Below are 461,373 nucleotides of genomic sequence, written 5' to 3' on the forward strand. Positions count from 1 at the left end.
TCATAGTGGTGCTTTGCGGTTTACGCAGCACCTCCACCTGGTTGACTCCTGCATTATGCAGCTGGTTAACCTGCGCCATAGTTAATCCGGCAACGCCCTCCTCGACGGCGGGATAACTGTAGGAGCCAATGGGATCGGAATAGGTGAGGGTTAAGATGCCATCGGTGAGTGCCCAGCTGAACTTCTCTACACGACCAGTTGTTTCAATCCCGCTGCCGTTCTGGTGGAATTCAAATCGGCCACCGCCGCGGGACAAAAAGCCTGCCGCCGCTGGATACACTTCATAGTAGGTGCTGGCGAGACTGTCTGGCGCAATCGGGGGGGTCAGTTCAGGATCAGCGATGATATCATCGACGGTCGCACTAATAATACCTGGCGTGGCGGTTTCGGCCGCTGTCACGTAGCTGTTGTATGCTTCGGTATTGGTCAGCAACTCCAGCACATTACTGACCCCTTCCGGCAAGGCAAACGCCCCCCCCTGTGTAATCAGTTTCACCACAGCGGCTGCCTCTATCAACTCATCCGGACTAACTGATTTTTCAACCAGAGTGAATTGGTCTAAATCAGCTGGAACCTCACCATTGTTAGCTGAGACTATCAGCGAATACAAAGCGGTTGAAACTGCATTGATAGACACAGTATTGGCGACCTCATCGGCCAGAGTTTCTGCCTTGGTAGCAGTTGGCGAAACCTGAATTCTGGAGGTCACTTTGCCTACCACAGCCGTCTGTACCGGATCCGCTGTCAGCTGGGGGACAAACTTGTAATACTCCAAACCGGCAGTGCTGGCTGATTTAACAATGAGATTGGTAAACAGATTGGTTTCATCATCGTCAGCTTTAAGTGGCAGGCTAAAAGCACCATTGCTGTCAGTTGTGGTGCTAAAACTGGTACCAGCCACGGTGCCGCTGACCTCGGAGCTGGCAAAGGCTGCGTCAGTAACATTCCCCGTGACGGTATAAGTCACCATGACTGGGGTCACGATGACAGTTCCGACTACTGAGGCGGATTCATCATCATCGTCAGTAACCATCAGACTGAAGCCTAGGTCAGTATCAACCGAAACACTTGGCGCCGTAAAACTTAAGGAAGCCGTGGTTTCACCGGCCAGAGTTACCGGGGAGCCAGAGGTTTGGGTCCAAAGATATGAGCTGATACTACCATCCGGATCAGTCGCTGAGGCTGTTAAGGTCACGGCCGACTTTTCAACTACACCTTCAAAGACGGCTGTGACCGTGGGTAACTTATTGTTGGCCACCAGCACCGAAACCATGGCACTGGCAGTTTGATTGGCGCTGTCAGTAACAGTGACCCGAAGCACTGCGGTCCCATCAGCATCAACGCTCGGAGCGGTCACACCAACGATGGCGCTGGTGATGTTGGCCAGCGTTAACGTGGGGCCAGATTCTTGAGTCCATAGATAGCTGAGCGAGCTGCCATCGTCCTGGCCGACCGAAATAATATCGACGCTTCGGTTTTCTTTAAGCGCAACAGAACTCGCAACGGTTACCGTTGGCATTTCATCGGAGTCATCAGAGCCGCAGGCTGCCAGTATGACAAAAGCCAAAAAACTCACAGACAACTGTTTGAAATTTTTAAATTTCATCGTCACTCCTTAACGAGCTATTGGGTATACACGAGAGGTATGAGATAGAAAACAATCGATAGGTATTGACGAATAATAAGGAATTAGTTCGCCTTTTGACCAATCAAAAAAAGCATAGTTCATATTTAAAAGACGCACGAGAATAATTCTGATTACAGTTCAGTGATTATTGGGTGCGGCCATATCTTTTGTGGTTCGAGCCCTGTTCATACTAGTCTTTAGATTTCCTTCACTTTTTCTATTTTAGAGCGGGTGATGACCTCTGATAGAAGAATACTTATAGTAGGTGCCAATAAACGCACATTTATCATCTAATTAATCGCTACGTCAGAAGTACTTTTTTGTATGATGGAGATAAACTCACGTGGCGAAACCATGAGCGAATACATGGATGTATTATTTATCAAGTAAAGAAATCACCTTCTGAAGAAGGTGGTTTAGGGCTGAAAATAAAAAAGCGGTAGCGCTTTATGCCCTACCGCTTTTTTACAACGCATAATCACAGAATCGAGAATTACAATCTGCGCGCTTCTATCACGCTATCGACTTGGGAGAGCTTAGATAACACCCGCGATAAACCATCAAGATTATAAAGCTCTAATTCCAGCTCAATGGCTGCCGTCTGATTCTTAATATCCGATGAGGAGCTCATGGCAAGCACATTGGACTTTTCGGCGGCTAGTACCGAGGTGAGATCCCGCAATAATCCGCTGCGATCATGGGCTAAGACGCGCAGACGCATGCGATAACCACCTGAATAGTTTTCGCCCCAAACCACATCGACGCCGCGTTCTGGGTGAACGCGCATTAACTCTTTCACCTGCTCACAGTCGGAGCGATGCACAGAAATACCGCGCCCTTTGGTGATAAAGCCTAAAATCTCATCCCCAGGCACGGGTTGGCAGCAACGGGCGATATGGCTAAGTAAATTACCCACGCCATTCACTTCCACCTGTCCTCGGCTATTGGTGCCAGATTTAGGTTGGCTCTTCTTAACTAATTCTTCAACCGCATCTTCTTCGCTCGCCTCATCGAGGCGCAACTTGCTTTGAATATGGTTAACAACCTGATGTAAACGCACATCACCGCCGCCGATGGCGGCAAGCAAGTCGTCCATACTCGCCATATTAAAACGCTCAACGGCGATGGCAGCATCTTTGATTTTAAGGCTGACTCGCGCCAGCTCGGCTTCGAGCATTTCTTTACCGGCGATAATGTTTTTATCGCGGTCTTGCTGCTTAAACCAATGCTGAATTTTCGAACGCGCCCGCGATGTGCGGATATAGCCTAAGTTTGGATTGAGCCAATCGCGCTTAGGATTGGGGTGCTTCGAGGTGATAATCTCGATGCGCTCGCCCGTTTCAACCTGGTAGGTAAACGGTACAATCCGGCCATCGACCTTGGCGCCGATACACTTATGGCCAACCTGCGAGTGAATATAGTAGGCAAAGTCGAGCACGGTTGAACCCAGTGGCAAGTCAACGACTTCACCACTTGGAGTAAAGACATAGACTCTATCTTCAAACACTTGGCTGCGGACTTCTTCGACCAAATTGCCGCTTTCGACCACGTCTTCCTGCCATTGCAGAATTTTACGCAGCCAATTGATTTTTTCTTCGTAGCCGCTCTGTTTGCCGGAGTGATTACCTTCCTTGTATTTCCAGTGCGCGGCAACACCCAGCTCTGCATCTTCATGCATATCTTGGGTACGAATTTGAATTTCAACGGTTTTACCTTCTGGCCCCACCACAACAGTATGGATGGATTGATAACCGTTAGGTTTAGGGTTGGCCACGTAGTCATCAAACTCGCGTGGAATATGATGCCAAAGAGTGTGCACGACCCCTAAGGCGCCGTAGCAATCCTGCAAACGTTCGGTGACAATCCGCACGGCGCGCACGTCAAACAACTCATCAAACTTGAGGTGTTTGCCCTTCATTTTGCGCCAAATGCTGTAGATATGTTTTGGACGACCATAGACCTTAGCGCGGATATGATCCTCATCGAGGCGCTGCTGCAACTGCTCGACAAATTTTTCGATATAGACTTCGCGGTCTAACCGCTTACCATCTAGCTGTTTCGCAATGTCCTTGTAGGTATCTGGATGCAGATAACGGAAGGAAATATCTTCTAATTCCCACTTTAACTGACCAATACCCAAACGGTTCGCGAGCGGCGCATAGATGTCGGCAATTTCGCGGGCCAATAAGACACGGGTTTCTTCATCGGCATTTTTCACGGCGCGAAGCAAACAAACACGCTCGGCTAGTTTTATCACCACGGCGCGCACGTCTTCGACCATTGCCAGCAACATGCGGCGGATATTGTCGATTTGCGGCTCGCTTGAGCGGCTATTGGGATTGATTTTTAACGCGCCAATCGCATCCATGGTCACGACGCTGGCAACTAACCGCGCCAGCGGCTCGCCAAATTTTTCTTTGATCGCCTCTTCATTTAGTAAGCCAGCATCAAACACCACAAACAGAATGGCCGCTTGCAGCGTCTCGATATCCATGTTCAATGGCGCGAGGATTTCAATCATCTCACGGGCACGTTCGAGCAGTTCTCTTTTCGCGGCAGGACTCTTAGCGGGTAAGGCTTCCACCTGTGCAATCAGGGTGAGTAAGGTCTGGGCCTCCTCGACATGACTGACATAGCGAGCCACCCAATCTTCAAGATGAAAATCGGGATCATTAAAGTGCGCTTCGCGAACAGAGACCATCTAATTTATTTCCTTATTCGTGCTCAGAGAAAAGTGGCACCACCTCGGCACTCCTATCTTCAGCATTGGCACGGACTTGTCAAACCCAACGAGACGAAACTTCACATTTTTTACGTTATTCAAACGCTTTGCTTACTTTACACTCGAATAACGCGGGCAAGTGAGGAAACCTTGCCCAATCGATAAGCCTTATTTTGCAAGCTCAAACAAGGCCATGGCTTCGATATGATGTGTCTGCGGGAACATATCGATTAAACCTAACTTTTGTAACTTGTAACCACGCTCGAGCAACACAGCACTGTCGCGGGCCAAGCTCGCCGGATTACAAGAGACATAAACCACTTGGCGGGGTTTCATCTTCTTAAGCCATTGCAAACTCTCGAACGCACCCGCGCGGGCAGGATCGAGTAGCAACTTATCAATCTTCCCCATCCAAGGCTCACAGGATAAATCGGCGCTTAAGTCGCCATGGTAAAAGGTTAAATTGCTTAAGCCATTTGCCGCCGCGTTTTCGCGGGCTTGGCTGACCATTTCTGGCACCCCTTCAACCCCAATCACTTCGGCGCCCAGTTTAGCTAAAGGCAAACTGAAGTTCCCCATACCGCAGAAGAGATCGAGAATTCGCTCACCCGGCTGTGGTGCTAACCATTCTAACGCCTGCGCCACCATGGTCTTGTTAATTTGCGCATTCACTTGCACAAAGTTACCAGGGGTAAAGGTGAGGCTCACAGGCGTTGCATCGGCGTTATCATCGAGTAACTGGTAAACGGGCAATAACAGCGTGCCATTCACTCCATGGAACTCGCCGTTGTTGTCTTGCAGACAAATATGGATTTGATGCTGCTCAGCAAACTGCGCCAGCTTAGCCATATCCTTATCATTTAAGGGTTTAGTGATCCGAATTACCGCAAAATGGCCGTTGTCGGCATCAATTAATTCTACATGCCCAAGGCTCGACTTGGCCGCCAGTTGATTAAGCAACTTAGCAAATGGGGCAATTAAATCCGCTAAGGGTTTCGCCAAGACTAAACAGGTATCAATAGGCACCACTTGGTTGCTGCTCGAAGCGCGAAACCCTAGGCTCAACTGCTTGGTATTTTTATCAAATAGGGTCGCAAGGCGGGCGCGGCGACGATAGTGCCAACCTTCGCCCGTCAATGCAGGCACTGAGTTGCCTTCGGCACCAGCAAATTTGGCCATAATATCAACCAAGGCCGCGGACTTATGCTCGCGCTGCCCTGCTAATGACATATGCTGTAAATCGCAGCCACCACAGCTTTGGTAATGTGGGCATAGCGGCGTGACTCGCTCAGCGCTCGGTGTCTCAACTTTAATCAGCTTGGCTCGGGCATAGTTTTTCTTTTGTTCGGTCAGCTGCGCCTGCACGGTTTCATTCGGCAAGGCGCCGGGGATAAATACGACTTTTCCCTGATGTTGTGCTATACCTGCCCCTAGATGATCCAGCTGGTGCACGCTAAAGGATTGCTTCGCGGACAATTGCTTGGAACTATTTGGTTTTGCTTTAAAAAATTGTGCCATTTCGGCCTCTAAATCAATAAAAAACTGGTAAAGACCGCCCTTTTTCTGGCAGTCTTATAAAATTATATCGTCCCTAGAATTTAGGAAACTGCGCTGCTGCTATGAACCCTGTCAACAACATGACCAAATACAGCTTACGTTCCTGGGTTCTGGTGCTTGCGCTTGCGCCGACGATCTTAGTCGGTATTCTGCTGGGCAGCTACTTTACCATAAATCGCTTCTATGAACTCGAAGATACGCTGATTGAACAGGGCAGCAATATTATCGAACCTTTAGCGATTGCCAGTGAAGTGGGACTCGTGGGCAATGACAGGGAAGCGACGAAACGGCTCCTTGCCGCAGCCCAACTGAATAAATCCACGCTCGTTAAATCTATCGCTATTTTTGACATTCAAAATCAACTGTTTGTCACATCGCATTACCACAAAGATTTCGAAATCATGCGCTATAAAGAGGCGCTGACTAATCTGCACAAAACCGAAATCGAACATGTGGGCGACAGCCTTATCCTACGCACACCGATTTTTGCCACCGCACCACCTGCGCCGGGCGCGCCCGTCAATTTTGATATCCAAACCGATAATGGCGAGTTGCTTGGCTATATTTCGGTGATTATCAATAAAGAACGCGCGCTACTCGAACAACACAGGGCCGCCGTGGCCGCCTTTATTATCGTCTTGATTGGGGTGCAATTAAACCTGTTGTTTACCTTTCGTCTGGTTAAAAACGTCACCCAGCCGATTACCGAAATGGTGCGGGTGGTCGCCAAAATTCGCGAGGGTAAACTCGATGCCAGACTCGAGGGTAATCTTATCGGAGAGCTGGATTTACTCAAACGCGGTATTAACGCCATGGCGGGCTCGCTATCGGAATATCACGATGAGATGCAGCAAAATATCGATCAGGCAACTTCGGATCTGCGGGAAACCTTAGAGCAGATTGAGATCCAAAACGTCGAGCTCGACTTAGCCAAAAAACGCGCGCTGGAGGCCAGCCGCATTAAGTCGGAATTCTTGGCGAACATGTCCCACGAGCTGCGCACACCATTAAACGGCGTGATAGGCTTTGCCCGTCAACTCGTTAAAACCCCGCTACACTCGAGCCAAGTCGATTACATTAATACCATCGAGCGCAGCGCGACTAACCTACTGGCGATTATCAACGATATTCTCGACTTCTCTAAACTCGAAGCCGGTAAAATGGTGCTAGAAAACATGCCATTCGGCCTAAGGGAAACCCTAGGTGAGACAATCACTTTAATCTCCGGCAGCGCGCAGGCGAAAGGGCTGGAGTTAGTGGTCGATATTGCACCCAACGTCCCCGACAATGTTAACGGCGATGCTATGCGTGTTTGCCAAATTATCAATAACTTAGTGGGAAATGCCATCAAGTTTACCGATTCGGGCAGCGTGTTAGTCAAGTTAGAGTTACAAAACCAGACCGATGATCAAGTGGTACTGCGCTGTGATGTGATTGATACCGGCATTGGAATTGATGAAAACCAACAGGACTTCCTGTTCCAAGCCTTTGGCCAAGCGGACTCCTCGATTTCTCGCCGCTTTGGTGGAACAGGGCTAGGGCTGGTCATCACTAAGCGCCTCGTCAACCAAATGGGTGGCCAAATTGGCTTTACCTCTTCGGTGGATAAAGGGTCTAACTTCTGGTTCACTCTGCCATTGGGCCTAGGTCAATTCCAGATTGGCGATTCGCTACCCTTTGAAAAGCTTAAAGATAAAACCGTGCTGTTTTATGAGCCCAGAGTACTCACCCATTCGGTTATTAGTCGCCAGCTAAAACAGTGGGATACAAAAGTCACTCACCATCAACACATTCCGAGCTTGCTGACGACGCTCTCGACCACTGAGCATCAGTTCGATTATGTGCTGTTGAGTTGCCATGGATTTAGCAATCCGAATCAATTGGTCAGCACCTTAAATCAAGCTAAGAGTAAAACAGATTGCTTGATCGTGCTGTTCGATTGCCAAGAGCAGGAAGTACTAAGCCAGTTTATTCGCCCCAATGCCGATGTGGTGTTGTCACTGCCGGTGAGTGAACATCAATTGGCGCGTAATATGCTCTATCCACCAATGGAATATGACATTTTACCTCCCGTGGCGATTACCGTCCCCGCCGCGCGCCAATCCCTTACGGTGTTGGCGGTGGATGATAACTTTGCCAATTTAAAACTGATTGATACGCTGCTTAACGAGTTAGTGACGACCGTCATCGCCGTTAACAGCGGTGAAGAAGCCGTCAAACAAGCCAAGAGTCGCACCTTTGACCTTATCTTTATGGATATCCAGATGCCGGGCACCGACGGCATCAGCGCCACCAAGCAAATCCGCCAAGGGTCGATGAACCGCAACACGCCCATTATTGCCGTGACCGCCCACGCGATTGCCGAGGAACGAGAGCTGATTTTAGGCAGCGGCATGGATGGTTACTTGCCTAAGCCCATAGATGAAGCCGCCCTCAAAGCGGAAATAAACCGCTGGATCACTCGGCCCAAGTTCACCCACTTCGATTTACACACCCTCAACTGGGATCTTTGCTTAACCCAAGCCAACCATAAGTCGGATTTAGCCTTAGATATGTTGCGCATGTTATTGGATTCCTTGCCACAAACGGTCTCGGCAATTGAGACGGCGCTGAGTCAGAACGATCAAGCGACTATGCTCACCACTATCCACAAACTCCATGGAGCCAGTTGCTATTGCGGAGTACCGACCACACAGCGATTATGCCAAGAGATTGAATCGGCATTGAAACGAGATGCTCGTGTCGAAGATCTCGAACCGGAAATACTAGAGTTACTTGATGAGCTAACTAAGGTAGAATCGGCGGCAAAACAAGTGCTATCACAGCTATCAGCGGAAATAACAGATGACCAAAAAAACGGGCTTCTTTAAGCGTTTAAAGGCGCTAGAACTACCACAGAAAAAACTCTTTGCCATTGCCCTTTGCCAACGAATGTTACCTAACTATCAATTGTTTTCAGAGGTTTGCGAGTTTGGCGATCCTGCGGTATTAAGCACTGTGCTCGATCTTCTTTGGCAATCCCAGTACGACAATAAGCTGAAATTCAACATTGATGTGCATTTGCAGCGCTTAGAAGATAACACCCCGGAACCCGCCGATTTTGATAACTATGGCGTATACCCGGCGATGGATGCCGTGGTTGCTCTGTCTACGTTACTCGGTGCGATTCAAACCGATCTTGAAGAAGATATCACCAATATCAGCAAGTTATCCTCAAGCACTGTGGCGAACTACATTGAGACCATCAGCGATGTGGATTTAACCGATGATGCCTTAGATGACTATGTCTTCGCCCATGAAGTGATGGAAGAAGAGCGTGAACTGCAGAATACACTGCTGGAAATTATCGAAGAGAATCCTAAGATCACCGCAGAATTGGTGAAAGGTTTACGCAAAGAGATTATCGAAGCGGGTGTCTCGAATATCGGTATTAGCGTCGCGTAAGTGAGCCCTGCTACCTAAGAGTGGTTCACTATTAGGTAGCATCTTATACCAATCGTATTAAATATCTGTTTATTCAGCGGGAGTTAAACGGGCTTTAGACAAGGCGAAGGCTTGAAGGCATAGTGGCGCTCTGTCGAAAGCCTTAAACGCAGTATAAAGCCCGTTCAACCCCGCCCTTCGGGAGCCTCACAGGCGTCTCACTCCCGTGTTACATTGACTTAAAAGGGAATAACCATTTCTTCGTCAATGCGCCTTGGATTGAGACGCCTGTGAGGCTCTGAACTGATTAGATATTTAATGTGATTGGTATTAGCCAAGGGATAACACTGCGAGGGATAGGATTTAGCCGAGCATCCATTCAATATGAAAAAACTCGTTTACCAAGGATTTATCTTAACCAATAGCGAAGGTCGCACCGATACCTGGAAACTCACCATAGGCCAGCAAAGCCGTATTGGTTCTCTGTTTGAACTGCGCCGTTTAGTCAATTACTACCTTGAGCTGGGGATTGTGCCCGCCACCCGCGCTAGCCTACAAGAGGCGAAACAGACCCAAAACTCCATGAGTAAAAATCCGCTAAAACCCCGCAAACGCTAACGAGCTTAAATCATCGAAAACAGCTCGGGCGCCTTAGACTGCATAAACTCTATAAATACTTTTACCTTTAGCGGCTGCTGACTCCGCTGGTGATACAAAATCGATATTCTGCGCTGCTCACCTATCCATTCGGGCAAGAGTACTTTTAACTGTCCCTCTTTAATCTGCTGTTTTACAAATAATTCTGGGCCATAGAGAATGCCGCCGTGATCGAGAGTCGCCTGAATCGCCCCGTGTAGATCCGTGAGCGTGAGTTTTGTCGGGCCATTAAAATAAAACGACTCGCCATTCGAGTGCTTTAAGTGCCAGTTAAACAGTGGCCACACTTTAATTAACTGATGGGCTTCAAGATCATCGGGATGGGTTAACTTAGGCGCCGAGGCTAAATATTCCGGCGTCGCAAACAGGCGGTAATCGAGTTCGCCTAAGGTGCTCGACACCCAAGAGGAATCGGGCTGGGCACCGCCCACAATCGCCACATCGATCCCTTTATCGATCAAATCCACCAACTCATTGCTTTGGGAAATATGCAGGCGAATATCGGGATATAAACGCCCAAATTCGTTCAGTGCACGGATAAAGATGATGGAGATAATCGAAATCGGCGCAGCTATTCGCAATGTTCCTTCGGGCTTATCACTGCCAACACCACTGAGTTCATCAAATTGGGCAATGACACTCTGGTAGCGTTGAAATAAAGCTAGACCTTCTTCGGTTAACCGCAGCTTACGAGTGCTACGCATAAACAATTGCTTATCGAGTTTCTCCTCAAGTTTGGCCAGCTTGCGGCTCACAGTGGCGATGGGCATATCGAGCTCTTTAGCCGCTTGGGAAAAACTCCCCGCATTCACTAAATGCACAAACAGATAAATTAACTGCAGCTCGGCGCCTATATCATCAGCCATTTTCTATCCCAATTGTTTATGTGAGTGCTTGCATTCAGACTATGCACTAACTCATTGTGTTTTAAACGTAGAATTATTCACTTCTACGACCATAGCGCAATAGCCTCTAGGGGGAATGCTATGCTATTTTGCTAACAGATTTACTGCGCTAGCGCCGATTATCGTCAATTCGCTGAAATAACATCCCAACCGATCTCACCTTGGCGGCTTGAATGAAATCAAGCATCACTAAGGCTATCTCGTGGGATAAGCAACACAAAAGGATGAGTGAGGGTCATGAACATTTTAACCCCTCTGTTTGCCGTCTTCGGAATCATGCTACTGGGCACACTAGTGCAAAAGCTGCGCTTTCTTCCAGTAGAAACAGACCAAGTACTCAATCAATATGTTTACTATATTGCGTTTCCTGCCATCCTCTTGATAGCACTGGCGCAGCAGCCCATTGAAGAGATCCTACAGTGGGGATTTATCGCCGGGTACAGCGCAGCCATGCTGGTGATTTACCTCGTTTGTATCGGCATCTCCCTGCTGGTTAATCCTAAACAACATGCAATTGCCGCCGTGCGCGCCTTAAATGCCACTTTTGGTAATACCGCATTTATTGGTATTCCACTCCTTATCATCTTATTCCCCCAGCAACAAAGCGCCTTAGTTGCCGCTGCGATTGCCAGTTTATTGTCCGTACTCATGTTTGCCGTGGCCTTGGTCTCGCTAGAACTCGCCACCAATAAACAGCGACAACATCACGCCGCGGTGATCATGCTGTTAGCCGTGGTGAAAAACCCAATTGTGATAGGTTGTTTTATTGGCGTGGCCATCTCGGCATTAGGGATAACTCTCCCCTCAGGCTTGGCAATGATGATCCAGCAGATAGGCAATACGTCCAGTCCCTGCGCCCTCTTTGCCGTCGGCATGGTATTGGCTAAAGCCATGCGCTATCAAAAAGATAGCAAAGTCTTTAGCCTGACAAACTTTATCGAACTGAGCCTGATCAACCTGTTTAAACTTATCCTGCAACCTGCCTTGGTTTACTTCATGTTGAAAGGCGTGGGGGTCACGGGCGACTATCTCGTTATGGGCGTTATCCTTAGCGCCTTACCCACTGCGGCAAGCGTCTATCTGTTGGCTCAACGCTATAACACCCAGGCCTCCAGCAGTGCCCAAGGGATACTCTTTGGTACCATAGTGACCTTTTTCAGCTTACCCATTCTGGAACAGCTCGTTAAAACCTATTCATAAACAAATAATTAGATTTTATGACATAGCGACATGTCGAATATTCACCCAAAGCCACTTTACTGTATATAAATTCAGTATATACTGTTTATCAATACAGTGATTTGGTAAGTTTTTCGACAGGAACTCACTATGCTTTGCCAACTCAGCATCAACAATTTCGCTATCGTACGTTTCCTTGAATTGGACTTTCGCCCCGGAATGACCAGCATTACCGGTGAGACTGGCGCGGGGAAATCCATCGCCATCGACGCCCTAGGTTTGTGCCTAGGCAACCGTGCCGATGCCAGCAGCGTTCGCCCTGGCGCGAGCAAAACCGAAGTCAGTGCCCGATTTTCACTCGAGGATGTGCCTCTGGCAAAACGCTGGCTCGAAGATAACGATCTCGAACTCGATGATGAGTGCATTCTGCGTCGAACCATCGGCAGTGATGGCCGCTCACGCGCCTATATCAATGGCAATCCCGTCCCTTTGACTCAGTTAAAATTACTGGGGCAATTACTTGTGGGTATCCATGGCCAGCACGCCCACCATGCAATGTTAAAGAGTGAACACCAGCTCACCTTACTCGATAGCTACGCCAATCACAGACTACTGATAGACACTGTGGCGGCAAGCTATCAGCGCTGTAAACAAATCGAAGCAGAACTCAAGCAATTAGAAGCCTCACAGCAGGAACGTATCGCCCGTAAACAACTGGTGCAATATCAAGTTGAAGAGTTAGATGAGTTTGATCTCAAGGTGGGAGAGTTTGAAGAGATTGAACAGGAACACAAGCGTCTTGCAAACGGCACCGAATTGGTCGATAGCTGCCAAGCCAGCCTGTTTTTGCTCACCGATGGTGAAGAGAGCAATATCGAGTCACTGCTGAATAAAGCCGTTGGCCTGGCAGAGAATTTGCTAAGCTATGACCCCGCATTATCCAATGTCAGCACTATGCTGAACGAGGCGCTTATTCAAGTGCAAGAGAGCGCTGGCGAATTGCAGCACTACCTAAGTAAACTTGAACTCGATCCCGCGCATTTTGCCTATTTAGAGGAAAGGCTCACTAAAGCCATGCAACTGGCCCGTAAGCACCATGTTAGCCCTGACAAATTAGCCGAGCATCATCTCGCCCTCAGGGCCGAACTCACCACACTCGATGATGATGAAAATAAGCTAGAAGATATCCAACGCCAAGTGGAGGCCAGTAAAGTAGCCTACCTCGCTAACGCGCAAAAGCTGAGTCAGAGCCGCGCCCGTTATGCGAAAGAGCTGGATAAATTGGTGACTCAATCCATTCACGAACTCAATATGCCTAAGGGTAAGTTCACCATTGAAGTGAATTTCAACCCAGAAATCATGTCGATGAATGGCAGCGATAATATTGAGTTTATGGTCACCACCAACCCAGGCCAGCCATTACAACCTATATCTAGGGTTGCCTCAGGCGGCGAATTGTCACGTATAGGCCTTGGTATTCAAGTCATTACCGCGAAAAAGGTTGCCACTCCGACACTCATTTTCGACGAAGTGGATGTTGGGATCTCAGGCCCCACAGCAGCTGTGGTTGGACGTATGCTACGTAGCCTTGGCGAATCGACCCAAGTGCTGTGCGTGACCCACTTGCCGCAAGTTGCAGGTAATGGTCATCAACATATGTTTGTGAATAAATTCAACAAGGCAGGAAGTACTGAAACCACTATGACGCCTTTAGATAGGGAACAACGTATCCAAGAACTCGCCAGATTACTCGGTGGCGATACGATTACCACCAACACCTTAGCCAATGCACGGGAGTTATTACAGTAGTCATTCGCTTAATCCTGTAAATGAAGGTGTACACATAATGAAGGTTCTGAGAGAGCCTTCATTTTTATTGTGCAGAATAATTATCCAAGCTAAAGCATAAATAATATTAAGTTTTAGAATACGTTAGAATATTCAAACAACCTAATATCTAAATACTATAGACCAAATACCTTCTGATGATAACAATCACCCTTAGTGAAGGGGGAATGAATAAATTTTTATATAAATAGGCATGATTATAAAAAAATATTCGAAAGCACTATCGTAGATTAAGGTAACCACATGAAATTTATTTATTAATTTTAGTTAGATTATTATTGGCTAGATTGCAAATTTAATAGCGATAATTAATATTACCGTATGAGCCCTATTTTCCTAGACTTAATTACCTCTCAGGTCAATAGGAGTTTTAGCATGCCTTTCCAGCATATTCTCGCGGCGGTGGATGAATCAGTTCCCCCCAACGCGGTTCTAAAAAAGTCCGTCGTATTGGCCAGGAAATGCCACGCATCGTTAACTATCCTAAAAGTGAAACGAACCCACAATTTTAATCTTAATCTGTTATTTCATAGAGATAAGTCAAAGGTAATGCCTGATGACAGGCGAAAGCCTATCTTGGCCTATCCCGATAAACAATATCCAATCCGTATAAAGGAATGTCTTTCCCATTCAATTCACAATGCTATCGTCAATGAATGTAGCCAGTTAGATTACGATCTCATCATCGTCAGTCATAAATTCTATCCACCTTTCTTTAGTGAATTTTTAATTGCAGATGAATGGCAATTACTGAGATTGCCTAATATTCCAGTGATGTTTGTCGATCTTGAAGATTGGCATGAGAACGGCCATGTACTCACCGCACTGGAACTCGACAATGAAAATATGGCTCACCTCGAGTTCAATGAAACCCTAATAGAAGAAAGTAAACGGATTGCAACCTTGCTATCAAATGATCTGCACTTAATTAACAGTTACTTGCCAGATCCCTTCTATATGAGCTTTAATCAGCAACCACAGGAGCCTGTTTCTGAGCGGGAAAAATATAAAGCGAGGCTCACCACAGTGGCACGGCAGCATAATCTCAACACACGCAACTTACACATTGAAGAAGGCTTGCCCGAAGATACGATTTCCAATGAGGCCCGCAGGCTCAACGTCAATATGCTGGTGATGGGCAGCGCCGAACGCAAAGGCATGTTGAGCGCATTCAAAGGTAATGCAGCGCGAAATATCATTAACAAACTGCGAACTGATCTCTTTATTGTCAAACCGCGACATCCACATTAAAACACCGACACAAACAAAAGCCGCCTTTAGTATTCACTAACGGCGGCTTGATTATCACCAATCGGTTTCATTATTGGATAAAAGCCGCCAGGACCTGCACACCAATAAGCGCAAAAATGCCAGCTAATACATCGTCGATCATAATGCCAAAGCCGCCTTCGACCTTGGCATCGAGCCAACGAATTGGCCAAGGCTTGATGATGTCAAAGAGACGAAACAGCACAAAACCAACGACTAACCAGAGCACTCCGGCTGGCGCGGCAATCATAGTGATTAATAGACCCGCCACTTCATCCCAAACGATTGCACCATGGTCATGTACGCCCATGTCTTTAGCAGCTTTATCGCAGATATAAATCCCCGCGAGTACGCATACTAAGGTCACAACTAAATACCAACTCAAGGGCAATTGAGCCAACAACAAATAGAGCGGAACTGCCGCCAAGGTACCAAAGGTGCCGGGCGCCTTAGCCGCTAAACCACTGCCAAAGCCTAATGCTAAAAAATGGACTGGATTTTTAAGAGACAGGCGCGACAGCGCCTGATCTTGGGATAACAACTTCATTAAAAGTGCTCAAAACCATGATATGGCGGCGTAAAGGGCTCACCATTGAGTTGCAACTTAAGTTTACTGCCCGCGCAGATTTGTCCAACCCGCACAAACTTAGTCCCCGCGTGGCTCAGTGCTGTTTCTAACGCACCTTTTTGCGCCTCAGGCACGGTAAAGAGCAGCTCATAATCCTCGCCCCCCGTTAGCGCATAACCTAAGGCATGCTCTTCGCTCACGGTATCCTGCATGGCACGGGACAACGGAATCGTGCCCACATCCACAACCGCGCCTACCTGCGATGCTTTGAGGATATGGCCAATGTCCGAGATAAAACCGTCGGATAAGTCGATGGCGCTGGATGCTAAAGACCGTAACGACTGACCCGCTAACACTCGAGGTGTTGGACGATAATGGCGATTGATTAAGAACTCTTTATGCTCCGCACGCGCATGCTGCACGCCGCGGATCAAATCCAGCCCTAATGCTGAATCGCCTAGCGTACCGGTCACATAAATCCAGTCACCTGCTTTTGCACCGTGACGCGTCAAAGCCTTACCCTGCGGCACTTGCCCATGCACGGTAATGTTAATGGCTCTAGGGCCACGGGTAGTATCGCCGCCAATGAGGGCAATACCATAGTATTCAGCCGCTTCGAAGAGTCCCTCACTAAACCCACTCAGCCAGGCTTCGTTAATCTCTGGTAAGGTAAGCGCAAGCGTCATCCACGCAGGCTCTGCCCCCATAGCGGCTAAATCCGACAGATTCACGGTTAAGGCTTTGTAACCTAAGGCTTGAGGGGGAATATCGGGGAAGAAGTGAACGTTTTCGACTAAGGTATCGCAGGAGATGGCGATCGACTTGTTTTCGGCGGGCTGCACTAGGGCGCAATCATCGCCAATACTCAGTTTGACATCACGGCGCGTGGGGCCGCGGTGATTGAAATAACATTCAATAAGTTGGAATTCTTTCACTGTACAGTTTGGCGCGACTCACATCGGCCACCTTTGTTAGCAATGAAAAACGGTATCATAAGATACCGTTTGTCCTTATTACTTACGTGCAACCAGTTTGTCGAGTAATCCATTAACAAACTTATGGCTTTCATCCGCACCGAAAGCTTTAGCTAGTTCAATCGCCTCGTTAATCGCGACTTTGAACGGCACATCTTTACGGAAAGTCAGCTCATAGGCCGCTAAGCGAACTATGGCCTTCTCCACTGGCGACACCTCATCAATGGGGCGGTCTAAGTGTGGAATGAACAACTCATCCAGTTGGGTTTTCTTAGTTGCTACGCCTGCAAATAGCTCACGAAAATAAGCTACATCAACACCGTCGAGGCTCTGTTCAGTTAAAAACTCGTGCTCGACATCGGCAATATTATTCCCGCTTAGTTGCCATGAATAAATGGCTTGTACGGCTAAACGGCGGGCCTTGCGGCGCTCAGAAGGCTTCATTATTTTTCCTACTATTACAACTGTTGTTCTAGCTGTTGCAGAACATTGACCATTTCAAGCAAGCTTAGTGCAGCTTCGCCGCCCTTGTTACCTGCTTTAGTACCTGAACGCTCAATGGCTTGTTCAATGGTATCTGTCGTCAATACACCGAAGGCAACGGGCAGATCGAACTCTAATGCGATTTGAGCTAGACCTTTGTTACATTCGCCTGCAACAAAATCAAAATGAGGGGTACCACCACGGATCACAGCACCAAGTGCGATGATACCGTCAAACTTACCACTTGCGGCAACACGACGTGCAGCCAGCGGTAACTCAACCGCACCAGGTACACGGACGACAGTGATGTTTTCATCACTGACCTGGCCAAAACGTTTCAGCGTGTCAAGTGCACCTTCAAGCAAGCTCTCAACTAAAAAGCTGTTAAAACGCGAAATTACAATCGCAACTTTGGCATTCTTCGCTTCGATATTACCTTGAACTACGTTCATTTTCTTACCTAATTTAGCTAAAGCACCCGGCTTGGGCGAAAAGTGGCGACATGATACCACAGTCAATCGCCCACAGCCCTATGCAAATTATACAAATGATTAATTTTACCTTAGTGCAACGTCTAACAAGCTCAGCCTGTTACTCCGCCACGTATTCAGTCACTTCAAGACCAAAGCCCGATAGCGAGTGATAACGCTTAGGCGAGCTCAAGAGGCGCATTTTGGTCACCCCAAGGCTGGCAAGGATTTGCGAGCCCACACCCACGCGGCGTGAAGTACCCTGCCATTTTGCAGAGGCAGGCGCTTGACCTTGATCTTCTGCCTCAAAGGCTTTGACTTTAGAGAGGATTTCACAGGTATGCTCTTGATTGCCCAGCAGCACCAACACACCACCTTCGGCAGAAATACGCTCCATCGCTTTTTCAAGTGGCCAGCTACGCTGCTGATCGCGCTCTGAGTGGAGTAAATCGTTGAAGGTATTTTGTAAGTGTACGCGCACTAAACAATCTGGCTTCACCTCGCCCTTCACTAAGGCAAAGTGCAGTTGATTGTCGATAGTGTCCCTAAAGGTCACCATGTCAAACTCGCCAAAGCGGGTTGGCAGTTTACATTTGGCTTCGCGCACGACTGTGGTTTCTTTGGTGTTGCGGTATTCGATAAGCGCCGCAATAGTGCCGATTTTAATTCCATGTAATTCAGAGAAAATCTCTAAATCAGGACGACGGGCCATAGTGCCGTCTTCATTGAGGATCTCCACAATTACGCCCGATGGCTCAAGCCCTGCTAAACGGGCTAAATCACAACCAGCTTCCGTGTGACCTGCGCGGGTTAACACGCCGCCGTCCTGCGCCATTAATGGGAAGATATGACCAGGCTGTACTAAATCCGATGCCTTGGCATCTTTAGCCACGGCAGCTTTTACCGTTACGGCGCGATCGTGGGCCGAAATCCCTGTGGTTACGCCTTCTGCCGCTTCAATCGATACCGTAAAGTTAGTCGAGAACTGCGCATTGTTATTAGTCACCATCAAGGGCAGATTTAACTGCTGGCAACGGGCCTTAGTCATCGTTTGGCAGATGAGTCCACGACCGTATTTCGCCATAAAGTTAATCGCTTCAGGCGTGACCAGCTCGGCCGCCATAATCAGGTCGCCTTCGTTTTCTCTGTCTTCGTCATCCATCAAAATAACCATTTTGCCTTGACGAATATCCTCGATGATCTCTTCTATACTGTGCAGCGCCATTGTAGGACCTTTATGATTTTACTGTTGTTATGAAATTCTATACCTAAGTGAGCTAAGTGCCAGTGCCCTAACGCACAAAGCCAGCACGGGCTAACATTTCCATGGTCACCCCACCGCCTTGAGTTTCTTTAGTATCAAAGCGCATTAAACGCTCTAAATAGCGGGCGATTAAATCCACTTCAATATTTACCTTATCGCCGGCTTTCAAATCCACCAACGTGGTTTCACCCGCGGTGTGAGGCACTATGGTTAATCGGAAACGGTGTCCATCGACTTCGTTTACCGTCAGGCTCACGCCATCGATGGTGATAGAACCTTTATGGGCGATATAGCGAGCCAGCTCCGCTGGCGCCGCTAACCAAAATTCGATTGCTTGACCGCGAGCAAGACGCTGCTCTACGGTGGCAATGCCATCCACATGGCCGCTGACCATATGCCCGCCGAGGCGAGTTGTCGGGGTGACGGCTTTTTCAAGATTAACCTTAGTGCCGACTTTATAGTTAGCAAAGCCTGTGAGACTGACAGTTTCAGCCGACACATCCGCCACATAGCCATCGGCTAATTGCTGAACCACAGTCAAACACACCCCATTGGTGGCGATACTGTCGCCTAAACGCACATCGCTTAAATCCAGTTTGCCACTGGCGACCGTCAAACGAATATCATCGCCTTTACGTTCAAGCTTTCGCAGCGTGCCAACGGCCTCAATAATCCCAGTAAACATGGTTAACTCACTTATTCGCTAAAGATGGATTGGACGTGAGCCTCAAGGTGAAACGCGTATCCGCGCCCACTTTACGCTCATCGACCAGTTTGAGGGTCGGAATATCGGCCATCATTTGATAATCGGGTAATTCGAGTAGATTACGCCCTTGTGCGCCAAGGATTTTCATCGCTTGATACAGCACTAACTCATCGGCTAATCCTGCACCGATAAAGGCGCCGGCTAAGGTCGCGCCCGCTTCGATAAGCACCTGATTACAGCTTTTGCCTAAATAGCTTAAGAGTGCAGGCAGCGAGATTCGACCATCAATCGCCGGTAATTGAAGACAAGTCACATGGGCGGGCAACTGCGCCATAAAGGCTGGCGAGTAAGGCACTGTTGAGACTAATAACATCGGCGATTCAATCGCAAGCAAGGCTGCCGTAATCGGCATGCGGCAGCGACTATCTAAAATCACCCGCAGCGGTTGTAAAATCTGCGCTTCACTCAATTGTGAGCTAAGACAGCCAAGCTCTGAGTAACGCACATTGAGCGAAGGGTCATCGGCCAGCACAGTGTCAATCCCTGTCACTAGCGCGCAGGCGCGTAAACGTAAGCGCTGCACATCGCGGCGAGCTTCGGGGCCAGTGATCCATTTGGACACCCCGTTTGATAACGCGGTTTTACCATCGAGACTCGCGGCAAGCTTTACCGTTACCCAAGGTAGGCCCGACTCCATGCGCTTCATAAAACCAAGATTTAAAGCGTAAGCTTCGTCGCGGTGCAAGCCAACATCCACTTGAATGCCCGCATCGCGCAGCATTTGAATACCGCGGCCACCGACTTGCGGATTGGGATCTTCAACCGCCACCACTACACGTTTTACACCAATATTGATCAGCGCCAAGGCACAGGGCGGTGTGCGGCCATAATGGCTGCAAGGTTCTAAGGTGACATAGGCGGTCGCGCCACGGGCAAACTCGCCAGCCATCCGCAGTGCATGCACCTCGGCGTGGGGCTCGCCAGCTTTTTGATGATAACCTTCACCAACAATCTGGTTATCTTTTACGATAACGCAGCCCACACTAGGATTGGGGCGAGTGGTATAAAATCCTTTGCGAGCCAGTTGTATGGCTCGGCTCATCATCTGGTTATCGAGTTCTGACCAATTCATATAAACCCTATGAAATCTTGAGGAAGCGTGCCCGAATGCGGCGCATAACGAGGCGCTAACCTAAGCACTAACCTAAGATAACCCACGTTACTTTTGCAGTTTCGCAATCGCCTCACCAAATTCGGAGACATCTTCAAAGGCGCGATAAACCGAGGCAAAACGAATATAGGCAACCTTGTCTAGGCTCATTAACTGTTCCATCATCAAGTTACCTATCATCTCAGATGGCACTTCGCGCTCGCCAGTAGCCCGCAGCGTTGACTTGATTTTACTTAAGGCCTGCTCGATTTCATCCATGGACACGGGGCGCTTTTCGACCGCGCGTAACATACCTGCTTGCAGCTTTTCTTCATCGAAGGGTTGGCGCGTACCATCGCGTTTAATCACCCGTGGCATGACTAATTCTGCCCCTTCGAAGGTAGTAAATCTTTCGTGGCATTCGGTGCATTCTCGGCGACGACGCACTTGATGGCCTTCCGCCACTAATCGGGAATCGATCACTTTAGTATCTGTCGCGCTGCAAAATGGACAATGCATTGAGCCTCCTGCCGTGAATGGAATAAAGCCTATGGCTTTCGCTGTTTCTCGCTTAAACCGAGCGGGTTTAAGTCTAAGATTTTAGCAATAAAAATGGCCGCTTAATGCGGCCATGGGATTTTATCCTATTTATCGGCTGAGGTTAACCACCTGAGAGTAACACCCTAAACAGTTGTGAACTCAGCCTTCATATTCAGATAAATTAACGAATTAACCGTAAACAGGGAAACGGGCGCACAGTGCCAATACTTGGCCTTTTACGCGCTCGATAACCGCAGGGTTGTGGGCATCGTCGAGGATGTCACAGATCCAACCGGTTAACTCTTTCGCTTCAGCTTCTTTAAAGCCACGGCGAGTGATCGCAGGCGTACCGATACGCACACCAGAGGTCACGAAAGGTGAACGTGGATCGTTAGGCACAGAGTTTTTGTTTACTGTGATATTCGCGCTACCTAAAGCGGCATCGGCTTCTTTACCCGTCAGGTCGCGACCGATTAAGTCCACCAGCATTAAGTGGTTGTCAGTACCGCCAGAAACGATCTTGTAACCGCGCTCTAAGAACACTTCAACCATGGCTTTAGCATTCTTAACCACTTGTTGTTGGTAAGCTTTGAACTCTGGCTCTAAAGCTTCTTTGAAGGCTACCGCTTTACCCGCGATAACGTGCATCAAAGGACCGCCTTGACCGCCTGGGAATACCGCAGAGTTCAGCTTCTTGTATAGCTCCTCATCATCGGCAGCAGACAGAATGATACCGCCACGAGGACCGGCTAAGGTCTTGTGAGTAGTAGAGGTCACAACGTGCGCGTGTGGCACGGGGTTTGGATACACACCAGCGGCGATAAGACCCGCAACGTGCGCCATGTCGACAAACAGGTAAGCACCGATTTTGTCTGCAATTTCGCGCATTCTTGCCCAGTCAACGATGCCTGAGTAAGCAGAGAAACCACCGATCATCATCTTAGGCTTATGTTCAACCGCCAGACGTTCCATTTCGTCGTAGTCGATTTTGCCTGATTCATCGATGCCGTAAGGAATGATGTTGTACAGTCTACCGGAGAAGTTTACAGGTGAACCGTGGGTCAAGTGACCACCGTGAGCGAGGTTCATACCTAAAACGGTATCGCCTGGTTTTAACAATGCCATGTAAACGGCGCTGTTTGCTTGAGAACCTGAGTGAGGTTGCACGTTTGCGTAAGTCGCACCAAACAGTTGTTTTGCACGCTCAATCGCTAAGGTTTCAACTACGTCCACATACTCACAACCACCGTAGTAACGCTTGCCAGGATAACCTTCGGCGTACTTGTTGGTTAATTGTGAACCTTGCGCTTGCATCACGCGTGGACTGGTGTAGTTTTCAGAAGCAATCAGCTCAATATGCTCTTCTTGACGCAGAGTTTCGTTCTGAATTGCGTTGAACAGTTCCGGATCATAATCTGCGATATTCATATCTTTTTTCAGCATTGCTTACTCCAGCTGCCAATTCTTGTAGGTAGGGTTGCGCGGTATTCTACTCGTAACTAGCCGACAATCCCAGTCTCTGAAACATGAAAATCCTACAGTTTTACCTTGAACTCGCCTCAATGCCGAGTTGAGTTCGGCGCGCAATCGAGTAGAATTAGCCGCATCATTAGTCACTTATAGATGCAGAAAAATGGCTCAGTTTGTTTACAGCATGCTGCGGGTGGGCAAGGTTGTTCCTCCTAAGAAGCAGATCCTTAAAGACATTTCCTTAAGCTTTTTCCCCGGCGCTAAGATCGGTGTGTTAGGTCTTAACGGTTCAGGTAAATCCACCCTACTGCGCATCATGGCCGGTATCGATACCGAGATTGAGGGTGAAGCTCGCCCAATGCCAGGTCTGAAGATTGGTTATCTGCCACAGGAACCGAAACTCGATCCGACGCAAACCGTGCGTGAAGCGATTGAAGAAGCGGTTTCTGAAGCCAAAAATGCCCTCAAACGCTTAGACGAAGTCTATGCGGCTTACGCCGATCCCGATGCAGACTTCGACGCGCTTGCCAAAGAGCAAGGTGAACTCGAAGCCATCATTCAGGCACAGGACGCTCACAATCTGGACAACATCCTCGAGCGTGCGGCGAATGCCCTGCGTCTACCAGATTGGGATGAAAAGATTGAAGTCTTATCGGGTGGTGAGCGTCGCCGTGTGGCGATTTGTCGTCTGCTGCTGGAAAAACCAGAGATGCTGCTACTCGACGAACCCACCAACCACTTGGACGCCGAATCAGTCGCTTGGCTCGAGCACTTCCTGCAGGAATACTCGGGCACCGTTGTGGCGATTACCCACGACCGTTACTTCCTCGACAATGCTGCTGGCTGGATTTTAGAACTTGACCGTGGTGAGGGTATCCCATGGGAAGGCAACTACTCTTCATGGCTTGAGCAAAAAGATGCTCGCTTGAAGCAGGAATCTGCCGCAGAAAGCGCGCGTCAAAAGACCATCGCGAAAGAATTAGAATGGGTTCGCCAAGGCGCGAAAGGCCGTCAGTCTAAGGGCAAAGCCCGTATGGCGCGCTTCGAAGAGCTGAATACCTCTGATTACCAAAAACGTAACGAAACCAACGAGCTGTTTATTCCGCCCGGACCGCGTTTAGGTGACAAAGTCATCGAAGTTAAGAACTTAACCAAATCCTACGGTGACCGCGTTCTGATCGATAACCTGTCGTTCTCCATTCCTAAGGGCGCGATCGTCGGTATTATCGGTGCCAACGGTGCAGGTAAATCGACCCTGTTCCGCATGCTGTCTGGCAGCGAGCAGCCTGATAGCGGCACCATCGAGCTGGGTGAAACCGTGCAACTGGCGTCGGTTGAACAGTTCCGTGACTCGATGAATGACAAGAACACCATTTGGCAAGAAATTTCCGGTGGTCAAGACATCATGCGTATCAACAACATGGAAATCCCAAGCCGAGCCTATGTGGGCCGCTTCAACTTCCGTGGTGCGGATCAGCAAAAGGTGATTGGCACACTGTCGGGCGGTGAGCGCAACCGTGTTCACTTAGCTAAACTGCTACAGGCTGGCGGTAACGTACTGCTCCTCGACGAACCTACCAACGACTTAGACGTTGAAACCCTGCGCGCACTGGAAGAAGCGATTCTCGAATTCCCAGGTTGCGCTATGGTGATCTCGCACGACCGTTGGTTCTTAGACCGTATCGCGACCCATATTCTGGACTACCGCGACGAAGGCCAAGTGAACTTCTACGAAGGTAACTACACCGAATACTCGGCGTGGTTGAAGAACACCTATGGTGCCGATGTGGTTGAACCACACCGCTTAAAATACAAGCGTATGACTAAGTAAGCGCGATGCGTTTACAGGTACAAATAAGCCCCGCAATTGCGGGGCTTTTCTTTTATGCACAAAAGGTTATGCCGACTAATCCTGTTCCTGAATCGCTTTCACATCACCATCGCGGTCAATCACATCGACCTGAAAGTAACGCACGCGCACGGTCGCCGGTTTTACTTGCCCCGTCTGTGTCAACTCACTCTCCAGTAGCCGTACAAAGCTGGCATCTGGTTTTTTAATGCCACCAACCGTGACCCGCACTATCCATTGGCTCGCCTCTTCCTCAATGCCGACTTTAATCAACCGCATATTGGGGAACTTGAGTAGCTGCTCACTCACAATGCGAGTCACTTTGCTTTCATACAGTTGCCTTGCCACCACATTATGCAGATTCACGCTGAGGGCAATAATCAAAATGACCAGCAGAATCAATGTGATGAAGTTACGTTTCAGCAACTCCCACAGCGAGCTTTTTTGCCAAAAATAAAATCCGTGGAAACCGTTCAACCACAGCACCACGGAGGACACAAATTGGATGGCGACTATGTTGGTAAACGTCAGTAAGAAGGCACCCCGGGCGAGTTCAAAATTACCATGACCTAGCAATATCGCCGAGGCACACAGGGGCGGCACTAATGCAGTAGCAATCGCTACCCCCACAAAGGAAGTACTTAGCCGCGGCGAAATAGTCGCATAGGCGCCCGCCGCACCGCCCGCAAACGCGACCATTAAATCGAGAAAGTTCGGCGCCGTTCTCGCCATGATCTCCGGCGTGATCGGAATATCGGAATGCAGAAAGCCAATTAAAAAGGCGGTGAGATAAACCAGAATACTCCCCACAATCAAACTTTTAATGGCATGGCGAACTAGCAACTTTTCCCCTTCAACCAGTCCTAATGCCAAGCCTAAAATGGGGGAAAACAGCATAGCGACAATCATGGCGCCAATGACCACCGCAGCGCTGTTGGCCAAGAGTCCGTAGCTGGCGATGATGGCCGCTAGGGTGTTCATTGCCAAAAAGGGCACATCGAGCTGGGCATTGACGCGAATATTCGCGCGGGTAATTTCTTTGTGATCTTTAATATCTTCGCTCATATCGTCTGCTCAGCAAGGGAGAATGGGACCTAAGTTGCACATTTAAAACAAAAATATCCCAACCAATATAGCTGAACAGAAAATAGCCGCAATGGGGTTTAAGCGTCTGGCGCAAAATATAAATCGAAGGAAGGAGCTGGGGCTGTATAACGATTCCAAAGTGACGTTAACCGAGGGACAGAGTCGAACGAACAACGCAATCCAGTCGCCGCTATCTCATAGAAATGCAAGCGCAAGTTGCAAGTCGCGCATTCAAGATCACGCCCTCAAATTGCCCCATTAAAATGCTGTACTAGCATATCCATCATCGCCCTTAATGCGGGCTGCATATGTTTGCGGGATTGATACACTCCGTACACGCCTAGGGATTGAGGTTTAAATTCCCGCAGCAATGGCACTAATGCCCCCGAATCGAGGTGCGGTTTTGCCGCCCACAGGGGCTGCATGGCAACTCCCTCCCCCGCCAAGGTGGCGTTTAACACCACCATAGAGTCATTGGCACTTAGGTTGCCCTTCACCGGAATATTAAATATCTGCCCGACTTCCTGTGTTGGCGTTGCCTTCGCGGCGATAGTCGTTTGAGTGAATCGCCACATCACATCGCCAAAGTAGGAATAGGTTAGGCAGTTATGCCGAGTTAAATCCTCGGGATGCGTGATGGCCGAATGGCTGGCAAGATAACTCGGTGCAGCGCACACCACAGACTCACACTCGCCTAAACGTCTGGCGATAAGCGTAGGGTCGAGTTCGTTGGTGATTCGAATGGCAAGATCGATTCGTTCAGCCACTAAATCAACGGTTTGACTCGTCACATGAAAGTTCACACTCGCCTGCGGGTATTGGGCTAAATAAGGGCGCACGACGCTGGGGAGGAGTAAATGCGCCATAAATTGCGAGCAGCTGATCCGCAATAGCCCTCGGGGCTGGGCACTCTGAGCATGACTGACCGCAGGGACTTCCTGCGCCAACTCAAGTAAACGCTGACAATAATCGAGCACCTGTTCACCCGCATCGGTCAGGCTCAAACGTCTTGTAGAGCGGTGCAATAAACGGGCGCCTGACCATTCTTCCATCTCTGCCAAGTAACGGGTCACCATGGAGCGCGACATATCTAACGCCTCGGCGGCGCCAATCATGCTCCCTCGTTCGACAATAGTCACAAACACCTTTGCTGCTTCGAGTCTATCCATGGTTTATTCCCCTTGTTGATTAGCTTGCACTAGATTCCCGGCTTTCAACGCCAATTCATCCGAATTATGCAACAAATAAGCGCAGTTTTCCGTGTTTATCTAACGTTTTTTGCAACCTAAACTAAGTTCACTTTTGCAGCAGTGCAAATCACCGAATGCCTATTTGAATGAATAAGTGAGAACTGAAATGACACTATTGAATAACCTGAGCTTGGCCAGCTTCAAACCCCAATTCGCCGCTGCAATGCTTGTGGCAGGAATGGCTACGGCGCAGGCCGCACCTTTGCAAGTGAGCCATTTTAATCCGGGTGAAAACAGCATCTTTGCCGTGTCCTCCAGCTTTATCAGTGGTGAGCATGAAATGATGTTGGTCGATGCTCAGTTCCAAAAAAATGATGCCCAAACCTTAGTGGATACCATTAAAGCCAGCGGTAAAAAACTCACCTTGGTTTATATCAGCCACAGCGATCCAGACTTTTACTTTGGGTTGGATGTGATTAAGCAAAACTTCCCCGAGGTAGAAATCGTAGCTACCCAAACCACGGTCGATGATATTAAAGCCTCGATGGAAGGCAAACTCGCCTACTGGGGACCGATTTTAAAGGACAATGCGCCGAGCCAATTAGTGCTGCCAAAGGTGGTGACAACCAATAGCTTTAGTATCGATGGTGAACAAGTGCTGATTGAAGGTCTAGAAGATGCTCACCCTAAGCATACCTTCCTATGGGTACCTTCGGCTAAGACCATCACTGGCGGAGTTGAAGTATTTGATAATACCCATGTTTGGATAGCTGATACCCAAAGTATCGAGTCTCGCAAGACTTGGTTAGCCCATTTAGATAAAATGAGCGCCCTCTCCCCCGAAACAGTGATCCCTGGCCATTATCTTGGCAAGGCAAGATTTGATCAGCGCGCGATTAGCTTTACCCGCGACTATATTCATGCCTTTGAAAATGCAGCTAAAACAGCAAAAAATTCTGCGGACTTAATTGCCAAGATGCTTGCACTCTACTCACAAATCCCCAGCGATGTGGGCCTTGAGATCAGCGCCAAAGTGATTATGGGCGAAATGCGCTGGCCCATGTAAACGCATCGGGGCACGGTATTCCCTGCCCCATTCATTCTGATGTAAGCCTTGGTTAGCACTCAAGCCAAAGCTCAGTACAACTCAGTTCAGCCCGTTTTATAGGAAGTCCCCATGAATACCAATGAAAATCCACAGGCCGTTTTACATGCCATTATCGACCCTCTGTGCGGTTGGTGTTATGCCGCCGCACCGCTGTTTGATGCCGCAGCCGCTGCCGGATTTAGCATCAAACTCCACGCGGGCGGCATGCTCACAGGCCCAAGACGCAAACAGATTGATAATCAATGGCGCGACTATGTCATGCCCCATGATCAACGTATTGCCGCACTAACCGGACAAGTCTTTGGTGAAAACTACTACGAAGGCTTATTGCGTGACACGAGTATCCTATTGGATTCGGCGCTGCCCATCAGGGCGTTACTCGCAGTGACTGCCTTAGGTGGCAATGATTTAGCATACTTACATGCGATGCAGCTCGGCCATTATCGTGATGGCAAGTGCGCAAGCGATGAAAATAACCTGCATCTTTTAGCGGAAAAATTGGGCATAGATGGCGCCGCCTTTGCCCGAGAATACGCCGAAAATGAAGAAGCCCTTTATCAACATATCGTCGCTTCACGAGCATTAATGAATCAGCTCGGCGCCCAAGGTTTTCCCTCCGTGGCGCTAGAGACCAGTGAAGGTCATTTAAAGCTTCTCAATCACAGCCGCTTTTACGGTCAACCCTCGAAGTGGCTTGAATATCTGAATGAGCAGCTATCCTAATCGGCAGCTTTCTTATCACGTTGGTGTTTAAAAGCATACGCCTTAGGAAGTTTACTACCTAAGGCGTAATATTTTAGTCCTGAGCACAAAGCGATTATCTAAATCTTTTTAAAGACTTAGAAAATCGGTCAACCTTGATTTTCAGGAGCAAGCTCGGCCTGCTTGGCCTCTTCGAGGGTAAAACTCTCCGTCTTTTTCACGCATTCCAGCACCGTCTTAACATAGAGTGCTATCGGCTTATCCTGTGGTAAACGGGGTAATTTTGTTCCGGGTAAAGACAGTTGATACTGCTCGGCTTTAGATTCAAACCAAGAGAAACGCATCAACTTAGCTCCTTGATTCGTTTCTAAATAGCATTTGTAATCCTGTCGTTTCTCTTTTTCTGCCGCCATTGCAGGCCATTGAATCCCCCATAACAGCAATAAAAGAATGGCACCATATTTCATCATTACGCTATCACTCATCTTGATTTGTTAAGGCTTTGCATCATTGATCTACGTAGTAGTAAATCTTATTTGCCTTAGGCCCACTGCCGATACATTTAGGATTACCACTCTCACAAGTCGCCTCCTCAGGCACTGCCTTACCAATCCCAATCAAAAACATATCTGGAGTGGGAGCCTTAGCATTGGGGTCATCGGGCTGCGCAGCCGGGGGGATGACCAATTGCGGCGTATCCAAAACCAGTTCACCGGCATATAAGAAATCGGTTCTGTAGCCATTCGTGCCTTTGTGTAAATTCTTTTTATAGAGGTAGCCCTTCCCCGAACTTAAACATTGGTTCACCGAAGCATCACTACCAGGCACAAAACTGGTGAAATACACTTCGCCCTGAACTATGGTCGCAGACGATAGACTCTTTTCACCTTTACGGGAGAAGTCATAGTACCAACCCCGTTTTTGACCAAAAGCAATTTCGCTAGCTTGGTTGCTTGGCGCCGCCGTAGTCACATCGTATAAGTCACTTAAGGTTAAGGCGCTCGGCACAGGCTTTTGATTAGGTTTACCTTGGAATGACTGAGTCACTATGTTCCTATCTTGCAAGGCAAAAAACATATCCGAACGGGACACATCACTAGGCTTTGCCCTGTGACCACTGCCCACCACTACGGCATCGTAGGGAATATTCTGTGTCGTCACTGTCTTGGTCGATTTTCCGTTGACCACCTGAGTCAACTCGAAGGTATTGGTGATAATGGTCTGCGCGACCGTGGGGCCGGAGAAGAATCGTCTGTCACTTGCCACCGAACTCCTATCCCCTAATGCGGCAAATTTAAATCCTGACCAGGTCGAGGTATTTGTCGTAGGCATATCCATTCGCCACACATTCCCTTGTGTGTCTGTGGCATAGATCCTATCCGTTCGGCCATCGCCATTACCATCTAACACGGCAACGCTGCTCGGAATACTGTTGGCAATCCCCGGCAATTGGGTGTTGGCGCCACTGCCACCAAATTGATGGATTAACGCACCTGTTTCGGCGTCGACAATAAACACGCCTCGGCCTTGGCTATCGTCACTGCCAATCTCGGCGCCATCCTTGGTCGCGGGGGTATATCCCGCACCGAAGATCAGCACAGGTTTATCCCCAGTGGCACTCGGAATCGTGGTGACGACAGGCGTAGACCAGGATTGACCTAACTCGCCCATTCCCGGTGAGCTGGCATCAATCCTCCACATAAAAGTAGGATTATCGGGGGAGGTGATATCGAGGGCATAATAAGCATTTCCCCCACGGCGCATCCCCACAAAGACCCAGGCTTTTTCAATACGTTTGCCCTGCATTTTGGTGTAAGCGACTGGCGAGCCATCAATACCGTATACCGAGTGCACGCCCGTTGGCGCGTTCGCCTTCAGATCGCGAAAATTCGGCAGCAACTCATAGGGGATAAAACCCCAAGTCTCAGACACGCTATCGCCTTCATCCTTGAACATATGCAGGAACCCATGGTTTGTCCCCACGATAATCCGAATATCTGGCTGGTCTTCAGAGCCAAAATTGAGTGCTAAGGGTTTGGAATGTAAAGCATCCCCCATAATATCGGCGCGCCAATTGGGGGTTGCGCCACTCGCAGCACTGAGGTCCTGATTCTTGTCATTATCGACATCGATGCCCTTGGCCCAATCAAAATGCTCGCTAAGCTCAGTTTCATCGACCCCCATATACAAGGCCAAACGTGCATCGCCCCCCGCTTTGCGAGAGGCATTCGACAGGGTAAACGGGCTTAATCCCGTGCCTAAATTACTGTACAAGGTGCGACTGCTCGCCTGCTGCATTGCACCTAGCACTCCACCCCGCTTCACATCGTTACCATCGCCACTAGCACCACACTCTTCGGCCGAGGTCCAATAGGAGCAGGCCTCGGCTTTGATGTTGCCATCTTCGCCTATCGCATTGTTGCCTTTGCTATCGACAACATCACCATCACTGGTGACTTTGAATTTCTTGATATTGCCTAACCATCTCGGTCCTTTGTTCGGCAAAAACATAGAGTAATAAGCGGAATCAAAGGTTTGTGTTCGGTTAAAGTTATTACTTGCCACCGAGGGAGAGGTAAAGCTGGCATTTTTTTCGAGGATATTGTTCAAGGCCGTTTGTAATGAAGAACGTAATTTACTGGCATCGGTCGCATCGAAATACTTACCTCCGCCATTTTCGGCGGTCTGCTTCAGCAAATGTTCGGCACTGGCGGCACCTTCACTAAAGCCGATGGTAAAGGTTCTAACGGTTTGTTTACCCGCAGAATTAGGATTGACGTCTTCGTTTCTCATCCAGCCCGAAAGCGCACTGAGGTAACTGACGGGGCTTGAGGTATGTTTTCCCACACCTTTGGTTAACTGCTCAACCAAACCATCGGCCGCGTTATCCAACGTGGGTTCACCGTCGGTGATATAGATGATATAGGCTTCATTTTGGCAACGTTTGAAGGGCGAGTTATAGTTATTGGTCCCCACGACTAATGCCTCTGGATCGGTAAAAGGGTTTCTTTTCGCTTCGTAAGTTCCCTGATAGCGCCCCCAGCGGTCGTAATAATGGTAATCGCTGTCGTCGTCACCAAAATACTGACTCTGCCCGCCGAAATAGCGGTACGCCTCATAGAGGGTTTCGCATAAGGGGGTATTTTGGGCGTAGTTAATATCATTAATCCCTTTAAGCAGATCAATTTTAGCTGCAGCGGACATCGGCTTAATCCCAGAGATAATCCGCCCACCGTCACGCTGCCCATCATAGGGGCCATTCATATTGAAAATCGCTAGACCAAAATCCACACCCGGCGTGGTTAAAATCACACTTTCAATCGCATCTTTAGCCAAGGCCAGTCGCGTTTTATTGACCCTAGTTTTAGGACCATGCAGCCAGTTTAAGTAATCTTCGGTATAGACGGTAACCACTTTACCAGTACCAAACGCGGTTTTTTCCGCCTTCGCCTTGGCCGCGGACTTTACACTGTCTGACGAGCTAGTACTTGCCTTAGTGTAACGAACCGGTTTGCTCGCCGTCCCTAGGCTATCCACGGGTAAGCCTTGGGCTTCACCTGCCGCGTTACCGAACTTGTTTTCCTGAATATCCTCAAAACAATCGACGGCGGAAATGGAACTGCCGTTAAGCTCTGAAAACTCTCTCCAAGACCCCGAGCTTCCCGAAAAACCATACTCCCTAAAGAACCCCGTAAAGGTGCCGTAACGATTCAGATATTCCCATGAGCTTTCGCAGCCATTGAGATTTCCTTTGAACTTACGTTTTTCCCGCCCTGAATTAGGGTTGGGCGCAGCCGCGTTTTCCGATGAGCCTCGGCTATAGAATAAATTACCCGATTGGGCATAATTTACATCGCGCTTATTCTCGTAGGGCGCCTCGACATCATAGGCGAGACTGCTCATGCTGCCCGAGTTGTCGAAAATAATCAGCACCTGCGGACGCGAGCCATTACGGGCGGACGCTTCGAAAACATAAAGCTCTGTGTCATCGGCGTGAGTCGGCGCCATAAATAAACTGGCCGCACTCACAATTACACTCGACAGAATAAGAGAAATGACTGACGTTAACGTATGGCGAACGTTTTGTGGTCGAGCGTTAAGGGATATCAGTGAAGAAGCACGAGCAAGAGAGGACGCCACCCTATTATTAGGCTGGCATGTTAATAAAGACGGAATCATACAGTACGCATATCTGTTATTTAGATAAAAACACTTTCACCTAGCGCTTTATTATTAATCCACAGATTAACAATAAAGCCGATGCCATAACGACCAACACCATTACCGAATGGAAACCAGTAAAATCATAGCATTAGGTAACACTAACTGACTTTTACCATTATCAACACTTCTTTGGCAATAAATAAACAAAACTATTTAAACTGATAAATATGTATCAACAAGATCACAATGATGCGCACTAAAAATAATCACTTAAAAGTCATCATTCAAAAGGTGTCAGAAATAATTTATTTAAAAGTAACCGTATACCTCCCGTTTAAAATCAATTCCAAAATAACGCATTTAAATATGCATAAAATATGTTCAGAATATTTCAACTATCTATCTTGATATCCGATTTCGATGCTCAATTATCGCTATCCCTTTAGCGGTATTTTAGGCATTCAGTGAGTCCATCATGAAAATATCCCATCTTTATGCCCCTTGCTGCATCTAATTATTAACATTATGCTAACCAGCCCTAAATTAGGCGGCGTAAAACGATATAAGGAACATCGAATGCACTTAGTCTCTGAATCTGGCCTCCCCCATGCCAACAGCACATCGCAGGATGTGTATTCGTCCGAATCAACCCCAAAACGTCGCACGCTCGCCGCTCAGGGAGTTTTATTCACCCTGCTCAGCTTATTTTCCGTTGCCAGTTATAGTGCAGAGCCAAGCTCCCCGGTCACTGATGGCCCCTATGTGTTTCTCAACCAAGGGCAAGAAAATACCGCCTATTGGATCTGCCAGAGTGAGTTAAAACAAACTCCTATCGCAAACAATCAATTAGCTCGCCCGAATGATTGCGGCAACTTGCCACAGCCCTTACGTCATAGCGAAGCGCCTCAAGTTGAAGCCGACACTTATACCCATGCGGGTAAAATAGTGGCCTTGAGCGATGTGCATGGCCAATTTGATGTGATGATTAACTTGCTCAAGGCGCACAAAATTATCGATGACCAAAATCGTTGGGCCTTCGGTGATGGCCATATGGTGATGACGGGCGATATGTTCGACCGCGGTCATCAAGTTAACGAAGTTCTGTGGTTTTTATATGAGTTAGATAAGCAAGCCCAAGCTGCTGGTGGTCGATTACATTTACTCATGGGCAACCACGAGCAAATGGTGTTTCGCGGCGACTTACGTTATGTGAATGAGCGCTATCAAACCTCGGCGGAATTACTCAATCGCAGCTATGATGCGCTCTACAACAAAGACACCGAAATCGGCCGTTGGCTTCGCAGTAAAAACACGCTGGTGAAAATCAATAATCTGCTGTTTATGCACGGCGGAATAAGCCCAGAATGGGTCGAGCGTAAACTCAATATCAGCGATGCCAATCAGTTATTTCGCCAACATTTAGACGATAAAAAAGAAGATTTAAAACAAAACGATCTACTGAACTTCCTGTTCTTCACCAACGGCCCGACTTGGTACCGTGGCTACTTTAAAGACGCGCTTAACGAACAAGAAATTGACCAGATCCTTAACTACTTTAAGGTTGACCACATCATAGTTGGCCACACCTCGCAGGATCGGGTTCTTGGGCTTTATCATAATAAAATCATTGCGATTGATAGCAGCATTAAGAATGGTCAATCGGGTGAGCTATTACTGATAGATCAAGACAAGCTCACCCGTGGTCTGTACCAAGGTGAACAGGTAACGCTTTAAAATAAGAGCAAGCTTTAAAATAAGAGCAAGCTTTAAAATAAGCACAACTCGAAGATAAGCACAGAACAAGATGATTAAGGGCTTATGGGCTTTCCCCATAAGCCCTATTTATTGGTCAAAGCAATAACTTCACTTCCCCTTTCGTTAAGAGTTATCCCCTAACGTTAGTCATCGCTGTTGCCACCATTCGCTTCCACCGTTTTCAACACAGCAGAACCATTACACAAAATTCCCGCTCAAGGCCTAAAGAGCCCCTATACTCAGCAAAGTGGCTCTGTCTATTTAAAGGATAAGTATGGGTTTCAAGTCGCTAATCAAGATTAGCCTTGTATTACAGCTCTTAGGATTGTCCGCACCCAGTTTAGCGGGGCGAGAGTTAACACTGGTCGCAACTAACTATCCTCCCTTTTATACCAGTGAGTTAGCCGATCAAGGCGGCGTCGCTCTCGTCGTCAAAGAAGCCTTTAAACGTCGCGGCTACCATGCCAGTGTAAAATTCTATCCCTTCGCGCGGGCAGCCTTGCTAGTCAAAACCGGCCAAGCCGATGGCATTATCGGCCTTTGGTATCGTAAAGAACGTGAGCAATGGGCGCACTATTCCGATCCCATACAAGCCGTACAGATAGTGTTCTTTAAACGTAAAGATAACCCCTTACATTTTAGTCAATTGAGTGAGCTTAAGCCCTTCACCATAGGCATTGGTCGCGGCTACGCCAATCCGCCCGAGATTGCCGCAGCAGGGTTAACCACAGAGGAAGGCAATTCCGATGAGATGAATCTTAAGAAATTGTTTCTAAAACGCATAGACTTAGTGCTGATTGGTTACAATCTTGCCCAATATTTAATCAAGCAACATGGCGATGAGTATCTCAATGCCCTTGAACAAGTTGGCGAACCCATAGCAACTGAGGTATTCCATTTAGGGGTATCGTTAGCGGTTGCCGATCAGGCCACCTTAGTCGATGAGTTTAATAAAGGCCTTGAAAGCATGGCCCAGGATGGCCGCCTTGACGCGATTTTAAGCCAATATCCGCAAATTCAATCCAGCTTAGATCCGATAGAGAAAATACGAACACAAGCACATCCTTAGCAAGATAACTCGGCTATCTTAGCCACTTCGAACGGGATGGATGAGATTGCCATGGGGTATCTCGACACAAAACACAATTTCTTTCACTTTCGAGTGCTTAACTTTACAAACTTTTACCCACCTGATGACGGTTATTCACTAGAATAGCGCCATTAGTGCGTACGCCTGTTAACCGTCTTTGTGCGAGATAATCATTCCAATGAAAAAAACCATAATAGCCATTGCCTTAGTCGCTGCGGTTGCCGCCGCTGTGAGTTTTAGTGATGTACTGCAAGCGGCCAAACCCGAAAGCGCACCCCATTTAATGCGCACTGTACCTGTGGTAACCGGAGAAGTGATTGAACATCCGCTGGCACAATCGATTTCACTCATAGGTAAACTCGCCGCCGATCGCGCTGTGGTCATTGCGCCGCAAGTCACAGGAAAAATTAAGCAAATCGCAGTGACATCAAACCAAGCGGTCAAAAAGGGCCAGCTACTTATCGAACTCGACGATATGAAAGCCCAAGCCGCAGTGGCCGAAGCCAATGCCTTTTTAAATGATGAAACCCGTAAACTCAGGGAATTTGAAAAACTCATCAGCCGCAATGCCATCACCCAAACCGAAATCGATGCGCAAAAGGCCAGCGTCGATATCGCCAGAGCACGACTCGCCTCGGCGCAGGCGGATTTACATTACCATTCGCTGATTGCCCCCTTTGCCGGCAAAACCGGTCTGATTAATTTCAGCGAAGGTAAAATGGTCAGCATAGGCACTGAGTTGATGACCTTGGATGATTTATCCAGCATGCGACTCGACCTGCAAGTCCCCGAACATTTTCTGTCACAGCTGAGCATTGGTATGCCAGTATCCGCGACCAGCCGCGCTTGGCCGGGGGAAACCTTTATCGGCAAAGTGGTTGCTATCGATCCCCGCGTCAATGAAGAAACCTTAAACTTGAAGATCCGCGTGCAATTTGAAAACGCGAAAAACCGCTTAAAGCCCGGCATGATGATGTCATCGACCATCACCTTCCCACCGATTTCCGCCCCAATTGTGCCAGTACAAGCCTTAGAATATTCAGGCACTAAGCGCTACGTGTATGTGGTTGGCGAGGACCATATCGCCCATCGCACCGAAGTGATTTTAGGCGCCCGCGTGGGCGACCAAGTGCTGATCGATTCTGGCCTCAAGATTGGCGACAAAGTGGTAGTGCAAGGGCTAGTGAATATGCGCGATGGCTTAAAGATCAATGAAGTCGTGCTCGAAGCCAATAACAAGACTCAAGGTCCTGCCGCTAAATCAGACGTCAACACCGCGGAGACGAAATAATGTGGCTGTCCGATGTTTCCGTTAAGCGCCCCGTCGTCGCGATCGTTTTAAGCTTATTGTTATGCGTCTTTGGTTTAGTGTCCTTCACTAAACTGTCGGTACGGGAAATGCCCGATGTCGAAAGCCCAGTGGTGACAGTCAGTACCAGCTACTCAGGTGCCTCGGCCGCGATTATGGAGAGCCAAATCACTAAGACCCTCGAGGATGAACTTACGGGGATCAGCGGCATCGATGAAATCACCTCAACCACCCGTAATGGCAGCTCGCGGATCACAGTGAAATTCCTCCTCGGTTGGAACTTAACCGAAGGCGTGAGTGATGTGCGTGACGCAGTGGCCCGTGCCCAGCGCCGCCTGCCTGAAGATGCCAACGATCCTGTGGTCTCTAAGGACAATGGCTCTGGCGAGCCCTCTGTCTATGTCAACTTAAGCTCCAGCGTAATGGACAGAACTCAGCTGACCGATTACGCCCAACGCGTATTAGAAGACAGATTTAGCCTGATCAGCGGCGTGAGTTCCATCAGCATCTCGGGCGGTCTGTACAAGGTGATGTACGTTAAGCTCAGACCCGAGCAAATGGCGGGACGCAATGTCACAGTCACCGACATTATTAACGCACTGCGTAAAGAAAACGTCGAAACCCCGGGCGGTCAAGTACGTAACGATACCACTGTGATGTCGGTGCGCACTAAGCGACTCTATTACACCCCGAAGGACTTTGACTATTTAGTGGTTCGCACCGCCAGCGATGGCACGCCTATCTATCTTAAGGATGTGGCGGATGTGGCCGTTGGCGCCCAGAACGAAAACTCCACCTTTAAGAGCGATGGTATCGTTAACTTAAGCTTAGGCGTTATCACTCAGTCCGATGCTAACCCTTTGATTGTGGCGCAGGAAGTCCATAAAGAAGTCGATAGAATTCAAGACTTTCTCCCCGAAGGCACAAGCCTAGTGGTGGACTTTGACTCGACCGTCTTTATCGACCGCTCAATTAACGAGGTATACAACACTCTCTATGTGACTGGCGCCCTTGTGGTATTAGTGCTGTACATCTTTATCGGTCAAGCCAGAGCGACCCTCATCCCCGCGGTGACAGTACCAGTGTCGCTGATCTCGGCTTTTATCGCCGCCAATATGTTTGGCTACTCGATTAACCTCTTGACTTTGATGGCATTAATTCTCGCTATTGGTCTTGTCGTTGACGATGCCATCGTCGTGGTAGAAAACATCTTCCACCATATTGAGCGCGGTGAAGAGCCGCTGCTCGCCGCTTACAAAGGCACGCGGGAAGTAGGTTTTGCGGTTGTGGCCACCACAGCCGTGTTAGTCATGGTATTCCTGCCGATTTCCTTTATGGAGGGCATGGTCGGTTTACTCTTTACCGAGTTCTCGGTGATGCTGGCAGTATCCGTGCTGTTTTCTTCACTTATCGCCCTGACGCTGACGCCAGTACTGAGTAGCAAACTGCTCAAAGCCAATGTTAAACCGAACCGTTTTAACCGTTTCGTCGACAGTGGTTTTGCCCGCATGGAAAAGGTTTACCGTGTTGGCGTGACTCAGGCTATCCGTTTTAAATGGTTGGCGCCACTGGTGATTCTCGCCTGCGTTGGCGGCAGTGCCTGGTTAATGCAACAAGTGCCCTCACAGTTAGCACCGCAGGAAGACCGCGGCGTACTGTTCGCCTTCGTAAAAGGCGCCGAAGGCACCAGCTATAACCGCATGACAGCGAACATGGACATAGTCGAAGACCGACTAATGCCCCTGCTCGGCCAAGGCGTGTTACGTTCTTTTAGCGTTCAAGCCCCCGCCTTCGGTGGCCGCGCTGGCGATCAAACTGGCTTTGTGATCATGCAGTTAGAGGACTGGGAGCATCGCCATGTCACGGCGCAGCAAGCCCTTGGCATTATCAGCAACGCCTTAAAAGACATTCCCGACGTGATGGTTCGCCCTATGATGCCAGGCTTTAGGGGCCAATCGAGTGAGCCAGTACAATTCGTCCTCGGCGGCTCAGATTATGCCGAGCTGTTTAAATGGGCGCAGGTATTAAAAGAAGAAGCCAATGCCAGCCCTATGATGGAAGGCGCGGATTTAGATTATGCCGAAACCACGCCGGAGCTTATCGTCACCGTCGATAAAGAGCGGGCGGCGGAGCTTGGGATCAGCGTCGATGAAGTCTCGCAAACCTTAGAAGTGATGCTCGGCGGTCGTAAAGAAACCACCTATGTCGACCGAGGTGAAGAGTACGATGTGTATCTGCGCGGCGATGAAAACAGCTTTAACAACGTCGGCGATTTGAGCCAAATCTATATGCGCTCGGCCAAGGGCGAATTAGTGACGCTCGATACCCTAACCCATATCGAAGAAGTCGCATCGGCACAAAAACTTAGCCATACCAACAAGCAAAAATCCATCACCCTCAAGGCCAACATCAGTAAAGGCTACACCTTGGGCGAAGCCTTGAAGTTTTTGGATAATAAGGCGATTGAGTTATTACCTAAGGATATTTCCATCGGTTATACCGGCGAATCTAAGGACTTTAAAGAAAACCAGAGCAGCATCTTAATCGTGTTCGGTTTAGCGCTCCTAGTGGCTTATCTGGTTCTCGCGGCGCAATTTGAAAGCTTTATCAACCCCTTAGTGGTGATGTTTACCGTGCCTATGGGGGTATTCGGTGGCTTCCTCGGCCTGTTGGTCACCAGTCAGGGAATTAACATCTATAGCCAGATTGGGATGATCATGTTGATTGGTATGGTGACTAAAAACGGTATTTTAATTGTCGAGTTTGCCAACCAATTGCGTGACCGAGGTTTAGCCCTAGACAAAGCCATTATCGACGCATCGACTCGTCGCTTACGCCCCATTTTGATGACAGCCTTCACCACCTTAGTGGGCGCTGTGCCGCTGATCTTCTCATCGGGCGCGGGCTCTGAGAGCCGGATTGCCGTGGGTACTGTAGTGTTCTTCGGTATGGCCTTCGCCACTTTTGTAACCCTGTTCGTGATCCCGGCCATGTACCGTTTAATCTCGGCCGCGACCCATTCACCGGGCTATGTTGAGGCCAAACTCGAGGCGGCCATCAAAGCGCAAGAATTAGCAGCGCAAGAGGCAGCCAAACAACAGGAACAAACAGCCAAAGCCTAGCGCGATACAGTAAAGCGAAACGGCATAAGGTGTTTGTTAAAACCATAAAGCCAAGGGACTCATTGCCCCTTGGCTTTTTTATTTAAGTCTGAGAACCGCTCCCTCTTCGCCCAGTCAAACTCGTCAAGTTAGTCAAGCTCGTCAAACCAAGCCCCACACAAAGCAGCGCCGCGAAGCTAATCACGCCCCCAAGATGGCTAACCATGCCCGCAGCGCCTAAACCTAGCCCCAACAGAATGTAGTAAAACAGCCCAAACAGCGCGCCAGCAGAACCTGCATAAGCGCGGTAGTTTGCCAGCGCCGAGCTTAGGATATTGGGAATAGCGATCCCATAAGCAATCACAATCAACAGCATGGGTAGTAAGAAGTAAACATTGTTCAAGCCAATATCAGTCGATTGGATGAGCCAAATACCGAGTCCTCCGAATAGTGCAATAAGGCTTGCTAACCGCACCAATAGCGCACTGGAGTAACCTCTGCCTAGTAATAGTTTATTAAAATAACTGCCAAGGAATGCGCCAAAGCCCAATAACAACCCACTCATCCCGAAGGCAAGCGTCGACAATCCTTGCGCCTCAAACATAAATGGCGCCAATGAAAAGTAGCTAAACCACATCAAGTTAAATGAGGCCACCAGCAAAGTGTTTTTAATTATCCCGCTGTCGGTAAGCATCTTGATAGCTAACTCAACTATCGCGATTTTTTGGGTATGTGCAGGCCTCGTTTCGGGCAAAGATTTTACCGACAAAAACAACAGCACTATGGCAGAAACCATCAGGGCGACAAACACCCCTTGATATCCCCAATAAGCACTGAGGAGACTCCCCAATAGCAATCCGATAATGGGGCTAATCCCAAGAGACATGCCCATCACCGAAAAGACTTTGGCCAATTCCTCCCCGCTGTAACTGTCACGCATCATGGTTTGAGTAATGACAGACCCCACTGCCGCACCAAAGGCCGATAATACGCGCGCCAGCAACAACAGAGTAAAGTCGCTAATCATCAACGCGAAGGCTGAACCAATGGCATAACAGACTAATCCCGCAAGCATGGCGTTGCGTCGACCAATGATGTCGGCTAAACGCCCCCAGCAAAATACGCCTACAGCAAAGGCGATAAAGTACACGGATAAAGTCTGCGAGGCGCTGGCAACAGACACCGCAAAGCTTTCTGCAATATTTGGCAAAGCCGGGCTATAGATGGTTTCCATAATTTGCGGAAACATCATCAACAGCACACACAGCCAGAGTGGTGGTTTTATTTTCATGATTTTAGATACGTTTTAGCCTTTCAGTGTTAACCGATAAACCAAAACGGCGCTCCATACTTGTCAAAGAGGGCGCAGTATAGATAGGATCCCCAAGTGACAATTAACGACACTTAGACAAAAAACATCAAAAATAAGACAACATGGCCTTTATTCAACCCGAGCAGCAATTTAATCCCGATGCCTTAGACAACCTAGTGATTGGCATTGCCGCCGAAATTGGCGAGCATGACTCAGGTGTACATCAGCATCGCAAGGCTCAGCTGCTCTACTCATCGGCGGGATGTATGCGGTTTACCTTAGCCGATACTCAAGTCGTATTGCCGCCAACCCGTGCAGCTTGGCTGCCCGCAGGTGTGGTACACCAAGTCACAATGCGCGATGTAGTCGCCTATCGTTCACTCTACTTTGAGCCTGAAACCGTGGCGTCTTTGCCGGATAAAGTCACGATTTTCCATGTGAATCCGTTACTCAAAGCGTTAATCGACACTATGTCCTTTTGGCCTTGGGACAAACCCAGACACAGCCAGCACAATGCCTTTGCACTGCTAATTGAAGAGTTACTCCATGCGGATGCACAGAATTTAAGCTTACCCCTGCCCAAGGACAAACGGCTACGAACTTGGCTTAAGCAATTGCAACAACAGCAAAAAATCCCCGCCAGCTTGCAGGACATGGCCATTGAAATCGGCGCCAGCGAACGCACCATCAGCCGTATCTTTAGCAACGAAACGGGCATGGCTTATCAGGCGTGGCGACAGCAATGGCGCCTGCTCTCGGCCATTGAGCAATTAGCTGCGGGCGCCTCGGTGGCGCAGGTAGGATTTAACTTACAGTTTTCCAGCGACAGCGCCTTTATCAGCTTTTTTAAACAATATACCGGCATCACCCCGGCGCAATACTTTAGATAATCAATCCGTTAACCTAGCTAAAAATCCATTAAGCGCAGCTACACACGGCTACTCCCTTTTAGACCCATTGCAGTTTTGCCTGCTCGCGCCATTCGCCGCCTTGCTGTGCTATAGTGCGCAGAGTCACCCAACTGATAGCCATAATCCCTTGAAAAGAATCGCCCTCTTTGTCGACGTGCAAAACATCTACTACACCTGCCGTGAGGCTTATCAGCGCCAGTTTAACTATCGCACACTCTGGCAACAGTTAAGTGCGCAGGGTGAGATTGTCAGCGCCATTGCCTACGCCATTCATCGCGGGGACGATGGCCAGTTAAAATTTCAAGATGCGCTGAGACATATTGGTTTTGAGCTAAAACTTAAGCCCTTTATTCAGCGCAGTGATGGTTCAGCAAAGGGGGATTGGGATGTGGGCATCACCATAGATGTGCTGGAAATGGCACCCGAGGTGGATACTGTGATCTTGCTGTCTGGCGATGGGGACTTTGCCCTCTTGCTCGATAAGATAAGGCAAAAATACGCCATCGAGGCTGAGGTGTATGGCGTGCCCTCCCTCACGGCAAAATCTCTGATGGAGGCGGCTAGCTGCTTTCATCCGATAGAAGAGTCATTGTTACGTTAATGCCAGTATATCCCCAGCCTTAACTGCATCAGCCGCACGAACGAGTTAGCAAGCCGTTACCGATACGTCACCTCGGAATACATGGGCGCAAGGCGCTTCAGCAGCGCATTGCGGGTCGATGTTGAAATATGCTGTTCCTTCATCGATTCAATCAAATGCCCGACTAAAGCATCAAAATCGGCCTGAGTGATATTCAAACCTTTATGGCTGTCTGCCATGTTTTCGCCTTGATAGACGCAGCCACCATCCGTGACAGCGCACAAATGTTCGATAAGACGCTCGCGAAAGATGGCAATATCCGTTTCATCGAAGTGGTGCACAATGCGGGGATCTCGCGCGATACGCGCAAGCAAGCCATCAACGATAGCCGAAACGCCCGAATCACCACCGAGGGCCTGATACAGGGTTGTAGGACTGGCGCTCGCACTAGGTGATGGGGTGTTAGGATCAGATTGGGCGCAGCCAGCAAGTAAAACTGTCGAGATTGGAAGTGCTGTGATTAAAAGTGCCGTGGTTAAGTGTGCGAGAAACTTGCGTAAATGACTCATAGCGCGCCCTCCAACGACAGATACCAGCCCTGCTGATGCTCAAAACCCGCAATGCTGCCTAAATCGGCATAGGCAGTGACCACTGACAGATGCTTATTGATAAACCAAGCTAAAAATATGTCCTGCCAATCATCCTCTCGAGCAAATCCCAGTTCGTTCGGTTTTTGACGATATTCAATACCCAGTGCCAGATTATCGGTGAGCAGTAACGCAGCAGAGGCTTCCAACATAAAGTGGTAATCGTTACTGGCCTCAGTGCCAAACCCTAATAAGCCAGTTTGATTGGCTTTGGTCGCGCGTACTGTGGCATTGAGTAACAAATTACGACCCGCTACCGCATCAAAAAACACTTTACTGGCTGCGGCATATATATCTAAACCCCAATCATCCCGCGCGCCAACCGCCTGAGGAAGGCTAAAGTCATCCACTTTTTTATACTGTGCGCCCAAGGTGATTTGTGGCATGGCGGTATATAACAACTCGCCGGCAAGCTTGTATTTGAACCCCACAATATCCTGGCCAAGCTCACCGCCCAGAGTATCCAAATCAAAGGTTTGCCTTGCCAAACTGAGCTCAAACCGATTGTCATAACTTAACGAGGCGCCCATCACTTTTAGCGTAAAATCATCGACATAAACACCCGTGACCATGGCCGTTGCCGACCACTCATCACTGCTACCATAACCGTTGATCACGGCCCAAGGCACTATGCCACCGCCAGCACTGCCCTCGATCATTGACGCGCCGCCAGTGGCGATCACACGGCTAGCCTCAGCCACAACTGGCGCAATGCCCCCTAACCAAAGCGGGCAAAACAGACAAAGCAGCGCCCTAGTATAGCGCCGAGTCGATAAGCTCAACTTCATTGTGTTCATGGACATACTCACTCAATACGCGATTACTTGCATTAGAGGGCGATGATGACGCCTGACGCCATTCGGCGTTTTCTTATTTGCTGCTACTGTTAAATGCTTCAAACCACTGGTCAAACTCAGCCTCTTTTAACGGCTTGGAATACACATAGCCCTGGATCAGATCGCAGTTGAGATGACGAAGAATATCAACACCTTCTCGCTCTTCAACACCTTCAGCCACAACGCTAAAGCCGAGGCCATGGATCAATTGAATGCTGGTATTGACTATCATGGCATCCTGACTGTTCAAGTGCATATTCTGGATAAAGCTACGATCAATCTTCACTTCATCAACGGGTAATAGTTTCAAATACGCCAGTGATGAATGTCCGGTGCCAAAATCATCAATCGCAACCGAGACGCCCATATCGCGGAATCGTTGCAAGACCCCCACAACGGTTTGCGCATCTTTCATCACGGCGCCTTCAGTGACCTCGATGCAGAGTGCACCGGGTTGCAGATGATTGTCCTTTAACAAGTTGGCAATTTGATTTGGTAAACGTGTATCCAGTAAATCGTGGGCAGACAGGTTAATCGCCAACTTCAGCGCTAGGCCCTGCTGCTGCCATGTCACCAACTGTTTGATGGCCTGCTTCAATACCCATTGGCTGACAATATCAATGTTGCCTGAGTTTTCAGCGAGTTGAATAAATTCATCCGGCGGGATAAAACCCAGAGTAGGATGTTGCCAGCGGATAAGTGCTTCGGCACCAGTACATTGATTGAGCGGCAAATTAACCTTGGGCTGAAACACCAAATAGAGCTGGTCCTGCGCCAAACCGATAGGCAAATCACGGATAAGTGTGAGTTCTCGCTGGTACTTTTCATCGTCGCCCTCACGATAACTAACGATTCGCAGTTCCTGAAGGCAGGCCTGGTTGAGGGCAATTTCGGCGCGGCGCAGCAACACATCAATGTCGGCACCATTGCCATCAATTTCGAGCAGCCCTGCTCGCACCGTCAGCGAAATATTGGAACCTTGGATAGGAAAGGGAGCTTCTAGCATATCCAAGGATTTCAGTAATTGATCGCCCCCAATCCCTTGGCGATACAAGAGCAAAAACGAATCACCATCCAATCGTGCCAGCATATCGGCCGTGGGCGCCAGCTGTTCCAAACGGCGGGCAAACAGCAGTAATAAGCTATCGGCGTTAGCAAAACCGATAATGTCGTTGATATGGCGAAAATGCTTGATATCCAGCAATACGATGGTGCCGGAGAGATCTTGGTTAAGATCGGTTAAATGCTGTTTTGCCGCGAAACGATTCAGCAAGCCTGTCAAACTGTCGTGGCGCGACTGATACAGTAAATCCTTTTCGCGAGCCTCAATATCCTCCCGCATCAAAGACAAACTGTTGGCCAATACCCGCAATTCCGCAGGCGCCCCCTGAATGCTCTCAGGCTGCAGCCCCTGACCAATTTTACGGGCATACTGCACCAATCGATGAACGGGCTCGGTCAAACTGCCCGACAACCAAATGGCAATGGCAATCGCCAATGCCAGCGTCAACGCAAAGATCAGCAGCATGTTATTGCGTAAATGCAGATAACTTTGCTGCCACTTGAGGTTTGACTGGTGCAGCAGCGCCAACTGGCGACCATTATGTTCATACAGCTTGATTGCCATGGATAAGTAGTCCGCAGGAATATACTCGCTGGGCATAGTTAACAGGCTGGGGAATCGGTTTTTCTGCGCAAGCACACTCTGTTGCTCGGCGCTGGATAAGGTGGAGGCGATTTCAGTCCGGCCATTGGTCTGATTAACAAAGCTAACATCAATCCCTGTGATGGCTTTGGCTTGGCTAGCCACTTTTTCATCTAACAAAAAGCCCATACCAACCCAGGCTATCAGAGTGGGCGCCTTGACTGGTTGAAGGACAAACTGATAACTCGCATGGTCAAAATCGAGAATCGCCAAGGCATTGGTATTGCTGGTGGCCAGTTCAAATAGGGATTGAATATCATCCTGCGTAAGCCCTGGCAGGCTTGAGGTTAACAGTTCCCCCTTGGGTGACAATAATATGGCTGCATCAGCACCGATACGGGCACCATGATTGGATAAAACCGACTCTATCGTTTCTTGCTCTCTTGTCGCAATCGCGCGCTTAAAACCAAAATCGGCGCTGAGCACAGATAAGCTTTGACTGAGTTGAGCACCGCGATTCGACAACACTTCGAGAAACACATTCGCGCCGATTTCAAGGCTCTTTTGTTGCTGTAAAAAGTTATCTCTCTGTGTTGCCGTCAACACTGAAAATGCCGTGGCTAACTGCACTAGAGTCAGCACAGTAAAGAAAACTAAAATCAGTCGAGCACGGAAACTATTTAGCATCAAAGGATCCAAACCCCGATGGCGGAGCCGAAGGTTTTGCCTGACGCTCGACATCTAATGCCAGCGTGAGTGTTTGAGTCTCGGCAGCCAAATTGAGGTCCTTAGGCTCAGACATGGCCTTCTGCCATGGATGCCAAAGTTTGACTTTATAATGACCGGCCGTAAGTGCCTTGAATTGGATCTCTCCTTGTTCGTTCGCCACCGCCACAATGGGGCTATCTGCAACATAAATAAAGGCTTGCATATAATCGTGAATATTGCAGCCAAGCGCCACTAGGCCAGGTTTATCAAACAGAATAGGCGCTTCGGCTTTACCCACATAGAGTTTCAACTCGAACGGCTTGGCCTCGGAAAAGGAATACACATGGTGGCGGGTACGATCCAGATTAGGAAAATCTACTTTTGCTCCTCTAGGAACTGCCAGCACAAAGGGGATAAAGGTACGGTTTTTTTGTGACATTTCATAATGATCAGTAATGGTCGTTTTATCGGGCATCACATCAGGGATAAGTTCCACAACCGCATCGGCCAGCGCCACTTGTTGCGAGTCTACCACCTGAATCTGGAGGTCTGCGGCCATACTCATGGGCACCACCATACAGACTAACAAGGTAAATACAGCGCGATTTAATATCATTGGTTACCCCAAACGAAAGGTGACGGCAAGAGTGCAACAAGACATAGGCATATCTAGTCATACGATATCAGTATAGGATTTGGATCTGTGTGGTGTTGAAAATCATTCATTTACCGAAAATCCGCCCCAATCTAGCAGAATTAAAACAGGAGTATGGCTTATCGTCCAACGGCCGTTGTGCTAACAGGCAGTAGAAAGATGAAAACACCACACTTAAATACTGCTAAAGCCCCGACAGTGACTAATCTAGAGTCACCATTTGCTCCGCTTTATAACTTGATGTCCTCATACTCTTGCGTTGAGAGTTGGTAGAAATTATCGGCATCGGCTAGCAACACATCATAAACGTTCGCGTCCAACTTACCTTGTTGAACCATAGGCAACATAATCTCCAGCACCTCACTTAAGGACATAGAACCTCGATAAGGCCGATGTTGGGTTAAGGCTTGAAATACATCGACGAGTGCAAGGATACGCGAAGGTAAATCTAACTGTTCTTGTCTTTTTCTAAAGGGATAGCCCGAGCCATCGAGACGCTCATGGTGGTTTGACGCCCACTCACCAATCACAGACTTTGGGAAAAAGCTCTTTAAGGTGTGGTCGGTATCGACGGTGTGGCGCTTCATAATCGAGTATTCCTCCCTAGTCAGCTTGCCTTCCTTATGGAGTAATAAATCGGGGGTTTTGAGCTTGCCAACATCGTGTAACAGCCCAGCCACATACAATAACTCGGCATCGGTATCCGATATGCCACAATCCTTAGCGACCAGTTTTGCCAGCAGTGCAACCTTGTCCGAATGATGAAAAGTAAAGGGGCTCTTGGCATCGACAATCCTCGCCAGAAATCTTGATATCTGCTTAACGCCTTCGAGATCCAGCTGTTTGTCGTACAGTTGATTTGCCTCAAACTCGAGGGCCATTTGCTCGATATGGGCAGCCTCCATGTTGTACCAAAAACCGTCTTTGCTGACTAATTGGCACATGGCCGCCACCATATTAGGCTCGAAGAGCACGCCACTGTGGGCTAGCAAATTATCCGCAACTAACCCCTCGTGGAGGGTGATTAGCTCTTGGTGACAACCATGGGTATAGCGCGCCCGCAGAAAATCGGTCCGATCGGCCAGAAACACCAACGCAGCAAGGTCACGGTCAAACTCAGAGATTGCCGCGGTTTGTAACTCTAGCCAAGGTGTATGGTGATAAAGCACTGTGAGGGCAAAGACATCTAGGATAGGACACTTCATTAATGCCTCATACCCACGGCGGCTGTGAGAAGTTGCATCTTCTGGCTGCATTAATTTGAGTAGGCGTAGATGTTCCTCGGAGGAAGACACACCACAGTCATGGATAAGCCCCGCAAAATAGGCAAACTGCTTCTTTTCATCAGACCAGCCCAGCACATTGGCGCATTCGTAGGCCATATAGGCCACTCGATGACCGTGGTGTAAATCATCCACGCCGACAAAATCCAATGCCGTCGCCACGGCTAACAGCGCATGCCGCACATCAATTTTGATGCTGATTTCCTGGGGCTGAAAAGCATTCATCGTATTTTCCTAATTTAACGCACTGATCTAACTATAGTTACTCCGTCGATATTTACCCGCAAAAATAAAAAAAGACCTGCATTTGCAGGTCTTTTAAGGAGATAACAGATTGAACTGGCTTAATTATTGTGCCGTTAGCGCTTCCGCTTTACGGCGACCGCGTTTAGCAAGGGCATAGTAAAATAGCGGCGTCAGGATTAACCCAAACAGTGTCACTCCTATCATACCGGCAAATACCGCAACCCCCATGGCCTGACGCATCTCGGCGCCCGCGCCCGTTGAAAACACCATAGGCACCACCCCCATGATAAAGGCAATCGAGGTCATCAAGATGGGGCGTAAGCGTAAGCGTGCCGCCTCAAGAATCGACTCCATGACTTCCATACCATGGTCTTGTTTTTCCTTGGCAAATTCGACAATCAGAATCGCGTTCTTGGTCGCTAAGCCCACGAGGACGATAAGACCAATCTGGGTGAAAATATTATTATCGCCGCCATAGATAAGCACACCACTGAGCGCTGAGAGTAAGGTCATTGGGATAATTAAGATAATCGCCAATGGTAAACTCAAACTCTCGTACTGCGCCGCCAGCACCATAAATACCAGCAGGATCACCAGAGGGAACACTAACAAGCCTGTGTTACCGGCGAGGATCTGCTGATAGGTCAGCTCAGTCCACTCGTAGGTCATGCCTATCGGCAAAGTCTCGGCGAGGATTTTCTCAATCGCTGCCTGCGCTTGGCCCGAACTCACACCGGATGCTGGGCCACCGTTAATCTCAGCCGTGGTGAAACCGTTATAGTGCATTACACGATCGGGTCCCGCGCTCTGACTCACATTAATAAAGGAGCCGAGTGGGATCATATCGCCATTCACATTAGGCACTTTTAGCTGACTAATTTGCTGCGGGCTTTGACGGAATACTTCGTCGGCCTGCATATTCACCTGATAGGTTCGACCGAAACGATTGAAGTCGTTGACATAGGTCGAGCCCATATAGGTTTGTAATGTCTGGAAAATTTGATCGAGCGACACTGCCTGCTGTTTCGCTTTAGTCCGATCGATATCCAGTTCAAGTTGTGGCACGTTCACTTGATAGCTAGAGAAAATCCCCGCTAATTGTGGATCGGCCCACGCCTTGTACATCACTTGTTGGGTCACCTGATACAAGGCCTCATAACCAAGGTTGGCTCTGTCTTGAATTTGCAGACGGAACCCTCCAATAGTGCCGAGGCCTTGCACAGGTGGCGGCGGGAAGATGGCAATAAACGCATCCTGAATACCAGCAAATTGCTGATTTAATTGGCCAGCAATCGCATTCGCCGACAGCTCAGGACTCTTACGTAACTCAAAATCATCTAGGGCAACAAACACGACGCCCGAGTTAGGACTATTGGTAAAACCGTTAATACTCAGACCGGGGAAGGCAATAGAGTGCGCCACACCGGGATGATTTAAGGCGATGTCGGACATTTTCTTGATCACCGCATCGGTACGCTCGAGTGAGGCCGCATCCGGTAATTGGGCAAATGCCACTAAATACTGTTTATCCTGTCCTGGCACATAGCCCGTTGGGGTATTTACAAATTGCACGCCCGTAAGCACAACCATCCCCAGATACACCAGTCCGATAATGCCGCCAAAACGGATCACCTTACGCACTAAATAGCCATAACCCTCTGATGCACGGTTGAATAAGCGATTGAATGGCGTAAATAACCAACCACCAAACAGCTTATCCATTAACCGAGTAAGCGCATCTTTAGGCGCATCATGGCCCTTGAGCAACAGCGCCGATAACGCTGGGCTCAAAGTGAGCGAGTTAATGGCCGAAATAAAGGTCGAAATCGTGATAGTCAGGGCGAACTGCTTATAAAACTGCCCCGTTAATCCGCTCATAAAGGCGGTCGGAATAAACACCGCGGCCAACACTAAGGTGGTTGCCACAATCGGCCCAGTCACTTCCTTCATGGCTTTTTGTGTTGCGGCAATGGGGCTTAAACCCGAGGCGATATTTCGCTCCACGTTTTCTACCACTACGATGGCATCGTCCACCACAATCCCGATGGCCAGCACCAAACCAAACAGCGACAACGCATTGAGCGAGAAGCCCATCAAGTGCATAAAGGCGAAGGTACCCACCAAAGACACAGGCACGGCCACCAGCGGAATAATCGAGGCGCGCCAAGTCTGCAGGAACAGCACCACCACGAGCACCACTAAGAGCACGGCTTCGAGTAAGGTTTTCACCACCGCATGGATAGAGCCACGCACAAACACCGTCGGATCGTACACTATCTCGTATTGCAGCCCTTCGGGGAAAGACTTAGCCAGTCTTGCCATTTCGGCGCGCACATCATCGGAGATTTGAATCGCATTCGAGCCTGATGCTTGGAACACAGGAATAGCTACCGCGTCCTTGTTATCTAGCAATGAACGCAGTGCATAGCTGGTTGCACCGAGTTCGACGCGTGCCACATCCTTAAGACGGATCACCTCACCGTTTTGACCAACCTTGATAATAATGTCTTCGAATTCTGACAGTTCAGTCAGACGACCCTTAACGTTGATCAAGAGTTGGAAGTCGGCATTACCACTAGGCTGCGCCCCTAAACTGCCCGCTGCCGCTTGCTGATTTTGCTCACGTACGGCGGCAATAATTTCAGCTGGCGACATGCCAAGCGCCGAGACTTTATTTGGGTCAAGCCAGATCCGCAGACTATATTCGCCCGCACCGAATAAACGCACCGCGCCCACGCCTTTGATGCGTGCTAACTCATCTTTTACGTTGAGCGCCGCGTAGTTAGACAAATACAGCATGTCATAACGGTTATCCGGCGACAGTAAATGCACCACCATGGTTAAGTCTGGCGATGACTTTTCGGTCACAATCCCTAGGCGTTGAACCTCCTGCGGCAAACGAGGCATAGCTCGGTCAACCCGGCTCTGCACTTGGGTTTGCGCCCTGTCCACATCGGTGCCAATGGCGAAGGTGATGGTCAAGGTCATGCGTCCATCGGATGTCGCCTGCGATGACATATACAGCATGTCTTCGACGCCATTGATTTCCTGCTCTAAGGGCGAGGCAACCGTTTCGGCGATGACCTTAGGGTTAGCGCCAGGGTAATTGGCGGTCACCACGACCGTCGGAGGCACCACTTCAGGGTATTCGGTAATGGGTAATTGCCAGACGGCAATCGCCCCGGTGATAAAAAACAGCAGCGAGAGAACGGCTGCAAATATCGGTCTTTTAATAAAAAACTGCGACAACATTCTGTTGGATTCCTTAACCGCGGCTCGCTACTTCAACGTCTGGAGTGGTGATATTTTCTTGATGTTTATCAAGCAGTAATTGAGCTTGACGAAGCGCCTCTAGCTGTTCGCTGTCGGCCATATCAACCAGGTGTGGCTCAATTTGCATCTTAGGACGAACCCTTTGCATACCATTGACGACGATTTTGTCGTCTGCCGCTAAACCTTGCTTAACGATGCGTAAACCTTGAACTTTTTCACCTAAGGTGACGCCGCGATACTCCACGGTGCCATCGTTTGCCACCACTAAGACGAACTTGTTGTTCAGATCGGTGCCCACGGCTTTATCGTCAATTAAGATGCCGTCATAGGCGCCGCTACCAGCGGTACGTAATCTGGCGAACAGACCAGGGAGCAGGCTGTTGTCTTCATTGCTAAACGTGGCACGTACTCGAATAGTGCCCGTCTGTCTGTCCATCGAGTTATCGACAAAGTCCACTAGGCCTATGTGTTGATATTCGCGCTCGTTAGCCAGCGCCATATACACGGGATTGTCGCCGGCACGAGGGTCTTTACGCTTTTTCTCGGCGGTTAACTTGACGTATTTCAGATAGGTTTGCTCATCCACATCGAAGTAGGCATACATGCTGGCGGTCGACACTAAGCTGGTTAATACACTCTGCCCCGCAGACACATAGTTACCCGCGGTGACATTGGCGTAGGAGGCTCGGCCATCAATCGGCGCGCGCACTTGGGTGTAATCTAAGTCCAACTCGGCACGCAGCAGCGCCGCTTTTACAGAGGCTACGGCCGCCGTGGTTTGACGTTTGTTAGACTCACGGGTATCGAGTAATTCTGCAGATACCGCCTTTTGGGCAAAGAGTTTGCGGGCGCGTTCTAAGTCGTTAGTGGCCAGTTGCTCAGCAGAGAGCGCGCTAGCAAGATCTGCTCTTAACCGGGCCACTTCCGCTTCGAACACACTCGCATCGATATGGAATAGCACATCGCCTTTTTTCACTAAGGCGCCTTCTTTAAAGTTTACCGACGCGATATACCCAGATACGCGTGGCACTAAGGTCACACTCTCTGGCGCCTGCAAACGGCCAGTAAATTCATCCCACTCGGTAACGCGCTCATGCAATACCTGCGCAACATCAACCTTAGGTGCACCCGGTGCTTGCCCCTGCTGGGCTTCGGGTTCACCACAGGCCGAAAGGACAAAAGCCGCCACGGCAGTCAACATCAATATCCGTAAAGGTTGGTTACTTTTCATCTTACAATCCTCATGTGGCAGGCATTTATCTCGTTTAAGACAGACATCAGTGATGGGCACTCGGTCAAAACCAATAAATACCGACTGGTAAAAAATATTATGTACTGAGCGGTAATATATAGTGTAAAATGACCCTGTCAACTTATTTTGTACCGATGAGTATTTAATTTTTTGTGACAGCTTGAAACTATGTAGTTAAGCCTTTGAGGTAATTAGCCACAGCGAACGTGCTATGTGGGCTTGAATGGACGATATATTTTGGTGAGTTACTCACCTAACCCGCAGACAGCAGGCAAGAGTGGCTGGACATGAACTAAACCCATGTCTATCCTAGGGGCAATTGAGAATTGAGGAGCCTAATGATGTCAACCGTCACCCAGACGCCCTGCGTAGGTCGCCCACGAGCCTTCGACGCCGACGATGCATTGGCCAAAGCCTTGGAAGTCTTCTGGCAAAAAGGTTTTGAAGGTACATCGTTAACCGATCTGACTCAGGCCATGGGCATCAACAAACCCAGCCTATATGCCGCCTTTGGTAATAAAGAGCAGCTTTTTCTGAAAGCGATCGAGTTATACGAGCAGCGACCCTGTGCATTTTTCTATCCTTCGCTTGAAAAAGAAACCGCCTATCAAGTGGTTGAGGCCATGCTCTATGGCGCAGCATCATCTTTAGTGGATGAGAGTCACCCCCAAGGCTGCTTGATTGTTCAAGGCGCCCTCGCCTGTAGCGAAGCCGGACAAGCGATCAAAGATACTTTAATTACCCGCCGCCGTGACGGTGAACAGGCACTATGCCAACGTCTGCAACGGGCAAAGGATGAAGGCGATTTACCCGCAGATGCCGATCCGCTGCTGCTATCTCGATATATAGGCACAGTGCTGCAAGGCATGGCAGTGCAAGCCACCAATGGCATATGCCCTGGAGAATTACGCAAAGTCGCCGAGCTAGTGTTAGCCAACTTTCCGAAAAATAATGCGTGATAGTGCGACTAGCTGATAACCATTGACATAAACCCCAGCAAACTCTGGGGTTTATGCTTTTAAGCCGCTATCGAAATTAATCTTGAGATTAGTGCTGAACTTGGTGAGTGACTAAGCTTGGGCGCAGCAGATTGTCGTGGACAGGGCAACGGTTACACACAGTATCTAAAAACTCGCTCTTTTGTGCATTGGTTAAGTCAGCATCAATGCTGGCATTGATGGCAATTTCTTTAAATCCCACAGGATCATCCGAAGGCTGGCCTAGTAATCCCGCCGAATTCATCACGGCTCTGACATGCACATCGAACTGGCGAATGGTGATATTTCGCTCACGCGCAACCATCTTAGCAATCGCCGAGATACAGCCTCCGAGCGAAAATAAAAAGGTCTCTAAGGGATTAGCGCCTTCATTGGTCGCGCTGGGTTGATCGATAATCAGCAAATGCTCACGTACTTGCGCCGTAACCTTCCAACCGCTTCCCATATGTGTGGTGACTTCAACGACTTTATCCGCCATGACTTACTCTATTAGTTTTTTTTCAATCAGATTATTCTAATAATTAAAAAACCAAAAGTCACAACTTAAGATCACAGTTTTATGGCCTAACTCGTTTTGTCATAAACAATCTCGGCCACATCACAAATCGCAAAATCATTAGGTTCGTTATAGGCACTTATGATATAAATTTCCGATTAGGAATAGGATGATACGGAAATAAGATGCGTGTTTGCAGCCCAACAAGGAATGAATTTCAGCGTGTAATAAATAACCCGCTGACGTTGTTGACTGCGGCTTGCTTATTTTTATTCTCTGCCACAACCCACTCCTCCTTTGCCCAAGAAAGCCAAAGTAGCCCACAAGCCGCAGGCCATAGCATCACCTTAGCCGCCGAAGACAGCTGGCCACCGTTTGCCAATCAGTTTGGCCAAGGGATCTCCCATCGCCTTATCGCGGCGGCATTCAAACAATCTCAAGTGGAAGTCAACAGCCTAGTCGTGCCCTATAGCCGCGCCCTTATGATGGCCGAAAAAGGTGCCGTCGATGGAGTCTTTAACGTGACCCGCGAGGCGAGTACCGAGCAACGTTTTGTGTTTGGTAACACGCCGCTATTTGTGGCGAAAGCCTCTTTTTATCAACGTAAACAACGCCCGCTCATCGCCGCCAATAAATGGGAAATTCCTAAGGGCAGCATAGTCGGGGTCATAAAAAGTTATGAGTATGGCGATGAGTTTCCCGAACTGGTGAAACAGCGCCAACTGAATGTCATCACGGTCGCCAACCAACAGCAACTGATTAATCTGTTGATGATTGGCCGAGTCGATGCGGCGGTCATGTTCGATTTAGTCGCACAGGAAAACCTGCAAAAAATGGGCGTCAGTGACGATGTGATCCCCGCCTTTAACAACCACAGCAGCGAGATTTATCTGGCCTTTTCGAAGGAAAACCCCAAAGCCGCACAACTCGCTAAAGAGCTAGATCTGGGCTTAACCCAGTTAAAAGCCAATGGACAGTATCAACAACTGCTTAGCACTAAGTAACCTTTCAAACCGCCATTAGCTGCCTTGAGTACGGATAATCTCTTGATTCACCCAATGTAACAGCTGCTTAATCGCCTTCGATAGGATCTGATTCTGCCGCACTATGTAACCCAAACTCGTGCTCGGAAACTGTGGCAATGGCGTGACTTTACTCTTTAAGTGCGTCTTAGTGTAAATCGAAAACTCAGGCACAATCGCCACCCCAAAGCCCGCTTCGGCCCAATCGATTTGCGCATCCACACTGCCGACTTCCATGATCCGATAACGGGGTAAATTTAAGGTCGGTAATGCGGGATCGAGCAACTCGCGGGTACGGGTATCATGGCCGAGCAGAATCAAGGTTGGCCGCTCCGCATGGGGCGTATCATGGCTGGCTTGGCTTTGCTGCCACAGCTGCAAATTATCCCCAAGGGCACACCATTTGATTTGCTGTAACTCGGTAAAATGCAGCGGCTGACTCTCCTTTTGCGCGATCACAAAGCCTAAATCCGCCTCGGCATTAGTCACCAATTCAGAGGCTTGGGAAGACGTAGTATTAAGTAGGGAAAAATCAATCCCGGGGAATTCCGCTTTAAATAACTGAAATGGCTGAATAAGCAGCAAACGCGAAATGATATCGCTGGCTGCTATGGTCAAGGTGCCTTGACTGAGATCGTTGATAGCATTGAGATCCGCCTGACACACTTGCAGTTCCATCAAGGTCTTCTGGCTGCTCTCGAGTAAACGAAACCCCGCCTGAGTTAACCTAAACGGATTGCGCTCAATCAACTTAACTCGAGTATTCTGCTCCAGTTGTTTGATATGCAAGCTGACATTGGGCTGCGTCATATGCAGCGCCGCTGCCGCCTTTCCGAAGTGCTTACACTCGGCTAAGGTTACGAAGGTCTTTAACCAATGAAGTTCGAGCATCGCATTCATCTCCATCCATCAATTCAGCTCACCCTATGATATATGATTTCCTTATCACGACGATAACTATAATTAATTTCTCTTATTCATTAAGCAGGTCTAGCATAATCGCTTAATTCCTGTGGAGATGATGTTATGCCGTCTATCGTAGTTGTTGGTGCAAATTGGGGTGATGAAGGCAAAGGCCGAATCGTAGATTATTTAGCCGCAGATGCTGCAGCGAGTGTCCGCTTCCAAGGCGGTAACAACGCAGGCCATACGGTCGTTAACGACTTTGGCACCTTTAAATTACACCAATTACCTAGCGGTATTTTCAATCCAAACTGCGTTGCAGTACTTGGCCCTGGCATGGTGATCAGCCCTGAAAAACTCAGTGTTGAAATCGCTGAAGTCGAAGCGGCTGGCATTGAAGTTAAACTGTGCATTTCTGACCGTGCGACCCTGTGCTTACCTATCCATGCACTGGAAGATACCTTAGAAGAACAACGTTTAGGCGATCTGGCCTATGGTTCAACCCGTCAAGGGATTGCCCCAGCCTATGGCGACCGCGTAATGAAGAAAGGTATTCTGGTTGGCTGGTTAAACCAACCCGAAGTGCTGCAAGAACGCATTCAATTTATGCTCGACTGGAAACTGCCCCAGTTAAAAGCACTGTACCCAAGCTGTGACTTTAGCCAAACGGCTGCCGAAATGACCCAATGGTTATTGGATGTGACCGCCCCATGGCGTCCATTTATTTGCAACGTCACAGAGCCATTAAAAGCCTTACAAAAACAAGATGCTAACTTGTTATTTGAAGCGCAATTAGGTGCGGGTCGTGACTTGATTTACGGTGAGTATCCTTACACAACCTCTTCTAACGTGACGGCGGCTTTCGCAGGTCTGGGTAGTGGTTTACCAGCACTGCGCCCAGAGCGTGTGATTGCGGTAGCGAAAGCCTTCAGCTCATCTGTTGGTACTGGCACCTTAGTGACTGCAATGGAAGAGCAGGATGATTTTCGTAAAAACGCCAACGAGTTTGGTGCAACTACGGGTCGTCCACGTGATATGGGTTACTTCGATGCGGTTGCAACTCGTAACGGTGTTGAACTGCAAGCTGCGACTGAAATCGCCCTGACCAAGATTGACTGCCTGACTGGCATGAATGATCTTAAGATTTGTGTTGCCTACGAAGGCGAACACACTGAAAACCCAATTTGGCCACAGACTGCGGCATTAAGCCCAGTGTATGAGCAAATGGAAAGCTGGAGCGAAGACATTACTGGCTGTCGCACCTTCGAAAGCCTGCCAAAGGCGGCGCAACATTATGTTGAACGCATCGAAGCCTTAATGGGTGTGCGTGTGAGCATGGTGTCTGTAGGACCTGAACGCGACCAGATGATCATTCGCTAAGCGCTAGGCTTTAGCCACCGATTACCCTACAAAAAAGCCATATTCGTTTCGGCGAATATGGCTTTTTACTTTGTGTCGTCTAGATATTCTCAATCCTAACCACCTAATTTACCCGCACCTTGGGTTTTGTTTAGCCCGATAAACCGCTAGACTGCGCTCAATCAACATACTTCATATCGAAAACGCCATGCCGCAATTTAGCCCAAGTTATTCTTTCCCTGTGCAAATTTACTATGAAGATACGGATTTTTCTGGCGTGGTGTATCACCCGAACTTTTTGAAATACTTCGAGCGCGCCCGTGAGCATGTGATTGGCGCCGAGTGCTTGCGCGACCTCTGGCAACAGCAGCAATTGGGTTTTGCGGTGTATCGCAGCGACATGTTGTGCCACGAAGGGGTGGAGTTTGCCGATATCATCGATATCCGCACTAAGTTCTACTTTGAGAGTAAATATCGCACCGTCTGGCATCAGGAAATTTGGCGCCCAAATGGTAAAAAACCCGCGGTCACCGCCACCATTGAAATGGTGTGTATGAATCAGGCACGTCAACTTGCGCCCATGCCCGCCGACTTAATCGCCCAATTAAGCCAAGGGATGTAAAGCTAAGTCTAAGGATGTGAACCATTAACGCAGAGCATTTCGGGTCTGGGTCTTAGCTGGTTCCAGTTCATTTCAAGCTCTGCGGCCCGCATCGGCTTGGCATAAAAAATCCCTTGAATACGGTCGACGCCCATCTTCACTAACATATCGTGGATATTTACAGTCTCAACACCTTCGACCGTCACCTCATAGCCGAGCTTTTTCGCAATATTAATGCTGGCCTCAAGGATATATTCTGAAGGTTGGTTCGGCTCAAGATCCCGAAGAAAGGCTTTATCGATTTTGACTTCATTGGCGGGTAAATGCTTTAAATACGCCAACGATGAATGGCCCGTACCAAAGTCATCGATTGCCAATTTCACCCCAAGACGACGGATTTGTTCTAAGGTATCCACGGCCTTGTTTAAATCGGCCATCAGAGTGCTCTCGGTGATCTCAATCATCAAGCATTCTGGCGGTAATTTATAATGCTCGAGGCGAGTCGCGATATCATGGGGCAAGGTTTCACTGTCGAGATCTCGAGTCGAGAGATTAAGCGCCACGCACACAGACACGCCCGCCGCACGCCACTTTACCTGCTGCTGTAACACTTGCTCCAGCGCCCAATGGCTCACTAAATCGATCATCCCAGCGCACTCTGCCAGAGGAATAAATTCTCCGGGGGAAATAAACCCGAGCTCCTCATGCTCCCAGCGGATCAAGGCTTCGACTTGGGTGCAGGCGCCCGTGTGAATATCCTGCTTAGGCTGATACACCATATACAGATGATTTCGCTGTAAACCACTGGGAAGGCTGTCGATAATCTTAAGCTCCCTCAATTGGCGGATATCGTCATTCTCGCTGTAACAGGCGATGGCGCTACGGGTCGCGCGGGCCTTTTTAAGGGCAAGATCCAGCCTTCTGAGCATATGGCTGACATCGGCATGATGCTTAGCAAGTTGCAGACAACCAATCTGCATCCGCACACTGACGGGGGTATCTTTAATTTTAAAGGGCACCTGTAGTCGACCGCGTAAATGCAGCAGTTGCTCCTCCGACAGACTTTGCTCGTAATAGAGGAAAAACTCATCGCCGTTTAGGCGCGCAATCAACTTAGGTTTAAGGCTTAGACTGGTTAAGCGCTCGGCAAACTGTTTAAGCAGAATATCGCCAAACACAAAACCAAAGAGATCATTTACATAGCGAAAGCGATAAATATCGATAAGCACTAAAGTGCCTTGGGTGATGGGCATCAATGCGGTCAGTGAACGCTTAAGCCCGACACGGTTATTCAACCCTGTGAGTTTATCCTTACCCATGCCCGCAGGCAGCGCTGCGAGCATCTCGTTTAAGGAATGGTAAAGCGGTGCAAACTCCTGCGGTACCACAGGCACATTCAAAGGACGGCGTTCAATCTTTTGCTGATCGAGCTGCGGGCATAATTGCGCCAAAAATCGCTGCTGTAACCGCAGCGCTTGGTATCTAGCGAGTAATATATAAAGCACGGCTATCAAGATGATACCCAGTGCTAAACCGATAAATCCCAGAATAACCATAATTTGGCCTCAATCTTACCACGTAAGCTTAACCACCATTATCCCCTGACTCAGGGCAAGAATGGCTTCCCTATAGGCCCTACGACTACTGGTAACTCTCTCTGATTGAATGGAATTTATCCATAAATTCGTCACTAGCTAAATCATTCGCCGAGACGGGTAAACCACGACTCACAAAGACTTCCATCCGTTGCTCGAAATCGGCTCCGGCACGTAACTCACCGGTGTAAAAGGCTGCGGCACGGATAAAATCTAAATAGGTCACATGGTCTGGCAGATAAGGTAAATCCGCCCAGCGCTCAACCACTTCCATCACCTCTGGCGCAAAATCCCAACTCTTTAATACTGCGCGTCCTAATGGGCCTTGCATTTTACGTACTAAAGAGCGCAATTGATCAATACTGGTGAATAACTCTGGATGGGCTTCGGCTTCGGTCAAAACAGGTAATGCACCGATATTATGGACTAAACCTGCCAGTGTTAAGGTATCTAAATTGAGCTGCCCTGGGTGACGTCTATTATACATTTGCAACATGGCGCAGGCGGCCGCCGTTACTTCAATCGAGGTGCGCCACACTTCATCCATCACTTCCCAAACCATTTCATTGGTGGAAATAAATAGCTGCTCCATCGCCACTGAGGTCGCAATACTCTTGATTTGGATGAGGCCAATGCGAGACACAGCGCTACTAATGCTCTCGGCGGGAATGCCGCGGCTATATAAGGCACTGTTGGCCACTTTAATGATACGCGCCGAAATCGCCGCGTCTTGACCTATCACCTCACCCACTTGCTTTAGGCTCGCATCGGAGCGACTCACCACTTCTTGCACCCGCATGGCCACTTCGGGCAGGGTTGGCAACACTAAAGCATCATCTTTTAATTTTTTGAGTAATCCGACTAACAGTAGATGTTCAGTAGACATCTTCGCTCCCATCAATCTGCAAACATAAATCTTCAATAGTTGGAGTATATCAGTTGCCCACCGATTGATGGGCAGAAAAAAGCAACAGACGTTAATTATTTGTATGACGCTGTTATCAATTTCACCCAGAACGGCATACGAAACTTCTTGGCTATCCCTTGATTCGCTTAAGCGAAATCGCGCTAAACAAACAAGACGTCGCCAATACGCAGACAAGTGTCATCGCCCGCCATCACCTAGCTTAGGGGTATATTCGTAAAATGCGAACTATACCTAATCTTAGACGAGGTGATTTGCATAACCCTACTTTGATTGTGTAAAATGCCGCCCCCGCGCACTGCGCCTCCATCTACCAACCAATTCGAGAGTCATTATGTTTAAACCTGAGTTGTTATCTCCCGCTGGGACGCTGAAAAACATGCGTTACGCTTTTGCCTATGGTGCAGATGCCGTGTATGCCGGTCAGCCGAGATACAGCCTGAGGGTTCGTAATAACGACTTTAAAATGGAAAACCTCGCAACGGGTATCGAAGAAGCCCATGCGCTGGGTAAAAAGCTTTATGTGGTGAGTAACATTGCTCCCCACAACGCCAAGCTCAAAACCTATATCAAAGATATGGAACCGGTAGTGGCGATGAAGCCCGATGCGCTGATCATGTCAGATCCTGGCCTTATCATGATGGTGCGTGAGGCCTTCCCTGAGCAGGTGGTGCATTTATCGGTGCAAGCCAACGCCATAAACTGGGCGTCGGTCAAATTCTGGCAGACCCAAGGCATTAAACGGGTGATTTTATCCCGTGAATTGTCCTTAGATGAAATCGAAGAAATCCGTCAACGCTGCCCCGATATCGAGCTAGAAGTGTTTGTCCACGGCGCCCTGTGTATGGCTTACTCTGGTCGTTGTTTGCTGTCGGGTTATATCAATAAGCGCGATCCAAACCAAGGCACTTGCACAAACGCCTGCCGCTGGAAATACGACGTGCACGAAGCGCAGCAAACTGACTCTGGCGATATCATTGCCACCCTCAATGCGGTGCAAATCGAGACGCCAACCTTAGGCGCGGGTCCTGCGACCGACCAAATCTTCCTGCTGCAAGAAGCCAATCGCCCCGGCGAATACATGCCAGCATTTGAAGATGAGCATGGCACTTATATCATGAACTCTAAGGACTTGCGCGCAATCCAACACGTTGAGCGTTTGGCGAAAATGGGCATCGACTCGCTGAAGATCGAAGGCCGTACTAAGTCGTTCTACTATGTGGCCCGTACTGCCCAGCTATACCGTCAGGCCATCGACGATGCCGCCTCAGGCAAGAGCTTCGATCGCAGCCTGATGAACCAACTCGAAGGCTTAGCCCACCGCGGCTATACCGAAGGTTTCTTACGTCGCCACGTACATGATGAATATCAAAACTACGACTATGGTTACTCGGTCAGCGATACCCAACAATTTGTGGGTGAATTAACCGGTAAACGCAATCTGGCTGGCCTTGCCGAAATCGAAGTGAAGAACAAATTCTCTGTCGGTGATAGTGTTGAATTAATGACGCCGCAGGGCAATATCAGCCTCACCATCGAGCAACTCGAAAACCGCAAAGCCGAATCGGTTGAAGCGGGATTAGGTTCGGGCCATACCGTTTACTTGCCCGTGCCGAAAGAGGTTGATCTGAACCACGGCATTTTACTGCGTAACCTGCCCCAAGGTCAGGATACCCGCAACCCACACGAAGCAGGCTAAGGCATGGCATTACTGATCGACGACAGCTGCATCAATTGCGACATGTGTGAACCTGAATGCCCAAATCAGGCCATCACCATGGGGGAAGAAATCTACGAAATCGACCCAGACCGCTGCACCGAATGCGTAGGCCACTATGATAAGCCGACCTGCGTCTCCGTCTGTCCGATTGATTGTATTGACCCCGACCCTAACCGTGTCGAGTCCCACGATGAGCTGTTGGTCAAATTTGCCATACTCACGCAAAAAATTTAAGTGAGCATCGGCCATCCAAGCTAAAAAAAAGCCCCGCAATGTCAGCGGGGCTTTTGTTTATCACTTGATTACAGCCAAGTTCGCATCAGCTTAAGCTTGGGGATTTAGCCAAAATCACCGTCGGTTTTGCCTCAAGCTGCAATCGCACAATGGCATCGGCCAGCTTTTCAACGCTTAAGCGAATGGGTGTCGGCAGGCTGGCAAACTCGATACTCAGCAGTAGGTTTTTCACCTCAAGCCCTAACTCGGTATCGCCTTCGATACTCAGTTTACGTTGGAAAAACAACGTATCAGGGTCTTCTTTTGCCGCAGCGACCAATAACAGCTCGGCGGAATTAGCACTAAAGCTGACCTGGGCATCGGTCAGCTCACGCACCTGCCAGCGGCCATCGAAACTCACTTCAAAATACAGATTTAAATCTTCAACCCGAATCGCAACCCATTTATCTGCCAAGAAATCTAACTCGCCATCTTCGGCCTGCGGCGCCAGCAGCTGCGTTAAGAGTTGGCTAAGTACCTTGGCCTTGAGGCTAAAGGGCACTTTGGAGAGTGGCAAACGGATCAGTTTTGGGGTGAGTTCGAGCAGTTGTTTTGCAAGATTAGCTGAAAAAACAGCGGACATAAGCGGTTACCTAAGGCTAAAAAACACTATATCTCCCAGTTTACCGAGATTTTATGATCTTAAACCTGTTTTAAATCAATTCACCGCCATTCAATCTTCCCTACACTCTGCCCCTGTTATTTTATCGGGAGCACCATTATGGAGTTGTTGTGTCCAGCAGGAAACCTGGCCTCGCTAAAGTCGGCGCTGCAGGCCGGAGCCGATGCTGTCTACCTTGGGTTAAAGGATGATACCAATGCACGTTCATTCGCGGGCTTAAACTTCACCCCCGCAAAATTACAGGAAGCCGCCGATTTGACCCATCAGTGGGGCAAGAAAATCTTCCTCACTTTAAATACCTTTCCTAAGCCGAATGAGGAACACCGCTGGTATCAAGCCATCGACTTGGCGGCCAGCATTGGCGTCGATGCCTTAATCGTCGCCGATCTGTCACTGCTCGACTATGCCCATAGGCAATATCCGCATATTCCGCTGCATTTATCGGTACAGGCGAGCGCCACCAACTTGGGCGCACTGAGTTTTTATAAAGAGGCTTTTAATATCGCGCGAGTGGTATTACCCAGAGTACTGTCGATGAAACAAGTGCGCGACCTCGCCAAGGTCAGCCCGGTCGATTTGGAAGTCTTTGCCTTTGGCAGTCTGTGCATTATGGCCGAAGGCCGCTGCCACTTATCCTCCTATGTCACTGGCCAATCGCCAAATACTGGTGGCTCTTGCTCGCCAGCGAAACACGTGCGTTGGCAGGAACAGGGCCAAGACAGATTGACTCGGCTCAATGAGGTCTTGATTGATAAGTCAGGGCTCGATGAACAAATGGGTTACCCAGTGGTCTGTAAAGGCCGTTATCTCACCCAAGACGATGATAAACCGCAATATCTGCTCGAATCTCCCACCAGTTTAAATACCCTTAGCCTGCTGCCTGAGCTTGCCAAGGCGGGCATAGTGTCACTCAAGATTGAGGGGCGTCAGCGCAGCCCTGCCTATGTGGAACAGGTGACCAAGGTTTGGCGTCAAGCGATTGATACTTACCTTAATCATCCAGATAAATTCCAGACTCAGGCCCATTGGGAGCAAACCCTCGCGAAAGTCTCCGAAGGCCAAATTACCACCTTAGGCGCCTACGAGCGTGACTGGCAATAGCCCTAGCGATAACCACAAAGAAGAAACGATTATGAAAATTTCCCTCGGCCCACTGCTTTATTGCTGGGAAAAACAACAGGTCATCGACTTTTACCAGCAAGTGGCCAACAGTCAGATCCCGTTAGTATATTTGGGTGAAGCCGTTTGTAGCCGTCGACGCGAACTCAAGTTTGGCGACTATCTCGAACTGGCCAAAATGCTTAAATCTGCGGGTAAAGAGGTGGTGCTGTCGACGCTCGCCCTTATCGAAGCGCCCTCTGAATACACTGAGCTTAAACGTCAGGTCGACAATGGCGAATTTAGCATTGAGGCCAACGACATGGCGGCCGTGTATCTTGCTAAGGAGCACAAGCTGCCCTTTGTCTGCGGCGCCAGTATCAACAACTACAACCGCGCCAGTTTAGATATTTTGCAGCGCTTTGGTATGCAGCGCTTTGTAATGCCGGTAGAGCTGTCGAAGACTTGGCTTAGCCAAGTGGTCGCGCACAAGCCTACATTCGAAGTCGAAGTGCTCGGCCATGGCTATTTGCCACTCGCCCACTCGGCGCGCTGCTTTACGGCAAGACATCAACACTTGTCGAAGGACAGCTGCGAAACCGTTTGCCGCCAATACAGCAAGGGCTTACTGGCACAGACGCAAGAGGCGCAGCCCTTGCTCAGGTTAAATGGCATCCAAACCCAGTCGGCCAACTGTGTCGATTTGCGCAGCGAACTCCATGAAATGATAGAGATGGGCGTCGATGTATTTCGGGTTTCACCCAGCAGCTTAGCCTGCATCAGTAAGGCCGATGCACTGGTCGAGGCGTTAAAGACTGGGGCAACGGATGCTCAGTTTCCTCGCAGCGATGAGCACTGCAACGGTTACTGGTTTGGCGAGGCGGGACTGAAATCCTTAAGCTGATAGCTTTATGGGTTAATCACTCAAATCACTCACTCGGGAGCTTGCTCCTGAGCGAGTGATTGTGGTGTGAACAGCAGCGCCGCCGTCCAACTTAATAAACTCCCAAGCCCAATCCATTCCAGCAATGCCGGCCACCACAAATCGGGTCTAGGCAGTTGCAACACCATTTCTTGATAGAAGGGTCTGTCCCCCTCGGTTAAACCCAGTTCTAATAAGGGGGCGTAGAGAAAGGTCATCATGCTCAGCAACACCACCAGCGCTAACAATAGCGTTAAGGGTTGCCGCCTCTGTGAATTAAGCCCAGCCCACAGCAGATAACAGATTGCACTCGAACTACCGAAATAGAAAAACCATTTCAGGGCAAGGATATGCAGATGATACACATTGACCGGAAACAAACCCACGCAGGCCAAGGCTAAAAAGGTTAACGCCAGCGCGCAGTAAAAGGGATAGCCCCAAAAACCACCCACGGTTTGTAAGGATGACAGGCAGTAGAACACAATACTTAAACTGCCAAAAAATAACCCACCATTGAGCACCACCGCCAGGGATGAATGCCCATAGGTGCCCAATTCACTCAAGGTATGATTCAAAAAGTTGAAGGCTCGAGTCTCGGTATGATCGAAGCCTAACACCGCCACCGCTATCCCAAGCAATAATCCAAAAATACCAATAAAACCAAACTTAGTGGCGAGCGCAAAACCTCTTGTCGCGACGTTCATTTTTGTAACAGTCATGGATAATTTAGCTAAACAAAAGTAGTACTAACTTACATGGAATTGAAAATAATTAAAGCGGCGTCCATCCTCTTTAGGAGAAATATTTTATTTCACCACTATTTACGCTTATTTAGTCACTCGCGCGCAGTTCCCGCCCTTAGTCAATATTCAATTTAAAATATGCAAATACCGAGTCAAAACTGCATAAAAATGCACAACCCATTCAGCAATGGCCGAGCTTATTGTCAGCGATAACCTCGCCATTACAATTTGGGTTAACTATTTCACATTGTATGGTGAGCGACTGAAGCCCTAATCGCATTAACGGATAAAAAAACCGCAAAAGCGGAATATTCGAAGAATCTAAGGGAAAAATTTGTACAAAATCACCCTCGACCGCTAACAACATCAAGAATAAAACAACTCGATAAACACGCTGCAACACACAGATTTAATTGCATGATTTAGTTAATCAAATACCTTATCAGCACGCAATATTCGCCAAGATAAGCATGCAGAAATGGCCCAAATAACTATGCTATTTTGCTGCTTATCTCAAACAAATTTCCGAATCGTTTTACATAGGGCCGCTAAGCGAGTAATCTTCCCCCTTCTCGATTTTGAGTTGAATGAAAATGCACCTAACATCCGCCTAACATGCGGCTTTGAGGGGCAATTTGTTCAAGTTTATTTGTGCGACTCGTACTTTTAAGGTGTACACCATTGGCTACTGAACATAAAAACCGCAACATTAAGACGATACTCACCTTTATCGTCCCTTCGCTGATCGGTCTGCTGCTGTTTATGACCCCTATCAGCTACAACGATGCGATTACTATTCCTATCGCAATCATCTCTAAAGCACTACAAAGCGTGTTAAGCGATGTATTAACCTTAATCGTGACTGTGATTGTTGTCGCCATGGCCTTGGCTTCGTTGCTGACTAAGTTACTCAAACCTAAGTTTGTGCTGAACAATCACTTCCTCAATGGGTTACTCAACATCAGCCCGCTCTGGCTTGCGACGCGCGTCGTCGGCGCCGTCTTTATCGTGCTGACCTACTTTGGCATTGGCCCCGAAGCTATTAACTCTTCAAGCACTGGCGCCTTAGTACTGAACGACCTGTTACCTGTACTCTTCTCGGTGTTTATCTTCGCCGGTATGTTACTGCCGCTGCTGTTAAACTTCGGTCTATTAGAGCTATTTGGCACCCTGCTGACCAAGGTAATGCGCCCCGTGTTTAACCTGCCAGGTCGCAGTGCCATCGACTGTATGGCCTCTTGGTTAGGTGATGGTAGCGTTGGTATTTTGTTGACTAGCAAGCAATACGAAGCGCGTTTTTACACCCAAAGGGAAGCCGCGGTTATCGGTACCACCTTCTCGGCGGTGTCAATTACCTTCAGCTTAGTGGTGATCTCGCAGGTGAAGTTGGAGCAAATGTTTGTGCCCTTCTACCTGACCGTATGTTTAGCGGGTTTTGCGGCGGCCGTGATTGTGCCTAAGCTGCCACCGCTATCGTGGAAAAAAGATAACTATATCGACGATACGCCACGTCAACCCGACGATGAGATGATCCCCGCAGGACACGGCGCACTCTCATGGGGCTTTGATAAAGCACTCGAGAAAGCCGCCAGTGCTGGTGGTGTCAAAGCCGTTTTAAATGAAGGGATTAAAAACGTTATCGATATGGTATTTGGCATTATCCCAGTGGTAATGGCCATTGGTACCACCGCGCTGATCATCGCCGAGCATACGCCTATCTTCAATTACTTAGGTATGCCATTCATTCCGTTACTGGAACTGCTGCATATCCCTGAAGCGACCGAAGCCTCTAAAACCATCGTTGTTGGCTTTGCTGATATGTTTATCCCGTCGATTTTAGCCAGCTCTATCGAATCGGATATGACCCGCTTTGTGATTGCCGCCTTATCAGTAACGCAGCTGATTTACATGAGTGAAGTGGGCGCACTGCTGATTGGCAGTAAGATCCCAGTGAATTTTGTTGAACTTTTTGTCGTGTTCGTACTGCGCACCTTAGTGACTCTGCCAGTGATTGCCGGCGTGGCTCACCTGCTGTTCTAAGCGCAACATAACCTTAAATATCAAGGGGAGTCAGATTAACTGACTCCCCTTTTTTATACTGATTCAAACACAAACTCATACACGAACAGGCAGTTTTGGTTACTTCGTTGAGTGTGGGTTAGTCGTACAAACTCCACTCGTAACCATATAACTCAGTTTTACAGGAAGTCATTTAGAATTTCTGGATACTACTGCTGAAAGATAAAGTTTGGCCGTTTAATTCTTTAAGTGCTGGCTTTTGGTGAGCCATGGCATTCTCTCCCCGACACGCAGCAAGTCCATCCGTGGATGCTCGACCGCCCCGTCCGTGGGGCGGACGGTCGTCCCGCTAATCACCATGGCTCACCTGTTTAACATCGGTGTAGGCTGTTTGTTTTAAAGTAGGTATGTGACTCGTTTTGGGACAAAAGCGTGTCAGGACATCGGTTGCATCTGGTAAATTTCGGATAAAAATTTATATGGATTAACGCCCGCGTAATGTGCTGGTTTGAAGCACTAGCGGAAAATCCGCCCATTACGCGTTTGTTATGCTTTTACTTCGCCACATAAACATCAAGCATTTCATAAAAGTTTTCCGAATACTCGTAAAACTCTGAATCTAGGTTTCCGAGCTTCCCCATCTTTGAGTCTTCATCTATTTTTAAATGGTTTTGTCTTTCAAGACGAGATTCCGGTAACTTACCATTGAAAGCCACATCTATAGCCCGTTGGAGCAATGAGGCAGTTTTAGTGGCACCTATATTATTGAGTGATTTCAGAGCAAACACAGCATGTTCCCCAGAAGAGTTCCAGAAATATTGATGGAACCCACCATTGTTTACCTCTGCTTCCAACCACCAAATCGTATATATTGCCTGTTCTTTTTCAGACAGATTGGAAAAGCCAACAGCCTCATACTTTTCAGAAACTGCATCATAAGATTCTGGGTATTCTTTTGCCATTACCAATCCCGATATTGCAGTAAGAATAATTAGAAGTTTTCGCATATTCCCTCAGAAAACATAACGCCTCAAACACCGGCTTGGTGAAGTTGGCGGCTTTTTTGCGCACGCAAAAAAGTGACAGCTTTACCAAGTCCACGGCTTTGACTTGTTAATCCCAGTTTTTGGCAAACACCCATGCCGCATTAAACTCACGGGTACTTGCATTGAATGTAAATTCACAACCTTCATCAGTAAGGTCATTTAGAACCCCTTTTATTACAGGACCGGACTGCTCGGTAAAGCTAATGCCATCAGCAGATACTCTTTCACCTGACCATTCTAAGCGAGGCCCATTGAATAAGGCTAAACAAAGACCATCTGTTGCAACTAGAAACCCAGTTGCTTTGTTGTAGATAATATTGTCGATACCGTCCCATTCAGTTGTTGAAACTATTTCTCTTTTATTTGGATCAACAAAATATCCCTGACCACCTGCAACAACCAAAAATAGCTTCTCATTGGGAACACGAAAGACGGTATTATAGGAACTCCAACCACTTTGACTAAATACGCCCACCCACTCGATATATTCTTCGTCGAAGAACTTTACCCACAAAGTGTTTCCAGACTTTGAAAAATTGTGTTCTTCAAAATCTCCTGATAATGGTGGCCTATCAAGTATCCTTGCTTCCATGATAATGCTCAGTGTCAAATAGGGTTAGCTTATTAGTAAATATGCGATGCGCTGTTTGCAGAGCATAAACCGCTTGTTCACCAAATCTCAAATATGGCCGCAGCCACATCCATGTAAAATGATATAAATGATGCTATAGGTATTTGCTTTTTTGTGGTAGCGGTTTTTATACAGTTTGATGGGTAATCAATTGATATCGTTTCACCTTTCTTGTTCTTTCACGCTTATTTTTTGCTGATAAATCGCTATCTAACGACTCAAAACGCCAAGGAATACACCTCCCCTCGGAGTTGCCGCTGGGCGAGTAGACAAATTGCGTGAGTCTCGCCAAGGATGGCGAGCTAGCTTTCGCAGGTGCAGGGACGCATCCTTCGGAAGCGATAGCAAATTTGTCAATGAGCCCAAGGGGCTTTCAACTCCGTTAGGGGCGTCTTGGAGCATCCAAGGAGGATAGGACGAGCAGTCCTCCTTGGTCGGGGGTGGGGTGAAACCCCACGACTTTGATTTTGGTTAAAGCATTCAAACTATGAAAAAGGTGAGACACATAACTTCTAAGTTGAACCATCAAACTGTCAGTTATATTTGCATCCAGAGCAAATATTGATGGGTTAACTCCAGCCTAATCCACCTTGCTGTCATCTGCACGTCACTTAAGCTTCATCATTCAGTCAAAGCCCGTCACTAATCTCTAAGGCAGTCAACAGCTGCATAGGGTGAATATGAGATGACTGGAGCTAATTACAGGGGACTTGATCGCACGCTTATCGACGCACTCAAGACTCCCCGAAACTCTTCCCGTAACACTCCTTCCAACTCTTCCGACAATGCTCCATCCAGTGTTTACGACACTTCCTTCTCAACCCCACATATTGCCAACGCCAGCAACGCCGCAAATAACCAAACCATCACAGTCAACGCCCTCTGGCTATCGGATATTCATCTAGGTTGTAAGGATTGCAAAGCCGACTATCTGTTAAGCCTATTAAATACCGTGCGTTGTCAGCACTTGTATCTGGTCGGCGATATTGTGGATTTATGGGCGCTCAAACGCCGCCTGCACTGGCCCGAGAGCCACAATAAGGTATTGCAAAAGCTGATTGAACTGGCACAAAACGGCACTCAGGTGATGTACCTGCCGGGTAACCACGATGAGTTAATCAAGCTCTATGCCGAACTGACACTACTGAATATCAAGATAGCTCGCCAACATATTCATCAGGGGATTGGCGGCCACAAACTGTTAATGCTGCATGGCGATCAGTTCGATGCCGATGTTTGCGTTGGCCGCTTCTACGCCATCTTGGGCGATCATCTCTACGACTTGTTGCTGTTCCTCAACCGCAATCTCCATCGCCTGCGAGAGCGTTTAGGCTACCCGTATTGGTCACTCGCCAGCTATATCAAATCCCGCGTTGGCAAGGCACAGACGGCTATTGCCCGTTTTCGCCAGGCCGTAGTGAATTATGCCCAGCACTATGATGTGGATGGCGTGATCTGCGGCCATATCCACCAGCCGGAGCTATCGGTTCACGCTCGAGATAACCAATACAGCACGCCGGATAAGCGCCAGATAGTCTATGCCAATGATGGCGACTGGGTCGAAAACTGCAGCCTGATCACCGAAACCTTAAACGGTGAATTACAACTCTGCCGCTGGAACGAGCAAAGCGTAAACCTCGATATTCTGAGCAGTATTGTGCTGGCGCAAACGCCGCCCAAAGCACCTGTTAACGCCCCAAAACCTATTCCACAAACGGCCACACACAGCCCCAAACAAGCAGAAATCCAACCAAGGGATGTTGCCTAATCATGAACCCATTACCCCCTCATACCCCAAACGCTGATTCATTAAGCCCTAACACATTAAGCGCCAACGCATTAACGCAGGACGCAGCCATGCCACTGCCCGCCTTAAAAGCCAGTTCGATGATCTTTACCGTCGATAATGTGGTGGAGCAAAACCTGCCCGCCCTCAAGGATAAACCTTGGCTAGCCAAGCCGACTAAGGCCATGCTGCGTTACCTGTTGAATGAAAAACAATGTAACGACATAGCCAATCAGTTTGCCTATCTGCAAGGGGTCGATTTTGTCGAGCAAGTGCTCGCCAGCTTCGATTTTAGCTTTACCGTGCCCGCCAACGAGGTCGAAAATATTCCCTGCGAGGGCCGCGTGGTGATCTTCGCCAATCATCCGATTGGCTCCCTCGATGCGCTTGCCCTGATTAAACTCGTCAGCGAAATTCGCCCCGATATCAAGGTGGTAGCAAACGAGCTCCTGATGGCGCTCGAACCTTTGCATTCTATCCTGCTGCCAGTGCGCAATATGACGGGCGGCACGCCGAAACAGCACCTCGAAAAAATCCACCAGCATCTGCGCAATGAAGGCGCGGTACTGATTTTCCCATCGGGGGAAGTCTCTCGCCTGCGCCCGAGCGGCGTGCGCGATACACAGTGGCACTCGGGCTTTTTGAAGATGGCGATTTCCTGTAATGCACCGCTGCTGCCAATCTTTTTGGATGCTAAAAACTCGGCCACCTTCTACGGCGCCTCGATGATTTACAAACCCTTAGCCACATTGCTACTGGTCAAGGAGATGTTTAAACAGGCCAAACGCAATATGCCCATTCGTATCGGCGAGCTTATCCCGAACGAAGCCGTACGCTCGATGGACTTTCCGCTAAAAACCAAGATAAAACTGCTTAAAAATCATCTGTATCGTATCGGTAAAGATAAAGACCCACTGTTTATCACCCAAAGCGCCATCGCCCACCCGGAGTCGCGCCGAGAGCTACAGGCCGCGCTGCAACAATGTGAACTCCTCGGCGAAACCCAAGATAACAAGCTGATTTATTTGTATCAGCATCAGGACAGCAACCCCATCATGCGCGAAATTGGGCGCCTGCGGGAAATCGCCTTTCGCGCCGTCGGCGAAGGCACGGGTAAACGCCGCGATATCGATAAATATGATTCCTACTACCAACATCTGGTGCTGTGGGATAAAGAGCAGTTTGAAATTGTCGGCGCCTATCGTTTCGCTAGCGGCGAGCAAGTGCTAAATCGCTACGGCGACAACGCCCTCTATAGCCAATCCCTGTTCCAATATGCCGATGGTTTTATGCCCTTTGTCAAACAAGGCTTAGAACTTGGCCGCAGCTTTGTGCAGCCAAAATATTGGGGCAAACGCAGTCTCGACTACCTCTGGTTTGGTATTGGCGCCTTCCTCGCCAAACATCCCGAATACCGCTACCTATTTGGCCCAGTTTCTATCAGTAATCAACTGCCTGGCAGCGCGCGGGAGATGTTAGTGCATTTCTACTCCAAGGAGTTTGCGCCAGCACAGCAGCTAGCGGTGTCAATGTCGCCCTTTGGCTTGTCCAAGCAGCGTAAGTTGCAGTTGGATGAACTCTATTCGGGCGAGGATTACCAAAGCCACTTTAAGCAACTCAAACAAATGCTGGCGAGTATGGGCGCCGCGGTGCCAACCCTGTACAAGCAGTACGGCGAGCTGTGTAAGCAAGATGGGGTGAAGTTTCTCGCCTTTGGGATCGATGCCGATTTTGGCGACTGTGTCGATGGCTTAGTCTTGGTCGATACCCATAAACTGAAAGGGAAAAAGTACCAGCGTTATATCGGCGCCCATTTACCCGAAGACTTACGCAACCCCTTGATGGCGGAGGACGAAACCGACGAGCAGGATTAGGCACAAATCCGCCCTAATACATTGGCTAAATAAACATCGGTCTGTTATAAGTATCTGTAATACAGTGTATTAACGATACACGTCCTAGGAAGGGGTTTATCATGCCGATCATTATCGCCGATATTATGCGTACCCGAGTCGTCACGGTCGAAATGGACGATCGCTTAACCGTGGCGAAGGATATTTTCGATCAGGCAAACTTCCACCATCTGCTGGTGGTGGATGAATATAAACTCGAAGGGGTATTGTCGGAGCGCGACTTACTCCGTGCCATCAGCCCGAATCTGGGCAGTAGCGCCGAAACCGCTAAGGATCTCGAGACCCTACAAAAACGCGTCCATCAGGTGATGACCCGTAATCCCGTTACTGTTGCGCCGCATGTATCGCTCGATGCTGCGACGCACACCCTACTAGAACATAATATTGGCTGTTTGCCCGTGCTCGATAATGGCGATCTGGTAGGGATAGTGACTTGGAAGGATTTACTGCGAGCCTATTGTGAACACAATGAGGTCAATGAAAGCGAGTGCTAACGGCACTCGCTTTCGACTTTATAGAGAAAGTAGCAAACTAAATTGCCCAGCCGCCCATATAGAAGGCCACAAGGCCCAGCGTAATGGCGAGCACGCCTAACTTAAGCTGACGGATTTCACCGCTAAAAATGCGGCCAACCACTAAGGTCACAAAGCCAAGCATAATACCGGTCACAATGTTACAGCTGAGGATGATGAATACGGCGCAGGTTAATCCCGCCATCGCATCGACCTTGTCGTTAAAGTCCAACTTAGTCACATTGCTGAGCATCAATAGCCCCACATACATCAGCGCAGGCGCCGTGGCATAGGCTGGCACTAAATAGCTGAGCGGCGCTAAAAACACCATCAGCAGGAATAATCCACCGACTATAGTCGCGGTTAAACCCGTCTTACCGCCCGCCGCCGTACCCGCCGCCGATTCGATATACACGGCCGCAGGGGCGCCACCAACGATACCCGCAAACATGCTGCTGACCGAATCAGAGGTCAGCGCCTTGCCACCGCCGACGATATTATCGTCTTTATCCAGCAGATTAGCTTGCCCCGCTACCGCGCGGATGGTGCCCGTGGCATCAAAAATCGCCGTCATCACCAGCGCCAGTACAATCGGCAATACCACAGGATTCAAGGCGCCCATAATATCCATTTGACCAATCAGCGAGTGCTCAGAGGTAAAATCAGGCACGGCGAAGAAACCTTGGAATGTCACGCTTGGATCAAACACTAAACCGAACAGGGATAGGCCAATAATTACCAATAAAATCCCGCCGGGTACACCGCGACGCTCTAAACCGATAGTGGCCGCTAAGCCTAGCACGGTGGCGATAACGGGCAGGCTGTTAATGTCGCCTAACTTCACTGGCAGACCCGCGTCATTGGCCACAATCAACTGCACACTGTTAGTGGCAATTAAGAGTAAAAACAAGCCAATACCTATACCTGTACCATGGGCAATCCCCTTGGGTAGGTTAGCCAGCACCCATTGACGCACGCCCGTGACACTCACAACGGTAAAAATCACGCCCATCCAAAAGATGGCGCCTAATGTCACAGGGATACTCATGCCCTGACCTAACACTAAACCGAAGGCGGTAAAGGCGGTGAGTGAAATCGCACAACCAATGGCCATAGGCAGATTCGCCCAGAGTCCCATCAGCAGCGAGCCGAAGGAGGCAATTAAACAGGTGGCGACGAACACGGCGCCGGGATCGAATCCCGCTTTGCCTAACATATTGGGTACCACAATCACTGAGTACACCATAGCGAGGAAGGTGGTTAACCCTGCAATCACTTCTTGGCGAACTGTGCTACCACGTTGTTGAATTGAAAAAAAACGGTCCAGAAACGAACCAGAGGGTACGGCTGTTGAACTCAATTGCTCAGACATATCTTGTTATACCTTGTGATCTCTTAAAATAGGGTCGATACCAATTGGCTTAACCATTGGCGACGCTGGCTGCGGCAGATTAGAGCCCCAAATCCAATGATTTGGGTGAGAGATCCACATCATTCTCCTACATCGGGAAAAATCCATGATCTGCAAGCAGTGACGCTTTGCATCGTTAAAATGGCTTCAACGAGACAAACGCAGCCTTTGTTGGGCGCGGATAATACTGTAAACGCCGCCAGATAGCTAAGACCTCGCCTGCACTTCAGTAAATAATTAGCGAAAAAATTCAAAATCAGTGTTTAAAAAAACGCCTAAACCGCACAACAAACTGCCGAGTTCGATCACAGAAATTAGATTAACTCTCTGTCAGTAAAACAAAAAGTCATCGGTTTTTTAAAATTTTCATAATTTTTCATATATTGTCAAAGCCCATTCATGCCTGCAGGCAAGTCCATTCACATCTGCCCTTTATAGTGCTCCCATCAAAAATCGCTTTCGAACGGAGCTCTTCCCAATGACAAAGCCCACTATGCAAACATCGGATAAGTCCTCACGCAGCAATGAGTTAAAGGCGCTGGGATTCATCATTTTCATACTCTTTCCCGCACTGACTGTCGCGGGGATCAGTCTCTACGGTTTCATCATTTGGATGATCCAAGCCTTCGGCGGCGTTGTCGGCCACTAATTCACTGATACTTTGAGGACGCTATTATGAAGTGGTTAACCAACCTCTGGCGCACACTAAACAAACCCACAAAAGCTCTCACCTTAGGCGCTGTCAGCATCAGTGCTTTTATCATGGGCATCATCTTCTGGGGCGGATTTAACACCGCACTGGAAGCCACCAACACCGAAGCCTTCTGTATCAGCTGCCACAGTATGGAAAGCAAGCCTTACCAAGAGTTGCAGGAAACTGTGCATTGGTCGAATCACTCTGGCGTGCGCGCTACCTGCCCCGACTGCCACGTGCCCCACAACTGGAGCCGTAAGATTGCCCGTAAGATGGAAGCTTCCCACGATGTTTGGGGCTGGTTATTCAACACGGTCAACACCCCTGAAAAATTTGAAGCTAAACGCCTCGAAATGGCGAGCCGCGAATGGAAACGTTTCGATCGCGACAATTCACTGGCCTGTAAAAACTGCCACAACTACAACTCGATGAAGTGGGAAAGCATGTCACCACTGGCGCAAAAACAGATGAAACGCGCCGCCGAAATCGACCAAAGCTGTATCGATTGCCACAAAGGTATTGCCCACCATTTACCTGAAATGGGCACGGCCCGGGCACCCGAACTCATCGCCGAAGTGGGCGCTGGCGTCAGCTCAGTCGAAACCAACCAAACCTACTACAGCGCCCTGACTAAGCCACTGTTCTTTAGTGAAAAAGGTGACGTTGAAGCCGGTACCTTAAACGTGGCCACTAAAGTCAAAGTGCTCGAAACCCAAGGTAAACGCATCAAAATTGGCATCGATGGCTGGCGTAAGAAAATCGGCGCAGGCCGCGTGATCTACATGGACTTTGGGGTAAACATTCTGTCGGCGCAGTTAAGCAAAGATGCCGCCGAAACCGAAGGTGTTATCCAAACCTTTGAAGAGAAAGAAGACCCAATGACAGGCCTGAAATGGCAACGGGTTGAAGCCCAAATCTGGACCGATAAGGATTACCTGCTCACCGAGCTGCAACCACTCTGGGGCTATGCCCGCGATACGTTCCGCTCAAGCTGTAGCGTGTGCCACACCCAGCCAGATGAAGCGCATTTCGATGCCAATACCTGGCCAGGCATGTTCCAAGGCATGTTGGCCTTCGTGAACATGGACCAAGACACCCAAGCGCTGGTGCAGAAATACCTGCAGGAACATTCGTCAACCTTCGTGAAAAAAGAGCACTAATTCGGGAGTAATACCATGAACAGAAGAGACTTTTTAAAAGGCTTAGCCTCAACCTCTTTCGTTGCTTTAGGTGGCAGCTCAGTGTTAGCGCCCTTAAACGCGCTAGCCAGCACGGGCTTAAATGAAGACGAGTGGCTAACCACGGGCTCACACTTTGGCGCCTTTAAAATCAAACGTAAAAACGGTGTGATTGCCGAAGTCAAAGCCTTCGATTTAGATAAATATCCAACGGATATGATTAACGGTATCCGTGGTATGGTCTACAACCCATCCCGCGTGCGTTACCCTATGGTCCGCTTAGACTTTTTACTGAAAGGCCATAAGAGCAATACCCAGCAACGAGGGGATTTCCGCTTCGTTCGCGTGACTTGGGATAAAGCATTAAAGCTGTTTAAACACTCACTCGATGAAGTCCAAACCAAATACGGTCCATCGGGCTTACACGCGGGGCAAACCGGCTGGCGCGCAACCGGGCAACTGCATTCCAGCACCAGCCATATGCAGCGTGCGGTGGGGATGCACGGCAACTATGTGAAGAAAATCGGTGACTACTCCACAGGTGCAGGCCAAACCATTCTGCCCTATGTATTAGGTTCAACCGAAGTGTATGCCCAAGGTACCTCTTGGCCGCTGATCTTAGAAAACAGCAACACTATCGTGCTCTGGTCAAACGATCCTTACAAAAACCTGCAAGTGGGTTGGAACGCCGAAACCCATGAGGCCTTCGCTTACCTCGCGCAGTTAAAAGAGAAGGTCAAACAGGGCAAGATCCGCGTGATCAGTATCGACCCTGTGGTCACCAAAACTCAGGCTTACCTTGGCTGTGAACAGTTGTATGTTAACCCACAGACTGACGTGACGCTGATGCTGGCCATCGCCCATGAGATGATCACCCAAAAACTTTACGATGATAAATTTATCCAAGGCTATAGCTTAGGCTTCGAAGAGTTTGTGCCTTACGTAATGGGCACTAAAGACGGTATCGCCAAAACCCCAGAGTGGGCAGCGCCAATCTGCGGGGTTGAGCCACACATCATCCGCGATCTGGCGAAAACCTTAGTTAAGGGCCGTACCCAAATCATGATGGGTTGGTGTATTCAGCGCCAGCAACATGGTGAGCAACCTTACTGGATGGCCGCTGTACTCGCGACCATGATAGGCCAAATTGGCTTACCCGGCGGTGGCATCAGCTATGGTCACCACTACTCTAGTATTGGCGTGCCTGCAACAAATGCGGCGGCGCCCGGCGCCTTCCCCCGTAACTTAGACGAGAACCAAAAACCCCTGTTCGACAGCACCGACTTTAAAGGCGCGAGCAGCACCATTCCCGTCGCACGTTGGATTGATGCAATCCTCGAGCCCGGCAAAACCATTGATGCCAACGGTTCGAAAGTGGTGTATCCCGATATTAAGATGATGATTTTCTCGGGTAATAACCCATGGAACCACCATCAAGACCGTAACCGCATGAAGCAAGCCTTCCATAAGTTGGAATGCGTGGTCACTATCGATGTGAACTGGACGGCGACTTGCCGCTTCTCCGACATAGTGCTGCCCGCCTGCACCACCTATGAGCGCAACGATATCGACGTATACGGCGCCTATGCTAACCGCGGTATTTTAGCGATGCAGAAGATGGTCGAGCCGCTGTTTGAAAGTTTGTCAGACTTTGAAATATTCACTCGCTTTGCCGCGCTGATGGGTAAAGAGAAAGAATACACCCGCAATATGAGCGAGATGGAGTGGATAGAAACCCTCTATAACGAGTGTAAAGCCGCGAACGCGGGTAAGTATGAGATGCCAGATTTTGCTACCTTCTGGAAGCAAGGTTATGTGCACTTTGGTGATGGCGAGCTGTGGACACGCCACGCCGACTTTAGAAACGACCCTGAAATCAATCCATTAGGTACGCCTTCTGGCTTGATTGAAATCTTCAGCCGTAAGATTGAACAGTTCGGTTATGACGACTGCCAAGGCCATCCGATTTGGATGGAAAAAGCCGAGCGTAGCCATGGTGGCCCGGGTTCGGACAAATATCCTGTGTGGCTACAATCTTGCCACCCAGATAAACGTCTGCACTCACAGATGTGTGAGTCGAAGGAATACCGCGAAACCTACACAGTCAACGGCCGCGAACCCATCTATATCAGCCCTGTGGATGCCAAAGCGCGCGGCATTAAAGATGGCGATATTGTGCGCGTCTTTAACGACCGTGGCCAACTGTTAGCGGGCGCTGTGGTATCGGATCGCTTCCCTAAAGGCGTAGTGCGAATTCATGAAGGCGCATGGTATGGCCCAGTGGGTAAAGATGGCAGCGTCGAAGGCGGCGCCGAAATCGGTGCCCTGTGCAGCTATGGCGACCCGAATACTCTGACCTTAGACATTGGCACCTCTAAGTTGGCTCAAGCCTGCTCAGCCTATACTTGTCTGGTCGAGTTTGAGAAATACCAAGGCAAAGTCCCTAAGGTCAGCTCCTTCGATGGTCCTATCGAAGTCGAAATCTAACCGAGCCCACAAGGCGATGCGCCTAGTCAACTAGGCGCATTCCACTGTTATTCTTGAGGAACATGCGATGAGCAACGTCGATATCAATCATGCCAGAGCCTTAGTGTATCAGCTGCTGTCTTCTCTGTTTGCCCGTGAAATTGATGAGCAGCGCCTTAAGCAACTCACCAGTGAGCAAGCGCAGCAATTCTGGACACAACTGGGTTATGCACCCGAGTTTAGTGCGCCAGTTGTCAGCATACAGAAGGTGATGAATGGCTTAACGAGCGATGAAGCCTTGCTCGAACTTGCCGCCGATTATTGCGGTTTATTCCTTGTAGGCACAAAGCACAGCGCCTCGCCCTATGCCAGCCTGTACTTGAGTCCCGAGGAAGAACCCTTGCTATTTGGGCAGCAGCATCAACAAATGAGCGAGTTTTTACACCAGAGCAAACTGCAAGTGCAGAGTCACTTCCCTGAACCTGCCGATCACTTAGCCGTGATACTCGCCTATATGGGGCACTTAGCTTGTCACAGTGAAGATGCTGCCCAGTTAAGCTTTCTAAATGCTTGTATAGACTCTTGGTTAGCCAAGTTTGTCGCCAAGGTCGTTGAGTGCGATAGCAAACACAGCAATGGCTTTTACAGCGCTCTCGCCACACTCACCCTAGCTTGGGTGCAGCAAGATAAACAGCAGTTAGAACAGGCAATGCATTGATCGCCACCAGCCTAAAGCCCGAGTAGCGTTAAACCCAAGTAGCGTTAAACCTGAGTAGCGTTAAACCCAAGTTGCATTAAACCTGAGTCGCAATAAGACTCAAGGTGATGACTCATGTCTCGTCCTGAAATAAGTTAACGAAATGCGGCTCCCAAGGGAGCCGCTTTTTTATTCCTCGATTTGCATTGGTTAAGCAGAAATACGAGTAGGAAAGGACGACTCACTTATAGAGTTCACGCCCTGTCGCCAATCCTTTACTGCTAATCCCGTGCAGCTAATCGAGTGTTGCTAGCCCTGTGTTACTAATTCTGTCTTGCAAGCCACTGCTCAAGCGCTGTTATCGACGCCTGCCAGCAGGCGGTTAATTCAGCCACGGCCTTGCTATCCAATCCATTTTCCCCAGTGGTGTTGAGTGTTTTCTCCCACTGCTGACAACACTCGGTCAGTGCTTTTAGCCCCATGCTGGCGCTGCTGCCCTTAAGCGCATGCAATAGTTTTGCGACCTCGCTGAAATGCGCCACAGCGCTTAGCGCCGAGAGTCGCTCAATTTGCTCGGCACTGGAGCTTCGATAGAGCGCCAACATATCACTCACGGCTTTCACGCCTAAGACCTCAAGATCTTGCTTTAACTGATTAAGATCTAACAAGGTTTCAGCTTGATGGCTCTGGCGGGTAGGTTCGGCATTATTCGGTGATTGAAGTGATTGCGGCGATGACTCATACGGTGAAGCAGGCACACGCGCAACCCCTAACCATTCTGTCAGGGTTTGCAGGCTCAAGGGTTTAGCCAACACAGTATCAAACCCCGCCTCCCGATACAGGCTAAGATCCTCCGTCTGCATCTGCGCGGTAAAGGCGGCAAACTTAACTTTGTCATTGGCGAATAAGGTTTTTAACTGGGGTAATAATGTGAGTCCTGAGCCATCACTCAGCTGAATATCGAGCATCACGGCATCGTATGCCTTATCGCCACTCACATGTGCTATCGCCTGCTGACAACTGATGGCCAAACTGGAACTGTGGCCTAAATGCGCCAAAAATCCCTGCGCGACCATGGCATTGACCTTGTTGTCTTCAATCACTAACACCCGTTGGGGATTAACCCGTTTTTGCACCTGAGTTTGCGTATCCAATGCCCTATCACACTGGGTAAAGCTCAGCTCAAAACCAAACTCGCTGCCCTTGCCAGGCTCACTCTTGACCCAAATGCCAGGCCCCTGTGCATCCATCAGTTCAACTAACTGTTTGCAAATGGCAAGCCCTAAGCCTGTCCCACGGCTGCGCCCCTGATTAGGCAATACGCAGTAAGGCATAAATAATTGCTCGCGCACCTCGGGCGCAATCCCCACGCCGGTATCGGCCACCACAAAGGCCAACTTATCGCCTCGTACGCTGACATTGAGACTCACGCCGCCTTCGGGGGTGAATTTAATGCCGTTACCAATCAAGTTAAACAGCACTTGCCTCAGCTTAGGGCCATCGATCTGAATACACGCAGGTAACTGGGGGCGATTCAGCCTTAGGCTCAATCCCGCTAAATTGGCGCCCGCCAGCATGATTGCCAGCACTTCATCGAGCAGGGCGTTGATATCCGTTGGCCGCGGCTCATTGGTTAAATTGCCCTGCTCGAGGCGGGAGAAGTCGAGAATATCGCTCAGCACGGTTTGCAGCAGCGTGCCGCTGTATTGCGACAGCGCGAGCATCTGTTGCTGCGCGGGCGGTAACTGACTATGGCCGAGCAGGGTAAGTGTCCCGAGTAAACCGTTGAGCGGGGTGCGAATTTCATGGCTCATGGTCGCCAAAAATTGGGATTTCGCCTGACTCGCCTCCTCGGCAACGATTCTTGCCTTAGCGTGGCCTTTTGCCTCCGCATCGAGGCGCAGGTTGGCTTCGGCCAATTCCTGCGTGCGCGTGGCCACGGTTTGTTCGAGGGCCTTTTTATGTTCGGTCAGCTCATCGGCGACCTGGCGTAAATCCGTCTGCAATTTCAGGTTATGGGCGGTTTTTCGCTTAAATGCCTCGATGGCATTGGCCATGGCGGTCAACTCATCGTCGCCGTGGGCATCGAGGCTCACATTGGTGTCCCCTAAACTTAAGCGCGACATGGCCTCGGTCGCCTGATTTAACCTCAAGGCAATGCCGCGATAGATCACTCGATAGACCACGACCGCCATGATAACCAACATTAATATGCCCGTGCCCCACAGCCCCAAGCGGGCGTAAGACAACTGCATTAAATAATCACTGCGGGCCAGCTCTGCCCGCTGTTGCTGTTGATTAAGCGCACTGTCCACCAGCGTGTTGAGGCTATAGAGTTTTTCCGCTAACTCCTGCTGCTGACGCTGTTGGCGCTGCAGGCTTTGGCTCAGTTCTCGCTGTAATTTAATGATTTTTGGGGTATGAAGAAGGATAGCCAGCTCCGTCTTTAGCGCATTGAGCCTGCCGGGGTCACGGATAAGCTCAGCCACTGTGGTGAGCGCCATTAAATCGATACCCACCTCTGCCGTTGGCGCCTCAGTGGTCGCCAGCTCGATAGCCGTCCCTTGTTTTGGATGATCTGGATGATTCTGTGCCATGGGGTGCGATGGCGCAGTGCTGGCAAAGGTGGCCAATAAACGGGGAACACTCAATTGCAGTTCGGACTGTAATTCGGATGCCTCAAATAACTGACTGAGCAGCGCAATTTGATGCACTAACTTGAGTGCGCGGTTGAGCTGCTCCTGCACATCTAACTCTCGCTCAATCACATCATCGAGCAATTGGCCACTGCGTTTATCCCCCGCCATATCCGGATAGGCCTGGCTGAGTTTTGCCAAAATCGCCGAGTCCACAACCGCCAATTCGGATTGTAATAGCTCAGAGGCGCGGCCTGCGGCAACCGATAATTCGCGGGCCCTAAGCTGTAACTCATCGCCTAAGGTAATACGCTGACCGACACTCTTACCCAATAAGGTTAGTTGCTCGATGATTTGCCCTGCTAATACGGATAGATGATTATCTTCGTTCACATCCAGTGTTAGTAACACTTTGATGCTATTTAACATTGTGGCGCTTTCAAGGCTGAGCTTACGGCCGATAAATTCCCGCTGCCGCTCGTCCTCCACTTGGCCTAATTGGGTCACACCATCGGATAAGGCATTAGAGGCCTGCACTAATTGGCGCGCGGCTTGAGAGGCGGGTAAGGACTCTTCATACAGATAACTGTCGGCCTGTTTGAGCCAATGCAAACTCAGGCTACCTAAGCTAACCAGTAGCAACAGCAATACCCCAAGCACGCCGAAGGCGAGCATGAGTCTGCCAGTTAAACTACTTCGCGATAAAGATAAAGGCGCCACACTTGTTCCTTCTGTTACAATGCCTTCGAGATAATCACTGTGGATGATACGAGACAATGGGAAAATTTTGGCAAGCTTTGCTCACACTCACCACTTTTGGCCTGTCATGTTTATCTGCAGCTGGTGCCAACAGCCAAACTTGGCCATTAGAGCAACGCCATCCCTTTAATGCCAAGATTCAACAGGCGCAGGCACTCGATTATCATCCCCTGAGTAAAGCACAACAGGCTTGGCGCATTTGTGCCTTAGTCCCCCACCTGAAGGATGCCTATTGGATTGGCATCGACTACGGCCTGATCCAACAGGCGAAACACCTCGGTGTGTCGCTGGATCTGTTCGAAGCGGGCAGCTACTACCATCAAGATAAACAGCTCGAGCAATTAAGCGCCTGCATGAAGGGAGATTACGACGCGATTTTGCTTGGCGCCGTGAGCCCCAATCTGCTCGAACAGTTTTCTGAGCCGCTAACTAAACCCGTACTCGCCCTAGTGAATAAGCTCAATGCTGAGCAAGTGCAGACCCATATCGGCGTTAACTGGTATCAAATGGGGCTCAGCGCGGGCAATTTTATTAAGGCAGATGCCAAGGCACATACGCCCACCCAGCCGACCACCTTGGCCCTCTTAGCGGGCCCTGAAAACCTCGGCGGCACAGATTTAGTCGAACAAGGCATTCGTCATGCCCTCGAGGGCAGCAATGTCAGCATCAGTGCGATTCAGCATGCCGATAACAATCGCAATCTCTACCGCGATCAATTACAGATTCTGCTTAAGGCCCAGCGCCCCGACTATATTCTCGGCAGTGCGGTGGCGATAGAAGCCGCTGTTAGTACCCTCAAACAAAAACAGCTGACGCAAGACATCAAGCTGGTGAGCAGTTACTTCTCCCCCGCGATTCTGCGCGGCTTAAAGCGACAAAAAGTGGTCTACAGCAATGATGACTTGGTCGTGTTACAGGGCAAACTCGCCATCGATGTCACGGTAAAACAACTCGAAGGCGCCGCGCCTTTTGGCGATATAGGTCCTGCTATCGTTGAGCGCACGACCTCACCAAATACCTTATCGGATCTTAGCTTTAGTCTCGCCGAAGCGGATTTTTATCCCCTGTATCAAGTGCGCCCCTGAGTGCTTAACAAAGCGATTAACGCTGCGCTTAATATAGGTCTAAAATCAGGGACTTAAGTTAGCGATTAGTCATCCACCTTAGCGGCAAACAAATAGCCTTCACCATGGACAGTAACAAAGAGTTCGGGATTAAGCTTATTACGCAGGCGACGGATGATGACATCTATGGTTCTGTCATTCACATCCTGATTGCGATGACTGGTTTGCTGCATTAAGCGCTCGCGGGAAAGTACCTGCTGCGGATGCAAAGCAAAGGCGGTTAACAACTCAAATTCGGCCTTAGTGAGCTTGATAAGTTCCTCCCCTTGGCGCAGCTTACGGCTGTTTAATTCAAGCCGATAGCCTTCAAAACTCATCACATCATCGGGCTCGGATAATTCCTGCACCAGCGCTTGTTCGGCTTGTTTTACCAGAGAAATCCGCCACAGAAGGTTTTTAACCCTAACCAATAGCTCCCGCAGCTCGAAGGGCTTAGTCACATAATCATCGGCGCCCATCTCAAGGCCAACGATTTTATCAATCGATTCATCACGGCCCGAGACTAAGATAATCCCCACATGGGAGCGGCTACGTAACTCGCGGGTTAAGCTTAAACCATCCACCCCGGGCAGGTTAATGTCTAACATAATTAAATCAATATGTTGACGATTAAACTCGTGCCACATCTGCTCGCCATCGGCCGCCTCGACAACGCGGTAACCTTCTTTTTCAAAATACCCTTTCAATCGAGCACGAATAACCGCTTCATCATCGACAACGAGCACACTATAGGCCATGTTCTACATCTCTTATTTTGCTTAACTGAATTATTCATACTTTTTCATATTTGCATATGAGGAAAAGGTAAAATATGCGATCTCCGTTACTTTCTCGCACAAAAAACTGCCGAACTTTTACAGTAACATCAATATGACATATGCTTAGGCATATTGATTGGGGTGAGCACTAACAAACTATGAACAATAAAGAAGTAGTGATTGATGAAAGACGAAAGTTCTCGCGGATCCTCTTTGCCGCTAGCGCATCGGTACACCAAGGCGATAAACAGTGGCAAACCACCATACTCGACCTCAGCCTAAATGGCGCACTGGTGGACGAACCTGCCGGATTTAGCCATTCAAGTGAGCCTATCACCCTCAGTTTTACCTTGCCGGGCTCGGATATTGAGCTGCAAATGGAAACCGAGTTAGTGCATCAACGCAACCAGCAACTGGGCCTGAAATGTAACTTTATCGATGTTGACAGCATCAGCCACCTCAAACGCATCGTTGAGCTGAACCTAGGCGATGCGTCGATACTGAATCGTGAATTAGCTCTATTTATCGAAAAACACAACAGCGCCGATTAAGCGAAAGCTCAGCGCGACACAGGCTTCACCGCCGATAACACCATAAAAAACAGCGCCATTAGGCGCTGTTTTTGTTTTGATCATTATATCGCTTCGAGGGCTTCGGATAATTTTGCCACGCCCACCACTTCCATGCCCGCAGGCGGCTTTTTCGGCACATTGGCACGGGGCACAATCGCCCGCTTAAAGCCATGTTTGGCGGCTTCAACGAGGCGTTCTTGACCATTGGGCACGGGGCGAATTTCCCCAGATAAACCCACTTCGCCAAATACCACTAAATCGCTCGGTAAAATATCGCCACGGAAACTCGACACCATGGCCAGCAGTAAGGTTAAGTCGGCACTGGTTTCCGTCACTTTAACCCCACCAACGACGTTCACAAACACGTCCTGATCCGACATTTGTAACCCACCATGGCGATGCATCACTGCCAGTAACATGGCTAAACGGTTTGCATCCATGCCCACAGCAACGCGGCGTGGGTTCGACATCGCCGAATTGTCCACCAGCACCTGAAGTTCTACCAACAGCGGACGCGTACCTTCCCACACCACCATCACTAAGGAGCCAGAGGATTCTTCTTCCCCCCGGGAGAGGAAAATCGCCGAAGGGTTAGCCACTTCCTTCAAACCACGCTCGGTCATGGCGAAGACGCCTAACTCGTTAATCGCCCCAAAACGGTTCTTGTGGGAGCGCAAGGTGCGATAACGGCTGTCGCTATCCCCTTCAAACATCACAGAACAATCGATACAGTGCTCGAGCACTTTAGGCCCGGCGAGGCTACCGTCTTTGGTCACATGGCCGACCATAATCACGGCAATACCGTTTTGCTTAGCAAAGCGAGTTAAATAGGAGGCCGATTCACGCACCTGCGACACGCTGCCGGGGCTCGATGCTACATCGCTCATGTGCATGACTTGAATAGAGTCGACGACGATGACTTTTGGCGATTCTTGCAGGGCGACTTCGCAGATCTGCTCCACACTGGTCTCGGATAACATCCGCAGTTTATTGGTCGGCAACCCTAAGCGATGGGCGCGCATAGCGACTTGCTGCAGGGACTCCTCACCCGTCACATAGAGCGCAGGCATTTGCTCGGCTAAATGGCACAGGGTTTGGAGCAACAGCGTACTCTTACCGGCACCAGGATGACCGCCAATCAGAATCGCGGAACCTGGCACTATACCGCCCCCGAGCACGCGGTCGAGCTCACCAAAATGGCTCACAATCCGTGGTAACGCATTGAGGTCAATTTGGTCTAAGGTTTTGACTTCGCTACTACCAGCACCGGCATAACCCGCAAACTTAGTTCCCCGTCCGGGCGAGGCTGCGCCTAAGCGCACTTCGGTTATCGTATTCCACTCCTGACAAGCACTGCACTGCCCTTGCCAGCGAGGAAAATCCTGTCCACACTCATTGCACACGTACGCGGTTTTATTCTTTGCCATAACTTATTAAAATCTGTATAAAATCAATTTAAGTAACTGTGAATACTGCCGACATTAGACTAACACAGCACGGCATAAAATCAGCATTAGAAAAGACCCTACATGAGTTTAGATAACCATAATGCACTCATAGAACAGCTCAAGCCGCTACTCATGGAACCTAATTTCCAAGAGATTTTTCAGCAGCTGACTGCCGATGAAAACAATTCGACCCGTTTTCTATTGAAAATGGAGTTGAATCGTTTGGCTTCGCCCTGCACCCGGATTATCGATCTTAGGGACAAATCTGAGTTGCCCTGCACCGAAGTCATGCTCGGCCAACAGCGCCATTTTCTCGATGAGCCCGCCAAGCATAGTCTGCAAGCGGCCATGTCTTTATACCGCAATAAGTACACCTTAGGGGTGTATGAATATGTCATCGCCGCCCATCAACAGCGGCGACAAAAACTGCGTCAGGTAACACAACAAACCGATAGCGTAGAACCCGAGCCGTTTATGGTGCCCGGCGTGGTGCTCGGCAGTTATTTTAACCGCGCCGAAGAGCGGATGAATTACAGTATCCGCATTGCGGTGTCGCAACCCGGACGGACGGAAATGCCGGGGATCACCGTCGATTTATCGGTTGGCGGTGCGCGCATTCGCTTGGCGGCGAATCATCCCTTCGACCTCGATAAGCCCCTTAAGGTCAAACTGCTCGAGCTGAGTGAAGAATATTACTACCCCGATTTACAACTCGGGGTCGATTATCAGATTGTCGATAGCCAAACCAATGGTGAATTCGTTTGGTTACGCTTGCGCCGAATTGGTGGTACCGATGCTTTAGGTGAAATGCTGGGCAACTTAATCCGTGGTTATAAACTTCGTTATAAGCTGGATGTGAATGATGTCTTAGTGACGGCGTCGGGTTTGGGGTTCGAGCGTCATTACCTACCGCACCTGCCGCATCTGCCTTTGTTTCTCAATCAGCAGTCCCAATCCATCACCCATATGCTGCTGAGCCGCGACAATCAGCAGATAGTGCATTATTTTCAGGATGAGAATGATATCAGCCAGTTGCCCGCCATGCTGACGCCGGCAAGGCTCTCTGCGCTAGTCAATCATCCCGAAAATCCCGATTACGGATTGTTTTTTAGTTTTACCTACAACGCCCAAGGCTCACTGTATTTTTACTCGGCCACCTTAGCCGAATTAAAAGCCAAGGGCATGACGTCTTTATTCCTCGGTTTTGCCTCAACGAAACCGAGCTGGCGTATTTTCAAACTCATCCCAGATAAGATTTACCATGCTAAAGGCTATCGCCGTGCGACCTTGCCGGGGGATGATGCCAAGTACAGTCCGCTGGTGGAGCAGCAATTGTCCCAGTTCAGCCATATGCTGCAACTTATAGACCTCACCAATGAGGATGAAAGGGCCAGCTACAAAGCCTGGCAGGACGATAGCAATGCCAATGCGCTCAAAGCCTTTGGCCAACAGCGCCTAACGGCACACCAAATCAAGCCAGTTTCGATGCAATTTAGTGAGCGTCGACAGGAGGCTCGTTTTGCCTTCAAAACCTTAGTCAATGTGTCACAGGGAGCCCTAAAAGCGACGGGGATAACCTTAGATATTTCAGGCCGAGGTATGCAGCTGACGCTTGATAATCCGACTGAGTTTGCCACCAACAAGCCAATAATGATCAGTTTGCCTAAGTTGCAGACCATTGCCGGTAAGACTCAGCTGGATAATTTACCCTACCGTCTAGTGCGTACCCGTAAAAATGGCGTGACGCTCCATTTAGCTGCGGTCATGGGTCATACGCCCCACGTTGGGGTGGAGTTTTTAAATAAACTGATCGCCCATAACCGTGAAAAACTCGAGCAGCTGACCGAGAACAACAGCGAGATAAAAGAGCTCGCCGATGGTTTAAAAAACATTTTATTGCGCGAGCTGCATTCGGTCCCCTATTTTGTTGAAAAAACAACAAAATCGGCACAGGTCACCTGTTTAGGGGTCAGCACAGAGCATGATGAAATCAGCGATATTTTTGCCGCAGGCTCCTCGGATACCCTGCAATATAATCTCGCGCCGCTATTAAAAGATGGATTCTTTAAACGGGATATTCTCGATCCTATCCGCCAAATGAAGCCGCAGCAGGATATGGATTTTATTGAGGTATTTATCCAATTGACCCGCCAGTCCCGCGGTCAATTCCATTTAAAATGTGTTCCCGCCACCGAGCTTGGAGATGCGCAGGCTAAAATCGCCTTTATCAACCAAAGTAAACTAGCAGGACGCTTTATGGCGCTGCGGATTTACCGTGGTGCGACCGAGAAACCGGATATGGGTTACCTGCGCCGCGAATTGGAATACATCAACATCCACGCAAACCACAGGGCGAAACAACTCGAGGAACAACTTTGGCGGATTATCGGTGTAGGTGAGCTACTCGATATCACCCAAGAGGTGGAGCTGCGCTATCCTGCTCTGCAAAAATAAACTAGGGGGCATCGCCCTAGTCTTTTAACACCGCCAATGCAAACCCGAGATACCAATCGCGGATCAGTGGAAAATGGTCACTCATCGCATCCATATGGGTCAGCATATCCGCATGACCATAGTCGTGTTTAAAGCCATTCGCCTTTGAGAGCAGAGTGTATTTCACTTGGCGAAAACCACATTCAGAGATCATATCGGCGACATCTTCGGGATGCCCAAGCACAGTATCGTTTTGCCCAGCAATAAACCACGCGACGGGCCAGTGGGCCGCCTTCGCCGCCTTACCATAATCGAAGCCATCGTCATGGTCACGCCACTCTCCACGCACCCAATCTATGCTTTGAGTTAATGAGGCGCGGCTCTCGTTATCCATGCCGACACGCAGTTTATCGGCGGCGAGATACCCCTGCCCCACGGCTAAACTCGGGGCGAGGCGATTCCAAAACACATCGACCATCAACCATTTTTTAAAGGACTTCACTCGAATCGTGCGTTTACTGCCAAAGGTTAGCAGTGAACGTACACTCTGCTGCAGTTCGGGGTAACGCGCTAAGGCGCTTGCCATCAACACGCCGCCCCAAGAATGCGCGCACCAATGCAGCTGCGATGGCGCCGACTTTCCCTGTTCCTGACAACGCTGTTGATGTATCTTCAAAATATGCTGCTGCACTAATGGCAGTTGCTCGCGGATCACCTCACCTTGCCCCAGAGTAAACCCACGCGCAATTTTGGGTAAACTCAAACCTCTACCCGCCGTATCCAACACATAAACCACAAAGCCCGCCTGAGCGAGAAAGCATCCTAAGCCTCGGCCACTCTGGCTGTAAAATACCCGGCCATTGGACATAGCACCATGCAACATCAAGATCGGAGGCTTTGAAAAATCCGCATTAGCAGGCAACAACTGGCGCAGGTGCAGCAGCCCATCTCGGTACGGAATATAGAGGGAAGTTTGTGCGGGCGTTTGCGCCGAGTGTTGGGATGAAGAGGAAGTCAAAGTCAGTCGCTGGTAGTCCATTAATAAACACTAAACTACCAGCTAAGCGTCAAAAAACAAGAGTCATTACTCTAATGTTAACGACTCGGAAACAGCGGATAAATTAATACTGCAGCAGATAAGGCAATACCCGCAGATCTAAACTGCGGATCCGCGCATCAGCCGCCGCCGCAAGTTTAGGCTTAGCATGGAAGGCAATCCCAAAGTCCGCCGCCTGCACCATAGGAATATCGTTTGCACCGTCACCGATGGCAACACGCTGGCCAGCAGGGAGCTGCCAGTCTTGGCTACAACGGTTCACCACATCGGCCTTAAACTGGGCATCGACGACTTTCCCCGTGACGGTTCCCGCAAGCTTGCCGTCCGCAATCACTAATTCATTGGCAAAGGCTGCGTCTAAATTCAGCAGCTGTTTTAAGTGACCAACGAACGGCGTAAAGCCGCCTGAAGCCACAACGAGGCGCCAATGGTGCGACTTAAGCTCGGTCAGCATGGCCTCAAGGCCCGGCATCAGTGGCAAAGTGTCACACAAGGTTTGAATAATCTTGGCATCGGCACCCTCGAGCTGGGCAACCCTTTGGCGCAAACTCTGCTCGAAATCCAGCTCGCCCTGCATCGCGCGCTCTGTGATCGCCGCCACTTGCTCGCCGACCCCTGCCATCGCGGCAAGTTCATCAATACATTCAATTTGGATCGCGGTAGAATCCATGTCCATCACCAGTAAACCGGGCTCGCTCAGTTTAGGTAATGGGCCGCGAATAAGGTGTAACTCCACCTGTGATGGACAGGTGGCTAACAGCTCGGCACTCGGCTCAACGGGAAGCGCTAATTCAACACAATGCAGCGCCACTTGACGGCGAATAGGTGCGATGGAGAGCGAGGTTAATTTAAGGCTTTTAGCTAGAGAAACAATCCAAGCCGCTAATGAGTCTTCAATGCTTAAATCTTCGTAAATCAGACGCATAGCAAATCCGTTTGGGGATGACCGCGTAGACGACTCCTGATAAGCCTCGAAACTGAGCCCCTGATATTCAAAGCGAGGTGAAGGGCTAGCAGCTAACCATACAAACAGCGCATTTTGGTTCAAGCTTTCCATAGGACTCGTGTTCTCCAACTATCGGGCTCACTCAGAATCAATTATGATTAGGCAAGCGCTCTAACTATTAAGGGTCAAAGTGTTATATCTTAAAGGGCTAAAGAAAAGCCATAAAATCAGTAGACTGCTCCAAATCGCCATCGCCCTGACCTTGATGGTCGGCTTAGTGCAATTGTGGCAGACAAGCCTACTACAAGGTCAGCTGCTTCTAAAGTCCCAAACGCAAAAGATGGCCAGATTACTGGTACAACAAACGGCCTACAGCGCGGCGCCCGCCCTACAATTGCAAAACGATGAGCAGCTCCAATGGCTGGCCAGCGCCTTAGTCGAGGATCCTAAGGTGATGTCGGCAGCCATTTTCAGCGACCAAGGTATACGCTTAGCCTTCGCCCAAAGCCTGACCAATGAAGCCTTAGATCCAGAATCCGAAGACATGAGTTTGCTCCTAAGCAAATATCCGCCCTATGTCGAACCCGTGATCCAAGATGGAAAAAATTTAGGCTATGTCGAGGTTAGACTCGATACCAAACTATTTTTTAATGAAATCAAAGAAGCGCATAACCTAAATATGGAGCAGCAGCAAATGATGCTGCTGGTTGCCGGCCTTATCGGCATGTTGTTATCCCGCGCCTTGTCCTTTAAGCGCGCCGATTTTGACCGCCGTCGCACCCGCGCCAAATTGCGTAAAAACCCTAAGAAGAATAAAGCCATAAAAGCCCCCGAAGCGGCCGAGGAAGCAAAACCATCAGATAATCAAGATACCCAGCAGGATGCCATTATCGCAAGTGACACTGAGGCAGTGCAAAAGCCAGCAGAAGCTAAAAAGGCCAAAGAAAGCAAAGAAGCACAGGCTCTCGACACTCCGCCCTTGGAGAAATCGGCCGTTAGCAAGGCGCAGAATGAAGACAGTAATCAAGCCATTGCCGAACCTAAAGCGAAGAAAGCCAAAACAAGCGCAGAAACAAAAGCTGCACTTGCGCCAGAACCAGTATCAGAGCAAGCAGCAGAGAAAGCGCTTGATGCGAAGCCAGAGCTTAAACCAGAGATAAAACCAGAGAAAGAGACAAAGGATGAGTCATCATCTGAGCCAACGCCTCAGTCTCAGTCTAAAACGGATGCCAAAGAACAGCCGACTCAAGCTTCAGTCACCGAGGCGCCAAGCTCAACGCCCGCGCCAAATAAACCTAAGGTTAAATCGGTGCGCCGAGTGAAAACCAATGCAGCGAAATCTACCACTGAAAAAGCCCCGGCTCAACCGAGCGATTTAGATACCGATTCTACGGGTTAATCGAGGCGTGCCTGCTCAAGCTGAAGCATCTTAGGTTTAGCGCCGCCTTACAAAATTATCCATCCAAGAGCCTGCAACACTGCTAAACCGATTGAACTTGAAGATAACGAGGCAATAAAAAAGGGTTCGCAGTGCGAACCCTTTTCTTATGACGAGATTAGCGACACATTACAGCGTAATTGCAGCGTCTAATGTCATCACGATCATATCGTTGAACGTGGTTTGACGCTCATCAGAAGTGGTTTTTTCGCCAGTACGGATATGGTCAGATACAGTTACCACACACAGTGCACGGGCACCGAATTCATGGGCAACACCGTATAAACCAGCGGCTTCCATCTCTACGCCTAACACGCCCATTTTTTCCATCACGTCAAACATTTGTGGATCAGGAGTGTAGAACAGATCGGCAGAGAAAACGTTACCAACACGGATCTTAGTGCCTTTCACTTTGGCAGATTCGATCACGGCATTCATCAGCTCATAGTTCGCGATAGCAGCGAAATCTTGGCCTTTGAAACGTAAACGGTTAACTTGAGAATCGGTACAAGCACCCATGCCGATGATCACATCGCGCACTTTAACGTCAGTGCTGATCGCGCCACAAGTACCCACGCGGATCAGGTTCTTAACGCCGTAGTCTTTAATTAATTCAGTTGCATAGATTGAGCATGAAGGAATACCCATGCCTGAACCCATAACAGAAATACGTTTACCTTTGTAAGTACCTGTAAAACCTAGCATGTTTCGAACGTCAGTCACTTGCTCAACATTTTCTAAGAATGTTTCAGCAATATATTTTGCACGTAATGGATCGCCTGGAAACAGAACTGTCTCAGCGAATGCGCCCTCTACAGCATTAATGTGTGGTGTTGCCATCGAAATAACCCCTGTTTATTTTATTAAGACTTAAGTCTTTGTTTACTGGCGGCCCAATGTTGGCCGCCAAATCGAGATCTTGCACGTTTACTTAGATAAACGACTCACCGTATTCCATCGGCTCAAGCTTGAAGTAGCTCGCGATAGATTGGCCGATATCGGCGAAACTGTTACGGCGACCGAGTGAACCGGCTTTTAGCCCTGCGCCATAGGCCAATACAGGCACATATTCACGGGTATGGTCAGTACCTTGCCATGTTGGATCGCAACCATGATCAGCGGTGAGGATTAACAGATCGTCCTCATCCAGCAGCGCGAGCATTTCAGGTAAACGCGAGTCGAAATACTCCAGCCCTTTCGCATAACCTGCCACATCGCGGCGGTGACCATAATGGGAGTCAAAATCAACAAAGTTAGTGAATACAATAGTATTTTCACCCGCTGATTTCACTTCGGCTAAAGTCGCATCAAATAGCGCTTCTAAACCGTTTGCCTTCACCTTTTTGGTGATGCCACAGTAAGCGTAAATATCGGCAATCTTGCCCACACTCACGACTTCACCACCGGCGGCTTTTAACTTATCTAATACTGTCTTCGCAGGCGGCTCGAGGGAGTAATCCTTACGGTTACCAGTACGAGCAAAGTCGCTTGGGCCTGTGCCATCGAATGGACGCGCAATCACGCGACCAATGTTGTAAGGCTCTAACTCTTCACGGGCGATTTCGCAAAGACGATATAAATTTTCTAAACCAAATGTGCCTTCATGGCAGGCAATCTGGAATACCGAATCCGCCGAAGTGTAAAAAATCGGCTTGCCAGAGCGCATGTGCTCTTCGCCTAATTCTTCCAGAATCGTAGTACCAGAAGCATGGCAGTTACCTAAAAAGCCATCGAGTCCTGCACGGGCGAGAATCTTATCTGTCAGCTCTTTAGGGAACGAGTTTTGGTGCTCGCTGAAATAGCCCCAGTCGAATAATACGGGCACACCCGCCATTTCCCAGTGGCCGCTCGGAGTATCTTTACCCGAACTTAACTCCTGAGCGTGGCCATAGGCACCAATCAGCTCAACATTGTCCGCAAAGCCTGGAGCAAACGCCCCCGTGCTTTCCATCGCCGCATGGGCCAAACCTAAACGCGCCAAGTTTGGCAGCGTTAACGGACCTTCACGGCCGATATCGGCTTTACCTTCGGCACACGCTTTAGCGATATGGCCAAAAGTATCAGAACCTAGATCCCCAAACTTGGCGGCATCGCCAGCGGCGCCAACACCAAAGGAATCCAACATCATTATAACTGTACGTTTCATAATTCTTCCTTAAAGATCCGCAGCTCGGATATAAGCATAGATCTCAGGTGTTTTTTCTGGAGCGACTTCATCAATACGAATCGCTTTTTTCACGGCTTCTTCCGCTTGAGCAAAAGCATCTTCGGATTGCGCGTGGATCACGGCAATCGGCGTTGAAGCATCAATCTTATCGCCAAGGGCACAGACTTGCGTCAGACCAACACTGTAGTCGAGTGCATCGCCAGGCTTGCGACGACCACCACCTAAGGTAACCACGGCTAAACCGAGTTCGCGGGTGTCCATGCTGTGGGCATAGCCTTGGGTATCCGCAAAGACAGGGCGAATAATTTGCGATTGCGGTAAGTACTTACTGTAGTTTTCGACAAAATCGACGGGGCCACCGAGGCCTGAAACCATCTTGCCAAAGATCTCGGCAGCGCGGCCGTTATCTAATACGCGGTTTAACTTGGCACGTGCATCCGCTTCATCGGTCGCGAGGCCACCAAGGAGTAACATCTCGGCGCAAAGACCCATAGTCACAGCGTACAGACGAGGATTACGGTAAGCACCGGTTAAGAAGTCGATGGCTTCTTTCACTTCAACCGCATTACCCGCACATGAGGCTAATACTTGGTTCATGTCGGTGAGTAAGGCCGTTGTTTTAGTACCTGCGCCATTGGCTACTGCTGCAATACTGCGAGCAAGTTCTTCAGAGGCTTCGTAGGTTGGCATAAATGCGCCGCTACCGACTTTGACGTCCATCGCCAATGCATCGAGACTACAAGCTAATTTCTTAGAGAGAATTGAGGCAGTAATGAGGGAGATGGATTCGACGGTCGCAGTGTTGTCACGGATGGAATAAAAACGTTTATCGGCGGGAACCAGATCGCCAGTTTGGCCGATAATCGCCACACCAACGTCTTTAACTACTTTGCGGAACAATTCACTCGAAGGTTCGGTTTGATAACCGGGAATAGCGTCGAACTTATCGAGCGTACCGCCTGTGTGTCCGAGTCCGCGACCCGAAATCATCGGCACATAACCACCGCAAGCTGCAGCCATGGGGCCGAGCATGAGACTAATCACATCACCGACACCACCTGTACTGTGTTTATCGATGACAGGGCCATTAAGACCAAGTGATTGCCAATTGAGTACAGTGCCAGAATCGCGCATTGCCGTGGTCAAAGCGATTCTTTCATCCATATTCATGTCATTAAAATACACAGCCATGCCTAATGCGGCGATCTGACCTTCCGACACTGCATTAGTGGTTATGCCCTTAACGAAGAACTGGATCTCTTCGGTGCTTAAGGCTAACCCATTGCGTTTCTTACGTATAATTTCCTGAGCTAGAAACATGATACTGCCTCCAAGCTAAATACTAATACAACATATCCGTTATTTAGCTTTGCAATGAAACATCAAAACTGTAGCAATATTACAATTACATGCTATAGAAGTTTTGATGTTTCCAACTAGATTTAGGTCACACTTAATTAGTTTCGATATACGATTTTGGTATTAATCGAGATGCAATGTTCGATTAATAGCCTTGAGTCGGCTTAGGCGCATCGGCTAATTCTAATGTGTGTAACAAGCTGTTGAGTAAGCTTGAAGCACCAAATCTAAAAGTACGTGGAGAAACCCAATCCGCACCGAGAATACGCTCAGCTACACCTAAAAACTCTGCAGCTTGAGCAGCATCACGTACGCCGCCAGCAGGCTTAAAGCCCACTTTGGTGTTCTTTTCACTGATCACAGTCAGCATGATTTCGGCCGCTTCAAGGGTCGCGTTGACAGGTACTTTACCGGTAGAGGTCTTGATAAAATCAGCACCCGCATCGATAGACAGTTCAGAGGCGCGGCGGATAAGCGCAGGATCGGCTAATACACCAGATTCGATAATCACTTTCAGTAATACATCGCCACAGGCTTCTTTACAGGCTTTGACTAACTCATAACCGACACTTTCGTTACCTTCCATCAGCGCGCGGTAAGGGAATACCACGTCAACTTCATCGGCACCATAGGCAACGGCAGCACGGGTTTCTAATACTGCAATAGCAATATCATCGTTACCGTGTGGGAAGTTGGTTACTGTCGCGATTTGAATGTCTTCTGCGCCCAGCTCATCGAGGGTTTTACGTGCGATAGGAATGAAGCGAGGATAGATACAGATGGCAGCAGTATTACCCGCTGGCGTCACGGCTTTGTGACACAGGTCGATCACTTTCTGATCGGTATCGTCATCGTTTAAGGTGGTTAAATCCATAAGTTCGATGGCGCGTTGTGCTGCTTTTTTTAAATCAGTCATAATAGCTCTCCAAAAGAAAAAACAAATAAATAGAAATCAGTCGCTTATACGCAACGCTCAGAGCTGGCATTATTTTGATTATTTTTATATGGCCGGGCCTTCAGGCGATGCCGAGTAATTTGTGTAGGGCAAATTACATTTTTATTAGGTATTCAATCTTGCCTATGCATAACACATACGCATCCTGACACTTAAATGAACTATAAGTGATCACGACTTGAATCCTTGAAGACCGGAAGAGAGGATACGAATAATGTCTTGTTCCTACTTTTCCGCGAAAAATCCGTTTTAGCGCGAGAAAAACACAAACCTTTATATAAACGCACTGCTCAAATTATAAATGGGTTTAGATAAAGATTCATGACACATAAAAGATGGAGCCGCCATCGCGGCTCCAACGGCTCTTACAAGAAATTAGAACTTGTAAGTAGCTGACAGGTAGTGAGACCAACCTGTTGATTCTAGAGCCAGTGCACCAGCACCGTCTTCTAACAGGTAAACGTCTTTGAAGCCTTTCAGGCCATAGCCCAGAGCGTAACGATCTGAGTGCCAGTATAGACCGAAGAAGATGTTACCACCGTTAGAGGTTTTTGGTACGAAAGCAGTCTTGTCTTCGTCAGCACCGAATTGGTAATCGATGTAACCTTGGAATGACAGGAAGCTCTTGTTGTCGAAGAAGTAGAAAGGCTTGAACCAGTTAGCAGAGAATTGGTAACCGTTCCACTCTTTCGCGTTCATGTCGTAGTAACCGTACAGGTTCATACCTGTTTTGCCTAACCAAGGCACGTTTACGTCAGCACCAACACCCCAGAAAGTAGAGTTAACGCCTTCACCGTTCAGACCGTCCCAGTTGAACAGAGTAGAGAAGTAAACTTCTTGGATTGGACCGAAAGATAAATCTTTACCGGTTAATGCATCGATAGAAACACGTGGAGCAAATTTCATGAACAGTTTGCTGGTGCCTGAACCAGGGTTCTTGTCACCGTCTTTGGTGTTCTCGTTTGCTAAGTTGAATACGTCAACATAACCATAGAGATCGAAAATACCAGAACGGCCGCCGAACTCCATTTCTAAGTAGTTGTGTTGGTCGCCAGAAGCTGGGTTATCAGGCTTTTCGCCGATAGAGTACATAGCGTTGAACTGCATCCACTTGTAGTCAGAACCGTGAAGGTCTGTACGGTCTGCAGCAAATGCGTTACCAGACATTGCAGCTACTGCTGTAGCAGCTAAAGCTAAAGTTTTAACGTTTTTCATCATCAACCCCATTATTTTGTTTGCTACCGTCAAGGGTAGCGTTCTTTTTGTGGCGCTCGCATTCTACCTCGATTAAAAAAAATCTCAATAATCTGGCGTAAAATCACGAACACAAAATTCTTAATTGTGAACAAAGTCGCGACTTGTTGTTTACGATTAATTAACTTAACCGTACGTCACGACTGTTAAGACAGCATCACAGCTAAAGTCTAGTTGTAATCTGGCCTATACAATCGGGAAATATTCACTACTGGAAAATGGTTGAATTAACTTAGGTCCCGCCCTGCATGGTTAGGACCCAGTTAGTGGGGAGCGTCTCCCCTACACGTCTATGCTTAGATAGCTAAGAACAGACCTGCAATTGTTGCACTCATTAAGTTAGCTAAAGAACCGGCGATAACAGCACGGATACCTAACTTAGCTAAATCGTGACGACGGTTAGGAGCCATAGCACCTAAACCACCTAGCAGAATCGCAATAGAAGACAAGTTAGCGAAACCACACAGTGCAAACGAAATAATCGCTTTGGTTCTGTCTGTCATTGCTAAACCAGTGTCAGCAACAATCATACCGCCATCAGCGATGTCTTTTAGGTATGGAGCAAAGTTCAGGTAAGCTACGAATTCGTTAACAACGATCTTCTGACCGATGAAAGAACCAGCAACCAGTGCTTCGTTCCAAGGTACACCGATTAAGAAAGCTAAAGGCATGAAGATGTAACCAAGGATCAGTTCCAGTGTTAAACCTTCAACACCGAACCAACCACCTACACCACCGATGATGCCGTTGATCATTGCGATCAAACCAACGAAGGCTAACAGCATTGCACCAACGTTTAACGCTAAGTGCATACCAGATGAAGCACCCGCAGCAGCAGCGTCTAATACGTTAGCTGGCTTATCAGGATCTTCTGGTAATTCATCCATGTCGTTTTTAGCAACTTCAGTCTCTGGGTGCATCAGTTTAGCCATTAATAGACCACCTGGTGCCGCCATGAATGACGCAGCAACTAAGTACTCAATAGGCACGCCCATTTGTGCGTAACCAGCCAGTACTGAACCTGCGATAGAAGCTAAACCACCCACCATGATCGCAAACAGTTCTGATTGAGTCATAGTTGGGATGAATGGACGAACCACTAACGGCGCTTCAGTTTGACCAACGAAGATGTTAGCAGTCGCTGACATAGATTCAGTACGGCTTGTGCCTAATGCTTTTTGCAGACCACCACCGATGATACGAATGATCCACTGCATGATGCCTAGGTAGTACAGAACGGCGATCAGAGAAGAGAAGAACACGATAACTGGCAACACGTTTACCGCGAAGATAAAGCCAAGTTTGAAGTTAGCTAAATCACCGAACAGGAAGCCGATACCGTTTTGTGCATAACCGATAACGCTAGAAACCGCGTCAGATACACTTTTCAGGATATCTTTACCGACAGGAACGTACAGTACAAAACCACCGAAGGCGGCCTGGATGGCTAATGCACCACCCACAGTACGCAAGTTAATTGCTTTTTTGTTATTCGATAGGAGGAAACCTATCGCAAGTAGGACGACCACCCCTACTAAGCTCATCAATATATTCATTAACCATCACCCTATTGTTAACACTTTTTAATTATGTTGTTAATCAACCTATTTCCGAGTCAGATTATACCCGAGAGAAAGTCGAAAATCGTCGTTTTGATCAAAATTTTGGAGTTTAATTTCAATCGCTTAGAGCAAAATGCTATTGCGACATACACCTGTTTAACCAAAAACAACTAAAGGTCAAACAGTTGCATTGCATTCGACACCAAGTGTTCTGATATTAGAACACTAGATTTTTTTTGCAAAGTTGCAATTTTGTCTATAAAAAGTACAGCATTAGCGGGTTGATTGCGTTTTTCTGTAACATTTAGCGGAGTCATGGCTGGAGAATCAGTCTCAAGCAGGAAACTTTCTAAGGGTAATTGACTGACAGTTTTGAGCAGTTTTTTCGCATTCGGATTCATCACTAAACCACCAATGCCTAGTTTAAAACCTAGCTTAGTGTATTCGAGTGCAATATCAGGACTACCAGAAAAGGCGTGTATTACGCCCGCTTTTGGGAGTTTATGGCGCTTTAAATGGAATAGCACCTCTTGATGTGCCTTTACCGCATGGACGATAACGGGCAAATTCTGCTCATAAGCAAGCGCCAACTGAGCGTCAAAAAATGCTAACTGGTTGCTCCAATTGTCAGCATAAAGTTTGTCTAACCCACACTCACCAATGGCAACAAAACGGGGACATTCTCGTAACTGAGCAACCTGTAATGTTAATTCTGTGATGGCCTTATCAACATCTCCCGGGCAAAACCAAGGGTGGATCCCTAAGGCAAAATAACACTGGTATTGCTCAGCAATGGCCAATTGTTTAGTCCAGTGTTGTGGTGAGACTCCTGGGATAATCAGATTATCGATGCCCGCATGATGCATACGCTGTATGACTTGATCGCGGTCACTATCAAACTCGACAAAATCGAGGTGCGCGTGAGTATCTAGCATCATCAATCTGTCACTCCGTTTTTGTGTCTCCATTCGATGATTGCGCTTTTATTCGACAATCAGCTTTAGTTCGAATTAGTGGCGGATCTTCTAATCTTGGCATGCAACAACGACGATTCTCGGGCGTGAGTCCCATCTTGTCACACCAACGGATATAAGCCTGCCACGCCCGAGTTATCCAACTTATCATCAATCACCCCACAAATTTTAGATACAAAAAAGGCGGTGAATCACCGCCTTTAACCCTAGAGTCACTTACCTGTTAGTGTTCGCGCGTTTTAGCGAACTCGATATCAGGGTATCTTTCCATTGAAAGATTTAAGTTAACCATAGTTGGCGCAATGTAAGTTAAGTTATCACCACCGTCGAGCGCCAAGTTTTGGCTACACTTACGGCGGAACTCTTCTAGCTTACGCTCATCTTTACAATAAACCCAGCGCGCAGTTGAAACGCTAATACCTTCGTAAATCGCCTCAACGTTGTACTCGCTCTTTAAGCGGCCTACAACCACTTCAAACTGGAGTACACCCACGGCACCGACGATCAAGTCATTGGTATCTAAGGGACGAAACACCTGCACAGCCCCTTCTTCAGATAATTGCACTAAGCCCTTAAGTAATTGTTTTTGCTTGAGCGGATCGCGCAGACGAATACGGCGGAACATTTCAGGCGCAAAGTTAGGTACACCGGTAAAGCGGAACTTTTCACCTTGAGTGAACGTATCGCCGATACGAATGGTTCCGTGGTTATGTAAACCAATAATATCACCAGGATACGCCACTTCAGCGCGCTCACGGTCGCCCGCCATAAAGGTCAACGCATCGCTGACGTTAACATCTTTGCCGATGCGCACATGGTGCATCTTCATACCTTGCTCATAGCGACCAGAGCAAACACGCATAAAGGCAACGCGGTCACGGTGTTTAGGATCCATGTTTGCTTGAATTTTAAACACAAAACCGGTGAATTTTTCTTCGTCAGGCATGATCATCCGCACATCGCTTTCACGAGGTAGCGGTTTAGGCGCCCACTCCACAATACCATCGAGGATATGATCAACACCGAAGTTACCTAATGCGGTACCGAAGAACACTGGTGTAAGCTCCCCCTTTAAGAAGGCTTGATGATCAAACTCGTTTGATGCTCCGCGAACCAGTTCCATTTCATCACGCAGATCAGCGGCATAACTGCCAATCGCTTTATCCAGATCAGGGTTATCGATACCTTCAATCACACGGCGCTCTTGAATCGTGTGTCCCAAACCGCTTTGGTATAGCACCACTTCATCGCGCAGAATATGGTAAACACCCTTAAATTCTTTACCGCTGCCAATAGGCCAAGTAATAGGCGCACAGGCGATATTAAGTACGTTCTCGACCTCATCCATCAGTTCGATAGGATCGCGAATATCACGGTCGAGTTTGTTCATAAAAGTCACGATAGGTGTATCGCGCAGACGGGTCACTTCCATCAATTTGATGGTACGATCTTCAACACCCTTTGCCGAGTCGATAACCATCAAGCAAGAGTCGACCGCCGTTAAGGTGCGGTAAGTATCTTCCGAGAAGTCTTCGTGGCCGGGGGTGTCGAGTAGGTTAACGAGCGCGCCACCATAGGGAAACTGCATGACAGACGTTGTAATCGAAATACCACGGTCTTTTTCCATTTCCATCCAGTCAGACTTAGCGTGCTGACCCGACTTTTTGCCCTTAACGGTACCCGCTTTCTGCAGCGCGTTTCCGAATAACAGCACTTTTTCGGTAATGGTGGTTTTACCCGCGTCGGGGTGCGATATAATCGCGAAGGTGCGACGTTTATCGACCTCTACTTTATTGTCTGACATTTAACCTATGCACTCGTATCGCTAAAAAAGGCGCAAATTATAGCGCCTCAGTGCGTGCTTGGCTAGGCAAAGCCCAAGATGAGCCTCAGGCGATAAGACTTATTTTGTGCCTTCGAGCAACCCTTTGACCTTTGCCAGCTCAATTCGCGCGTATCTGTGCTCAACAAAGTCATAAATATTAGTCGCAAGAGCGAGGCGGAAATAATTTGCAGCCTCTTGATATTGCTTATTGGCAATGGCCATTTTGGCAAGATAGAAATAAGCTTCACATAAACGTTCAGCATATTCTTTAGGATGAGTGAGGCCTAACTTGGCATCGGCAAATACCTGTTCACGACTCTTAACGCCCAAATAATAATCAACAATCACGGTTGACCATGCATCCGCTTCAAGCCCCTTACGGTGTTCCTGTAGCTGGCGTTTAGCCTCAACGGCATTATCCTTTGATTGGATCAAATACAACCATAATGCTCGGTAACCATCTTTATTATCGGCAGCATAGAAGGATTGCATATCTTTTAAGGCAAGATCGTTACGGTCACCATAATAAAGCGCGATACCACGATTCAAGTAGGCATAATCATAGTTTGGCGATAACTCTAATACACCATCAAACGCCTCATAGGCACTATCGTATTCCCCCTCTTGGGTATAATAAATACCAAGGAAATTATAGGCATCGGCTAAGTCGGGTTGCAATTTTAGCGCTTGCATAAAATCGATGCGCGCCATTAAACGCAAGCCCACACTGTCGTAAATTACCCCACGATCGTAATGGAAACGAGCGCGCTGCTCGTTGGTCAATTCAACAGCTGATAAAATCTCATTGAGCTTAGCAAGGGTCACCTCGACTTTATAATCAGTCATCACCGGGGCGATAACCAATTTACCTTCAACGTCATTTTGGTTGTCTAAGGGGGATTGAGTGGTCGCACATCCAGCCAACATCAAGCTGGCACCCGCCAGCACAGCAACAACAGCGGTTCTAATTTTAAGACTCATCCATTTCTACCTTTTTAGATTCCCAACTCACGCAGAAGAATGTTCATGATAGCAATCCCACAACTGGACTGCTATTGAGGAATAGCATTAAACACAACTTTATTAAACCCAAACAAACAAAAAGGAGATCAATTGATCTCCTTTTAGTCACGTCACGTCGAAACTGACACCGATAATGTCTGTTTAGACCATTATTCAGCAGCTGGCTCTTTAGTCTGTGCTTCTTTGATTGACAGTCTTACACGGCCTTGACGATCCACTTCCATCACTTTAACGGTGACTTCTTGGTTAAGTTCAAGGTGGTCAGAGACGTTAGCAACACGCTCATCGCTGATTTGCGAAATGTGCACTAAACCATCTTTACCTGGCAGAATGTTAACGAAGGCACCGAAGTCAACGATACGGATAACTTTACCGTTGTAGATACGACCCACTTCAACTTCTGAAGTGATTTCTTCGATACGACGGATAGCTTCTTTGGTGGCTTCACCATTAGAAGAAGCAATTCTTACTGTACCGTCATCTTCAAGCTCGATAGTAGTGCCGGTTTCTTCAGTCAGTGCACGAATTACCGCGCCGCCTTTACCGATAACATCACGGATCTTCTCTGGGTTGATCTTGATAGTTGTGATACGTGGAGCATGGTCAGAGATATCATCACGGTGCGAACCAATCGCTTGATCCATCACGTTTAGGATATGTACACGTGCGCCATAGGCTTGTTGCAGTGCAATTTCCATGATTTCTTTGGTAATACCTTCGATCTTAATATCCATCTGCAGTGCAGTCACACCGTCACGGGTACCGGCTACTTTGAAGTCCATGTCACCTAAGTGGTCTTCATCACCTAAGATGTCAGACAGAACCACAAAGTCATCGCCTTCTTTCACTAGACCCATAGCGATACCCGCTACAGAAGTCTTGATAGGCACACCCGCATCCATCAGCGCAAGAGACGTACCACAGACTGATGCCATAGAGCTTGAACCGTTAGATTCAGTGATTTCAGAAACCACACGTACACTGTATGGGAACTCTTCAGCAGAAGGCATTACTGCGTTGATACCGCGCCATGCTAACTTGCCGTGGCCGATTTCACGACGCTTAGGTGAACCCACCATACCTGTCTCACCAACAGAATAAGGAGGGAAGTTGTAGTGCAGCATGAAGCGGCTAGTACGCTCGCCCATAATGCTATCAATCTTCTGTGCGTCACGCTCAGTACCTAAAGTACAAGTCACCAGCGCTTGGGTTTCGCCACGGGTAAACAGTGCACTACCGTGAGTACGTGGTAATACGCCTGCCAATACGCTTAATGCGCGAATCATATCTGGCTCACGACCATCGATACGCGGCTCACCACGGATGATGCGACCACGAACTACTTTCTTCTCTAAGCTACCGAGCAGACCATCAACTTCACGTAAATCGACGTCTGGGTTTGCAGCCAACAGTGCTTCTTTAGCCGCGGCTTTAACCACAGCAACTTGAGCATAACGATCTTGTTTAACTTGAATTTGATACGCTTGCGCTAAACCGTCTTCAGCCAATTCTTTAACTTGAGCAACTAAGGCTTCATTGGCAACTGGTGCAGTCCAATTCCAAGCTGGTTTACCCGCTTCGGCTTTGAATTCAGCAATCGCTTTGATAACCACTTGTTGTTGATCATGGCCATAAACCACTGAGCCTAACATCACTTCTTCTGGTAATGCTTGAGCTTCTGACTCAACCATCAATACCGCGCTCTCAGTACCGGCAACAACTAGGTTCAGTTGGCTGCTTTCTAACTGAGTCACAGTTGGGTTCAGTACGTATTCGCCATTGATGTAACCCACGCGCGCTGCACCTAATGGGCCGCTGAATGGGATACCCGAAATAGCAAGCGCAGCCGAAGTACCGATCATTGAAATAATATCCGGCTCGATTTGTGGATCGACAGATACAACAGTAATGATCACTTGAACTTCGTTTGTGAAGCCATTAGGGAAAAGAGGACGAATTGGACGGTCGATCAGGCGAGCGATTAATGTCTCATCTTCTGAAGGACGGCCTTCACGCTTAAAGAAACCACCAGGAATTTTACCTGCTGCGTAGGTCTTTTCTTGATAGTTAACAGTCAGAGGAAAGAAGTCACGGCCTGCTTCAGCTTCTTTTTTACCAACAACAGTGACCAACACTGTCGTGTCACCCATGCTAGCTAAAACGGCAGCGTCTGCTTGACGTGCAATAACACCTGTTTCCAGGGTGACTGTATGTTGACCATACTCAAAACTCTTTACAATTGGATTCACGTGACCCATTCCTTAATTAATGACCTTGAATTACGCGCGTAAGTATACTGCAATTATCCACAATAGATAAAGAGCAGATAATGATGACAAAGGTCTATCTTTTCACTAAAGTGGGTAAACGAACAAAGAGTTATGCTGTAACTTAATGTCGCAAGATCCCCATAGCGAAAACAATAATAAAGGATGTGTTGAATGACGGGTCGCTTTAAATCCCTAACTTGGAAACAAACAAATCTCGTCGTTTTTACAGCGCTTTTTTTCGCTATCGCCATCTTCATTGTTGAAATCGCCCTCGTCGTCGTCTCCACCAAGCAGCAACTCACTACCACTCAACAAGAATTACTCGATTCTGTAGAACAACCCGCCGCCAACGCCGTTTGGGCTTTAGATGATAATTTGGCAAGGCAAACCCTAGAGGGGGCGATTAAAGTAGAGCATGTGGGCTCTGCGGTGATTGAACTCGATGACGGCTCGATGTTTGTTTCCGTGAGCAATAATAAAAAAAACAACTCACAAACCTTTATCAGCCTCAGCAACAAACTCTTTGATGACTTAAAAGAAATTTCACGGCCCTTGTATCGACCCTTTTACTTTGAAGGCACTCAAAAACAGCAGCTTATCGGCACGCTAACCATTTTTTACGATACGCAGGAACTGACCAACACCCTCTTTAGCCAGTTACGCTTCAGCTTTTTTGCCACCTTAGCCCGCGCGCTGTTACTCACCTTAGTGCTGTCTGTCGTATTCCACCGCTTCTTGACACAGCCAATAGCCAGGATCAGCGAGGCCATTGATAAGATTTCCCCCGATTCGCCCGATGAAAACCTGCTGCCCATGTCCAACGCCCATAAGGATGATGAATTAGGTCTAGTGACATCGAAGTTTAACCAGATCCTTATTCAATTCAGTCAGACCCAATCCAAACTGCGTAAAATGGCCACCCGAGACCCATTAACAGGCCTTCCTAATCGAACCCTATTACTCGAAACCATTGCCGTGACTATCCAGCGCTCACGGGTTCATAAAAGCAGTTTTGCGTTGATGTTTATCGACTTAGACCGTTTCAAAAATATCAATGACTCCCTCGGACACGCCCTTGGCGATCAATTCCTCGCCCGCATCGCCCGTATTTTAGAACGCGTCGTGGGCGATAAAGGGTCAGTATCACGCCTAGGCGGCGATGAATTCGTGATTCTAGCCGACTCAGTCCACTCCCCCGATCAAGCCGCCGACTTTGTCGATAAACTGTTAGTGCAGCTGAATGTGCCGATTCAGCTGAATGAACATGCGATTCACCCAGCGGCATCGATTGGGATTTCCATCTATCCAGAAGATGGCAACAGCGCCGAAGATCTTATCCGCCATGCCGATATCGCCATGTACAGCGCCAAGGCCGCAGGATCGAATCAATGGGCCTTCTTCAAACAGCAGATGACCGAGCGTGCGGCGGTGCGACTCCGTACCGAAGCATCGCTACATGATGCCTTGAAAAACAATGAATTTTTGCTCTACTTTCAGCCCAAATTGGATTTACAAAGCGGTAAGATAACCGCTTGTGAAGCCCTGATCCGTTGGCAAAAAGATGGCCGCTTAATCAGCCCCATCTCCTTTATTCCGGTGGCGGAAGAAACCGGCATTATTATTCCGATTGGACGTTGGGTTATAGAACAGAGCTGCCGCGTACTGCGCGACTGGCAGAAGAAATATAACTATGCGATACCGATTGCCATTAATGTCGCGTCACAACAGTTTGCCGATGCCAGCTTAGTGTCGGACATTAAGCAAATGGCGCTGCGTTACCAAATTCAACCGGAATTGCTCGAAATTGAAATCACCGAAACATCGTTGATGAATGACATTGAGCTTGCGATCAACAAGTTAGAACAGCTCAAGTCGGCCGGATTTGGTATTGCCGTCGATGACTTTGGAACAGGCTACTCTTCCCTGTCTTATCTGCGCCATTTGCCGATCACGACCATGAAAATCGACCGCTGCTTCGTGTCCGACTTACCAGGGGACAGCGCGATTGCCTCGACCATTTTGATGTTAGGTAAACAATTGAATCTTACGATTGTGGCCGAAGGGATTGAAAACGAGCAGCAACTCGATTGGCTCAAGCGTAATCAATGTCAAATTGGCCAAGGCTTCTACTTTAGCCAGCCGTTACCACAGGCAGAGTTTGAAGCGCTGTATATTGCCAACCAAACCGCAACCATTAGCAATATTGATGGATTTCGTGGCGCCTAACGCACCGAAGAGAGAGTGTAACATACTGAATTTAAGGCAATAAAAAAGGAGGCTTAGCCTCCTTTTTTATGTCAGTAAACGCGTGATTAACGACGTAAACCTAACTTTTGGATCAGCTCATTGTAACGCGCTGCTTCAGTACGCTTCAGGTAAGCTAATAACTTACGACGAGCGCTAACCATGCGTAACAGACCACGACGTGAGTGGTGATCGTGGATGTGCTCTTTGAAGTGATCTTGCAAATGGTTGATTTGAGCAGTTAACAGCGCAACTTGAACTTCAGTTGAACCAGTGTCGTTTACGCCACGGCCAAATTCAGCCAGGATCTTTGCTTTCGCTTCAGTACTTAGTGACATGTGTCTCTCCAAATATAAAATGTGAATCTCTAGCCGATCACTAACTCAGCCAGAGGGCGCGCTATTCTACCCATAATCCTTGGCGCGCGCAATAAATGCGATGGATTAATAACCCAAGATAATCAATTAAGATGCTTTAGCTTAGTCGTGGAGCACAACTAAGCGCTTAGGTGCCAGTAAGCCATCTTCGTTCATCTCGCCAATTCCGACGAAACGACGCTCGGTCCCCAACGTAATGCGCATCAATTTATCTGCAACGAGTCCTGAGACTCGTACCGCCTGACCTTGCATTAAGTAAGCTGCGCTTGCATCTGGCACATTGACCTCGGGAAAGTCAGCAACCGCCGTATCCATTGGTAGCAGCAACGAGTCCAGCAAACTGCTTGGGTCAAGCTGCTCTTCCTGCGCCTTAGCAACTAGGGCTTCGAGTTGCTCCAAGGTGACCATTTTGTCGTAGGGATAATGCGCGACTTGAGTACGACGCAGCATAATCACATGGGCGCCACAACCGAGCATCTCACCTAAATCATCGATGATAGTGCGAATATAAGTGCCCTTAGAACAATGAATGTCTAAGGTCAGCTCATCGCCTTCTAGACCGATGAAGTTCAGTTCAAAGACAGTGATTGGACGCGCCTCACGCGGCACTTCAATCCCCTCGCGGGCATACTTATACAAAGGCTGGCCTTGGTATTTCAGCGCCGAATACATGGAGGGCACTTGCTGGGTATCGCCACGAAAATGCTCTAAGGCAGACATTAACTGCGCCTCAGTGAATTCGAGCGGGCGAGTCTGCACCACTTCACCGTCAGAGTCGCTGGTATCAGTGCGTTGCCCCAGTTTTGCGGTAACCAGATAACGCTTATCCGAATCCAGCAAATGCTGCGAAAACTTAGTCGCTTCGCCTAAACACACAGGTAGCATGCCCGTTGCTAAGGGATCGAGTGCGCCCGTGTGTCCCGCTTTATTGGCATTAAAAAAGCGCTTTACCCGTTGTAATGCAAAGTTGGAACTCATGCCAGTGGCTTTGTCCAACAACACAATACCGTCGATAAAGCGGCCCTTCGAACGTCTCGCCATTACGCTTTACCTTCGGTGTCATCGGCTTCGTCGATGTCATTCTCAGTCACATCTTCGGCGCTACCAAACTGTTGCTGCTTGGCTTTATCGCTGTTGATCACTTGGCTGACGAGGTTAGACATACGCATACCTTCAACCAATGAACTGTCATACACGAAACGGATTTCAGGCATGACTCTCAGCTTCATGCGACCCGCAACTAAAGTACGGATATAAGGCGCAGCTGTAATCAAGGCATTGAGCTTTTCTTGCACCAGCTCTTTGTCTTCTTCGAAGAAAGTCACAAACACTTTGGCGTAACTTAAATCGCGGGACACATCGACATCATTAACGGTTACAAAACCAATACGGGGATCTTTCATGTCGCGTTGTAACACAACAGCCAGCTCTTGCTGCAACTGCTGGGCTATGCGACGTGTACGACTGAATTCTTTTGCCATAATAGAGTTACCATAGCTAATGTATTAAATTGAAAGGGCGGCTAATGCCGCCCTCTTTATCGTTACAGTGTACGTGCCACTTCGACGGTTTCGAATACTTCGATTTGGTCACCCACGCGGACATCGTTGTAGTTCTTAACACCGATACCACATTCCATGCCGTTGCGAACTTCGTTAACGTCGTCTTTAAAGCGACGTAGCGATTCGAGTTCACCTTCGAAGATCACCACGTTATCACGCAGTACGCGGATTGGTGCGCTGCGCTTGATGGTGCCTTCAGTCACCATACAACCGGCGATTGCGCCCAGTTTTGGTGACTTGAACACGTCACGTACTTCAGCCAGACCGATAATCTGTTGCTTGAATTCTGGTGACAACATACCCGTCATCGCCGCTTTCACTTCATCAATCAGATTATAGATAACGCTGTAGTAACGCAGGTCAACACTTTCGCTTTCGATAGTCTTACGCGCCTGTGCATCGGCACGGACGTTAAAGCCAACCATGATCGCGTTAGAAGCCGCAGCTAAAGTCGCGTCGGTTTCGGTCAGAGCACCCACACCGCGAGCGATGATGTTCACTTTCACTTCGTCGGTAGACAGACCCATTAAGGAGTCGGTAATCGCTTCGAGTGAACCTTGAACGTCTGCCTTCAGAACGATGTTCAGTTCCTTCACTTCGCCTTCGGTCATGTTCGCGAACATGTTTTCCAGCTTAGACTTCTGCTGACGTGCTAATTTCACGTCACGGAACTTACCTTGACGGTACAGCGCTACTTCACGGGCTTTACGCTCGTCGCGAACAACAGTTGCTTCATCACCGGCAGATGGCACACCTGACAGACCTAAGATCTCAACAGGGATTGATGGGCCCGCTTCAGTGATTGAACGACCGTTCTCGTCTTTCATCGCACGGATTTTGCCGTACTCTAAACCACACAGAACGATGTCGCCTTGGCGCAGTGTACCTTCTTGAACCAGAATCGTTGCCACAGGGCCGCGACCTTTGTCCAGTTGTGATTCGATAACCACACCTGCCGCCATACCGTCACGAACCGCTTTAAGCTCTAATACTTCAGCTTGCAGCAGAATGCCTTCGAGTAGGTCGTCAACGCCAGCACCTGTCTTAGCAGATACGAAGGCGAACATGTTGTCACCGCCCCAATCTTCAGACATAACGCCGTGTTGCGCTAATTCACTCTTCACGCGGTCGATATCGGCTTCTGGTTTGTCCATCTTGTTGACAGCAACAATCAATGGCACGTTACCGGCTTTAGCGTGTTGAATCGCTTCGATGGTTTGTGGCATTACACCGTCATCGGCTGCAACAACCAGTACAACGATGTCAGTCGCTTTAGCACCACGGGCACGCATTGCGGTAAACGCGGCGTGACCTGGGGTGTCTAAGAAAGTGATCATGCCGTTTTCGGTCTCAACATGGTATGCACCGATATGCTGAGTAATACCACCGGCCTCACCCGCAGCGACTTTCGCGCGGCGGATATAGTCGAGCAGAGACGTTTTACCGTGGTCAACGTGACCCATGATGGTCACAACTGGCGCACGAGGCTCAAGCTTAACGCCACCCTCTTCATCACGCTCAGACAGTACTTGTTGCTCTAATTCGTTTTCACGGATCAGTACCACTTTGTGGCCCATTTCTTCGGCAACTAGCTGGGCGGTTTCTTGATCTAACACTTGGTTGATCGTCACCATTGAACCCATCTTCATCATTTGTTTGATGATTTCAGTCGCTTTAACAGCCATTAAGTGCGCAAGTTCTGCCACTGTAACGGTTTCACCGATACGTACGTCACGGGTAACTGCAGCTACTGGCTTGTTAAAGCCGTGCGCCATTGATTCTGGCGCTGTGCTGCGGTTACGCATGTGTTTTTCGCGACCATCGCGAGCATCTTTACCACCACGTTTAGTCTTAGCGGTGTTTTTGTTACGTGCACGACGACCACGTTTTTCTTCATCCATATCCGATGAATCTTCAGCGGCACGGGCCACTTTAGAGGTAGTGATATGGTGATCGCTGTAACGCTCAGCCTCTTTACGTTGACGCTCTTCTTCGTCCCAACGCTTAGAGTTTTCTTCCGCTAACAGACGTGCTTTTTCAGCCGCTTTAGCCGCTTCTTCGTCTTGTTTACGCTTAGTCGCTTCCGCTTGAGCCGCTTTTAAACGCTCAGCTTCAACACGTGCCGCTTCCGCTTCTGGCGAAGTGTCTTTTGTGGTTTTCGCATCAGTCGCCGCTTTGGCTTTAGCTTTTGCTTCAGCATCCGCTTTCGCCTTGGCTTCTGCTTTTGCTTCGGCATCTGCTTTAGCCTTAGCTTCGGCTTCCGCTTTGGCCTTGGCTTCTGCTTCAGCTTTTGCCTGAGCTTCAGCTTCTGCCTTCGCTTTGGCTTCTTCTTCAGCTTTCAGAACCGCTTCGCTCACGTCGCGTTTAACGAAAGTACGGGTCTTACGTACTTCTACTTTAACGTCTTTAGATTGACCACCATTACCGGCCACACTCAGGGTCGATACGGTTTTACGTTGCAGTGTCATTTTGGTCGGTGCGCTTTCGCCGCCATGCTGCTTCTTCAGATAATCCAGTAACTGTTGCTTCTCAGCTTCAGACACGTTATCAGTTTGGCCTTTCTTAATTCCGGCCTGAGAGAATTGCTCAATCAGACGTTCAACACTTTTACCCACTTCCGTGGCCAATTTCTCTACGGTAGTATCTGCCATCAGTTAAATCCCCCTGTTGATCGACTTATGCTTCTTCGCCAAACCAACAGATGTTGCGGGCAGCCATGATCAGCGCACCTGCTTTTTCTTCTGTCAATTCTTCAATTTCGATCAAATCATCAATGCCTTGTTCAGCCAAGTCTTCTAGAGTCACGATACCTTTGCTTGCTAAAACATAGGCTAAGTGTCTTTCAACACCTTCAAGTGCTAATAACTCTTCACTTGGCTCCACACCATCTAGTGCTTCTTCAGTGGCGAGAGCTCGAGTTGAGATCGCCGCTTTTGCACGCTCACGTAATGCTTCAACGATATCTTCATCGAAGCCATCAATTGCTAATAATTCAGATACAGGCACGTAAGCTACTTCTTCGAGAGAAGTAAAACCTTCGTCAGCCAGTACTTGAGCAAAATCTTCATCTACATCCAGTGCGTTAATGAATAAGCTCTTCACCTTAGCGCTCTCGGCTTGGTGCTTCTTGTTCATGTCTTCCACTGTCATCACGTTCAGTTCCCAACCAGTCAGCTGAGTCGCTAAACGTACGTTTTGACCGTTACGGCCAATGGCTTGTGCCAGACTTTCCGCTTCAACGGCGATATCCATTGAGTGGTTGTCTTCATCAACGATGATAGAAGCCACATCGGCAGGCGCCATTGCGTTGATCACATATTGTGCTGGATTATCATCCCACAACACGATATCCACACGCTCGCCACCGAGTTCATTCGATACTGCTTGTACACGTGCACCACGCATACCTACGCAAGCACCGATTGGGTCGATACGACGGTCGTTTGACTTCACGGCGATCTTAGCGCGTGCACCTGGGTCGCGCGCAGCACCCATGACTTCGATCAGCTCATCGGCGATTTCAGGTACTTCAACACGGAACAGCTCAATCAGCATGTCTGGCTTAGTGCGAGTTAAGAATAACTGCGCGCCACGGGCTTCTGGACGTACTGAATACAGCAGTGCACGGACACGGTCACCAGGGCGGAAAGATTCACGTGAAATTAAATCTTCACGGAACAATACGCCGTCAGCGTTGTTACCTAAGTCAACCACCACGCTTTCACGGGTCGCTTTTTTCACTACACCAGTGATCAGCTCGCCTTCTTTATCTTGGAACTGTTCAACGACTTGCGCACGCTCGGCTTCACGTACTTTCTGTACGATCACTTGCTTAGCGGTTTGAGTCGTAATACGGTCGAAGGCGACAGATTCGATCTGATCTTCGATGTAATCGCCAGGTTGGATTTCTGGGTTTTCGTAACGCGCAGCTTCCAAGGTGATTTCGCGGTATGGGTTTTCTAACGCAACACCGTTATCATCGATGACCATCCAGCGGCGGAACGTTTCATAGGCGCCAGTTTTACGGTCGATAGAAACACGAACGTCGATATCGCCTTCGTATTTTTTCTTGGTTGCAGTTGCCAGCGCAGTTTCTAGCGCTTCAAAAATTTTCTCGCGTGGAACGGCCTTTTCATTTGAAACCGCCTCAGCGACTAGCAGAATCTCTTTATTCATTTCGTCTTGCCTCGTTCACCTTGAAACCATCAAAACTTAGCGATGATGTTGCCTTTACGGATATTATCCAAGGCGACAACCAGCTCTTTACCATTCACATTGAGTGACAGCATTTGGCCGTCAACCTGTGTAATGGCGCCTTTTAAATTACGACTGCCCGCGACAGGCATAGTCAGTTGAAGCTTGACATCCTCACCGACGTAGGCCGCATATTGTTCAGCAGTGAACAGCGGTCTATCTACACCTGGTGAAGAAACCTCTAAGGTATATTCGGTCGAAATAGGGTCTTCAACATCGAGTACAGCGCTGACTTGGCGACTTACGTTGGCACAATCTTCGATATTGATACCATTCTCACCATCAATGAACACGCGCAGGATTGAATGTTTACCCGCTTGTACATATTCAATGCCCCAAAGTTGGAAGCCTAATGCCTCCACAGACACTTTGAGCATGTCTGCCAGTCTGGATTCTAATGTTGCCAAAATTGACCCCCGGAAAAAACAAAAAAGGGCTTAATAGCCCTAGTAAAACGTCGCATCGGATACGACAAATTTAAAAGTCCCAGATAACAAAAAACCCCGTAATGACGAGGTTATTAGCTTCAAGAACCTGTAAACCATAACGAATTCAAACACTATTCGTTACTAGGAGCTGGTTGCGGGGGCCGGATTTGAACCGACGACCTTCGGGTTATGAGCCCGACGAGCTACCAAGCTGCTCCACCCCGCGTCAACTGTGTGCAAGTATATTGACTATCGTCTTTGCTTGCAATAACTAAGTCAGCGCTTACTTCGTCTCACTTAGCTATATTATGGTGCCGAGAGCGGGACTTGAACCCGCACGTCCGTTAGGACACAGCCACCTCAAGGCTGCGCGTCTACCAATTTCACCACCTCGGCGACACCTTTTACTAGTCAGGAATTTTCGTTTCTGACTTTTCGGTTGCTTGATCAACTGGTTGAGTAACCTGTTCATCAGCACCTAAATTTTTCCATGCATCTTCATTTTTTGCGTGGTTTGCACTTAAGTTGCCAATCAGCAGACTTAACGTGAAAAACGCAATGGCCAGAATCGCCGTTGTACGTGTCAGGAAGTTACCTGAACCGCTTGAACCGAATAAGGTACCTGATGCACCGGCGCCAAATGAGGCCCCCATGTCAGCTCCTTTGCCTTGCTGGATTAAGATCAGGCCAATTAAACCTAATGCAACCAACAAGTAAACAACTACTAAAACTTCATACATATTATGCGCTCATCGCTATGGTACACAGACTTAAAAACTCGGTAGAGTTTAAACTGGCACCGCCAATCAGTCCACCATCAACATCAGGTTGGGCAAATAAATCTGCCGCATTACTCGGTGTCACACTGCCACCGTACAAAATCCTGATATTTTCTCCGATAAACGGAGACACTTCAGAGAGACGCTTGCGTATAAACGCATGTACTTCTTGTGCCTGCTCTGGTGTCGCGCTCTTACCAGTCCCTACGGCCCATAACGGCTCGTAAGCGATAATGGCGTTATCAAAAGCCATAGTGCCATTTTTCTGGATCACTATATCCAACTCTTCCGCAATCACCTCGAAGGTACGTCTTGCTTCACGTGCTGGACCCGACTCACCCACGCATAAAATGGGGGTTAAACCGTGCTTTTGTGCAGCGGCGAATTTCTCCGCTACGATATTACTCGTCTCTCCGTACATACGGCGACGTTCTGAATGCCCGATAATGACATATCGACATCCGCAATCTTTAAGCATCTGGCCCGAAACTTCTCCGGTATAAGCGCCAAAGTCATGTTGACTTAAATTTTGAGCGCCCATCCTAACAAGTGAACCGTCTAACGCTTCCTTGTTTGCTTCTAGCAGTTGCCTTACGCTTTCTAGATAGATAGAAGGCGGGCATAAAACCACTTCAGCTGAATCATTTTGGAGCTTTGAGGCAAATTTCTTGAACAACTCTTGGGCTAATGCCGCGCTGCCGTTCATCTTCCAATTGCCAGCTACCATAGGACGTCTGAATGCCATCACTGTCTCCTCTGAAAGCGGCGTGAATAATAGCGAACCACTTATTAAGTTACAATAGCTAAATTCGAAATTTTTCAGATATTAGGTTGGAATGCTTACTTTTTACACGCCAAACCCTACTCTTGCTCATTAATGCAGCTAACACCTTCATTTTTAATCGGTATCAGCTGCACTCGACTAAAGATTGGTTTGATTAGCTCGCCGATTTTACCGCATCTGCAATCAAATTGGCGTGCGCTAACACAGTATTGTGATCATCACCTTCAACCATTACGCGAATTAACGGTTCAGTACCTGATTTACGTAGTAATACGCGACCTCGGGCACCCAGTTGTGATTCAACCTGAGCTTGAGCGGCTTTGACTTTATCTGAGCTTAATGGGTCGTGTTCCCCCTCAAAACGCACATTCACTAACACCTGTGGCAGCATCTCCATCGCGGCTGTGAGTTGCTCTAATGTGGCATTTTGTCGACGCATTGCCGCCAATACCAAGATACCTGCCACGATACCATCTCCCGTCGTGCCATGGTCAAGGTTAAGGATATGGCCCGAGTTTTCACCGCCAATACGCCAATCGAGTTCTTTCAGTAACTCCATCACATAACGGTCACCCACTTTAGAGCGGGCAAAAGGAATATCTAAGGCTTGTAAGGCTAAATCGAGGCCTAGGTTAGACATTAGCGTGCCGACAACGCCACCACGCAGCACGCCACGGGCTTTAGCATCGCAGGCCAGAATATAGAGAATTTGGTCACCATCGATAACTTCACCACGGCTGTTGACCATCATAATACGATCACCGTCACCATCGAGTGCAATCCCTAAATCGGCGCCCTCGGTCAATACGGTTTCGCAAATTTTCGCCATGGACGTGGCGCCCACTTTGTCATTGATGTTGACGCCATTGGGCTTATCACCAATGGCAATCACCTCTGCGCCTAGCTCACGAAATACCGCAGGTGCAATGTGATAGGTTGCACCGTGAGCACAGTCCACGACAATTTTTAACCCTGTGAGGGTTTGATCCGCAGGGAAGTTACCCTTGCAATATTCGATATAACGGCCACGCGCATCTTCGATACGTGACACTTTGCCCAATAAATGCGACTCGACACACTCTAAGGGCTTTTCTAATTCGGCTTCAATTTCTAGCTCTAAGTTATCGTCGAGCTTGCTGCCATCATTGGAGAAAAATTTAATGCCGTTATCATAATATGGATTGTGGGATGCACTGATCACCACCCCCGCTTCGGCGCGGAAAGTGCGAGTAAGATATGCCACAGCGGGTGTTGGCATGGGTCCCATTAACATCACATTGAGGCCCGCTGCTGAAAGACCTGCCTCTAAAGCTGACTCAAACATATAACCCGAAATACGAGTATCTTTACCAATAATCACTTTTTTCGTGCCGCTGCGGGATAACACTCGTCCCGCAGCCCAACCCAACTTTAATGCCAGCTCGGGAGTCATCTGGCCTGAACCCACCTTGCCACGAATACCATCGGTTCCAAAAAATTTACGTTCGCTCATATCGCCCCACAAACTTCAATGTGTCCCTTCGGTTGGGATCATAATATTAATGAAATACTTAACAAAAATAGCCTTTATAGATATGCCTGTGTCGCTTGTAACACTTTCAGCATATCAACAGTTTCAGGGACATCATGGACACGAATGATATGTGCCCCTTTCTGGGCCGCTATCATGGCACCAGCAAGGCTCCCCGCTAGACGCTCGGAGGTCGGTCTAGCGAGAAGGTTTCCTATCATGCTCTTACGGGATAAACCTATCAATATCGGCAGCTCAAACTGCTCAAAACGCTCTAACTTCGCGAGTAGTTCATAGTTATGTTCTAAGGTTTTGCCAAAGCCAAAGCCTGGGTCGATTAACAATAGCTCCCGCGGGATCCCCGCATCGATGCAGGCTTGAATACGCTCGCACAAAAACTCAGTAACATCGGCAACCACGTCTTGGTATTCCGGCGCCGTTTGCATACTGCGCGGCGCGCCCTGCATGTGCATTAAACAGATGGGTACATTTAGCTGAGCCGCTGTCTCTAATGCCCCTGGCTCTAACAAGGCTCGCACATCGTTGATTAAATGCGCACCAGCATTCACCGCTTGGCGCATCACTTCCGGTTTACTGGTATCGACTGAAATCCACACATCATGATGTTTAGCGACATATTCCACCAGAGGGATCACACGGGCAAGTTCATCCTCAACCGTCACATCGGCCGCACCCGGCCTTGTCGACTCACCGCCGATATCGATGATAAGCGCACCTTGGGCCACCATGTCATCGGCATGTTGGCAAGCTAATTCAAAGGAAGAGAACTTTCCACCGTCGGAAAAAGAATCGGGAGTAACATTCAGAATGCCCATCACGACGGGCGAAGCTAAGGATAAGCGTTTGGTTCCAGCAATTAATTCAAACACGCATTGACTCCATATGGGACAGCTTGCTAGCGCGTTTCATCCGTTTACTGCGCGGGTTCATTCATATGACTGATTTATATTGAATGACAGCGCAGTCAATTTTCTAGCAAGATAAAACAAGAAAACCCCTTAACGGGGTTCTCTTTCAATTAACAACCGCTACTTAACGGGTGACTCATCGGCATCTTTCAGCTCTGCCTCAACGGGAGCGGCCTTTACCACTTCGTCGACTTTAACGGCAGGTTCACCTTTGCCATTGCCTTTGTCGTTTGAACCATTGTCATCCGCTTGCCAATCGGCAGGCTGACGCACTTCACGACGGTTCATCAAATCGTCAATTTGCAGTGAGTCAATGGTTTCATACTTCATCAGCGCGTCTTTCATCGAATGCAGAATATCGATGTTATCCAGCAGAATTTGCTTAGCGCGGCCATAGTTTTTATCGATAAAGGCTTTCACCTCGGCATCGATAACTGTCGCGGTTTCATCGGACATTGCCTTGGCTTTACCCATGCTACGACCTAAGAACACTTCACCTTCTTCCTCGGCATAGAGTAATGGACCGAGTTTGTCGGAGAAGCCCCACTGGGTCACCATGTTACGGGCAATCGATGTCGCGTATTTAATATCTTGCGAAGCACCTGTAGACACTTTTTCGCTGCCGTAGATCAGCTCCTCGGCTAAACGACCACCGTAGGCAACCGAAATCTGGCTTTCTAACTTACGACGGCTTTGGCTAATCGCATCGGCTTCAGGTAAGAAGAAGGTCACACCCAGCGCACGACCACGCGGGATGATGGTTACCTTGTGCACAGGATCATGCTCTGGCACTAAACAGCCCACAATCGCGTGGCCTGCTTCGTGGTATGCCGTCATTTCTTTCTCGGCTTCTGACATCACCATAGAACGGCGCTCAGCACCCATCATGATCTTGTCTTTTGCACGCTCGAATTCTTCCATACCGACAACACGGCGATTACCGCGCGCCGCAAACAGTGCTGCTTCGTTGACTAAGTTGGCTAAATCGGCACCGGAGAAACCTGGCGTACCGCGAGCAATGACGCTTGCTTTCACATCTTCAGAAAGTGGCACTTTACGCATATGCACTTTAAGGATTTGCTCACGACCGCGAACGTCCGGTAGACCCACAACCACTTGACGGTCGAAACGACCAGGACGCAGCAGCGCAGAGTCTAATACGTCTGGGCGGTTGGTTGCCGCAATCACGATAATCCCTTCGTTACCTTCGAAGCCGTCCATCTCAACCAGCATTTGGTTAAGGGTTTGCTCACGTTCATCGTGCCCACCACCTAAGCCAGCACCACGTTGGCGACCTACGGCATCGATTTCGTCGATGAAGATAATACAAGGGGCTGATTTCTTCGCTTGTTCGAACATGTCACGCACGCGAGATGCACCGACACCGACGAACATTTCTACGAAGTCAGAACCTGAAATGGTAAAGAAAGGTACCTTTGACTCACCCGCAATCGCTTTAGCCAGTAAGGTTTTACCTGTACCTGGAGGGCCAACCATGAGCACGCCCGTTGGAATACGGCCACCCAGTTTTTGGAATTTGGTTGGATCACGCAGATAATCGACCAGCTCTTTCACTTCTTCTTTGGCTTCATCACAGCCTGCAACGTCAGCAAAAGTGGTCTTGATTTGATCTTCGCTCATCAGCTTGGCTTTGCTCTTGCCAAAGGACATAGCGCCTTTGCCACCGCCGCCCTGCATCTGGCGCATAAAGAAAATCCATACCCCAATCAGCAGCAACATCGGGAACCAAGAAATAAAGATCTGGGTTAAGAAACCCGACTCTTCGGCTTCTTGGCCTTTCATGGTGATGCCTTTACGGTCAAGATCATTAATTAAATCTTGGTCATACAGTGGCATGATGGTCGTGAATTTTTCGCCCGTGCGCTTAGAACCTTCGATAGTACGTTGGTCACTTTTCACTTCAACACTGGCGACTTGTCCATCACGAACATTGTCTAGGAACGTAGAATAATCCATCTTCTGCGATGACGAAGAAGAGGGGGAGTAACCCTGAAACACTGACATCAGCACAACGGCGATGACAACCCAGAGTATTAGATTTTTTGCCATGTCACTCAAATTACTAGACCTCATAAAGTCTTGCGATGATTAACGCTAGGGTACTACAACTTGTACCCTGTCGCCACAAGATAGACTTCACGGGAGCGTGCCCGCGACGAGTCCGGTTTACGTGTTTTTACTACTTTGAATGCGTCTTTTACCGCCTTCATATATTCGTCAAACCCCTCCCCCTGAAAGACTTTGACCGCAAAACTGCCGTTAGGTGCCAATACTTGATGACACATATCTAACGCCAGTTCGACTAAATACATGGCGCGCGGCTGATCGACACCATCGGAACCACTCATGTTGGGCGCCATATCAGATAATACAACGTCAACCTTATCCGCACCGACGCGAGTTAGCAATGCTTCGAGCACTTTCTCTTCACGAAAATCCCCTTGCAAGAAATCCACGCCGACGATGGGATCCATTGGCAAAATATCGCAGGCGATAACTTTACCTTTATCTCCGGTCAGCTTGACGGCTATTTGAGACCAACCACCTGGAGCCGCACCTAAGTCCACCACAGTCATACCTGGGCGGATCAATTGGTCCTTCTCCTGGAGCTCCTCAAGCTTGAACGCAGCGCGAGAACGCAATCCCCGTTTCTGTGCTAGTTTGACATAATGATCATCAAAGTGTTCCTGCATCCAACGGGTAGAACTGGCCGTACGTTTTTTACCTGACATTTAAAATCCGCAACAATTGAGAGTTACACAAGGGCTATATAAGGGTAGAATAGCGATTTTTCAACAGTAACTCAGCAAAAGTTGGTAGAAATGAACTTAACAACCAAACAAAAACAGCATTTAAAAGGTCTGGCGCACAATTTAAAGCCAGTGGTGCTGCTTGGTGCCAATGGATTGACTGAAGGTGTACTCGCTGAAATTGAAAGCGCACTCGCTTATCATGAACTGATTAAAGTGAAAGTAGCCTCTACCGATAGAGAGCTAAAAAATGCCATCGTTGATGCCATAGTACGTGAAACTCAATCTGCAAAAGTGCAACTTATTGGTCATATTCTGGTGATTTATCGTCAATCGCCTGAAATGAAAATTGCCCTGCCAAGAGCTAAGTAATTTTCCAGCCTTAAACAAAACGGCCACTCAAGCGAGTGGCCGTTTTGTTTTTAGCACTTATGGCGTATCTGTGATGACTTGCACTTTATAATGCTCTGGCGTTAATCCCAAAAATTCGGGCAATGAAGTCCCGACCGATATTGATGATAATGTGCCAGTTAAAATGCCGATAAACATGGCAATCGAGAATCCTTCCAACGGCCCGCCACCCATAATCCATAACGCTCCCACCGTCATTAAGGTGGTTCCCGAGGTTACCATGGTACGGGAAAATGTCGCGACAATCGCTTGGTTGTTAATCTCTTGGATAGCAAGCTTTGGCTTAGCAATCAATAACTCCCGGATCCGGTCGGCAATAATGATCGAATCGTTGAGCGAATAGCCTAAAATCGCCAGCACGGCGGCGAGCACGGTTAAATTAAACTCCATTTGGGTTAATGAGAAAAACGCGAGCACGAAAATCACGTCGTGCACCAGTGCAAACAACGCACCGGAGGCGAGACGCCATTCGAAGCGATAACTCAAATAACCTAAGATACACAGCATGGCCACCAACAAAGCAAGACCGCCCTGCTCGGCTAATTCTTTACCCACTTGTGGGCCGACAATACTGGTGTTCAGTACTTGCACTTCACCCAGTGGCGCTAAGGTTTCTTGAATATCGACATTACTTTGTGCCGTATCAGCATAGCGCAATACCCAACGTCCGGGCTCACTGGCCGAAATCACCGTCACCTCTTGCTGATAAGCCGCGTTCAATAGCGGTTGCAGCTCGCTGCTGGTGATCCGCTTATCAAGCTGAACCTCTGTTACCACACCGCCTGTAAAGTCTAAACCCCAGTTAAAGCCTTTCATACCAATAATGGTGAGAGAGGCCAACATTAAAAAGATAGAGATAGCGCTCGACACATAACGCCATTTGGTCAGATTAAGATTCTTCATAGTTATACCCTCACATGGCGGCGCGCATCACGCCCATACACTAGGTTGATTAAGGCTCTTGAGGCAAAAATACCGGTAAACATACTGGTCAGCAGACCTAAACCTAAGGTCAAAGCAAAGCCTTGGATGGGGCCATTACCGATGGAATAGAGCACAACCGCGGTGATCATAGTGGTGAAGTTAGCGTCGAAAATGGTTGAAAATGCACTGTCAAAGCCAGTGTCGATGGCCAGAGCGAAGCTGCGCCCCTCTTTCAACTTGTCTTTAATCCGCTCGAAGATCAGTACGTTGGTATCGACCGCCATGCCGACTGTTAACACCAGACCGGCAATGCCTGGTAAGGTCAGTACAGCACCGGGGATCAGCGCCAGCAAACCAAAGAGGATCACCATGTTGGCAATCAAGGCCACATTGGCCACCCAACCGAGACGGCGATACCAGAGCGCCATAAACAGCAAGGTAATTCCCATACCAAGGCCGAGCGCTGCAAAGCCGTTTTGAATATTTTCGGCGCCTAGGGTCGGGCCGATGGTGCGTTCTTCAACAATAGTCACAGGTGCCGTCATGGAGCCCGCACGTAGCAACAAGGCTAATTGCTGCGCCTCTTGATAGGTGCCTGCGCCCGTAATTCTAAAGCGATCTCCCAGCTGCGATTGAATGGTCGCGACACTAATAATCTCTTGGGTCTGCTTGGCTTTGCCCTGCTCATCTCGGCTATATTCGCTGTAAGACGTTGCCATCGGTTTACCGATATTGGCGCGGGAAAACTCCGACATTTTTTGGCCGCCTATTCGGTCGAGGTGAATGTTCACTTCGGCCATGCCCATTTCGCCAATATTAGCGCGGGCATCGACAATATGATCGCCGCCTAATACCGGCGTGCGGGCCACATAAACAGGATTGCCAGATTTATCCTTCAGCACCTGCGCATTCACTGAGCCCGATTCTTTAACTTCAAAAAAGGCCAAGCTTGCGGTCGCACCAATCACGTTTTTCGCGGCAGCGGGGTCTTGTACACCAGGTAGCTCGATGCGGATACGGTGTTCGCCCTGACGCTGCACTAGAGCCTCAGTGATACCTAGCTCTTCAATCCGGCTACGCATAATTTGCAGGTTTTGCTGCACGGTTAAATTACGTAACTTGATTTGCTCTTCTTGAGCGAGCTTTACGACTAAGCCATTATCTGCATTGGTTAATTGCCAAGTCGGATAGCTTTGTTGCATAAATTGGCGAATGGCTGAGCGCGCATTATTAGTGGATTCAGCCGCTTCATTTAATGCAATTGCAATTTGCAACCCTGCATCATCGCGCGTGCTATCAATACGCACACTGGCGCCGCGAATTTGCTGTTCACGCAAAAACTGTCGAAGGGACTCTACTAATGCATCGGCTTGGGCTTGATAGACGGGCTGCACATCGACATCCAGCAAAAATTGCACCCCACCGCGTAAGTCGAGCCCGAGTTTAATCGGTTCAAAGCCCATATTTTGCAACCAACTTGGCGCAGCACTCACCAGTGCCAGCGTAAGCTCTTTCGGCTCACTCACCATGGATGACACTAAGGTCTTCACTAAGGTTTGCTCGCTGTCATCATTGAGTACAATAAGGGTTTGCCCGTCTTCTGAGCTGTTGGCGTTGCCATGTTGGGCATGCTTAACTTCGATACGCTTAACATCAACGCCCTGCGCCTTTAATTTATCCCGCAGTTCGATGGGGGTTAAATTAAGCCCCGCTTTAGCGCCCACCTGCACGGCGGCATCTTCTCCATACCAAGTCGGTAAGGCACTAAATAACATCACGATAATCGTGACGATAAGCACAACGTATTTCCAAGCTGAATAATGATTTAGCAGCTTTTTACTCTGAATTTTATCCATAGATATCACTCGCATGATATTGCCCGCTCCAATAGCTATTTGCAGCGCAAATAGTGCTAATAAACATGAGCGAACAATCACTGTATTACGGTGAAACCTGTAAACACGGATCCCACAAGGAGTACGCTAAACGCGAGCAAACTCAGTGGTGATAACCGATTAAAATCCGTCTAAACCGAATGGATTTAAATCCCATGCGATTTAGTCGCACCTTCGGCGACCACACCGCAGGCTTTGATGCTAGGTTATCGGGTACAGGTTTCGGATGACAAAATGCAAAGTTAATCAAAGACATCCCTAACGACCTCTGGTTCAGATGATGAACTCAAACGGTATCGTTATGGATAAGCCTTGCTAACTTGCTACAGGGAGCGGTGAGTTAAGCGGCTTGCTGACTAAAACGATATTGGAGGTTGGAGACTTTCCAGCCGGAGATCCGCGCTGGTGAAGATTCGGCTAAGAGAGTCCAATCTGGGCGAGCATCGAGGCGAATATTTTCCCCTAATGCGGGCGCAGGCTCTGGTTCAAACTCAAAGGCCAACAGGTAAACAGGCTTCACCTCACGCATATCATGCTGAACAAGATTGATAAAACGCTGGGAGTTAGCCGGAGCAAAATTAAAATCATCCGAGTGACTAACTAATTCAGACTCGGAGCAATCGGTGGCCTGTGCCTTATCAGCAGCACAGACAGCTTGGCTATCGCTCACCGTCGATTGTGCCGTTGAGTGATGTGATGCAGTGCTCTGTTGTGCAGTGAGTGACGGCGTATCCGCGGTAGACGCAGTTGTTAGTACCGTTGTCGCTACCGTTTTAGGCGCCAGATGCAGTTGCTGGGCGGTTAAGCTGCGCGGCGCATAGCCACCCGCATGGGCGATCAAGATGATCGACACACAGAGTAACATTAATCCTTGGCGCCAGTGCTTAATCAAACTCCGTTCCTAATTGGATACACGCAACTTTTACGTGATGAAATATTTGCAGAAGAAACAACACTTTTTTGGATAGCTTTCATAAAGAACCTTGATGAATGCATAGAAAGCTCCAAACATGCAGCTTAGGTAACCGCCGCCTCAGAGGCAAATTAAACTTTATCCATCTTGCTTATTTATGCGCCAAGGACACTGATGTTGCAGTGCCTTTGGTATAAAAAAGGCCATAAAAAAAGCCGCACTAGGCGGCTTCTTATCGGTAAATAATCGAGTCTGGTGAGACCAAGACTTAGATGTATTGCACCGAAATAATTTCGTAATCGGTCAAGCCACCTGGGGTTGCGATCGACACTTCATCACCTTCATTCTTACCCACTAAACCACGGGCAATCGGAGAGTTGACTGAAATCAGGTTTTCTTTGATGTTAGCTTCATCGTCGCCCACGATACGGTAAGTCACTTCCGCATCAGTATCCAGATTGAGGATAGTCACAGTGGTACCAAAAATGATACGACCATTGTTCGCCATCTTAGTCACATCGATGATCTGCGCGTTAGAAAGTTTGCCTTCAATGTCACGGATACGCGCTTCACAGATCCCTTGCTCTTCACGGGCTGCATGATATTCCGCGTTTTCCTTCAGATCGCCTAACTCTCTCGCTGAGGCAATCGCTTCAGTGATTTTCGGGCGACGTTCAAACTTGAGCATATCTAACTCTTTACGCAGCTGTTCTGCACCGACAACTGTCATAGGAACCTTAGTCATAACTTCTTTCGTCTCCTTTAAAACAAAAGCAACCCGTGCCGACGCTAAAGGTCAACACAGTAAAATCAGGGTGGAATTGCGCTATTCTAATCGTTATGCGCTTGGGATGCATCAAGAACTATGCACCAGTGCAGCTTACTGAAGCTCACGCTCAGATGCTAGTGCCAAAGTATAATAGTGCGAACTTAAGTGGGGCAAAATGCCCACAAATGAATTTGTGGGCATGGGGAGCGTTAAAGCATGCGCTTATTCAAGCCCTGCTTCGAAGGTCAAAAAGATTTCACTAACTGTTTTATCGGCAAGAGATTTATCAGGACTTGGACGTTCGATTGAAGCATGCAGCAGATAACGACCAGCTGCTGGCAGCGTCATCGCCACTTTACCTTCTTTATCCGAAGTTAAACTGATTTCTTCCGGCTTATTACGGTACAGGCTGCCATCCTTCATGATCGCCACACTCACACCTTCGACAGGTTTACCATCGTAAACAAACTGCAGTGTTGCGGGTTCATTTTCAACGATATCAGCGGGATGGGTAATAGGCACCAATTCCAAGTATTCACCTTTCGGTGCTAATACCTTATCAGTGGGTTTGTTGCGGGTCACATAGGTTTCGACCCGCGCCACATTTAATGAACCTTTTAGCTCATAGGCATCCTTTGGCATCACGGCCGCTGTCGCTTTTTTATCGAGTCGACTGCGAACCATGCCTTCTTTATCTTTGATTTTATAAACAGAAAAGTATCTCGGCGTGACTTCCTTTTCAAACTTATAGGTACCGTCTTGCAGTAATTGCACGTCGAAAACCGATTTACGACCACCAGTGTAGCTTGAACTTGGGGAGCTTGGCTTACCATCGGGTAAATACACTCGTACATCGCTGGCGGTGACCGGTTTATCAAACATAAAGACTTGGTTACTGGCAGACACATCCGAGGTGATCCACACCGCCTCTTGGCTTTCAGCCGAGACATTATAGTGGCTGGGTAGAATCCAGCGGTCATGGCTGCTCGCCAATGGGCTGATGCAGAGCGCGCTAACTAAGGCAAGTAAACGTAGTTTCATCTTCATATCCTTTCAGTAAAGTGCAGGGCTTAGCGAGTCATACCGCTTAAGCGAATATCAATCACGCCAGTTTCAGTGGTCGCTGGTAGTTGGGCGGTAAAATCCCCCGCCGTTAAATCAATATTTTGTCTCACGAGGTCACGCCCGCCGTGCTCGCGCACCACTTCGATAAACACTGTGTAGGAGGCAGGAGTCAGCGGCTTACCCGCGTCATCCGTTAAGTCCCAATCAATTTTGTAATGGCCTGCTGGCTTGGTCGCCGAGGCGATACCGTCGACAAAACTCATGTCTTCACGCCCCGCCTTTCGCCACCAACGGCGAATGTCCTTAAGCCATTTATGGCCCTCGTCCCATACCCATAGACTTAAAGTTTTAACGGTTTGGCCCTTGGCATCCTCAACCCACACAGCCACATAGGGGCGGTGATACTGGCCTTCGGTAATTTCAGGCAAGGTCAAATCAACGGTCATTTTCGGTGCGGCAAATACCGCTGAACTCACAAACAACGCACCGATGGCGCTGGTGCGAATAAGCTGACGCATCATTAATCGGTTCTCCCTATGGAACAAAATAGACGTACACAAGTGCACAGCCTGAGCTGACGAGCACCATGTAAAACAAGGATTTTTTAAGTCGTTTAGTTTGAGGCAGCAGCAAATAAGCGCCGGTGAGCGAAAAGAGAATAATCAGCAAGGCGCAGAGATCTAACACCCAAGCCCAGACTATCCCGGTATTGCGCCCCTTGTGCAGATCGTTAAGCACAGCAACAACGCCATAATCTAAGGTCTCAACATAGGCTTTACCGTCGAGCAGATCTAAGGTAACGGTGCGATACGTGCCCGGGCCTTTATTCACGAGGCTTATCTCATCCTCATCAATATCGGCAGTACCGATATCCATATCCCATTGGCTTTTTAACCAATGCCCCGCCGCTAAACGCCACTCAGGCTCCTGTGGCGCAGCTGGTATCAAGTAGTTAGGAATATCAAACTGTTCACGTCGCGGTTCTTGATCTGCTGATGAAAACCAATTGGGATGGTTTAAGGTGATCCCGGTTACGGCAAAAAACAGCATTAACAGCAGCAGTGCCATAGAGACATAAACATGAATAATCCGAGCGAAGGAAAGCGATGATTTACTAACTTTTAATTTCAATGACTGACTCTCAAGAAGGGATATTAGGCGAGCGCCTAAATCGCCACCAACCGTTAGCTAATAGCCTGTATTAACGAAAGTTAATGGGATAGAGAGTAAATGATATTTATTATCAACAAAACCCAGGTTTACATTCTTTACATCACAAGTACGGTATAACGGCAAAGTTGATGGGAAATATTGCAAACTCACAGAGCGAGAATTGAGGCGGAGAAAACAGAAATAATTGTAAAACCAATACAAATTCAATTAGATAAAACTTAACTTTTTACCCTCTAATCCCTGTAAAAATTTACTTATTCACCCCTCTCGTTTACAGAATCGCAATCGGCTACAATCCGCCGCCGGCGACTTGCTGGTACTTCCAAAGGAAATATCATCTTGAGTACAACTCTGCTCAAAAAAATGCGTTGCCTTAACATTATTTGGCTCGCATTAATGCTTAATGCCTGTGTTGCCCCGCTGCTATTGATGTCACCCCAAGGCCAACTCATGTGGGCACTGCTAAAACCCCTTGTCGGATTAAATCCAAACGACGTGGGGCTGTTCGAACAACCGCTGGTTAAAGATCGAATGAAGGCTCTGCTCGGAGACAACTACGAGACCACTGTATCGCTGCTAAAAACCGCCGATAAAATCCAGCAGGAAGGTCCACTGTTTTATATGGTATCGACCTATACGCCTGTGCCGGAAATGGCCGAAAAAGCAGGCTTTGTGTGGAACTCAGAAACCAACCAAATGGCGGTGATGTTGCTTACGGGTGGCTCGCCAAAAATTATCTCTGAGCAATTTACCGATCAGGCTGAGAAACTGGTACCAAGCTGGCCTAAAGAATTGGCTGACTATACAGATCCGCAAAAACTACAGCAAAAGGCGATAGATGCTGGCACGGAAAAGCTGCAAGAACAAATCCCTGCGGCAACGCCCCTAAAAGCCGTTGCCACAGGCGATGTAAAAGCGACACAGGAAGCGGTGCTTGAAAAGGCAGTGAGCGAAGTCGCAGCTCCCGCAGCGGTTAAAGAAGTTAACCCCGTACAATAACGACTGATCTACGCTCGGCGAGTGTTTTAGTCACACATCACTTTTGTCGGTCTCAGCCACAGTGTTTATTAAGCACTGTGGCTTTTTTATCTCGATGACGCACCCATTCCAACCCCAAAGCGCATCTTAGTAATTCGCACATAGCCAAAGTACAAGCACAAGGCTTGCTCGAGTAAAGCCAAGCAATAGAGAAGAAGATTGAAAAATAACAAAGTAATGAGGGAGTGACTCGATAAACACATCACAAAAGACAGAAAGCAAAAAGCCCGTCGTAGGACGGGCTTTTTAACTATGGCTGGGGTACTAGGATTCGAACCTAGGTATGCCGGGATCAAAACCCGGTGCCTTACCGCTTGGCGATACCCCAATTAACTTTTCATCAACCTAGAAGGTTTCACTTTGATGGTACGGGAAGAGAGACTTGAACTCTCACACCTTGCGGCACCAGAACCTAAATCTGGCGTGTCTACCAATTTCACCATTCCCGCATCAAAATGTACCAGATTGGCAAACAAAGGCGTCTCTGGATTTTTACCAGATAAATCAAATTGATTTAACGTGGATTTAAATATGGTAGCAATGGCGGGACTTGAACCTGCGACCCCAGCATTATGAGTGCTGTGCTCTAACCAGCTGAGCTACATTGCCATGGCTGGGGTACTAGGATTCGAACCTAGGTATGCCGGGATCAAAACCCGGTGCCTTACCGCTTGGCGATACCCCAAAAACTGAGAAACATGAAATGATGGCTGGGGTACTAGGATTCGAACCTAGGTATGCCGGGATCAAAACCCGGTGCCTTACCGCTTGGCGATACCCCATCACTAACTTGTTTCATACATCCGCTTACGCCGATGTTTAAAAATAATGGTACGGGAAGAGAGACTTGAACTCTCACACCTTTCGGCACCAGAACCTAAATCTGGCGTGTCTACCAATTTCACCATTCCCGCACTGCTTCAAGTTGACATCCTGAATTGATGCTAGCAAACGCTAGGATAACGAAATGGTAGCAATGGCGGGACTTGAACCTGCGACCCCAGCATTATGAGTGCTGTGCTCTAACCAGCTGAGCTACATTGCCACTTCGTTATTGCGCGCCCCTCGTAGCGAGGAACGGGGCGTATTATGCTTATTCGAGGTATCGAGGTCAACAGCTTTTTTTCGCTATTTTCCTTGAGACAAACCGTTCGGCTATTACTTCACCAAACTGAGCAACAGATGCGCTAAATCGACCTCTGTTGCCCGTATTTTGCCTTACTTTCTAAAGCTTAGCCCTTTATCAAACCCGTTATACGTTAAACAGGAAGTGCATTACATCGCCGTCTTGAACAATGTATGTCTTGCCTTCTACACGTAACTTACCCGCTTCTTTGGCGCCCGCTTCACCTTTATAGGTAATAAAGTCGTCAAATGCCATCACTTGAGCACGAATAAAGCCACGTTCGAAGTCGGTGTGGATAACACCCGCCGCTTGTGGTGCAGTCGCGCCTACAGAAACGGTCCAAGCACGCACTTCTTTTACACCCGCTGTAAAGTAAGTTTGCAGGCTCAGCAATTGGTAACCGGCGCGAATAACGCGGTCTAACCCAGGCTCTTCTAAACCGAGGTCAGCCATAAACTCATCACGCTCTTCGGCCTCCATTTCAGCCAGTTCTGACTCAATGGCGGCGCACACAGACACAACAATGGCGTTTTCTTTTTCAGCAATGGCACGTACAGCATCTAAGTGTGGGTTATTTTCGAAACCATCTTCAGCCACGTTAGCGATGTACATGGTTGGCTTTAAGGTTAAGAAGTTTAAGTAAGCAACCGCTTCTAATTCTTCCTTAGACAGATCCATAGAACGCAACATATGGCCTTCATCGAGGATTGGACGCATCTTCTCGAGAACATCCACTTCAAACTTAGCGTCTTTGTCGCCGCCCTTAGCGCGTTTTTGTTGACGGATCACCGCACGCTCTAAGCTGTCTAAGTCGGCTAATGCCAATTCAGTGTTGATGACTTCGATATCGCGCGCAGGGTCAACACGGTTAGCCACGTGGACAATGTTGTCATCTTCAAAGCAACGAACCACGTGACCGATAGCATCGGTTTCGCGGATGTTGGCAAGGAACTTGTTACCTAAGCCTTCACCTTTCGACGCACCCGCCACTAGACCGGCAATATCCACGAATTCCATCGTGGTTGGCAGCACACGTTGCGGATTAACAATCGCCGCCAGCGCGTCTAAGCGTGGATCCGGCACAGGTACAACGCCAGTGTTTGGCTCGATGGTACAAAACGGGAAGTTTGCCGCTTCGATGCCAGCCTTAGTTAACGCATTAAAAAGCGTTGATTTACCTACGTTAGGAAGACCAACAATGCCGCATTTAAAACCCATATTCTTACCTTTCTCTCGATGATAGGCTGGCGAGTCACACTCACCAGCAAGTTTATAGTCAGCCTGCCCTTAGGCAGTACATTGATTAATTCTATTGTCCAGGTGTTCGCCGTCCTTTTCGCAGGCCGCGAGCACTGGGCTTACTCCGCTTTAAAGGAGTGTAAGCGAGTCATGGCTTTCACCATGTCCTCTTTAAATAGCACTTCAGTGGAACGTACGGCTTCATCTACGGCGGCGTTGATCAGCTCTTGTTCTTTAGCTGGCGCCTTACCCAGTACGTAACCACTTACTTTATTCTTATCGCCGGGATGGCCAATCCCAATCCGTAAACGGTAGAAGTTTTTATCATTAGCCAGTTTAGCAATAATGTCTTTTAAACCGTTATGGCCACCATGACCGCCACCGAGTTTAAATTTAGCCACACCGGGCGGCATATCCAACTCATCGTGGGCCACCAGAATTTCTTCAGGGGTAATACGGAAGAAATTCGCTAAGGCCCCCACGGCTTTGCCGCTTAAGTTCATATAAGTCGTTGGGATCAGTAAACGCACATCTTTGCCATGCAATACGGCTCTGGCGGTGAGGCCAAAATACTTGCTATCCGGCACTAAGCTGACGCCACAGATGCGGGCCAATTCTTCCACATACCAAGCACCCGCATTATGGCGAGTCTGCGCATATTCGGCGCCCGGATTGGCAAGACCTACGATTAATTTAATTTCGCTCATGACACTCACTAATGGCACTCAATACTGTGTTAATTGGTCGATGGCAAAGCGCACAGGACGACCATCTTGAGTTAATATGCCGCTTATGCTCGTTAAAAACGCGGCATTTTAGCACTCAATGCGTAAGTCAACAAATGCCGAGTGAGTCAGCACTAATGATGTGGCCTAATTGAGGCCCATCGCATACTTCAGCACGGTTCGCTTGATGGGAGAGTTAATATTGGCCAGTTTTAACGCGCCGTTACGCAGTAATTTAAGTGGCAAAATGTCATTACTAAAGCCTGCGTAAAACACATCCATGGTCGTCATCATCAGTTGATTATCGCGATAACGTTTGGCTTGATAGGCATTTAATACCTCGGTAGACCACCAAGGTTTATCCTCGGTTAATGCAGTCTTGATTACCGCCAGTAAGGCCTCGACATCTTTAAAGCCGAGGTTAACCCCTTGACCCGCCAACGGGTTAATGGTGTGCGCCGCATCCCCTAAAATCACCACATTCGGCTTAAAATAGGCATTCGCGTGGCGGCGCGTCAGGGCAAAACTGCCTTTGGCCTCAACGGTAAAGTCGCTGTCTAAACGAGCGGGAAAATGCTGGCGGATTTGGTCGGCAAGCTGCTTATGATTCAGCTGCATTAACTGTTTAATGCGATTGGCATCGTCATACCAGACTAACGACGCATGATTGCCGGGTAAAGGTAATAACGAGCGCGGGCCGTTAGGGGTAAATTGTTGCCAAGTAACATCTTGCTGACCTTGGGCGGTTTGGATATTAATCAGCATCGCCGCTTGGGCATAGTCCCATCCAGAGATGCCAATCCCCGCCCATTGACGCACCTGCGAGTTGGCGCCATCTGCCCCAATGAGCAGCTTGGCCTCAAGCTGAATACCGGATTGTAAGTGCACGCTTACCCCGTCTGTGAGGCGTGAAAATGTCGCCACACGTTCGGGGCAAAACAATTTAATCGCATCCCATTGCTGCATTTGCTCCCACAGGGCAAGTTGCACCAAACGGTTTTCAACAATATGCCCTAAATGGCTCGCGCCGATTTGTGAGCTATGGAATTGAGTAATGCAGCCATCAAGCTCCCAGGTTTCCAAGCCCAGATAAGGCACATTACGCATGTTAAGCAGGCTCTCGAGCGCGCCTAACTGCTCGAGTAACTGTTCAGAGGCCACGCTTATCGCCGACACGCGGACATCTAATGCCTGCTCGGGGGAATAAGCTTCGGGGGCAAATGATTCAATCACCGCCACCTGTAAGCCTTGCTTCGCCAGCCCGATAGCCGTTGCCGCGCCCACCATACCGCCACCGACAAGAATCACATCAAATTGTTGAGTATCTGTGGTTGTCTGGCTTGGTTGCTGTGTTTGGCTTATCGCTTGGCTCATCTTAGTTACCACTCTTTAGAATTCTTTCCATTTATCTGACGCACTTTACTCTTATCTAAACTCGAACTTGAGGCTCAAGCTTAAAGCGCATCACTCTGATCGCGGGCATTGTATCAAAAGCATGTCAATTTCAGCTCAAAGGTGAGCAAATGTTGCTAGGGGCGCATTTGCTCACAGTTGCTTACAAAGGCAAGTTTTCAGCCTTGGCAAAGCCACTACACTCTAAGGCAACCCCGCAGGAATCTCAGGCGGTCTGCGGGATAAGCCGATTAGCTTCTCACTTAGCGAGCCCTAGCCGTTCGGGACGAGTTACCAGTGAATCCACTTAATAGAGTTAGTGAGGATGTCATGAAAACACTCATCCATTTGCAGATAGCCAGTAGTCTACTGATTTGCAGCGCGATCCCATTTAGTCATGCCTTGGCGGCAACACCCGTGATGGAAACCATCACGGTCAGTTACCGCGACCCGCTCGATTATGCCCTATATCTACATACCACGGAAATGTTGAGCGTATTTCGACTAGAAATCCGTGAAGACATTAGCATTCAAGCCCGTAATAGCTTGTTAGAAATGGCAAATGCAGCCCAATTTAACCAACCATCCCTCGCACAAAACCCATCAGCCGAGATAAACCTAGCTTCTTTGTGGGTATCACAATCTCAGGGGATTAGCGAGTAAAAATGTGGACAAAGCTGGTCAGCAGCCATAACTGCGGGTAAAATGTCGCGCTATTTTTACTGGGCGGCCGGATTTGTCTGTAACAGGGCAAAGGCAGCTTGGGCACATATTTACTGGGCAGCGTAGGGCAACACAACTGATGAGCAAAAAACTCCATATTAAAACTTGGGGCTGTCAAATGAATGAGTATGACTCATCCAAGATGGCGGATCTTTTAGGCGAATACCAAGGTTACACCTTGACTGAAGAAGCAGAAGAAGCGGACATTCTACTGCTAAACACTTGTTCTATCCGCGAAAAAGCGCAGGAAAAGGTGTTCCATCAGTTAGGTCGTTGGAAAACCCTCAAAGATAAAAATCCCGATCTTATCATTGGTGTGGGTGGTTGTGTTGCATCGCAGGAAGGTAAGGCGATCAAAGACCGTGCTCAGTGCGTCGACATCATCTTTGGACCACAGACACTGCACCGTCTACCGGATATGATCGACCAAGTACGTCGTGGCGAAAAGGCCGTGATCGACGTGAGCTTCCCTGAGATCGAGAAATTTGACCGTCTTCCAGAACCGCGCGCCGAAGGCCCAACGGCGTTTGTGTCTATCATGGAAGGTTGCAGCAAGTACTGTTCATTCTGCGTGGTGCCTTACACCCGCGGTGAAGAAGTCAGCCGTCCATCGGACGATATCATCCTCGAGATTGCCCAACTGGCAGAACAAGGTGTGCGCGAAGTCAACCTGCTCGGTCAAAACGTTAACGCCTACCGTGGTGCAACCCACGACGGCGGCATTTGTACCTTTGCCGAGCTATTACGCTATGTTGCCGCTATCGATGGCATCGACCGTATTCGCTTCACCACCAGTCACCCGATTGAATTTACGCAGGACATTATCGACGTTTACGAAGATACTCCTGAATTAGTCAGCTTCCTGCACTTACCTGTGCAATCAGGTTCTGACCGCATTCTAACGGCAATGAAGCGTGGCCATATGGCGATTGAATACAAGTCAATCATCCGCCGTCTGCGCAAAGCTCGTCCTGATATCCAAATCAGCTCTGACTTTATCATTGGCTTCCCAGGCGAAACCAAAGAAGACTTCGCCGATACCATGAAGCTGATTGAAGATGTGGCGTTTGACCACAGCTTTAGCTTTATCTACAGTGCGCGCCCTGGTACACCTGCGGCAGATTTACCCGATGACGTTGATATGGAAGAGAAAAAACAACGTCTGGCGATTCTGCAGGACCGTATCACTCAACAAGCCATGCGTTACAGCCGCCATATGATGGGCACTGTACAACGTATTCTGGTTGAAGGCCCATCGGTGAAAAACCCTATGGAGCTGCGCGGCCGTACCGAAAACAACCGTGTAGTCAACTTCGAAGGTCTGCCGAAGCACATTGGTAGCTTTGTGGATGTTGAAATTGTTGACGTTTACACTAACTCGCTGCGAGGTAAATTTATCCGTGGTGAAGATGAAATGGATCTGCGCCGCAACCTACGCCCATCAGATATTCTGGCCAAACACAAACAGGATGACGATCTCGGTGTGACACAATTTAAACCTTAAGGGTTTAAAATCGAGTAAGCAGCACCTATATCAGGGCGACATGGTTTAGTTAACCTCAGTGTCGCCCTTTTTGTTTTGTGTACTTTTGCCTTCTATAGAGCAGTCATTCAAAACCCTTGGGCTTAACGATTTTCCGTTAGCAATTATCCGCTATGGCTCGTAAACTGAGATTATCTTCTGATTAGAGACTGCGATAGCGAACAGGCATCGCACTTGGCTTTTCACTCAGCACTTTGCTTGGTATTTGACAATAGGAGTACTATTTGTCCAGTAAATTAACCACAATGAATCTGTATCTCGAACCCGCAGAAACCCGCCGTTTGGCCTCGCTGTGCGGTCCCTTCGATGACAATATCAAACAGATTGAGCGTCGCGTTGGCGTTGAGATAGTCCGTAAGAACAACCATTTTCAAATTACCGGACTGCCGCGTAACTGTTTAAGTGCCAATAACTTACTTAAGCAGCTCTATATCGAGACCCAAACGGTCAAGGGCAGCACTCCGGACCTCGATCCTGAGCAGGTGCATTTGGCAATTCAAGAAGCCATAGCTCTCGAACAGGACGACAGCGGTGACGATAAATCTTTATTTATCAAAACCCGCCGTGGTGTGATTAAACCGCGTAACCCCAACCAAAGCACCTATGTGGCCAACATTGTGCGCCATGATATTACCTTTGGTATTGGCCCTGCGGGAACGGGTAAAACCTACTTAGCAGTGGCCGCCGCCGTTGATGCATTAGAGCGTCAAGAAGTGCGCCGTATTCTGCTCACCCGCCCTGCGGTTGAAGCAGGGGAAAAACTCGGCTTCTTACCCGGTGATTTAAGCCAGAAAGTCGACCCTTACCTGCGCCCACTTTATGATGCCTTGTTCGAAATGCTCGGCTTTGAAAAGGTGGAACGCTTGATCGAGAAAAACGTCATCGAAGTGGCGCCACTCGCCTATATGCGTGGTCGCACCCTAAACGATGCCTTTATTATTCTCGATGAGAGCCAAAACACCACGGTCGAACAGATGAAGATGTTCTTAACCCGTATTGGCTTTAACTCACGCGCGGTGATCACGGGTGACATCACCCAGACAGACTTACCCAAACATGTTAAGTCGGGTCTACGCCACGCCATTGAAGTCCTGAGCCAAGTCGAGGAAATCAGCTTTAACTTCTTCGTGTCTCAAGACGTAGTGCGTCACCCAGTGGTTGCTCGGATTGTCGAAGCCTATGATGCTTACGATCGTAAAGAGCAGGCATTAAAGGCCGAAAAAGAGCGCCGCGACTATCAACAAGCGCATCCATAAACGCAACCGGAAGTTTTAAAGCATGAGTCTTGATTTAGCCTTAGATGTGCAATACGCCACGGCGAGTGACTATCTGCCGAGCGAAGAGCAGTTTGCCCTCTGGGTAAAAACCGCCATTGGTAACAGCATGGAACAGGCGGAGCTGACAATCCGCATCGTCGATGCCCGTGAAAGCCAAATGCTAAACAGCACCTACAGAGGCAAAGACAAACCGACCAACGTGTTGTCGTTTCCCTTTGAAGCACCGCCAGAAATTGAACTTCCACTGCTTGGAGATCTTGTCATTTGTGCCGCAGTCGTTGAAAATGAAGCGCGTGAACAAGATAAAACCCTAGAAGCCCATTGGGCACACATGGTTGTACATGGTTGCCTGCATCTGCTAGGTTATGATCACATTGAAGACGAAGAAGCTGAAGAGATGGAGTCGTTAGAGACTCAACTCATTGAAAGCTTAGGTTTTACTGACCCATATAAGGAACAATAATTAACCGCGGTGCCAAGCATCAAAGTTAATGAGAAAACTATGAGTGACGATATCCCCCCGAGTACGAGCGCCCAAAAGAAAGGCTGGTTTGACAGAGTAAGTCAGTTATTTCAGGGCGAACCTCAAAATCGCGAAGACTTAGTCGATGTGATTGATGGCGCTGAGCAGCGCGAGTTAATCACCGAAGACACCCGCGAAATGATCAAAGGTGTATTAGAAGTTTCTGATATGCGTGTTCGGGATATTATGATCCCACGAGCTCAAATTGTCGCGATTCAAATCGACAATACTGTCGAAGAATTGCTCGCAACTGTTATCGGTTCAGGCCATTCTCGCTTCCCTGTAGTTAACGAAGATAAAGACCATATCGAAGGCATTTTACTGGCTAAAGATTTGATCCCTTATGGTTTCTCAAACAGTGAAGAACCCTTCTCCCTCGAGCGCGTGATCCGCCCCGCCGTCGTTGTGCCAGAGAGCAAACGCGTCGACGTATTACTCAAAGAATTCCGCTCCCAGCGTTACCATATGGCGATTGTCGTCGACGAATACGGCGGAGTATCGGGTCTAGTGACCATTGAAGATATTCTCGAAGAAATCGTCGGTGAGATTGAAGACGAATTCGACCACGATAGCCCTGAAGACACTGAGATCCGCAAGGTCGGCAACACTGTCTACATGGTAAAAGCGTTGACGCCTATCGAGGATTTTAACGAAGAATTCAATACTCACTTCAGCGATGAAGAGTTTGATACCGTCGGTGGTTTAGTGTCCCATGCCTTTGGTCATCTACCAGAGCGTAATGAGAGCATTATGATCGAAGGAATTGAATTTAAAGTCATCAATGCCGATACCAGACGCTTAATCCAACTCAGAGTTAAACTCCCCGATCCCAATATCGGTGAAGACGTAGAATAACCCTCTGCGTAAGAATAACGCTCAGTGTAAGAAGAATTATCCGTGCTAACTAACATTCGGGCTTTTGCCCAACAAAAGTCCCGACTGAGCGTGTTACGGCTCGTGCTGGCGTTTATTTTAGGCGCCAGTACGGCGCTTTCCTTTGCCCCTTATTCCTTGTGGATTATCTATCCCGTCGCCATGGCCTTAGCCCTGTGGCTGAGTTGCTCCTTGACTCCTAAAGCCAGCTTCTTCCATTGGTTAAGCTTTGGTTTTGGCTGTTTTGCCGTTGGGATCAGTTGGGTACATGTCAGTATGGACACCTTCGGTGGCCTCCCCTTAGCCGCGTCAGTGGGGCTAATGGCACTGTTAGCCCTCTATTTAGCCCTCTATCCGGCCTTAACGGGTCTAGGTTTAGCGTGGTTGACCCGCACTAATACTCCGTCGCTATGGCGCAATCTATTACTCTTCCCCGCGCTTTGGGTCTTAACCGAATGGGCTAGAGGCTGGGTGATGACAGGGTTTCCCTGGATCTGGGCCGGCTACTCCCAAACCCAAGGTCCATTAAAGGAACTCGCAAGTATTATTGGTGCCCTAGGACTCAGTTTCTTAATTGCGATGCTCGCGGGCGCCTTAGCCCTGTGTTTTAGCAAGCGCTACAAAAGCCTGATAATTTTACTGCCAATCATCGCAGCTGCGGCTTGGGTTGCCCCAAAGCTAACGCAAATCCAGCCGACAGGCGAATCAGTTAAAGTTGCATTGGTGCAGGGAAACATTCCCCAGAGTATGAAATGGGAACCCGAGGCGCTCTGGCCAACCCTATTGAAATACATGGATTTATCCCGTGAGCACTTCGACGCTGACATTATCGTCTGGCCAGAAGCTGCTATCCCGGCGCCAGAATCCATGGTGCAAGACTTTTTGGATAATGCTAACAAGGTTGCCAACCTTAACCACACTTCAATCATCACGGGGATTATTAGCCGTCAGCATGACGAGTTTTATAACTCTTTGATAGTTCTAGGTAACCATAATCAGAAGCAGCAAGATACGCCGGATTATGAGAGCGATGGCAGCAACCAGTTTAAGAAACACCATCTACTGCCTATCGGCGAGTTTGTGCCCTTTGAAGCCTTACTGCGCCCGATTGCGCCTTTCTTCAATCTGCCGATGTCTTCCTTCGCTCGGGGCGATTATCAACAGCCGAACTTGAGCGCCGTAGGCCATAAAATTGCTCCGGCAATTTGTTATGAAATCGCCTTCCCAGAGCAGCTGCGTGACAGTGTTAACCTCGGCACCGATCTGCTGTTAACCGTATCGAACGATGCATGGTTTGGCACCTCAAATGGGCCGTTGCAGCATATGGAAATCGCCCAAATGCGCGCCATCGAATTGGGCCGTCCTCTGGTGCGCGCCACCAACAACGGCGTGACCGCGGTTGTTGATGAGAAAGGCAATATCACAGCTGCACTGCCGCAATTTGAAACGGGCGTGCTAAGCGCGACGATTCCACTGGTTACAGGCCAAACTTGGTTTGCCAAAATCGGTCAAACACCGCTGCTATTGCTGTGTGGTGCGCTGCTGTTAGTCGGGTTTATTCGTCGTAAAAAATAACAATAGAGTTAGAAATTGATTAATCAGAAACGCATTCAAGGTTTTACCTTAATCGAACTCGTCGTCGTTATCATAGTGCTCGGGATTTTAGCGGTTGTTGCAGCGCCGAAATTTATCGGTATGAGCAAAGAGGCGCGGGAGAAAAGTCTGCTGCAACTTCAAGCCAGCGTAAAAACCGCCAATACCTTGGCCTATTCCAAGACCCAAATGCCGAGTTTGCAAAGCCAAGCCGTTGTGGGCCGTGACGATATTATCGACATCGACCTCAATGGTGATGGCGACCCCGACACCCGTCTCAAGTGGGGATATTTGGACAATACCGATATCGAAAAATGGATAACGAAAGACGATAAACTCGTTATTCAATACCAAGGCATTGATATTACTTATATTGGTTACGACTTAAATGACAATTCTATCGTCGACGACGATCAGTGTTATTTCCGCTACACCCAAGCTGCAGATTCGAGCACTCCGCCGCTTTACGATATCAATGTTCAAGGCTGTTAATGACTCACAAAAAAACGACGCTAAGCGTCGTTTTTTATTTATGCACGTTGAAGCAATCCCCTTAAGGCGTTAACGCCTCACGGGTAAACTCCTCATGGTCACACTCGGGGCAATCTGGGATCACCCCCGGGAACTCGATACTCATTTCATGGCCGCAGTTAGTGCATACCATCACCCCTTGACTCACAATATCGCCACTCTGGTAATAGCCGTGGTGTTTGAAGTCTTGAGTCAACTCGTGCCACTCCACTTGGCTGCGGTCAGTGATTTCACTTAACCAATGCCAAAGGGTGTTTTCAAGGGTGATCACCGTCGGGCTGTGGCTTAAGCTGTCGGCATTTTGCTCACGCAAAAAGCTGGCGATATCACGCTTTAAGAATTGCTCCACTAAGGCGAGCTCATCTTCCCCCGCTTGTTCTTTGAGGCGTAAAAACTCCTTCCCTTGAGTGACAGACTTAAATAAATTCTTTGCAGTCAGCGAGTTATCTTCCGCAAATTGCGCTTTCACTTCGTTAATTAAGGCTTGATACAGTCCTAGTAGCGCACTACTTCTATCATTCATAACCAATACTCCTTCATAGAACCTTTTTAATGCATCGCTTCTAGTTTATTCTATGCAGATCTTATTCGCGTCGATATGGCGTTAGATCAAATAAATAGGCGGCACTGCCGGAAATAGCGTGATGCAAGAGCAATATAATCCCTCAGAAATTGAAGCCTTAGTGCAAAAGCACTGGCACGACAACAAAACCTTCGAAGTTACTGAAGATGCGAACAAAGAAAAGTTTTATTGCCTTTCGATGTTCCCCTATCCTTCAGGTCGACTCCACATGGGACACGTTCGCAACTATACCATAGGCGATGTGGTTGCCCGCTTCCAGCGTCTTCAAGGCAAAAACGTGCTACAACCTATCGGTTGGGACTCTTTCGGTTTGCCTGCAGAAAACGCCGCAATCAACAACAAAACAGCCCCAGCACCATGGACTTATCAAAATATTGAGTACATGAAGAATCAGCTAAAACTCTTAGGTTTTGGCTACGACTGGAGCCGTGAAATCGCCACTTGTACCCCAGAATACTACCGCTGGGAACAATGGTTCTTCACTAAACTGTACGAAAAAGGCTTAGTTTACAAGAAGACAGCTTCTGTTAACTGGTGCCCTAACGATGAAACCGTACTGGCCAACGAGCAGGTACAAGACGGTTGCTGCTGGCGTTGTGATACCCCTGTAGAACAAAAAGAAATTCCACAGTGGTTCATTAAGATCACCGCCTACGCCGAAGAACTGTTAAACGATATCGACACCTTAGACGGCTGGCCTGAGCAAGTTAAGACCATGCAGCGCAACTGGATTGGTCGCAGTGAAGGCGTGGAAATGACCTTCGGTGTGGCAGGTAGCGACAAGTCATTCGATATCTACACAACGCGTCCCGATACCCTGATGGGCGTAACCTATGTGGCGATTGCTGCCGGTCATCCATTAGCAGAATTAGCGGCTCAAACTAACCCAGAGCTGGCTCAATTTATTGAAGAGTGCAAAAACAGCACCACTTCAGAAGCCGATTTGGCCACCATGGAAAAACGCGGTGTAGCAACAGGCCTTTACGCGATTCACCCCATCACTGGCAAACAAGTGCCTATTTGGGCGGCGAACTTTGTACTGATGAACTACGGCACCGGCGCCGTGATGTCAGTCCCTGGCCACGACCAACGCGATTACGAATTTGCTAAAAAGTACAATCTGCCCATCGAAGCAGTTATCAAGCCTGTTGATGGCGAGTTAGACATCAGCGAAGCGGCTTACACCGAAAAAGGCGTACTGTTTAACTCTGGTGAGTTCGACGGTTTAGACTTTGACGGCGCCTTCAATGCCATCGCCGACAAGTTAGTGGCTGAAGGTAAAGGCAAACGCCAAGTCAACTACCGTCTGCGCGACTGGGGTGTATCACGTCAACGTTACTGGGGCGCACCTATTCCTATGGTGACCTTAGCCGACGGCACTGTTATTCCAACGCCTGAAGATCAACTGCCAGTTATTCTGCCAGAAGATGTGGTGATGGACGGAATCCAAAGCCCAATCAAGGCTGACAAAGAGTGGGCGAAAACCCAAGTTAACGGCCAAGATGCGCTGCGCGAAACCGATACCTTCGATACCTTTATGGAATCTTCTTGGTATTACGCACGTTACTGCAGCCCACAAGCAGACCAAATGTTAGATCCAACTAAGGCTAACTACTGGTTACCTGTGGATCAGTATATTGGTGGTATCGAACACGCTTGTATGCACTTGTTATACTTCCGCTTCTTCCACAAGTTGCTGCGTGATGCGGGTCTGGTTAACTCTAACGAGCCAGCGAAACAATTGCTGACTCAGGGCATGGTTTTAGCCGATGCCTTCTACTACACCAACGACAAGGGTGCCCGTGTATGGGTGTCTCCGCTGGATGTAGTAACCACAGAAAAAGACGATAAAGGCCGAGTCACCAAAGCCATCGATAAAGACGGTAACGAACTGGTTTACACCGGTATGTGCAAGATGTCTAAGTCGAAAAACAACGGTATCGACCCACAGGTGATGGTAGAGAAATACGGTGCCGACACTGTGCGTCTGTTTATGATGTTCGCATCACCACCAGAATTAACCCTGGAATGGCAAGAGTCTGGCGTTGAAGGCGCGCACCGCTTTATCAAACGTCTGTGGAAACTGGCCAGCGATTATGTGGCGCAGGACAACAGCGAAGCCTTAGACGTTAGCAAATTAACTAGCGAGCAAAAAGCGCTGCGCCGTGAAGTGCACAAGACCATCGCTAAGGTGACCGATGATATCGGCCGTCGCCAGATGTTCAACACTGCGGTTGCCGCCGTGATGGAACTGATGAACCACCTGCAAAAAGCGCCACAAACCACAGGTCAAGACAGAGCCATTATCGGCGAAGCTTTAACTGCGGTAGTGCGTTTACTGTACCCAATCATCCCACACGTGAGCTTTACCCTGTGGAACGAACTGGGCAACACCAACAGCATCGAAGACAGCCAATGGCCTGTTGTGGATGAATCTGCTCTGGTAGAAGACAGCAAACTCATCGTGGTACAAGTGAACGGTAAAGTGCGCGCTAAGATCACTGTCGCTGCCGATGCTGACCAAGCGTCTGTTGAAGCGCTGGGTATGGCGGACGAGCAAGTCATCAAGTATTTAGATGGTGTTACGGTTCGTAAAGTTATCTATGTACCCGGTAAACTGCTCAGCATCGTTGCCAACTAACATCGTTGTTGTGATAAACGGATGCTGTCCACAAGACAAACAGGAAACCGCGAAAACTTATGCTAATTAAACGCTTAGCTTTCGCAATCATGGCGCTGGTCATTATGACCAGCGCAGGTTGCGGTTTTAAGCTTCAACGTAGCTACCAAATCCCCGAGCAGCTCAATCAACTCAGTTTGAGCAGCTCGGACGAATACAGCGAACTCACCCGTTTGGTGCGTGAGCGGTTACGTTTGAACAACGTCAAGATTGTCGATGCTGCCAATGATGTGCCAGTGTTAAGGCTCATCACCGACTCCTTAGAGCGTTCTACCCTGTCACTTTACCCTACGGGCAATGTGGCTGAGTATGAGCTTATCTATTTCGTCGAATTTGCCGTGGCCTTGCCGGGCAAAGAGGCGCAGCCTTTCAAGATTGAAATTCGCCGCGATTACTTAGACGACCCTCGCACCGCACTGGCGAAAAGCCGTGAGATGGAACTGTTAGTCAAAGAAATGCGTATTCAAGCGGCCGACAGGATCCTGCAATCCATGGCCAGCACAGAGGTGAATTAATGCAGGGTCCAAATTAATGTGGCACTGCAATAAAATGTGGAGAGTGGTTTAAATGCGTGTTTATCCTGATCAACTCTCCCGCCATCTCAATCCGCTTCACGCTTGCTACCTGATTTTTGGTGATGATCCTTGGTTGCTCGAAACATCCAAGGATCAGATCCGCCAAGCAGCCAAACGCCAAGGGTTTGAAGAGCGCGTTCAGTTAATTCAAGAAACGGGTTTTAACTGGGGTGACTTGACCCAAGAATGGCAATCCATGAGCCTGTTTTCTAGTCGGCGCATCATTGAGCTAACACTGCCCAACGCAAAACCCGGTGCAGATGGTTCGGCGGCGCTACAAGCATTGCTGCAAACGCCAAATCCAGATGTGCTGCTGATCCTCGAAGGCCCAAAACTCGCCAGCGAGCAAACCAATAGCAAGTGGTTCAAAACCTTGGATAGTTTAGGGATTTATTTGCCCTGCACTACGCCAGAGGGCGACCAATTTAGACGTTGGCTCGACTCACGCATTGCGCATTTTAAGCTGAATTTACAGCCCGATGCGCGCGCTATGCTTTACAGCCTCTACGAAGGGAATTTACTCGCCGCCGATCAGGCCATGCAGTTACTACAACTGTTAAGCCCAAGCCAGCCTATCGGTGCCGACGAGTTAAGCCATTACTTTGAAGATCAATCCCGCTTTACCGTATTTCAGCTCACCGATGCACTGCTGAATAATCGCCAAGACAGTGCTCAGCATATGCTGGCCCAACTCAACGGCGAAGGCACGGCCATGCCGATTTTACTCTGGGCCTTATTCAAAGAGCTGCAGTTACTGCTTAGCCTCAAGAGTGAACAAGCCCAAGGCGCGCCCTTAAATAGCCTGTTTGGTAAACATCGAATTTGGGATAAACGCAAACCCTTGTACCAGACCGCGATGCAGCGCTTAAGCCTTACCCAAATCGAATATATGCTTGCCTTCGCGTCTAAACTGGAGCTGAACCTAAAGCAATTAGGCCATGAAGATTGGACAGGGCTTAGCCACCTGTGCTTATTATTCGATCCTAAGGCCCACGGCCATTTGGCCCATATCAGCTTAGATTAAGGCACTGACTGAATGCGTATCGGTATTTTAGGCGGCACCTTCGACCCCATACATTACGGCCATATTCGCCCCGCAATGGAAGTCAAAGCCTGTCTCAAGCTGGATAACATCCTGCTGATGCCCAACCATATTCCGCCGCATAAAAACACCACTCATTCGAGCACGGCGCAGCGGCTCGAAATGGTCGCGCAGGTATGTGAGGCATTAACAGGTTTTGAGCTGTGTGATATCGAAGCTAAACGCGACAGCCCATCCTATACGGTTGTCACCCTTCAGCAGTTAAGTCGACTTTATCCCGATGACGAACTGTTTTTTATTATGGGGATGGATTCGTTTATTCACCTGCAAAGCTGGCACAAATGGCAACAACTGTTTGAATTAGCCAATATTGTGGTATGTCAGCGCCCGGGCTGGCATTTAGCCGAAGGGCACCCAATGCAGCATGAGCTAAGCGCACGTCAGGCAACGCTTGAAACCTTAAGTCACTCAAGCGCGCCGCAACATGGGCGCATCTTTACCGTTGATATCAGCCCACAGGATATTTCGTCCACTCAAATTCGCTCACAGCTGGCCATGGGGGAAATTCCACAGGACGCCCTCCTACCCGTCACTCTAAATTACATTCAAAAACAACGGCTTTATTTTTCTTAGGCTGAAAATCAAGCGCTAAGAGTACAAACTCAGCCGCTAAGATCGCTAAGAGAATGTATTCCCCCGCTTAAGACTGATATACTAGCGCGCTATTTAAAATGAATGAGGTACATCAGCGTGCAGAGCGCCGAATTAAAGCAGTTTGTTGTCGACAAAATCGACGATTTAAAAGCCCGTGACGTCGTGGTTATCGATGTCAGCAACCAATCTAACATCACCGACTATATGGTGATTTGTTCAGGTACATCTAAAACTCACGTGAAAGCGATCGCCGAAAACCTCGTGCTCGAAGCGAAAGCCGCTGGCATTCCACCAATCGGTATCGAAGGCCGCGACAGCAGCGAATGGGTATTGGTGGATATGGGTAACGTGATCCTGCATGTTATGCAAGACCAAACCCGCGATTTCTACCAGCTTGAAAAGCTCTGGTCAGAAAAGCAAGCCTAATGAAGTTGCAACTTATCGCAGTAGGGACACGGATGCCCGATTGGGTCACCCGCGGCTTTGAAGAGTACCAACGCCGCTTCCCCCGAGATATGGCGCTGGAACTTATCGAAATCCCTGCCGGCAAGCGCGGAAAAAACGCTGATATCGTTCGTATCCTGCAAAAGGAAGGCGAGCAAATGTTAGCGGCAATCCCTAAGGGCAATCACATTGTCACCTTAGATCTTCCCGGCAAAAACTGGACTACGCCAGAATTGGCGACCGCCATGAACAAATGGCAACTCGATGGTCGTGATGTGAGCTTACTGGTTGGCGGCCCCGAAGGCTTAGCGCCCGCCTGTAAGGAAGCCGCCCATCAGAGTTGGTGCCTATCGGCATTGACCCTGCCCCATCCTCTGGTGCGGATTGTGGTTGCCGAAAGCTTATACCGCGCGTGGAGCGTGAACACCAATCACCCTTACCACAGAGAATAGCGGGATCTTGATGTTAACGAGTGTCAACCACCCGGATGGGATCAGCTGGAGATAGCCTAAGTGTCGCCAAAAAAGCGGATAACCATGCACGACCACGCCGCCGAGGCGTCACTGTTTAAGCGCCGTGCGCTGTTCACTTTTTTTTGTGTTGTCGCCCTCCTGAGCGTGTTGGTGACCAATCTTTATCACCTTCAGGTTGAATCCTATAAAGATTACGCAACACGTTCTAATGACAACCGTATTCGTGTCGTGCCCATCGCCCCAAGCCGTGGCCTGATTTACGACAGAAACGGCGTACTCCTCGCCGAAAACCAACCCTTTTACTCCCTCGATCTGGTGCCTGAGAAAATTGCCAATATGTCCGAGACCTTGGACGAGCTAGGCAAGTTAATCGAAATCACCCCAGATGAGCGCGAAACCTTTACCGACGCCTTAAAGTTTCACCGCCGCTTTAAGCCGCTTACCCTTAAAAATCAGCTGACTGAAGAGCAAGTGGCGATTTTTAGCGTGAATCAGCATCGCTTTCCCGGGATTTCCGTTGAGGCGGGTTTAAAGCGTAACTACCCCTATGCGAGCCAGCTCACCCATGTGCTGGGCTATGTGGGCAAAATCAACACCCGCGATCGCGCCCAATTGGAGCGTAACGATCAATGGAAGAACTATGCCGCCACCAAGGATATTGGTAAACAAGGCATTGAAAAATTTTATGAATCTCTGCTGCACGGCACGCCGGGTCACCTCGAAGAAGAAGTGAACAACCGCGGCCGGACTATCCGTACCCTTAAAATCGTGCCGCCGGAGCCTGGGCAAGATATTTACTTGACCCTCGATTTGCAATTACAGCAAAAGGCCGTGGAATTACTCCAAGGTCACCGTGGCTCGATTGTCGCTATCGACCCGAGGGACGGCGGCATCTTAGCCCTAGTCTCAAGCCCTAGTTACGACCCGAATCAGTTCGTTCAAGGGATTAACAGCAAAGATTACAGTGATTTATTAAACGATAAATCTCGCCCACTGATTAACCGCGCGACCCAAGGCCAGTATGCGCCAGCTTCGACAGTCAAACCCATTATTGCCCTGCTGGGATTGGATGAAAAAGCCGTCACCGAACACACTCGCATTTGGGATCCTGGCTTTTGGCAAATCCCCGGCGTGGAGCGTAAATACCGCGACTGGAAACGTTGGGGCCATGGCTGGGTGAACGTCTACAGCGCCATCGTGGAATCCTGCGATACCTACTTCTATGAATTGGCTTATAAAATTGGTGTCGATCCTATCGCCCGCTTTATGGAGCAATTCGGCTTTGGACAAAATACCGGTGTCGATATTTTCGAAGAGTCGGCGGGCAATATGCCGTCGAAAGAGTGGAAGCGCTTAAAATACAATCAAGCTTGGTATATTGGTGACACCATTTCTGTCGGTATCGGCCAAGGTTACTGGACCGCCACGCCATTGCAATTGGCCAGCGCCACCGCCATTCTCGCCAACGATGGCCGCCGCTTCCCACCACATTTGTTAAAGTCGATTAAGGATAATACGGCTAAAATTGACTCACCCATTAACGAGTTACCGCCGATTGAACTTAAGAACCCGCGTAACTGGAAAATCATCAACGAAGCTATGCGCCAAACGGCTCATAAGTCTCGCTTCACCGATGCCAGTTACACGGCCGCGATGAAAACCGGTACGGCGCAGGTCATTGGCGTGGCCGAAAACACTAAGTACGATGCCAATAAGATTGCCGAGCATTTCCGCGATAACGCCCTCGTGGTCGCCTACGCGCCCTTTGAAGATCCTAAAATCGTCCTCGCTGTGGTAATGGAAAACGCCGGCTGGGGTGGCGCAAACGCAGGCCCAGTCGCCCGCGCCATGCTCGATGAATACATGCTAAGAGACACTTGGAAACCAACGCCATGAGTGCCCATCAACGTCAAAACATCTGGCAACGATTGCATATCGACTTGCCCTTACTGCTCGGCCTGTTTGCCGTCATGGGCTTTGGCCTGTTTGTTATCTACTCCGCCAGCGGTGAAGATCTTGGCATGATGGAGCGCCAACTGTTTAGGATGTTTTTATCCCTAGGCATTATGTTTACCATGGCGCAGATCAATCCCGAGGCGCTCAAACGCTGGGCCCTACCGATTTACCTTGCGGGGATTGTGCTACTGCTTGGTGTGCATTTTTTTGGGGAAATCAATAAAGGCGCACAACGCTGGTTGAACTTAGGCTTTATGGAGTTTCAGCCTTCGGAGCTGATTAAGCTCGCCTTCCCCATTACTATGGCTTGGTATATCAGTAAGTTCCCTCTGCCGCCGAAGAAACGCTACCTTGCGGGCGCAGCGGTGATCCTCTTAGTGCCGACGCTTTTAATTGCCAAACAACCTGACCTAGGCACCTCGATTTTGGTTGCCGCATCGGGCATTTTCGTGCTGTTTTTATCGGGCATGAGCTGGGCAATTGTGGGCGGATTTATTGCCGCCGTATTGGCCTTCTTGCCAATTCTTTGGTACTTCCTGATGCACGATTACCAAAGAACCCGCGTATTGACCCTACTCGATCCAGAGCAGGATCCCTTAGGTGCGGGTTACCATATTATCCAATCGAAAATTGCCATCGGCTCTGGTGGCCTCTGGGGTAAAGGTTGGCTCGATGGCACTCAATCCCAATTAGAATTTATCCCCGAACGTCACACCGACTTTATCTTTGCGGTGATCGGTGAAGAGTTTGGCCTGATAGGCAGCATTATCCTGCTCCTGATGTATCTCTACATCATCGGACGCGGCTTAGTCATCGCCTCTCGGGCGCAAACCAGCTTTGCCAGACTCCTTGCCGGCAGTATCACATTGACTTTCTTCGTTTATGTTTTTGTGAATATTGGTATGGTTTCAGGTATCCTGCCTGTGGTGGGTGTACCTTTACCCCTTGTCAGTTATGGTGGCACTTCCATGCTGACATTGATGACAGGGTTTGGCATTCTTATGAGCATTCATACCCATAGACGTTTTGTAGATAGATAATTTTTAGGGACTTCTTAATGCCTATTCTTCGAGCTTGTTTGGCTCCACTGGCAGTGCTTTGCCTCAGTTCATACCTCATTGGCTGCTCGACCGCGAACGAGCCAGCAACAACGACACCGCCACCAAGCGCGGCCGTCACCACACAGGCGCCAACACCTGTATTGCCCGAGGCCTTAAAGGCAGAGTTTATTAAAACCCAAATGGCACAAGGCTTTACTCAAGCCGAAGTGGAAAATTTCTTGGCCAAAGCCAATTACAACCAGGCGGTTATCGATGCGATTTCTCGCCCTTGGGAAGCTAAGCCTTGGCACCAGTATTATCCGATTTTCCTCACCGAGAAACGCCTCAACGCGGGCCTAGCCTTCTGGAAAAAACACGAGGCAACGATTGCCAAAGCCGCCACTCAGTACCAAGTCGAGCCACAAATTATTGTGGCCATTATTGGTATCGAAACCTTCTATGGTCAGTACACGGGCAATTATCCAGTAATAGACGCGCTCTATACCTTAGGGTTTTATTACGAGCCAAGAGCCACTTTCTTTCGCAAGGAATTTGGCGAGCTGATGAAGCTGGTAAAAGAAGAACACTTAGATATCAATAGCCTCAAGGGTTCTTACGCTGGCGCCATGGGCTTTGGTCAGTTTATTCCGTCAAGCTACCGCCACTATGCCGTGGATTTTGATGGCAGTGGCAACCGTGATTTACTCCAGAGTCCAGAGGACGCCATTGGCAGTGTTGCCAATTATTTCCATGAACACGGCTGGCAATTGCACGCGCCCGTTGTGCTCCCCTTAGTGAACAGCAGTGCCAATGCGCCTAAAGCCAAAGTGTGGGCCGGCGAGAAGTTGCAGTACAAGGTTTCAGATATTCTCTCCCCAAGTTTATCGCTGGCCACCGCCCGCGATTTAAATGCCTCGCAAAAGGCCATGCTTATCGAACTGGAACAAGTGGATAGCAAGGACTACTGGTTAGGGCTCAATAACTTTTATGTGATCACCCGTTATAACCGTAGCCCTTTGTATTCCATGGCCGTTTACCAATTTAGCCAACAACTGAAGCAACAACATGACGCTAAGAAATAATCTTTTACAGCTCTTGATGCTCGGCTGCTGTTTTGCGCTCGCGGCCTGCTCGAGTTCTAATTCTGGCTCGGCCAGCGAGAAGAACAAGAACATGGATCCCAACAAGGGCCGCTATGCGCTAAAAAACGATAAGATGCCCATCAATCCACCCAATGTGGATCATGTGCCAAACGCGACTCCAAAATACGAGCCTTACAGCCGTCGCGGTAATAAACCTTACACGGTTTATGGTGAGTCCTATACGGTGTTAGATTCTGGCCAAGGCTTTTCAGAGACTGGCCGCGCCTCATGGTATGGTGAGAAATTCCACGGCTATGAGACATCGAATGGCGAGCCCTACGACATGTATGGCATGTCTGGTGCACACAAGACCTTGCCATTGCCAAGCTATGCTCGCGTCACTAACTTAGATAACAATAAGCAGGTCATTATTCGGATTAACGATCGCGGCCCTTTCCATTCGGACCGGATTTTGGACTTATCCTACGCCGCCGCTTATAAGCTGGGCATGTTAGGCACAGGTACCGCTCGGATTAAGCTGGATGTGATCTATATTGGCACCCAAGCCGCGACACAATCGGCTATCGCCAGTATTCAATCCTCTGGCAATCACTACATACAATTGCTGGCTTCAAAGGATCAGCATAGGCTGAACAAAATGGCGAAGGATCTGGAGAAGAAATATCAGGTCAAGACCCGTGTACAACCGGCAAACAATATGTATAGACTACAGCTCGGTCCAATTGGCCAAACCGAACTGGCCGACCGATTACTTAATAAAGTGAAACAAGACGGTTACCCCGAAGGCTATATGGTTTTGGAGTAGTGACCGCTCACTATAAGATATAGATTTAGCTTAAAAATACCCCAGATGAAGGAACCTTCACTGAAAACCTTTGTCGAAGGATGGTATACTCGCGAAACTATTTTGCCTTTTCTTTCAATACAACCAAAAAGACGTGCTAAGTTAATGATGAATTTTGTAAAAAGTCCCATTAAAACATTGCTGCTAATTTCGAGTGTTTCTCTTCCTGTTTATGCTGCGCAGCCGATTGTTACCCCTGATGCACCTACAGTTGCCGCCAAGGCTTACGTCTTGATGGATTATTACTCGGGCCAAATCATTGCCGAAGAAAATGCCTACGAAAGCTTAAACCCAGCCAGCTTAACGAAGATGATGACCAGTTATGTGATTGGTCAAGAAATCAAAGCCGGTAACGTATCGCCAGATGATGATGTGACCATCAGTAAAAATGCATGGTCGAAGAACTTCTCTGACTCATCAAAAATGTTCATCGAAGTGGGTAAAACCGTCAAGGTTTCCGACTTAAACCGCGGCATCATCATCCAGTCGGGTAACGATGCCTGTGTGGCCATGGCCGAACACATTGCTGGCACCGAAGGCGCCTTCGTCGACATGATGAACTCATGGGCGAAGCAGCTTGGCATGCGTGACAGCTACTTCGAAAACTCCCACGGTTTAGACTCTGAAAACCACAAATCAACTGCCTACGATATGGCGTTATTAGGTGCTGCACTTATCCGTGACGTGCCCGAAGAATACCGTGTCTACAGCGAAAAATACTATACCTTCAACGGTATCAAGCAATATAACCGCAACGGTCTGCTGTGGGATAACAGCATGAATGTCGACGGTATCAAAACCGGCCACACCTCTGGCGCGGGTTATAACTTAGTTGCATCTGCCACCAAAGACGGTATGCGTTTAATTTCAGTGGTCATGGGCACCCAGAGTGAAGCCGCCCGTAAAGCCGAAAGTAAAAAGCTGCTGACCTATGGTTTCCGTTTCTTCGAAACCGTAACCCCTTACAAGGCTGGCGACAGCTTCGTGACCCAACAAATTTGGTACGGCGATAAGAGCACTGTCGATTTAGGTGTTGCTACTGATACCCCAATCACCATCAGCCGTGGCCGTGCAAAAGACTTAAAAGCCAACTTCGAACTGACTAAGCCACTTGATGCACCACTGAAAAAAGGTGAAACCGTTGGCCGCTTATACTTCCAGTTAGATGGCAAAGATATTGCGCAATTCCCGCTGGTTACCCTGCAAGAAGTCAATGAAGGCAGCTGGTTCAGCAAATTAGTTGATTACTTTAAGCAACTGTTTTCTGGTTGGTTTAGCTAATCCGAATCACAAAAACTAAGCCACCTTCGGGTGGCTTAGTTGTTTTTGGGGGAGTATCGCCCTTGAATCGGGTATAATCGTCACCATATAGTTCCCATTAAAATGGTTATAGAGCACGACTATGTTAAACACGAAATTTGATGAACTCATGGAGTTCCCCTGCGCCTTCCCCTTCAAAGTGGTTGGCGATGCCCACGAAGCCCTGACCGACAGAGTCGTTGCCGTAGTGCAAAGACACGCCCCTGGTGATTATTCACCCACGGTTAAGGCCTCAAGCAAAGGTAGCTACTACTCAGTGACTATCCGCGTCACAGTGACCAGCAAAGATCATATTGAGACACTGTACACTGAGCTTGCCGGTATCGAAGGCGTACGCCGCGTACTATAAGTATTCCTCAAGGCCATGAAATGTGATCTGTCTTACATTTATGGTCAAGAGGCGTATAATAGCGCCACTCAATTCTAGGGGAGAGGTTGCCCTTGCAAGACACCACTTTGCATATTCGGCATCTGGGACAACAGGATTACGAGTCTGTGTGGCATGCGATGCAGCATTACACCGACACACGTAACAGCGATAGCCCAGACGAACTGTGGATCGTTGAACATCCACCCGTATTTACCCAAGGCCAAGCAGGTAAAAGCGAACATATTTTGAATCCGGGTGATATTCCCGTGATCCAAGTGGATCGTGGCGGCCAAGTGACGTACCACGGGCCGGGACAATTAGTTGTCTACCCTCTCCTCGATATTAAACGCAGCAAGATTGGCGTCCGTCAGCTCGTGACCCATATCGAGCAAAGCATTATCGATATGCTCGCCAAATACGATATCAATGCCTACGCCAAGGCCGATGCGCCGGGCGTGTATGTGGATGAGCGCAAAGTTGCCTCTTTAGGGCTTCGCATTCGTAAAGGCTGCTCCTTCCACGGCTTAGCATTGAATGTCGATATGGATCTAGCGCCGTTTCGCCGTATTAACCCCTGCGGTTATGCTGGCCTTGAAATGGTGCAATGCAAGGAACTGGGCGGCCCACAAACCGTGATAGAAGCAGGCGACCAACTCATTATTACCCTTAGCCAACTATTGGGCTACCAACAACTAGTTCATCATCAAGGATTAGCAGCGTCATGAATAGGCCTGAACGTTTACAACCCGGAGTCAAATTAAGAGATGCCGATAAGGTCTCGCGCATTCCGGTTAAAATCGTGCCCTCTGAGCGCGAAACCATGTTACGCAAACCCGATTGGTTAAGGGTCAAACTGCCCGCTTCTAACCAACGTATTCTCGAGATCAAGCAAGCATTACGTTCGAACGGTCTGCACTCGGTCTGTGAAGAAGCTTCTTGCCCTAACTTGGCAGAATGTTTTAACCACGGCACTGCGACCTTTATGATTTTGGGCGCAATTTGTACTCGCCGCTGCCCATTCTGCGACGTAGCCCATGGTCGTCCACTCAAGCCTGATGCGGAAGAGCCGGTCAAACTGGCACAAACCATTCGTGATATGAAGCTGAAATACGTGGTTATCACCTCGGTTGACCGCGATGACCTGCGTGATGGCGGTGCCCAGCACTTTGCCGACTGTATTCGTGAGATCCGTAAGCTCAATCCTGAAATTAAGATTGAGATCTTAGTGCCCGATTTCCGTGGTCGTATCGACGCCGCTCTCGACATTCTGTCGACCGAGCCGCCTGATGTGTTCAACCACAACCTCGAAACTGCGCCTATGCATTACCGTAAAGCGCGTCCGGGTGCGAACTATCAATGGTCACTCGACCTACTGAAGCGCTTTAAAGAGCGTCACCCCAATGTGCCGACAAAATCGGGACTGATGATGGGTCTAGGTGAAACCAACGAAGAAATCGCACAAGTGCTGCGTGATTTACGTGAGCACAAGGTTGAAATGTTAACCTTAGGCCAATATCTGCAACCGTCTAAGTTCCACCTGCCGGTTGAGCGTTACGTGTCGCCAGCCGAGTTCGATGAGCTTAAAGTCCTTGCCGATGAGCTTGGCTTTACTCACGCCGCCTGTGGTCCATTAGTACGTTCAAGCTACCATGCCGACCTGCAAGCTCAGGGTAAAGAAGTGAAGTAACTTTCGCTTTATTAACCCCATAAAAAACAGCGCTAAGGCGCTGTTTTCTTATCTTGTTCTAAAACCTTAAGCCGTTTCGCTTAAGGCTAAATCCATCAAAATCGCATCTTCTTTGCCATCAGCCAAAGGGTAATAGCCTTTGCGATGCCCGGTTTCGATAAAACCCCTCTTCTGATAGAGCGCGCGCGCCGCAAGGTTTGATTCGCGAACCTCCAGCATCAGCACCACAGCTTTGGCAGCCTTAGCGCCGTCGATAACCGCCGTGAGTAGCAGATGCCCATATCCTCGCCCTTGTTGCTCCGGCGGCAAACAAATATCCAGCAGCGTTGCCTCATCGACAATCTGCTGCACAATCGCAAAACCGAGCAACTCGCCATCGTTTTGCATTAACCCAATAACGCGGTACAAGTGACCAAAACAGTCGGCAAGATTATTCTCACTCATAGGGTGGGAATGGGCGCTGGCTTCAATGCGCGCCATTTGGCTCACATCCGTTGGCGTCAGGAGCACAATTTGCAACGATTCACTAAGGGTTTTAAGAACTTGATGACTCACGGGACAATCCAAATTAAAAGGCAACTTAAGATAATGTATACAGGGCACGACCAATAGAGACTTAGGCCGTTAATTGCTGCTCACGCCACTGGCAAATCTGCGTCCATAAGGCACGCTTTGCCTCACTGCGAGACAGTAAGTCCGCTAAGGGATCCGACACTAACCAAGCCACTCTGGGCCTAGCCCTGTGGCGGCGTAAATCCCAGACGATGGTTTTGCCCTTATGTGGCTCAGTGTTGAACTCACAGTCGTCCTTACTGATGCCGATTAATCCGAGCACAGTTTCGACTAAAGGCTCGGCGGCAGGCGTCATCTCATCTGCATCCCAAACCACTTGATAAGGTCGCACTTTAGTATCGCGAAGCTGCCAGGGAGTAATCTCCATTGCGGCTAAATAGGCTGATTTATTCATGGGGTGATTGGGGTTTCATTAGGCACTGACACCGAATAAGGATACCAGCTAAATAGGCTGAATGTTATTGTCTCGAGGCAAGTCCTCATACAAATCCATCTCAACATTCCAATTAAGCCACAGACTTTAATCTGCAAATTCGATTTATAATATCTATTTTAACCGCTTTAGATGTTTAGCTCATTTGATAAGCTATCTCCATTGAGTAGGACAATAGGAGGAATTTCCATGATTAACATCGGCATCAACCAAAGTCACAGAGAAGAAATCGCTGCTGGGTTAAATCAGTTATTGGCCGACAGCTACAGCCTTTACCTTAAGACCCACAGCTTCCACTGGAACGTCACAGGCCCCATGTTCACGAGCTTGCACTTATTGTTTGAACAGCAATATACCGAGCTTGCCTTAGCGGTCGATTTAATCGCCGAGCGAGTTCGTGCATTGGGCGCAAGAGCCTTAGGCTCCTATTCGGCCTATGCCAAGTTGACTGAAATCCGTGAAGATCAAGGTGTCACTAAAGCAGAAACCATGATCCGTGAACTGTTAAGCGACCAAGAAGTAGTGATCAGAAACGCTCGTGCGCTCTATCCCTTGGTTAGCCAAGCCAATGATGAGGCAACGGCAGATTTACTCACCCAGCGCATTCAACTCCATGAGAAAAATGCGTGGATGTTACGTAGCTTATTAAGCGAATAATCCTTTCATCATCCCCAAGCCAAATGGCCGAGCAGTCACACGCTCGGCCATTTTTATTGGGCATTTATTGATGCTAAAGCTAATTTAGAGATACTTAAGCCAAGCCTGCTGACTCTGTCCTTTGTAACGGCTAAACCAGCGCACGGGATAATAGAGTAAAGGGATCAACACTAAGCTTATCAGCCATACCCCCCCCATATGCGCTACACCAAAAAGCTCGCCATGGTTTGCGCCAAATACCCATTTAGCCAGCGAATACAGCAACAGCAGCACATATAAGTGCAAGATATAGAAGAACATAGGCACCGAACCAAACACAGCTAACCTCTGCCCCATCCAACCTAATACACAGCCTGTCGCAAAATAGCGCTCAAACACTACTAAGCCGTAGAACATCCCGCCCAAGGTCACCAACAAAAAACTCAGTGATGGCGGATACTTAGTTAGATTAAATACCGACATTAAGGTTTGGCCTAAGGTATCGCCAAACTGCCAAGGCAGTGTCTCGCCGTAGAGATTGAACCCACGCAGCAAGCCAAATAGCACGATACAGCCAAGCCCTAACAGTATTAATTTTTGCTGACGTAGCCCCGTATCACTCCCACGGCCAAAAACGGGGCCAGCTACATAGCCCAATAAAATCACGCCAATCCAAGGTAGCACAGGGTAACTTATCTTCAGCTTAAGCTCGCCTTCAGCAATCAAATAACCTCGGTCATGCAATATCGTCCACAGACTATAACCCCACTCATCCGGCGTAAAATGGATAGGCGACAATAGGTTATGGCCAAAAACAATCAATAGCCCGAGTAATGCCATCCACAGTATTGGGAGCTTGATTAATGCCGCGAGGGCCAACATGCTCAGTCCTATCACCCAAATCACCTGCAACCACAGTGTGTGATAATTGCCCATCCATGAGACATTAATCACCAATACTTCGAGGGCGATTAAAAATAGTCCGCGCTTGATTAAAAACTCGCGCGCAGAGCGCGGCTCGCCATAACCACGATTGGCATAAAGCCAAGCCGAGACCCCAGTTAAAAAGACGAAGACTGGCGCACAAAAGTGCGCCGCAAAACGGCTGATGAACAGCGCCCAGTTGGTTGTGCTTAAATCCATTGGGTCGCTCACCTGCATATGCAGGAAAAATCGCTCCCGCACATGGTCGAGCAACATAATCAACATCACTAAGCCGCGCATCATGTCGATGCTATTGATCCGCTGACGCCCTTGCAGCTGAGGTGTCTCAGGCGAAGCGGCGGGTGTCACAGTGGTATTAGAATTCATAGCTAATACTCACTTTAACGTTACGTGGCTCACCCGGCACGGCCCACAGCGCCGAATAACTGCTGGCGATATAGTGCTCATCCAGCAGGTTATCGACATTGAGCGCGAGACTGAGGTTTTCACCAAGCCGAGTAGTAAAGAACATTCCAAGCAACTGATAACTCGGTAATTGAAAACTCGGATCGGCCGAATCGCCCAAGCGTGAGTCCACATAACGCCAACTCAGCCCTAAATGACCGTCGATAGATAGATCATTTAAGTCCTGCTTGAGAATGATACTGCCCGTGTGTTTTGGCACATTGACCAACGGACTTCCCGCCGGAATTAACACGCCCCAATCCAGATTCAGGCTGTCGTTCGCCGTGCGGGTATTCAGGTAGGCATAGGACAAGGTCGCTTGTAAGCTCTCGGTCAACTCGGCCGCGACATCCAACTCAATCCCCGTGCTCTTGGCTTCACCAAGGGTCGCCGAAAAGCCGACATTGACGGGATCTGAGGTCAAGATATTGCTCTTTTGCGCATCAAACCAAGCCAAACAGCCATTGACGGGTAGCTCAAACCAAGTGCTGTTGAACTTAACCCCTAACTCGACGGATTTGCTCTCCTCTGGCTCGAAGGGATTACCCGCATAATCAGTGCCAGAAAGCGGTAAAAACCCTTCCGAATAAGAGCCGTAAACACTTAACGCCTCAGACCATTGATAAACTAATCCGACTTTCGGGCTAACCCTGTGATCGCGTTGATCCGACAGACTCGCGTTGACCTGCTCTGCAATTTCTTGTGAATAACGGTCAAACCTTAACCCTAAATGCAGTTTCCAACGCTCGGTTAACTCCAATTGATCCTGTAAATAGGCGCCCCAGGCATCTTGAGTCTCTCGGTTTTCATACAGCAGACTGACCTCTGGCTGAGCCGCGCCATATTGCGGCGCAAAGATATCGATGGCATAAGCGCCCTTCTGGCCTCGATAACGATAGAGTCCCGTTTTTAGTCGATAATGATAGGCATCCGTCCCGAGCAGCAGATTGTGTCTTATGCTGCCAGTATCAAACTGGCCGCTGAGTTCGGCACGCACTGAATGGTCTTCAGAAGCGTAATCGCGATAGCGATGCTGCCGCGTCAGAGTACGGCCATCGTCATATAAGGATTGACGTCCCTTTGCTAATTCGGCATCTGATGAGTAGCCATTCAGACTCGAATCGCGATAGTTATAACCCGCGGTAAGCGACCAATCCTCATTTAATTCATACTCATAGGTAAGCTGATGCCCAGTCGCATCCACTTTCGTTGGCCCATCGTTGGGCTCGCCCAAATAACGCGAACGGGGTACGGTATTAAAGTCGTTATTGAGCACCACTACGCCACGATCAAATAACTGTTCTTGCTTAAGATATTCAACCTCATACAGGAGCGATGACCTATCCGACAATTGCCAGCGCAGCGATGGTGTGACGATCTTTTTATCGCTAAACACATAATCGCGAAAACTGTCATGCTCCTGCCAAGCGCCATTAATCCTAAAGGCCAAGGTATCGGTCAGCCCCGAGGTAAAATCCCCTTCCAACCGATATTGATCGAAACTCCCCGCAGACGCTTTTAAATAGCCCTGCGCCTCATACTGCGGCTTTTTAGTCACAATATTCACAGTCCCGCCCGGCTCCGAGCGTCCATAAAGTGCCGAACCCGGGCCTTTGAGGATTTCCACATAGGCTACGTTCGATAGATCTCTATGGCCGCTAAAGCCTCTACCACCATTAAAACCATTGATTAAATAGCCTGATGGCATGTTTTCATTCCCAGGAAAGCCCCGTAACGAAAAACTATCCCATAGCCCACCACCGTTGTTTTGCCGCGCGACACTGGCGGAATAATCCAATAAGTCTTGAAAACGCGTCAGCCCAGTATCTTTAATCAGTTGCTCATCCAGCACAGTAATCGCTTGGGGCAACTCAGTCGCCGGCACATTGCCGCGGTAGGCCTGACGATAATGAATACTTAAACGCTCGATATCGTCATTAAGTCCAGCGGTATCAGTTGGCACAGCTTCGGCGGCCAATAGGGGAACACTTGCATCCAACGCCAATAACGCCACGCCCAGCACTAATGCCGAGCGCTTGTGGCTCACATAAACAGCCATTTTTACTCCAAAAATAAACAGCATCGGGCACCTTGGTTAAGCCAAGGCGCTCGAAAAATAAGAGAAATAGATAAAAAAGCAGGAGTTAGGCTGTTAGCGGCGGCGCGCGGCTATGGAAGTGGCGCCTAAATGGCGTCTTAAAGGAAATAACATCAAACTCAACCGAAATGATACCCTGTTGAGCAACTTGAAAATCTAACGGAGAGTATGAGAGGGCATGCTGCAATTGATGCTGATGCAAACACAGCGCGCAGTGGGCCTTGGTATCATCATTGAGGTGGGAAACACTGTGCACCGCAAACGCAACAGACAGCAACACTAAGATGGCGGCAAGCCATAGTGCTAATCTGCGCCTTGTTTGCATCACAGAACTCAAACCATACATCCTCAAACCAAAGGGCTTGCGATTGTATGTTAGACACTACGAAAGTTGCAAATACCTTTACTTAACAAATGTAAGCAAATGCGGTGAGAAAATTTATCGCGCGAAAAATAAAACGGCTCGCATATTTCTATGCAAGCCGTTGTTTTATTTGGCAGGGGTGGCAGGACTCGAACCCGCAACCATCGGTTTTGGAGACCGCTGTTCTACCAATTGGAACTACACCCCTGTTGACGTGGGGCATTATGCTAAAAGCACTCTCAAAGGTAAAGGACTTTTTATGACAAACTTAATTAACTGAGGAATTTTCAAACAAGTTTGCCATCTACTGTTGATTTAATTGGCATAAAGCTGAAAAAGTCAGCATGTAAGCTCAGTGCTGAGCGTTAAAAACCCGCCTGCAACTGAGCAAACATTAAGAAACGATGCTCTGTCTATGGCAAAAAACTAACAAAAGAGTCGTGAAAATGCCTTAAAAGATAAATTTAAGCTCAGTGCGTACCACGCTCTCACTGGCAAATCTCATCGCTAATGGTTAATCATCAAGGGTTGAGATAAAAATTCGCCGCAAATCATTGTCCCAAAGCTGGATAATCTTACGGGTCTTGTCCTTATTCCAAAAACACTTACCAAACAGGATAAGTCCTGCGCCCTCTAAATCCCGTTTATCTTCGATATTAAAGCGCTTAAACAGTTTAGTTTTGACGGCCTCAATTGGAATGCCGATGTCTTTACTGTCGGCGGGATTGAGCCAAGATAACGTCGGGTCGCTGTGGGAGATAGTGCCCCAGTACATATGGGGTTTGTTATCTGTAGGATCCGCATCGGCAAAATTCACAAACAAATTCTTCGCCCGCCAGCGGTACTTTCGCTCATCATCGGTGTAAACCCAAAGATCCGAAGTCGCCAGTTCGGAGCCGCGCAGCAGGCTATGAAGCAACTTTTCTAGCCCTTGGCTCGGAGTTCGCTTTGCCGTGATGGCTATATCGGGCTTATCGGCCGCCACTTGATAGTCAGCTTTAGGCTCCTGCACTGACGCTAATGGCTCGGTATCATTTTCAAGTTCACTTTTGGCTCCTACCTCTTGCTCTTGGGAAGCCTTGATTTTGTGCGCTGAGTTAGAGGGTCTCTTATTACTGGGATTAACCGAAAAATCGATAACCAAGGCATCGGCGTCGAGCAGTTGTTGCTGCACTTCGAGGGCATCTTGTTCTTCACGGGATTTTTGCGCCGACGGATTAAATTCGATGCAATCGAGCTCATGGTAACGGGAGCCAAAACAGGCGGCCTTACCATCCTTAGATGCTTTACGAAAATAGGCTTTGCCGTAGCAGGCGGGGCAATATAAATGCTGGCGTAAATGCTCAATCTCAGCCTCGGGTAGCTGCTGAAACTTGAACACACTGTAGGTGACACCAGCCTGAGCATGAGGATTGAGTCGTAATGGCGACGAAGCGTGCTCTGCCGCAGCCTCGGTTGTGAGTACACAAATCGCATCCAACATCTCTTGCCCCCTAATCCTTATCGTTACGACCTTATCTCAAGTCTTAAGCTGGATGAAAATAGCTCGCGAGTCGTGCGGCTAAACTCGGCGGCAATAAGGGTTTATTACCGACAGTCGTTTTGCCATAAAAACCTTGTAGCTTGTCGATTAACTGCCAAAAACAGAGGTTCGCCGCCAATGCATCGAGGGCGGCGTACTGAATTTGCGCTTGGGATAAAGGCACCTGTTGCCAATTCGAGAGGGTAATTTTTTTAGGTTTATCGATGCGTTTATGCAGTAATGCCGCCACCAATTGCCGCGTACCCATTTCCTTCCCAGCGCCGAGCTGCGCCATCGCCCAATTCAAATCGAGTCTAGGGGAGACCTGAATATCCCAATCCCGTTTCAGTGCTTGGCCATCGCCCCTTAATCCAATCCCCACTTTGAGGATCTGTTCATTTTCGAGCAAAGGTTTGAGCTCGGCGAGCCTCTCACCCAATACCGCCCGCTGAAATAAATAGCAGGTATCTGAGGTCGCCAATTGCACTAAGCTCAATGGATGTTGAACACCCGGCTCAAAGCTTGCCCGCGTTTCGGTATCAAACCCCAGCACAGACTCACTGCTAAGTTGTTGTAATGCGGTGGCAAGCGTATCGGGTGTGACTAATTCCACCCGCATTTCGACCCGCATTTCCACTCGCATTTCGCCCTTTATATCCACCAGCGACAGTGGTTCGAGGTTTGCCAGCTCTGCATCGGTTAATCGCGTCGTTAGGGCGAGTTTTTGCTGAAACCATTGGAACTTAAGTTGCGAATCGGCTGCCGATAAGTCCCCCGCTTGTGACTCGGCTAACCCTGCAAGATATTGACTCCCTGCAGCATCCATCGCCGCGATAAGCTCGTCGGCATGTTCGCCTAATTCCTGACGCAGCCAAGCCAACTTATTGGGAGAAAGGCAATAACGCATTAATTGCATACTTCGTCCTTGAGCACTGAAATAATCGCCGCGAGCACCTTAGCACTCGCGCAACTCGGGTTAGCTGACTCTATAATGGTCAGCAATAAAGGATCAAAAACGGATCAGCTACGTAGCTTTTGGAATCCTGTCATCAGCAGCACCGCCACCGCGCCCGCCGCAATACCAAAGAGCGCGTTAAGAATGCTCGGCGTCAGTAACCCAAGCACAGGGCCGACAACGGCAATGGTTTCCACAAATTGCTCGGCATGGTGGATTTGCTCGCCGACCCAATGTAATCCATGGGTTAGAATGCCGCCGCCCACCATAAACATGGCGGCAGTACCAATAATGGTTAAGCTCTTCATCAACACGGGCGCCGCGCTAAGCAAGCCAAAACCCAACTTACGATTAAAGCGAGTAAAGCTCGACTCGCCCTGACGCTGGCTCAGATACAGACCCGCATCGTCCATTTTGACAATCGCCGCCACCAAACCATAAACGCCTATGGTCATCACAATACCAATAATCGCGAGGGTAAAAAATTGCGTCGTCAGCGACTTATCCGCAACTATGCCTAAAGTGATGGCGATAATTTCTGCCGACAGCACAAAGTCGGTGCGAATTGCGCCCTTCACCTTTTCCTTCTCATAGGCCGCTAGATCGCTTATCTCGGGTAAGTCAGATTCGGCCTGCTCCGCGTGTTTGTCTTTGCGATGGCTATAGCTGTGGTGTAATTTCTCAAAGCCTTCAAAACATAAAAACAAGCCGCCGAACATCAACAAGGGCGTCACCGCCCAAGGAATAAAGGCGCTGATCAACATGGCCGCCGGCACTAAAATCAATTTATTGCGAAACGAGCCTAAGGCGACCGCCCAGACCACGGGTAATTCACGGTCGGCACTCACGCCTGTGACTTGCTGGGCGTTTAAGGCCAAATCGTCCCCTAATACCCCGGCGGTTTTCTTGGCCGCGACCTTACTCATCACCGCCACGTCATCCAAAATGGATGCAATATCGTCGAGTAAGGTTAATAAACTCGCCCCTGCCATACATGCTCCCTTAAACAAATAATGCTGTTTTTATCAATTCTGCTTTTGCCATAGTAACTTAGTTAGATTAAGCCCGCCTAGCGAATCGTCAATAGCGAAATGGGCTTTATCTTAGGCACATCACTTATTTTAACGAGTTCGCTTAGCGATTAAATCCTTAAGCACGTTAAGCCGAACACGGCATAAGATCACCGCCCAAGATCACAGCTACAGTGCAATAGCACCACACACTTTGATGGAAAAGAGTATACTAAGCCCAGAATTTTTTACTCATTTGCCATTACAGGATGTCAACATGACTCAAGATGAAATGAAAAAAGCCGCTGGCTGGGCTGCTCTCAAATACGTTGAGAAAGACAGCATTGTGGGTGTAGGCACTGGCTCAACCGTCAATCACTTTATCGATGCCCTCGCCACCATGAAGGCTGATATTGAAGGTGCGGTATCAAGCTCAGAAGCCTCAACCCAAAAGATGAAAGCCCTTGGCATCCCAGTTTATGACTTAAACAGCGTCGATAAATTATCTGTGTATGTCGATGGTGCCGATGAAATCAACGGCCATATGGACATGATCAAAGGCGGCGGTGCGGCATTAACCCGTGAGAAAATCGTTGCGGCTGTGGCTGAAAAGTTTGTCTGTATCGTGGATAACACTAAACAAGTGGATATTTTGGGTGAATTCCCTCTGCCCGTTGAAGTGATCCCAATGGCGCGTTCTTACGTGGCCCGTGAACTCGTCAAACTCGGCGGCGACCCAGTATACCGTGAAGGCGTTGTGACTGATAACGGCAACGTAATCCTCGACGTTTACAACCTTAAGATCATCAATCCTAAGGAATTAGAAGAAAAGATCAACGCCATCGTCGGCGTAGTGACTAACGGTTTGTTCGCGAAACGCGGTGCCGATGTGTTATTGGTTGGCACCCCTGAAGGCGTGAAAACCTTTACCGCTTAAGGGCTGACTGAGTCGAAAGACTCCCATGCGAGAAACAAAAATGCCGATGCAACTGCACCGGCATTTTTTATGACCCTCATTTTTTATAACACTAAGGCCATTAAGCGATTACCACACTCGAGCCACTAAGCCCTTGAGGTAAAAACCTTCTGGGAAGGCACTGCCAATCGGGTGATCGCTCGCCTGACTTAAACGCTCGATAAATTGGATCTCACGCTTAGCATCCAGTGCCGCATCGGCAACGATTTTTTGGAACAGATCCGCTGGCATTAATCCCGAGCAAGAGAAGGTCAACAGCACCCCGCCCGGATTTAATAATTGCAGCGCAATCATATTGATATCTTTATAGCCACGACAAGCGCCATTGAGCTGCGACTTATTGTCGGCAAACTTTGGCGGGTCGAGTACGATCACATCGAAGGTTTTACCCTCATCGCGATACTGACGTAACAACTTAAACACATCGGCTTCGTTGTAATGCACATTGTCATCATTTAAGCCATTGACTCGCATGTTCAAACGCGCGGTATCGAGGGCAAGCGCCGACACGTCGACGTTTTCAATGCGGGCGGCGCCCGCCTTAGCGGCATACAGGCCAAAGGTGCCCGTGTAGCAAAAACAGTTCAGCACCGATTTGCCCTTCACAAACCGCGCCGCCATAGCACGGTTGTCGCGCTGGTCGAGGTAGAAACCAGTCTTATGACCCTTAGTCACATCGACGGCGATTTTGATACCGTTTTCTTCAATAATGACGGGCATTTCAGGCAGTGTGCCATGGAGTAAACCCATGGTAGAAGCTAAGCCTTCTTTCTTACGGGAATCAACGTCTGAGCGCTCGTAAATCGCGCAGTCGGGGTACAGCTCGGCGAGCACATCGACAATAGTGTCACGCCATACATCGGCGCCCATGCTCAGCAATTGGCAGACCAACACATTGGCGTATTTATCAATGGTGATACCGGGCAGACCATCGGACTCGGCGGCAATTAAGCGGTAACCGGTTAAGCCTTGCTCACGAATGAGATCGTCGCGTCCCGCTTGGGCACGCAGAATACGGCGCTTAAAAAACTCACGGTCGATTTCCTCTTCGCGATCAAAAGTCCAAATCCGTACTTGGATTTGAGACTCAGGAGACCAAGCACCACGGCCCAACCAATGGCCATCATGGGCAACCACATCGACGGTATCACCCGCTTCGGGTTTACCTTTAACGTTGTGGATCCCGTTGGAAAAGACCCAAGGATGACGACGCTCAAGGGACTTTTCGCGACCGGGTTTAAGTTTGATTCTGACTGCCATAGTACCGCCTTAAAAAAGTACCGCCTTGCTAAATTGAACCGCCACAACAAACTGCGTTAAGTTCGTCAGGCGCCGTCTTCAAAAAATGGAAGCGGATAATATACCTAATATCGTTTGAGCGCGAGCCATCCACAGTAAACAACACATGATGGTGCCGCGCTAAGTGATGGCGATCATAGCTTAGTTTTCGCCGCAAAACCCACTTACCACAGCCGATTTTTGGTAAGCCAGCACGATTTTCGACGAGATAAACAGGATTGCGCTGAAAGATATTCTCGCCCCTTAAGGTCTTATCCCAGTAACAGGACTTAAGCAAAAGCTGCACAAGCAACTAGGCTTATTCCTGTGTTTATCCATCCGCTTTATATGCTGCCTATTGGTGCTGTCGTTATAAAAGCAAGCTAATCAACAAGATGACTCATGTAGTCAGAATGCGAAGGAAGAGACCATGAATAAGAAAGCCCAAACCGCACTTTCAGGTGCAGCACTTGCTATGGCCATGGCCAGTATGGCAAGCCAAGTGAATGCAGCAGAACCTATGACCAGCGCTGACAGTAGCGACCTCGTCCACTGTTATGGCGTGAATACCTGTAAAGGCCATAACGACTGTAAAACCGTAGATAACGCCTGCGCCGGCCACGCCAGCTGTAAAGGCAGTGGATTTGTGGCTATGCCATCCAAGAGTTGTGGCGATGTCGGTGGCAAAGTGGCCGATGATTGGGTGGGCAAAATCGCCAATACCGAGCTAGTACACTGCTATGGCATCAATACCTGTAAAGGCCATAACGACTGCAAGACCGCAGACAATGCCTGCGCCGGACACGCCAGCTGCAAAGGCAGTGGTTTTGTGGCCACCCCAGCGAAAGCCTGTGGCGACTTAGGTGGCAAGGTCGGCGCTTAAGGCTTGCCCGCAAGCTTGGTACAGAGGAAGAAGCGGTCGGAATCTGGACCGCTTCAGCTACTCAGTCATCATGAGGTTGATACATGGATAAACAGCGTCTCACTCACCCCACCCTAGGTTTTGGTTTAGGGCTGCGAACCCAGCACTTCGACCATGTGCTTAGGCATCAGCCCGAGGTCGACTGGTTCGAGATACTCTCGGAAAACTTTATGGTCGCGGGCGGAAAACCCCGCTATTACCTGAGTGAGATTGCCGAGCGTTATCCGCTGGTGATGCACGGCGTTTCTTTATCCATCGGTAGCACAGATCCACTGAATATGGATTATCTTAAGGCGCTTAAACAACTCGCGAATGAAGTGCAGCCCCAATGGATTTCGGATCATATTTGCTGGACCTCCATCCACGGTATCAATAGCCATGACTTACTGCCCCTACCCTACACCGAGGAAACCGTAAGACACGTGGCAGAGCGCATCGGCATAGTGCAGGACTTTTTAGGTCGCCGCATTCTGATGGAGAACGTCTCCAGCTATTTGTCCTACCAAGGCTCCACCATGAATGAGTGGCAATTTGTTAACGCAGTAGCCGAGGAGGCTGATTGCCTATTGCTGTTAGACATCAACAACATCTATGTCAGCGCCCGTAACCATCAGTTCCCCCCTGAGGATTATCTGCTGCAAATCGCGCCTAATCGGGTGCAACAATTTCACCTAGCGGGTCACTCGGATTACGGCGACTATGTTATCGACACCCATGACCACGACGTTTGTCCCAGTGTCTGGGAGCTGTATCGGCAGGCATTAACCCGCTTTGGCAGCGTCAGCACTATGATTGAGCGCGATGCCAATATCCCCGAATTTAATGCATTAGAAGCCGAGTTGGCGATTGCCCGCAACATCGCCCGCACCACGTTAGGCGAGTCACATCCTCTGGTTTACAGACCGCGGCAGGAGACGGTGGCATGAGCCAACTTCGCGAGATCCAACAGCAATTTATGGATTATCTGCTGGCAAGCGCCGCCCAAACGCCGATACCGGAAACCATAGAGAAACCCTTTAGTGACAAAGTTGCCGAGCAAGGCGGCGTGGGGCGCGATATCCGCATGCAGATTTACGCCAATGCCTATCGCATTCGCTTAACCGAAGTCCTCGATACCGACCATGAAATACTCGGTCTGTATTTAGGCGATGATTTATTCGCGCGCATGGCCAATGGCTATATCGCCCACCAGCCCTCACGTTTTACCTCGTTACGCCAATTTGCCGATGCCCTGCCCGACTACTTAGCCAGCGACGCTTTTTTTAGCCAGTATCCGATTATCAGCGATATTGCGAGATTCGAGCGTCGCCTACTCAACACCTTCGATGCCAAAGATGAACAGCGCGCAAGCTTTGCAGCGCTGCAATCCTTACCCGCCGACGCTTGGCCCTATTGCCAACTGCGTTTTCACCCTAGCGTGCAGCTTTTTGAGTGTGCCAGCAATGCGGTCGAAACCTGGCAAGCCTTAAAGCATCAACAAGTCCCGCCCGCGCCCGATTATCAAGGTAAACGCGCTTGGTTACTCTGGCGCGGCGAGAGCCGTTTAACGGAGTTTATCTCCCTCGCTGAATACCAATTAACCTTGATTCAAGGATTTATTCATGGCGCCAATATTGCCGAGCAATGCGAATTGATGTTGGCGTTTTTTTCGCCAGAAGAGGCCATGCAGCAGCTGTTGCAAGCACTGCAAGCTTGGTTTCAATTAGGTTTGATATTGAGTGTTCAGCCGAATGATTAAGGCATCAGCCGCTCGATACACAAGCAGCGGCTCGAACCGCTAACGCCGCAGTGCCAATTCCACCATCACGGGCGCATGGTCGGTACTATAGGCATCGCGCTCATATTCGGGCCTGACTAAGTGTCTATCGCAGGTCTGATAATCCACCACCTGCGCCAAACTGCGGCTATCGCTGGCATCAAACTCATTGGAGAGCAACACATAATCCAGCACTGATCCTTTAGGACCATAGTAATGGGTGGGCGCCCTATGCTCACGGTAATGGACGGCGTTATCGGCTACATTGGCTTCGATAAACAGCTCATAGGCATCTTGTAATCGATAGTGGGCAAACACTTGCGCTAACGCCGCATCGGATAAATGCCCAAGTCCTGCTGCCTTTATATCGTTACTGTGCAGCGCTTCGCCTTGGAGGGTTAACGCATCCAGCGCGCCTAAGGACAAACTATCGTTAAAATCCCCCATCAGGATCACCGGATATTTGGCACTCTGTCTTCTGGCGAGTATGGCATGGAACAGCAATGCCGCCTCGGCGCCCCGCTGCATGGTCGAGGCCCAGCGCCCGAGGGCTTGTTCGGTTAATAACTTAGTCTCGGCGTGTAACTTTAGATCCGACGGCGCATTTAACGACAAGCCCAAGGGATGCGGCTCTAAAGCCAATCCCGGCCGCTTAGATTTAAAATGCACCACATAGCAATCACAGGGGCCTATCTGCGGCACCGCCACCGTCGCCCGTAACACTTTACGGCTAAAGCTAAATTCGCTCGACAGACCCATTGCCGCCACTAAGTGCGCCTCTGGTTCGATAGCGTGTACCTCTAAGATAGGGAAGCGAGACGCCAACGCCACCACAGGGCTTTGGTAGATATAGTCACTGACTAAGGTCGCACTATCGACCACCGCAAAGTGAGTGAGTCCCTGCTGCAGCGCAAGCTGGCGTAACGGTTCAGGGCTAAACACCTCCTGAAACCCAACAATATCCGGATGGTGTTGATTCAATAACTCGCTAAACCACTGGCACTTTTTCTGCCATTGGCCGTGGCTATAGATATTCTCAAAATCATAAAAGGCTGAGGGAGGCTCGATAAAGTTAAATAGATTCACGGTCGCAATTTTAATATTCGATTGCGTCGCCTCGGTCGAACTCGACCATTCTGGGGAATGCTGCGCCACGGTATTATTCCTCTTTAGCCAAATCATGCTATCTACAGCGCCTTTAACGGATTTACGCATCAAAATGGCCTATTTCCCCAATGACTTAGGCAAGAGATGCCATTTTAAGGCGTGATACCCAAGGTTATACCTAAATCGATTTGCTCATCAATCACAGCATGCTCATTGCCACCAGCGACCTAGGCAAGAAAGCCCATAAAACCAACAAGCAACCCACTCACTGAGAACACTTAACCACCAAGGCGCAACAAGATTAAAACCAACCAACCCAATTCACTTAAGAATAAAAACCATATTCAAACATAAACATAGTGAATTGGCACTCGGGTTTGACTTTGCGTTTTCGCGGTTTAGAATCTAGCCACTTTTATCATTGCGGAGACCCACTGTGGGCACACACATAAGTGACAGTAGATGCCCTGTCCAAGTGACAGGATTAAACACCTAGCACTAGCCCGCAATGTTTTTGCTGCTACCTGCTAGGCAGGGTAGTAGCGTGACGCTTCCTCACTCCACTCCCGTATATTCAATTTAAGCCTTTACCCATGGCCAATCAGCTTATGCTTGCGCTCGGCTATTGGTTTTATCCGGCCTTTGGCTGGAGGGAAAGTGCTGACCATTGAATACATCTTCACCCATGTTTTGCCCCAGTAGGCCTCCCTTACTTTGGGAGTTTACCTATGGCTTATATCAAACATACATCCACCTTTGCCCGGCAACCTTTGGCGCTCTTTGGGCTATGTCTTAGCGTCACAGCGAACGCTTCTTTACTGGACGTTGATGATCCCGGCATCGCCGAGCGTTGCGAGCTGCAACTCGGCTGGCAACAACCTAGATCGGATCACTCTGCGACAGCACTCAAAACGGCGGCAACCTGCAACCAAGGACAATGGGAATGGCACTTAGGGCTTGAACATCAACATCTAAGCGTTGAAGAACAAGCAGACAGCAGCAAGAACCAACAGCAAACCGAGCTGGGCATTAAATTGCCCTTGCCTATCGACACTGGCCCTTGGCAGAGCGCGCTGGCCATTAATCTGCAACACCATCATCAAGATCCTCATCCCATTAGCGCAGAAGTGCTCGGCATTATGGGATATCAGATGGCGGAGCTGGATTTACGCCTCTATAGCAATTTGGGCTTTTATCAACACGCGGCTCAGTCGCCGCAACTGATCGCAGGCATCGCCATTGCCTTAGCGCCGAGCGAAGACCAGCAATGGATCGGCGAAATTTATCGCAAAGCACCCGAGGCACACGCCTACCGTCTTGCCTATCAATGGTTACTCAAAAGACAGTTGCAACTCGAGTTCAGCCTAGGCAATGACCTTAAGGGAAACGCCCAGCAATTCGGTGCAGATATCACTTTTTTCTTTGGCTAATAGCTCGTTGGGAGAATGACCTATGAACATGAACAATAACCAAAAAAACACTAAGCAAATCATCTTAGCCCTGCAACTCATCCTAGAACAACGCGACAGCACGAGCATGGTCGCCTTGGCCAAAGAGCGCCATCCCGCGGACATTGCCACCGCGCTCAGCACCTTTAGTCAGTCGCAGCAATTAGTGTTTTTGCAACTGGCACCGGCAAAAGTTGCCGCCGATTTACTGCGCTATTTAAGCGATGAGCAGCAAGCCGCATTAGTGCAACAGCTTCATAAAACAACACTATCGTCGCTCTTACTGACGATGGCGGCGGATGAGCGCGCCGATCTCTACAATCTGCTCGAACCTGAGCAGCAAAAACTCTTCCTGCCAGTGTTAGCGCAGGCTAAACGGGAAGATCTGCGTACCTTAGCCGCCTACGATAAGACCAAGGTCGGTGCGGCGATGACATCGGATTACACCTTGCTCAATAGTCGACATACCGCCGCCCAGGCGATTGATATGCTTCGTACGGAAACCGCCGACAAAGAAACCATATATCAAGCCTATGTGGTTGATATGTTGGGGCGCTTAATTGGTACCGTCTCACTACGGCAATTACTGCTGGCCCAGCCAGAAGAACTGGTGGTCGATTTTATGAAGCCCAACCCCATTGCCTTGGATGCCAACGCCCAATGCCAAGAAGCGGTGCAGATGATCGCCCATTACGATCTGCTGGCCCTGCCCATCATCAATGGTAAGGGGCAATTGGTGGGGATTGTGACCTATGACGATGCGATGGATATTGCCAGCTCACAGGCCGATCTCGAGTTCACCAAAACCGCGGCCATCGGCAATATCGAACACAATTTAAAGACTGCCAGCATAGGACTACTCTACCGTAAGCGTGTGGTCTGGTTGGTGATTTTGGTCTTTGGCAATATCTTCTCGGGGGCGGGTATCGCCTTTTTCGAAGATACAATTTCGAGCTATGTGTCTTTAGTCTTCTTCCTGCCCTTACTTATCGACAGCGGCGGTAATGCAGGCTCGCAATCCGCTACCCTAATGGTGCGGGGATTAGCCACGGGCGAAGTGATACTCAAGGATTGGCTCTCACTGCTAGGGCGCGAGTTAGGGGTTGCGGGATTACTCGGTGCCAGCATGGCGCTGGCGGTGTCCTTGCTCGGTTTCTGGCGCGGCGGCCCTGAAATTGCCCTCGTCGTCGCACTGACTATGCAAATTGTGGTGATCATTGGCAGCCTGATTGGTATGTCACTGCCCTTTTTACTCAGCAAGTTAAAAATGGATCCAGCTTCAGCCAGCGCGCCACTTATCACCTCAATAGCCGATATCATTGGTGTGCTGGTTTACTTTAGTATTGCCACTCTGATACTCGACTTACCAACGGCATAGGTCGATTGTCATCTAACAAATCGTCACAGCGTTTGCAGTCAAATGCCGCTGTGACGCACAGATTGGTGTCATAGCTTAAAACCACCATGGGAAGGCAAAGGCATTTATCGCTCTGTCTTCCCCTCTGGTTGAGGTCCGTTATTTGCGCCAGTTCATAAATTTGTTGTTTATTAAGAAAATGATAAGAATAAAATGCTGGGGTAGATTACGCTTTTACTAGCCGCATTTTGATTTAACACCTGCCTCACAGGAATCGCCCATTAATCGGCGAACAAGCTGCTGCCATAACAATATCGACAAAGGTTTAGAGGTTTTTTATGTGGTTTCATTCCAAACTCAAAGCAGAAAACGAAGCGCTTAAACAGCGGCTGATGGATCAACAACACAGACACGAATTGGAAATTGAAGAGTTAAAAAACATGGCCAGAGAAAACGAGGCCATGCAGCAACAGTCCCGTCAGCATATTGATCTGTATAGCGAAGTCATTGCCTGCCAAAACCAAGGCGGCGAGATGCTAAATGCAGTGAGAGAAGGCCTAGCCAGCAGCGCTGAATTACTCACCGAAGAACAGGCAGCGCTGTCTGAATTAGATAAAATATTTGATCAAACACGGGTCGCAATTGCCAATTTAGGTAGCCGCGCGACTGACATCAACGAGCAAGCCACCAACAGTATGGATGCCGTAACCGAGCTGAATAACACTACCTCATCGATTAATCAGTTTGTCTCCGCCATTCAAGGCATCTCAGAGCAAACCAACTTACTCGCCCTCAATGCCGCCATCGAAGCGGCTCGTGCGGGAGAAGCTGGCCGAGGCTTTGCCGTGGTCGCCGACGAGGTAAGACAACTCGCCAGCAAAGCCCACGAGGCCAGTAGCCAAATTGAAAAACTGGTAAAGCAGATTGTGGCACAGGCGTCGAATATCAAAGAAATTGTGCACAACAATCAAAACAGTGCCCTAGATGTCGCCTCCTCTTCGACTCAAATCGGCCAAGTGGTTGAAGATGTACTCCAACGCTCCCACAAAATGCAGCAGGTGATCCACAATGCGGCGACAGCTTCTTTTTTAAATACCACTAAACTCGACCACGCAGTATGGAAGAGCCATGTGTATCAATTAATTGAGAAGAATCAACATAACCACAGTGTGAATTCCCATACAGAGTGCCGCTTGGGGCAATGGTATTTCAAAGGATTTGGCGCGGAAAATTATCAGCATTTAAGCAACTTTAAAGCTCTCGACGCTCCCCATAAAGCAGTGCACGATGCGGGTAAAGCGGCGCTGGCAGCAAAACAGAAAGGCAACTTAGCAGACATGGTAAAGCAGTTACATGCTATGGAAGACTCGAGTATGCGGGTTGTGGCTTGCCTCGATAATCTACTGCGAGATGTGTATCGCCAGTAACTCGCAAGTGTCAGCAGAGATGAGCGCCCTTGGGCGCTCTTTTTATTGCTAAATCTCTTTTCCCTTCCCGCTCCTGCACTCGTTGGGTAAATTCCCTCTATACCTGCTTTGCCTCTGAAAGGCATTTCCCCGCCATCACAACCTACAAATACCCCAGAGCCGCCTTGATAGCCTAGGGCTTATCAACTTTACTTCATTGAGAGCATGCAGTGAGACTTGCCGATAACCGTTTCATTTTTAGGGTGATTAATGAAGTTTGTCACACACTTACTACTGGCAGTGTGCCTGTGTATTCTTCCGTACCGGGCGCTTGCCGCCCTCAGTATCTATACCGAAGAATGGGCTCCCATTAGCTTTTCCGTCGACGGCAAACCCGATGGTTTAGCGGTACAAGTGGTGCAAGAAATTCAAAAGCGCGTGAAGAATCAGGATCCCATCAAGGTCGTTCCCTGGGCTCGCGGCTGGAAAATCATGACAGAACAGCCTAATACGGTGCTGTTTGCCATGACCAGAACGCCAGCACGGGAACAACTGTTCAGCATGATCGGCCCTATCGCCACGGGGACCATTAACTTCTATGCCCTAAAAGACAGCCAACTCAACATTAGTTCGATTGATGATGCCAAGCAGGCTAAAGCCGTGGGGGTGTATCGCTCTTCCGTGGAAGATCAATTATTAATGGAGCATCAGTTTACCAATATTGCCCCTTCTACCACGCCGTTACTGAGCGCGAAGCAACTGATGAAAAAGCGTATCGATTTATGGTGCAATACTAATCTCACCGCACCGAGTATTCTCGCCGAAGCGGGCGCAAGTATGGATGACGTAAAATCCCTCTACACGATCAGCGAAAATCATCTGTACATTTCATTTTCGAAGGGAACCCCCAACAAAGAAATAGAACAATGGAAAGAGGCGCTTATCGACATCAAGGCCGATGGCACCTTTGCACAAATTTATCACCGCTGGCTGCCCAATGAGGCGCCGCCAATGGAAACTGAGCGAGTTGGACAATAAATCTTTAGTACAAGGTGTTGAGTGTAAAAAGAAAGGCCGGATAACTGAGTTATCCGGCCTTTTGATGGCAGAGGCTTATGGCTTATTTTGCCAATACGCGCTGATGCAGCTCTTGCACTGACGTCACGTTAGTGCGGTCGTCCGCAGCGTGTGCCATACAAGTGGCGAATGCGGCGTTCATGGTCGTGGTGTAGTTCACTTTGTAACGCAGTGCACCGCGACGTAATTGACGAGAGTCTTCAATCGCTTGACGGCCTTCGGTGGTGTTCACTATGTAGGTGTACTCACCGTTCTTGATGCGGTCAAGAATGTGTGGACGGCCTTCGTGTACCTTGTTCACTAAGCGTGGGTTGATACCCGCTTCACCTAGGATAACCGCAGTACCGTGGGTGGCATCGATTTGATAACCCAGCTCAATCAACTTAGCGGCTAAGTCGGCAACACGTTTCTTGTCGCTGTTACGCACAGACAAGAGTGCACGACCAGACTTAGGCACTTCAGAAGTCGCACCTAACTGCGCCTTAGCATAGGCTTCGGCGAAGGTATCGCCCACGCCCATCACCTCACCTGTTGAGCGCATTTCAGGGCCTAACAGTGGGTCAACGCCAGGGAACTTGTTAAATGGCAGTACCACTTCTTTCACTGAGTAGAAAGGTGGGATCACTTCTTGAGTGAAGTTTTGCGCCTTCAAGCTTTGACCCGCCATCACACGGGCGGCAATCTTAGCTAACGGCACGCCAGTAGCTTTCGACACAAATGGCACGGTACGCGCTGCACGTGGGTTAACTTCAATCATATAGATTTCGTTATTCTTCACGGCAAACTGCACGTTCATCAGACCGACAACACCCAGCTCCATCGCCAACTTGCCGACTTGCACGCGCATGCGATCTTGGATTTCTTGGCTTAGGGTGTAAGGAGGCAGCGAACAACCTGAGTCACCTGAGTGAACACCCGCCTGCTCGATATGCTCCATAATCGCGCCGATAACCACAGTTTCACCGTCACAGACTGCGTCGATATCTACTTCGATAGCATCGTCTAGGAAGTGGTCTAGCAGTACTGGTGAAGCGTTAGATACGCTTACCGCTTCGTTGAAGTAGCGCAGTAAATCCTGTTGGTCGTAAACGATTTCCATCGCGCGGCCGCCCAGTACGTAGGATGGACGCACCACCAGCGGATAACCGATACGCTCGGCGGCAATTACCGCACCTTCTACCGTGGTGACGGTATCATTTTCAGGCTGCTTCATTTCCAGGCGTTGAATCGCTTGCTGGAAACGCTCACGGTCTTCTGCACGGTCAATCGCATCTGGGCTAGTACCAATAATCGGCACACCCGCCGCCTCAAGGGCGCGAGCCAGTTTCAGCGGAGTTTGACCACCGTACTGCACGATAACGCCCTTTGGCTTCTCGATACGGACGATTTCTAACACATCTTCTAGGGTAACAGGCTCGAAGTACAGACGATCTGAGGTGTCGTAGTCAGTAGAAACGGTTTCAGGGTTACAGTTCACCATGATGGTTTCATAACCGTCTTCACGCAGGGCTAATGCCGCGTGCACGCAGCAGTAATCGAATTCGATACCTTGACCGATACGGTTTGGACCACCACCTAACACCATGATTTTGTCACGGTCAGATGGGTTCGCTTCACACTCTTCCTCGTAGGTTGAGTACATGTAAGCGGTGTCAGTCGCAAATTCAGCCGCGCAGGTATCTACGCGCTTGTAAACTGGGTGGATGTCGAAACGGTCACGCAATTTACGGACTTCAGTCTCGTTTACGCCAAGGACCGCCGCCAGACGCGCATCGGCAAAACCTTTACGCTTAAGCTTACGCAGCAGTTCTTCGTTAAGACCGGCTAAACCGCCTTCGGCCACTTGGCCTTCCAGCTTAATCAGCTCTTCAATCTGGACTAAGAACCATGGGTCAATATTGGTTAAACGGAAGATTTCATCCAGGGTTAAACCCGCACGCATCGCATCGGCGATGTACCAAATACGGTCACAGCCAGGCTCTTTTAGCTCGAGGCGGATACGGGCTAACGCATCAGGCTTAGACATGTCAGTAATCGGGTCTAAACCGTGACGGCTTACTTCTAAACCGCGCAGTGCTTTTTGCAGTGACTCTTGGAAAGTACGGCCAATCGCCATTACTTCACCTACAGACTTCATCTGAGTAGTTAAGCGGTCGTTAGAACCAGCGAACTTTTCAAAGTTAAAGCGAGGTACTTTAGTCACAACATAGTCAATTGCAGGCTCGAACGACGCTGGCGTACGGCCGCCAGTAATGTCGTTCATCAGCTCATCGAGGGTGAACCCCACCGCTAACTTGGCCGCAATTTTTGCAATTGGGAAGCCAGTTGCTTTTGATGCCAATGCCGATGAACGCGATACCCGTGGGTTCATCTCGATGATCACCATACGGCCATCTTTCGGGTTGATACCAAACTGTACGTTCGAACCGCCCGTTTCAACCCCAATCTCACGCAGTACGGCCATAGAGGCATTACGCATGATTTGGTATTCTTTGTCAGTCAGAGTTTGCGCGGGTGCAACGGTAATAGAGTCGCCAGTATGCACACCCATTGGGTCGAAGTTTTCGATAGAGCACACGATGATACAGTTGTCGTTACGGTCACGAACCACTTCCATCTCGTATTCTTTCCAACCGATTAAGCTCTCGTCGATGAGCAGCTCTTTGGTTGGCGATAAATCTAAACCTTGAGAACAGATTTCTTCGAACTCTTCCTTGTTATAGGCGATACCACCGCCCGAACCACCCATAGTGAATGATGGACGGATAATACAAGGGAAACCCACTTGTTCAAGCACGCCATAGGCTTCTTCCATGCTGTGGGCGATGCCCGCGCGTGGACATTCTAAGCCAATGCTCTTCATCGCTTTGTCAAAGCGGCTACGGTCTTCTGCTTTATCAATCGCATCGGCGGTTGCACCGATCATTTCAACGTTGAATTCAGCCAGTACACCTTTGGCTTCAAGCTCAAGGGCGCAGTTCAGCGCGGTTTGACCGCCCATGGTTGGCAGAATCGCATCAGGACGTTCTTTGGCGATAATGTTACGCACCACTTCCCATTGGATTGGCTCGATGTAAGTAGCATCGGCCATTTCAGGGTCGGTCATAATGGTGGCAGGGTTAGAGTTCACCAGAATGACGCGGTAACCTTCTTCACGCAGGGCTTTACAGGCTTGAGCGCCTGAATAGTCGAATTCACACGCCTGACCAATAACAATTGGGCCAGCACCTAGGATAAGAATACTCTTTATATCTGTACGTTTTGGCATTGCTTCTCTCTTCTCCTAGCTTGCGTATTACTTAGCGTTCTGACTTTTCGTTACAAGACGATAGTGTTCAATAAGCTCGATAAAGTGATCGAACAGTGGGGCCGCATCGTTCGGACCAGGGCTCGCTTCAGGGTGACCTTGGAAGCTGAACGCAGGTTTGTCCGTCAGATGGATACCTTGCAGTGAACCATCGAACAGTGACTTGTGAGTCACTTTGATATTGGCAGGTAATGTGGCTTCATCGGCAGCAAAACCGTGGTTTTGGCTGGTGATCATCACGTTACCTTTTTCGATATTGCTCACTGGGTGGTTAGCACCATGGTGACCAAACTTCATCTTTAAGGTTTTCGCGCCTGATGCCAATGCCAGTAACTGATGGCCTAAACAGATACCGAAAATTGGCGTATCGGTTTTCAGGATTTGTTGAATCGCTTCAATCGCGTAGTCACATGGCTCTGGGTCACCAGGGCCGTTCGAGAGGAACACACCGTCTGGGTTCATCGCTAACACGTCAGCAGCGGGTGTTTTTGCTGGAACAACCGTCACATCACAGCCACGGTCAACCAACATACGCAGGATGTTTTGCTTAACGCCGTAGTCGTAGGCAACCACTTTGTATTTAAGCGCTTCTGCTGGAGTATCTTCAGGCAAACCGCCCACTAAACGCCAGCTACCTTTACGCCATGGGTAAGCTTTCTCAGTCGTGACTTCTTTCGCTAAATCCATGCCCTTTAAACCAGGGAAGGCTTTAGCCTCAGCCAGTGCTTTCGCTTCATCTAAGTCAGCACCCGCCATGATGCAACCCGCTTGGGCACCTTTTTCACGGAGGATTCGAGTTAATTTACGAGTATCGATATCTGCGATGCCAACAACATTGTTTGCTTTGAGATAATCACTGAGGGTTTGCTGATTGCGGAAACTACTTGCTACGAGTGGAAGATCGCGAATGATTAAACCACAAGCATGAACCCCATTGGATTCGACGTCTTCATTATTGGTACCAGTGTTACCAATGTGGGGGTAGGTTAAAGTTACTATTTGGCGTGAATAAGAGGGATCAGTTAAAATTTCTTGGTATCCTGTCATGGAAGTGTTAAAAACAACTTCACCAACAGAGAGACCATCGGCACCTATCGCTGTGCCAGTGAATACGGTTCCATCTTCGAGTACGAGTAAGGCAGACTTTGTCAACGCGACCTCCATAAAGAGCCAAGCCACTGAAATATAATGTTTTTATGCTATGTTAAGATACCAATTTCCGCTTATTTACGAAATTTTGACAAATTCCAGCGAGTTTACAGGATAAACTCAAACTCGTCTACACCTTGGTATCTGAGTGCAAAAAAAAACGCCAATATGGCGTTTTTTCTGTTAATTCAAACCTAATACCTGCTGCATGTCATACAGACCCGGTTTTTGCTCCACTAACCAATGGGCGGCACGCATAGCGCCATTAGCAAAGGTCATACGACTAGAGGCTTTATGGGTGATCTCTAAACGCTCACCAATATCGGCAAACATGGCGGTATGCTCACCGACTAAGTCGCCCGCGCGCACAGTCGCAAAACCAATCGTTTCACGGTCACGCTCGCCAGTGATCCCTTCGCGGCCATAGACGGCGCATTTTTCAAGATCACGACCTAAGGTCTTGGCAATCACTTCACCCATTTTTAGCGCCGTGCCAGATGGCGCGTCTTTCTTATATCTGTGGTGACCTTCGATAATTTCGATATCGGTGTAATCGCCCATGACCTCTGCGGCCAACTCAAGCAATTTCCACATCAGATTGACACCCACAGACATGTTCGGCGCCATCACTACCGGCGTTTGCTCGGCAAAGGCATTGATCTGTTCTTTTTGAGCATGATTGAAACCAGTTGTGCCGATCACCATGGCTTTCTTATGGCGTACACACCAGTCTAAATGGACAATACTGGCCTCTGGCGCAGTAAAATCAATCAGCACATCAAAGTCATCGGTCGCATAGTCGAGCGAATCCATGATAATGACATTTAACTTACCCACACCAACAAGCTCGCCTGCATCCACGCCAACTAAGCTTGAACCGGGACGCTCGATAGCCGCGCCTAAGCGAATGTGCTCTTGATGATAAGCCGATTCAATAAGAGTCCGTCCCATGCGTCCACCCGCACCGACAATTGCAACTCTCACTTGTCCACCCATTTCAATCTCCTCAAACCTGTTCATCACTTCCATACAAAAACGCCTAAGACTGGCTTAGGCGTTTCAATCACATTAGACGATGTCTAATAACTCTACTTCGAATACTAACGTTGAGTATGGAGGAATAGAAGCACCTGCACCACGCTCACCGTAAGCTAAGTGATGTGGAACATATAACTTCAACTTGGTACCAACTGGCATCAGTTGTAGGGCTTCAGTCCAGCCAGCGATAACGCCAGATACTGGGAATTCAGCTGGTTGGCCACGAACAACAGAGCTGTCGAACACGTCACCATTGATGAAAGAACCGTGGTAGTGAGTGCGAACAGTGTCTTCGTAGGTTGGTTTTGCACCGCTACCTTGAACTAATACTTCGTATTGCAGACCAGAGTCAGTTACGATCACACCTGCACGCTTAGCGTTTTCAGCTAAAAAGGCTTCACCTTCGGCAGAAGCCGCAGCAGCAGCTTGCTCTTGAGCCGCTTGAATACGACGGCTGATCTCAGTGAATGCAACTTGCATATCTTGCATAGATACAGCACTTTCAACGCCAGCAAATGCATCGGCTAAACCTGCTTGAACGGCAGCAATATCCACACCTTCAAAAGAATTAGCAGCCAGTTGCTCGCCCATTTGACGACCTACACCATAGCTTGCTTGCTGTTCAACAGTACTGAATTTATCAGACATAATTAACGACTCTCAATGTTCAATGGAATTTTGCGCGCCAGTTTACCATAGTTCCACGCCCTATGCTGATAAACTGACTGCTTATTTAACTTTGGCGGCGATTTTACGTAACCGATGCGTATTTATCCAGCAATAGCGCCTAATTGCGGCAAGATAAGAACGGCATCTAAACGAGCGCCAAGCCCTAATCGCTATTTTGGTAACACGCATTGGTTTTTAATACTCGCCTTTGCGCTTTGATACAAAGGCTGCATTTGCCCCTGTAATTGCTCGAGTTGGGCGATGCGGCTGCTGTTTGATGGGTGCGTCGATAACAGCTCTGGCCCTTGGCTACCGCCCGCTTTCGACATATTGTGCCACAGCACCACGCTCTGCGCTGGATCGAACCCTGCCCGCGCCATCAACTCCAGCCCCATCACATCGGCCTCACTCTCCTGAGCGCGACCAAAGGGTAAAATCACCCCGACCTGCGCACCCAGTCCTAAGGCCGACATATATAAGTCACGGTTTGAGACACCACTCGCGCCAAGGGCTGCATCGGCGATTTGCATCCCCATGCCCGTCATCTGCGCCCGAGAGACCTGTTCATTACCATGCTGGGCTAATACGTGAGCCACTTCATGGCCTAATACGGTTGCCAGTTGGTCCGGGGTACTCGCGACGTTAAGTAACCCGGTATACACGCCAATGTGTCCGCCAGGCAATGCAAAGGCGTTAACTTGCTCGGAGTTGAACAAGACGACATCCCACTTCTGGCTTTGATCGGGCAGCGCTGCAGTAACGCGATTCGCCACGCAATTTACGTACTGAGTGAGCTTTTTATCGCTGCTGATCTTTTGCTGCTTTTTCATTTCTTCAAAAGAAGCATCCCCCATTTGCTGCATTTGCGATGCCGAATACAGCAAGGTTTGGCCACGCCCCGTAGGCGATTTAGTGGTCGCGCAGCCCGATAATCCTAACGTGAGTCCAACCGCCACTAAGGCAAGTGTTATTGATTTCATAGGGAACTCCTTAATCCGAACGAGGCTGAAGCTAGCAGACTCAACTAATAATGATTAAGATTTTACTGAGATAGCAAGCAGAAGCCAAACGAGATTCAGAATCTTGCCTAGTAGCACGAGTGAGCCAAGTGCCAGTTAACGTGCAATATAGTCTTCCCTTAACATGGCATAGAGGTACTCATCGCCCCATACGCCCTTAAAGAAGATGTTTTTCACATAATGGGCTTCGCGCCGAAAGCCGAGTTTTTCGAGTAATCTACAGCAGGCAAGATTGTCTACATCGGTTATCGCAATAACACGATGCTTATTTAATTCCACAAAGAGATAACCCAGCAATGCGCTGACGGCCTCAAACGCAACCTGCTGGCCTTGATACTCAGGCGCAATCGTAAAGCCGATTTCCATTTGCTGCTCATCGATAAAATGCAGCGCCAAATCGCCCACTAAGGTGGCAGGCGTCGCAAGCGATGCCTCAGAGACAATCGCCAATTGAAACCAAGTGTCTGCCGCGCCAAATTGCGCGTAATCCATGTTCTCGAATAACGAGACAGCATCGCTATAAGAGTAATCCGTCCAGCTTTGATATTTGGCGATCTTAGGGTTGGCTCGATAAGCGGTAAAAGCTTCAAGATCCGCTCGCTGAAATGGCCGAAGCGTAAAACGTTGGGTCGTTAAACCGTGATTTACCATGTGGTGAAGTGCGTTACCTATCGCCAATGTCGACGCCATGCCTGATCCTGTAAATGTAGTAATCCACGTTCCGAGGTTAACTATATAGTTCACCCAGCGGAAACCGGTAAACAGTACCAATAAGTGCTAGCAGTTTATGGATAGCAGCGCGGGCTTATCTCAACGCTTGCCTTTAAAGGCTTTGACGCTGTGCTTATTAATACTGCGACGATTCGCCTGTTTATCCCGCGGTGGACGCTTAGGCGCAACGTTATGCTCAGCACCATCCTCTCTAGCTCTTTCGCTCGGCTTATCGGTCACAGGAAAGTCCGCCAATGATGCTAACGGTAACTCACGCGCCGTCAAGTTGCGGATCGCGGTTAAGCTTGGCATTTCACCATGGCACACCAAAGAGATAGCGAGCCCTTTGGCGCCCGCCCTTGCGGTGCGGCCAATACGGTGCACATACACAGGCGCACTGGTGGGTAAATCTAAATTGATCACCACTGGTAAGGCATCAACATGAATACCACGGGCCATTAAATCCGTCGCCACCACCACTTGAATACGATTGCCTTTAAAGTCGGCCAAGGTTTGGCTGCGCACGGTTTGATCTTTTTCACCGTGCAGTGCAGCAGCATTTATCCCCGCCTTAACGAGTCGTTTCGCTATCGCATCGGCATCATCGCGGGCACTGATAAACACTAGCACTTGCGGCCATTGATATTGTTTGAGTAACGCAATCAATGCCTGTGCCTTACTGCCCTTATTGACTAAATACAGTTGCTCTTCGATTTCGGCGGCGACAGCATTGCGTGTACTGGCCTCAACCCGCAGGGGATCATTGCTCAGCAATTTACCCGCCAAGGAATCCAACGCCTCTGGCAAGGTGGCTGAAAACAGTAAGGTTTGCTTACGCTTAGGCATCATTGCCATCAGCTTTTGCACATCGGGCCAAAATCCCATTTCCAGTAAGCGGTCGGCTTCGTCTAGCACTAGATATTTTATCGAGTCGAGACTGATATAGGACTGCGTGCATAAATCCAATAAGCGCCCAGGGGTTGCCACCACAAACTGCGGATTAGCGGCAAGTTCGGCTAATTGCTCTTCCTGCGCGATGCCGCCACAGAGGAGCTGAATATTCAAAGAAGACGATAACTTACTCGCCAGCGCGTGCAACGCTATCGTTACCTGCTGCGCTAACTCACGCGTTGGCACCAACACTAATGCCAGTGGATTAGACACAGACTCGGATTTAGCCATCGTTTGCTCAGCAATTTGTTGCCAGAGGATTTGCAGCAAAGGTAAACCGAAAGCCAAGGTCTTACCGCTACCGGTTTGCGACAGCGCTAACACATCCCGCCCCGCAAGAATCGCCGGAATCGCTAATTGCTGCACCCGTGTCGGATGCTTGAGCGCGGTAGGCAATACTGAACATAACGCCGCATTGACGCCAAGCTCAGTAAAGGTAAACGACTCAGGGGAAGACTCTGTGGAAGGAGAAGGCTTAGGAATGATCATCGCAACACCAATAAAAACATGGGAGCGAAAGTTTACGCAGAGTTGGCAGTTAATACCAATGTTGTTTCGGCTTTGACTAAAGCCTTGGGGTAGTTGTTTCGTCATATCCAGTGACGTATCGGATTACCAACTATCGACAAGCAATCATTGAGTTATAGGTTTTGAAATCAAAGTCGTGGGTCTTCAACCCACACCCGACCAAGAGGGGATCAACAGCAATCCCCTCTTGGATCTCCCTTGCCGCCCTAGCGAAGTTACATGCATTGGTTAGTGGCCTCATACTCCAATAAAAATCGCCTAACGGCTCAGATGGCACATCCATGTACCCCCGAGCCTGCGTCATCATCCATGATGTCGCCACTGCATTTTTATCTGCGTATTTCGACAACTTCGCAGGGGAAGGTGAACACCTGAAACAGTAACTTGAAATGGTGATCACGAAAGAATTCTGTCTTATTTTTTATTGCAAATTAGAGGTGAAAATATGCTCGATATTTCTTTGAAGATCTAATTGCTAGTATTAGACTTGAAAATTAAATAGCGAATTGAATTCTTCTCTTGAAAGAACTTAATAAGGTTAAATGCAATGATTCCTCGTGGATTAATGATTACACAAAATATTGATGCTAACTCATCTGGATTTACTTTAAATGGAGGAATAGATGCGCAAAATCTTAGACAGTACCTTCTTTTTTGGGATCATCTCGTCTGTCCTCAGAGTAATCTTTTCCATTTTGGTATGGGACAGGATTTTGAGTATTTGATGAATGCTGGCGTAGCACAATATGTAGGCGTAAATTTTAGTGGTAGAACAAATGCTGGTTCAGCTTTTTGGAGAGCTTTAGAGGATAAAGCTTTTGAACAATTACTAACTGATAAAAATATTGAATGGAGTTTAGCATCTAACATTAGGATTCTAGAACTTAATACATTAAAAGAAAGCAAGCAAGAAGCATTATGTTTTAGCCTAATTGATGCACTGAAAGTGTTTACTCCTGAAGTCCCACTTCCAGAAATACTTGAATTCAAACAAAAACGTCAGAATATGCTGCTTGAGTTACGAGATAGCATTGATGAACTCAAAGATAGCATATGTGTATCTCAAAACAGTCTAGAAGCTCTTCAACGAAAAAAAAGAAAAGTTGAAAAGGATATTACAGAGCTAAATCAATTAATTGATGAAACTAAGTTTCCCTCTATACGCAGATGTGCTGTAGATGTTTTAACTGTTGAAGGTGTAGTCGGCTTTACCTCTGCCATGCTAACTGAAATAGGTATAGGTAATGGATATGGCTTAGCTTTAAAAGGTTTATCTGTGATGGGAGGCATTGGCTTTAGCATGATGAAATGCAATCGCCCAGTTAAATTACCTAGTCACCTAAAACAATATGCTTATGTAGCATGTGCTAAACAAGAACTTATTTAGCTTTTGTAATATACAATTTTAACTCTATAAATAAAAATCGGACAGGCATAACTTTTATGCCTGAACAATTTACAGATTACAATTAGAGTCTAAGGAATACACCATCCCCTCGGAGTTGCCGCAGGGCGAATAGGCAAATTGCGTGAGTCTCGCCATGGATGGCGAGATAGCGTCAGTCGAATCAGGGACGAGCGTCTGACGCGATAGCAGAAGGACGCTTAATGCCCAAGGGGTTTTCAACTTCGTTGGGGATGCTGGGGCCAAAAGGGGAACAGGCGCTTTTCCCCTTTTGGTCGGGTGTGGGGTGAAGCCCCACGACTTTGACTTTGGTTTAAAACCAACGAAATCTCAAACTCGATTTGAGATATAAAAAAGCCCCGCTAGTGTTAAACACTGCGAGGCTTTATTTATCTAGTGCGCTGCTAACTAATATAACAGCTGCACCACCCAACCTAATTAGCTATTTAGGTCTTGGAAGAACTTCTTCACGCCATCGAAAAAGCCTTCAGCCTTTGGGCTGTGCTTCTTTGATTCGCCGGTTAAGGTCGCTTCAAACTCACGCAGTAATTCTTTCTGACGCTCGTTGAGGTTAACTGGCGTTTCCATCACGACTTTGCAGAGCAAATCGCCAACGGCATGGCTGCGAACCGATTTAACCCCTTTACCACGCAGACGGAACATACGGCCCGTTTGCGTTTCGGCTGGGATCTTCAAGCTGACTTTACCGTCCAGTGTTGGCACTTCAATCTCACCACCGAGCGCCGCTTTACTGAATGAAATCGGCACTTCGCAGTAGAGGTTGTTGCCATCACGCACGAAAATAGCATGTTCACGCACACTGACCTGAACATATAAATCGCCCGCTGGCGCGCCAAACTCGCCCGCTTCACCTTCACCCGCTAAACGAATACGGTCGCCAGTGTCGACACCTGCTGGGATCTTAACTGACAATGTCTTCGTTTTTTCGACACGGCCATCGCCATGGCACTTAGTACAAGGATCTTTAATGATCTTGCCGCGTCCATGACAGGTTGGACATGGCTGTTGTACGGTGAAGAAACCTTGGCGCATTTGCACTTGGCCTTGACCATGACAGGTTGTACAAGTGGTCGCCGAAGTGCCTTTTTTCGCACCGCTGCCGTCACACACATCACAGCTAGCTAAGGTTGGAATACGCAGTTCTTTGGTGAGGCCTTTTACGGCTTCTTCCAGTGATAACTCTAGGTTGTAACGTAAATCTGAGCCGCGGGCCGCTTGGCGTTGACCGCCACGACGTCCACCGCCGAAAATATCGCCAAAGACATCACCGAAAATATCGCCGAAATCTCCCGCGCCGCCGTAGCCACCACCGCCGCCGCGATTCGGATCCACACCCGCATGACCAAATTGGTCATAGGCCGCTTTTTTGTTGGCATCGGTAAGGATTTCGTAGGCTTCTTTAACTTCTTTAAAGCTCGCCTCAGCAGCTTTGTCGCCAGGGTTGCGATCGGGGTGAAACTTCATCGCCAAACGCTTGTAGGCTTTTTTAATTTCACGTTCGCTGGCGTCACGACCAACGCCTAATACTTCGTAATAATCTCGCTTTGACATAATCTCATGCTTCTCAGCTTAAGTTGAACGAACGGGCGTTAGGGTTTCCCCGTAACGCCCGCCTAGAAATTAACTATTTGAAATCAATCAATTTGATTGAGAGCAAATGTTATTTCTTGTCGTCTTTCACTTCTTCAAATTCAGCATCGACAACGTCATCGGCAGTCGCGTTAGACTGTTTAGCAGCACCTTCTTGTGCGCCACCTTGAGTTTGAGCTTTAGCCTGAGCGATTTCCATCAGCTTAGCAGACGCTTCAATCAGCGCTTGAGTCGCTTTTTCAATGGCTTCTTTGTCGTTGCCTTTTACAGCAGTTTCAACCGCGCTCATTGCCGCTTCAATCTTAGCTTTGTCTTCGCTTGGCAGTGCATCGCCCGCTTCTTCAACTTGTTTCTTAGTTGCGTGAACTAAGCCGTCAGCTTGGTTGCGAGATTGCACTAACTCTTCAAACTTCTTGTCTTCTTCAGCGTGGGCTTCAGCATCACGTACCATTTGCGCCACTTCTTCTTCGCTTAAGCCTGAAGAAGCTTTGATGGTGATGTTTTGTTTCTTACCGGTTTTCTTGTCGGTGGCAGAAACATGCAGAATACCGTCAGCGTCGATATCGAACATCACTTCGATTTGTGGCATGCCACGTGGTGCTGGCTCAATACCGTCTAAGTTAAATTGACCTAATGACTTGTTCGCGCTCGCTTGCTTACGCTCACCTTGCAGTACGTGAATGGTTACTGCACTTTGGTTGTCATCGGCTGTTGAGAACACTTGCTGTGCCTTAGTCGGAATAGTCGTGTTTTTCTCAATCAGCTTGGTCATTACGCTGCCCATGGTTTCGATACCCAGAGACAGTGGTGTTACGTCTAACAGCAGAACGTCTTTCACGTCGCCTGACAGTACGCCCGCTTGAATCGCAGCACCTACGGCTACGGCTTCGTCTGGGTTTACGTCTTTACGAGGTTCTTTACCGAAGAAGTTAGAAACCGCTTCTTGAACCTTAGGCATACGGGTTTGACCGCCCACTAAAATCACTTCGTTAATGTCTGATACTGATAAGTCAGCGTCAGCCAGTGCCACTTTTAATGGCTCTAAGGTACGAATGATTAAGTCTTCAACCAGTGACTCTAACTTAGCACGGGTGATTTTCACCACTAAGTGCTTAGGACCTGTTGCATCGGCAGTGATGTATGGCAGGTTCACTTCAGTTTGGTTGGTGCTTGAAAGCTCAATCTTCGCCTTTTCAGCCGCTTCTTTCAGACGTTGCATTGCTAATGGATCTTTACGCAGATCTAAGCCTTGCTCTTTCTTGAATTCGTCAGCTAAGTAGTTGATTAAACGGTTGTCAAAGTCTTCACCACCTAAGTGAGTGTCACCGTTAGTCGCTAATACTTCGAAGGTTTGGTCGCCGTCGTTGCTGTCGATTTCGATGATAGAGATATCGAATGTACCACCACCTAAGTCGTACACTGCAACGATGTTGTCGCCTTGCTTCTTGTCGATACCGTAAGCTAGTGCTGCAGCTGTTGGTTCGTTGATAATACGTTTAACTTCAAGACCTGCGATGCGGCCCGCATCTTTAGTGGCTTGACGTTGTGAATCGTTAAAGTATGCAGGAACGGTAATTACCGCTTCTGTCACTTCTTCACCTAAGAAGTCTTCTGCTGTTTTCTTCATCTTTTTCAAGATTTCAGCAGAAACTTGTGGTGGAGCCATTTTGTTGCCACGTGATTCAACCCAAGCATCACCGTTGTCGGCTTGGATAATTTTGAATGGCATGATGTTCACGTCACGTTGAACTTCGTCATCTTTGAAGCGACGACCGATTAAACGCTTGATCGCGAAGAAAGTGTTATTTGGGTTAGTTACAGCTTGGCGTTTTGCTGGCTGACCCACGATGGTCTCATCATCGGTGTAAGCGATGATAGACGGGGTTGTGCGATCGCCTTCAGCATTCTCTAATACGCGTGCTTTGCCACCATCGAGGACAGCTACACAAGAGTTTGTTGTGCCTAAGTCGATACCAATAATTTTACCCATGAGGTCCTCCGAAAAATTTCTGTCTAACTAAATTTATAAGTTGGTTTTGATATGGGGCCGGACGGTTTTTTTTCAAGTCCACTGTTGGCCACCTTCTCTGCCTTAACACCTATATTGGGACAGGGAATTTAATTACAAGGGCCGATAAAAAATTTTTCTGATTTATCTTTTCAAAAGGCACGGCTGTATAAAATATTCAAAACCACAAAATCCGCTTGCTTATCAGCAATAGCTGTTATTCAATCTGCGCACATTGAGTGATGTTTAAGCGCATAGGGTAATAGTGTGAAATCTTCAAATTTGGCGTATGTGTACGGCATGGCCGCGGTTTTCCTCTGGTCGACAGTGGCAACTGCCTTTAAGATTGCCCTCGGATTTTATAGCCCGTTGCAACTGGTGTTTGTGGCGGTACTCACCTCAATCATCGCCCTAGGTGCCATTCTCGCTTGGCAGAAAAAACTGCCACTCCTTAAAGCGCAGCTCCTGCGTCGCCCGGCGTTTTATCTGGTTACGGGGCTGATTAATCCGTTTCTGTATTATGTAGTGCTGTTTAAAGCCTATTCACTATTACCCGCCCAGCAGGCACTCTCACTCAACTACACTTGGGCGGTATTGCTGCCGCTGTTAGCCGCGCCGCTGCTGAAACAACATTTGCGTAAGAGCGATATGATTGCGGCACTGATTGCCTACTCAGGGGTATTTATTATCGCCACCGGCGGCGATGTCAGCGGTTTTCGCTTCGACAGTCCACTCGGGATTGGGCTTGCATTAACCAGCACTTTGCTCTGGTGCCTATATTGGATTGTGAACACTAAAGATCAAGGTGACCCTGTGGTCAGCCTGCTATTAAGCTTTTTGATAGGTTTGCCCTTTATTACCGTGACACTACTGCTGACCGATACCCTGCCCAGCTTTAGTTTGAGCGCCATGATGGCGGGCATGTATGTTGGCTTATTTGAGATGGGCATTACCTTCGTGCTCTGGTTAATGGCACTAAAAACCGCGACTCGCACGGCCAATATCAGTACCTTAGTATTTTTATCCCCTGTGATGTCGATTGGCTTTATTGCCTGGATTTTGCAAGAGACTATCGCCGCCGCGACTTATATCGGGTTAGGTTTTATTTTGAGTGGCATGATGTTGCAGCAGTTATTCCCGCGCTATCTGGAGCGCAAAACCAAGCTCAATGCCAAGCTTGCAGATTGAATAAGGCGTATCTCTCGGGCATAAGCAATTTATGCCCGAGCTAACATTTTAATGCCGCAGAAAGGGCTACTATGGCGGACTTTTATTGCCCCTAGACTGTTATTGCAGCTAATTGGGGCGCGAGGACGAGAGCATGACACCAGCCGTACAAATGGCAAAGAAAGCCAAAATTCCCTTTGAAATCTTAGAATACAGCCACGACCCACACTGCGCCGCCTACGGCGAAGAAGCCGCCAATGTGTTAGGGCTCGCCCCCGCGCAGGTATTTAAAACCTTACTGGTTGCGACCGATAAAGCCCATCCACCACTGGCCGTCGCTCTGGTGCCCGTTGACCATCAACTCAATTTAAAAGCCGTCGCTAAATGTTTAGGCCAGAAGAAACTGCAAATGGCCGATGCGGATTTAGCACAAAAATCATCAGGCTACCTCGTTGGCGGCATTAGTCCCCTCGCCCAGAAAAAACAGCTGCCAACGCTAATCGATGCGACGGCTCAGCAATTCGATAAAATCTATGTGAGTGCTGGCCGCCGTGGCCTTGAAATCTGCCTTGCGGCGAATGACTTAGCGAAATTGTGCCGCGGGTCTTTTGCGGATATTAAAACGCTTTAAGGCTAAATATCAGATATTTCTAAAATATGTTCAGAGCATCACAGTATTTATCCCAAATTGATTTGAAAATAGAGACATATCCGACTATAAATTGAACTGTACACAGACGACTAAGGATAGTCAGATGGAAAAATCAACTCAATGGAATCAAGAAGATGGCTTAAGCCCTATCAGTTGGGTCGCCATGCTCATTTGTATTGCCCTTTTTATCTACGAACATTTTTGGGGAAATGGTTTTACGACCATGGTGGTGATGCTCTACTGCACTTTTTTACTCCCCTCGGTACTGATCACTCGTAGAGTGCAAGAAAGGTATTTCCTGTATACCTTGGTATATATCAGGGCCTTTCGTAAATTCACGACCCTAATGTCGGTGGCATTTCTGTGTCTGTGGTTGATTGCCACTTACACTCCACTCATCCATTAACCGAGATGTTTGTCTCGTCCTGAAATAAGTTTGCCAACAAAAAAGCCGCTTTTGCGGCTTTTTTAATAGAACGATGTTACCGAGCGAGATGGCCCCTCGTTGGCGAGTGAACTATGCGCGGCTGGTGTAATCACCCCATGCTAACCACTTATAGGTGGTCAGCGCCTCAAGCCCCATAGGACCACGGGCATGGAGTTTTTGCGTACTTACGGCCACCTCGGCACCCAAGCCAAATTGGCCGCCATCGGTAAAACGGGTGCTGGCATTCACATACACAGCTGCCGAATTCACTTCGTTCATAAAATGCGTTGCGGCGTGAATATCATCGGTGAGAATCGCCTCCGAGTGCCCACTGGAATAGCTACGGATATGGGCAATAGCTGTATCTATGTCATTCACCACTTTAATGCCTAAGGTCAAAGACAACCATTCGGTCGCAAAGCTTTGCTCAGTTGCCGGGGAAATATCAAACCCCAGCCCATCAAGCAGCGCATAGCTTTGTTCACACACCGAAAAACGCACACCTAAGCGATGTAAGTACTCGGCAATTTGCGGCACAAAACGCTCGGCAACCGCGTTATCCACCAGCAAAGTATCTAATGCATTACATACCGTTGGGCGTTGCACTTTTGCGTTAGCAATCACCTCGAGTGCACGTTCAAGATCGGCATGTTTATCGACATACAAATGGCAGATCCCAATGCCACCTAAGATCACCGGAATCGTCGCTTGCTCGGCGCAAAGACGCTGTAAGGCTTGTCCGCCACGGGGGACTATCATATCGACATATTGGTCGAGCTTCAGTAGCCCTGTGACTAAGGCTCTATCGGGTGAATCAATCAGCTGCACCGCATCGACTGGCAGACCTTGGCTTGCAATTGCGCCACGGATCACTTCGCTAATCAGTTTGTTAGATTCGAGCGTCTCTTTTCCGCCGCGCAAAATCACAGCATTACCGGTTTTAAGTGCCAACACAGCAATATCGACCGTCACATTCGGCCGCGCCTCGTAGATAACCCCAATCACCCCAAGTGGAACACGGCGGCGTGTGAGCCTTAAGCCATTGTCCAACACTCGGCTACCAAACTCTTCGCCAACGGGATCGGCAAGACGCACTACATCGCCGATATCACCGATAATCCCAGCCAGACGCGACTCGTTAAGCAACAATCTATCGATCATCGCATCATTCAAGCCTTCAGCCTTAGCGGCTGCAACGTCTTTGGCGTTAGCCGCGAGAATCGCCTGAGTATTCTGCGTCAGGGCCTCGGCAATCGCCTCGAGTAAATCCGCTTTCTGTGCGGCGCTAAGATTTGCTAAGGCATAGCTGGCTTGTTTAGCCTGACTGCCCAGTTGTTGTAAATATTGCGCTTGATTAGTTTGACTCAAAACAGACCTCGCTTATAAGACGACCATGTCGTTGCGGTGCACTATTGCGTCACCATAATCGTAACCGAGCACAGACTCGATTTCGTCGGAATGTTTACCCGCAATTAACCCTAAAGCCTCACCACAGTAGCGGGTGATGCCCCTAGCAATGATTTTGCCTTTTTGGTCAACCAATTGCAGGGTTGCACCACGTTCAAATTCCCCTTTAACCCCAATAATGCCCTTCGATAGCAGGCTACGACCTTTTTCGGTCACGGCTTTCACCGCCCCCGCATCAAGCACCAGTGATCCTTGGGCGGCAGGTCCCGCTAAAATCCACTGTTTGCGGCTCTCTAACGGATTTTCGATGGCACTAAAATGTGTGCCGACAGATTCTTTGCCGACGACTTTTTTAATCACATCGGGATGATGACCCGAGGCAATCACCACTTCGATGCCCGCACGGCGAGCAATATCCGCAGCTTCAAGCTTAGTCGACATTCCGCCCGTACCTAAGCCCGACACCGAACCACCCGCTAACAGACGCAGACTGTCATCAATTTTCTCGACCTGAGAAATCAGCTTAGCATTCGGGTTAGTGCGCGGATCGGCATCGAATAAGCCCTTTTGATCCGTCAACAAAATCAACAGGTCGGCATCACACAGCAGTGCAGCACGCGCCGACAAGTTATCGTTGTCGCCCACTTTGATCTCATTAGTAGCGACGGCATCGTTTTCGTTGATGATGGGGATAATATTGTTTGCCAGCAAGGCATTAAGCGTATCGCGGGCATTCAAATAGCGCTCTCTATCGTGTAGATCGGCACGGGTCAGTAGCAATTGCCCCACATGCAAACCATAGATGCTAAAGAGTTGTGCCCAAGCGAGAATAAGCTGACTCTGCCCGACAGCGGCTAATAACTGTTTATTGGCCATAGTGTCGGGCAATACCGGGTATTGGAGATGTTCGCGTCCGGCGGCAATTGCGCCAGAAGTGCATAATACGACTTCGACCCCTGATCTCATCAGTGCGGCCATTTGACGAGCAAGCTCAACCATATGGGCTTTATCCAGCTGTTTACTGCCAGAAGTCAGCACACTCGTCCCTAACTTCACTACCACGCGGCGATACGCTATCTCACTTAAATTCATTATTCATATGTAGAAAATAACCGGATAATCCTTATACCTAATCCGCAGAGCAATTGGTAGTTAGTGGGCAGGATGTTGGTAGAAATTTTCAATTCTGCTTGGGATCGCGCATAAAAAAGGGCCATCGATTAGACGACCCTCAAAAAATAGCCGCGAATAGGCGGCTAGCTCAGTATCAGCCGTAAATAAATTTCGCAATAAACATGGCTGCGAGCACCAGCACGCCGATATTTAAATCGCTAAAGCGGCCCGTTAACAGCTTGATGACAGCATAGGAAATAATCCCCAGCGCAATCCCTGTGGCAATCGAGAAGGTCAGCGGCATCAGGATACACACCACAACCACAGGTGCAGCCTCAGTTAAGTCTTCCCATTCAACGTGAACCAGTCCAGCCATCATTAGAATCGCCACATAGAACAAGGTACCAGCCGTAGCATAGGCGGGGATCATTCCAGCTAATGGTGATAAGAATAAGGCCAAGATGAACAGTAAGCCGACCACAACAGCGGTTAAGCCAGTACGGCCGCCCGCGCTCACCCCAGCGGTACTTTCGATATAACTGGTGGTGGTTGACGTACCGAATGCAGCGCCCGCAATCGTCGCTAAACTGTCGGCGGTTAAGGCACGGTTTAAGCGAGGTAAACGGCCTTTTTCATCGAGGAAACCACCGCGCTGCGCAACCGCAACTAAGGTGCCCGAGGTATCAAAAAGATCCACAAACAGGAAGGCAAATACCACGGATAGCATTGTCACTTCAAATACTTGGGATAAATCCATCGCCATAAAGGTCGGCGCGACAGAAGGCGGCATAGAAACGATACCCTTGTAATGCACATCACCGAAGAGTAACCCAAGCCCAGTGATGATAAGGATGCTTAAAATCACCGCCGATTTCATTCCACGTTGCACCATGGCGATGATAAGGAAGAAACCTAACACGGCCATCACCGCTGGGAAGGCGGTAATATCGCCCATAGTCACTAAAGTTGCAGGGCTTGCGACCACAATGCCGGCACTCTTAAGACCGATCAGCGCGAGGAATAAACCAATACCCGCAGCAATACCGATACGCAGCGACATAGGAATACTGTTCACAATCCACTCGCGAATGCGCACTAGAGACAGGATTAAAAAGCAAATTCCCGACAGGAAAACTGCACCAAGTGCCGTTTCCCAGCTATAACCCATCTCACCCACTACTGTATAGGTAAAAAAGGCATTGAGTCCCATACCTGGGGCCAGTGCAATGGGATAATTCGCCATGATACCCATCACAATACAGCCCACCGCCGCCGCTAAACAGGTGGCCACAAACACAGCGCCATGATCCATACCCGCATCGGCTAACATCATTGGATTCACAAAAATGATGTAGGCCATAGTCATAAATGTTGTCAAACCTGCTATCGCTTCCTGCTTGAGGCTCGTTTGATTTTGTTTCAGTTTGAACAGCTTTTCTAACATGGAACTGGGTTCCTTTTCTTTTAAAGTAGGTAGGGTCAAAAATGTAAACACTATGTAGTCGTGTTTTTCGCAGGGGATTATAGGGAGTTTGTGCTGGTCAGGCCAGAAAATTGATGGAGATTTTCTTGATAGAAATCGCTAAACAGAACAAAAAACCACCGCGCTTAATTTACATTAAAGCTCATGCTAAATAGGGGTTAGCAAGCCAATCTTAATCTCGGGAAAGTTTGAATGCCGTTCAGGATGAACAGCACATTGTTTTTAAAGCGAAATAATCACAAAACAGCACAATGCTTATCCCATGCAGGCATATTCGGTCGCATCTGCGCAGCAAATGGGAGTGAAGTCGATAGCAAAAAGCCGGTGCCCTTAAGTGCACCGGCTTTTTGAGTTCAACGGGGAAACAGCTTAAAAACGATAGTTAAAGCTGACGGTAAAGTTACGTGGCGCACCGTAGTGATACGCACTGTAAGCTAGGCCAGATGCTGTCATATAGGCATAATATTTCTCATCCAACAGATTCTCTACGTTAACCTGCAGATCCATATTCTCAGCCAGATCGTAGCGCGCCATCAGATTCACTAGGGAGTAAGCATCCTGCTTGATTGCCACATCACTGACATCTGAGTAACTGTCACTTTGCCAATTCACCCCACCACCTATGGTTAACTCAGGCAATAAGTCCACAAATTGGTAGGTGGTAAACAATTTAAATTGCTTCTGCGGACTGGTAGTTGCGACTCGCTTACCCTCTGCATCTTCGGCATTAAATTGCGAGTAACCTGCAGAGATATTCCAGCCATCGGCAGGCTCACCCACAACTTCTAGCTCAAAACCCTTACTCTTAGTGCCTTGTGCGGCCTCATAGTAATTCACGGGTTTACCACCGATATAAATCGTTCCGGCTAAGGTTGCCAAGTTATCTTGGTCAATTTGGAACACCGCCACAGTGGTATGTAGACGATCGTCAAGATAAGCACTCTTTAGACCTAACTCGTAGGCTTTGCCTTCTAATGGGTCGAGGTAATTTTGATCGGCATCGAAATTATTCTGCGGGTTAAAAATTCCGGTATAACTGGCGTAAATACGATGCGCGTCATTGATATCGTACAAGGCGCCAACATAGGGCACAAACACCCCATCATCACCAAAGTTAGTATCGGTACCATAGCTCACGCCTTCACGGTTCCAGCTTGAGATACGTCCACCGGCAATCAGTTTAAAATCATCGGTAATCGTTAAGCGAGTCGCCGCATAAAAGCCTTTTTGCTCGGTATCCATATTGAGCTGACGGTTCGCGTTGCTCGACCATTCAGGCTCGGCAAACTGATTTTGTTGCCATTCGTAGAAGTTATCGACCACTTGTGAGTCCCAACCCGTCATATCGTCACGGATAGGCTCATAGGTATCGGCGTAGGATTTTTGTTTACTATACAAAGCGCCCGTCACAAACTCATGGGTTTGACCAAAGAGGTCATAGTCGCCTTTAAGCTGCACATCAAAGTTATTCGAGTTACTTTCACCATGGCTGTGATAACGCTGTCCGCTGAGTCCCGCCCCCGTGTCTTTATCGAGCATACCCGACATGTAGATCATCTTAGTGGTGGTCTCATACTCCATGCGGTTGTAGTTAGCGACCAGCTGCCAACCATTGCTGAAGTAGTGATTCAGGTTTGCAAAGTAGTTGATATTTTTGGTTTCCCAGCGGCTCCAATCGGCAGCTGTGGTGGCCGATGTATCCCAATCAGTGGCAGAACCATCACTAAAGACGGCGGGCAACGCGCCCCACATCGCCCCTTTGGGATCGTTGTGGTTATAGCTACCACCAACACGCAGCAAGGTGTTGGCCGTAATATCACTGTCGACCACACCATAGAGAATGGTTTTGCGGTCTTGATACAGATCTTGGTAAGAGTCGCTATTCACATACTTAGCGACCAAGCGCCCACGCACACTGCCGTCTTCATTCAGACCATTGGATACATCCGCGGTGACTTGTTTTTTATCCCAACTTCCAGTGGCGACATCGACATAACCTTTAAGATCAGAACTGTCGGCATGCTTACGCACTAAGTTAATCGAAGCCGAAGGATCGCCTGCACCCGTTAATAATCCGGTAGCACCACGTACGACTTCAACTCGCTCGTAGATAGACACATCCGATACCGTTTCACCGGCATCACCGCCTAAACTCCAAGATAAAGGCACACCATCAATTTGATAGTTTTGCACGGTAAAACCGCGAGCCGAAAAACCGTTACGCACGTTATCTGTTTTTGAGGATGATAACCCCACAGTGTTGTTGACCACATCGACTACGGTATTTAGCGCCTGATCTTCAATCCGATCCGCCGTCATAATGCTGACCGACTGTGGCGTTTCCCGCAGCGTGAGTCCTAACCCCGTTGCGGTATCAATATTACGACTCACTGTGTATTTACCCATCACAGTGATTTTCTCGATATTTTGATCTTGTGTCTCTGTTGTTGAAGCGGTTTGTTCTTCGGCCATCAGTGCCAAAGGATTCAAAGCTAGGGTTACTGCAGCAGCAAGTGGAAGTAGATTAAAACGCATAGTCGTTCAGCAAGTTTCGTTAAGGTGTGCATACGGTAACACCATTGAGAACGATTTGCATTTGTATTTTATGTGGCAAATGTAACAAATTCATCATTCTTAAGTCGTACAAAAAGATGAATAGATTGATGACAAAGTTTTATGTTTTAAAAACAGATAATTAAATTAGCTCTTGATAAAAGCAGTCATCTTGAGATGGCTGCAAAAAATTTTACGATTATGGGAAGGAATAAGGGGCATTGCGCCGTAACGACAGAAAAAAGCTAAAAAAAAGCCTGCTCAATGAGCAGGCAAGACATATTTCAAGCGTCCCTTTCGGGGAAGTACATTACCGCGCTAGCGGAAGAAACCTGGCATACCCATGCAAAAACACCGATATGCTACTTGAGTCTAAACACGCCAAAAAGGCGATACAAAGGTTGATGGATGATGGAAACTAGGTTTAAAGGGATAGTTAGCCCTTAAAGCTCATAGCGAATAAACCGCCACGCAAAACATCAGAGTTAATCCAAGTGTTTTGCCAAACAAAGTGATTCTTGCCTGTATAAGACATAGTCAATTACTCCTAAGTAAAGTTGAGATTAAGTACTCTAGTAAAGCTTGGCTCGGTTCCTTGGAACTAGAGATTCTCAAATCCGTTGAGACGACTTGTCACTCGGGTCCTTGGAGAAGGATATCCATCCTGGATAGACTAGAGGGGATGGGCGCATTGCCCTGTCCACGAAAACTATTATATGTTTTCGTAGTTTTATTACAAGCTTTATTTGTATTTTTTTTAATTAAGGCTTTTTAATGTAATTTTATTACGTAAAACAACCAAAAATCTTGGCGACCTGCATCACATAAAAACAGAAATAACCCTGTAACCACCTAATAAGTAAGATATTACAGAATTATTTCTATTTATTACGTTAAATTGTTAACGATTGATCAGATATTGATACAGACCGACCAAGGGACTCGCAGTGGGTTTTCCATAGAGTGGATCGCCCTCCGTTGCACTGCCAGCGATATCTAAGTGTGTGTAAGCTAAAGGAATTGCGGCATTTATGCCATGTTCAAACAATCCCGAAGCCTTAAGCAGAAACGCCGCCGGATATTGATGCCCACGGGCCGTTACCGAAGATGGCGCATTGTTAGAAGATAAAATATCAGCCGCCCCTGAGACTTCACGGATCTTGGCAAAGTCCTCGCGGCGCAATGTAGAAACCTCAAAGGGTTCGCCCCATTGGCTTGCCTGTAACGCGAGTGTCTGCGCACACTTGGCGCCACTGGCGACCGCATTTTCAACCGCAGCAGGATACGCCCCATAACAACGTACCACATGGCCCGTGAGAGTCGCGACCGAGAATAGCTCTGGTTGCACCGCCGAAACCGCTTTAATACGCAGATGACTTAACAGGTCAGCCAATACTAAGCGCCCTTCCGCATCCGTATTACCAATTCGTACCCGCACGCCCGCATGGCTAGTGATAATTTCATCGGTAACAAAGGCTTCGCTGCCAATGCTATTACGCACTAAGCCCAGTTCGGCGATCACTCGGATCCCTTTAGGCTTGAGCATAGACAAAGCTTTAAATAACCCGGCCACGGCAGAGGCGCCACCTTTATCGCGGCTCATGCCCGCCATTGCGCCGCCGACTTTCAGATCGGCACCGCCCGTATCGTAGACCACACCTTTGCCTGCAAATAAGAAGGTACGAGTAATCTCGCCTTCTGGCAGATATTCGAGTTTCACCACCCGCGGTTGATGCCGCCCAACGGCAAAGGAAGAACGCGCCACCGCACTTAACAGTGGATAATCGCGCTCGAGAATATCCCTATCTTCCACGACTGCGGTTTTAATCACACTGCCTTTAAAAGCTTGCAAACAATATTCGGCAAAGGCTTTTGCCGACATACGCTCAGGTTCAGTGCCACATAAATCCCGAGCCAACACACGGCCAGCTTCTAATGCGTTGAGCAATTGACTCTTTTTAGCTGATAGAGACAGTAACCCTATGGCTTCAAAGGCTGGCGTTAAGCCCGTTGCCTCGCGCAATTCTAAGGTTTGCCATAATTCTTGACCGCAGGCGAGCGCCGCAACTTCAGTCGCAAAACCAAACTTGGGCGTGGTAGAAGGCACCACATAAAGCAGGGGACGCTTAGCGCCCGCGTCTTTAGCAATAGCAATAGCAGCTCTTGCCGCATCGCCAAATACACGCACATCGGCATAATCATCAGTCACTTGAGTAACCGGCGCTATGATTAAACGGCCGCCAGCTAAACCGGGAGCAAACAATAACGTCGGGCTCTTACCGACACGCTTATCGACCTTAGCGCCATGCTCGGCCAATAAACTGATCTCATCAATTCCAATAGCACCAAGATCCGGTGTGACGACCACAACCGCATCCCAACCTTCACCATCAAAAATGGCATTTTCTGCTTGTACATCAACAAAGTTAACTTGAAACATGACCCATCCTTTTTCATTATTGTGCCTGCATTATTCCCGCTATAACGCTTAATTACCAATCAAAAAATCCCTTTGTCCCCATCGAAAAGACTGAGGGTGGCAACTTTCGCTGCCACAAGCACACATAGGCTGATCGAGAAGATTAATCGGCAGAGCAGAATGTGGTAGGATCAAGCCAAATTTGCCCTATACCCACAAGACCTGATGAGGGACCTCCTGTGACAGCGTTAAGTCAGTTATACCCACAGCCTTTATGGCAATGGTTCGAACAAATCTGTGCAATTCCCCACCCTTCCAAACATGAACAAGCACTCAGCAAACACATCCAAGCATGGGCTAAGAGTAAACAACTCGATGTCGTGGAAGATGCGGTCGGCAATTTAATCATTCGCAAACCCGCAACGGCCGGAATGGAAGATCGCAAAATCGTCGTGATCCAAGCTCACATCGATATGGTGCCGCAAAAGAATGCCGACAAAGTGCATGACTTTATCAAAGATCCTATCGAAGCCTATGTTGAAGGTGACTGGGTAAAAGCCAAAGGCACAACCTTAGGCGCCGACAATGGTATTGGCATGGCGTCAGCCTTAGCGATTTTAGGTAGCGACGATATCAAACACGGCCCACTGGAAGTACTGCTCACGATTGATGAAGAAGCGGGCATGACAGGCGCCTTTGGCCTGCAAGCGGGTATGCTCGATGCTGAAATCCTGATAAACACCGACTCAGAGCAAGAAGGTGAAATCTACATGGGCTGCGCTGGCGGTGTCGATGCTCAAATCACACTGCCTATGGTATGGCAAGCGTCGGAGCAAAGTTACGCATCATTTAGCCTGCATTTATCTGGCTTAAAAGGCGGTCACTCTGGGGTTAACATCCATTTGGGTCGTGGTAACGCCAACAAACTCTTGGCACGCTTCCTGTTTGAAAATGCCGATGAATTAGCGCTGGAATTAACCCAATTTACCGGTGGTTCACTGCGTAATGCCATCCCACGCGAAGCCAATATCAGCTTTATGTTACCCGCTGAAAATGTCGATGCACTGAATGAAAAAGTGCGCGCTTTTGAAGCCTTAGTCCGCGCCGAGCTGGCCATTGCCGACCCTGATATGCGTTTAGTGTTGAGCGAAATCCCAACGCCAAAACGCGTGATGAGTGAAAACAGCCAAAACACGCTGATCGACCTGCTGCATGTATGCCCTAATGGCGTGATGCGTATGAGCGATGAAGTCGCTGGCGTGACAGAAACCTCACTCAACGTAGGCGTGATTAGCACTAACGATGAAGAAGTTAGCATTCTGTGCTTAATTCGCTCGCTCATCGATTCGGGCCGCAGCCAAGTTGAAGGCATGCTCAATGCGCTGACTAATCTCGCTGGCGCTGAAATTGAATTCAGTGGCGCTTACCCAGGTTGGAAGCCAGATAACAGCTCACCCGTAATGGCGATTGTGCGTGAGACCTACGAGTCTATCTACCATAAAGAACCGGTTATCATGGTGATCCACGCGGGTCTTGAATGTGGTCTGTTCAAGAAGCCTTATCCAGAAATGGACATGGTGTCGATTGGCCCTACCATCCGCTATCCACACGGCCCGGATGAAATGGTCAATATCACCACAGTAGGTCAATACTGGGATCTGCTCCTTGCTGTGCTAGAACGAATTCCCGCTAAAGGTGAATAATCACTCTAGGTGAATAGTCGCTAAGCAGACTTAAATAACAAAGGCCGCAGAGGGTTTACCAATGCGGCCTTATTGTTGCTTCTATTTGCGCACTGCGTAAAGCTGATTATCGCGTTATCTAAACTAAACTAGGTTAGATTGGCGCTGAGCCAGATCCGCTCAGATTAAATTGACACTAAAACACAAAATCCAACTGCTTCGTTTCGCGTACCATGAGCGGCGAAAGCGTGTCTTTACTCTCGGCGAGTCCAACAGAAACCCCGAGTAACCGAATTCCACGGCCCTCTTGCCTAGCCATTGCTTGGCTCAGTAGCTCATAGAACATCACCACGGAGACCTCGTCACTACGATGCTCGATGGTGGTCTGTTTAAAATCATTAAATTTAAGTTTGACCACCTGCTTATGGATTTGCCTCCCCTTAGCACTTCGCCCTAAACGGCTGGACAACTCTTGGATTAATCCCGGCATCACCTGTTGGCACTGCTCCAGCGTGTAAATATCCTGAGCGAGAGTGGTCTCAACGCCTACGGATTTGCGCTCGCGGCTCACAGAAATCCCGCGATCATCGATGCCATGGGCCCGCTCGACTAACACGGCGCCAAACTTACCAAAACGGGCAATCAACTCTTGCTTTGGATAAGCCTGCACATCGGCGCAGGTATTTAAGCCTAGCGAAGACAGTTTCTCAGCGGTCACTTTACCGACTCCGGGTATTTTCCGCAGGGATAAGCTTTTAACGAACTCGGGCACCTCATCGGGTGGGATAACACATTGCCCATTGGGCTTATTTAAATCAGAGGCAACCTTGGCGAGAAATTTAATCGGCGCCACGCCCGCCGATGCCGTCAGCCCAGTTTCGGCCAAAATATCACGGCGAATCGCCTCGGCAATTAACGTGGCTGAGCCCTTAAACAGCTTACAATCGCTGACATCTAAATAGGCTTCATCGAGGGAAAGTGGTTCGATTAACTCAGTGTATCGGGAAAAGATGGCGCGAATTTGCTGTGAGACCTCTTTGTAGACCTGCATACGACCGGGAACGAGGATAAGATCGGGGCACAATTTCAGTGCGTAGCCCGTCGCCATGGCCGAACGCACGCCAAATTTGCGCGCCTCATAATTACAAGTGCTGATGACGCCACGCTGCACCCGACTGCCGCCGACAGCCAGCGGTTTACCGCGGTATTCGGGAAAATCCCGCATTTCCACCGCAGCAAAATAGCAATCCATATCGATATGAATGATTTTTCGCACCTTGCATTCCTCCGACACTCAAAATACTGTATATAAAAACAGTAATCAAGTGCCGCTTACCAATTTGCCGCGGTGCTGTTTGCGCTTGGATTATAAGCGCTCAAAAAACAAAGGGAGCCCTAAGGCTCCCTTGATTTGCAACGTTTTGAATTAAATCTTAAATTGCCCAATGTTGCGGGTGAGTTCGTGAGTCGCTTGCTCAAATCCTTGCAAACTTTGGGATAAATCTTGGCTTGAGAGCAAAGACTGATCGGACAAACCACGCACGCTAACCACGTTCTGTGCTACTTCTTCAGCCACAACGGCCTGCTGGCCAATCGCGACGGTAATTTCCACCGTTTGCTGCTGAATCGACACAATCGCACTGGCGATATCACTTAAAGCTTGCTCCACTTGTGTGGTCAAGTCTTGCCCGACCCTTGCCTGCTCAACCCCTGATTCCATCACCTGCTCGGCTTGTAGCGCACTCTGTTGCAGGGTTTGGATAATGCCTTGAATGTTGGCGGTAGAATCTTGGGTACGAGACGCGAGAGTACGCACTTCATCGGCCACTACGGCAAAGCCTCGGCCCTGCTCACCCGCCCGCGCCGCCTCGATGGCCGCATTGAGCGCCAGCAAGTTGGTTTGGTCGGCAATGTTACGGATCACGCTTAACACTTCGCCAATTTGCTCAGAGCTGCTACGTAACTCCTTGATGACTTTGGCCGCTTCAATCACTTGAACCGATAATGCCTTCATACCTTCGGTCGCACGGGACACAATTTGAGTACCGTCATGGGCTTGGGTTTGTGCCTTTTCAGCAAAATCATTCGCCCGCTGGGCGCTAATCGCCATTTCTTGGCTCGTCTGTGCCATTTGGGTGGCGGCCGTGGCCACTGAGTCGATTTGTTGTTTCTGCGATGACACCGAAGATACCGCTAAATCACACACTTGGCGCGCATCCATCACCCCAGTGCCCACCTCTTGGGTTAAGTTGCGAGTGTGCAGTAACATCTGTTGCACCTTTTCGGCAAAGCGGTTGAAGGCATCACCCAGTTTACCTAACTCATCTTCCCGTTCCATCAAAATACGTTGGGATAAATCACTGTCACCTTCGGCAATATCTTCCATCGCATCGAGTAATTTGCTGAGCTGGCGTCTAAAAGGCAATAACATCAACCAGACAGTAATGCCGACCAAAAGCATAATCCCCAAAGCAACAAAACAAGCATTCCAAAAGGCTTTGGTAACAGGCGCTTCAATTACTTCATGGGGCAACATAAAGGCTAAGTGCCATTTCTGCTTAGGATAATCACCGCCCACAGACACAAAGGTTACCCGCTGCGGCACACCGTTAAAGGTGACTTCGGCAAAGCCCTGCGCTTCACGCTGCATTTGCTGCCTTAAGGCGGTAAAGCCTGAGGAGTCCTTAAACTGGCTATCGATTTGATTCGCAAGTGAGCCCGGCGGGAACTTATCCGAGAATCCAGGGAAATAAACCAGCTTACCTTCATCCGTCATCAGGAAAGCTTGGCCGTAATTGCGATATTTGATTGGCGCTAACAGGGTTTTGCCAATGGTATCGATGAGAATATCCATACCACCAATCCCAATCAGCTCACCATTGGCACCATAGACTGGGGTTTTAACTGTGGCCGAAATTGAACCATCGTTGGCATCGACCGCAGGATCGCCCACAAATAGGCCGCGCTGATCGATAGCCTCCTGCCACCAAGGACGTTTATTAGTGTAATAGTTTGGATCGCCATCGAAACGGCCATTGAGGTCGAAATATTCGAAGGTATTTGCCGAGCCGAAAAACACTGACTTCACATCGGTATCACGGTCGGAAAACGAGCGGAAATAACGAATAATATCTTGGTACTGCTGATCATTGGCTAGATTACTGCCACGGGCATGGTATTGGCTAAACCAGTTGATAAGCCCAGGCTCGGCAAATACCGAGTGGATCACTTGCCCCTTAGCCACAAAATAACCACCAATCTCATTGGCTTTTAAGGCAACGAGCGCCGAAATGTCCGCATCCACTTGCCTACGTGTGTTATTACTTTCTTTATTCACGAGCAAAGCGGCAACTAAAGTAAGAAGTACAGCAAGGGCACCGACGATAGTGACCACTAACTGCAAACTTAGAGAACGTTTTATATATCTCATTCATCTTCCCGTCTGGCTGACCAACCACTTAACAAAAAATCATGCAAAAACAGTTTCACACGGTAACAATTTTTACCAGTCAACAACAGATGGAAATGTGAGAAAAAATGTAAACAAGTATTTGTAAAGAATAGACATAGTAAAATAACAGGAATCGCTAAACAATCGGCATCCATCAGAAGATCCCATTGCGATAGCGATTTTTTACAGAGTGTTAGACTAAATACTCAAAATCCAAAAACAAAGGCCAGTCATTTAGTGACTGGCCTTTGTGCTTAAGCTGCGTAAGCTGGAGTGGTTACATCTTAGTTTGCAGATAATTCGGTAAACCAATTCGGTCAATCAAACCGAGCTGTTTTTCTAACCAATACATGTGGTCAGATTCGGTGTCGTCGAGTAACACTTCTAAGATCTCACGGGTTTGATAATCTTTTTTCGACTCACACAGGGCAATCACCTTACGCAAATCATCGGCGACCTTATATTCATAGGCCAAATCGTTACGCAGCATCTCTTCAACGTTTGAACCAATGTTGAGCGCTTCCCGCGCGGCCACATTAGGTACGCCTTCGAGGAATAAAATGCGCTGTACCAGTTTGGCCGCATGGCCCTTTTCATCATCAGACTCATGGGCAATACGCTCATAGAGTTCGTTCAGGCCCCAGTCTTCGTACATATGGGCATGAACAAAATACTGATCCATCGCCGATAACTCTCCCGTTAGGAGTCGATTCAACGCGTCGATGACCTCTTTATCACCTTTCATATTCAGCTCCTATGACTCACTAATTTGCGATTGAAGATAGTTTTGAATGCCGGTTAAGCTGATCAGCTCCTGCTGTGACTCGAGCCAATCTAAGTGCTCTTCTTCATCTTCAAGGATATCTTCGAGCAGATCGCGACTCACATAATCCTGCTCCGCCTCGCAAAGGCTAATGGCATCCCGTAACAGTGTGAGTTGTTCTTGCACCATGGCCAAATCGCAATCCAGCATCTCTTGGGTGTGCTCGCCAATACGCAGTTTTTCGAGCTGTTGCAGATTCGGTAATCCCTCTAAAAATAATACCCGCTCGATGAGTTTATCGGCGTGTTTCATATCTTGGATGGATTTCTTGTATTCGACGTGATCTAGCTTCTCAAGACCCCAATGTTTGAACATTCTGGCGTGGAGAAAATATTGATTAATGGCCGTTAACTCACAGGTCAGCACCCGATTGAGTTGTCCCACCACTTTAGGATGACCTTTCATAAGTAACTATCCTTGATATGAGTGAAAGATTGATCTAAATCAAGCTTCTAGCCTAGTACAGTTTTCAAGCCAACTCAAATTTTCTTTATTTTTCACAAACTTAAAGATAAAAAGCATTCTCATTATCGCTTAGATTAGCCAGCTATCCTCCTCATATATCAAGGATTAATTTTATGGGTACGCTCAGCAGGTAAGTAAATTCTCTTTCTTGCAGTTATAAAAGGCACTCGTTAACTGATTAGCATAACCCGCGTCACTCGTCCCTTCGTGAACTTGCGCTTCCCAGAACGAAATCGACGCTCAACACCTCTGCAGCGCTAAAATCAAGGCAAAAAAATAGCCTCCAGAGGAGGCTATTTCTGTTGAAGCGAATGATTAAATGATCCTGTCTTTCGTTAACTTCTCACGGCGCGCTTCTTCTGCGGCCATACGACGTTTACGCTTGTCGCAGGGATCATCACAATCGCAGGCTTTTTCAATCCCTAATACACCTAAACCGCCACAGCTTCCTTCAACGGCTTTGCGCTTGATGAGATAACCTATCGACATAAGCAAAAAGAACAGTAATAAAATCACAAATGCCGCGATAAAAGTGCTCATGTTAACTCCAACTACTTAAGGAAAGGCTTGAAGGCGTCACTGTAGTAGACTTTAAATCCTTCGCCTTGCTTTTCTATTAGCATTATCGCCAAGTGTTCTTTCTTGGCAAGCTCCAATGACGCTTCTGTGCCTAAAACCATCATCGCCGTCGCAAAACCATCGGCCGTCATACATTCTTTATGCAAAACGGTCACAGATGCTAGCTTATGATTAATCGGCAAACCGGTACGTGGATCAATTATATGAGTAAATCGCTGACCTTCTTCCTCATAATAATTGCGATAATCCCCCGAGGTTGCCATCGCCATAGTGCCAGGCTCAATCACCTGCTGCACCGCCATGCCATCATCGGTCGGTTTCTCTATTGCGACGCGCCACGAGCTACCATCGCCTTTAGTACCCTTAATGCTCAGCTCACCACCAATTTCGACTAAATAACCGCTTGCATGGTACTTATCTAAAATCGAGGCCACTTTGTCCACACCAAAACCTTTGGCGATTGAAGACAAGTCCACATATAAATGCGCATTGTGCTTGCTTAAGCGATTGCCTTCGATAGAAAGCTCACTGATACCCGTTTTGGCTTTAGCCGCATCGATATCGGCTTGAGTCGGCACTTTGGTTGGGCGTTTATCGGGGCCAAATCCCCATAGGTTCACCAGCGGCCCTAAGGTAATGTCTAAGGCTTTGTCCGTCACGTTATATAAACGCATGCCTTCTTTAACCACTTTGATGGTATCCGGCGATACTTCAACGCTCTGCTCGAGCGGTAACTGATTGAAACGGGACAGTTCTGAATTGGGTCGATAGGTCGACATTTGGTTATTGACTTGCTCTAGGGCTAAATCAATTTCGGCCTGCAACAGCTGGGCCGTCGGCATTTGCTCATTGGGAACCACTTTAATGTGGTAGGTCGTGCCCATTGTGCTGCCCGCGAGGGAGATAACCTCATCCTGTTTGCTACAGGCTGAAATAAAAAAGGCTAGACCTACAAGGACCAGCCAGCTCACTGAATGCTTTAACACTGAGGTTTTTAACACGGGGGTTTTTAACGCTAGGGTTTTAAACATAGTGACTAACAACTCTTTTGGATGCCCTTTAATGCAAAAGTTGCAGATGAGAGCTTTACTCCACATCTGCAACTCTTCTCACCTTGGGCTAATTCACATTAGCCGCCGAAGTCATCCAACAGGATGTTTTCGTCTTCGACACCAAGATTTTTCAACATACCGATCACGGCCGCGTTCATCATTGGAGGTCCACACATGTAGAACTCACAATCTTCTGGCGCTTCATGGTCTTTCAGGTAGTTTTCATACAGTACGTTATGGATGAAACCTGTGTAACCATCCCAGTTGTCCTCTGGTTGAGGATCAGACAGGGCCACATGCCATACGAAGTTGTCGTTTTCAGCCGCTAGGCCGTCAAAGTCTTCCACGTAGAACATTTCACGCTTAGAACGTGCACCGTACCAGAAGCTCATCTTACGCTTAGACTTCAGACGCTTCAGTTGGTCGAAAATGTGTGAACGCATTGGTGCCATACCCGCACCACCACCGATAAACACCATTTCTGCATCGGTATCTTTCGCGAAGAATTCACCGAATGGGCCAGAAATCGTCACTTTATCGCCAGCCTTCAGGCTCCAAATGTAAGATGACATCTTACCGCATGGTAAGCTCAAGTTACGTGGAGGTGGCGTTGCGATACGCACGTTCAACATGATGATGCCAAACTCTTCTGGGTAGTTAGCCATTGAGTAAGCACGGATCGTTTCTTCGTCAACTTTAGATTCTAACTTGAAGAAGCCAAAGTGTTCCCAGTCACCACGGTACTTTTCAGGTACGTCGAAATCAGCATATTTAACATGGTGCGCAGGCGCTTCGATCTGGATGTAACCACCCGCACGGAACGGAACAGATTCACCATCAGGAATTTGCAGCTTCAGTTCTTTAATGAAGGTCGCCTTGTTATCGTTAGAGATAACAGTACATTCCCACTTCTTAATACCGAAGATTTCTTCGTCAAGCTCGATTTCCATGTCGTTCTTAACGTTCACCTGGCAAGACAGACGGCAACCTTTACGGGCGTCCCCCTTGCTGATGTGATCTAATTCTGTTGGCAGAATATCACCGCCGCCAGACTTCACCACTACGCGACATTGGCCACAAGAACCACCGCCACCACAGGCGCTCGATACGAAGATACCGCTGTTCGCTAGCACGCCTAACAGCTTGCCACCGGCGCCGGTTGTAATCGCTTTTTCAGGATCGTCGTTGATGCCGATCGTTATGTCACCGCTAGACACTAGCTTAGATTTAGCGAATAAAATCACTAACACTAAGACCAGGACGATAGCAGTAAACATACTCACACCGAGGTAAACCTCGAGCGGAGTAGATTTAAAAATACCAAGAATATCCATTAACTTATCCTTAGAAGGTCCAATTCAAGAAGCCGTTTGGTGTCTCTTACAGAGACACACCAGAAAACGACATGAAACCTAAGGCCATTAAACCAGCAGTAATAAAGGTAATACCTAAACCACGCAGGCCATTCGGCACATCGGCATACTTCAGCTTCTCACGGATACCGGCCATCAATACGATAGCTAATGCCCAACCTACTCCAGAGCCGAAACCAAACACCACACTTTCGCCCAGCTTGTAGTCACGCTCAACCATGAATGATACCGCACCGAAAATCGCACAGTTCACAGTGATCAGAGGTAAGAAGATACCTAACGCGTTGTACAAAGGAGGAAAGTACTTATCCAGTGCCATTTCCAGAATTTGAACTAAAGCTGCAATCACACCGATAAAGGTAATGAATTTCAAGAAGCTAAGGTCAGCTTCAGGTGCACCAGCCCAAGCCAGTGCGCCAGGTGCTAACAGCCCTTGGTAAATAACTTGGTTAGCAGGAACAGAGATAGTTAACACTACAACTACCGCAATCCCTAGGCCCATCGCGGTAGTCACTTTCTTCGATACCGCTAAGAAAGTACACATACCTAAGAAGAAGGCCAGTGCCATGTTTTCAATGAAAACAGAGCGAATTAACAGGCTAATATAATGTTCCATCTCAAATTACCCTTTTGCTTCAACTTGCTCTGGCTTATAGGTACGAATAATCCAAATCAGAATACCGATCAGGAAGAACGCACTTGGCGGCAGTAATAACAGACCGTTTGGTTGATACCAGCCACCTTCAGAGATCTTGTGCAGGATTTGAACACCGAACAGAGAACCGTTACCAAACAGTTCACGCACGAAGCCAACGGCTAACAGAATCGCACCGTAACCTAAACCGTTACCGATACCATCCATAAAGCTCATCATTGGCGGTGTTTTCATCGCATAGGCTTCAGCGCGACCCATTACGATACAGTTCGTAATGATAAGGCCCACGAATACCGATAACTGCTTAGAAATCTGATAAGCATAAGCCTGCAGCAATTGGTCAACCACGATTACCAGAGAGGCAATAATGGTCATCTGTACGATAATACGTACGCTGCTAGGAATATGGTTACGGATCATTGAGATAAACAGGTTAGAAAACGCTGTTACCGCAGTTAATGCCAACGCCATTACCAGTGCAGTTTCGAGCTTGCTCGTTACCGCTAACGCACTACATACACCAAGGACTTGTAATGCAATCGGGTTGTTGTTGACGATAGGTCCAGTCAGAACCTGTTTCAGTTCTTTAGCGTCAGACATTAGCTGAGACCTCCATTGCGTGCTTTTTCAATGAAACTCGCAAAACCTTCTTTACCTAACCAGAATGTTAGAGAGTGTTGAACACCGTTACTGGTCAGAGTCGCGCCGGATAATGCATCCACACCGTATTCAGTGCTAGCAACAGCTGGGTTTTTAGTTACGCTGATAGCAATGTTACCTTGCTCATCAAATAACTTCTTACCGTGCCATTTCGCTTTCCACTGAGCGTTTTGCACTTCACCACCAAGACCCGGGGTTTCGCCTTGCTCGTAGTACACTAAGCTTTGAATCGTGTTCAGATCAGCATCTAACGCGAGGAAAGCATACATAGTCGACCACAGGCCATAACCATGAACTGGCAGGATCACGCTGGTTAACTTACCTTGTTCGTCACGCACTAAATAAACCACTGCATCTTCAGCAACACGCTTAACCGAAGCGATGTCGTTTTGAGGTACAAATGAGGTTTTCACATCGCGAGACGCTTTGCGTTGATCGAATGTGTTGGCATCAACACCTTCAACCCAGTCACCGGTTTTTAAGTTAACTAACTTAGCTTCGATGTGCTTGCTGTAAGTATCCAAAATCTGAGCTTTGGTTACTTTGCCCGCTTTCGTGTCAATCAGACCCGCAGCTTCGAGGATGTACTTTTGCTTATCAAGCAGCTTGTTTTCTGCTTGAGTTGGGCGCAGTAATACTGCCGCAGTCGACACGAATATCGCACAAATTAGACATAAGCCAACGACGATAAATAACGTTCTGCCGAACGAATCTTTATTACTAGCCACGAGCAATCCTCCGCTTGATATTTGCCTGAACCACGAAGTGGTCGAACAATGGCGCGAACAAGTTAGCAAACAGAATCGCTAACATCATGCCTTCTGGGAATGCAGGGTTAATCACGCGGATAAACACAGCCATTGCACCAATCAAGATACCGTATGCCCATTTAGCTTGGTTAGTGAATGACGCAGACACTGGGTCAGTCGCCATAAACATCATGCCAAATGCAAAACCACCTAACACTAAGTGCCAGTACCAAGGCATTGCAAACATTGGGTTAGTGTCGCTACCGATCACATTTAATAGTGTAGAGATAGCAATCATACCGACCATCACGCCGCCAACGATGCGCCATGAAGCGATACGGGTATAGATGATAACCAGACCACCTAACAGAATCGCCAGAGTCGATACTTCACCCACAGAGCCTGGAATGAAACCGAAGAACGCATCCCACCAGTTTTGGTTGAAGGCATAATCTAAGGTACCCGCAGCCGCTTGGCTCAGCGCCGTTGCACCAGAGTAACCGTCAGCCACCACCCAAGTAGTGTCACCAGACATGTTCAGTGGGTAAGCAAAGAACAGGAAGGCACGACCAGCTAGGGCTGGGTTTAAGAAGTTACGACCCGTACCACCGAACACTTCTTTAGCCACAACCACACCGAAGGTGATACCTAAGGCCACCATCCACAATGGGATAGTTGCAGGCAGGGTTAACGCGAACAGGATAGAGGTAACGAAGAAACCTTCATTAACTTCGTGGCCACGGATAGCAGCAAACAGCACTTCCCAGATACCACCGACGGCGAAGGTCACCGCGTAGATAGGTAGGAAGAAACAGGCGCCGTACCACATCAGTGCAGGCCAGCCAGAGTTGGCGGTCAGTTCGGTACCGAACATGCCAAATAGGCTCACTTGCCATACGTCAGGCGTTGCAAAACCCGCGATTAACGCAAGTTGTGCTTGCAGACCGACGTTGTACATACCCACGAACATCGCAGGGAAGGCACAGGCCCAAACCGTGATCATCATACGTTTCAGGTCGATATTGTCGCGAACGTGGGTTTTGCCCTTGTTCACTTTACCTGGCGTATAAAAAATGGTGTATGCCGCTTCGAAGAGGGCATAAAACTTTTCGTATTTACCGCCTTTTTCAAAGTCGGGTTCAATACGTTCGAAAAAATCTTTCAAGCTCATTAGCCTTCCCTCTCGATCGTATCTAAACAGTCACGCAGATATGAACCGTAGTCATATTTGCCTGGACATACGAACGTACACAGTGCGAGATCTTCTTCATCCAACTCTAACGCGCCCAATGCGGCAGCACCATCAAAGTCACCTGAGATCAGGTCACGCAGCAACATAGTAGGAAGAATATCCAATGGCATTACACGCTCGTAGTTGCCAATTGGCACCATAGCGCGGTCTGAACCACCTGTACTCGTTGTCATATTGAACAGACGAGAAGCGCTTAAGTGGCCTAGGAATGCACGGGTAATAGAGTATTTGTTTGAGCCTGGTAACACCCAACCAAAGAATTCTTTTTCAGTGCCTTCTTCTAACAGACTGACCTGGGCGTGGTAACGACCTAAATATCCTTGAGGACCTACCGCAGTACGGCCATTGAGCACAGAACCTGAAACAACACGTACGTTACCGTCTAAGGTTTCGCCCGCGGTCAGTTCAGTCATGCTTGCACCTAAAACAGTGCGAACCAAACGTGGCTTAGCCGCTTTAGGACCGGCAATCGCAACCACACGTTCGGTATTTAGTTGACCAGTAGTAAATAGCTGACCAATGGCTATTACATCTTGGTAACCGACATGCCAAACAGTACGTTTTGCAGAAGCTGGAAGTAGGAAATGGATATGAGTACCAACTAGACCCGCTGGGTGAACACCGGCAAATTCTTCAACTTGGGCATTAGCGGCAGGAATATCGGCGCCAGGCGCTTTACAAAGGTAAACTTTACCTTCAGTAAGTTTTGCTAAGACCTTAAGACCATTAGCAAAATCTTCTTTATGCTCGCGGATCACTACAACAGGATCGGCAGCATGGGGTTGTGTATCAATCGCGGTTACAAAAATACCAGCGGCAGAAGAGTCTACGGCAGGCACTTTGCTGAAAGGACGTGTACGCAATGCAGTCCATAAGCCTGACTCAATCAGGTTGTCACGGACCAGTTGCGAGTCAAGCGTATCGAGAGCAGTGGCGTCATACTTAGCAAAGGCAACGCTTTCGTTCCCTTCTACTTGAATAACAACAGACTGCAGCACACGCTGGGCGCCCCGGTTAATGTCTAATATAGTACCACTGGCTAAAGCCGTATATTTTACGCCAGGATTTTTCTTATCTTCGAAAATCACCTGACCTTTTTGTACTTTATCGCCCACTTTGATCTTCATCGTTGGACGTAAGCCAATATACTCTTCACCCAAAGTAGCTACATGTTTAATGGCTGGGCCATTATGGATAACTTGCTCTGGTCCGCCTGCTATAGGCAGTTCCAATCCTTTCTTAATTGTAATCATATCCACAAGCACTACGTTTTGAAGGAAAGACAATGCGCCGCGTTCCTGCTAAATACTGAGGTTTTAAACAAAACCTACTGCATTGAGCTAGCGCAGATTTATCACAGAAATGCGATCGCAATCACGCTGGTCGCGCGCATTTTACCCCAATTACCGAGGCATCGCCACGAAAATTATAGGTGATTTCAAACCTCAAATGAGGATTTAAAAGAATGATGCACTACAGCGTTCACCTTCCGACCGAGTGAGGGCGCAGAAAGAGAAAATATTACGGTCGTCAAATACTATAACATTAATTTTTAAAGAATTAATTTAGCGAAAGGTCGATACCTCTTTGTACAGACGAGTATATCAATCCTTTCGCTTTCTTCTTGAATAATCTTTAAACAAGATTTAATTCAGTTTAGAAACGCCATTGATAGCCTAAATAGCTGATCCGTCCATTTTCAGTCCGAATTCCGCTATTAGATGCTGCTGCAACCAGGGACTCATCCAGCAGGTTTTCGACCCTAAAATACAGCCTATGGTGTTTATCAAAATCATAGTTTGCCGCTAAATCAACCCGCCATTGGTCCGAAACCTGTTGTAGTTCGCTGCCAAATTGGCTGAAATTCCGTTCCGATTGATAGGCCGCCTCAAGATTTAATTGGTATTCACCATAGTCAATCCCCGCACTCAATTGCAATTGATGTTCGGGTAACCAAGCTAATCTATCTCCTTCTAGGACGCAGCCTTGAATATCGGTACAAGTGTTGCTTTGATACTCGGCGCTAAGATATTGATAATTTAGCCCTAAGGGTAATTCAAATTCCCCCAAACGCCAGCGATAGCCAAGGCCCAGTTCTACGCCATAGCTAAGCACATCGGGAATATTCTCTTGAGTAAACAAACGTGCATCGGCGCACATCGAGTAGCTATCACAATCCACATGCATGTTATCAAACTCTTGCACATACGCCCGTAAATCGGCTTTTATCCCCTCACGCGCATATTGGGCGTTCACTTGATAGTGGAGCGACACCTGAGCCTCTTGGGTAGAATTTCCCGCACTCGCCGCAGTCCAAGCTCGACGGATATCAGTACTAAAACGCCAATCGCCCGCATCATAGAGCACGCCAAATTGCGGCATCCAATCACTATCAGAAAAATCGGCTTCATTTAGCCCAGCAACGGATTGAGTGACTTCACGATTGACACTGACATGCTCGTAAGTGAGCCCTAACTTGATTTGCATTCCCAGCAAGCGCCATAAAGAGTCGATTGCTGACGTCAATGCCGTGGCATCATCTGTATAAGCTAATACGGCACTTGATTCATCTGAGACAATACTTCTATCTGCTTGCCATAACGCCGTTTGCTCACCAAAGCGCATTTCGGCTTTATCGGTATGATAACGAGCGCTATAGTTAATTTGATGTTCGCCGTATTGGTTTATAGCTTGGGTCTGGGCGCCAAAGGCGCTGTAATCGTTGTCTTGGACGAGCAGAGCGACATCATTAACATCCGCGGTTGGCGCACGGTCAAAGGCGGCGATGTCCGCAAGCGTTGCAGCGTCAATCTCTTGCCCATTAAACAAGCCAAGTTGGTTCTGTTGTTGTGAATAGGACTGATAGTAAAAGTCAGTGATCACTTTACTGCCGCCTAAATCCACTTGGTGTGATAGCTGATACTTGTGCTGCCGTCCCTGGTGGTTATCTTGTGCCGTTGCCGAATATAAGAGTAAGGGATCCTGTTGCCAGTCCGCTGCCGTGATACCAAGTTGCGAGCGATAGCTGTCATCATCGATAAATTGGTAAGTAAATTCTGTTTGCTGCGGACTACGAGCCCCGAGCAAACTGGCGGCATTGACCTTAAACAGCAGGTCAGTTTTTTTTCTATCGGCATCACTGCCATTTAAAAAATTCGCATCACCTTGTTCTTTTGCATAATTTGCGGCTAGTAAGACACCATATTCTTTCTGTTTAAGTCCCCAATTCATACCCGCATTGACATCAGACTCCGTCGAACCTTCAACCGTAAAACGGCCTGATTGAGGTCGGTCTTCGATATCAAGGCTTTGATAATTCACCACACCGAAAGCGCCCTGCCCGCCTACCGTCATATCCGCCAGTGGAGTGCTAGTGACATTTTGCTGTAGTAAAAGGTTGGGTAGTAACTGTAACTGCGGCGCCGAATAAGGTGCGGGTGAGAAATATACCCGATCTTGCATCACTGCCACACCTTGGCTGGCGGAACGCATACTGATATTCGCGGTATTGCCACTGTGATCACCCCGCTGCAAGGTTAAGCTATTTAAGTAGCTTAACTGCATCCCATCATCACTGGAGTGATACTGGTTATTGAGCTCAATAAGATCAAGCGTCTGAGAATAAAGAGGATTTGCATTGAGTGGATTGGTGTAAACACAGGAAACCGCAAGCGCGGTCATCGATATCACAAAATAGCGACTGGACATACCAAGCTCCCAAAAGTGTTTGTTAGCGTACGGCGTTTTTGTTGTTATTTTGTAAAATAGCTGAATTTATTTGAAAAAAAAAGCGACGAATGTCGCTTTCTTGACGCTAAAGCCTCGAATCAAGACATCGCATGTTGCGGTGCCCCCATCAAAGTTTAAAGTTTACCTAAGATCTCATCGCTGAGTTTTAAATCATCGTTGCGGTTAACACTCACACCTGCGGCGATAATGTTACGGGCGATATCCTGTGCTTGCTCTAAAGAGTGCATCTGATACGTGCCACATTGATACTCATTAAGCTCAGGAATTTCAGATTGCTCAACCACTTTGAGTACATCTTCCATCGATGCAAGCCATGCATCGGCCACTTGGCGCTCGGTTGGTTCACCAATTAGGCTCATATAGAAACCAGTGCGGCATCCCATTGGCGAAATATCAATAATTTCAACATCGCTGCCGTTTAAATGATCACGCATAAAGCCTGCAAACAAATGCTCTAATGTGTGAATGCCGCGCTCGCTGAGAATATCTTTATTTGGAGTACAGAAACGCAGATCGAATACGGTAATCGCATCGCCTTTTGGGGTACTCATATGTTTGGCAACACGAACAGCAGGCGCATTCATCCGTGTATGGTCAACGGTAAAACTATCTAGTAGTGGCATAGGGATCTCCAAATTCTTAGGGCGATACAACCGCTATCGGTTCATGGCCGAAAGCATAACATCAAATGGATTAGGTCGATAACAAGTTAATGTAAGATGAAATCATCTCATATCAATCAGACGCTAATATGAACATTCTGTTCAAATAAGCCGCATTAATGTTGCCTTTGTTGACTGTAGGCATCTTCAGAAATTTTATGATATTCGCGAACACCCTGCTCATAGGCATGGTAAGCACGATACACTTTACGCATCATAGGATCCTGCTCTGCCTGCTCTTCTATCACTTGCAGCGAGATACGTTCAAGTTCAGTGAGCACTTCGGGCGGAAAAGCTTTAAGTTCAACCCCCTCATCCTTAACTAAGGTTTCAAGGGCTGAAACATTACGTGTAGTGTATTCATCCAACATATCTTGATTGATGGCGCGAGCAGCCGTTTTGACTATGGCTTGCAAGTCTTCAGGTAGACTCTCAAAAGCCGCTTTGTTGATCAAAAACTCCATATTGGAGCCTGGCTCATGCCAACCGGGATAATAGTAATATTTAGCGACTTTATGTAAACCAAAGGCGAGATCGTTCACTGGCCCAACCCACTCAGCTGCATCAATCGAACCTGTTTGCAAGGCGCCATAAAGCTCCCTTCCCGCCATATTAACGGGGACGGCACCGACACGCTTGAGCACTTCACCACCTAAACCTGGCATACGGATCTTTAAGCCTTTAAAGTCGGCAATGGTGTTGATGGGTTTATTAAACCAGCCACCCATTTGCATTCCCGTATTGCCACCCGCTAATGGGATAATGCCAAAGGGACGATAGACTTCTTCCCACAGCGCCATGCCGCCACCATAATGGAGCCAACCATTCATCTCTTGGGCAGTCATTCCAAAGGGAATCGAAGAAAAAAACTGTGACGCGGGTGCTTTCCCCTTCCAATAATAGGAGGCGGCGTGGGCCATTTGAATTTTACCTTGGCTAACACCGTCAAATACGGCAAAAGCAGGCATTAGTTCACCCGCACCATAAACTTTAATTTGCAAACGGCCGTGGGACATCTCGTTCACCAGCTTCGCAAAGCGCTCTGGTGCCATGCCTAAACCGGGAAAGTTCTTCGGCCATGAAGTGGCCAATCGCCATTCAATCACCTCTTGGACTGGCATTGCGTTATAGTCGGGGGCAGCAGAAGTTGGCTCAACGTTCTTGGATGAAGGATTGCATCCGCTAAGCCCCAAAAACACTACCGCAGCAAATAGCCCCAAAAAATAACGCATTACGCACTCCCCACATGCAAAAAACAATTAACACTCTGATAAATAGCACTCTTTTTTATTGAACGATGAGCGCTTAACTCTGTATGAAAACATATTGTTAACACAGAATTTTCAGCAGGGAAACCGTAGAATGTCTTCAAATTGACATAAAACAAAAAGCCACTTCTGGAAGTGGCTTTTAAATAAAGACTTAATTTGGGCTAACCGCGGCAATTAGGGGTTTTAGGCACTTCAACATCTGCGGCCCATTCACTTTGAGTGAAAGTATGAATAGACAGCGCATGCACACCATTAGCTAATTCATCAGCTAAACAGTTGTTTACTAAACGATGGCGGGCAAGCAAACGAAGCCCATCAAACTCATCACTGACAACAACCACTTTAAAGTGAGTCTCTGAATTTGGCGGAACATGGTGACGATGGCTTTCATTAAGGACTTCTAAATGAGTTGGCGAGAAGCTCGCGGTCAGCTTCTGATCAATGGACTGTGCCACAGTGCCCTGCGCATGGTTATTGGACATATTCAAATCTCAACATGGGAAAATCCAGTGGCCGCAGAGTACTGCTTCGAGTACAAAAGATCAAATCTCAGCACCGGCTTTTTGGCGTAAAACTCTGCAAATTTAGTAACAGTATGAAATGATTTAGCTTTCAATCAGCCATGATAATTAACAATCAATTGCCTAAAGGTGTAGTTCCAGCGGGGTTCCTTAACCTTTAAGCGCTTAGGCACGCTGTGTAACCAATCTTGCTGCATTGGCCAGTGCATAATCAGTAAGTCACCACTGTGTAAGCTAATCGTGTATTTCACCTTGCTGTGTTTATGTTTAATCACAAAATCCCGCGAGGCACCAAGGCTGATAGAGGCAATATCACTGCCGCTCGCAATCTCGGGCTCATCATCGCTGTGGGCGCCCATGCAATCTTGACCATCGGCATAACGATTCACTAACACGCCATTGCTACCTAGGCCAAAATCCCGCTGCAACTTGTCACGCAACTTTAGCAAATACTTAGGCCAAGGCAGAGCACGAATAAATAGCCCTGAATATAAATAGTCACACCCCACATCGCCATACCAAACCTGTTGCCTTGGAATGGCATGATATTCGCCAAACACTTGAATTTGTGGTCGGCTCAGAGGATAAGATTCGGCCTCCTTAAGTAGGGCATTCTGCTGCGCCACATTCAAATAATCCCTAATTAAAGTGACAGGCGGCTCGACTTGTGCCTCACCTTGATGATAGGCGCAAGAGATGCCGCTATCAGCTTCAAGATTGACCTCTGTTTCGAGTCCTAAATCGACTTGTTTCATACAGCACCTTATACCACTGACGACTGTGATTGCCCCATCCAATCCCCCATAAATGCATGAGCGGATACACAACCTCAGGCAAGCATCGCACGATAAGGGGAAATCTGCGATAATCTGCGCCTTATTTAATTGGCGCTGTTTTAATGGCAGTGTTTTTATTCGCACCGTTTTTATTGGCTTAGCACAAAGATGACGACACAATTTTCAGTGGCAGGGATTGAGCTTGAACTCTTTCGCTACCCCGCTTCGCAGGAATCCAATCTCCAAGCTTGGGATGCGGCAGACGAGCATTTGATTAACACCCTAGTCGAGGGCGGACAGACCGCGGTGCCAACGGCCATTATCAACGACAGCTTTGGCGCCTTAAGTTGCGCCCTATCGCGGCTCAACTCCGATTGGCCACTGAATGTCGAAACCGATGCCAGAACCAGTTTTTTAGGTGCAGAGCAAAATCATCATCGCAATCAGTTACCTATGGATAACCTAACCTGGTTTACCAGTCGCGATACCTTGCCAGGCGATATCGCCCTCGTATTGATGAAACTGCCCAAAAACCTCACTTACTTTGCCCACCAACTGATGCGCTTGTCCCAAGTGTTGCCCGCTGGCTGCAAAGTGTTGGTTGGCGCAAAAGCCAAGTCTATCAACGCCAGCTTATTGGAAGTATTCGCCAAACACTTAGGGCCAGCGAGCGCCAGCCTCGCGTGGAAGAAAACCCGCGTCATCACCTGTATTAGCGACGGCAAGCCACGCGCCTTACCGAAGGAAGTCACCTGGGATATTCCTGAATTTAACCTCCACATCAGTAATTTAAGCAATGTGTTTGCCGCCAATAAACTCGATATCGGCGCGCGCATTATGTTGGATAATCTCCCTCAGGGCGATTTTAAAACGGTTGTCGACCTAGGTTGTGGCAATGGAGTGCTCGGTCTGCGTGCGGCCCAGTTATACCCTAATGCCGATATCCATTTTATTGATGATTCCGAAATGGCGGTGGCCTCAGCCAAAGCCAATTGGGCCAGTAATCAACTCCCCGCAGATAAAGGCCATTTCCATTGGGATGATTGCATGACCCATTTGCCCGATGGAGTCGAACCCGATTTAGTGCTCTGCAATCCGCCCTTCCATCAGGGCGAGGCGATTACCGATCACATTGCTTGGCAGATGTTTTTAGATGCGCGGCGCCGACTCAAAAATGGTGGCATTTTACATATAGTGGGGAATCGCCACTTGGCTTACCACGTGAAATTGCAGCGTTTATTTAAAAACTGCACCACAGTCGCCTCCAACGGCAAATTTGTCATCCTGCAGTCGCAGAAATAACCACTTTCATACGGCAAAGATAGGGCGAAATTATTGTGCTATCTTTGCCTCATCTCCTCCACTTTCGCATGCGCACATACTGAGTAACGGCTTTTTACTAGCCGTTATGCCTAGTTGTCAGTACAATCTTTCACAGTAAAAGCATAAAAGTGAGTCACTTAGACTTTTATGCCCCATGGATATGGAAAGCATATTTAGGATATTGAGATGCCGTTAAAGGACGACGTTGACCAACTCAAGGCAGAATTGGCGCAATTAAAACTGCAGCACCTGTCGCAGCAATCTTCACTCAGCCGCCAACTGGCAGAATTTTCAGCCAAGCTCGATAGCATCAGTCTTCAGCTTGAGCAGCAAGGCAATGGCCCTCTCACCACCGCATCCACCAGCACGAACGATATCATAGCGCCATACGGCACGACGATTGATCCAAGGGATGAGATCGCCCCGCTGCAATCTGAAGAAATGGCTCCCCATATCCAACCACAAGCGCCCGAGGCAAATCCTTGGCAAGACGATCCTTGGCAGCGCCATGCGAAATCCCCCTCAACAGCCGTAGATTCACCGGTGTATTCGCAGCAGGATGATTTGCAGCAAGATAAGGCCTTTTCTCAGCAAGCCGGACTTGAAGTGGGTGTGCAGGCCGCAAGCCAATTAGAGACCTTATTATCCCAAGGCCTTGCCGCCATCATGGCGCCATTTGCGGCCATCACAGAACAGGTCAAAGGTTTCTATCAACATTATCAAGCCAAGGGCTTAGGCCCAGTGTTTTTAATGACGGTCGCGGGCATCATCACCCTCACCCTAGGTTTTGGCTACCTACTACAATATTCCATCAACCATTGGTTTTCAGAACTCGGCAAAGCCCTGCTGGGTTTTGGCTGCGCCAATGCGATTATTGCGGGCGGGATTTTTATCCGCCAAAAAAGGGCGGGCATGGCCGACTTTGGCTCTGGGATTGTCGGATTAGGCCTTATCCTAAACTATCTCTGCGCCTATTTTATTGGCCCCTACTTTGAGATTATCCCCAATAGTGCCAGCTTTATCCTGCTGCTATTGATTACCTTATCGGGCTATGGCCTCTCGATGCGGCTCGATGCCAAGGTCATTGCCGTGATAGCCTTAGTCGGCGGCTCGATGGCACCTATGATGTTGTTATCCCAAAGCTATGCGCCGCTACTGTATATTCCCTATCTGCTATTGATAGGTGCGGGCGCCCTCGCCCAAAGCCGTAAATTACACTGGCCATTACTGCTGGAAATCACCGCCTTCCTGCATATCGCCTGCATAGAAGCCTTCAGTTATTTTGTCGATTTACCGCTCACTCAATGGGGCGGCGCAGCGGTGCTCGCCCTAGTGAGCATTAACGCACTGTTTTATCTCTATGGCCTATTTGGGTTTATCGTTAATTCCTCCACGAATACACTCAGCCATAGAGCCTTGATTCTGCCGATTGCTCTGCTGGCCTTTGCTCTCTTCGAAATCACCCAATTTACACCATTCGCTGGGGAGATTTTTATCGCCAACGCACTCATCTGTGCGGGCTTATACGTTAAGCTCAAGTCTCGACTCAAGCCGTCCCAGAGCAGTCTCTTATTAGTCTTTGGCGGTAGTTTTGCCGCCTTTGCCGCTCTTTATCTATTAAGCCATGATTTCCTTGGATTAGTGCTTATCCTCGAAGCATTGCTCCTGTTGTGGATTGGCCTTAAGGAGAAACTGATTTCGGTACGTGCCGAAGCCTACGTGTTATTGCTGACAGGACTGGCTCTCAATTTATATGCGGTGCTGACAGGTTTTTCCTTACTCGGACTTGGCGAGCAAACGCCAGTGGCGGCGCTTGGATTCCCGCTGCTCGCGTTAGCCTTAAGCGCGGCGGCCCTGTTATTTGTTATCCGCCAAATCCACAGTGATGAGTTACCACTGTCGCGGCTTGAGCGGCAACTGAGTTATTTATTCAAAGAATTACTCAGCGGCTTTTATGCAGCAACCCTTTTGCTGGCGGCTTACCTTGTCAGCAGCGATTATTACCTCGCTATCATCCCGCTCGTGAGTCTGTTGCTGTTGCATTTAAGTGCTAAAGACAAGTTGATGGTCAGCGAGTTTGCCGCTTGGCTCTTGCTACTGCCGCTCTTGTTTACTGTGGTCGAAGGCGTGACCCTTACTGACAGCCTGAGCTTTAGTGCGCAGCCACTGATAGCCAAGCTGGCACGCATTGAATTATTCGCCGCCCTGCTGCTGGCCCACTATTGGTATCGTAAGCATTATCCAAGTTCGCTGTTCGCCCAAGCCGCCAAGCAGATACAGCTCGGCTGTTATCTGCTGTTACCTCTAATGTTATTGCCTAAGGTAATGCGCAGTTATTGGGAATTTACCGCGGTTGCACTCTGGCTCAGCAGTTTGTTCAGCCTCGGGCTTGCCTATGTTATCAAGCATAAAGCCCTTGAGATTGAAACCAAGATTTTGACTTGGCTGGCGATACTCACCACCGCCAGTTTGTGCCTGTTTGAAGTTTGGCAAGGGCTTATCGCACTGCTAATTGGCGCCCTAGTCATGGGCTTTGTACTGCTGCGTTATCGCAAGCTTGCCAAACCTTGGGCATCACTGCTAACCCTGCAATGGCAACTTAGCCCTTATTATTTCGCGCTAGTGCTGGCCGTATTGGTCTATGGATTTAACCGCGTCGATGTAGTGGCATGGTCGATGACGGCTTTGGCGCTGAGTGGCTACTTTGCCCTCTTGATCCAAAGACGTACCAAACATGGCTCAGTGCAAACGGGATTAATAGCGCACATAGCCATAGAAACCCAAGCCGCAGTGCGCTCAAGCTACAGCATGGCCTACGGGCTTTGTCTGGGGCTCGCGCTATTGCCGATAATGCTGCACTTTGAGTTGTCGCTAAGACTCGATCTGAATAACGTGTTATTAATACTCTGTGAATTGATGGCATTAGCCCTGCTCGCGCTACTTATCTTGCGCCGCGGCGTCGCTATTCGTTTGCATCAGCGTTTCTTACCACTGCAGTGGCTCAAATGGGGCTGGCACGGGTTGCTCGCACTGAGTTATCTCACCTGGAGTTATACGTTCGATAATATTATTGCCGCGCCACTCAGTGCCATTCTGCTCGTCGTGCATGGCAGCGTGTTGATGTTTATCAGCCTAAAACCCCAGCATGCGGATATGATCCGCCTCGCCGCCGGACTCTTTACCTTAGCCACACTGAAAGTGTTATTGCTGGATATGGCATCCTTCGAGCTAGTGCAAAAGGTTATCGCCTTTATGGTGATTGGGGTGATCTTACTGACCGTATCTTACTTCTATCAAAAGGCGCGTAATCGCCTGCAAGAAGCAAACCAATAAGTCGCCAGTAATGCAAAGTAAAAGGCCGCTAACAATAGCGGCCTTTTTCATTCAAATAATCAATCGGCTACGTTAAGCCAAGGCTTTTTCTAGCGCCTGCGCCACATCGGCAATAATATCGTCGATATGTTCAATGCCAACGGAAATTCGGATCAAGTCCTCAGACACCCCGGCTCTAGCAAGTTCATTCGCGTTCAACTGTCTGTGGGTGGTGCTCGCGGGATGGCAGGCCAGCGACTTGGCATCACCAATGTTTACTAAACGCAAAATCATCTGCAGCGCGTCGATAAACTTGCCACCAGCGATTTTCCCCTCCTCGGGAGTGGCCGCTTTAATCCCGAAGCTGATGATCCCAGAGGCTCTACCGCCAGTGATTTTTTGGCAATTTTCACGGTAAGGGCTACTCGGCAAAGCGCCGTATTTTACCCAACTGACCGAAGGGTGCAGTATCAAGTACTCGGCCAATGCCAAGGCATTCGAGCAGTGACGCTCCATACGTAGGCTCAAGGTTTCCAGCCCTTGTAGCAGCAAAAATGCACTGTAGGGTGAAAGCGCCGCCCCAGTATTACGCAGCGGCACCACGCGGCAGCGTCCAATAAAGGCTGCGGCGCCAAAGGCCTCGGTATAAACCACACCATGATAGGAAGGGTCAGCTTGATTGAGCAAAGCAAAGCGTTCTTTGTTCGCCACCCAATCGAACTTGCCCGAGTCAATAATCACACCGCCAATCGTCGTACCATGGCCGCCAATGTATTTGGTCAACGAATGGATAACGATATCGGCGCCATGCTCAAACGGGCGACATAAAACAGGGGTGGCGACAGTGTTATCGACGATTAAAGGCACGCCGTGTTTATGGGCTATCTCGGCTAAACGTTTAAGGTCAACAATATTGCCGGCGGGGTTACCGATGGACTCACAGAATAGTGCCTTGGTCTTGGCATCGATTAAGGCATCGAGCTCTTCAAAGTCATCGAAGGCTGCCATCCGCACTTCGACTCCTTGGCGCGGCAGCGTATGGGCAAATAGATTATAAGTGCCGCCATAGAGTTGGCTGGTACTGACAATATTGTCACCCACCTGAGTAAGGGCTTGAATCGCATAGGTAATGGCCGCCATTCCCGAGGCTAGTGCGAGTGCACCTATGCCGCCTTCAATGGCCGCAAGCCGCTGCTCGAGCACGCTGGTCGTCGGGTTCATAATCCGCGTGTAGATATTGCCTGCGACTTTTAAGTCAAATAAATCAGCACCATGTTGGGTATCATCGAAGGTGTAGGAAGTGGTTTGATAAATAGGTACCGCAGCGGCTTTCGTGGTCGCCTCTGATTCATATCCGTGGTGTAACGCCAGTGATTCAAGTTTCATCTTTGTGTCCTTCCCCAATAAATTCCCCAAGCCGTTCCTCAAACATAGCCACTCCCCAAGGCAAATCGAGGGTGTGTGCTACGCAAATTGATGCTCCGATCACACAAGATTTGTGCACTGTATCCAAGCTAACAGATGGACATCTAGAAGTCTAAATAATTTTCAGTTCAGCATTAAGAAGTGCGACAAATGCCAAAAAAGAAGGTCTACCATTCACTAAATATTCAATAATCTTTTACTGGTTACTCATCATTATTTTAAATATTATCAGGCTTGCTTTATTTTTTTAGTTGGCCTATGGTATGGGTCATTAATTAGTGATTAATCATCAAGCCATGAATGATTAATTTAGTCTTAATTTTAGATGGAGATGTAGCGCTATGTTAAAAAATGCATTTTCATTATTCACAATTAAGCCAACCTCTTTAAAGCTGAATCATGCAATTTATTTAGCTAATCCTGTACGCCTGTCACTTAAATTTCCAGTTTAAGCCGAGTGCCACTCGCACTCGGCATCTAATACCCACATTTAATTTTATCGCTTCCATGTTTATTTGGGGCATGGATTTTATCTAGCTCATATTTTGGGGTAGTTATGTTTTATTCTTTTTTTAGCAATCTATTTCAGTCTTTTATGTTGAAAACTGAAACCTATTACCTGCAAAACAGTTTTAATGCCTCACTGCGCCCGACTTCATTAGCCGCAGTGATTGCAAAACTGGATCAACTCAAAAGTGAAGAAACCCTAGATAAAGTGACGGTTGGACGAGAAATTTTACTGGTTAATCAACAGGACCAGCAGGAATATCGCATCGAGCTGGTGTATCCACCAAGACACAAACCCAGAGCAGGACGCTACTCTGTGATCTCAGATCTCGGCGTCAGCCTACTCGGACGCACTAAGGGCGAATATGCCGAAGTCAATATTCTAGGTAAACCCGTACTGTTTATGGTGAAGGATATCTCCCTCGGCAAGAAATAAATCAGAGGGAAAAATAGCATTTTCAGAATAAAGCATGTTCAAATTTCAGTGGCAGCATGCTTTTAAATCGCTATTTGCGGCGGCATTTAGCATAAGCATAATATAAAAGCAGGAGAGCATTATTTTGAAGTTATTAACAGGCCGCGTAATGAATTAAAGCCGATGGCCCAATATCAGAACCTCTTGACTATTTACCGAGTATGGCAGCGCTTATGTAAAAATCATCAAGGGGTGAAAGTAAATTATGGGTCATCGACTTTTACCATTTAACTTTATCGACGGATAGAGTTGAATAAACTATCGATGGAAATGCGGCGCTACACTCGATAGTCTCATTTTATGAAGTTTCACTTTACTGAGTATCACTTTGCTGAGTTTAAGTTCAGTTAGGAGTATTTGTCATGAGTAAAGAAAAAGCGAAAAAACCGCCGATGAAAACCTTAAAAGAGAAACGTCAGGATAAACGGAATCGACAGAAAAACTCCGATTAATCCCTGTGTAAAAAATCCCTTAAATCCTCTCTTTATTTGTAAGAGGGCGTGGTGACTACCGCGCCCTCTTTTTTATCCCAGTTGACGGCGGTATTGCTCAGGCGAATATTGGGCATATTTTTTAAACATCACTATATAAGGTGAGGTTTGGTTATAGCCCAAGGTCAGCGCCACTTCCTTGATTGCCAATCCTTCACGTAATAGCTGTAACGAATAAATAAACTTATGCCGCTGTCGCAGCTCGGTAAAACTCATCCCAAGGCTGTCTTGGCAACGCCGAGCCAAAGTGCGCTCTGTGGTATGCAGCTCACTCGCCCAGGTCTTAAGGCTCTTTTGGCTGGCGGGGTCGAGTTCGAGTTGCTGCAAAATGGGCTGTAATAATTTATCGCGACTCGAGGGTAAAAATTGCGGCTGTGCCTGACCTAAAATCAACTGGTCGATTAACACCTCAACCAGACGTTTATCCGCTTCGCTCTCGGCCACTCGGACTTGCCGCTCCCTTAGATAGTTCACTATCGCCTGCGCTATGGGGGTGACCGCCAGCAGACAGGTCTCATCTGGAAAAACACCCGCACGATTTGCCACTATATTCATCGAGCAATAATGGATACTGCGACGAGTAAAGCTCTCATGTTCAATCCCCGCCGGCACCCAAATCGCATATTGGGATGGCGATAAAAATCGCTGCCCAGCGGCATGCAGCTCCATAATACCGCCGCTGATCAGCTGCAATTGCCCCCAGACGTGGCTGTGTTTTGGGGTGATGGTATTAGGGAGAAAAGCTTCATAGTTAAAGAAGATATCGGCAACAGGTGCTTGTTCCGCCCTGAGCGGATGGTAAACGGGGCGCATCAGTACTCCACTGTACTCCATAATTGCGAGTCGATTCGGGGCGCATACAGGGGCTTTAGCCGAAAAAGGATTGTCCGCCGACGAACTGACATTGTCTTTTAAGCGATATTTATATCATAAAAGACCAGAGATAATAGCAACCAACCTATGACATCGGGTTTATGCCCTTTCGGCTAACCCCGTCTTCACGCCAATTAAGACTAATTCTATGCTGTATTTATTTCCCCTGCTCGCCGTCGTGATTTGGGCGGGCAATGCCATTGTTAACAAACTCTCCTTTGGGATAATCGCACCCGAAGCGATAGCCTTTTATCGCTGGTTTTTTGCCATGTTAGTGTTAACCCCATTTATGCTAAAACCCGTCTGGCGCAAGCGTAAAACGATTGCACCATTGCTGCCCAAACTCGCCACCTTAGCCGCCTTAGGCATGGTATTAAACCAAAGCCTTGCCTATTTTGCGGCGGCAACAACAACTGCCACCAATATGGCCCTAATCAACTCGCTGGTGCCTATGGTGAGCTTGTTTTTAGCCGTACCACTGCTTAAACAAAAGCTGACGCCCTTGGTCTTTGGTGGCACTGTGATTTCGCTCTTGGGCTTAGTGTTTATGTTAAGCCACGGCGATATGGCCAATCTTGCCATCGGCGTGACCCAAGGGGATTTACTGTTACTCATCAGCGCCTTTGTGTATGCGCTTTATGGAGTATTGCTTAAACGCTGGCAATTGCCGATATCGACGTGGGAGTCAGTGTATATTCAAGGGCTTATTGCGGTGTTGATGTTAACCCCACTGCTATTTAGCGCGCCCAGTATCGCCATTAACAGCCAAGCCGCACCGTTAATACTCTATGCCGCTCTGGGGGCTTCACTCATTGCACCTTGGGCCTGGATTAATGGCATCAGCAAGTTAGGTGCCGAGCGCACCAGCATTTTCTTCAATTTGCTGCCAATCCTCGCGGCTATCTTGGCGGCGATCATTTTGAATGAAACCTTAGCCGTTTATCACTATTTAGGCGGCGCTATGGTCATCATTGGGGTGATGTTAGTGCAGGTAAAACCTAAGATGAAACCCATAGCCCCCATCGCTTGTACCGAATAAATTGCTGTATTCAACGCCCCAAAGCCTTGGGGCGTTTTTTATCATCGCTTCAAATACAGACTTTTCGCCGACTGCTGCAAACAACCAAATAGCGACTAAGCTATTTAATAAGTCGTTTTGTCAGAGAGTTATGGAGAGTCCCATGTTTAATAGCATTAGAGTAAAGTTTTCGCTGATGTTTGCCATTATGGCGACAGCTTTAATTGTGATGGCCGTGACGGATGCGATGCAAAACCGCACCACCCTTAAGCAAATGCAGGAATTTAGCCAACGATTTAATCCGGCAATTTCGGCCATTCTTAACGCCGACCGCGATCTCTATCAGGCCCAACTGAGTGAAGAAGTTTTGCTTCGACCCGAACTCAGCAGCGAGAACCGTAAGAGTGAGATAGACAATTGGCAGGAAAACGTCGACCAAGCGCGCGACCGCATGGGGGAATTTAAAAATTATCTGCAAGACCATTTAGAGGTGATAAAGTCCACCAGCGGTTTTGAAGCGCAGTTTTCGCTCTGGTATCAAGCCTCATCGGAAGTGATCAATGCGGTGAAAAATAATGATTTTGAATTGGCAAGACAACTCCATGAAAACAAATCAAAAAAAGAGTTTAAGGCCCTGAGGAGTATCTACAACGCCGCCGGTGAAGCCGCCGATAACCGCGTTAAAGAACTCGATTTACAGGCCTCAGAGCAGGCCACCACGCAAACCCAAATTTCGGTCACCATAGCCACCTTAGTCGCCATAGTCGCCCTAGTGATTGCCTACTTTGGCCCCAAAATCATAGTCAATGCTATTCGCGATATTACCGATAGGATCAAGGATATTGTCGATGGCGACGGAAACTTAACCCAGCGTATCCCCATCACCCGCCAAGATGAAATTGGTGAGCTGGCCAATGCCTTTAACTTGTTCGTTGCCCAACTGCAGCAAATGGTTATCGCGATTATCAGCCAAACCAAAGATGTCAGCCAAACCGTTGAAAACCTCGCGACAAAATCAACCACCACCATAGGCATCAGTTACGAGCAGGAACAGTTTGTCGATACTATTGTCACGGCGGTGAATGAGATGAGTGCCGCGGTGCGAGAGGTGGCCAGCAACGCCCTGCATACCGCCACCGAAATTACTAAGGTCAATGACCAAACCATTGAAGGTAAAAACATTCTCACCCAGTCGGTCAACCATATTCAGCAGCTGTCGGAGTCGGTGAAACAAGCCGTAGCGGTTATCGAAAAACTCTCAGTGAATTCCGCCAATATCGCCTCCGTATTGGATGTTATCCGCTCGATTGCAGAGCAAACTAACCTACTCGCCCTCAACGCCGCCATTGAGGCGGCTCGTGCGGGTGAGCAAGGACGGGGCTTTGCGGTGGTTGCCGATGAAGTGCGTACACTGGCGAGCCGCACCGAAACCTCGACCCAAGATATTCAGCGAATGATTGAAGAGTTACAACGGGGCGTAAATGATGCGGTGAAGAGCATTGAGTCGGGCGCCAGCCTCACGAACTCGACCGTGACCCTCGCCAGCCAGACACAGGATTCCTTAGATGAGATCCTGAACTCCACCTCTAAGGTCAGTGAGATGTCGACACAAACCGCCACGGCCACCGAAGAGCAAACCCATGTGACCGAAGAAATCAATCGTAACTTGACCGAGTTGTCTGACAAGACCCGCTACTGCAATACCGTTATCCAAGAGACTCAGCAAATCGTCGTCAACACCCAAACCATTTGCAGCAATCTGCAAAAAGAAGTGTCACGCTTTAAAGTCGCTTAAGGAGAGTAACGCGCCCAGATGTACCAGACTTAGCGTGACTCAAAGACCAATAAAAAGAGTGCCTAGGCACTCTTTTTATTGATTAGAGGATACGCTGGCGCGTTAAGGATTGCTGGCGAATTTGCCGGCCGTGCCAATAATGCCAACCAAAGCCGCCACAGAGTAACAGCCCTAAAAAGGTGTGTAATAAACTCGCGGCCAACTGCGCCGATTCTGAGCTTAAGTAATACAAGCCAACACCCGTTAACGCTAATGCCAATAGACTGAGTGACATCACTAATCCACTCTTATGATTAAGCTTTTTACGCCAGCCAGCTCGGATATGGCTATGCCACAGTGCGCCGAGCAACATGAGCATCAACCAGCCCAGCAGCACATGCATCACAACTGCGGGTAAGCGCAGATCCCCGCTCAGGCCAAAGTCCACATCCCACTGCAGCTTAAACTCCATCACCCAAGGCAACATAAATAAGCCCGTAAGACCTGTCACTGTGATGGCAAGGATGATCAACCAGAAAAACCAATTGGGATAACCACTTAATTTTTTCATTTTTATTTATATCGTCAAAAATACTCAAGAATGATGAAAGCGTTATCGACAAATCTTAGGGCGCGAAGTTGACTAAATCGCCACCCAACTGCTGAATTTTTGCTGCGGCGGTAGCATCGTCAAGGTAACCCGCGACCTTGGTTAACGCATCGGCGCGCCAGGCAAACGGTGCGCGAACACTCACAACCCTTTCTTGGTCGCTGGCACACTGCTGCTCGTCTAAATTGCCCGTCGGTAACAATAACGCGGGGTAATCATGGCTTAAATGCTGGGAAACCCGTGAGCTGGCAAGGGCGGTATTACTGACGTTGATCTTTTGACTCAATCCGTTCGGACCGCGGCACAACACATTTAATGAAGCGCTGCCAAACACCTTTAAATCGCCACCCGCATTCACCCAGCCGCCGCACACGCCAGCCCGTCGCAATTCAGTGACCGCCATATCGACCGCATAGCCTTTAGCGATACCGTCTAAGGTCAAAATTAACGGGCGAGCTAACCTTGCTTTATCCGCTTGGATTTCAATATCTCGCCAATCCCCCTGCAACAGCAGCGGCATTCCGAGATAAGCAGGCAAGGCGCCGCGGGACATCATCTCGCCACCCACAGTGCAGTTGAAGAGGTTGTCACTGGCCCTGCCAAACCACTTGGCGAGCTTCAACACCCTCAGGCTATCAGGGCTTAAGGATATCCAGTGCCCCGGCTGGCGATTCAGTAGATTAAGCTCACTATCCTGCTGGTGAAAACTGAGTAAGCGGCCAATATGGGCCACACGCGAAAAAGCCGCTGTTATAGCGGCTTGAAGGGCAGACTCATCCAGTGAAGGATGAGCGTTGTGCTCGGCAACGGACTCAGCGGCAATTTCGACTAAGGTACCGAGTAAGGGTTTGGCTCTACGTATCACTATGCGACTGACTGCGACAAAAAGAGTTGATGGATAACAAGTAACCGTTTTACGCCATCGAGTAAATTACGGCAACTTAATGTGGCCCCACTAATATTGCTGACATCTTCATCGAGTTTAAAGGGATCTTTGAGGGTTTTACCGTGGAACTGATCGCGCCAACTCGCTTCACGCACTTGGCCGCCGTGGGTTTCACGATAACTGAGCACCTCTAACCCGAGCACTTCGCCCTGCGGACTGATGCCGATGGCGTAGGTAATATACTCATGTTTACCGACAACATCATCCACCACAAACCAACCGAGAAACTGACCGTCCTTTTCAACTTTCCAGATCGGTTGCTGATCTTGGCGTTGGCGAACGCCCGATAAATCTTTGATCTGATCTTTCGCATCGGAGCTCAGTAAGGTTGGACGCTCACTAAATACCGCTGCCTTATCAAAAATCAACGCCTGCGCTTGGGCCACTGTTAAATAATCCGCAGAAAATGCAGGGGCGGCAACTATGACCATTGGCATAAACCACAAGCTATTCAGATATGTATGCGCCATTTCAATACCTAGTGTTAAAGCAAAAGCTTGATTCATCGCAGGCAGAGCCACTCTGCCCTGCCTATGAGTAAAATACAAATTAGAAGTTAAATGCCACTTTTAATCTGACTTCTTGTTCTGTTTTTTCAATCAGATGCAGACTGGTGTCCTTTTGACCTTCGTACTGCTCACCGCCACCACTTAACTGAGGTAACCAAGTGAGGGTCGCCCACCAATCGGCGCTACCATAGTGCAATGAAGGGCCGGCGAAGAATGACCAACGCTCTTGACCAATCTCAGTCTCAAATTCGGTCTCGAATAACACTTCGGCACTGATAAACCAGTTAGGCGCGAAACGGTAGCTCAGGCCAGTGCCCATTTTCAGCTCCAGTTCCATCTCAGGGTCGGTTGACCAGTCAAAGTCTTCAGGCAAATTCGCAATTGGTGCGCGGTCGGCATAGGTCGATTCCATGCCAAGGTTGCCAACCCAAATTAACTCGCCTTCAAGCATGTACTTTTGAGTCTGTAAGCCTAAATCGAGTGACAGGGTGTCTTTGTCTTGACCAGAGTGCACATCAATCCAGTCATAGTCTAACGAGGCGGTCATAGACAGACCGATATCATCCTTGGCAGGGCTTAAAAACATGTAGCTTAAGCCGACTTCAGCGCCAGAGGTGGCAAAACCAATGTTTTTCTCTTTCGGCAGGTAACCATCGATGATTAAGCCACTGGTATCTAAAGACATAAACTTAGCCGAACCCGATACCGCAAACTTATCGGTCACACCGTATTCCAGCTCAGTTTCGTAATTGATGCCGCGGTAAGTGCCTTGGCCTTTGTCGTTACGCAACGTCACTTTTTGATAGAGTTCAATGGCTTCTTTAGGCATAGCCTCAGCGCCTTTGACATAACCAAATAAATCTTCACCCGCAGTGGCTGTGTGGCTGATACCGAGTGTTAGCACAGAGGCAGCGACGACACTCAGGCGATGACGAGAAGATGTGCGCATTTAAACAAAGCTCCAAAGAGTTATTAACATAATTTGGAGGCGATTCTAGTAGAGCAACAAAAACAACGCAAATCATTATCATTAGTGTTTTATCAGATAAAGTACCAAATAATAAGGATATTTCATTTAAAACATGATGTTACAAATTAATATTCAATTAATATTTTTTTGCTATGCAAATCAATCTGCTCAGGTCATCGCGCATTTCTGCTCAATGACTATACTCACCACAGCCGTGAATCGGCTCACAGCCACCCTACTCACACAAATACAGGGTTCATTCATTGCGTGGGGACAACAAAATAGTGGTAATTAACCAACTGATAAATAAGGGCTAAACTGAGTAAAAACCACGATTTAAACCTCTTTTTAACGAACAGATCACAACGGAAGTAAAAACATCTAGACGTCTAGATTGACAGTAAAATGGCAATCCAATATGCTTGGCACCAAGTTGCTAGGATATGATGCCAAAGCGGCATAGATTTTAAGCGAGTTCGACTGCCAAGGATCACGCGGACAACCCGCCGAGTAAAAGAGAAATTACATTGAGTCAATCAGCCCAAACCACTGCACCGAGTAGCCCGGCATCCTTTATTGCCCTGTTACCCTTATTCGTTTTTCTAAGTCTGTTTATTGGCGCAGGCGTCTATTTCCAAAGCCAAGGTGTGGACTTTGCCTTCTATCAATTACCGAGTGTGATTGCCATTCTGCCAGCCATTATTCTGGCCTTGGTATTATCAAAACAAAAACTCAATCAAGCGATTGATACCTTTATCGGCGGTATTGGCCACAGCAATATTATTGCTATGTGTTTGATTTACTTGCTAGCAGGCGGTTTTGCTGCAGTCGCGAAAGCCACAGGCGGTGTTGATGCGACTGTCGCCTTAGGTTTATCACTTATTCCTTCAAACCTATTACTGCCCGGCTTTTTCGTGATTGCCGCCTTTATTGCCACCGCAATGGGCACCTCAATGGGCACTATTGCCGCCGTGGCACCTATCGCCTTAGGCGTTGCCGATCAGGCACAAATTGATTATGCCCTGATGGCGGGCGCCGTGATGTCTGGCGCACTGTTTGGCGATAACCTCTCGATTATTTCCGATACCACTATTGCAGCCACTCGTACTCAAGGCTGTGATATGAAAGATAAATTCCGCGAGAACCTGATTTTTGCTATCCCGGCTTCACTGTTGACCTTTATCGCCTTTGTGATTGCAGGCCAAGGCCAAGCCGATCTAGCCGCTCAAGATATCGACTTTATTAAGGTAATTCCTTACCTGACGATTCTGGTATTAGCAGTCGCAGGGTTAAACGTGTTCGTCGTCTTGACCTTAGGCATTCTGCTGGCGGGCGCTGCGGGATTCCTGACCATGGACTATGGCGTTATCCAATTTGGTAAGGATATCTACGCGGGCTTTAGCAATATGCAGGAAATCTTCATCCTCTCGATGCTAGTCGGTGGTTTAGCCGCGCTGATGCAGCAACAAGGTGGTTTAGCCTTTGTAAGCAAGCAGATTGAAAAGCTCATCACCCGTTTCTCAAAAGCTCAAGGCGAAGCCTCATGCCGCGCGGCTGAATTAGGCATGGCAGGGATTGTGGCCGTCACCAACAGCTGCGTTGCTAACAACACAGTGTCTATCGTTGTGACGGGTGATATTGCTAAAGAACTGGCAGAAAAACACGGTGTTAGCCCTAAACGCGCGGCCAGTGTACTCGATATTTTTGCCTGTATTATCCAAGGATTAATTCCCTATGGCGCCCAAGCACTGCTGATTGCTTCAACCTTTAGCATCACACCGCTGGCGGCCGTCTCCCACGCTTGGTACTGCATGATCCTAGCGGCTGTCGCGATTGCGATTGTGATTTTCCGTAAGCGCCACTAATCTTATTCGACTGTCGATAACACAAAGGGAGCCATTCGCTCCCTTTGTTTTTATCTGCCTAAGGTTCAAATTAGCTCAAGACTTGCCATCAGTTTCGGATTAAGGCAAGTTACAGCGGGTTATTTGCGCGGTATTAACCTTAATTTACGGCATAGTCATTCACCCCAAAATGCATCCATAACAATATGAATCCGCAGCATGAACCCAGCTTTTACGACTTACATCGCCTGATCACTTGGTTGATTGTGGGCGCGGCGATGCTAAGTGCCACAGGGGTTATCATCGCGCTCTACGCCGAATATCAAGTCGTCGGCACATCAGCCCTGTTTATGCGTGCCGATTTTCTTGGTGACTATATCAACTCGCCCCTCGCCTATGTGTTTAACCTCGGATTATTAGCCGCAGGGATTTGTATGTTGCTCTCTATGGCCGGGCTCTACTTACTTAAGCTCGACAGCTTTAGCCAATATATTGCGCTCACCGGCGCCTGGGTTGGCACCTCAGTGATTTTGATGGGTATCTTTCCGATTAACTTTTTAACCATGCACAGACTGGTTTCCACTAGCTATCTGTTAAGCACGTTAACCCTGCATGCCTTGGTGATTATTGCGGGAATCGTGCCTAAACTGATCTGCCCAAGACCTTTGTTTTACTTAAGCTTATTAAGCTTTATCAGTGCCGTTTGTCTGAGCTTACAACTGGACTGGAGCCAGCTAGATTTCCCGCCCTGCGAGACAAACATTCACTTCTGTTTTGTCGCCGCCAATATGTGGCTGCAAACTAACCTCAATATTATTTGGTGCATCAGCCTTGCATTTGCCATGCGCCGTTTATCCAAAATCCTGTATTATCGCGCCCAAGTCCATCACCCGTTTTAGCTTAGTCATTTATGCGTCTCGCCAAATACCTTGCCCAATGCGGCATTAGTTCACGCCGTGAAGCCTGCCGCTTGATTGAGGCCGGACGCATCAGCCTCAATGGCAAGATAGCCAAGCATACCGATGCCGTGCATGTCGATGCTGACGGCCTATGCCTTGATAGCCTCTGCTTAGATGAAAAGCCCATTTCTGGCGCCGAAGCGCTCAGCTATTGGATCTTCAATAAAGCCATAGGCACAGATTGCCGTTTGTTAGACGCCGATAAATCCAGTTTGCTGCATTTACTGCCAACCACGCCAAGACTCTACCCTGTTGGCAGATTAGATAAGGATTCCCGTGGCTTATTGCTGCTCACCAATGATGGCGAACTCACCCATAAACTGATGCACCCCAGTTTTGCCCACAGTAAAACCTATCATGTGCAACTCGATAGACCCTTCAACGATGCCTTTATCGAACAAATGGCCTGCGGCGTGCAATATAAAGAGGTGCGCACACTCCCCTGCCAAGTCACGCGGTTAAGTGATGTGAGTTTTGAAATTGTGCTTACCCAAGGGTTAAATCGCCAAATTCGGCGCATGTCCAACGCCTTAGGTTATAAGGTGATTGACTTACAACGCGTCGCGTTAATGACATTAACGCTAGGCTCCTTAGCCGAAGGCGAAATGCGCCCACTCAGCCCAGAGGAAGTTACAGCGCTTAAAGCCGCTGTGGCAATTTAGTGGAAGACAAATGGCGAATGCCCTCAAGTTGCTAGCCTGAATTTGAGACAAATACCTGCGCGAACAATATCTGCCAAAGAGCGCCAATGAAGATAGAAACGCCTGAGTCATCTCAGGCGTTTTGATGGAACGAAGATAGCCTTTCAAGCTGATGCGTTGAGCTACTTTTTATCGGAACGAAGCACTAACTCCACTCTGCGATTCAACTTTTGTCCAGCGTCATTAGTGTTACTGGCCACAGGGCTGTATTCCCCGTTTCCGTGGGCGGTCAATTGGGCCGACGGAATTTTAAACCCGTCACTCAACTGCATAATCACTGCGGCGGCGCGGCGCTCCGACAGGCTTTGATTGTAACTCCGCTCGCCCTTGTCATCGGTATGTCCGACCACATAAAAACTCAACGTCGGATTCTGCTTAAGATAACTCGCGAGGACCTCGAGTACAGGCTTGGCCTCAGGTAACAAACGCTCACTATCATAATCAAACAACAATCCCTCTAATGTTGCCTTGCCTGTTTGGCTAATCGCATCGGTCAGGGCATCGAGATTAATCGCCACACGATCATCCTTCAGAGTAGAGAGCTCCATTACCCTAAGCGTAGTATCGGCTGGCGTGCCATCAAAATATCCTTGGGAATAGATATCGAAGTAAACATCTCCCTTGGCGTGGCTCAGCTTAAACAGCTGATACTCCTGCCATTCGTCCTCTTTATCGTCCTTGATTAATTTGATGGCATTGATCAGGTTATCATCGTCGCCGCAGGCCGTGCCTTTACAATGGAATACCCGCTCAGCCTGCAGTTTTTGTGCAGCTGCGGCATAATTGCTGTTGATTTCAAACAACGAATAGCTTTCAGGCATCTGATAACTGATTTGGGTAAGCTTGGCATCCAGCGATTTGGTTTGATAATCGGCGCCCGAGATCCCCACCAATACAGGCACTTGGATAAAGTTAGTTTGTTTGTAACTGGTAATATAACTGCCGGGCATGCGCCCCAATAAAGGATGGTCGGTCGCGCCTTGAGCATCGTCACTACGCCTATCTTTAATCTCAATCTGCTTCGGCGCCTGCTGTAAAAAGTCACCATTTGCTTGGATCAAATCTAGCGGCTCAGGAATAGCATCGAGGATATCGACCTGTAGATAGGTGTATCTGTCCTCGCGATTGACGACATAGACACTGGTGTAAACCTCACCACGAGTACCTTTCAGTTTTGCCGCCACGTAAGCACTGTGATAATCGGCATTCACGCTCTTAAGCGGCTTTAGCTGAGTTTGCATCGCTTGACCATCACCGCAGCTGGCGGCCTGACAGCTAAATAACACTTCAGCATTCAGTTTTTTAAGCTGTGCCAAATAGTTATTGATCACATGTTCAGGACTATACCCCTCTGGCAACTCAACGCTTTGTCGAGTCAATTTGCCCGATACAGGCAACAGAGTGAACTTATCACCATCCACTGCGGTAATAAGTTCAAAGGGCGTAAAGTGGATGCGCTTTTCTTCAGGCGATTTGGCGTCAGGAAAGGGAGTAAACAGCAATTCAGCATTCACCGCAAAAGTAGCGACACCGCAGGTCGCAGTCAAAAGTACAGCACTCAATAACATCTTATGTCCCATAAAAAATCCTTTTCTGTGGGGAATCTAGCTCTCGCGAAGCAATTAAATAGATAAAAATAGTGACGGGATAATACGATAAAATTTTTTACCTAGGTATTAAACGACATAAAAGTAATACTTTTTATTGAAAAGGAAATACGGGAAATACTGCGAAGAAATAAAGAAAAATATAGAAACCCCATCTTTAAATAGCACACAGAAGTAGAGATACCATGTTCATATGAATGTGAAAGAACAGCCATGCTACTAACGCTCACAGTTGCAACAATGGCAATTTTAACGACCATTGAACTGTTCATCTGGCTAAAAGCTTTTTGCCCCCAAACAAGACAGTCGAATCGGATATTGCGTTATATGCATTGCCACTGTTTCCCCAGTGACACGCCGTGAATATATCCCTATAGGCTCGACGGCGGCATCCATGCCGCCAACGGTCACTGTTGTAACAGTGGCAATCTTAACGACCATTGAACTGTTCATCTGGCTAAAAGCTTTTTGCCCCATTTCACGTTTCAGACTTCTCTGGCTTGACCAAGTTTTTGTAATGAACAAATTTGAAGTACTCGAAATGAATGTCTCTGCTTCTTTTGATTTTAAAGGTGAGGTATTTTATTTAAATGCTTATTTTAGTCGAAATGGAGCTTCGCTGTGAAAATGAAAACTTTAATACCAGTAATAGTCATCATAGTTACTGGGGCAATTATGCTGTTCAACTATTTTGACCATCAATCTCATCCTGCAGAGAACAAGGTTAATATAACCGAAATTACCCCCCAAAATTATGCCGAACAGCCTAGAAAAAGCTTAACAAAGCATGCCATAAAGGAAACCAAAGACGCACCCCAAAAGAGAACTGAATATAAGCAGTTATCAGAATCGGAAGTTAAAGGTTTGTTGGCGGAGTGCGGTATCGATGCTGAAGTATTGAATGGTAGTCAAGAGAATCATCCTAAATCAATGGTAGACGGGTTAGTAGGGTCTAGTCTGGTTGAAGAGCAACTTGTTTACGCATTATTTTCAAACCCATCAGATGATTCCAAGTTAAAAACCTTGAATCAATTTAGCCTGAACCATCCTGATGCGCCATTACCTCTGATAGCGCTTATAACTGAATGCGCAAGTGGTATAGAAAATCAAATATGTAATGCAGAGTTGATTGATCGCGCGGCTCCGACCATTAGAAATGATGGTTCTTTTTGGTTAGCCGCAACGGCCTATTTCGCCTCTCAAGATGATGACCGAGTATATGACGCTATTACCAAATTAGATGAAAGTGCATACTTTGCTAACAACTATGCCAAACGTATCAAGCTTTTTATGCAGGTAACAGAGAACAATCAATTCGGTCAATTTGGCACCAATTTAGTCAACGCCATTGGTATTGAAGCTGCAAATACTTCTTTATATTCGCCAATAGCTAAGTGGTGCAAGAATGAGATGAATGACGATAAAAAGTCCAACGCCTGCCTTACACTTGGGCGGAACTTGATAACAAGGCCTAGCACTCTTATGAATCAGATGTTCGGCTTTGGAATACAAAAAGGTGTGTATGATAATGAAAATAACGTAAAAGCAGCGCGTGAACTGCAACAACAAAGCGAAGAGATGATTCAGGATTCTGTACGTAGTAGCTCCCCTTATGCAGAACTATTCTTGCTTACCAATGAAAAGTTAGCCAAAGGTTGGTTAAGTAACATGGAAGAACTCGGTGAATTTGAAGCCAGTAAGCGACTCAATGCCGGTATCGAACAACTGGTACAGAGTGACCGATTTAAGCCTTGCCAAGTGTTATTTGACCGGCCTGTTTCAGAAAGAAAAGAGCAATAACTAGGATGTTATGTACCAAGCCACTGAAGTAAGTCATGATATGTGGGGCAGTGTAAACATTATTCGAACACCATACATTTCCTAATCCCACTACTCACATTTAGAGCCTTAGCACTAGCTCGCTTTTGTCCCAAAGCATGCTGTGTGTTTCTTTAAAACCTGCAAGCTACACCGATGCTAAAAGGGTGAGTCATGGTGATTGGCGAGACGACCGTCCGCCTCAAGGACGAGGCGGTCGAGCATCCACGGATGGACTTGCTGCGTGTCGGTGAGCGAATACCATGGCTCGCCTAGCAATACTGCTATCTCAACAGCTATCAGTAGTCATTGCACAAAAAAATAGCGATAAACTTACTTAGTTTATCGCTATTTTGATGCGTTGCTATTGCAGTCTTATATCACGCTTAAATGCTGATAATCCGGCCACTATAGGCCGCACCATTGCTGATGCGGCGATGGATTACTTAACGATTTCCATCTCGGCTAACAGGTTGTCGGCATTATCTAAATACTTCATTACCCACAGCATATAACGGCTATCGACTTGGATTGAGCGGTTGATATTGTCGTCGTACGCCCAGTCACCTATGATGCTTTCATACACGCCATCGAACAGCAAACCCACTAATTCGGCGCGGCCGTTTAAGGTTGGAGAACCTGAGTTACCGCCGGTTGTGTCTAAGGTCGACAGGAAGTTTACTGGTACAGAATCGATGGCTTTCACATAGAAATCACCGTATTGCTTCTGCTTGATAAGCTCTAACTGCTTTTTCGGTGCATCGAATGGGTCAACGCCAGTGTCTTTTTGCACTATGCCTTCGAGGCGAGTAAAGGGCTTAGCCACTAAACCATCTTTAGGTTCATAACCTTTAACATGACCAACGGTCACGCGCAGGCTAGAGTTCGCATCGGCGTACACTGGCTTACCTTGCTCACGGTTATAGGCGATGATGGCATCCATATATTGCGGACGCACTTTCATCAGCTCGCCATCTAACTCTTTCTCTTTCTTCTCTTCGCTCATGTTGGTGTCATACATGGCCACGGCGAATTGAATAAAAGGATCCTTAGAGGCTTTGAAATCATCGACGGATTTTTCCATCCAAGCTAAACGCACATCTTTGTTGCCCAGCTCGGTTTTGGCGTACATTTTGTCTAAGGTTTTCGCAAGTTTAGCTTCGTTAACCTTTTTATCGATACCAAAGGCTTTATCCATTGCTGGTAAGCGCTGCGCCTCGGGTAACGCGGCATAACGTTTAAGCATATCCAAGAGAACAGCCTTATCGACACTTGGCGCATAACGGCGGTCAATACGTTCCATGCTCGCCTTGAAACGTGTCATATCGCGGTCTTGGAAGCCGGGTTCTCGTTGCATATCAGGCAATTGCTTCTCATGGGCTAAACGGTACAGATTGGTCGCCGTTGGCACCATAGTGGTGTTGCCAATGTAGCTTAAGATCATATCCCGTTCTTGATGGGCTTTGCTTTTGGCGATCAGCGCGTCTAACTCGCTTAAGGTTTTACCGTATTTGGCTTCGCGGCTGCTGTCTTTGGCAATCCATGCGGCAAGCTCGGCTTCACGGGCCTTGCGGTCGGCTAACATGGTGGATTTGCCATAAAACTCGATCATCGAGGTGAAGTTTTTAGCGTAGTTCGCTAAGCCAGCGATTTGGCTCTCGTACTTAATGCGCTCGTCGCTGCCTTCTGGTGCCGTTTCTTTGATGATTTCAATAAAACGTTCGCGCAGCATCTTGCCTTCTGGGTAAGCCCATTCGAACTGATTTTGCACTTCGTTCGCGGTGCGGTATCTGTTAGTGCGGCCGGGGTAACCCGCCACCATCACAAAATCCCCTTCGCTCACACCTTTGGCCGAGACTTTTAAGAAACTCTTTGGCTCGTACGGCACGTTGTCGGCGCTAAATTCGGCGGGTTTACCGGTTTTAGACACATAGGCGCGGTAGAAGGAAAAGTCGCCCGTGTGGCGCGGCCACATCCAGTTATCGACATCGCCGCCGTATTTACCAACGCTGCCCGCTGGGTTATAGACTAAACGTACGTCACGGATTTCTAACTGTTTTACCAGATAATATTCTAAGCCGCCGTGGAAGCTATACACTTGGCAGCGGTAGCCTTCATCCTTTTCACACTCGGCAACGAGTGCTTTTTCTTGGTTCTCAACGCCTTGATAAAACTCACGGCCCGCTTTGTTTTCAAGCCCAGCGTTGACGCGCTCAGTCACATTGGTCACCTCTTCGGTGACATAAACGCGAGAACCGGGCGCGGCGGGTAATTCATCGGCAAAGGTTTTAGCTAAAAAACCGTCCTGCAACAGGTTTTTCTCTGCAGTCGAGTTATATTGAATCGAACCATAGGCACAGTGATGGTTTGTCACCACTAAGCCTTTTGGCGAAACAAAAGATGCCGTACAGCCACCTAGGCTGATCACAGCATTCATGGGGAATTCGGTCAGTTTGGAAATCGATTTCGCATCAATCTCTAAGCCTTTCGCTTTGAGTTCATCGGCCATTGCGGGCAATTGGTGTGGCTGCCACATACCTTCATCGGCATGGGAGGCAAAACTCGCCGCCACGGCAACTGAGAGTAACCATTTTTTCATTATCTTAAGTCCGTTTTAGGTGAAGAAAGCCGAGCGCTTGCGAGGCCATTTCTTATATTTATTGGGATTACATGCCGCTTTGGTTAACGCTAAAAAGCAAAAAGTCAGGCACTAGGCCTGACTTTAGCATATCGCACGCACTCTATAACAGAGTTAGAAAAATTCGCTTACAAAGCAAATACATTCATCATATTTATCGGTTTAACTCTGCCACTGGAGTACGTTCAGCGGCTTTAACTTACAGCGCGACAAACAACTGAGCGCCGATAATCACCGCGCCGAGCAAACCCGCAATCCCGAGGGCAAATGTGCCGCCAGACACTTGGTATCCCTGCGGCGTGGCTTGGCGCTGACGCAGTGCCATCACGATCGGCAGGAAGATAATCATCACCACCAGTGGAACAGCGGCAAAGCCTAATACCGCAACAAAACCTTCGGGGACATAGAGCGCGCACAACAGCGGCGGCACAAAGGTTAACAACCAGGTTTGGGCGCGACCGAGGAAGGTCTTCTTCGCGCGGGTCAGTTCGGCCACAAAATCATACAGGCTTAAGGTGACCCCGAGGAAAGAGGTGATTAAGGCTAAATCCGCAAACAGCGAAATACATTTGCTGATCCAAGGCGTGTGGGCAATCTCTTGTAATGCACTGATAAGCGCAGGTAAAGAGCCATTAAAGCTGCTGATTTCGGTGCCACCCACTGTGCCTAAGGTCACCAATAACCAGAAGATATAACACGCGAGCGGAATGGTTGAACCGATTAATAATACTTTGCGCAGCGACACGGCATCGCCATCCAAATAACGTACTAAGGTCGCAATACACACGTGAAAACCGAAGGAGGTAAACACCACGGGAATCGCCGCCATCCAACTGCTAGTCATGGACTCGGCCACCGCACTGGTTGCCATACTCGAGATACTGACTTCGGGTAATAAAAACAGCACAACCACAATCAGTAATAAAATCATCAGCGAAAACAAGAAGCGCGAGGCTTTATCGACCCAAGCCACCCCTAAGGCCGCAAATCCACCCAGCACTAAGGTAAACAGCACGACCGCGAGTTGGTTGTCTAACACTAGGTCGAACATATTTTTGGCTTTAAGCACTAACAGCGATGAGCCGCCTGTCAAATACGCCGCCGTTAAGGCAAAGAGTAAGCTGAGAAAGGAGGCGCCTTGCACCATTTGGCCTTTCTTGCCGAGGAGTTTGCCCGTGATGGCGTGGACGTTATCACCGACGCCTGAGCGTAGGTTAATCTCAAGCATTAACAATGAGGTATAGGCTGACAAGCCCCAAATCACCACCATTAACAAAATGGCTGGCACCATGCCTAAAGCGGCCGTGGCTAAGGGTAAGGCTAACATTCCCGCGCCAATGGCGGTCCCCGCGACAATGGCTATCGAGCCTAACATTTTTGAATTCACACAATTATCCTGTTCAAGTATTAATTATTATTTTTTAAGGTTTTTTGAGTAGATTTGAAGGATAAAGCCTTGCGCACTCTGTGATTAAGCCAACAGCAATCTCAAACGAAAAGCGTCACTAAACTTAAAGCATCCAATCCGATCTCAAAGAGCAGATCAATTGGCCCCAATAGCTTTTGAATATTTCAACCCAGTCGCCATTGAGGCTAACTAAATCGTTTGCAGAAAAGTGACATTAATTTCAACCGTGATTGCCTTAGCAAAGCAGCGACATCGCGCGTAAAAGAAGATAGCTCTGGACATTAACAGAGCCAACCCCAGCGGGCAAGCCAGTTATAGACAAAGATGACGCCGCTTTGGCTATCCGAAGGGGAAATGTGAGTAAAAGATAAAAAATCGAGGCGGAACTGTTATCAAAACAATAAACCCTGCAACACCTGTGGCATTGCAGGGTTTATCAATCAGTTTAGCGATTCGCTCACGGGGATACGGGATTGCGCTAAAGCGGATTAACGCGACTCACAATCCGCTTATTCCCCAGTTAACCGATTACAGCTCAGTCCAAGCCATATTCCAAGAGCCGCCGACACCCGGTTCAAACCCAGTTGCAGTTGGCGACCATTGCATGCAATAACCGCTGTAAGGCCAAGGTTTACATTGATAGACCTTGCCAGTTTTAGGTTGCAGCACTTTAGTGCCCGCCACATAGTTTTTAACTCCCTCGGGGAAGACAAAATCGGCATCCGGCGCTGTGGTTTGATCTTTTAAGAACAGATCGAAGTTTTGCTGGATAACTTCGCCTTGCTTCGGCTCGCCCTTCACTTGTAAGTGATAATGGCCAGCCTTTGGCGCGACGACATCAAGCACTAGACTCGCACTAGTATTGTTGACCGCTTGCGTGACATATCCAGCTGCCGTGCCATCGTGGCTAAACAGGTAAGCCGAGACCTGCATTTCCGCATTAGTGCTGACATCGAAACTGACCTTTGCGGCACCATCGACAATGGTGTAATCATCGGCCAGTGACGTGACATCGAGCTGATTGCCCGGCGCAGGCGCAATATCAAAGCTCACTTCCACTCGCTCTAGGCCCGAATTAGGCGCGGCATAAATCTCATTTTTACCGTAGACGGGCGAGATCACCCCTGAGGCATTCTTCTGCCCCGCCTTAAGTTGTGGCTGCTGGGCATTAATGGCACTGGCTAACAGGAATGGCCAATTTTGCTTGGCGCCTTGAGTGGTGTCGGCAATGGTTATCTGAGTTTGCTTGGCAGTTTGCTCGCCATTAGCATCAAACACCCGCGTCATCACCTTATCGCCCGCCTTAAGATCGAGTGACGGATTGATATCGCCAATATCGGTCCACTCGCCCGGCACCACAACACCTGAGCTAAAGTTCACATCGATAGCATTATAGAAACTGTTGGTGGTATCACCCACTTCCCACACGGCCAAAATCACGTGATAACCGCTTCTGTCTTCAGGCACATAACAGTTATGTGTCACTAACTTAGGCGGCTGAACCATGCCACCGTCGACCACACAGAAGGGAGCTAAGTCAAAGCTTGCACGGCTCAACGCTTGGTTTTGATCCCAGCCTTGACGAGTTAAATAGTAACGCCAATTGCGGGTCACATGGTTAGCGGTGAACTGCCAGCTAAAGTCATTCCAACCCGACTTAATGTCATGCTTAGACCAACGACTTGGGCTCTGTTCATCCAAGGGAGAAAACGCCGCGTTGGCTGCACTGGCAATTTTGCCGTCGGCAGGGCCTGACTCAGGAAAACCTGATGGGCCTTCAACACTTTGCGGTTCCCATTGAACGGCGCCGCAGTTTAAATTGCTGCCAGTTTTACAGGCATATGAACGTGATTCAGGTGAAACCACATAACCGTGGGCCGACGCCGTTTGGCTAACTAGCGCACTCGTAGCGCTTAGGGCCAAGGCAATCAGGCTTAAACGAGCCAGTTTTGGGTGTTTACGGTTAGCATTTGTGATTGATGTAAAAGCAGTTAGATGTGCCACTTTATTGTACTCCGTAGGGCGCCTTTCTCGACGAGATTGGCATAGGTATAAAAGTGGTATTTAGGCAAAACAGCATTAAGCAAAGCCGTTTATTTTTCAAAGAATTGAAAGCATCAGCTCAATTCTGAGGCAACCCCGCTATCTTAGTTTCAACATCCCTTTACAACCTTAGACCGGAGGCTTTGCGTCCTAATTTTTCAATTAGTTTGCCAAATACGGTGGATCTCCATTTAAGTTAACAGTATGTAACTTAAACATTGAGACCCGGCTAACCTAACAACAAAAGACAGCGTTGTCAAAATTTAAATTATTACAATTCAATGCGTTACAAAACACTGAGCGGTATTTTATTGGCACCTGTCAGATTATTTGCCCTCTGACTCGATGAGTTTAATCTTGAAACCCTGTTGCACTTGGGTATAATGCCCACCTCGCTTCGGGGGAGTAGCTAACTGGATTTCGAGCCATCGATATTCAGGGTGAACATCAACATACTTGGCCGCATGCCATGGTGTTCACAGCAAATCATCGATTTGTCCTGCAAGACCTGAGCACAGTAACCGCACCTAGGGGTGGACGGTCTATTGTGCTTATGTCAAAAACCACCCCTAAAAGGATCACACTTGGAAGCGTTACTCGCCTCAACCTTTACGGTTGCCATCGCCGAGATTGGCGATAAAACCCAACTGCTTGCCCTATTACTCGCTGCAAGATTTAAAAATAAAACCGCGATTATCATGGGTATTTTACTCTCGACTCTGTTTAACCATTTTGCCGCCGCCTGGCTTGGCCAATGGGCGATTAACTGGGTGAGCCCAGATGTAGCACGCTACTTGGTTGCCGCCTCCTTCTTTGCGATTGCACTCTGGGTACTGATCCCCGATAAAGTGGACGCCGAAGAGAGCCGTTTCTATAAGATGGGACCCTTTGTTGCGACCTTTATTCTGTTCTTTATCGCCGAAATGGGCGACAAAACCCAAATCGCAACTGTCGTTTTAGCCGCTAAATACGATGCCTTAGCCATGGTGGTTGCAGGTACTACTTTGGGTATGTTGCTAGCGAACGTCCCAGTGGTTATTGCGGGACATTTTAGTGCCGAAAAATTACCAATGAAGTGGATCCACAGGGGCTGCGCAATTTTGTTTGCCCTGCTCGGCGTAGCAACCTTAATGGTTAACTGATTGATAAAATGAAGATAAACAAAAAGGCCAGTGATAACACTGGCCTTTTTTATGGGGTTAACGAATTAACTTATAACCCGAGTGCAGTTTGGATACGTTGACCGTAATCAGCATCGGCTTTGTGGAAATGTGCCAGCATACGTTGCTGTACCTCTACACTTGCCTGACGCAGTGAGCCAGAAATCGTTTCCACTAAGCGTGCTTTCTCGGCTTCGCTGAAGATGCGATACAAGTTACCCGCCTGAGTGTAATCATCCTGATTGTAACGGCTGTAACGCGCTGCTTCGCCATCTAAACGCAGTGGTGGCTCGGCAAAGTTTGCCGGTTCAACTAAAGCACCCGCTGTGCTGTTTGGGCCATAGTTAGCCGCGGCATCGCCACCGGTTTGACTACCGTGGTACGGGCATTGTGTTCCCGCCATGGCACCCGCACGTTGGTGATGGTTAGCTTTAGTCGCATGTGGGCAGTTTACGGGTAACTGGTTGTAGTTCGCCCCAATTCGGTAACGCTGCGCATCGGCATAGGCGAATAAACGCGCCTGCAACATCTTGTCGGGCGATGCGCCCACACCTGGTACTAAGTTGCTCGGTGCTAATGCCACTTGCTCGACTTCGGCAAAGTAGTTTTGCGGTAAACGATTTAGCTCTAACACACCAATCTCAATTAACGGGTAATCGCCATGTGGCCACACCTTAGTCAAATCGAATGGGTTGATATGGTAAGTGTTGGCATCAGCCTCAGGCATAATCTGTACGTTCACAGTCCAACGAGGGAAGTTACCGTCGGTCACAGCTACCACCATATCGCGCTGGGATGAGTCAGGGTCGATACCCTTTAACTTATCGGCTTGCTCATTAGTTAAGTTCACCACGCCTTGCTGCGATTTGAAGTGGAACTTCACCCAGAAACGCTCACCTTTAGCATTCCAGAACGAGAAAGTATGCGAACCATAACCATGCATTTGGCGGTAGTTTGCCGGAATACCACGGTCAGACATCAGAATCGTCACTTGATGCATGGCTTCAGGGTTTAATGACCAGAAGTCCCACATCGCTTGTGGATCTTTCAAATTCGTCAATGGGTTACGCTTTTGAGTATGGATAAAGTCTGGGAACTTAATCCCATCACGCAGGAAGAAAGTCGGCGTGTTGTTACCCACGATATCGTGATTACCACGGGCGGTATAGAAGCGCAGACCAAAACCACGGGGATCGCGCTCGGCATCGGCAGAACCCATTTCACCACCCACAGTAGAGAAACGCACGAAGGTCTCAGTTTGCTTACCCACACCGTTAAAGTGATCGGCGATGGTGTATTCGCTTAAGTCTTTAGTCAGGGTGAAAGTACCGTATACGCCAGTCCCTTTCGCATGCACAACACGCTCAGGAATACGCTCACGGTTAAAGTGGGCAAGTTTTTCAATTAAATGCCAATCTTGCAGTAGTAAGGGACCACGCTCACCCGCTGACAATGAGTTTTGATCGTCAGCAATTGGAGAACCGCTTTGGCTTGTTAAATACTGTTGACTCATATCTTGCTCCTCATTCTTGATTGGTGTTAACCCAAGATTCAATTAAATCGTAAATGGTGGCCATGGCTTCTCTCCTTGGCAGGGCGACGTGTTGTCGATGGAGTTAGAATAGGCAAAAATACGAATTCAATAAAACGATTAATATAGATTCAAATAATCTACATTTCAGATTAACGAAGAGTGCTTAGATCATTCAGGGAGTAAATTTCACTCCCCGTATGTGATGAAATAGCCAGCAACAGAATAAAGAGTTTACCTGCCGCAACGCAAACCGACTTGGCAAAAATGAGAACTCGAGCTTAAGACAAACTTAAAAAATACTTCAATTGATTCAAAGTGCTACATATTACTCATTGACAGAACTCGCCTGTTCGCGATAGATAACGACCAAGTAATAGGCATCGATTAACACGATAAAAAAGTTAACCGCCGCCACCGGATAAGCTTGTATCGCAACCCCATAGGCAACGAACAATGCCGACCCCAACAAGTTCCACCAGCGTAACTTTTTGATGTTAGACATCATCAAAGAGATGGCCACCACCACAGACGCCAAATAACCAACCCATTCCCACATCATTGCACTATCCATATCACGTCCTTATTTATCGATTGATACAACTAAAACAGGTTGGTTGAGCCTTCTTAGCGTTGTACTACCGCCGCCGTCATCCTTGAAATACAGGTCAACTCCCCTGCACTATTATGGATTAAGATTTCCCACACCGAACTGCGTTTCCCCAAATGAACTGGTTTAGCCGTCGCGGTCAGTACGCCATTACGCGAAGCGCGTAAATGGTTGGCGTTAATCTCTTGTCCAACACAATAATATTGCTCGAAATCCACCACAAAGTTTGCGGCATAGCTGGCCACGGTTTCGGCCAGTGCCACGTTCGCGCCGCCATGGACAATGCCTAAGGGGTTATGTATGGCGGGCGTGGCAGGCATAGTTGCCTTCATATAATCATCGCCAATCTCGCTGATCTCAATCCCTAGGGTCTGCATCAGGGTGCCTTTGCCCCCCATACCAGCATCTAAACGGGCACAATCCTCTAAGGTGACAGGTCTAAACCAAATACTCATTTCAACATCCTAGTAAAGAAAACCAGCTAGCAGTTTACTAAGAAGTGACTGAAGTTCAACACATAAGCATTGGCTAATAACAGCCAGATAATGGCAAGGAGTCGCTACGCCTAAGTTAACCAATGCTTTGTGACAGCAAAACGACTAAACCAGACTAAGAACATTCCCCACAGGATCACCACGCTCGGCATCATAAGGGCATCGCTACCCAATACCGCAGCCGCCTGCTGAATACCAAATACATAGCCCATTTGCACCAATACGGCGACAAGAGACGCGAGCAACACTTTATAAGAAAAGGCTTTTTAATGAGTAACAACAGACAACCTATAACGCCAGAAACCACCGCAAACCCAAACACACAGTCGAGCCAAGCGGGTGTCGATTCATAGAGCTTTATTTGATCTGGGCTCATTTGCGCCATGGCCTCAGGCGTCATGGTCATTTGGATAACAAATGCCAATAAGCCCATGATGTTCCATAACAAACTGATGAATGCGACAAAATAAAACCACAGTGGCGCTTTTGCCACGCCGATTGCATGGTCGGAGTCAGTTGCTGCCATGTCCGCTCTCCTTGTCATCAAGGTACATAAAGTCCCACAACAACAGTGCCATAAAAAAGGGATGGTAAAACCATCCCTTAGCTCTGAGTTTAGCTCACAAACTCAGTTGTGAGCGTGCAATCACTCGATTAACGGCGACGGCGTTGTAAGCCGAATAGAGATAGCAAGGCTAGACCCAAGTATCCTAACGCACCACCATCATCCTTTGGTTTTGGCTCAGGTTTTGGTGGCTCAACAGGTGCTGGGTAGCTAAGTGCGACAATAACGGGATCGTGGTCAGATGCTGAGAAAGCATTCTCAGATTTGGCCAGTTCACCAGAGAATTTTTTGCCGTATTCGAACAGGTTAGATTCCACCGAGTTGATATGCCAATCTTCGATATCCACTAAACGCTTGGCAAGACTGGTGTTTGCTAAGGCATGGTCGAGGTTACCTAACTCACCGTTGTAGCTGTATGAGTAAGTTCCAGCGCCGTGGGCCTGAGTATTGAGGTTGATTAGGCCATAGCCCTTCTCAATCTTGCTACCTTGGCGCTCAAACACTTTGCCATCTAAGGTGGTCCATGAGGCGGTCATGATATCGCGCTCAGACTTGCTCGCATCGTAATCGGTCAATACGCGGATAGGATCTTCCATGCCGTAGGCATTCATATCGCCAATCACCAGCAGATCGCCTTTAACGTCTTTTAAGGCTTCGCCGAGCACTTTAGCAGCCGATACGCGGAAGGCATTACACTTGCCCTGTTGATCGGCCGGATCGACTGACTCTTCGAAGTTGACCCAATCTTCTAAACAGCCTGAACCTTTTGATTTCAGATGGTTAACAACAACTGTTAAGTTCTGATCATGGATCTTAAAGGTTTGCGCTAAGCTGTGACGTTGGTACGCATCGTTGCCAGGGTTCGTTTCAGTCTTGCCATCTTTAATACGAGTCACACTGCCAGCAGTCGCGTGTTGCTCTGGGGTATCAATCGCACGAGCCGCACCCGCAAGGCTCACTTTACCCGCGCGGTAAAGCATACCCACAGTAATAGCATCGCTACCGAAGTACTTACCGTCGTATTTATCTTCGTCGGTGATTTCAACGAAGCTGTAAGCATTTTCAGCAGTTTGCTTCTCGTTTAAGGCATCGACTAAGTTCTTAATCGCGCTCTTTTCACCAAAACCGTTGTTAGCGATTTCCATTAAACCGACAATATCGGCGTTCATGGCGGTAATGGCGCTGACAATTTTTGCGCGTTGCAGCAACATTTCTTCTTCGGTCAAGGCGCCGCGGTTACTGCCCGATGGGTTAGTATCACCACCAACAACATCGTTAAAGAAGTTCAGCACGTTAAAGCTGGCGACACGGATATCGCCCTTAGTGGCGACACTTGGTGCGTCGGTTCTGTCATCACCGCGGATAAAGTCACCAGCGGTAATAGTGTTGGTCGCCACTAAACGGTAAGCACCATAGCTGTAACCAATCACACCTTCGAGATTGGTCAGCTGATCACCCACACGGATATAACCGGTTTCGACGTTAAAGTCAGGGAAGTAAGGAATAACACCATCGGCTGGCTTGTAGTCAGATTCAATAAACAGCTGATTTTCAAGGTTAGATTTAACTAAAGCAGTCGCTTCTGCTGACAATGCTGGATAAAGCTGAGTTGGCTTCATCAATGGCGCCTTGTAAGACACCAACATGTTATTGCGACGGCCAGCATAATCGTAGCTGAAGGTGCGGCTGATCTTCAGATCGCTACCAGCATCCAGTTTCACGTTCATGCCTTCGTAGCGCTCTAAAGCCTGCGCTAAAGTTTCGCCATCGGCCACATAGAATGGCGCCGCAGCTGGGACTTCGCCCTTAGCACCGACTTCGAATTTCTTATCGGTTTTGATATCGATTTGGGTTAGGCCGAAGTATTCCTTCACCTTACCCTGAACACAGACTTCAACACCGGGTTGAATCGCTTCTGGTGGATTCTCACCTAAAAACACGAACACGCCGTCGGAAGTGTATGGCGAGTTATCGCCCTTCACTTCTTGGAGATAGAAACCTTTGAATAAGCTCTCGCCACGGGCAGTCACCACACCGCGAACCGTCACTTCGCTTTCAGACTCGAATGCACCTTCAGGCACATAAGGGCTAGATTCACCCGCGCCTTGGACTTGATAAATCGGAACGATTTTAGCGCCGCTGCAGCTAAAGACTGGCGTTTCAGGCTCAGTTGGCGTATCTAACGAACCTAAACCTGTGAAAGTGTCCTTAGGTAATTGTTCCCACTGGGCAGGATTAAAGACAGTGCTGGCGACTAATGCGTCGAGTTTACGCTTAAGGGTGACATCGAGCCCCCACCCAGTCGGCGTTGGCACATCACCGATAATATCGACCACAGCGCCATCTTTAACTAAGGCAACCGCATCGCCACCGTTAAAACTTAAAGAACCCGAAAAACTGTCGACACCTTGAGGAAGGGTAATGACTGCGCTTGAGTTTAAAATAACTTTTGTCGATTTTGGCGCAATACTTTGTCCATCTAATACCTGCATATCTAAGGCATCAGTGGCGCCATCTTTATAACGAACGAGTTTATAACCCGCCAAATCAATTGCCGTATCACCGCTGTTATATAACTCGATAGCTTTGTTGTTTGAGCTACCTTCAACATATTCAGTGATCATCACATCAGCGCTTGCCATCATTGGCAAAGCTGCGGCCACAGCTAAAGATATAGCCGTTAACTTATTAACATTATCCATATTATCAACCCCATTATTATAATATCGCCGCTAATTTTTATTAACGTGCGGGCGGATTATTCCAGAGTTGAATTGCTAAAAAAAGAGGGGAAGATCTCACTATGCATGCATAAGATATTGATGGAAATGAAATTTTACAAAATAAACTGTCTTGTATTCAGAACAGTGATATAACACAAAAGTATTAAGCAGTAAGAAAACAATAAGTAAGATAAAGACATCACAGTGATATACCAGTGTGAAATCGAACAAATAACAATCAAAAAATAAATGTGATATTTTGATGATATTTTTAAGTGCACCATCCTGAATAATATAAGCGTTTTCGATAATTTAAATCATCGCAATTTATTTAAAACTTAATTATTCGATCATTATTTTGAAATATTATTCGTTGAAAAACGAATACTCCTTATCCGTCTTTTAAACGCTAGCTCGATTTAAAAAGCTTGGCGGTGGGTCATTTGCGAGATGGTATAAAACGGGTAAACAAACTCCTCCATGATTTTATTTGTATCGATTGCAGCACTGCTTAGTCATTTCGAGTGCAAAAAAATACCGCCCTGTGTGGGCGGTATTTTATGAGTGAACGAGTTAACCCGAGTTAAGCCGTTATCACGGTAAATTACTTTTTAGCAGGCTCAGCAGCAGGAGCCGCTTGTGCTTTCTCAATTGATTTCAGTTCAACTTCAAAAATCAGGGTTGAGTTTGGTGGAATAGTACCAGTATCGCGGTCGCCATAAGCTAAGTTTGCAGGGATAACAAACTTGTACTTAGCGCCCACAGGCATTAACTGTACGCCTTCAGTCCAACCAGGAATAACGCGGTTTAATGGGAACTTAGCCGTTTGACCACGCTTGTATGAGCTATCAAACTCAGTACCGTCAAGCAGTGTACCTACGTAATCCACTTCTACAGTGTCTTCAGCCGCTGGCTTGTCACCAGAACCTGGTGTTAACACTTCGTATTGCAGACCCGATTCAGTGGTCACTACGCCAGGCTTAGCTTTGTTTTCCTCGAGGAACTTTTTACCATCCTCGATGTTTTTCGCAGCAATGGCTTTAGCTTGTTCTGTACGTTTGTCGTTTAACTTTTTGTCTAAACCTTGAAGAATGGTTTGCATTTCTTCTTCGGTTAATTTCAGTTGATCATTCAGACCGTTAGTAAAACCAGTTACGATCAGCGCGCGGTCAACTGGCAGGCCTAATTCTTCTTGCTCTTTGATATGGCCAGACATATAACGACCGATTGAAGCGCCAACACTGTAGGCTTCTTTTTGTGCTTCAGTCGTTAATTCAACATTTGTGCTTGCGTTTGTTGCTTTTTCTTCTTGATTACAAGCAGATAGGCCAATAACAGCCAATGCAACTAACGATAATTTATAAATCGATTTCATTAAAGCTTCCTCAGCATCCTCAAGCGGTTACAATAACCTAAGCGCGACAACTGTATACTAGTTATCTGGGTTATACCAACTAGATTCTGTTATGTGTTAACTGTGATTAATCTCACTCTACCGGACTAGAGACACCAACTTTAGGAGCAAGTTCATGAAGAAAACCCTACTGCTGGTATTTTGCACACTTTTTTTAGCAGCATGTCAGCCCAAAGCCGATGATATTAGAGTTATTTCACAGGAACCCTCATACAGCGCGAGCCTCTCTAGCGACGGCAATATCGCCATTGTCGCCACCCAAAGCCAAGGGGTGCAATGTTGGGACTTAACCACCCACAGCCTCAAGTACCAATGGGTGCATGGCGACCTGAATACCGGCGTCACGGCCACCGCCATTTCCCCTAACGGTGAGTTCGCCGCATCGTTAAGCCGCGATTCAGTTGCCCTATGGACAATAGCCGACGGTAAATCCCGAGGATGGTGGTCGCTGCCCGCCTCGGGTGAGAGTGTCGCCGTGGCGAATAATGGCGCCCTGCTCATAGGCCTAAACGATGGCAGTGTGATGTCACTCAATGCGGCCAAAACGGCATTGATTAAATTTTTAGGCCATAAGGAAAGGGTGAATACCGTTGCGCTTTCCGCTGATGGACGCATTGCCCTCTCAGGCTCTAACGACATGCAGGCTATCCTGTGGCAAGCACAAACGGGGCAGCCGATCCACACTTGGGATATAGGGAGTCGGGTGACTAAGGTGGCACTCAACGACAGTGGCACATTAAGCTTTACCAATGGCAGTACCAATGAGGCGAAGATTTGGGATAACACCAATGGTAAGCTGTTAAATCAATTAGAGATTAAACGCAGGCAAATGACCTTCTCGGCGGTGCGTTTCGCTAAGCAAGACAGCCAGCTGCTCACAGGCACGCCCGCACGCGAAGTCATACTCTGGCAACGCCAAACGGGTAAACCTATTGCTAAGTGGCAAATTGCGCTGACTAAAAACAGCCAAAACCGAGGAGCCGTTGTATACTCTGTGGCAATTCGAGATACCAATAAAGTGGTTAGTATCAGTAGCCAAGGCTTAATCGAGACTTGGCAGGAGTAGAGGTTAGTCATGCAAGGCGTACAAGAACAGATTGAAGAGCTGCAAATGAAAATGGCTTTTCAAGAGCTCACGGTCGAAGAGTTAAACCAAGAGGTCATTAAGCTGAACCAGCTCATCGCCCATCAGCAACATCAAATTCAGTTATTGATTGGTAAATTAAAAGCGATGGAACCCAGCAATATTGCGACCCAAGCCGAAGAAACGCCGCCACCCCATTACTAATGTGATAGCGGATAACCCCATCCGTTAACGACACAATGGCCCATAAATATCCAAGGAATGCGATGTTTAAAGATGCGATATCACCCACACCCAGTCAGCCACTGCCTATTGCCGTGGTGGGTGAAGCCATTTTAAAAGAGCAAGCCATTGAAGTTCGCGACTTCGATACGGCCTTGAGTCAATTAGCAGAGCAGATGGCAGTGAGCATGGCGGCCGCGAAAGGCGTTGGCATTGCCGCACCGCAAGTACACAGCCCGCTGGCACTGTTTATCATGGCATCACGGCCGAACGAGCGTTATCCCGATGCGCCGCTGATGGACCCCGTTGTGGTGGTCAACCCAGAGATCTTGTCAGCCTCTGCGGATTTAGTTTGCGGTGAAGAAGGTTGTTTATCGGTTCCCGGACAAAGGTTTACAATTTGGCGCCACCAGCAGATAGTGGTGCGCTATCAAAACCTGGCAGGACGATGGCAACGCTCTGAGTTAACAGGTTTTATTGCACGTATTTTTCAACATGAGTTTGATCATCTTCAGGGGATCACTTTGCTTGAGCGTTCACAAATGCCAGAACAAAAACACATGGCGCGAGAAGGTAAACCACAGGCATGAATAGCACCTTCATTCACTCTTTAATCAAACCCACACTCAGCACGCTGATGCTCGCCGCGATCTTAGGCTCGAGCGGTTGTGCCTATAACAGTATTTTTATCAATTATCCGGCACAAATTGCACCGATAAAACAAGAACTCAATACCGCAACGCCCATGGCGGATATCGAGAAATTAGCCAGCAATATCCAAGGTAACGATGGCCTACTCTACGCCCAAGAAGCGGGACGTGTGGCGCAGGTTGCCGGAGACTTTGCCAGCAGCCGTAAGTACTACCAGCAAGCGGTCGAGGCCTATACAGCCTTCGATGATAAAGCCAAGATTAGCGCCAGCGACATAGGCGCAACCGCCACAAGCTTGGTATTAAACGATAATGCCATCCCCTACCGTGGCCCAGGCTACGAGCGCATTATGCTGCACCAATATCAAGCCCTGAATTACCTGTTCAGCGGTGATTATCAAGGCGCCTTAGTGGAAGTTCGCCGCAGTAACGAGCTGCAAGGTTCTGAGCAGGAGCGTTATCAGAAATCACAAAAATCCGTGCAGGCCATGGCCAATGGCACTATAGATGCCGAAATGAATAAGCTCGGCCAAGCCGCAGGTACGGTAACCAGCTCCTTCCTCAACGCCTACAGCTACTACACGACGGGATTGCTTCACGAGGTTTTGGGCGAGCCAAACGATGCCTTTATCGACTATCGTAAAGCGGCGCAAATCAGCCCTGATAACACTTATCTGCAACAGGATTTAGTGCGTCTTGCCAAGCAACTCGGCATGCCACAATATGATGAGTTTAAAAAGCGCTGGGGCGATGCCAAGTTTCCCAAGGCGGGCGAAGGCCAAGTCATCCTAATGGTCGAAAAGGGCTTTGTACCTGAAAAACAAGCGCTCACAGTGCCCTTCACTATCCATGGCAACTGGCAAACCGTGTCTCTGGCCACCTATGGGCCGAATAATAGTGTTGTCGCCGAGACCCAAGTACAAGGCTTAGGTACAGTGCTCAAAACCGAGCCCATCGCCAATATCGATGCCTTAGCGATTAACGCGCTCAAAGAAGATTTACCCGGCACCTTAGTTCGCCAAGTCGCGCGGGTGTATGCCAAATCGGAAATGGCCTATCAGGTCGAAAAAAGCGGTAAGCCCGGCAACAATGCCGCCGATATTGGCAGTATCGCCATGCAGATTTTTAACGTGGTTAGCGAACAGGCGGATCGCCGCAGTTGGTTGACCCTGCCAAAGCAGGCGCAAATTGGCAGACGTTACCTCAATCCTGGGGAATACACGCTGCAGTTGGACAAGGCACCACCGGCCAAAATTGAAGTTGCCGCAGGCAAGACCACCTTGGTCTGGGCAATTGATACTGGTAATTACACCCGAATTTATTCAATAATCATTTAACCTAGCGGTGAATGTTTGAATAAAACGAGTGTCATTAAGTTTTTACAATCACAAAATGGAACTGACTATGAAACAATTTAAACTGATTTTTGTGCTGGCTGCCGTAATGGGTCTGGCTGCATGTCAATCGAAAGTCGAGTATGGCGATGCCACAGAAGTGGAAACCGTTAACGAAAACTTTGGCTCAACGGATCTGCAAGCCATCGCCGCTAAGATGGTCGATAGCATGATGACTTTCCCACCTATCGTGGCCATGACGGCGAACAACCGCCCAATTTTGTTTGTCGATAGCATCAAAAACAAAACCTCTGAGCATATCGACACTGAGTCTGTAACCGACTCTATCAGCAACAAGTTACTGCGCTCAGGTAAGTTCCGTTTTATCGACATGACAAAAGTAGATTCAGTTCGTAAGCAACTGGATTACCAAAACAATACCGGTATGGTTGACCCATCAACCGCCATCAAGTTTGGCCGTCAAATCGGCGCCCAATACATGCTGTATGGCAACCTGTCTAGCATCGTTAAGCAAGATGGCAGCACCAAAGACGTTTACTACAAGATGACTATGCGTCTGATGGACTTAGAAACAGGCCTGATCGAATGGTCTGACGAAAAAGAAATCCGTAAGACTAAGTCTAAGTCTTTCTTAGGCATGTAATCCCGCTAAGCCCCATGGGCTAAAGCCGAAATACTCAAAAAAAGCCAGCATTTTCGCTGGCTTTTTTTTACATTTTTAACATTGGTTATCCCTGCTAAATAAGGTAGTGTACTCGGCCAAAATACCCAGCATGGGTGCCGCTTTCAAATGGGGATAAGTTTGCTAGGCCACAGAGCCTAAACTTGCCAGCCTGCGCCGCATCCAAGCCACAAATAAAGTAAATCGTTGAAGGATTGAAGTCGTGAATTTGTTCAAAGCCAGCCTAGTTGCCATCACCTGCTCGGCACTCATGTCGTGCGCCGTCCAAAGTCCGTTAAATACGGGCCCAAGGGATGCAAGCCCCTATATCAGCCAATATCAGGCGAGCTTACGTTCACAGGTGATTTCGAATGTGCATTATGAGCTGGATTTTCAACTGACTGGCGACACTGAGTTTAGTGCAACGACTAAGGTCAACTTCAATCTCAGCGAAGTGCCCAAGCAATTGAGCCTCGATTTGAACAAAGCACAAATTAAGCGCTTTTTGATCAACGGCACTGCGGTTTACCCCAACTACAACGGCGCCTATATCAGCCTGAATACTCGTTTGCTGTCCTCGGGTGACAACACCATTGAAGTGCAATTTACTCGCCCCCACAGCACCAACGGTGAAGGCTTACACCGTTTCCAAGACCCAGTCGATGGCAAGGTCTACCTGTATTCACACTTCGAACCTGCCGCTGCGCAGCAAATGTTTGCGGTGTTCGACCAACCCGACTTGAAAGCCAACTATAAAATCAGCGTAACCGCGCCGAAGGACTGGCAAGTGATCAGTACCATGCGCGAGTCCTCAGTCACACCAGCTGGGGCTATGAATCGTTGGGAGTTTCCTGAAACGCCTAAGTTAAGCCCTTATAATTTCTCGATGCATGCTGGTCCGTACCATATGTGGCAGGACAACTCTGGCCGCTATCCGATGCGCCTGTTCGCGCGCCAATCTGTGGCTAACCAAGTCACGCCTGAGGATTGGTTTACCTATACCAAACAAGGCTTAACCTTCTTTGATGCCTATTTCGGTATTCCTTATCCCTTTAAGAAGTACGACCAACTTTTAGTGCCTGATTTCCTCTACGGCGCGATGGAAAACGCTGGCGCCATCACTTTCGCCGAAGATCGTTTCCTCCACAAAGCCGCTATGACCGCCGAGCAAAAACAAAGCTTAGCCGGCGTTATCATGCATGAAATGGCGCACCAATGGTTTGGCGATCTGGTCACCATGAAGTGGTGGAATGGTTTGTGGCTAAACGAGAGTTTTGCCTCCTTTATGGGTACGCTCGCGACTCAAGAGGCTACCGAGTTCACCAATGCCTGGCGCAGCTTTTACGCTCAAGGCAAACAACGCGCCTATGAGCAAGACAGCCTAGTGACCACACATCCTATCGAAGTGCCCGTGGCGACCACGCAAAACGCCTTCGATAATATCGATGCCATCACCTATCAAAAAGGCGCCTCGACCCTCAAGCAGTTGCGCCATTTACTCGGCGATCTAGTGTTCCAGCGAGGCGTGAGTAACTACTTAAAGCAATACAGCTATCAAAATGCCGAGCTAGATGACTTTATCAATAGCCTAGCTAAATCGGCGGGCCGTGACTTAAGCGCCTGGACGAAAGATTGGCTCTACAGCGCAGGGGTTAACACTATTAAGGCCGAATACCGCTGTGACGGTAACCGCATCAGCGATTTTAGCCTGTTGCAGTATCCTGCAAGCAGCGAGTTGCCTACACTCAGGGAGCAAAAAGTCCAAATCGCCCTGTTCACTAAGGGACGTTTCGATTTAAGACATGAGACTACGGTAGCCGTCACCTACAAGGGTGAGCGCACCGAGGTGAAGCAATTAGTCGGCGAGCGTTGTCCGGATTTGGTTTACCCCAACTACGATGACTGGGGCTTTGTAAAGGTGCAACTCGATGACAAATCCTTCGACACCGCCAAGCAACAGTTAAGCCGTGTTACAGATCCATTGCTGCGCTCTATGCTTTGGCAAAGCCTGTGGGACAGCGTGCGTGAAGGCAACCTGAGCCTAGATCAATACTTAAGCACAGTGTTCGTCAACGCCCCTGCGGAAAATGACTACACTGTGGTCGGCCAGATTATTTCGACTCTGCTGCGCAGCAAAGAATACCTCGCGCAAATCGCGCCGATTCAGCAAAACTATGCTGAAAATGCTGTCAAAGGCTTAGCGCAAATGAGCCTTCGCAAAACCATGGAGAGCCGAGGCGACAATGACTTCCAGCGCCGCTGGTTCAATGCCTATATTCAGTTAGCGGGCGATCGCGACAGTCTGCGCCACTTAGCGCAATTACTGGATGGCACAACCAAAATCAAAGGCTTAACCCTAGACCAAGATCTCCGCTGGGCCATCATCACTCAGCTGAATCGCTATGACTTCCCGAATGCGCAGCAACGTATTACCCAGGAAGCCGCCCGCGATAACTCGGATTCGGGTGAAAAGGCCGCATTGGCCGCACAGGTTATCCGTCCAGAGGCTGCTGCCAAACGCCGCTGGTTGAGCAAAGTGCACGCCGACGCCCTGCCGTTTGCCAAACAGCGGATTATTATGGAAAACCTCTATCCTGCTGAACAGAAACTGCTAAGCGCCGCCACCGCGGAAGAGCGCCTCGCTAACTTGGCGGACATGGATAAGAAAGGCCCAGTGTTTATGCGTAGCTACAGCCGCAACCTTATCCCAACCGACTGTAATTACACCAGTATTGCCGCCTTGGATAAGGTATTAGATACCCAAACAGGATTATCTAACCTAACGCGCCGTACGCTGTTAGAAACCCGACAAACCGAGCAACGTTGCGTACTAATCAAAAATAAAATGACCCATTGATAATAGCTCATAAAAAGAGGCTCAATTGAGCCTCTTTTTGATCGGGTTACTCGATACGCCGAGAAGGCAATTCTTGGTAGAACTGCAGCAACTCTTCGAGCGCCAAAGGTTTAGCGTAAAAATATCCCTGATGTTGATAAACCCCTTTCGCGGCTAAGTACTCCACTTGCGCCTGAGTTTCAACGCCTTCGGCCACCATATCCATATGCGACTCACGGCCAAAGGCGATAATGGCATCGAGTACCGCGCCTTTTAAATCCTGCGTGCCTATGGTATCGGTAAACATCTTGTCGATTTTGATGCTGTTAATCCCTAGCCGCTGCAAATAACTAAAACCACCAAAGCCAGTGCCAAAATCATCCAATTTAAAGTCATGGCACAGGGGTAATACCGCCTTCATTTCGGCGAGGGCCAGCTCAAATTGGGTGATGGGCTTACGCTCTGTCAGCTCAAAGGCGATACGTTTAACCCTGTGGTCGCTATGGCTGGAGAACCATTTGCTCAATAACCCCGACTCGAGGTGCTGGGCGACGATATTAACGCTGACCCAGCCTTTGAGCTGAGGCAAGTCCTGATATACCTGCTCGAGGATAAGATCGGTGATCGGCAAAATTAAGCCCGAATCTTCGGCGTAGGGAATAAACTGGTTCGGTTGAACGAGCACGCCATCGAATCGGCGCCAGCGGACTAACATCTCTTGGCCGACCACCTCTCCGGTGCGGCAATCGATAATCGGTTGATAATAAGGAATAAACTCTTTTCGGCTGATGCCTTTTTGGATGAGCATCCCCAGCGACACCCGCGCCGATTGCCAATTCCAATAAAAAATCACCGCAAGGAAAGATACTATCAAGGCAACCACAAATAGCACAACGGCTACGTGTGAGGCTTCTCGCCAGTAAAGTGTATCCCCCGCTCTTAAGGTCAAGGTCACATCTAACACGTTGATATAACGAGAGTCCTCAATAAATACGTTCTCTGTTTCTAGCCGCTCAACGCCCCGCTCTAGGGAAGAAAGGCCTTGATAACCAACCAATAGTTGATAACAACCTAGGCACAGATTTGACAGGGTTTCGTTATAGACAGAGCTATTGGTGAGCACGACTAACTTTTGTTCGCCCAAATGGAACACATAACCAATGCTGCGGGCCCTATCGTTAGCCGCCACTGTCGTGGCAATATCCACTCGATGTGAATCGAAATATAAACTTCGAGAACGGTCGAACTGATAATTAACCGGAGGCCCTATATTGGAGCATTGCTTGCCGTCTACCAATTCTAACTGAATGAAACGAACGATCGCGGGGCTTAAGGATGGGCTATTTAGCAGCGCGATATCGTCGGTATCGCAGGTAAAAGATAATTCGCTGAAGGCCTGCGCGACATTTGTCGCTTCAAATCCATCGAGCCCATTGGCAAACGAAGTCGCAATAATATCTAAATCATCGCTGAATCTTTTTTCCATGCTGTAACGGGTCAACCAAGGTTGCATCGCACATGCCAGCAGTATGGGCAAAATAAAGATAAGGCAGGTATGTAACCAGGGATTAAGGCTCCAGCGAGGAAAATTCCATTTCATATTATTCCGCTCATTTGCATTCATCAGCACTGATTTGTACTAACTTACTGTTATATCAGAGTATGCCTGATATCCGCTGAAAGCTGTGCAACAAATCAAATTAGTCATCTTACAGGAGTAAACTCCTATTTGGGCAATATCGCCAATTTACCAAGATGACAGCCAATCCGAGGTGTAACCAATTTAAACACATAAAAAAATTGGTGACTTATCAATTCATGCTTTCACATTTTCAGCCGCTATACTCTATTGACGTTAGACAGCTAACGGAATTTAAAGGAATTACATATGAGATCAACACTCAAAACCCGCCTACTCTTTAGTAGTCTTTTCGCCGTTCTCATTACTGTTGCAGTGCTGGTAAGCATTTCAAGCTATTTCATCCGCAATAACGCCTTAGAAAATACCCAACATGAAATTGATCAACTGGCGAACACCTTTGCCGAAGGGATAGGCCTGTGGATGCAAGATCGCAAAATGGCGATTACCAGTCTTAAAAAAACCATTGAAGCCGATCCCAATGTGCAGATCACGCCCTATTTATTACAAGCCCATAATGGCATGGGATTCGCGCTGACCTATTTTGGCGATGAACAAGGCAACATGTACCGCCAAGATCCCGCGCTAAACACGGCTAACTATGATCCCAGAGTTCGTCCTTGGTATATGGACGCCAAAGCCGCCAATGCGATGGTGATGACGGCGCCCTATGTTAGCGCCACCTTGAAAAAACAAGTGGTAACCATTGCCGAGCCTGTGATGGTCTCGGGTAGCCTATTCGGGGTGGCCGCAGCAAACCTCACGATAGACCAGCTCACCGATGCGGTTCAGCGCCTTCAAGTCCCAGGTAAAGGCTACACCTTAATGGTAGACAAGACAGGACTTATCATCAGCCATCCCAATAGCCAGCTCAACAATCAACAGTTGAACACCATAGATAAAGACTTTACCCCCAGCTGGTTATCCCAACGGGCAAATGCCAATACCTTAGAAGAGCGTGAACTCGGCGGCGAAACTCAACTCATTTATGTGGCAGCAATACCGTCCACCGATTGGGAGTTGATTTTCGTGATGAACAAAGAGGAGATCATGTCGCAGGCCACCACACTCGCTTGGTGGATGTCCGCCGTCGGTGCCGCGTTACTGGTCCTCTTCGGCTTGGTCCTCGTGGCTATCTTCAAAATTCAATTTAAAGACCTAGAACGCGTAGCCTTGGCACTCAATGATATTGCCGAAGGGGATGGCGACCTGACAGTGAGAATTCACACAGCCAACAGCCACGACGAGATTGGTATCTTGGCCTCGGGCTTTAACCGCTTCGTCGAGCGCCTGCATGGCATGATCTCCAGAATGCACAAGATTGCTGGTCAACTGGAATATCAAGCCCAGGGCAGCAGTGCATCTGCCACGGATAATAGCCAGCGCATCGCCGTGCAGCAGGATGAAGTCACCATGGTGGCGACCGCTGTCACTGAGATGGCTAGCGCCACCGAAGAGATTGCTAGCAACGCCGAGCATACCGCGCAAACGGCACAAGACGCGGTTGGTTTGTCGAACCACGGCCAAAAACAAGTGATGCAGAGTCAGCAATCGATTCGCAACTTAGCCAATGAGGTCGAAACCGCGGGCCGTATTATCAGCGAGTTGAACGAACACTCGCAAAAAATTAATAGCATCCTGCTCACCATCAGTGGCATTGCCGAACAAACCAACTTGTTGGCGTTAAACGCCGCCATTGAAGCCGCCCGCGCCGGTGAACAAGGTCGCGGCTTTGCCGTGGTGGCCGACGAGGTGCGCGTGTTGTCGCAGCAAACTCACTCCTCGACCCAAGAAATTCAGGCGATGATCGAAACCTTACAGCAAACTGCGGGTAAGGCGGTTAAATCTATGACTCAAAGCCATGATATGGCTGAAACCAGTGTCGCCGACGCCAACTCGGCCAGTGAGAGCCTGCTACAGATCAGCAAAGCCATTAATGAGATCTCAGATATGGCGAGTCAGATTGCCACCGCCGCAGAGGAACAAACCTCGGTCACCAGCGAAATTAACCGTAATACCGAGTCGATTCGCGAAGTTTCTGAAAACCTCTCCATCGAGGCGCAAAGCTCTATGGTACAAGCGCAGGAATTGGCTCATTTAGCCGCCTCGCTGCAACAGGAAGTCGGCCGCTTTAAGCTATAAATGCGCCAAGGGCTTATACCCTAATAACGCATCGCCACGCGATAAAAAATCCCCGATAATCTTGAGCTTATCGGGGATTTTTTTATAAAGATGACACTAGCGCTTCAACGCCTCTCGATGGGGTTGGATTAAAGGCTCGAAATAGCTGGTCTTTAAGCCTTGATAACCCATTTCAATCCGATTACCGCCATTACGCTTCGCCTTGTACATCGCCGTATCGGCGCAGGACAACAGTTGTTTTTCATCCCTGCCATGCTCGGGATAGAGGGCAATTCCAATGCTCGGCAAAATATGGACCTGTTGATTAACCAGCTCAAAGGGCTGGTTAAGCACTTCTAGGATCTTTTGGGCGACGAGCAAGGTATTCTGCGCCGAATCGACACGCTCAAGCAGGATCACAAACTCATCGCCACCAAAACGGGCAACCGTATCCGAGTTTCTCACGCATCCCAAGATCCGCTGGGCGGTGATTTGTAGCAGGAGATCGCCCACACCATGACCATAGGTATCATTCACCCATTTAAACTTGTCTAAGTCCAAATAGAGTAAGGAGAAATAGCTCGACTCACGATTCGCGCGTGATAGCGCCTTTTGGAATCTGTCATAAAACAACTCACGATTAGGCAAATGGGTGAGTTGGTCATAAAGTGCAATATGCTCTAACCGCGCCAACATCTGCCGCCGCTCAATCGCAAAAGCGACTTGGGTCGACACAAACTCCAGTAACTCACAATCCTGCTGAGTGTAAGCCCGAGAATCAGGGGTACTGTGCATAATCAAGGCGCCGATAATGCCCTTCTGCAATGTTAGCGGCACGCCAAGCCAACTTATGGCTTGCGGATTTTCTTGCTGATTTTTTTGCGGGCCTACTTGCGAATAACAAAGCTCACTTTCAACCGCAGAAACAGGCCGAGTCATGGGGCAAAGCAGCATAGACTCTGCGCTTTGGATCACTTGCTCGGTAAAATGATCGAAACTGGCGGATTGCGCCGGATTTTGCTCCCCCGCCAACACACGATAGGGAAAATCTAACTCATTAAGATCGGCATCATACAGCGCGATAGCAAAATTATCCGTCGGTAACAGTTTGGCTAGGATCTGGTGAATGCGTCGATACAGTGCGAGGAGATCTTCGGTAACATGCACCGCCTCAGAAATCTCATACAGCGCAGCCTGGCGCCGCTCGGCGGCTTTGCTTTTAGTGATATCGCGAGCGACGGCAATCCGCTGCTGGCGATCCTCAGACCAACGGGCAGACCAGAGAATATCGACCAGTGAGCCATCTTTACGAACATAACGATTTTCAAAATCGAGCTTATAACTGCCCGCCATAATGTCATTGGCGGCGGCCAGTGTGCGTTCTCTATCTTCTGGATACACAAGATCTAACATCTGCATCCCCAGCATTTCATCTGGGGTATAACCAAAAATACGCTCGGCGCCCGCACTGACAAACTCGAAGCGCCCGGTTTTATCGACGACGCAGATAGCATCTAATAACAAATCAACAAATTGGCTTAGGGAAGTATAACCATCGTTTTTCACACAACTCTCCAACTATGCCGAGGGTTTATTTACGTCATGAGGCCCATTAACAAACCGGGGAAATCCCCGCCATTAAAGTCCAAAACACAGAATAACATACTATTAGAGTAGGTTAATTACCATGACAGTTCCAAGCTAAATCCAGCGCAATCTCGCCCGCATACTGATAAAAGCCAGCGGTGGATTTGACGGACACAAACCGATTTAAGCACAATACCCTAAAGGGCGATGGCATAAGTCGCCCACTTATGCCTCATTCCAGTGTTTAGCCAGTTAAGTAGGAGTATGTTTGACGTCGTTCCAGTCCCCTCCCCATAGCGCGCGACAATTACGTCTCGGGCTTGCCATGTGGTCGCATAACCATTGGCAAGAAAGTGTTTATGGTTCAAGCACTAAACAAGCTGAAAGACTTGCCCGCTATGCCAGTATCTTCAATACAGTGGAAGGCAACACCAGCTTTTACGCGACGCCAAATGCGCAAACAGTGATGAATTGGCACAGCGCTACTCCCGATGATTTTCGCTTTACCTTCAAACTGCCACAAACCATCACCCATCAAAAGCAGTTGCAGGATTGTCAGCAGGAGTTATTGGCCTTCTTCCAAGTGATGTCACCCTTGGTTGAAAAAACCGGCTTGTGGAAAATTCAGCTCCCCGCCTCATTCGGCCCCGAACAGTTGCCGGTGTTAGCAGGTTTTTTTGATCTTTTACCGCAAGGTTTAAGCTATGGCGTAGAGGTTCGCCATTTAGCCTTTTTTGCCAAGGGAGACGCCGAGCGAGCGCTAAATCGCCTGTTGATGGATAGACAAATCAATCGCATCATCATGGACAGTCGGCCACTGTTTGCCTTGCCGCCCGCCAACGAAGCGATCATCGATGCCCATAAGAAAAAGCCACAGGTGCCCGTTCACGCTATCGCGACCGCCCATACGCCCGTGGTGCGTTTTATTGGCCAAACGGATGGCACGATTGAAGCCTTGGCGGCGAGTAACGATAAATTGCAGGTGAAGAATAACGATAGCTTTTTTAACAACTGGCTAAGGCAACTCGCACTCTGGATAAAAGAGGGGCGCGAGCCTTATCTGTTTATTCATACGCCCGATAACCAGACCGCGCCCGAATTAGCGGTACGTTTATACCAGCAGTTGCAGCAACAACTGGCCGATGAAATCAGCTTGCCCACTATTCAGTTGCATAAAGCGTTGGCAGAGTCTGCCGCGCAGATGCAACTGACGTGGTAAAAGGAATTTAGCTTAACCCCAGAGCGCGTTAGCCAAGATAAACACCAATGCAGATAAGAGCATGGTAATCGGCAGTGTCAGTACCCAAGCTAATAAAATCTGCTTAATGGTTTGGCTTTGTAAGCCTGAGCGATTGGCCACCATAGTGCCCGCCACCGCCGAAGACAGAATATGGGTGGTTGAAACCGGCATTCCCGTCACGCTGGCGATCCCAATCGATGCCGCCGCCGTCACCTGCGCCGCAATTCCTTGGCTGTAGGTCATCCCCGAGGAGCCTATCTTCTCACCGACGGTATAAACAATGCGGCGCCAACCCACTAAGGTGCCACAGCCCAAGGCCGTCGCAATGGCTACTATCACCCACAAAGGCGCGTATTCGGTTGACTTAGTTAAGTCCTTACGCCATTTATTGAGTGATGTTAACTCCTTGGCGGGTAAGTCTAATTTTGCCACTTTGCGCGCAGTATCATCGATACACAGCAGCAAGCGACGCACTTCACGACGTTCTTCGACACTCATCTCTTGAAAACTGCTGGCCTTATCTAAACGGCGATCGAGTAGCGACATGGCCGGTAATACGGTTTGTGCCGAGCAGTGGCTCAGTAAAGTATCAGTCACATTCACTTGTGCTTTAATATCCACCAGATCGCTAATCACAGCTTGATTGCGACTGTAGATAGCCATAATGCGGCGGTTAGCATCCTGTGTTCTTTCTAAATCATAGGATTGGCTACTCATGTCGAGGGCAAAATACGCCGGCGCCATACAGATCAGCACCAGCATCACTAAACCAATGCCCTTTTGGCCATCGTTAGAACCGTGGGCAAAGCTCACCCCCATGGCCGAGGCTATCAAACTGACGCGCGCCCAGAACGGCGGGTGACGTTTGCCATTAATCTGAAACTGTTCATCGGGGGTGCGGTGGATCTTGTGCTTTTGCCACACGAACTTCATTAGCAACAACAGTATCCCCGCCAGCACAAACCCCAGCGTGGGCGAAATGATCAACGACAGCATAATCTGCGTGGCTTTAGTAAGATTAATGCCGTGCAGTACAGGTTCATTGTGTATCCAGGCGAATGCGCCGCCAACACCCATAATCGAGCCAATCAGGGTATGGGAACTGGAGGCCGGAATGCCAAAATACCAAGTCCCTAAGTTCCAAATAATGGCCGAAAAGAGCAGTGAGAACACCATCAACAGCCCTTGGGTTGAATCCATTCCCAGTAAAGAATCGACGGGCAAGAGATGCACTATGGCGTAGGCGACGCCAAGTCCACCGAGCAGCACTCCGGCAAAGTTGAACAGGGCTGAAGAAATCACCGCGAGGTTGGCAGGCATAGCCTTGGTGTAGATGACTGTGGCAACAGCATTGGCGGTATCGTGGAAACCATTGATAAATTCGTAGGCCAGCACAAATAACACCGCCAGCACTAAAGCTACCGACCAACCCAGGTCGATAGAAGTCAATATCTCAAACATGAATCGCTAACCTATAACGAGGACGCCACAGATTACGCCTAAGGTTGGCCTCTTTGACAGTGAAAAATTATTTAGATTTGCAAAAAGTGAATCAGTCCTCAATAACTCCGTGTCAGGCTTGCATTTAACAAATCCGCTAATGCAAAAACGCCAGCACAAGGCTGGCGTTTTAAGATTTAAAACTGAGTCACGGCTTACTGCAGATGACCGGCGTTATGCAGCTCACGCTCGTTCACTGGTGGTGGTGTCCACTGGTACATCCAGGTCTCAGTTAATGGCTGACCATCTACCTCTAAGTAAACTCTGAGGTTAATCGGCTCAACGCTGTCTTCTGGCGGCACTAGGTCAAACATAGCGCGGTAACCGTTGATCGCATGTTGTGGGCGAGCAGATTCGATTTCAACACGACCCTGAGAGGTCGAAATCACCGCTTTTACTTGGGTATCTTTACCCAGCATAGGTAAGGAACCACCAGCAAAATCAATCACAAAGCGCTTGCTATAGTACTTACGCTTTTGACCAACCACACCACCAATACCAGTAAAGGTATCGACTACGCGGGCACGGGGTGATTGCACGGGTGGAATGCCGCCCCAGTACATGTTGTAGCTGTAGAGTAACTCTTGACCCGGCTGAATGGGTTCTGCAGGGTTCCAAAACGCCACGATATTGTCGAAGGTTTCATCCAGTGTTGGAATTTCCACTAACTGCACCGAACCTTTACCCCAGTTGCCAGTTGGCTCAATCCACAGGCTTGGACGCTTCTCGTAGAACACACCATCATCTTGATAATGGTCGAAGTTACGGTCGCGCTGCATTAAACCAAAACCCTTTGGATTCTCATCGCTATAGGCATTGAAACGCAGGTTGCTTGGGTTACCCAGCGGACGCCAAATCCATTCACCGTTACCCGTGTGCATGGCAAGACCGTCTGAATCGTGGATCTCTTGGCGCCAGTCGTAACCGGTGCGGCGATCGTTTTCACCCACCATGTACATACTGGTCAGTGGTGCAACGCCTAAACGTTCAATGGCCTTACGCGGGTAAATTGCCGCATCGACCTTCATTTTTAAACGCTCGCCCGGTTCGATATCAAAACGGTAAGCCCCTGTTACACTTGGTGAATCTAACAGAGCGTACACAGTCGCAATATTAGAACCCGGTTGTGGCTTCTCTAACCAGAAACGGGTAAACATAGGGAATTCTTCAGGCTTAGGCAGCGCAGTGTCGACCGCTAAACCACGGGCAGATAGACCATATTGCATTTCTTGACCTACGGCGCGGAAATAGCTGGCACCTAAGAAGGCGACCACGTCACGCTGCCAGTCGGTATTAAACTGCATTCTAAACCCAGCAAAACCTAGGTCTTTTGGTAGCTGGCTACCCTTTACCTTGGATTTACCGTAATCGAACATGGAAGACGAATATTCGATCAGCTTTGCCTTGCCATTTTCCAATTGGTAAATATGCACAGGCGTATCGAAGTACAGACCTAAGTGGAATAACTCGGCGCGAAACTCCGAATCATCCTCACGCCACAGGGCGGCTTTTTTCTTGAAATGAAACTGCTGGTAATCATCCCAGCTCATGCCCTGTAAGCTTTTTGGCAACTCGCCCTTATGGCTCACATAGGACTCAGCCGCCAACGTATGGGCATAGCCTTTCAACCAGGCGTAGCTAAACTCTTCTTCCTGCGGTGCGCTCGCCTTACCCGCTGCACAAGCAGATAAGCTTAACAACACGCTGCAGGTGAGTAGCACACTGCCCACCATGCGTTGTAAACGGCTACGGGTAGACTGAGCTTCCACCGACGGCATCACCATCGGCTCACGATTTAAATGTCTTTGTTCGGGAAATAAATTGGGTTGCATAAGCAGACTCTGATTTGGTGTAACTTCCTGACACTTCTCTGCAAAAGTAAGCAATATTGCAGTGACTGCCCTGTGGAGAACTGTTGATGACAGTGATAACCATACCTCTATCTCCATCAGTTCGCCAGAATCTAACATAATTTCGACGCAATGGAATATGTCACAGTGACAATATTCAATACTGACGCCAGTTTATGAAAATAGTATTAAAAAGGGCTGCAAAATGCAGCCCTTAGCAGTCATAAAACCAATGAGGTTAAGAGTTTGTATTCAGCACTGTTTTACGTTTGTTATGGGCAATAATCAAGGCCACTAAACACACCACGCCGACCGCAATCCCCACGGGTTGACTCAGTGATTGAGGCAAACCTAAACCAATACCCGCCGTCATGATGTAAGAGATGGTGACACAGGTTCCGGCAATCGCAGGCAAACTCACAATCCAATGGAAGCTGCCTCTATCGAACAGATACTTAGTCGCCAACCACAGCACGCTTGTCGATAACAGCATGTTTGAGAAGGCAAAATAACGCCAGATCAAGGAGAAGTCGATCTTAGTCATAAAGTAAGCGATAGTCAGGATAGGCGCCGCCACCAACAAACGGTTACGCATACTCTGTGGGATGTTAAAGGCGTCGATAATGGTGAGACGCAGCGATCTAAACGCAGTATCACCCGAGGTAATAGGGAATACAGCCACCGCAATAATTGCCATCACCCCGCCTAATACACCAAGATAGCTAGTAGCCACTTGGTTAACGACAAGGCCTGGACCACCTTGGTCGAGTAAGCTCTTAAGCTCAACATAACCACCCGGGAAGGCCGCAATACCCGCAGTTGCCCACACGCAAGCCACAACACCTTCAGCCACCATAGCGCCATAGTAAACAGGGCGAACGTATTTCTCGTTGGTCAGGCAGCGCGCCATGATAGGTGCTTGAGTCGAGTGGAAACCACTGATAGCACCACAGGTAATAGTCACAAACAGCAATGGCCAAATCGGTAAACCGTCTGGGTTTGGCTCGAGCAAGTCATTGTTGTAATGGCTGTGGTTGAAGTAAGCAAACACATCGCCCATTTCGGGTAACTGTGGCGCGCTGATCAGCAGAGCAACCGCAATCGAAGTGGTCATAACGATCATCAACAGACCAAAAGCGGGATACAGCTTAGTGATGATCTTATCGATTGGCAGCATAGTGGCTAAGAAGTAATAAGCCAAAATCACTAACACCCAGAAGGTGTTATTGCCAAAAATGGTATCTTTAAAATAGTCGAGGTTACTTAACAGACCCGCAGGGCTCATGATGAACACCACGCCCACGAAGAACAGTAACATCGCAGTAAACAGCAGCATCACGCCTTTAAAGTAGACATTAAAGTAGTGACCAGCGATTTCTGGCAGGCTCTTACCGTCTTCTTTAATGCTTAACACTCCCGAGAAATAGTCGTGTACCGCGCCGCCAATAATGTTACCTAACACAATCCAGAGTAAGGCGACTGGACCATATAAAGCACCTAGGATAGGACCAAAAATCGGGCCGACCCCGGCTACGTTTAAGAATTGAATCAAAAACGCTTTGGCGGGGTGAACGGGCACATAGTCCACACCGTCTTCGAATCTTGCTTGGGGTGTTTGCGCTTTAGGATCAATCCCTGCTTGGTGCTCAACAAATGGGCTATAAAACTTGTATGCCAGCACTAAGAGCGCAAGGCATAAGAAGAAAATAAACATTATTTAATTATCCATACTTTAGTAGGAGGTGATTAAATGGAGAGTTTCATTGAGTTAGCCAATGAGGTCAAGCCATCAGGTACTAGACTAAAGTCGGGTTGATAAATCTAAATTTACGATAAAACACGTATATCTAAATAGATTTATTAAATAATGTATCGGCTCTCAATATGCCAAAATCTCAGATTAAGGGCTTTAAGCCTTTGGTTAGCGTGACGGTTTAAGCATCAGCGCAGCACAAACTCCAACAAAGGCGCCACATCGTCTGCCTCTTGAATGAGTCTGTCCATCTTTACAAACCCATGGCGCAGCAACACCCGCTGGGACGCTAGATTATGCTGTGCTACATGGGCAAAAAGCGGCCTTGAGGTCACTAAAGGTAAAAAGGTACTTAAGGTTAAGGTTGCGACCCCACGCCCCCAAAATGCGCGGTCAATCCAGTAACCAATCATCGCCTGACCATCCATATGCCAATGGCCAATATTGCCAACCAGCAAGCCATCGACCTCTATCCCCCGTGCCAGTACCGACGCCTGTCCGAGAATATTTTGCTGCCAATGAAGGTAAAATGCCTCACGATCCCGAGAGGGAAATTGCGCCAATTGGGATGCTATCGGATCCTGTTGATGGGTGAAGATCAACTCCAGATCGTCTTGTCCTATGGGCCTCAATGTCACATTCGATACTCGTGTTTGCTTATCCATCCTATATCCCTATTCGATTTAATTTAGTGCCACTTTATTTTGACATTCGCCGCTAGCTAAAAAAATGGGCGCATAACCCAAGCAGAGGTTAGCGCCCTAAGAGGCAAAACAACATCATTAAAACTAACAAAATCACATTAAGGTGGAGAGGGTTAACGCAAATTCAGCACATCACTCTCGAACACTAACTGAAGATCACAGCAAATACGGGCGCGCCCAGCACCATGGCGATTCCGATAAAAATCATGGTCAAACTGGCAATAACGCCCTCTTGCTGGCCTAACTCACTGGCTTTTGCGGCGCCCGCACCGTGGGCCGAAGCACCTAATGCCACGCCTTTACCTAAAGACGTACGAATGTGCATCAGCTTGAACAGCGGCTCACATACCAACATGCCGATAATCCCGGTGATGAGCACCATCATGGCGGTCAGTTCTGGCACACCGCCAAAGGCGCTTGTCGCCTCCATCGCAAAGGGCGTAGATACCGAACGCACCAACAAGCTCTTAGACAGCTCGACCGGCAGTGGCACAAATTTCACTAACAGCCAGCTAGAAATCATGCCGAGCAACAATCCTGCTATCACCCCAAGGGCAATGGTCAGCGGATATTGGCGAATGAGCTTACGCTCCCGATAAATAGGCAAGGCAAATGCGATTGTCGCAGGTGCTAACATCGCCATTAACCAATGGGTGTATTCAAAATAAGTCGGCAGTGGAATATCGAGATTAAACACCAAGAGCGTGATCACCACGGGTGCAAGTACAATCGGCGCCAACCACCACACACGGTGTAGCCTATATAAACGCTTGGCCGCAAAGTAACAGAATAGCGTTAATAACAAGCTGATAAGTGCCAATCCCGTCTGCGAAAACAGTAATTCAGAAATCGCTGCTGGGCTTAAGTTAAGGCTCGACATTAGGCGGCCTTAGCATGGCGACGAGCATGCTTTTTGATATTGAGTTGACGCTCGAAACGAAATACTCGGTCAACCACAAATCCCGTGCCCACCATCACGCACACACTGCCCATGACTAAGGTGAAGAGAATATTCACCCCATATTGCTCAAACAGGCCTTCGTACTTGATAACAGAGATCACTGGCGGAATAAAAAACAGCAGTAACTCACCAATCAACCAAGCGGCACCAAGCTGCACCGCATTTTCAGGGATTAACTTAGTCGCGAGTAAAATCAGTAAGATACCTAATCCCAACACACTACCAGGCACAGGTAAATGCGCCCAAGTGGCGAACCAATGGCAGGCGAAAGACAATAAACAAAAGAGGCCAATTTGAGTTAACAATAAAGCCCCATGACGGCATCGACGTATTGCGGCTTGTAGGAAAGACATGCGGTTTCTCGATTTACACTAAAGTTGCTATGGGAATATTTTAGGCTTGTCTATTCAATAAAAAAAATGAATATTAAGCATGTAATCCATGAATTTTAAGAATGTATTATCGAGGCGAGAATGGATCTTAAAGTGCTGCGTTATTTTATCGAGATCATCGATGCCGGCGGTTTTGGTAAGGCCAGCGAAAAGGTTCACCTCACCCAACCCGCCCTCTCCAAGGCGCTGCGCCAATTAGAGGAAGAACTCGATCTGGTACTACTCGAGCGCGGCAAACGTGGCACTCAGGTTAAGCTCACCCAAGCGGGAGAAGTGGTCTATCGCCATGGCAAGGAGTTGCTCGCTGGGCGACAACGCATGCTGGCCGAACTCAGTGCCCAGCGCAGTTTAACCGCAGGCGAATTGAAACTCGGTCTTGCGCCACTCGGCAGTGCTGAGATTTTTGCTCCTATCATTGCCAAATATCGCCAGCAATATCCGCAAATTGATATGCACCTGCTGGTGCGCGGCGGCGTGGAGCAAACCTTAGCGATTCAAAAGGGTGAAATTGAACTGGCCACCGGGATTATCAACTTCGACGATGGTTACCACGGCATTCGGGTGTTTAACGATCCCATGGTGGTGGTGCTGCCCAAGGAGAATCCCCTCACCTCACGACCAATGCTGTCGATCCACGACTTAGTCGACGAGCCACAAGTGATGTTTGAAACCGAATATACTTTGTATCAACTGGTGTTAACCGCTTGCCAACACGCCGGATTTACCCCTAAAAACATCACTCGAGTCAGCCAAGCCGACTTCGGGATCGCCCTTGTGGCGGCGGGCACGGGTGTGATGATACTGCCGCGCTCTATCGCGCGGCGTTACAGCGTATCTGGGGTGGTGAATATTCCATTGGCAAGCGATGAACTGCGCTGGGAGTTATCACTGTTTTGGCGCAAAGAACAAGTATTGTCCTTTGCGGCGCAGGCGATGATTGCGTTAGTGGAGAAACACTTAACGCAAAAGTAGCTCACTACCAAGGCACGACTAAGCTAAAGCGCACTAAGGTATCGTTATCCCAAGGCAGGATGGGCAAGTAGTCGGGTGAGTGCACACTCTCCTTGGCATAGTGGTCGAGGTTGTATTCGGTATGCTCCACATACAGTAACCACTGGCTGCCCTTCTCCCAATAATCCGTATCGTAACTCATGCTGAAGCGATATTGATTTTCAAGCCATTTATCACCGTCGTTCCAGTTTTGCGCGGCAAAACTCATGTTTAACTTGGGTGTGATATCAAAACCAAAACTGCCCATTAAGGTGTAAGCGAACTCGCCATTACCAAAATCGCCCCGGTCGTAACCACGGGTACGGGGCACGTCGTCATCGATTTCTAGATAGTAATAGCCCGCGCCCGCCTTTAACTGGGCCTGCGATTCCTGCCCCTTATAATTGGCGGTTAATCCAGGAAATAACTTGGCTTGCTTTTCGATAGAACTCACAGTGTTACGTTTACCCTGTAGGTCCACTTGCCATCCGAAGAAGAAGCGAGGATCGATATGGTAGAACTCACCCGAGGCCACATAGTCCGATTTAAACCACACGGGAATATGGTCGGGGTCGAGATCGTCGGTATCAATGTCGATAAACATATCCAGCATGGCGGACAGGTAAATATCCGACGCCGTGGTATGTTCAATCATAATATTGCCGTTAAATCCAAAGGTATGTGAACTCTCCTGTTCCACAATAAAATCGTGTATCCCCATGGTGTAATGCCACTGGGTCGATTCTTCTGCACTGACCGAAGTTGCTAGACCCAAAAGGAGTGCCGCTGGTGCCAGAGTTAGGTATCTCACATTTCGCTCCATAAATTGCTATTTGATCCTGCATTAAGATTAGATTAACTGGGCATAATTTAATGAAGTTTTTACAATTTTTGTTAGAAATCGTTCATCGCTAACTATTTTAGCCGTAAAAATGAATAAAAAATGATATATCCCGCACAAGTGAAAGCCGAAAATTGCTATTCACGGTCATCCTAAACAATTCACTAATGCTTTAAAAACGTATCTATATCAAACACAGCCAGCGTTGTAATCACAAGTGTTTAGGCATACAACAATTGCGACCCTGAATGCATTTTTAATCATTTCTAAAGCATAATTATTGACACAAGAGCATCACATCCCTATAGTCGCCACATTGCGAGTCATTCAAAAGAGAGTCTTAAATGAAAAAATCCATGTTATTAGGCGGCCTAGCCCTCACTGCCACCTTGTTGTTAGCTGGATGTGGGAAAAGCAACGATGTTTTAGTGGTTGGAACCAATGCGGCCTTCCCGCCCTTTGAATATGTTGGCGGACAAAGTGGCGACGAGATCAAAGGCTTCGACATTGAGCTTGCCAAACAAATCGCTAAAGATGCCGGCAAGACGCTCAAAGTCGAAAATATGAAATTCGATTCACTGATCGTCGCGCTAAACTCAGGCAAGATTGATTTTATCGCCTCGGGCATGACCATCACGCCAGAGCGCCAGGCCAGCGTTAACTTTTCGGAGCCCTACTATGAGGCGACTCAAGTGCTGCTCGTGAATAAAGATAACGACACCATTCATACCCTTGATGACATTAAAGACAAACACTTTGCGGTGCAGCTCGGCTCAACCGCCGATATGATGTCTAAAAAATACACCCAAAATGTCACCGCCTTTAACACCGGCTTCGAAGCCATCATGGAACTGAAGAATGGCAAAGTCGACTTAGTGCTATTCGATAGCGAGCCTGCGGCAAACTATCTGGCGAAAAACCCCGATCTCAAACTGATCAAGCTGGATTTTCCCCCTGAGTTTTATGGCTTTGCGGTATCAAAGCAGCAGCCTGAACTTCTCAATAGCATTAATAACACGCTGAAAAACTTGAAAGAAAGCGGCCAATATCAGGCGCTCGTTTCAGCCCATATCAAGTGATCCCTATGTTAGAAGCAATCAATACTTCGCTGTTTAGTCCCATTGGCGACGACGGCATGATAGGCATACTGCTGATCCTAAACGGCTTAAAAGTCACCTTGATTGTGACCTTCTTCGCCATGTTATTAGGCGCAGTATTAGGCGTGGGTACCACACTGATGAAGATGTCATCTAAGTGGTATATCCGCTTCCCCGCCGAGCTTTATGTTGGCGTGATCCGCGGCACGCCAGTGGTGGTGCAGTTAGTGATCCTTTACTTCATCGTGCTGGCCGCATTCGATGTTGATAAGGTCACCGCCGCCATCATCGCCTTTGGTTTAAACAGCGGCGCTTATATCTCTGAGATTATTCGCGCAGGGATCCAAGCCGTCGATAAAGGTCAAACCGAAGCGGCACGTTCGCTCGGCCTGTCGCAAGCAATGACCATGAAGCTGATTATTCTGCCGCAGGCGATTAAGAATATTCTGCCCGCTTTAGGCAATGAGTTTATCGTGCTACTCAAAGAAACCGCCGTAATTGGCTTTATTGGCGGCGTGGATTTAATGCGGGCGGGTGAGATTATCCGTAGCCGTACCTTTGAAGACAGTATCCCACTCTTTACCTGTGCACTGATTTACCTGTTCCTGACCTACAGCTTCACGTTTATGCTGTCGAAATTCGAAAAGAGGTTGAAGCAAAGTGATTAACATAACCAACCTACACAAAAGTTACGGCGATAATGCGGTCCTTAAGGGCATCAACGAACATATTCGCCAAGGCGAAGTGGTGAGTGTGATCGGCCCCAGCGGCAGCGGTAAAAGCACCTTTTTACGTTGCATCAACCTATTAGAAAAACCCACCCAAGGAGATATTGAAATCGAAGGGCAATCCATTACCGCTAAGGATGCCTGTGTCGATAAATTGCGGCAAAAAGTGGGCATGGTGTTCCAAAACTTCAACCTATTCCCCCATAAAACCGTATTGCAAAACATTACCTTAGCGCCAGTGAGCCTAAAGTTAATGACCCAAGCCGAAGCCGATAACAAGGCGTTGGCGCTGCTTACTCAAGTGGGCTTGCAGGATAAAGCCAATGCCTATCCTTCGAGTCTCTCGGGTGGACAAAAACAAAGGGTTGCCATTGCCCGCGCGCTGGCGATGGAGCCGGACCTTATGCTATTCGATGAGCCCACCTCTGCACTCGACCCCGAAATGGTCGGCGATGTGCTGGATGTGATGAAGGACTTAGCGCAAAAAGGCATGACCATGGTGATTGTGACCCACGAAATGGGTTTCGCGCGCGATGTTTCCGACAGAGTCATCTTTATGGATGGCGGCTATGTGGTGGAGTCTAATGTTCCCGAGGAATTATTCACTCGCCCCCAAGAAGCCAGAACCCAAAGCTTTTTAAGTAAGGTGCTGAGGTAATTTAAGCCTTGCATATTGGTCAAGCTTCATCTTCCACGCCCATTGTTGATGTAAATAGTGGGCGTTTTATTTACTGTACTAAAGTTTCTCTTGAGTCGTTTTTGAGTTTTTAGGGGCCGTCTGGACCAGCATCCAAAAACTGTGGGAGCTCATCATTTAAATGTAACCAGTTCACTTTGCTTTGACACCATATGTGATACTGAGGCTCGACTTTTGAACTCTCGTCTAGCGTACATATTGTGATATCTATAGTTTTTGGCTCAACTGTCGACCTAAAAGCTATCTGAGAACCACAATTACGACAGAACTCCCTCTGATATTTTTTACTTGAAGCATAAATAGCAGCATCACCACTTGTGTATAAAAAACCAGAAAAGGGTATTGTTAACCAAGCAACCACGGGAGCGCCATTGGCTTTCTGACAAATTTTACAATGACAAAATCCAGCATCAATTGGCATTGCATCAATTGAATATCGTAATTTTCCGCACAAGCATCCACCATCAAGCTTCATGATATACCTCGATTTTGTAACGCCTCAATATTAGGTTAAAAATTGTCTGCTAAAATGTTGAGGAACAAAAACAGCAAACTACTTATAGTCTTGCTTGATGGACTTGTTAGGCAACGTTTGACGATAAACAAGAATTGGGTGTACTAAAACTCGAGGATACCTGCAAGTTCTCACCATAGCCTCCATACCATCAAAACCTCTAAACATTCCTCTAAATGCACTTTCAACTCTTTCATGATCTTCAAGTTCATCTTTCTCAAATTCAAATAACGGCTTGAATTCTTCATCTTCTTTACTTGGGACAGAAGTAACAACCCCAATCATAGTAAATTCTTCTGTTGGGAAAGAGCCGTATGTGAAATGGAAAGCTGTAGGATCTTGAATAGAAAAATTAGATGAGTCTAAGTGCCCGAATAGATGTTCATCCATTTCACTACTAAAAGGATAAACTCTTATATTTATAATATTTGGTAGAAAAGCATCTATCCATGTTTTCATTCCATCTAATATCCACTGTGGAACTATATCAACACCTGTGACAGATTTTTTTAGTTGTTCAAGAGTCAACTGAAGCTCTTTAGCTTGTTTTTTAGCCAACTGTTTTTTATATGTATCACCGCTAGCATTTTGTAAAGATTTGATTTTATGTAAGATAACTTGATATTCTGGAGAGGATTCAAGTGTATTCGTTGAGCTCTTATTAATTAATTCAACTATTGATGGGAAGTCTTGACCAATTTTCTTCATCCTCTCATAGTCTTCGAAAACAACCCTACCTGTGCACTTAACACAAAGAGCATTTTTAAGAATATTTCTCACTTCTGGGCTTTTTAACGTTTGCGACTCGCCTATCTTTGATAAATCTAAAAGATAACCATTAGAAGAAAGCTCCTTTTCCAATTCTTGTAACAATGCATGATGAGGCTTGATTGTAGCTTTACTATGTTCTTTTTCATGTTCTACACCACCAGCATCATGTTTAAATACTTTGAAGTCATAATTTCTTTTATTGTCTGATGTTGAGCCTTTTTCTTGTTGAGTTTCTTTTAACTCAACAACTCCACCTGTAAGTTGGCTATATAGTGAAATGGATTTTTCCAAATCCACATATAAATAATCATATAAAATCATTCTTCAATTTCCTTATTGCACACTCGTTACTTATCCAGTCGCCTAACACCGCATTAAGGTGTGAGCAGCGCTTACCTATACTTTAAACGAAGCGAAAAGGGCAAGCTTTGCAAATCACTCATAAATGTTTTATTAGTCTTGTTGCTTTGACAAACGTTGTTCTATGTCTTCGATAATATAATTAGCTAACATAGACATACCTATAGCAAAATCACTTTTTACACGTTTAACCAAACCTTTGTATTGTGCCTCATTATCGGTCATGTCCAGCTCAATATTTGGCATGCTATCAAGTGGCAAGCCAAGGTGCTTATTCATTTGTTTGTTGGCACTTTTAAAGCATCTCATGGATACAATAACCTGGTAGACTTCAGGATCTTCAAACTTCACAGTTTTTGCTGTATGTGCAAACATATTTCGTAACTTTCTCAGTTTTTCGAGATCATCAAACGTTTCTTTGGACAAATATCCAAAAGCGGCAAGCATCAAATACTTCGCCGAAAAGTTACCAAATGGGCCCGTGGTATCGAACATCGCACGACTTTTCTTTTTCGATACTGGAGAACCTTCGACAATGGCTTGTAACATGCGCTCTAAGAACTCTTCAATATTTGCAGCTGCGATAATCACACAGCCACGATCAGACTCATCAATATCAATCTGGAACATCGTTTACCTCTGTAAAATTAATACTTAACTCAGCCGACGCGTAGCGGGCGGCTACATTTTCTTGTTATATGGCCTATCGCAAGCGAACATGTTTGGTCACTCTGTTTTGTTGTTACCGGATAAGTTCGGGATCCATTCGGTCATAGTTGTCTAGTATATCTAGGCACACAAGCTTTTAATTGTGAAGTAAGATTTTGATTTTATTATATTAATTATCAATATGAGTCTTTTGCATGACGAATATAAAGTCCGCCCATTCAACCAAATCTCCGCTTGCACTTAACCAGACTAGGCAAGTCTGATCTACTGTCACGTTTGAATATTGATAGGGTAATTCCAAATTAATACAGCAACTAATTACCAATGATCTTTTATCACCGACTTATGGATATAAAAGATGGATATAAAAGACTGTGCAAACATCTGTTTATGACTTTTTTGGAGCTGCACTCTCCAAAACGGTCTCTAGAACATAACCTCTATGGCATTACATTCCCGTAGGTTTCTCGCAGGTCTCATAGTTCTGTTGAGTACAAAAGATCACTGGTGTGTAAATAATGTCGTCGTATTTTTGTTTCGTGACAATTTTATATAAGGTCAAAATGGCTTGCCTGCCCATTTCATAGGGACTTTGACCAATGTTGATATGGGCAAGGCGGTCTTTCAACATAGCTAATTGCTCTGGAGAGGTGTCGGTAATAATAATGACGATGTCCTTGTTATCGATTTTATCTTGATAGGGAGCCATCATTTCACGGTAGAGGGCCGCATCATTTTGCGCCCAACCACCAACGGCAACGAAGGAATCGGCCTTCACTGGCTTGCCTTTCATCACGGACTCCATTTGCTTAACCGCTTGACTAAGTTGGTCAAAATTAAACAAAGGCTCGCGAACTTCAGTCCAGCCCAAATCATTATTGAGCAATTCTCCTGGAGGGGCATTGTAGGTTTTGCCAGATAACGCGGAGCGCACGCCCATCAGTCTTAAATTCAGATTCGGAGAATCGGGCCTGCCCGATTGCATGATGAGAGTTCCCCCATTGGGCCGTAACTTTTTAAGCTCCTCCCCTAACGACTGACCTAGTGCAAAATTGTCGGTGCCGATATAAGCCAAACGTAAATTTTTAGGATCTTCATCGATAGAAGCATCAAAATCTGAGTCATAGGTAACAACGGGGATACCAGCCTCCTTTGCCCTCTTTAGGCTATTTTCGGCAAGATACTTAGATTGTGTAACCGCGACGGCAATTCCATCTACACCTTCATCAATCAGCTGGTTTATCACTTGATCTTGCAATCTCACACTACTTGATTCGGGTCCCCGATAGATGCATTCAACCCCTTTAATTTGTGCGGCGGCGTCAACACAACCCGTTTTGCTTTGATCAAAAAAAACACTATAGAATTTAGGCACTACTGCAAACTTAAGCTCCTTTGCGTAGCCACAAGACAGCGGTAATAGGCTAAATGCAATCAGCAGCATCAATAATCTCGCCATACATTCCCCTAAACAGTAAGCTCGACTTAATAAAATGTAGCAAAGGAATAGATTAAACCATACGAGCGACAACGGTATTTTGGAAGACTTTTGATCTCACTCAGTATTTTTGAGTTAGCTCATCTCTCTAGCCACAACAAAACCGCACTCAGGCAATTTGTTTAACCAGCTATTACGCCATGAGGTGACTCTCGATTCACTGCTTTTCACAAAACGTCCCTCAGCATTCATTGCGCACAACGGCTATTAATTTCAAAAATATTTTGAAACTGATAGCCGTTTTGATCACATTGTTTTTTACTTAAACCCGCTTAAAATGCTGTCGTTGATTTTGTATTCCTCGATGACTTGGAGCTGTTACATGAGTGATTTAAGTTTTCTCGCTAAAAAGCGTTACACCACTAAAGCCTTTGATCCAACAAAGACGATTCCTGCTGACAAGATAGCCGAAATCAAGACGTTACTGCAGTTCAGCCCATCATCGACTAACTCGCAGCCTTGGCATTTTGTGTTAGCAAGCACGGCGGAAGGCAAAGCCTTGATCGCACAATCGACCGAAAACTACGCCTTCAATACTCAAAAAATTCTCAATGCTTCCCATGTAGTCGTGCTGTGTACCCGTACTCAACTCGATGAAGCCCATTTACTGCAAGTATTAGAGCAAGAGGCTGCTGATGGCCGTTTTGCCAATGAAGAAGCCAAGCAAGGCCAGCACAACGGCCGCTCTTTCTTTGCCAATATGCATAAGAATGAGTTAAAAGACGCCCAACATTGGATGGAAAAACAAGTGTATTTAGCTCTCGGAACCCTGATGTTAGGTGCGAGTGTACTCGATATCGATGCCTGTCCAATCGAAGGTTTTGATGCAACTAAACTCAATCAAGTCTTAGGCCTACGCGAAAAAGGTTTCTGTGCATCAGTGGTGGTCGCTCTAGGTTATCGCTCCGAAGAAGACTTCAACGCTAAGTTACCTAAGTCACGTTTAGCGCAAGAGGTTATCTTTACCGAGATCTAAACCTCATTCGCTAAGTTTGCATATGCCCTTGTTTGTGATTGCAAACAAGGGCATTTTTATCGCTTGCTCTCCAGCATCAGCCAGATCCCATTGCCGCAGTTAAAACCAACCAAAGTCGGAGTGACCTCGGGGTAAATTGCTCTAGAATCCTTCTTTGCCTACACTTTTCCTCTATGGCATAGTGTATTCCAAGCTCACTAACGACTCGCATCACAATAAGATAAAAGCATTTAAAATCTTATAGATAGTGAAACCTTACTTTTAATCACACTCGCTTGATAACAACTTAGGATGGGACAGTCAGTATGCTACTCGCTAAACCTTCACTCAGTGCAGAAGCTCAATCGGCAACGCTCTCGACCACTAAGAGCGATAACCCGTTAATCTGGCCCGTGTTATCCGTGTTACAAGCCTCTAATCAAAGCTGGAAAATCCATCACCTCGCCACCGAACTGCAAAATCGCGGGCTAATCCATCCGTTAGATGAAAACCCTGGTAATGATTTGTTTAAACGCAATTTTTTACTGATGAATGCCCTGTTCGAACTGCAAGAGATCCTGATGCCAAAGCAATGGCTGCAAGTCAAAGCGATGGAGATCCAGATTTTCCGCCTCGTGCCTTCCAACGTTAACCTATTGATAATGGAAGATACTTCCCTGCGGGAATACTATCTTGACTGGAATAACTACGACACCAGTGAAAACGTAGTACGCGAATTATTGGAAGCCTTCTGGAGCAGTTATAAGAGCTATATTGGCCTGAACGTGAACTTGATGCACAAGGGCCACGCCCTGAGAGTATTCGAGTTAGATGAGAGCGCAACCCCAAGGGACATCCGCAAACAATGGCGCCGTTTAGCGCTGAAATGGCATCCCGATAGACCCGAAGGCGATGCGGCGCGTTTCCGCGAGGTCTGTGAGGCTTGGCAATCCCTGCGCGATATTGCTTAAGTTTTTCCTTTTATATCTGTGATCCCCTTTGCAGTCTGACAAAGTTATCGAGCTAAACTCCCGCGGGATCACAGATTTAGTCCAATATCTACCGCCCATTTCAGCGATAATTAAGCATCCCAAACTAACCTAAAACCATATACACGCTGGTATAACGCGAGCGTAACTTCGAGACTGAAATCACCTGAGCCACCTTAGCCCACTAAGGTAGGTACAGCGCATGCAATTGATGCGGTGAGTTCACTCTAACCGAATTTGAGGGTTCTATGATCAAACCAATCGCCTTGACTGTCGCCTTAATCGTTGCACCATTTAGCACCTTTGCCGCCAACTTTGTCGAAGGCACGCACTTCACGCAAATCTCTGACAAAGCACCGAGCAGCGAGCCAAAACTCACCGAGTTTTTCTCCTTCTATTGCCATAACTGTTTCAATATGGAAACCAACTATCTGCCTGATATCAAAGCCAATCTAAACAAAGGTATTGCATTTGATACTAAGCATGTCGACTTTATGAATAGCGACATTGGCACCGAGGTGATGCGCTCACTGGCAGTCATTCATGAGTTAGATAATAAGGATGCGTTAACCCATGCGATGTTCGCCGCCATCCAAGGCGAAGCAGGCGCAAACGGCCACGACCACAGTGCGCCAGGCCATAAGCACGAGCCGCAAATCAACAGCCGTGACGACATTAAGCAAATTTTTGCCAAGTTTGGTATCGATGCGGCCAAGTACGACCAACTCGCCGACAGTAAAAGCACAGATGAGAAGCTGGCCCTGTGGCGTGCCCAGCAAAATCAATTCCGCGTTGAAAGCGTGCCTGCTTTTATCGTTAACGATAAATATGCAGTTAACTTAAGCAGTATCAAAACCTTAGATGAGCTGATTGGCTTAATTAACTATCTGGCCGTCGAGAAGGATGCTCAGGCGCCTAAGAGTTCAGGCGGCAGCTTAAACTGGTTATTCTTAGCCTTTGCAGCCGTTATCGCCCTTGGCCGCCAAAAGCGTTTGAGCTAAGGCTCGATTGACGAGCAGCCAATAAAAAAACCAGCAGTGATGCTGGTTTTTTATTTGTCCGGTTAACGACTAAGGGAAGTTACGCTCGGCAACCCCTTTGGCCGTCACTGTCACCCCAGTTTCTGCGGCGTGAATAAAGAAAGGGGATTCCACATCATCGGGATTGTTACTCACATCTGGATCATCATTTTGCGCTAGGCAGGTATAACCTAAGCTGTAATCCCCTGCGACCACAAAGCCAAATTCATAATCGTGGCCGATGACTTGGCCGTTTGCATCGGTGACTTCATTCACCCGAGCCGCCGCGATAGGCGCAATCTCAGTGGCCGTGTCGGCCTCGGTTCTGAAATCCTTCATCTGCTCCAGCGTGGTATTGGCTGGATACAAATAAACCGCTGGCGAGAACACTGAGCCACCCGCGGCGACTTCACAGCCTTCCATCACAGTAGCGCCAACCGTGCCTTTAATCGCGCCCACTTCGGACTGATTAAATAATTGCACTGAAGTCGGTTTTAGCGTCCAGTAATCTTTATTACCGTGGGGATCCTGCAAACCTTTGCTTAAATCAAACTCGGCAACAAAGCTATTGACGCCCGCCGCAATGGTGAATTTCTTATTGAAAAACAATCGGCCCGTATCGCTTTCATCGGCACCCACACCGCCGCATGAGCCGTTACTGTTGGTCGTTAGCCCATAGAGAGTGTCGTCTAAGGTTTGTACGCGTGAGCTGTCGCTATTGGCTACTGTGCTGTTTTTCATATACAAACACATTTGATATTCGCCCACGGGAATCGATTGACCGCTCACTAGGGTATCTACCGCACTGCCTTGAAACTCCAATAAATCGACAAATTTAAGCTCGCCATTTGGGGTGACATTGAACGAGTAGCTACCTGTGTCGTTCTTTAATACCACTTGCCTGAATGCAATCGTGACCGATTTGGCATCGGCGGGATTATCGGATACGCCTAGGCTGAATGTCGCCATTTGGGTGGCAGGTTCGCCCGAGTCAGATCCACCGCAACCAAACAGCAAACCTGTTAACGCTATCGCTAGAGCACTTTTTTGAATATTCATAGGATACCTTCATTAGTCTTCCACAAAATTCTCAACATCGTCATACCTCGCCCCATGAGCACACATCGTAACGCCAAAGCATGAAAACAACGGCTCAAACGGGCTGGGTAGGCATGTAGAGATAAGTCTAGGGCTGAGTGTGCAGCTTGTCGATGAACGTACGCTGAACGGTGAAAATCCGTTCAACGGTGGAAGTAAGAAGGCGCAGGACTCGAGCGGAGCAAAGCCAAATCCTTAGGTGCATCCGCGCGTAATTTCGACTTATTGCCTAATAAATTCAATGATGTGAGATGCCGCTAAAACCAAGTGAACCACTAAAAAGCCAATAAATACATCGGCGCAAATTTGATGGTAACCACGCCATGTCATCGCCAGCGGGGTACCTTGATAGAAAAACCACACCGCCCCAGTCACACCCGTTGCGACCAGCAGCAACATGCCAATGCCTTCAACCGTGCTGAATAAGCCCTTGCCCCCGGCAACGGGCAGTTTTCCCTTAAAAAGTCCTTTAATATCCTGTATGAGTTGCCCCCAATCCCCCACCAGCCAGGCGAAGTATTGATGCCATTTGCCTTGAATACTGTTGCGCAGTAAAAATAAGATCCCCAATGCAGCTGCAATTAATCCAAGATAAACATGCAGATAATCCCAGATACTGGCATTGGCGCGCAGGCTTCTACCGATAAAAATCCATGGGCTGGTGCAGACGAGTAGCCCCACGGATAGCACAATCCACAGGTGTAGACGCGCCAACACAAAATCGAATATCTGGGTTACTTTTGCCGACATAGTGGGTTTCCCCTTAAGAACTAAGCGACGGGCTCGCTCAGGCTTGGTGGATCAACAGGCCGAAATAATTCACTTTTTGCCAATCCGTGTATTCAACATTGGTCACAGGATCCGTCGGCCCCTTAGTTAACCACATGATAAAGCGAATGATATTTCTATCGAAGGCATTGTAGCCTTGGTAATTTAGATTACCGCCAAACACTTGCAACAGGGTTGGGCGCCAAGTGGTTTTGCTTAAAAACGCCTGCATATAAGGATTGGTTTCTGGGGTGTTTTTCTCAGGTTTACGGGCGACTAAACTGACGGAGAAAAAACCGCTCACCTTTTGCGTGAGGATCTTTTGATGCTTTTGAATAAATTCGTACAATGCCGGATTATGTTTTCCGTGGCGAATACTGGCGCCAATAACGATCTTATCGAAGGACTCCATCGCCGGCACAGCCTTAATATCCGCAATCACCACAGAATTACCTAACTCTTTGAGTTGCTGCGCCAATTGATTGGTGATTTTGCGAGTTTGACCATGAACACTAGAGAAGATGATCAGAATTTTTTTCACTTAAGCCTCGATTATCTCAACAAAAATAAGAAAAAGCGGCCAGAAGAAAGACAAAGAACGGCGGCTTTATGTTGACCTAAACAAACCGATAAATTCAGCCCCTATAACACAATTCACCACTTTGATAATCAAGCGCCTGCGAAGCGCATCTATGGTGCATGAGTCAAATAGAGGCGGTTTAGGTTTACCACGCAAAAAGCAAACTGCCTATTACGATATTGCATACTAGGTGATTTAGTCACCGATTTACATGAAATAGATCACGGGCTTAGCGCCAAATGGCCGCTGGATATACGGTAATTCTAGCTTGCTCACAAAAATAAATATCCGCATCTCTGGGATCAAAATGTTACAAAATCAGAAATAAGTGCCAATCCTTAGCGCTAGCGCATAAAAGGCAAAAGCATTAGCATTTGTTCACTTATCGCCTGAGTACCCTACCCATGAAAACAACTCAAAACGCAGATCCCAAAGCACTGCTGCTGTGGATGACGTTTGTTATGTCGCTCGTCTTCGCCGTTTGGCAAGCCCTACTGAACAACTTCGTGATTGAAAAAGCCCAATTCACTGGCGCTGAAATCGGTATGCTGCAAAGCCTAAGGGAAATCCCCGGCTTTTTGGCCTTTACCGCTATTTTTGTATTGCTGTTAGTGCGCGAGCAGGCCTTCGCCCTGTTGTCATTAGCCCTTCTCTGCATTGGCGTGGCGATTACCGGCTTTTTCCCGCAGGTATTGGGCTTATACCTCACCACAGTATTGATGTCGGTTGGGTTCCATTACTTTGAAACCATTAACCAATCCCTCACCCTGCAATGGGTCGCGAAGCAAGATACCGCTGGTTTTATGGGTAAAGCGCTGGCATGGCGCTCGGCAGCGGCCTTAGTCGGCTATGGCAGTATTTGGCTTGTCATGACTTGGCTTAAACTCGATTACTGGCATATGTATTTGATTATTGGTGTTTTAGGCCTGCTGATGGTGATCAGCATGAGTCTGTATTACCCACAGTTTGATACCCACGAAGTGCAACACAAAAAAATCATCCTACGTAAACGCTACTGGCTGTATTACCTGTTAACCTTCTTTTCTGGCGCCCGTCGGCAGATTTTTATGGTGTTCGCAGGCTTTATGATGGTCGAGAAATTCGGCTATACAGTGAGTGAAATCACCGCACTTTTCCTGATCAACTATGTGGTCAATCTACTGTTTGCGCCGTCCATTGGTCGCCTAATTGGCCGAATTGGCGAGCGCAACGCCCTCACGGTGGAATACATTGGGTTATTTTTTGTGTTTGTCAGCTACGCGCTTGTCGAGCAACCCCATATGGCCGCCGCCCTCTATGTGATTGATCATTTGCTGTTTGCGATGGCAATTGCCATGAAAACCTATTTTCAAAAGATTGCCGATAGCAAAGATATTGCGGCCACCATGTCGGTCAGTTTTACCATTAACCATATCGCTGCGGTGATTATCCCTGTGCTCTTGGGCTTGCTGTGGCTGAGCGATCCCGCCCTCGTCTTCTACATTGGCGCTGGATTTGCGGTCTGTTCCTTAGTATTGGCACTCAACGTGCCGCGCCATCCGTCACCTGGGAATGAAACCAATTGGGCTTGGTCTGCTAAATCTATCGAAAAACCGAGTCTCGACAGTTAAAAAGTGCCCGCAGCGTAATAAAAGCAATCCAGCGCAGAGACTTAAGGATTGCAATCGACTAAGCTGGAAGCATTTCGTGGGGTCAACTTGATCCCACGAGCTAACAAAAATAGGGCCAACACAAATAGGTCAAACAGGATAAAGGCATGAAGGATTCAGATATTTTAATGCTTGCGGATGAAGCGGCTCCCGCAGCCGAGGTCTCGGCCCGTAAAAAAGCGCTGGTACTGGGTCGCCAACTCGGGCTCGCCAGTGAGCAGGAATATCGCCCCGCCAATGCCTCAATTGCCGAACGCGCGCAACATAGGGAGCGTAAACTCGCCAGCCAGTATCAAGCCAATGTCGAAACCATTTTCGCCCTCGCCTTGAGTTACACCCCGTCGGATGTCACTGGGGTCGATCTGGATCCCGACTGGAGCCATCAATTTTTTTTGATGGCGGAGCAAATCCACAACCGCAAAATGCAGGATCTGTGGGCCCGTATCCTCTCCAGTGAAATCGTCAACCCGGGCAACTTTAGCCTGCGCACCCTAGCGCTATTAAAACAATTGACCCATAGGGAAGCGCAAATCCTCGAGAAAGCCCTAGGTATGGCAGCCAAAGTGAATAATGAGCAGCGCTTAAAGCTGATCAGCGGCTATCGGCTCACGGGCGGACTCGGCCAATATTTTCGTAAGAATACCAGTGTCACCCTAGGCTTATCCCAATTTGGTCTGCCCTACTCCAGCATTCTCACCTTAGTCGATGCGGGGATCCTGCACAGCAGCGAGTTTGAAACTGGCCTACTCAACAGTAAAACCCCCATCCAACTCACCATACCCGGCATCCAAATGAAGCTCACCCCAAAGAGTGGTAACTTGCTGTTTAGCTACTATCGCTTAACCCCGATTGGTGATGAACTGGCGCAACTAGTGCTACCCAAACAAGACCAAGATTACCTGAAGGCGCTACAGGCGCTATTTGCGAAGGATTTTAAAATAGAGTAATCACTTAAACAGACTTATATGTCTGACCACGAAATCTTTTCTTGAATTACCCCTGAGTCTCGCAAATACTTTGAGTATAAAAAACACTCAATTCTAAACTGGGTAAATAAGGATGTTTCGACATCTCAAGGAAAGAGAATATGGTCAGCCAATCGCAAGACATTATCTTCTTAGATGAACCCGAACCCAGTACCACGGTAAAGGCGGCGAAAGCGGTCAAAATTCTCACGGTAGACGATGATATTAACTTCCAACGCTCTACCGCTTTCGCCTTGTCCACTCTCACCATTCTTGGCGCAAAAATAGAATTAACCCAAGCATTTAGTTACGCAGAAGCCTGCCAGATGGTCGCCAATGAAGACGACTTTGCCATTGCCTTAGTCGATGTGGTGATGGAAACCGAAGATGCAGGCCTCAGACTCGTGCGTGGCATCAGGGAAGTGCTCGGTAACGAGAAAATCCGCATTATTCTGCTCACAGGGCAACCCGGTATGGCGCCCGTGTTTAACGTGATGCGTGATTATGATATCAATGACTATTGGACTAAATCCGAGCTTTCCGCCGACCGTCTGCAAACCATCTTGACCACTAACCTGCGCTCCTATCAGCAGATCAGTAATATCGCTAATGCAAAGCGCGGGTTGCAGTTAATTGCCGAGTCCAGCGGTGCCCTCTACACCTCGCGCAATATCAAAGAACTGTCGAGCAAAATGCTTCAACAATTGGCAATTCTGCTAAATTTACCCTCGGGCGGCATAGTCTGTGTTAAAGCCATTAACGATCTGCATGAATTTGGCCATATGCATCAAATCATTGGCGCTTCAGGAGAGTTTGAATCCTACTACGGTAAAGCCTTACAGCAGCTCGAACAGCAACATATCCGCATCCAACTCGAGTTGTGTCTAAGCAGCAAACACTCCCGAATCGAGTCGCAATATACCTGCCTGTTTTTCCCCGGCGAGCTTGCCGGTAATGACTATGCCGTTTACCTCGCCACGGGGCGACTACTCGATGCGACCGAAACCGAGCTTATCCGTGTTTTTAGCATGAACATTTGCGGTGGCCTGCACAGCGTATCGCTAATGAGCCAACTGGATAAAATCGCCTTTGAAGATCCCTTACTGAAAATTCCGAATCGCAATGTGCTTATCCGCACACTGGATGGCATTTTGAAGGAAGACATTCGCGACAAATTTAATTTACTACTCATAGACATAGATAAGTTTTCAGACTTCAACCATGTATTTGGCTCAGAGCATGGCAACAACATGCTCAAGCATGTGGCAAATAGTCTAAAAGATCAGTTCGACGCCAGCGTGCTGGTCAGCCGTTTAAAGGATGATAAATTTGCCATTTTAGGCCCTAAACATTTAGTTTCAGCCGCTCTAATTGAGCAGTTGTTTGTCGCCCCCTACCAACAGGGTACCTCCTGTATTACAGTCAATATCAGTACAGTTACCTTGCCTTTGGAACTCGCCGAAGGGGATGCTGTCGCCGCCATCACCCAGCTGAATATGGCACTGAAAAAGGCCAAGAGCCTCGGGATACGTCAACATGTGACGTATCAACCATCTAAAGATGATGTCGCAACACATTTTGAATTACTGCAGGCCTTACAACTTGGTATCACCCAAGGAGATATCAATATCGCGCTGCAGCCACAGGTGTCGTTACAAACGGGGGAAGTCGTGGGTGTTGAAGCGCTGGCGCGCTGGACCTTGCCCAATGGCGACAGCGTACCCCCTTTGCGCTTTATTCCCATCGCCGAAGCTACGGGGCTGATCACAAAACTTGGTAAACAATTATTTGTGCAATCTTGCCAAGCCATGCATGCCTTAACCGAGGCGGGTTACCCGAATCTGCGGATTGGCGTTAACCTCTCGGCGATGCAGTTTGAGCAAGAGCAAATCGTCAATCAGCTCAATGCCGATATCCAAGCGGCACAAATTGCCAGTGATCAGATTGAAATTGAAGTCACAGAGTCGATTGCCATGCAGAATTTTGAGGTAATTAATAAGCAACTCAAAGCCCTGCGTAATATGAATATTAACGTCGCCATCGATGATTTTGGCACTGGTTTTTCATCGCTAGCCTACCTCAGCAAACTCACCTTCGATCGCATTAAAATTGATAAATCCTTTATCGATAATGTCACCACGGATGATGGTGCCGCGGCGATTGTCGACAGCATAATCCTGCTCGGGGAGCGCTTTAAGATGAATGTGATCGCCGAAGGTGTTGAAACCCTAGAGCAAGCACGTTGGCTGAAACATCGAGGATGCCACGATGCCCAGGGCTATTTTTACGCGAAACCAATGCCACTCAAAGAACTACTCATTTGGTTGGCCAACTTCCAAAAACGCATTATCGAATGATATTGAGCAAAACCATGACGCCCTTACAACTGCTTAGTCGCTACTGGCTAAAACTGATGTTGCCTTGGTTACTCTTGGTACCCTTGCTAAGTCTCGTGCTTTATCAAAAACGCCATGAAGAAGCGATGACGCCTTTAGCGCGACAGGCGGCGATGGTGCTGGCCGATGCCAACCAAACCATAGCCTACTATTTGGGCAGCCTTAAACGGGATGCGCTGTTTCTCGCTAAATATCAACTTCTTCTCGATACCGCTTCGGGCAAAAATACCGATCTCAGTACCGTCGAACACTTTTTTAAGGCATTCAGTGAGGCGTCACAGCAATATGACCAAGTGCGCTGGCTCGATAACGACGCCATGGAAAAGGTACGCATTAATCTCATCAACCAAGTCGCCCAAATTGTGCCGCAGACAGAGTTACAATCTAAACAGGGGCGCTACTACATAGCACCGAGTCTGGCGCTTGAACCCGATACGTTTTACTTCTCCCCCCTAGACTTAAACGTTGAAAACAAAGTCATTGAAACCCCGATTAAACCTATGCTGCGTATCACCACCCCAGTGTTTTTAGCCTCCGGGGAAAGGCAAGGATTTATTGCGCTGAATTTTCTCGCCCAAACCCTGTTAGACGCCATTGCCAGCACAGCTAAAGGCGGAGTCGAACTGTCGATGCTAAACGCCGACGGATACTGGTTATTGGCGCCGCAGCCACAAATGGCATGGGGGTTTATGTATGGTCGAGAAGATTTAAAGTTTGGCAATAACTATCCCGAAGCGTGGCAAGCCATCAGCAAAAATACCGAACTTGCCTTTACCACTTCGAAAGGCTTCTGGGACTATGAAAATGTGCAAAAACTTGGTCATACCTCACTGCCCAATTGGCATCTGGTTGCCCATATTTCTCCTGCTGTGTTAGATCACATAACCTTCCAATGTATCCTCGAAGCCTCAAGTGTTGGGCTCTTGCTGTTAATCCTCGGCAGCATAGTCTGTTGGCGCGCGGCTAAATCTATGTATGAACGGGATAAACTCCACGACGATTTAACCGAGCAACAGCGACGACTGGCAAGCAGCAATAAAGCGCTGGCACAATCTTTACAACACCTGCACGACACCCAGCAGCAATTAATTGAAACCGGCAAACTCTCCTCACTCGGGATGATGGTCGCGGGGGTCGCCCATGAGTTAAATACCCCTGTGGGCGCATCTTTAATGACCCTATCGAGCATGAAGAATGAATGTCTTCGATTACAGTCTGCCTTCGAGACCGGCCTTAAACGTTCCGATGTAGATACGTATTTTGAGCACTTTAATGAAGGCGCAGAGATAGTCAGAGCCAACTTGGAGCGCGCCGCCTCGCTAGTCAAAAGCTTTAAACGCTTAGCGGTCGACCGTACTGGGGAAGAACGGCGCGTCTTTAAACTCACAGGCTTAGTTCAAGATATGCTGCACACCTCATGGCTGAGGATGAAGAAACAATCCCATGAGTTAAACATCGATATTGCGCCTGAGATTGAATTAAACAGCTACCCTGGCGCCCTTGGCCAAGTGCTCGAAAATCTCGTGTCCAACGCCCTCATTCATGCATTTGACGACGTCACTAACGGCCAGATTTACATCACGGCCTACAGTCTCGAAGATGCCTTCATTGCTATTACCGTCACCGATAATGGTTGTGGAATGGATGATGCGACCTTGAAGCAGATCTTCGATCCCTTCTTTACGACTCGCCGAGGTAAAGGCGGCACAGGCTTAGGATTACACTTGGCGCATCAACTGGTGACGCAGTTACTTGGCGGGTATATCAAGGTGACGAGTGAACAGGGAAAAGGCACTTGTTTTACGCTAACGCTACCAACAAATGCCCCCGAATCCCATAAAATGACCTTAGGCTAAGGCTTTGGCTTTATCTGGATTAATGACTTCAATCGCGGTCAAATAGTCAATCAAGGCGAGTACTTGCGAGGCTAAATCCCCTTTGCTGGTATCAATCGTCAGCTCCGCCGAGAGCGGCGCCTCATAGGGAGATGAAATACCAGTAAAGTTACTGATCTCACCGCGACGAGCCTTAACATACAAGCCCTTAGGATCGCGCTGCTCACATACGCTAAGCGGTGTTGACACATGGATCTCAATAAACTGCCCTGTCGGGAAGCGCGCACGTATGCTATCGCGCTCCTCACGGGTCGGTGAAATAAAGGCCGATAACACCACTAAGCCCGCATCCACCATGAGTTTTGCCACTTCGCCGACGCGGCGTAAGTTTTCATCCCTATCGGCAACGCTAAAGCCCAGATCCTTACATAAACCGTGGCGAACATTGTCACCATCGAGCAGATAAGTGTGAAAGCCCGCCTCAAACAGTGCACGCTCAAGCGCCCCAGCCAAAGTCGACTTACCCGCACCAGACAGCCCAGTAAACCAGAGTAATACCGGATTTTGTCCCTTAAGTTTGGCTCTGGCCGCTTGGTCAACGCTATGTTGGTGCCACACAATATTGCTCATAAACACTCCTCAAACCTTAGGTTGAGTAACAACCTAAGACAAAAAATCATTAAAACGGAAAGATAACTGGCACCATAAAAATCACGATCAGCGAATACAGCAGGGATAAGGGCAGCCCTAAACGCACAAAGTCACTAAAACGATAGTTCCCCGCATTAAACACCATCAAGTTGGTTTGATAACCATAGGGCGAAATAAAGCTGGCGCTGGCACCAAACACCACGGCCATGATAAATGGCCGAGGATCGACGCCATAATTCAGCGCTACCGCATAGGCAATCGGAAAGGCTAAGGCCGCTGCGGCATTATTGGTCACGAGTTCTGTCAGCAGCAATGTGACTAAATAGACGCCCACAAAGGCACCAAACACCCCGTAGCCATTGATAGCACCAAGCAGCCCCTGTGCTAAACCATCGGCAAGACCTGTGCTCATCATCAGGTTTGCCAGTCCCAAAGCGCTGCCCACAATCACGACTAATTCCAGCGGAAAACGGCGCTTAAGTTCAGATAAGGTCACGGCGCCAATGGCAAAATAGCTGAGTAATAACAGCACGAGTCCTTTGGCTAAAGGTAAAATCCCCGCCAGACTCAGGCCAATCGTCAACACAAATCCGGCTAACACGATACGACTACGCTTAGTGTCTAAACGCACATTCAAATCGAGTCCGCTCACCGCCGCAAATTCGGTACCGAGTTTTGGATTAGCACTAAACCCATCACCCGGCGTCAACAGCAACACATCGCCAGGCTGTAATACGATATCGCCCAAGCCGCCCTTTAGCGGATGATGGCCACGGCGAATCGCCATCACCGCCGCATCAAACTGTTCGCGAAAGCGGGATTCTTTTAAGGTGCTGCCCACCAGACTCGACGAAGGCGCTAACACGGCTTCGACCAGATTTTGCCCCTTAGCTTGATGTTTACCAAACCAATCGAGACCATCGAATTGATGCAACAACTCCACCGACTCCACCGCGCCACTGAAACGCAGCACATCGTCCGCCTGTAACACTAACTGGGGCGGAACAGGACAGATACAAATGCCGCTTCGCTCAAGCTCAACTAAATAGAGTTTTTTCAGGGCTCTTAATTTGTTATCCACCACGCTGCGACCGACTAAAGACGAGCCTTTGGCTACGTGCGCTTCTAGCAGATAGGGCAACGCTTCCTCAGTCGATTCATCCCGCCTGTCGGGCAAGGTATTGGCCAGTACAATCAGCAGCACTATGCCTAAGAGCACAATCAGCGTGGCCACAGGGGTGAACTCAAAGAACCCCAGTGCTGGCAAGCCAGCGTTTTCGACAAACGAGTTGACGATAAGGTTTGTGGAAGTGCCAATCAAGGTCAGCGTGCCGCCCAAAATCGCCGCATAGTTAAGTGGCAGTAACAACTTAGCTGGAGCGTGAGCCTGATTACGGCGCACCACTCCAATCAAAGACGCGACAACGGCGGTGTTATTGGTAAAAGAGGACAGCAGCGCCGTTGAAAATCCCAGTTTTGCCATCGTCACCGCAAGCGAGCTGTTACCAATCACTTGGCTTAACTTGCCCAGCAGTGAGGTTTTCTCCAGCGCCGTCGCCGCCAGTACCAATAACACCAGTGTGACTAAACCTGTGTTGGTAAAGCTAGTGAGCGCCGTGTCGAGTGATACCATTCCTTGGAGGTAACAGAGTAAAAAAGCAAATAAAAACAACACAGCGGGATTAATGCGGCCGGCGATTAAGCCAGCCACTAATCCAAACAACACAATAGCTAATAGCCACAAGTCACTCACGTATTAGGCTCCAAGCTTTGAAATATCAATCGCTTGCCAATGCGGGAAGTGCTTACGCACCAGTGCATTAAACTCGATTTCAAAGGCACTAAATTGTGAAGATACTTGCTTGTTCACATGCTGACCCGATACCACCATCACCGCCGCCACAGTGGCATTGGATAAACGGTCAATCAGGATCATGCCGCCGGTATCACGCACCAGAGAATAGGCATCGAAGACGATATCTTCGGTCAGCTCTAAGGTCACCCGGGCGATGGCATTGAGCCCTAAAGTGTCGGCGCTGCTGCGCGCAAGCGTGTTCACATCAACCACATAGTCGATGGCCGTAACAGAGGCTTGGGTCTTCTTACCCGCGACTTTAATGTCGTATAACTGGCCGAGTTGTAATGGCTTTTCATCCATCCACACTAGGTCAGCCACGATTTGGTTGGCAACCTGTGGCGCACTCTCTGGCAGAGCCAGTAAGTCACCACGGGAAATATCGATTTCACCTTCCAAGGTGATAGTCACGGCTTGACCAGCCGTCGCTTCGGCGAGATCGCCATCGAAGGTCACGATACGTTCAACCTTGCTACGCTTACCCGAAGGTAGCGCAACCACCTCGTCCCCCACCTTAATCACGCCAGAGGCTAAAGTACCGGCAAAACCCCGAAAATCCAGATTTGGACGCGACACATACTGCACAGGGAAGCGCACGGGTAAGGCACTCAGTTCACGTTGAGTATCAATGGTTTCGAGTAGCTCCAGCAGTGTGCCGCCCTGATACCAAGGCGTATGCAAACTCGGCTCAACCACGTTATCGCCATTGAGTGCAGATAAGGGCACAAAGTGGATATCTAAGTCACCAAAATCTTTTACGAACTCACTGAAATCATTACGGATACGATTGAATACTTGCTCATCGAACCCGAGTAAATCCATCTTATTGACCGCAACCACAAAGTGGCGAATACCCAGCAAAGAGGCAATAAAGGCATGACGCTTAGTTTGAGTCTGCACGCCGTAACGCGCATCCACTAAGATCACTGCTAAATCACAGGTTGAAGCACCAGTCGCCATATTGCGGGTGTACTGCTCATGGCCTGGGGTATCGGCGATAATAAACTTACGCTTATCGCTTGAAAAATAACGATAAGCTACATCGATAGTAATGCCCTGCTCGCGCTCGGCTTGCAGACCATCTACCAGCAAAGCCAAGTCGATGGCTTCACCCGTTGTGCCCATCTTAGCGCTATCATTTTTTAAGCTGGCGAGTTGGTCTTCATAAATCTGCGCGCTGTCATGCAGTAAACGGCCAATCAGGGTACTCTTGCCATCGTCTACGCTGCCGCAGGTTAAAAAGCGCAACAAACCTTTATGTTGTTGCTGGGCTAGATATTCTTTAACCCCGTGCTGGCTAATTTCTGCCGCCATACGATTGGTTTTATTGACCGCTTTATCCATCTTTATCTCACTCTTATCTTGCTCAACTGTTCGTGAAGTCGCTGGTACTTGATTGCTCTAAAAGCCTTCATCGGGACATTCACGAAATCGGTTTAATCTGTCTCTCAACCTGCGCTAGAAATGCCTTGGTTTAGAAATAACCTTGGCGCTTCTTCTGCTCCATCGATGCACTCTGATCCGAATCAATTAACCGCCCTTGGCGTTCGCTCGAGCGAGTTAACAGCATTTCTTCGATGATTTTTTCGAGATTATCTGCCTGCGAATGCATCGCCGCCGTTAATGGATAGCAACCTAAGGTTCTAAAACGCACCACCTCATGCTTGATGGTTTCGCCTTCTTCGAGTTTCATGCGCTCATCGTCGGCCATAATCAACTGACCACCACGCTCAACCACTGGGCGCTCGGCGGCAAAATACAGTGGTACTAACTCAATGTTTTCTTGGTAGATATATTGCCAAATATCGAGTTCGGTCCAGTTAGACAAAGGGAAGACACGAATACTTTCGCCCTTATTCACCGCGCCGTTATAGGTGCGCCACAGTTCGGGGCGTTGATTCTTAGGATCCCATCTGTGGTGACGATCGCGGAACGAATACACCCGCTCCTTCGCACGGGATTTTTCCTCATCGCGGCGTGCACCACCAAATGCGGCATCGAAACCATATTGGTTTAAGGCTTGTTTTAAGCCTTGGGTTTTCATGATGTCAGTGTGCTTGGCACTGCCATGGTCGAAGGGGTTAATCCCTTGTGCAACGCCTTCTGGGTTGGTGTGGGTTAATAATTCAAAGCCAAACTTTTTCGCCTGCGCATCACGAAAGGCGATCATCTCTTTGAATTTCCAGCCCGTATCCACGTGCAACAAGGGGAATGGGATCTTGCCGGGATAAAAAGCTTTACGCGCAAGGTGTAACATCACCGAAGAATCTTTTCCGATGGAATACAACATTACTGGATTATCGAATTCGGCAGCGACTTCACGAATGATCTGAATGCTTTCGGCTTCCAGTTGTTGTAAGTGGCTTAATTCACGCCCGGCCATACTCTTCTCCGTTTACCTAAAATGGGCTGCAACAGGCAGCTGGATTTAACTTAACTATTAAAAATTAACTGATTTAACTAAATTTTTGCCACAATCTTGGCGGCATCTGCGGTATCGAGCGCAGACTCGCCTTCACCCTTAGGTTGGAACCAATTTAAGCTGTCAGCCAGCGCAACCACTTCGCCAATAATCATCAGGGCGGGCATTTGCAGTTGCGGATTGGCCGCAAGCTGTTCGAGTGAATCTAATTGACCAATAAAACGCTGCTGCGACTGAGTGGTCGCCTTAGAGACAATCGCCACTGGAGTTTGTGGGCTACGGCCAGCATCGATTAATCCTTGACGAATAATGCCTGCATTTAAAATCCCCATATACACAACTAAGGTATTGTTTGGATTAGCGTAACCCTGCCAGTCCATCGGGCGGCTTTCGAGCTGACAATGGCCAGTGATAAAGGTCACCCCTTGGGCATAATCCCTGTGAGTTAATGGAATGCCCGCATAGGCCGAAGTGCCACTGGCGGCGGTAATGCCAGGAACCACTTCAAATTCGACGCCTGCTTCGACTAAGGTTTGTAATTCTTCACCACCGCGGCCAAAAATAAACGGATCGCCGCCCTTGAGGCGTACCACGTTTTTACGGGTATAGGCTTTTGTCACCAGTAACTGATTAATTTCATCTTGCGCAGCACTATGCTTACCAGCACGTTTGCCGACGGCAATCTTCTCTGCATCCTTAGGGATCAGATCGAGGATATCTTGGCTGACAAGCGCATCGTATAGCACTGCATCGGCGGACTTGAGAATGCGCCAGGCTTTGAGGGTTAAGAGCTCAACGTCTCCGGGGCCTGCGCCAACAAGCCAGACTTTGCCCTTCGCCCTTTGGCCCGGTAAAGATAAAATTTCCATCACATTCCCCGATATGAGATCAATGTGTAGCAATATAGCCCTAGTTATATTCCTTAATAAATATAAAATCATTAATTGTTATACCAAAAAGAAATAACAAAAGCGCTGCGAATTAAGCCTGTTAACTATAAGTGAGGGTAACCAAAACGCCAATGGCCGAAAAATCGTTTAAGCAAATGAAATAATTAAATAAAACAGGATTTCATGCCGAATATATCGGCAATCAAAACTTGCGTCACCTCACATAACCGCACTATGTTATTGCTAAAAATTCTACTCAAGCGTCTCTTTAGCACATAAAAATGGGCGCAAGCTCGCGCCAGTTGCGTCACTCTCTGGCAGGATTTCTCACAATAGATCCACAAACTAATGTTAAGCTGGGCAAACAACGAGAAAGCGTAAGGCAAACAGACACATCAAGGAGGGCCGATGTCCCGATTTAATAAAGGTATCGCATTAATTGGACTGTTAACTTGTACAGGGCTTCAGGCGGAAGAATCCCTTGTTGAAGGGCGCGTGCAGGACGAGCTTGCCACCTCAGAACGTCCCTTCGTGATCACGCCACATAAAGTGAATTACATTTTACCCGCCACCTACAATCCCGATCCCAACATGGCCCCCTTTGCTCAAGATGCGGCGGAGAACAACTACACTCTGGACGAGATGGAAGCTAAGTTCCAGATAAGTTTTAAGTTTCCTATTTGGTACAACGTCTTTGGCGACAATGGCCACCTGTTTTTTGCCTACACGAACCAATCCTATTGGCAGCTGTATAACAAAGATATTTCTTCTCCCTTCCGTGAGACTAACCACGAACCCGAAATCTTTATGCTGTTTAACAATGATTGGAAAATCGGCAGCGTGACTAACTCTTTCTGGGGCTTTGGCGCTGTGCATCAATCCAATGGAAAATCAGGGCTATTATCCCGAAGCTGGAACCGTATCTACGGCACCATGATCTTCGATGCAGGCCCATTGGCCTTCTCAACCAAGGTGTGGTGGCGTATTCCTGAGGACGAAAAAACCGATATCCATCAACCCCGTGGTGACGATAACCCCGATATCGATGAATACATAGGCAAAGCCGAGTTTGTGGGTGTGTATGGGATTGATGACCATAGATTCACCCTCACCCTAAAAACTAACTTTAAAGATATTGATCGAGGCTCAGCAGAATTTACGTGGAGCTACCCAATCATCGGCAATTTACGCCTTTATACTCAATACTTTAACGGCTATGGCGAGAGTCTTATCGACTATAATTACCATAACCAACGCATCGGTATCGGCGTATCACTCAACGATATTCTCTAACGATTTAACCGTGACAGAGCACAAAAAATAGCCATAATTCTATGCTGACTTGCCAAAACTGCTGCTAAATTGCCCAAATGGATAGGAGTAAAAGGGACCGAATGATGATTTTTATTGCCAAAATAGGCATTTACATCGATAGTCGCGTACCTTTTTAGCGGTATAAAGTAAAGTGATCATGGAGGAGTATGAATTTTAGCTATCGCACTGTCGTTACTTTGCTGAGCGTGATCATTTGCGCGAGCCTCATCAGGCTCGCGTTTTTCGCTATTCCTGAAAAAGCCCAACCCACGCTGACGACCAAAGATATTCGCCAAGATCTCTATATTCTGTTCGATCAAATTGAACAACACTCGGCATTTTACGCACTGGACCCACAGGCGAATGGGCAGCAACTCAAACGATTAGCTGGATTAATCACAGAACAATATCAAGATGTTATCCCTAAAGAACGTTTCGCCGCCGAGCTCACCAAACTGCTCAATACCTTGAAAGATCCAGGGACACAGGTCGCGAAAGTCGAAAATAGCAGCGGTGAACTGCCCTTAACGCTCAGGCCTGTCAACGAGCAATGGCTCGCCTTGGACAACAAAAATAACCCCATCAGCGCCGATTTTCCCTTTATTACCCATATTGATGGCATCCCCTTAAGCAAGTGGATTTCGGCCAGCCAAGCCTATTTATCTGAGCCTGCGAAAAACAGCCAAGAGATGCAGCTGATTTGGCTCAAGCGACTCAATTTACTGCGGGAGGATTTAGGTTTAAGCATCAAACCCCATGTGCTTATCAGCTTGATTAATGATGATTTGCAGACCACGCAAGTGACTATCGCCCTACCGCAACCGTCAAAAACCATAGTCAAACCGATTGAAGATGAGACTGAGCTGAGCTTTGAAAGCCTCATTACCCAACTCGATAATTTGGCCCCAACGGCGCCAATCAAGCCCGATTATTTACTGGAACAGGTCAATCCAACCACGGCTAAGCTCAAGATTGATGATCTCTACGCCTTTGAACTCGATAAAAACCAGCAGGATGCGCTTCGACAGGGAATGCAGCAACCGTTACTGATTGTCGATTTGAGGCAAGCCAAGGGATTTAGCCCTAAGTTATTGACCATGTTGTCGCGTTATCAAGATATGTCACCCAAAAGCCAGCAATATCATTCGGCGCTAGAGCAAATCATGGGCTTTGCCCATTATCGCCGCTCGCCGGAACTGAGGAATGATTATTTAAGGCCCCTCAATTTTAGGCCGCTCGAAGCATTGGAACTCAGTTCGCCACGGCTGAATGTATTAACTCGGCGCTTGCCCAGCATAGATGAGAGCCGATTCAGCCCTTGGTTTGTCCGCACTAAACCCGAAGTGCTCGCCGAAGGTAATAATCGCCTTGCGCTACTCGTCAGCCCTTTGTGTAAACAAGAGTGCGAGTGGATAGCCTACCGAACAAAAGCCTGGTCTAGAGTGAACCTGATTGGTGAGAAGACTTCGGGGGATTTTGCCAGACAGTATCAACTCACCTTACCTAACAGTGATTTAGATGTTCGTTTTAGCAGCTCACTCACCTATGACGCCGCTGGCGAGCTGCTTTCAGGAAAAGGCACTGAGCCGGATATTTGGCTGCCACAGAACAACGATATTGAATGGCAAGGGCTAGTCAGTTTAGTGCGCTCAGCTAAACCTAAACCCACAGATACGCCCCTTGGTCCTCAACCTAAGTTAGCCCAAGCCAATTAACAAAAAAGCCAGCAATAAGCTGGCTTTTCGATTAATGCACGATTGGCATAAAGCTTACTTCTTCTCGCTCGCCTTTGAGTTCATCACTGAACCAAACACTAAGCCCTGCTTATTCACATCGAAGCTCATTTGGACGCGCATATTGTAATCTTTCAGCGCTTGCAGCTCTTCAGGAATCGGCTCGCCAGTCAGTTCTAATAGGGTTAACACTGGGGTAAACATCTTACCGTAGTCAGCCGACATGCTGTAAAGCCCATTGGCCGATGGCTTTTCGCCAGCCAGTTTATTGGCTAACGCTAAGCCTTTATCACCAGAGTAAACCACTAAGTGTTGTCCCTTAATGGCCAGCATCGGCTTGATGTTCATCTCAGGCGGCAACATTAACAGTGGTGATAAATCGGTAGGCTCGCCATTATCTGCAACTTGCAGTTCAGCCAGCATAGGAGCAAAAGGTTTCACCATGTTGAACAGCATTGATGGGTTATCGGCCGTTAAGCTCACTAAGGCATCTAAGCTTTCAAGCTTAGGCTCTTGGTCTTGAGAGCTCATCTTATAATCGAGCAATGACAGGCTCACACCTTTAACGCCGTTCGCCATGCCAGTAAACATACCCAGCATCGCAGGGCTTTGTTGGCTTAATTCGGCTTGTAACTCGGCAAGCGGCGCACAGGTTAACTGTGGCTTTTGCAGATCGTCCCAAATCGCCGTCAGTGAAGGCGCAACTTCATTAACGTCAATCCCCAGCCCCATCGAGAAGATAGTGCTGTTAATGTCAGCTAAGTGGGTTGGAATGTAGCCGCGCATTTTTTGCAGCGCAGTTAAGATTGCTTGGTTTTTGCTTTCAACCACAAAAGAGGCCGCCATATGGCTTTCTTTTTCGGTCGAACTAAATGCCGTTAATCCCGCAACCGTACGAGGCCAGTTCGCCGCAATGGCGGTTAGCTCAGTTTTGCACTCAGGAGTACGGATTTCCGCTAACGGATCTTCACCATGGTTTTCTTCAGCCATGAATTGAGTGAGCTGTTTGCCTAGCATATTGCCATCGGGAGACGTAATCGCTTTAACAATCTCAACGTGGTTGATAAAGCTGATGCTGTCTTCCATAAAACCATGGGTTTTGATGATGTCTTTCAGCATGCCTGAAGCGGCTAAGGATTGAGTCGGTTTCTTTAATCCAAAGGCCATTTCTAAGATTTCTGGCTCAATCGTTGTGCCAGATAAGGTCACAGTTAAGATGCCATCTTTATGGGCAAATAACAGGTCAACCTTCTCAGTAGAACCTTCTTCAGCGAGTGAATAAGCGCGATAATCAACGCCCGCTAAGGTGCGCTTTTCATGGGTGAAGCCGCTGTCTTTCTCGGCTTTATCCAAGACGGCCCAGAATGCATCAATTTGATCCACATTGGTTTTAAGAACAGGGATCACACCTAAGGTATAGAAAAAAGGCTCGACTTCATTTGGTAAACCAAAGGTCTTAAGCAATTGGGTTGGATCTTTCATCCCATCCATATACTGCGTATAGATGCTGACAAAGAACTTGGCCATAGGGCTATCTAATGCACCTAACTCGGCCAACGAATCCGTTGAGAATTGCTGGTAATTGCTAGAAATGGATTGCAGGTAGTTTTTCAGTGGGAAAGGTTTTAATTGGCCTGAAAATACTGGGGTGTCGGCAGGGATATAATCAAGCAAAGGATTGGCCGAAGCACTCGAGCTAGTTCCATGCTGAGTGTACCAATAAGCACCTGCGCCCGCTGCAATAATTGCCGCAGCAATAACAATCTTCTTCATCTAAAACTCCATTTAATAACCGTCAAAGTGACAAAAATAATACCGAAAGCACTCGCCTTCGGTATTTAAATACTGACCTGTTGTCATTCCTTTTTACACGCGTCATGGCACACCAACATCCGACACAAGCTAAGCATTAGCGAGGGGAATAGCCCAAGGACAGAGTGTATTTGAAGGGGAAATTCGTACGCTAATTTACCATTAATTAACCTAGGATGCGAATCAAGCTGCTCTATTAAGGCGAATTCGCTTAGCAAACTAAATTAATTTCATATTCAGCGCCTAATTCATATTAAAGATAAAGTTCATCGCAGCGATAAAGCGCATGACATATTAATAAGACGAAGGTTATCGCCTTATTTCCCCTTTAATCGGCGTTATGAACACGGTTAAGCGTCACTTCCCCTAACTGGCGCATTTGCTTACGGATCCAAGCGGAGCGCTGCTCAACATAAGGTGAAGGCGGCGAGACTTTATATCGCCAAGGATTGGGTAATACCGCCGCTAATAATGACGCCTCATAACGGGTTAATTTGGCGGCACTCTTACCAAAATAATGTTTCGATGCCGCTTCGGCGCCATATATTCCGGGGCCAAATTCGACGATATTGAGATACACTTCGAGGATCCGCGACTTATCCCAAATCAATTCCATCAACAGGGTAAACCAGGCCTCAATTCCCTTGCGGATAAAACTGCGGCTCGACCACATAAACAAATTTTTCGCCGCTTGCTGACTTAAGGTACTCGCACCGCGAACCTTGTTGCCCTTTTGGTTGTATTCGATAGCCGAACTTATTGCGGCTAAATCAAACCCCGTGTGGCTGGCAAATTTTTGATCCTCTGCGGCAATCACGGCTAATTGTAATTCAGGGGAAATTTGCTCGAGTGAGCGCCATTGATGTCGCACCTCTGTCACTGGTGCAGGCGGGAATAATGCCCGTTCAATCCGCCAAGTCCACATCGGCGGGTCAATAAAACGCAGTAGCACCACACTTAGAACGGAGGCGAGTAATAAGCCCAAGATGAGTTTAACGAGCCAAGCGACTATGCGCTTAAAGCCGCGCGACTTAGGTCTGGGTGCTGGGCGATTGGATTTGTTCCCTTGAGGACGATTGACATGATCGCGCATGGCATACATAGGGGCGGTCATCCAGTAATCCTCATCAATAGTTCCACCAAAGGGGCCGTTTGCGGTGGCATTGGCCACACCGCATAAAATAGCACAGTGTAAGTTGATGATAATATTGTCATAAACAGCACCAAAAACCGAGCTGAATTGATGAATTAGCGAAATAAACGATGTTAACTATGTTGGCTCAACCTCGGCAGCTTTGACGACAGCTGACCGAGGTGAAATGGGCAGATTAACGAGGGCTAGCAAGTCAATCAAACTGCTTGATACTCGCGGCGGCGAGCAAGGTCTTTTGGAAGTGCTACTGTTTTCCGTCTCGTTATATCGTTACACAGCAAACTAAGCCCATAAATAACGATATTCAACAACTTAACTTGGCAAAATACCGACTAAGGCATATCTGCGCAGTAAACTTCCTCAAAACCATCTACGGGAACTTTGTAATATAGCTCAGAACATTCTAATGTGCATAACTCTGTGAGTAAAAATGTACAAAAAATTTATTACCGATAAAAAAGTCTAAACTAACTCTATGAAAATAAACTCTATCTGACTTTGATGACGCCAGAATGACACACAAAATACTTTAACGGCCAAACCGCTTTAAAATTGAGCAAAATACCATTTTGGTGGTGTAAAATAAAAAATGCCACAGGGAATACTGTGGCATTTATCTATTAAATCAAATAGATGACTATATTTCGTAATGCAAACCGCATTCACGTTTTAGACCATTAAAGCGGGTTTCTTCTTCAGTCATCCCTAATTCTAAGGGTTTACTCGAATGGGTATCCCCAACAGAAACATACCCTTGATCCCATAGCGGATGGTAAGGCAAGTCAAATTGCGTCAGATACAAGTGCACATCTTTGTTCGACCACTCGATAATCGGCAGCAGCTTAAAGCGAGTACCGTGGATAGCCAATATCGGTAACTCTTCGCGAGTGCTCGACTGACTGCGGCGAAGTCCCGCAAACCAAGTGCCGACTTCAAGTTCTGCCAAAGCACGTTGCATCGGCTCCACTTTATTCAGTCGATTATAACGCTCGAGCCCATCTAAGCCCTGCTCCCACAGCTTGCCAAAACGCGCTTCCTGCCATGCCGAGGTCATCGGCGCTTGGTAAACCTTGAGGTTTAAGGATAAGCGCTCGGTGAGCTGGTCAATAAACTGATATGTCTCAGGAAAGAGATACCCAGTATCCGTTAAGATCACCGGAATATCCGATTGCACCTGACTCACCATATGCAGCATCACCGCCGCCTGGATCCCAAAACTGGATGACAGCGCGTGATTACCCGGCAAATAGGCTAAGCCCCAGAGCACTCGCTCTTGAGCCGTCAATCCGGCCAAGAAGCGATTAATGCGTTCCAGTTCCGCTCGCTGCACATCCTTAGGCGCCGTCAGCAGCGCTTTCAGTTCGCTGTGACTTACCACGCTCTGCAACGCGTTCGGCAAGCCGGACCCCGTCACCCCAGAATCAAGATCAGCCATGGAAATCCTTAGCGGCATCGATAACCGCCTTCACTACGCCCGTGCGGACGGTGAAGTTACCAAAGGTTTCGCCTGCATTACGCTCAACCGCGTAACGGGCAAATAATGCATCCAATTCAGTAAGGATCTCAGCCTCTTGGATATTCTCTCTGTACATCTTATTCAGACGAGTGCCTTCGAAGTTCGCCCCAAGATACAGGTTGTAGCGACCCGGCGCCTTACCCACTAAGCCGATTTCAGCGGCAAATGGGCGCGCACAACCGTTTGGACAGCCCGTCATACGCACTACTATGGCTTGATCGCTAATGCCATTTTTCGCCTGCAGCGCATCGATATGGTCGATAAACTCAGGGAAATAACGCTCGGCTTCCGCCATCGCCAATGGACAGGTTGGCAAGGCCACACAGGCAATCGAATGACCGCGAGTTTGGGTTAGCACTTGGCCGAGTAAACCGTGTTTACGGGCAAGGCCTTCGATGGTCGCTTTATCCTCGGGAGCCACTCCCGCAATAATCATATTCTGGTTTGAGGTCATGCGGAAATCGCCCTTGTGGATCTTCGCGATTTCACGCATACCGGTTTGCAAACTCTTACCTGGCACGTCTTTAATGCGGCCGCTTTCAATAAACAGGGTTAAATGCCACTTACCATCGACACCTTCGACCCAGCCATAACGATCGCCGCGATCGCCAATCACCACATCGCGCTTCGGCTCAAACTTGACGCCAGCACGGGCTTCCACTTCGGCCTTAAACTTCTCATAGCCATGGTCGACGATAGTGTACTTAAGACGCGAACGCTTACGGTTGGTACGATTACCCCAGTCACGCTGCACTGTCATCACAGCTTCGGCAAACTTCATCACGTCTTCGGTTTTAATAAAACCAAAGTCATCGGCCAAGCGCGGGAAGGTCTCCACTTCACCGTGGGTCGAACCCATGCCGCCACCAGCGGTCAGGTTAAAACCGACTAATTCGCCATTTTCAGCCACAGCAATAAAGCCTAAATCGTTGGTGTAGACGTCAACATCGTTATCCGGCGGTACGGCAACGGCCATCTTAAACTTACGTGGCAAGTAGGTTTTGCCGTATACAGGTTCAACGGTTTCGTCTTCTGTGGTCAGTAACTTCTCTTCATCTAACCAAATCTCGGCGTAGGCACGAGTGTGGGGCAGCAGGTGATCAGACAGCTTTTTCGCGACTTCATAGGCCTGCGCATGCAGCTTAGACTCGACCGGATTCGGGTTACACATCACGTTACGGTTAACGTCACCACAGGCGGCGATTGAATCGAGCGCCTCACGGTCCAAGCCTTGAATAATGGTCTTGAGATTACGCTTTGGAATGCCGTGGTATTGGAACGTCTGACGCGTCGTTAAACGAATGCTGTTAGAGCTGGTGAGCGTCGAGGCAATTTCATCCACGCCTAACCATTGCTTAGGCGTACACACACCGCCTGGCACGCGGGCACGTAACATAAAGCTATATAAAGGTTCGAGTTTTTGCTCTTTACGCTCGTTACGTAAATCACGGTCATCCTGCTGATAGAAGCCGTGGAACTTGATCAATTGCTGATCGCCATCGCTAAAACTGCCCGTCACCGAGGAATCTAATCCCTCTTTAATGGTGCCACGCAGATAATCACTGTCGGTCTTTAGGTATTCGTTTAATGCTAACTTTTGCTCACTCATGGCAACTGCCTCTTAAAATTCGTTCGGCGGCAGTATCTCAGTGGATACTACTCTCTATCTTTGGGATCGATTAATTAGTACACGTCTTTTTGGTAACGTTTATGACTGCGCAGAGTCTCGAAATATTCTTCCGCCGCCTCGCTCGACAGTCCGCCAAACTCCACCGCAACCGCTAATAGGGCTTGATGTACGTCTTTAGCCATACGCTCGGCATCACCACAAATATAAAGATGCGCGCCATTTTGCAGCCATTGCCACAGGGTTTGTCCCTGCTCTTTAATGCGGTGCTGCACGTAAATCTTATGAGCCTGATCGCGCGAAAATGCCACATCGATACGGGTTAAATCGCCGTTTTTCAGATACTGTTGCCACTCGGTTTGATACAGGAAGTCCTGCTCAAAGTGAGGATTACCGAAGAATAACCAGCTATCGCCCTCAGCGCCTTGCGCCACGCGTTCCTGCATAAAGGCGCGAAACGGCGCAACACCAGTGCCTGGGCCAATCATGATGACAGGCGTTTGTGGATCTTCAGGTAAACGGAAATGCTTGTTCGGTTCAACATACACTTTTACTTCGGCGCCTTCCTCTGCCGAGGCTAAGAAATGCGATGCGCCGCCAAAACGGGCTTGCCCTTGGTGCTCATCCTCCACCAAGGCCACTGTCAGATGCACTTCGGTATCGACTTCACTCTGGCTCGAAGCGATGGAGTAGAGTCTTGGCGTTAATGGGCGTAATAGCTCCACTAACTTGTTTGCATCCAGATTAGCATCGGCCTTGAGCTGATAGTTCGCCACTAAGTCTGCAAATTGATGATGTAAGATAAACTGGCGAACCTGTTCTTTATCTTCGCTAATAGCAAGCAGCTCAGGGCTTGCGGACAACTCGGCCCAGGCTTTGACTAAACCAGGATATAACTGTGTCAGCTCTTTCTTCTCGATTAAGGCTTGTTTGAGGTTGATTGACTCATTACCGACGGTCACAGTGGCATCGGCCGCTAACCCTAAGCCCGCTAAAATCTCATCGACCAAAGTTTCATTGTTGCTAAACCATACTCCAAGGGCATCACCCACTTCGTAGCGTAAGCCTGACTCGCCTAAATCGATTTCAACGTGGCGTACGTCTCGGTCTGAACCGCGTCCAGTGATCTTCTGGCTCACCAACACCTCAGCACTGTAAGGGTTTTGCTTAGTAAATTCGCTTTCGCTGGCAACTTGTGCCGAGCCGGTATCATTGAGCGCCACCACGTTAGCCGTGGTTTGAATGAGTGGCTTCACGGCGGTGAGCACATCGGCGTGCCACTGTCCGGCCGCAGCCTCATAGTCCACATCACACTCAACTAGAGGCAGCAACGCTTTGGCGCCTAATGCCGACAGACGGGCATCGAAGTCTTTACCTGTCTGGCAGAAAAACTCATAGCTCGAATCGCCCAGTGCCAACACTGAATAATGTAAGTTGTTTAATTGAGGAGCACGTTTCGATGCTAAAAACTTGTGTAATTCAATCGCATCATCCGGCGCTTCACCTTCACCATGGGTACTGACCACCAGCAGTAACATGGTTTCTTGCTTGAGCTGGCGCACATTGTATTCACCCATAGAGGCTAAATTCACGCCATAGCCCTGTGCTTTTGCCTTCTCGGCCAAAGCTTTGGCAATGCCACGGCCATTACCGGTTTGGCTGCCATAGAGAATGGTCACTGTCTGCGCCGCCTGTGCGTCTGACACGGGCGCGAGCTGGGCCTGATTGCCCGCATTGGCCGTTGCGGCTAAATAACCGCTCACCCAAGCAAGTTGCACCGCGTTTAATTCAGCGGTGAGTTGTTTCAGCTTTTCGACCTGCGGTTGCGACAGGGGTGAAGCCAGTGATGAAAGTTCTTTTAACAACATGAGACGGCCCTATGACAGTGTAATGTCCAGCAGATTAACGTGGTTTTAGAAAAGCAAAAAAGAATAATATTTGATTTTTAATTCCATTTTGGAATATACAAAGTGCAAAATTTAAGCTACAAAAGTGTGCACTGGTTAAAAGTTTTTGATACGACCAGTTCAGAAACGACCAGCTTGAGCAATATGCGCTTGTGTCAAACCAAAGTATTGCCACAATGGTGACGAGCCTGCTGTACAGTGACCTCTGTTGCTCGCAAAGAAGTTTGTTTTCAAGCACAAATTTCATACCAAGATTGAATGCGCTAACTGCCACAACTGAATAAACGAGTTCATTCTTATCGCGGCCTAGCCCTACCTAGGTTTAGCTCAGGGGAAGCACTCAGGCGGAACGATTATATAAACCACCAGGGAGTAATCATGCAGATTGGAATACCGAGAGAGAGTCTCGCCGGTGAAACTCGGGTCGCCGCGACCCCTGCCACCGTCGAACAACTTAAAAAGCTCGGCTTTGAAGTTGTTGTTGAGGCCAATGCTGGCTTACTGTCTAGCTTTGACGATGCCGCTTTTGAAGCCGCAGGGGCGAAGATCACGGCAGAAGTTTGGCAAGCGGATCTGATTTTTAAAGTCAATGCACCGACCGATGCTGAAATTGCGCAAATTAAAGAAGGCGCGACCTTAATCAGCTTTATCTGGCCCGCTCAAAATGCTGAGCTGGTCGAGAAACTGTCTAAACGCAACATCAATGTGATGGCGATGGACATGGTGCCACGTATTTCCCGTGCCCAATCCCTCGATGCTCTCTCTTCTATGGCCAATATCGGCGGTTATCGCGCCGTTGTTGAAGCCGCGCACCACTTTGGCCGTTTCTTTACCGGACAAATTACTGCCGCGGGTAAGGTTCCTCCGGCAAAAGTGCTGGTGATTGGCGCCGGTGTGGCGGGTCTTGCCGCCATTGGTACCGCAGGTTCGTTAGGCGCCATAGTACGCGCCTTCGACACGCGCTTAGAAGTGGCCGAACAAATCGAATCCATGGGTGGCCAGTTCCTCAAACTGGACTTCACCAATGAAGATGGCAGCTCATCGGACGGTTACGCTAAAACCATGTCGGACGAGTTTATCGCCGCCGAAATGGCACTGTTTGCCGAGCAAGCCAAAGAAGTCGATATCATCATTACCACAGCGCTGATCCCAGGTCGCCCAGCACCTAAGCTCATTACTAAGGCGATGGTCGACAGCATGAAACCCGGCTCTGTGATTGTCGATATGGCCGCGCAAGCGGGCGGCAACTGTGAATACACTCAGCCAAGTGAGCTATTCGTGACCGAGAATGGCGTAAAAGTCATCGGCTTTACCGATCTTCCCGGCCGCCTGCCCGCGCAGTCTTCACAGCTTTACGGCACTAACTTAGTCAACCTGATGAAGTTAATGTGTAAAGAGAAAAATGGCGTCGCCAGCATCAACTTCGATGATGTGGTGATGCGCAATATGACAGTGGTCAAAGCAGGCGAAGTGACCTTCCCGCCACCGGCGATTTCGGTGTCGGCGGCGCCCGCCAAACCTGCGGCTAAGGTTGAAGCCAAAGCGGCTGAGGCCAAAAAGCCATCCAAGCTTAAGTATATTCTCGCCGCCCTTGGTGCTGCGGGTTTTGCCGCGGTTGCCTCGGTTGCGCCAGCCGAGTTCTTATCCCACTTTACGGTTTTTGTCCTGTCCTGCGTGGTGGGCTATTACGTGGTGTGGAACGTATCCCACTCACTACATACGCCTTTAATGTCAGTGACTAACGCGATTTCGGGCATTATCGTGGTCGGCGCCTTGCTGCAAATTGGTCAGGGTTCAACCTTGGTCACTGTGCTGGCGTTTATCGCGGTGCTGATCGCCAGTATTAACATCTTCGGCGGTTTCACCGTCACTCAGCGCATGCTGAAGATGTTCCGTAAAGATTAAGGGGGTATAACGTGTCTCAAGGACTGGTAACAGCAGCTTACATTATTGCCGCCGTGCTCTTTATCTTCAGTCTCGCAGGATTGTCGAAGCAAGAAACGGCCAAACACGGCAATTTATTTGGTATCACAGGTATGGCCATCGCCCTACTGGCGACCATTTTTAATCCTGACACCAGCGGCGTCGCTTGGATTATTGTCGCCATGGTGATTGGTGGTGCCATCGGCGTGCGTTTAGCACTTAAAGTCGAAATGACGGAAATGCCCGAACTGGTCGCAGTACTCCACAGCTTTGTGGGGATGGCGGCGGTATTAGTGGGCTTTAACAGCTTTATCGACCTACACCCAGAGCAAGTATCGCAAGTGGTTGTGGCCGTTGGCGGAGATATCAACTCCACCTTAGCCGCAGTGCAGGATGCGCTAAGCGAAGCGGCCAAAGCCGCCGAGAAAGCCCATTTAACTGGCGCTATGCTTAACATTCACTTAGTGGAAGTGTTCCTCGGGATCTTTATCGGTGCGGTGACCTTCACGGGTTCTATCGTGGCCTTCGGTAAGTTACGTGGATTAATTTCCTCAAAACCTTTGATGTTGCCACATCGCCATAAACTGAACCTCGCAGCGGTATTGGTATCATTGGCGCTATTGGTTTACTTCGTACAAACGGGTGGCACTATGCCAGCCCTACTGTTGATGACACTTATCGCCTTCGCCTTTGGCTGGCATTTAGTGGCTTCAATAGGCGGTGCGGACATGCCAGTTGTAGTCTCAATGCTGAACTCATACTCAGGTTGGGCGGCTGCGGCGGCGGGCTTTATGCTGTCAAACGATCTGCTGATCGTGACAGGTGCGCTCGTGGGCTCATCGGGTGCGATTCTGTCTTACATCATGTGTAAGGCGATGAACCGCTCGTTTATCTCGGTTATCGCAGGTGGATTTGGCACCGATGGTGTGGCCTCATCTGGCGATGAAGAGATGGGCGAATACCGCGAAACCAACGCTGAAGATGTGGCGGATATGCTGAAAAACGCAACTTCTGTCATTATCACCCCAGGCTATGGTATGGCAGTGGCGCAGGCGCAATATCCTGTGGCTGAAATCACCCAAAAACTGCGTGATCGCGGCGTGAAGGTACGCTTTGGTATTCACCCTGTCGCGGGTCGCTTACCAGGCCATATGAACGTACTCTTGGCCGAAGCCAAAGTGCCCTACGATATCGTGCTCGAAATGGACGAAATCAACGAGGACTTTAGCGATACCGACGTAGTACTCGTCATTGGTGCCAACGATACGGTGAACCCTGCGGCGATGGAAGATCCAGGCAGCCCAATTGCAGGCATGCCAGTGCTCGAAGTGTGGAAAGCGCAAAACGTGATTGGCTTTAAACGCTCAATGAATACGGGTTATGCGGGTGTACAAAACCCACTGTTCTTTAAAGACAATACTCAAATGCTGTTCGGCGATGCTAAGGCCAGCGTTGAGGCGATTTTAAAAGCGCTGTAATGCTTAAGTTTGCGTATTAATCCTAAAGGGAGCCACTGGCTCCCTTTATCTTTTCCCCTGCTTAGGGATGTGTTTTCACACGTTTTTAAGCCAGCTCAGCTAGTCTCTGCGCAACTTACTTGTGGTAGCCCCATTCATTGAAAGGATAGCTTGATGCTGCTTGGATTATTTATGCTGTCGGCAATTTTGATTAAAACCTCATTGCTGGGGCTCGGCTGGATATCGATTGGCATTGGCACCGGCGGTTATCTGTTTTGCCGCTATTACCGCATCAATCTCGCCGCTCGTTTGGTGCAAAAGTTTAAGCGCCTCTTTATCACAGGAGCGATATTGCACTTACTCTTGTACCTTGGGCTTATCGTTAAACTCTTCCTTATCGATAGTATTGAGGATATTCCAGCCTTCTTTATCAGCCATTTGGTGTTCCATCATGCGCTTTGCGCCCTGATCGCTGCGGCGCTGACCTTTATGGCTGTCGGCGTTTATCTTACCCAACAAAAGTTAAAACAAGCGCAGCTGCCTCCCCCATTGCAGCTTAACTAACTTAACAGCGCGAGCACGTAATCGGCGAGCCAAACTATAGAAACAAAAAAGGAGCCTGAAGGCTCCTTTTGATAGTAATTCGTTGAGATTATGCCGCTTTGGCAACATCAAAATTAGACAGCAGCATAACCGCAGTACGGCCTAATAGATGATTGATAGTGCGATCGCCGACCAATCCTAATTCAGCAATGGCTTGCTGACGTGCTGTACTGACCGCTCTGAAGAGGGTGATTTCATTATTCGCGCCACCACAGAGGCTGAAGAATAATCTTAACACTGCGCGGTAATGCTCTTCTTGCATCGCTTTCATCCAAGAGGCTTCTAAGGCTTCTTGGCTAGAAAAGTCGAGTGCGGCAACAAATAAATTGCCAATACGACTATCTAAACGGATTAAGAAGTCGTTTTTACGCGGAAAGTGATGACTAATACCGGTGCGGCTAATCCCCGTTGCTTCAGATAACGTGGTATAAGACATAGTCTCAAAGCCAATAGTCAAAATTTGTCTTAACGCTTCATCCATAATCTGATTTATGGTCTGCTCAGTCTGTACTCGCGAGCGCTTAGCCATAGTAAAGTCTCCCGTTGTTCTTTTTCTGGGGTAGAGCTTACCAAAGCCTTTCAGGGATTACTGCTGTTTGGAAACGCCAAACAAGTGTATTTCGCTTTTGTTCAGCTAGGGTTCAGTTTGAAACAGGGAGATTTATCGATTCTGTTTACATATTCACAACATTGAATTTTGTACTAACCAGTCGTGGGCCTTTGCCTCCCCCATCAGCAATGTCAGTGTCGGGTTAAGGTAACGTCCAAGATCTGGCTTACGCCAAGATAGGTATGCTGGCAGGGGTTGCAGCACAGTCTCACCAAAAGTACGCTGCATTAAACTCGAATATTCGCGAAATACCTCTGGTTCTATTTGTACTATTTTAGGATAAAAATCGGCGACAAAATCACGATATTGGCTGTAGTGGGCAATCTGGCTCACTTGATACTTTTTTAACACTTGTATCATCATAGGACTAGTCCAGTGAGACATATACTGCGAACTTGTTAATGCTGCAAGGTTGCGTCTGTGGTATTGCTGCCAGGCTAAATCCAAATTGCCTTTGGCCTTAGCAACGCGCCAAATCAGGTAGAGATCCGCTAACCATTCATGCTGGTAAGCTGTTAATTCTTTTGGCAATAAACTGCCCTGCAAGGCCAGATTCTCAAGGTGTCCTAACTCATGCCACAGGGTCAATAATGCCTGTTCTTTGAGGTCATATTGATAGGTTGTGCCATCGATATTGAGCAGTTGAAACTCTGGTGTTTCTCGCTCATTTACCAGGATTAAACCGGAGAAATGACTATTTTCGACGGGTAACACCATGGCACTGCGAAGCCCAAGCTCAGTTTGGAACTGGGCTTCACTGCGAGGGAGTTGTTCACGGACCTGGGTTGGAAAGCTTGCAAGACACTGACTCAATTGCGCTAACGGGCAAATTAACGCCTGCTTGTCGCCAATAGGCACCCAAGTCAGGCTAGAGATCAGCGTCAGAGCAATGAGACTCACTGTTTTGCCATGATATTTTGGATAATGGCCGTCGTTGATATCCCGTCTTCAAATCCCAACACTTGGACTTGGCCGCCCGCGGCAATCACCTCGGCGCCACCGGCGATGTCTTCAACCTTATAATCACCGCCTTTGACGAGAAGATCCGGGAGCAATCTGGCGATGATCCGCTGTGGCGTATCTTCACTAAAAGGCACCACCCAATCGACGGCGGCTAATCCCGCTAACACCGCCATACGTCTATCCACTTGATTGACAGGGCGACCTTCGCCTTTTAAGCGTTTGACTGAGGCGTCATCATTCACAGCCACAATCAATCTATCGCCTAAGGCTTTGGCTTGCTTGAGGTAACTGACGTGCCCCGCATGCAGAATATCGAAGCAGCCGTTGGTCATGACCACTCGCTCGCCACGCAATTTGGCTTGCTCTAGGGCATAGGCAAGTTGATCTTCACTCACCACCCCAAAACCCGACTCACCGTGGTGCAGGGCTAAGGCTTCAATCAACTCGATACGAGACACGGTTGAAGTGCCCAATTTACCCACCACAACCCCTGCGGCGGTATTGGCAATGGCGCATGCCTGCGGCAATTCTGCGCCCGCCGCGAGTGACGTCGCCAGAGCTGAAATCACGGTATCGCCAGCGCCTGTTACGTCATACACCTCACGGGCCACCGTGGGAATGTGTAACTCAGGGGCATTGGCCGTCACTAAGGTCATGCCCTTTTCGGAGCGAGTGACTAAGATAGCGTCGAACTGATGTTTATTGAGTAAGCCTCGGGCCTTTTCGAGCAGATCGGCCTCAGAGGTTACCGCGCCAACCACGGCTTCAAATTCACTCATATTGGGTGTGATGAGTGAAGCGCCATGGTAACGGCTAAAATCGGACCCCTTTGGATCGACAAGCACTTTCACGCCTTTAGCGCGAGCCAGTGCAATAAAATCCTGCGGCTTATCGATAGCACCCTTTGCATAATCCGACAGCACCACCACATCGACCGAATCGAGTAAGGCTTCAGACTGTTTGAGTAAACGCGCACTATCCTGCTTATCGAAGGACTCTTCAAAATCGAGGCGAATGAGTTGCTGGTTACGCGACAATACCCGCAGCTTGGTAATGGTCGGTTTGTCGGCAATATTCAACCACTGTGGCTCAACACCGAGGGCTTGCACATCAAGGGTTAACGCCTTAGCGGTATCATCTTCGCCAACTAACCCCGCCAATTGCACTTGGCCGCCGAGGGTCGCGATATTTAGCGCCACGTTGGCCGCACCGCCCGGTCTGTCTTCGACTTGGTTAATCTTCACCACGGGCACTGGCGCTTCGGGCGAGATTCGTCCCGTCGGCCCAACCCAGTAGCGATCTAACATCACATCGCCGACAACTAACACTTTGGCTTTTTCAAATGCTGGCAGAGAAATCTTCATAGCGCTCTTATCTATTGCAGAAATTAAACCGGGATTGTACCTAATTTTCGGCAAAATATGAGTTAGAATAAGCAGTAATTTTCAAAAGTAGCGAGTATTTTTGTGGTCGAGAAAGCTGAGTTTTCATCATCCTTATATCATCCGAAGCACTGGCCCATGTGGTTTGGGGTGTTAGTGATGCGGATTACCCAAGTGTTGCCTCTCTCGTGGCAGATGAAGTTAGGCAAAGGCCTAGGCCGATTAGTCAAGGCTATTGCAGGCAGTCGAACCCATACCGCGCGCCGCAATTTAACCCTCTGTTTCCCCGATATGCCTGAGTCGGAGCGTGAAGCCCTGCTGACCCGCAACTTTGAAGAAACAGGTAAAGCGATTTTCGATACCATCAATGCCTGGTGGTGGTCAGATGAAAAAATCCAACAACATATGCAGATCACCGGCAAAGAATACGTTCAAGACACCTTGAACGCTGGCCATGGGGTGATTCTGTTTGCAGTGCACTGCTTACCACTGGAAATGGGCGCGCGTATTTTTGGTCAATTCCAACCCGGTGTTGGGGTATATCGCCCACACAACAATCCGGTGATGGAATACCTACAGGTCAAAGGCCGCCTACGCTCAAACAAAGCCTTAGTACCTAAACGCGATCTACGTCAGATGGTACGTTGTTTACGCAATCCCGACGTGATTTGGTATACCGCCGATCAGGATTTTGGGCGTTCGAGTGCGGTATTTATTCCCTTCTATGCTGTGCCCGATGCCGCGACCATTACTGGCGCCACCACACTGGCCAAACTAGGCAAGGCCAAAGTGCTCCCCTTCTTCGTGGAGCGCACCGAAGGCGATAAGGGTTACCATATCGAGATTATGCCGCCGCTGGATAACTTCCCCGGCGAAGATGAACTGACCGATGCCATTCGCGGTAACAACATTATCGAAGGGATTATCGATAGAAATCGCGCCCAATATATGTGGCTTCACCGCCGCTTTAAGACTCGCCCAGATCCAACGGACAAGTCCTTATATAAATAAGCTTTTGTTCAATCTGTTCGAGATAAGCGCTTAAACGCGAATAAAAAATGCCAAGCAATCGCTTGGCATTTTTTATCTTAGATCTGTTGGTTTAAGACATTGTTGAGGGTTGAGGGCTTGAAACCCTAAGCATCATATCCTTTAAGCCCAGCATAGCAGGCTTAAGCACTGATTATGCCTCCGCCGGTAAGCGTATACCCACATTGGTGACTTTGCCTTCATAAAGCCCTGCAACCACCCAATGCAGTGACTGCCACAGGAACTGATCCCCAAGTACCGGATGTGAACCTAATTCTGCCGCCACTAAATCCGCGACCGTCATATCACCTGTTGCTTCGTCTAACTCCAGACCATAAATCGGCGCTAGATCCAGCAGCTTAACCTCGGTATCGATAAAGAAGTCCCCGAAGAAACGTGGCACTTCCTTGGTTTCGGGCGCCTGACTAAAGAGGTTACTCAAGGCCTCTAGGCTCTTCTCTTGCCCGAGCACGCACAAAATATCCCCCGCTTCTAGACAGGTACTGCCCGATGGATGCAACAGTGTGTTTTGGCGAAATACCGCCGCAATCCGCGTGCCATCCGGCATAGAGAGACGTTTAAGCGGCTCGCCGATACACCATTTGTTTTCACTCAGATGGTACACAAACACTTCCCACTCGCTGCTCGGGTAAATTTCGACCCCAGAGCGTGAAATCGGTAATGGCTTAGGCGGCAACTCCACCTTAGCTAAACGCGCCGCTGTGGTGAGTGACGCCCCTTGCACTAGCAGTGACACTAACACCACGAAGAATGCCAAGTTAAAGTACAGCTGAGCGCCCGGTAATCCCGCCATCATAGGGAATACGGCTAAAATAATCGGCACGGCGCCGCGAAGCCCAACCCACGAGATAAACCAACGGTCACGACTGCTAAAACTCTTAAAGGGCAACAAGCTGAGCCAAACGGCTAACGGCCTGGCAAACAGGATCATTCCAAAGGCTAATGCCAAACCCGGCAGCCAAATATCCAACAAGTCAGACGGTGTGAGCAGTAGCCCTAATACGAGGAACATACCGATTTGACTGACCCAGGTCATGCCATCCAACACGTTTAAGATTGAATGGCGACCACGGGTAGGCTTGTTGCCAAGGAATAAACCGACTAAGTAAATCGACAGGATGCCGCTGCCGCCCAGTTTATTCGACGCGGCATAAATCATCAGGCCGCCACTGAGCACTAAAATCGAATACAAGCCTTCGGCAAGTTTGCTTAAATTAACCAACTTCCACAGCAGCCAACCGCCACCGAGGCCGAGGAAAATCCCCAAGCCAAACTGCTTGATAAAGCTTATCAGCATAAAGCTTGCGGATAGCTCGGCGTCCACATTCGCGAGGATGGCAATCAGAGTTACGGTTAAAAACACCGCCATAGGGTCGTTGCTACCCGATTCAATTTCCAGCGTCGCGCCAACACGCTCGTTTAAGCTACGCCCCTTTAATAGTGAGAATACCGCCGCCGCATCGGTGGAGCCGACAATTGCCCCCACCAACAAACCTTGTAGCCAGTGTAAATCAAATAACCACGCGGCCATCACACCTGTGATGCTGGTAGTGATAGCGACCCCGAAGGTCGCCAGCGACAATGCTGGCCAGAGTGCCACCCTAAAGCTTGCAACCCGCGTGCGCATACCGCCATCTAGCAAGATAATGGCTAAGGCTAAGTTACTGACAAGATAAGCGGTTGAGTAGTCGTCAAACAGAATGCCGCCGGGACCATCTTCCCCAGCTAAAATCCCTACTGCGAGGAAAATTAATAAGATAGGGATACCCAAGCGCGAAGACACGGGACTTAACAAAACACTCACAGCGGCAAGCAAGGCACCGATCAGAAAAAAACTATTGATGGAATCTGCATCCACACATGCCTCCTTAAATACAAGAGTGTTTAGTTAAACGATAAAGAAATCACCTAGATTAAAAATGACTCAGTTGAAAATTTTTGTGTTTCTATACTAGCATAAAAAATGCAAATTAATGGAGTTTTAAATATTAAATTTCAAACATCTACATTAAAATCCTCAGTAATAGGCCATTTTGACTAACTTTTATATAAAAACCAGTACAAGCAAAAATACCTACTGAACATAACCTAATCCCCATAAACAAGATAAAATCTTTATTTATCAATACATTTTAAAAACCTATTCCATACAAACTCACCGCATATAGCCTAAATGGTGGGGATAACCATATAAAAATGCACTGTATCTTCCCAATGCCGACTTAAATCCCATTAACTCCGCAATAACTTGAAAGCATAGATAAAATCCCCTTTTTCATTGTGTTATCGACATTCAAGCCCTTAAAGCTGTCATAAAGACAACAAGTGTCATATCGACAATAAAATTCAGTATCAAAAAGACAATACACCATAACACAAAACTTGTATTTCCCTTTATTTTCAACAACAAAAATATTTGGCACGTATTACGCAATAGCAGGTGAAACGTATCAAAATGACGTTGCATCAAGGAGACTTATGAGCAAACAAAAACTCACCGCTATCGCACTGTTAGTTGTGCTGATTGCTTCATTCACTGTCCTGCTGAGCATAGGCAGTGAAATTTATCGGGAAAAACCGCCGATACCCAATGCATTTACGGATGTAAATGGTCAGGTTGTGTTTAGCGAAAATGATATCGAACAGGGCCAATTGGTCTGGCGCTCCATGGGCGGCCATCAACTGGGGTCGGTTTGGGGACATGGCTCTTATGTCGCCCCAGATTGGACCGCCGACTGGTTACACAGAGAAGCCGAAGCTTGGCTCGATATTCGCGCAGAGCAGCAATATCAAACGCCGTTCGCCCAATTAAACTCTCAACAAAAGTCTGGGCTTGAGCAGGCATTAAGGGAAGATTTACGCCATAACAGCGTCGAACCACAGGCCGATGGCACAGTGCTTATTCGCTTGTCTAGCACTCGTATCGAAGCGATTAACAGGGTCGAGCAGCATTATCTATCCCTGTTTGGGAGCGATCCGGAGCTTAGTCATCTTCGTGAACAATACGCCATGAAAGAGGGTACAGTGCCCGATCTTGCCCGCCGCGAACAACTCAATGCGTTCCTCTTTTGGGGAGCCTGGGCGGCAATCACTGAACGCCCCGATGCCCCCTATACCTACACCAATAACTGGCCCTTCGATCCCCAGTTAGGCAATACACCAACCTCGGATAATATCGTCTGGTCGATACTCAGTATTGTGACCTTAATTGCGGGGATTGGCGGATTGATCTGGCACCATGCGAGCGGTAAACACGAAAGCCTGCCCAAGCCTTCGGAGCAAGATCCGCTGTTTTTCACTAAACCAACCGCCTCACAAAAAGCCGTCGGCAAATACTTCATCACGGCAATTGGCCTGTTTTTACTGCAAATTTTACTCGGCGGGATCACTGCCCACTATGCGGTAGAAGGCCAAGAATTTTATGGTTTACCGATTTCAGAAATACTGCCCTACTCAGTCACTCGCACCTGGCACACCCAATTAGCAGTGTTTTGGATTGCCACGGCCTGGTTAGGCACTGGGCTGTATATTGCTCCCGCCTTATCGGGTTATGAGCCGAAATATCAACGTCTTGGCGTTAACGTACTCTGGGTTGCCTTAGTGGTCGTAGTGCTTGGCTCGATGGCGGGCGAATGGATTGGGGTACAGCAGTATTTTGACCTCGATATGAACTTCCTCTTTGGTCATCAAGGATATGAGTACATAGATCTTGGCCGAGTATGGCAAATCTTACTCCTCGTTGGATTATTGATTTGGCTTGCCTTAGTCACTGCAGCCATCAAACCCGCACTCAAAATTCAAGGCGAGATGCGCCCTGTTATTTGGGTACTCTATGCCTCCTGCGTGGCGATTGGTCTGTTCTATGGCGCCGGCCTCTTTATGGGTAAACACGTCAATTTAGCGATTGCAGAATACTGGCGTTGGTGGGTAGTACACCTGTGGGTTGAGGGCTTCTTCGAAACCTTTGCCACCGCTGTTATCGCCTTGATGTTAGTACGTTTAGGGTTAATCCGCGGCCGCAGTGCCAACGGTGCGGTGTTATTTACAACGGTGATCTTCTTAACCGGTGGATTGATTGGCACCTTACACCACCTCTACTTTACTGGCACACCGACCTCGGTAATCGCTTGGGGCGCCATCTTCTCCGCCTTAGAAGTTGTTCCCCTCGCCATTATTGGTTTTGAAGCCATGGAAACCTACCGCCTGCGTAAAGCCAGTGGCTGGATGCAACGTTATCACTGGGCGATTATGTTCTTTGTGGCTACCGCGTTTTGGAACTTGGTCGGTGCCGGTATGCTGGGCTTCTTAATCAATCCACCAATCTCGCTCTATTACATTCAAGGATTAAACACCACGGCCACCCATGGTCACGCCGCCTTTATGGGGGTTTACGGTATGCTCGGTATGGGCTTGATGCTCTTCTGTCTGCGGGGCCTCACCGGCAATATGCAGTGGAATGACAAAATGCTCAAAGGCGCCTTCTGGAGCCTCAATATTGGCCTAGCGGCTATGGTGTTCATGTCGTTATTACCCGTGGGGATTACGCAGTTTTTTGCGGTCATCGACCATGGATATTGGTTCGCCCGCTCGCCAGAAGTGATCCATAGTCCGCTGGTTGAAAGACTGGTTTGGATGCGCATGTTTGGGGATGTCATCTTCAGTATCGGTGGTCTCTTAATGGGCACCTTCTTGCTCGATTTGATCAGAAAAGCCCTGAATAAACCTGCCAAACTGCAACAGGAAGTCTTACAAACAAATCACTAACCACAGCGATTAATCCGGTCTGACCAAGGTGTCGTTTAGGCACCTTGGTTGCCGATTTTTTATAGCTTGCGCCGTTTATCGTCCACCACACTTTTATAGCCATACCGCATTAATGGTTAGCAGTGTCTAAATAACCTGTGTCAATATAACAATCAATGGTATAAATCAGGGAAGCCTCGCTGCAGGAGTTTTTATGGCCCTTAGTCAAACCGACCTTACCCGTATCGCTCTGGATATCACCTCTGGTTTAGCCCACAGGGACCGCTTCTCACGCTTGCTCGATACGGTGAGAGCTAACCTGCACTGTGACGCGGCTGCGCTCCTCACCTTCCATGGACACTATTTTACCCCGCTGGCCATCGACGGTTTGAACGAGGATGTGCTCGGCAGACGCTTTATCCTGAATGAGCATCCAAGGCTTGAGGCCATTGCCCGTGCGGGAGATATAGTGCGTTTTCCCGCCGACAGTGAACTTGCCGATCCCTACGATGGGTTGATCCCCAATCAAACTGGGGCATTGAAAGTCCATGCCTGTATCGGGCTGCCCTTATTTGCCGACGAGCAGCTTATCGGTGCCGTGACTATCGATGCCTTTAATCCCCTACAGTTCGACCAATTCAGCAACACTGAGCTTCGCAGCTTAAGTGCGATTGCCGCCGCATCCTTAAGCAACGCCCTGCTGGTTGAAAAGTTGGAGCGCATGGCGCTCAATAGCCACTCGACCCATGTGCAGGAAAAAAGCCCCAACCTTAACCACGATGCCGAAATCATCGGTAACTCGCCCCAGATGCAAAGCTTGAATCGAGAGATAGAAGTTGTTGCCCATAGCGACCTTAACGTACTGATTTTAGGCGAGACTGGAACAGGCAAAGAATTAGTTGCACAGGCAATCCATCAAAAGTCCGCGAGACAGCACAAACCCTTGGTTTATCTCAATTGCGCGGCGCTTCCTGAATCGGTTGCCGAAAGCGAGCTCTTTGGCCATATCAAAGGCGCGTTTACCGGCGCCATCAGCCATCGCAGTGGCAAGTTTGAAATGGCCGATAAGGGCACACTCTTTCTCGATGAGATTGGTGAGCTTCCGCTCACGCTTCAGGCCAAGTTGCTGCGGGTATTACAATATGGCGATATTCAAAAAGTGGGCGATGATCGCAGTCTTAAAGTCGATGTGCGTATCATTGCCGCCACCAATAAAGATCTTAAAACAGAAGTGCTGGCTGGCCGCTTTAGGACCGATCTCTACCATAGATTAAGTGTATTCCCCCTGCTGGTGCCGCCCCTGCGGGAGCGCGAGCAGGACATCACCTTGTTAAGTGGATTCTTCGCCGAGCGATATCGGCAAAAGCTGGGGATGAAGCAGCTTAACTTCAGCCCCAGTAGCTTAATGTTGCTCAACCAATATGCATGGCCGGGCAATGTGCGCGAACTCGAGCACGCCATTCATAGGGCAACCGTGCTGGCGCGCGTCTCGGCACAGGATGGCTGCTGCACCATAGCGCCACAACATTTTGATTTACCGTTTAAACAAAGCTCTGTAGAGACAAACGCATCGACAAGCTTAAGCGTAAACGAAACCCAGCTTCGCCCGTTAGAAGGTGCCAGTTTAGCCCAAGCGACCGACGCCTTTCAGCGTGACTACATCAAACAAGTGCTCACGGCGCAAAACGGCAATTGGGCCGCCTCGGCCAGAGCCTTAGGACTCGACCCAGGCAATCTGCATCGCCTCGCAAAACGCTTAAGGCTAAAATAAGTGATAAATACGCCGTACGGATCATATTTCAGTTGAAATAATGGCCAAAATAAGGAAGGATGCGAGCTTCGCGCGCCAGTGCACTTTGCCCGACAATTTGCCGCCCTGTTTTGGGGAGAAAAAGCCGCGTAAAACAGGTTATTTTATTAACAGGAATCGTAGTATCCGCTTATGAGTATGCTTCGCACCACAGCTTTATTATTGACTCTGGTTTTTCCGAGTCTTTCCGCTTTAGCAACGGAATACCCTTTACCGTCTTCGAAGAGTCGGTTAGTTGGCGAGAACCTGTATTACACAGTGCCAGAGGGTAAACACACCCTCGAAGATATTGCCGCTAAATTCCAACTCGGTCTAAGCAACTTGCTGGAAGCAAACCCTGGCGTGGATCCTTTCCTACCAACACCAGGCAGCAAGCTATTAATTCCTCAACAGCTCATTCTGCCAAATGCGCCGCGTGAAGGCATTGTCATCAACGTCGCCGAAATGCGCCTGTATTACTATCCAAAAGGTAAGAACACCGTTGAAGTGCTGCCAATCGGTATTGGTCAGATTGGTAAAGATACCCCTGAAAACTGGGTCACCAGTGTTCAACGTAAACGCGCTAACCCAACTTGGACACCGACACCACGTATTCGTAAAGAATATGCGGCAAGGGGCGAAATTCTGCCTGCGGTATGGCCAGCGGGTCCCGATAACCCAATGGGACTCTACGCGCTCTACATTGGTAACTTGTATGCCATCCATGGTACCAACGCCAGCTTCGGTATTGGTTTACGTGTCAGCCAAGGCTGCGTGCGTTTACGCCACGATGACATTGAACACTTATTCAAAACGGTTCCAGTAGGTACCCGAGTACAATTTGTGAACCAACCGATTAAAGCGACCGAAGAGCCAGATGGTAAGCGCTACTTAGCCGTGCACCAGCCACTGTCACGCACCATTGCCGAGTTTGAATCAGCAGAGCCAGTCTCTCTGACCTTACCGAAAGAAATCGCCAAGTTTATTGCTAAGGCCGATACCGATTCAGCAGTGATTAAAAAGCTGCTCGATGAGCGTACTGGCGTGCCAACGATTATTAATCAGTAATAAGCGAATCAATACAGCAGCGGTTGATACAGCTGCGCCCATAAAAATACCCGCCTAGGCGGGTATTTTTGTTTCAATCGAAATAGAACTTATCGAATCAATCGCATAATGGTGCGCAAAGGGCCAAGAAATGGGTCATTGCCGCGCTATTTGCCAAGACGCGTTGGTCGAAGTTTTGCAGTGCAGGCGTTTCGGTACAGGCACCGACACGCGCGCCGCTACGTACTAAACACGCCTCAAATGAGGTATCGAAGTGGTTGAAAATGAGGCCATCTTTAACCGGGCAACCATCAATCTCACCATCTTCTGCGATAGGGAAATAGCCTCCTAGGGTATCGCGTAAATCGATACTAAAACGTCCCGGCACTTGGCTTGGCTCGAAGGAATACACATAAGCATCACGGCTCAGCACGTCCTCATGGCAGGTTAAAATACCGTCACGGCTCGCCGCGATGAGTAACTGCGCATGGTCTAACAGCAGTTTACCTTCTACCGAGGTGCTTTCATTGGCCTTAGGTTTACCATTTTCAAATACAAAACCACGGTTAGGGTTTTCGCCAAACTTGTTAAATCGATGACCACGCTTAAAGCCTGTTGGATTCACCAGGGGCAGAATGCTCAAATTCACCCGTTCGAATAAATCGGCCGATGCCTCACTTAAAAAGTGCAGTAAGCCCCAAGGGCCTGCCGATTCTTCACCGTGAAACCCTGCGCTGATCAATAACGAAGGTAAGCCAGATTTGGCGGCGGGAGATTGATACAGACTAACGCTGTACTTGCCGACTTCACCGAGTTTTTTCTCAACCATCCCCAAACGGGACATTTCCTGCTCAAGCTGTAGATAAAAATTATCGATATCAGTGCTTTCACAGTTAAAAATATCGCTTTTCCACTGAAAGGATTCGAACGGAGATCTGCTTACCATATCTTGTACTTATGCCAGAAAAAGAACTGTGCCATCATAGCAGTTCTTTTAAAAAACTGAATGCTATTCAACTGATTTAGATGAAATCAGACGAGTGGGTTAGCCTGCTGACCAACCACACGGATGAAAGCCTTCAGCGGGTAATTTAGATAGGATGCTAAATGAGACCATACCTTAGCGGTTATTTTGGCCTAGTTATCGCGTTGCTTAGCCCTTCACTTAAGGCGCAGTGCCAGATAACGGGCGCCGAGCGACTGTATCAACTCGAGTCGCAAATTGAGACTTACACTTTGGCCAATGGCCTCACGGTGCACCTCTTGCCGCAAGCAGATATGCATACCTTGACCATTGCCAGCCAGTTTAATGTCGGCGCGCGCAATGAGGCCAAGGGCCAAACTGGCTATGCACACTTATTCGAGCACATGCTCTTCAAGGGCAGTGAACAGGCTCCCGGCGACAGCTATGCCCAGCAGTTAAGTGCCCTTGGGGCGCGTTTTAACGCCAGCACCCACTTCGATTACACCAATTATTACGTCACTCTACCCAGCCAAGCCCTCGGCTTAGGGCTGTTCCTCGAGGCCGATCGTTTTATTCGCCCCGATTTGAACCAGACAACGGTGAAAAATCAGCAGGAAACCGTGCTCCAAGAAATGGCGCAAACCATAGATAACCAGCCCTATGTGCGCAGTGCGATGGAATTTTTACTAGAGCAGGTTAAGAATACGCCCTATGGCCACGGCATTATCGGCAGCCGCGAGGATATTACCGAGGCAAGTCCCGAGCGTTTAATCGCCTTTCATCGCGACCATTATCGTCCCGATGCGATGCAGTTATCCTTAGTCGGCAAGCTTCCCTCCGACGTTAAGTCGCTTATAGAACAAAATTTTAATGCTTGGCCCACACCTAGTCAGCCCATAGCCGAATTTGATGAGCTGAAAATCACTCCCAAACCCGTGCATGCAGAGCTTATTGATGAGCGGGGTCCTTGGCCCGGCTTACTGCTCGCCTGGCATACTGTGGGTAAAAATCATCCCGACGCCGCAGCTATTCGCCTGCTCGAAGGCGATTTATTCCAAAATACCCGCAGCGCCATAGCGCAAATCAGCCAGCATGATCCGGCACAAATGTTGAGTTATTCACTGCCATTTGAGCTGGAAAATCATGGCATAACCAATCTGGTCTTAGTGCCTCGGGCCAAAACCTCACTCGATGACTTAACGGAAAAGGTTTTAAGCGTGGTTGCTAAAGTGCAGCAGACACCATTGAGCGACGCAGAACTGTGCCAACTTAAACAAAGCTGGTTGAACAATCAGTTAGCGCTGCTCGATAACACTCAATCGCTCGCCACCCTGTTATCCGCCACGGCGAAACAAGACCAAATGTATCCTTTAACGGCCCAGTGGCAACGGATTAACTCCGTTAGTGCAGAGGATATTCAACGGGTTGCCACGCGATACTTTACCACCGATATGGTCAGGGTAGACCTGTTACCGCCTTGGTATATCCGCGTAGGAAAGACATTGCTGGAGTGGCTGCCATCGGGTGTGAGCGATAGCCTTGAGGATGCCGTACTATGATAAAAACGATTCCATTCACTAGATTGGCAATAGTGCAAAATATCCTTAAAGGCCTAAAAGCCATGAGCCTTGGCCTTATCGGTATCTCGCTAATGGCCTGCCAACAGACCCAGCTTAACTTTACCGCCACCCAAGCGCCCAGCTTGGCAAGCTTCGATACCCCAACTCAGCTACCGGAGGTGGGGCTGATCCGCCTGCCCACGGAATCGGCTTTTATCGATGCGGTGCCCGATGGCTTAACACTCCCCTACCAGCTCCACACAGTACACAGCAGCCAAGGGCTGAGTAATAGGGTGAGCCTCGTCGCCATCAGTCCCAGCATGCCCTTCGAAAATCCGGATATTTTACAGTTTGCCTTGCAGGAAAAAGCCCGCAGTCTGGCGCTCAACCAACCCGATGCCTGCCTTGAAACCTTTGAGACTCGCGTTACCCTGCACAGTATCAATCTGAGTCTAGCCTGCCCCATGCCGGTTAATCATCTCTACCGCCTATTGATACAATTTTGGCAAGCCGATGCGTTTAGCGAACATGGAGTGGCAGCAGTCGATATCGACAATATCCGCCGCCAATTGAAACTCAATAAGCACTTAAATGCCTTTAGTGGCGTCGAAATTGATAAAGTCTGGCGCGATAAACTCCTTGGGGCAGCACATCCCTATAATCAGAGCATCAATAATCAAGCACTGTACGACTCTCTCACCTTAAGTAAACTGTCGCAATTGCAGCAGCGCACGTTTGCCCAAGCAAAGTGGCACCTGTTTTTAGAAGGCACAGAGGCCGCAGAAGCCGAGTTTGATCTCAAGCAAAGCCTCGCCCTGTGGCCGAGTGCTACAAACTCAAGCTTGCCCACAAGATCAACTAAACCAAAGCCGCTTAATCAAGCGACTTCGTCGATAAAGCAGTCCCACACTATCTATCTGATTGATGCGCCGGGGAGCGTGCAAACTCAGGTACGAATCGGTTATGCCCTCGACGATAAACACTTATCAGCGCAGGATATTCCACTCGCTTGCCGCAGTTTGGCCGCCATCTTGGGACGCAGTTTTTCGGGTCGACTCTATTACGACTTACGTGAACAGCGCGGCTTAACCTATGGCATTTACGGCCAATGCGCTAATGCGCCGCTCGCCACCAGCATCAAGTTTTATGGCAGTACGGCGATAGAACACACGGGCGCCTTTGTGGTGGGGATCTTAGATCATCTCAACCTGCTGGCCTCGGCGCCCGCAAGCGAAGGGGAAATTGCCGCCCTTAAAACCTATCTGATTGGCGAAGCACTGTTAACCCAAGACAATCCCAGCCAGCGCGAAACCCAGTTTATTCATCAACTGGTGTTGGGATTAGATCCCCAGTCAAGCCAAGCGATGAACGCAAAGCTGCAGGATCTGACGCCCACTCAGTTGCAGCAATTAACTCAGCAAGCCTTTAGCGGCGAACCCTTGGTGATTTTACGGGGGGATGTCGATAGGATAACGGCCGATCTCACCGACAAGCTGCCGGGCTGGCAGCTAGAGGTGGTCAAAGTAAACGATTAATTTTTAGAGTTTACCGCTAGGTACATCGCTCGCCGTGCCCTGTTGTAACATCTGGGCATGGCCTTGCTCCATTTGCGCTAAGTCTTCCATGGCGGCGCCAGACTCCATATTAGGATGCGCTTCACCTTGATGTTCAGGATTGCTGCCATCGTGATTATCTAATCCCATGGCTGAAGCCGTTTGCGTGTCGTTATCGCTTGCTGCGGCGCTATCATTGACGAGCGAGTCATCTTTCACGGGTGATGGCAGCAGAGTTTCACCGCCCTCATTCTGCGCGCGCAAATTCTCACGATTCTGTGCCTCGCCCTTGGCAGTATTTGCTGTAATGGCCGCTGGTTGACTAAGGGTGCTTAGCCAAGTGGTTAATTTTGCAGGTGTTATAACACTGACCAGCACAATGACGGCTGCGGCCGCGGCGCCATAGGGTAACCATTTGCGCGCACTAGGCTGATTATCCCGAGCATACAAGGCGTTAGTCTGAGCGGTTTTGGTATTTTTGGCTGCGCCCTCTGGCGCTAAGGTTTGTAATAGCTCGGGTAGATGTTCCAACTCTTGGCCGATAACACGCTGACCGATAAATTGCCCGCCTTCATAAATTTCTAATTGGTGGCTAAGCACTTCGCCCTCGACCGTGCCAGAGCTGACAATCACTAATTTATTGCAACGCACCTTGCCGCGAAAAACTCCGCAGACTTTCAGTTCATCACAGCAGAGCTCACCCGAAACTTCGCCACCAAGCTCGATTTTAATCTGTCCGGCGCAGCGGATATTTCCCGCTAATTTCCCCGCAACTAATGCCGTGCCCGCCAGTTGCATCTCGCCCTCAATGGAGGTTGAGGCACTGATAAAAGTGACACCATTACCTTTGCTACCCATAGGTTTAATTCCATATCATTATTTTTGTGAAAAAGATGTTAAGTGAAAATACCTGAAGAATAAAGCATTGGATTCCCTTGATATTTGACCTGAGTCGATTTTAGGTAAGATTTTAGTCCGCTAATTAACTGTGTTAGGCTGGCAAGGTTTTTCAGCAGACTTAGGCTTAGCACCTCACACCAAATAAGCCCAAGTTTGCTGCCGCAAAGGGATAACACTGGCTCAATTGATGACAAATTCCATGGTCTTAAACCCGCTCACAACGGCAACCGCCCCCCAATCACCTCTGGCCATTTATCAGGCAAAAATCGGCACCGAGCTGATTGAGGATCCCGCGCAGGCACAGGCGGTACTCGCCTTAGATAAGCTGTATCAGCAGATTAATGGTCGAACAGACGCTCAGCCAATCAAAGGCTTATATCTATGGGGTGATGTCGGCCGGGGTAAAACCTTTCTTATGGATTTGTTCTTCGATGCCCTGCCACAACAGGGAAAGCTTAGGTTGCACTTTCATCGCTTTATGGCGCGGGTGCACCAAGCCTTAAAGGAACATGCGGGGCAGCGCGATCCGCTTAAGCTGATCGCAAAAAATCTAGCGCAGGAGTGCAAGGTACTCTGTTTCGATGAGTTTTTTGTCTCAGACATAGGGGATGCCATGATCCTCGCCGGTTTGTTTGAAACCTTGTTTGCCCAAGGGGTGGTGCTTGTCGCCACATCCAACATTCCCATCGAGCGCTTATATGAAAATGGCCTCGCCAGACACAGATTTTTACCCTGCATTGCTCTGCTCCAAGCCCATACCCAAATACTGCATCTGAATGGCGAGCAAGACCACAGGTTGCACGCCTTGAATCACGAGCCTTCGGCAGAGGCCATTGCCGCCACTTCAAAGAATATTGGGCTAACTGGCGCACTGGATTTCGAGGCCATTTTCATGGCGCTGACGCATGGCGCACCCGTGCTTGAAGCCAGCACGCTACGTATCTGTCAGCGGAATATTCCCGTCGTGTGCGCCACTGCTGAAAACCAGCAGCCTTCGGTCGCTTGGTTTGATTTTCATGCCCTGTGCGATGGCCCGCGCTCGCAACTCGACTATATTGAAATTGCGAGCCGATTTAAGGTGTTAATGCTCAGTAATGTGCCCAGACTCGGGGGCGAAGTAAAAGGTTGGATCCGCGCCCGCGGCACTGAAGATGGCACAGGCGACAATCAAGCGGCCACCACGGGAGAGCGGCAACTGGCATACGCCGCTAATGATGATCCAGCGCGGCGTTTTATCAGCCTTATCGATGAGTTATACGATCAAGGGGTGAGCTTATATTTAAGTTGCGACGTGCCACTGAGCGAACTCTACCAAGGCGGCGCCCTCTGTTTTGAGTTTCGCCGCACCTATAGTCGACTCATTGAGATGAGCCAGCAAAGAGTAGAATGAGGGAAACGTCCATGGTCACGATTAACATCAGAAAAAAGCGAATATTTATCACAGTACTCTTCTAGACCGTGATAATAATAAAAATGACCTCCACGGTGCACTTAAGGTCGTGAGACCACTTATGAGTAAATCTAAGATCTACCGCAGAGTAGCAACTATGCCTATATCCATATTGATAAATTGCGGTAAAACGACAGGGAAACGGCGCCACTTTGGATGTAAGAGATGGATTAAGAGACATTCTCCTGTAAAAACACATTAGCATTTAAGCAGTATTGTCACCCATTAAATCGCTGACTTAACTGCTGAATATCCGCAGCAACCCACTCAGGTTCAATACAGTCGGCAAGTTGGCTCGCCATAAACGACACCAACTGCATGGCAGCATAGGGTAAGCGCCTGTCCCTGCGTCCCACCAGATACCAGTTACTCTCCAGTGGAAATCCGTTCACCGACAAGATTGCGGGTTTTTCACGCCCCTCTTGCAGAGTGTGCGCCGAAATCACCGATAAACCTAAGCCCGACGCCACGCTCAACCGAATCGCCTCGTTGCTCTCAATTTGCATGGTGTCGCTCAAGGCAATCCCTTGGGCGCTACACCAAGACTCAAACATCAGCCGTGTGGCTGAGCCAGGTTCGCGCATGATAAAGCGCTCTTGTTTCAACTCGCTAAAGTTGAGATGTTGGCACTTAACCGCCCAGTGGTCCTTAGGGGCTATCAGTTGCAGCGGATTTTTAATGATCCGCGCCGATAACACATGCTCACCACTTGGGGGATGACTAAAGAGATATAAATCATCTTCTTGGCGCTCGAATCGCCCCAAAATATGCGCACGGTTGCCAATATTTAAGGTGACTTTGACCTGCGGAAATTGGCGATAGAATGCCCCAAGAATCCGAGGCATCACGTATTTTGCCGTGGTCACTAGACCAATATTGATATGGCCCACACTGCCGCCCCTCGCCTGCTGGATAAAGGCATCGAAGTCTTCGAAACGACTCAAGGTATCGCAGGCGACCCGATAGAGCTCTTGCCCGACTAAGGTCGGCTGCATTCGCCCCTCTACGCTTACCAATAGAGGCTCACCCAAAATATCCGCCAATTTCTTCAGTTGTAGCGAGACCGTCGGCTGAGTGAGATGCAAGGCGCGCGCGGCGGCCGAGATATTGCCAAGCCTGACGACCTGCACATATACCTCGAGCAAACGAAAGCTTAAGTGCCGAAGTTTAAGTTGGCTTTGGGATGATTTATTCATAGACGATTATCTATACCTAATCTGCAAACAATTTATTTTTCAATATAGCGAATTGGGTTCAGAATCTCCAGCCATCGATGCCCGTGGAACTTTCTCGGCGCATTATTCTGTTGATGTCGTTATTAATGAGATACTTATGCCAGATATTGTCATTGCGTTTTTCGCCTTAGGTTTACTCGCCGGTTTGGTTAAATCCGATCTTAAGGTCCCCCCCGCCATCTACGAAACCCTCTCGATTTTGTTAATGCTGACCTTAGGGCTTAAGGGCGGTATGGCGCTGCACGGTCATACCCAAAACCTAGTGATCACCGAATTGGTTGCCGTTGTCGCCTTAGGCTTACTGATCCCCTTAGTGCTTTACCCTGTGCTGACGCGCTTAGTGCAACTCGGTCGAACCGATGCCATTAGCATCGCCGCCCATTATGGGTCGGTGAGCGCGGGCACCTTTGCTGTGGTTCTCGCCATGGTCGAAAAATCAGGAATGGAATTAAGGCCCGAAACCACCCTATACCTAGTGCTGCTCGAACTGCCCGCGATTGTGGTCATGCTCTGGCTGCACAGATACTTAAGCTCAAAACAGGCGGGGCAAGATGCTGCGCCAACGGCCCATAAATCCAGTGTGTTGCATGAGGCGCTAACCAGCCGTGGCGTCGTGCTACTGGTAGGTGGTGTCGTGATAGGTTGGCTCTATGGCCCGACGGGACTAGCTCCTCTCACACCAGTGCTGCTCGGCGGCTTTAAAACCCTACTAGCACTGTTTTTACTGGAGATGGGCTTAGTCACGGCGAAAGTCTGTTTACCACTGCCACTGCAACAATGGCGTCTGTTAGTGTTTGCCGCCGTAACGCCGTTTATCTTGGCATGGTGTGGTATCGGTGTCGGTTTATGGTTGGAATTGCCCGAAGGCAGCATCTTAATACTTGCCGCCTTAAGTGCTAGCGCCTCCTATATTGCAGCGCCTGCCGCTATCCGCGCCGCGATCCCTGAGGCCAATATCGGCTTGGCGATGCTGGCATCGCTGGGGATTACCTTCCCGGTAAACGTGCTAATCGGTTTGCCCCTGTATCAGCACTGGGTGCTACAAATTACCGCTTAAACTTCGCCCATAAAAAAGGGAGACTACTGTCTCCCTTTTTAGCTTTTCAATCTGCTTATGACTGAACCAACGCCCAATCTACTAGGGCTTATCTAAGTGGTGCAAGGCTTTGTTTTCGTACATAGCCCTGTCGGCGGTATCGAGTAAATCCTCAAGGTTCATATCGGATTCTGGCGACCAATGGGCAACACCTATACTGGTTTCTAACGGGCGCTGCTGCGGACGTTGCTGATTATATTGCTCAAGCAATAACTTAAAACGCTCGATGGCAAAACCGACGGTGTCAGGCTGCACAAAACTGAGCAGCACCACAAACTCATCCCCGCCCAATCTGGCTATCACATCGGACTCTCTAAACGCCGCCATTAAAATATGGGCAAAATCATAGAGCACTTGGTCGCCCTTACGATGACCAAAGCTGTCGTTCACTTCTTTAAAAAAGTCGAGGTCAAAAAACACTAACGCCGCTTTTGCGTTAGTACGTCGACAACTGGCAAGAGATTGATAGGCCAGCAGTTCAAACCCACGCCGATTAGAGATCATGGTGAGCGGATCTAAGGTATTTTGCGCGATAAACAGCAGCTCGGCCTCAACCATTTGCCCCAGATCCGTTAAGGTTTCAATGTCATCGTCGCTAAATTCCCGCGGCTCATTGCCGATTAAGCACAGCGTCCCGACCCGATATTCCCCTTGAATGGTAAGAGGATAACCCGCATAAAACCGGATATGCGGAGGCTCTGTAACTAAGGGATTATCGAAAAAACGGGGATCCTTGAGGGCATCGTTAACGATAAACACACCATCATGGTTAATAGCATGGGCGCAAAAGGAAATATCCCTTGAAGTTTCAGTCACCTCTAACCCTTGGCGAGACTTAAACCACTGACGATTCGCATCGACTAGGGTCACCACGCAAATCGGCAGGGCAAAGATCCGCCGCGTTAGCCGAGTGATCCTGTCGAATCTTTCCTCGGCATCGGTATCGAGTACATTCAGCGCCCTTAGGGTGGCTAAACGTTGTAACTCATTCTCAGGAATGGGAGGTAGTTGCATAGTACACTCCGCTAATGGCTCTCTAACAAGCTTAGACTAACTGCAAGGCTCACGTTGATTTACTCAAGGATTGCCTGATAAATCACAACCACTCGCTCCGCGTGGGCCGCCACATCATCAAAGGCCAACTTACCGGCTTTTTGTTGCAGAGTAAGGCGATGATTTTCATCCCTTAGCCAGCAATAACTCTGGGTTAAGTGCTGCGCGCTCATGAGCGGCAAAAGCTCAAGCTCGGCCAGCACACCAAAAATACGCACATTATCAGACCAAATCGACAATTCGGGATACTCATGTGCGTGAGCAAGCACTAAATATTGGGCGATAAACTCAATATCCGTGATCCCGCCGGGGCTCTGTTTTAAGTCGAATTCACCTTCGCTGACTTTAAGTAAATGGTCACGCATCTTTTGACGCATCTCACGCACGGCCTTTTTCAACTCGTCCTTGTCTCTTGGTTGCTCAAGCACAGAGGCGCGGATCTGGCTAAATTTAGCCGCTAAACTATTATCGCCAAAAACAAAACGTGAACGCACTAAGGCTTGATGCTCCCAGGTCCAAGCCTCCTGCGCTTGATACTCACCAAAGCGCGCAATCTCACTCACCATTAAGCCCGATGCGCCAGACGGACGCAGGCGCATATCCACTTCATATAACTCACCCGAGGTGGTTCGGGTCGAGAATAAATGCAGAATACGTTGAGCCAGTTTCAAATAAAAATGGCCCACTTCTATCGGTCTGTCGCCATTGGTAAGGCTGTTGGCCATATTTTCGGGCGCTTCGTAGAGGAAAACTAAATCCAGATCCGAACCATAACCCAGTTCGATACCGCCTAATTTGCCATAGCCTATGACCGCAAAGCCGGTATCGTTGCCTTCCTCAAGATAACTGGGCACACCATGGCGCACCGCCACTTGTTGCCATGCCTGCATCACCACTTGCTCGATAATGGCTTCGGCCAAGAAGGTTAAGTGATCGCTCACCTGCATCACAGGTAAAACACCTGTCACATCGGCGGCGGCAATTTTCAGCTGTTGTGACAACTTAAACTGGCGCAGCGCCTCCATTTGCTGCTCCATATCATCCTCAGGTACTCGCAGCAGATATTGGCGCAGCTCACTGGGATAATCATCGAGCGAGGTTGTGTCGTACAGATGCGCGGGATCGATAAGCTCATCGAGCAACATCGGGAATTTAGCGAGCTGCGCGGCAATCCAAGGACTGGCGCAGCACAGGCTCACAAGCTGTTGCCGTGCGCCGGGGTTTTCGCACAGCAATTCAAGATAGGTGGTGCGCGTCAGAATTTGCTCTAGCACCTTTGAGACAGGCTCAAAGGCCGCTGAAGGGCTCGGCTGATTGAGTAACTCGTCCAGCAACCTTGGCATTAATTTATCGAGGGTATCACGGCCACGGGGACCAATCGAGCGTTTAGTCACGGTGTCGCGCCAGCTGCTGAGTAGCGGCCAGAGTTTATCGTCATCAATCTGCTGCTCGGCGAGGAGGTTAATCGCGTGGTCGTCCTGCTGCACATTCCACAGCTGCGCAGTCCAATGCTCGGCTTTCTCCTCGCCTTCTTCACCGCCAACTGTGGCTTTAAAATGACGATGAATTTTCGCCATCGCCGCCTCGATATGGGTGCGAAGATCGGTCTCGTTGGTCATATCCAGCACTGCGCAAAGTCTTGCCCAATCGAGGGGATTATTTGGCAGAGTCTGGGTTTGCTTATCATCAATCGCCTGTAACAGGTTCTCGACTCGACGCAGTAATAAGTAGCTGTGTTTTAGCTCATCGACCGCCAAGTATTCGAATTGCCCTAGGCTGTAAAGGGTGTCCATGGCTCCAAATAGGCTCTGCTGGCGCAGGGCGGGTTCACGGCCGCCGCGGATCAGCTGAAAGCTTTGCACCACGAACTCCACCTCACGTATCCCACCCGCACCGAGTTTAATATTGTCGGTTAACTGACGGCGACGCACTTCTTGGGCAATGAGTTGTTTCATTTTGCGCAGGGATTCAATCGCCGAGAAGTCGATATAACGGCGATAAACAAAGGGGCGCAGCAAGCTGTGTAATTCGTCAGAAAAATGATTCCACGGTCCGAGCGAACGGGCTTTGACCATGGCATAGCGTTCCCAATCCCGTCCTTGCTCTTGGTAATAATCCTCAAGGCCACTAAAACTCACCACCAATGGACCACTCTCGCCGTAGGGACGCAGGCGCATGTCGACGCGGAACACAAACCCATCGACAGTAATTTGGTCGAGTAAATTAACTAGCCGCTGCCCCATACGGATGAAAAACTGTTGGTTATCGAGGCTTCGGCGCCCACCCACAGTTTCGCCATGTTCAGGGAAGGTAAAGATAAGGTCGATATCGGAGGAGAAGTTCAGCTCACGCCCACCGAGCTTGCCCATGCCCAAAATAAGCAAAGGCTGCGGATTGCCCGCCTTATCCATAGGCGTGCCATATTGGGCACACATTTCTTTATAGAGCCAATCCCTTGCCCCTATCACTAACGCTTCGGCGAGTGCCGAGAGGTCTAACAGTGACTCTTCTAAACTGGTGTAATCTAAAAAATCTCGCCAGGCTAAACGCACCATTTGATAGTTACGAAATCGGCGTAATTGACGTTTTGCGAGGTCTTCAGTCGTCGCACTATTTAACTGTTCGTGTAGCTGGGCATCAAAGGTCTGCCGCTCTACTTGTTGCAGATCGCCTGCGAATAAAGTGTTAATCCACTCGGGTGACCGAGTTAACTGCGCTGCGATATAATCGCTTAATCCTAAAACGTTTTTCAGTTCCTGCTGCTGCGCAGGCGTTAAATTTGCCAGTCCTTCTGACCATACTTCGGCGAGGCGTGCCCAATGCCGCTCTGCGGCTTGAGTAACGAGGGGAGACAATGACTTATTACTGTCTTTTTGTACGGCCATAATAATCCCTAACAAATTTAAACGTCGACATATTATGTCATAAATGATATAGAATGAAGCCACATCAGGTTTGATGCCATTGCCATGCCTCAAGGCAAATTTCCCTCCATGGCAAATGCAAGCTCAGCCCAACAGAAAGTGGCCCCCTCTTTCTTGGCTGTTTAGGGTACTATAACCTGTGAGGCAAACATATTGGGCAAGTAGATTATTATTGTCCGCCCATATTTGAGTTTTATTTCAGCACTTTTGGAGAAAACATGGCAGGAATGCTAATGCGGGTTCTCACGTCGATACTCATTTTGGCCGCGACCTTATCGCTTACGGGTTGTGGCGATGATAGGCCAGAGAAAATTGAGAAGTATCAACAACTCACTCAGCAGCGCCTCTCGACACTCAATACCATGCTCGAGGACGGTCAAGTACGTAACGCCAATCTGCTCAAGCAATATAGCAGTTTGCTCAAACAGCAAAAGCCCGATTTCGCGCCACTCTTGGATGAATTAGCCAAGGATTCAACCGCCGAAGGGCCAATGTATACGTCGCTGAAGCGCCGCTTAGACGATGCCAAAAACTCTGCTAACTTTACCGATCTCGACCAGCAACTCGCCGAGGTTGAGAATCTCTATCAAGCGGCCGATCCCAGCCTGTATAACGACATGCTTTCCGATCCCGTCAACGTGATTGCCGATATGTCGGATGGCAAGCTTGCCCGCGTTAATGCCATCAGCCGTGAAGCGGCGGCCCTTGCCAATAATGCCGAAGATTTTGGCCCTGGTAGCCAATTGGTGGGTAACCCAGCCTACGGCAGCTGGCAGACAGACTCGAGCGGCATGTCCTTCTGGGCTTGGTACGGCATGTATTCGATGTTTTCGAATATCTTCCACCGCCCCATTTATTACGACCGTTGGTCGGGTAACCGTGGCTACAGCTATTACAACGACGTAGGTCGCTATCGCTATACCTCGCCAAAACAAGCACAGGCGCAGGAAAAAACCTTCGAGCAGACCAAAAAACGTTTCGATTCTCAAGGGAAACGCTTCGACAGCCCTTATTCAAAATCGCGCACGGGTGCCACGGCTCTCTCCCGTGAGAGCAGCAGCGCGCCTAAAACCAATACCACAGCGAATAAGTCGAGCGCGCAGTCGGGCAGCAAATTCCGCTCAAATTATTCTAAAGACAGCAGTTTCCGTAATTCCAGCAACCGCACGACCCGCAGTGTGCGCCGAGGCAAGTAAACTAAAGGATCTCCCATGACATTATTTCAGGATTTCGGTATCACACCAGAGCTAGTCACCATACTGGCAATTGACCTCACGATTGCGGTTATCTTATTGACATTAATGCGTTATTTGCAGGGTTGGAGCGTCAGAGTCAATAGCAGTAAAGAGCTGGCTGAACGCGATAACTTTGCCTTTGGGATCAGCACCGCCGGCGCCGTTGCCGCGCTCGGCATAGTGCTGACCGGTGCTATTACTGGCGCTGCTGCACCCTCCTATTTAACCGAAGCTATCGGCATGAGCGCCTACGGGTTATTTGGTTTAGTGCTGATTAAACTCGGACGTTTTTTACACGACAAAATCGCGCTAAATGAGTTAGATAAGAATCAGCAAATCCTTAAAGGCAATGTGTCTGTCGCCATTGTGGATGCGAGCGCCGCCATCGCTACCGCGATCATTATTCGCGCCGTACTGCTATGGGCTGAGGATTTAACACTCGATACCTTTATTGCCATCTTCAGCGCCTTTGCGATTTCACAGTTGATGCTAGTGCTACTGACCCGCCTACGCGAAAAACGCTTCGCGAGTCGTAATCAAGACTCTTCCATGCAGCAAGCACTAGCCCAAGGCCACACAGCATTAGCCATTCGCCACGCAGGCTTTATGATCGCCATGGCACTTAGCTTTAATGCCGCGAGTCATTTTATCCTGTTCAACCCAACCGCCTATGTGACCAACATCATCGGCTGGTTAGTGTTCTCCATCATCATGTTGGTAGTACTGACACTGCTGCTGTTTGTGATCAAAAAGCTAGTGCTGGCACGAATCGATTTAGCGGATGAAGTTGAAAGACAGCACAACATTGGTATCGCTGCCGTAGAAATGGCCATCAGTATTGCTATCGCACTTATTCTCACGGCCCTAATGGCGTAATCCAATGCACGAATCCCAAATAACCGGCTCTGCGACTCAAACGGTAAAAACGAGTCGCCTAAGCTGGTTCGATGATGTCCTACTATTGGGCATTATGGCCGTACTCGCTGGGTGCGGCCTGATCTACGAATACCTGTTGTCCCACTACGCAGGCCGGATCTTAGGCGCGTTAGAAGCCGCCATTTACACTATGATCGGCCTGATGATCGTCTCCATGGGTCTTGGTGCCTTTGCCGCTCGCAAAATTAAAGATGCCTTTACTGGCTTTGTGGTGCTCGAACTCACGGTCGCGCTCTGCGGCTCGCTGGCGATTTTAATTACCGCAGCCGTAATAGGTTTTGGTCAGCAGCTGCCGATGCTTATCGCCTCCACCTTAGGCTTACCACCGGATCAATTGCCCGAGGGTGGCATGATTGGCTCGCTGCAAAAGCTGAGCGAATATCTGCCCTATGTCTGGGGCGTTTTGCTCGGCTTGATGATCGGGATGGAAATTCCGCTGATCGCGAGGGTAAGACAATCTCTATCAGATGAACACTTACTGCATAATGCCGGTACCATTTATGGCGCCGACTATATTGGCGCAGGGATTGGCGCGGCCATTTGGGTCGGCTTTATGCTGGCCATCGATATTCAACTCGCCGCCGCGCTGACCGCCAGCTTTAACTTGCTCGCTGGCTTTGTGTTTATCTGGCGTTTTTGGCCCAAGATCCAAAGGGCGAAATTATTGCTCGCGGGGCATTTTGTGGTCACGGGCGTATTATTGCTGCTCGCCATTCAAGGGCCGAGCTGGGAGCAACAGTTCAACAATCTGCTCTATAAAGACAAAGTGGTTTACGCTAAGGCCACGCGCTTTCAACAACTCACCTTTACCGAGCGCTTACGTGGCAATGGCCTCTCACCCATATACTCTTTGTATATCAATGGCCGATTACAGTTTTCGAGTATCGATGAGCATATCTACCATGCGTTTTTAGTTCACCCAACGCTTGCGGCCAGCGCTCGCCACAACAAGGTATTAATCATTGGTGGTGGTGATGGACTGGGCCTAAAGCAAGTGCTGCGTTGGGAACCTGAGCAAGTGACCTTACTCGATCTGGATGCCGCATTGGTGCAACTCTTTAAAACGCCCGATACGGATATGCCTAAGCGTCTAAGCCAAGCCCTGTTAGCCCTCAATGGCAATGCCTTTAACGATCCTCGCGTTAAGGTGATCCACGACGACGCCTTTAACGGAGTCGATAAATTGATTGCCGCAGGGGATAAATACGATGCCATTATTGTGGACTTGCCCGATCCTAGCCATCCCGATTTAAATAAGCTCTATTCGGATTATTTCTATCGCAAGCTCAAGGAACTAATGAGCAGTGATGGCGCTCTGACTGTACAGTCAACCTCGCCCTATCACGCGCAAAAGGCCTTTATCTCGGTCGCGAAAACCTTGGCTTTAGCGGGGTTTGACGTAAAACAGTATCACCATAACGTCCCAAGCTTTGGAGAATGGGGCTGGAGCATTGCCACCCTATCGGGAAAAGATGCCCAGCATCGCCTAGGCGAGCTGACAGCACTGCCGATAGCGGATGACTGGTTAACCTTAGGTTTAGTCAAAGGCGCCTTTGAATTTCCTGCCAATTTTTATCAGGACGCCGCCAATATTAAGCCTAACGAACTCGGTTCGTTGCAGTTGTACCATTATCATCAACAGGCATGGTCCGAAACCCAAGGACTGGATCTTTTTTAACGGATAAAGATAGTGCTTGACATATTATGTCTCAGTGCTATCTTTGAACACAGACATAATATGTCAATAAGGACAAATATGAATATCCATACTCTTGCTAATCACCTCAACAGCCTTGGCAATAATAGCCAGACCGGCTTCCAATTCGATTGCTATCCAATTGATGGTGAAGTCGAAGTGTTGCAAGTGAATGTGGTCGGCCGTGAAGAAATCCCGGTATTCGTATCGGTTACGGACAACCAAATTCTCTGCATCAGCTACCTGTGGGGCGAGAACGAAGTAAACCAAGAACGTCGCAGCGAAATGTTTGAGACCATGCTCGAATTAAACATTCCAATGCCATTGTCAGCCTTTGCCAAAATTGATGACAAATACGTGGTTTACGGCGCGCTGTCTCTGCAATCTAGCATGCTCGAAATCGAGCAAGAGTTAGCAGTCTTATCCGATAACTGCTTAGAAGTTATCGATGAAATGGTCGACTATCTGAAATAAGGAGCCACAATTATGGGCATTCTGAACAAAATTTTAACAGCGTTTCGCGGTGGTGCCACCGAAGTTGGCCAAAGCATCGTAGACGCAAACTCGACTCGAATTTTCGAACAGGAAATCCGTGATGCCGAGAAACACTTAACCAACGCCAAGCGCGAACTGACCGACGTGATGGCGAAAGAAATGCAAGCCAGCCGCGAAGTTGACCGCTTAAAGCGCTCAATTGCCGAACACGAAGGCTATGCAACGCAAGCATTAGACAAAGGCAATGAAGCCTTAGCCATTGAAGTGGCTGAAAAAATTGCTCAATTAGAGCAAGAGCTGGCCGAGCAGCAAACTGCCAATGATAGCTTCAGCGCCCATGCAGTACGTCTAAAAGATTTAGTGAAGAAAACCGAGCGTCAACTGTCTGATTATCAACGTCAGTTAAGCATGGTTAAAACCACCGAAAGCGTGCAAAAGGCGACAGCGACCATTACCGACTCTTTTGCCTCAAGCAACTCTAAGCTGCTGAATGCAAAAGATTCATTAGAGCGTATCAAGGCGCGTCAACAACAGTTTGACGACAGATTGAAAGCCGCTGAAACCTTAGCCGAAGAAGGCAGCGATAAATCATTGCAGGCCAAATTAGCCGAGGCAGGCATTGGTGAACAAAAATCTAATGCCAACGCCGTGCTCGAACGTATCAAGGCACGTAAAAGCTAATTAATGATTGACCAAACGCCGAGCACCGATGGGACCATCACCCCCTATTGTGCTCGGCTTTTTTGTTTTTTGTTTTAGACACGCGGATATGTCCAATCAGCCACTCATGGCGTGAGCTTTGGCATGGTGCGCACTGTTTAGGAGCGAATATGGGATTTTTTAACAGTATTTTTGGAAAAAAGACGCCGCCAGCGCGTGAACTCAATCATCCCTCTGCGCTCAAGATCGGCGATATGATCTCCATCGACAATAGTTTTGCTCTGCCGCCACAATTGCGCGGTCAACAACTGAAAGTCGAAGCGGTGAATACCTATGAGTTTGAACGCAATCAGCAAACCGAGTGGGTGTTAAAAGGTCATGGTAGCGAGACGCTATTTTTGAGTCTTGAAGAAGACGATGAAACTTACCTCGCCTTCTCTATGAAAATTACCCGCGCACAGGTGGAACAGTTATTCGATTTAGAGCAATTCAGCACTCTGTTCGATGAACCAGGCCACGCCGAACTCACCACCCAAGAGTTATCGCCACAGCTAGCCGAGCAGCTCGAACAATGGCTGGGTAAGCAATATCATCAAGTAACCTTTGCGCTGTTTGGCTATTTTCACCGTGAAGACTACCGCGGCCTAAAACCACCGCAGGATGCCAATGGTGCAACCGGCGAGCCCTTCGAATATTATTTACTGCTCGATGATGACGAAAGCCGCGCGGTAGAAGTCGAAGTGTACGAAGGTGGCGATACCGATGTGGTACTGACCTTATACCGCCCCGTGTCGGACATTCGCGACTACTGGCCCGGTCAATAAAGTTTGGCATACGATAAAGTGCGCGACTCGCACTTTATCGCTTAAGCCATTACAATCCCAATTGAATTCGCTCGAAATGCACGGTTGATAGCAACAGGTAACGCCTAATGAGTAAAACGAAACACCCTCTCCCAGAGCAATGGCAAAAGAACCAGCAAGCCGCAAAAGCGACGCAAGTGGCCTTCGATCTCGATGAAAAGTTTCAATATTCTATTCGTAAAGCCGCGCTCGATGCGGGTGTCAGCCCTTCCGATCAAATCCGTACCATTTTAGGCTTAAGTGTTTCAAAACGTCCGACTCGTCCCCGCTTAACCGTCTCTCTAAACGCCGAAGATTATGTACAACTAGCTGAAAAATATGGTCTTAGCGCCGATTCTCAGCTTGAGATTAAACGCCGCGTGCTTGAAGACTTAGTACGCTTTGTCGCCGAAGATTAATCGCAGTTACGCCTCTAAGCATTTAAGCGCCCGACAAACCTAAGTCGGGCGATTTATCACAAAGTTAATTTACTCATAGCGTAAACTCTTTTACCTTAGACATTCGCCTTAAAATACAGGGATCATGTTAGGCATGACAGATAAAACCCCTTGGTCGCTCCGCTCTTTGGGTAATCCATCTCCCTTCGAATTCGCCATGATGCTGTTGTCGCTGCTCTCAGTCATCATAGTGTTAGTGATGACCTTTGGCCGACTCGATAAAGAAACCTACAGGTTACTGTTTTTTATCGATACCACGATTTGCATGATTTTTATGGTTAATTTTTTCGTTGGCCTGTTTCGCGCTCGCGATAAAGTTTTTTATCTGCGCCATCATTGGATTGATTTTATCGCCAGTATTCCCGCCATCGAGGCACTGCGTATCGCGAGGGTGTTCCAAATTCTGCGGGTAATCCGCCTAATTCGCATGAGCCGTTCTTTCCTTATTCCATTGATAAAGCAGCGCAAACAAGCAACCCTCGCCAGCTTACTGGTCGCTATGGTGACCATTTTAACCTTCGCTTCTATCATCATTCTGATTGTCGAAAGTGGCACAGAGGGCGCCAATATTCAAACCGCCGAGCAAGCCATTTGGTGGGCCTTAGTGACGATTTCGACCGTGGGTTATGGCGATTTTTATCCCGTCAGTACCGCAGGGCATATTGTGGGCGGCATAGTGATTGTCAGCGGCGTGAGTTTTTTCGGGGTGATTTCGGGTTATATGGCCTCGGTATTTGTCGCCCCCGATGAAAGCGAGCGCCAAGAACGTCAAGACGCCCATAAGGCAGAGATTAAAAGCGAACTCGAAATGGCTCTTGCCAGAATGGAAGAAAACCAGCGGCAGATGGAGCAAAATCAAGCGCAGATGCTGGCCAAAATTGCCGAGTTAAAACAGGCATTGGAAGCCCAAAAAAATTAGGAAGGCATGGCCCTCCTAAGCTTCGTTCAATGGGGTCTCGACCAATCGGCCGTTTACCAATAGGTCATTTGCGTCATCGCGTTTTGTCTCGACGCATCCATCGCAAAGAGTAAGCTTTGCTGCTTAGCCTCAAGCCAGTCGCTTAAGTCGATGCCAAGGATTTGCGCCGCCAGCGTCAATTGCTGATAACAGGCTAAGGTTCTAATCCCTAACACTAAATCCTGCCAAGGTGCCCTAAAGGCATCGCGGGATTTTGCCTCATACAAAAGCCCATACGCTTGCCCTACTTGAATACTCTCATCCAGTAACGCCGCGCACTGTAAATAATCCTCGGCTGTCATGGTCTTATCACTAGGCATGGCCGAGAGAACCGCCTGCCATGAGGTTTCCTGCGCATGATCAGCATGCTGGGATAACCCAAGCTCTGCGGGCAGTTCGATGTTTCCCGCGCTGAGCGCCAATAGGATCTCGACAATCGCTAACTGCAATTGGCCGTATTCAATACTTTGCCAGAGTGAGTCTAATCGCTCAGAGATATCCATGGCCTCAAATTGCCGCTGTAGTTGTTGCATCAAAGCTTGACGGGCGTCGTGCCGAGTCAATAAGCCTTTTTGACTACCGAGCAAAGCTGCGAGGGCCTGTGCCTCTTCAATAAAGGTGAGTTGCGATTCAATCAAATTAAAGTGCTGCATCAAAGTAGCATTATCGAGGCCAAACTGGCTCAGCGTCATCCGTAATAAACGGATACAGGCGCGCATCCGCCACCACAGTGCAATCACGGCTTCGTTGTCTTGTTCTTCAACAATCATAGCTTCGAGCAGCTGCCAACGTTCGAGTGCAGTTTCCAGTAGCACTTGGCAGGTAGCCGTTAAATCCTGTTGGTGGGGCTGATGCAGGTTGAGATCCTCTGGCACGGGCAGCGGTAAAAACTCCAGCGCACTCAAGGTTAACGGCTTAGATTGCCCCGCGAGTCGATAGCCGCGCTGCGCCTTACTGGCTTTACCTAAACGAACAGGAACGCTATCGGCGACTTGCATCGCCAAGGTTAATAAGGCACTGGCATCCCCTGACAATAGCTCAAATTCGAGTTCGCAGAGGGCTTCATGCTGACCATTAGCGGTAATATCACCCGTGTCCAAGGCAACCTCGATAAGGCTCTCTTCGAGAGTCACATGCCAGGCGCGGCGATAAAAATCGGTATGAAATACGCAGCCAAGCGCCGCTTGCACTGAGGGTAAATCGGCATTCGCGGGCCAGATATTGGCCGGAAAGAGGCTTAAATTTGGGCTGTCGGCTTCAATGGTGACGTTATATTCGGGACGCGAATGGATCCCGCCCACAACTTGCCCCGCCGTCTTAATGGTTTGCTCTTTGTGACCATCAAACCCGCGTACCCTTAACCCCATGTCCCATTGGCGTAATTGTAATCCGGGGGTATCAAAGTAACCGTTGCTTAAGCGACGCTTTCCCTGCGGAGCGGCGTTTGGCAGGCTATCTAACTTATTTATCAAGGATTCTTGAAACTTAGGGAGGAAAAACAGTTTTAATTCTATCTCAGCATTCATTGCGGCACCGCTCATTTTGTCATCAAATATTCATTGATGCGTCACTTTTAGTTCATAATGTCACAAATGTGTCATAAAAATCCCGTAGGATTTGGTTTTGAAGTTGGTATATAACCCGTTAGAATAAAGCTGTGATTTTTTCTCAAAAAACACAGTTTCAATACGCGGACGCATAGGGTAACATGCGCCCGCTTTTTCCAATCATGGAACAATCTAAATAGGTAAACGGCAATGCCAGTAAACTCTATTTTGGGCGTGTTTGCAAAATCGCCAATCAAGCCTCTTCAAGAGCACATGGACAAAGTCTACGATTGCGCATCGTTACTGGTCCCCTTTTTCGAAGCCACCATCACAGGTAACTGGGATGGCGCAGTTCAACTTCGTAAGCAAATCAGTTTAGCGGAAAAGCAAGGTGACTCACTCAAGCGTGAAATTCGCCTCACTCTGCCAAGCGGCTTGTTTATGCCTGTTGAGCGTACAGATCTATTGGAACTACTGACTCAACAAGACAAAATCGCTAACAAAGCAAAAGATATCTCTGGTCGTGTTATCGGCCGTCAATTATTAATCCCTCAGGTCATGCAAGTGCCATTTATTGCGTATCTACAACGTTGTATCGACGCAGTAGGTCTTGCAAAACAAGTCATTAACGAACTCGAAGATTTGCTTGAAGCTGGTTTCCGCGGTCGTGAAGTCGACTTAGTGGCTAAAATGATCAACGAACTCGATATCATCGAAGAAGATACTGACGATCTGCAAATTCAATTACGTCGTCAACTATTTGCATTGGAATCAGAATTGAATCCTGTCGATGTGATGTTCCTCTATAAAACGATTGAATGGGTCGGCGGTCTTGCAGATCTTGCCGAACGAGTCGGTTCGCGTCTTGAGCTTATGCTGGCTCGCGTTTAATAAATAAGGTTATCAAGGTATCAATATGGTTGATGCAGGTATGGAGGTGGCTAACGTCTTAGCCACTAATGGGCCGTGGCTTATTGCCATTGCGGCCGCGTTTGGTTTTCTAATGGCGTGGGGTATTGGTGCGAACGACGTGGCCAATGCAATGGGAACCTCTGTGGGTTCCAACGCGATTACTATTAAACAAGCGATTATTATCGCAATGATCTTCGAATTTGCTGGTGCTTACTTAGCCGGCGGCGAAGTCACCAGTACGATCCGTAACGGTATTATTGATTCAAGCTACTTTACCCAAACCCCTGAATTGCTGGTATACGGCATGATTGGCTCGCTGTTAGCCGCAGGGATTTGGTTAGTTGTCGCATCAGCCTTAGGCTGGCCAGTATCGACCACTCACTCAATCGTGGGTGCGATTATCGGCTTCGCGGCTGTGGGTGTTGGCACTGATTCAGTCGCTTGGGAAAAAGTAGGTGGTATCGTTGGCTCTTGGGTCATCACTCCTGCAATCTCTGGCTTTATGGCTTTCATTCTGTTCCAAAGCACGCAAAAACTGATTTTCAACACAGATAACCCACTCGCTAACGCGAAACGCTATGTGCCTTTCTATATGGCATTTGCGGGCTTTATCATGTCGTTAGTCACTATCCTTAAGGGTTTATCACACGTTGGTATTCACTTAAAAGGTGCCGAAGCATACATGCTAGCTGGTGTGATTGCGCTGATCGTGGGTATCGTGGGTAAAGTGGTGATTTCTCGTTTAAAAATGGATGAGAAAGCCACCCACAAAACCATGTACGCTAACGTTGAAAAAGTGTTTGCTATCCTGATGGTGCTCACCGCCTGTTGTATGGCGTTCGCCCACGGTTCAAATGACGTAGCTAACGCGATTGGCCCATTAGCGGCGGTTGTCTCTGTGGTAAACAGTGGCGGTCAAATTGCGTCTAAGTCTCCGTTAGTTTGGTGGATCCTGCCTTTAGGTGCCGTTGGTATCGTGATGGGTCTGGCAATCTTCGGTAAGCGCGTGATGCAAACCATTGGTAAAAACATCACTCACTTAACGCCAAGCCGTGGTTTTGCTGCCGAATTAGCCGCTGCCTCGACTGTCGTTATTGCTTCTGGTACTGGTTTACCTATCTCTACCACACAAACTTTAGTGGGTGCGGTATTAGGTGTGGGTATGGCACGCGGTATTGCTGCAATCAATATCGGCGTAGTGCGTAATATCGTTGTGTCTTGGGTGGTCACCTTACCTGCGGGTGCGGGTCTGTCGATCATCTTCTTCTTTATGATTAAAGGTATCTTTAACTAAGAAGTCCAAGGTGACTATGGCAAGCTTGCCGTAGAAACGCACAAACACACAGGAATCGCTAGCATGGATGCGGCAAAGTTGAGGGAAGTCTATGACTTCCCTCTTGCATTGCAGGCCTCAAATCCCTAGCATGTGGTCACTATTTCGTTGATGAGAATACAAAAGTGTTAAGAATGCTGACTCTGGTGGGAATGATGTTACTCTCCCCCAACCTGCTGGCCGAAGGCCAACCCCGCTATATCTCGGACAACGTGTTTCTTTATATTCTCAATGGTCCGAGTACAGACTACCGTATCTTAGGCTCAATTGAAGCGGGTCAACCAATTACCTTATTAGGCGAAACCCAAGGCGATTACTCCAAAATTGTCGACCACAAGGGCCGTGAAGGTTGGATACCGACTAACATGATTAGCTCGGCACCCAGTTTTCGCGAGCAAGTATCGTCACTCACCAGTGAACTGGCTGAAGCCAAAGCTAAACTGGACGAAGTGATGAGCTCAACCGATAACCATGCCGATGAAGTGGCCGAGCTTAAAGCCAAGCTGACCGAAGCCGAAACGATGCTCAGCAAAACTACCCAAGAGCGTGACAGCTTGAAAGTGGCCGTGGATCGCAGCGCTCAGGAAGCACAATTTGCCCTATGGCGTGAAGGTGGACTGATCGCCGCCGCCGGTTTAGTGGTCGGGGTGATTTTAGTTTATCTGCCAAGACCGCAACGCCGTAATAAAAAGCGTTGGATGTAAATTTTTACGCGAATCCGCTGAAAGTAAAATCAAAAGCCAGTGTTTTCAAACACTGGCTTTTTTGTCAATTGAGCGTTACATCTGGCGCGTAACAAGCTAATCAAACAATCTTCACATTCTTTCACGCTATAGTGTTGTCCGTCACATTTTGGTTGTATAATCTGCGCGCGCAAAGCTTCATATTGTATACAAAATATCAAATGCGTTTCGCGCCCCCCATTTTTGTTTCAACAATAGAGCCGAAAACAACTGGCCAAGATGGAAGCGATTACTATGTTCAAAGCGAGTGAAGTGCTGGCAGGCCGCTACGATTCTGCCAATCTCGACGAACTGTTCAAAGCCGTCACCGACAACTACATTGTCGATGAAGAACAATACTTGTCAGAGCTAATCAAACTAGTGCCCTCCAGTGATGAAGCCATCGAGCGCGTCACTCGTCGTGCCCACGAACTGGTCAACAAAGTTCGTCAATTCGATAAGAAAGGTTTAATGGTTGGCATCGATGCCTTCCTGCAGCAATACAGCCTAGAAACACAGGAAGGGATTATCCTGATGTGTTTAGCCGAAGCCCTGCTGCGTATTCCCGATGCGGCCACCGCCGACGCCTTGATTGAAGATAAACTCTCAGGCGCGAAATGGGATGAACACTTAAGCAAGAGCGATTCGGTACTGGTTAACGCCTCCACTTGGGGCCTGATGCTCACTGGCAAAATCGTCAAACTCGATAAAAAAATCGATGGTACGCCAAGCAACCTGTTAAGCCGTTTAGTGAATCGTTTAGGTGAGCCTGTGATCCGCCAAGCCATGATGGCGGCGATGAAGATCATGGGTAAGCAGTTCGTTCTCGGCCGCACCATGAAAGAAGCGCTCAAGAACAGCGAAGACAAGCGTAAATTAGGTTACACCCATTCCTACGATATGCTGGGTGAAGCCGCGCTGACGCGTAAAGATGCCGAAAAATACTTTAACGATTATGCCAATGCGATTACCGAGTTAGGCGCGCAAAGCTATAACGAAAACGAATCTCCACGCCCAACCATTTCTATCAAGTTGTCGGCACTCCACCCACGTTACGAAGTCGCTAACGAAGACCGTGTACTGACCGAGCTGTATGACACAGTTATTCGCTTAATTAAGTTAGCCCGTGGCTTAAATATCGGTATTTCTATCGACGCCGAAGAAGTTGACCGCCTCGAACTGTCATTAAAACTGTTCCAAAAACTGTTTAACGCTGACGCCACTAAGGGTTGGGGCTTACTCGGTATCGTGGTGCAAGCTTACTCTAAGCGCGCCCTGCCGGTGCTGGTATGGTTAACCCGCCTAGCGAAAGAACAAGGTGACGAAATCCCCGTTCGCTTAGTGAAAGGCGCTTACTGGGATAGCGAGCTGAAATGGGCACAACAAGCTGGCGAAGCTGCATACCCACTCTACACTCGTAAAGCCGGTACCGACGTATCTTACTTAGCCTGTGCGCGTTACCTGTTATCTGACGCCACCCGCGGCGCGATTTACCCACAATTTGCCAGCCACAACGCGCAAACCGTTGCCGCGATTTCCGATATGGCGGGCGATCGTAACCACGAGTTCCAACGTCTACACGGCATGGGACAAGAGCTGTACGACACTATTCTGTCGGAAGCTGGCGCGAAAGCGGTACGTATCTACGCTCCAATCGGTGCCCATAAGGATCTGCTGCCCTACTTAGTGCGTCGCCTGCTGGAAAACGGTGCTAACACCTCGTTCGTACACAAGCTGGTCGACCCGAAAACCCCTATCGAGTCTTTAGTGGTTCACCCACTGAAAACCCTGACAGGCTACAAAACCCTGGCTAACAACAAAATCGTTTTACCTACCGACATCTTCGGTAGCGATCGCAAAAATTCCAAGGGACTCAATATGAACATCATTTCAGAAGCAGAGCCATTCTTCGCGGCCTTAGACAAATTCAAATCGACGCAGTGGCAAGCGGGCCCTCTGGTTAATGGTCAAACCTTAACTGGCGAGCACAAAACCGTGGTGAGCCCATTCGATACCACCCAAACCGTGGGTCAAGTGGCCTTTGCCGACAAAGCGGCTATCGAACAAGCTGTCGCCTCTGCCGATGCGGCCTTTGCAACTTGGACTCGTACTCCAGTTGAAGTGCGCGCCTCAGCCCTGCAAAAGCTGGCGGATCTGTTAGAAGAAAACCGCGAAGAACTGATTGCCCTCTGTACCCGTGAAGCGGGCAAGAGCATTCAAGACGGTATCGATGAAGTGCGTGAAGCCGTAGACTTCTGCCGCTACTACGCGGTGCAAGCTAAGAAGCTGATGTCAAAACCTGAACTGCTCCCAGGCCCAACGGGTGAGTTAAACGAACTCTTCCTCCAAGGTCGCGGTGTGTTCGTCTGTATCAGCCCATGGAACTTCCCACTCGCTATCTTCTTAGGCCAAGTTTCGGCAGCCCTCGCTGCGGGTAACACTGTTGTGGCTAAGCCTGCTGAACAGACTTCTATCATTGGTTACCGTGCAGTGCAGCTCGCTCACCAAGCAGGTATTCCAACAGACGTACTGCAATATCTACCAGGTACAGGCGCTACCGTAGGTAACGCACTGACGGCTGATGAGCGCATCGGCGGCGTATGTTTTACCGGTTCAACTGGCACAGCCAAACTCATCAACCGCACACTGGCAAACCGTGAAGGCGCAATTATTCCATTAATCGCCGAAACCGGTGGTCAAAACGCTATGGTGGTTGACTCTACTTCTCAGCCAGAACAAGTGGTTAACGATGTAGTGTCTTCATCCTTCACCAGTGCGGGTCAACGCTGCTCGGCGCTGCGTGTACTCTTCCTACAGGAAGATATTGCAGACCGCGTAATCGACGTACTCCAAGGTGCTATGGATGAGTTAGTGATTGGCAACCCAAGTTCAGTGAAAACAGACGTTGGCCCAGTTATCGATGCGACCGCGAAGGCTAACCTTGACGCCCATATCGACCACATCAAGCAGGTTGGTAAGCTGATCAAGCAAATGTCTCTGCCAGCGGGTACCGAGAATGGCCACTTTGTGTCGCCAACTGCCGTTGAAATTGACTCAATCAAAGTGCTTGAAAAAGAACACTTTGGTCCAATCCTGCACGTGATCCGTTACAAGGCAGCTGAACTTGCCCATGTGATCGATGAAATCAACAGCACAGGTTTTGGCTTAACCTTAGGTATCCACAGCCGTAACGAAGGCCATGCCCTCGAAGTAGCTGACAAGGTTAACGTAGGTAACGTGTACATCAACCGTAACCAAATCGGCGCAGTCGTTGGCGTACAACCTTTCGGCGGCCAAGGTCTGTCGGGCACAGGTCCAAAAGCCGGTGGTCCACACTACTTAACTCGCTTCGTGACTGAAAAGACTCGCACTAATAACATCACCGCTATCGGTGGTAATGCGACCCTGTTGTCACTGGGTGATAGCGACGCCTAAGCTTGCTCACATCTTCAGCTTTAAGCTAAGACTATTCCATAAAGTTAAGGCCAGACATTGTCTGGCCTTTTTTACTTCATTAATCAAAGTCGTGGGGCTTCACCCCACACCCGACCAAGGAGGACTGCTCGTCCTATCCTCCTTGGATGCTCCAAGACGCCCCAACGGAGTTGAAAGCCCCTTGTGCTCATTGCCAAATTTGCTATCGCTTCCGAAGGATGCGTCCCTGCACCTGCGAAAGCTAGTCGGTCATCCATGACCGAACTCACGCAATTTGTCTATTCGCCCTGCGGCAACTCCGAGGGGAGGTGTATTCTGTTACTTCAGAGTTAACAGTTAATCCCAAGAGAGTGGTGACTATCCCTCCATGAATACGCGAGTGTAAAAATAAAAATATATATCAATACGTTATATTGACTTGAAACACATAAAAACCGCTACAGCAAAAAACAGGACATGCGCAGATCTTTGGGGATTAATAGCTCGCACAATTGCGTCAGGAGTTCACCTTCCCCTGCGAAGTTACTGAAGGGCGTTGAAGAAAATCGTGTGACGCAGACAGGACGTCTGCGTAGCTTTCGGGGGGAAGGGACGCCCCATCGGAAGCGTTAGCGATTTTCGAATAAGCACGAAGCCACTCATCAATGCATGTAACTTCGCTAGGGACGCCGGGGATTTCCAAAAGGGGAACAGGCGTTTTTCCCCTTTTGGTCGGGTGTGGGGTGAAGCCCCACGACTTTGATTCACCTCGGCCGAAAGGCCATGATTCGAGATTCGTGACACAACCCCTACACATTTTTCTCACTCACTTACCTCACATGAATTTCCTCAAAACAGAGTCTCACCAAGCAAGAGGTTTCAAAGCCAATGTGAGCGGCTTCAAATTGTGAATAGGCGAGATTTGAAAGCGATATGAGGGGATTGCGCCTAAGAGATAAAAACCTTCATAATCGCCATTCAATCAACCGATTTTTTACTTTCTCAAAGTCACTTTCTCAAGGCAACTATGACATTCTCGCTATTAGATATTTCTGCATTGACGTGGTTTATCGTTTCTTGGGCTGGCTATACCGCTTTTGCCCGACGTAAGGCGAAGGATACCGACTGTATTGCCCGTGGCCTGCATAAACATCGAATTTACTGGATGCTCGAGCTGATGACCCGAGGCGTGCGGGTTGGCGATGCAGCGTTATTAGCGAATCTTGAGCGTAATATTGCCTTTTTTGCCTCGACCACGCTGTTCGTGCTCGCGGGGGTATTAACCTTATTTGCCCAGGTTGAACGCCTCGAAGCCGTGATCGCCACTATTCCCTATGCTACGCCGCCTAACCACTCCTTAGTCCAAGTGAAATTGGCGCTGTTAGTGGTGATCTTCGTGATGGCGTTTTTCCAATTTACCTGGTCGATGCGCCAATATGGCTTTGTGAACGTGATGATAGGCGCAGGCCCCATGGATAGCGAAGGCGCCAATGACAACCTCAAAGCCTACGCGCGGCAAATGGCAACGGTGCAAGACCAAGCCGCCCACTCCTATAACTATGGCCTGCGGGCTTACTACTTTTCGATGGCTGTACTCTGCTGGTTTGTGCACCCGATACTGTTTATTTTGGCTAGCCTGTTTGTGGTGGTCACCCTGTATCGCCGCGAATTTAAATCCCGCGCCGTAATAGCCATTACCGCCGCCAAGGCACATTTAGGCAGCGAATATCAGGTGCGAGAAACCCAGCGCCAATCCAAGTAGTCCCCAGCCAACCTAAGACTGTGCCAGCCAAAGCGCAGTCTTATTCTTGTTCTATACTCATTGGGTTAATCACCAATCAATAATGGGAGTGAACCATGAGTGATAATCTGTTAACTGTAGATGAAGTGTGCAAGTTGCTGGATAAGAGTCCGGCAACGATCAAACGCTATGCGCGGGAAAACCTGCTCAGCAGTGTGAAAGACGGTGAAGAATTGCGATTCCCCGAAGAAGAGGTCAAACGTTACTTAGCCTTTTCGCAGCGCTTAGGAAGATAAGCCGCCGCGCCTTTTATCGATTCATCCCCAAATGGACTTGGGATGCCTCGCTTATCCTTGTATAGCCATCTGTAACTGTCTGTAAGATAAAAACTCCCGCTGTGATTCCTCTAGCCCAAGCTCTGCGGCTAAGGCGAGGAGCTGCGCCTCATAGATTGGCAGCTTAGCTTCATCATTAGTCATAATAGCAAGCTCGGCAAAGTCACCTAAGCCTTCGAGCCAATCAAGCGTTAAATGAAATTCCCCAAGAAAATACACGCTGCGACGTTTTTTAATCTCAAGCACACATTGATAGCCTAAAGTCCGCAGCATACTTTTGGCCTTGTTGGCATTCGTGATATTAACCGCCTCACAGCGGTCTTTCTCGGGCCCTTTCACTATCCACAGCATGATGCCAGAGGGCTGCATCTCGCGAATACACAAGCTTTTATGCTCAGCCGCTAAGGATGCTGTTGGTGAATCAAAATAGCAGTCATGCTCAAGATTATCCTCGAGCATCACCTCGGGGGATTTGGCGCTTAAACGCGCCCAAAAGGCCTCTCGGTCCGTGAGTCGATACTTAAGCTCTACCTCAAACTTACCGTTAAAATGGGCGTTAATTTGCGGAGCGAATTCTTTAGGCGCCATGTCTGCTGGCATAGGGTTATTCATATAAAGGCTTCACTCCTGCTGCGCGTATTTCTCACCCATTCAACATCCAGACTCAAGCTAAGCGACGATAGAGCGCCTGATAGGCGGGGCAAGTTTGAAGTAACTGCTGATGATCGCCCGATGCCACAATTTGCCCCTCGGCGAGGAGGTGAATTTGGTCCATCTTGGCCATCGCCGTTAATCGATGGCTGATCATTAGCAGGGTTTTATCTTTCGCAAATTCAAATAATAAACTTAGGATTTCCCGCTCGGTGCGTTTATCTAAGCCCTCGGTTGGCTCATCTAACAGTAACAAAGGCGCATCACGCAGTAATGCCCTTGCCACGCCGATACGGCGCTGCTCACCGCCCGATAACTGCCGGCCGCCCTCACCAATCCACATATCGAGAGGCTTGTCGCCTTTAAGTAATTCGCCTAAACCAACCTGCTGTAATACTTGGATAAAACGCTCGTCATTGGCGGTACGCTTTTGCCCTTCTGGCACAGGCAAGGCAATGGCAAGGTTCTCCCGCAGCGTGCCCGCGTACAGGTAAATTCGCTGGCTCACGACTGTCATCGCCGATCTTAAGGCGGCCTCGCTATAGTTCGTCAGCGACTGACCATCTAGGCAAATTTGGCCACGCTGCGCCTGCCATTCACGGGTGATTAAGGACAATAAACTGGATTTACCACAGCCCGTTGCGCCCAATAACGCCACCTTTTGCCCAGGCTGTACCGTTAAGGATAAGCCCTGCAGAACGCTCTGATTGTCGTGATAGCCAAAATGGATATCCGTCATCTGCAGCCCGCCCGATGTCGCCTTAAGCGTTGAATTTTCGATAAAACGAATATCGCTTTCCTGCTCGGTGATTTCGTGAATTCGTGTCGCCGCCAGCACGCAGCCCGACAAATGTTGGAAAGCGCCCGCGATTGGCATCATCATTTCGACGCAGGCCATAGTGGCAAACACCATCAAGGCGAACATAGGGCCGGGAGGTACGGTATCGCCCACGCCATTGGCGGCTAAAAATAGCATCATGATGAGTGCCGAGCCTGTCGCTAGGATCAGCATGGCTTGGCTCAAGGCGGTGATATTCGCCATCGCCCCTTGGCTGGCAAATAACGCCTGTTCTGCCTCATCGAGCTTGTGTCTGTATCTGGCGTTCGCACCAAATAAACTCAGCTCAGCTTGGCCCTGCAGCATCTCAAGCAACTGCACCCGATATTGGCGTTTGGTCTCCAACATATTGCGACTTGGTTCATGCCCAAGCCGATAAAACAGTAGTGGTAGCAGCAGCCAAACCACCACTAAAAACAGGCATAAACTTAAGGCCAGCTTGGCATCAAACCATGCGAGGAACAGATATAACAATGCCGTCATCAGCAAGGAAGCCGCCATCGGCGTCAACAATCGTAAATACAGATGGTCGAGTGTATCTATATCCGCCACGAGGCGGTTGAGCATATCCGCACGGCGCAGCCCCTGCAGATTTTTGGCGCTGAGTGGGAAGAGTTTTCGCCACGCCCAAACTCTGAGTTCAGTCAGTAATTTAAAGGTCGCCTCATGGGTCGCGAGACGCTCCCCGTAACGACTGGCCGTTCGCGCGATAGAAAGGAAACGCACGCCACCGGCGGGAGTAAAAAAGTTAAAGGATTGGGAGCCGATAACCGTTAATCCCGCCACCGCCGTCGCCGATAAAAACCAGCCCGACAGCGACAATAAACCAATCCCCGCCATGAGTGTGGTTAAGGTGAGCACAAGCCCAACGGCCATCATCAACCATTGGTGGGAGAACAACCGAATAAAGGGAAGGAGTATTTTCATTGTGCGGCTCCTTCGGTTGTCCCTAACGCAATATCGCTGTGGGTATTAGGCATTGACGGTTCAAGCCCAATATCGGCTACTGATTCAGTATTTTCATGCAACATGGTTTGGAATAACCCCACCTCAGTAGACAGCGTCGCAAAATCCCCCCGCTGGACTATCTCGCCTTTATCGAACACTAGGATGGACGACATATGGTCCAGCTGATCGACTCTGTGGGTTACCATAATGCCCATCTTACCCGCCATCGCCGCTTTTAAGGTGCGGCTAACGAGTTGTTCGCTGACACTGTCTAAACTTGCCGTCGGTTCATCGAGAATAAAGACCTGCGCCGCCTGTCCCAATGCCCGCGCGAGCGCAATACGTTGCGCCTGCCCGACCGATAAGGTCGATGACTGCTCGCCTATCGGCGTAGCTAAACCTAGGGGTTGGCTGCGGACAAACTCATGGATATTGGCCTGCTCCAGCAATTGCCAAACCTGCTCATCCGTCATTTCGGGATTGGCTAAGGCGACGTTTTCTCGCACTGTGCCATGGAATAACTGCGGCTCCTGCCCAAGCCATGCTAACTGCTGTCGCCAATGGGCAAGGTCTAGGTTTGCGAGCTCAACCCCATCGATTAGCAGCTTGCCTTTATAGGGCAAAAATCCTAATAAGGCATTGAGTAAACTGGTTTTACCGGCGCCGCTTGGGCCAACCAGAGCCAAGTGTTCGCCCTGCTTCAACTCAAAACTGATGGGGCCAAGTAAACGGCTGCCATCGGTACTAAAGACTTCTAGATCTTTTACGCTAAGGTGAGTCTGCTTATCGAGCCGAATTTGCTGCCCGAGCTTGTCCTGCGAAGAGTCTGGCTCAGGATGTTCCAGCAGTGTCATCAATGCCTGGGCCGCGCCAATCGCCTGCGCTTTAGCATGGTAGTGTGTGCCCATATCCCTTAAGGGCTGATAAAACTCAGGCGCCAAAATTAAGATAAACAAGCCGACAAACAGGCTAAAAGGTAAGCCTTCATTCGCATTAGGCCCAAGTTGAGCATGCGCGTCATAGTAGCCAAAATCGAGGTGACCTAAATAACTGAAACCAAAGTAAACCGCCAATACGGCAATCGATACCGCGGCAAAAAACTCTAGTACCGCCGAGCTTAAAAAGGCCATTCGCAGCACAGACATAGTACGGCTACGGAACTCCTCCGAGGCTTTTTCGATAACCTTGAGTTCAGCATCACCCCGATAGAAGAGTTTTAAGGTCGAAAGCCCTTTTAATCTATCCATAAAGTGGCCGCTTAATCTGGCTAAGGCATTGAAGTTTTTACGGTTAGCATCGGCCGCGCCCATACCGACGAGGATCATAAACAGCGGGATTAGTGGCGCGGTTAATAGCAAAATCAGCCCCGCCGCCCAGTTGATGGGAAACACTGCGATGAGGATCAATAAGGGGATCACACCAGCAAGGGTCATTTGCGGTAAATAACGGGCATAAAAATCTTGCAAATCTTCCACTTGCTCTAAGACTATGCTCGCCCAACTGCCTGCGGGTTTACCTTTAATAAACGCGGGGCCAAGCCGAGTTAACTTATCCATTACCGCACTGCGGATTTGTTGGCGTAAGCGTTTGCCCGCTTCAAAACTGGCGCGCTCGCGGCCATAGGCGAGTATTGCTCGCAATAACATTAAGCCAATCAAGGCCATAAAATGTGGCAGATAATCGCTTGCCCCCACAGCCGGCTGAATTGGCGTGCTATTCACTCCATCAGTAAATGCCTGCAAGGCATTGCCAACAATGACGCCATCGAGGAGTGTGGCTATCAGATAAGCCTGTGCTATCAATGCAATAGCGCTTAACATTCCACACCATACGGAGAGCTTAACAAACCAGCCACAGGCTTTTTTTTGCGACTTGAGCCAAACGAGAAGGGACTTTTCTAACGACTTATCCATGGTGCTCCAACAGAAACTAGCAAAGCAGTAGGTTGTAGAAATAGGCTAAACACTGAGTGACCCCGAGGGGCTTGCAAGTGTTGAAAAGGTTCGATAGGGACGCAGTATCGCAGGCATCCAAGGTAGATGAAACCTTAGCGGAAGCTTTTGTTAGCCTATTCACAAAAATGAGATAAAGATCAATAAATTCCCAAAGTGCGGGAACCCAGAGCCAACTCTCGTCGCCAGCTTAATCAATCGGCCTTAATTATTGCTGAGCGCCGTATTTGACTAACACATGCCAGAGCAGCTTGAGCTCGTGTGCCACCTGAGCGCGGTTCCCCCGATCGCGCCAATGCTGGGGCGAATGGTATAAATCCCGCGCCGCCACGCCAATGGCATAGGCATCGACACGCTCGTCGATAGCAATTCGACTCGCCAAAGATGGCATAGTCGGTCCACGGAAATCACTGGGGATCTGCGCCGTGTGCAGGCTAAAACCATTATGATATTGCAGCTCGATATCATAGCGATCACATAGCTTGCTCAAGGTGGCACCAATTTCAGTCCCTTTAAAACTAGGGTCTGCCACCAGCATGGCAATGTCTTCATCGAGGGACACATCACCGTGGATCTGCGCTTCAATATAATGGTCGAGATTGTTCGACATCGGCCGTTCAAAGCGCGACAGCAAGGAGGAGTTCAGTTGATGCGCCAAATATTGGATCACATTGAGCGGTTTAAAATCCACTTTCCCCAAGGCATAGTGGCGCTCAAAACTCTCGGTGAGCAGCGCCGCTAATACATCATCAAAGCAGGATAAAGTGCCCTTTTCCTTCGGGTTACGGTAGGAATCTAAATAAGTGAACGTCGAGCGCGTGAGCAACTGCGAATGGGTCAGCAAATAACAGCTGCCAAAACGCGGGGCAGGACCATCCTGCCACATGCCTAAATCCAAGGCACCATACTTAGGCCGTGACTTAGTCCCCTTGTAAGCATCGCCAAAGAGTTGATTTTCCCAATGATCCCTTGGCCCACCTAATTCGGGGGATAACTGTCCATTGGAGATATGGGTTTCGAATTGGCTGCGGTATTGACCATCACGCAATAATCCTTCGGCCACTGTGATACCGCGGCTATCGATTCTGTCGGGATGAAAATGCAGTGCGACTCGGCCACAGTGTAACAATTGCTTCAGCGCCGCTTGCATCTCCTGCATGGGAATGTTGGACATCTGCTGCACGTTTCGAATAACCGCCACGGCCTGTTCACTTCGACCACGTGCGAGGCGTTCAATATGCTGTATTGCTGTCATAATCCACCTGCCATGGAGCGTCAATATGCCTAAGAGGACTCATCCTAAGAATTCAATGCTGCTGAATTCAAGCTACATAGGGAAAATTTCCCAGTTATCTTTACGAATCCGATTGATGACTAACGTCTTTGCAACCTATTGAGGATGTTTGTTAATTTTACCCCAAGTTAGATTACTTAGAAGCAATGAAATTAACACAAGCGTGATCTTTCCCTAAATACTGAACAAGATACTGATAGGTCGATAAATTAGCCACTCCTGAATCGGCTTTTGCGCCAGATAGACAACAAACCACTTTCAAACATGGCGATCTAGCGCCTCTTCATGTAAGCTGCACGCCCGCCAATTCGGCCATACTACTGCTGCGACACTTTGCTGCCACAAGAGACCCATTAATGAGTTTTTCCTCCCTAGGTTTATCTGCACCGATCCAAAAAGCCGTGACTGAACAAGGTTATGACACACCCTCTCCTATTCAAGCACAGGCGATTCCCGCCGTACTGACGGGTAAAGACGTGATGGCTGCGGCCCAAACGGGGACAGGAAAAACCGCAGGCTTTACCCTGCCGTTGCTCGAATTACTCTCTAAAGGCAATAAAGCCAAGGCGGGACAAATCCGCGCCCTAGTGCTAACCCCCACGCGCGAGTTAGCGGCTCAAGTAAGCGAAAGCGTTGAAACCTATGGTAAATATCTGCCATTGCGCTCAGCGGTCGTCTTTGGTGGCGTGCCAATTAATCCCCAAATTCAAAAGCTACGCCACGGGGTAGATGTACTGGTCGCCACACCTGGACGATTATTAGATCTTGAGCAGCAAAAAGCGGTGAAGTTTAATCAACTCGAAGTCTTAGTGCTGGATGAAGCGGATCGCATGCTCGACATGGGTTTTATCCGCGATATCAAAAAGATCCTCGCCATGTTGCCCGCTAAACGACAAAACCTGATGTTTTCGGCGACCTTCTCCGATGAAATCCGCGAGCTGGCCAAAGGCCTAGTGAATCAACCAGTAGAAATTTCAGTTACGCCACGCAACGCCGCGGCAAACACAGTCAAACAATGGATTTGCCCCGTCGATAAGAATCAAAAATCGGCGCTGCTAATTCAGCTCATCAAGCAGGAAAACTGGCAGCAAGTCTTAGTGTTTTCACGCACTAAACACGGCGCCAACAGACTGGCTAAGAGTCTTATTCAAGCCGAGATCAGCGCCGCCGCTATCCACGGCAACAAGAGCCAAGGCGCACGCACCAAAGCCTTAGCCGACTTTAAGAGTGGCGAAGTGCGCGTGCTAGTGGCGACCGATATTGCGGCGCGCGGGCTCGATATCGACCAATTACCACAAGTAGTGAACTTCGATCTGCCCAATGTCCCCGAGGATTACGTACACCGCATTGGCCGCACCGGCCGTGCTGGCGCCTTAGGCCAAGCCGTATCCTTAGTCAGTAGCGAAGAAACTAAGCTGCTCAGGGACATCGAGCGTTTGATCAATCGCGTGCTTGAAAGGCAGGAGGTTGAAGGCTTCAGCCCTGTGCATGCGCTCCCCGAATCGACCTTGAATGCCCATGGTAAAGAGAACAAAATCAAAGCCGTGGCGAGCCAACGTAAGCATCGCAGCGCGGGTAAACCCTCGCCAAGAGCCGGTACAGGCCGCGATGGTCGTAAAACGCCAGACAGCAGCGACGGCGCTGCGCAGCAAAAGAACTCAAATCCAAACCAAGGCCAGCGCAATAATCAAGGCCAGCATAAGCGTCCTCAAGCGGCAAAAAACGCTGAGCATAAAAATACGCACTCAGGTACCGAAGCTGGCCGCACGCCCAAACCACAGGATAAACGTCCTCAACGCGGCAAAGGCCCGGCTAATAGCGAACATAAAGCCAAAGGCCAGCCTCATTCAGCGGCGCAACAACTTAGCCCACAAGCTCGCAGCGAGAAACAACATTCTGACTCACGCCGCCAAGGCCGCGCTCAGTCGACGGCTAATTCCGCCAACGGTGAGCACAAAAAGCCTTCGCATCGACCCGATAACCGCCCTAATCGCGTAAAATCCTAATTCGATTTCGAGCCCCAAAGCCCCGTAATAAGATGCGTAAAAAAGATGCCCAGCACTGAGTGCAGGGCATCTTTGTTTGAGAACTAACTTATCTACAATCTTGAAGTTATTAGGCTTCACGCACCTTAAATTGCTGCATGGCTTCGCGTAGGGTGTTGGCCTGCTGCGAGAGGGATTCGCTGGCCTTAGCCGTTTCAAATGCGCTATTAAGCACGGATTCTCCCGAGTCACGAATGGTATTTAAACGCTCGCTGATATCTTCGGCGGTCACTGCCTGCTCCTCACTGGCGGTGGCGACTTGAGCATTGGCCTGCGAGAGCTGAGTTAAGGCATCTAAGATCTCAAACAAGTTTTGTTTAATTTGCTTAACTTGGAGCGATGACTCATTGATTTGCTGCTCATTTTTACCAAATGAGTCGACGGCCGACTGGGCATCAAGCACTAAGGTTTGAATAAGCTGACTGATTTCCTGGGTGGCGGTTTGGCTGCGCGTCGCGAGGGCGCGCACCTCGTCGGCAACGACGGCAAAACCCCGTCCCTGATCGCCCGCCCTAGCCGCCTCAATGGAGGCGTTTAACGCCAGTAAATTTGTCTGCCCCGCAATGGCATCCACCACGGAAACAAAGTTTAAAATTTTGCCTGTGCTGGCTTGGAGTTGCTGGATAAGTTGGCTCGATTGCTGGGCACTCTCCACTAGTTGCTGAGTGATCCGCTCGCTGGCCTCCACAACGGCGCAACTGTCCTTGGCTCGACCTTCCGCTTGGCCAGCCGAAAAGGATGCCGTTTCGGCGCTGCTTGCAACCTCGGTAATAGTCGCCGCCATTTGTGTCATCGAGGCGGCGACTTGGTCAGTATCTTCCTGTTGGCTGAGTATTGCCCTGCGATTATTTTCTGCCACAGCATTGAGCTCTGTCACCATAGAGGCGATTTCTTCGCTGCGCCCAATCACATGCCCCACGGTTTGGCTTAGGGTCAAGGCCATTTGATTCATGCTCAAGGTTAACTCGCCAAGTTCATCCTTAGATTCTGCTTGAAGCACTCGGCTAAAGTTGCCCGACTCCATCATGGCGGCGGCATTACGCAAGCGTGTAATAGACCGCACTATGTACTGACTAAATAACATGCCTATACCTAATCCCAAGATGAGGGCGACCGACGAAATCACCATCAGGCCGTAAATCGCGCTTTTCTCCTCATCCTCGGTGATGGATACTGCGGTTTGGGTCATTTGCTCTAAACGCTGCGCAAATTGGCTGAGCTGGGTGTTGAATTGGGATTGAGTGCGCTCAAGGTCGCTCACCTGCTGCACCAACGCCGTGGCCTGAGTATGTTGCTGTATCGCATTCACCACTGTCGCTAGCTGGGCATCATAGTCGCGATAAACGCGAATAATGTCGGTGACTTCTTGGATCAATTGTTGGGTTTTATCACGTAGTTCAGGCGGTTGAGGGAGGGTTAACGCCTCATTTAGCATGGTCTGTGTGGAGAGTAACTCGCCGTTAATTCGCTCTTTATGTTGAATCACTTCACCAATAAAGCCTTCAATTAATCGCTCCTGGGCTGAGACTGGGATCTCTGAAGCGCGAAAAGCCTTTTCAAGGCTAATCGAACTCTCGAGCTGCAAAATAGTGACCTCACTCGATAACTTCACTAGGGGGAGGTTTTCAGCGGTAATAGTGTGGATTTCATCCGTTACCCGCTTCATCTTTAGTAGGCTAAAAGCCGCTAATAACAGCATGAGTAGCAGCATGATGCCGATAAGGCTGCCCATCTTATATTTGATCCGTAAATCTTTTAAAAAACCAAGCATAAGCTTTAAACTCCAACTACCAAGGATCCCTTTGTCTGTATTTAGCATAGTTGGAGTTTTACGCTTTGCCGCTTAGGCTAAGCGCTTATAAACGAAAAATAAAACCTTTAGCATCCCCGATTCACCTAATCCAAGTAGGCAACTGAGGGTCAATCCCTTACCGGCCCTAGCGTCCCCTTGCAAACCACACGCCCGCAACCGATGAAAACTTGCATTCAAGTGAGAGATAACCGAAGATCCAAAAGCCTTTTTATTGCGTTAAGCCCCAGATGACACACTCAGCCTCGACCGACACAACATTGCCCGATAGCCATAGCCAAATCCGCTCGCAATTTCCAACCCTCTCGCAAATGTTGGGCGACTATCCCCTGTGTTATCTCGATACCGCGGCCACCAGCCAAAAGCCGCAATCCGTGTTAGATGCCATGGCGCAGTATTACCTGAACGACAATGCCAATGTGCACCGTGCGGCGCACCAGTTATCGGCGCGCGCGACCTCTAGCTACGAGAAAGTCCGCGATGAGTTAAAAGGGTTTATTAATGCTAAGCGCCGCGAAGAAATCATCTTCACCCACGGCACCACAGAGTCGATCAATCTAGTTGCCTATGGCTTAACGCCACAGATAGCTGCGGGCGATCTGATTTTGATCGATACCGCCGCCCACCACGCCAACATAGTGCCGTGGCAAGAATTGGCAAAACGCACGGGCGCCATCATTAAACCTATCTCTCTCGATCGGGATGGCAGGCTCGATCGCCATGCCTATCAAGCGCTGCTCGCCCTCAAGCCCAAAGTAGTCACCCTTTGCCATGTGTCGAACGCCTTAGGCACAGTGAATCCTGTTGTCGAGTTAGTGCAACAAGCCAAGGCGCAGGGGGCGATCACTTTAGTCGATGGGGCGCAGGCGGTTGCACACTTAAGCTTAGATATGGCCGCTATCGATTGTGATTTTTACGTCTTTTCAGGCCATAAGATGTATGGCCCGACTGGCATTGGTGTGCTTTATGGCCGCTTCGATAAGTTAGATACGCTCACGCCACTGTTAACGGGCGGCGAGATGATTAAACGAGTGAGTTTCGATGGCACCGAATTTGGCAGCCTACCCAATCGCTTAGAGGCTGGCACCCCACCCATCAGTGAAGTCATCGGCCTAGGCGCCGCTATCCGCTTTTTGCAACAATACCTCACGCCAGAGGTTCAGGCCCATGAGGCTGAGCTGCTGCAATATTTACAGCAGCAGCTGCGCGCCCTCGGAGATGTGCATCTCTATGCTGCCCATAGTGATAATCTCGGTGCGGTTGCCTTTAATCTGGGCGATGAACATCATCAAGATGTCGGGATTTTATTAGATCAACAAGGCGTTGCCGTGCGCTGCGGCCATCACTGCGCCATGCCCTTGATGCAAAGCCTTAACTTAAAGGGCTGCTGCCGAGCATCGATTGGCATCTACACCAATAAAGCCGATATCGACCGCTTTATTGCCGCCTTAGCCTCAGTCAAAGAGTTGCTGCTCTAATCTGCTCGCTAAGGGCTAACATCATTGCGCCATCAGGCAACACGCTTAAGAAGAGGACATTTTCGCCATGACATTGCCAATCATGCCCGCTGCCACCGAGTTTGATTACTCCGTTGAGGAGGCATCAAGCCTGTTAGCCCGTTTTGAGCAAGCACCAAACTGGCAGGAAAGATATCGCCAAATCATGTTATTAGGTAAAACCTTACCGAGTTTAGCGGATGAGTTTCGCCTTGAGTCCGCCCAAGTCAAAGGCTGCGAGAGCGATGCCTGGCTGTACCATCTAGAGCGAGACGCTAAGCATTATTTTCTGGCCGATAGTGATGCGCGCATTGTGAAGGGGTTGATCGGTTTACTATTGAGTGCCTGTCACGGCAAACAGAGCGACGAGATACTCGCCTTCGACCCTTCCGCCTATTTCAAACAATTAGGGCTAGAGGGTCAATTAAGCCCCTCGCGCACCAATGGCTTACATGCCTTGGCTAAGGCAATGATTGATGCGGTAAAACCCTAAATCAATCTGCGGGTTAAATCGGTAAAAGAGGGATTTAATCAAAGACTTCTACGCCTTAACAGGGTATAAAGAAGTAAAAATTAGCTTCATCTGAAGGAGAGCGCACGCCCATGAAGGCTGTTAATCAAGATCGTCGAACGCTGTTAAAAGGGATTGGCGCCGCCACGCTACTTTGCCCCTTTGCCAGTTTCTCCAGCCTTGCTGCGCCGCGCTCTCGGCGCTTATATATCGATGGTTTATCCTTTCTGCCCGATGACTTAGCCGATGTTCCGGCATCGGGACTCGATGCCTTTCTGTGTGATATCTCAGCCATCGAAACCATTGAACAAGCCGATGGCACCTTAAACTACAAACGCACTTACAAGGCCTGTATTGAAAGCATCCAACAAGCCGCGAAACGTGTCAGCGAACACCCAGACATCCTCCTGCAAGGCTTAACTGGACGCGATATCCAATTGGCGCGTGAGAGCAATCGCACTGCGGTTTTCTTCCAAATCCAAGGCGCAGATTGCGTTGAAGAAGATAGCGAGGCCAACCAATGGGCCCGCGTCGATGAGTTTCATCGCCAAGGTCTGCGAGCACTGCAACTTACCCACCATTACGGCAATACCTTTGCGGGCGGCGCCCTCGATAACGATGCCGATGGCGGGCTCAATAAACCTCTTACCGCCCATGGCCGTGCACTGATTGAAAAACTCAATCATGCCAATATCTTAGTCGATGTCAGCCACTCGAGTGCCCAAACCACGTTAGATGTAGCTAAACTCAGCCGCGCGCCCATAGTCCAAAGCCATGGCGCGGCGCGGGGCATTGTCAAACATGCCCGTTGTAGCCCCGATGAAGTGATCCGCGCCATTGCTGACTCAGGCGGCGTATTCGGGGTCTTTATGATGAGCTTTTGGCTCACCAATAATGCCGTTCCAACTGTCGATGACTATATCCGCCAGTTAGAATATGTCGCCCGAGTCGGCGGGGTCGATTGTGTTGCCATCGCCAATGATTATCCGCTCAGAGGCCAAGAAAATCTGCTAGCCCTGAATAACGACAATGCCCAGGGCGTGAAGGAATATCAGGAATGGTGGTACAGCCTAAGGGCTAAAAAAGTGTTAGGTTTTGATGCAGAGCCAAGGCATGTGGTCATTCCCGAACTAAACCATATCGAGCGTATGAGCCGTATCGACGATGCCTTAGCTAAGGCCCGTTTTAAGTCGACCGATCGCGACCGCTTTATGGGCGGCAACTGGCAAAGAGTGCTCAATCAGGTACTCATCTAAGCCCGCGCTAACTCAGTCAGGGTTAAATTGCGAAAAATTACTCGAGAAAACGGACCGTCATGCTGACCACCCTAGCGATCTCTAACTATCGTACCTTGCGGGAGATAGTCTTACCCCTTGGGCGCTTAAACTTAGTGACCGGCGCTAACGGGAGTGGCAAATCCAATTTATACAAAGCCTTACGGCTACTCGCTCAAACAGCGCAGGGTGGCGTTGTTAATGCTTTGGCGCAGGAAGGCGGCTTAGACTCCTGTTTTTGGGCAGGACCAGAAAATCTCACCAAGGGTATGTTAGCGGGCGATACGCCAATTGAAGCTACAGTCAGACAAGCGCCAAAACGCCTAAAATTGGGATTTGCGGGCGAAGATTTTAGTTATCTGATTGAGCTTGGCCTCCCCAAACCCGACTCCACCACCCTGTTTGGGTTAGATCCGCAAATTAAACGTGAGGCGATTTGGAATGGCCCCAAATATCGCTCCGCCAGCGTGTTGGTGGAGCGGCGCGGTCCTATGGTGAAGAGTCGCAGCCCTGAGGGACAAGGTTGGCTCACCTTGAGCGCCCATCTGCAAAGCGGTGACAGTATTTTTACCGAACTTGCCGATCCTGAACGTAGCCCGGAAGTATTAACGCTCAGGGACAGCATTCGCGCCTGGCGGTTTTACGATCATTTTCGAACCGATGCCGAAGCCCCGGCGCGTCGTCCACAGCTCGGGACCTCCACGCCCGTATTGCACCATGACGGTCGAGATCTCCCCTCTGCCATACAAACCATTTTTGAGATTGGCGATAAAGCCGCATTCGATCATGCTGTGACCGATGCTTTTCCGGGGGCTAAGGTGCGTATCACGCCCCAAGCGGGTGGGATACTCCAACTCGAATTTCACCAGCAGGGCTTATTAAGGCCACTGCATGCCAGTGAACTCTCCGACGGCACCCTGAGGTATTTATTGCTTATCGCCGCATTACTCACCCCAAGGCCACCCGAGCTAATGGTATTAAACGAGCCCGAAACCAGCCTGCACCCCGATTTATTGCCCGCTTTGGCTCGGCTTATCGCCAAGGCTTCCGAGGTTTGTCAACTTTGGGTCGTGTCCCACGCTAACCGCTTGATTAATGCCTTGAGCCAGTTTGAGCACTGCAATACTTTGGCACTGGATAAAAATCTAGGGCAAACCCAAATCGTGGGGCAGGATTTACTCAATACGCCGAGCTGGCAATGGCAACTCAAATAGCTGCTAAGATATAGCGTCTTTGCATCATACCGTTTCAGCATCGTAAAATACTGCCAGCCATAGGGTTTCGCCCTCTGAACTGGTCGAAGCGACTCTGTGCTTTTGATGCGGCGCTAGGGTGAGATAATCCCCAGGTTTAAGAGTAACTAACTGAGCATCTTCGAATTCGAGCTGCGCCTCCCCTTTGAGCAACATCACCCACTCATATTGAGATTGATCGTACCACTCCTCCACTGGCGTCGAATGGCCTTGCGAGATAATGCGCTCTATCTTCACCTTGCCATTGCTAGCAAGGGTTTCGAACACTTCTTGTGATAAATCATCGGGGAGTGACTGATAAAAATTTTGTAGCATCTTGAATCCTTATCATGGCTCGAGAGCAAGATAATCTATTGAGAAACCAAAGTATAAACCGTTATCATAGGCGCTCTTAGGGCTAAGAGCCTTATGAGATGACAAGATAAGACAGTTGTATCATATGGATATGGAGAAGTTGACCTATGTCGTTGTTTCGCGCGTTTAAAGCTAAATTATTTAATACCAAAGAAAAAAGCTGCGCCCATCAAGACATACCTCTTAAAACCTCTCCCAATCCCACTCCACTCCCATCCAGTACCTTCAAACCCTATTTTAGTCTTGCCATTCAAGCGACTCCGGCGCAAGCCACTCATTCAGAAACCCACGAAGAATTTACCCGCCACGACTTCGACAGCCCGCAAACGATTGAACTGCTCGGTTGGGAGCGAGAGCATGAATCCTGCACCTTTCACGAGACCCAATTTGACCGCATCGAGATACACGGCCCTGTGCAAGATTTTTATCTCGGTCAGGATAAGACCTGTAGCCTAGCGCTGGATTCTGATGCAGCGACAACTCAAGCCCGTTGGCAAGTGGCATTGGTAAACCCGCAGGAATTAGTGATCTGCCGTTTTTATATCGATGCTAGGTACAGAGTACAAGGCGATATGCAGGACTTCGGCAGTCTCACTGGCAAACTGCAACGGACATTTCATCAGATTGAGACTGAGCAAGGTCAGAATCTACTCAGAATTGTCACCCAATCCCCCAACCTCACTCAGGCCGTCGATTGCAATTACTTTGGTGAGCGCAACGGCATCACTCGCCAATTCAATGCCTTAGGTGTATTGCAGTTCGAAGGGCATTTTATTGAGGAGCAACAGCTCGGGCGCCAGACTTGGTATGACAATGAGGGCAAAATCAATCAAGTCGAGGAGCGCCACGCCGAGGGAATGTTACTGACCCGCTACTATAGCAATGGTCAGATAAAAGAAACCGCCGAAAAGGATAGCGAAGATAATTATATCAATCAGTTAACTCGCTATTATGAATCAGGCGCCCTGTGGCTAATACGCCCCATGCAGGCGGGAAAAATCCATGGCACAGAGCATATCTACTATGAAGATGGCAAGCTACAGGCCGAATTAAGCTATGACATGGGGGAATTGGTTAACGAGCTTTGGTACCATACCAACGGCAATCTTAAGCAAGAAGTCCATCTCGATGCAGCGGGCAAAAGCCTCGAAACCTATTACGAAGATGGCCAACTCGCCTGGCGAGAACGCCTCAATCCACAAGGGTTAAATTGCGGTCTACGCCAGGAATGGCACCCCAATGGCGTGCTGGCAAATCAACTCAATTTTGTTGATGGTGTTGCCCATGGCAACAGCGAGAAATGGTATCCGAACGGACAGCTTGAACAATGCATCCCCTTTGAGAATGGCCATGAGCAGGGGCTTGCCACTTGGTACCATGAAAATGGTCAACTCTCCCTTGAGATTTACCTTGAAAAGGGTCTAAGAGAAGGCCTTTTCCGCAGCTATTATGCAAGCGGCGTATTGTCAGCCGAGGGCCAATATCAGCGTAACCTCTCCGTCGCGCCCTTTATCGAATACTATGAAAACCAGCAAATTCAAATGTATCTGCCCCACACTCAAGGCAATCGCGATGGCACGGCCCGCTGGTTTTATGAAGACGGTACTATCAAGACGATTGCTGAATATTTTGTCCGCGACGGCCAAGGTTACCTTAAGGAAAGCTCCTCCTATAACCAGCAAGGTGTTCTCGAATCCTTTGAGAGCCACTCCAATACCCGTTGTGGCTATCTTCTTGAGGATAATCAACGGGAATATTATCAAACGGGCCACCCTGACACTCGCATCGAATACTATGAAGATGGGGCTATCCGTTGGCTGCTCACTCGCCTAGACGAGAACCTATTCAGCTCAAAAGCCTTTTCAAAACAAGGCGAATTGCTCGAGTCTGGCTTTGTAAAAGTGATAGATAACGATTATCAGGATGTCGGCCACTGGCAACGTTTTACACCGCAAGGCCAACTGCAGCGCGAAGCCTGGCTCAGTGACGATGGCAAGCTCAATGAAACCCGTCACTATTTTGATGCCGCCGAGCAGCAACAAACGATGGCAGCGGAAACCAAGGTCGATGACAATAACATTGTCGAAGCAATGGCTAAGTCTAACGATACTCAGGAGCCACAAACGTCGGCGCCAATCCTTAGTTACCATTTGAAATTTGACCCAGATAGCCAACTTTATGCCATGAAACGCTATCATCCGAATCGTCAAATCGCCGAAGAAGGCAACTTACATTTTCGGGGACAAGAGCACTTTTGGGTGGGGATCCACAATCAGTACGATAAACAAGGCCGACTCGAATTATCCGAAACCTATACGATGAATGGTGAACCGATAGAACACACAACAGAGTCAAATACCATTCGTTTAAATTAACTAGTTTTACAGAAAACTAAGGATGACTAAATGTGCAATCATATGGGCACCAATTGCGCACTCTAAACCTCGCTTCCAATACAGGTAGCCAGCGATCAAGCCAAAGCCAGCATTACCAAAAATAATATACAAAACTAAGGCTAAATTAACCTCAGAACTAAGCGCAAAGGCAACGGGTAAGTGACCAACTCCGAACAGAAAAGCAGATAACACTATTGCGAATAGATAATTATGAGATTGAATAACAGAGTCTTTTGCTTGGGTTAATCGATAGCAACACCAAGTGATGAACGACATTAATCCCCATCGAATTAATATCTCTTCAGTTATTCCACCATAGATAACTTTCGAATACCAAGGAGGGGTAAGTTTCTCTGCTGCACGAATAAAATCTTCAGGTAGATAGCCAACCAAAACAGCCATAAACCCCAAAACAAACAGTCCCCCTAATACTCCGCCGATCACGGCTGGAATCACCTGCGATTTCAGAATACTGTAGGGATCCTTTCCCTCTGCATAAGCAGCAATAACGGGTGCATACAAGCCAACTTTGGATGAGAAAACAGAACCGATTAACATCATCAGTACTAACATCAACGATGACTGCATTACCGTTAGTAAAACCAATAGAAAAACGGGAATTGCTAACTGAGTAGAATGTGTTTCGAGTAGTTTCGAAACAAAAGGGATAATTGAAATTATCCCTAAAAAACCAAAGCTAAATAATAGCTTATTAAAACGCCATGTTTTTACATCCATGTATCTTATTCAAACCTCTTAGAAGTTAGAGCGCGAACGTCGCTATGGTCTTTTGGATCCCCACCACATCGGTACCGCGTTTAAGCTCTTTGACCAGAGGATCACTTTGGCCAGAGATCCAGATCCTAAGCTCGGCATCCATATCGAAATGGCCTGTGGTTTCCACTTCGAAATGAGTGATGGATTTATAGGGCACTGAGTGATAGCTGGTTTTCTTGCCCGTTAGTCCCTGCTTATCGATTAAAATCAATCGCTTGTTGGTAAATACAAACAGATCGCGGATCACTTTATAGGCCAGTTTTAATTCTTCCTGAATCCCCATAATTGGGCGCAACTCTTCGGCCAGTTCCTGTAAATCGACCTCAGACGCATTCCCCAGTAACCCATCTAACAATCCCATGCTGACATCCTTTATTATTGAAATTTTTCAATAAAATATCCTGTAGTTAACCAAGTGGCAACATAGAGAGCGGCAACGGCCCTAAAAACAAAAAGGGAACATTGAATACTCAATGCTCCCTTGATAACCATTCAAGCTGAATTAAACAGCTTTTTGACCGCGAACCTGACGGTTTTCACCGACGACCATCATCTCGCATTTGGGGCAATCGAAAACTAACTTAAGCACATCGTTACCTATCTCAAGCACCATAGGATCGGCCTTAATGCCCGGCACTTCCTTAGGACAGAGATTGAAGTTAAATCGCAGGCAATGCTTAGTGATCATTAACGGCACGTCTTCAGTCACGCCGTTTTTCTCGTAGGTGTCCTGAATTTCAATCACGCCATGGCGCTGATAAAAATCCTTCGCCTTTTCGTTTGCCACGTTACCCAAGTAACTTAAGTGTTTGAATGGATATACGGCATCTTGGTTATATTTCCAAGGTTTTGGACGCTGGTACCCTTCAACACGGGCAAGCTCTAATGCTGCTACCGCATCCCGGCGCAGGCCGTTGAGCACAGATGCAGGCAGGAACCAAGGCTCGGCGGTTTCGATACTGATCTGGCGCGCTGTAAAATCGGTACTTCCCAGTTTCGACAATTGAGTACGGATAGTCTGCAAGGTTTTTTCAGCGTCGGTGGCGGGCGTCTTTTCGACTGCAAGCTCAACCGTTGCACTTAGGCCGTAAATATCCGTTAAGGTCAGCGCCACGCCCGTAGCAGTATCGGTTAAACGCATGTCGACGCCGATAATACGCTTGGCTGACTCCTTAGAAAGTAAAGTCTCGAAGGCTTGGTTATGGTTACGGTATAAGGTCATACCGACACGCAGATCGCGCGGCACCTGCAATACATGCAGCTTATGACCTTCGGCACGGTTAACACGCAGTCCCTGCAATTTGTCATCGGACTGTTTGGCCATCGCATAGTTTGGCGGGAAATAGGCTAAACCATCACCGTTATTAAACTCGTGGGTTGAACTGACTTGAATAAAGTCTTTGCCGATGGCGACCACTTTACCCACATCTTGCCCGATATATTTTGGCGAGCGGAAGTCTTTAATCCCTTGGCTACGCTCATTCACAAAGTAATCTGTGCTGCCACGGTTAAAGGTTTTTTCAGGATCCGGAGTAAAAGTATGTTCAGTACGGCCATGGGATGACGCCACAAACTCAGGGCGACGCGCCATAATGGCATCGAGCTTTTGACGATAATGGGCGGTCACGTTTTTAACGTAACTTAAGTCCTTTAAACGCCCCTCAATTTTGAAGGAGCGCACACCGGCATCAATCAAGGCTTCGAGGTTATCGGTTTGGTTATTGTCTTTTAATGAAAGTAAGTGCTCATTTTGCGCCAACACATCCCCTTGGCGAGTCTTAAGATTGCCCGGCAGACGACACATTTGCGAACATTCGCCGCGGTTTGCACTGCGGTTACTGAAGGCATGACTTAAGTTACATAAGCCGCTGTAGGCCACACACAGGGCGCCGTGGATAAAGAACTCAATCTGCATATTGGTGTGAGCCGCAACCTCACGGATTTGGCTTAAGCCTAACTCACGCGCCAATACCACTTGTGAAAAACCCACTTGCTCTAAGAAGGCGACTTTCTCGGGATTACGGTTATCCATCTGCGTACTAGCATGCAGCGCAATCGGCGGCAGGTTAAGTTGCAATACGCCCATGTCCTGCACAATCAGCGCATCGGCGCCCGCGTTATACACATCCCAAATCAGCTTTTCAGCGGTCTCGAGCTCATCGTCCATCAGAATAGTGTTAATGGCCACAAACACTTGCGCATGATACTTATGAGCAAAAGTACACAGACGGGCGATATCTTCCACACTGTTACCCGCGGTCGCACGCGCGCCGAATGCGGGACCACCGATATAAACCGCGTCGGCACCATGGCGAATGGCTTCAATGCCATAATCGGCATTTTTTGCAGGCGCCAATAACTCTAAGCGGTTATTAACGTGAGAAAGTGTCTCAGGTGTGTAAATCTCTGGCTGGCTCATACTTCACTGGCTCAAAATGAACAATCACGAAAAAGGTGACGAGTATAACAAAAACTCAAATCCAGCTCTATCTGCAAATCATTTTTCGCTGGATTAAAGCGAGGCGAGATAAGGAGCTGAGACAACAAACTTGCACCCCAGAGCCGAGCAGAGTATCTTTGCCGCGCATTGTTTAATAGGCGCGATTATGACTGATTTTATTTACCAACCACCGACAACTCCCTGGCTCGATGTGCTTTACCAAGATAAAGACATTATCGTGGTCAACAAGCCTTCGGGATTATTGTCCGTGCCAGGTCGCGATCCCGCCCATTACGACAGTGTTTACGCCCGGGTAAAAGCCGAGCATCCCCATTGCCAAATCGTCCATCGCCTCGACATGGCGACCTCAGGTGTCATGGTGGTTGCGCTCATTCGTAGCGCCGAGCGCGAGCTAAAACGCCAATTTCACGATAGAGAAACCAGCAAAACCTATCTCGCCAGAGTCGCGGGATATGTTAAAAATGCGACGGGTAGCGTGGATTATCCGCTAATCTGTGACTGGCCCAATCGCCCAAAACAGAAGGTTGACCACGAAATAGGTAAACCCTCATTAACTCACTTTGAGGTGTTAAGCCGCGCCAAACGCTCGACTCTCGTTAAGCTAAAGCCGATTACTGGACGCTCACACCAACTCAGGGTGCATATGATGGCACTTGGGCATCCTATTCTCGGCGACGGCTTTTATGCCGATCCGCTGGCAAAATCCTTAGCACCGCGATTATTACTCCACGCCGCAGAACTGACCATTCAACACCCTTATACGGGTGAGAGCATGACGTTCAGTGCCGATGCCCCCTTTTGTGAGCCAGAAGGTGAGCAATGATCACTAAAAACAATAAAAACACCTAAAAGCAGTAGCCATTCACCATAAAAGAACGTAACTTTATGACAATTCATTATGTTATAGAGAGTTTATTTATGGAAACCGCATTTCAGCGCGATCAGCTTGATAACCATATCCTCGAAGCCTTAATGCAAGACGCACGCACCCCGTTTGCCGAGCTTGCCAAACGTTTCGGCGTGAGTGCGGGTACTATCCATGTGCGTGTCGAGAAAATGAAACAAGCGGGGATTATCACCGGTGCCCAGATCACCATCAATCCCAAGGCCCTTGGGTACGATGTCTGCTGTTTTATTGGAATTAATCTCAAAAGTGCCGGCGACTACCCCGCCGCCATCGCCAAGCTAAATGCCCTAGAAGAAGTGGTAGAAGCCTACTACACCACAGGCAACTACAGCATTTTTGTCAAAGTCATGTGCCAATCCATCGATGGCCTGCAACACGTACTGATTAACCGCATCCAATCAATCGACGAAATTCAATCGACTGAAACCCTTATTAGCCTGCAAAACCCTATCACAAGAGCGGTGAAGCCTTAGTTACGGCTCTCACAAAAAAGCCTTCAAACAGAATGCTATATCGCAAAATGATGACTTAAGTCTTTTTTCCACCAAAAGTGTTAACCGTACGATACTTTTGTGTTACAACTTCATTGCTAGCCATTAAATGCGCAGCATAACAATAACAATTTAGCTACGCGGTACTGTTGTCAGTACCAAAAGCATTAATTGACAAGGAATGAAGTTGTGAAGACAAAATTATCTATCGCTATCTCGGCGGCACTATTATCAAGTGCAGCAGTTGCAGGTACACCAGCTCAATACAATACAACCAATCAAACAACGGACAAGTATGCCGGCTTAAGCGTTACTAAGAATGAGAGTAACGAACAAAAACAAGCAGTAGCTTGGATGGTAAAACTAAAGGCGCCTTCTCTTTCACAACAGAGCCAATTGAAGGGATTCAACAAGCAATCGGTTATGAGCCAAATTGAGAGCTCACAAACCAAAGTTAAAAATGCAATTAACAGCATGGATGCTGATTTAAAAATCGTTGCAACAACTTCAAAGCTGGTTAATTCAATCATTGTTGAAGGCAATCATAAGCAACTCGCTTCATTACTAAACAATTCTGAAGTAGCAGCCATTCTGCCAATTTATGACTACAAGCTTGATGTCGCTGCAAGTGCTGAATACATCAAAGCAAAAGCCGTTATTGATGCAGGTATCGCATCAGGTAAGGGTCAACGCGTAGCCGTACTCGACACTGGTGTGGACTACACTCATAAGGCTTTAGGTGGCTCAGGGTTAGTTGCTGACTACCAAGCGGCCGTTGCCGCTAAAAGCGAGATGCCAAACTGGCCACAAGGTAAAGTTATCGGTGGTTGGGACTTTGTTAACAATGACCCGAACCCAATTGATGTCACAACCAACCATGGTACCCATGTAAGCCATTCAGTTGTTGGAACCGCTCCGGATGTAGAGCTACTAGTATATTCAGTATGTAACTCAGGTTGTTCTGGTATCGCACAATTAAATGCTCTCGAAGCCGCGATGGATCCTAACGGCGATGGTGACATTAGCGATCGCGTCGATACGGTAAACATGTCATTAGGTGGTGATTTTGGTGACGTCGAAGACGGCGCAGTTCAAGTCATGATCAATGAGATGGTAAAACTAGGTGTAAACCTAGTGATCTCTGCGGGTAACGATGGTCCGACTCCTTTTGTTGTTGGTGGCCCAAGTACTACTAACAGTGCACTTTCTGTTGGCGCTATGACTCACCCAACAACCAAAGTAGGCAAAGTTGAAGCTTCAATTGCCGGTAATTCAGTCACTGCCGTTGCCGCAGGCTTCAATAAATCCAATGCCTATAGCTTCACAAATGCTGTGGCCCCAATTGTTTATCCTGCCGCCAATAAAAATGGTTGCGCAGCTTACACTGAAGATTTAACGGGTAAAACTGTTTTAATTGACCGTGGTACCTGTGGTTTCGTTGTTAAAGTACTGAATGCTCAATTGAAAGGCGCATCATTTGTGATTGTCGCCAACAACGCAGCCAATGCTGGTGCAATTGTGATGGGTGGTACCGACGACAATATTACCATTCCTTCGGTAATGGTTTCGAAAGAAGATGGTGACGCCATTAAAGCGGCATTAGCTGCTGGCGATGTTCCATTTAGCATTTCATCGACAGAAGTAACTACTGCTGGCGCGATTGCGACCTTTACTTCAAGGGGTCCATCTATTGGCGGAACCCTGAAGCCTGAAATTACCGCTCCTGGAACAGATATTCTTACCGCACATCCAGGCTTAGGAGATGGCTTAACGCCAATCAGTGGTACATCATTCTCTAGCCCAATTACTGCAGGTGCTGTCAGTATCATTCGTGAAGCATTACCGCATCGCAATGCGTTTGAGGTTAAAGCCACGATCATGAACGCAGCCAATCTGGATGTAACCTTAGAGCCAAAAGAAATCAACCCAGATACAGAGCTTGCGCCTATAAGCTATATCGGTTCTGGTTTAGTGGATGTAGAAAAAGCTGTAAATCTCCCAGTGGCAGCTTGGAATAAAGACACTAAACAAGCGGCATTGGCATTTGGTTTATTAGCCCTTAATAAAACGACGTCAATCACAAAAACCGTCACAGTTAAAAACTTCTCTACTGCTGAAAAAACCTATACGTTAAAAGTCGATCAACGCTTCCAAAACGATATCGACTCTGGCGCCTTAAGCTTTGCGTTACCTGCTAGCATCACAATCCCGGCCGGACAAACCGTTGATTTTGATGTTACAGCGACAATTGATCCAACCAAGTTACCAGAATGGACTTTAACTTCATCCTATGAGCTTGACGGCACGGCTGCTGATGCTTCTGCCGCACTGACACTATCCGAATACGATGGTGCTATCCAGTTTATGGATGGTGAAGAAAAAGCGTTGCACTTGGTATACCACGTGTTACCTAAAGCGGCTGCAGCGATTTCGGTTGCTACAGAAGCGACGGAAGATGGTTTAGTACGCACACTGACAAACGTTGGTGCAACTTCAATTACCGATCCATTCACGGCCCCATTAATTGCCACAAGTCCAGTCGATGAATCTAAGCGCCACGACTTGTTAAATGCCTCGAGTGAACTGTTACTCAGCAGCTCATGTGATGCGGGCATCGCAATTTACAACACCTTCCAAATGCGCGATCCAATCGTCCATGCCTTAGTGGCAAGTTATGACGTCGATTATGATCTTAATAACGATGGTGTTTGGGACTACACAGCTGCGACTGCAAACCTCAATTGGTTTAATGACAACTACCCAAGATCTATCTATGGTTTAGTTTCTAAATACGGTACTTCATCAGGTACCTTAGAACCTGTTTTCCATGTCACGGGTAATGACTTCCTGACCAGTAAAGTATGTCTTGAAGATATTGGTTTGGCTGAAGCTGACTTAGGTAAAACCATTAAAGTTCGCTACCGTGTTGAAGACAGTGATTGGGCTCCAACACCTTCAGGTGATGAAGACAGTGTTGTTGCATCGCTTGTCCTAGATGGCTCAGGTACATCAGCGATGTTAGTCGATGCTGATGGCAAAGAAGTCACTGAACTTAAACCAGGTGAAAGTGCAATTTTAGAAGCGCAAGTTGGTGATAACGCTAAAGGCTTTATGTTCCTATCTGACTCAGGCTCTATGTCTGTTGTGGCTAATACCACAGATGAAGGTAACTCAGCTCCAACCGTAGCAAACGTCACCCTATCCGTGAATAAAGGCACTGCCGGCGGCACTGTACTAGGACAGATTGAAGCCACAGATCCAGATATGTTGACTAGTCCGTTCTCTGAGTTTGTAACAACTAACTCTAACAGCAGTATGGTACTCGTTGAGAAAGATGGAACTGTTCGCTTAAGTGACGATGCAGTGATTAATCAAGACAGCAAGACAATGGAAGTTGAAGTAGTAGCCCTAGATACTATGGGTAACACTTCAGCACCAGCCAAAGTCACTGTATTGATTAATAACACTAAACCAACAGTTTCCCCAACGAGTGCAAATGCGACAGAGAACTCATACGTTGCATTACTCGCAAATGGTAAAGATGCTGATGGTGATACTTTAACTTACACTTGGAAGCAAACATCTGGTCCTACAATTAGTTTTGTTAACGGCTCAGATAAACTAGGATTTACAGCCCCTTCTGGTGACAACGTTTATACCTTTACCGTTGTTGCATCTGATGGGGTAGATGATAGTAATACTGGTACATCAACAGTGACAGTGAAAACAACCAAAGCAAACAACGCCGGTGGTACCTCTGGTGGTGCTCTGGGTTGGTTAACTGCCTTGTTATTACCTCTGGCGGCAATGCGTCGTCGTATGAAGTAAGCAGTTCATCTGTCTCGTCCTGAAATAAGTTGACACTTATTTCCACCTAAAACGCTCGATGAACCTCATCGGGCGTTTTGTATTTTAAGGCCAAATGTGGCCGCCGTTGATTATAGATGGCTACCGCTTCTGTCACCATTTGTCGCGCCTCCTCCAGCGTTGCGGGCTTATGTGTTAAAAACTCCTGCTTCAAGATGCCATTCACTCGCTCTGCTAAGGCATTTTGATAGCAGTCATATCCGTCTGTCATTGAGCATGTCACGCCATGTTGTGCGTGAACCGCTTGATACGCGTTTGAGCAGTACTGTATCCCTCGGTCTGAGTGGTGTATCAGCGGTTTACTTTTATCTTGTCGCTGCTTCAGCGCCCGTTTGTAGGCCGTTAGCACCCCGTCTGTTTTAAGATTATCATCAACATGATAGCCCACGATTTTTCGTGACCAGGCATCGGTCACCAAGCTTAAATAGGCTTCATTATCTTGCAGTGGCAGATAGGTAATATCCGCCACCCAGACTTGCTCTGAGCGGCTGATGTCTACTTGCTGCTCGCTGGGCTTAAGCAAGTTGGGATGACACCTAAATCGATGATGGCTATGGGTCGTTTTATGGTACGCCCGCTTAGGCGTGACCAACAAACGATGCGCCCTAAGACAGCGAAATAACCGGTCTCGTCCTATCACTATTTGATGCATTTTGTTGAGTAAATACTGCAGTTTACGCGTACCGACTCGCGGTTGAAGTAGCCGTTCATATTGTACCATTTGCACCACCTGTTGCTCCCTTTGCTCCCATTCTGTTTGCCGCTGGCATTGTTGATAATACGCCTGGCGACTGATGCCAAGGTAACGACAGCATTGGGTGACGCCATAACCTATGGCCGTTTTTTCTTGGAGCGTTTCGCGGGTGGCTTTTTTACGACGGATATCCCGTAGTCAGTTCTGAGTTTTTCGACAATGGCTTCGAAGAACGCCGCTTTCATGCGGGTATCTTCCAGTTCGGCTTCGAGGGCTTTTATCTTTTGCTCGGGGGTGAGCGTGGTGGGTTCAGTCATCAACTGTCCTCGCATTGATGTTGGCGGCGTCCCTAGGGACCAATCCAGTTTGCCATGCTTGCGTAACCACACTAACACGGTGGAGCAACCTTGAATACCGTACTTGTCTTGCGCCTGCTTATAGGTCAGCTCGCCTTTTTCCACTTGGTCGACAACCGCCAATTTAAAAGCGAGGGAATAATCGCGTTGAGTTCGTTTAATTGTTGAAGTCATTACACTCTCCAAAATGAGTTTGAAAAGTGTCAACGCTATTTAGGACGGGTCAATCTATAAACAAAAGGGAGTCTATATGACTCCCTTTTTTATTGTGTAGATGCGTAGGATCTCGATGGTATCAACAAGAACCGGATTACGAACGCAGCCCTATTCCCCGCGAGATGAGGTAATACGCAACGCCCCAAAGTACGGCACAAAAGCCCACCATAATGCCAATAGAAAGCGGGATGCTGATATCGGCAAAACCTAAGAAACCGTAACGGAAGACGTTGATCATATAGACCACAGGGTTCAGTGCTGAAACGCCTTGCCAAAAGGATGGCAGCAACGACAGTGAATAGAATACTCCGCCGAGGTAGGTTAAGGGCGTGAGCACAAAAGTCGGGATGATGCTGATATCATCGAAACTCTTGGCAAATACCGCATTAATTAATCCCCCTAAGGAGAACAGCACTGAGGTTAAAAATACCGTCATGACCACAAGGCCTGCATGGTGCAAGCTGATGTCGACAAAGAACATGGCGACTAGCGTGACGATTAAACCAACGCATAAGCCCCGAGCGACACCGCCACCCACATAGCCTGCAATCATCACATAGTGAGGCACGGGCGCAACCATTAACTCCTCGAGATTGCGCTGAAATTTCGCACTATAGAAAGAGCTTGCCACATTCGAATAGGAGTTAGTAATCACCGACATCATGATTAAACCTGGCGCGATAAACTCCATATAAGATACGCCACCCATATCGCCAATGCGGCTACCGACCAAGTTACCAAAAATCAAAAAATACAAGGTCATAGTGATCGCTGGCGGAACTAGAGTCTGGATCCAAATCCGGGTAAAACGATTGATTTCCTTGGTTAATATGCTTTTGAAGGCGATAAAATACAGCTGTTTCATGCCTTAGCTCCTTGGGTTTTCTTCACTAACTCGACGAAGAGTTCTTCTAAACGATTGGATTTGTTACGCATAGACAAAACCTCTACCTTAGCGGCGGTTAACTGCGTAAACACATCATTGAGATTGTGATCCTTTGCCACATCCACCTCTAAGGTATGCGGATCGGTTAAACGGCACACCATACCCTCGAGAGTGGGGGCGACATCGATGTCGCGGCGTAGGTCGAGGATAAAGGTTTCGAGATTCAGCTTACTCAGCAAGGCCTTCATGCTCGTGCATTCCACCAGCACGCCCTTATCGATAATGCCGATATTGCGACAGAGCATTTCTGCTTCTTCAAGGTAGTGGGTCGTCAGAATGATAGTCACGCCCTGCTGGTTGATTTGTTTGAGGAATTCCCACATTGAGCGGCGTAGCTCAATATCGACCCCTGCCGTTGGCTCATCTAAGATCAGTAACTTAGGTTCGTGCATCAGGGCGCGGGCAATCATTAATCGCCGCTTCATTCCCCCAGAGAGAGTGCGAGATTGGCTATTGCGCTTATCCCACAAATCCAGCTGGCTTAAGTATTTTTCGGCTCGCTCAAGAGCCACGGCCTTAGGCACACCATAATACCCCGCCTGATTCACGACGATTTGCAGTACCGTTTCAAACTGGTTGAAGTTAAATTCCTGTGGCACTAAACCTATGCACAGCTTGGCTTCCTCGAGCTGCTTATCGATATCAAAATCAAACACCTGCACAGAGCCAGCGGTTTTCTGCACCAAGGAGCTGATAATACCAATAGTGGTCGACTTACCTGCGCCGTTCGGGCCGAGTAGAGCAAAAAAGTCTCCCTGTTCAACGGTAAGGCTAATCCCCTTTACTGCTTCTACACCGCCTTTGTAGGTTTTTTTTAGCCCCTCGAGTACGAGAGCATGGGCATGATTGGCCATAGTGCTACCTGATCCTGAAAGAATGAATAAAACAATAAGATGGTGTCGAAAACAGCAAATGCAACACGCTAGGCTGTATAAAAACGAATTATGGCTCTAGTTGATTGAATCAATACAGATTAATTTATTAAAAATAACTAATAGATCACCAAACGCGGATACGTGACCCCAAATAACATTTGCGTCGCCAACTTTCGGCACAAAACAAAACTCCCGCCTAGGCGGGAGTTTGAGTCATAACGCATCGGGCTTATTCGAGCGGCACCACTTTGGCGATATAAGGCAAGTTGCGGTATTGCTCAGCATAATCGATGCCGTAACCCACAATAAACTCGTCTGGGATCGTAAAACCGATAAAGTCGACTTTAACATCCACTTCGCGGCGCTCGGGTTTATCCAACAGAGTGCACAGGGCTAAGCTCTTTGGCTCACGCAATAACAGCATTTCGCGCACTTTGTTTAAAGTATTGCCCGAGTCAATTAAGTCTTCCACAATCAGCACGTCGCGGCCCGCGATATCCGATTGCACATCCTTCAGCACTTTCACATCCCGTGAGCTGGTCATGGCATTGCCATAGCTCGAAACCGACATAAAATCGATTTCAACGTGGCCTTTAATACGGCGGCACAGATCAGCCATAAATACGACTGAACCTTTTAACAATCCCACCATCAGCAAACGCTCGCTGTTGGCATAGTGGGCATTGATTTGCTCGGCCATTTGATCCAATTTTTGGCTGATCTCTTCGGCGGAGATCATCACTTCGGTGGTGTGTTTCATATCAGTCTCAATTGTCGATGTCATTGGGGGAGTGTTTGTCATAGCCCCAGCGACTCGTTAATGCATGGTCAACGCCCAAATGATCGAGGATTCGAGCGACCATGAAGTCTACCAGATCTTCTACGGATTTGGGATTATGATAAAAGCCCGGCGCCGCCGGCATAATAGTGGCACCTAAGCGCGACAGGGTTAGCATATGCTCTAAGTGTATGGCATTAAACGGAGTTTCACGCGGAACCAAGATCAGCTGACCGCGCTCTTTTAATACCACGTCCGCCGCCCGTTCGAGCAAATTATTGCTCATACCAGTGGCAACAGCCGCCAGTGTCCCCGTCGAACAAGGGCAAATCACCATTTGTTTAGGGGCTGCACTGCCTGAAGCTGGCGGCGAAAACCACTCATCTTTGCCTAATACCACTAACTCGCCAGATAAGGCTATCTTCTTTTGTGCCAGCACCTCGAGCAATTGTGCCTTGGCTTTATCGCTGTTCGCACTAAGCTGCAAGCCATGCTCAGTGGCCAGCACAACACGGGCGGCGCTTGAGATCATTAAAAACACTTGATAGCCCGAGGCCAACAAGCATTCTAATAATTTCAAACCATAGGGCGCGCCCGAGGCACCGGTCCAGGCTAAGCTAATGGCTTTATCAGATTTGGCATAGGCCATATTAGTCCGCCTGCTGAACAAACTGTGGGCTGACTTCGAGCGCCGCCAACAGTTTCTTATGTAAGCCGCCAAAGCCGCCGTTACTCATCACCACGATAGTGTCACCCGCTTTTGCCGAGGCAGCCACTTTAGCCACAACATCATCAATTTGATGTAGGACAGTCACAGGGATCACCGCCGCTTCCATCGCCTCTTTCATGTTCCAATCGATAGTATCGGCTTGATATAAAAAGGCTTCGTCCGCTTGCAGCATGGAATGAGCCAGCGTGTCTTTGTGTACCCCACTCTTCATCGTGTTCGAGCGTGGCTCTAATACGATAGTGATTTTGCTTTGACCGACCTTGGCACGCATGCCCTTAATGGTGGTCGCAATCGCCGTTGGATGGTGAGCAAAATCATCGTATACACTCACGCCGTGGACAGTACCCAGCAGCTCCAGACGACGTTTCGGCGGTACAAAGCGAGTTAATGCCGCGATAGCAGCACTCGGTTTAACCCCAACATGGCGCGCAGCGGCGATGGCCATTAGCGCGTTTTCAATATTGTGCTGACCAATCAGCGCCCATTCGAGCACGCCTTGGGATTCGCCGTCGAAGATGACCTCAAACTCGTGGCAATCATCACTTAAGGCCTTAGCATGCCAACCCTTAGTCACCTCAGCGGTGTGGAAGGTCTCTTGCTCGCTCCAGCAGCCCATCTCAATGGTTTGTTTTACCGCGTGGGAATCGGCAGGCCAAATCACTTTGCCTTGTCCTGGCACGGTACGGATCAGATGATGGAATTGTTTTTGGATCGCCGCTAAATCGGCAAAAATATCGGCATGGTCAAATTCGAGGTTATTGATCACCAGCGTACGGGGATGATAATGCACAAATTTAGAACGCTTATCGAAGAAGGCGCTGTCGTATTCATCGGCTTCGACCACAAAAAACGCCGACTCCCCTAAACGGGCCGACACGCCAAAGTTTTGCGGCACACCGCCAATCAAGAAACCGGGTTGATAACCACAATCCTCTAAAATCCACGCCAGCATGCTTGAAGTGGAGGTTTTTCCATGGGTACCAGACACGGCTAACACCCAACGCTCAGGCAGAATATGATCGGCTAAAAACTGTGGTCCAGAGGTGTAAGGGATCCCAAGGTTTAATACCGCTTCGACACAAGGATTGCCTCGGCTCATGGCATTACCAATCACCACAAGATCGGGATAACTACCCGCTTCACCTAACTGACTTGGATCAAAACCTTGAATGAGTTCAATACCTTGCTCTTCAAGCTGCGTACTCATCGGTGGATAGACGTTGGCATCCGAGCCTGTCACTCTGTGCCCTTTTGCCCTAGCCAAGAGTGCTAGGCCACCCATGAAGGTTCCACAAATTCCTAAAATATGTACGTGCATACCGCTCGCTCTGATGTTTTTGAATTCAAGGCTATTCTAATCCATAGCACCGCAGATTGGCAGGTTAGGATCTCGGAAAAGCCACCTGTTTGGCAAAGATACTGATAGAGAAAGGGATTTTTACAATTGAATTAAGTTTAGCTAACAGAATTGTGCCACCAAGCTCACTTATTCGCGCAAGCTGGCATAGAGCTTTGGATATTGACTGCGATGGCGATTAAAGAGGAACTGACGCAGGGCTTCTCGCTCTTCGGCTTCGGCCTGAAACCTGACAATCGCTAGTCCTTGCTCGTGGCGAATAGGCTCGATTTTAACCCGCATGGTTTCACCATCGGGTAACTGTAACTGCAGTTCTTGGCTATCGACCAACTGCTCAAACTGCTGCTGGGATTTAGCACGAATCGCCATGCCAGAACTCGACAAAGATACCACTGACCATTGTTCACCCTGATCTTGGTCGAAGATCCACACATCTTCTGGCTGAGTCAAACGCCAACTCCGCTCCGCCCCAGTGGCGTCGAACACTTCGGGGACACCTAAGGTGGGCTGCAATTGGCCAAAATCATCGAGGCGCATCTCTAAGGGAAACCAAAGTTTATAGGGGCCAACTTCGGCCAGCAGTGTCAACTTGGCCTTACCCAAAAGCGAGGCTAGCGCTTGCGGCACATCGGTTTTGACCGTTAATACATGGTTAACCAAGGGCTCAGGATGAGCATCCTCGACGTTATGGGTTATGCGATTAGGAGAAAATAGCTCTCTAAAACAAGCTAATTCCTCTAAGGTTAAATGCGGCTCATCAACCATACTGCAACCTACTCAGATGAATCCCTTGTATAAAAAATTACCACCAAAGCATGAGACTGTACATTTTTTCATCTATAAATTTGCAAAAAAAGAAAAGTAGGCTAGCAAGGCTAAGGTCAGACTCCTATTAGCCATTTGCACTATTTAGTGAAGATTAACCACTCGTTGAGCGCTGCTGATTCGCGTATTGAGCTAAATCACTCATCCTTTTGCTGACTGGCTGGAGGCGCGAAGAGGATTTTACAGCGCTCCGAGAATGTCAGCCCCCGCGCCATCACCTCGCTGAACATATCGCGCCATTCGCTAAAGGTCACTTTGAGTGGATTAAAACTGTTGACGGGTTTAGTGATCCCGTAAATCACTGTCTCGCCCTCGGGTACAAAGGTACCGAAGAGTTTGTCCCAGATAATTAAAATACCAGCATAATTTTTATCGATATATTGTGGATTACGCCCATGGTGCACCCTGTGGTGGGAAGGCGTATTAAACAGCCATTCTAAGGGGCCAAGTGTTCTCACCGCTTGGGTATGCACAAAAAACTGCAATCCCAAGTTCAACAGCACCACAAAAACCACCCAATTAGGATCGAAGCCTAAGATCACCAGCGGCAACCAAAACACCCACATGCCAGCGAAGGGATACATCAAACTCTGGCGAAAGGCGGTGCTGAAGTTCATATTTTCCGAGCTGTGGTGCACCACATGGGCCGCCCACATCCACCGTACTCTATGGCTCGCACGGTGGAACCAGTAATAGCAAAAATCTTGGGCAATCATCAGCAGCACAAAGCTGAGTGGCCCCATTTGAATATCGAATAATTTCCATCCAAATACCGCTAGGTACAACTTAGCGATCAGCAAACCCGTGAGGATATCCGCGCCTTGGTGCATGGCGGCGAGACTAAAATTACACAGCACTTCCTTCGTGTGGTAACGGGCGCTCACTGGCAGTTTTTGTCTTCTGTCGCCGAAATACCATTCCAGCAAAATGCAGACAAAAAACAGTGGAGCCAATACCAGCAGCAACACCTCGGGGTGATTAATTAACGCGGCGATATCCATATACCTTTATCCTATTGTTATTATTGTATTAAAGCGTAAATCGCCTACCAGTGTGCGTAGTGGTCCTCGGTCAATCCCAACACATTGTTGAGCTGGAATTTACGTCCCTGATTGTCAATGATAAAACCGCTAAAAAGCCCCAGATATTGACGGAAATTACTCTTCAGCAAGATAAAATTGCGTTTCTCACTGCGGCAATTTCGCGCCGTAAACTCTAAATCGACGCGGCCATCATGACTATGAATACGCCAGAGATCTGTGCCCTGCTGACCATGACGGTCAAACTCAAATTGCACAGGTCCGAGTAAATGGCGCTCGCCATTGATCCAAAACACGTTTTCATTGGCACCGGTTTCATTAACACCCGCAGCAAGATTTAATCCAATCACCCCTTCATCAATTTGGGCATTGATGGATGCCCAGCGCCAGCTGGTATCTCGGCGCATAAAGCCCGCGGAAAAATCATAACCTGCGAGGGCAAAATTCAATGGTTGCGGTTCATGGTCTATGGTGAGTTGTCCTTTGACCGATAAGCCATTGTGTTTTTGGGTATAGGTCCAGCCGTTGTATCCCGTGGGACTACACATGGCCATAGGTAAACTTAAGGGTAAGGCATGCAGGGTTAAATCGGCTTGAATGCTTTTAGTATCAATGACTAAATGCCAATTACCCTCTTGGATCTTAAAGGTCACGCTAGCGCCTTTACCGCCGATTGTAGCAACCCCATTGGCGGGTGAAGGCGTCATCCGGTAGCCAATCCCAAAGGGTTTTAGCCAGTCCTGTTGAGTTAAGCTGTTATTTTTAATGTCATATAAATAACAGAAACCACTCCCGAGATAAGCGATATCCGCCAGTGCAATTCCAATGATGTAGCGCGGCGTGATAATCGAAATAAACTGGAACTGCTTAAAATCAAACCGTTTTGCCCAGGCCGATGCGGGCTTGTCCATGGTATCGAAATAGGCAAAATCCGCTAAACCTAAGCTACCGACTATGCCATCGAAATGGCCGAAATGTGGCTGACCTTTGGCATTGATTAAACTGTCGGGGGCGATTTGGGTAATAATCCTAGACATAAACTCGCCTTTGCTTGTGCAGTCGAAGGAGCATTTATGCTCTCTTATTTAATGTTGAATTTTTACTCTAACCTGTCGCCCATTGCATTAAAAGAGTGCAAGCTCAAATTGTTGTGATTTTGTTGCCGGCAAGAATTCGGTTTAATCCCACCAGCGAATTATAAAAAAAGCGCCCTAAGGCGCTTAATCGACACAAACTTATCCGCAAATTGATAGCGAATGATTCCGTAAACCTAAGTCGTTAGAAACGATAACTCATGCCGAAGTTTACCCCTTGTAGCTCGAGTTCTTTCATTGGCACATATTGGTATTCAAGGTTTAGCCCAAAACCCGACTGAAACCGATATTGCCAACCGACCACGCCGTAAAAGCCTACATCGTCCGAATCCATCTCTTGCTTATCCATCTCATAACTCACTTGGGTGTAAGCAGCGCCGAGTTTGGCGTACAGACTATTACCACGGGAGAGCGCATATTCGCCGTAGGCGGTAGCTCTAACACCTTGGAAACGTAAATCTTTTATCTCGCTGAATGTACTAACGAGCGCACTTGCCACACCACCAGAACCCGTTAAATACCCTGCTTCAACGCCAAAGTTGTCGTTAAGCATATAGCGATAATACAAGTCGCTGGTGAAGGTATCGCCCGCATCATATTTGCCGCTCTTAGTTTCAAATTCTTGAGTACCGTAGCCTAAGCTGCCACCCAACACATGGGGAGAATCGCCGGCATTCGCCTTGCCCACAACAGAGCCCGCCAACAGCGCGAACGACAACAGCCAAGTATTAATTGTTAAGTATTTCATATTGTTTAAATTCAGTTTGCAGATGTTGGCACATCATAACCTTTGCACCTGTATAAGGACTGAACCCGAGTGCATTGTGGTAACGGGGGGGATTTCTGGTATGCTGTAGCCACTTTTTACTTGCATGAGATCCCCCATGAAAAAGTTATTATTGACGCTGACTTTCCCCCTGCTCTTCGTGGGCTGCGCGAGCCAAAATCCAACTCATATGGCATTTAGCCCACAGGTTCCCGATATTAGCCAACAGACCAACAGACCCGTACAGATCTCATTGGATACCATTGATACCCGTAACGTCGAGTACGTGGCGCGTTTTATCGAAGAAGGCACTAAGACTCGCCTCGTCGGCCCGAGTGAGCCACCAAAATTATTGCTCGATGAAGTTTTCCGTAACGGTTTTACCCAAGCGGGCTACCAGATTGATCCAAGCGCGACCAACTCTGTGCAAATTCAGTTAGAAGAACTGCAAATGGATGTCACCAAAAAGACCTTCGGTTATGAAGCCAAACACAGCGTGCTGATTGCCGTGCAAGCCCGTAATTCCAGTCAAGAATTGGTCAAACGCTACAAAGCCAAGGGCACTTTAAAAGGCCCGTTAACGCCAGACTTTGCCACTCTAGAGCTGGATATGAACAAGTTACTCGGCCAACTCACCGGGGAAATTTTGAATGACCCTGAGTTAAACCAGTTCCTGCAACAATAATAGTGCTAATCGATAATTAATAAGGAAATCATAATGTTTCGTTGGATATCTGCACTCTTAGTTCTGTGTGCCAGCTATAGCAGTTGGGCAGCAATCGACATTCAACCCGATACCTTGTATCCCCAAGTCGAGTTTGATACCAGCCTAGGTAAGATTGTGGTTGAACTCGATAGAACCCGCGCACCGATTACCGTCGATAACTTTCTGACCTATGTGGTCAAAGGCGAGTACAACAATACGATTTTCCATCGCATTATCAGTGACTTTGTCGTTCAAGGTGGCGGACTAAACCCGCAATTAGAAGAATTACCCGCAGGTAAGCCGATATTTAACGAGTCTGGCAACGGCTTATCCAACAGCATGGGGACTATTGCGATGGCGCGCGACAACGATCCCCACTCGGCTACCCGTCAGTTTTACTTCAACGTGGCGGATAACACTAAGCTGGATCCATCCAAACGTCGTTGGGGTTATGCGGTATTTGGTGAAGTGATTGAGGGCAAACAAGTGCTGGAAGCCATGGCCGTGGTCGAGACCACGACCAATGCGAAACTCAATTGGCCCGATGTGCCAGTGACGCCTATCATATTGAAAACAGCTAAATTACTGCCGAAAAAATAATCGAAAATAATTTGAGCAAAAGCCCTAATCCTCTGTCTATACTCAAAAGGCAACAGAAAGGAGGCAAGGGTGACGATTGAAGAATTTATCGATAATAAAGCGCCCCAACTTGCTATGTATGGCAAAGCATTTTTGAGTGACGAGCTCGATTTCCATGAAATCCAGCTCTATCTTTGGGACACACTCGAGGAATGGCAATTACTCATTCCAAGTAGTGAAGCGCAAACAGAAACAGAAACCGTGTTTTGGCATTTGCTCCATAGCTTTAACAAGTGGCCAGACTGGATGATCCGCGGCAATCAGTACCTGTGTCAGCAGTTACATGCGTGCTGTGACTTCCTTAGTTTAGGAGGCCAAATGCCCTCAGGGTGCGTTGGTATTCGACCTTGAGTAATACACTCTCTAAAGACTCAGCTTGCTGGGTCTTTTTATTTTCCCTCTGCCGCACAGAAACCCATCGAGCATCATAAGGATACGTATTAATCCTTGAATCCCACCGCATCTTACCCGTAAGCTAGGCGGATTCGACTCCTCGGCTCATGCTTATGTTCGTAATCGGTTTAAATCGGCGCATCTTAGAATTCTTTAGCGTTTACTACCATAAGCGCGTGTTGATACTGTTGTTACTCGGCTTTTCTGCTGGCCTGCCATTAATGTTGGTCTTTTCAACCTTGTCTTTTTGGCTGCGGGAAGCAGGAGTAGACCGTACATCTATCGGGTATTTCAGTTGGATAGCGCTGGCTTATGCCTTCAAATGGGCCTGGTCGCCCTTGGTGGACAGATTATCTCTGCCCATACTGACGCGCTTTTTAGGTCGTCGGCGCAGTTGGATGTTGTTCGCCCAACTGCTATTGGTCGGCGCGATTTTGGGTATGTCCTTTAGCGACCCACTGCAAGATCTCGAACGCTTGGCCGTATTTGCCCTGATGGTCGCCTTTGCATCCGCCACCCAAGATATTGTGATTGATGCCTTTCGTATCGAATCTGCCCCCGAAAAAATGCAGGCCGCGCTTGCTGCCGCCTATCAGGTGGGCTATCGCAGCGCCATGATTGTGGCAACCGCTGGTGCGCTCAGCATCGCCGCTTGGGTTGAGCCAGGCAATACCGAATATAACCTGCTCGCTTGGCAAACTTCCTATTTGGTGATGGCAGGACTGATGTTTGTCGGGGTGTTAACAACGCTTTTTAGCCGCGAGCCACAGGTCGATACCCGCGCCGCCGATGAGACCGAATTAGCGGTAAAACAACGCTTGAGCGAGCGTTATCCCAAGCCCGTTGCGGCGAGTCTCTCATGGATTTATACCGCCAGCATACTGCCCTTTATTGACTTTTTTAACCGCTATGGCCGTAGCGCCATTTTGATTCTTTTGCTGATTTCTTGCTATCGCATTTCGGATATCGTGATGGGGATTATGGCCAACGTGTTCTACGTGGACATGGGATTTAGCAAAGAAGAAATTGCTTATCTGAGTAAGATCTATGGCCTTATCATGACCTTAGTTGGCGCAGCCTTTGGCGGTATCCTATTAGCCCGCTTCGGCACCATGAAGATTTTATTCCTTGGCGCCCTCTTGGTCGCCGTCACCAATTTGCTGTTTGCTTGGCAGGCGATGATTGGGTACAACGTCCAATTTTTAACCTTCGCGATCTCAGTCGATAACTTTAGTGCCGGTATTGCCACCGCCGCCTTTATCGCTTACCTCTCGAGCCTCACCAGCAGCGGCTACAGTGCGACCCAATATGCGCTACTCTCCTCAATTATGTTGCTCTTCCCTAAGTTTATTGCCGGCTTCTCGGGCGCCTATGTCGATGCCTATGGCTATGTGAACTTCTTTGTCGCTGCCAGTGTGATAGGTTTTCCCGTGTTGCTGCTTATTCATTTAGTGAATAGATACGTGCCCCATGGCAGCAAAGATAACGCTGAATCTAAGCAATAAAAAAGCCCCTCGCCTTTAATAGCGAGGGGCTTTTGAATCTCTATCAGCACAGTGACTCGAGGTGAATCAAATGCTGGCTAGGCTTTGCGATTAATCGCGGAAGTTATTGAACTGGAAAGGCTGACCCAGATCCGCTTGACGCACTAACGCCATCACAGCTTGTAAATCATCACGGGCTTTTCCCGTCACACGCACTGTGTCACCTTGGATCTGAGATTGCACTTTAATCTTGCTATCTTTGACCATCTTAACGATTTTCTTGGCGATATCCGTCTCGATCCCCTGCTTAAAGCGTACTTTCAGGGAGAAGGTCTTGCCACTGTGAACCGACTTTTCGTCGACATCCATAGTCGAAGGCTCAACGTTACGCTTGCTCAATTGGGTACGCAGAATATCGACCAACTGCTTACACTGAAAATCATCTTCCGCGGTGAGAGTCACCACATGATCTTTATATTCGATGCTGGCATCTTTACCACGAAAATCGAATCGGCTGCTGAGTTCACGGCGGGAGTTTTCGACCGCGTTACGTAATTCAACCTCATCCACTTCAGACACAATATCAAATGAAGGCATAGTTGCCGCCCCTTAGGTGATTGTAAATGCCCATAGTTTACCGACTCCCTCCCCCAAGTTGAAGGTTAACTTTACCCAAGCAAGATAAAACTCGGGTTATGGATGACTTTGGCGGCACATTTTCCTATTATGGCGTCACACTAAGATAATCAAATTGTATTTGTGATAACTAAAAACACCCTATTCAAATTGGCTTTAGCCGTAGCCTTTGTCGTGATCAGTTATCTGGTGTTTTCCAGACCAACCTATTCGCAAAGTATCCCCAATATCGATAAGGTAGGCCATCTTGGGAGCTTCTTCTGTCTCTCTTATCTGACCTTTCTCGCCTTTCGCCCTAAGTGGTACTGGCTCTCGCTGGTACTCGCTGCCTACGCGATTTTGATTGAGCTAGTGCAATCGCGTTTACCCTACCGCAGCGCCTCTGTGGGCGATGTGTTAGCGGACTTTGCTGGTATCGCTTTGTTTTACTTCTGTCTTTGGGCCTATCGAAAATACTTTAGCGCCGCCCAACTCAAGGAAGAATAATGTTCGGCCAAGGTGCGTCATCCGCTATGGAGCCTCAAATCACCGATATCGCGATTTTAGGGGCTGGCGCCGTGGGGCAATTGATTTGCCATCAACTGCATTCGGCAGGATTAGCCGTAGGCCTGATAGCGCGTGAATCAGTATCCACTTCTGAGGCGACGGATTGGCAAGACCTTGTGTTTTGCCCTCTGCCATCAACAGATGCAAGTGCCGATTCAGTGTCATACCGAGTGCCTAAAGTTAGTTTAGACAGCACAGGCTTACAGCAGGTTAAGCTGCTAATTGTGTGCGTTAAGGCTTATCAAGTCGTTGATGCTATTAGCCCTTTACTCGACAAACTCTCGCCCCAGTGTCATATCCTGTTATTGCATAATGGCATGGGTCCACACTTGGCTCTCGCGCCCAAATTACAGGGACGCGGCTTAAGCCTTGGTACCACCTCCCAAGGCGTGCTGCGACAGTCCCGCTGGCAAGTCAAGCAAACCGGTCAAGGCTTGACCCAGTTTGGCCATTTTACCGGACCCGCATTACCACACACACTGCGTGATGGCCTGCTCAACGCTATCCCGAGCAGTGAATGGGTTGAGGCAATTATTCCGAGTCTTTGGCAAAAGCTTGCGGTAAACGCCGCGATTAATCCCCTGACCGCCCTGCATCAATGCCCCAATGGCACCTTGGCTCAAGCACAATTTACCCAGACCATAACCAGTATCTTAGATGAGCTGGTCGAGGTGGCCTCCCACGATGGTATAGCACTGGATAGACAAATGCTTGAAGAGCGCGTGTACCGGGTGATTGAACTCACGGCCGCGAATTTCTCGTCGATGCACCAAGATGTAGCACACCATAGGCCAACCGAGATTGAACAAATTAATGGTTATATTTGCGACCGCGCCAGCGCGCACGGTTTAAGTGCAGCCACCAATGCCCAAATGTGCCAATCCATTAAACAGTTGTCGGCAATAACGTCACCAGCTTAATCAATATAATTAATTGATTTTAAATGGATTTACCCCTATCCAACCGAGCTAAATAAAACTCGGTGATATTCCAGCATTTTTAAATGCACTCGAATTGGCATTTTGATACTAAATGCACCATCACAGCGCACCAAATAGGGGCGTAATCACCTGTTTTTGCACTGTTTTGCGGCAAAAACGCTGTCTATTTGAGTGCGCCACATTGTTAACATAATGATAATAAAAACATTATTGTTATGGCCTGATTCCTGCTTTGTTCACCTCACTTACGTCTGAAGTTCGTTGGAGAATAAAGTTGAAACTCATCACCGCTATTATTAAGCCCTTTAAAATTGATGATGTACGTGAAGCACTGACGCAACTTGGTATCCAAGGTATGACAGTGACCGAAGTACGCGGTTTTGGTCGCCAGAAGGGACATACAGAGCTTTATCGCGGCGCCGAATATGCGGTCGACTTTCTCCCCAAAATGAAGCTTGAAATTGCCATCCATTCCGAGCAGGAAGATGCGGTCATCGAAGCCATTGTTGCCGCGGCTCACACGGGTAAAGTCGGTGACGGTAAGATATTCGTCACTCCACTCGAGCAAGTGATCCGCGTGCGCACCGCTGAGGAAGGGAGTGATGCAATATGATCCAACAGACAACCGCACTTAACGCTACGCTCGAGCGCAGCACGAATACCCAAATCAGCCAGCACACTAAGTTCGTTCAGCCAAACGCCCATTATTCAAAATTGGGTTATCAGGCATTATTAGCGCTGTTCGCTAGCGGCTTTGCGGGCACGGCTTTGGCCGATGAGGCGCAGCTCAGCGGCGCCAACACGGCATGGATTTTAAGCTCATCAGCCCTCGTCCTATTGATGACACTCCCAGGGCTGGCACTGTTTTACGGCGGTCTGGTGCGCAGTAAAAACGTGCTATCGATTTTAATGCAGTGTTTTTCTATCGCCGCTATCGCCTCCGTGCTGTGGTTTGTGGTGGGTTACTCTATCGCCTTCGATACCGGCAACGGTTTTATCGGCGGGCTGGGCAAAGCTTTTCTAGCCAGCATTGGTCGCGATAGTGTCAGTGGGGATATTCCCGAACCTTTATTTATGCTTTTCCAAATGACCTTCGCGATTATCACGCCAGCGCTGATCATCGGTGGCTTTGCCGAGCGGATGAGATTCTCCGCTGTACTGATGTTTTCAAGCGCTTGGTTGCTGTTAGTCTATGCACCTATCACCCACTGGGTGTGGGGCGGCGGCTGGTTGGCCGAGCTTGGCCTGTATGACTTTGCAGGCGGTACAGTCGTACACATTACTGCTGGGGTGGCGGCACTGGTGGCAGCAAAAGTGTTAGGGCCGCGTAAGGGATTCTTAAACTCGGCCATTATGCCCCATAACTTGACCATGACAGTGACAGGCGCGGGCATGTTGTGGGTAGGCTGGTTTGGCTTTAATGGCGGCAGCGCTTTAGGCGCCAATGGCACTGCGGCCATGGCGATTCTCGCGACCCATTTAGCCGCCTCGATGGGCGCCATCACGTGGGCAGGGATCGAGTGGTATAAATTCGGTAAGGCCAGTGCGCTCGGTATAGTCACAGGCATGGTGGCAGGCCTTGGCACTATCACTCCAGCATCGGGTTATGTCGGCCCTGCTGGCGCATTAGTTATCGGTTTTCTTGGCGGCGTGGTTTGCTTCTTTTCAACTGTGTACATTAAACAAAAGCTTAAGATTGACGACTCACTCGATGTGTTCCCAGTGCACGGTGTCGGCGGTATTCTCGGTACTTTGCTGGCGGGAGTATTTAGTTCGACTCAGCTTGGGATCTTCAGCGGTTATGGCTTTGCCAGTGTGAACCACACTATGCTTGACCAACTCGGGGCACAGGCCATTGGCGTTATCGCTACGTTCACCTATACAGCGATTGTAACTTGGTTATTGTTTGTGGTGATTGGCAAAATCCTCGGTGGACTTCGCGTCAGCACAGAGCAGGAAGTGAATGGCCTAGACCTTTCCGAACATGAAGAAACAGGCTATAGCCTGTAGCTCGATGACTACACTTGCCGTCAGGACTCACGTCCTGATGGCAAGTTTACTGATACCGCTTGTTAATGCTCCTTCAGCCATTGCGTAAGCTCATCTAATTTCATCGGCTTAGCGTATAAATAGCCCTGCAAAGAGTGCACATTACGACTGATTAAATAGTCCGCCTGCTCTTGGGTCTCCACCCCTTCGGCCACAGCCACATAATTCATCTTATGGCAGAGTTCGATGATGGTATCGAGCACATGGGAGGTCACCGAATCTTGTCCTATGGTATCGATAAAGCATTTATCGATTTTAAGGTAATCCAAGGTAAAGGTTTGCAGCAGCGACAAGGTTGTCTGCCCAGTGCCAAAATCGTCAATCGCCACCAGAATCCCCAGCTCACGTAGCGCCGCAATTCGCTCACACATATCCGCCGTTAATAATTGCCGCTCGGTGATTTCGATTAACGGCTGCACACCAATTTCGGCAAACGCATCCCTAAGGTAACGAAACTTAGCCTCGATATCACTTTGGATAAAATGCTCGGGCGCCACGTTAAAACCGACCCTAAAACCCGGTTCCACTTGCATCGAGCTAAAATCTGCCAAGGCCCGTTCAAAAATATAATTGGTTAATGGCACGATTAATTGGCTTTCTTCGGCGATGGGAATAAACAAATCGGGACGAACTAAGCCCATTTGTGGATGTTGCCAGCGCACCAGTGCTTCAACGCCTTTGGCTTTGCCATCTTCACTGCCTACAATAGGTTGGTATACGAGGAAAAACTCTTTATTTTCAATGCCGCTTCTAATATCGTCCGCAAGGGAGTGACGCCCACGACGCTTTGTCAGCAATAGGCTGGACAATATGATCAGGGTAAATATCAGCGGCAGTGATAATGCAAAGGCAATCCAATAAAAATGCCAAAACAATCCCTTAGAGATCTCCAGCAGGATGACAAAATCCTGATGCACATCAAACTGATCCTTCGCCAATACCCTAATAACTTGGTTACCACTAAACTGCGGGCTTGAGGGCAACGTCGCCCCATGTAAGCCAAGCACAACGGTTTTCACCGCGCGAGGAAAGACATCCGGCTGAATAAAACTATCGATCAGGTATTGGCCTTCGGAAACAACCACGGCGCCGTATTGCGTATTCTCATTCTTATAAATCGTGATGATCGCTGGTACGCCCGGCCGAGCAGGCGTCTCAGGCACGATATATTGCGCGCCATCTTGCAAACTATTCGCTGGAAGTAAGGTATTTAAGGGGAGATTCACCCCGCCCGTAGTCGACGAGCAGTAAAACTCGTTTGCATTGAAGAGTAATACGCCCCGAAAATAAGGCTGAAAATGCATATATTCGGTTAACTTGCCGCAATCTTGTTCAGTTAAGTCCTTGGCAAACTCACCCACTTCATCCGATAAGTCTAAGATTGCCTCTAGACGCTCCAAATTGAAACGGCCAATCTCCGCGGCTTTATTATGGCTTAAATAGCCTGCGATAAAGTAACTCAATAGCAAAGCTAAAAAGATGGGCAACAGAAGTAAGGTTAACCAGTGTTTTAATGTCAATTCGGATAAGGAGAAGATGTGACGCATCGAAATTTGGGCAAGAATCGTACGGACTGGCATAGTAACAAATCCCCGTTGAATCGATTGTTAATTTTTGTATCGACAGTATCTTAGCCACTTAAAGAATCAAAGATATAGCCGATTTGGTCTTTCTTGCCCTATGTTTTGATTAATCGATTATCGGGCCTGCGCAACTTAACTAATCGATACCGACTTTGCCATCAATTGCGCATTATTCCCACATCACTAATATCGCCGCCAAGGCGATTAAGATAAGGCCGAGCAACTCTTTAATTTTCACTTTCTCTTTGAGCCAGAATGCCGAAATCAACATCATAAAGAAGATTTCTACTTGGCCTAGGGTTTTCACGTAGGGTACGGCCTGCAAAGACATGGCACTAAACCAACCAATGGAGCCAAAGCAGCTAGCGGTACTCGTCAGCAAGGTTAACCTAGGCCGTTGGATTAAGGCGATTAACGTTTCCTTATCCTTTAGGACTAAATAACTCACTAACACTAAGGTTTGCAAACAGATCACGCATAACAATACCCAAGCGGCGCTATGGGGAAAGCCGACATTTAACCTCAGGCTTGCTTCCCTCACCCATAAAGAGGTCAGTGCAAAGGCGCTACCGCTAGCAATGCCGAGCAGCACAGTGCTTAGGGATAACTGCCTAAGCCCTTGCTTGGCACTCAATAAAAACACGGCAATGCCACCTAAAATCACCCCAATCCAACCGAGTAACGATAAATGCGTGCCAAAAAAGAAGGTACCTAATATCGCGGCGACAATGGCCTCACTCTTGGCAAGCCCGGCACCGATGGCAAAATTTTGTTGTTGAAACAACTTAACCATCAAGCCAGTCGCAAGGATCTGCATCATGGAGGCGCCGACAATAAAGCCGATAAACTCTGCCGTAAAATGCGGTAATCCCACATTGTCCCAAAGATATAACAGCCCAAGATACAAGGCCGCAATCGGGCCTGCCCAAATAAACCGCGCTAAGGTGACGCCTGCCACCTTAACCTCTTTACTCAGTTGGCTCTGAAAGGCATTACGCCACGCCTGCATAAATGCGGCTAATAAGGTAAAGAAAATCCACATCCGAGCCATCCTGTCACTGCCAGACTGCACTCTGACATGGGTTATGCGCTAATTAGAGCCAACATCATAAACACAAGGTTTTGATATCGCTATGGAGAAAATTTCACCCAATAAAAAGCCCCGAACGATTCGGGGCTTTTTAGTTGATAAGGTTAAACCAAGCTTACTTGCTGGTATCAATCGGGTCGAAGGATTTAACCAAATCATCAATCGCCTTCATCTGCTTCAGATAGTTTTCTAACTGATGCAGTGGCAGCGCACATGGACCATCACATTTAGCGTTATCTGGATCTGGGTGAGCCTCAATAAACAGACCCGCTAAGCCTAACGCCATGCCACTACGGGCTAATTCAGTCGCTTGAGCACGACGGCCGCCCGCCGAATCGGCACGACCACCTGGACGTTGTAATGCGTGGGTAGCGTCGAAAATCACCGGATAACCGGATTGCTTCATCTCGTCCATACCCAGCATATCAACTACCAGGTTGTTGTAACCGAAGCATGAACCACGTTCACACAGGATAATCTCGTCGTTACCCGCTTCGTTGAACTTAGTGATGATATGGCGCATTTCGTGTGGTGCTAAAAACTGCGGCTTTTTCACGTTGATAATAGCGCCCGTTTTCGCCATGGCGACTACGAGGTCTGTTTGGCGCGCTAAGAAAGCAGGGAGCTGAATAATATCAACCACTTCAGCAACAGGCGCACATTGGTAAGTCTCATGCACATCGGTGATCAATGGCAGATTGAAGGTCTTTTTGATTTCTTCAAAAATCTTTAAGCCTTCTTCCATGCCAGGACCACGGTAAGAGTTAACAGAAGAGCGGTTAGCCTTGTCGAACGACGCCTTGAAAACATAGGGAATACCCAGTTTTTGCGTCACTTCGGCATAGGTTTCAGCAATCGACATAGCGAGATCGCGAGACTCAAGCACGTTCATGCCACCAAACAACACGAAAGGTTTATCGTTAGCGATCTCGATTGAACCTAGGTTTATGATTTTATTACTCATCGCAACTTCTCTCTAAAATGCTGGAACCTTACCAGCGCTGAACAGGAGCTAAGGCAACTATACCGCGACGGCTTGCAGTAACTGACCGCAGAGCCACGCCATATAAGTGCCTAGCGCATAACCAAATACGGCTAACAATACCCCAACAGGGGCTAAAGCTGGGTGGAACGCCGCCGCCACAACTGGCGCCGATGCCGCTCCACCTACGTTTGCCTGACTGCCCACGGCCATATAAAACAAAGGAGCCTTAATTAACTTAGCAATCAATAACATAAAACCAGCGTGCACTATCATCCAAATAATGCCCACTAAAAAATATAGCGGCGTATCAAGGACCTTGCTTACATCCATATGTAAACCAATGGTCGCCACCAAAATATACAAGAATGCCGACGCCACCTTAGAAGCCCCCGCCGCCTCTAAATGGCGCATAGGGCTAAAGGACATGGCTAAACCTATGGTGGTCACAATCACCACTAGCCAGAAGAACTTAGAGGTTAAGCTGTAATCCTCAGTCCAAGGATAGTTGGCCTCAAAATAAGGGCCGAGGAAATCGGCGGCAATATGGGCCACGCCCGTGATGCCAAAACCGACGGCCACAATCAGCATCAAATCACGCAGGCTTGGAATACGTGCATTTTCAGCATGATACTGCTCAACCTTGTTCTTTAAGGTCTCAATTGCTGTGGTATCTGCACCTGTCTTGGCATCGATTTCTTTGGCTTTTGACGCCATAAACAACAATACCGCCATCCAAATATTGGCCACAATCACATCGACTGTCACCATCACGGAGAAGATATTGCCGCCCACTTCATAAATTTCCTTCATCGCAGCTTGGTTGGCACCGCCGCCAATCCAGCTCCCCGCGAGGGTCGTCATGCCACGCCACACAGCATCAGGACTATCGACACCAATCAATGAGGGTTCGATAAAGGACACCACGAGCAGTGCAATCGGCCCGCCAATCACAATACCGACAGTCCCAGTTAAAAACATGATCACCGCCTTAGGCCCTAGTCCTAAGATGGCTTTTAAATCCACACTTAAAATCAGTAGCACCAAACAGGCGGGCAATAGATAACGCGAGGCCACATAGTAAAGCTGCGATGTGCCACCATCGATCACCCCAAAGGTATTCAACAACGATGGCAAGAAATAGCAGAGTAATAACGCTGGGATAAAACGGTAAAACTTTTGCCAAAATGGATGGCTACTACTACTGGTATAAAACACAAATCCCAGAATCGTTGCCAATATTCCCAGCGCCACCGCGTCATTGGTGACTAATGCCGTGCTTGCCATGTGTATTCTCCCTGTTTGGTACAGTTGTTATTGTATTTATGCTAAAAACTGCCGTTTGCAGTTAGTGGGCAAACTTCCCATTCGCCCGATTTATTGTTGTTTTTTAGAAAAACAAGGAGAGCCTGCTAGGCTCTCCTTTAAGATTTAGTGATAGATTTCAGCGTGTTCACTGAGCTCTTTGAGCTGCATTTTGACAATTTCGATAACAGGATCATGCGGGCTGTTATCGACAAAGTGTTGCAGATCGGCCGCCGCGACATTGATACACCCCAGTTGCTGGGCGATAAAGGCGCGCTCCCGATTTAGGTGCACATCATCTGGGTGCCACTGTAGCAGTAAGTTGCAACATTCCATCGCCGCCTCAAATTGATGCGACACGATACACCCCGCCTTAAGCTCATGCAGCATGCGTGAAATCAGCTTCTTCACCGACGCAGCCTTTAAGTAGCTTGGCTTAAGTTCAGCCGCGTTACCCAGCTCACCGCGCACTAACACATGGAGTTGGTGTTTCGTTAGCTCTTTGCCCGTCAGTGGGTCGTGATAACGCACAACACCAGCAACATGACTGCGAAGCACGGTATTACCCGGTAAGAGTAAGGCTTCGAGCTCTAAATCGAGCTGCTTGGCCAGTAGCATCAAAACCGTCGACAGTGTGGTGCTATTGCCCTGTTTAGTGATAAGGCAAGTGCCTAAGTCCGCCGCTTCGGTACTGAAGTAATTGTCGCGGACACAAAAACCCAAGTCCTCATAAAACCAATGCAGCAACGCATTTAAGCGTTGCTGTTGATCCACCAGGTAATGACTTAATACGGCTCCCGCCAATTCAAACCAAGCCCATTTCGCCGCTTCGAGGTTTGAAAATCCAAGGTGAGCACCTACATCCAATGCCGACTCGGGCAAAGAAATGCCATCTTGCAGATTGTATTTACCCATTAACCCAATAATACCGCTTGTTTAAAATGCGCCAATTTGGCGGCGTAAACTAACCAACCTAATGCACCTAAAAAGGCAAAAACTTTGAACAATTTGTTTCTGTTCGCTTTTATCGCAATCACGCCCAAGGCAATATACGCGAGCACGGCGCCAATCTTTTCGGTCAACCAAGGGTCCACAAAAGGATATTGCTTGATCATAAAGCACAGAGTTAAGCCCGACAGCAGTAAAAAAGTGTCGATAACATGGGGCGCGATTTTGAATACTTTCTTGCCCATCAGTGCTGACTGACGTAAGTGCAACACAAAACGAACGACAAAAAACAACACACTCACGGCAATTAAGGTTAAATGCAGGTGCTTAACAGCAGGATAAAGACTGTAAAAAGTTTCCATTGTGATACTTATGGCCAGTGACAAAGGCGCTAGTTTACCCTAATCATAACGCCAGACCAATGCCTAACGCGCGAGATTCACAGACTAAACCCCGTCCCTCAGTTTGCAGGAAACCACAATGAATTTAATGATAATTGACGATGAGTCCGCCGAATTTGCCGATGCAGTAAAGCAAAAAATTGTCGAATTTAATCAACTGCACTGGCAAACACTGAAACGCCAAAACCTAGGATTAAAATTACAGGATGAGGATGGCAGCTTGCTCGCGGGCTTAAGCGGCAAAACCTTTGGTAATTGGCTATTGATTGACTACCTTTGGGTCGATGCCGCATTACGCCAGCAAAACATCGGCTCACGCTTATTACTCGAGGCCGAAAGCAAAGCCAAACAACGCGGCTGCCAATTTGTCCTGCTCGATACCTTAGATTTTCAAGCCAAACCTTTCTATGAGCGCCACGGATATCGCGTGCAATGGGTACAACAAGCCTATCCCGAAACCGGCAGTAAATTTTTTATGGTCAAAGTGTTATAGCTTGTCCCTAAGCTTAAAACTGATTTTGAAGATATTCGGCTGGGCACTTGCCGAAAGCGAAGCATTTCAACCGATACACAAATAAAAACGCCATTGATAAATAATCAATGGCGTTGTTTTAGTGCTTGGCAGGACTAGATTAAATTTTAAATGCCAATCAAGCCCATCCACTTACCCATAGTACATCTGTCGTTGCTGCCAAAATCCCGCACGGTTGCGACATTCTGATAACCCAGCTCGGTCAGTTTTTCTCTAAGCTTTACCGCCTGCTCAAAACCATGCTCGAGCAGAATATAGCCGTTGGGCTTTAAATAATCCCGAGCGGTTTTGGCGATGTAGTAAAGATCGGCAAAGCCCTCATCAGCGGCGGTGAGCGCACTTTGTGGCTCGAAACGCACATCCCCTTGATGTAAATGCTCATCGGCCTCATCAATGTAAGGCGGATTTGAGACAATTAAATCAAAGTCGTGGGCCTTAATAGCACTAAACCAGTCACTCTGGAGGATCTCAACCTGCTCGAGCTTAAGGTTAGTTCGGTTAGCCTTGGCCAAGGCCACCGCATCTTCCACCTTATCGACGGCAGTGATTTGCCAAGTCGCCCGCTCAGAAGCCAGCGCCAGCGCAATTGCACCGGTTCCAGTCCCTAAATCGAGCACCTTAGCATTGCTCTCAAGGGGCAAGTTTAAGGCAGTTTCGACTAAGATTTCGGTATCAGGGCGGGGAATTAACGTGGTGTCATTCACGATAAACGGCAGTGACCAAAACTCACGCTCACCCACAATATGCGCCACGGGTACGCCCTGCTGGCGACGTTGCACCATTTGCTGGAAACGTTTCCACTGCTCCACCGTTAAGGCTTTTTCTGGCCAAGTGTAGAGAAATGCACGGTTTTTATTGAGGCAATACAGCAGAAAAACCTCTGCATCCAGATGGGCGGATTCAGAGGTAGGCGCTAGCTGTACGTAGGCCCATTGCAGGGCCTCGGCGATACTCGATTGATCAGCCAAAATTACCCCTGCTCATCAGCCAGAGCGGCTAATAGGTCGGCCTGATGCTCTTGCATCAGCGGTCCTAAAATCGCATCTAAGTCGCCTTCCATCACTTCGTTTAAGCGATATAAGGTTAAGTTGATACGGTGTTCACTCACGCGGCCTTGCGGGAAGTTATAGGTACGCACACGCTCGGAGCGATCACCACTGGCCACCAGACTACGGCGAGTCGACTCTTCAGCGCTGCGGCGCTTTTCGTCTTCAACGGCTTGGATACGCGCCGCTAACACGCTCATCGCTTGAGCACGGTTTTTATGCTGTGAACGTTGGTCCTGACATTCCACCACAATCCCAGTTGGAATGTGGGTAATACGAATAGCAGAATCGGTTTTGTTAACGTGCTGACCACCGGCGCCCGATGAACGGAAGGTATCGACCTTCAGATCGGCTGGGTTGATTGAAATCGCTTCCGCTTCAGGCACTTCGTGCATGACTACTACAGTTACGGCAGAAGTGTGTACACGGCCTTGAGATTCAGTTTCAGGCACACGTTGAACACGGTGACCGCCGGATTCAAACTTGAGTTTACCGTAGGCACCTTCACCACTGACTTTAACGATGATTTCTTTAAAGCCACCGTGTTCGCCTTCGTTCGAGCTCATGATCTCGAGCTGCCAACGGTTGGCTTCGGCATAACGGCTATACATACGGAACAGATCACCCGCGAAGATTGCGGCTTCGTCGCCACCCGCACCGGCACGAATTTCGATAAAGGCGTTGGTATCGTCGTTAGGATCTTTTGGTAATAACAGAATTTGCAGCTCGGCTTCGAGACGCTCGAGTTCAGCTTTAGCCGCCTTGATTTCTTCCTGCGCCATTTCGCGCATTTCAGCGTCATCTTCTTCCAGCATTTCCTTGGCAGACTCGAGATCCGCCTGTGCTTGCTGGTAGGCTTTAAAGCCTGCAACCACTTCTTCTAACTGAGAATATTCTTTGGATAACGCGCGAAAACGCTCCTGATCGGCGATAACGGACGCATCACCAAGCAAAGCTAAGACTTCTTCATTGCGCTCGAGCAAGCCTTCCAGCTTGCGGATAACGGATTCCTTCATTTAACTCGCTAACCTTAGTTTTTATCTAATCCGAGCGCTGTTCTTAACTGACCTAAGGTATTCAAATCACCCTGACGACTCGCCACTGTGAGGGCTTGGGTTGGTGCGTGAATGAGTCTATTAGTCAGGCGATTGGCTAGTTCAATCAATACCTGCTCAGTGTCGCCCCCCTGCGCTAATTTATTCAGGGCGCGTTCCACTAACTCATCCTTTATCGCCATGCTTTGGCTGCGATACTCGCGAATACTGTCGACCGACTCTAAAGAACGCACCCAATCCATAAAGAGGTAGGATTGTTCTTCAGTAATTAATTCAGCTTGCTCGGCGGCCTCCTTACGGGAAGCCTTATTCTGTTCAATAATGCTATGCAGGTCGTCCACTGTATACAGAAACGCATCGTCCAAATCGGCGACTTCCGGCTCAATATCCCGGGGAACTGCTATATCAACCAATAACATAGGTTGATGGCGACGCTGCTTTAGCGCTTTTTCTACCATGCCTTTACCAAGGATTGGTAGCGGGCTGGCGGTAGAGGATATCACGATATCGGCTTTAGGGAGAAAATCTGGTATCTGTGCCAACGTAATTGCCGTGGCATTAAACTCTTCACACATGCTTTGGGCACGTTCAAGAGTACGGTTTGCCACGACCATAGAAGCAACACCGTTATCCTTAAGATGTTTAGCCACCAGCTCAATGGTTTCACCGGCGCCAATTAACAGCACCTTAGTGGTCGACAGCGAAGAGAAGATATGTTTTGCCATGCTCACTGCGGCAAAGGCCACCGAGACAGCCGCGGCACCGATTTCGGTTTCGGTACGCACTTTTTTCGCCACGGAGAAGGTATTTTGGAACAAGCGGTCAATGGTCAGCGCAACGGTACCCGCTTCTTTAGCTTTCACAAAAGCCTGCTTAACCTGCCCCAGAATTTGCGGCTCACCTAAGATCAGCGAGTCGAGACCGGAGGCTACGCGCATTAAATGCTTTACCGCCGCTTGACCGTGGTAATTGTAGAGGCACGGCGCTACATCTTGATGATCTAGGCCGTGATATTCTTCAAGCCACTCAATGATGTCGGCCTCATCGCCATTGTTACAATACAATTCAGTGCGATTACAGGTCGAGACGATAACGGCTTCACCCGAGCGTGTACGACTGGCCAGACTCTTCATGGCATCATGAATTTTGTCCGGAGAGAAGGCAACTTTCTCACGCAGGTCTACCGTGGCTGTTTTATGGTTAATACCGATTGCTACAAGGCTCATCTGACTCTTTTCTAGACTCTTGGCGTCTCTCTTAATAAGGGCATTCTACTGAATTGGCCCAACTAAAAACAGAATACGCTTAACAAAACCGAATAAAGGTCTAACTTCTTACCTAAATTTTCTATCAATGATAGACAAATGCAGATTATCGCGACCGAAGTTATCCCAAGTGACCGCCAATGGAAATTTTACGATTGGCATTGGTATTCTTTACAAGCCCTCGTATCATAAGGACTTTGGTATATCAGTTATAGATGAATAATTTGAAGCGCTTCACAAAATCCATTTTCTCTTGTATCGCCTTGAGCGGCCTATTGTTTTTAGGCGGCTGTGAGACCCTGCCACCAACGACAGATCTCAGCCCTATAACGGTTGACAATGCCGCGCAAGCCAAGGCGTGGGAATTACAGGGGAAACTCGCTATCCGCACACCGCAGGATAAGCTCAGTGCCAATCTCTATTGGCGCCACAGTGAGGAGCGAGACGAGCTCACCCTCACCACTATGCTCGGCACCACAGTGTTGACCTTGGATGCTACGCCTAACTCTGCTCATCTGCATGTCGATGGCAAAGATTTTCGTGATAGCAACGCCCAAGCACTACTCGAGCGAGTCAGCGGCTGGTCCATCCCGATTAACGACTTACCCCTTTGGATCACAGGCCAAGTCGGCGCTTTAGACCGTGTGCTTGCCGTCGATAGCAATGGCAAAACCAAACAAATTCAAAACTCGCAAACCTTGCCGCCTTGGGCCGTCACATTTTTAAGTTGGCAATCCCAAAGCGGTGCCGAGGTACCCTATCAGTTAAAGCTTGAACGTGGTGATTTACAGCTCAAGCTGCAACTCAATCAATGGCAAGCCTTAGGTAAACCCTCAATAATGCTCGGAGAAAAACCTTAGCATGTCGAATGAGATTTCGCGCAATTGGCCCGCGCCCGCCAAATTAAATCTGTTTCTGCATATCAACGGACGCCGCGCCGACGGTTACCATGAGTTGCAAACCCTGTTTCAATTTATCGATTGTTGCGATCTACTCGACTTTAGGGTGACGCAGACGCCTGAGCTGATATTGCACTCGGACATGTCGTCCGTTGTCGCGGATAGCGATAACTTAATTCTGCGAGCCGCAAAATCATTACAGCAAGCAACAGGCTATCCCGGCGGCGCCGAAATCTGGCTTGAAAAATGTTTACCCATGGGCGGCGGTTTAGGCGGCGGCTCCTCCGATGCGGCCACCACACTCGTGGCGTTAAATCAGTTGTGGAACACCCAATTATCTAACGATGAATTAGCCACAATTGGTTTAAAACTCGGTGCCGATATCCCTGTTTTTATTCGCGGTTTCGCGGCATTTGCCGAAGGCGTTGGCGAACGTTTACAGGCGGTGACGCCCACTGAATTTTGGTATTTAGTGATAGCGCCCGATGCCCATGTTTCCACCGCAGCTGTGTTTCAAGATCCTTTGCTACCCCGCAATACACCTAAGCTTGGCATCGACACGTTAATGAGCCAACCTTGGGCAAATGATTGCCAAGATCTAGTCGTTTCCAAATACCCTCAAGTTGCCAAGGCCTTAGGCTGGCTGCTAGAATATGCGCCGTCGAGAATGACCGGAACGGGCGCATGCGTGTTTGGGGAGTTTTCTTCGCAGCAGCAAGCTCTCGCAGCCTTGGCGAAATTACCGTCTGATATGCAAGGATTTGTTGCAAAAGGGATGAATATTTCGCCGCTCATAGTGCGACTCAATCATCCATAAACTACTTTCTTCTAGAGCAACTTTTTACGATAGCCCACGGGTTCCGCTCCCGTCCCCGCATCGTCGTTGCTCTAGCCACTAAAATATAAAGCAAACGCCTGAGGTTCATACAGTGCCCGACATCAAGCTCTTTGCTGGGAACGCCACCCCCAGTCTCGCTAAGAAGATAGCCGATCGTCTATTTTGTAAACTCGGAGACGCAGTGGTTGGTCGTTTCAGCGATGGTGAAATCAGTGTCCAAATTAACGAAAATGTACGTGGTGCCGATGTGTTTATCATCCAATCCACCTGCGCCCCAACCAACGATAACCTAATGGAACTTATCGTTATGGTTGACGCGCTACGCCGTGCATCAGCCGGTCGTATCACTGCCGTTATTCCTTACTTTGGTTATGCTCGTCAAGACCGTCGCGTACGTAGCGCACGTGTACCTATTACTGCAAAAGTTGTTGCTGACTTCCTGTCAAGCGTCGGTGTTGACCGCGTTCTGACCTGTGATTTACACGCAGAGCAAATTCAAGGCTTCTTCGACGTACCAGTAGACAACGTGTTCGGTAGCCCTGTGCTGCTCGAAGATATGCTGGCGAAGAAATTAGATAACCCAGTGGTTGTTTCTCCAGATATCGGTGGTGTTGTCCGCGCTCGTGCAGTGGCAAAACTATTAGATGATTCTGATCTGGCCATTATCGATAAGCGTCGTCCACAGGCAAACGTAGCGCAAGTGATGCACATCATTGGTGACGTTCAAGGCCGTGACTGCATTATCGTTGACGATATGATCGACACAGGCGGCACTCTGTGTAAAGCGGCTGAAGCCTTAAAAGAACACGGTGCAAACCGCGTATTTGCTTACGCGACTCACCCAGTATTCTCTGGCAAAGCGGCTGAAAATATCGAAAACTCAGTGATCGATGAAGTTATCGTGACCGATACTGTACCTTTAAGCCCTGAAATGCTTAAAGTGGCTAAAGTGACTCAACTGACGATGTCGGCCGTATTGGCAGAAGCCATTCGCCGCGTCAGCAACGAAGAGTCTATCTCTGCAATGTTCAGCCACTAATCGCGGCGCTTTGCATAAAAAACGCACCTTAGGGTGCGTTTTTTGTTGGTGGGTTTTATCGCAGTTTTCATTTAGAGCTATTCACGTTAATTCACTCACGCAGCCATCTTAAGGCAAACCTCAGCGCTTAACTTCGCCATAAAAAAACGCACCCTAAGGTGCGTTTCTGACTGACAAAAGTGCGACTAGATCTTAAAGTGACTCACAGCACTGACCAGATATTCGGCGCGGGATTTAAGTTCATCCGAAGCCGATGCATTGGCATCGGCAGCCCGAGAAGAATCCTCAGCAATATCACGGATAACGACCACGTTCTTATTCACTTCGGCGGCAACCATGCTCTGCTCTTCAATCGCTGCGGCAATCTGTGTGCTCATATCCATAATATTATGCACATCGGTATTGATAAGCTTCAGCAACTCTCCCGCCGCTGCGGCCTGCTCGGCACTCTCGGCGCCTTGCTTTTGGCTCGCATCCATTAATTGCACTATGGCGCGGGTTCGACTTTGCAGGGTTTGAATAATGTTGGCAATTTCCTGTGTCGATGTCTGAGTTCGCATCGCCAGACTGCGTACTTCGTCGGCAACCACGGCAAAACCACGGCCTTGCTCACCCGCGCGAGCAGCCTCAATCGCCGCATTGAGTGCCAGTAAGTTGGTTTGCTCCGCAATGCCACGGATCACATCGAGCACGCTACCAATGGTTTCACTGTCACGCTCGAGCTCATCCACCACAGAGGCGCTGCTGTTAATCTGATCTGACAGTTGTCTGATCTTAAGGATGGTTTGCTCAACCTCAGTTTGCCCTAATTGGGCGTTATCATGGGTTTTACCCGCTTTGAGGGCTGCAAGCTCGGTAGTTTTAGCAATTTCATCAATGGTCGCGCCCATTTCGGTAATCGCCGTCGCCACCATATCGGTTTCATTAAGCTGCTGTGCAACGCCTTCGGACGCGAGCATAGCGTTCTCTGACACACTCTTACAGGAGGTGTTAATCGTGGCGACTGAGTCAATAACCTGCTCGATAAGCTGCTGGAAGCTTCCCACCATGCTGTTGAAATGCTGAGCAATTTCACCCAGCTCATCCTGGGTCGAGGCATCGCATCTGAGGGTTAAATCCTTGCTGACCTCGATACGTGAAATCACCTGAGTGATACGCTCAACTGGGGTGATAATACTGCGGATGATGAGGTAGGTAATCACAGCAAGGATCAGGGCGATAACCACGAAGACCAAAATCCCGATATTCACGCTGCTGCTTTCAGTATCATCGATGGCTTTTAACGCAAGATTATGCAACTCGTCGGCACTGGCTTCGGTCAACTTATTCGCGGCGATCAATTTTGCCATGGTGCCATCTTTTTCACTGAGACCCAGTTGCTGCTCTTTATTAACTAAGCTCTTAAAATCCTTTTGATATTGCTCAATTAAGGCCGCAATTTTATTTTGGGTATCCGTGTCTAAACTCGATGCTCTGAGGCTAGCATTGAACTTGGCGATGTTAGCGTCGAAGGTCTCGACATAGCTCATCTCGCGGCGCAGCATAAAGTCTTTTTCGTTGCGGCGTAGCTGCAACATGGCGACTTCGAGGGATAACTGGTCGTATTCCTTCAACATGGACTCGACATTATGCACTGCCGTTCTTAGGGTGCCGTAGAGACCCGTTTTAGGGGTTAAACCAATTTCTTGTTGGAGCTGAACGACTTCGTTGAAGGCGACTTGATACTGATTGAGGTTACGATCAAAGCTTTCGAGTGACGCAGTGGAAACCTTGTATTTTTTAAAAATACTCTCGAGACTCGGGACTAACTCATCAATCTTTGCATGTACTTCTTTATGCTTTTCAACATATTGAATATCTTTTCGACCAAAGAAGTCCTTTTCATTTTTACGCAGTAGCAAAACGTCTCGTTCTAGCTCGAGAACGGTTTGCGCGGCGTGGGAGAGTTCCGACTCAACCGAATTAGAATGAAGCTGCAATCCAAACATGGCAATCAAGGCCGTCACGGATACAGCGGCACTGAGTAACAACTTTGAGCGGATTAACATATAAAGCCCCTAATAAATAACATCTCTTAAAAAGATAGCTGGGAGTTAGGCCTTTAACAGCAAAATATCCCTGATATACAAAGTTTATCTTTTATTTATTGTGCACTGGTCGAGCAATGCTCCTCTTCACACCATCACCATTAACTGCAACACCAGTATTAGGCTGAATATCGCGAATGATTTATCCTGCTGTATTAGCGATCACACCTGAATACCATTTGGTATAAAATTAATAACTTCATAAAGTTAGCGCCAAAATACACCACTAATTTTACTACAACAACGCAAAGAGTTACGCAATATCTAAAAATAAACTGAATATATTTTTATTGGATACAAACCTTTTGCGCTTTTCAAAGCGTCCAATCAGTAACCATTCACCTTGATGACAGGAAAATACAGTGACGGCAGGGAGACTCCCACTCAACGATGCAATGTCAGAATTTGACCTCATCACCTTGGCCAGCCAAGGGAATAGAGCCGCATTTAAGCAACTGTATTTACACCATCATCCAAGGGTATATGCCCTATCACTGCGGTTATCCGGCCAAGCCTCTCAGGCGGAAGAAATCACCCAAGAGTGCTTTATTCTGGTCTGGCAGAAATTGCCGCAGTTTAGGGGGGAGAGCCAATTTTCCACTTGGTTACACAGCATTTGTGTGAATCAAGCACTGAGTTTTATCCGTAAGCAAAAGTCATTTTGGGCACGTTTTATACCGATGGAGAGTGACGAAGAACATTCAAGCGCGGATGAACATTATCAAGGGTTAGACAAGTTGATCCTCAAACTGCCAGAGCGGGCGCGCATCGTGTTTGTGCTCTGCGCCATTGAAGGCTATCAACATGAAGAAATTGCGCAATTACTTGGGATTGCGGTGGGAACCAGCAAGACCCAGTACCACAGAGCCAAGCAATTACTACAGGAGATGCTGTAATGTCCTTATCTAACGATCCCCGCGAGGCCAAGCTCCAACAGTTGATTGATGATGCCCCCAAAGCATTAACTCCCAAGCGGGATCTTTGGCAAGGCATAGAAAAACGTATGGATAAGCCATTGGCGTCGCAAACGGCGGTTCGCCAAGCGCCGCGACTGCAAGGCGTGCAATGGGCGATTGCCGCAACTGTGGTGCTGGCGGTGTTCTTCGGTTTTTACACTCAAGCTCCGGTAAAAACGTTGCTCCCTGAACAAATCGTCAGCCAACCGGCGGATGATGAACAAGCACTGCACACTCTGCTTAGCCAAATTGCCCAGACACATCAAGCCCAAGTGACGAGCCTTGAACAAACCCCGACGGTTGTGGCTTGGCAAACCAGTCGCTTTAGCGCGCCATTAGAGCAAGGCTTAGCGGAATTACGCCGTGCCGGCGAACAGATTTATCAAGCGTTACAAGCTAATCCAACCGACAAACAACTTTGGCAACTCTGGCTTTGGGTGCAACAACGTGAACTCGATTTGCTACAGCAAGGCCAAAAACTTCCGATTCAAAACTCAACACAAGGAAATAGCATATGAGCCATTTTACCCTCACGAAAACCAGTATCTTAGTGTCGACGCTTTATTTTGGCCTTATGGGCAGTGTGTTCGCCGCTGAAAGTGTGGATAAACAGTTGCCGATGAGCAGCGATACCCTGCTGCAAATCAAAGTCCAACGGGGCGAAGTGCAAATTCAAAGCTGGGATAAAAATGAAGTCAGCGTGACGGGCACTCTCGATGAGCTGAGCGAAGGCTTTGTCTTTGAACAAAAAGGTAACAACCTGAATATCGAAGATAAAATGCCACGCCACTATAACGGCAGTGACAATAACGGCTCAAAACTCACCATTAAGGTGCCTAAAACCGTCAAACTGAACGCCGATACGATTTCAGCCAATCTGCAAATCAGCCAGACTCAAGGCGAGCTCGAACTCAATACCGTTAGCGGAAATATCACCGCCGAGGCACTGGATGGCACACCGACATTGCACACTGTGTCAGGCGATATCACCACTAAGGGGTTAGCGGGTAAAGTGATGTTAGATACCGTCTCCGGTGAGATTAAAGACACCCAAAGCAAAGGCGAAATCAAATACCGTTTAGTGAGCGGTGATCTCGACAGCCAAACCTTAGCCGATAAAGTGAAAGTCGAGCAGGTTTCGGGGGAAATCAAAGCCGACTTAAATACCGCCAAAGAAGTCAATGTCCGCACAGTGAGTGGCGACACTCAAGTGTCACTGGCAAAAAGCTTCGATAAAGCCAATCTAGAGAGCGTCAGTGGCGATATTATTGTGACATTTGCTGATACACCCGATGCCAATTTCGAGCTCAATGGCGGCCCAGGCGGCAAAATCAAAAATGGCTTGAGCCAAGATGTGCCACAAAGACAAAAATACGTGCCGAATGAATCCTTAAGCTTCCAAACGGGCTCTGGTAGCGCCAGTGTGAAGATGGATACCATTAGCGGTAATCTGATCCTGAAAAAACAATAGCCTTATCAGAAAACGCTAATTGGCGATAAAAAATAGCAATAAAAATGCCGCTCATCAGGAGCGGCATTTTTTTAGCCAAACGGTGTTAAATCGAGGCGATTTCTTCGCTCGTCAGATAACGCCATTCGCCTAGGGCAAGTTCTGCGTCTAATTCAATTTTGCCAATGCTTTCTCGATGTAAGCCAACCACATGATTGCCTACGGCGGCAAACATCCGCTTCACTTGGTGATACTTACCTTCGGTAATGGTTAAACGCACCAACTGCGGCTCGATAATTTCAAGCACTGCGGGTTTTGTTAGGCCGTCTTCGTTTCTCAGCTCCACTCCAGCGGCAAAAACGCCAATCAGACTCTCATCCACAGGCTCGGCTAACGTCACTAAGTAACGCTTGCCACATTCTTTTTTCGGCGAGGTGATCCGATGCGACCATTGACCATCACTCGTGATCAACACTAGGCCCGTGGTATCGGCATCTAAACGGCCGGCAATGTGTAAGGTGTCGGGCTTTTCAATATCCAATAGGCTCAATACCGAAGGGTAGACTTCATCTATGGTCGAGCAAATCGTATCCACGGGTTTATTGAGCATCAGGTAACGCTCACCGAGGAGGGAGATAGGCTCACCTTCGAGGCACACTTGCATCCCCTCGAGCACTTTAAAGCCAGCATCTTTAATCACAGCCCCATCACAGGTGATGTCACCACGGTGCAGGGCTTTTTTCGCTAAAGAACGGGTAAGCGAGGTACTTTCACAGATAAATTTGTCTAAACGCACGGGACGACTCAACTTCAATAAATGAAAACCGCCGTATTATGAGGCCCTACGGACGAAAGGGCAAAGCCTAGCCAATCAAATTACCCAAACGCGTGCTCGGTTACGCAGTGCAAACATAAGTGCTTACTTACTTGACAGAGCTTGCGTACGGTATGTTTGGCGGTTTTTAGGCCAAATTCAACCATGGTAATTTTTAGTTACAACTGACGGATAATAAATCCGGCTGAAAAAGTGTAATCACCTTGTTTAGATTCCCACTAAAGCATTAACATACGTAGCGTTGCGCCTGAAGCAATCCCATTTTGCAGCTAAACAGGCCCAGAGATGGGCACAATAACAAATTCGAAGGAAACGACATGAGAAAAGTACTCATTGGGGGACTGTGTGCCTCACTCATCGCGGGCCTCACTGCCTGTAATGACAAACCCGCTGAAGTTAAAGCGCCAGAAACCACTAAAACCGCCACTGCTGCCGCTGTGACTAAAGTATTAGGTTCAGGTATCGAATTTGAAAACTTCGATAAATCAGTGCGTCCACAGGACGACTTCTATGAATATGTTAACGGCGCTTGGCTGAAGAAAGCCGAGATCCCAGCCGATCGCACTAGCATTGGTGCCTTCTACGATCTGCGTGAAAAATCCCGTGATGACGTTAAAGCCATTATCGAAGAAGTCGCTGCAACGCCAAATCTGGTCGAAGGCACTGACGAGCAAAAAGTGGCTGACCTTTACCGTTCATTTATGGACACAGCAACGCTAAACAAGCTAGGCGTGACGCCACTGAAAGGCGAGTTTGATGCCATCAACGCCTTAAAAGATAAAAACGAGCTGGTAAAATACTTCGCCCACAGCCAAATCATGGGTGCGGGTACGCCAATGGCTTTCTACATCGATATCGATGCAAAGAACTCTAGCCGTTACGCGACTCACCTGTATCAATACGGCCTAAGCCTGCCAGAAAAAGACTACTACTTTAACGAGTCAGAGCGTTTCGTTAATATTCGTAAGGCTTACCTTGCCCATATCGAAAAAATGTTCACTCTAGCCGGTCTTGCCAATCCAAAAGCCAGCGCAGAATCTATCCTCGCACTCGAAACTGCGATTGCCGCTAAACATTGGGATGTGGTTGAAACCCGCGACAGCACTAAATCCTATAACCTGTACCAAGTTAAAGATCTGCCAAGCTTAGCGCCAGATATCGACTGGACAGGCTACTTAACGACATTAGGTGCAGACAAGCAAACCGACATTATCGTTAACCAACCAAGCTATATCCAAGGCCTGAACGAAGTGCTTAAAACCACCGATTTGGCCACTTGGAAAACCTACATGCAATGGCAAGTGCTGACCCACGCGGCAAGCAACTTGAGCGAAGAGTTAGACAACGAGAACTTTGCCTTCTTCTCTAAAACCCTGAACGGTCAAGAAGAACAAGAGCCACGTTGGAAGCGCGGTGTTGCGGCAGTCAACGGCGTATTAGGTGAAGTGGTAGGTAAAGTGTACGTGAAGCGTCACTTCGCACCAGAAGCCAAAGAACGCATGCAAGCACTGGTTGAAAACCTGCGCGGCGCCTACGGTGACAGCATCAAAGATCTGACTTGGATGAGCGATACAACGAAGCAAGCTGCTGCTGAAAAATTAGCAAAATTCAACCCTAAAATTGGTTATCCAAATAAGTGGGAAGATTACAGCAAGCTGACCATCAAAGCCGATGATTTGATTGGTAACGCGGTTCGCGCAAGCGAAGTTGAGCACGCTAAGTCACTGGCTAAGTTAGGCGCGCCAATCGATAAAGACGAGTGGCACATGACCCCACAAACGGTTAACGCCTACTACAACCCAACCATGAACGAAATCGTGTTCCCAGCTGCAATTCTGCAACCACCTTTCTTCAACATGGAAGCGGATGATGCCGTCAACTACGGTGGTATCGGTGCGGTTATCGGTCACGAAATGGGCCATGGTTTTGACGACCAAGGCGCTAAGTTCGACGGCGAAGGCAATATGCGTGACTGGTGGACAGAGAAAGACTTAGAAGAATTCTCTGCCCGTGGTAAGGCGTTGATCGCACAATACGATGGTTACTATGTGTTTGACGATCTGCACGTGAACGGCAGCCTGACCTTAGGCGAAAACATCGGTGACTTATCGGGCGTGACTATCGCTTACCGTGCGTACAAAAAGTCGCTAAATGGTAAAGAAGCACCGGTTATCGACGGTCTGACTGGCGACCAACGTTTCTTCATCGGCTTCACGCAAATTTGGCGTGCAAAAGCCAAAGAAGAAGCCCTGCGTAACCGCGTAGCGACAGATCCACACTCACCAGCGGAATTCCGTGCACTGGGTGCGCTATCTAACATGCCTGAGTTCTACACCACCTATGATGTGAAACCAGGTGATGCTATGTACATAGCACCAGAGAAACGCGTGAAAATTTGGTAATCCCAAATTAATTCAAGACAGTAGTAAATAAACCCAATAGCGCCGCTCACAAGAGCGGCGCTATTTTTTTAGGCGCGAAAAATGTGAGCCCCAAAAATGAACAAGTCTTCATTATTGATTCAGCTTTAATTAAGCCACTCCAGCCTATGGTATCCCAGTGATGTGTATCACTCCCATAAGGAAGTAGGCCGTTATGAATAAGTTATTTCGTACCTTTTTTATCTTTCTACTCTTATTATCGACCCGCACAGGCGTAGCCAATCCTTTAGATATCAATGACAGCAGAGCCGAACGCGGTAATTACAGTGCAAGACAGGCTCAAAGCCATGATCTGCATGGTCTTTATGCGCTAAACACTCAAACCTTCGACACCCCACGTCAAGCTTCGGCCTGTTTAGACAACTTATATTCCAATGCCCACGCGGCCCAAAATGAACTCGCAAGCCTGCTGCAGACAGTGGCCGCCAGTTCACAGGCGCAGGTGATTTTGCCTGACGTAAAAAGTTATCAACGCGCCGCCGAGAAGGTCGCCACCAAATTTAATGGGGATGCAAGCCAGATCACCGACCTTGCCCGCGCCAGCATCGTCAGTAACAGTATCTCCGAGCTGATGCAAAGCTATTACGCCTTAAGCGAGCAAGCTCAGGTCGTGAAACAGAAAAACCGTTTCGCCGAGCCTAAAGCCTCAGGTTATCGCGACCTTAACTTACTGGTACGTTTGCCCGAAAGCGGCATGATTGCTGAGGTCCAATTACACCTTAAGGATATTGCCGACATCAAAAGCGGCCCAGAACACAAGGTTTACGAACAGGTTCAACAGATTGAGGCGAACGCGATCAAACAGCAACGGGGGTTAAGTGAGTTTGAAACCGCGCAGATCGCTAAGCTGCACCAAGAGTCACATAAGCTGTATCACAAAGCTTGGCTTAACTATAAACGCGTCGATGAAGGACTACTGCTCACTAACTCAGTAGCTTAATCACCTGTTTGTTTAATTGTTTAATTGTTTAATTGTTTAATCGCTTTACCGTTTAGCTCTGTACCACTTCCACTGTTGCGCTGGCTATTTGTGAAAACAGATGCCAGCGCTTTTTTATGGCGTAACACCAGACTCAACCCGAAGCGTCACTGCTGCAAATACGCAAACTAAAGCCGAACTATCCCTACTACAAGCTCACCGCCCTTCCCTCGCATCCAGCCTTGTTTCCCTATATAATCCCGCGCCATAAGGCGACCCTTAAGGAAATTCCATGCACGACATTATTGAGCAACTCCAAGAACGCAGCGAAACCGTGCCTGTACCACTCGAGTTACCGACATTCGAGCAGTTAGTGGAGGTTGAGGAACAGATTTTGATCCCGCTGCCACGGGAATTAAAGGAATACCTACTCCATGCCAGTGATGTGATTTATGGCGCGATTGAGCCTGTGACTGCAGCCGATCCCTATTCACACACCTATTTACCCGAAGTCACCTGCTATGCTTGGTCAATCGGCTTGCCAAGGGACTTAATCGCCATCTGCCAATTGGGCGATGACTTTTACTGTATCGATCAGGATGGCCAAGTTCACTTCTGGCAAAACGGTGACTTTACCGATATTTATTGGGAATCCTTCTGGGAATGGGTCGAAGATATTTGGCTTAAAAACAAATACTGATTTTACCAAGATTTTATTTTTATCAACTTGAGAACCGCATTATGTCTAAAAATATTGGCTTGAACGCCATCGAAATGAGCTACTTACGCCAATCACTCAGCCTCAGTGCGGCTCAAGTAGGACAACTGACCAACCACAGCGAAGCCGATGTATTAGCCTGGGAAAATGCTGAAACACAGGCACCTGAACTGGCGCAGAAAAAGCTATTAGATCTCGATGATATTATCGAGATGCAAGTGCTCAATACCACTGACGGCATCGAAGCCTTATTTAAGAAAGAGCCTAAGCGTCACTTGGCCTTCGTGGTGTATCCAACCCAAGCCGTTTACACCCAATATAACCCTGAATTTTTAAGCTCGCTGCCGTTAACTGAGCTGTACAATACGGCGGCATGGCGCATTAAGAAAGAATGTAAACTGGTGCTCGAAGTGGATGTTAGCTTAGTCAATCTCGATGTCGAAGCCTACAAGGCATTCCGAGAGCAAAATGGGTTAAGCGAAAGCCGTGAAAGCCGCGCCAAATGGGCGGCGACTCAGCTATAAACGCTAAACGACTTAAGCAAAAAGGGCAGAAGTAAATCTTCTGCCCTTTTGTTTTTTATCGTTTAGTGCCAATTACGCCTGCGCTGCGTTGGCCACGGCTTCCATTTTGGCGAGTGCCGATTTACGCGAAGGACGCGCCGCTATTCTATCGCGATACGCCGCCAATTTAGGCGGGATCTGCTGCTCAAATAAGGTGCCCCACATCAGTGTATGCGCCAGCAGAATATCGGCAACCGATAAGGTGTCGCCAAGTAAAAAGTCACTATCGGGCAGCATAGCTTCAGCCAAGGCCGCCGCCTTATCAAACTCCCACACAGCGCAGGGCATGATAGAAGGATGACGCTGCGCTTCCGGCAGCGCAAATTTATGCTTACCTAGGGTCCATAGAGGCTGCTCGAGTTCGGTAATAATAAAGCTCACCCATTGATGATGCAGACCCGATCCCGCACTGCCCGCTTCAGGTAACAAGTTGCCAAACTTCTCCGCCAGATACAGGCAAATGGCCGCAGACTCAGACAATACAAGATTATCGTCGGTTAACACTGGCACTTTGCCGCAGGGATTGAGCGCTAAGAACGCGGCACTACGGTGCTCGCCCTTATTCATATCCACAAACGAAAAGGCCCATTCTGCGTCTAACTCTTCTAACACCCAAGCGACTCGTAATGCACGGCTACGGGGCATGCCATATAAGGTGATCATATTAACGTCCTTTTAGTGATGACTGATTAACGAGAACGAAGATACACTGTGTCGCGGCAGAGTAAAATACAAAAACGGCGCCGAAGCGCCGTTTCCAATGACTCAGCCAATGACTCGTTAGAAGTTCATTGTCAGTTTGGTGTAGATATAACGTCCCATTGGGTTGTGTACAGAAATCACATAACCATAGAGGTCGGTATCGCCGTCACCAATCGCAAACGGTGGCTCTTCATCGAACACGTTGTTCACGCCTAATGTCAGCTTAAACATCTCGTTGAAACGGTAACTACCTGACATATCAACTAATAACTGCGCATCAACCATGCGAGACTTGTTAGTTTCGAAGTCTAATACGCCGTCAAAGTCGATATCCGGAGTATCTTCGAACTCACCGATGTAGCTCAGGTTTACGTTGGCGGCGAAGTTATCCATTGTCCAATTCGTGGTGAGTAACCAGCGATGTTGTGGGAACTTGTACTCGCCTGTGTAATCGAGACCGTCTTTTTCGAAGTTATGTAGGTAGCTGTACTCTAGGCCAAACTTCAAATCACCAAAGCTATCTAGCTCAAGACCATAGTGGGTTGACAGGTCAACACCCTGCACATCCTGCGAGCTTAAGTTGATAAAGCTTGAGTGAATAATGCTGATGGGACCTAAGGTTTGACCCGCTTGCGGTGCTAAACGCTCACACACTGTGCTGTTTTGATCGTTACAGTTTGCAGTGTAGATATCGCCCAATGGCTGCTTATCGATCTTGTTATCTTGCGTGATGCTGTAAACATCGAACCCGATATCAAACTTCTGGCTTGGCGCCCAGATAAGTCCAAGGTTCCATGTTTCTGACTCTTCGGCATCCAACTCAGAGTTACCTTGGAATTCAGTGTTATAGTCGAGCGCTTCACAATCCACACCATCGGCGGCGCAGCGATAAGTATCGATAAAGAAGCTACTTTCGCGTGATGGGCCTAAACCGATTTGTGCTAATGAAGGCGCGCGGAAACCCGTTGACCAAGAACCACGGCTCGTCAGCTCATCGGTGATGCCCCATTGGAACGCCACTTTAGGGTTAGTGGTTGAACCAAAATCGCTGTAGTGGTCGTAGCGACCCGCGAGTTGCAGCTCAAAGTTATCCGTGACAGGAATAGAGAACTCCACATAACCTGCGTATTGGTCACGGGAGGCCGCAGCTGAAACCGCTTCAGTACCGAAAATCAGTCCACGTTGGAACTGTTCATCCGGCACGTCGCTGACACTTTCTTCACGGTATTCCACACCCGCAGCCATCATAATATCGCGATCCGCCAGCGTGAACGCTTGGCCAGAAATGTTCGCCGCGTAAGACGTCATGCTCGATAAACCTTGGCGAACTAGGCTAGTGGTAATCGCATCGATCACATCCTGCGAGTTCATGGTGCCGCCAAAGGGATTGTAGCGACCCGCATCGATCTCAGCTTGCAGGTAATCGGTTCTGACCCAACCTTGAGTACGATCGCCCGTTTGAGTCGATTCACTGCGGCCGCGTTGTACCGAGGCTTCCCAATCCCACTCTTTAATCGTGCCACGTAAACCCGCTACTAAACGCAGGGTGTCGGACTCGATATCCCAACGACGTGCGCCCGCATCCACAGTACGGAAACGACCGATTTCAATATCTTTGCCCCAAGGATTATTTGGGTGAGTGCCTGGCACAGTTAAGGCCGCATCTTCATCCAAAGGTGTTGGCGCACCACCCGCAATTGAAGAGTTATGTTGCGCGGCTAACTCGAGGAACGCGGTTAAATCGTCATTGAAATGGTAATCGAATTGACCAATAGCCCCGATACGCTCAGCCTCAGGGATCACTAAGTTGTATGGACCATAGTCAAATAAACAGCTGCCGCTGGCCGTTGCACGATCGGGCGGACAGGATGGATCGATTGTCTTCACGCCATCAACATAAAAATAACCGGGGAAACCGCGTGAGGAACGGAAATCTTCACCACCGTAAGGGCTTTGATCGGCTGTGCCAAAACGGCCCAAATCGGTTGCCGCTAAGGTATCGTTTTTAAAATAGTCGAGAATAACCGACGCACTGCCCTTTTCGGACTTCACGCCCCAAACGATACTTGCCGTGGTTTCATCGTAACCCGTACCCGGGGTGTCGCCGTAACCTAAGTTAACCTCAATCCCTTCGATGTCTTTTTTCAAGACGATGTTAACTACGCCCGCAATCGCATCGGAACCGTAAATCGCCGATGCACCATCTTTCAGAATATCAATGCGTTCAATTGCCGAGACCGGAATGTTGTTAATGTCGACGAAGGAGTTAGTGATACCTTCGGCAAAGGCACTTGCCGCAACACGGCGACCGTTAATCAATACCAGAGTGGCGTCAGGGCCTAAGCCACGCAAACTGATTGAAGCACCACCGTTTGCGGTCGAGTCTTGGCTGTTCCCACGGGTAGAGAAAGCGCCAGCACCGTTGGCAGGCATACGTTCGAGTAACTGCTGCAGGTTGTCAAAACCCATGTTGGCAATATCTTCTTTGCCAATGGATTGAATGGGTGACGGTCCCTCGATATCAGTGCGCTTAATACGAGAGCCCGTTACTTCAATGCGTTCAACTTTGTCAGCGCCGTTATCGGCTGCATAGCTAATACTCGGGGCAAATGCCATTGCGATCGCGATAGCACAAGCACTGGGTAGAATCTGAGGTCTTTTCATTTACATTCCCTAATCTTCATTTGTTAAATTTATTTTACTTTTATTAAACTAATTTTTAACACGACCAAGGTAATCGGTTGTAAAACAAAGTCAATGGGGGACTGAAAAAAGTTAAACTTTTGTTACTAACAAAAACCATGTATTTTCCTGCAGAGATCTCTCAAGATAGCGAAATGGAACATTGGCATTGAGGAAGAACATGCAAGAACAAACAATTCATGAAGCCCAATTTGAAGATAATTTAGGTTTGTACTGGTTACTCTCAGGGGCCGCTTACTTCACCTTAAGTATTGTCGGTATTCCCTTGTTATTACTTTGGTTTCCTATTGGGTTATGGGGGACTCGCCGCTACATCAGCAATATGAGTGCACGCTTAACCAGCAAAAAGCTGATCGTGCGCAGAGGCATATTAACTCGCACAGAAAATACGGTTCCCTTAGATAAAATTACCGATATCGCCCTCATTCAGGGGCCGATTATGCGCCTGATGGGATTACATAAACTCACTGTAGAAACCGCAGGACAATCGGGCGCTGGCGCCTTAATTAGTCTGGTTGGTATAGTCAACGCCCCCGATTTTAGGGCGCAGATTTTGGAGCAAAAAGAACGCTTAAGTGAGGCACATACCACCAGCGAGACGAGCGCTCCCACAGAAGATAACGCAATGTTGACCCAACTTGTGGAAATGACGGCAAGCTTAAAACGCATCGAAGCCCTACTCGCCTCAAAATACAATTCTTAACAGTTAACATCGCGACTTAACGGCTTAGATAGCTCAGTATCGAGCAAACCATTTCCAACGGATAAGGAAACACCCAGCGTATTATGGCGACTTCTCAAGTAAAACCTCTCCCCATGAATTGGACAGCCCAACTGGCCCTCGGCATAAAAGCCATGGGACCCGGTGTATTAATGGCCGCCGCCGCGATTGGGGCTTCACATTTAGTGTCATCCACCCGCGCCGGTGCAGAATTTGGCTGGCAACTCGCCTGGGTGATTCTGGGAGTAAACTTGCTGAAATACCCCTTCTTTGCCGCAGGTGCACGTTACACCGCTGCAACGGGTGAAAGCCTGCTGCATGGTTATCTTAAACAGGGCCGAGGTTATCTGTGGTTATTCACTGGCCTCAATGTGATTGCTTCCATCGCCAGCACCGCGGGGGTTTGCATGTTAACCGCCGCCATGCTCACCCAGTTTATCCCTCTGCCTATTGATGTGTTGGCGTTATTGGTGCTGATAAGTTCGTTGTTGTTATTGATTTTAGGGCACTATTCATTGTTGGACAGGCTGACGAAGATCATCATGTTCGCCCTGACACTCACCACCTTAATCGCCGTCGCCTTGGCATTGGATCATGTAAAACCGCTTGAAAGCCAGTTTGTCTCCCACTCACCTTGGCAGTGGGCCCATGTGGGATTCTTGGTCGCCATGATGGGTTGGATGCCAGCACCAATTGAAGTCAGCGCATGGAATTCGCTGTGGTTATTGGAAAAACAAAAGACATCACCCGTTACCCCCGCCCAAGCCATCTTAGACTTCAACTTAGGCTATATCGTCACCGCCCTGTTAGCTGTGGTCTTTTTGGCCTTAGGTGCGCTGGTGATGCATGGCAGTGGTGAGCACTTTTCCGACTCTGGTGCCAAATTTGCGAACCAATTAATCAACTTATATAGCCAAGTCATGGGTGGTGAAAGCCGCTATTTGATAGGCATAGTGGCGTTTTTATGTATTTTCAGCACCACTGTCACTGTCATCGATGGCTATAGCCGAACCTTGAACATGGGCTGGCAACTGCTCTCACGCGCAGCAGTCAGCGAAACCCAATCGGACAAACGCCTAACGGGCATCATGCTCAGCGTAAGCGCATTAGGATTATTGCTCATCCTGTTTTTCAAGGGCGCCCTGCTGCCACTGCTGGAATTTGTGATGATTTTGGCTTTTATGACTACAGTTGTTTTTGCATGGCTAAACTATCGCTTAATGACTAGCACCCAACTGCCAGCGGCTCATCGTTATGGCACAAAAATGAAAGGCCTCTCTTGGATAGGATTAAGCTATTTGCTTATTTTTGCAGTGCTTTTTATTTACTGGTATCTAGCCGTTAACGTTTAGTTTTACTCATTTAAGCATGAGCCCTCAGCGAGGGCTCATGCTCTACTGTGCCACTTGCTCATCCATACTAGACTTTCCTGCTTTTCTGTTACTTTGAGTATATAATGTCTGCTCTTAAACCAGACAGCGCAGCCGCGCCTAGAGATGACCATGATTAACAATGATATTTTGCGCCGTTTGCGCTTCGTGTTTGATTTCAACAATGCCAAAATGATTAAGATCTTTGCCAAAGTTGGAAGAGAAGTGCCTACCGAAGAGATGATTAGTCTGCTGCGCAAAGAAGAGGAAGAAGGCTATAAGGCCTGTAACGACACGACCCTATGTCAGTTTTTAGATGGTCTTATCATCGAAAAACGCGGTCTACGTGAAGGGGCTGAAATCCCAAAGCCAGTATCAAAATTAAACAATAACTTAATCTTCAAAAAGTTACGTGTTGCCCTCGAAATGCGTGAAGAAGATATTATGGCCACCTTAGCGCTCGCCGAAGTGCAGATGTCTAAGTCTGAGTTAAGCGCACTGTTTCGCAACCCAGATCATAAAAACTTCAAAGCCTGTGGCGACCAGATCCTGCGTAACTTTATCCGTGGCTTATCACTAAAATATCGCGGTGTTTAATCTCCCAAATTGCTTAACCCCAGAAACGCAGCCTAGGCTGCGTTTTTTGTTTTAATAGCGCCTTAAACAGCCATTTACACGGCAAAAGCATTTACAACCAATTAACAGAAGCATGTTTTAAACGGCCAGATTGGCGCCTGCTGCAAAAAAAGCCACAAATAGCGCACGACACAGGCAACAAAGATCACATTTCATGATAACCTTACGTGACTTACAGCACGTCTCAAGCACGTACCGAACCATTAAACAATAACTCAAAGGTTACCCATGGACGATAATAAACGCCCCCTCTATCTTCCGTTTGCAGGACCTGCCATTCTTGAAGCTCCCTTAATTAACAAGGGCAGTGCATTTTCGGAAGAAGAGCGTATTTTCTTTAACCTCGAAGGCTTAGTACCCTACGCCATTGAAACCATTGAAGAACAGGCTTCACGCGCCTACGATCAGTTCAGAAGTTTCAATAACGATCTCGATAAGCACATCTATCTGCGCAACATTCAAGACACCAACGAAACCCTGTTTTATCGTTTAGTGCAAAACCACATCAGCGAAATGATGCCAATTATCTACACCCCGACGGTAGGTTTGGCCTGTGAGCGCTTCTCGAAAAACTATCGCCGTAACCGTGGTCTGTTCATCTCTTACCCGAATAAGGATAGAATCGACGACATCCTCAATAACTCGACTCGCCAAAAAGTAAAAATCATCGTTGTGACCGACGGTGAGCGCATCTTAGGCTTAGGCGACCAAGGTATTGGCGGCATGGGGATCCCGATTGGTAAATTGTCGCTCTACACCAGCTGTGGTGGGATCAGCCCCGCATACACACTGCCAATTACCTTAGACGTAGGTACCGATAATCCACAGTTGCTGGAAGATCCTATGTACATGGGTTGGCGCCATCCACGTATTGGCGGCGAAGAGTATGCCGAGTTTATCGAAGCCTTTATGCAAGCTGTGCATGTACGTTGGCCAGATACACTGATCCAATTCGAAGACTTTGCCCAAAAGAATGCGATGCCAATCCTTGAGCGTTATAAGGATCGCTACTGCTGCTTTAACGATGACATTCAAGGTACCGCCGCCGTGACTGTGGGCTCGTTACTCGCCGCCTGTAAAGCCGCGGGCACTGAGCTCAACAAACAACGCATCGCCTTCTTAGGTGCCGGTAGCGCAGGTTGCGGTATTGCCGAAGCTATCGTTGCACAAATGGTGTCTGAAGGGATCAGCGACGAGCAAGCACGCAGCCAAGTCTGCATGGTTGACCGTTGGGGTCTGCTGCTCGACAACATGCCTAACCTGTTGCCATTCCAACAAAAATTGGCTCAAAAATGTGCAGATATCAGCAACTGGAATAACTTCAGCGACAATATTTCACTGCTCGATGTGGTCAATAACGCTAAGCCAACGGTGCTGATTGGCGTATCGGGCGCACCGGGTCTGTTTACCGAAGAAATTGTTCGTGCAATGCATAGCCACTGCGAACGTCCAATTATCTTCCCACTGTCGAACCCCACCAGCCGTGTTGAAGCGACGCCAAAAGACATTCTGCACTGGACGTCTGGCCAAGCCTTAGTGGCAACGGGTAGCCCGTTTGAACCTGTTGTTGTCGATGGCGAGACCTATGAAATCGCACAATGTAACAACAGCTTTATCTTCCCAGGTATTGGTTTAGGTGTACTCGCCTCGGGTGCTCGCCATGTCTCCGATGCGATGTTAATGGCATCGAGCCGCGCGCTCGCCGAATGCTCACCGTTAGCCATTAATGGCTCAGGACCACTCCTGCCAAAACTGGAAGATATTCACTCAGTAAGTAAGCACATTGCGTTTGCCGTCGGTAAAGTGGCAATTGAGCAAGGATTATCCTTGCCTGCGAGTGATGAGCTGCTGATGCAATCTATCGAAGATAATTTCTGGAAGCCAGAGTACCGTCGTTATAAGCGTACGTCTTTCTAATATCAGACATTATTCCAATAAAAAGCCCGTCAATCGACGGGCTTTTTATTGAGTCAAACTCACAGCTTAAGGCGCCATCACCTGTTTAAAGCTGTTGAGCATAGAACGGTCTGTACGCGCTTTCTTTAATTTCCGCACGCACTCTTTCAGTGACTCATCGGCTAAGCGACCGAAAATACCGTTGTACTCATTCTCATTGATGGCCTCATCGGTATCGGCCTGCTCAGAAATCTCCTGGGCGACACGGCTAAGTTGCAACCACGCATTGGCAATATAAAAACCGTGGAACTCAGCCTGCGGCATTAAATTACGCGCACTGGCGGGTAATGCTTCCCAAGCGGTGGCAAATTTGTCTTCGCGATCGAGTAACAACTCGGCACATAAACCTTGGTAAGCCGCTAACAGGCTCTCTGGCATTTTTGCCATAGGTAGCACTTTATTGGCAACATTGTGGGAAATCCGCTCGGCGGTTTCACGATACTCAACTGATACTTCAGCCATAATTACTCTCTTATCCTAAGCGGCTTAAAATTGGCCACTAATATATAAACCATAGACCCCATTATGGGCCAAAGGTGTCACTGTGATCCCTTTATAGGGCTCAGTAAAATACCAACCCGCCAGTGCGCCAATGGCTGCGCCTGCGAGCACATCTTCTAAATAGTGCTTATCACTCTCGACTCGGGTGTAGCCCACATAAGTCGCAGCAAGATAGGCAGGCAGACCATATTGCCAGCCATAACGCTGCTGAATAAACGTGGCCGCCATAAAGCTGTCCGAGGTGTGCCCTGACGGAAAAGAATCATCACCACTGCCATCGGGTCTATCCTTACTGACACCCAATTTAAGCCCTTCGACTATGACTCGGCTCGAGACGGCGGCCTTAAGTAATTGCCACGATCCCTCATTCCCATCCTCATAGAATAGGGTCGCGCCCAAAGCCGTCGCAGGCAGGAGTAGATGAACCACATCGCCCGAGGTTTCGATATCATCCGAGTTTGCCCAACTCGCTCCCGTAAACAGCAACAGGACGGCACAGAGTAATTTTTTCAAGGGTTTTCCTTATTGGGTGAGATCCAAGGCGACGTTTATACCTTGATAGCGGAATGAATGCAAAAATTGCAAACTTTACATGTAAACAATACGTAAAAAGTTTATGCTAAGATAATGATTAGCTATCTGTTTCAGCGCTAACGGGAAACCTCATACTTGCAACATTACCTTCGATATTTAGCCATTTGTCTTATGCTGCTGATAGGCACGCATAGGGTTGCTATTGCCGAGGGACAAGCACAGGTCGATCAGATTTTTGCATTATTCGATAGCGGTGAAGCCATGACCCGTGAATCTATCGAGCAAAACCTATCACTGCTGGAAAAGCTCATTTCGAGTGATGATGTTGAGCGCATCGAAAAACTGAATCTGCTCAAATGCTGGAATCAGCCTTTTGAGACCGAAGAGGATGTGTTGCACTCGCTTCAGCACATTGAACAGACAATGGCACAGATCCCGCCAAACGCATCACCGCATTTTCTTACCGACTTTACTCTCTGCCATGCTTGGTTTTTACAGCAAAAGGGCGATATTAATGGCGCCATGTCGGGTTATACCAAAAGTATTCAGAGCGCCTATGAGCATGAAGATATTAGACTCATTGCCGATGCTCGCAGTCTGCGTGGAGCCTTATATTCCTACATTGGGGATTTTTCTGAGGCGCTGGACGATTTAGTGACCGCACAGGGGCTGTACGAGTCCTTGAACTTAACGGGTTGGGCAAATGTCAATTTAGCGGATATTGCCACCAGCTTTAGGCGTTATGGCGACCCTGAGAGTGCGATTAAATACTACAATAAACTCAAAGAGTTTTACTCCCAAAAAGGCAATAAGGAACAAGTTGCCAACGTCACTTCCGACATTGGGATTGCCTTAGATGAAATGGGCGAACATGAGCGAGCGATTGAAAGCTTTCGTTTTAGCTATCAGTATTTTAAAGAACACAAATACCCTCTTATTGCCGCGATCAACGCGACCAATATTGCCTATAGCCTTATTCAGTTAAATCGCCTCAATGAAGCCGAAACCTATTTAAAGGAAGCGGCGCAGGAAATTACCGATAAAGAACCGAGCGCCTACAGCTTTATGAAGCTGTTTATGGCGAAAATTCGTTATCAACAGGGACGCTATCAAGAAGCGCTGGATGAACTCGCCGCCGCAGAAATTGCATTCCGTGTGATGCACAATGATCGCGGCCTCATCCAACTATTACAGCTTAAGAGTGATATCCATGCGGCCATGGGCGATCTACCTTCGGCCTACCAAGAGCTACAGCAATTTATCGCCTTGACGAAAAAGGTGGATGATAGCTCCTCAGCACACCAAACGACTGAATTAAAGGTAAAGTTTGATACTAGTTGGATCGAATCTGAAAACAAACGCTTGCTCGATAATCAAAAATTGAAGGAGCAAGAGTTAGCACTGCTCGAGAAAAATAAATCATTGCAACTGATTATCCTGCTGCTCACGGGCTGTATTTTGGCAATTGTGTCACTCTTTGCCTACAAGCAAGTGCACCGTAACCGCCACCTACAGACCATAGCCTTAACCGATTATCTGACTCAATTACCCAATCGCAGGCACATCTATGCCCAAGCGGAACTGTATTTTCAGCAGGCGATAAAACAAAAAACACCATTCTCTGTGATCATTTTCGATGCGGATCATTTTAAAAAGATTAACGATAATTTCGGCCATGAAATTGGTGATCAAGCCTTGCTGACCATAGCCCAAGCCAGCCAAGCATTAACCGCGGACCGCAATCTCATCGGCCGGATTGGCGGTGAGGAGTTTTTAATCCTCTTACCCAATACCAACGCAGAGCGCGTTTGGGAGCTGGCACACGAGTTACAAACCTTAATCACTCGTTATGGTGCCATTAATTTGCCCGTAGAGTTAAAGCTAACTGTAAGTGCCGGAGTGGCTACTTTAAATACCGAATTAGGCAAACAAGATGATAGCTTTGCGCGCTTGCTTAAGCGTGCGGACAACGCCCTTTACGACGCCAAAAACGCAGGAAGAAACTGCGTTAAAGCCGCTAAAATGGCCGACTAACCTACGGTTTTTCGGTGCCAAAAGATGTGATGCTCGAGGGGCGGCGGCAAAGCGCCAAACCATTTTTGATATAGCCGAGCAAAATCCCCCGATTCTTTGAGCTTTTCTAACTCAGCTTGCCAACGTTGCACAGTATCGGCAGAGGTTCCTTTTGAGAATGCCAGATAAAGATGGATTTCGGCGATGACATACACAGGTTTGATGTCCGACTCCTTAGCACCGATATCTTGCAGTATATGCTTGACCGCCAAATCGGCCTGACACCAGAATCGCACCCGTGAAAACAACAACTGTTTTGCCGATTGCTGCGGAAAACTCGCCACTAATAACGCATCGATACCCTGCTGTTGCAGCAGCTGCGCGCCGATAGACTCCCGATAAACACCGACAATCCCCGCCGCACTCACTTCAGATAATTGATTGATGCTAATAGGATCGTCAGCTCTGGCGTAGAGGGTAATTTTACTGGTCGCTATGGGGCCAATAAAATCGAAATGGCTTTCCCGTTCATCACTGATGGAAGTGGCGAAAAGCAACACATTCGGCGCAGAGCTCGCAATCGAGTATGCTCGCGCCCAAGGTAGCACCTCAATTTTCTCCTGCTGTCCAAGGCGGGGCTGCAGCAGATTAACCAGTTCCCCCCCAAAGCCTGTCGGCACCCCATCTTGCTCGAAGCTCATGGGAGGCCAAGCTTCTGTCACTAACCGCACCGTCTCGGTTGCTGCTTCTGTTGCCGCAAAGCTAAGCCCTGAATAGCCTAAGCCCATGCACAGTAGCAGGCGATAACAGTGTTTGCTGAGGGTGGACAACATAGGCAAGACCGAAGAGGAAACTTACTATCCATCATAGATCTAATTTACACACGGAAGAAAGCAAATTAAGGATTTGGCTAAATCCCCTTGGAACGACACTCGTCCCTAGTGGCATAAAACTGCTATCATAGCGCCATCTTATTAAGCCCAATGCCGCTTCCATGTCGATCACCACTCCTAGCAATATTCCCGATGCCGCCACCCTATCCCGTCTCGCTTTACAAATTAAGCATTGGGGAAAGGCGCTCGGATTTGCCCAAATAGGGATTTGCGACACCGACTTAACCGCAGAAGAAGCTAAATTGCAGACTTGGTTAGATAAGGGGTATCACGGGGAAATGGGTTACATGGCCACACACGGTATGATGCGTGCCCGCCCCCACGAGTTGCACCCAGGCACAGTTCGAGTGATTTCGGCTCGGATGGATTATTTGCCGCCGGAGGCGGGGTTTGCCACTAACTTAGCCTCGCCGAATATGGGCTATATCTCGCGTTACGCAGGCGGCAGGGATTACCACAAACTCATCCGTGCCCGCTTAAAAAAGCTGGGCGATCAAATCAGTAGCGAGCTTGTCGCCTTGGGGTTTGATGCCGCCGACTTCAGGCCCTTTGTCGATTCGGCCCCAGTGCTGGAACGTCCACTCGCCGAAAAAGCCGGCATAGGTTGGACTGGTAAGCACTCACTTATCCTTAATCACGATGCGGGCAGTTGGTTCTTCCTTGGGGAATTGCTGATCAACCTACCCTTACCCGTAGACATTCCAATCCAAGAAGACTGCAACACCTGCGTGGCCTGCATCACTTCCTGCCCGACAGGCGCCATAGTCGAGCCTTATACCGTGGATGCACGGCGCTGTATTTCTTATCTGACAATCGAATTGCAGGGTGCCATTCCCGAGGAGTTTCGCCCCTTAATGGGAAATCGCATTTACGGTTGTGACGATTGTCAGTTGGTGTGCCCGGTCAATCGCGAGGCGCCGCTGACTCAGGAGAGTGATTTCCACATTCGACCTAAACTCAAGCAGCCTGAACTGCTCACCTTGTTTGCGTGGAGCGAAACCGAGTTTCTTAAACAGACCGAAGGCAGCGCCATTCGCCGTATTGGTCATCAGCGCTGGCTACGCAATATCGCCGTCGCCCTAGGCAATGCGCCGAGTTCGCCGCAAATCATCGCCGCCCTTGAACAACGTAAAGCCCAAGCAGATGTCGATGAAATGGTGAAAGAACATATCGACTGGGCCCTAGCGCGGCAACATGCGGGCGGCTCACAAGCCAATAACCGTAAAACGGAGCGACTGGTTCGGGTCATTCAAAAAGGCTTACCACGGGATGCCTAGCACCCTCGCTGCGAGCTTTAATTCATACTGGCAACAATCACTTGTGTGGCATCAAAACAGGCAAAACAAGGCTCACCAACTTTGAGCGTTTGAATATCGGCCAGTGGCATCACCGAATAGATAATCTCTTTAGCGCCAATCTCTATCGCTAACTCAGCCTTATCGGCCAGTTCGGTCACACTCAGTAAGTGCCCACTGACGCAGTTTTGCCCCGCGCTCTGGCAAGCATCACGACTGGCCGTCACCGCTGGCGCCTTAAACAACAATAGAATCGATTGGTCCAAGGCTAACTGCAGACGCTCAAAACTAGCATGGGTCACTGAGATTTGGATCTGTTGCCCACCCGCCAATGTCACCTTCAGGCTGTCATTCAAACCGAGTGGCTCAATGCTGTGGATACGTCCCGTTAATTGGTTGCGAGCACTGGTTTTAAGGGAGAAATGCGCCATCACATCCAACAAACTGTGCATATCGACCGAATCATCCAGCAACGCAGACAGCGCCATTTCCTGCACCTGCGAGGTGATGGAATACACCTTAAGTAAACGCTCACCAAACTCGGTCAGTTTGGCACCACCACCGCCCTTACCCCCCTTTTCGCTGCTGACGACGGGCTCGGGCATAGTGGTATTCATCTCATTTATCGCATCCCACGCGGCCTTATAGCTGATCCCCGCCAACTTCGCGCCCTGGCTGATAGACCCAGTGTTAGCCACTTGGCGCAGCAAAGCTATCCGCCGAGGATTGGCGAAGGGTTTGTCCCCCAATGACAATGTCAGTAGTGCGTGTAAGTCCATGTTCCTGCGCGCCTTAGCTTAAGTGAATGCTATTGTCCCCGATCAATCTTGAGATACCAATACGTACGGTCGGAATTCTCCGCCGAGGTATTAGCGTTTTCGCCAATAAACCGAGCCGAGATCACTAATTTACGCATCGGGACTTGAATGATCGATATATAGATTGGTATATAACGATCACTTTTTATCACGGAGGAACACCATGAGCTCGCTCAAACACTTTTTGCGTTTTACCACAGCCTCAGTCGTTGGCTTAGCCCTCAGTTGCAGCATCAGCTTTGCCGCAGACAAAGAACAAGTGACGGTGTTTGCCGCCGCATCCCTCACGAATGCGCTTAATGAGATTGGCCAGCAGTACGAAAAAGAACATCAAACGAAAGTGATTTTCTCCTTTGCCTCCTCCTCAACGCTCGCCAAACAAATCGCTAATGGTGCGCCCGCCGATCTGTTTATCTCCGCCAACCAAAAATGGATGGATTACCTCGTCGAGGCCAAGGCGGTCAATGCCGATAGCCGCATTACCCTGTTAAAAAATACCTTAGTGCTGATTGCAGAAAAGAGCAGCCCAGTAAACCAAGTCACACTGAACAGCGATTGGGATATTAAGGCCGCGGTCAATGGCAGCCGTTTAGCGGTGGGCGACCCTGACCATGTCCCAGCCGGACAATACGCCAAGCAAGCGCTTGAAAACCTGAATCTTTGGAAAACCGCCGAGCCACTACTGGCGAGAGCAAACAATGTCCGCGCCGCTCTAGCATTAGTGGAACAGGGCGAAGCCCCGCTCGGTATCGTTTACTCGACCGATGCCAAAGTCGCTCAAAAGATTAAAATTGTGGCGACCTTCCCCGCGACTAGCTATAGCCCGATAGAATATCCCAGCGCCTTAACGAAGCAGGAATCCACCGCCAGCGCTAAAGACTTTAATCAATACCTTCAAGGCCCTAGCGCCACAGCAGTATTTGAAAAATATGGCTTTGGAGTGAACTAGTGCTGAGTGATGTTTTATTAAGTGGTTCGCTGTTTGGCGGGCCACTGCTCAGCGAATACGAAACCGCCGCGCTGCTGCTGAGCCTCAAAGTCTCGGCGGTTGCCGTGCTGGCCAGCTTACCCTTAGGCATTTTATGCGCTTGGTTGCTGGCGCGCGTGGAGTTTCCCGGTAAGGCTATCTTCGACAGTATCCTGCATCTCCCATTGGTGTTGCCGCCCGTGGTGGTGGGTTACCTGCTACTCATCAGCATGGGGCGTCAGGGCGTCATCGGGCAGTGGCTATACAACTGGTTTGGGTTAAGTTTTAGCTTTAGCTGGCGCGGCGCGGCACTCGCCGCCGCAGTGGTCTCCTTTCCTTTAATGGTCAGAGCCATACGTCAATCCTTCGAAACCGTTGATATTCGCCTCGAACAGGCGGCGCGCACTTTGGGAAGTAGTCGCTGGCGAGTATTTTTGACCATCACCCTGCCACTCACCTCGCCCGGCATAGTCTCAGGAATGATCATAGCCTTTGCCCGCAGCCTTGGGGAATTTGGCTCGACCATCACCTTCGTCTCCAATATTCCCGGCGAAACTCGCACCATTCCGCTGGCCATGTATTCCTTTATCGAAACACCGGGAGCGGAATATCAGGCTATGCGCCTGTGTATCATCTCGATAGTGATAGCGCTGGCCTCCTTACTCGCCTCCCAATGGCTCACTAAAAAGGCCCTCAAAAGAACGGCAAGTGTATGTTAAACATCAATATTGAAAAACAACTCGGCCAACTACAACTCAAGGTGAACACCCAATTACCATTACAGGGCGTCATCGCCGTATTCGGCCGCTCGGGAGCGGGCAAAACCTCCTTAGTGAATTTACTCGGCGGATTAACCACACCGGATAAAGGCGAGATTAGCCTTGGCGACACACTATTGTTCAAGCATAAAACCGTTAATCTGCCCCCTGAAAAACGCCGAATTGGCTATGTATTTCAAGAAGCTAGGTTATTTCCCCATTACAGTGTGAAGGGCAATCTCACCTATGGGATGCGTCATAAAACGCCTGAATTGTTTGATAAAGTGGTCTCGCTACTGGGCATAGAAAAGCTCTTAAACCGCTATCCCAGCACGCTCTCCGGCGGCGAAAAACAACGGGTTGCCATTGGCCGTGCCCTACTCACCTCACCACAAATGCTGCTGATGGATGAGCCCTTAGCCTCCCTCGATTTACCACGAAAACGCGAATTGTTGCCTTACCTACAAACCCTAGCGCAGGAATTAAAGCTGCCGATCGTCTATGTGAGCCACAGCTTGGATGAAATCCTACAACTTGCCGACCATATGTTGGTGTTGCATCAAGGAAAAATGATCGCCCAGGGACCGCTAACACAGGTATGGAATAGTGAACAAATGCGTCCCTGGGTGCCATTGCAGGAACTGAGTTCTCTGCTGAGCGCCAGAATCGCCGACAGACATCCTGATTATCCAATGACAAGGCTGTTGATGGACGATGGCAATCAGCTCTGGGTCAGCGGCCAATTGCCCCCCACCCATAAGCAGTTAAAGGTGCGCATTCAAGCGAACCATGTTTCCGTTTGCACAGAGGAACCTAAAGGCTCGAGTATTCGTAACTTACTCAGAGGAAACATAAAAGAGCTCTACCCCAGCGATAATGGCGAGCAAATTCAACTTAAAATTGCCCTAGGTAAAGACGAACTCTGGGCCAACATCACCCCATGGGCTCGAGATGAGTTACAACTAACTCCCGGCAAAAATATCTATGCCCAAATCAAAGGCGTGACAATGACGCAAATGGATATTGCCGAATCCCACTGAGTTGAATATTTGGAGCAGATTTTAGACACAAAAAAACCGACTCTAGGTCGGTTTGTGTCCCTTTGGAAGGGATGGTACCAGAGGACGGACTCGAACCGTCACGCTTTTAAGGGCGGCGGATTTTGAATCCGCTGTGTCTACCGATTTCACCACTCTGGCATTATCAAAATTAGAGCTAACAAAAACAAGCAGCTGGCTCTAAGTGCTGGGAATTATACCTTTGCCTTTGACAATGGCAAGCCCTTTTCAAAGGCAGGGTGGCAAATTAGTTTTAACCGCTCAAAAATCCAACTCTGATAAACCAAGGCTGGTTATTCGGCGCCATGGGCGAGTAAAAATTGGGTGTATTCCTTATCGCTCTTTTGAATATGATTGACTAGCCAAGCTTTTAAAAATGCCATGAGTTCATCGGCGACATCTTCACCTCTAGCTACCCTCTTTTGAAAATCAAGCACTTGACCAACCAACTGAGCATGCTTTTCCTTGTGGGCCACGGTTTGGGGATAGCCAAAACGTGCAAACAATTCTTCTTCATAGGAGAAATGGTTCGCGGTGTAATCCACCAGCCCTTGGACGATACGCTTAATCGCCTCAAGCCCATATGCCTCACTTAACGTCCGGTGTAATTCATTGATTAATGAGACTAAGCGTTGGTGCTGACGGTTAATCTCTGGCATGCCAATATCAAGCTCAGGCCCCCATTTCACGAATAACTTACTTTGGGCTTGGCTCGAATTAAACATCTTGCCATCGACATGGAATCGATGCAGCAGGGAGCCAATTTCCTGCGACATGTTATACACCTTAAGACTGGATAAGTTGGTGTGGTTGGTATGGCGCGCATTTTTTAGGGCAAGATCGGCCATCACGCTGATATTTTTGTTAATTTCTTCGGCAACTGCATGTTGCTCTTCCGAAGCCGTTGCGATTTGGTGGGACATATCGGTAATGCTTTCAACCTGAGTCACTATGTCACCGAGGGCTTGATGGGCTTGCTCCACCATCACGGCGGTTTCGTCGGCAATGGTGACATTCTTAAGCATCACTTCTACGCTCTGCTGCGCGCCCTTTTGCAGCGTGGTAATCTGCTGCTGAATTTCGGCGGTAGCCTCTGAGGTACGTTTAGCTAAGTTACGCACTTCATCGGCGACAACCGCAAAGCCACGGCCATGTTCACCGGCGCGCGCACTCTCAATCGCCGCATTGAGTGCCAATAGGTTTGTTTGCTCCGCGACTTGGGAAATGGTTTCAATGATACTGCTAATGCTATTGGTATCGGCGGCAAGGTGCTCGATAACGCCTTTAGTTTGGTGAATTTGCGATTTCATATCGCTGATTTTATTAACGATAGTACCAATTAAATCATCACCGTGTTTCGCCGAGCCTTGGGCAATATCCGCCGCACGCGCCGTACTGGCGGCATTTTGTGAGACTTCTTGTACGGTGGAGACCATCTGCGTCATCGCCGTTGCGGCCAACTCGGTTTGACGCTCCTGCTCGAGCACGCCCTGTTTTGCCTGTTCGCTGATCGCTTTAATATCGGTCGCGACTTTCTTCATCCACTCACTCGTATCGACGAGGGAGAGAATAGTGCGACTAACATCTTCGCCCATGCGGTTGATACTGTGGACAACCGTGATAAACACACCCGCATCTTTCTCATCGAGCTGATAACTTAAATCCCCATCCCCTAAGTGATGGGCCGCACGCTCTAAGTGCCGTAAGTTACGGATCAACTTGTTAATATTTAAAAAGAGAATCACTGCAAGGGCAATTAAACACAGCGCCGCAATCCAGTGGGCGCTGGTTGCTAAACAATAGAGTGGGTATAAGAGTAAGACCATGGGCGCAAAGATAATACCGTAGCCCATGCTGCCTTTTTGGACACTGATGCCAGCCATTCTTGTCTCCTTCAAAAATGCTATTTTGCTTGCGAGAACAAACTCGTTGGTAACCAACAGATCTTTGTATCATTTAATGATTTTTTCGTACTCGATACTCTTAAGACTAGTCGCGAATGAAACAAGAAACAAAGCCCGAAGGAATGACTTTAGCTGTATTTTACCAAGTGCTAAATTTGAGCCAGATCACAGGGTTAATCTGTAGTTACAACATTGTTTTAAGATGTCGATTTTTTATTGATCGAGATCAGTATTTAAAGCCGCTAAGGGCGCTAGTGTAAGGGGGACTTCACAGGAAAGAGGATTTCAATCATGGCATTTTGGTTAGATTTAATGTTCGGTAACCCAATTGGTTTACTCTCAATGATCGTTATCTTTAGCACTATAGGGATAATTTCTTATATCACTTGGATGTTTATTGTGAAGTCCGCGCAACAATCGTAGTTTTTGCTTCCAAATTGTTATTCTGTTCATTGTAAAAATTGCACGTTGTTATGGGGGTTAATCTAACCCCCATTTTTTGTGCCTGTGATTTCTGCTTTAGTACACAACCCGCATTAAGCGGCGTGTTTACGGCTTTGCACTACCCCATTTAAGAACTGCGGACGCGCTTTAATCAAGTGCTGCATTTCTTCCTGGCTCGGCTCTCCCGCGGGTAAACGCAGTACGCCACGATTCAGATACATGCGTGCCTTCATCGAAATTTTATAATCCGCCGTAGGACCTTGGATCGCATAATGGCGCTCATTGCCTAAACATTCGAGGATGCAGGCATTCAGTAAGCTTTTTACTGCAGGTTCATTTTGCGGCAATGTCAAAATGGTGGCGCCCTGTAAAAAGAACTCCCGCAAGAGGGCTCGCTCAGCACGGTCCATCAGGTTGACCTTAGCTTCAATCGTTTCCGTCACGCGTTTATCACTTAAGTGACGAATCGACTCATCTAAGCCAAGGTTTAATAACTGAGTTAAGAAATAAGCAATTGAAATGATCAGTCCTAGGCCAACGAAATGGGCATGCTCGGGGACGAATTTATCCAGTGCCAACAAGGCGAGCACATTCGATGGGATCGCCAATAACACAGCGCAGCTGACCATTAGCCATAACATGACTCGAAACATCATCTTTTTAGGGCTAAACAATTTCACTGAATCCAGTTTGAGTTTAATCATAATGTTATCCCAGCGACAAAAAATTGAACTTAGACGGCATCAAGCAAGTTTGATGCCACTGTATCAGTCAAAATTGCGGGATATTTCATGGGGATAAAATGCACAATCTGGATGCTTGAGTCTATGCTTATAAGCATCCAACTCGCTATCAGATAAAGACTATTTAGATGCTGACATTCTTTAGTCAATTTATTAAAAGCCCGATAGGCAGGCATCTTACCTTGTCTATCGTGCTGTTCAGCTCTTTGATTACCTTAATGACGACCGCCTACCAACTGATCAGCGACTACCGTGGCGATGTCACTCGCATCGACCGTGTATTCTCCAATATTGAAAAAGCTAACCTCGATGTCCTCGCCGCCAGCATTTGGGTTATCGATGAAAGACTGATTAATACTCAACTAAATGGCCTTATCCAACTACCTGATATCAATTACATTTCAATCAAAGATGACAGTGGTCAGTCATGGAGTTCTGGCGAGCAAAAGCAAAACCACACGCTCAGTAAAACCTTTCCTCTGGTGTATAAGTCGCCCACGGATAATATCAATGTCGGCAGTTTAGAAGTACAAGTGGATATGGATGCTATCTATCAACGTCTTTACGATAAAGCGATCCTCATTCTGCTCTCCAATGGCATTAAAACCTTCTTAGTCGCGGGATTTATCCTGTTTCTCGTCTGGTACAACATCACTAAACATCTCGACAAACTCAGCAATTACTGCAAACGCATCGACTTAGATACCGACTTTGAACCGCTGCAATTTGAACGTAAAGACAAGGTCGATGAGTTTAAGCAAGTCGCCGATGCCATCAACAGCATGCAGGACCAGCTTCGCAGCTCCTTTGAGGCACTGAAAAGCTCTAAAGCCGAACTGCAAACCGCCTTAGAAGACAGAGAACGGTTGCTGAAACTCGAACGGAGTTATAAAGAAGAGCTCGCAAGACAAGTCAAAGAAAGAACCCAAGAATTAGAGCAGTCATTAACGGCGCTAAAACGGGCGCAGCAAGTATTAGTCGAGCAGGAAAAAATGGCCGCCTTGGGTGGGCTCGTCTCTGGGGTTGCGCATGAGATCAATACGCCGATCGGCATTTGTTTGACGGCGGCCAGCACTCAACTGAACCATATCGAAGAGCTAATTGACCTCATTCACAGCGAACACGCCACCCTCGACGAAATCAACGCCATCTTAGATGAGTATCAAGAAAGCTGTGAGCTAATCGTCCGTAATATCACCAAAGCCAGCAGCCTGATCCAAAAATTTAAAACGATCGCCATCGATCGTAGCCACGAAGAACATCAGTGTATTAATCTGCAAAACCAGCTTAAGGAGATCCTAGAATCGACCTTAATCATGTATCCCAAGGTCAGTGTACAAACCCAGCTACAGGTTACGCCAACACTCAATATTCAGACCAATGTCAGCCTGCTCAATCAAATTGTCAGTAATATTCTCTCCAACGCCTTCACCCATGCCTTCCAGGATAGGCAGAATAACCAAATTCAGATCACAGCGAATTTAGAGCAAGACTATGTCAATATCAGCATTGAAAACAATGGTATCGCCATTCCACCCGAAGTGGCAGAGCATATGTTTGAGCCCTTCTTTACCACCAACAGGAGTAAAGGTGGCACAGGCTTAGGCTTATCCGCTGCCTTTAATGCCGCCACGCTGTTAAAGGGCACCATGAACTACCAAGCAGACTCGGCATTGGGAGGCGCTAAATTCAATATCCGTATTCCCCTTACCCAGTGTGATGCGCCTAAACTGACCACACACCATGACTTTACAATTTGATGGTGCGCTTGATAACGAGTTTGATGGCAAGTGGCGCGAGTAGGAGGCGAGTAAAGCAAACACTGGCGCCACTAAACAAAAATCCACAGCAATGGCTGTGGATTTTTGTTGTTAAAGATGGGTCTTTATCTTATTGATTCGCAAATTATTCGCTCGCCGCTGGTTCATTTGCAATTTGGGCGAGTCTAGCAAGTACCCGGCTAGCCGCCACAAAGCCAAAAGTCCCAGTCACCATAGTGACGGCGCCAAAGCCAGAGGCACAATCCATACGCATAGAACCATCAGCCGTAGCTTTGCTGCTACACACTGAACCATCGGCTTGGGGATAAACTAATTGCTCGCTGGAAAACACTGCATCGACGGCAAAACGGCGCTGCACATTTTTGGAAAAGTTATATTCGCGGCGCAAAATATTACGCACTTTGGCCAGCAAAGGATCTTGGTAGGTTTTAGCCAGATCGGTAAGCTGGATCTGCGTTGGATCGGTTTGGCCGCCCGCGCCGCCAACGGTCACTATCTTAATTTTTTGACGTTTACACCAAGCAATCAGCGCCGCCTTTTGCTTAACCGCATCAATACAATCCACTACATAATCAATATTGCCACCCGCCTTTGCCCCAAGCAAATACTCGCCAAGGTTATCGACCGTAATAAAGTCTTCCACTTCATTGACTTGGCAATCGGGATTGATCGCACGGATCCGCAGCGCCATCACAGCCACTTTAGACTCGCCAATTGTCGATGACAGAGCATGAATTTGACGGTTGGTGTTCGTTACACAGATATCATCCAAATCAATCAGGGTAATTTGGCCAATACCACTGCGTGCCAACGCCTCCGCCGCCCATGTGCCAACGCCGCCAATGCCAATCACCACCACATGGGAAGCGGCAAATTTAGCGAGTGCCTTTTGCCCGTACAAGCGGCCAATGCCACCAAAGCGATTCTGATAGGCTTCAGTCATCAATACTTACCTTATATCTAACTAACAATGGCCGCCCTTAGAGGATGCGAAAGACAATCTACAGCAGCGTAACGCAATAAAAATGCGCCGTGGATTTTATACGATTTGGGCCAAAAACCGAAATCTATCTCGGCCTAGGTGTGCCGAGTTGCACTCAGATACAAAAGTGCGGCAAATGTAGTCATTGGCACTTTCCTGAATCATAGGCTCATACATTAGGTAAACTCGGATTAAAATTTCGTTTTAACCTTGTAAAACATAGTGTTAAAAACATAGCCATTTCAAAAGCAAGTGATCAATATCACATTTTTAATTCGTTTGCCTGTCACACTGCGCAGCACCAAAGCTCCACACTCCGCAGTAAAAAGAGATAACTCTTGCTGCATAAAATAATGATATAAGTACAGGAAAATGAAGATGAAAAAGAATCTGCTCACTACAGCGATTGCCGCTAGTCTCGCATTTTGCTCATTTAACTCCCTGGCCGATGGCCCAGAATTTTACGGCCATGTCGACCTGAGTATCACCGACTCAGAAAAAGGTTACGCCGCTCAAAATCAGAAAGATGGCACAGTACTCGAAAACAACTTTTCTTGGGTGGGTGTCAAAGGCTCTGAAAGCGTAAGCCCCTACTTTGATATCATCTATCAAATGGAATTTGGCGTAGAAAACTTTGATAACTCGAATAAAACCTTCAATGCGCGTAACACCTTCCTCGGGGTGAGAAGTGTAGCGGGTACCGTTTTAGCGGGCCGTAACGATACAGTATTTAAAGCGTCTGAAGGCGGTTTTGATTTGTTCGGCAACACCAACGCCGACATCGACCTGTTATTAGCAGGCCAAACGCGCTCTGCCGATGGTATTTCCTATTATTCCCCTAAGATCGCCGATCTTGTCACCCTCAACGCCACCTATCTGATGAGTGACAACTACGATCAACGCGATAGCCAAGGCAACGAAGTTTATAGCCAAGATCAAATGTATGCCTTAAGCGCCACCTTAGGCGACAAGACCTTTAAAACCCATAATTACTATGTTGCGGCGGCCTATAACGATGGCATCGAAAATATCGAAGCCTACCGTGGTGTTGCCCAAGCAAAATTTGGCGATTTCCTGTTTGGTGCCATTTATCAACACAGCGAGCATATTGACGACAGATTCTCAAATCTCTCGGGTGAGACCTATTTTGTGAATGCTGCTTATCTGATGGATGATTTGAAACTCAAGCTGGTTTACGGCAAAGATGACTCTGGTTTAGGTAAATATGTCAGCCGTTTTGTTGGCAGCCAAGACAGCGGTAACCTCGAACAAGTGAGTGATGTCGACCTTCAACAGCTCACAGTAGGCGCAGATTACCGACTTAGCACTAAGACTATGGTCTATGGTCACTACACTCGCTTCGACGGCGACCTTATGCTAGCAGGTACAAAACAAGACCTAGACGACAACGTGTTTACTGTAGGTTTACGTATTGATTTTTAATAGTATTATTCTAATTCGAAACAGATAATATTTGATAAAAAAGCGGCTTTGGCCGCTTTTTTATTGTATCTCATACTAAATAGCATTCTCCCGCCCCATTTATGACAAACTTGCGACAACATTAGTATATGCTACAGTTAGCCTCGCCGACTCACTTAAGCCACAGCGCTTTACCTACCTCTTTAGTAGTAAGTGAAAAATACTGTTTTACCACTTTCACTCCAATTTGCGGTTGAGATATAAGGAAATATCCTAAAAAACCCCGAATATGGACAAGGAGAGCCAAAAACATGATCTGCAACACAGCCTGCAAGTCGTAAAACTGTAAAAATCGGCGGCAACTTTGTTACCGATTCCAGTAACAAATGTGTTAAACCACACAAAAACCATGAAAAATGGATAAGAACTTAGGTTCGAGGGAGCACAAAACATGAAAAAGACATTCATCTCTGCATCAGTTGCATCAGTATTAGCGCTGGCTTCATTCGGTGCGCTAGCCGAAGGCCCAAGCTTCTACGGTCGTTTAGAGCTTGCTGTAACTAATACTGAAACAGGTGCAACTCTACAATCTGGCACAAACGGTGTTGATTTAGGTGAAAGCGGCACTTACTTAGAAAACAACTTCTCTTTATTAGGTGTTAAAGGTACTGAGAAGATTGCTGATGGCTATGACGTTGTTTATCAAATGGAATTCCAAGTTGAAAACACTTCTGGCTCAGGTGACGTGTTCAAAGCTCGTAACACTTACTTAGGTTTAAAAACCAATGCAGGTACTGTATTAGTCGGTCGTAACGACACAGTATTCAAGCAAGCTGAAGGCGGCGTAGATATTTTCGGTAACACCAACGCGGATATCGACCGTTTAGTTAGCGCTCAAACTCGTAGCGCTGACGGTGTTTGGTACTACTCTCCAAAAATCGCTAACTTAGTGACGTTAAACGCAACTTACCTGTTCGACGATAACGACACTACAGCTAAAACTAACGAAAGCTTATACGCTCTGAGCGCGACTCTGGGTGATAGCAAGTTCAAAGAACAAAACTACTACGTAGCTGTTGCTTACAACAAAGGTATCGATGCAGTTGATGCATACCGTGGTGTAGCTCAAGTTAAATTAGGTCAGTTCAAACTCGGTGGTTTATTCCAAAACTCTGAAAAAGTAACTGATAGCGCTATCGACGGTAACACTTACTTCGTGAACGTATCTTACGATCTGAACGGTGTGAACCTGAAAGCTGAATACGGCTACGATGAAGCTGGTTTCGGTAAATACTACAAAGCATTAGGTCAAGCTGGCGCCGATGATATCAGCGTACAAAACGTTAACCTAGGTGCTGACTACCGCTTATCTAAATCAACTATGGTGTATGGCCAGTACTCAATGTACAAAGGCGACTACAAAGACACTACTGGTGCTAAGTTTGACTTAGAAGACGACAACGTATTCTCTGTAGGTGTACGTTACGACTTCTAATATCCTTAAAAGATATTAGCGAAAAAAACCTACCGCTTGCGGTAGGTTTTTTTATACCCCAAATTTAGTACAAAGTACTGAGTGATTGTCATAAAAAAGCCACTCAAGTGACACTTAAGTGGCTTTGATTAACTTGTTGCGACTAACTCTTACGCAAGCTCAAATGAGCGTTAAATGCTAGGTAAAACCTCTGCACCTTCGCCTAATTCCACGCTATCAACACGTTGTAACCCGCGTGGTAACTTGGCGCCACGGCGGCCACGTTCACCACGATAATGTTCTAAATCGCTCGGTTTTAAGGTGAGTTTACGCTTACCTGCCCATAGGGTGACCGAAGTGTCTGCTGGCACAAGTTGTAAGTGGGTCATCAACTCTTCACGATTCTTAGCGCGCTCACTCGGAATACCGATAATCTTGTTACCCTTACCCTTAGACAACTGTGGCAATGCTTCCAATGAAAACAGTAACATACGTCCTTCATTGGTGATGGCCAGAATCGACATCTCGCGATTGCGGTCAATCGGTCTCGGCGGCAAAGACTTGGCATTCGTCGGTAAGCTTAACAGGGCTTTACCCGCCTTGTTACGTGACACCATATCATTGTAAGTACAGATAAAACCGTAACCAGCATCGGTGGCGAGCAGGAAACATTGCTCGTCTTCACCCAAAATCACATGCTGCATGGTTTCACCTGGCGCCATATTAAAGCGCGTGGTGATGGGCTCGCCTTGGCTTCTCGCCGATGGCAGGCTGTGACTGTCGGTCGCAAAGGCGCGTCCCGATGAATCAATAAATACCGCCGCTTGGTTACTGCGCCCCATCGCACTGCATAGATATTGATCGCCCGCCTTATAGGACAAGGACTCGGCGTCGATATCATGGCCCTTAGCACAACGCACCCAGCCTTTTTCAGATAACACCACAGTCACTGGCTCGCTCGGCGTCAGCTCCTGCTCGGTTAAGGCGCGGGACTCATGGCGCTCAACAATCGGTGAGCGGCGATCGTCGCCATAGGTTTCGCCATCTTGAATTAATTCTTTCTTAATCAAGGTTTTTAAGCGACGTTCAGAACTCAATAACTGTTCTAATTTCTCGCGCTCGGCCTCAAGCTCATCCTGCTCGGCCTTGATTTTAAACTCTTCTAACTTGGCTAAATGGCGTAACTTTAACTCGAGGATGGCTTCGGCTTGCCTATCCGTCAGGTTAAAGCGCGCCATTAACTCGGCCTTTGGCTCATCGTGGAAGCGAATGATTTCAATCACTTCATCGATATTGAGGAAAGCTATCATCAAGGCTTCGAGGATATGTAACCTTGCTAAGACTTTATCGAGGCGATACTCGAGGCGACGTCTTACGGTATCGACACGGAACTCTAACCATTCGGTTAATAGCTCTTTTAATCCTTTGACGCGTGGACGACCATCGAGGCCCAATACGTTCAGGTTTACCCTAAAGCTTTTCTCGAGATCTGTGGTCGCAAACAAGTGCGCCATCAGTTGATCGCAATCGACGCGGTTTGAACGCGGCACCACCACCAGTCGCACAGGGTTTTCGTGGTCAGACTCATCACGTAAGTCGGCTACCATAGGCAGCTTTTTCGCCTGCATCTGGGCGGCGATTTGCTCTAAAATTTTACCACTACTGGCTTGGTGCGGCAGCGCGGTGATCACTATCTCACCGGCATCGACGCTATACACAGCGCGGGCTTTTAAGGAGCCACGGCCCGTTTCATAGACTTTGGCAATGTCAGCCGCAGGCGTGATGATCTCGGCCTCGGTCGGATAATCAGGCCCTGGCACATAACCCATCAACTGTTCAAGTTCGAGTTTAGGATCGTCAAGCAGTGCCACACAGGCATTGACTAACTCTCTGGCGTTATGGGGCGGAATATCCGTTGCCATACCGACAGCGATACCCGTGATGCCATTGAGTAAAATATGCGGCAAACGTGCAGGCAGCACTTTAGGTTCTTTCAAGGTGCCATCGAAGTTAGCGCCCCATTCGACCGTACCTTGTCCCAGCTCAGACAATAATACTTCGGAGAACTTAGACAGGCGCGCCTCGGTATAACGCATCGCGGCGAAGGACTTAGGATCGTCTGGCGCCCCCCAGTTACCTTGACCATCGACTAGCGGATAACGGTAAGAAAATGGCTGCGCCATCAGCACCATAGCCTCATAACACGCGCTGTCGCCATGGGGATGGTACTTACCTAATACGTCACCAACGGTACGGGCTGATTTTTTATGTTTTGACTGAGCCGATAACCCGAGCTCACTCATGGCATAAATAATCCGCCGCTGCACCGGCTTAAGCCCGTCACCGATATGGGGCAAGGCTCGGTCCATGATGACGTACATGGAATAGTTCAGATAAGCTTCTTCGGTAAAGCGCCGCAGGGGCATCTGCTCTACGCCATCTAAGCTTAACTTGATCGCGTCACTCATTTTCTTCTAGTTCCTGTGGTTCTTCAGTATTATCGCCATCCTTATAGAACAGCCGATACAGGTTACCTTTCAAATCATCCGAGATGTACATTGCGCCATCTTCCCCCGATAACAGGGCATAGGGACGGGCAACGGGAAACTCGCCATCAAGAAAACTCACTACGGTTTCACGGCTGACAACTTGCTCATTATCGAGTTTCAACATGACGATCTGATAACCCACTTTGCTTGAACGGTTCCAAGAACCATTTTCAGCAACAAACAATTGATTATGGTAGATCTCAGGGAATTGCTTACCGCGGTAAAACGCGAGGCCAGTCGGTGCAACATGGGCTGGCAGTTCATACACTGGGACGGTAATTTTTAAATTCTTAGGTTTTTCGTAGGCAGGCTCGACCACGGACGAAGCGTGCAAATACGGGAAACCATAATGGCTGCCAATCACATCGACGCGGTTGATTTCATCGGGCGGTAAATTATCCCCCATCCAATCACGGCCTTGGTCGGCAAACCATAACTTGCCATCTTGGGGAGACCAGTCAAATCCGGTCGCATCACGCACACCGAGGGCAATCTGTTCACTTGCCCCAGTATCGACATTAATCGCAATTATGCTGCTGTAGGGCGCACTCGCCTCACACACGTTGCACGGTGCACCGATGGAAACATACAAGCGGCCATCGGGACCAAAATTCATCGCGCGGGCACTTTTCTTATCTGATTCAGGCAGATCGCTGTAGATCTCTTTCGGGCGAGTCGGACGGCGCAGACGCTGCTCGATATCAATAAAACGTACGATACGGTTTTCGGTTGCAACAAAAAGATCGCCATTATGGAAGGCTACCGCGTCGGGGGATTCGAGCCCTTTCGCAATCACATAACGTTTGTCGACACGACCATCTTGATTGCTATCAACGAGCGCATGCACTGTGCCACTCTTATTGGAACCCACAAATAGCGTGCCATTTGAGCCCATGGCAATCTGTTTTGCATCCCCGAGATCGGAGGCATAAAGGGATAAACCAAATCCCTTCGACACGGTAATCATGATCGACTGAGACCCCGCTATCGCCGTCTGACTTGTTAATAACGCCAGACTCGCCAGTAAGGTCCAGAAGGCAGAGAACACCCTTAAATATTTATAATTATTAGTTTTTATATACAACATGGTAATTTTCTTTATGCCTAAGTTTTATTGTTATCGGCAATAGTGCACAACATTAAAGTACCGCCATGTCACCCTTATCCTCGAGCCAAGTTTTACGATCGGGCGAACGTTTCTTAGCCAGCAACATATCCATCAGTGAGTCTGTTTCTTCTACATCATCAATGGTTAACTGAACTAAACGGCGAGTGTTGGGATCCATAGTCGTTTCACGCAATTGCAGTGGGTTCATCTCACCCAGACCTTTAAAGCGTGTAACTTGGACCTTACCCTTTTTATTCTCGGCAGTAATACGGTCGAGAATACCTTCTTTTTCAGCCTCATCTAAGGCGTAGTAAACATCCTTACCTATATCGATACGGAACAGCGGTGGCATAGCGATATATACATGGCCCTGTTCGACCAGCACACGGTAATGTTTCAGAAACAGAGCGCAGAGTAAAGTTGCAATATGTAGCCCGTCGGAGTCCGCGTCGGCGAGAATACAAATCTTGCCATATCTTAACTCGGAGATATCGTTGCTGTCGGGATCGCAACCAATCGCCACCGAGATATCATGCACTTCCTGCGAGGCCAACACCTGCGAGGCATCGACCTCCCAAGTGTTTAGGATTTTACCGCGCAGCGGCATAATGGCTTGGAATTCACGGTCACGTGCCTGTTTGGCACTGCCACCCGCAGAATCCCCTTCCACTAAGAAGAGTTCGCCGCGCATTGGATCTTGTCCGCTACAGTCGGTCAATTTACCCGGTAATGCCGGGCCAGAAGTGACTTTTTTACGGGCGACTTTTTTCGCGGCTTTTAAGCGGCGCTGGGCGTTGTTGATACACATTTCCGCCAGCGACTCGGCCAATTCGGTATTCGAGTTTAGCCACAATGAAAACGCATCACGCACAATGCCAGAAACAAAGGCAGAGCTTTGACGGCTCGAGAGTTTTTCTTTGGTTTGGCCGGCAAACTGCGGATCTTGCATCTTCACCGAGAGAATAAAGGCGGCGCGATCCCAAATATCCTCAGGCGACAACTTGATACCGCGGGGGATCAGATTGCGAAACTCACAGAACTCGCGCATCGACTCCAACAAACCTTGGCGGAAACCATTCACGTGGGTTCCACCCAAGGGCGTTGGGATCAAGTTAACATAGCTTTCGTTAATCGCATCGCCACCTTCGGGCAGCCAAGTAATGGCCCAATCCGCGGCTTCAATTTGTCCTTTAAAGCTACCGATAAAAGGCTCTTCTGGCAGCATCAGGTTATCGCCAACCGCCGCCTTGAGATAATCCGTTAAACCACTCTCGTAGTACCATTCATGGACTTCGTTGGTGTGTTTATTGGTAAATTTGATCCTCAGGCCCGGACACAACACGGCCTTAGCGCGCAGCAAATAGATGAGTTTGGAGTTGGAGAAATTGGCCGAATCAAAATAGCTGGCGTCTGGCCAGAAATGTACTCGAGTACCAGTATTGCGACGACCACAAGTACCTGTGACTTTTAACTCTTCAACCTTAAAGCCATTTTCAAAAGCGATATCATACACTTGGCCATCACGGCGTACCGTCACTTCGACGCGACGAGACAGGGCGTTAACCACCGAAATCCCCACACCGTGCAGACCGCCAGAGAATTGGTAATTCTTATTCGAAAATTTACCGCCCGCATGCAGCTTAGTGAGGATCAGCTCGACCCCAGGAATGCCTTCTTCTGGGTGAATATCTACCGGCATCCCCCGACCATCGTCGGTGACTTCCAGAGAGTTATCGGTATGGAGCACAACTTCGATTTTAGTGGCGTGGCCCGCTAAAGCCTCGTCCACGCTGTTATCTATGACCTCTTGGCCTAAGTGGTTAGGTCGGGTGGTATCGGTATACATACCTGGACGGCGTTTAACTGGGTCGAGTCCGTTAAGAACTTCAATGGCGTCAGAGGTGTATTGATTCGTCATAGTGTACGCTATAAGTTGTTATATCCGGCCATGTTGCGGCTCTGGATGACTATTTGTCAAGGTAAGTGTAAAAATTGGCTTACAGTTTGCAGATATCGCTCATAACCCACAAAACTGTGATCGCCACCGGCTTCGATGCGTAATTGGCAATGGTGGTACTTATGCAGTGCTTCACGATAATCCAGCACTTCATCGCCCGTTTGCAATAGTACCAAAAAACGATCGGGATTGCGGATAACAGCCGTATTAAATTCAGCCACTTCCTGCTTATGCTCCGGCAATACCTGATAATGCTCTTCAGTATAAGGGTTAAATTGCGGTCCCATAAACTCATCAAACAGCTCAAAGGGCTTAACGGCCGGATTCACCAACACAGCGCGGCCACCATAGTGCTCTGCCAAGTAACTGGCAAAATATCCCCCCAAGGATGAGCCGATATAGCTCAGTGGCTCGCCCGCTTGCTTGGCAGCCTCAACATATTGCAGCAGCAAAGCCATGGCGGCCTTGGGAGTATTGGGTAATTGCGGTTGATGGAATGCTAATGCTAATGCTAAGGAAGGGTGATGCTCGGCCATATATTGCGCCGTCATCACCGCTTTATCGGAGAAAGGTGAACTGTTGAATCCGTGAATATAGAGCAGCATAGTTCCTCAAGCTGCGGTCACTCGCGTTAATAACCGCTGGAATCTTTATCGGGGGAAAACAGATTTCCCGGCACGCGATACACATTAGTGCAGATGCTACCATCGGCCTTCAGCTCCAGCAAACGATAACCGGGTTGCAGTCCATCGAGGGCAAAATAAGGCGATTGCGGTTTAAACTGAATACAAGTGGAAGGCGTTGCCATTAATTGCAGCGCGCCATGGGGGCCATCGTAATCGGTATCCAACTGTTGATGCACATGTCCCCAGAGTAACCCTTTAACCTGCGGGTATTGGGCGACACGTCTGAGAAACTCAGTTCCATTATCCATGCAATGTTGGTCTAACCACGCGCAATTCACCAAAATAGGGTTGTGGTGCATCACCAGTAAGGTATGGCGGTCTGGATGTGCGGCTATGGCCTGTTCAATGAGTTCGAATTGACTCTCGGCCATATTGCCGCCGGGCTTTCCCCGAACGGTGGAGTCCAGCATCAAGATTTGCCACTTTCCGACCAAGATACGCTGCTGACCGAAAATCCGCTCACCCTGCATATGCAAAAACATAATCCGCGGATCATCATGATTACCCGGAAGATAATGGCAAGGTAAGTTGAGTGGCGCCACCGCGGCCACGAATTGACGATAGGATTCGGGGGAATAATCTTGGCTTAAATCGCCCGTGGCTAACATCAGATGCGCTGGATAGTCGACAGCACGAATCGTATTAAGCACAGCAGCAAAACTTTTACTGGTGTTGACCCCTAATAACTGAGCCTCAGGATCGGCAAAAAGGTGCGGATCAGTGACTTGCACTATGCGCACACTTTCTTCTTCAGCTATGGAGTAAGAGACTGCCTCTTTCAGCACATTGAATACCCAATTCTAAGACTGACACACCAAACGTTGTTGGCAGCCAATCTTCAATAACTCCCCCAGGAATGCATTAACCTGGTACTTTTCATCGCTATGATACATGCGTAAATTGGGATAATCATACACTGGGCGCAATTGGTAAATCTGTTGACCAGTTAACACTTCTGCTAATTTAGCATCATGATAAATTCTAACTAACACCTTGGGAGTATTAATAAACTCCATGATTTTAACTGGTCGTGAGATCTCAACTAATTGAGTATATTTGGTATTTTCTAAAATACGGATTACTAATACACCCGCTTCACCTTCAAGTTGCCAAGACTGCCCCACCTCAATATCGAGCGGTAACCACTTCTGCATATAGCCGTAGTTACGCCCGCATAGCGCTAAAAAGTCGCTCACGTTAGGTTGGTAGCGCGGTTTTCGGTGCGATATTGAAGTAGCCAAACCTTTATCCAACTTTAACCAGTTGCTGATAGTTTAATTGCAACCACTGCAATCCAATTACGGTCGAAGCATTGTCTATTGCCCCGTTGACGACCTCATTATAGGCATCCTCACGGTCTAACACATGCAAT

383 protein-coding genes, 11 tRNA genes, 1 pseudogene and 1 riboswitch (2 of these 396 running past the window's edge) are annotated in these 461,373 nt (G+C 48.3%); of the genes and pseudogenes, 171 read left to right on the forward strand and 224 right to left on the reverse strand.

Annotation, left to right across the window (positions count from 1 at the left end; genetic code table 11):
• The 3 genes from CF168_RS15140 to rlmD all read right to left on the reverse strand — a co-directional run.
• Positions 1-1,606, reverse strand: the 5' portion of a protein-coding gene (locus CF168_RS15140) for a PKD domain-containing protein (protein WP_011716214.1). It extends 1,100 nt beyond the left edge of the window; 1,606 of the gene's 2,706 nt are visible here — the first part of the coding sequence; it begins with the start codon at positions 1,604-1,606; its stop codon lies off the left edge, out of view.
• Between the two features lie 514 nt (positions 1,607-2,120).
• Positions 2,121-4,328 (reverse strand): GTP diphosphokinase, encoded by a 2,208-nt coding sequence (gene relA, locus CF168_RS15145; protein ID WP_011716213.1) that lies wholly within the window; start codon positions 4,326-4,328, stop codon positions 2,121-2,123.
• A gap of 189 nt (positions 4,329-4,517) precedes the next feature.
• Positions 4,518-5,867 (reverse strand): 23S rRNA (uracil(1939)-C(5))-methyltransferase RlmD, encoded by a 1,350-nt coding sequence (gene rlmD, locus CF168_RS15150; RefSeq protein ID WP_089068227.1) that lies wholly within the window; start codon positions 5,865-5,867, stop codon positions 4,518-4,520.
• A 101-nt stretch (positions 5,868-5,968) separates the two neighbouring features.
• Here rlmD and barA point away from each other — a divergent pair, with 101 nt between their 5' ends.
• The 3 genes from barA to CF168_RS15165 all read left to right on the forward strand — a co-directional run bounded on the left by barA (position 5,969) and on the right by CF168_RS15165 (position 9,947).
• Positions 5,969-8,776: a two-component sensor histidine kinase BarA gene (barA, locus tag CF168_RS15155; protein WP_011716211.1), complete on the forward strand. Its 2,808-nt coding sequence runs from the start codon at positions 5,969-5,971 to the stop codon at positions 8,774-8,776.
• Entirely contained in the window at positions 8,751-9,350 is a 600-nt protein-coding gene (locus CF168_RS15160) for a YjaG family protein (protein ID WP_011716210.1), read from the forward strand. The genes barA and CF168_RS15160 overlap by 26 nt, the downstream gene beginning before the upstream one ends.
• Before the next feature lie 363 nt (positions 9,351-9,713).
• Positions 9,714-9,947, forward strand: coding sequence for a DUF3319 domain-containing protein (locus CF168_RS15165; protein ID WP_011625558.1), 234 nt, complete (start codon positions 9,714-9,716; stop codon positions 9,945-9,947).
• A 5-nt stretch (positions 9,948-9,952) separates the two neighbouring features.
• On the opposite strand, the gene lldR is transcribed toward CF168_RS15165, so the two are convergent.
• Positions 9,953-10,852, reverse strand: a complete 900-nt coding sequence (lldR, locus tag CF168_RS15170) for a LysR family transcriptional regulator LldR (RefSeq protein ID WP_011716209.1) — start codon at positions 10,850-10,852, stop codon at positions 9,953-9,955.
• A gap of 276 nt (positions 10,853-11,128) precedes the next feature.
• Here lldR and CF168_RS15175 point away from each other — a divergent pair, with 276 nt between their 5' ends.
• The 3 genes from CF168_RS15175 (at position 11,129) to CF168_RS15185 (ending at position 15,169) form a co-directional block, all read left to right on the forward strand.
• The gene (locus tag CF168_RS15175; RefSeq protein ID WP_089068228.1) at positions 11,129-12,091 is read left to right on the forward strand and encodes an AEC family transporter; all 963 of its coding nucleotides are present in this window, start codon (positions 11,129-11,131) and stop codon (positions 12,089-12,091) included.
• 129 nt (positions 12,092-12,220) lie between these two features.
• Positions 12,221-13,879, forward strand: a complete 1,659-nt coding sequence (recN, locus tag CF168_RS15180; protein WP_089068229.1) for a DNA repair protein RecN — start codon at positions 12,221-12,223, stop codon at positions 13,877-13,879.
• 414 nt (positions 13,880-14,293) lie between these two features.
• Positions 14,294-15,169 (forward strand): universal stress protein, encoded by an 876-nt coding sequence (locus CF168_RS15185; protein WP_089068230.1) that lies wholly within the window; start codon positions 14,294-14,296, stop codon positions 15,167-15,169.
• Positions 15,170-15,239: 70 nt separating this feature from the next.
• Here the strand turns inward: CF168_RS15185 and CF168_RS15190 are convergent, their stop codons facing one another.
• The 9 genes from CF168_RS15190 to glyA form a co-directional block, all read right to left on the reverse strand.
• Complete coding sequence (locus CF168_RS15190) at positions 15,240-15,734, reverse strand: phosphatidylglycerophosphatase A family protein (protein ID WP_089068231.1); 495 nt, start codon at positions 15,732-15,734, stop codon at positions 15,240-15,242.
• Complete coding sequence (gene thiL, locus CF168_RS15195; protein WP_089068232.1) at positions 15,734-16,690, reverse strand: thiamine-phosphate kinase; 957 nt, start codon at positions 16,688-16,690, stop codon at positions 15,734-15,736. Before thiL ends, CF168_RS15190 begins: the two co-directional genes overlap by 1 nt.
• Before the next feature lie 78 nt (positions 16,691-16,768).
• A complete protein-coding gene (gene nusB, locus CF168_RS15200) occupies positions 16,769-17,173 on the reverse strand; it encodes a transcription antitermination factor NusB (protein ID WP_011621889.1) in 405 nt (134 codons plus the stop codon).
• A 14-nt stretch (positions 17,174-17,187) separates the two neighbouring features.
• Entirely contained in the window at positions 17,188-17,664 is a 477-nt protein-coding gene (gene ribH / locus CF168_RS15205) for a 6,7-dimethyl-8-ribityllumazine synthase (RefSeq protein ID WP_011073313.1), read from the reverse strand.
• Between the two features lie 139 nt (positions 17,665-17,803).
• A complete protein-coding gene (gene ribBA / locus CF168_RS15210) occupies positions 17,804-18,907 on the reverse strand; it encodes a bifunctional 3,4-dihydroxy-2-butanone-4-phosphate synthase/GTP cyclohydrolase II (protein ID WP_011716202.1) in 1,104 nt (367 codons plus the stop codon).
• Between the two features lie 67 nt (positions 18,908-18,974).
• The gene (locus CF168_RS15215; RefSeq protein ID WP_011621887.1) at positions 18,975-19,631 is read right to left on the reverse strand and encodes a riboflavin synthase; all 657 of its coding nucleotides are present in this window, start codon (positions 19,629-19,631) and stop codon (positions 18,975-18,977) included.
• A 7-nt stretch (positions 19,632-19,638) separates the two neighbouring features.
• A complete protein-coding gene (gene ribD / locus CF168_RS15220; protein ID WP_089068233.1) occupies positions 19,639-20,784 on the reverse strand; it encodes a bifunctional diaminohydroxyphosphoribosylaminopyrimidine deaminase/5-amino-6-(5-phosphoribosylamino)uracil reductase RibD in 1,146 nt (381 codons plus the stop codon).
• An 87-nt stretch (positions 20,785-20,871) separates the two neighbouring features.
• Positions 20,872-21,321, reverse strand: coding sequence for a transcriptional regulator NrdR (nrdR, locus tag CF168_RS15225; RefSeq protein ID WP_011073317.1), 450 nt, complete (start codon positions 21,319-21,321; stop codon positions 20,872-20,874).
• Positions 21,322-21,531: 210 nt separating this feature from the next.
• Positions 21,532-22,785 carry a serine hydroxymethyltransferase gene (gene glyA, locus CF168_RS15230; RefSeq protein ID WP_011625551.1) on the reverse strand — a complete coding sequence of 418 codons (1,254 nt, stop codon included), beginning with the start codon at positions 22,783-22,785 and terminating at the stop codon, positions 21,532-21,534.
• Between the two features lie 190 nt (positions 22,786-22,975).
• On the opposite strand from glyA, the gene ettA reads away from it, so the two are divergent.
• On the forward strand, positions 22,976-24,643 hold the full coding sequence (ettA, locus tag CF168_RS15235; protein ID WP_089068234.1) for an energy-dependent translational throttle protein EttA: 1,668 nt from the start codon (positions 22,976-22,978) through the stop codon (positions 24,641-24,643).
• 75 nt (positions 24,644-24,718) lie between these two features.
• On the opposite strand, the gene CF168_RS15240 is transcribed toward ettA, so the two are convergent.
• Positions 24,719-25,726, reverse strand: a complete 1,008-nt coding sequence (locus CF168_RS15240; protein WP_089068235.1) for a TIGR00341 family protein — start codon at positions 25,724-25,726, stop codon at positions 24,719-24,721.
• A gap of 266 nt (positions 25,727-25,992) precedes the next feature.
• Positions 25,993-26,916: a LysR family transcriptional regulator gene (locus CF168_RS15245; protein ID WP_089068236.1), complete on the reverse strand. Its 924-nt coding sequence runs from the start codon at positions 26,914-26,916 to the stop codon at positions 25,993-25,995.
• Positions 26,917-27,103: 187 nt separating this feature from the next.
• Here CF168_RS15245 and CF168_RS15250 point away from each other — a divergent pair, with 187 nt between their 5' ends.
• Complete coding sequence (locus tag CF168_RS15250; protein ID WP_089068237.1) at positions 27,104-28,003, forward strand: MBL fold metallo-hydrolase; 900 nt, start codon at positions 27,104-27,106, stop codon at positions 28,001-28,003.
• Positions 28,004-28,114: 111 nt separating this feature from the next.
• Positions 28,115-28,768, forward strand: a complete 654-nt coding sequence (locus CF168_RS15255) for a DsbA family protein (protein ID WP_089068238.1) — start codon at positions 28,115-28,117, stop codon at positions 28,766-28,768.
• Positions 28,769-28,896: 128 nt separating this feature from the next.
• Here CF168_RS15255 and CF168_RS15260 read toward each other — a convergent pair whose 3' ends face one another.
• Together CF168_RS15260 and CF168_RS15265 are read right to left on the reverse strand one after the other, a co-directional pair.
• Positions 28,897-29,232, reverse strand: a complete 336-nt coding sequence (locus CF168_RS15260) for a TapY2 family type IVa secretion system protein (protein ID WP_089068239.1) — start codon at positions 29,230-29,232, stop codon at positions 28,897-28,899.
• Positions 29,233-29,254: 22 nt separating this feature from the next.
• On the reverse strand, positions 29,255-32,926 hold the full coding sequence (locus CF168_RS15265) for a PilC/PilY family type IV pilus protein (protein ID WP_089068240.1): 3,672 nt from the start codon (positions 32,924-32,926) through the stop codon (positions 29,255-29,257).
• 561 nt (positions 32,927-33,487) lie between these two features.
• Here CF168_RS15265 and CF168_RS15270 point away from each other — a divergent pair.
• From CF168_RS15270 to CF168_RS15285, 4 genes are all read left to right on the forward strand, one after another.
• Positions 33,488-34,645 carry a metallophosphoesterase gene (locus CF168_RS15270; protein ID WP_089068241.1) on the forward strand — a complete coding sequence of 386 codons (1,158 nt, stop codon included), beginning with the start codon at positions 33,488-33,490 and terminating at the stop codon, positions 34,643-34,645.
• Positions 34,646-34,940: 295 nt separating this feature from the next.
• Complete coding sequence (locus CF168_RS15275; protein ID WP_086904352.1) at positions 34,941-35,735, forward strand: substrate-binding periplasmic protein; 795 nt, start codon at positions 34,941-34,943, stop codon at positions 35,733-35,735.
• Between the two features lie 199 nt (positions 35,736-35,934).
• A complete protein-coding gene (locus tag CF168_RS15280) occupies positions 35,935-37,047 on the forward strand; it encodes an efflux RND transporter periplasmic adaptor subunit (RefSeq protein WP_086904351.1) in 1,113 nt (370 codons plus the stop codon).
• The gene (locus tag CF168_RS15285; protein ID WP_089068242.1) at positions 37,047-40,187 is read left to right on the forward strand and encodes a multidrug efflux RND transporter permease subunit; all 3,141 of its coding nucleotides are present in this window, start codon (positions 37,047-37,049) and stop codon (positions 40,185-40,187) included. Before CF168_RS15280 ends, CF168_RS15285 begins: the two co-directional genes overlap by 1 nt.
• 82 nt (positions 40,188-40,269) lie before the next feature.
• On the opposite strand, the gene CF168_RS15290 is transcribed toward CF168_RS15285, so the two are convergent.
• Positions 40,270-41,457, reverse strand: a complete 1,188-nt coding sequence (locus tag CF168_RS15290; RefSeq protein WP_089068243.1) for a multidrug effflux MFS transporter — start codon at positions 41,455-41,457, stop codon at positions 40,270-40,272.
• A 143-nt stretch (positions 41,458-41,600) separates the two neighbouring features.
• Between CF168_RS15290 and CF168_RS15295 the strand changes: the two genes are divergently transcribed.
• Both CF168_RS15295 and CF168_RS15300 read left to right on the forward strand, forming a co-directional pair.
• Complete coding sequence (locus CF168_RS15295; RefSeq protein WP_089068244.1) at positions 41,601-42,368, forward strand: AraC family transcriptional regulator; 768 nt, start codon at positions 41,601-41,603, stop codon at positions 42,366-42,368.
• A gap of 148 nt (positions 42,369-42,516) precedes the next feature.
• On the forward strand, positions 42,517-42,990 hold the full coding sequence (locus tag CF168_RS15300; RefSeq protein ID WP_089068982.1) for an NYN domain-containing protein: 474 nt from the start codon (positions 42,517-42,519) through the stop codon (positions 42,988-42,990).
• Between the two features lie 56 nt (positions 42,991-43,046).
• On the opposite strand, the gene CF168_RS15305 is transcribed toward CF168_RS15300, so the two are convergent.
• From CF168_RS15305 to CF168_RS15335, 7 genes are all read right to left on the reverse strand, one after another.
• Positions 43,047-43,538: a group I truncated hemoglobin gene (locus tag CF168_RS15305; RefSeq protein ID WP_089068245.1), complete on the reverse strand. Its 492-nt coding sequence runs from the start codon at positions 43,536-43,538 to the stop codon at positions 43,047-43,049.
• Positions 43,535-44,413: a DUF3034 family protein gene (locus CF168_RS15310; protein ID WP_089068983.1), complete on the reverse strand. Its 879-nt coding sequence runs from the start codon at positions 44,411-44,413 to the stop codon at positions 43,535-43,537. The genes CF168_RS15305 and CF168_RS15310 overlap by 4 nt, the downstream gene beginning before the upstream one ends.
• A gap of 73 nt (positions 44,414-44,486) precedes the next feature.
• Positions 44,487-46,784, reverse strand: coding sequence for a bifunctional diguanylate cyclase/phosphodiesterase (locus CF168_RS15315; RefSeq protein ID WP_089068246.1), 2,298 nt, complete (start codon positions 46,782-46,784; stop codon positions 44,487-44,489).
• The gene (locus CF168_RS15320) at positions 46,774-47,421 is read right to left on the reverse strand and encodes a methylamine utilization protein (RefSeq protein ID WP_089068247.1); all 648 of its coding nucleotides are present in this window, start codon (positions 47,419-47,421) and stop codon (positions 46,774-46,776) included. Before CF168_RS15320 ends, CF168_RS15315 begins: the two co-directional genes overlap by 11 nt.
• Before the next feature lie 269 nt (positions 47,422-47,690).
• Entirely contained in the window at positions 47,691-48,968 is a 1,278-nt protein-coding gene (locus CF168_RS15325; protein ID WP_089068248.1) for an HD-GYP domain-containing protein, read from the reverse strand.
• 123 nt (positions 48,969-49,091) lie between these two features.
• Positions 49,092-52,241 carry an efflux RND transporter permease subunit gene (locus tag CF168_RS15330; RefSeq protein ID WP_089068249.1) on the reverse strand — a complete coding sequence of 1,050 codons (3,150 nt, stop codon included), beginning with the start codon at positions 52,239-52,241 and terminating at the stop codon, positions 49,092-49,094.
• A gap of 13 nt (positions 52,242-52,254) precedes the next feature.
• Positions 52,255-53,493, reverse strand: coding sequence for an efflux RND transporter periplasmic adaptor subunit (locus CF168_RS15335; protein WP_011716183.1), 1,239 nt, complete (start codon positions 53,491-53,493; stop codon positions 52,255-52,257).
• A gap of 359 nt (positions 53,494-53,852) precedes the next feature.
• Between CF168_RS15335 and CF168_RS15340 the strand changes: the two genes are divergently transcribed.
• Positions 53,853-54,473 carry a TetR/AcrR family transcriptional regulator gene (locus CF168_RS15340; RefSeq protein WP_011716182.1) on the forward strand — a complete coding sequence of 207 codons (621 nt, stop codon included), beginning with the start codon at positions 53,853-53,855 and terminating at the stop codon, positions 54,471-54,473.
• Positions 54,474-54,561: 88 nt separating this feature from the next.
• Here the strand turns inward: CF168_RS15340 and CF168_RS15345 are convergent, their stop codons facing one another.
• A complete protein-coding gene (locus tag CF168_RS15345) occupies positions 54,562-54,990 on the reverse strand; it encodes an OsmC family protein (protein ID WP_089068250.1) in 429 nt (142 codons plus the stop codon).
• A 203-nt stretch (positions 54,991-55,193) separates the two neighbouring features.
• On the opposite strand from CF168_RS15345, the gene CF168_RS15350 reads away from it, so the two are divergent.
• Entirely contained in the window at positions 55,194-56,012 is an 819-nt protein-coding gene (locus CF168_RS15350; RefSeq protein WP_089068251.1) for a substrate-binding periplasmic protein, read from the forward strand.
• A gap of 15 nt (positions 56,013-56,027) precedes the next feature.
• Here CF168_RS15350 and CF168_RS15355 read toward each other — a convergent pair whose 3' ends face one another.
• Positions 56,028-56,921 carry a LysR family transcriptional regulator gene (locus CF168_RS15355; RefSeq protein ID WP_089068984.1) on the reverse strand — a complete coding sequence of 298 codons (894 nt, stop codon included), beginning with the start codon at positions 56,919-56,921 and terminating at the stop codon, positions 56,028-56,030.
• A 135-nt stretch (positions 56,922-57,056) separates the two neighbouring features.
• On the opposite strand from CF168_RS15355, the gene CF168_RS15360 reads away from it, so the two are divergent.
• Together CF168_RS15360 and CF168_RS15365 are read left to right on the forward strand one after the other, a co-directional pair.
• Positions 57,057-58,313, forward strand: a complete 1,257-nt coding sequence (locus CF168_RS15360; RefSeq protein ID WP_089068252.1) for an adenylosuccinate synthase — start codon at positions 57,057-57,059, stop codon at positions 58,311-58,313.
• A gap of 187 nt (positions 58,314-58,500) precedes the next feature.
• The gene (locus CF168_RS15365) at positions 58,501-58,914 is read left to right on the forward strand and encodes a thioesterase family protein (protein ID WP_089068253.1); all 414 of its coding nucleotides are present in this window, start codon (positions 58,501-58,503) and stop codon (positions 58,912-58,914) included.
• Between the two features lie 8 nt (positions 58,915-58,922).
• Here CF168_RS15365 and CF168_RS15370 read toward each other — a convergent pair whose 3' ends face one another.
• Complete coding sequence (locus tag CF168_RS15370; protein WP_089068254.1) at positions 58,923-60,449, reverse strand: putative bifunctional diguanylate cyclase/phosphodiesterase; 1,527 nt, start codon at positions 60,447-60,449, stop codon at positions 58,923-58,925.
• 85 nt (positions 60,450-60,534) lie between these two features.
• Positions 60,535-61,374: an HDOD domain-containing protein gene (locus CF168_RS15375; protein WP_011716177.1), complete on the reverse strand. Its 840-nt coding sequence runs from the start codon at positions 61,372-61,374 to the stop codon at positions 60,535-60,537.
• Positions 61,375-61,747: 373 nt separating this feature from the next.
• On the opposite strand from CF168_RS15375, the gene yegQ reads away from it, so the two are divergent.
• Together yegQ and CF168_RS15385 are read left to right on the forward strand one after the other, a co-directional pair.
• Positions 61,748-63,112 (forward strand): tRNA 5-hydroxyuridine modification protein YegQ, encoded by a 1,365-nt coding sequence (gene yegQ / locus CF168_RS15380; protein WP_089068255.1) that lies wholly within the window; start codon positions 61,748-61,750, stop codon positions 63,110-63,112.
• A gap of 3 nt (positions 63,113-63,115) precedes the next feature.
• Entirely contained in the window at positions 63,116-63,367 is a 252-nt protein-coding gene (locus tag CF168_RS15385) for a YfhL family 4Fe-4S dicluster ferredoxin (RefSeq protein WP_011621854.1), read from the forward strand.
• 85 nt (positions 63,368-63,452) lie between these two features.
• Here the strand turns inward: CF168_RS15385 and ubiT are convergent, their stop codons facing one another.
• The gene (gene ubiT, locus CF168_RS15390; RefSeq protein ID WP_089068256.1) at positions 63,453-63,989 is read right to left on the reverse strand and encodes a ubiquinone anaerobic biosynthesis accessory factor UbiT; all 537 of its coding nucleotides are present in this window, start codon (positions 63,987-63,989) and stop codon (positions 63,453-63,455) included.
• Between the two features lie 138 nt (positions 63,990-64,127).
• On the opposite strand from ubiT, the gene ubiU reads away from it, so the two are divergent.
• Both ubiU and CF168_RS15400 read left to right on the forward strand, forming a co-directional pair.
• Positions 64,128-65,129 carry a ubiquinone anaerobic biosynthesis protein UbiU gene (ubiU, locus tag CF168_RS15395; protein WP_089068257.1) on the forward strand — a complete coding sequence of 334 codons (1,002 nt, stop codon included), beginning with the start codon at positions 64,128-64,130 and terminating at the stop codon, positions 65,127-65,129.
• Positions 65,130-65,160: 31 nt separating this feature from the next.
• Entirely contained in the window at positions 65,161-66,030 is an 870-nt protein-coding gene (locus CF168_RS15400) for a U32 family peptidase (RefSeq protein WP_089068985.1), read from the forward strand.
• A 29-nt stretch (positions 66,031-66,059) separates the two neighbouring features.
• On the opposite strand, the gene CF168_RS15405 is transcribed toward CF168_RS15400, so the two are convergent.
• Positions 66,060-66,767: a DUF998 domain-containing protein gene (locus tag CF168_RS15405; protein WP_089068258.1), complete on the reverse strand. Its 708-nt coding sequence runs from the start codon at positions 66,765-66,767 to the stop codon at positions 66,060-66,062.
• Positions 66,768-67,472: 705 nt separating this feature from the next.
• Between CF168_RS15405 and CF168_RS15410 the strand changes: the two genes are divergently transcribed.
• A complete protein-coding gene (locus CF168_RS15410) occupies positions 67,473-68,831 on the forward strand; it encodes a YjiH family protein (protein WP_089068259.1) in 1,359 nt (452 codons plus the stop codon).
• Positions 68,832-69,364: 533 nt separating this feature from the next.
• On the opposite strand, the gene CF168_RS15415 is transcribed toward CF168_RS15410, so the two are convergent.
• On the reverse strand, positions 69,365-69,772 hold the full coding sequence (locus tag CF168_RS15415; RefSeq protein ID WP_157705970.1) for a DMP19 family protein: 408 nt from the start codon (positions 69,770-69,772) through the stop codon (positions 69,365-69,367).
• Between the two features lie 151 nt (positions 69,773-69,923).
• Complete coding sequence (locus CF168_RS15420; RefSeq protein ID WP_089068261.1) at positions 69,924-70,448, reverse strand: hypothetical protein; 525 nt, start codon at positions 70,446-70,448, stop codon at positions 69,924-69,926.
• Between the two features lie 724 nt (positions 70,449-71,172).
• Between CF168_RS15420 and CF168_RS15430 the strand changes: the two genes are divergently transcribed.
• The 3 genes from CF168_RS15430 (at position 71,173) to CF168_RS15440 (ending at position 74,680) form a co-directional block, all read left to right on the forward strand.
• Complete coding sequence (locus CF168_RS15430) at positions 71,173-72,255, forward strand: UDP-2,3-diacylglucosamine diphosphatase (RefSeq protein ID WP_089068262.1); 1,083 nt, start codon at positions 71,173-71,175, stop codon at positions 72,253-72,255.
• Positions 72,256-72,257: 2 nt separating this feature from the next.
• The gene (locus CF168_RS15435) at positions 72,258-74,147 is read left to right on the forward strand and encodes a lysophospholipid acyltransferase family protein (RefSeq protein WP_167373643.1); all 1,890 of its coding nucleotides are present in this window, start codon (positions 72,258-72,260) and stop codon (positions 74,145-74,147) included.
• A 101-nt stretch (positions 74,148-74,248) separates the two neighbouring features.
• A complete protein-coding gene (locus CF168_RS15440; RefSeq protein ID WP_011621846.1) occupies positions 74,249-74,680 on the forward strand; it encodes a CBS domain-containing protein in 432 nt (143 codons plus the stop codon).
• 37 nt (positions 74,681-74,717) lie between these two features.
• Here the strand turns inward: CF168_RS15440 and CF168_RS15445 are convergent, their stop codons facing one another.
• Entirely contained in the window at positions 74,718-76,070 is a 1,353-nt protein-coding gene (locus tag CF168_RS15445) for an NCS2 family permease (RefSeq protein ID WP_011625514.1), read from the reverse strand.
• A gap of 517 nt (positions 76,071-76,587) precedes the next feature.
• Here CF168_RS15445 and torE point away from each other — a divergent pair.
• The 4 genes from torE (at position 76,588) to torD (ending at position 81,165) form a co-directional block, all read left to right on the forward strand.
• Entirely contained in the window at positions 76,588-76,758 is a 171-nt protein-coding gene (gene torE, locus CF168_RS15450) for a trimethylamine N-oxide reductase system protein TorE (protein ID WP_011621844.1), read from the forward strand.
• A 26-nt stretch (positions 76,759-76,784) separates the two neighbouring features.
• Positions 76,785-77,963 (forward strand): pentaheme c-type cytochrome TorC, encoded by a 1,179-nt coding sequence (torC, locus tag CF168_RS15455; RefSeq protein WP_011625513.1) that lies wholly within the window; start codon positions 76,785-76,787, stop codon positions 77,961-77,963.
• Positions 77,964-77,978: 15 nt separating this feature from the next.
• Entirely contained in the window at positions 77,979-80,468 is a 2,490-nt protein-coding gene (gene torA / locus CF168_RS15460; RefSeq protein WP_011621842.1) for a trimethylamine-N-oxide reductase TorA, read from the forward strand.
• Between the two features lie 67 nt (positions 80,469-80,535).
• On the forward strand, positions 80,536-81,165 hold the full coding sequence (gene torD / locus CF168_RS15465) for a molecular chaperone TorD (protein WP_089068263.1): 630 nt from the start codon (positions 80,536-80,538) through the stop codon (positions 81,163-81,165).
• Positions 81,166-81,467: 302 nt separating this feature from the next.
• On the opposite strand, the gene torS is transcribed toward torD, so the two are convergent.
• Positions 81,468-84,500 (reverse strand): TMAO reductase system sensor histidine kinase/response regulator TorS, encoded by a 3,033-nt coding sequence (torS, locus tag CF168_RS15470; RefSeq protein ID WP_089068264.1) that lies wholly within the window; start codon positions 84,498-84,500, stop codon positions 81,468-81,470.
• 56 nt (positions 84,501-84,556) lie between these two features.
• On the opposite strand from torS, the gene torT reads away from it, so the two are divergent.
• Positions 84,557-85,624 (forward strand): TMAO reductase system periplasmic protein TorT, encoded by a 1,068-nt coding sequence (gene torT, locus CF168_RS15475; protein WP_089068265.1) that lies wholly within the window; start codon positions 84,557-84,559, stop codon positions 85,622-85,624.
• A 65-nt stretch (positions 85,625-85,689) separates the two neighbouring features.
• On the opposite strand, the gene torR is transcribed toward torT, so the two are convergent.
• Positions 85,690-86,400, reverse strand: coding sequence for a two-component system response regulator TorR (gene torR, locus CF168_RS15480; protein WP_011625509.1), 711 nt, complete (start codon positions 86,398-86,400; stop codon positions 85,690-85,692).
• A 200-nt stretch (positions 86,401-86,600) separates the two neighbouring features.
• On the opposite strand from torR, the gene CF168_RS15485 reads away from it, so the two are divergent.
• Positions 86,601-86,972, forward strand: coding sequence for a PilZ domain-containing protein (locus tag CF168_RS15485; RefSeq protein WP_164717995.1), 372 nt, complete (start codon positions 86,601-86,603; stop codon positions 86,970-86,972).
• A gap of 83 nt (positions 86,973-87,055) precedes the next feature.
• On the opposite strand, the gene radA is transcribed toward CF168_RS15485, so the two are convergent.
• Positions 87,056-88,420, reverse strand: coding sequence for a DNA repair protein RadA (gene radA, locus CF168_RS15490; RefSeq protein ID WP_011621836.1), 1,365 nt, complete (start codon positions 88,418-88,420; stop codon positions 87,056-87,058).
• A gap of 102 nt (positions 88,421-88,522) precedes the next feature.
• Here radA and CF168_RS15495 point away from each other — a divergent pair, with 102 nt between their 5' ends.
• Positions 88,523-90,895: a PilZ domain-containing protein gene (locus CF168_RS15495; RefSeq protein ID WP_089068267.1), complete on the forward strand. Its 2,373-nt coding sequence runs from the start codon at positions 88,523-88,525 to the stop codon at positions 90,893-90,895.
• A gap of 16 nt (positions 90,896-90,911) precedes the next feature.
• On the opposite strand, the gene CF168_RS15500 is transcribed toward CF168_RS15495, so the two are convergent.
• Positions 90,912-91,913: an alpha/beta fold hydrolase gene (locus CF168_RS15500; RefSeq protein ID WP_089068268.1), complete on the reverse strand. Its 1,002-nt coding sequence runs from the start codon at positions 91,911-91,913 to the stop codon at positions 90,912-90,914.
• Positions 91,914-91,995: 82 nt separating this feature from the next.
• Positions 91,996-92,988, reverse strand: coding sequence for a phosphoserine phosphatase SerB (serB, locus tag CF168_RS15505; RefSeq protein ID WP_089068269.1), 993 nt, complete (start codon positions 92,986-92,988; stop codon positions 91,996-91,998).
• 79 nt (positions 92,989-93,067) lie between these two features.
• Between serB and CF168_RS15510 the strand changes: the two genes are divergently transcribed.
• Positions 93,068-94,276: a YtjB family periplasmic protein gene (locus tag CF168_RS15510; RefSeq protein WP_089068270.1), complete on the forward strand. Its 1,209-nt coding sequence runs from the start codon at positions 93,068-93,070 to the stop codon at positions 94,274-94,276.
• A gap of 168 nt (positions 94,277-94,444) precedes the next feature.
• Here the strand turns inward: CF168_RS15510 and deoD are convergent, their stop codons facing one another.
• The 11 genes from deoD to pnp all read right to left on the reverse strand — a co-directional run bounded on the left by deoD (position 94,445) and on the right by pnp (position 107,683).
• The gene (gene deoD, locus CF168_RS15515; protein ID WP_011621831.1) at positions 94,445-95,155 is read right to left on the reverse strand and encodes a purine-nucleoside phosphorylase; all 711 of its coding nucleotides are present in this window, start codon (positions 95,153-95,155) and stop codon (positions 94,445-94,447) included.
• 91 nt (positions 95,156-95,246) lie between these two features.
• A complete protein-coding gene (locus tag CF168_RS15520) occupies positions 95,247-96,461 on the reverse strand; it encodes a phosphopentomutase (protein WP_055647280.1) in 1,215 nt (404 codons plus the stop codon).
• A gap of 9 nt (positions 96,462-96,470) precedes the next feature.
• Positions 96,471-97,802 carry a thymidine phosphorylase gene (deoA, locus tag CF168_RS15525; protein WP_011625502.1) on the reverse strand — a complete coding sequence of 444 codons (1,332 nt, stop codon included), beginning with the start codon at positions 97,800-97,802 and terminating at the stop codon, positions 96,471-96,473.
• A gap of 184 nt (positions 97,803-97,986) precedes the next feature.
• Entirely contained in the window at positions 97,987-98,757 is a 771-nt protein-coding gene (gene deoC, locus CF168_RS15530) for a deoxyribose-phosphate aldolase (protein WP_011716152.1), read from the reverse strand.
• 414 nt (positions 98,758-99,171) lie between these two features.
• Positions 99,172-100,011 carry an outer membrane protein OmpK gene (locus CF168_RS15535; protein ID WP_089068271.1) on the reverse strand — a complete coding sequence of 280 codons (840 nt, stop codon included), beginning with the start codon at positions 100,009-100,011 and terminating at the stop codon, positions 99,172-99,174.
• Between the two features lie 335 nt (positions 100,012-100,346).
• Entirely contained in the window at positions 100,347-101,606 is a 1,260-nt protein-coding gene (locus CF168_RS15540; protein ID WP_011716150.1) for a NupC/NupG family nucleoside CNT transporter, read from the reverse strand.
• A gap of 176 nt (positions 101,607-101,782) precedes the next feature.
• Positions 101,783-102,547: a TatD family hydrolase gene (locus tag CF168_RS15545; protein ID WP_167373711.1), complete on the reverse strand. Its 765-nt coding sequence runs from the start codon at positions 102,545-102,547 to the stop codon at positions 101,783-101,785.
• A 10-nt stretch (positions 102,548-102,557) separates the two neighbouring features.
• Positions 102,558-102,740, reverse strand: coding sequence for a hypothetical protein (locus CF168_RS22685; protein WP_308219524.1), 183 nt, complete (start codon positions 102,738-102,740; stop codon positions 102,558-102,560).
• A gap of 69 nt (positions 102,741-102,809) precedes the next feature.
• On the reverse strand, positions 102,810-104,390 hold the full coding sequence (prfC, locus tag CF168_RS15555) for a peptide chain release factor 3 (RefSeq protein WP_037415348.1): 1,581 nt from the start codon (positions 104,388-104,390) through the stop codon (positions 102,810-102,812).
• Between the two features lie 99 nt (positions 104,391-104,489).
• Positions 104,490-105,392, reverse strand: coding sequence for a lipoprotein NlpI (nlpI, locus tag CF168_RS15560; RefSeq protein WP_037429687.1), 903 nt, complete (start codon positions 105,390-105,392; stop codon positions 104,490-104,492).
• 191 nt (positions 105,393-105,583) lie between these two features.
• Complete coding sequence (gene pnp / locus CF168_RS15565) at positions 105,584-107,683, reverse strand: polyribonucleotide nucleotidyltransferase (RefSeq protein WP_089068273.1); 2,100 nt, start codon at positions 107,681-107,683, stop codon at positions 105,584-105,586.
• 192 nt (positions 107,684-107,875) lie between these two features.
• Here pnp and CF168_RS15570 point away from each other — a divergent pair, with 192 nt between their 5' ends.
• Entirely contained in the window at positions 107,876-109,930 is a 2,055-nt protein-coding gene (locus CF168_RS15570) for a putative bifunctional diguanylate cyclase/phosphodiesterase (protein WP_086903701.1), read from the forward strand.
• 86 nt (positions 109,931-110,016) lie between these two features.
• Here CF168_RS15570 and rpsO read toward each other — a convergent pair whose 3' ends face one another.
• From rpsO to rlmE, 14 genes are all read right to left on the reverse strand, one after another.
• A complete protein-coding gene (rpsO, locus tag CF168_RS15575) occupies positions 110,017-110,286 on the reverse strand; it encodes a 30S ribosomal protein S15 (RefSeq protein WP_089068274.1) in 270 nt (89 codons plus the stop codon).
• 141 nt (positions 110,287-110,427) lie between these two features.
• Complete coding sequence (truB, locus tag CF168_RS15580; protein WP_089068275.1) at positions 110,428-111,366, reverse strand: tRNA pseudouridine(55) synthase TruB; 939 nt, start codon at positions 111,364-111,366, stop codon at positions 110,428-110,430.
• The gene (rbfA, locus tag CF168_RS15585; protein WP_089068276.1) at positions 111,366-111,806 is read right to left on the reverse strand and encodes a 30S ribosome-binding factor RbfA; all 441 of its coding nucleotides are present in this window, start codon (positions 111,804-111,806) and stop codon (positions 111,366-111,368) included. The genes truB and rbfA overlap by 1 nt, the downstream gene beginning before the upstream one ends.
• 62 nt (positions 111,807-111,868) lie before the next feature.
• Positions 111,869-114,538 carry a translation initiation factor IF-2 gene (gene infB, locus CF168_RS15590; RefSeq protein WP_086903704.1) on the reverse strand — a complete coding sequence of 890 codons (2,670 nt, stop codon included), beginning with the start codon at positions 114,536-114,538 and terminating at the stop codon, positions 111,869-111,871.
• A 25-nt stretch (positions 114,539-114,563) separates the two neighbouring features.
• Entirely contained in the window at positions 114,564-116,063 is a 1,500-nt protein-coding gene (nusA, locus tag CF168_RS15595) for a transcription termination factor NusA (protein WP_011716142.1), read from the reverse strand.
• Positions 116,064-116,092: 29 nt separating this feature from the next.
• Positions 116,093-116,548: a ribosome maturation factor RimP gene (gene rimP / locus CF168_RS15600; protein WP_089068277.1), complete on the reverse strand. Its 456-nt coding sequence runs from the start codon at positions 116,546-116,548 to the stop codon at positions 116,093-116,095.
• 170 nt (positions 116,549-116,718) lie between these two features.
• Positions 116,719-116,795, reverse strand: a tRNA-Met gene (locus CF168_RS15605).
• A gap of 83 nt (positions 116,796-116,878) precedes the next feature.
• Positions 116,879-116,965: transfer RNA gene (locus CF168_RS15610), tRNA-Leu, on the reverse strand.
• Between the two features lie 11 nt (positions 116,966-116,976).
• Positions 116,977-117,309, reverse strand: a complete 333-nt coding sequence (gene secG / locus CF168_RS15615; protein WP_011716140.1) for a preprotein translocase subunit SecG — start codon at positions 117,307-117,309, stop codon at positions 116,977-116,979.
• Between the two features lies 1 nt (position 117,310).
• A complete protein-coding gene (tpiA, locus tag CF168_RS15620; RefSeq protein WP_089068278.1) occupies positions 117,311-118,093 on the reverse strand; it encodes a triose-phosphate isomerase in 783 nt (260 codons plus the stop codon).
• Between the two features lie 193 nt (positions 118,094-118,286).
• A complete protein-coding gene (gene glmM / locus CF168_RS15625) occupies positions 118,287-119,624 on the reverse strand; it encodes a phosphoglucosamine mutase (protein WP_089068279.1) in 1,338 nt (445 codons plus the stop codon).
• A 74-nt stretch (positions 119,625-119,698) separates the two neighbouring features.
• Positions 119,699-120,532, reverse strand: a complete 834-nt coding sequence (gene folP / locus CF168_RS15630) for a dihydropteroate synthase (RefSeq protein WP_089068280.1) — start codon at positions 120,530-120,532, stop codon at positions 119,699-119,701.
• 159 nt (positions 120,533-120,691) lie between these two features.
• Complete coding sequence (ftsH, locus tag CF168_RS15635) at positions 120,692-122,665, reverse strand: ATP-dependent zinc metalloprotease FtsH (RefSeq protein ID WP_167373646.1); 1,974 nt, start codon at positions 122,663-122,665, stop codon at positions 120,692-120,694.
• A 29-nt stretch (positions 122,666-122,694) separates the two neighbouring features.
• Positions 122,695-123,324, reverse strand: coding sequence for a 23S rRNA (uridine(2552)-2'-O)-methyltransferase RlmE (rlmE, locus tag CF168_RS15640; RefSeq protein ID WP_011621809.1), 630 nt, complete (start codon positions 123,322-123,324; stop codon positions 122,695-122,697).
• A gap of 90 nt (positions 123,325-123,414) precedes the next feature.
• On the opposite strand from rlmE, the gene yhbY reads away from it, so the two are divergent.
• Entirely contained in the window at positions 123,415-123,714 is a 300-nt protein-coding gene (yhbY, locus tag CF168_RS15645; RefSeq protein ID WP_011716136.1) for a ribosome assembly RNA-binding protein YhbY, read from the forward strand.
• Between the two features lie 57 nt (positions 123,715-123,771).
• On the opposite strand, the gene secF is transcribed toward yhbY, so the two are convergent.
• The 7 genes from secF to CF168_RS15680 form a co-directional block, all read right to left on the reverse strand.
• Positions 123,772-124,656, reverse strand: a complete 885-nt coding sequence (secF, locus tag CF168_RS15650; protein ID WP_089068282.1) for a protein translocase subunit SecF — start codon at positions 124,654-124,656, stop codon at positions 123,772-123,774.
• A 2-nt stretch (positions 124,657-124,658) separates the two neighbouring features.
• Positions 124,659-126,533: a protein translocase subunit SecD gene (gene secD / locus CF168_RS15655; protein ID WP_089068283.1), complete on the reverse strand. Its 1,875-nt coding sequence runs from the start codon at positions 126,531-126,533 to the stop codon at positions 124,659-124,661.
• A gap of 379 nt (positions 126,534-126,912) precedes the next feature.
• On the reverse strand, positions 126,913-127,437 hold the full coding sequence (locus CF168_RS15660; protein WP_089068987.1) for a hypothetical protein: 525 nt from the start codon (positions 127,435-127,437) through the stop codon (positions 126,913-126,915).
• A 316-nt stretch (positions 127,438-127,753) separates the two neighbouring features.
• Positions 127,754-128,230: a transcription elongation factor GreA gene (greA, locus tag CF168_RS15665; protein ID WP_011621805.1), complete on the reverse strand. Its 477-nt coding sequence runs from the start codon at positions 128,228-128,230 to the stop codon at positions 127,754-127,756.
• A gap of 246 nt (positions 128,231-128,476) precedes the next feature.
• The gene (locus CF168_RS15670) at positions 128,477-129,295 is read right to left on the reverse strand and encodes a DUF4198 domain-containing protein (RefSeq protein ID WP_089068284.1); all 819 of its coding nucleotides are present in this window, start codon (positions 129,293-129,295) and stop codon (positions 128,477-128,479) included.
• Between the two features lie 29 nt (positions 129,296-129,324).
• Entirely contained in the window at positions 129,325-129,837 is a 513-nt protein-coding gene (locus tag CF168_RS15675; protein WP_167373712.1) for a DUF2271 domain-containing protein, read from the reverse strand.
• Positions 129,838-129,853: 16 nt separating this feature from the next.
• Complete coding sequence (locus tag CF168_RS15680) at positions 129,854-130,450, reverse strand: PepSY-associated TM helix domain-containing protein (RefSeq protein WP_086903712.1); 597 nt, start codon at positions 130,448-130,450, stop codon at positions 129,854-129,856.
• A gap of 405 nt (positions 130,451-130,855) precedes the next feature.
• Here CF168_RS15680 and CF168_RS15685 point away from each other — a divergent pair, with 405 nt between their 5' ends.
• Positions 130,856-131,491 carry a hypothetical protein gene (locus CF168_RS15685; protein ID WP_167373713.1) on the forward strand — a complete coding sequence of 212 codons (636 nt, stop codon included), beginning with the start codon at positions 130,856-130,858 and terminating at the stop codon, positions 131,489-131,491.
• A 292-nt stretch (positions 131,492-131,783) separates the two neighbouring features.
• Here CF168_RS15685 and CF168_RS15690 read toward each other — a convergent pair.
• From CF168_RS15690 to CF168_RS15735, 10 genes are all read right to left on the reverse strand, one after another.
• Positions 131,784-131,858, reverse strand: a tRNA-Gln gene (locus CF168_RS15690).
• A 36-nt stretch (positions 131,859-131,894) separates the two neighbouring features.
• Positions 131,895-131,979 (reverse strand) — tRNA-Leu (locus CF168_RS15695).
• Between the two features lie 83 nt (positions 131,980-132,062).
• A tRNA-Met gene (locus CF168_RS15700) sits at positions 132,063-132,139 on the reverse strand.
• 1 nt (position 132,140) lies between these two features.
• A tRNA-Gln gene (locus tag CF168_RS15705) sits at positions 132,141-132,215 on the reverse strand.
• Positions 132,216-132,237: 22 nt separating this feature from the next.
• Positions 132,238-132,312, reverse strand: a tRNA-Gln gene (locus CF168_RS15710).
• Between the two features lie 47 nt (positions 132,313-132,359).
• Positions 132,360-132,444: transfer RNA gene (locus CF168_RS15715), tRNA-Leu, on the reverse strand.
• A gap of 54 nt (positions 132,445-132,498) precedes the next feature.
• Positions 132,499-132,575, reverse strand: a tRNA-Met gene (locus CF168_RS15720).
• 207 nt (positions 132,576-132,782) lie between these two features.
• Positions 132,783-133,874: a redox-regulated ATPase YchF gene (gene ychF, locus CF168_RS15725; protein ID WP_089068286.1), complete on the reverse strand. Its 1,092-nt coding sequence runs from the start codon at positions 133,872-133,874 to the stop codon at positions 132,783-132,785.
• Positions 133,875-134,014: 140 nt separating this feature from the next.
• On the reverse strand, positions 134,015-134,602 hold the full coding sequence (gene pth, locus CF168_RS15730; protein WP_011621799.1) for an aminoacyl-tRNA hydrolase: 588 nt from the start codon (positions 134,600-134,602) through the stop codon (positions 134,015-134,017).
• A 165-nt stretch (positions 134,603-134,767) separates the two neighbouring features.
• A complete protein-coding gene (locus tag CF168_RS15735) occupies positions 134,768-135,994 on the reverse strand; it encodes an FAD-dependent monooxygenase (RefSeq protein ID WP_167373648.1) in 1,227 nt (408 codons plus the stop codon).
• Positions 135,995-136,342: 348 nt separating this feature from the next.
• Here CF168_RS15735 and CF168_RS15740 point away from each other — a divergent pair, with 348 nt between their 5' ends.
• The 7 genes from CF168_RS15740 to CF168_RS15770 all read left to right on the forward strand — a co-directional run bounded on the left by CF168_RS15740 (position 136,343) and on the right by CF168_RS15770 (position 143,036).
• Positions 136,343-136,675 carry a hypothetical protein gene (locus tag CF168_RS15740; RefSeq protein ID WP_089068287.1) on the forward strand — a complete coding sequence of 111 codons (333 nt, stop codon included), beginning with the start codon at positions 136,343-136,345 and terminating at the stop codon, positions 136,673-136,675.
• A gap of 139 nt (positions 136,676-136,814) precedes the next feature.
• A complete protein-coding gene (miaB, locus tag CF168_RS15745; protein ID WP_089068288.1) occupies positions 136,815-138,239 on the forward strand; it encodes a tRNA (N6-isopentenyl adenosine(37)-C2)-methylthiotransferase MiaB in 1,425 nt (474 codons plus the stop codon).
• A gap of 263 nt (positions 138,240-138,502) precedes the next feature.
• Positions 138,503-139,534, forward strand: coding sequence for a PhoH family protein (locus CF168_RS15750; protein WP_089068289.1), 1,032 nt, complete (start codon positions 138,503-138,505; stop codon positions 139,532-139,534).
• Between the two features lie 22 nt (positions 139,535-139,556).
• Positions 139,557-140,018, forward strand: a complete 462-nt coding sequence (gene ybeY, locus CF168_RS15755; protein WP_023268295.1) for an rRNA maturation RNase YbeY — start codon at positions 139,557-139,559, stop codon at positions 140,016-140,018.
• Positions 140,019-140,057: 39 nt separating this feature from the next.
• Positions 140,058-140,933, forward strand: a complete 876-nt coding sequence (gene corC / locus CF168_RS15760; protein ID WP_039978917.1) for a CNNM family magnesium/cobalt transport protein CorC — start codon at positions 140,058-140,060, stop codon at positions 140,931-140,933.
• Between the two features lie 42 nt (positions 140,934-140,975).
• Positions 140,976-142,526 (forward strand): apolipoprotein N-acyltransferase, encoded by a 1,551-nt coding sequence (gene lnt / locus CF168_RS15765; RefSeq protein ID WP_089068290.1) that lies wholly within the window; start codon positions 140,976-140,978, stop codon positions 142,524-142,526.
• Positions 142,527-142,541: 15 nt separating this feature from the next.
• Positions 142,542-143,036 carry a type II secretion system protein gene (locus tag CF168_RS15770; RefSeq protein ID WP_167373650.1) on the forward strand — a complete coding sequence of 165 codons (495 nt, stop codon included), beginning with the start codon at positions 142,542-142,544 and terminating at the stop codon, positions 143,034-143,036.
• Positions 143,037-143,097: 61 nt separating this feature from the next.
• Here the strand turns inward: CF168_RS15770 and CF168_RS15775 are convergent, their stop codons facing one another.
• A complete protein-coding gene (locus CF168_RS15775; RefSeq protein WP_011621790.1) occupies positions 143,098-143,598 on the reverse strand; it encodes a zinc ribbon-containing protein in 501 nt (166 codons plus the stop codon).
• Between the two features lie 121 nt (positions 143,599-143,719).
• On the opposite strand from CF168_RS15775, the gene leuS reads away from it, so the two are divergent.
• The 14 genes from leuS (at position 143,720) to lipA (ending at position 157,846) form a co-directional block, all read left to right on the forward strand.
• Positions 143,720-146,299: a leucine--tRNA ligase gene (gene leuS / locus CF168_RS15780; RefSeq protein WP_011716120.1), complete on the forward strand. Its 2,580-nt coding sequence runs from the start codon at positions 143,720-143,722 to the stop codon at positions 146,297-146,299.
• A 59-nt stretch (positions 146,300-146,358) separates the two neighbouring features.
• On the forward strand, positions 146,359-146,853 hold the full coding sequence (gene lptE, locus CF168_RS15785) for an LPS assembly lipoprotein LptE (RefSeq protein WP_011621788.1): 495 nt from the start codon (positions 146,359-146,361) through the stop codon (positions 146,851-146,853).
• A 52-nt stretch (positions 146,854-146,905) separates the two neighbouring features.
• Positions 146,906-147,937 (forward strand): DNA polymerase III subunit delta, encoded by a 1,032-nt coding sequence (gene holA / locus CF168_RS15790; protein ID WP_089068291.1) that lies wholly within the window; start codon positions 146,906-146,908, stop codon positions 147,935-147,937.
• A gap of 12 nt (positions 147,938-147,949) precedes the next feature.
• Positions 147,950-148,588 carry a nicotinate-nucleotide adenylyltransferase gene (gene nadD / locus CF168_RS15795; RefSeq protein WP_089068292.1) on the forward strand — a complete coding sequence of 213 codons (639 nt, stop codon included), beginning with the start codon at positions 147,950-147,952 and terminating at the stop codon, positions 148,586-148,588.
• Positions 148,589-148,705: 117 nt separating this feature from the next.
• Entirely contained in the window at positions 148,706-149,035 is a 330-nt protein-coding gene (gene rsfS / locus CF168_RS15800; protein ID WP_037430791.1) for a ribosome silencing factor, read from the forward strand.
• Positions 149,035-149,505, forward strand: a complete 471-nt coding sequence (gene rlmH, locus CF168_RS15805; protein WP_011621784.1) for a 23S rRNA (pseudouridine(1915)-N(3))-methyltransferase RlmH — start codon at positions 149,035-149,037, stop codon at positions 149,503-149,505. Before rsfS ends, rlmH begins: the two co-directional genes overlap by 1 nt.
• Before the next feature lie 60 nt (positions 149,506-149,565).
• Entirely contained in the window at positions 149,566-151,422 is a 1,857-nt protein-coding gene (mrdA, locus tag CF168_RS15810; RefSeq protein ID WP_011716117.1) for a penicillin-binding protein 2, read from the forward strand.
• Positions 151,419-152,522, forward strand: a complete 1,104-nt coding sequence (gene rodA / locus CF168_RS15815; protein WP_011621782.1) for a rod shape-determining protein RodA — start codon at positions 151,419-151,421, stop codon at positions 152,520-152,522. Before mrdA ends, rodA begins: the two co-directional genes overlap by 4 nt.
• A 17-nt stretch (positions 152,523-152,539) precedes the next feature.
• Positions 152,540-153,604 (forward strand): lytic murein transglycosylase B, encoded by a 1,065-nt coding sequence (gene mltB / locus CF168_RS15820; RefSeq protein WP_089068293.1) that lies wholly within the window; start codon positions 152,540-152,542, stop codon positions 153,602-153,604.
• Complete coding sequence (locus CF168_RS15825; RefSeq protein WP_086903353.1) at positions 153,588-154,430, forward strand: septal ring lytic transglycosylase RlpA family protein; 843 nt, start codon at positions 153,588-153,590, stop codon at positions 154,428-154,430. Before mltB ends, CF168_RS15825 begins: the two co-directional genes overlap by 17 nt.
• A gap of 144 nt (positions 154,431-154,574) precedes the next feature.
• On the forward strand, positions 154,575-155,750 hold the full coding sequence (locus CF168_RS15830) for a serine hydrolase (RefSeq protein WP_011621779.1): 1,176 nt from the start codon (positions 154,575-154,577) through the stop codon (positions 155,748-155,750).
• Between the two features lie 121 nt (positions 155,751-155,871).
• On the forward strand, positions 155,872-156,138 hold the full coding sequence (ybeD, locus tag CF168_RS15835; protein ID WP_011621778.1) for a DUF493 family protein YbeD: 267 nt from the start codon (positions 155,872-155,874) through the stop codon (positions 156,136-156,138).
• A gap of 92 nt (positions 156,139-156,230) precedes the next feature.
• Positions 156,231-156,884 (forward strand): lipoyl(octanoyl) transferase LipB, encoded by a 654-nt coding sequence (lipB, locus tag CF168_RS15840; protein ID WP_011621777.1) that lies wholly within the window; start codon positions 156,231-156,233, stop codon positions 156,882-156,884.
• Positions 156,881-157,846 carry a lipoyl synthase gene (gene lipA / locus CF168_RS15845; protein ID WP_011621776.1) on the forward strand — a complete coding sequence of 322 codons (966 nt, stop codon included), beginning with the start codon at positions 156,881-156,883 and terminating at the stop codon, positions 157,844-157,846. Before lipB ends, lipA begins: the two co-directional genes overlap by 4 nt.
• 66 nt (positions 157,847-157,912) lie before the next feature.
• Here the strand turns inward: lipA and rimI are convergent, their stop codons facing one another.
• Together rimI and CF168_RS15855 are read right to left on the reverse strand one after the other, a co-directional pair.
• Positions 157,913-158,365 (reverse strand): ribosomal protein S18-alanine N-acetyltransferase, encoded by a 453-nt coding sequence (gene rimI / locus CF168_RS15850; RefSeq protein ID WP_167373714.1) that lies wholly within the window; start codon positions 158,363-158,365, stop codon positions 157,913-157,915.
• Between the two features lie 97 nt (positions 158,366-158,462).
• Positions 158,463-158,813 carry a DNA polymerase III subunit psi gene (locus tag CF168_RS15855; protein ID WP_089068295.1) on the reverse strand — a complete coding sequence of 117 codons (351 nt, stop codon included), beginning with the start codon at positions 158,811-158,813 and terminating at the stop codon, positions 158,463-158,465.
• Positions 158,814-159,041: 228 nt separating this feature from the next.
• Between CF168_RS15855 and dpsA the strand changes: the two genes are divergently transcribed.
• Positions 159,042-159,509, forward strand: a complete 468-nt coding sequence (dpsA, locus tag CF168_RS15860; RefSeq protein ID WP_011621773.1) for a DNA starvation/stationary phase protection protein DpsA — start codon at positions 159,042-159,044, stop codon at positions 159,507-159,509.
• Positions 159,510-159,593: 84 nt separating this feature from the next.
• Here the strand turns inward: dpsA and CF168_RS15865 are convergent, their stop codons facing one another.
• From CF168_RS15865 to CF168_RS15895, 7 genes are all read right to left on the reverse strand, one after another.
• Positions 159,594-160,799, reverse strand: a complete 1,206-nt coding sequence (locus tag CF168_RS15865) for a DUF1624 domain-containing protein (protein ID WP_089068296.1) — start codon at positions 160,797-160,799, stop codon at positions 159,594-159,596.
• Entirely contained in the window at positions 160,789-162,960 is a 2,172-nt protein-coding gene (locus CF168_RS15870) for a TonB-dependent siderophore receptor (protein WP_206191645.1), read from the reverse strand. The genes CF168_RS15865 and CF168_RS15870 overlap by 11 nt, the downstream gene beginning before the upstream one ends.
• A 61-nt stretch (positions 162,961-163,021) precedes the next feature.
• The gene (locus tag CF168_RS15875) at positions 163,022-163,312 is read right to left on the reverse strand and encodes a DUF2946 domain-containing protein (protein WP_167373652.1); all 291 of its coding nucleotides are present in this window, start codon (positions 163,310-163,312) and stop codon (positions 163,022-163,024) included.
• 158 nt (positions 163,313-163,470) lie between these two features.
• Positions 163,471-163,547: transfer RNA gene (locus CF168_RS15880), tRNA-Trp, on the reverse strand.
• A 306-nt stretch (positions 163,548-163,853) separates the two neighbouring features.
• Positions 163,854-164,822 carry a hypothetical protein gene (locus CF168_RS15885; RefSeq protein ID WP_089068298.1) on the reverse strand — a complete coding sequence of 323 codons (969 nt, stop codon included), beginning with the start codon at positions 164,820-164,822 and terminating at the stop codon, positions 163,854-163,856.
• 43 nt (positions 164,823-164,865) lie between these two features.
• Positions 164,866-165,777, reverse strand: coding sequence for a 3'-5' exonuclease (locus tag CF168_RS15890; RefSeq protein ID WP_089068299.1), 912 nt, complete (start codon positions 165,775-165,777; stop codon positions 164,866-164,868).
• A 104-nt stretch (positions 165,778-165,881) separates the two neighbouring features.
• Positions 165,882-166,808 carry a DUF808 domain-containing protein gene (locus tag CF168_RS15895; RefSeq protein ID WP_089068300.1) on the reverse strand — a complete coding sequence of 309 codons (927 nt, stop codon included), beginning with the start codon at positions 166,806-166,808 and terminating at the stop codon, positions 165,882-165,884.
• Between the two features lie 295 nt (positions 166,809-167,103).
• Between CF168_RS15895 and rpiA the strand changes: the two genes are divergently transcribed.
• Positions 167,104-167,763, forward strand: a complete 660-nt coding sequence (rpiA, locus tag CF168_RS15900) for a ribose-5-phosphate isomerase RpiA (RefSeq protein WP_011621766.1) — start codon at positions 167,104-167,106, stop codon at positions 167,761-167,763.
• A gap of 108 nt (positions 167,764-167,871) precedes the next feature.
• On the opposite strand, the gene CF168_RS15905 is transcribed toward rpiA, so the two are convergent.
• Positions 167,872-169,062, reverse strand: coding sequence for a class I SAM-dependent rRNA methyltransferase (locus tag CF168_RS15905; protein ID WP_089068301.1), 1,191 nt, complete (start codon positions 169,060-169,062; stop codon positions 167,872-167,874).
• 448 nt (positions 169,063-169,510) lie between these two features.
• Between CF168_RS15905 and bufA2 the strand changes: the two genes are divergently transcribed.
• The 3 genes from bufA2 (at position 169,511) to CF168_RS15925 (ending at position 171,740) form a co-directional block, all read left to right on the forward strand.
• Positions 169,511-169,963: a BufA2 family periplasmic bufferin-type metallophore gene (gene bufA2, locus CF168_RS15915; protein ID WP_089068303.1), complete on the forward strand. Its 453-nt coding sequence runs from the start codon at positions 169,511-169,513 to the stop codon at positions 169,961-169,963.
• Between the two features lie 83 nt (positions 169,964-170,046).
• On the forward strand, positions 170,047-170,928 hold the full coding sequence (bufB, locus tag CF168_RS15920; RefSeq protein WP_089068304.1) for an MNIO family bufferin maturase: 882 nt from the start codon (positions 170,047-170,049) through the stop codon (positions 170,926-170,928).
• Positions 170,925-171,740, forward strand: a complete 816-nt coding sequence (locus CF168_RS15925) for an HvfC/BufC N-terminal domain-containing protein (RefSeq protein ID WP_089068305.1) — start codon at positions 170,925-170,927, stop codon at positions 171,738-171,740. Before bufB ends, CF168_RS15925 begins: the two co-directional genes overlap by 4 nt.
• A 39-nt stretch (positions 171,741-171,779) precedes the next feature.
• Here the strand turns inward: CF168_RS15925 and CF168_RS15930 are convergent, their stop codons facing one another.
• Complete coding sequence (locus tag CF168_RS15930) at positions 171,780-172,913, reverse strand: endonuclease/exonuclease/phosphatase family protein (RefSeq protein WP_089068991.1); 1,134 nt, start codon at positions 172,911-172,913, stop codon at positions 171,780-171,782.
• 680 nt (positions 172,914-173,593) lie between these two features.
• Here CF168_RS15930 and CF168_RS15935 point away from each other — a divergent pair.
• The 4 genes from CF168_RS15935 (at position 173,594) to CF168_RS15950 (ending at position 178,114) form a co-directional block, all read left to right on the forward strand.
• Positions 173,594-174,295: a hypothetical protein gene (locus CF168_RS15935; protein ID WP_089068306.1), complete on the forward strand. Its 702-nt coding sequence runs from the start codon at positions 173,594-173,596 to the stop codon at positions 174,293-174,295.
• A 22-nt stretch (positions 174,296-174,317) separates the two neighbouring features.
• Positions 174,318-175,691: a magnesium transporter gene (gene mgtE, locus CF168_RS15940; protein WP_089068307.1), complete on the forward strand. Its 1,374-nt coding sequence runs from the start codon at positions 174,318-174,320 to the stop codon at positions 175,689-175,691.
• Between the two features lie 317 nt (positions 175,692-176,008).
• A complete protein-coding gene (locus CF168_RS15945; protein ID WP_011621760.1) occupies positions 176,009-177,097 on the forward strand; it encodes a methyl-accepting chemotaxis protein in 1,089 nt (362 codons plus the stop codon).
• A 249-nt stretch (positions 177,098-177,346) separates the two neighbouring features.
• Positions 177,347-178,114, forward strand: coding sequence for a substrate-binding periplasmic protein (locus CF168_RS15950; protein WP_089068308.1), 768 nt, complete (start codon positions 177,347-177,349; stop codon positions 178,112-178,114).
• Between the two features lie 82 nt (positions 178,115-178,196).
• On the opposite strand, the gene carB is transcribed toward CF168_RS15950, so the two are convergent.
• The 7 genes from carB to CF168_RS15985 form a co-directional block, all read right to left on the reverse strand.
• Positions 178,197-181,421 carry a carbamoyl-phosphate synthase large subunit gene (gene carB, locus CF168_RS15955; RefSeq protein ID WP_037430414.1) on the reverse strand — a complete coding sequence of 1,075 codons (3,225 nt, stop codon included), beginning with the start codon at positions 181,419-181,421 and terminating at the stop codon, positions 178,197-178,199.
• A 27-nt stretch (positions 181,422-181,448) separates the two neighbouring features.
• A complete protein-coding gene (gene carA / locus CF168_RS15960) occupies positions 181,449-182,624 on the reverse strand; it encodes a glutamine-hydrolyzing carbamoyl-phosphate synthase small subunit (protein WP_089068309.1) in 1,176 nt (391 codons plus the stop codon).
• A 168-nt stretch (positions 182,625-182,792) separates the two neighbouring features.
• Complete coding sequence (gene dapB, locus CF168_RS15965; RefSeq protein WP_011716092.1) at positions 182,793-183,605, reverse strand: 4-hydroxy-tetrahydrodipicolinate reductase; 813 nt, start codon at positions 183,603-183,605, stop codon at positions 182,793-182,795.
• Between the two features lie 72 nt (positions 183,606-183,677).
• Positions 183,678-184,295: an FKBP-type peptidyl-prolyl cis-trans isomerase gene (locus CF168_RS15970; RefSeq protein WP_089068310.1), complete on the reverse strand. Its 618-nt coding sequence runs from the start codon at positions 184,293-184,295 to the stop codon at positions 183,678-183,680.
• A gap of 191 nt (positions 184,296-184,486) precedes the next feature.
• Positions 184,487-185,296, reverse strand: coding sequence for a M48 family metallopeptidase (locus CF168_RS15975; RefSeq protein WP_089068311.1), 810 nt, complete (start codon positions 185,294-185,296; stop codon positions 184,487-184,489).
• Positions 185,297-185,431: 135 nt separating this feature from the next.
• Positions 185,432-186,025 carry a GNAT family N-acetyltransferase gene (locus CF168_RS15980; RefSeq protein WP_089068312.1) on the reverse strand — a complete coding sequence of 198 codons (594 nt, stop codon included), beginning with the start codon at positions 186,023-186,025 and terminating at the stop codon, positions 185,432-185,434.
• Positions 186,026-186,145: 120 nt separating this feature from the next.
• Positions 186,146-187,486, reverse strand: coding sequence for a DEAD/DEAH box helicase (locus tag CF168_RS15985; RefSeq protein ID WP_089068992.1), 1,341 nt, complete (start codon positions 187,484-187,486; stop codon positions 186,146-186,148).
• A gap of 586 nt (positions 187,487-188,072) precedes the next feature.
• Between CF168_RS15985 and CF168_RS15995 the strand changes: the two genes are divergently transcribed.
• A complete protein-coding gene (locus CF168_RS15995) occupies positions 188,073-188,912 on the forward strand; it encodes a DUF6236 family protein (RefSeq protein WP_089068314.1) in 840 nt (279 codons plus the stop codon).
• A gap of 456 nt (positions 188,913-189,368) precedes the next feature.
• On the opposite strand, the gene dnaJ is transcribed toward CF168_RS15995, so the two are convergent.
• Both dnaJ and dnaK read right to left on the reverse strand, forming a co-directional pair.
• Positions 189,369-190,502, reverse strand: a complete 1,134-nt coding sequence (gene dnaJ, locus CF168_RS16000; RefSeq protein WP_037414972.1) for a molecular chaperone DnaJ — start codon at positions 190,500-190,502, stop codon at positions 189,369-189,371.
• A 109-nt stretch (positions 190,503-190,611) separates the two neighbouring features.
• Positions 190,612-192,531 (reverse strand): molecular chaperone DnaK, encoded by a 1,920-nt coding sequence (gene dnaK, locus CF168_RS16005; RefSeq protein WP_047533951.1) that lies wholly within the window; start codon positions 192,529-192,531, stop codon positions 190,612-190,614.
• A gap of 285 nt (positions 192,532-192,816) precedes the next feature.
• Here dnaK and CF168_RS16010 point away from each other — a divergent pair, with 285 nt between their 5' ends.
• The 3 genes from CF168_RS16010 (at position 192,817) to CF168_RS16020 (ending at position 194,774) form a co-directional block, all read left to right on the forward strand.
• On the forward strand, positions 192,817-193,737 hold the full coding sequence (locus CF168_RS16010) for a DMT family transporter (RefSeq protein WP_089068315.1): 921 nt from the start codon (positions 192,817-192,819) through the stop codon (positions 193,735-193,737).
• Between the two features lie 133 nt (positions 193,738-193,870).
• A complete protein-coding gene (gene ybaK, locus CF168_RS16015) occupies positions 193,871-194,347 on the forward strand; it encodes a Cys-tRNA(Pro) deacylase (protein ID WP_011621747.1) in 477 nt (158 codons plus the stop codon).
• 124 nt (positions 194,348-194,471) lie between these two features.
• Complete coding sequence (locus tag CF168_RS16020) at positions 194,472-194,774, forward strand: hypothetical protein (protein ID WP_086903375.1); 303 nt, start codon at positions 194,472-194,474, stop codon at positions 194,772-194,774.
• Between the two features lie 111 nt (positions 194,775-194,885).
• Here CF168_RS16020 and CF168_RS16025 read toward each other — a convergent pair whose 3' ends face one another.
• The 5 genes from CF168_RS16025 to CF168_RS16055 all read right to left on the reverse strand — a co-directional run bounded on the left by CF168_RS16025 (position 194,886) and on the right by CF168_RS16055 (position 203,791).
• On the reverse strand, positions 194,886-196,163 hold the full coding sequence (locus CF168_RS16025; RefSeq protein WP_089068316.1) for a glutamate-5-semialdehyde dehydrogenase: 1,278 nt from the start codon (positions 196,161-196,163) through the stop codon (positions 194,886-194,888).
• A gap of 12 nt (positions 196,164-196,175) precedes the next feature.
• The gene (proB, locus tag CF168_RS16030) at positions 196,176-197,294 is read right to left on the reverse strand and encodes a glutamate 5-kinase (RefSeq protein ID WP_086903377.1); all 1,119 of its coding nucleotides are present in this window, start codon (positions 197,292-197,294) and stop codon (positions 196,176-196,178) included.
• A 175-nt stretch (positions 197,295-197,469) separates the two neighbouring features.
• Positions 197,470-198,759 (reverse strand): NCS2 family permease, encoded by a 1,290-nt coding sequence (locus CF168_RS16035; RefSeq protein ID WP_089068317.1) that lies wholly within the window; start codon positions 198,757-198,759, stop codon positions 197,470-197,472.
• Between the two features lie 408 nt (positions 198,760-199,167).
• Positions 199,168-201,333 carry a TonB-dependent siderophore receptor gene (locus CF168_RS16040; RefSeq protein WP_089068318.1) on the reverse strand — a complete coding sequence of 722 codons (2,166 nt, stop codon included), beginning with the start codon at positions 201,331-201,333 and terminating at the stop codon, positions 199,168-199,170.
• 919 nt (positions 201,334-202,252) lie between these two features.
• Positions 202,253-203,791, reverse strand: coding sequence for a peptidase M17 (locus CF168_RS16055; RefSeq protein ID WP_089068320.1), 1,539 nt, complete (start codon positions 203,789-203,791; stop codon positions 202,253-202,255).
• Between the two features lie 218 nt (positions 203,792-204,009).
• Here CF168_RS16055 and CF168_RS16060 point away from each other — a divergent pair, with 218 nt between their 5' ends.
• Positions 204,010-205,473, forward strand: coding sequence for an aminoacyl-histidine dipeptidase (locus CF168_RS16060; RefSeq protein ID WP_089068321.1), 1,464 nt, complete (start codon positions 204,010-204,012; stop codon positions 205,471-205,473).
• 175 nt (positions 205,474-205,648) lie between these two features.
• On the opposite strand, the gene dinB is transcribed toward CF168_RS16060, so the two are convergent.
• From dinB to CF168_RS16145, 17 genes are all read right to left on the reverse strand, one after another.
• Complete coding sequence (gene dinB, locus CF168_RS16065; RefSeq protein WP_089068322.1) at positions 205,649-206,728, reverse strand: DNA polymerase IV; 1,080 nt, start codon at positions 206,726-206,728, stop codon at positions 205,649-205,651.
• A gap of 150 nt (positions 206,729-206,878) precedes the next feature.
• Positions 206,879-208,882 (reverse strand): methyl-accepting chemotaxis protein, encoded by a 2,004-nt coding sequence (locus CF168_RS16070; RefSeq protein WP_089068323.1) that lies wholly within the window; start codon positions 208,880-208,882, stop codon positions 206,879-206,881.
• A gap of 298 nt (positions 208,883-209,180) precedes the next feature.
• Positions 209,181-209,648 (reverse strand): bacterioferritin, encoded by a 468-nt coding sequence (gene bfr, locus CF168_RS16075; RefSeq protein ID WP_011625412.1) that lies wholly within the window; start codon positions 209,646-209,648, stop codon positions 209,181-209,183.
• A gap of 9 nt (positions 209,649-209,657) precedes the next feature.
• Positions 209,658-210,131 (reverse strand): bacterioferritin, encoded by a 474-nt coding sequence (gene bfr / locus CF168_RS16080; protein WP_011621736.1) that lies wholly within the window; start codon positions 210,129-210,131, stop codon positions 209,658-209,660.
• Positions 210,132-210,506: 375 nt separating this feature from the next.
• Complete coding sequence (nqrM, locus tag CF168_RS16085) at positions 210,507-210,731, reverse strand: (Na+)-NQR maturation NqrM (RefSeq protein ID WP_007645837.1); 225 nt, start codon at positions 210,729-210,731, stop codon at positions 210,507-210,509.
• Between the two features lie 11 nt (positions 210,732-210,742).
• Positions 210,743-211,801, reverse strand: a complete 1,059-nt coding sequence (locus CF168_RS16090; RefSeq protein ID WP_089068993.1) for an FAD:protein FMN transferase — start codon at positions 211,799-211,801, stop codon at positions 210,743-210,745.
• A 98-nt stretch (positions 211,802-211,899) separates the two neighbouring features.
• Positions 211,900-213,156, reverse strand: coding sequence for an NADH:ubiquinone reductase (Na(+)-transporting) subunit F (gene nqrF / locus CF168_RS16095; protein WP_011621734.1), 1,257 nt, complete (start codon positions 213,154-213,156; stop codon positions 211,900-211,902).
• Positions 213,157-213,202: 46 nt separating this feature from the next.
• On the reverse strand, positions 213,203-213,811 hold the full coding sequence (gene nqrE, locus CF168_RS16100; protein WP_006080469.1) for an NADH:ubiquinone reductase (Na(+)-transporting) subunit E: 609 nt from the start codon (positions 213,809-213,811) through the stop codon (positions 213,203-213,205).
• A 6-nt stretch (positions 213,812-213,817) separates the two neighbouring features.
• On the reverse strand, positions 213,818-214,450 hold the full coding sequence (locus CF168_RS16105) for an NADH:ubiquinone reductase (Na(+)-transporting) subunit D (RefSeq protein WP_011621733.1): 633 nt from the start codon (positions 214,448-214,450) through the stop codon (positions 213,818-213,820).
• Positions 214,450-215,238, reverse strand: a complete 789-nt coding sequence (locus CF168_RS16110) for a Na(+)-translocating NADH-quinone reductase subunit C (RefSeq protein ID WP_086904332.1) — start codon at positions 215,236-215,238, stop codon at positions 214,450-214,452. Before CF168_RS16110 ends, CF168_RS16105 begins: the two co-directional genes overlap by 1 nt.
• Entirely contained in the window at positions 215,231-216,430 is a 1,200-nt protein-coding gene (locus CF168_RS16115; protein ID WP_023268357.1) for an NADH:ubiquinone reductase (Na(+)-transporting) subunit B, read from the reverse strand. The genes CF168_RS16110 and CF168_RS16115 overlap by 8 nt, the downstream gene beginning before the upstream one ends.
• Positions 216,430-217,764: a Na(+)-translocating NADH-quinone reductase subunit A gene (locus CF168_RS16120; protein WP_089068994.1), complete on the reverse strand. Its 1,335-nt coding sequence runs from the start codon at positions 217,762-217,764 to the stop codon at positions 216,430-216,432. The genes CF168_RS16115 and CF168_RS16120 overlap by 1 nt, the downstream gene beginning before the upstream one ends.
• A 403-nt stretch (positions 217,765-218,167) precedes the next feature.
• Complete coding sequence (locus CF168_RS16125) at positions 218,168-220,219, reverse strand: TonB-dependent receptor domain-containing protein (RefSeq protein ID WP_089068324.1); 2,052 nt, start codon at positions 220,217-220,219, stop codon at positions 218,168-218,170.
• A 155-nt stretch (positions 220,220-220,374) separates the two neighbouring features.
• Positions 220,375-220,884 carry an S-ribosylhomocysteine lyase gene (gene luxS / locus CF168_RS16130; RefSeq protein ID WP_023268360.1) on the reverse strand — a complete coding sequence of 170 codons (510 nt, stop codon included), beginning with the start codon at positions 220,882-220,884 and terminating at the stop codon, positions 220,375-220,377.
• 155 nt (positions 220,885-221,039) lie between these two features.
• Positions 221,040-222,155, reverse strand: a complete 1,116-nt coding sequence (locus CF168_RS16135; RefSeq protein WP_023268361.1) for a TRAP transporter substrate-binding protein — start codon at positions 222,153-222,155, stop codon at positions 221,040-221,042.
• Positions 222,156-222,355: 200 nt separating this feature from the next.
• Positions 222,356-222,676 (reverse strand): BolA family protein, encoded by a 321-nt coding sequence (locus CF168_RS16140; protein WP_089068325.1) that lies wholly within the window; start codon positions 222,674-222,676, stop codon positions 222,356-222,358.
• 134 nt (positions 222,677-222,810) lie between these two features.
• Positions 222,811-223,470: an alpha-ketoglutarate-dependent dioxygenase AlkB family protein gene (locus CF168_RS16145; protein WP_089068326.1), complete on the reverse strand. Its 660-nt coding sequence runs from the start codon at positions 223,468-223,470 to the stop codon at positions 222,811-222,813.
• 189 nt (positions 223,471-223,659) lie between these two features.
• Here CF168_RS16145 and CF168_RS16150 point away from each other — a divergent pair, with 189 nt between their 5' ends.
• Both CF168_RS16150 and CF168_RS16155 read left to right on the forward strand, forming a co-directional pair.
• Positions 223,660-224,793 carry a methyltransferase gene (locus CF168_RS16150; protein WP_023268364.1) on the forward strand — a complete coding sequence of 378 codons (1,134 nt, stop codon included), beginning with the start codon at positions 223,660-223,662 and terminating at the stop codon, positions 224,791-224,793.
• A gap of 207 nt (positions 224,794-225,000) precedes the next feature.
• Complete coding sequence (locus tag CF168_RS16155) at positions 225,001-228,147, forward strand: DUF2339 domain-containing protein (protein WP_089068327.1); 3,147 nt, start codon at positions 225,001-225,003, stop codon at positions 228,145-228,147.
• A gap of 72 nt (positions 228,148-228,219) precedes the next feature.
• Here CF168_RS16155 and CF168_RS16160 read toward each other — a convergent pair whose 3' ends face one another.
• Positions 228,220-229,512 (reverse strand): O-acetylhomoserine aminocarboxypropyltransferase/cysteine synthase family protein, encoded by a 1,293-nt coding sequence (locus CF168_RS16160; protein ID WP_089068328.1) that lies wholly within the window; start codon positions 229,510-229,512, stop codon positions 228,220-228,222.
• A 595-nt stretch (positions 229,513-230,107) separates the two neighbouring features.
• Here CF168_RS16160 and CF168_RS16165 point away from each other — a divergent pair.
• Positions 230,108-230,494, forward strand: a complete 387-nt coding sequence (locus CF168_RS16165; protein WP_089068329.1) for a GreA/GreB family elongation factor — start codon at positions 230,108-230,110, stop codon at positions 230,492-230,494.
• A 563-nt stretch (positions 230,495-231,057) separates the two neighbouring features.
• Here CF168_RS16165 and CF168_RS16170 read toward each other — a convergent pair.
• Positions 231,058-231,837, reverse strand: a complete 780-nt coding sequence (locus CF168_RS16170) for an AraC family transcriptional regulator (protein ID WP_089068330.1) — start codon at positions 231,835-231,837, stop codon at positions 231,058-231,060.
• Positions 231,838-232,045: 208 nt separating this feature from the next.
• On the opposite strand from CF168_RS16170, the gene CF168_RS16175 reads away from it, so the two are divergent.
• Positions 232,046-232,936: a DMT family transporter gene (locus CF168_RS16175; RefSeq protein ID WP_089068331.1), complete on the forward strand. Its 891-nt coding sequence runs from the start codon at positions 232,046-232,048 to the stop codon at positions 232,934-232,936.
• Positions 232,937-233,078: 142 nt separating this feature from the next.
• The gene (locus CF168_RS16180; RefSeq protein WP_089068332.1) at positions 233,079-234,710 is read left to right on the forward strand and encodes a methyl-accepting chemotaxis protein; all 1,632 of its coding nucleotides are present in this window, start codon (positions 233,079-233,081) and stop codon (positions 234,708-234,710) included.
• An 82-nt stretch (positions 234,711-234,792) separates the two neighbouring features.
• Here CF168_RS16180 and CF168_RS16185 read toward each other — a convergent pair whose 3' ends face one another.
• From CF168_RS16185 to CF168_RS16200, 4 genes are all read right to left on the reverse strand, one after another.
• A complete protein-coding gene (locus tag CF168_RS16185) occupies positions 234,793-235,260 on the reverse strand; it encodes a hypothetical protein (RefSeq protein ID WP_086904340.1) in 468 nt (155 codons plus the stop codon).
• 55 nt (positions 235,261-235,315) lie between these two features.
• A complete protein-coding gene (locus CF168_RS16190) occupies positions 235,316-236,164 on the reverse strand; it encodes an FAD:protein FMN transferase (RefSeq protein WP_089068333.1) in 849 nt (282 codons plus the stop codon).
• Positions 236,164-236,715 (reverse strand): FMN-binding protein, encoded by a 552-nt coding sequence (locus CF168_RS16195; protein ID WP_011625395.1) that lies wholly within the window; start codon positions 236,713-236,715, stop codon positions 236,164-236,166. The genes CF168_RS16190 and CF168_RS16195 overlap by 1 nt, the downstream gene beginning before the upstream one ends.
• 79 nt (positions 236,716-236,794) lie before the next feature.
• Entirely contained in the window at positions 236,795-237,703 is a 909-nt protein-coding gene (locus CF168_RS16200; protein ID WP_089068334.1) for a DUF6662 family protein, read from the reverse strand.
• A 548-nt stretch (positions 237,704-238,251) separates the two neighbouring features.
• Here CF168_RS16200 and CF168_RS16205 point away from each other — a divergent pair.
• The 3 genes from CF168_RS16205 (at position 238,252) to CF168_RS16215 (ending at position 241,189) form a co-directional block, all read left to right on the forward strand.
• Entirely contained in the window at positions 238,252-239,589 is a 1,338-nt protein-coding gene (locus CF168_RS16205; RefSeq protein ID WP_089068335.1) for a Na+/H+ antiporter NhaC family protein, read from the forward strand.
• A gap of 185 nt (positions 239,590-239,774) precedes the next feature.
• The gene (locus CF168_RS16210) at positions 239,775-240,467 is read left to right on the forward strand and encodes a hypothetical protein (protein ID WP_089068336.1); all 693 of its coding nucleotides are present in this window, start codon (positions 239,775-239,777) and stop codon (positions 240,465-240,467) included.
• Between the two features lie 11 nt (positions 240,468-240,478).
• Positions 240,479-241,189, forward strand: coding sequence for a 23S rRNA pseudouridine(2604) synthase RluF (locus CF168_RS16215; RefSeq protein ID WP_089068337.1), 711 nt, complete (start codon positions 240,479-240,481; stop codon positions 241,187-241,189).
• Between the two features lie 161 nt (positions 241,190-241,350).
• Here CF168_RS16215 and CF168_RS16220 read toward each other — a convergent pair whose 3' ends face one another.
• Positions 241,351-242,808 carry an OmpA family protein gene (locus tag CF168_RS16220; protein WP_089068338.1) on the reverse strand — a complete coding sequence of 486 codons (1,458 nt, stop codon included), beginning with the start codon at positions 242,806-242,808 and terminating at the stop codon, positions 241,351-241,353.
• Between the two features lie 421 nt (positions 242,809-243,229).
• On the opposite strand from CF168_RS16220, the gene CF168_RS22485 reads away from it, so the two are divergent.
• Both CF168_RS22485 and CF168_RS16230 read left to right on the forward strand, forming a co-directional pair.
• The gene (locus tag CF168_RS22485; protein ID WP_157705973.1) at positions 243,230-243,460 is read left to right on the forward strand and encodes a hypothetical protein; all 231 of its coding nucleotides are present in this window, start codon (positions 243,230-243,232) and stop codon (positions 243,458-243,460) included.
• Complete coding sequence (locus CF168_RS16230) at positions 243,457-244,635, forward strand: hypothetical protein (RefSeq protein WP_157705976.1); 1,179 nt, start codon at positions 243,457-243,459, stop codon at positions 244,633-244,635. Before CF168_RS22485 ends, CF168_RS16230 begins: the two co-directional genes overlap by 4 nt.
• A gap of 460 nt (positions 244,636-245,095) precedes the next feature.
• Here the strand turns inward: CF168_RS16230 and CF168_RS16235 are convergent, their stop codons facing one another.
• The 3 genes from CF168_RS16235 to gbpA all read right to left on the reverse strand — a co-directional run bounded on the left by CF168_RS16235 (position 245,096) and on the right by gbpA (position 250,703).
• A complete protein-coding gene (locus tag CF168_RS16235; protein ID WP_011623769.1) occupies positions 245,096-247,252 on the reverse strand; it encodes a S46 family peptidase in 2,157 nt (718 codons plus the stop codon).
• Between the two features lie 238 nt (positions 247,253-247,490).
• A complete protein-coding gene (locus CF168_RS16240) occupies positions 247,491-248,666 on the reverse strand; it encodes an aromatic amino acid transport family protein (RefSeq protein WP_011625389.1) in 1,176 nt (391 codons plus the stop codon).
• Between the two features lie 561 nt (positions 248,667-249,227).
• Positions 249,228-250,703, reverse strand: a complete 1,476-nt coding sequence (gbpA, locus tag CF168_RS16245) for an N-acetylglucosamine-binding protein GbpA (protein WP_089068341.1) — start codon at positions 250,701-250,703, stop codon at positions 249,228-249,230.
• A gap of 125 nt (positions 250,704-250,828) precedes the next feature.
• A riboswitch (cyclic di-GMP riboswitch) is annotated at positions 250,829-250,924 on the reverse strand.
• A gap of 402 nt (positions 250,925-251,326) precedes the next feature.
• On the opposite strand from gbpA, the gene CF168_RS16250 reads away from it, so the two are divergent.
• Positions 251,327-251,884, forward strand: a complete 558-nt coding sequence (locus tag CF168_RS16250; RefSeq protein ID WP_089068342.1) for a TMEM165/GDT1 family protein — start codon at positions 251,327-251,329, stop codon at positions 251,882-251,884.
• A 70-nt stretch (positions 251,885-251,954) separates the two neighbouring features.
• On the opposite strand, the gene katB is transcribed toward CF168_RS16250, so the two are convergent.
• From katB to fkpA, 6 genes and pseudogenes are all read right to left on the reverse strand, one after another.
• Complete coding sequence (gene katB, locus CF168_RS16255; RefSeq protein ID WP_011623773.1) at positions 251,955-253,415, reverse strand: catalase KatB; 1,461 nt, start codon at positions 253,413-253,415, stop codon at positions 251,955-251,957.
• A 346-nt stretch (positions 253,416-253,761) separates the two neighbouring features.
• The gene (locus CF168_RS16260) at positions 253,762-254,007 is read right to left on the reverse strand and encodes a YgjV family protein (protein WP_086902120.1); all 246 of its coding nucleotides are present in this window, start codon (positions 254,005-254,007) and stop codon (positions 253,762-253,764) included.
• Positions 254,008-254,060: 53 nt separating this feature from the next.
• Positions 254,061-254,498 carry a PaaI family thioesterase gene (locus tag CF168_RS16265; RefSeq protein WP_089068343.1) on the reverse strand — a complete coding sequence of 146 codons (438 nt, stop codon included), beginning with the start codon at positions 254,496-254,498 and terminating at the stop codon, positions 254,061-254,063.
• Positions 254,499-254,608: 110 nt separating this feature from the next.
• Positions 254,609-255,063 (reverse strand): annotated as a pseudogene (locus tag CF168_RS22690) (hypothetical protein).
• 128 nt (positions 255,064-255,191) lie between these two features.
• Positions 255,192-257,804, reverse strand: a complete 2,613-nt coding sequence (gene exeM, locus CF168_RS16275) for an extracellular exonuclease ExeM (RefSeq protein WP_089068344.1) — start codon at positions 257,802-257,804, stop codon at positions 255,192-255,194.
• 625 nt (positions 257,805-258,429) lie between these two features.
• The gene (gene fkpA, locus CF168_RS16280; RefSeq protein ID WP_011716036.1) at positions 258,430-259,200 is read right to left on the reverse strand and encodes an FKBP-type peptidyl-prolyl cis-trans isomerase; all 771 of its coding nucleotides are present in this window, start codon (positions 259,198-259,200) and stop codon (positions 258,430-258,432) included.
• 154 nt (positions 259,201-259,354) lie between these two features.
• On the opposite strand from fkpA, the gene CF168_RS16285 reads away from it, so the two are divergent.
• From CF168_RS16285 to pepN, 6 genes are all read left to right on the forward strand, one after another.
• Complete coding sequence (locus CF168_RS16285) at positions 259,355-260,305, forward strand: WD40 repeat domain-containing protein (protein ID WP_089068345.1); 951 nt, start codon at positions 259,355-259,357, stop codon at positions 260,303-260,305.
• Between the two features lie 9 nt (positions 260,306-260,314).
• A complete protein-coding gene (locus tag CF168_RS16290) occupies positions 260,315-260,527 on the forward strand; it encodes a SlyX family protein (protein ID WP_011625380.1) in 213 nt (70 codons plus the stop codon).
• A gap of 62 nt (positions 260,528-260,589) precedes the next feature.
• Positions 260,590-261,135: a peptide deformylase gene (gene def / locus CF168_RS16295; RefSeq protein WP_089068346.1), complete on the forward strand. Its 546-nt coding sequence runs from the start codon at positions 260,590-260,592 to the stop codon at positions 261,133-261,135.
• Positions 261,132-262,532 carry a COG3014 family protein gene (locus CF168_RS16300; RefSeq protein WP_089068347.1) on the forward strand — a complete coding sequence of 467 codons (1,401 nt, stop codon included), beginning with the start codon at positions 261,132-261,134 and terminating at the stop codon, positions 262,530-262,532. Before def ends, CF168_RS16300 begins: the two co-directional genes overlap by 4 nt.
• Positions 262,533-262,599: 67 nt before the next feature.
• Positions 262,600-263,193, forward strand: coding sequence for a penicillin-binding protein activator LpoB (gene lpoB, locus CF168_RS16305; RefSeq protein ID WP_007645693.1), 594 nt, complete (start codon positions 262,600-262,602; stop codon positions 263,191-263,193).
• A 241-nt stretch (positions 263,194-263,434) separates the two neighbouring features.
• Positions 263,435-266,068, forward strand: coding sequence for an aminopeptidase N (gene pepN / locus CF168_RS16310; protein ID WP_089068348.1), 2,634 nt, complete (start codon positions 263,435-263,437; stop codon positions 266,066-266,068).
• 46 nt (positions 266,069-266,114) lie between these two features.
• On the opposite strand, the gene CF168_RS16315 is transcribed toward pepN, so the two are convergent.
• The gene (locus tag CF168_RS16315) at positions 266,115-267,647 is read right to left on the reverse strand and encodes an EAL domain-containing protein (RefSeq protein ID WP_232015273.1); all 1,533 of its coding nucleotides are present in this window, start codon (positions 267,645-267,647) and stop codon (positions 266,115-266,117) included.
• A 288-nt stretch (positions 267,648-267,935) separates the two neighbouring features.
• On the opposite strand from CF168_RS16315, the gene CF168_RS16320 reads away from it, so the two are divergent.
• Positions 267,936-269,828 (forward strand): methyl-accepting chemotaxis protein, encoded by a 1,893-nt coding sequence (locus CF168_RS16320; protein ID WP_089068350.1) that lies wholly within the window; start codon positions 267,936-267,938, stop codon positions 269,826-269,828.
• Positions 269,829-269,924: 96 nt separating this feature from the next.
• On the opposite strand, the gene CF168_RS16325 is transcribed toward CF168_RS16320, so the two are convergent.
• Positions 269,925-271,373, reverse strand: a complete 1,449-nt coding sequence (locus CF168_RS16325) for a sensor domain-containing protein (RefSeq protein WP_089068351.1) — start codon at positions 271,371-271,373, stop codon at positions 269,925-269,927.
• Positions 271,374-271,662: 289 nt separating this feature from the next.
• Between CF168_RS16325 and CF168_RS16330 the strand changes: the two genes are divergently transcribed.
• The gene (locus CF168_RS16330; protein WP_430980677.1) at positions 271,663-272,613 is read left to right on the forward strand and encodes a DUF72 domain-containing protein; all 951 of its coding nucleotides are present in this window, start codon (positions 271,663-271,665) and stop codon (positions 272,611-272,613) included.
• A gap of 12 nt (positions 272,614-272,625) precedes the next feature.
• Here CF168_RS16330 and CF168_RS16335 read toward each other — a convergent pair whose 3' ends face one another.
• From CF168_RS16335 to CF168_RS16360, 6 genes are all read right to left on the reverse strand, one after another.
• Positions 272,626-274,095, reverse strand: coding sequence for an inorganic phosphate transporter (locus CF168_RS16335; RefSeq protein WP_089068353.1), 1,470 nt, complete (start codon positions 274,093-274,095; stop codon positions 272,626-272,628).
• 194 nt (positions 274,096-274,289) lie between these two features.
• Positions 274,290-275,966: a glucan biosynthesis protein gene (locus tag CF168_RS16340; RefSeq protein WP_011716024.1), complete on the reverse strand. Its 1,677-nt coding sequence runs from the start codon at positions 275,964-275,966 to the stop codon at positions 274,290-274,292.
• 256 nt (positions 275,967-276,222) lie between these two features.
• Positions 276,223-277,698 (reverse strand): carbon starvation CstA family protein, encoded by a 1,476-nt coding sequence (locus CF168_RS16345; RefSeq protein WP_089068354.1) that lies wholly within the window; start codon positions 277,696-277,698, stop codon positions 276,223-276,225.
• A 227-nt stretch (positions 277,699-277,925) separates the two neighbouring features.
• Entirely contained in the window at positions 277,926-278,402 is a 477-nt protein-coding gene (locus CF168_RS16350) for a GNAT family N-acetyltransferase (protein WP_089068355.1), read from the reverse strand.
• A 184-nt stretch (positions 278,403-278,586) separates the two neighbouring features.
• A complete protein-coding gene (locus CF168_RS16355) occupies positions 278,587-279,321 on the reverse strand; it encodes an LrgB family protein (RefSeq protein WP_011716021.1) in 735 nt (244 codons plus the stop codon).
• On the reverse strand, positions 279,321-279,755 hold the full coding sequence (locus CF168_RS16360) for a CidA/LrgA family protein (protein WP_089068356.1): 435 nt from the start codon (positions 279,753-279,755) through the stop codon (positions 279,321-279,323). The genes CF168_RS16355 and CF168_RS16360 overlap by 1 nt, the downstream gene beginning before the upstream one ends.
• 120 nt (positions 279,756-279,875) lie before the next feature.
• Between CF168_RS16360 and CF168_RS16365 the strand changes: the two genes are divergently transcribed.
• The gene (locus CF168_RS16365; protein WP_089068357.1) at positions 279,876-280,766 is read left to right on the forward strand and encodes a LysR family transcriptional regulator; all 891 of its coding nucleotides are present in this window, start codon (positions 279,876-279,878) and stop codon (positions 280,764-280,766) included.
• A gap of 4 nt (positions 280,767-280,770) precedes the next feature.
• Here the strand turns inward: CF168_RS16365 and CF168_RS16370 are convergent, their stop codons facing one another.
• Positions 280,771-281,595: a hypothetical protein gene (locus CF168_RS16370; RefSeq protein WP_089068358.1), complete on the reverse strand. Its 825-nt coding sequence runs from the start codon at positions 281,593-281,595 to the stop codon at positions 280,771-280,773.
• Positions 281,596-281,969: 374 nt separating this feature from the next.
• Between CF168_RS16370 and CF168_RS16375 the strand changes: the two genes are divergently transcribed.
• The 3 genes from CF168_RS16375 to CF168_RS16385 are packed head-to-tail and all read left to right on the forward strand — an operon-like array spanning position 281,970 to position 284,108.
• On the forward strand, positions 281,970-282,704 hold the full coding sequence (locus CF168_RS16375; protein ID WP_011623797.1) for a basic amino acid ABC transporter substrate-binding protein: 735 nt from the start codon (positions 281,970-281,972) through the stop codon (positions 282,702-282,704).
• 5 nt (positions 282,705-282,709) lie between these two features.
• Positions 282,710-283,390, forward strand: a complete 681-nt coding sequence (locus tag CF168_RS16380) for an amino acid ABC transporter permease (RefSeq protein ID WP_011623798.1) — start codon at positions 282,710-282,712, stop codon at positions 283,388-283,390.
• Positions 283,383-284,108: an amino acid ABC transporter ATP-binding protein gene (locus CF168_RS16385; RefSeq protein ID WP_089068359.1), complete on the forward strand. Its 726-nt coding sequence runs from the start codon at positions 283,383-283,385 to the stop codon at positions 284,106-284,108. The genes CF168_RS16380 and CF168_RS16385 overlap by 8 nt, the downstream gene beginning before the upstream one ends.
• 109 nt (positions 284,109-284,217) lie before the next feature.
• Here CF168_RS16385 and CF168_RS16390 read toward each other — a convergent pair whose 3' ends face one another.
• The 4 genes from CF168_RS16390 to CF168_RS16405 all read right to left on the reverse strand — a co-directional run bounded on the left by CF168_RS16390 (position 284,218) and on the right by CF168_RS16405 (position 287,920).
• Complete coding sequence (locus CF168_RS16390; protein WP_089068360.1) at positions 284,218-284,622, reverse strand: GFA family protein; 405 nt, start codon at positions 284,620-284,622, stop codon at positions 284,218-284,220.
• A 78-nt stretch (positions 284,623-284,700) separates the two neighbouring features.
• Entirely contained in the window at positions 284,701-285,753 is a 1,053-nt protein-coding gene (locus tag CF168_RS16395) for a DUF6414 family protein (RefSeq protein ID WP_089068361.1), read from the reverse strand.
• A gap of 132 nt (positions 285,754-285,885) precedes the next feature.
• Complete coding sequence (locus CF168_RS16400) at positions 285,886-286,422, reverse strand: MltR family transcriptional regulator (protein WP_089068362.1); 537 nt, start codon at positions 286,420-286,422, stop codon at positions 285,886-285,888.
• Between the two features lie 487 nt (positions 286,423-286,909).
• Positions 286,910-287,920 (reverse strand): sugar-binding protein, encoded by a 1,011-nt coding sequence (locus CF168_RS16405; protein ID WP_089068363.1) that lies wholly within the window; start codon positions 287,918-287,920, stop codon positions 286,910-286,912.
• A 361-nt stretch (positions 287,921-288,281) separates the two neighbouring features.
• Between CF168_RS16405 and nfsB the strand changes: the two genes are divergently transcribed.
• From nfsB to CF168_RS16420, 3 genes are all read left to right on the forward strand, one after another.
• A complete protein-coding gene (nfsB, locus tag CF168_RS16410; protein ID WP_089068364.1) occupies positions 288,282-288,935 on the forward strand; it encodes an oxygen-insensitive NAD(P)H nitroreductase in 654 nt (217 codons plus the stop codon).
• A gap of 305 nt (positions 288,936-289,240) precedes the next feature.
• The gene (locus CF168_RS16415; protein ID WP_089068365.1) at positions 289,241-289,885 is read left to right on the forward strand and encodes a DNA-J related domain-containing protein; all 645 of its coding nucleotides are present in this window, start codon (positions 289,241-289,243) and stop codon (positions 289,883-289,885) included.
• 266 nt (positions 289,886-290,151) lie between these two features.
• Positions 290,152-290,904: a DsbA family protein gene (locus CF168_RS16420; protein WP_089068366.1), complete on the forward strand. Its 753-nt coding sequence runs from the start codon at positions 290,152-290,154 to the stop codon at positions 290,902-290,904.
• Positions 290,905-290,973: 69 nt separating this feature from the next.
• On the opposite strand, the gene CF168_RS16425 is transcribed toward CF168_RS16420, so the two are convergent.
• From CF168_RS16425 to hemG, 3 genes are all read right to left on the reverse strand, one after another.
• The gene (locus tag CF168_RS16425; protein ID WP_089068367.1) at positions 290,974-291,981 is read right to left on the reverse strand and encodes a DUF4382 domain-containing protein; all 1,008 of its coding nucleotides are present in this window, start codon (positions 291,979-291,981) and stop codon (positions 290,974-290,976) included.
• A 261-nt stretch (positions 291,982-292,242) separates the two neighbouring features.
• Entirely contained in the window at positions 292,243-292,770 is a 528-nt protein-coding gene (locus CF168_RS16430; protein ID WP_089068368.1) for a cytochrome b/b6 domain-containing protein, read from the reverse strand.
• 37 nt (positions 292,771-292,807) lie between these two features.
• Positions 292,808-293,329, reverse strand: a complete 522-nt coding sequence (gene hemG / locus CF168_RS16435) for a menaquinone-dependent protoporphyrinogen IX dehydrogenase (RefSeq protein ID WP_089068369.1) — start codon at positions 293,327-293,329, stop codon at positions 292,808-292,810.
• 443 nt (positions 293,330-293,772) lie between these two features.
• Between hemG and CF168_RS16440 the strand changes: the two genes are divergently transcribed.
• From CF168_RS16440 to CF168_RS16455, 4 genes are all read left to right on the forward strand, one after another.
• The gene (locus CF168_RS16440) at positions 293,773-294,978 is read left to right on the forward strand and encodes an MFS transporter (RefSeq protein ID WP_089068370.1); all 1,206 of its coding nucleotides are present in this window, start codon (positions 293,773-293,775) and stop codon (positions 294,976-294,978) included.
• Between the two features lie 146 nt (positions 294,979-295,124).
• Complete coding sequence (locus CF168_RS16445; RefSeq protein WP_089068371.1) at positions 295,125-295,964, forward strand: TIGR03899 family protein; 840 nt, start codon at positions 295,125-295,127, stop codon at positions 295,962-295,964.
• A 140-nt stretch (positions 295,965-296,104) separates the two neighbouring features.
• Positions 296,105-298,339 carry a GGDEF/EAL domain-containing response regulator gene (locus CF168_RS16450; RefSeq protein ID WP_089068372.1) on the forward strand — a complete coding sequence of 745 codons (2,235 nt, stop codon included), beginning with the start codon at positions 296,105-296,107 and terminating at the stop codon, positions 298,337-298,339.
• A 14-nt stretch (positions 298,340-298,353) separates the two neighbouring features.
• Entirely contained in the window at positions 298,354-300,234 is a 1,881-nt protein-coding gene (locus CF168_RS16455; protein WP_240520034.1) for a sensor histidine kinase, read from the forward strand.
• Here CF168_RS16455 and cysC read toward each other — a convergent pair.
• From cysC to cobA, 5 genes are all read right to left on the reverse strand, one after another.
• The gene (gene cysC / locus CF168_RS16460; RefSeq protein ID WP_089068374.1) at positions 300,226-300,843 is read right to left on the reverse strand and encodes an adenylyl-sulfate kinase; all 618 of its coding nucleotides are present in this window, start codon (positions 300,841-300,843) and stop codon (positions 300,226-300,228) included. The two genes, CF168_RS16455 and cysC, sit on opposite strands and share 9 nt — an antisense overlap.
• A 49-nt stretch (positions 300,844-300,892) precedes the next feature.
• Positions 300,893-302,617: an SLC13 family permease gene (locus CF168_RS16465; RefSeq protein ID WP_089068375.1), complete on the reverse strand. Its 1,725-nt coding sequence runs from the start codon at positions 302,615-302,617 to the stop codon at positions 300,893-300,895.
• A gap of 3 nt (positions 302,618-302,620) precedes the next feature.
• Complete coding sequence (gene cysN, locus CF168_RS16470) at positions 302,621-304,063, reverse strand: sulfate adenylyltransferase subunit CysN (RefSeq protein WP_089068376.1); 1,443 nt, start codon at positions 304,061-304,063, stop codon at positions 302,621-302,623.
• 130 nt (positions 304,064-304,193) lie between these two features.
• On the reverse strand, positions 304,194-305,102 hold the full coding sequence (cysD, locus tag CF168_RS16475; RefSeq protein WP_011623816.1) for a sulfate adenylyltransferase subunit CysD: 909 nt from the start codon (positions 305,100-305,102) through the stop codon (positions 304,194-304,196).
• A gap of 77 nt (positions 305,103-305,179) precedes the next feature.
• Positions 305,180-306,010: a uroporphyrinogen-III C-methyltransferase gene (gene cobA / locus CF168_RS16480; protein ID WP_089068377.1), complete on the reverse strand. Its 831-nt coding sequence runs from the start codon at positions 306,008-306,010 to the stop codon at positions 305,180-305,182.
• Between the two features lie 429 nt (positions 306,011-306,439).
• Here cobA and CF168_RS16485 point away from each other — a divergent pair, with 429 nt between their 5' ends.
• Positions 306,440-307,324 (forward strand): phospholipase A, encoded by an 885-nt coding sequence (locus CF168_RS16485; RefSeq protein WP_011623818.1) that lies wholly within the window; start codon positions 306,440-306,442, stop codon positions 307,322-307,324.
• 188 nt (positions 307,325-307,512) lie between these two features.
• Positions 307,513-309,060: a S41 family peptidase gene (locus CF168_RS16490; RefSeq protein ID WP_089068378.1), complete on the forward strand. Its 1,548-nt coding sequence runs from the start codon at positions 307,513-307,515 to the stop codon at positions 309,058-309,060.
• 54 nt (positions 309,061-309,114) lie between these two features.
• Here CF168_RS16490 and CF168_RS16495 read toward each other — a convergent pair whose 3' ends face one another.
• From CF168_RS16495 to CF168_RS16515, 5 genes are all read right to left on the reverse strand, one after another.
• Entirely contained in the window at positions 309,115-310,851 is a 1,737-nt protein-coding gene (locus CF168_RS16495) for a hypothetical protein (protein ID WP_089068379.1), read from the reverse strand.
• A gap of 367 nt (positions 310,852-311,218) precedes the next feature.
• On the reverse strand, positions 311,219-312,004 hold the full coding sequence (gene mtgA, locus CF168_RS16500; RefSeq protein ID WP_089068995.1) for a monofunctional biosynthetic peptidoglycan transglycosylase: 786 nt from the start codon (positions 312,002-312,004) through the stop codon (positions 311,219-311,221).
• 676 nt (positions 312,005-312,680) lie between these two features.
• Positions 312,681-313,478 (reverse strand): phosphoadenylyl-sulfate reductase, encoded by a 798-nt coding sequence (locus CF168_RS16505; RefSeq protein ID WP_011623822.1) that lies wholly within the window; start codon positions 313,476-313,478, stop codon positions 312,681-312,683.
• On the reverse strand, positions 313,471-315,168 hold the full coding sequence (cysI, locus tag CF168_RS16510; RefSeq protein WP_089068380.1) for an assimilatory sulfite reductase (NADPH) hemoprotein subunit: 1,698 nt from the start codon (positions 315,166-315,168) through the stop codon (positions 313,471-313,473). Before cysI ends, CF168_RS16505 begins: the two co-directional genes overlap by 8 nt.
• 74 nt (positions 315,169-315,242) lie before the next feature.
• A complete protein-coding gene (locus tag CF168_RS16515; RefSeq protein ID WP_089068381.1) occupies positions 315,243-317,054 on the reverse strand; it encodes an assimilatory sulfite reductase (NADPH) flavoprotein subunit in 1,812 nt (603 codons plus the stop codon).
• A gap of 417 nt (positions 317,055-317,471) precedes the next feature.
• Here CF168_RS16515 and CF168_RS16520 point away from each other — a divergent pair, with 417 nt between their 5' ends.
• The 3 genes from CF168_RS16520 (at position 317,472) to CF168_RS16530 (ending at position 321,037) form a co-directional block, all read left to right on the forward strand.
• Positions 317,472-318,998, forward strand: coding sequence for a Re/Si-specific NAD(P)(+) transhydrogenase subunit alpha (locus tag CF168_RS16520; RefSeq protein ID WP_011715995.1), 1,527 nt, complete (start codon positions 317,472-317,474; stop codon positions 318,996-318,998).
• Between the two features lie 11 nt (positions 318,999-319,009).
• Positions 319,010-320,494, forward strand: a complete 1,485-nt coding sequence (pntB, locus tag CF168_RS16525; protein ID WP_011623826.1) for a Re/Si-specific NAD(P)(+) transhydrogenase subunit beta — start codon at positions 319,010-319,012, stop codon at positions 320,492-320,494.
• Positions 320,495-320,647: 153 nt separating this feature from the next.
• Positions 320,648-321,037: a hypothetical protein gene (locus tag CF168_RS16530; RefSeq protein ID WP_089068382.1), complete on the forward strand. Its 390-nt coding sequence runs from the start codon at positions 320,648-320,650 to the stop codon at positions 321,035-321,037.
• Between the two features lie 88 nt (positions 321,038-321,125).
• On the opposite strand, the gene CF168_RS16535 is transcribed toward CF168_RS16530, so the two are convergent.
• The 3 genes from CF168_RS16535 to hldE form a co-directional block, all read right to left on the reverse strand.
• Positions 321,126-321,605 carry a TetR family transcriptional regulator gene (locus CF168_RS16535; RefSeq protein ID WP_011623828.1) on the reverse strand — a complete coding sequence of 160 codons (480 nt, stop codon included), beginning with the start codon at positions 321,603-321,605 and terminating at the stop codon, positions 321,126-321,128.
• 153 nt (positions 321,606-321,758) lie between these two features.
• Positions 321,759-322,586 carry a hypothetical protein gene (locus CF168_RS16540; RefSeq protein WP_089068383.1) on the reverse strand — a complete coding sequence of 276 codons (828 nt, stop codon included), beginning with the start codon at positions 322,584-322,586 and terminating at the stop codon, positions 321,759-321,761.
• Entirely contained in the window at positions 322,583-324,013 is a 1,431-nt protein-coding gene (hldE, locus tag CF168_RS16545) for a bifunctional D-glycero-beta-D-manno-heptose-7-phosphate kinase/D-glycero-beta-D-manno-heptose 1-phosphate adenylyltransferase HldE (RefSeq protein ID WP_089068384.1), read from the reverse strand. Before hldE ends, CF168_RS16540 begins: the two co-directional genes overlap by 4 nt.
• Positions 324,014-324,115: 102 nt before the next feature.
• On the opposite strand from hldE, the gene CF168_RS16550 reads away from it, so the two are divergent.
• Positions 324,116-325,042, forward strand: a complete 927-nt coding sequence (locus tag CF168_RS16550) for an LpxL/LpxP family Kdo(2)-lipid IV(A) lauroyl/palmitoleoyl acyltransferase (protein WP_089068385.1) — start codon at positions 324,116-324,118, stop codon at positions 325,040-325,042.
• A 172-nt stretch (positions 325,043-325,214) separates the two neighbouring features.
• Here CF168_RS16550 and CF168_RS16555 read toward each other — a convergent pair whose 3' ends face one another.
• A complete protein-coding gene (locus CF168_RS16555; RefSeq protein ID WP_086902080.1) occupies positions 325,215-326,939 on the reverse strand; it encodes a potassium/proton antiporter in 1,725 nt (574 codons plus the stop codon).
• A 620-nt stretch (positions 326,940-327,559) separates the two neighbouring features.
• Here CF168_RS16555 and CF168_RS16560 point away from each other — a divergent pair.
• The 3 genes from CF168_RS16560 to CF168_RS16570 all read left to right on the forward strand — a co-directional run bounded on the left by CF168_RS16560 (position 327,560) and on the right by CF168_RS16570 (position 332,681).
• Positions 327,560-329,845 carry a nitric-oxide reductase large subunit gene (locus CF168_RS16560; protein WP_089068386.1) on the forward strand — a complete coding sequence of 762 codons (2,286 nt, stop codon included), beginning with the start codon at positions 327,560-327,562 and terminating at the stop codon, positions 329,843-329,845.
• A gap of 193 nt (positions 329,846-330,038) precedes the next feature.
• Positions 330,039-331,595: a nitric oxide reductase transcriptional regulator NorR gene (norR, locus tag CF168_RS16565; protein ID WP_089068387.1), complete on the forward strand. Its 1,557-nt coding sequence runs from the start codon at positions 330,039-330,041 to the stop codon at positions 331,593-331,595.
• A 171-nt stretch (positions 331,596-331,766) separates the two neighbouring features.
• A complete protein-coding gene (locus CF168_RS16570) occupies positions 331,767-332,681 on the forward strand; it encodes a L,D-transpeptidase family protein (RefSeq protein WP_011715987.1) in 915 nt (304 codons plus the stop codon).
• Positions 332,682-332,778: 97 nt separating this feature from the next.
• Here the strand turns inward: CF168_RS16570 and CF168_RS16575 are convergent, their stop codons facing one another.
• Positions 332,779-333,606: a M14 family metallopeptidase gene (locus tag CF168_RS16575; RefSeq protein ID WP_011625330.1), complete on the reverse strand. Its 828-nt coding sequence runs from the start codon at positions 333,604-333,606 to the stop codon at positions 332,779-332,781.
• Between the two features lie 161 nt (positions 333,607-333,767).
• Here CF168_RS16575 and CF168_RS16580 point away from each other — a divergent pair, with 161 nt between their 5' ends.
• On the forward strand, positions 333,768-335,183 hold the full coding sequence (locus CF168_RS16580) for a M16 family metallopeptidase (RefSeq protein WP_089068388.1): 1,416 nt from the start codon (positions 333,768-333,770) through the stop codon (positions 335,181-335,183).
• Entirely contained in the window at positions 335,180-336,718 is a 1,539-nt protein-coding gene (locus tag CF168_RS16585) for a M16 family metallopeptidase (RefSeq protein WP_089068389.1), read from the forward strand. Before CF168_RS16580 ends, CF168_RS16585 begins: the two co-directional genes overlap by 4 nt.
• Before the next feature lie 3 nt (positions 336,719-336,721).
• Here CF168_RS16585 and CF168_RS16590 read toward each other — a convergent pair whose 3' ends face one another.
• Positions 336,722-337,594, reverse strand: coding sequence for a bactofilin family protein (locus CF168_RS16590; RefSeq protein WP_089068390.1), 873 nt, complete (start codon positions 337,592-337,594; stop codon positions 336,722-336,724).
• Positions 337,595-337,823: 229 nt separating this feature from the next.
• On the opposite strand from CF168_RS16590, the gene zapE reads away from it, so the two are divergent.
• Entirely contained in the window at positions 337,824-339,026 is a 1,203-nt protein-coding gene (gene zapE / locus CF168_RS16595) for a cell division protein ZapE (RefSeq protein ID WP_167373664.1), read from the forward strand.
• Positions 339,027-339,304: 278 nt separating this feature from the next.
• Here the strand turns inward: zapE and CF168_RS16600 are convergent, their stop codons facing one another.
• Entirely contained in the window at positions 339,305-340,282 is a 978-nt protein-coding gene (locus CF168_RS16600; protein ID WP_089068391.1) for a LysR family transcriptional regulator, read from the reverse strand.
• Between the two features lie 136 nt (positions 340,283-340,418).
• On the opposite strand from CF168_RS16600, the gene CF168_RS16605 reads away from it, so the two are divergent.
• The gene (locus CF168_RS16605) at positions 340,419-341,378 is read left to right on the forward strand and encodes a sodium-dependent bicarbonate transport family permease (protein WP_089068392.1); all 960 of its coding nucleotides are present in this window, start codon (positions 340,419-340,421) and stop codon (positions 341,376-341,378) included.
• An 81-nt stretch (positions 341,379-341,459) separates the two neighbouring features.
• Here the strand turns inward: CF168_RS16605 and CF168_RS16610 are convergent, their stop codons facing one another.
• Both CF168_RS16610 and glnE read right to left on the reverse strand, forming a co-directional pair.
• The gene (locus tag CF168_RS16610) at positions 341,460-342,431 is read right to left on the reverse strand and encodes a GGDEF domain-containing protein (RefSeq protein ID WP_089068393.1); all 972 of its coding nucleotides are present in this window, start codon (positions 342,429-342,431) and stop codon (positions 341,460-341,462) included.
• 59 nt (positions 342,432-342,490) lie between these two features.
• Complete coding sequence (gene glnE / locus CF168_RS16615; protein ID WP_089068394.1) at positions 342,491-345,355, reverse strand: bifunctional [glutamate--ammonia ligase]-adenylyl-L-tyrosine phosphorylase/[glutamate--ammonia-ligase] adenylyltransferase; 2,865 nt, start codon at positions 345,353-345,355, stop codon at positions 342,491-342,493.
• 257 nt (positions 345,356-345,612) lie between these two features.
• Here glnE and CF168_RS16620 point away from each other — a divergent pair, with 257 nt between their 5' ends.
• The 8 genes from CF168_RS16620 (at position 345,613) to CF168_RS16655 (ending at position 352,635) form a co-directional block, all read left to right on the forward strand.
• Entirely contained in the window at positions 345,613-346,590 is a 978-nt protein-coding gene (locus CF168_RS16620; RefSeq protein WP_011623853.1) for a hypothetical protein, read from the forward strand.
• A gap of 15 nt (positions 346,591-346,605) precedes the next feature.
• On the forward strand, positions 346,606-347,505 hold the full coding sequence (locus CF168_RS16625) for a DUF350 domain-containing protein (protein WP_011623854.1): 900 nt from the start codon (positions 346,606-346,608) through the stop codon (positions 347,503-347,505).
• Positions 347,506-347,509: 4 nt separating this feature from the next.
• The gene (locus CF168_RS16630) at positions 347,510-349,243 is read left to right on the forward strand and encodes a polyamine aminopropyltransferase (RefSeq protein ID WP_089068395.1); all 1,734 of its coding nucleotides are present in this window, start codon (positions 347,510-347,512) and stop codon (positions 349,241-349,243) included.
• A 78-nt stretch (positions 349,244-349,321) separates the two neighbouring features.
• Complete coding sequence (locus CF168_RS16635) at positions 349,322-349,735, forward strand: YjfI family protein (protein ID WP_007645549.1); 414 nt, start codon at positions 349,322-349,324, stop codon at positions 349,733-349,735.
• 12 nt (positions 349,736-349,747) lie between these two features.
• On the forward strand, positions 349,748-350,437 hold the full coding sequence (locus CF168_RS16640; RefSeq protein WP_011715973.1) for a PspA/IM30 family protein: 690 nt from the start codon (positions 349,748-349,750) through the stop codon (positions 350,435-350,437).
• Between the two features lie 149 nt (positions 350,438-350,586).
• Positions 350,587-351,240: a hypothetical protein gene (locus CF168_RS16645; RefSeq protein WP_089068396.1), complete on the forward strand. Its 654-nt coding sequence runs from the start codon at positions 350,587-350,589 to the stop codon at positions 351,238-351,240.
• A gap of 107 nt (positions 351,241-351,347) precedes the next feature.
• Positions 351,348-351,677 carry a hypothetical protein gene (locus CF168_RS16650; RefSeq protein WP_011715971.1) on the forward strand — a complete coding sequence of 110 codons (330 nt, stop codon included), beginning with the start codon at positions 351,348-351,350 and terminating at the stop codon, positions 351,675-351,677.
• A gap of 133 nt (positions 351,678-351,810) precedes the next feature.
• Positions 351,811-352,635 (forward strand): ion transporter, encoded by an 825-nt coding sequence (locus tag CF168_RS16655; protein ID WP_089068997.1) that lies wholly within the window; start codon positions 351,811-351,813, stop codon positions 352,633-352,635.
• Positions 352,636-352,688: 53 nt separating this feature from the next.
• Here the strand turns inward: CF168_RS16655 and CF168_RS16660 are convergent, their stop codons facing one another.
• A complete protein-coding gene (locus tag CF168_RS16660) occupies positions 352,689-354,200 on the reverse strand; it encodes an inorganic triphosphatase (protein WP_089068998.1) in 1,512 nt (503 codons plus the stop codon).
• A 231-nt stretch (positions 354,201-354,431) separates the two neighbouring features.
• Here CF168_RS16660 and CF168_RS16665 point away from each other — a divergent pair, with 231 nt between their 5' ends.
• The 6 genes from CF168_RS16665 to CF168_RS16690 all read left to right on the forward strand — a co-directional run bounded on the left by CF168_RS16665 (position 354,432) and on the right by CF168_RS16690 (position 362,639).
• Positions 354,432-355,112 carry a TIGR00153 family protein gene (locus CF168_RS16665; protein ID WP_011623862.1) on the forward strand — a complete coding sequence of 227 codons (681 nt, stop codon included), beginning with the start codon at positions 354,432-354,434 and terminating at the stop codon, positions 355,110-355,112.
• Positions 355,113-355,137: 25 nt separating this feature from the next.
• On the forward strand, positions 355,138-356,427 hold the full coding sequence (locus CF168_RS16670) for an inorganic phosphate transporter (protein WP_086902064.1): 1,290 nt from the start codon (positions 355,138-355,140) through the stop codon (positions 356,425-356,427).
• Between the two features lie 194 nt (positions 356,428-356,621).
• A complete protein-coding gene (locus tag CF168_RS16675; protein ID WP_164717988.1) occupies positions 356,622-357,170 on the forward strand; it encodes a TIGR04211 family SH3 domain-containing protein in 549 nt (182 codons plus the stop codon).
• Positions 357,171-357,428: 258 nt separating this feature from the next.
• Positions 357,429-360,623 carry a bifunctional proline dehydrogenase/L-glutamate gamma-semialdehyde dehydrogenase PutA gene (gene putA, locus CF168_RS16680; RefSeq protein WP_206191646.1) on the forward strand — a complete coding sequence of 1,065 codons (3,195 nt, stop codon included), beginning with the start codon at positions 357,429-357,431 and terminating at the stop codon, positions 360,621-360,623.
• A gap of 1,006 nt (positions 360,624-361,629) precedes the next feature.
• Complete coding sequence (locus CF168_RS16685; protein WP_037431183.1) at positions 361,630-362,364, forward strand: DUF599 domain-containing protein; 735 nt, start codon at positions 361,630-361,632, stop codon at positions 362,362-362,364.
• Between the two features lie 95 nt (positions 362,365-362,459).
• Positions 362,460-362,639 carry a helix-turn-helix domain-containing protein gene (locus CF168_RS16690; protein ID WP_011623867.1) on the forward strand — a complete coding sequence of 60 codons (180 nt, stop codon included), beginning with the start codon at positions 362,460-362,462 and terminating at the stop codon, positions 362,637-362,639.
• A gap of 51 nt (positions 362,640-362,690) precedes the next feature.
• Here CF168_RS16690 and cyaB read toward each other — a convergent pair whose 3' ends face one another.
• The 4 genes from cyaB to CF168_RS16710 all read right to left on the reverse strand — a co-directional run bounded on the left by cyaB (position 362,691) and on the right by CF168_RS16710 (position 368,322).
• Positions 362,691-363,290 (reverse strand): class IV adenylate cyclase, encoded by a 600-nt coding sequence (gene cyaB, locus CF168_RS16695; protein ID WP_037431186.1) that lies wholly within the window; start codon positions 363,288-363,290, stop codon positions 362,691-362,693.
• A gap of 52 nt (positions 363,291-363,342) precedes the next feature.
• Positions 363,343-365,094 (reverse strand): heme ABC transporter ATP-binding protein/permease CydC, encoded by a 1,752-nt coding sequence (gene cydC / locus CF168_RS16700; protein WP_089068398.1) that lies wholly within the window; start codon positions 365,092-365,094, stop codon positions 363,343-363,345.
• Positions 365,091-367,028 carry a heme ABC transporter permease/ATP-binding protein CydD gene (gene cydD, locus CF168_RS16705; RefSeq protein WP_089068399.1) on the reverse strand — a complete coding sequence of 646 codons (1,938 nt, stop codon included), beginning with the start codon at positions 367,026-367,028 and terminating at the stop codon, positions 365,091-365,093. The genes cydC and cydD overlap by 4 nt, the downstream gene beginning before the upstream one ends.
• A 247-nt stretch (positions 367,029-367,275) precedes the next feature.
• Positions 367,276-368,322: a DUF3626 domain-containing protein gene (locus CF168_RS16710; RefSeq protein ID WP_011625297.1), complete on the reverse strand. Its 1,047-nt coding sequence runs from the start codon at positions 368,320-368,322 to the stop codon at positions 367,276-367,278.
• Positions 368,323-368,717: 395 nt separating this feature from the next.
• Between CF168_RS16710 and CF168_RS16715 the strand changes: the two genes are divergently transcribed.
• Positions 368,718-370,367, forward strand: a complete 1,650-nt coding sequence (locus CF168_RS16715) for a DEAD/DEAH box helicase (RefSeq protein WP_089068400.1) — start codon at positions 368,718-368,720, stop codon at positions 370,365-370,367.
• Between the two features lie 109 nt (positions 370,368-370,476).
• Here the strand turns inward: CF168_RS16715 and CF168_RS16720 are convergent, their stop codons facing one another.
• On the reverse strand, positions 370,477-372,177 hold the full coding sequence (locus tag CF168_RS16720; protein WP_089068401.1) for a methyl-accepting chemotaxis protein: 1,701 nt from the start codon (positions 372,175-372,177) through the stop codon (positions 370,477-370,479).
• A gap of 269 nt (positions 372,178-372,446) precedes the next feature.
• On the opposite strand from CF168_RS16720, the gene CF168_RS16725 reads away from it, so the two are divergent.
• The 4 genes from CF168_RS16725 to CF168_RS16740 all read left to right on the forward strand — a co-directional run bounded on the left by CF168_RS16725 (position 372,447) and on the right by CF168_RS16740 (position 376,711).
• Positions 372,447-373,694 (forward strand): aminotransferase class V-fold PLP-dependent enzyme, encoded by a 1,248-nt coding sequence (locus CF168_RS16725; protein ID WP_089068402.1) that lies wholly within the window; start codon positions 372,447-372,449, stop codon positions 373,692-373,694.
• A gap of 67 nt (positions 373,695-373,761) precedes the next feature.
• Positions 373,762-374,205 carry a SufE family protein gene (locus CF168_RS16730; protein ID WP_089068403.1) on the forward strand — a complete coding sequence of 148 codons (444 nt, stop codon included), beginning with the start codon at positions 373,762-373,764 and terminating at the stop codon, positions 374,203-374,205.
• A 110-nt stretch (positions 374,206-374,315) separates the two neighbouring features.
• On the forward strand, positions 374,316-375,479 hold the full coding sequence (locus CF168_RS16735; RefSeq protein ID WP_089068404.1) for a membrane dipeptidase: 1,164 nt from the start codon (positions 374,316-374,318) through the stop codon (positions 375,477-375,479).
• Positions 375,480-375,538: 59 nt separating this feature from the next.
• Positions 375,539-376,711 (forward strand): AAA family ATPase, encoded by a 1,173-nt coding sequence (locus CF168_RS16740; RefSeq protein ID WP_089068405.1) that lies wholly within the window; start codon positions 375,539-375,541, stop codon positions 376,709-376,711.
• Positions 376,712-376,735: 24 nt separating this feature from the next.
• Here CF168_RS16740 and CF168_RS16745 read toward each other — a convergent pair whose 3' ends face one another.
• Positions 376,736-377,065, reverse strand: coding sequence for a cupin domain-containing protein (locus CF168_RS16745; protein ID WP_089068406.1), 330 nt, complete (start codon positions 377,063-377,065; stop codon positions 376,736-376,738).
• Positions 377,066-377,211: 146 nt separating this feature from the next.
• On the opposite strand from CF168_RS16745, the gene CF168_RS16750 reads away from it, so the two are divergent.
• Entirely contained in the window at positions 377,212-379,479 is a 2,268-nt protein-coding gene (locus tag CF168_RS16750) for a toxin-antitoxin system YwqK family antitoxin (RefSeq protein WP_089068407.1), read from the forward strand.
• A gap of 6 nt (positions 379,480-379,485) precedes the next feature.
• Here the strand turns inward: CF168_RS16750 and CF168_RS16755 are convergent, their stop codons facing one another.
• From CF168_RS16755 to CF168_RS16765, 3 genes are all read right to left on the reverse strand, one after another.
• On the reverse strand, positions 379,486-380,238 hold the full coding sequence (locus tag CF168_RS16755; RefSeq protein ID WP_089068408.1) for a CPBP family intramembrane glutamic endopeptidase: 753 nt from the start codon (positions 380,236-380,238) through the stop codon (positions 379,486-379,488).
• A gap of 25 nt (positions 380,239-380,263) precedes the next feature.
• Positions 380,264-380,638 carry a PH domain-containing protein gene (locus tag CF168_RS16760; RefSeq protein ID WP_011623880.1) on the reverse strand — a complete coding sequence of 125 codons (375 nt, stop codon included), beginning with the start codon at positions 380,636-380,638 and terminating at the stop codon, positions 380,264-380,266.
• A gap of 141 nt (positions 380,639-380,779) precedes the next feature.
• Positions 380,780-382,696 carry a peptidase U32 family protein gene (locus CF168_RS16765; RefSeq protein WP_011625287.1) on the reverse strand — a complete coding sequence of 639 codons (1,917 nt, stop codon included), beginning with the start codon at positions 382,694-382,696 and terminating at the stop codon, positions 380,780-380,782.
• Between the two features lie 187 nt (positions 382,697-382,883).
• On the opposite strand from CF168_RS16765, the gene rluA reads away from it, so the two are divergent.
• The 3 genes from rluA to CF168_RS16780 all read left to right on the forward strand — a co-directional run bounded on the left by rluA (position 382,884) and on the right by CF168_RS16780 (position 387,964).
• Positions 382,884-383,561, forward strand: coding sequence for a bifunctional tRNA pseudouridine(32) synthase/23S rRNA pseudouridine(746) synthase RluA (rluA, locus tag CF168_RS16770; protein ID WP_089068999.1), 678 nt, complete (start codon positions 382,884-382,886; stop codon positions 383,559-383,561).
• Positions 383,562-383,656: 95 nt separating this feature from the next.
• Positions 383,657-384,118, forward strand: coding sequence for a transcriptional regulator AsnC (asnC, locus tag CF168_RS16775; RefSeq protein WP_011073571.1), 462 nt, complete (start codon positions 383,657-383,659; stop codon positions 384,116-384,118).
• Positions 384,119-384,325: 207 nt separating this feature from the next.
• Positions 384,326-387,964, forward strand: a complete 3,639-nt coding sequence (locus CF168_RS16780; protein WP_089068409.1) for a S8 family serine peptidase — start codon at positions 384,326-384,328, stop codon at positions 387,962-387,964.
• 46 nt (positions 387,965-388,010) lie between these two features.
• On the opposite strand, the gene CF168_RS16785 is transcribed toward CF168_RS16780, so the two are convergent.
• The 10 genes from CF168_RS16785 to CF168_RS16830 all read right to left on the reverse strand — a co-directional run bounded on the left by CF168_RS16785 (position 388,011) and on the right by CF168_RS16830 (position 397,662).
• Positions 388,011-389,227 (reverse strand): IS3 family transposase gene (locus CF168_RS16785; RefSeq protein ID WP_089067288.1). Its coding sequence is split into 2 segments (ribosomal slippage): positions 388,011-388,879 and positions 388,879-389,227, totalling 1,218 coding nucleotides; the frame shifts between segments, so codons are not numbered across the junction.
• Between the two features lie 136 nt (positions 389,228-389,363).
• On the reverse strand, positions 389,364-390,134 hold the full coding sequence (locus CF168_RS16790; RefSeq protein WP_011715945.1) for an ABC transporter permease: 771 nt from the start codon (positions 390,132-390,134) through the stop codon (positions 389,364-389,366).
• Positions 390,131-391,069, reverse strand: a complete 939-nt coding sequence (locus tag CF168_RS16795; RefSeq protein ID WP_089068410.1) for an ABC transporter ATP-binding protein — start codon at positions 391,067-391,069, stop codon at positions 390,131-390,133. The genes CF168_RS16790 and CF168_RS16795 overlap by 4 nt, the downstream gene beginning before the upstream one ends.
• Before the next feature lie 250 nt (positions 391,070-391,319).
• Positions 391,320-391,850, reverse strand: coding sequence for a hypoxanthine phosphoribosyltransferase (gene hpt, locus CF168_RS16800; protein WP_011623888.1), 531 nt, complete (start codon positions 391,848-391,850; stop codon positions 391,320-391,322).
• 7 nt (positions 391,851-391,857) lie between these two features.
• Positions 391,858-392,517 (reverse strand): flavin prenyltransferase UbiX, encoded by a 660-nt coding sequence (locus CF168_RS16805; protein WP_089068411.1) that lies wholly within the window; start codon positions 392,515-392,517, stop codon positions 391,858-391,860.
• Between the two features lies 1 nt (position 392,518).
• Positions 392,519-393,916, reverse strand: a complete 1,398-nt coding sequence (gene mpl / locus CF168_RS16810) for a UDP-N-acetylmuramate:L-alanyl-gamma-D-glutamyl-meso-diaminopimelate ligase (protein ID WP_089068412.1) — start codon at positions 393,914-393,916, stop codon at positions 392,519-392,521.
• Positions 393,917-394,084: 168 nt separating this feature from the next.
• Positions 394,085-394,720, reverse strand: a complete 636-nt coding sequence (locus CF168_RS16815) for a hypothetical protein (protein ID WP_089068413.1) — start codon at positions 394,718-394,720, stop codon at positions 394,085-394,087.
• A gap of 197 nt (positions 394,721-394,917) precedes the next feature.
• Positions 394,918-395,781 (reverse strand): sterol desaturase family protein, encoded by an 864-nt coding sequence (locus tag CF168_RS16820; RefSeq protein ID WP_089068414.1) that lies wholly within the window; start codon positions 395,779-395,781, stop codon positions 394,918-394,920.
• 44 nt (positions 395,782-395,825) lie between these two features.
• Positions 395,826-396,857: a DUF2804 domain-containing protein gene (locus tag CF168_RS16825; protein WP_089068415.1), complete on the reverse strand. Its 1,032-nt coding sequence runs from the start codon at positions 396,855-396,857 to the stop codon at positions 395,826-395,828.
• Between the two features lie 241 nt (positions 396,858-397,098).
• Positions 397,099-397,662: a porin family protein gene (locus CF168_RS16830; protein ID WP_089068416.1), complete on the reverse strand. Its 564-nt coding sequence runs from the start codon at positions 397,660-397,662 to the stop codon at positions 397,099-397,101.
• A gap of 136 nt (positions 397,663-397,798) precedes the next feature.
• Here CF168_RS16830 and CF168_RS16835 point away from each other — a divergent pair, with 136 nt between their 5' ends.
• The 4 genes from CF168_RS16835 (at position 397,799) to CF168_RS16850 (ending at position 400,923) form a co-directional block, all read left to right on the forward strand.
• Positions 397,799-398,365: a YajG family lipoprotein gene (locus tag CF168_RS16835; RefSeq protein WP_089068417.1), complete on the forward strand. Its 567-nt coding sequence runs from the start codon at positions 397,799-397,801 to the stop codon at positions 398,363-398,365.
• A 33-nt stretch (positions 398,366-398,398) separates the two neighbouring features.
• Positions 398,399-398,986 (forward strand): peptidylprolyl isomerase, encoded by a 588-nt coding sequence (locus tag CF168_RS16840; RefSeq protein WP_011623896.1) that lies wholly within the window; start codon positions 398,399-398,401, stop codon positions 398,984-398,986.
• Positions 398,987-399,055: 69 nt separating this feature from the next.
• Positions 399,056-399,376 (forward strand): hypothetical protein, encoded by a 321-nt coding sequence (locus CF168_RS16845; protein ID WP_089068418.1) that lies wholly within the window; start codon positions 399,056-399,058, stop codon positions 399,374-399,376.
• Between the two features lie 149 nt (positions 399,377-399,525).
• Positions 399,526-400,923, forward strand: a complete 1,398-nt coding sequence (locus CF168_RS16850; protein WP_206191647.1) for an AmpG family muropeptide MFS transporter — start codon at positions 399,526-399,528, stop codon at positions 400,921-400,923.
• 90 nt (positions 400,924-401,013) lie between these two features.
• Here the strand turns inward: CF168_RS16850 and CF168_RS16855 are convergent, their stop codons facing one another.
• Positions 401,014-401,499 (reverse strand): YajQ family cyclic di-GMP-binding protein, encoded by a 486-nt coding sequence (locus CF168_RS16855; protein WP_011623899.1) that lies wholly within the window; start codon positions 401,497-401,499, stop codon positions 401,014-401,016.
• A gap of 162 nt (positions 401,500-401,661) precedes the next feature.
• Between CF168_RS16855 and CF168_RS16860 the strand changes: the two genes are divergently transcribed.
• The 4 genes from CF168_RS16860 to CF168_RS16875 all read left to right on the forward strand — a co-directional run bounded on the left by CF168_RS16860 (position 401,662) and on the right by CF168_RS16875 (position 405,035).
• Positions 401,662-402,024, forward strand: coding sequence for a VanZ family protein (locus tag CF168_RS16860; RefSeq protein WP_011623900.1), 363 nt, complete (start codon positions 401,662-401,664; stop codon positions 402,022-402,024).
• Positions 402,024-403,004, forward strand: a complete 981-nt coding sequence (locus tag CF168_RS16865; protein ID WP_089068420.1) for a ketopantoate reductase family protein — start codon at positions 402,024-402,026, stop codon at positions 403,002-403,004. Before CF168_RS16860 ends, CF168_RS16865 begins: the two co-directional genes overlap by 1 nt.
• A gap of 295 nt (positions 403,005-403,299) precedes the next feature.
• Positions 403,300-403,638, forward strand: a complete 339-nt coding sequence (locus tag CF168_RS16870; RefSeq protein ID WP_089068421.1) for a P-II family nitrogen regulator — start codon at positions 403,300-403,302, stop codon at positions 403,636-403,638.
• Positions 403,635-405,035, forward strand: a complete 1,401-nt coding sequence (locus CF168_RS16875) for an ammonium transporter (RefSeq protein ID WP_240520035.1) — start codon at positions 403,635-403,637, stop codon at positions 405,033-405,035. Before CF168_RS16870 ends, CF168_RS16875 begins: the two co-directional genes overlap by 4 nt.
• Positions 405,036-405,097: 62 nt before the next feature.
• On the opposite strand, the gene CF168_RS16880 is transcribed toward CF168_RS16875, so the two are convergent.
• The 6 genes from CF168_RS16880 to CF168_RS16905 form a co-directional block, all read right to left on the reverse strand.
• Positions 405,098-406,654: an EAL domain-containing protein gene (locus CF168_RS16880; protein WP_089068422.1), complete on the reverse strand. Its 1,557-nt coding sequence runs from the start codon at positions 406,652-406,654 to the stop codon at positions 405,098-405,100.
• A 172-nt stretch (positions 406,655-406,826) separates the two neighbouring features.
• Entirely contained in the window at positions 406,827-407,699 is an 873-nt protein-coding gene (locus tag CF168_RS16885; RefSeq protein ID WP_089068423.1) for a multidrug transporter, read from the reverse strand.
• A gap of 163 nt (positions 407,700-407,862) precedes the next feature.
• Positions 407,863-408,711, reverse strand: coding sequence for a 3-deoxy-8-phosphooctulonate synthase (gene kdsA / locus CF168_RS16890; RefSeq protein WP_011625269.1), 849 nt, complete (start codon positions 408,709-408,711; stop codon positions 407,863-407,865).
• 57 nt (positions 408,712-408,768) lie between these two features.
• Positions 408,769-410,016, reverse strand: coding sequence for a DUF819 domain-containing protein (locus CF168_RS16895; RefSeq protein ID WP_011623906.1), 1,248 nt, complete (start codon positions 410,014-410,016; stop codon positions 408,769-408,771).
• Between the two features lie 144 nt (positions 410,017-410,160).
• Entirely contained in the window at positions 410,161-410,949 is a 789-nt protein-coding gene (locus CF168_RS16900) for a tetratricopeptide repeat protein (RefSeq protein ID WP_089068424.1), read from the reverse strand.
• Positions 410,949-411,344: a SirB2 family protein gene (locus CF168_RS16905; RefSeq protein ID WP_011623908.1), complete on the reverse strand. Its 396-nt coding sequence runs from the start codon at positions 411,342-411,344 to the stop codon at positions 410,949-410,951. Before CF168_RS16905 ends, CF168_RS16900 begins: the two co-directional genes overlap by 1 nt.
• Positions 411,345-411,462: 118 nt before the next feature.
• Here CF168_RS16905 and CF168_RS16910 point away from each other — a divergent pair, with 118 nt between their 5' ends.
• Complete coding sequence (locus CF168_RS16910) at positions 411,463-411,876, forward strand: GNAT family N-acetyltransferase (protein WP_089068425.1); 414 nt, start codon at positions 411,463-411,465, stop codon at positions 411,874-411,876.
• 146 nt (positions 411,877-412,022) lie between these two features.
• Here CF168_RS16910 and prmC read toward each other — a convergent pair whose 3' ends face one another.
• Genes prmC through hemA form a run of 3 tightly spaced genes read right to left on the reverse strand, consistent with a single transcriptional unit; the run spans position 412,023 to position 415,242 of the window.
• Entirely contained in the window at positions 412,023-412,883 is an 861-nt protein-coding gene (gene prmC / locus CF168_RS16915; RefSeq protein ID WP_011715926.1) for a peptide chain release factor N(5)-glutamine methyltransferase, read from the reverse strand.
• A gap of 2 nt (positions 412,884-412,885) precedes the next feature.
• Positions 412,886-413,977 (reverse strand): peptide chain release factor 1, encoded by a 1,092-nt coding sequence (gene prfA, locus CF168_RS16920; RefSeq protein WP_011715925.1) that lies wholly within the window; start codon positions 413,975-413,977, stop codon positions 412,886-412,888.
• 14 nt (positions 413,978-413,991) lie between these two features.
• Entirely contained in the window at positions 413,992-415,242 is a 1,251-nt protein-coding gene (gene hemA / locus CF168_RS16925; protein ID WP_011625266.1) for a glutamyl-tRNA reductase, read from the reverse strand.
• A 254-nt stretch (positions 415,243-415,496) separates the two neighbouring features.
• Between hemA and lolB the strand changes: the two genes are divergently transcribed.
• From lolB to CF168_RS16940, 3 genes are all read left to right on the forward strand, one after another.
• Positions 415,497-416,141: a lipoprotein insertase outer membrane protein LolB gene (lolB, locus tag CF168_RS16930; protein WP_089068426.1), complete on the forward strand. Its 645-nt coding sequence runs from the start codon at positions 415,497-415,499 to the stop codon at positions 416,139-416,141.
• 1 nt (position 416,142) lies between these two features.
• A complete protein-coding gene (gene ispE, locus CF168_RS16935) occupies positions 416,143-416,997 on the forward strand; it encodes a 4-(cytidine 5'-diphospho)-2-C-methyl-D-erythritol kinase (RefSeq protein WP_089068427.1) in 855 nt (284 codons plus the stop codon).
• 112 nt (positions 416,998-417,109) lie between these two features.
• Positions 417,110-418,057 (forward strand): ribose-phosphate pyrophosphokinase, encoded by a 948-nt coding sequence (locus CF168_RS16940; protein WP_011623915.1) that lies wholly within the window; start codon positions 417,110-417,112, stop codon positions 418,055-418,057.
• 185 nt (positions 418,058-418,242) lie between these two features.
• Here CF168_RS16940 and CF168_RS16945 read toward each other — a convergent pair whose 3' ends face one another.
• Entirely contained in the window at positions 418,243-420,105 is a 1,863-nt protein-coding gene (locus CF168_RS16945; protein ID WP_089068428.1) for a methyl-accepting chemotaxis protein, read from the reverse strand.
• 401 nt (positions 420,106-420,506) lie between these two features.
• Between CF168_RS16945 and CF168_RS16950 the strand changes: the two genes are divergently transcribed.
• Genes CF168_RS16950 through CF168_RS16960 form a run of 3 tightly spaced genes read left to right on the forward strand, consistent with a single transcriptional unit; the run spans position 420,507 to position 422,571 of the window.
• Positions 420,507-421,040: an RNA polymerase sigma factor gene (locus CF168_RS16950; protein ID WP_089068429.1), complete on the forward strand. Its 534-nt coding sequence runs from the start codon at positions 420,507-420,509 to the stop codon at positions 421,038-421,040.
• Positions 421,040-421,618 carry an anti-sigma factor gene (locus tag CF168_RS16955; RefSeq protein ID WP_088211049.1) on the forward strand — a complete coding sequence of 193 codons (579 nt, stop codon included), beginning with the start codon at positions 421,040-421,042 and terminating at the stop codon, positions 421,616-421,618. Before CF168_RS16950 ends, CF168_RS16955 begins: the two co-directional genes overlap by 1 nt.
• Positions 421,615-422,571, forward strand: a complete 957-nt coding sequence (locus CF168_RS16960) for a DUF4097 family beta strand repeat-containing protein (RefSeq protein ID WP_088211050.1) — start codon at positions 421,615-421,617, stop codon at positions 422,569-422,571. The genes CF168_RS16955 and CF168_RS16960 overlap by 4 nt, the downstream gene beginning before the upstream one ends.
• Positions 422,572-422,656: 85 nt before the next feature.
• Here the strand turns inward: CF168_RS16960 and rsuA are convergent, their stop codons facing one another.
• Positions 422,657-423,364, reverse strand: a complete 708-nt coding sequence (rsuA, locus tag CF168_RS16965) for a 16S rRNA pseudouridine(516) synthase RsuA (RefSeq protein WP_167373666.1) — start codon at positions 423,362-423,364, stop codon at positions 422,657-422,659.
• Positions 423,365-423,702: 338 nt separating this feature from the next.
• Between rsuA and CF168_RS16970 the strand changes: the two genes are divergently transcribed.
• The 4 genes from CF168_RS16970 (at position 423,703) to CF168_RS16985 (ending at position 427,987) form a co-directional block, all read left to right on the forward strand.
• A complete protein-coding gene (locus tag CF168_RS16970; protein WP_089068430.1) occupies positions 423,703-425,787 on the forward strand; it encodes a M13 family metallopeptidase in 2,085 nt (694 codons plus the stop codon).
• A 193-nt stretch (positions 425,788-425,980) separates the two neighbouring features.
• The gene (locus CF168_RS16975; protein ID WP_089068431.1) at positions 425,981-426,766 is read left to right on the forward strand and encodes a RelA/SpoT domain-containing protein; all 786 of its coding nucleotides are present in this window, start codon (positions 425,981-425,983) and stop codon (positions 426,764-426,766) included.
• Between the two features lie 271 nt (positions 426,767-427,037).
• Entirely contained in the window at positions 427,038-427,445 is a 408-nt protein-coding gene (locus CF168_RS16980) for an SMI1/KNR4 family protein (RefSeq protein ID WP_089068432.1), read from the forward strand.
• Between the two features lie 41 nt (positions 427,446-427,486).
• A complete protein-coding gene (locus CF168_RS16985; protein ID WP_011623924.1) occupies positions 427,487-427,987 on the forward strand; it encodes a DUF4447 family protein in 501 nt (166 codons plus the stop codon).
• A gap of 72 nt (positions 427,988-428,059) precedes the next feature.
• Here CF168_RS16985 and CF168_RS16990 read toward each other — a convergent pair whose 3' ends face one another.
• Together CF168_RS16990 and CF168_RS16995 are read right to left on the reverse strand one after the other, a co-directional pair.
• The gene (locus CF168_RS16990; protein WP_089068433.1) at positions 428,060-428,689 is read right to left on the reverse strand and encodes a glutathione S-transferase family protein; all 630 of its coding nucleotides are present in this window, start codon (positions 428,687-428,689) and stop codon (positions 428,060-428,062) included.
• Positions 428,690-428,806: 117 nt separating this feature from the next.
• Complete coding sequence (locus tag CF168_RS16995; RefSeq protein ID WP_089068434.1) at positions 428,807-431,392, reverse strand: TonB-dependent receptor plug domain-containing protein; 2,586 nt, start codon at positions 431,390-431,392, stop codon at positions 428,807-428,809.
• A 199-nt stretch (positions 431,393-431,591) separates the two neighbouring features.
• Between CF168_RS16995 and CF168_RS17000 the strand changes: the two genes are divergently transcribed.
• From CF168_RS17000 to CF168_RS17015, 4 genes are all read left to right on the forward strand, one after another.
• Positions 431,592-432,134, forward strand: a complete 543-nt coding sequence (locus CF168_RS17000) for a PH domain-containing protein (RefSeq protein ID WP_011625253.1) — start codon at positions 431,592-431,594, stop codon at positions 432,132-432,134.
• Between the two features lie 83 nt (positions 432,135-432,217).
• Positions 432,218-433,504, forward strand: coding sequence for an Nramp family divalent metal transporter (locus CF168_RS17005; protein ID WP_089068435.1), 1,287 nt, complete (start codon positions 432,218-432,220; stop codon positions 433,502-433,504).
• A gap of 150 nt (positions 433,505-433,654) precedes the next feature.
• The gene (locus CF168_RS17010) at positions 433,655-434,119 is read left to right on the forward strand and encodes a DUF1456 family protein (protein ID WP_041412549.1); all 465 of its coding nucleotides are present in this window, start codon (positions 433,655-433,657) and stop codon (positions 434,117-434,119) included.
• Positions 434,120-434,386: 267 nt separating this feature from the next.
• Positions 434,387-436,075, forward strand: coding sequence for an NAD-dependent malic enzyme (locus CF168_RS17015; protein ID WP_086902015.1), 1,689 nt, complete (start codon positions 434,387-434,389; stop codon positions 436,073-436,075).
• Between the two features lie 66 nt (positions 436,076-436,141).
• Here CF168_RS17015 and CF168_RS17020 read toward each other — a convergent pair whose 3' ends face one another.
• Both CF168_RS17020 and CF168_RS17025 read right to left on the reverse strand, forming a co-directional pair.
• Positions 436,142-436,576: a DUF3069 domain-containing protein gene (locus CF168_RS17020; protein WP_011625248.1), complete on the reverse strand. Its 435-nt coding sequence runs from the start codon at positions 436,574-436,576 to the stop codon at positions 436,142-436,144.
• 24 nt (positions 436,577-436,600) lie between these two features.
• Positions 436,601-437,128, reverse strand: a complete 528-nt coding sequence (locus CF168_RS17025; RefSeq protein WP_086902014.1) for a phosphatase PAP2 family protein — start codon at positions 437,126-437,128, stop codon at positions 436,601-436,603.
• A gap of 156 nt (positions 437,129-437,284) precedes the next feature.
• Between CF168_RS17025 and CF168_RS17030 the strand changes: the two genes are divergently transcribed.
• Positions 437,285-439,183: a GGDEF domain-containing protein gene (locus CF168_RS17030; RefSeq protein WP_089068436.1), complete on the forward strand. Its 1,899-nt coding sequence runs from the start codon at positions 437,285-437,287 to the stop codon at positions 439,181-439,183.
• Here the strand turns inward: CF168_RS17030 and CF168_RS17035 are convergent.
• Positions 439,180-439,995 (reverse strand): substrate-binding periplasmic protein, encoded by an 816-nt coding sequence (locus tag CF168_RS17035; protein WP_089068437.1) that lies wholly within the window; start codon positions 439,993-439,995, stop codon positions 439,180-439,182. The two genes, CF168_RS17030 and CF168_RS17035, sit on opposite strands and share 4 nt — an antisense overlap.
• A 161-nt stretch (positions 439,996-440,156) precedes the next feature.
• Between CF168_RS17035 and queG the strand changes: the two genes are divergently transcribed.
• On the forward strand, positions 440,157-441,332 hold the full coding sequence (queG, locus tag CF168_RS17040; protein WP_089068438.1) for a tRNA epoxyqueuosine(34) reductase QueG: 1,176 nt from the start codon (positions 440,157-440,159) through the stop codon (positions 441,330-441,332).
• A gap of 17 nt (positions 441,333-441,349) precedes the next feature.
• Here the strand turns inward: queG and CF168_RS17045 are convergent, their stop codons facing one another.
• A complete protein-coding gene (locus CF168_RS17045; RefSeq protein ID WP_089068439.1) occupies positions 441,350-442,129 on the reverse strand; it encodes a TOBE domain-containing protein in 780 nt (259 codons plus the stop codon).
• 202 nt (positions 442,130-442,331) lie between these two features.
• Between CF168_RS17045 and modA the strand changes: the two genes are divergently transcribed.
• From modA to modC, 3 genes are read left to right on the forward strand one after another with little or no spacing between them, the layout of a single operon-like run.
• A complete protein-coding gene (gene modA, locus CF168_RS17050; protein WP_089068440.1) occupies positions 442,332-443,117 on the forward strand; it encodes a molybdate ABC transporter substrate-binding protein in 786 nt (261 codons plus the stop codon).
• Positions 443,117-443,854, forward strand: a complete 738-nt coding sequence (gene modB, locus CF168_RS17055) for a molybdate ABC transporter permease subunit (RefSeq protein ID WP_089068441.1) — start codon at positions 443,117-443,119, stop codon at positions 443,852-443,854. The genes modA and modB overlap by 1 nt, the downstream gene beginning before the upstream one ends.
• Positions 443,848-444,933, forward strand: a complete 1,086-nt coding sequence (gene modC, locus CF168_RS17060; protein ID WP_089068442.1) for a molybdenum ABC transporter ATP-binding protein ModC — start codon at positions 443,848-443,850, stop codon at positions 444,931-444,933. The genes modB and modC overlap by 7 nt, the downstream gene beginning before the upstream one ends.
• A 72-nt stretch (positions 444,934-445,005) precedes the next feature.
• Here modC and CF168_RS17065 read toward each other — a convergent pair.
• Both CF168_RS17065 and CF168_RS17070 read right to left on the reverse strand, forming a co-directional pair.
• Positions 445,006-445,092: transfer RNA gene (locus CF168_RS17065), tRNA-Leu, on the reverse strand.
• A gap of 152 nt (positions 445,093-445,244) precedes the next feature.
• A complete protein-coding gene (locus CF168_RS17070) occupies positions 445,245-446,834 on the reverse strand; it encodes a bacteriohemerythrin (protein ID WP_089068443.1) in 1,590 nt (529 codons plus the stop codon).
• 312 nt (positions 446,835-447,146) lie between these two features.
• On the opposite strand from CF168_RS17070, the gene CF168_RS17075 reads away from it, so the two are divergent.
• On the forward strand, positions 447,147-447,278 hold the full coding sequence (locus tag CF168_RS17075) for a DUF3149 domain-containing protein (RefSeq protein ID WP_011715898.1): 132 nt from the start codon (positions 447,147-447,149) through the stop codon (positions 447,276-447,278).
• A gap of 113 nt (positions 447,279-447,391) precedes the next feature.
• On the opposite strand, the gene CF168_RS17080 is transcribed toward CF168_RS17075, so the two are convergent.
• Positions 447,392-448,003 carry a superinfection exclusion B family protein gene (locus CF168_RS17080; protein WP_086902005.1) on the reverse strand — a complete coding sequence of 204 codons (612 nt, stop codon included), beginning with the start codon at positions 448,001-448,003 and terminating at the stop codon, positions 447,392-447,394.
• A 167-nt stretch (positions 448,004-448,170) separates the two neighbouring features.
• Between CF168_RS17080 and CF168_RS17085 the strand changes: the two genes are divergently transcribed.
• Complete coding sequence (locus tag CF168_RS17085; protein ID WP_089068444.1) at positions 448,171-449,802, forward strand: ATP-binding protein; 1,632 nt, start codon at positions 448,171-448,173, stop codon at positions 449,800-449,802.
• A gap of 145 nt (positions 449,803-449,947) precedes the next feature.
• On the opposite strand, the gene tcdA is transcribed toward CF168_RS17085, so the two are convergent.
• Positions 449,948-450,766, reverse strand: coding sequence for a tRNA cyclic N6-threonylcarbamoyladenosine(37) synthase TcdA (tcdA, locus tag CF168_RS17090; protein ID WP_089068445.1), 819 nt, complete (start codon positions 450,764-450,766; stop codon positions 449,948-449,950).
• A gap of 417 nt (positions 450,767-451,183) precedes the next feature.
• Between tcdA and CF168_RS17095 the strand changes: the two genes are divergently transcribed.
• Positions 451,184-452,248, forward strand: coding sequence for a porin (locus tag CF168_RS17095; RefSeq protein WP_089068446.1), 1,065 nt, complete (start codon positions 451,184-451,186; stop codon positions 452,246-452,248).
• Between the two features lie 430 nt (positions 452,249-452,678).
• The gene (locus tag CF168_RS17100) at positions 452,679-453,722 is read left to right on the forward strand and encodes a porin (RefSeq protein ID WP_086902001.1); all 1,044 of its coding nucleotides are present in this window, start codon (positions 452,679-452,681) and stop codon (positions 453,720-453,722) included.
• Positions 453,723-453,892: 170 nt separating this feature from the next.
• On the opposite strand, the gene parC is transcribed toward CF168_RS17100, so the two are convergent.
• The 7 genes in view from parC to nudF are tightly spaced (at most 56 nt apart) and all read right to left on the reverse strand, a layout consistent with a single transcriptional unit that may run on beyond the window.
• On the reverse strand, positions 453,893-456,169 hold the full coding sequence (parC, locus tag CF168_RS17105) for a DNA topoisomerase IV subunit A (RefSeq protein WP_089068447.1): 2,277 nt from the start codon (positions 456,167-456,169) through the stop codon (positions 453,893-453,895).
• Positions 456,162-457,337: a PQQ-dependent sugar dehydrogenase gene (locus tag CF168_RS17110; RefSeq protein WP_089068448.1), complete on the reverse strand. Its 1,176-nt coding sequence runs from the start codon at positions 457,335-457,337 to the stop codon at positions 456,162-456,164. The genes parC and CF168_RS17110 overlap by 8 nt, the downstream gene beginning before the upstream one ends.
• Positions 457,338-457,389: 52 nt before the next feature.
• The gene (gene parE / locus CF168_RS17115) at positions 457,390-459,276 is read right to left on the reverse strand and encodes a DNA topoisomerase IV subunit B (RefSeq protein ID WP_086901999.1); all 1,887 of its coding nucleotides are present in this window, start codon (positions 459,274-459,276) and stop codon (positions 457,390-457,392) included.
• A 56-nt stretch (positions 459,277-459,332) separates the two neighbouring features.
• Positions 459,333-459,920 (reverse strand): YqiA/YcfP family alpha/beta fold hydrolase, encoded by a 588-nt coding sequence (locus CF168_RS17120; protein WP_089068449.1) that lies wholly within the window; start codon positions 459,918-459,920, stop codon positions 459,333-459,335.
• 26 nt (positions 459,921-459,946) lie between these two features.
• Positions 459,947-460,786 carry a 3',5'-cyclic-AMP phosphodiesterase gene (gene cpdA, locus CF168_RS17125; protein WP_011623972.1) on the reverse strand — a complete coding sequence of 280 codons (840 nt, stop codon included), beginning with the start codon at positions 460,784-460,786 and terminating at the stop codon, positions 459,947-459,949.
• A 15-nt stretch (positions 460,787-460,801) separates the two neighbouring features.
• Positions 460,802-461,242 carry a DUF1249 domain-containing protein gene (locus tag CF168_RS17130; protein WP_167373667.1) on the reverse strand — a complete coding sequence of 147 codons (441 nt, stop codon included), beginning with the start codon at positions 461,240-461,242 and terminating at the stop codon, positions 460,802-460,804.
• Between the two features lie 4 nt (positions 461,243-461,246).
• On the reverse strand, positions 461,247-461,373 hold the end of the coding sequence (gene nudF, locus CF168_RS17135) for an ADP-ribose diphosphatase (protein WP_011623974.1). It continues 485 nt past the right edge of the window; the window shows 127 of its 612 coding nt (coding positions 486-612); its start codon lies off the right edge, out of view; its stop codon occupies positions 461,247-461,249.

Source organism: Shewanella bicestrii, from assembly GCF_002216875.1.
Classification (GTDB): domain Bacteria; phylum Pseudomonadota; class Gammaproteobacteria; order Enterobacterales; family Shewanellaceae; genus Shewanella; species Shewanella seohaensis.

What these genes read in the sequence shown, in the direction of transcription:
- CF168_RS16395 (WP_089068361.1), bottom strand. Translation starts at nt 285,753, where the DNA reads ATGATTTTATATGATTATTTATATGTGGATTTGGAAAAATCCATTTCA.
- cysN (WP_089068376.1), bottom strand. Translation starts at nt 304,063, where the DNA reads ATGGATAAAGCGGTCAATAAAACCAATCGTATGGCGGCAGAAATTAGC.
- CF168_RS15355 (WP_089068984.1), bottom strand. Translation starts at nt 56,921, where the DNA reads ATGCTCGAACTTCATTGGTTAAAGACCTTCGTAACCTTAGCCGAGTGT.
- CF168_RS16165 (WP_089068329.1), top strand. Translation starts at nt 230,108, where the DNA reads ATGTTTTATTCTTTTTTTAGCAATCTATTTCAGTCTTTTATGTTGAAA.
- CF168_RS16145 (WP_089068326.1), bottom strand. Translation starts at nt 223,470, where the DNA reads ATGAAACAAGTCGATTTAGGACTCGAAACAGAGGTCAATCTTGAAGCT.
- CF168_RS15435 (WP_167373643.1), top strand. Translation starts at nt 72,258, where the DNA reads ATGAACCCATTACCCCCTCATACCCCAAACGCTGATTCATTAAGCCCT.
- CF168_RS15325 (WP_089068248.1), bottom strand. Translation starts at nt 48,968, where the DNA reads ATGAATGCTTTTCAGCCCCAGGAAATCAGCATCAAAATTGATGTGCGG.
- CF168_RS15970 (WP_089068310.1), bottom strand. Translation starts at nt 184,295, where the DNA reads ATGTCTGATAAATTCAGTACTGTTGAACAGCAAGCAAGCTATGGTGTA.
- CF168_RS16755 (WP_089068408.1), bottom strand. Translation starts at nt 380,238, where the DNA reads ATGGATGTAAAAACATGGCGTTTTAATAAGCTATTATTTAGCTTTGGT.
- CF168_RS16445 (WP_089068371.1), top strand. Translation starts at nt 295,125, where the DNA reads ATGAAGGATTCAGATATTTTAATGCTTGCGGATGAAGCGGCTCCCGCA.
- torA (WP_011621842.1), top strand. Translation starts at nt 77,979, where the DNA reads ATGAACAGAAGAGACTTTTTAAAAGGCTTAGCCTCAACCTCTTTCGTT.
- CF168_RS15415 (WP_157705970.1), bottom strand. Translation starts at nt 69,772, where the DNA reads ATGGCAAAAGAATACCCAGAATCTTATGATGCAGTTTCTGAAAAGTAT.
- proB (WP_086903377.1), bottom strand. Translation starts at nt 197,294, where the DNA reads ATGAATTTAAGTGAGATAGCGTATCGCCGCGTGGTAGTGAAGTTAGGG.
- ybeY (WP_023268295.1), top strand. Translation starts at nt 139,557, where the DNA reads ATGAGTCTTGATTTAGCCTTAGATGTGCAATACGCCACGGCGAGTGAC.
- CF168_RS16990 (WP_089068433.1), bottom strand. Translation starts at nt 428,689, where the DNA reads ATGATCACCTTATATGGCATGCCCCGTAGCCGTGCATTACGAGTCGCT.
- CF168_RS16035 (WP_089068317.1), bottom strand. Translation starts at nt 198,759, where the DNA reads ATGTTAGAAAAGCTGTTCAAACTGAAACAAAATCAAACGAGCCTCAAG.
- putA (WP_206191646.1), top strand. Translation starts at nt 357,429, where the DNA reads ATGGAAGCGATTACTATGTTCAAAGCGAGTGAAGTGCTGGCAGGCCGC.
- CF168_RS16185 (WP_086904340.1), bottom strand. Translation starts at nt 235,260, where the DNA reads ATGAAAAAATTAAGTGGTTATCCCAATTGGTTTTTCTGGTTGATCATC.
- CF168_RS16290 (WP_011625380.1), top strand. Translation starts at nt 260,315, where the DNA reads ATGCAAGGCGTACAAGAACAGATTGAAGAGCTGCAAATGAAAATGGCT.
- CF168_RS16725 (WP_089068402.1), top strand. Translation starts at nt 372,447, where the DNA reads ATGACACACTCAGCCTCGACCGACACAACATTGCCCGATAGCCATAGC.
- CF168_RS16585 (WP_089068389.1), top strand. Translation starts at nt 335,180, where the DNA reads ATGATAAAAACGATTCCATTCACTAGATTGGCAATAGTGCAAAATATC.
- CF168_RS16265 (WP_089068343.1), bottom strand. Translation starts at nt 254,498, where the DNA reads ATGAGTATTTGGTTTAGACCTGTCACCTTAGAGGATTGTGCCCGTTTA.
- CF168_RS15270 (WP_089068241.1), top strand. Translation starts at nt 33,488, where the DNA reads ATGCACTTAGTCTCTGAATCTGGCCTCCCCCATGCCAACAGCACATCG.
- CF168_RS15895 (WP_089068300.1), bottom strand. Translation starts at nt 166,808, where the DNA reads ATGGCAGGGGCGAGTTTATTAACCTTACTCGACGATATTGCATCCATT.
- CF168_RS16320 (WP_089068350.1), top strand. Translation starts at nt 267,936, where the DNA reads ATGAGATCAACACTCAAAACCCGCCTACTCTTTAGTAGTCTTTTCGCC.
- CF168_RS15265 (WP_089068240.1), bottom strand. Translation starts at nt 32,926, where the DNA reads ATGATTCCGTCTTTATTAACATGCCAGCCTAATAATAGGGTGGCGTCC.
- CF168_RS16390 (WP_089068360.1), bottom strand. Translation starts at nt 284,622, where the DNA reads ATGAAGCTTGATGGTGGATGCTTGTGCGGAAAATTACGATATTCAATT.
- CF168_RS16300 (WP_089068347.1), top strand. Translation starts at nt 261,132, where the DNA reads ATGAATAGCACCTTCATTCACTCTTTAATCAAACCCACACTCAGCACG.
- CF168_RS15250 (WP_089068237.1), top strand. Translation starts at nt 27,104, where the DNA reads ATGACACTATTGAATAACCTGAGCTTGGCCAGCTTCAAACCCCAATTC.
- CF168_RS15975 (WP_089068311.1), bottom strand. Translation starts at nt 185,296, where the DNA reads ATGAAATCAATAACACTTGCCTTAGTGGCGGTTGGACTCACGTTAGGA.
- modC (WP_089068442.1), top strand. Translation starts at nt 443,848, where the DNA reads ATGTTAAACATCAATATTGAAAAACAACTCGGCCAACTACAACTCAAG.
- miaB (WP_089068288.1), top strand. Translation starts at nt 136,815, where the DNA reads ATGAGCAAAAAACTCCATATTAAAACTTGGGGCTGTCAAATGAATGAG.
- CF168_RS16455 (WP_240520034.1), top strand. Translation starts at nt 298,354, where the DNA reads ATGACGCCCTTACAACTGCTTAGTCGCTACTGGCTAAAACTGATGTTG.
- CF168_RS16375 (WP_011623797.1), top strand. Translation starts at nt 281,970, where the DNA reads ATGAAAAAATCCATGTTATTAGGCGGCCTAGCCCTCACTGCCACCTTG.
- CF168_RS16560 (WP_089068386.1), top strand. Translation starts at nt 327,560, where the DNA reads ATGAGCAAACAAAAACTCACCGCTATCGCACTGTTAGTTGTGCTGATT.
- cydD (WP_089068399.1), bottom strand. Translation starts at nt 367,028, where the DNA reads ATGGATAAGTCGTTAGAAAAGTCCCTTCTCGTTTGGCTCAAGTCGCAA.
- rbfA (WP_089068276.1), bottom strand. Translation starts at nt 111,806, where the DNA reads ATGGCAAAAGAATTCAGTCGTACACGTCGCATAGCCCAGCAGTTGCAG.
- deoA (WP_011625502.1), bottom strand. Translation starts at nt 97,802, where the DNA reads ATGTTTCTAGCTCAGGAAATTATACGTAAGAAACGCAATGGGTTAGCC.
- cysC (WP_089068374.1), bottom strand. Translation starts at nt 300,843, where the DNA reads ATGAGCAATATTGTGTGGCACCAACATAGCGTTGACCAAGCGGCCAGA.
- CF168_RS16745 (WP_089068406.1), bottom strand. Translation starts at nt 377,065, where the DNA reads ATGCTACAAAATTTTTATCAGTCACTCCCCGATGATTTATCACAAGAA.
- prfA (WP_011715925.1), bottom strand. Translation starts at nt 413,977, where the DNA reads ATGAAGGAATCCGTTATCCGCAAGCTGGAAGGCTTGCTCGAGCGCAAT.
- CF168_RS16815 (WP_089068413.1), bottom strand. Translation starts at nt 394,720, where the DNA reads ATGGTTGATGAGCCGCATTTAACCTTAGAGGAATTAGCTTGTTTTAGA.
- bfr (WP_011625412.1), bottom strand. Translation starts at nt 209,648, where the DNA reads ATGAAAGGTGATAAAGAGGTCATCGACGCGTTGAATCGACTCCTAACG.
- CF168_RS16140 (WP_089068325.1), bottom strand. Translation starts at nt 222,676, where the DNA reads ATGTCCAATAACCATGCGCAGGGCACTGTGGCACAGTCCATTGATCAG.
- CF168_RS16715 (WP_089068400.1), top strand. Translation starts at nt 368,718, where the DNA reads ATGAGTTTTTCCTCCCTAGGTTTATCTGCACCGATCCAAAAAGCCGTG.
- CF168_RS15885 (WP_089068298.1), bottom strand. Translation starts at nt 164,822, where the DNA reads ATGTTGGATGCGATTTGTGTACTCACAACCGAGGCTGCGGCAGAGCAC.
- CF168_RS16600 (WP_089068391.1), bottom strand. Translation starts at nt 340,282, where the DNA reads ATGAATAAATCATCCCAAAGCCAACTTAAACTTCGGCACTTAAGCTTT.
- CF168_RS15855 (WP_089068295.1), bottom strand. Translation starts at nt 158,813, where the DNA reads ATGAATAAATCAGCCTATTTAGCCGCAATGGAGATTACTCCCTGGCAG.
- CF168_RS17070 (WP_089068443.1), bottom strand. Translation starts at nt 446,834, where the DNA reads ATGGCTGGCATCAGTGTCCAAAAAGGCAGCATGGGCTACGGTATTATC.
- norR (WP_089068387.1), top strand. Translation starts at nt 330,039, where the DNA reads ATGGCCCTTAGTCAAACCGACCTTACCCGTATCGCTCTGGATATCACC.
- CF168_RS16580 (WP_089068388.1), top strand. Translation starts at nt 333,768, where the DNA reads ATGAGACCATACCTTAGCGGTTATTTTGGCCTAGTTATCGCGTTGCTT.
- CF168_RS15865 (WP_089068296.1), bottom strand. Translation starts at nt 160,799, where the DNA reads ATGAATTCTAATACCACTGTGACACCCGCCGCTTCGCCTGAGACACCT.
- CF168_RS16710 (WP_011625297.1), bottom strand. Translation starts at nt 368,322, where the DNA reads ATGACAGCAATACAGCATATTGAACGCCTCGCACGTGGTCGAAGTGAA.
- CF168_RS16750 (WP_089068407.1), top strand. Translation starts at nt 377,212, where the DNA reads ATGTCGTTGTTTCGCGCGTTTAAAGCTAAATTATTTAATACCAAAGAA.
- leuS (WP_011716120.1), top strand. Translation starts at nt 143,720, where the DNA reads ATGCAAGAGCAATATAATCCCTCAGAAATTGAAGCCTTAGTGCAAAAG.
- CF168_RS16975 (WP_089068431.1), top strand. Translation starts at nt 425,981, where the DNA reads ATGAATAAGTTATTTCGTACCTTTTTTATCTTTCTACTCTTATTATCG.
- bufB (WP_089068304.1), top strand. Translation starts at nt 170,047, where the DNA reads ATGGATAAACAGCGTCTCACTCACCCCACCCTAGGTTTTGGTTTAGGG.
- glyA (WP_011625551.1), bottom strand. Translation starts at nt 22,785, where the DNA reads ATGCTGAAAAAAGATATGAATATCGCAGATTATGATCCGGAACTGTTC.
- cyaB (WP_037431186.1), bottom strand. Translation starts at nt 363,290, where the DNA reads ATGAATAACCCTATGCCAGCAGACATGGCGCCTAAAGAATTCGCTCCG.
- CF168_RS16170 (WP_089068330.1), bottom strand. Translation starts at nt 231,837, where the DNA reads ATGCGCCCCGTTTACCATCCGCTCAGGGCGGAACAAGCACCTGTTGCC.
- torC (WP_011625513.1), top strand. Translation starts at nt 76,785, where the DNA reads ATGAAGTGGTTAACCAACCTCTGGCGCACACTAAACAAACCCACAAAA.
- glmM (WP_089068279.1), bottom strand. Translation starts at nt 119,624, where the DNA reads ATGAGCGAACGTAAATTTTTTGGAACCGATGGTATTCGTGGCAAGGTG.
- CF168_RS15740 (WP_089068287.1), top strand. Translation starts at nt 136,343, where the DNA reads ATGAAAACACTCATCCATTTGCAGATAGCCAGTAGTCTACTGATTTGC.
- CF168_RS16980 (WP_089068432.1), top strand. Translation starts at nt 427,038, where the DNA reads ATGCACGACATTATTGAGCAACTCCAAGAACGCAGCGAAACCGTGCCT.
- fkpA (WP_011716036.1), bottom strand. Translation starts at nt 259,200, where the DNA reads ATGAAATCGATTTATAAATTATCGTTAGTTGCATTGGCTGTTATTGGC.
- queG (WP_089068438.1), top strand. Translation starts at nt 440,157, where the DNA reads ATGTCGATCACCACTCCTAGCAATATTCCCGATGCCGCCACCCTATCC.
- CF168_RS16805 (WP_089068411.1), bottom strand. Translation starts at nt 392,517, where the DNA reads ATGGCCTATGCCAAATCTGATAAAGCCATTAGCTTAGCCTGGACCGGT.
- CF168_RS16105 (WP_011621733.1), bottom strand. Translation starts at nt 214,450, where the DNA reads ATGTCTGACGCTAAAGAACTGAAACAGGTTCTGACTGGACCTATCGTC.
- CF168_RS17095 (WP_089068446.1), top strand. Translation starts at nt 451,184, where the DNA reads ATGAAAAAGAATCTGCTCACTACAGCGATTGCCGCTAGTCTCGCATTT.
- CF168_RS15685 (WP_167373713.1), top strand. Translation starts at nt 130,856, where the DNA reads ATGCGTTGCCTTAACATTATTTGGCTCGCATTAATGCTTAATGCCTGT.
- nrdR (WP_011073317.1), bottom strand. Translation starts at nt 21,321, where the DNA reads ATGCATTGTCCATTTTGCAGCGCGACAGATACTAAAGTGATCGATTCC.
- nusB (WP_011621889.1), bottom strand. Translation starts at nt 17,173, where the DNA reads ATGAAGCCTTCTGAGCGCCGCAAGGCCCGCCGTTTAGCCGTACAAGCC.
- CF168_RS15290 (WP_089068243.1), bottom strand. Translation starts at nt 41,457, where the DNA reads ATGAAAATAAAACCACCACTCTGGCTGTGTGTGCTGTTGATGATGTTT.
- carB (WP_037430414.1), bottom strand. Translation starts at nt 181,421, where the DNA reads ATGCCAAAACGTACAGATATAAAGAGTATTCTTATCCTAGGTGCTGGC.
- parC (WP_089068447.1), bottom strand. Translation starts at nt 456,169, where the DNA reads ATGAGTGACGCGATCAAGTTAAGCTTAGATGGCGTAGAGCAGATGCCC.
- CF168_RS16945 (WP_089068428.1), bottom strand. Translation starts at nt 420,105, where the DNA reads ATGTTAATCCGCTCAAAGTTGTTACTCAGTGCCGCTGTATCCGTGACG.
- CF168_RS16180 (WP_089068332.1), top strand. Translation starts at nt 233,079, where the DNA reads ATGTTTAATAGCATTAGAGTAAAGTTTTCGCTGATGTTTGCCATTATG.
- CF168_RS15945 (WP_011621760.1), top strand. Translation starts at nt 176,009, where the DNA reads ATGTGGTTTCATTCCAAACTCAAAGCAGAAAACGAAGCGCTTAAACAG.
- CF168_RS15870 (WP_206191645.1), bottom strand. Translation starts at nt 162,960, where the DNA reads ATGCTGTTTATTTTTGGAGTAAAAATGGCTGTTTATGTGAGCCACAAG.
- CF168_RS16875 (WP_240520035.1), top strand. Translation starts at nt 403,635, where the DNA reads ATGATCCAACAGACAACCGCACTTAACGCTACGCTCGAGCGCAGCACG.
- CF168_RS16450 (WP_089068372.1), top strand. Translation starts at nt 296,105, where the DNA reads ATGGTCAGCCAATCGCAAGACATTATCTTCTTAGATGAACCCGAACCC.
- CF168_RS16635 (WP_007645549.1), top strand. Translation starts at nt 349,322, where the DNA reads ATGAATATCCATACTCTTGCTAATCACCTCAACAGCCTTGGCAATAAT.
- CF168_RS16905 (WP_011623908.1), bottom strand. Translation starts at nt 411,344, where the DNA reads ATGGAAACTTTTTACAGTCTTTATCCTGCTGTTAAGCACCTGCATTTA.
- CF168_RS16125 (WP_089068324.1), bottom strand. Translation starts at nt 220,219, where the DNA reads ATGTCCAGTCGCTATTTTGTGATATCGATGACCGCGCTTGCGGTTTCC.
- CF168_RS17015 (WP_086902015.1), top strand. Translation starts at nt 434,387, where the DNA reads ATGGACGATAATAAACGCCCCCTCTATCTTCCGTTTGCAGGACCTGCC.
- ybeD (WP_011621778.1), top strand. Translation starts at nt 155,872, where the DNA reads ATGTTAAACACGAAATTTGATGAACTCATGGAGTTCCCCTGCGCCTTC.
- CF168_RS16425 (WP_089068367.1), bottom strand. Translation starts at nt 291,981, where the DNA reads ATGAATATTCAAAAAAGTGCTCTAGCGATAGCGTTAACAGGTTTGCTG.
- truB (WP_089068275.1), bottom strand. Translation starts at nt 111,366, where the DNA reads ATGGCGAGACGTTCGAAGGGCCGCTTTATCGACGGTATTGTGTTGTTG.
- torE (WP_011621844.1), top strand. Translation starts at nt 76,588, where the DNA reads ATGACAAAGCCCACTATGCAAACATCGGATAAGTCCTCACGCAGCAAT.
- CF168_RS15775 (WP_011621790.1), bottom strand. Translation starts at nt 143,598, where the DNA reads ATGAATGATAGAAGTAGTGCGCTACTAGGACTGTATCAAGCCTTAATT.
- carA (WP_089068309.1), bottom strand. Translation starts at nt 182,624, where the DNA reads ATGGAGGTCGCGTTGACAAAGTCTGCCTTACTCGTACTCGAAGATGGA.
- CF168_RS16155 (WP_089068327.1), top strand. Translation starts at nt 225,001, where the DNA reads ATGCCGTTAAAGGACGACGTTGACCAACTCAAGGCAGAATTGGCGCAA.
- CF168_RS16960 (WP_088211050.1), top strand. Translation starts at nt 421,615, where the DNA reads ATGAGCCATTTTACCCTCACGAAAACCAGTATCTTAGTGTCGACGCTT.
- CF168_RS16740 (WP_089068405.1), top strand. Translation starts at nt 375,539, where the DNA reads ATGCTGACCACCCTAGCGATCTCTAACTATCGTACCTTGCGGGAGATA.
- CF168_RS15320 (WP_089068247.1), bottom strand. Translation starts at nt 47,421, where the DNA reads ATGATATTAAATCGCGCTGTATTTACCTTGTTAGTCTGTATGGTGGTG.
- mltB (WP_089068293.1), top strand. Translation starts at nt 152,540, where the DNA reads ATGCCTATTCTTCGAGCTTGTTTGGCTCCACTGGCAGTGCTTTGCCTC.
- CF168_RS15175 (WP_089068228.1), top strand. Translation starts at nt 11,129, where the DNA reads ATGAACATTTTAACCCCTCTGTTTGCCGTCTTCGGAATCATGCTACTG.
- CF168_RS15890 (WP_089068299.1), bottom strand. Translation starts at nt 165,777, where the DNA reads ATGCAATTAATGCGTTATTGCCTTTCTCCCAATAAGTTGGCTTGGCTG.
- mgtE (WP_089068307.1), top strand. Translation starts at nt 174,318, where the DNA reads ATGAACATGAACAATAACCAAAAAAACACTAAGCAAATCATCTTAGCC.
- CF168_RS17080 (WP_086902005.1), bottom strand. Translation starts at nt 448,003, where the DNA reads ATGATTAAACTCAAACTGGATTCAGTGAAATTGTTTAGCCCTAAAAAG.
- katB (WP_011623773.1), bottom strand. Translation starts at nt 253,415, where the DNA reads ATGAGTCAACAGTATTTAACAAGCCAAAGCGGTTCTCCAATTGCTGAC.
- CF168_RS15340 (WP_011716182.1), top strand. Translation starts at nt 53,853, where the DNA reads ATGATGTCAACCGTCACCCAGACGCCCTGCGTAGGTCGCCCACGAGCC.
- nadD (WP_089068292.1), top strand. Translation starts at nt 147,950, where the DNA reads ATGCGTATCGGTATTTTAGGCGGCACCTTCGACCCCATACATTACGGC.
- CF168_RS15535 (WP_089068271.1), bottom strand. Translation starts at nt 100,011, where the DNA reads ATGAAAAACGTTAAAACTTTAGCTTTAGCTGCTACAGCAGTAGCTGCA.
- hldE (WP_089068384.1), bottom strand. Translation starts at nt 324,013, where the DNA reads ATGAAGATTTCTCTGCCAGCATTTGAAAAAGCCAAAGTGTTAGTTGTC.
- CF168_RS16760 (WP_011623880.1), bottom strand. Translation starts at nt 380,638, where the DNA reads ATGGGATTGTTAGATGGGTTACTGGGGAATGCGTCTGAGGTCGATTTA.
- rlmD (WP_089068227.1), bottom strand. Translation starts at nt 5,867, where the DNA reads ATGGCACAATTTTTTAAAGCAAAACCAAATAGTTCCAAGCAATTGTCC.
- cysI (WP_089068380.1), bottom strand. Translation starts at nt 315,168, where the DNA reads ATGAGTGAGCAAAAGTTAGCATTAAACGAATACCTAAAGACCGACAGT.
- CF168_RS16655 (WP_089068997.1), top strand. Translation starts at nt 351,811, where the DNA reads ATGACAGATAAAACCCCTTGGTCGCTCCGCTCTTTGGGTAATCCATCT.
- CF168_RS16380 (WP_011623798.1), top strand. Translation starts at nt 282,710, where the DNA reads ATGTTAGAAGCAATCAATACTTCGCTGTTTAGTCCCATTGGCGACGAC.
- asnC (WP_011073571.1), top strand. Translation starts at nt 383,657, where the DNA reads ATGGAAACCGCATTTCAGCGCGATCAGCTTGATAACCATATCCTCGAA.
- CF168_RS16350 (WP_089068355.1), bottom strand. Translation starts at nt 278,402, where the DNA reads ATGGATAAGCAAACACGAGTATCGAATGTGACATTGAGGCCCATAGGA.
- CF168_RS16885 (WP_089068423.1), bottom strand. Translation starts at nt 407,699, where the DNA reads ATGTGGATTTTCTTTACCTTATTAGCCGCATTTATGCAGGCGTGGCGT.
- dapB (WP_011716092.1), bottom strand. Translation starts at nt 183,605, where the DNA reads ATGGGTGGACAAGTGAGAGTTGCAATTGTCGGTGCGGGTGGACGCATG.
- CF168_RS15295 (WP_089068244.1), top strand. Translation starts at nt 41,601, where the DNA reads ATGGCCTTTATTCAACCCGAGCAGCAATTTAATCCCGATGCCTTAGAC.
- nlpI (WP_037429687.1), bottom strand. Translation starts at nt 105,392, where the DNA reads ATGAGTCTTAAAATTAGAACCGCTGTTGTTGCTGTGCTGGCGGGTGCC.
- CF168_RS16590 (WP_089068390.1), bottom strand. Translation starts at nt 337,594, where the DNA reads ATGGGTAGCAAAGGTAATGGTGTCACTTTTATCAGTGCCTCAACCTCC.
- ftsH (WP_167373646.1), bottom strand. Translation starts at nt 122,665, where the DNA reads ATGAGGTCTAGTAATTTGAGTGACATGGCAAAAAATCTAATACTCTGG.
- CF168_RS16720 (WP_089068401.1), bottom strand. Translation starts at nt 372,177, where the DNA reads ATGCTTGGTTTTTTAAAAGATTTACGGATCAAATATAAGATGGGCAGC.
- CF168_RS16240 (WP_011625389.1), bottom strand. Translation starts at nt 248,666, where the DNA reads ATGTTAGGCTCGATAGCCATTGTCGCGGGGACCGCCATTGGCGCGGGA.
- tcdA (WP_089068445.1), bottom strand. Translation starts at nt 450,766, where the DNA reads ATGACTGAAGCCTATCAGAATCGCTTTGGTGGCATTGGCCGCTTGTAC.
- CF168_RS16430 (WP_089068368.1), bottom strand. Translation starts at nt 292,770, where the DNA reads ATGTCGGCAAAAGTAACCCAGATATTCGATTTTGTGTTGGCGCGTCTA.
- CF168_RS17120 (WP_089068449.1), bottom strand. Translation starts at nt 459,920, where the DNA reads ATGCTGCTCTATATTCACGGATTCAACAGTTCACCTTTCTCCGATAAA.
- CF168_RS16260 (WP_086902120.1), bottom strand. Translation starts at nt 254,007, where the DNA reads ATGGATAGTGCAATGATGTGGGAATGGGTTGGTTATTTGGCGTCTGTG.
- CF168_RS16855 (WP_011623899.1), bottom strand. Translation starts at nt 401,499, where the DNA reads ATGCCTTCATTTGATATTGTGTCTGAAGTGGATGAGGTTGAATTACGT.
- hpt (WP_011623888.1), bottom strand. Translation starts at nt 391,850, where the DNA reads ATGAAACACACCACCGAAGTGATGATCTCCGCCGAAGAGATCAGCCAA.
- CF168_RS16420 (WP_089068366.1), top strand. Translation starts at nt 290,152, where the DNA reads ATGATCAAACCAATCGCCTTGACTGTCGCCTTAATCGTTGCACCATTT.
- CF168_RS16135 (WP_023268361.1), bottom strand. Translation starts at nt 222,155, where the DNA reads ATGCGTTATTTTTTGGGGCTATTTGCTGCGGTAGTGTTTTTGGGGCTT.
- secG (WP_011716140.1), bottom strand. Translation starts at nt 117,309, where the DNA reads ATGTATGAAGTTTTAGTAGTTGTTTACTTGTTGGTTGCATTAGGTTTA.
- CF168_RS15385 (WP_011621854.1), top strand. Translation starts at nt 63,116, where the DNA reads ATGGCATTACTGATCGACGACAGCTGCATCAATTGCGACATGTGTGAA.
- CF168_RS15520 (WP_055647280.1), bottom strand. Translation starts at nt 96,461, where the DNA reads ATGAAACGTACAGTTATAATGATGTTGGATTCCTTTGGTGTTGGCGCC.
- CF168_RS15445 (WP_011625514.1), bottom strand. Translation starts at nt 76,070, where the DNA reads ATGTCTGAGCAATTGAGTTCAACAGCCGTACCCTCTGGTTCGTTTCTG.
- CF168_RS16340 (WP_011716024.1), bottom strand. Translation starts at nt 275,966, where the DNA reads ATGCAACCCAATTTATTTCCCGAACAAAGACATTTAAATCGTGAGCCG.
- nqrF (WP_011621734.1), bottom strand. Translation starts at nt 213,156, where the DNA reads ATGGATATTCTTGGTATTTTTAAATCTACTCCGCTCGAGGTTTACCTC.
- pth (WP_011621799.1), bottom strand. Translation starts at nt 134,602, where the DNA reads ATGAGCGAAATTAAATTAATCGTAGGTCTTGCCAATCCGGGCGCCGAA.
- CF168_RS15825 (WP_086903353.1), top strand. Translation starts at nt 153,588, where the DNA reads ATGACGCTAAGAAATAATCTTTTACAGCTCTTGATGCTCGGCTGCTGT.
- CF168_RS16315 (WP_232015273.1), bottom strand. Translation starts at nt 267,647, where the DNA reads ATGAAATGGAATTTTCCTCGCTGGAGCCTTAATCCCTGGTTACATACC.
- rluA (WP_089068999.1), top strand. Translation starts at nt 382,884, where the DNA reads ATGACTGATTTTATTTACCAACCACCGACAACTCCCTGGCTCGATGTG.
- CF168_RS15335 (WP_011716183.1), bottom strand. Translation starts at nt 53,493, where the DNA reads ATGAAAAGTAACCAACCTTTACGGATATTGATGTTGACTGCCGTGGCG.
- CF168_RS16880 (WP_089068422.1), bottom strand. Translation starts at nt 406,654, where the DNA reads ATGCCAGTCCGTACGATTCTTGCCCAAATTTCGATGCGTCACATCTTC.
- prfC (WP_037415348.1), bottom strand. Translation starts at nt 104,390, where the DNA reads ATGTCAGACAATAAAGTAGAGGTCGATAAACGTCGCACCTTCGCGATT.
- CF168_RS16055 (WP_089068320.1), bottom strand. Translation starts at nt 203,791, where the DNA reads ATGTTTCAAGTTAACTTTGTTGATGTACAAGCAGAAAATGCCATTTTT.
- rpsO (WP_089068274.1), bottom strand. Translation starts at nt 110,286, where the DNA reads ATGTCACTAAGTACTGAAGCGAAAGCAAAGATCCTGGCTGAATTTGGC.
- yegQ (WP_089068255.1), top strand. Translation starts at nt 61,748, where the DNA reads ATGTTTAAACCTGAGTTGTTATCTCCCGCTGGGACGCTGAAAAACATG.
- CF168_RS16360 (WP_089068356.1), bottom strand. Translation starts at nt 279,755, where the DNA reads ATGTCTTTCCTACAAGCCGCAATACGTCGATGCCGTCATGGGGCTTTA.
- bufA2 (WP_089068303.1), top strand. Translation starts at nt 169,511, where the DNA reads ATGAATAAGAAAGCCCAAACCGCACTTTCAGGTGCAGCACTTGCTATG.
- CF168_RS16335 (WP_089068353.1), bottom strand. Translation starts at nt 274,095, where the DNA reads ATGTTTGAGATATTGACTTCTATCGACCTGGGTTGGTCGGTAGCTTTA.
- CF168_RS15370 (WP_089068254.1), bottom strand. Translation starts at nt 60,449, where the DNA reads ATGGTTATTCTGGGATTTATCGGTTTAGCACTGGGTATCATCTTGATA.
- CF168_RS15950 (WP_089068308.1), top strand. Translation starts at nt 177,347, where the DNA reads ATGAAGTTTGTCACACACTTACTACTGGCAGTGTGCCTGTGTATTCTT.
- CF168_RS15350 (WP_089068251.1), top strand. Translation starts at nt 55,194, where the DNA reads ATGCGTGTTTGCAGCCCAACAAGGAATGAATTTCAGCGTGTAATAAAT.
- def (WP_089068346.1), top strand. Translation starts at nt 260,590, where the DNA reads ATGTTTAAAGATGCGATATCACCCACACCCAGTCAGCCACTGCCTATT.
- CF168_RS15675 (WP_167373712.1), bottom strand. Translation starts at nt 129,837, where the DNA reads ATGCGTCAGCTTATTCGCACCAGCGCCATCGGTGCGTTGTTTGTGAGT.
- corC (WP_039978917.1), top strand. Translation starts at nt 140,058, where the DNA reads ATGAGTGACGATATCCCCCCGAGTACGAGCGCCCAAAAGAAAGGCTGG.
- CF168_RS16150 (WP_023268364.1), top strand. Translation starts at nt 223,660, where the DNA reads ATGACGACACAATTTTCAGTGGCAGGGATTGAGCTTGAACTCTTTCGC.
- secD (WP_089068283.1), bottom strand. Translation starts at nt 126,533, where the DNA reads ATGGATAAAATTCAGAGTAAAAAGCTGCTAAATCATTATTCAGCTTGG.
- CF168_RS16650 (WP_011715971.1), top strand. Translation starts at nt 351,348, where the DNA reads ATGAGTAAAACGAAACACCCTCTCCCAGAGCAATGGCAAAAGAACCAG.
- CF168_RS15540 (WP_011716150.1), bottom strand. Translation starts at nt 101,606, where the DNA reads ATGAATATATTGATGAGCTTAGTAGGGGTGGTCGTCCTACTTGCGATA.
- lolB (WP_089068426.1), top strand. Translation starts at nt 415,497, where the DNA reads ATGAATAATTTGAAGCGCTTCACAAAATCCATTTTCTCTTGTATCGCC.
- CF168_RS15660 (WP_089068987.1), bottom strand. Translation starts at nt 127,437, where the DNA reads ATGTTACTCTGTGTGTCGATCATCTTGATCGCCCATGCGGGTGGCTAT.
- cobA (WP_089068377.1), bottom strand. Translation starts at nt 306,010, where the DNA reads ATGGAAATTTTATCTTTACCGGGCCAAAGGGCGAAGGGCAAAGTCTGG.
- CF168_RS16840 (WP_011623896.1), top strand. Translation starts at nt 398,399, where the DNA reads ATGTTTCGTTGGATATCTGCACTCTTAGTTCTGTGTGCCAGCTATAGC.
- CF168_RS22485 (WP_157705973.1), top strand. Translation starts at nt 243,230, where the DNA reads ATGCCGCCAACGGTCACTGTTGTAACAGTGGCAATCTTAACGACCATT.
- CF168_RS15240 (WP_089068235.1), bottom strand. Translation starts at nt 25,726, where the DNA reads ATGAGCGAAGATATTAAAGATCACAAAGAAATTACCCGCGCGAATATT.
- nqrM (WP_007645837.1), bottom strand. Translation starts at nt 210,731, where the DNA reads ATGAGCACTTTTATCGCGGCATTTGTGATTTTATTACTGTTCTTTTTG.
- CF168_RS16670 (WP_086902064.1), top strand. Translation starts at nt 355,138, where the DNA reads ATGGTTGATGCAGGTATGGAGGTGGCTAACGTCTTAGCCACTAATGGG.
- CF168_RS17000 (WP_011625253.1), top strand. Translation starts at nt 431,592, where the DNA reads ATGCAAGAACAAACAATTCATGAAGCCCAATTTGAAGATAATTTAGGT.
- tpiA (WP_089068278.1), bottom strand. Translation starts at nt 118,093, where the DNA reads ATGGCATTCAGACGTCCTATGGTAGCTGGCAATTGGAAGATGAACGGC.
- CF168_RS16690 (WP_011623867.1), top strand. Translation starts at nt 362,460, where the DNA reads ATGAGTGATAATCTGTTAACTGTAGATGAAGTGTGCAAGTTGCTGGAT.
- CF168_RS16900 (WP_089068424.1), bottom strand. Translation starts at nt 410,949, where the DNA reads ATGGGTAAATACAATCTGCAAGATGGCATTTCTTTGCCCGAGTCGGCA.
- CF168_RS15420 (WP_089068261.1), bottom strand. Translation starts at nt 70,448, where the DNA reads ATGGAAGCAAGGATACTTGATAGGCCACCATTATCAGGAGATTTTGAA.
- CF168_RS16790 (WP_011715945.1), bottom strand. Translation starts at nt 390,134, where the DNA reads ATGAAACAGCTGTATTTTATCGCCTTCAAAAGCATATTAACCAAGGAA.
- dnaK (WP_047533951.1), bottom strand. Translation starts at nt 192,531, where the DNA reads ATGGGTAAAATTATTGGTATCGACTTAGGCACAACAAACTCTTGTGTA.
- CF168_RS16730 (WP_089068403.1), top strand. Translation starts at nt 373,762, where the DNA reads ATGACATTGCCAATCATGCCCGCTGCCACCGAGTTTGATTACTCCGTT.
- CF168_RS16505 (WP_011623822.1), bottom strand. Translation starts at nt 313,478, where the DNA reads ATGGCTGATCTTGATTCTGGGGTGACGGGGTCCGGCTTGCCGAACGCG.
- CF168_RS15275 (WP_086904352.1), top strand. Translation starts at nt 34,941, where the DNA reads ATGGGTTTCAAGTCGCTAATCAAGATTAGCCTTGTATTACAGCTCTTA.
- CF168_RS16530 (WP_089068382.1), top strand. Translation starts at nt 320,648, where the DNA reads ATGCTGCTTGGATTATTTATGCTGTCGGCAATTTTGATTAAAACCTCA.
- CF168_RS17085 (WP_089068444.1), top strand. Translation starts at nt 448,171, where the DNA reads ATGCTGACATTCTTTAGTCAATTTATTAAAAGCCCGATAGGCAGGCAT.
- CF168_RS16605 (WP_089068392.1), top strand. Translation starts at nt 340,419, where the DNA reads ATGCCAGATATTGTCATTGCGTTTTTCGCCTTAGGTTTACTCGCCGGT.
- CF168_RS16485 (WP_011623818.1), top strand. Translation starts at nt 306,440, where the DNA reads ATGTCCCGATTTAATAAAGGTATCGCATTAATTGGACTGTTAACTTGT.
- CF168_RS16440 (WP_089068370.1), top strand. Translation starts at nt 293,773, where the DNA reads ATGAAAACAACTCAAAACGCAGATCCCAAAGCACTGCTGCTGTGGATG.
- CF168_RS15330 (WP_089068249.1), bottom strand. Translation starts at nt 52,241, where the DNA reads ATGTTGTCGCAGTTTTTTATTAAAAGACCGATATTTGCAGCCGTTCTC.
- CF168_RS16070 (WP_089068323.1), bottom strand. Translation starts at nt 208,882, where the DNA reads ATGAGATATATAAAACGTTCTCTAAGTTTGCAGTTAGTGGTCACTATC.
- CF168_RS16795 (WP_089068410.1), bottom strand. Translation starts at nt 391,069, where the DNA reads ATGGCCAATCATGCCCATGCTCTCGTACTCGAGGGGCTAAAAAAAACC.
- ybaK (WP_011621747.1), top strand. Translation starts at nt 193,871, where the DNA reads ATGACACCAGCCGTACAAATGGCAAAGAAAGCCAAAATTCCCTTTGAA.
- CF168_RS16825 (WP_089068415.1), bottom strand. Translation starts at nt 396,857, where the DNA reads ATGTCTAGGATTATTACCCAAATCGCCCCCGACAGTTTAATCAATGCC.
- mtgA (WP_089068995.1), bottom strand. Translation starts at nt 312,004, where the DNA reads ATGACCGCCCCTATGTATGCCATGCGCGATCATGTCAATCGTCCTCAA.
- radA (WP_011621836.1), bottom strand. Translation starts at nt 88,420, where the DNA reads ATGGCAAAGAATAAAACCGCGTACGTGTGCAATGAGTGTGGACAGGAT.
- CF168_RS15495 (WP_089068267.1), top strand. Translation starts at nt 88,523, where the DNA reads ATGAGTTTAGATAACCATAATGCACTCATAGAACAGCTCAAGCCGCTA.
- ubiT (WP_089068256.1), bottom strand. Translation starts at nt 63,989, where the DNA reads ATGTCCGCTGTTTTTTCAGCTAATCTTGCAAAACAACTGCTCGAACTC.
- CF168_RS15980 (WP_089068312.1), bottom strand. Translation starts at nt 186,025, where the DNA reads ATGGCGTCGACATTGGCGATAGGTAACGCACTTCACCACATGGTAAAT.
- ettA (WP_089068234.1), top strand. Translation starts at nt 22,976, where the DNA reads ATGGCTCAGTTTGTTTACAGCATGCTGCGGGTGGGCAAGGTTGTTCCT.
- CF168_RS16970 (WP_089068430.1), top strand. Translation starts at nt 423,703, where the DNA reads ATGAGAAAAGTACTCATTGGGGGACTGTGTGCCTCACTCATCGCGGGC.
- ubiU (WP_089068257.1), top strand. Translation starts at nt 64,128, where the DNA reads ATGGAGTTGTTGTGTCCAGCAGGAAACCTGGCCTCGCTAAAGTCGGCG.
- CF168_RS16020 (WP_086903375.1), top strand. Translation starts at nt 194,472, where the DNA reads ATGGAAAAATCAACTCAATGGAATCAAGAAGATGGCTTAAGCCCTATC.
- CF168_RS16570 (WP_011715987.1), top strand. Translation starts at nt 331,767, where the DNA reads ATGAGTATGCTTCGCACCACAGCTTTATTATTGACTCTGGTTTTTCCG.
- CF168_RS15935 (WP_089068306.1), top strand. Translation starts at nt 173,594, where the DNA reads ATGGCTTATATCAAACATACATCCACCTTTGCCCGGCAACCTTTGGCG.
- CF168_RS15400 (WP_089068985.1), top strand. Translation starts at nt 65,161, where the DNA reads ATGAAAATTTCCCTCGGCCCACTGCTTTATTGCTGGGAAAAACAACAG.
- CF168_RS16835 (WP_089068417.1), top strand. Translation starts at nt 397,799, where the DNA reads ATGAAAAAGTTATTATTGACGCTGACTTTCCCCCTGCTCTTCGTGGGC.
- CF168_RS16995 (WP_089068434.1), bottom strand. Translation starts at nt 431,392, where the DNA reads ATGAAAAGACCTCAGATTCTACCCAGTGCTTGTGCTATCGCGATCGCA.
- CF168_RS16640 (WP_011715973.1), top strand. Translation starts at nt 349,748, where the DNA reads ATGGGCATTCTGAACAAAATTTTAACAGCGTTTCGCGGTGGTGCCACC.
- CF168_RS15305 (WP_089068245.1), bottom strand. Translation starts at nt 43,538, where the DNA reads ATGAGTCATTTACGCAAGTTTCTCGCACACTTAACCACGGCACTTTTA.
- CF168_RS17010 (WP_041412549.1), top strand. Translation starts at nt 433,655, where the DNA reads ATGATTAACAATGATATTTTGCGCCGTTTGCGCTTCGTGTTTGATTTC.
- CF168_RS16120 (WP_089068994.1), bottom strand. Translation starts at nt 217,764, where the DNA reads ATGATTACAATTAAGAAAGGATTGGAACTGCCTATAGCAGGCGGACCA.
- CF168_RS15345 (WP_089068250.1), bottom strand. Translation starts at nt 54,990, where the DNA reads ATGGCGGATAAAGTCGTTGAAGTCACCACACATATGGGAAGCGGTTGG.
- hemA (WP_011625266.1), bottom strand. Translation starts at nt 415,242, where the DNA reads ATGAGCCTTGTAGCAATCGGTATTAACCATAAAACAGCCACGGTAGAC.
- nfsB (WP_089068364.1), top strand. Translation starts at nt 288,282, where the DNA reads ATGAGTGATTTAAGTTTTCTCGCTAAAAAGCGTTACACCACTAAAGCC.
- CF168_RS16630 (WP_089068395.1), top strand. Translation starts at nt 347,510, where the DNA reads ATGCACGAATCCCAAATAACCGGCTCTGCGACTCAAACGGTAAAAACG.
- CF168_RS16490 (WP_089068378.1), top strand. Translation starts at nt 307,513, where the DNA reads ATGAATTTTAGCTATCGCACTGTCGTTACTTTGCTGAGCGTGATCATT.
- CF168_RS16220 (WP_089068338.1), bottom strand. Translation starts at nt 242,808, where the DNA reads ATGGGACATAAGATGTTATTGAGTGCTGTACTTTTGACTGCGACCTGC.
- CF168_RS17035 (WP_089068437.1), bottom strand. Translation starts at nt 439,995, where the DNA reads ATGTTGTCCACCCTCAGCAAACACTGTTATCGCCTGCTACTGTGCATG.
- CF168_RS16090 (WP_089068993.1), bottom strand. Translation starts at nt 211,801, where the DNA reads ATGTTTAAAACCCTAGCGTTAAAAACCCCCGTGTTAAAAACCTCAGTG.
- CF168_RS17020 (WP_011625248.1), bottom strand. Translation starts at nt 436,576, where the DNA reads ATGGCTGAAGTATCAGTTGAGTATCGTGAAACCGCCGAGCGGATTTCC.
- CF168_RS16200 (WP_089068334.1), bottom strand. Translation starts at nt 237,703, where the DNA reads ATGCGCACATCTTCTCGTCATCGCCTGAGTGTCGTCGCTGCCTCTGTG.
- rlmE (WP_011621809.1), bottom strand. Translation starts at nt 123,324, where the DNA reads ATGTCAGGTAAAAAACGTACGGCCAGTTCTACCCGTTGGATGCAGGAA.
- CF168_RS15165 (WP_011625558.1), top strand. Translation starts at nt 9,714, where the DNA reads ATGAAAAAACTCGTTTACCAAGGATTTATCTTAACCAATAGCGAAGGT.
- CF168_RS16495 (WP_089068379.1), bottom strand. Translation starts at nt 310,851, where the DNA reads ATGAAGAAGATTGTTATTGCTGCGGCAATTATTGCAGCGGGCGCAGGT.
- CF168_RS16830 (WP_089068416.1), bottom strand. Translation starts at nt 397,662, where the DNA reads ATGAAATACTTAACAATTAATACTTGGCTGTTGTCGTTCGCGCTGTTG.
- CF168_RS16175 (WP_089068331.1), top strand. Translation starts at nt 232,046, where the DNA reads ATGCTGTATTTATTTCCCCTGCTCGCCGTCGTGATTTGGGCGGGCAAT.
- CF168_RS15500 (WP_089068268.1), bottom strand. Translation starts at nt 91,913, where the DNA reads ATGGACTACCAGCGACTGACTTTGACTTCCTCTTCATCCCAACACTCG.
- CF168_RS15315 (WP_089068246.1), bottom strand. Translation starts at nt 46,784, where the DNA reads ATGCTAAATAGTTTCCGTGCTCGACTGATTTTAGTTTTCTTTACTGTG.
- CF168_RS16195 (WP_011625395.1), bottom strand. Translation starts at nt 236,715, where the DNA reads ATGGCGCATACATATCTGAATAGCTTGTGGTTTATGCCAATGGTCATA.
- CF168_RS16520 (WP_011715995.1), top strand. Translation starts at nt 317,472, where the DNA reads ATGCAGATTGGAATACCGAGAGAGAGTCTCGCCGGTGAAACTCGGGTC.
- torR (WP_011625509.1), bottom strand. Translation starts at nt 86,400, where the DNA reads ATGGCCTATAGTGTGCTCGTTGTCGATGATGAAGCGGTTATTCGTGCT.
- CF168_RS16365 (WP_089068357.1), top strand. Translation starts at nt 279,876, where the DNA reads ATGGATCTTAAAGTGCTGCGTTATTTTATCGAGATCATCGATGCCGGC.
- bfr (WP_011621736.1), bottom strand. Translation starts at nt 210,131, where the DNA reads ATGAAAGGTCATCCTAAAGTGGTGGGACAACTCAATCGGGTGCTGACC.
- CF168_RS16415 (WP_089068365.1), top strand. Translation starts at nt 289,241, where the DNA reads ATGCTACTCGCTAAACCTTCACTCAGTGCAGAAGCTCAATCGGCAACG.
- rpiA (WP_011621766.1), top strand. Translation starts at nt 167,104, where the DNA reads ATGACTCAAGATGAAATGAAAAAAGCCGCTGGCTGGGCTGCTCTCAAA.
- CF168_RS15830 (WP_011621779.1), top strand. Translation starts at nt 154,575, where the DNA reads ATGATGAATTTTGTAAAAAGTCCCATTAAAACATTGCTGCTAATTTCG.
- CF168_RS16285 (WP_089068345.1), top strand. Translation starts at nt 259,355, where the DNA reads ATGAAGAAAACCCTACTGCTGGTATTTTGCACACTTTTTTTAGCAGCA.
- lldR (WP_011716209.1), bottom strand. Translation starts at nt 10,852, where the DNA reads ATGGCTGATGATATAGGCGCCGAGCTGCAGTTAATTTATCTGTTTGTG.
- ispE (WP_089068427.1), top strand. Translation starts at nt 416,143, where the DNA reads ATGTCGAATGAGATTTCGCGCAATTGGCCCGCGCCCGCCAAATTAAAT.
- lipA (WP_011621776.1), top strand. Translation starts at nt 156,881, where the DNA reads ATGAATAGGCCTGAACGTTTACAACCCGGAGTCAAATTAAGAGATGCC.
- ychF (WP_089068286.1), bottom strand. Translation starts at nt 133,874, where the DNA reads ATGGGTTTTAAATGCGGCATTGTTGGTCTTCCTAACGTAGGTAAATCA.
- CF168_RS16675 (WP_164717988.1), top strand. Translation starts at nt 356,622, where the DNA reads ATGTTACTCTCCCCCAACCTGCTGGCCGAAGGCCAACCCCGCTATATC.
- CF168_RS16210 (WP_089068336.1), top strand. Translation starts at nt 239,775, where the DNA reads ATGAATCCGCAGCATGAACCCAGCTTTTACGACTTACATCGCCTGATC.
- CF168_RS16910 (WP_089068425.1), top strand. Translation starts at nt 411,463, where the DNA reads ATGAATTTAATGATAATTGACGATGAGTCCGCCGAATTTGCCGATGCA.
- CF168_RS16665 (WP_011623862.1), top strand. Translation starts at nt 354,432, where the DNA reads ATGCCAGTAAACTCTATTTTGGGCGTGTTTGCAAAATCGCCAATCAAG.
- rodA (WP_011621782.1), top strand. Translation starts at nt 151,419, where the DNA reads ATGAGTGCCCATCAACGTCAAAACATCTGGCAACGATTGCATATCGAC.
- CF168_RS17100 (WP_086902001.1), top strand. Translation starts at nt 452,679, where the DNA reads ATGAAAAAGACATTCATCTCTGCATCAGTTGCATCAGTATTAGCGCTG.
- CF168_RS16405 (WP_089068363.1), bottom strand. Translation starts at nt 287,920, where the DNA reads ATGGCGAGATTATTGATGCTGCTGATTGCATTTAGCCTATTACCGCTG.
- zapE (WP_167373664.1), top strand. Translation starts at nt 337,824, where the DNA reads ATGACAAATTCCATGGTCTTAAACCCGCTCACAACGGCAACCGCCCCC.
- parE (WP_086901999.1), bottom strand. Translation starts at nt 459,276, where the DNA reads ATGACGAATCAATACACCTCTGACGCCATTGAAGTTCTTAACGGACTC.
- CF168_RS16355 (WP_011716021.1), bottom strand. Translation starts at nt 279,321, where the DNA reads ATGTCGAGCCTTAACTTAAGCCCAGCAGCGATTTCTGAATTACTGTTT.
- CF168_RS15925 (WP_089068305.1), top strand. Translation starts at nt 170,925, where the DNA reads ATGAGCCAACTTCGCGAGATCCAACAGCAATTTATGGATTATCTGCTG.
- recN (WP_089068229.1), top strand. Translation starts at nt 12,221, where the DNA reads ATGCTTTGCCAACTCAGCATCAACAATTTCGCTATCGTACGTTTCCTT.
- barA (WP_011716211.1), top strand. Translation starts at nt 5,969, where the DNA reads ATGAACCCTGTCAACAACATGACCAAATACAGCTTACGTTCCTGGGTT.
- CF168_RS16985 (WP_011623924.1), top strand. Translation starts at nt 427,487, where the DNA reads ATGTCTAAAAATATTGGCTTGAACGCCATCGAAATGAGCTACTTACGC.
- cysD (WP_011623816.1), bottom strand. Translation starts at nt 305,102, where the DNA reads ATGGCCGGGCGTGAATTAAGCCACTTACAACAACTGGAAGCCGAAAGC.
- CF168_RS16765 (WP_011625287.1), bottom strand. Translation starts at nt 382,696, where the DNA reads ATGAGCCAGCCAGAGATTTACACACCTGAGACACTTTCTCACGTTAAT.
- holA (WP_089068291.1), top strand. Translation starts at nt 146,906, where the DNA reads ATGCGTGTTTATCCTGATCAACTCTCCCGCCATCTCAATCCGCTTCAC.
- CF168_RS16895 (WP_011623906.1), bottom strand. Translation starts at nt 410,016, where the DNA reads ATGGCAAGCACGGCATTAGTCACCAATGACGCGGTGGCGCTGGGAATA.
- CF168_RS15405 (WP_089068258.1), bottom strand. Translation starts at nt 66,767, where the DNA reads ATGACTGTTACAAAAATGAACGTCGCGACAAGAGGTTTTGCGCTCGCC.
- CF168_RS16820 (WP_089068414.1), bottom strand. Translation starts at nt 395,781, where the DNA reads ATGGATATCGCCGCGTTAATTAATCACCCCGAGGTGTTGCTGCTGGTA.
- CF168_RS16400 (WP_089068362.1), bottom strand. Translation starts at nt 286,422, where the DNA reads ATGTTCCAGATTGATATTGATGAGTCTGATCGTGGCTGTGTGATTATC.
- secF (WP_089068282.1), bottom strand. Translation starts at nt 124,656, where the DNA reads ATGAAGAATCTTAATCTGACCAAATGGCGTTATGTGTCGAGCGCTATC.
- CF168_RS15245 (WP_089068236.1), bottom strand. Translation starts at nt 26,916, where the DNA reads ATGGATAGACTCGAAGCAGCAAAGGTGTTTGTGACTATTGTCGAACGA.
- luxS (WP_023268360.1), bottom strand. Translation starts at nt 220,884, where the DNA reads ATGCCACTACTAGATAGTTTTACCGTTGACCATACACGGATGAATGCG.
- CF168_RS16620 (WP_011623853.1), top strand. Translation starts at nt 345,613, where the DNA reads ATGGCAGGAATGCTAATGCGGGTTCTCACGTCGATACTCATTTTGGCC.
- CF168_RS15360 (WP_089068252.1), top strand. Translation starts at nt 57,057, where the DNA reads ATGCCGTCTATCGTAGTTGTTGGTGCAAATTGGGGTGATGAAGGCAAA.
- CF168_RS16215 (WP_089068337.1), top strand. Translation starts at nt 240,479, where the DNA reads ATGCGTCTCGCCAAATACCTTGCCCAATGCGGCATTAGTTCACGCCGT.
- CF168_RS16955 (WP_088211049.1), top strand. Translation starts at nt 421,040, where the DNA reads ATGTCCTTATCTAACGATCCCCGCGAGGCCAAGCTCCAACAGTTGATT.
- CF168_RS15310 (WP_089068983.1), bottom strand. Translation starts at nt 44,413, where the DNA reads ATGAACACAATGAAGTTGAGCTTATCGACTCGGCGCTATACTAGGGCG.
- glnE (WP_089068394.1), bottom strand. Translation starts at nt 345,355, where the DNA reads ATGGCCGTACAAAAAGACAGTAATAAGTCATTGTCTCCCCTCGTTACT.
- dpsA (WP_011621773.1), top strand. Translation starts at nt 159,042, where the DNA reads ATGATTAACATCGGCATCAACCAAAGTCACAGAGAAGAAATCGCTGCT.
- ribBA (WP_011716202.1), bottom strand. Translation starts at nt 18,907, where the DNA reads ATGGCGCTGCACAGTATAGAAGAGATCATCGAGGATATTCGTCAAGGC.
- CF168_RS15995 (WP_089068314.1), top strand. Translation starts at nt 188,073, where the DNA reads ATGATTCCTCGTGGATTAATGATTACACAAAATATTGATGCTAACTCA.
- CF168_RS15190 (WP_089068231.1), bottom strand. Translation starts at nt 15,734, where the DNA reads ATGAAGTTGTTATCCCAAGATCAGGCGCTGTCGCGCCTGTCTCTTAAA.
- CF168_RS15215 (WP_011621887.1), bottom strand. Translation starts at nt 19,631, where the DNA reads ATGTTTACTGGGATTATTGAGGCCGTTGGCACGCTGCGAAAGCTTGAA.
- CF168_RS16535 (WP_011623828.1), bottom strand. Translation starts at nt 321,605, where the DNA reads ATGGCTAAGCGCTCGCGAGTACAGACTGAGCAGACCATAAATCAGATT.
- CF168_RS15670 (WP_089068284.1), bottom strand. Translation starts at nt 129,295, where the DNA reads ATGAAACTACGTTTACTTGCCTTAGTTAGCGCGCTCTGCATCAGCCCA.
- deoC (WP_011716152.1), bottom strand. Translation starts at nt 98,757, where the DNA reads ATGACTGATTTAAAAAAAGCAGCACAACGCGCCATCGAACTTATGGAT.
- CF168_RS15260 (WP_089068239.1), bottom strand. Translation starts at nt 29,232, where the DNA reads ATGAGTGATAGCGTAATGATGAAATATGGTGCCATTCTTTTATTGCTG.
- CF168_RS16235 (WP_011623769.1), bottom strand. Translation starts at nt 247,252, where the DNA reads ATGAAAAAATGGTTACTCTCAGTTGCCGTGGCGGCGAGTTTTGCCTCC.
- torD (WP_089068263.1), top strand. Translation starts at nt 80,536, where the DNA reads ATGAGCAACGTCGATATCAATCATGCCAGAGCCTTAGTGTATCAGCTG.
- CF168_RS16645 (WP_089068396.1), top strand. Translation starts at nt 350,587, where the DNA reads ATGGGATTTTTTAACAGTATTTTTGGAAAAAAGACGCCGCCAGCGCGT.
- greA (WP_011621805.1), bottom strand. Translation starts at nt 128,230, where the DNA reads ATGACTAAGGTTCCTATGACAGTTGTCGGTGCAGAACAGCTGCGTAAA.
- CF168_RS15735 (WP_167373648.1), bottom strand. Translation starts at nt 135,994, where the DNA reads ATGAGCCAAGCGATAAGCCAAACACAGCAACCAAGCCAGACAACCACA.
- CF168_RS15985 (WP_089068992.1), bottom strand. Translation starts at nt 187,486, where the DNA reads ATGATCATTCCTAAGCCTTCTCCTTCCACAGAGTCTTCCCCTGAGTCG.
- CF168_RS16685 (WP_037431183.1), top strand. Translation starts at nt 361,630, where the DNA reads ATGACATTCTCGCTATTAGATATTTCTGCATTGACGTGGTTTATCGTT.
- dnaJ (WP_037414972.1), bottom strand. Translation starts at nt 190,502, where the DNA reads ATGTCAAAGCGAGATTATTACGAAGTATTAGGCGTTGGTCGTGACGCC.
- CF168_RS15255 (WP_089068238.1), top strand. Translation starts at nt 28,115, where the DNA reads ATGAATACCAATGAAAATCCACAGGCCGTTTTACATGCCATTATCGAC.
- lptE (WP_011621788.1), top strand. Translation starts at nt 146,359, where the DNA reads ATGCTAATTAAACGCTTAGCTTTCGCAATCATGGCGCTGGTCATTATG.
- CF168_RS16660 (WP_089068998.1), bottom strand. Translation starts at nt 354,200, where the DNA reads ATGAATGCTGAGATAGAATTAAAACTGTTTTTCCTCCCTAAGTTTCAA.
- CF168_RS15160 (WP_011716210.1), top strand. Translation starts at nt 8,751, where the DNA reads ATGACCAAAAAAACGGGCTTCTTTAAGCGTTTAAAGGCGCTAGAACTA.
- CF168_RS16850 (WP_206191647.1), top strand. Translation starts at nt 399,526, where the DNA reads ATGCTTATGTTCGTAATCGGTTTAAATCGGCGCATCTTAGAATTCTTT.
- mpl (WP_089068412.1), bottom strand. Translation starts at nt 393,916, where the DNA reads ATGCACGTACATATTTTAGGAATTTGTGGAACCTTCATGGGTGGCCTA.
- nusA (WP_011716142.1), bottom strand. Translation starts at nt 116,063, where the DNA reads ATGAATAAAGAGATTCTGCTAGTCGCTGAGGCGGTTTCAAATGAAAAG.
- CF168_RS16515 (WP_089068381.1), bottom strand. Translation starts at nt 317,054, where the DNA reads ATGTTGTTAAAAGAACTTTCATCACTGGCTTCACCCCTGTCGCAACCG.
- CF168_RS16160 (WP_089068328.1), bottom strand. Translation starts at nt 229,512, where the DNA reads ATGAAACTTGAATCACTGGCGTTACACCACGGATATGAATCAGAGGCG.
- CF168_RS16115 (WP_023268357.1), bottom strand. Translation starts at nt 216,430, where the DNA reads ATGAGCTTGAAAGATTTTTTCGAACGTATTGAACCCGACTTTGAAAAA.
- ribH (WP_011073313.1), bottom strand. Translation starts at nt 17,664, where the DNA reads ATGAACGTAGTTCAAGGTAATATCGAAGCGAAGAATGCCAAAGTTGCG.
- CF168_RS15280 (WP_086904351.1), top strand. Translation starts at nt 35,935, where the DNA reads ATGAAAAAAACCATAATAGCCATTGCCTTAGTCGCTGCGGTTGCCGCC.
- CF168_RS15545 (WP_167373711.1), bottom strand. Translation starts at nt 102,547, where the DNA reads ATGCTAGATACTCACGCGCACCTCGATTTTGTCGAGTTTGATAGTGAC.
- kdsA (WP_011625269.1), bottom strand. Translation starts at nt 408,711, where the DNA reads ATGAGTAATAAAATCATAAACCTAGGTTCAATCGAGATCGCTAACGAT.
- nqrE (WP_006080469.1), bottom strand. Translation starts at nt 213,811, where the DNA reads ATGGAACATTATATTAGCCTGTTAATTCGCTCTGTTTTCATTGAAAAC.
- CF168_RS16735 (WP_089068404.1), top strand. Translation starts at nt 374,316, where the DNA reads ATGAAGGCTGTTAATCAAGATCGTCGAACGCTGTTAAAAGGGATTGGC.
- exeM (WP_089068344.1), bottom strand. Translation starts at nt 257,804, where the DNA reads ATGGATAATGTTAATAAGTTAACGGCTATATCTTTAGCTGTGGCCGCA.
- CF168_RS17045 (WP_089068439.1), bottom strand. Translation starts at nt 442,129, where the DNA reads ATGGACTTACACGCACTACTGACATTGTCATTGGGGGACAAACCCTTC.
- lpoB (WP_007645693.1), top strand. Translation starts at nt 262,600, where the DNA reads ATGAAACAATTTAAACTGATTTTTGTGCTGGCTGCCGTAATGGGTCTG.
- cydC (WP_089068398.1), bottom strand. Translation starts at nt 365,094, where the DNA reads ATGAAAATACTCCTTCCCTTTATTCGGTTGTTCTCCCACCAATGGTTG.
- CF168_RS16610 (WP_089068393.1), bottom strand. Translation starts at nt 342,431, where the DNA reads ATGCAACTACCTCCCATTCCTGAGAATGAGTTACAACGTTTAGCCACC.
- torT (WP_089068265.1), top strand. Translation starts at nt 84,557, where the DNA reads ATGGGAAAATTTTGGCAAGCTTTGCTCACACTCACCACTTTTGGCCTG.
- CF168_RS16345 (WP_089068354.1), bottom strand. Translation starts at nt 277,698, where the DNA reads ATGTTTATTTTCTTCTTATGCCTTGCGCTCTTAGTGCTGGCATACAAG.
- CF168_RS15365 (WP_089068253.1), top strand. Translation starts at nt 58,501, where the DNA reads ATGCCGCAATTTAGCCCAAGTTATTCTTTCCCTGTGCAAATTTACTAT.
- CF168_RS15430 (WP_089068262.1), top strand. Translation starts at nt 71,173, where the DNA reads ATGACTGGAGCTAATTACAGGGGACTTGATCGCACGCTTATCGACGCA.
- CF168_RS15905 (WP_089068301.1), bottom strand. Translation starts at nt 169,062, where the DNA reads ATGGCAGTCAGAATCAAACTTAAACCCGGTCGCGAAAAGTCCCTTGAG.
- CF168_RS16040 (WP_089068318.1), bottom strand. Translation starts at nt 201,333, where the DNA reads ATGCGTTTTAATCTACTTCCACTTGCTGCTGCAGTAACCCTAGCTTTG.
- CF168_RS15185 (WP_089068230.1), top strand. Translation starts at nt 14,294, where the DNA reads ATGCCTTTCCAGCATATTCTCGCGGCGGTGGATGAATCAGTTCCCCCC.
- CF168_RS17110 (WP_089068448.1), bottom strand. Translation starts at nt 457,337, where the DNA reads ATGTTGTATATAAAAACTAATAATTATAAATATTTAAGGGTGTTCTCT.
- CF168_RS15285 (WP_089068242.1), top strand. Translation starts at nt 37,047, where the DNA reads ATGTGGCTGTCCGATGTTTCCGTTAAGCGCCCCGTCGTCGCGATCGTT.
- CF168_RS15375 (WP_011716177.1), bottom strand. Translation starts at nt 61,374, where the DNA reads ATGTCTACTGAACATCTACTGTTAGTCGGATTACTCAAAAAATTAAAA.
- CF168_RS17075 (WP_011715898.1), top strand. Translation starts at nt 447,147, where the DNA reads ATGGCATTTTGGTTAGATTTAATGTTCGGTAACCCAATTGGTTTACTC.
- deoD (WP_011621831.1), bottom strand. Translation starts at nt 95,155, where the DNA reads ATGGCAACACCACACATTAATGCTGTAGAGGGCGCATTCGCTGAGACA.
- rlmH (WP_011621784.1), top strand. Translation starts at nt 149,035, where the DNA reads ATGAAGTTGCAACTTATCGCAGTAGGGACACGGATGCCCGATTGGGTC.
- CF168_RS15440 (WP_011621846.1), top strand. Translation starts at nt 74,249, where the DNA reads ATGCCGATCATTATCGCCGATATTATGCGTACCCGAGTCGTCACGGTC.
- CF168_RS16575 (WP_011625330.1), bottom strand. Translation starts at nt 333,606, where the DNA reads ATGGTAAGCAGATCTCCGTTCGAATCCTTTCAGTGGAAAAGCGATATT.
- CF168_RS16625 (WP_011623854.1), top strand. Translation starts at nt 346,606, where the DNA reads ATGACATTATTTCAGGATTTCGGTATCACACCAGAGCTAGTCACCATA.
- relA (WP_011716213.1), bottom strand. Translation starts at nt 4,328, where the DNA reads ATGGTCTCTGTTCGCGAAGCGCACTTTAATGATCCCGATTTTCATCTT.
- CF168_RS17005 (WP_089068435.1), top strand. Translation starts at nt 432,218, where the DNA reads ATGGCGACTTCTCAAGTAAAACCTCTCCCCATGAATTGGACAGCCCAA.
- ribD (WP_089068233.1), bottom strand. Translation starts at nt 20,784, where the DNA reads ATGAATTGGTCAGAACTCGATAACCAGATGATGAGCCGAGCCATACAA.
- modA (WP_089068440.1), top strand. Translation starts at nt 442,332, where the DNA reads ATGAGCTCGCTCAAACACTTTTTGCGTTTTACCACAGCCTCAGTCGTT.
- CF168_RS15570 (WP_086903701.1), top strand. Translation starts at nt 107,876, where the DNA reads ATGACGGGTCGCTTTAAATCCCTAACTTGGAAACAAACAAATCTCGTC.
- yhbY (WP_011716136.1), top strand. Translation starts at nt 123,415, where the DNA reads ATGAACTTAACAACCAAACAAAAACAGCATTTAAAAGGTCTGGCGCAC.
- CF168_RS16865 (WP_089068420.1), top strand. Translation starts at nt 402,024, where the DNA reads ATGTTCGGCCAAGGTGCGTCATCCGCTATGGAGCCTCAAATCACCGAT.
- serB (WP_089068269.1), bottom strand. Translation starts at nt 92,988, where the DNA reads ATGGAAAGCTTGAACCAAAATGCGCTGTTTGTATGGTTAGCTGCTAGC.
- infB (WP_086903704.1), bottom strand. Translation starts at nt 114,538, where the DNA reads ATGGCAGATACTACCGTAGAGAAATTGGCCACGGAAGTGGGTAAAAGT.